This is a genomic window from Brevundimonas sp. BR2-1, assembly GCF_037626195.1.
In the GTDB taxonomy this organism is placed as follows: domain Bacteria; phylum Pseudomonadota; class Alphaproteobacteria; order Caulobacterales; family Caulobacteraceae; genus Brevundimonas.
Genome location: NZ_JARKMV010000002.1, coordinates 278,932 through 634,241 on the forward strand (window position 1 = coordinate 278,932; position 355,310 = coordinate 634,241).

A 355,310-nucleotide genomic window follows, 5' to 3' on the forward strand; every position below is an offset into this window, starting at 1 on the left:
GGTCGGCCAGCGGGCGGTGAAGGTCTGGAAATAGGGCGTGGCGTGGGGCGTGGTGGTCTGCTGCAGCATGACCTCGGACAGCCACACCCGGTAGGCATCGGGCGGCGCCTCCCCCGGCCCGGATCGCCACGCCAGCGTCCGGCGGTGGGCGTCGTACCAGTCCAGCAGGGCCGCGCGGAAAGCGGGAAGATCGGCGGACGGTTGAACCGGGACGGGGGGCATCGACCGCGCTATAACCCGAAAATGCCCCGCACGCTGCCCACCGACGACGAGGTCCGCGAAATCCTGTCGCGACGCCGCACGCGTCCGGCGCCCCGCCCCGCCCCCAAGGCCGGTCGGGCGCTGCAGGGGCTGATCAAGGAGCTGGACGCCAAATTCGGACGCGGCGCATCGGCGCTGGAACCGCGGTGGCGCGAAATCGTCGGCGACCGGCTGGCGCGCGTCACCCGTCCGCAGAAGCTGACCAAAGGACGCGGCGGCGCGGGCGGGACGCTGGAGCTGCGCGTGGCGGGACCCGCCGCCCTGCTGGTGCAGCACCAGTCCGAAGACATCGTCGCCCGGGTCAATCTGTTCCTCGGCGCCGGCAGCGTCGACAAGCTCCGCATCGCCCAGGGACCGGTGAAGCCGCCGGCCGACATCGCCGCCCCGCCGAAGCGCAGGCCGGCCGCCCAGCCGCTGGCGGCCCGGGACGAGGCCGCGTTGAAGGCCGCCGTAGCCGACGCGCCCGACGTCCTGAAAGGCCCTCTGGAACGGTTGGGCCGCGCGGTTCTGGGCGATCCGGGAAAAGGCCGCGACCGCGCGGGCCGTTGACAAAACTTCGCCCTTTCTGTTCTCGAAGGTGGTCAGACGCGCGCGACTGCGGGGAATCGCGCGATACTCCGGAAATTCCCGCCGCCAGTTGAGGAAGACGCCATGAGCGCCAACACCAGATACGCCGCCATGAGCCGCCGCGCGGCCATGACCGCCGCCGCCATGGCCGCCATGGCCACGCTCGCCGGCTGCGGCGGAGGGGGCGCGGGCGGCGCGGCCGAGGGCGACATGGCCATGGGCGCTCCCGAAGGCGCCAAGGTCACCGTGGTCGAGTACGCCTCGGTCACCTGCCCGCACTGCGCGGCGTGGCAGGAAACCACCTGGCCGGCGTTCAAGGCCGCCTATGTCGACACCAACAAGGTCCGCTACGTCTTCCGCGAATTGCCGACCCCGCCGGCCAATGTCGCCGTCGCCGGCTTCATGATCGCCCGCTGCGCCGGCGAGGACAAATATTTCGACGTCGTCCACGGGATCATGGCCAGCCAGAACGAATGGCGCGCCGGCGTGAACCCGCGCGACACCCTGTTCCGCGTCGGCAACGGCGCCGGCCTGAGCAACCAGCAGATCGAGACCTGCATCAAGGACCCGGCGAACCTGAAGGCCTCGGAAGAGCGCACGAACGCGGCCGTCAAGGCGGGCGTCACCGGCACCCCCGCCTTCTACGTCAACGGCGTGCAGATCGTCTCGCCCGGTGAAGAGGGCGCGACCATGGCCGACCTGTCGAGGGCTATCGACGCCGAGTTGGCGAAGGGCTGATCGCCCGATGCGGCGGCCGCGTTTCCTGCTGATCCTGGCGCTGGCGATCGCGGCGCCCCTCGCCTCGGCCCCGGCGCCCGTGATCGCGACCGAACAGGTCGCGCCCGTGACGGCGGCGGACCGCAGTCTGGGGCGGTCCGACGCGCCCGTGACGGTCATCGAATACGCCTCGTTCGCCTGCCACCTCTGCGCCGACTGGCATCAACTGGTCTATCCGGGTTTCAAGGCGCGGTTCATCGACACGGGCCAGGTGCGGTACGTGTTCCGCAACCTGCCCACGCCGCCGGAGGAGATGTCCCTGCCGGCGCACGCCCTGGCGCGTTGCGCGGCTCCGGCCAAATTCTTCGATGTCGCCGCCACCCTGATGCAGGGGCAGGCAGCGGTGCTACGGGGAGGAACCCTGGACGCCTGGTACGCCCCGGCCATCGCGGTCAGCGGGCGGACGCGGGCCCAGATCGACGCCTGCGCCGCCACGCCGGCCACCCGCGCGGCCATCAACCGCGACATTGAGAGCGCCCACGCCGCCGACGCCCACACCACCCCGGCCTTCTTCGTCAACGGGCGCCGGGTCACGGACCGTTCGCTGGGCGGGCTGGAGGTCGCGATCCGGGCGGCCGCCGCCGACCGTTGACCGCGTAGGGACCCATGCAGTTCCAGCGCCTCCGGCTCGTGGGCTTCAAGTCCTTCGTCGACCCGGCCGAGGTGCATATCGAATCCGGCCTGACCGGCGTGGTCGGCCCCAATGGTTGCGGCAAGTCCAATGTGCTGGAAGGCCTTCGCTGGGTCATGGGCGCCAATTCGGCCAAGGCGATGCGCGGTCAGGGTATGGACGACGTCATCTTCGCCGGCGCCGCCGACCGTCCGCCGCGCAACCATGCTGAAGTCCAGCTGACCATCGACAACGCCCAGCGCCGGGCGCCCCAGCCCTTTACCGACAGCCCGATGCTGGAAGTGTCGCGCCGCATCGACCGGGGCCAGGGCTCGACCTACCGCATCAACGGCAAGGAGGTGCGGGCCCGCGACGTCCAGCTGCTGTTCGCCGACGCCTCGACAGGCGCCAACTCCCCCGCCCTCGTCCGTCAGGGCCAGATCAGCGAACTGATCGCCGCCAAGCCCCAGAACCGCCGCCGCATCCTTGAGGAGGCGGGCGGCGTCGCCGGCCTGCACACCCGCCGCCACGAGGCGGAGCTTCGCCTCAAGGCGGCCGAGGCCAACCTCGAACGGCTGGACGATATCGGCCGCGAGCTGGAGACGGCCCTGTCGCGGCTGAAGCGCGAGGCCCGGCAGGCCGAGCGCTACAAGAAGATTTCCGCCGAGATCCGCGCCCTGCAGGCCGCCCTGTTGTTCGTGCGCTGGAACGACGCTCGCGTCGCCGCAGAGGCCGCCGCCGCGGAGCTGGCCCAGGCAGACCGGGCGGTGCTGGAGGCGACGACCGCGTCCAGCCGGGCCCAGACCGCCGCGCTCGGCGCCCAGGAAGCGCTGAAGCCGGCGCGCGAGGAGGACGCCGTCGCCGGCGCCCTGCTGCACCGCGCCTCGCTGGAACGCGACCGGCTGGACATGGCCGAGCAGGCGGCGCGGGCCGAGGTCGAGCGGCTGACGGCCGAGACGACGCGTATCGCCGCCGACATCGAACGCGAAACGGCCATGGCCGGCGATGCAGAGGGCGAACTGGCCCGGCTGGGCGCAGCGCTTGAAATCCTGACCGCCGAGATCGCCGCCGCCCCGGGCCGCGGCCCGGAACTGGAAGCCGCCCTGGCCGTGGCAGAAGACGCGCGCAAGGCCGCAGACGCCGAGGTCGAGCGCGTCGCCGGGGCGGTGGCCTCGGTCGAGGCCCGGGTCAACGCCGAAAGCGCCCGCAAGCGCGACGCCGAGGCGCGGGTCGCGCGGGCCGAGGCCCAGCTGTCCTCCGCCGAAGCCGAACGCGCGGGACTGGGACCGCTGGCCGGGCCCGAGATCGAGGCGGCGACCAAGGCGCTGGAAACGGCCCAGGCCGAACTGGCCGCTGCGCGGGCGGCGGTCGAGGCGGCCGAGACAGAGCGCGGCGACCGCGCCCGGGCCGAGGCCGAGGCCCGAACGGCGGTCCGAACGGCCGAAGACCGGCTGGGCCGGCTGCAGACCGAGGCGCGCGGATTGGCGCAGCTGCTGGCGCCCGGCAGACGCGATCATGCCCCGGCGCTGGATCGGGTGCAGGCTGACAAGGGCTATGAGGCCGCCCTGGCGGCCGCGCTGGGCGATGATCTGGACGCGGCGCTGGATGCGCGGGCCGCGGCATACTGGGCCGGGGCCGAGGTTCCTTCGCCGACATGGCCCACGGGCGTGGAGCCGCTGGCGAACCACGTCTCGGCCCCGGAACAGCTGACCGCCCGTCTGGCCCTGTGCGGCGTGGCGTCAGCGGGCGAGATCGAGCGGCTGGCCAAGGCCCTGCCCGTCGGCGCCCGGCTGGTGACGCGCGAGGGCGACCTGTGGCGCTGGGACGGTTTCGTGCAGCGCGCCGAGGCCCCGCGCCCCGCCGCCGTCCGTCTGGCCCAACGCACCCGTCTGTCGGAGCTGGAAGCCGAGATAGACGCCGGAAAGCCGGCGCTGGACGAGGCGCAGGCCGCGCAGAAGGCCGCGACCGAAGCCTTCCGCGCCGCCGAGGAGGCGGTGAAGACCGCCCGCGCCGCCCCTTTCCCGCTGGACAAGGCCGTCACGGCCGCCCGCGACCGCGTCGAGGCCCTCGCCCGCGAACAGGCCCGCAAGGAGGCCCGCGCCCAGGCGCTGGACGAAACGGTGGCGCGGCTGACGACCGAGGTCGAGGCGGCGCAGGCGGCTCTGGCCGAGGCGCAGGGGTCCGACGCCCCCTCCGAAACCCTCGACGGCCTGCGCGCCGAACTGACGGCGGCCCGCACGGCGGCGGATGCCGCACGAGGCGCGGCGGCCACGGCGCGGGTGGAACGCGACGCGGAAGCGCGTGAGGTGGCCGGACGGCAGTCGCGGCTGGACGGGCTGACCCGGGAACGGGACGGCTGGGCCGCGCGGGCGAAGGACGCCACGGCCCGCATCGGCGCGCTGGAAAAGGATGCGGAGAAGGCGGCGCAGCGGCTCAAACAGGCGGCGGATGCGCCGGAACAGCTGGCGGCGCAGCGGTCGTCCCTGCTGGACGCCCTGACCGCCGCCGAAACCCGGCGCAAGGCGGCGGGCGACGCTCTGGCCACGGCCGAGGGCGCGGCCGCCGAGGCCGACCGGGCGGCGCGGGCGGCGGAAGCTGCGGCCTCCACGGCGCGCGAGGCGCGGGCGGGGCTGGCGGCGCGGTCGGAGGCCGCCGCCGAACGGCTGGCCGAGGCGACGGCCAATGTGCGCGAGACCGCCCAGATGTCGCCGGAGGAACTGGGCCAGAAGCTGACCGACGACGCCATCGCCCGCCCGCCAGACGCCGCGGGCGCCGAAAGCCTGCTGTTCGGACTGGAGCGCGAGCGCGAGGCCCTGGGCGCCGTCAACCTGCGGGCCGAGGACGAGGCCGTCGAATACGGCGACCGCTTGAACACCATGAAGGTCGAGCGCTCGGACCTGACGTCCGCGATCGCCAAACTGCGCGACGGCATCGACGAGTTGAACGCCGAGGGCCGCGAGCGGCTGGTCGCGGCGTTCGACGTCATCAACGACAATTTCAAGAGCCTGTTCGAGGCCCTGTTCGGCGGCGGCCAGGCCGAGCTGAAACTGGTCGAGAGCGACGATCCGCTCGAGGCGGGGCTTGAGATCTACGCCTGCCCGCCCGGCAAGCGTCTGGCGGTGATGAGCCTGATGTCGGGTGGCGAACAGGCTCTCACGGCCGCAGCCCTGATCTTCGCCGTCTTCCTCGCCAATCCGGCCCCCGTCTGCGTGCTGGACGAGGTCGACGCCCCGCTGGACGACGCCAACGTCGACCGCTTCTGCCGCATGCTGGACGAGATGCGGAAGCGGACGGACACCCGTTTCATCGTCATCACCCACAATCCGGTGACCATGAGCCGGATGGACAGGCTATACGGCGTGACCATGCCCGAGCGCGGGGTGAGCCAACTGGTCAGCGTGGATCTGAGCCAGGCGGAAGAGATCGTCGCGGCCTAGCGCGAGCCCAGAAGCTCGGTCCGCACGAACCATGCGAAGATCGCCGGCCCCTCGATGACATAGCGGCGGAACATGCGGCGAGGCTGGCTGAGCAGGCGGTGCAGCCACTCAAGCGACAGCTGCTGGAAGATGCGCGGGGCCCGCTGCTGGCGGCCGGTCAGGAAGTCCACCGAAGCGCCGACGCAGAGGGTGACCCCCGTCTTCCGCCCGGCGGCGCGGAGGGCGTGGGCGAACAGTTCCTGTTTGGGAAAGGAGACGCAGGCCAGCAGCATATCCCAGTCGGCCTTCGCCGCGACCTTCACGGCGGCTGTCCAGCCGGGCGTTCCGGGCGTCAGCATGGGAGCCTCGATCCAGCGCAAATCCTGGCGGGGGTAGCGGGCGGCCAGATCGTCGAAGGCCGCGCGGTCCGGACCGAAGACGGCGATGGCCAGGCCCTCGGCGGCGGGCGAGGCCAACAGGTCGGTGGTCATGTCCGACCCTGGATAGACCGGGAGGCGGACGCCGCGCAGCCGCGCCAGATGGGCGAGGATCCGGCTGTCGCAGATCTTCAGATCGGCCCCCTCATAGACGTCTCGCGGCACGCGGCCGTCCATCAGCTTGATCACGTGGTCGACATTGGGCGTGACGACATAGCCGTAGGGTTGGCGCGCCATGCCGATGACGCGGTCCAGCATCGTGGACCGTTCCCCGCCGGCGAAGTCGAGCGTCATGAAGCGCGTCATGGCGCGAGACTAGTCGCGCCGCCGTCAACACGCGGTTACGATGGCGTATGAAAGCCGCCCTGCCCGCTATTCTGGCCGCCTCCCTGCTGGCCGCGCCCGCCAGCGCCCAGCAGGGCCCCCGGCTGGTCCTGACCGGCGTGGGCCGGTTCGCGGTGCTGGCCGACCTGTCGACCATCTCGCGCGACGGCGACCGGGTCCGGATGCGCAGCCTGCAGGTGACGGAAGAAGACTTCCAGGCCGGAGGGCAGACTTACTGGGGAGGCTGGTCGTGGTGGAGCTTCGACTGCGCGGCCCGCACCGCCGACCGGCTGGATTTCGCCTCGGTGCGCGAAGGCGGGGCCGAGGGGCCCTCGACGTCCGATCCGGCCCCGGCCTATGCGGCGGCGCCCGGCGGAGACGCCGCCGAACTGCTGGCCGTCGCCTGCGATCCGGCCTCGGCGGGCGAGGCGGACGCCGACAATCTGGCGGATGCGGTCAGGATCGGACGGGCGGCTCTGGCCGGATAGTCCGCTCCAGCGCCAGCCGGTCCCTGGGCAGGGCTTCCGGGCACCGGTCGCGCATGAAGGCGAGCATCTTCTCGCGGATCTCGCAGCGCAGATCGAAGGCCGTCGGAGCGTTGCGGGCGCTGGCCAGGCAGCGGACCTGGGCGACGCGGTCGGTGATCTCGGTCACCTGAAGGTTGACCACGTCCCCGTCCCACAGCGGGCTTTCGCGGCAGATGCGCTCAAGCTCGCCGCGCAGCCGGTCCATCGGCGCCTCATAGTCCACGTACAGAAAGGCCGTTCCGATCAGGCGCGCCGTCTCCCGCGTCCAGTTCTGGAACGGTTTGCTGATGAAATAGGTCAGCGGCAGGATCATCCGCCGCCAGTCCCACAGCTTGACCACCACATAGGTGGAGGTGATCTCCTCGATCGTGCCCCACTCCCCTTCCACGATCACCGCGTCGTCGAGGCGGATCGGCTGGTCCGTGGCGATCTGCACCCCGGCGATCATATTGGTCAGCAGCGGCTGGAGGGCGAAACCGGCGATGATGCCGACCACCCCGGCGGAGGCCAGCAGGCTCATGCCCCACTGGCGCACCGCGCTGATGGTCAGCAGGGCCAGACCGAGGGTCACGATGCCGATCAGCAGGGCCGCCACGCGCTGGAGAATCCGCGCCTGGGTGACGTGTTTGCGGGCCAGAAGGTTGTCCTCCTCGGCCATGTTGAAGCGCCGCAGATAGACTACGGCCCACATGTCCGAGGCGCCGATCAGCATCCACCCCATGGTCAGGATGAAGCCGAACAGCAGGGTCTGGCGCAGGATCAGGGAGGGGCCGGGGTCGAGCGGCGACACCGTCACCGCCAGGGCGAGGGCCGCGATCATCACGGCGATCCGCACCTTGAGCCGCGCGCGTCCCACCAGACCGCGCCAGAATACGTCTCGCTCGCGCACCGCCAGTTTCAGCAGGGCGAACACGAGCTGGTTCGCGGCCCATCCGACGAAGACGAAGCCGACCAGAATCACGGTGACGACCGCCCATTCCGGCAACCAGTAGAACTCGCGCCAGAGGCGGAATATCTCGCGGGTCAGGTCGTTGACGAAGGCCGGCATGACGCCCGGTATAGCCCGAACGCGATGGGACGGCGACCGCGCCGCCCCCCGAACGGCTCAGACGGCGGCTTCCACCATGTCCGCCAGCGCCCGCGTCGCGTTCGGCAGGGCGGCGGACCGCGCGCCGGCGCTCATCGCTGACAGGCGGCCCGGATCGGACAGCAGCGGCAACAGCGCCGCCGCCAGGGCCTGAACCGTCACCTCGTCTTCCAGCATCACCTCGGCCCCGCCCGCCTCGGCTAGGCTGAGGGCGTTGAACCGCTGGTGGTCGTCCATGGCGATCTTCAGCGGAATCAGCAGAGAGGGCACGGCCGCCACGGCCAGTTCGGAGCAGGTGGAGGCTCCCGCCCGGCCGATGACCAGATGCGCCGCCGACAGCCGGTGGGCCATGTCGCGGAAGAAGGGCGCGATCTCGGCCTGGATCCCGGCCTCGAGATAGATCTGCTGCGCCGCCTCCAGCGTTTCGGCCCGCGACTGCTGCTGCACCTTCAGCCGGGCGCGGATCGCCTCGGGCAGGGCCGCCAGAGCCCGGGGCGCCGTCTCGGCCAGGATACGGGCGCCCTGACTGCCGCCGGTGACCAGCACATGGATGGGGCCGTCCGCGGCGGGCGGGCTCCAGACGCGGTCATGGAGGGCGCGGATGTCCGGCCGCACCGGATTGCCCACCAGCGACACGCGCGCGCCCAGCCCTTGCGGAACCTTCTGCAGATCGGGAAAGGACGAGGCGATCGCGCCCACATACGGCGCCAGCCAGCGGTTGGTGCGTCCCAGCACCGCGTTCTGTTCGTGCACCAGGGTCGGCCGCCGCTGGCTGAGCGCCGCGATCAGGGCCGGCGCCGACGGATAGCCGCCGAAGCCGACCACCACCGCCGCGTCGAGCCGGTTCAGCGCCTTGCGGGCCGTCAGCACCCCCCGCGCGATGGCTGCGCCCGCCTTCACCATGCCGATCGGCCCGCGCCCGGTGGCGGCGTCCAGGGCGATCCGCTCCTCGGCCGGGAAGTTGTGGGCGTAGGCCTCGCCGCGATGGTCGGTGGCCAGCACGATTCGCCAGCCCCGCGCCGCAAGCTCGCGCGACAGGGCCTCTGCGGGGAACATATGGCCGCCGGTCCCCCCGGCGGCGACGACGCAGACTTTCGACGACATGGCGGTCCTAGGGCAGGATGCGCCGGCCCTGCGGCAGGCTGGCCCCCGGCTCGTAGGCGCCGGGGCGGCGGCGGGTCAAGGCCAGGGCCAGACCCATGGTCAGGCCCATGGCCAGCATGGAGGAGCCGCCATAGCTGATGAAGGGCAGGGTCATCCCCTTGGTCGGGATCAGGTTCAGGTTCACCGCGATGTTGATGCAGGCCTGCAGGCCGATCAGCATGAACAGGCCCGCCGCCGCCGTCTGCTCGAACGGATCGGTCAGCTTCATGGCCCGCCGCATCCCTCGCACGACGATGAAGGCGTAGAGGCTGATCATGGCCAGCGACAGCACCAGGCCGAACTCCTCGGCTCCGACGGAATAGATGAAGTCGGTGTGCAGGTCGGGCACCGACCGTTTCATCACCCCCTCGCCGACCCCCCGTCCGACCAGCCCCCCGGCGCGGATGGCCTCGGAGGCCCGGTCGATCTGGTGGGTGTCTGTCGTTTCGGGCGACAGGAAGCGGCTCAGACGGTCCCGCATGTGGCTGAAGGTGAAATACAGGCCGACCACCCCCGCCATCCCGGCGGCGGCCAGGGCCGCGACCCATTTCAGCGGCACCCCGGCCATGAAGAAGACGGCCATGAAGGTGGTGGTGATCAGCAGGGTCTGGCCGATGTCGGGCTGGATCAGCAGCAGGCCGACGGTCAGGGCCCAGGCCCCGAAGGCGATGCTGACGCCCGGCACCCCCTGCCCCTTCTGGGCCTCGGAGAACATCCAGGCGGCGAAGACGATCAGGCTGGGCTTGGCGAACTCGGACGGCTGCAGGCTGAACGGCCCCAGGTTGACCCAGCGCGCCGCCCCCTTCACCTCGTTTCCGATGAACGGCAGGGCGGCCATGACGACGACGGCGCCAAGGAGGAACAGCAGGGCGATCCGTCTCACCCCTCTTGGCGACAGCAGCGAGGCCAGCAGCATCAGCACCGTTCCGCCCGAGGCCCAGACGATCATCCGCCAGGAATAGTGGAAGGGGTCGCTGATCGACTGGTCCGCCAGAATGGCCGCCGGGCTGGAAGCGAAGCTCAGCGACACCCCCAGCGCCACCAGCGTCAGCGCCGCCGCCAGCAGGCCGCGGTCGACGGTCCAGAACCATTTCGCGATGGGGCTCTGGTCGTTGCGCGAAAAGGCGGGGCTGTAGTCGGTCATGATGCGCTCGCGGGGGTCGCGCCCAGCGCCAGGACGGCGGCGCGGAACGCCTCGCCCCGCGCCTCGAAGTCGGGATACTGGTCGAAGCTGGCGGCGGCGGGCGAGAGCAGCACCACCTCGTCGCGGCCGGTCGCGGCGGCGGCCTCGGCGGCGGCCTTCACGGCGCTGGCCATGTCGCCGCTGATCCGGTGCGGAGTCTCGCCCAGCCGGGCGGCGAACGGCCCCGCCGCCTCGCCGATCAGGAAGGCCTCGACCACGCGCGGGAACAGGTCCTCCAGATCGTCGATCCCGCCCGCCTTGGCGCGACCCCCGGCGATCCAGAAGCTGCGCTCATAGCTGGCCAGCGCCTGCCGCGCGGCGTCGGCGTTGGTGGCCTTGGAGTCGTTGACGAAGCGGACGCGGCCGAGGCGTGCGACCTCCTCCATCCGGTGGGCGAGGCCGGGGAAGGTCATCAGGCCCTCGACGGCGGCGTTATGGCTAACGCCAAGGGCGCGGGCGGCGGCCCAGGCGAAGGCGGCGTTCTGGGCGTTGTGGCGGCCCGGCAGTGAGCGGGCCGCGGCGAGATCAATACTGACTCCCTCGGCAGCCTGCAGCTTGCCGCCTCCGGCCATGATATCGGCGGTCGATCCCGTTGTGCTGACGGTCCGGGCGCGTCCCAGCCGCTCGGCGACCGACCGCCCCCAGTTCTCATCCACGCCCACCAGCGCCAGCCCGTCCGGCCCCTGAGCCTGGAAGATCCGCGCCTTGGCCGCGACATACCCCTCCATGCCGCCGTGCCGGTCCAGATGGTCCGGGCTGACGTTGGTCAGGATCGCCACGTCCGGCGCAAAGCGGGTCGTCAGGTCCAGCTGATAGCTCGACACCTCGATCACATAGACCGCATCAGGCGTCGGGGCAGGCAGGGCCAGCACGCCGATGCCGATGTTGCCGCCGACATGGACGGTCAGCCCCGCCTGTTTCAGCACCCAGCCGATCAGGGCCGTCGTGGTCGATTTGCCGTTGGTCCCGGTGATGGCGACCACCTTCGGACGCGCCGCCTCGGGCAGGGCCGCGATCGCCCGCGCGAACAGTTCGATGTCGCCGATCACCTCGACGCCCGCCGCCTTCGCCCTGTCCACGGTCCAGTGCGGCTTGGGATGCGTCAGCGGCGCGCCCGGCGACAGCACCAGCGCCGCGAACCCCGACCAGTCGGCCGCCGTCAGGTCCTCGACCGCGAACCCTTCCGCTTCGGCCTGCATCCGGCTGGAGACGCTGTCGTCCCACAGAATCGGCAACGCTCCGCCCGCCTTCAGCGCGCGCGCGGCCGTCAGTCCCGACCGTCCCAGGCCGAAGACCGCGATGCGCCGCCCTTCGAAACCGGGAACGGGGATCATGCCGCCACCCCCGTCATCCTCGGGCTTGACCCGAGGATCAGACGTCGTGCGCGTGTCCGGCAGACGGCGAGCCCCGGACGGCCCGGCTCAACCGCGAACCACCGCTCACGGGCAAGGTCTGACCCTCGGGTCAAGCCCGAGGGTGACGGTCGAGAAAGAGTATTGCTGGTCACCGCAGCTTCAGGGTGGCCAGACCGGCCAGGGCCAGCATGGCCGAGACGATCCAGAACCGGATCACCACCGTCGACTCCGGCCAGCCCATCTTTTCGAAATGGTGGTGGATGGGCGCCATCAGGAAGATGCGCTTCTTCGTAGCCTTGAAATAGGCGACCTGGATCATGACCGAGGCGGCCTCGATGACGAACAGGCCGCCGACGATGCCCAGCACCAGCTCATGCTTGGTGGCCACGGCGATGGCGCCCAGCGCTCCGCCCAGGGCCAGCGAACCGGTGTCGCCCATGAAGATCTTGGCCGGCGGGGCGTTGTACCAGAGGAAGCCCGTGCCCGCGCCGATGATGGCCGAGCAGAAGATCGCAAGCTCGCCCGCGCCCGGCACATGGTGGACGCCCAGATAGTCCGAGAAGATGAAGTTGCCGACCAGGTAGGCGATAATGCCGAACGCCGCCGACGCCATCATCACCGGTACGATGGCCAGCCCGTCCAGCCCGTCGGTCAGGTTCACCGCGTTCGAGAACCCCACCAGGGTGAAGGCCGCGAACAGGACGTAGAACCAGCCCACGTTCAGCAGCACGGCCTTGAAGAAGGGGAAGGCGATCGAGGTCTCGAGGTTGGGCGTGGTCGGCGACGCCGTCATCCACAGCACCGTCATCACCCCGGCGACGACCGAGACGATGATCTGGGCCACCAGCTTCTGCTTCGACGTCAGCCCGGCCGAGGTCTGTTTCGTCACCTTGGCGTAGTCGTCGATGAAGCCCAGCACCCCGAAGGCCGCCGTTACGAAGCTGACGATCCAGATATAGGGATTGGTCAGGTCGCCCCACAGCAGCACCGCCACCGCGATGCCGGCGAGGATCATAAGACCGCCCATGGTCGGCGTGCCGACCTTGGACAGATGCGAGACCGGCCCGTCCGAGCGGATCGGCTGGCCCTTGCCCTGTTTGAGCCGCATCCAGGCGATGAACCGGCTGCCCATGGCGACCGAGACGAACATGGCCGTGGCCATGGCCAGCGCCACCCGCACCGTCTGGTACTGGACCAGATTCAGCAGCGGATAGTCCTGGGCGATGTCGGCGTAGTGGAGATACAGCAGATAAAACATCAGGCGGCCCCTCCCAAGGCAGCTAGAGCTTTGGCGACCAGCGACGCCTTCGACCCGTTCGATCCCTTGACCATGATCACGTCGCCGGGCGCAACCAGAGCCGCGGCCTCGGCGGCCAGTTCGGCGGCGGTCTCGCGCCACAGGCCCCGGCGGGCCGCCGGCAGGACGTCATGCAGCCGCTTCATCTCCGGCCCGGCCGTATGGACCAGATCCAGCCCGGCGGCGGCGATCGGCCCGGCCAGACCCTCGTGCAGGGCGCGCGACTGGTCGCCCAGCTCCAGCATGTCGCTCAACACCACGACCCGCCGTCCGCCGGCCGCGACCGGTCTGGCGCCGAGGCTGCGGAAGCCTGCGGCCATCGACAGCGGATTGGCGTTGTAGCTCTCGTCGATCAGGGTGAAGGCGCCGCCTGGCGCCGCCACCGCCGTCGTCTGCCCCCGGCCGGCCAGCGGCTGGAAATCCCTCAGCGCGGTCAGCGCCGTCTCCAGCGGCACGTCCAGCGCATCCAGCATCAGGAGGACGCACAGGCTGTTCAGACCCCAGTGGAAGCCCGACTGGCCGAGCGTGAAATCGATCGTCTTGCCGAACAGCTCCGCCCTGACCCGCGCGCCGCCCGGAATCGGCTCGAAATCGATCAGCCGCGCATCGTGACCCGCGGTTGCGCCGAACGTCATCCGCCGCGCCCCCGCCTTGCGCGCGGCGGCGTCCAGCACGACCGCATAGCCGACATCGCCGTTCAGCACCGCCACGCCGTCGGGGGCCAGACCTTCGAAGATCGCAGCCTTCTCGGCCGCCACCCCCGCCTCGCCGTCGGCGAAGGCCTCGATATGGACCGGGCCGACGGTGGTGACGCAGGCGGCGTGGGGCCGGACCATCTTCGACAGGGGCGCGATCTCGCCGGGGGCGTTCATGCCGATCTCGAACACCGCCCGCTCGGTCGAACGCGGCATTCTGGCGAGGGTCAGCGGCACGCCGATATGGTTGTTGTAGCTCTTGATCGAGGCGTGGGCCGGTCCCGCCAGATCGAGGCCCGCCTTGACCGCCTGGGTCACGCTGGTCTTGCCGACCGAGCCGGTGACGGCGCCGCGACGGACCTGCGGGCTGCGTTCACGCGACGCAACGCCGAGGGCCTCCAGCGCGCGCAGGGTGTCGGCGACGACGACCGAGGGCCCGCCCTCGACCGGGTGTTCGGTGATCGCGCCCGCCGCCCCCGCGGCGAAGGCCGAGGCCGCAAACTCATGTCCGTCCCGCGCGCCCTTCAGCGCCAGGAACAGGTCGCCCGGCACGATTTCGCGGCTGTTGTAGGTGATGCCGGTCGCCTCGAAGGCGGGCCCGGACAGGCGGCCGCGGGTCGCGGCTTCGATTTCGGCGGAGGTCCAGAGCGGAACGGTGTCAGGCATGGAGGCGAAGGGCTTCGGCGGCGACGGTTGCGTCATCGAAGGGATGAGTCGTCCCGCCGATGATCTGTCCCTGCTCATGCCCTTTTCCGGCGATGACCACCACATCCCCGTCGCCCATCATGGCGATGGCCTGTTGAATAGCGACGCGTCGGTCGCCGATCTCCTGCGCCTTCGGGCAGCCCTCGCGCACCGCCTTGCGGATCGCGGCCGGGTCTTCCGAGCGGGGATTGTCGTCGGTGACGATGGCGACGTCGGCCAGACGGCCCGCGATCGCGCCCATCAGCGGCCGCTTGCCCTTGTCCCGGTCGCCGCCGGCGCCGAAGACCACGATCAGCCGACCGGTCGCATGCGGGCGCAGCGCCTTCAGAACCGTCTCCAGCCCGTCGGGCGTATGGGCGTAGTCGACATAGACCTCGCCCTTTCCGGGACCGGGAATGCGCTGCAGCCGGCCCTGGGCGCCGGTGATCTTCTCCAGCCCGGCCAGCACGCGCTCGGGCGTCTCCCCGGCGGCGATGCACAGGCCGGCCGCCACCAGGGCGTTCGAGGCCTGGAACGCGCCCGCCAGCGGCAGCATCACCTCGTACATCGTCCCGCGCGCGTCGATGGTCAGGCGCTGGCCCTCCGGCGTGGCCTCACGCGCCACCAGCGACAGGTCCCGCCCCCGCTCGCCCACGCCCATGACCCCCAGCCCCGACATGATCGAGGCGGCGGCGAAGCTGGAATAGGCCTCCGAGTCCGCGTTCAGCACCGCCGTCCGGCCGCGCGGCAGCAGGGTTTCGAACAGCCGCAGCTTGGCGGCGCGGTAAGCTTCCATGTCGCCGTGATAGTCGAGGTGGTCCTGGCTCAGATTGGTGAAGGCCGCGGCCTTCAGCGTGACTCCGTCGATGCGGCGCTGGTCGATGCCGTGCGACGAGGCCTCCAGCGCCAGATGGGTCACGCCCCCGGCGGCCAGATCGGCCAGCATGCGGGCGGCGTCGGCGGCGTCGGGGCTGGTCAGGCCGGGCCCCGTCAACTCGCGATTAACGTTACCCGACTGGGCCAAAACCCCAAGGGTCCCCATGCTCGCGGAATGAAGGCCGAGGGCGGCCCAGATCTGGCGGCAGAAGGCGGCGACCGAGGTCTTGCCGTTCGTGCCCGTCACGGCGACGCAGGTCGCCGGCTGGGCGCCGTAGAAGCTGCGCGCCGCGATGGCGTAGGCGCGGCGCACGTCGCCCGAGGTGACCAGCACCGGGGCCATGGCCGCGTCGGTGTCGACCGGGGCCAGCACGGCGGCGGCGCCCTGCGACAGGGCCTGCGGAATGAAGGCGCGGCCGTCGGCGGCGCTGCCCGGCAGGGCCACGAACAGCGAGCCCGGCGCGACCTTGCGGCTGTCCGCGGTCACCCCTGTGATGACCGGATCCGCCGACACCTCGCGGCGCAGCAGTTCCGACAGCTTGATCGGCGCGGCGCTCATCGGCCGTCGCCTTCGAGGTCTTCGAACGCCGGAATCTTGTCGCCGACGGCGGTGCGGTAGGGGTCGGCGCGGCGCTGGACGTTCAGGAAGGGCGCGATCCGGTCGGCGATCCGGCCCACCGCCGGGGCGGCGACAAAGCCGCCGGTGCGCGGATAGGTCTGGGGCTCGTCGATCAGGACCAGGATCTGATAGCGGCGCGCGTTCACCGGACCGTCGGCCGGGAAGACGCCGGCGAAGGTGCCGACCGCATGCGCCGTCGAATAGCGGCCGTTGACCGACTTGTTGGCCGAGCCCGTCTTGCCGCCGACGCGCAGGCCCGGCGCCTCGGCCCGGCCGCCCGAGCCGCGCACGACGTTGCGGCGCATCAGGTCCAGCATGGTCAGGGACGTCTCGGGCGAGATCACCTGCCGCGCCTGTACGTCAGGCCGCCCGCCCTTGCGCAGGGTCAGGGGGATGTAGCGGCCGCCGTTGGTCAGGGCCTGCATCGCCGCCGCCATCTGCAGCGGGGTGATCGAGATGCCGTAGCCGAACGACAGCGACGCCAGGGTCGAGTCCGACCATTCGCGCGGGATGATCGGCGTCTCGGACGCGATCTCGAACGGCGCCCGCGACATCAGGCCGAAACGCTGGAAATAGTCGCGCATCACGCGCGGCCCCATCTCGGTCGACAGGCGCGAGGTGCCGATGTTGGACGAGTGCAGATAGACCTCCTCCAACGTCAGCACCTTGTTGGTGGCGTGGAAGTCGGTGATCCGTCGATTGCCGATCTGCAGCGCCTCCGAGGCGTCCAGCAGGGTGTTCATGTCGGCCCGGCCGGTGTCGATGGCGGCGGCGACGGTGAAGGTCTTGAACACCGACCCCATCTCGTAGGTCGCGGCCGAGGCCAGGTTGCGCGAGTTCGAGCCCGGCCAGCTGGCCATGCCCAGGACCTCGCCGGTCTGGACGTCGGTGATGATGCCGACCGCCCCCTTGGCCTGGGACTCGGCGGCGGCGGCGGCCAGCTCATTCTCGAGAATGCCCTGGATGCGCAGGTCGATGGAGACCTGGAAGGTCTCCCCGCGCGCGCCGGCCGCCCGGATCTCATCGTTGAAGGCCCGTTCGGCGGCGGACAGGCCGACCCCGCCCGTGTCGACATTGCCGACCACGTGCCGTGCCGACTGGCCCAGCGGATAGACCCGCACATCCTCGGGCTCGAAGGTCACGCCGCCCAGTGCCAGACCATGGACCGCCACCTTCTCCTGCGGGGTCAGACGGTTGATCACCAGCAGGCGCCGGTCGCCGTTCATCACCCGGTTCAGCCTGGCCATCGACACGCGCGGCAGGGCGCGCTTGATCTGCGCCGCCGCCGCTCTGCGGTCCCAGACCTCGGCCGGATCGATATAGAGGCCGTAGTGGGTGATGTTGGTCGCCAGCAGGGCGCCGTTGCGGTCGACCATGTCGGCCCGGACCACGGCGTTCGGATGGGTCTGGAAGCCGACCCCGCCCTTTTCGGTCAGCAAGGCCGCATGGGCCGCGCCCACCGCCAGACAGACGAACACCGCCGAGAACAGGGACAGGATGACGAAGATGCGGACGCGGGTGTCTTCCTCGGGCCGGGCGTCGGCGTGGGCGCGGCCGAACGAATGCTCGACCCACCACATGGCCTCGGCCAGCCAGCGCCACGACGGCATGTAGCGCCGGACGCCGTACTGGACCGGACGCCCTCCGGCGAGCGGATCGTGCACGCTCATCGCACGGGCTCCGCGGCAGGCGTTGCGGCCTCGACCGGCGCGACCGGAGCGGCCGGGGGCGATGCGGGCACGGCCACCAGCGTCGGCAGGCTGGCCTCCGTCGCCTGACGGTGGACGTCGACCGGGCCCAGACCGGCGCCCCGCGACAGGGCCTCCAGCCGCCCCGGCTGTTCCAGACGCGCCACCTCGGCGCGCAGCAGGCGCACCCGCTGGCCGTTGTCGGTGATCTGGCGTTCCAGATCGGTGATGCGCGCGCTCTCGCGGGCGGCGGCGGCCTTGGCCAGATAGACCGAGAACACCATGGCCGCGACCAGCATGACGCCGATGATCTCGACCCAGCGGACCCCGCGGATCTTCCACGCGTACAGCCGGTTCAGGGCGGCGACGGCCGAAGTCATGCGGCGATCCTCCCCCAGGGAGCCGCATCAGTGCGCACGGCGGCGCGCAGCCTGGCCGACCGCGCCCGCGGATTGGACGCCAGCTCCGCCTCTCCAGCCTCGCGCGCGCCCTTGAACGACAGGGTGAAGCTTGGCTTGCGGGTCTCGATCGCGACGGGGGCGTGACGCGAACCGCCCGGCGCATTGCCGGTCCGCTCGGTCAGGAACGCCTTGACGATCCGGTCCTCAAGCGAATGGAAGGTGACCACGACCAGCCGCCCGCCCGGCGCCAGCGTCGCCTCGGCGGCCTCCAGCCCGGCGCGCAGTTCGCCCAGTTCGTCATTCACAGCGATGCGCAGGGCCTGAAACACCCGGGTGGCGGGATGGATGGCCGCGCCGCGCCGCCCGCCCAGCGCCTTCTCGACCACGGCGGCCAGATCCAGCGTCCGCTCGAACGGCTTCTCCACACGGCGGCGCAGGATGGCCGTGGCGACCCGGCCCGACTGGCGCTCGTCGCCGTAGAGCTTGAAGATATGGGCCATCGGCCCGTGGTCCCAGGTGTTGACGATGTCCGCGGCGGTCTCGCCCTCGTCGCCCATGCGCATGTCCAGCGGCCCGTCGCGCATGAAGGAGAAGCCGCGCTCGGCCTGATCCAGCTGCATGGACGACACGCCGATGTCGAAGACGACGCCATCCAGCCTCGCCTCGCCCGTTTGTGCGAAGGCGTCGGCCAGGTCCGAGAAGGGCGTGCGGATCAGCCGGAATTTGCCGGGATAGTCATTGGCCACGGCGTCGGCGTACGACTGCACGGTGGGATCGCGGTCCAGCCCGATCACCGTCGCCCCGGTCGCCAGAATGGCGCGGGTGTAGCCGCCGGCGCCGAAGGTGGCGTCGATGATCACGTCGCCGGGCCCGGGAGCCAGGGCGTCGATCACTTCATCCAGCAGGACGGGGGCGTGCGGGCTCATCCACCCTCCCCGTTCGCATCTTCGCCCAGCATGACCTGACGGGCCAGGGCTCGGCGCGCGTCGCGGCGGGCGTTCCAGCGGGCCCGATCCCAGATCTGGAAGCGCGGCCCCAGGCCGACGATGACCACGTCCTCGCCCAGTCCGGCGTCCTGACACAGGCTTTCCGGCAGGGTGATGCGGCCGCCGCCGTCGTATGAGAGCGGGCGCTGGCCGGCGTAGAAGGTCTCTTCAAGCGCCGTGCGCCGGTCGCTGCCGAACGGCAGGGCCTCGATACGCGCGACGTATTCGGCCATCAGCTTGTCGCCGCCAGCCTCGAGACAGTCCGAGGCCATGGAGAAGAAGCAGAAGACGCCGTGCTCGGCGCCGTTGTCGGCGGTGCGGAACTCCTGCGGGATCAGCAGGCGTCGCTTGCCGTCCAACTGTTTCTCATAGGTCGAGAGAAACACGCCCTTGCCCCAAACTCGGACCTCGCGATCCGCCCCTCTGCCCGTGAACACCCTCAGAGTGAATGGGATAGCATGGGATCAACTGGGTCTCAATGGGATTAGTTGACGGAAGTTAACCTCCACAGGAGCCGCAAACGCTGTAACGGCGAGAACATACATAGAACACGCAAAGTATAGACAGGCTGTGGACCGATCCTGCGCCGCAATCCGGGCGACGGGGTTAACCGGTAAACGACGGTCTCCTCCCCAGCCGGCGCGGCGCCTTTTGCGCCGTGATGGAGGGGCCGGGCTCAAGCAGCGAGCCGCCGCGCGGCGAGCGTAGGCCCAAAAAAAAGTAATGTCAGACGGCCTGTAAGCCGGGTTCTGTTCCGCCCTGAGGGCGGCGACGATCATTCCTCTGGACCGGCCATTGCTGACCGGTTCTCGCGACCTACCCGGACGCCTCGGGCGATGAACCCTGCGGCCGAAACCGCGCGGCGTCCCTATTCGGTCTTGCTCCAGGCGGGGCTTGCCATGCCGTCCCTGTTGCCAGGCACGCGGTGGGCTCTTACCCCACCCTTTCACCCTTCCCTGCCCCGAGGGGCAGGCGGTTTGCTTTCTGTGGCGCTATCCCTCGGGTCGCCCCGGGCGGGAGTTACCCGCCGCCTTTTCACCGTGGAGCCCGGACTTTCCTCGACGAGAGCATAGCCCCCGCCGCGACCGCCCGGCCGTCTGACGAGGGACAGATGGGCTCAAACCGGGAGGAGGTCAATTGACGACCCCGCCCCGGCTCTTCGGAAATGATCTGGCGCGGTTGCCGCCTAAAATAACTACAGTATACTACGCGAACGTCGGGCACCGAAAACAGATCAGAGGATTTGTTTCAATGGGCAATACATTCCGCAACAAGTCGAATTTGGTTAACCGCCGCCTCAAACTTGTTTGGGTTAACGGCAAATATTTCATTTCCGGGAAAAGCAGCAGAACCGGACCGTTTTTTACGGTTAACGACGCCATGACCTTCCATCGGCAAAACCGCGGCCGGGGTCCGGGGCGGGGCTCCGTCGCCGCCGTTCTGTCGTCGTGGCTCTAGACGCGGACCGGGCTCAGATGACGCCGGTCACGCTCTCCGCCGTGGCCAGCTGAAGCACGCCCATCAGGGTCGCCCGCGTCTCGCCGTCGGCGATCCCGTCCACCCTCCCCGGCCGCCAGTGGCGCTGGAAGGCCTCGACGGTCAGCCTGGTCGCCTCGTCATAGTCTCCGCCCGGCGCCAGGCCATAGCCCAGCCGGTGCAGGCCGGCGCGCAACACCACCACGCCCAGCCCCTCGTCGCCGACGCCCAGCGGCGCGCCCAGCGCCGCCGTCCGCTCCGGCGCCGGTTCGAACCACAGGCCGTGGCCCACCGAGGCCAACCGCTTCCACGGGAAGCGCTCGCCGGGATCCTGTTTCCGCTCGGGCGCCAGGTCCGAATGGCCGATGATCCGGGCGTCAGGGATGGTCCACCGCGTCCGGATGTCCGAGACCAGACTGACCACCGCGTCGATCTGGGCGTCGGGAAAGTCGCGATAGCCGAATTCATGCCCCGGATTGACGATCTCGATGCCGATGGAGGCGGCGTTGCAGTCGGTCTCGCCCTGCCATACGCCCTTGCCGGCGTGCCAGGCGCGGCGCTCCTCGTGCACGAGGCGCAGGATCGCGCCATTCTCCTTGACGACATAGTGGGCTGAAACCCGGGCGTCCGGGTCCTGCAGCCGCTCGATCGCCTCGCGCGCCGTCTTCATGCCGGTGTAGTGCAGCACCAGCATGTCGGGCGGGGCCCGGCGGTTGTCGAAATTGGGGGACGGCGCGTCCTTGACGACCAACACCTAGCGGCCGCCCGGCCGCTCCCAGCCGTAGGCGACCCAGGCGCCGTCGACCTTGCGGGCCTCGATGACATCGTCGGCGCGGCGGGCGCGGACGGTGACCTTGCGGCGGGCGCCCAGGGCCAGGCCCGCGAAGAAGACCAGCACGGCGGCGAACAGCGCGATCACGGCCACCGCGGCGGCGGTGAAGACGGCCAGAACGGCGCCGACCGCCATGGCGACCACGGTCGCGACCACGCCGCCGAGCCAGAGCACCGACGCCAGCAGACCATTGGCCGGACGACGGGCGCCGGGGCCGAAGATCAGACGGTCGGACTGGGTCATGACTTCACCTTCACTGACGCTGTGAACAACGCCGAACCCTCAATGTCGGTCCGCCAGGGTGAACGGTCAATGACCGGCCTCTTCACAGGCGAGTGTTCCGGCATTCCTGGTCGGGGGCTAGTACGGCTGATCCGCCAGCACGGACGCGCCGGAGGCGCGGGCGCGCTCGGTCTGGATGCGGCGAACGGTCGCCTCTGCGGCCGGGTCGTTCATGACCCCGCCGATGCCGATCAGGACCCGCGCGGCCTCGCCCGAGACGCCGAAGATGTCGGAGATGGCCTCGAACGGCGATTCCGGCGTCGGATAGCGTTTGAAGCGCACCGACTCGTCGGCCGGAATGCGGGCCAGTTCGCGCGCCTTGGCGATGGCTTCCTCGAGGCCGCCCAACTGGTCGACCAGGCCGATAGCCTTGGCCTGCGCCCCGGTCCAGACGCGGCCTCGCGCGATCTCGCGAACCCGGGCGGGCGGCAGACGCCGGCCGGTCGAGACGCGGCTGATGAACTCCTCATAGGTCCGGTCGATCTGGGCCGCGAAGGCCGCCCGCTGGGCCGGGGTGAAGTCCTGCGAGGGAGAGAAGGCGTCAGCATAGCCGCCGCCGACCGACAGGTTGCGCATGTCGACGCCGAACCGGCCCAGGGCGTCTGCCACCACGAACTTGCCGCCGAACACGCCGATCGAGCCCGTCAGGGTCGTGGGCTGGGCCACGATCCAGTTGGCTTCCGAACTGATCCAGTAGCCGCCCGACGCGGCGTAGTCGCCCATCGACACAACCACCGGCTTGCCCGCCGCCTTCGCCGCGCGCACCGCCGCCAGGATCTGCTCCGAGGCCTCGGGCGAGCCGCCCGGCGACGAGACGCGGAAGACGATGGCCTTGACCGCGTCATCCTCGATCGCGTCGTGGATGGCCTCGGCCAGGTCGTCGGACATGATCGAAGCGCCGCCGCCGAACGGATCGGCCCCGCCGCCGGTGCCGGTGTTGATCGCGCCCTCGCCGCCGACGATGGCGATGGCGTTGCGGCCCGTGCCCGCGCGCTCGCCCTTCGACGAGGCGTAGTCGCTGAATTCCATGATCTCGGCCCCGCGGCCGGCGCGGCGCTTCGCCTCGGCCTCGGCTTCCTCGACCTGGCCGATCTTGTCGATCAGGCGCAGCCGACGGGCGTCAACGGACGAATACGGCCCGGCCTCGATGGTCGCCCGCAGCGCCTGCGGCGTGACCTTCCGGTCCTGCGCCGCATTGGCCAGCGACGAGGCGTAGATCGAGGTCATCCACGCCGTCATCGCCTCGCGGTGGGCCGGGGTGAAGTCGCTCTCGGTGAATTCGTTGACGGCGTTCTTGTACTCGTAGCGTTGCTCGAACTGGGCGTTGACGCCGTATTTGTCGAAGGCCCGGCCCAGGAAGACTCCGTCGGCCGAGAAGCCCGCCAGTTGGAAGCTGGCCGTGTTCTGCATCCACAGCTCGGACGCCGAGGCGCCGATCATATAGCTGGAAACCGCGGTGCCGACCGGCTGGAAGCCCTGGCTGTGGGCGATGACGACCTTGCCCGAGCGGCGGAAGCGGCGCACCGCCTGACGGATCTCGTCGGCCGCGGCGGGGGTGATGCCGCCTTCCGGCAGGCGGATCAGCAGCGCCTTGACCCGGTTGTCCGTCTCGGCCTGGGCCAGAACGTCCACGACCTGCAGGGTAGACAGCCCCCCGCCGCCGAACACGGCGAACGGATTCGTCGGCGTCTGGTCGGTGATCCCCTCCCGCAGATCCAGTTCCAGCACCGTGTTCGAGGGCGTCGGCTCCTTCGAACTGGCCGAACTGATGGCCACGGTGATCAGGATGAACGGCACCACGATCAGGAAGAGGAACAGCCCGGCGAAGACGCCGAGCACGGTCAGAAAGAACTGCTTCATGGGCTGGGACGTGGTCCGGAGCACGGGCCGGGTCATGGCCTCCATACGACCATAGGGCGGCGGGGCTTGCGGTCAAATGAACGTCGCGTAACGGGCGAATGCGCCGCAGCATCGGATGGTGCGGCGCAACGACGGCGATTGATGACCGCCGTGCGAACCCCTATATGAGCGGTCTGCGAGCGGGGGCCTATCGCCCCGCGTCACTTCCGGACCGCACTCCCCATGCTGGTCACCCTGATGAAGGCCAAGCTTCACCGCGCGACGGTGACCCAGGCCGACCTCGACTACGAAGGCTCGATCGCCATCGACGCCGATCTGCTGGATGCGGCGGGCATCTTCCCGCACGAGCAGGTCGATGTTCTGAACATCACCAACGGCGCGCGTTTCACCACCTACGCCATCGAGGCCCCGCGCGGTTCGCGCGTCATCGGCGTCAACGGCGCCGCCGCCCGTCTGGTGCAGAAGAACGACAAGGTCATCATCGTCACCTACGGCCAGGCGCCGCAGGAAGAAGCCCGCCAGTGGTCCCCGACCGTGGTGCTGCTGGACGACCGCAACGACATCAAGCGCGCGGCTTGACGGCGAGCCCTTCGGGGCATTCCCTGTCGTCAGGGAGCATGCCATGGCGCGTACGATCCAGTGGGTTCAGTGGGCCCTGTTCGGCCTCTATGTCGTCGCGGGCGCGATCGCGCTGATGATGGCCACGCCCGCGGGCCTGCGCGCCCTGGGCCTGACGGACGGGATGGTGTCCTTCCTGCCCGCCATGATCCTCGGCCTGCCATGGAGCCTGCCGACGTTCGTCATGAACGACGGCCCGGTCACCGCCCTGGCCGTACTGGGCATCTGCTACGGCCTGAACGTCGGCGTCGGGCTGATGCTGCTGCGCTCGCGCTGAGTGGCTGGTGGCTGGTGGCTAGTGGCTAGTGGCTAGTGGCTAGTCGAGCTCTCTCATCGACCGAACCAGAAAAAGGCCCCGGAGCGGATCCGGGGCCTTTCGTTTTTTCTGGAACTGAGGCCACGACCGCAGCACCCTGCTAACTAGCCACTAGCCACTAGCCACTAGCCACTAGCCACTAGCCACCAGCCACCAGCCACTTCAGCCTACCTCACCAGATCGTAGACCCCGGTGATGTCGATCCGCACCGTCAGCTCGCCGGCGGCGACCGGCGTCGAGCCGGCCGAGTCCATGGCCATCTCGGCGCGGGCGTACTGCAGCACCGGCGGGCGCGGGGCGTAGCCGCCGCCTTCCGACAGCGACCGGATGCCGCCCAGTTGCACGCCCAGCGCCTGGGCGTACAGCGACGCCTTGGACTGCAGGTTGCGCACGGCGATCTGCCGGGCCTGATTCTCGGCTGAGGTCGGGTCCTTGAGGCCGAACGAGATTCCGTCGATCTGGTTGACGCCCGCGGCGACCACGGCGTCGGCGGTCGTGCCGACGGCGTCCAGATCATTGATGATCACCGTCACCCGGTTGTTGGCCTGATAGCCGCGCAGCCGGGGCGGCTCGTTCTGGACGTAGTCGTACTGGGCCGACAGGTTCAGCCCGGAGGTCTGGACGTCGCGCTCGGCGATCCCGGCGCGGCGCAGGGCGGCCATCACCTCGTTCATCCGCGCCGCGTTCAGCCGCATGGCCTCGGCGGCGGTGGTCGCCTCGGTGACGACGCCGAAGCTGATGGTGGCCATGTCCGGCGCGGTCTTGACCTCGCCATAGGCCGACAGGTTCAGCGCCGGGCGATCGGCCACGGCGTGGATGACCATCGGCGCGCCGCCGTCGGGCTGCGACTGGGCCCGGGCGGCGGGCGCGGCGAACAGGGCGGCGGCGGCCATCACCGCGCCGCTCATCAGCAGCAGGCGATTGGACAGGCCGGCGGGCGCGGCGGCTGCGGTGGCTGCGGGACGGTTCATGGCGTCAGAACTCCTGGAAGGGATGGGGCCGTTCGTCCGAAGGTGGGCGACGACCATGGCCGCACCTTGACCATTGGCCGCTGAATGAACGCCTGCGTACCCTTGGCAGTTTCCGTTCATCGGCGTGAAATCGCCGACAGGTCGAAGGCGTGAGGGAGGCCGCTTGGCAAGCCGCCGCCCCGCCTGCTAGGCCACGCCCACGGCGGGCGCGTAGCTCAATGGTTAGAGCCGACCGCTCATAACGGTCTGGTTGGGGGTTCGAGTCCCTCCGCGCCTACCGCCCCCAGATGCCCCCGCCCCGGCTCCAGCGGTCGTCGCCGCGATACCGGCTGTCGGGGATGTAGCGGCCGTCGCGGTCGTACCAGCCCTGGCCGTCCTGATAATCGCCGTAGCCGTCCGGCTGATAGCCGTCGTCCTGATAGGGCAGGCCCAGAATGCCGTCCTCGTCGTCCCACCAGTCGCGCGGATAGGAGTTGATCTCGCAGGTCCAGCCGTCGCCCGGCCGCCAGTAGGGCTCGTAGCGGCCGCGATACCGGTCGCGGAACTGGGGCTGGCAGGCGTAGCGCGACCAGACGCGGTTGCCGCTGGCCTCCACCGTGGCCCGGGCCTCGCGATAGATGACCTCGCGCACGCCGGCGAAGACGTTGTTGACGATCACCGCATGGCCCGAGGCGGCGGCGACGCCGACCGTGGTCGCCCGCACCCGGCTGTCGGCCAGCCGCAGTTCGCCGTTGTACAGCACCACGCCCTTGTCCGAACGGCCGATGCGGCTGTTGTGGATCTGGACCGAGGCCCCCTCGACCGCGACGCCCTCGACATAGCCGACGATGGCGGTGTTCTCGATCTCGACCCGGCCGTAGTCGCGCGCCGAACGCACCACCACCCCGATCGAGCGCGGCCCGAAGGCGTTGGGCGCGCCCGTGCCCTTCAGCGTCGTCGAACCGATGCGCGAGGTCTGGCCCGCGCCCGGAATCAGCTCCAGCCCCGACTGGGCGCCCGTCACCACCATCTCCCAGGCGGTCAGGACGGCGCCATCGGCGACGATGGCCGGGGCCACGGTCTGGGCGTCGATCACGGCGTTGCGGATGTCCAGCAGGCCGCCGTCCGCATAGATGGCCGCCTCGTCTCCCGCATGGCGGAAGCCGACGCGGTTCATGACGATCTCGGCGCCGTAGCCGACGATGCAGGCGGCGTCGCCGGCATGCGGCGAGGCGAACATCATGTCGCGGATCTCGACCCGCACCCCCTGCGCCACCGTCATGCACGGCAGGCCGTCGGGCGCGATCAGGGTCGGCGTCGGATTTCGGTCCCAGTCGCGCGGATCGAAGCCGCTTTCGCCGATAATGGTCAGCGGCTTGTCGATGTTCAGCCAGCCGACGCAGGCCCCGCCCCGGGCGCGGATCACCAGCGTCCCGCCCGGACGCACCCGGCGCACCGCATCCTCGACCGCCCCGGTGCCCGGATTGCCGCCGCAATCGACCAGCACGACCTCTTCCCCGCGCGGCCAGCCGCCCGGATAGCCGGGCCGCCAGTCTGGCCGGTGGCGTCCATAGTCATAGCGCCGGTGTGACGATCCCCGGTTGCGATAGCTGCGCGTCGGCGGGTCCAGCAGGATGCCGAAATTGGGCCGCGTCTGGCTTTCCACCTTGGCGGCGACCTGGGCGCGCGCGGTCGGGGCGTCGGTCAGGACGAAGGCGCCGACGGCGGCGGCGATGGCGAATCCGCCCCCGATGAGGCTGGCGATCCGGGCGAAGGGCGTGGGGCTCGTCATGATGCTACGCCCTCCTTAGCGGCGCTGCTGCGAACGGGAGACCTGGGCCAGCACGGCCTGCAGGCGGCCGGCCGAGGGGCCGAAGCCGGACAGGGCCGAATCGATCCTCAGGGCGACGGCCTGGGCCTTGTCCTGATCGGCCACGCCCGAGACGCCGAGCGCGAAATAGCTCGACATGGCGAATTTGGCCTCGGGGCTGCCCTGGCGCGCAGCCTCGTCGAACCATTTGAAGGCGCGGGCGTAGTCCGCGGGCAGGCCGATGCCCTCGGCGTACATCACCGCCAGCACCAGCTGGGCCTCGGACGAACCGTTGATGGCGGCCAGCTGGATGGCGCGCACCCGCTCCAGGAACGACAGCCGCCCTTCCATCGGATGGCCCAGCATGGCCTCCAGCGTCTCGATCTGCCGTTTGGACAGGTCCTCGGGCCGCGCCGCCGCCGTGTCGGTGACGCCCAGATAGCGCAGCGCCCGGCCGACGTGGATGAACGGCAGTTCGCCGGCCATACGGCCCAGCGCATACTCATAGGCGTCGCCCCGCGGACGGCTTTCGTCCGAGAAGGGCACCCCCGACTGCGGCGCGCTGTTGGGATAGAATTCGAACGGCGGGGTCCACTGCCGCGCCTTGGTCTCGACGAAGCGCTGGTACTGGTCGCGGCTGGGGGCCGAGCGCTCGAAATCCTTCAGCAGCACATAGGCCCCGACGTCGCCGGTCTGCACCGCGAGGTAGTTGTACAGATAGGCGTCGACGTCGTTGCGCTGGAACAGATTCGTGGCCGAGTAGTAGCCGCGCCGGTTGCGGTCCCGGCCGTTTCCGCCCTGCGGCCGGCCCCAGGCCTCGCGGGCCTCGCGATTGTCCTCGGGCTCGCCGAACGGGCCATACAGGCCGTCATGCAGCCGCGCCAGGGTGCGGTAGCCGTCGGCGTCCTGGGTCGACAGCACATAGATGACGCGGTCGCGGACCGCCTCCTGCTCCTCGCGGGTCATCTGGCTCAGCTGGCGGTCCAGCCGCTGATAGGCGGAGTGCCGCTCGTACGCCCGGCAGTCATCGTATTTCGACAGCGGCCGCCAGCCGCCGAAGCCGCCCCGGTCGACGCGGTTGATCGGGGCGTAGCCCTCGTCGTTCGCCAGCGCCAGGGCGTACCAGGTCGCGCTCTCGATCGGGTCCTCGATGTTCTTGTCGGTCGCGCGCACGGCGGCGTAGCGGGCGCCCAGCTCCAGCTGGGCGAAGAAGTCGCCGCGGAAGGCCGCGCGGCGCAGGGCGCGCAGGCCCGTCTCCTGGGCGTTGAACTCGGAACCGGTCAGGGACGCCGGACGGGGGCAGGCGTTGCTGGCTCCGCTCGAGGGTTGCCAGAAGCGCACGCCGTCGCGATCGCCGCACGAGACCATGCCGATGGCGGCCAGCGCCAGAACGCCCGCCACCGCCGCTATGGCGATGGGCCCGCGCCGCCCGCCGTTGCGGGGCTGGTCGTCATGGTCGGATTGATCGTCGCGCATTCGCCCCCCTTCGATCAAAAACCAGACGGCCCCGGGGCCAAGGCGCTCACCGTGAGCAAGCGGGACAGTTCCGTCCAGTTAACCATCTGTCAAGGTTAACGCCGGTTTGCGACAAAGCGTTGCCGCAGGGCGGCCATTTTGTGTCCGCCTTCGTACTTATCCCCACGAATCAGTCGCTTGCGAACTCGCCTGACAGGCGAAAACGGCCCTCTCGCCAGTTGGAACACCCGTCCCTATATCCGTCTGCCAAGCCGCCCGGAGCCTTCATGTCCTACCTCGCCCGCGACGACCGTCCCGCCGACAAGGCCGCGCGCTACGCCGAACTGGAGGGCGAGATCCTTGCCGTGCTGGACGGAGAGCCCAACCGCACCGCGCGCATGGCCACCGTCGCCTCCATGCTGGCCGACGCCTTCCCCGTCTTCTTCTGGACCGGCTTCTACGTCGTGGACCCGGACAAGGCCGATGAACTGGTGGTCGGCCCCTATCAGGGCACGCTCGGCTGCCTGCGCATCGCCTTCGGCCGCGGCGTCTGCGGCACGGCGGCTCTCGAGCGAAAAACGCAGATCGTCGACGACGTGCACGCCTTCCCCGGCCACATCGCCTGCGACGCCCGCTCGGCCAGCGAAATTGTGGTGCCGGTGTTCGACTCCGCCGGCGCCCTGATCGCCGTCTTCGACGTCGACGCAACCGAGACGTCCGCTTTTGACGCCGTCGACGCCGAGGCTCTGGAACGCCTGCTGGGCCGGGTGTTCGCGGCCTGAGCCGGGTCTGCTAAGCCGTCCGTCGAACAGGAGAGTCATCATGTCGGAACGGGTGATCGTGATCACGGGCGGCCATGGCGTGCTGGGCCGCGCCGTCACCGAGGCGGCCTTGGCCGACGGGCTGAAGGTGGCGATCATCGACCACGCCAGCGGCCAGACCGCGCCCGAGGGCGTCCTCGAACTGGGCGGCGTTGACCTCACCGACCCGGCCTCGGCGACGAAGGCCATCGACGCCGTCGCCGCGCATTTCGGCCGGCTGGACGCCCTGCTCAACATCGCCGGCGGCTTCGTCTGGCAGACCACCGACGACGCCGACCCCGCCTGGGCGAGGATGTTCGCCCTCAACCTGATCACCGCCCTGAACGCCAGCCGCGCCGCCCTGCCCCATCTGAAGCGCTCGGACGAGGGCCGCATCGTCAATGTCGGGGCCAATGGCGCGCTCAAGGCCGCCGCCGGCATGGGCGCCTACGCCGCCTCGAAGTCGGGCGTCCACCGCCTGACCGAGGCTCTGGCCGAGGAGCTGAAATCCGGCTCCGTCACCGTCAACGCCGTCCTGCCCTCGATCCTGGACACCGATCAGAACCGCAAGGACATGCCGGAAGCCGACCCCGCCAAATGGGTCCAGCCGTCCGACCTCGCCCGGGTCATGCTGTTCCTCGCCTCGCCGGACAGCCGCGCCATCACCGGGGCCCTGATCCCCGTCACGGGTAAAGTCTGATGCGAACGCTCGCCATGTCCCTTCTCCCCTCGGGGGAGAAGGTGGGCCGCGGAGCGGCTCGGATGAGGGGGATGGTTCAGTTCTCTCCTGGCCCGGCAAGGCGCGCGTTCAGCATCCCCCTCATCCGTCAGGCTTCGCCTGACACCTTCTCCCCCGAGGGGAGAAGGCCATGACCCCGCTGACCCGCTCGGTTCTCTACCTCCCCGCCAGCAACCCGCGCGCCATCGAAAAGGCCCGCGGCCTGAACGCTGACGCGGTGATCCTGGACCTCGAGGACGCCGTCGCCCCCGACGCCAAGGCGGAGGCGCGCCGGGCCGCCGTCGAGGCTCTTTCTGCGGGCGGTTTCGGCGGGCGGGTCGGGGTCCGGGTCAACGGTCTGGACACTCCCTGGGGCGCGGACGACCTGACCGCCCTCTGCGTTCACAAGCCCGACTTCGTGGTCGCCCCCAAGATCGAGAGCCCGCAGGCCGTGCGCGCGGTCGCCGCCCGCCTGCCCGCCGGCGCCGACCTCTGGATCATGGTCGAGACCCCGCTCTCGGTGCTGCGCCTCGACGCCATCGCCGGCGCCGGCGCCCCCCTGGCCGCCCTGATGCTGGGGATCAATGATTTCGGCGAGCGGATGAACCTCGTCCTCGGCCCCGACCGCGACCCGCTGAAGCCGTGGCTGGCCGCCGTCGTCGCCGCAGCGCGGGGCCATGGCCTGCTGGCCATCGACGGCGTGGTCAACGCCACCGACGACGCCGACCGTCTGAAGGCCGAATGCCTGCAGGGCCGCGCCTTCGGCTTCGACGGCAAGAGCCTGATCCATCCGGCCCAGATCGACGCCGCCAACGCCGCCTTCTCCCCCACCCCCGAAGAGGTCGAGAGAGCCCGCGAGGTCGTCGCCGCCTTCGCCGCGGCCGACGCCGAGGGCAAGGGCGCGATCCGCGTCGGCTACCGCATGGTCGAACGCCTCCACCTCGACGCCGCCCACCGCCTGCTGGCCCGGCACGAGGCGGTCTCGACGGCGCGTTCCGTCGCGCCTATCTAGTCCGTCCAGAAACAGAACGCGCCCCTCAAGCAGCGAGGCGCCGCGCGCCGAGCGTTAGGGCCCTTCCATGAGTAAAGCCGTCATCGCCGCCACCGGCCTGTTCACCCCCGAACAGTCGATTTCGAACGCCGAGCTGGTCGCCGCCTACAATGCGTATGCGGAGCGGTTCAACGCCGACCACGCCGCCGAAATCCTAGAGGGCGACGTCGCCGAATTGACCCCCTCCTCGGTCGAGTTCATCGAGAAGGCCTCGGGCATCAAGTCGCGCTTCGTCCTCGACAAGGCCGGCATCCTCGACCCCGCCCGCATGGTTCCTCACCTCCCCGAGCGCTCGAACGACGATCTGTCGGTCATGGCCGAAATGGCCGTCGCCGCCGCGCGTGACGCCATCGCCGCCTGGGGCAAGCCGGTCTCGGAAATCGGCGCCGTCATCTGCGCCGCCTCGAACATGCCGCGCCCCTATCCGGCCCTGTCCATCGAGGTGCAGCAGGCCCTGGGCATAGAGGGCTTCGCCTTCGACATGAATGTGGCCTGCAGCTCGGCCACCTTCGGCGTCAAGACCGCCGCCGACTTCATCGCCTCCGGCTCGGTCAAGGCCGTGCTGATGGTCAATCCCGAGGTCTGCTCGGCCCATCTGAACTTCAAGGACCGCGACAGCCACTTCATCTTCGGCGACGTCGCCACCGCCGTCATCGTCGAGTCTTCCGGTCAGGCCGGTCCCGGCGGCTGGGACATCCTCGGCACGCGGCTGAAGACCGTCTTCTCGAACAACATCCGCAACAATTTCGGTTTCCTCAACAACGCCGCCCGCTCCACCGAGGTCCTCAATGGCGAGGCGCCCGCCGGCGAACCCACCGGCGCCGGCAACGACAAGATGTTCGTCCAGCAGGGCCGAAAGGTCTTCAAGGACGTGGTGCCCATGGTTTCCGACATGATCGTCGACCACGCCGCCGACCTCGGCATCGACCCGACCACCCTCAAGCGGATGTGGCTGCATCAGGCCAACATCAACATGAACCAGTTCATCGGCCGCAAGGTGCTGGGCCGCGATCCGACGTCCGACGAGAACGTCATCATCCTCGACGACTACGCCAACACCTCCTCCGCCGGCTCGATCATCGCCTTCCACCTGCGCCAGCAGGACATGGTGGCCGGCGACACCGGCCTGATCTGCAGCTTCGGCGCCGGCTATTCCGCCGGGACCGTCTTCGTCAGGAAGCGCGGCTGATGGTCGACCGCAGCGATATCGGCGCCGTCGTCGACGCCATGTACGCCTGCATCTCCGGCCCCGCCGGACCCCGCGACTGGGCGACCCAGCGCGAAATTTTCCACCCCGACAGCCGACAGGCCCGCACGGGCCTGGACGCCGACGGCCGCCCGACCATGATCGTCATGGGCCGCGAGGAATACCAGGCCAACGTCGCGCCCTTCTTCATGGCCAACGGCTTCTTCGAGATCGAGATCAGCCGCCGCATCGACGTGTTCGGCAACATGGCCCACGTCTGGTCCGTCTACGAAGCCCGCACCGCCCTGACCGACGCCGAGCCCGAGCGGCGGGGGATCAACTCCATCCATCTGGTCCGCGGCTCCGACGGCCTGTGGTCCATCCTGCACATGATCTGGGACAACGAGCGCCCCGGTCTCACCGTGCCGGCCTAGGGGCCTCGCCCGACGGCGGATGCGCCGCCTTCCACTCCATGGCCTTTCGGATGCGGTTCTCGACCGAGGGGTGGTCGTAGAAGATGAACTCCTCGATCGCCGACGGTGAGGGGGCCCGATATTCCGCCGTCTTGATCAGGGCCTTGGCCAGCCCGTCAGGCTCGTTGGCGTGAACCATGGAGAAGTGGTCGGCGTCCGCCTCGATGGTCCGGATCAGCGTGGTCTGCAGCGGCGTGGACAGCAGCTCCAGCACCGCCAGGATCGCCACCAGCACCGGCAGGCCCGCCGGATCGGCGATGTCGCCCACCCTGTTCGCTCCCAGCAACCGCTTCGCCAGCGGATAGAGCCGGTCCACCAGCCAGAAGCCGATCGCCGCCAGGATGATCATGATCCCCGCCATCCACAGCGAATGCATGTGGACGTAGTGGCCCATCTCATGCCCCACGACGCCCCTCACCTCGGCGAGGTCGGCGCCCTTGGCGAACATCACATCGCTCATCGCCACCCGCGCCGAGCCGAACAGGCCCGAGACGTTGGCGGTGTATCGGTCCGACTGTTTGGAGCCGTCGTAGATATAGATCTTGTCGTCCGGCGTGCCGGTCCTGTGGGCCAGCTCGACGACCGCATCGCGCACCGGCCCGTCCGGCGCCGGCGTATAGGTGTTGAAGATCGGCTCGATGAAGATCGGCGAGACCAGCAGGAAGAAGACCACGGCGACCGCCGTCAGTCCTGCGCCCCAGGCCCACCACAGCCGCCGCGCATTCCGGATGATGAAATACAGGGCCACGATCAGCAGCCCCATGAACACCACCGAAATCGCCGTCCCGATCACCGCCTCGGTCAGCCATCCCGTCAGCGGCTGACTGGTCAGCCCATACTGTTTCTCACGCCACCAGCCCTGGTAGATCGACCACGGCAGGGTGAGGACGAAGCTCATCAGCAGATACGTCCCGCCGACCAGCAGGGAGACCAGCTTCGGCCGCTTGCGCCGCCGCTCCAGCCGATCGCGGATGCCGCTCAGCACCCCGGTGCGGATGATGATCCAGGCTACGACGACCGAGACCACCGCGCCCCACAGCAGCAGCCAGTGGCCGCCCTGGGTGTAGCTGACGGCCCGCGCCGTATCCTCGGGCGACAGCGTCGCCAGCCAGCGCGCGGTCTCGGCCGCGGGATCGATGCTCATGGTGATGTCCTCCCTGACACCGGCAGATGATCCGGCGACGCTCGACTTGTCAGCTTAAATCCGCTTCACGAACGACCGCCGCTAATTGCGGTTGATTATGATAATCGTTCGCAGTAATTGCCCCTCCTCTCATCAAGCGGGGCTGTTTCCATGCGCACTCTCCTCCTCACCTCCAGCGTCGCGGCCCTCCTCGCGGCCGCGCCCGTCATGGCCGAAGAGCCGAACGCGGCGGGTCCCGGGGATCCGGCCCAGCTCCCGCCGGTCAGCGTTCTGGCCACCCGCACCTCCACCGCCACGGACGAGGTCCCGGCCACGGTCAGCGTCTTCACCGCCAACGACATCGAGACAATGCTGGCCACCGACATCAAGGACCTGATCCGCTTCGAGCCCGGCGTCAGCGTCGTCAGCCAGCCGGCGCGCTTCGGCGCCGCCCTGGGCACGGCCGGCCGCGCGGGCAATGAGGGCTTCACCATCCGCGGCATAGGCGGCGACCGGGTGCTGATGATCGTCGACGGCGTCCGATCGCCCGACGGCTTTGTCTTCGGCGCCCAGAGCGTCGGCCGCGGCGGCTATGCCGATCTGGACCTGATGAAGTCGGTGGAAATCCTGCGCGGTCCGGCCTCCGCCCTGTACGGCTCGGACGGCGTCGCCGGCGCGGTCCTGTTCACGACCAGGGACCCGGCCGATCTGATCCGCTCCGGCGAGAGCTTCGGCGCCCGCGCCCGCGTCGGCTACAATTCCGCTGACGAGGGCCTGACCAAATCCGCCGTCGTCGCCGGCCGCAGCGGCCCCGTCTCCGGCCTGCTCGCCTGGACCGGCCGCGACGGCCAGGAGACGGACAATCAGGGCGACCAGACCGGCGAGGAGGTCCGCGCCAACAACACCATCGTCTACTCCAGCCGCACCCTGCCCAATCCGCAGGAGATCAGCTCCGACGCCTGGCTGGGCAAGCTGGTCTGGGACGTCGCCCCGGGCCACAGCCTGCGCCTGACCTGGGACAGCTTCCAATCCGACATGCAGGCCAATGTCCTCAGCGGCCGGACGACCCGCAGCGTCGCCGCCCCGCCCGCTTCGCCGACCGCCGTCCTCAACCTGATCGCCGCCGACACGACCGAACGTGAGCGTTTCAGCCTCGACTGGCGTCTGGACGACGTCCTTGGCTTCGATCGCGGTCAGGTCTCGATCTACCGGCAGGACTCCGCCAGCCGTCAGTTCTCCTTCGAGGACCGCGTCGGCGTCGACCGGACCCGCGACAACACCTTCGACAACGATGTCCGGGGCTTCGCCGCCGACTTCACCCGCGCCGTCGGCGTCAACCGCATCACCTTCGGCGGCGACTGGTCGGAGACCACCCAGCAAGGCCTGCGCGACGGGACCCTGCCGCCCTTCGGCGAGACCTTCCCGACCAGCGCCTTCCCGAAAACCGACTACACCCTGGCCGGCGTATTCATCCAGGACGACATCAGCCTGCTGGACGGCGCGCTTCGGATCATCCCCGCCGTCCGCTGGGACAGCTATGACCTGTCGACCGCTGACGACCCGCTGTATCCGGGCGCCCGCGCCGACCAGTCCGACGACCATGTCTCGCCCAAGCTGGGCGTCGTCTGGTGGTTCACCCCCGGTTTCGGCCTGTTCGGCAATCTCGGCGAAGGCTTCAAGGCCCCGACGCCCGGCCAGGTGAACAATTTCTTCTCCAACCCCGCCTTCGGCTACACCTCCGCGCCCAACCCCGACCTGCGTCCCGAGACCAGCCGCAGCCTCGAGATCGGCGCCCGCCTGCGCGATGTCCCGATCGCCGGCGGCCGCCTGTCGGCCCAGCTGGTCGGCTTCCGCACCGAATATGAGGACTTCATCAGCCAGCGGGTGGTCTCGGGCTCGTTCACCCCGGCGGATCCGGCCGTCTATCAGTTCGTCAATTTCACCGACGTCGAGATCTCGGGCGTCGAGGCGAAGGCCGATATCTGGTGGAGCAACGGCGTCAGCGCCCGCTTCGCCGCCGCATACGCCGACGGCGAGATCAACGACCCGGTCAGCGGGACCCGCTCGCTGGAAACCGTCGACCCGGTCAAGGTCGTCCTCGGCCTCGGCTACGACGATCCCGCCGGCGTGTTCGGAACCCAGGCCTCCGTCACCTGGTCGCAGGCCAAAGACCGGGCGGACACTGAAAACCTGCCCTGCTTCACCTCGGCGACCGGCTGCTACGTCGGCGACGACTTCGCCCTGCTCGACATCACCGCATACTGGAACCTCAGCGACCGGGTCACCGCCCGCGTCGGCCTGTTCAATGTGCTGGACGAAAAATACAGCTGGTGGAGCGACGTCCGCGGCGTGGCCAATCCGCCCGTCGGAGCGGCCAACCCCCTGAACCTGCCCCCGATCACCGACGCCTACACCCAGCCGGGCCGCAATTTCGGCCTGTCCCTCGCCTTGCGCTACTGAACCCCTCAAACGATAACGCGACTGACTCGCACTTTCAGGAGCCCGCCATGCGACGCGCCCTCATGATCTCCACCGTCCTCGCCGCCCTTGCGATGGCCGCCCCGGCCCTGGCCGGAACCGCGCCGGTCCTCGCCTCCGCCGATGCGCCCGCCAGCCAGTTCGAGCGCGACCGCCAGTCCATCCTCGCCCAGGCCGGCCAGTGGCGCGTCCGCTTCGACATGCGCGAGAACGTCAGCTTCCGCCCCGGCTACACCCCGCTGGACGAGCACCAATCGGCCGGCGACGAGATCGTGCGCGTAGTCTACGACGACGGAACCCGCATCAGCCTGCAGCACATCCTCGTCATGGGCGATGACAACGGCAATTTCCACATCATCAAACACTGGCGTCAGGACTGGGTCTATGAGCCCGAAACCGTCCTGACATACGCCGACACCAACCGCTGGACCCTGACCACCGTGCCGGCCGAACAGCGCCGCGGCGCCTGGTCCCAGACCGTCTGGCAGACCGACGACTCCCCGCGCTACGGCGGCGTCGGCCGCTGGGACTACGATCACGGCATGGCCGAATGGACCAGCGGACCGACCTGGCGTCCGCTGGCGCGGCGCGACGCCGTCCGCGACACGCCCTACGACCGCTATCTCGGCGTCAACCGCCACGCCCTGACGCCCGCCGGCTGGGTCCATATCCAGGACAATATGAAGATGGGTCCGTCCGAGGGCGACGCGGGCGAGCCGTCCGCCATCGTCCAGGAGGATGTGATCAACACCTACCGCAAGGTGGACAACTACAACCCCAGGCCGGGCGACGACTACTGGAACGCGACGAAGGACTACTGGGCCGCCGTGCGCGCCGCCTGGGACGAGCGCATCCGGGCCGGCGGCGGCCTCTATCTCGAGGAAGAGGCCAACCGCGGCGCCGTCACCGGCAAACCCCTGATGGACTGGGCCGACGAGGTTCAGGCCGGCACCCTGACGACCGAGGCCGCCGCCGAACGGGCCCGCGCCCTGATCGCCCGCGCCACGGTCGCCCCAGCCGGTCAGGCTTCCCGCACCAGCCAGCCGCGGTAACGCACCAGCCGCCCGATCAGCGGGGCCGATATCTCGACGTCGAAGACGAACCGGCCTTCGCCGTCGACTTCCTCATGCGCCCGGGTCGAGGGGCCCAGCGCGCGCGGCAGGGGGATCGGTCCCAGCCGCCAGCCGTCGACGCGATAGACCAGCCGCTCCCCCTCGGGCGTCAGCGTCAGGTCCATGCTCAGCGGTCCGAACCGCTCGCTCACCCGACCGCCCGGACGCGGATGCGACAGCACGCTGGCGAAGCCATGGCCGCCGATCCTCCGGCGCCAGACCGACCGGTCGCCGTCGGCCTCGATCGCCACCTCGGCCCGACAGGCCGCCCGCGCCTTCGGAAACCCCACGATCCGGGCCACCAGCGCGGCCAGCGGCCCCGATGCGCCGTCCGTCATCGCCTCGCCCCGCCACAGCGACCGGCCCGGCGTCTCGTGCAACGCCCGGATCGGCGCCGGCAGGGCGTCGAACGCGGGGCCGATGGCGCGGGCGTAGATCGCCCCTCGTTCGGCTACTGTCGCCGTCGCCAGCCCGTGCGGAGCCATCTCGGCGACGATGTCGTCCAGCGTCAGCACCCCGACGCACGCCCGCGCGCCCGGCGCCACACGCCCCGCCGCGATCAGCTTGACCGCCGCCAGCGCCGGCAGGCCGGGCGTCACGGGTCCCTCCCCCGGTTCCGCGACCAGCCGCCAGATCGCCCGCGCCGCCCGGCCCCCGCCGTCGACGCCATACGCCTGGACCCGCATCGCGCCCCGGTCGGAGCCGACCACTGACGCCCAGCCCGACAGGGTCACAAGCGCCCTGGCCAGCGGAACCGGATCGAACCGGAGCGCCCGGACCAGCCAGCCGAGAGCCCACGCCCCCAGATGCGCCGGCCACGGCTCCAGTCCGGCCAGAAACAGCGCCCTTTCCCGCGGCCGGAACCGCTCCACCAGCAGGTCGAGATCCGGCGTCTCGCACAGGGACACCCGCCGCCGCCCGGCCGCGCCGAAGTCACGCCGATACAGGCCGCTCCAGCCGCGCCGCGTCGTCCAGCCGCCGTCGAACACCCGCACAGGCCGTCCCAGCCACGACAGGATGGCCCGCATGACCGACAGCCCGCGCGGGGCCCGGGCGCCCGGCGAGATGGCCGCCTCGACCGACACCACACCGCGCCAGCCACCGGTCAGCCGATCCAGCGCCGCGTTCGAAAGCGCCGGCGTGGAACTGCATCCGGTCACGGCGGCCACGCCCGCCGCCCGCGCCGCGGCGTCCAGCGCCGGAAACGCCGCCACGAAATCACGCCCGTCGGCCAGATCGACGTACGACAGCCCGGCCGCGATCGCCGCCCGCGCCGTCGTCGGCTGTGCGCCCTGGAACGGCCCGGCCGCGTCGGCGACGATGGCCGCGCCCGTGGCCTTCAGATCGCCCGCCGTCAGCGTCGCCGTGTCCAGCACCGCAGCCTCGATCCGCCCGTCGGGAAACGCAGCCCTGAGCCGCGCCGCGACGTCCTCGGCCCGGGCGCGGTTCCGCCCCGCAACCACCACCTCGAATCCTGTCCGCAACAGGCCCTCGCACAGGCGCGAGCCGAACACCCCGCCGGCCCCGACGACCAGCACCCGCGTCATGCGACGAACCGCGCCCGGTCCTCGGCCGACGGGACCATGCAGGTCTCGGTCCGGCCGAAGATGGCGTAGCGGTTCCGCGCGATCAGGTCATAGGCCGGGTCCCGCACAAACCGGGGCGCGGCTCTCAGCCCCGCCAGCGCCCGCGTCCCGGACAGCTGGCCCAACACAATGAGCGCCGCGTCCGACTTGAAGAATATCCGCCCGCCCCACACCACGGCGTTGGTCTGGGGCGCCTCCGGGTCGATCCCGTAACGGGCGGCCAGGGCCCGGCCTGTTTCCGACTGGATGGGGGCGAACCGGAACCGCCGCTCCGGGTCGTGCGCGATCACGAACCGCACCCAGCGCGAGCAGAACACGCACACGCCGTCGAACAGGATCAGGCCGTCGGCTTCCTCCGGGGCGGGCTGCGGCGACCAGCGATTCATGCCGGCACACTGCGGCGCTTGCAGAGGCCGCACAAGGCGACCTTACGCCGCCGCCACCGCCTCGATCTCGACCAGCCAGGCTTCGTCGAAGATGCCGGTGACGATCACGGTCAGGGCCGTCTGCCGCCCGCCCAGCCGCCGGATGCGAACCTCGCGGTTCTCCAGCGCGTACGCCCGGTCGGACAGAAAGGTCGTCACCTTGACCAGGTTGTCCAGCGTCATCCCGGCGGCCTTCAGCTGGGTCTCGACATTGTCCCAGACCTGCTCGCACTGACCGGTGAAGTCCGGGGCCAGCGAGCCGTCGGGAGCCACCGGAATCTGGCCGGACAGATACAGCCACCGGGTCGCCCCGGCGACCTCCGCCGCCTGCGCATAGACGCCCTCGGCCGGCGGCGAGCCGTCCCCGGTCAGCGGTCGGATGATCACAGCCACGGCCCCGACCGCCCTACTGACGCGCGGCGTCCGACCGGGCGCGCACGACGGCGAACTCCGACGTCGGCTTCCAGCCCGGCCAGTCACCGCTGTTCGCGAGGTTCAGACCCAGATGATACAGCAGGGTCAGGTTCTCGACCGCCGAGGTCAGGTCCCAGTCCGCCGACCATTCGTCCGACGGCTTGTGATAGTCGGCCGCGAACTTGGCGCGCCACGCGGCCTCGCCGGCCTCGCGCCCGCCCTCGACCCAGTCCCAGCCGTGCCAGGGCATGATCGCCGGCACGCCCATCCGCGCGAACGGGAAATGGTCCGAGCGGTAGTAGAACCCCTCCTCCGGCATGCCGTCGTCGGAGACGTAGCGGCCCAGCGGTTCGGCCAAGGCCTGCAGCCGGTCCTCCAGATCATTCTGCCCCTTGCCGAAGATCGGCACGTCGCGGGTCGGGCCCGACAGCGGCAGCATGTCGATGTTGATGTCGGCGACCGTCGTCTCCAGCGGCCACACCGGATTGGCGGCGTATCCATAGGCGCCCATCAGCCCCATCTCCTCGGCGGCCATATGGGCGAAGACGATCGACCGTTTCGGCGCCGGCGCGGCCTTGATCTGACGCGCCATTTCCAGCACGCCGATGGTGCCCGAGGCGTTGTCCCAGGCCCCGTTCCAGATGTTGTCCCCGGTCACGGTCGGATGTTGTTCCGCGCCGCCCACATGGTCCCAGTGGGCCGAATAGATGATGGTCTCTTCGGGATGCTCGGTCCCGGGGATCCGGGCCAGCAGGTTGTGGGTCGTCAGGGTGTCGACGGTCTCGGCGACATCGACCGACAGGGCGACGCCCGGCAGCGCCACGGCCTTGAACGACCCGTCGGCGATGTTCGGCAGCTGGCTGATGTCCAGACCGGCGGCGGCGGCCCAGGCGGCGGCCGTGTCGTGCGGCATGGCCCCCGAGAATTCCAGATCGGCCGCGCCCGGCGTCAGGATGCGGGTGCGGGCCGCGCCGCGCAGGGCCCCCTGCCACATCGGCGAGGCGGCGGGCTGGGCCACCAGGGTGATGATCCCGACCGCGCCGCGGCGGAAGGCCTCATCGGCCTTGTAGGCGCCGGATTCGTAGTTGGTCGAATATTCGCCGTTGAAGCGCTCGCCCTCGGGCTCGCCCGGCACGACCACCACGACCTTGCCGCGCACGTCGGCGTCGCCATAGTCGTCCCACTGGCGCTCGGGAGCGTAGATCCCGTGGCCGACGAAGACCACGCCCGCGTCGCGGATCGAGGCGCGGCCGTCATTGGTGACGGCGCGCAGCACGATGTCGGTTCCCGGCGTCAGGGCGTGGACCTGACCGTCCGGCCCGGTCCAGCTGGCCGTCGCGCCGGCGACGGGGGTGTAGCGTTTCAGTTCGACGGGCTGCAGCCACTGGCCGTTCGGGCCGCCGGGCTCGAAACCCATGGCCTCGTACTGGGCCTGCAGCCAGGCCAGCACCATCCGCTCGCCCTCGGTGCCGGGATAGCGGCCCTGGTATTCGTCGGCGCTGATGGTGCGGATGTTGTCGCTGATCCGCGCGGCCGAGAAGTCCTGGGCCGAGGCCATGCCGGCGGCCAGAAGCACGGCGGCGACGGCGGCGCCGCCCATCATCTTGCGAAACATTTGGCGGACTCCATCCCCGGATTTGATGGCGCGCACTCTAGGGCGGCCCCGCGGGACCGCCCGTTAAGTTTTCGTCATCTGGCCCTTAGCGGCGCTGGGCCGCCGAGGGCGCACGGGCCGGTCCGAACTCCGAACCCGGCATCCATTCCGGCCAGTCGCGGCTGTTGGCCAGATCGCGGCCGATGTTGAAGATCAGCTCCAGATCCTCGACCTGACCGCGCAGGTCCCAGTCGGCGGACCATTCGTCATCCGCCTGGTGATAGCGGCGCGAGCCGTATTCGCTCCGGGCCGCCTCGCGCGCCGCGACGGGCTCGTCGCGGAAGGCCCCGCCGCCGTCGACATAGGCCATCGGCACGCCGCGCTTCGCCAGCGGGAAGTGGTCGGAACGGAAATAGCTGCCCGAGGCCGGATTGCCGTCCGGCCTGGCGGTGCGTCCCTGACGCGTCGCCTCGGCCGTGACCCGGGCGTCGAGGTTGGATTGGCCCGAGCCGATGATGTCCACGTCGGCGACCCGGCCATAGACGTTCATGGCGTCGATGTTGAAGCCCGCCACGGTCGTGGCCAGCGGATACACCGGGTTGGCGGCGTAGAATTCCGACCCCAGCAGGCCGCTCTCTTCGGCGGTGAAGCTGATCATCACGATCGATCGCTCGGGCCGCGGGCCGGCGGCCCACAGGCGGGCCAGTTCCAGCAGGCCGGCGGTGCCCGTCGCGTTGTCCACGGCGCCGTTGAAGATCGCGTCTCCGCTCGCGTCAGGCTCGCCGACGCCGATGTGGTCCCAGTGGGCGGTGTAGAGAATGGTTTCATCCGGGTGGGTCGAGCCCGGCAGGCGGGCGAGGACGTTGTGGGTGACCACGCGGCTGGTGGCCACGTCGAACATGCCGCTGAAGGTCGCGCCGGTTAGTTCGACCGGACGGAAGTCGCGGCTGCGGGCGCTGCTCTTCAGCGCCTCGAAATCCTGGCCCGCGCGGCGGAACAGGTCGACGGCGACGTCGCGCTGCATCCAGGCTTCCATCGGGACGCGTTCGGCGGCGGCGTTGGCGCGGACGATGTCGAACTGCGGACCCGACCAGCTGTTCTGCACCGTGGCCCAGCCGTACGAGGCCGGGGCCGTCTCGTGCACGATGATTACGCCGGCGGCGCCCTGACGGGCCGCCTCCTCATACTTGTAGGTCCAGCGGCCGTAATAGGTCATGGCCCGGCCGTTGAAGGTGTCCAGCGCCGGCTCTTCGAAGTCGGCGTCATTGACCAGCACGACGATGACCTTGCCGCGCACGTCCACGCCCTTGAAGTCGTCCCAGTTCCGCTCGGGCGCCTTGATGCCGTAGCCGACAAAGACCAGCGGCTTGTCCGTCAGCGTGACCTGGCTGCCCGGCAGGCGGGTCGAGATGGTGATCTGCTGACCCTGGGTCAGGGGAATGCTCTCGCTTCCGACCTTCAGCTGCACGCCCCGGAAATTGGAGGCGGTGAAACGGTTCAGCGCCACGTCCTGGGTCCACGACCCGTTGGCGCCGCCGGGCTCGAAGCCGGCCGCCGCATACTGTTCGCTGAGGTAGCGGATGGTCATGTCCTCGGCCGGCGTGGCGATGCCCCGGCCCTGGTATTCGTCGCTGGCCAGCACGCGCACATGCTCGGACAGGCGGGCGGTGTCGAAGCTGGCGGCGGGCGGCGCCGCCCCCCCTCCGTCCATGGTCGCGCAGGCGGACAACAGGGCGCCGGCGGCAAGCACGGCGGCGGTCGGGAACAGACGCATGGACGGATACACCCTCGGTCAGTGACAGGACGGGGCGGACCCTAGGGCCAGTTTTTCGCACTGTCGATGCAGCCCTCCGTCAGGGCGCCGGATCGACCGCTCCCGCCGCCGGCCAGCCGGTGTCCCCGACGCGGGTCAGCCGCATGTCGATCATCCCGCGCGGCGGCTGCCCCTCGGCGACGTACGTCCCGACCTCGTGCCAGGTCCCGTCCTTCACCACGGCGACATACCGGATCCTGGCCCCGGGTCCGGCAGGCGTCTCCCAGCGAAAGCCGTCCTCCGTGGCCTCGAACGCATAGTCGCCGGAATAGCCCTGGGCGTAGGACCGGAAGCCGTATTTGCCCGCCCGCGCATCCCACGACACGATGGCCATGGCGTTGAACTGCGTCGAGCCGTCGGCGGCGTAGCCCCGTCCCTCGATCACCCGCACGGACCCGCCCAGCATCGGGCCGACGCGCTCGGTCTGGGTCAGCTCCATGGTTCCACCCGGGCCATGGATGGTCGCCGTCCCCCGCCACTCCCCGTCAAGGAAGGCCAGCCGGTCCAGCGCCGCGCGCTGCGCCGGAGATCCGTTCGGTGAGGCCGGCGTCTGGGCCTGCGCCGCCATCGGCGCGGCGATCAGGACGGCGGCGAGGACAAGACAGGCGCGAATGGACATGGATCAGCCTCCCGGAATCTATACTTTGTCCTATAAAGTACTTTTTCGCCATGCGCAATCCGCACGAAAAACCCGCCGGAGCCATGGGCCCCGGCGGGTCATTCCGTCATCCGCAGCAGGCGGTCCCTAGTGGGCGACGCCCTGCCATATCCGGCGGTAGCTCATGTAGGTGATGCCCGCGAACAGGAACAGGAAGATCAGCACGCCCAGACCGGCCTGTTTGCGCTGGACCTGTTTCGGATCCGAGGCCCAGGCGATGTAGGCGGCCACGTCCTTGGCCATCTGGTCGACCGAGGCGACGGTGCCGTCGTCATAGGTCACCTGGCCTTCCATCAGCGGGTTCGGCATGGCGATGAAGCCGCCCGGCGGCACATGGGCGCCCTCGGGCATGAACGGCGTCAGGTCTCCGGCCATATAGACGTTGTAGTATTGGCCGGGCCGGATCTGCAGGCCGGCCGGAACCGCCTCATAGCCGGTCAGCAGCGAATAGATGTAGTTGGCTCCGCCGTGACGGGCCTTGGCCATCACCGACAGGTCGGGCGGCGCCGCCCCGCCGTTGGCCGCCGCGGCGGCCGTGGCGTTCGGATACGGGCTGGGGAAGCGGTCGGCGGCGGTGCCGTCGCGCATCACCGGCTCGCCGGTCTCGGTGTCGATATCCGCGATCTGGACTTCCTTGGCCAGCGCCTTGACGAAGCGGTTCTCGGCCGCGTTGGCCTGATGCTCGTCGTAGAAGGGCCCGCCCGGCTCGGCCAGGGTGCGGAAATGCATGAGGTTCATGCTGTGGCACGAGGCGCAGACCTCGCGGTAGACCTTGTAGCCCCGCTGCAGCTGGCCCTGATGGAAGGCGCCGAACGGGCCGTCGAAGCTGAAGCCGCCGTCGCGCAGCTTGTGCGCGGCGCCCTCGGCCATCGCCGGCTGGGCGGCGAAGGCCAGGCCGGCGGCGGCGGCGATCAGGACCAGGGTCTTCTTCATGGCGCGGATATTCGTCTGGAGGATCATGGTCGCGATCAGCCCTTCTTCTCGGGCGAGGCCGGAGCCGCCGCCGTCATGGCGTCGCCGCCCGACAGAACCGGTTCCGAGATCGTCGCCGGGATCGGCTTCGGCGTCTCGCGCAGGCCGACCAGCGGCATGATCACGAGGAAGAAGGCGAAATAGTACAGCGTCGCCAGACGGGTCAGCCACAGATAGCTGTTCAGGTCGCCGTCGATCAGGACGAAGGTCTTGAAGTTCCCGATCACCGGCGCGTCAGGCAGCTGCGCGCCGCACCAGCCCAGGATCAGGCCGACCAGCACGAAGATGACGAAGAAGGTCCGCATGGTCGGGCGATAGCGCATCGACCGCACCTTGGACGTATCCAGCCACGGCAGGACGAACAGCACGCCGATGGCGCCGAACATGGCCAGCACGCCGCCGAACTTGTCCGGGACGGCCCGCAGGATCGCGTAGAAGGGCAGCATGTACCATTCGGGCACGATGTGCGCCGGCGTCACCAGCGGATTGGCCGGGATGTAGTTGTCGGCGTGGCCCAGGGCGTTCGGCATGAAGAAGACGAACACCGCGAACAGGATCAGGAACAGGATGATGGCGAAGCCGTCCTTGACCGTGAAATACGGGTGGAACGGCACCGTGTCCTTGGCCATCCGGTCCTTCGGAATCAGGATGCCGACCGGGTTGTTCTGACCCGCATGGTGCAGGGCCCACAGGTGCAGCACGACGCAGCCGGCGATGACGAACGGCAGCAGATAGTGCAGCGAGAAGAAGCGGTTCAGGGTCGCGTTGTCGATCGCCGGGCCGCCGCGCAGCCAGATCAGGACCGGCTCGCCGACGACCGGGATGGCCCCGATCAGATTGGTGATCACCTCGGCGCCCCAGTAGGACATCTGGCCCCACGGCAGGACGTAGCCCAGGAAGGCGGTGGCGATCATCAGGAAGAAGATCAGGCAGCCGACGATCCAGATCATCTCGCGCGGCGCCTTGTACGAGCCGTAGTACAGGCCGCGCAGCATGTGCAGATAGACCGCGATGAAGAACATCGAGGCCCCGTTGGCGTGGGTGTAGCGGATCAGGTCGCCGCCGTTGACGTCGCGCATGATGCGCTCGACCGAGGCGAAGGCCAGTTCGGTATTGGGCACATAGTGCATGGCCAGGACCACGCCGGTCGCGATCTGCACGACCAGGCACAGGGCCAGGATGCCGCCGAAGGTCCACCAGTAGTTGAGGTTCTTCGGGGTCGGCAGCGACATGTAGTCAGCGCCGAAGCGGACGATCGGCAGTCGCGTGTCGAGCCACTTCTCGATGCCGGTCTTGGGGACGTAGGTGGATTCGTGATCGCTCATCGGTCTCGCCCTCAGCCGATCTTGATGCGGGTGTCGGAGAGGTAGTCATACTCCGGCACGACGAGGTTCTTGGGCGCGGGGCCCTTACGGATGCGGCCCGACGTGTCGTAGTGCGAGCCGTGGCAGGGGCAGAACCAGCCGCCGAAATCGCCCGCGCCGAACGTCGGGATGCAGCCCAGGTGGGTGCAGTTGCCGATGAGAACCAGATACTGCTGGTGCCCGGCCTTGATGCGGTCGGCGTCGGTCTGGGGGTCCTTCAGGGCCGACAGCGGCGTCGCCACGGCTTCCTGGATTTCCCGGGGCGTGCGGTAGCGGACGAAGACGGGCTTGCCCTGCCACTTGATCACGACCTGCTGGCCTTCCTGGACCTTGCTCATGTCGAACTCGATCGACGCCAGCGCCAGGGTGTCGGCGGCGGGGTTCATCGAATTGATCAGCGGCCAGGCCAGCATGGCCCCGGCGCCCACGGCGGCCGCGCCGGCCGCGATATGGATGAAGTCCCGGCGGGAGGCGTCGCCGCCTGTACCGTTCTCAGTCACGACCGATTCGGCCACGTCTTACTCCTCGTGCGCCGCGATCCGCGCCCGAAAGGGGGTGCGGCGAAAAACGGCATGGATGCTTTAGCGGCTTCCCTTCGGTCTGGCCCGGCCCTGTGTTGCGGCTCATCGCCGCAAACTGCGCCGCTCCTTGAGAAACAGTCGCAATTCGAGCCGCGACAGACCCCCAGGCCGCGCGTATGAGGGCCTTAGAATGCGTCTCGCCCTTTTTCAACCGGCCATTCCGCAGAACGTGGGCGCCTGCATCCGCCTGGGCGCCTGTTTCGGCGTGGAACTGCATGTGATCGAGCCCACGGGTTTCCGCTTTGACGACCGGGCGATGAAGCGCGCGGCGCTGGACTACGGCCCTCTGGGACACATGACGCGCCATGCCGATTGGAACGCCTTCCAGCGCGATCGCGGTCCCGGGCGTCTGATCCTGTTCACCACGAAGGGGGCGACGCCGCTGAACGAATTCGTCTTCCGGCCGGACGACACCCTGCTGTTCGGCAGCGAACCCACGGGCGCCCCGGACTTCGTCCACGACGCCGCCGACGCGCGGGTCATTATCCCCATCCAGCCGGCAGCCCGCTCGCTGAACCTGTCGGTGTCAGCGGGGATCGCGCTGTGGGAGGCGTTGCGCCAGACGGGCTGACCTATTCCGGCGCGCCCTCGACCGCGATGACCGCCAGGTTCGGTCGCTCGCCCTTCCGGCTCTCCGCCACCGCCTCGACCGCCCGCATGACCCGCAGCGCGTTTTCCCCCGCCAGTTTGCGGATGTCCGCCTCGGTCCAGCCGTTCGCCATCAGGGCCGCCAGCAGGCGCGGATAGCCGTCCACCCCCTCCAACCCGACCGGCAGGGCGTCCACCCCGTCGAAATCGCCGCCCAGACCGACATGATCGATCCCGGCCACGTCGCGGACATGCTGGATATGGGCGACCACATCGGCGATCGTCGCAACGGGGACCGGATGCGCCGTCTGCCACGCCGTCAGCCCGGCGGTGACCGCCTGCGGATCGCCGGGGTTCAGCGACTTCAGCCGCGCGTCCTCCGCCGCCCGCGCCGCGTTCCAGGCCCGCACCGTCTCGGACACGAAGCCCGGCACGAAGGTGACCATCACCACCCCGCCGTCCTCCGGCATCAGACGCAGCACGCTGTCGGGCACATTGCGCGGGTGCGCCGTGATCCCCCGCGCCGAGGAGTGGGAGAAGATCACCGGCGCCTCGGAAACCCGCATGGCGTCCAGCATGGTCTCTTCCGAGACGTGGCTCAGATCGACCATCATCCCCAGCCGGTTCATCTCACGCACCACCTGCTCGCCGAACGGCGACAGCCCGCCCCATTTCGGCGCGTCGGTGGCGCTGTCGGCCCAGGTCGTCGTCCTCGAATGCGTCAGGGTGATGTAGCGGGCGCCCGCGTCGAAGAACTCGCGCAGCAGTCCCAGGGAATCATCGATCGAATAGCCGCCCTCCATGCCGATCAGCGAGGCGATCTTCCCGCGCCGGTGGATGCGCTCGACGTCGGCGGCGGTCGTGGCCAGCTCGAAGGCATCAGGATGGGCCGCGACGATCCGCTTGACCGTGTCGATCTGTTCGAAGGTCTCGCGCGCGGCCTCGGTCGGCGTGAGGGTCGCGGGCACATAGACCGACCAGAACTGGCCTCCGACCCCGCCGGCCCGCAGGCGCGGAATATCGGTGTGCAGGTCGGTCGAGGCGTCGAGGTTGGCCGCCAGATCGACGGCGTAGGGATCGTTCCCGTGCCCCTGCCGGAGCGCCCACGGCAGGTCGTTGTGCCCGTCGATCAGCGGCGTCCGCTCCAGAATCCGCCGCGCCCTCGCCTCCCCCGCGTCCTGGGCCAGCACCGGACCGGCCGCCAGCACGGCGGCGACAGTGGAAAGAAGGATGGTGCGGATCATGACGGGCTCCCCGAAACAGCGACGCCGGACAGTGCCAGACGCGGCGAGGTTGGCAAGGCGCACACCGTCCGGCGCCCCCTGCCCGTCGTCATCCCGGGGGCGCGCAGCGAACCCCGTGACCCGGCGGCGCGCGAGAGCGCGACCCTGTCGGGAGCGCGGCTGTGTCCGGCATCGCCTTCGGCGCCGCCGGGTCCCGGCCTGCGCCGGGATGACGACGGGCAGGGTGCGGATATAGTCGCACTGGCGGAAAAACATCCCGCCTTTCCAGCCGCTTCCGCTTTTGAGACCCCGTTCTCCTGCGCACCCCCTCCCGGCGCCCGCATAATGGCTGCATCCCGTCGCGGGGGAGGGCGTCTGGCGCCAGGGCCAATCACGTGCGGCGGGATGCGATCGAGCGGGAAACGTCGTCCCGGAATCGTCGCCCGGACCCTTGCGCGGCTCATACCTGCGGCTTGTGGAATAACGGGGGCGTGGGGGCGGCGGACTGCCCGGGGGAGTGCGAAACCCCGGGGCCCGGAAGGCCTGGCCGCCTTCCGCCCGTCGCGGGCTTACGACGGACAGGGCTGAATGCGGCGACAAGGCCGGGGTCGGGAAATGCCGAAAGCCCCGCAGGCCGCCACCAGAAGCCCGCCCCCGTCGGCTTGCGTGAACCGGTCGCGCGGAGCGAAGGCGGCGACGCCGAAAAACATATCCGGTCCCCGCAAAGCGAAAGCAGGGGGCCACATCACGGTTCCGGGCAGACCGCCCGCGCTCCGCCACCTCCCCGCACTTTTCCGCGGAAACGCCGAAGAGGCGCCGACGCATGCCTTCTCCCTCGAACCCGGAACGATTACAGACCCCCCATGACCAACGCCGCCCCCTCGCTGGATCGACGCAAGGCCGAGACCCAGGCCTGGTTCGAAACCCTGCGCGACCGCATCCACGCCGGCTTCGAAGCCCTGGAGGACGCGGCCCCCGTCGATCTCTTCCCCGGCGAACCCGGCCGCTTCGTCCGCACGCCCTGGAGCCGGCCCGAGGGCGGCGGCGGCGTCATGGGCATGATGCACGGGCGGCTGTTCGAAAAGGTCGGGGTCCACGTCTCGACCGTCCACGGGACCTTCCCCGCCGATTACGCCAAAACCGTGCCTGGCGCGGCCGAGGACCCCCGCTTCTTCGCCACCGGCGTCAGCCTGATCGCCCATCCGGTCAGCCCTCGCATCCCCGCGGTGCATATGAACACCCGCTTCATCGCCACGACGCAGAGCTGGTTCGGCGGCGGCGCCGATCTGACGCCGGTGCTGGACGTGGACCGCCGTCCGGACGCGCCCGACACCGTCGCCTTCCACGCCGCCATGAAGGCCGCCTGCGACGCTCACGATCCCGACTGGCATGCGCGCTTCAAGGCGTGGTGCGACGAATATTTCTGGCTGCCGCACCGCAACGAGCCGCGCGGCACCGGCGGCATCTTCTACGACCATCACGACAGCGGCGACTATGCGAAGGATTTCGCCTTCACCCGCGATGTCGGGACCCGTTTCCTCGAGGCCTGGTCGGCCATCGTCGCCGGGCGGATGGCTGAACCCTGGACGGCCGAGGAGCGCGAGGAACAGCTGGTCCGGCGCGGCCGCTACGTCGAGTTCAACCTGCTCTACGACCGCGGCACGATGTTCGGCCTCAGGACCGGGGGCAATGTGGACTCGATCCTCAGCTCGATGCCGCCCGTGGTGAAATGGCCCTAGGAGGACCGGCCCCGGGGCTCAGGCTGCGTCGCGCTCCGGCTCACCGTCCAGCGCCGCGGCGATGGCGTCGAACAGGCTGACCAGGGTCACCGGCTTGGTCAGGTGACCATCGGCCCCCGCCGCCCGGCCCGAGGCCACATGCTCGGCCATGGCGTTGGCCGTCAGCATCACCACCGGGGTCCGTTTCAGTCCGCCGGCCGCCTCCAGGGCGCGTATCTCGCGGGTCGCGGTCAGCCCGTCCATGACCGGCATCTGCATGTCCATCAGCACCAGGTCGAACCCGCCGTCCTTGAACGCCTCAACCGCCTGCTGTCCGTCCTCGACCGCGACCAGCTCCATCTCCGTGGCCGCCAGCATGATCTCGACGACCTTGCGGTTGGCCGGATGGTCGTCGGCCAGCAGGATGCGCAGCGGCGTCGTGGCGACGTCCACGCTCGCAGCGGGCTCCGCCTCGCTCGCGGCGTCGCTCACCCGCGGCATCGGAATCTCGAACCAGAAGGTCGAGCCCTTGCCCGGCGTGCTGTCGCAGTCCAGCGCCGTCCCGCCCATCAGCTCGACCAGGGCGTTCGAAATGGTCAGGCCCAGGCCCGTGCCGCCGTAGCGGCGCGTGATCGACCCGTCCGCCTGCTGGAAGCGACGGAAGATGCGGCCCTTCTGGTCGGGGTCGAAGCCGACGCCCGTGTCCGTGACCCGGAACACGGCCCGACCGTCCATGGTCGACATCACCGAAAGCCGCACCGAGCCCGAGGAGGTGAATTTCAGCGCATTGCTGACCAGATTGGTCAGCACCTGCCGCAGGCGCACCATGTCGCCCTCGACCAGGCCGGACAGGGCCTCGTCGAACTCGACCACCATGGCCACGCCCTGATCCTCGGCCTTGACCCGCCACAGGGCGGCGACGTCCTTGACCGACTGCTCCAGATTGAAGGGCGCGGGTTCGAACGTCAGCTGCCCCGACTCGATCTTGGCGCTGTCGAGAATGTCGGACAGCAGCCGCTCCAGCGTCGCACCGGACGAGCGGATCAACTCGACCATCTCGTGCTCTTCCGGCTTCAGGTCGCGGCGCGCCAGGGTGTCGGCCATCGACACCACGCCGTTCAGGGGCGTCCGGATCTCATGGCTCATATTGGCGAGGAATTCGCTCTTCGCCCGGTTCGCCTCCTCCGCGCGCCGCTGGGCCAGACGCAACCGGCCGCTTTGCCGGTGCTGCCAGACCAGGGTGGCCCCGGCGAACAGCAGGAAGATCACCCCGATGCCGATCACCGCCCGCTGCAGGCCGGTGTTGGACCGCGCCGTCTCCAGCTGCGTCCGCCGCTCGGCCAGCTGCTGCTGCATATTGCCGGTGACCTGGTGGATGCCGGCGCTGTAGCTGCGCGCCGCATCGGTTTCGCTCTCGACCATATGGGCCCGGAGAAGGCGGAAAGCCTCCTCATGCCGGCCTTCCGCGAACAGCACCTCGGCCTCGACGTGATCGACCTCGGACTGGATGCCCGTTTCGGCCTCCAGACGGCGCAGCGCGTTCACGTCCCGGCGGGCGCCGGCGATCTGGCCGGTCCGGGCCCGGGCGATCGCCCGCAGCGGCAGGGCGTCGGCGGCGACGAAGGCGGCCTCGCCCAGCGACTCTCCATAGGGCTCCAGACAGGCCAGCACCGCGCGAGGCTCGTTCCGGGCGTGCGCGACCGTGGCGCACAGGCTGGCGTCATAGACCGAGAGCGTGGTCAGTCCCGCCCGTTGCGCCAGACGGTGGTGAGCCGCGAAATACTGGGCCGCCCGGTCTGCGTCCCCGACCTTCACCGCCATCATGGTAAGATTGTACAGGCTGTCGAAGTCGGGCCGCGGATAGGCCGGGTTGGAATAGTCGATCTCGAATTTCCGGAACGCGTCCGCCGCGCCGGTGACGTCGTTGAGCTGTTTCAGCCCCATGCCCGTCACCTCCCAGATCCCGGCGTGGGCGGTTGCGGCGAAGGGGTCGTTGACCGGGATGCCGGCCTGGGCCTCGGCCAGCAGCTCCAGCCCCTCCCCGATCTTGTCCTCGTCGAACAGGGCCAAGGCCGCCAGACGGACGGCGTGGGCCCTGACGAACCAGTCCTCGCCCGTTTCCGCCGTTCGGCGCATCTCGGCGGCGACGCCTGTCTCGCCCTGGTCATAGCGGATCGTCAGGGTGTTCAGCCGGGCGATGTCCTTATACCGCTCGTCCCCCTGCCGCTCGGCCGCCTCTGCCAGCCGGCGGTTCCACAGCGCCGCCTTGTCGAAATCCCCCTGGTTCAGGATCGTCCAGGTCACGTGATAGAGCCGGTTCAGGCCTTCGCGGTCGTTGCGGCGCATGGCGGCCTCGCCGAACCGGTCCAGCGCCGCGAAGTCGGTGGAGCCCGCCCGGGCCTCGACAAACCGCGCCAGCCTCAGGGCGTCGTCGGGGGCGTCCTGCGCCGCCGGCGCAACCGGCTGGGCTCCAACGGGCGGCGCTCCGCTGCAGACGACTGCGGCGGCCAGAAGCGCGAGAACAACACGGACAAGCGACATGGAAATTCCGACTGTGTCGCCTTTCCTCGCACGACATGTGTTGAGCAAGGTTTAGCGAACAGCGATTCACCTTTTCCGCGCGTCAGGATATCGAGACTCACGGCCCGCGATCGGCTAGACGCCCGCCATGTCCGACGCAGATCCCGTGGTCCTGATCAACGTCTATCGCTGCGATCCGGCGAAGCTGGAAGCGCTGATGGATCTGCTGACCGTCATGGTCCGCGCCCAGCGCGAGGCGGAGGGCTTCGTGTCCGCCACCCTGCACCGGGGACTGAATGGCAAGGTGGCGGCCGTTCACGCCGTGTGGCGGACCCGCGACGACTGGAAGGCCATGACCCGCCTGCCAGGGGTCAACGCCGCCATGGAGCCGATCATGGCCATCGCGACCTTCGAACCGCATCTGTACGAGGCGTGCGAGGTCTTCGACCAGGACTAGGTGAACCAGACGTCAGCCTTGGCGCCGGCGTCGCCCAGGGTTTCCGCGACCCAGCCGCAGATTTCGCGCGCCGCAGCCTCGGCTCCCGTCGGCGGGTTCAGGATCACCACCGCGCAGCCGTTCATTCGCATGGGATCGGTCAGCGGCCGCAGCCGGGCCTCAGCCACCAGCACGCGCTGGGCCCCGGCCTGACCGAGCCGGCGCAGAAAGCCGTCGAACGTCTCGAGATCCTTCAGCGGCGTCCAGATCGCCACCGTGGCCCGGGCGTCGCCGCGGACAATGGCGGCGCCCGTGTCGGCGGCGCGCAGATAGTCGTCGGGCTTTTCGAACGGCGGATCGATCAGCACCAGCGGCCCGGTGGCCTCGGCCGCCCAGGCCCGCGCCTGCTCATAGCCGTCTCCGCCCTCGGCCGCCGCTTCCGGATAGGGTTCCAGCGCCTCGGTCAACATGTCGAGCACCGGCGGGTTCAGCTCGAAGCCGACATAGCGGTCGTCATCCCTCAGCGTCTGCGCCACCAGCAGGGGGGAGCCGGGATAGAGAGCCGCTCCGCCATTCGGGTTCAGCCGCGCCACGGCGGCGGCCAGCGCCTCGATCAGCGGCGGACGCCCCTCGGCGGCCATCAGCCGCGCGACGCCGGCCTCGGCCTCCCTCGACCGCGCCGCGTCGCCGGTCAGATCATAGAGGCCGGCCCCGGCGTGGGTGTCGATGACCGTAAGCGGGCCTTCGGTCCGGCGCCGTTCGAGCAGCCACAGAAGCAGGGCGTGCTTGACCAGGTCGGCGAAATTTCCGGCGTGAAAGCTGTGACGATAGTTCATGAGGGCTTCCGTCGTCTGCCCGGCTCCCGCGGTCAAGGGCGGACGGGAACCGTCTCAGGTCGCGCATCGTTCGGCGACGCAACCCGGAGTGCGAAGTGATCGATCATCCCGTCCTGTCCGACCGCCAACGCACCCCGCCCCGGGCGGTGGCCGAGGCCGCCCGCAAGGGTCTCGATCTCAGAGAGGAACATGGCCGCGGCGGAACCGGGGTCGGCGTGCGCCGCGCCGAACAGCTGATGTCGCGGGCGCTGGTCAGCGACCGCGACATCAAGTCGATGTACAGCTATTTCGCTCGCCACGCGGTGGACAAGCGGGCCCGCCGCTGGGGCGATGCGGACAGGCCCTCGACCGGCTATATCGCCTGGATGCTGTGGGGCGGCGACGACGCCCGCGACTGGATCGAAGGCTTGCGCAAGGCCCTGCGCGAGGTCGGGGTATGACCGCCGGTGCGGCCGCCGAGGTCCCGCGGGGCCTGACCTGGTGCAGCGACGAACATCCCGGCATCCGGCGCACCGCCTCGGGCAAGGGCTTCAGCTATCATGACGTCAACGGCGCGCTGATCCGGGACGAGCCGACGCTGGCGCGCCTTCGGGCGCTGGCCATTCCCCCGGCCTGGACCGACGTCTGGATCTGCCCTCGCGCCTCCGGTCACATCCAGGCCACGGGCCGCGACGTGAAGGGCCGCAAGCAGTACCGCTATCACGAGGGCTGGAGCAGCCACGCCGCCGAGACGAAGTTCGAGCGCCTTCCCGCCTTCGCCAGGGCCCTGCCGAAGCTGCGGAAGCGGGTCGAGGCCGACCTGAACGGGCGCGGCGTATCGCGCGACAAGGTGCTGGCCACCGCCGTCCGGCTGCTGGAGATCACCCTGATCCGCGTCGGCAACGCCCAGTATGCGAAGCAGAACCGATCCTACGGCCTGACGACACTGAACAAGCGGCACCTCGACCTTGACGGAACCGCACTGACCTTCGCCTTCAAGGGCAAGAGCGGGGTCGAGCATGAGGTGAAAGTCAGGGATCGTCGGCTCGCGACCGTGGTTCGGTCCCTGCGCGAGCTTCCGGGCCAGCAGTTGTTCAAGTACCGGGACCCCGAGGGTCGGCTGTGCGCGATCACCTCGGACGACGTGAACGCCTACATTCGGGAGGCCATGGGCGACCAGTTTTCGGCCAAGGATTTCCGCACCTGGGCCGGCACCGTCTCCGCAGCCCGGGTCCTGCGCGACATGGACCCGCCCGCCTCGCCGACCGAGGCGAAGCGCCAGATCACCGTCTGTGTGAAGGCGGTCGCCGGCCTGCTGGGCAATACGCCGACGGTGTGCCGGTCGTCCTATGTGCACCCGCGGGTGTTCGAGCTTTTCGAAAGCGGCGACCTGGCGGACGCCCTGCCCGGGCCGGATACGGCGAGCTTCGAGGGGGCCCTGATCAAGACATTGACCTGACGACATTGTAACTAGGATTCGGGGAAAACGGCGGTTTACGAAACCGCCTTTTGTCGGAGGGATCCAAACAATGTCGGTATCGAATAACTTTCTGCGCCTCGGTGTTCTGTCGGCCTTGGTCGGCATGTCGCTGGGTGTCTGGATGGGCGCGAACCAGGACTTCGTGCTGAGACCCGTGCACGCCCACATCAACCTGATCGGCTTTGCATCCATGATGCTGTTCGGCCTGTTCTATCGGTCGTTCCCGGCGGCGGCCCAAGGCTGGCTGCCCAGGGCGCATTTCGGCTTGTCCGTGCTGGGCTTCCTGATCCTGATGCCGTGCCTGAGCCTGATGCTGCTCGGCAAACCGGTGTTCTTGCCCGCCATGATCGCCTCGGAGATCATGCTGGTGGCCTCGATGCTGCTGTTCGTCATCGTCGTGTTCATGGCGACGATGAAGAAGGGCGAACCGACGACGGCCTGAGGCGTCAGGCCGTCGTCCAGTAGCCGCGACTGCGGGCGCTGACTGGCGCCCTCGTCGCCTCGACCCGGGCCAGAATGGCGGCCCGGAACGCGTCCGCCTGCTCATCGCCGACCAGCAGCCGCAGCGACCGGATGATCCGCGTTATGCGCAGATGGTTGTGATCGTTGGGCATCAGCCAGTCGTGGGTGGCGCGATAGAAGGCGTCCATCCGGTCCGTCGCGGCGGCGAGAGCGTACTGGGCCATGCCCGAATTCCTGATCGCCTCGACATCTGCGTCGGTCAGCACGGGCGCGTCGGGCATGACGCGCGACGGTTCCCGCAACGGGAACAGCCACTGGATGAAGTCGTGATTCCGCTCCAGCGCAGCGTTGTCCATGGCCAGAACGTCGAACAGGCTGCGGCCGCGCGCGTCCGGTCCCGCGCCTTCCAGAAAGGGTTGTATCGCGCCGGACACGGTTTGGGCCTCAGGCCGCCTTGTCCCAGTTCAGAACCACCTTGCCGGACTGGCCCGAACGCATGGCTTCGAAGCCTTCCTCGAAGCGCTCGTAGCTCATCTGGTGGGTGATCAGCGGGGTCAGGTCCAGGCCGGCCTTCAGCAGGCCCAGCATCTTGCGCCAGGTCGTGAACATCTCGCGCCCGTAGACGCCCTTGATGGTCAGGGCCTTGAGGATGATCGCGCCCCAGTCGGTCTCCATCGGCTTCGACGGAATGCCCAGCATGGCCATGCCGCCGCCCATGATCAGCGTGTCGACGCACTGTTTGAAGGCGATGGGAGAGCCCGACATCTCCAAGGCCACGTCGAAGCCGACCTTGAGGCCGAGTTCGTGCATTACGTCATGCAGATCTTCCTTCGTCGTGTTCACGGTGCGCACGCCCGGCGCCACCCTTTGCGCCAGCTCGAGGCGGAAATCGTTGATGTCGGTCAGGACCACAGTGCGGGCCCCGGCGTGGCGGGCGACGGCGGCGGCCATCATGCCGATCGGGCCCGCGCCCGTGACCAGCACGTCCTCGCCCAGCAGGTCGAACTGCTGCGCCGTGTGCACCGCATTGCCGAACGGATCGAGGATCGAGCCGATCTCGTACGGCACGTCGTCGGGCAGTTCGATCACGTTGAAGGCCGGGGCCACGACGAACTCGGCGAAAGCGCCCTGGCGGTTCACGCCGATGCCGCGGGTGTCCGGATCGAGGTGGAAATGGCCGGCGCGGGCGGCTTCCGAGTTCAGGTCGATGACATGACCCTCCGCCGAAACGCGCTGGCCGACCTTGAGGCGGCGGTCGACGTCCTTGCCGATGGCGACGATTTCGCCGGCGAACTCGTGGCCCGTGATCATGGGGACCGGGACGTTCTTCTGGCTCCACTCGTCCCAGTTCCAGATGTGGATATCAGTGCCGCAGACGGCGGTGCGCCTGACGCGGATCAGCACGTCCTCGGGCCCGGCGACCGGGATCGGCGCGTCGATCAGCTCCAGGCCGATCCCCGGCTTCGTCTTGGCCAAGGCCTTCATGGTGTCGGTCATTGCGGTCTTTTCCCAGGCTGCAGGAGCGCCTATTAGCCATTGATCGCGGTTCATGCGAGCCGCTCTTCGCAACCGCTGTCGGCAGGCTCCTCGGGCACACGCAAATGTTACTTCTCTTCAGGGTAGCATTCCGCACCTTTGGCGTGCGTCACCATGGCGCCAAGGGAGGGTTTTGAAATGAGATCCATAGTATTTGCAGCCACCATTGCGGCGACGCTGGCGCTGGCTCCGACCACCACAACGGCCGGACCGCTCAATTGCGAATGGGACCCGATCTATGCCCCGGGGCCGGCTGATCTTGATCCCGACGGGGATGGCGTGTGGTTCGAGCCGGGTCAGGCCATCGCGCAAACCGGTCCCATCATCGGATGGAACGTCACCTGCGAAGGCGTGGAGTCGGAAGAAGTCGAACCTTGATCCAACGTCCATGACGCGAGCTCGCCAGTCCAGATGGGGGACTGGCGAGCTCTAAACTCCGCGGGATCGCGTTATCCAACGATCCCCAGATCCCGTCCCGCCGTTCTGAAGGCGTCCACGACCTGATCAATCTGTTCGAAGGTGTGCGCCGCCGACATCTGGGTGCGAATCCGCGCCTGTCCCCGGGGCACGACCGGGAAGCTGAAGCCGATGACATAGACGCCGAGCTCGAGCGCCCGGGCGGCGAAGTCCTGAGCCAGTTTCGCGTCGCCCAGCATCACCGGAATGATCGGATGCTCGCCCGGCAGCAGGTTGAAGCCCGCCTCCGTCATGGCGGCGCGATAGCGGGCGGCGTTGGCGAACAGCTGTTTGCGCAGGGCGTCGCCCTCCTCGCCGCCGGCGATGCGGATGGCCTCCAGGCTCGAGCCGCAGACGGCCGGCGCCAGGGCGTTGGAGAAGAGATAGGGTCGGGCCCGCTGCTTGAGCAGGGAGACGATCTCGGCCTTCGCGCAGATGAAACCGCCCATGGCCCCGCCCAACGCCTTGCCGAAGGTGCCGGTGAGGAAGTCGATATCGACGCCGTGGTAGGCATAGGACCCACGGCCCTGCGGCCCGAGGAAGCCCGTGGCATGGCAGTCGTCGACCATGATCAGGGCGTCGTACCGGTCGGCCAGCCCCCGGATGTCCTTCAGCTTGGCGATGTAGCCGTCCATCGAGAAGGCGCCGTCGGTGGCGATGACGATGTTACGGGCCCCGTCGGCGCGGGCCTCCTTCAGCTTCGCCTCCAGATCGTCCATGTCCGACGTCAGGAAGCGATAGCGTTTGGCCTTGCACAGCCGCACGCCGTCGATGATCGAGGCATGGTTCAGGCTGTCCGAAACAATGGCGTCCTCTTCGCCGAACAGCGGCTCGAAGATGCCGCCGTTGGCGTCGAAGGCGGCGGCGAACAGGATACTGTCTTCGAACCCCAGGTAGTCAGCGACCGACCGTTCCAATTCCTTGTGGATTTCCAGGGTGCCGCAGATGAAGCGGACTGAGGCCGTACCCGCGCCCCACCGTTCCTGGGTCCTGATTCCCGCCTGGGCGACGCGTTCGTCGCCGGCGAGGCCGAGATAGTTGTTGGCGCAGAAATTCAGCACGTCGCGCCCGCCAACCGTGATCACGGACCCCTGACGGGAGGCGATGATCCGCTCGGGCTTGGTCAGCCCCTGGGCGTCGATGTCGGCGAGTTCCGCGCGTACGCGATCGTAGAAGGCCAGATTGGAGGCTTGGGTCATGGGCGCTCCGCTACGCCGTTTTTCCGCCCGTTTGAACCCCCCGAACGCGCGGCTCACCCGCCAGGCGTAGGGGCCGGCTCGGCTACCGCCCGGAACGGACTGATCTGGATCCGGCCGCCGCAGGGGGTGAAGGTCTGGGCGAGGGTCGCGGGCGAGGTGTCGTCCGGCGCGGTCGCCCGGATCCGGGCGGCGGTCGGACAGACCGTTTCACCCTGGGCCTCGTTCGGCACCACCGTCCAGGCCACGTCGAAGAAGGCTTTGGCCTGCGGCTGGACGGTCACTGGCGCCGGCGACTGTCCCGCACGCAGATAGGAGCCGGGGTTCTGTTCAGAACGAACGGCCGTCAGGTTGCGGCCGCGTGCATCCTGCAGGGTCACCGTCGGATAGCCGGTCAGGCTGCAGACCTGGGCGCCGACGTTCTGGACCCCGACGATAGTGACCCGGTGCCCCATGCCGGCGTCGCCGCCGTCCGCCGAGAGCTTGAGCTGGGGTCCCTTGCAGGGTACGGCCGCGGCGGGCAGTGGTCCGCCGGGCAGGGTTTCAGGCGCCGGAACCGGGCCGGGCGCGACCGGACCCGAGGATGGACGGCTGCAGCGCTCCAGCACGGCGATGCCGACATCCTGATTGGGGCCCAGGCGGCTGAGGGTCGCGCTTTCCTGACCGTTCGCGGTCACGGTCTGCCATTCCAGACCCGACCCGGTGAAGCGCGCGCCGGACGCGGCCTGGACGGTGCGGAGAACGTAGGTCCGGGCCTTGTACGTAAGTTGAGCCGTGGCGGTGTCCGGATAACCCACCGTGACCGACTGACCGCTTTCGCAGGCATAGCTGATGGGGGCTCCCACAGGCGCGGCCGGCGCGGGGACCGGCTCAACCGGAGCGGTCGGCGGAGCCTCGGCCTCCTGCGTACAGCCGGCGGCGGCGAGCAGGGCCAGGGTCGAGACGATCGTGCTGGCGTTGCGAAGACGGCGCATGGAAGCTCCACATTGAGTCCAATGGTTAACGTCAGCCAAGGCCAAAGGCTCCGCTTGCGCAAGAGCGCAGGCGATCGGTCAGGCGGTAAGCAGGCGCGGCAGCTTGAACGCGACGGTTTCGCGCTCGCCGTCGTCTTCCACGACCGTAGCGTCGAAGCGGGCGCGAACGGCCTCGATCAGTTCCTCGATCAGCCGTTCTGGCGCCGAGGCGCCGGCTGTGATGCCAAGTGTCGACACGCCCTCGAGCCAGGACCAGTCGACCTTCTCGGCGTCATCGACCAGACGTGCGTCCCGGGCCCCGGCGCGCAGGGCCACCTCGACCAGCCGCACGGAGTTGGAAGAGTTGGCGGACCCCACCACCAGCACCAGCTCGCAGCCCTCGCCCAGCCGCTTGACCGCCTCCTGACGGTTGGTGGTGGCGTAGCAGATGTCTTCCTTGTGCGGGTCGGGCAGTTCGGGGAAGCGGCGCTTCAGCACCGCCAGGATTTCGCTGGTGTCATCGACCGACAGGGTCGTCTGGGTGGCATAGGCCAGCGGGGCGTCGCCGGGACGCTGGAACGCCTCCGCGTCGGCTACCGTCTCGACCAGGCTGATGGCGTCCGGCGGCAGCTGGCCCATGGTGCCGACGACCTCGGGGTGGCCCGCGTGGCCGATCAGGATGATGTGGCGCCCGGCGGCGTGGTGGCGTTCGGCCTCGACATGGACCTTGGAGACCAGCGGGCAGGTGGCGTCGAGGAACAGCATCTCCCGGGCCCGGGCCGTGGCCGGCACCGACTTGGGCACGCCGTGTGCCGAGAAGACCACCGGCCGGTCGTCGGGGCAGTCGTCCAGTTCCTTGACGAAGACAGCGCCGAGGGCCTTGAGCCGCTCGACCACGTGGCGGTTGTGGACGATCTCGTGCCGCACATAGACGGGCGCACCGTATTTCCCGATGGCCCGTTCAACGATCTGGATAGCCCGGTCGACACCCGCGCAGAAGCCGCGCGGCGTGGCCAGACGCACGGTCAGGGCGGGCTTGGCAGCCGGGTGGATGGGCGCGTGGACGGTCATGGCCGGAACCTAGTCGTTCGAAGGCACCGCCGCCACCTGCATCCGGCCCGGTGTTTCCGCACGCGGGTTTGCCGCGCCTCGGTTTAGCCGCTATCAGCGGCGAGCGTGCCGCCCGGGCGTCGGGCTGTCGCCGCACCTCCTCGTTTCCGGAAGACACTGCATGCGTCGCGTCCTCAAGGTTTCCCTGGCCTCGGCCCTCGCCGCCGCCGCGATCGCGGTCGTTACCGTGCCGACCGCCGCCAACGCCCAATACGGGTCCCCTGGCCAGCAGAATCGGCCGGGTCAGGATCAGCAACAGGCGGGCGAACAGGAAGACAGGCCGCGCCCGCCGCGGATCGCGCCCCTGCGCCAACGGGCCGCCGCCGGCCCCTGCCCCTATGTGAAGGTGCTGTACGACGCCGCCCGCTACGTCGAATTGACCGGCGACCGTGTGGCTGCCGCCAATGTCGGCTACACCGGCGAGATCGAGGGTCTGGTGTCGGACTGCGGCTATCAGAACGACGACCCGATCACGGTCCAGATGCGCGTCCTTTTCAACCTGGGCCGAGGACCGCAGGCCCAGGGCGACGGCCGAACCTATCGCTACTGGATCGCCGTGACCGAGCGAAACCGCGCCATCCTGGCCAAGGAATATTTCGACCTGCCCGTCAGCTTCGACGGCGAGCAGACCGCCACGGTGACCCAGGATCAGACGGTCGTCATCCCGCGCGCCACCGCCACGACCAGCGGCGACCATTTCGAAATCCTGGTCGGCTTTGACGTTACGCCGCAGATGGCCGAGTTCAACCGCTCGGGCAGCCGGTTCCGCGTCAATGCGGGCACGCCGGCGACCGCCTCTCCCCCGGCCCAGTAAATGACCGACCTCAGAACTGTCCTGGGCGAAGCGGTCGGGGCCGCCTTCGCCGCCGAAGGCGTGGACCCCACGCTGGCTCGCGTCACCCCGTCGGACCGCCCGGACCTGGCCGATTTCCAGTCGAACGGAGCCCTGGCCGCCGCCACGGCGCTGAAGGCCAATCCGCGCGAACTGGCGAGCCGCGTCGCTGATCGGCTGTCCGGTGATCCGCGTCTGTCCTCGGTCGAGGTCGCGGGACCGGGGTTCATCAATCTGAGGCTGGCCGACGCCGCCTTGTCCGCGCGGGCCGCCGAGGTCGCGGCCGACCCCGACCATTCCGGCGCCTCGCCGGTCGCCGCGCCGCGCAAGGTCGTGATCGACTTCGCCGGACCGAATGTGGCCAAGCCAATGCATGTCGGCCATCTGCGCTCATCCATCATCGGCGAGAGCCTGAAGCGGCTGTTCCGTTTCCGCGGCGACACCGTCTGGGGCGACGCCCATTTCGGCGACTGGGGCTTCCAGATGGGCCTGCTGATCGTCGCCGTCGGCGACGAGGGCAAGGCGGATGATTTTCTGGCAGACGGCGATGGTCCCTTCCCGGCCAGCAGTCCGGTGACCCTTGAGGATCTGGAGCGCCTCTATCCGGCCGCCGCGGCCCTGGCCAAGGAGGACGCCGGCTTCCGCGACCGCGCCCGCAAGGCGACGGCCGAGCTGCAGGGCGGACGGCCCGGCTATCGCGCCCTCTGGGCCCATTTCGTCGCCGTCAGCCGCACGGCGCTGGAGCGCGAGTTCGGCGCTCTCGGCGTGACCTTCGACCTGTGGAACGGCGAGAGCGACGCAGACCCCGTCATGGCCGAGATGATCGCCCATCTCGAGAAGACCGGCCTGCTGGTCGAGGACGACGGCGCCCGGGTGGTCCACGTCGCCAAGCCCGGCGAGACCCGCAAGAAGAAGCTGGCCGACGGCTCGGTGATCGAGGCCCCCAGCCCGCCGCCGCTGCTGGTCATCAGCTCGGAAGGTTCGGCCATGTACGGCACGACCGACCTGGCCACGATCCTGGATCGCCGCAAGGCCATCGATCCAGACCTGATCCTGTACGTCGTCGACGAACGTCAGGCCGAGCATTTCGAGCAGGTGTTCCGGGCCGCCTACCTCGCCGGCTACGCCGCCGAGGGATCACTGGACCACCTCGGCTTCGGCACAATGAACGGCCCGGACGGCAAGCCCTTCAAGACCCGCGCCGGCGGCGTCCTGAAGCTGCACGACCTGATCACCATGGCTGTGGAAAAGGCGCGCGACCGGCTGCACGAGGCGCATCTTGGCGAGGACCTGACCGAAACCGAGTTCGAGGCCATCGCCCACAAGGTGGCGGTCGCCGCCCTGAAATTCGCCGACCTGTCGAACAGCCGGACCACCAGCTACGTCTTCGACCTCGACCGCTTCATGAGCTTCGAGGGCAAGACCGGCCCCTATCTTCTGTACCAGGCGGTGCGGATCAAATCCCTGCTGCGCAAGGGCGCGGACCAGGGCGCGGCGCCCGGCCCCATCGTTATCGCCGAACCGGCGGAACGCGATCTGGCCCTGACGCTGGACGCCTTCTCGCAGGCGGTGGCCGAGGCCTATGACAAGCGGATGCCGCATGTCGTGGCCGAGCACGCCTATCGGCTGGCGCAATCGTTCTCGAAATTCTACGCGGCCTGCCCGGTGCTGATCGCGCCCGACGAGGCGACGAGGGCCTCGCGGCTGGCGCTGTCGAAAGCGGCGCTGGATCAGCTGGAGACCGCTCTTCGCCTTCTGGGAATCGACACGCCGGACCGGATGTAGGTTAGACTGGTGGCCTCTCAACGGAGGCCGTCCATGTCGCTCGACGCCTATATCGCCGGCCTGCCCAAGGCCGAGCTTCATCTGCATATCGAGGGTTCGCTTGAGCCCGAGCTGATGTTCGAGCTGGCGCGGCGCAACAAGGTCTCGATTCCGTTCGACAGCGTCGAGGCCGTGCGCGCGGCCTATGACTTTTCGAACCTGCAGGACTTCCTCGACATCTACTATGCCGGAGCCGAGGTTCTGCGGACCGAGCAGGACTTCCACGACCTGGCCCTGGCCTATTTCCGCCGGGCCGCCGCCGACAACGTCCGGCATGCCGAGATTTTCTTCGACCCCCAGACCCATACCGACCGGGGCCTGCCGTTCGGCGTGGCGGCGGACGGACTACTGAGCGGCATGAAGGCGGCCGAGACCGAGCTGGGCGTCACCTCGAAGCTGATCCTGTGCTTCCTGCGCCATCTCGACGAGGCCGCCGCCATCGACACGCTCAACGCGGCGGAGCCCTGGCTGGACCGGATCGCCGGGGTCGGGCTGGATTCGTCCGAGGTCGGCCATCCGCCCTCGAAATTCCGGCACGTGTTCGAACGCGCCGGCCATATGGGTCTGAAGCGCGTGGCCCACGCCGGCGAGGAAGGCCCGCCAGCCTATGTCTGGGAGGCGCTGGATGTGCTGCAAATCGACAGGATGGATCATGGCAACCGGTCGATGGAGGACCCGCGCCTGATCGAGCGGCTGGCCGATGAGCGGATGACGCTGACGGTCTGCCCGCTGTCGAACCTCAAGCTCTGCGTGGTCAGGGACCTGAAGGACCATCCCGTGCCGGAGATGCTGCGCCGCGGCATTCACGTGACCCTGAACTCCGATGACCCGGCCTATTTCGGCGGCTATGTGAACGACAACTACCGTCGACTCGCCGATGCAGTGGGCCTGAGCCGGGAGCAGGTGACCCTGATGGCCCGCAACAGCTTCGAGGGATCGTTCCTCGACGCCGCCGACAAGGCGGCGCGGATCGCTGAAGTCGAGGCTTGGGCCGCCCGTTCCGCTTGACTTCGCGCCGGAGTCGGGGCCTAGGTCCGCTCGCTCTCGCGGGAGAGATCGGGACCTTCTCGAAGGCTCCGGAGCCGAAGGCGCAACCGCCCCGGAAACGCTCAGGCAAACGGACCGCGAGAACACACGGACGCTGGAAAGTCGCTCTCCGGAGCGCGCCGACGGAGCAAGGCGGCCTCGCTTGAGGGCGTCGGAATCTCTCAGGCTTCAGGACAGCGGGGGCGCGAGGACGGCGGAGCTTCCGCCGCAGTACGCGACCGCGAGGCCTGAAATGACCGACGAAGCCCTGAAGACGACCCCCCTGAACGCCGCACACCGCGCGGCCGGCGCCCGTATGGTGGGCTTCGGCGGCTATGACATGCCGGTCCAGTACGAGGGCGTGTTGGCCGAGCACCGCTGGACCCGCGAACACGCGGGCCTGTTCGACGTCTCGCACATGGGCCAGTGCCGGATTTCCGGCAACGACGCCGTCGCCCAGTTCGAACGCTTCGTTCCCGGCGACTATGCGATCCTCAAGGCCGGCAGGCAGAAATACTCGCTGCTGCTGAACGCCGAGGGCGGCATCATGGACGATCTGATGGCCGGCAAGCCCGACCATGACGGCCTCTATGTTGTGGTCAACGCCGGCAACAAGGACGCGGACTTCGCCTTCCTGCAGGCCAACCTGTCCGGCGACGCCACGCTGAAAATCCTCGACGACCGCGCCCTGCTGGCCATCCAGGGCCCCGAGGCCGCCGAGGTCATGGCCGCGCATGAGCCGCTGCTGACCGAGATGGGTTTCATGGAATGCGCCCGGCTGATGCTGTTCGGCTGCGACTGCTTCATCTCCCGCTCGGGCTACACCGGCGAGGACGGCTATGAGATTTCTGTGCCCGCCGACCAGGCCGAGCGCATCTGGAACACCATTCTGAAGGACGCCCGTGTCAAGCCGATCGGCCTGGGCGCCCGTGACAGCCTGCGGCTGGAAGCCGGCCTGCCGTTGCACGGTCATGACATCGACGCCACGACGTCGCCGGTCGAGGGCGCGCTCACCTTCGCCCTGTCCAAGTCGCGCAAGGAGCGGGCCGACTTCAACGGCGCCGACCGCATCCTCAAGGAACTCTCCGACGGCCCGCCGCGCGTACGCATCGGCCTGAGCGTCAAGGAGGGCGCCCCCGCCCGTGAAGGCGCCGAGATCGCCGACATGGACGGCAACATGATCGGGACTGTCACCTCGGGCGGCCCCTCCCCGACGCTGGGCCGCAATATCGCCATGGGCTATGTCCCGCCGAAGTTCGCCGAGCTGGGCACGGACCTGAAGGTCGTCGTGCGCGGCAAGCCCGCCGCCGCCGAGGTCATCGCCATGCCCTTCGTCGCCCAACGTTACTATCGCAAACCGAAAGCCTGAGGATCGGACCGATGCATTTCTCCAAGGATCACGAATGGGTTCGCTTCGATGGCGACGTCGCCACCGTCGGAATCTCCAAACACGCCGCTGACGCCCTCGGCGACGTGGTGTTCGTCGAGACGCCGGACGCCGGCAAGACCGTCTCGAAGGGCGACAGCTTCGCCGTCGTTGAAAGCGTCAAGGCGGCTTCGGACGTCTATGCCCCGGTCTCGGGCGAGGTGATCGAAGGCAACGCCGCCCTCGCGTCGGCCCCCGAAACCGTCAACGCCGATCCCGAAGGCGAAGGCTGGTTCGCCAGGATCAAGGTCTCGGACACTTCGACCGACGGCCTGATGGATCGCGCCGCCTACGACCAGTACCTGACCACCCTCTGACTAGAAGTCAGAGGCTCTAGCGGCCGCCTTCCCCGGCCAGGAGCATTCGATGCGCTACCTCCCCCTGACGCCGGATGACCGTTCGGCGATGCTCGCCGCCATCGGCGCGAAATCCATCGACGACCTGTTCGTGGACGTGCCGACAGCGGCGCGCCGCGGCGGCTTCGTTGACCTGCCGCGCGTGGCGGGCGAGCTGGAGGTCGAGCGGGCCCTGGGGGCCATGGCGGCGAGGAACGCCTCGGCCGGCACGGTTCCGTTCTTCTGCGGGGCCGGCGCCTACAAGCACCACGTTCCGGCGACGGTGGATCATGTGATCCAGCGGTCGGAGTTCCTGACCAGCTACACGCCCTACCAGCCCGAAATCGCGCAGGGCACGCTGCAGTATCTGTACGAATTCCAGACCCAGGTCGCGAACCTGACCGGCATGCCTGTGGCCAACGCCAGCCTCTACGACGGGTCAACGGCGATGGCCGAGGGCGTGCTGATGGCCACCCGCGTGACCCGCCGCAACAAGGCGGTGATCTCGGGCGGGGTGCATCCCCACTACGTCAAGGCGACCGAGACCGTCGTCCATGCCGTCGGCGTCGAGACCCAGGTGCTGCCGGCCGCCGTGGACGCCGAGGCCGACGTCATCGCCCGGATCGGCCCGGACACCGCCTGCGTCGTGGTCCAGACCCCGAACGTGTTCGGCACGGCGACCGACGTGACGAAGATCGCCGAGGCGGCCCACGCCGCCGGGGCCCTGCTGATCGTCGTGGTCACCGAGGCCGTGTCGATGGGCCTGCTGAAGTCGCCGGGCGAAATGGGGGCCGACATCGTCGCCGCCGAGGGCCAGTCGATCGGCAACGCCCTGAACTTCGGGGGACCTTACGTCGGCCTGTTCGCCTGCCGCGAAAAGCTGGTTCGTCAGATGCCGGGCCGCCTGACCGGCGAGACCGTGGACGCCGACGGCGAGCGCGGCTTCGTCCTGACCCTGTCAACCCGCGAACAGCACATCCGCCGCGACAAGGCGACGTCGAACATCTGCACCAACTCGGGCCTCTGCACCCTCGCCTTCACGATCCACATGAGCCTGCTGGGCGAGACGGGCCTGCGCAGGATGGCCCTGCTGAACCACGAGAAGGCGCTGGCCACCCGTGACGCCCTGGCGGCCATCCCCGGCGTCGAGGTTCTGACCACGCGATTCTTCAACGAGTTCGCCGTGCGCCTGCCGAAACCGGCGGCCGAGGTGGTGGAGCAACTGGCGGCCCATCGCATCCTCGCCGGCGTGCCCTACAGCCGGTTGGCTCCCAAAGCCGGCATGGACGACGTCCTGCTGGTCGCGGCGACCGAGATGACCATGGACGCCGATATCAAGATCCTGGCGGGTTCGCTCGCCAAGGTCCTGTCGGTCTGAGGAGCGGAACGATGAGCACCATGAACACCGTCGGCCGCCCGACCGCACCCAACGCCGTCGATCACGACTACAAGCACCCGACCCTGACCGGCGGGCGCGGCCTGCTGCAGAACGAGCATCTGATCTTCGAGAGCGACGGCTGGGGCAAGACCGGCGTCGACCTGCCCGAGCCGAAGGCAGACGGGTCAGACCTGGGGGATCTTGTCCGCCGCGATCCGATCGGCCTGCCGGGCCTCTCCGAGCCCGAGACCATGCGCCACTATGTGCGCCTGTCGCAGAAGAACCACGCCATCGACTTGGCCATCTATCCGCTGGGCTCATGCACGATGAAGCACAACCCGCGCCTCAATGAGAAGATCGCGCGCCTGCCCGGCTTCTCGGACATCCACCCGCTGCAGCCGACCTCCACGGTGCAGGGCGCGCTGGAGCTGATGGACACCCTGGCGCACTGGCTGAAGACCCTTACCGGCATGCCGGCCGTGGCCCTGTCGCCCAAGGCCGGTGCCCATGGCGAGCTGTGCGGCCTGATGGCCATCCGCGCCGCCCACGAGGCCTCGGGCCAGCATGAGAAGCGCCGCAAGGTGCTGGTGCCGACCTCGGCCCACGGCACCAATCCGGCCACCGCCGCCTTCGTCGGCTATACGGTCGTCGAGGTCGCCCAGACCGAGGACGGCCGCGTCGATGTCGCCGATCTGGCCGCCAAGCTGGGCGACGACGTGGCCGCCATCATGGTGACCAACCCGAACACCTGCGGCCTGTTCGAGCGCGACATCCTCGAGATCAGCCGGCTGACCCATGAGGCCGGAGCCTATTTCTACTGCGACGGGGCCAATTTCAACGCCATCGTCGGCCGGGTGCGGCCGGGCGATCTGGGCGTCGACGCCATGCATATCAATCTGCACAAGACCTTCTCGACGCCGCACGGCGGCGGCGGGCCGGGCGCGGGTCCGGTGGTGCTGTCGGAAGCGCTGGCGCCCTTCGCTCCCGCCCCCTGGGTCGTGCATGACGCCGACGGCTACCGGCTGATCGAGCGCGAGGAAGACGAGGCGGCCCAGGCCTTCGGTCGCCTGTGCGCCTTCCAGGGTCAGATGGGCATGTACACCCGCGCCCTCAGCTACATGATGAGCCATGGTTCGGACGGCCTGCGGCAGGTGGCCGAGGATGCGGTGCTGAACGCGAATTACATCAAGGCCCGGCTGTCGGACCTGATGAGCCCGGCCTTCCCCGACGGGCCGTGCATGCACGAGGCGCTGTTCGACGACGAATGGCTGAAGGGCACGGAAGTGACCACGCTCGACTTCGCCAAGGCGATGATCGACGAGGGCTTCCACCCGATGACCATGTATTTCCCGTTGGTCGTCCACGGCGCCATGCTGATCGAGCCGACCGAGACGGAGTCGAAGCAGGAGCTGGATCGCTTCATCGAGGCGATGCGGGCCCTGGCGGCGGCGGCGAAGGCCGGCGACGTCGACCGCTTCAAGGGCGCGCCGTTCCACGCCCCGCTGCGGCGCCTGGACGAGACCCGCGCCGCCCGCTCGCCGGTGCTGCGCTGGACCGCCCCCGAAGGTTCGAACATCGCCGCCGAGTAGTCGCACTTCGCATTTGCGAAGCACGGCAAAGTGAACGCCGCCTGTTACAGCAGGCGTATGCTCTCCCATGCGTAGTCTGAGCCACAACAAGCGTTTGGGAGGCGCTAACGGTCATGATGTCACGCGTACAGAAGGGGGTAGTCGCCGGTCTCGCGGCCACCATCGCGGTTTCGGTGCTTGAAATCGCGAACATGATGCTGGGGCCGTGGGCCGCCAGTTTCCCGAGACTTCTTTCCGTCATGCTGCAGACGCCCGACACGATCGCGGTCGGCTGGGCGGCGCACCTGTTCGTCGGGACCCTGATCCTGGGGCCGGCCTTCGGGGTGCTGTGTCCAAGGCTGCCGACGGATACGCCGGAGTCCAAGGGCATCGTCTTCGCCATCGGGGCCTTCATCCTGATGGGGCTGACGGTGGCGCCCGCGGTCGGCGCCCTGGGCGGACGGCCCGTCGGACTGTTCTTCATGCAGGCCGGGTTCGGGACCTTCGCCTGGATGATCGCGACGCATGCGGTCTACGGGATCGTTCTGGGCAACGTCTACGGACGGCTGGTCGAGCGCGACAGGCGACACGGCTCGATGCCGGGCGCGGCCCCGGCGCACTGATACGAAAACGCCCCGCCGGAAGCCGGCGGGGCGTTGTTCTTTCGGGGCCCTGAAGCCGCCTAGTTGAGGCGCGAGCCGATCTGGGCGATGGCCGCGTCGAGCAACGGATCGGTCTTCTGGCCAGCCAGACGCGCAGCCAGGATCTGTTCGGCGGCGCGGGCGGCCAGGTCGGCGGCGGTCGCCTTCACCTCGGCGGTGGCCTGGGCCTCGGCCTGGGCGATGCGGCGTTCGGCGAGGTCCTGACGGCGCTTGAGGGTCTCTTCCAGCTTGACCCGGGCCTCGGCCTCCATGAGGCGGGCGTCGGCCTCGGCGGCTTTCAGCATCTCGGCGGCCTGGGCCTCGGCCTCGGCCTTTTCAGCGCGGATCCGCGCCAGCAGGGTCTCGGCCTCGGCGCGCAGACGGGCGGCCTCGTCGAGCTCGGACTGGATTTTGGCGGCCTTGGCGTCCAGCTGGGCGCCGACCAGTTTGAAGGCGCCGGTGAACATGCAGATGGCCAGGAAGGCCACGAGGCCGACGCCGACCCACAGCTCGGCGCTGTCGAGGCCGAAGAAGCCCTCTTCGAAGAACATGTTCATGTCAGGCGGCTCCCTTGACGGCGGCGGACGTCTCGGCGGCCGTCGGGGCCTTGCCGGTCAGGCGTTCGACGATGGCGGCGGCGGCGGCCTCCGCGATCGAGGAGACGTTGGTCATGGCTGCGTCGCGGGTCTTGCCGATGGCGGTCTCGGCCTCGGCGATGCGGGCGTTGACCACGGCTTCCTCGGCGGCGGCGCGGGTGTTGGCTTCCTCGGTGACGCGCGCCTTGGCGGCGGCGGCCGTGGCGCGCGACGAGGCGCGGGCGGCCTCGACCTCGGCCTTGGCGGCCTCCGCCTGGCCGGCGGCCTCGGCCTGGACCTGACGGGCGGTCGCGATGGCGGTGGAAATGGTCTGTTCGCGTTCGTCGAACACCCGGCGCATGCGCGGGGCGAAGACTTTCGCGATCAGGAAATAGAGAACGGCGAACAGGAAGATCAGATAGACGATCTGCCCGAACCAGTGCTGGAACTCGAACTGCGGCAGACCGCCGGATTCGTGCTCGCCGCCGTGGGCGGCTTGCGTCGTGGCGTGCGTGTCCTCGATCGCGACCGGGGCGGTCGCGTCTGCGGGCAGGACGGGCTGGGCGTTGAGGGTCATCTGTCGCCTGGTCGTTGATTCACGGTCGATGCGTCAGCCGACGACGGCGCGGTCCCGCCGAAAGGCAGGCCGCGCCGCTGTCGGACCGAGGAAATCAGGCCGAGTACAGCAGGATGCCGAGCACGAACGACAGGATGCCCAGGGCTTCGGCCAGAGCCGCGCCCACGAACAGGTTGCCGATTTGCGAGCCGGCGGCCGACGGGTTGCGCAGGGCGCCCGTCAGGAACGAGCCGAAGATGTTGCCCACGCCGATGCCGGCGCCGATCATGCCGGTCATTGCGAGGCCGGCGCCGATGAGCTTGGCGGCTTCTGCTTCCATGGTCTTAAGTCCTGTTTTGAGTGGGTTGGTTGGAGACGAAACTGGTCCCGGCCTTAGTGGCCGTGGCCCAGGTTGACCACGTCATTGAGATAGATCGTGGTCAGAACAGCGAAGACGAAGGCCTGAAGGAAGGCCACGAGGAATTCCAGCGCGGTCAGGCCGATGGTCATGCCCAGCGACAGGATCATGACCGGCACGCCCAGCCAGCCGATGGCGCCGCCGACGGCGATGACGACGAAGCCGGCGAACACCTTCAGCGCCACGTGGCCGCCCATCATGTTGCCGAACAGACGAAGCGTCAGGGTGACCGGGCGCAGCAGGAACGACACGAACTCGATGATCACCACGAAGGGCAGGACCGGCCACGGCACGCCCGACGGCACGAACAGGGTGAAGAATTTCAGCCCGTGCTTCCCGAACCCGATGGCCAGAACCATCAGGATGGTGATGATCCCGAAGGTTGCGGTGACGGCGATCTGCGAAGTGGCGGTGAAGCTGAGGAACAGCCCCAGGAAATTCATCGCCAGGATGAAGGTGAAGATGGTGAAGACGAAGGGGAACAGCTTGCGGCCGTCGTGACCGATGATGGAATCCACCAGGCCGTCGATCATGCCGAACAGGGTCTCGCCCACGGCCTGAGTCCGGCCGGGAACGACCTTGGCGTTCGCGGTGACGAGGGTCAGGAACAGCACCACCATGCCGAAGGCGACGGTCATCGCCAGATGGGAATTGGTGAAGGCGATCGTCTGCTGCCCGATGAGCGGCAGATTCACCTCGACCGCCGGGGTCAGGGGCTGGATCTGGAACTGGTGTAGCGGATCGGCCATCGAGCCCTGCGTCCCTTAGTCTTCTTCGTCTTCGTCGAACGGAACCGACTGCGGCTCCACCCCACTTGCTTTCGCCTCGGCCATCAGGCGTTGCGCCGTCCGCCAGGCCATGAATACCGAAACGGCGAAGCCCAGAAGGACGCCGCCGATCATTCCCCAGGGTCCCGTCCCGGCGAACCGGTCCAGAATCGCCCCGATCGCCAGGCCGACGAAGACGCCGCCGAACAGGTCGGCGATGATCCTCCACGCCTGTCCCGCCGCAGCCTGACCCGCAGCCTCGTGAGAGAGCGGCGGAGCGGTGCGCGCCTCCAGATCGGATGCGTTCTTGTTGAGACGAGCGATCGCCTCTTCGCGCGATTCCGGTGGCAGGGACATTGGCGGCCTCAGCACTCCGGCACGAATGTCGGAGGGGGTCTGAATTCGGCGCGGAACCTATAGGCGAGACCCCCGCAGGTCAAGGCGGCGCAGACGTGCTGTACGGCGTTGATTTTCCGCATGTTTGTTTCGCTATTCGTGGGGCGTGGCGAAGGGTCGCTGGGGATGGCGTGGAATCCGGGCATGAGTCTGCGCTTTCCGGTGTTGCCGCCGGAAAAGTCGGGGAGGTGGCGGAGCGCGGGCGGCTTCGCCCGGAACCGAATGATGGCCCCCTGCTTTCGCTTTGCGGGGACCGGGATGTGTTTTCGGCGTCGCCGCCTTCGCTCCGCGCGACCGGTTCACGCAAGCCGACGGGGGCGGGCTTCATCAAGGCGGCCTGCGGGGCTTTCGGGACTTTCCCACCCCGGCCTTTTCGCCGCATTCATCCCTGTCCGTCGTACGCTCGCGACGGGCGGAAGGCTTCCAGGCCTCCCGGGCCCCGGGGTTTCGACACCCCGGGCAGTCCGCCGCCCCCACGCCCCCGTTATTCCACAAGCCGCAGGTATGAGCCGCGCAAGGGTCCGGGCGACGATTCCGGGACGACGTTTCCCGCTCGATCGCACCCCGCCGCACGTGATTGGCCCTGGCGCCAGACGCCCTCCCCCGCGACGGGATGCAGGCATTATGCGGGCGCCGGGAGGGGGTGCGCAGGAGACGGGGGTCTCAAAAGCAGAAGGCGCTGGAAAGGCGGGATGTTTTTCCGCCAATGCGACTATATGGAGCGCACCTGATCCTTCTCCCGTTGGGAGAAGGTGGCCCGGAGGGCCGGATGAGGGTCGGACGGCGGACGCGGCGAAGCCGCCCCCCGGACAGGCGACCCTCACCCTTTCGCGTAAGGACGACGGCTGCGCCGTCGTGCGCTCAAGCCCTATCCCAAGGGGAGAGGGTCAGTTATTCGGCTGAGCCGCGGGAGCCGCATCGGCCGGCGTCGCCGGCGTCGGACCCGCGGCGTCGGTCGCGGCCTGGCAATCCTGACCGGCGTAAAGGCCGTTCAGATAGTACCAGCGGTGGCGGATGGCGGCTGCCTCGGCTTCCTTGCGCTCGCGGTCGGGGCGGGTCAGGGCGTCGGCGCCGGCGATGGCGAGGCCCGCCCCGGGGATGAGCATCGACGCGCCAGCCGAAGCGACGCCGCCGAGAGTGCTGAGGATGCCGCCGCCGGGCGCACCGCCCAGTTGCTGGCTGAGGTTCGCCGCCTCCTCGGAGATCTGGGGACAGGTCATGGCGGTGTCGCCGGCGCGCATGATCTCGACAGGCGCCCCGGCCTCGGCCTGCTGGGCGGCGGCGGGCGGGACGACGACCGCCGTCAGGACGGCGGCGGCGGACAGGATATGCAGTTTCATTGTACTCAACCCTCACAAGCCCCGCGACAGAACGGGTGTGGAGGGTGAGGGTTGCGCTCTCCTTCCCCTTCGTGGGGAGGGAGAACGAAATCAGGCCCGGACCGCCCGTGTGGCCTCGACGCCGAGCGCCTGAAGGGCGGCGGCGGTGATGTGTTCGGCGTTGAGCCCGGCCGTGGCGTACATGGCGGCCGGATTGTCCTGATCCTGGAAGACGTCGGGCAGGCACAGGGTGCGGATCTTCAGCCCGGCGTCGAGCGCGCCCTTTTCGGCCAGCAGCTGAAGCACGAAGGCGCCGAAGCCGCCCATGGCCCCCTCCTCCACCGTGATCAGGCATTCGTGCTCGCGGGCCAGGCGCAGGATCAGCCCGGCGTCCAGCGGCTTGGCGAAGCGGGCGTCGGCGACGGTGGCGGAAACCCCACGGGCGGCGAGGGCCTCGGCGGCCTTGAGCGACTCCTGCAGGCGGGTGCCCAGCGAGAGGATGGCGACGGTGGTTCCCTCGCGGACGATGCGACCCTTGCCGATCTCGAGCGGGGCGGCGAGCTCGGGGATCTCGACGCCGACGCCGTCGCCGCGCGGATAGCGGAAGGCGGAGGGGCGGTCGTCGATCTCGAGGCTGGTGGCGATCATGGCGGCCAGTTCGGCCTCGTCGGCGGCGGCCATCAGCACCATGCCCGGAAGCGCGCCCATGAAGCCGATGTCGAAACTGCCGGCGTGGGTGGCGCCGTCGGCGCCGACGAGACCGGCGCGGTCCATGGCGAAGCGGACCGGCAGCTTCTGGATGGCGACGTCGTGGACGACCTGGTCGTAGCCGCGCTGGAGGAAGGTCGAATAGATGGCGCAGACCGGCTTCATTCCGTCGGCGGCGAGGCCGGCGGCGAAGGTGACGGCATGCTGTTCAGCGATGCCGACGTCATAGGTGCGGGTCGGGAAGGCCTGGCCGAACAGGTCCAGACCGGTGCCCGAGGGCATGGCGGCGGTGATGGCGACGATGGACGGATCGAGGTTCGCGCGCTTGATCAGCTCGGTCCCGAACACCTTGGTGTAGCTGGGGGCGTTGGAGACGGATTTGGACTGTTTGCCCGAGACGACGTCGAACTTCGTCACCGCATGGAGCTTGTCGGCGCTGGACTCGGCCGGGGCGTAGCCCTTCCCCTTCTGGGTCACGACGTGGACGATCACCGGACGGTCGGTGATGGCGGCGGCGTTCTTCAGGATGGGAACGAGGTTGTCCATGTCGTGCCCGTCGACGGGACCGACGTAATAGAAGCCCAGTTCCTCGAAGAAGGTGCCCCCCACGATCATGCCGCGGGCGTATTCCTCGGCCTTGCGCGCGGCGTTGCGGAACGGGCGCGGCAGGTGTTCAGCGACCGACTTTCCGAAGCGGCGGAAATTGCGATAGGCGCCGCCCGAGACCTGTTTGGCCAGATAGGCGCTCATGCCGCCGACCGGCGGGGCGATCGACATGTCGTTGTCGTTGAGGATGACCATCAGCTGGCCATGGGTCGTCTCGGCCGCGTTGTTCATCGCCTCATAGGCCATGCCGGCGGACATGGAGCCGTCGCCGATGACGGCCACGACGCGGTTCTTCTCGCCCTTCTGGTCGCGGGCGGCGGCGAAGCCGAGGGCGGCGCTGATCGAGGTCGAGGCGTGGGCCGCGCCGAAGGGGTCGTATTCGCTCTCGCTGCGTTTGGTGAAGCCCGACAGGCCGCCCGGCTGGCGCAGGGTGCGGATGCGGTCTCTGCGGCCCGTCAGGATCTTGTGCGGATAGCACTGGTGGCCGACGTCCCAGATCAGGATGTCTTTCGGCGTTTCAAGGACGTGGTGCAGGGCGACGGTCAGCTCGACGACGCCGAGGCCGGCGCCGAGGTGGCCGCCGGTGACGGAGACCGCGTCGATGGTCTCGGCCCGCAGCTCATCGGCCAGCTGACGCAGCTGGGGGATGTCGAACCCGCGCGTGTCGGCGGGAAGGTGGACCTGGTCGAGCAACGGGGTGTCGGGCATGAAACTCACGTGTTCCTTACGAGCTCTTCTCTACCCGTCATCCTCGGGCTTGTCCCGAGGATCAGACTTTCCGGTGCTCGGTGGCCGAATTGGGTCCGCGGTCAGAGAAGCCTTTGGATGGGCTGCTGTTCCCAACCTCTGATCCCCGGGTCAAGCCCGAGCATGACGGCAAAGGCGCCTCAGGATCGCCGCTGGAGAACGTAATCCACGCTGGCCTTGAGGATTTCGGCGTCGGAGCCGAAGACGTCGAGGTGGGCGCGGGCCTGATCCGCGAGGTGCGCGACCCTCTGACGCGCCGCCTCGACGCCCAGCAGGGTGACGAAATTGGTCTTGCCCTGGGCGGCGTCCTTGCCGGCCGCCTTGCCGAGGATGTCCTCGTCGCCCTCGACGTCCAGCAGGTCGTCGACGATCTGGTAGGCTAGGCCGATGTCGTGGGCGAAGCTGATCAGGGCCTGACGCTGGGCCTCGCGGGCGCGGGCGATGATGAGGGGAATCTCGAAGGCGTAGGTGAACAAGGCGCCGGTCTTGAGCCGCTGCATGCGGGCGACGCCGCCGAGATCGTCGCGCACGCCCATCAGGTCGATCATCTGGCCGCCGGCCATGCCGCGCGCGCCCGAGGCCAGCGACAGGCGGGCGGCCAGTTCGCAGCGTATCCCGGCGTCGTCGTGGGTGTCGGGGTGGAGCAGGATGTCGAAGGCCGCGGTCTGCAAGGCGTCGCCGGCGAGGATGGCGGTGGCCTCGTCATAGGCCCTGTGCACCGTGGGCCGGCCGCGGCGCATGTCGTCATTGTCCATCGCCGGCAGGTCGTCGTGGACCAGGCTGTAGGCGTGGACGCATTCCAGGGCGCAGGCGGCGCGCAGCACCGGTCGCTCCTCGATGTCGAACAGTTCGGCGGCTTCCAGGGCGAAGAAGGGGCGCAACCGCTTGCCGGGGCCGAGGGCGGCGTAGCGCATGGCCTCGGTCAGGCGCGATTCGGGGCCGCTGGCGCGGGGCAGTAGCTCGTCGAGGGCGACCGTGACCAGATCGGCGACCTCGGCCACGCGGTCGACCACGCCCTGTTCGGGCGAGTTGGCGGCCGGGGCCGGGGGCGGGTGGAGGGTCAGAACAGCCTCCCGCCGATCTCGACCTCGCGGTCGACGCCGACCAGCACGACCTCGCCCTTCGCGTCGGGGAAGCCCAGGGTCAGGACCTCGGACATGAAGGGGCCGATCTGGCGCGGCGGGAAGTTGACGACGGCGGCGACCTTGCGGCCGACCAGCTCCTCGCGCGTGTAGTGGACAGTGATCTGGGCCGAGGACTTCTTCACCCCGACCTCCGGGCCGAAATCGATGGTCAGTTTGTACGCGGGCTTGCGCGCCTCGGGAAAGGCGTCGGCGGCGAGGACCCGGCCCACGCGCACATCCACCTTCATGAAGTCGTCGAAGGCGATCAGGGCCGCCGGGGCCGCCATCAGCTGAACTCGGCGGGCTCGACGCCCCTGGCCCCGCCGTCGGGGCCGACGACGATCTTCTCCACACGCAGCTGGGCCGCCTTGAGACGGTTCTCGCAATGCGCCTTCAGAAGCGCGCCCTCTTCGTAGAGGGCGATCGATTCCTCGAGCGGAGCCTGGCCGGACTCGAGTTTGGACACGATGGCCTCGAGGCGCTGCAGGGCGTCCTCGAAGCTGAGATCGGCGGGGATTTGCGCGGCGTCAGTCATATCGCGAGCGACCCTAGAGGGGGCCGAAGCGCGTCTCAAGCAAAGAGCGGACTATTCCTGAATCGGGACGCGACGGACCGAGACGATGCGGATGCGGGGATCCAGCATCTGGCCGCGCATGAAGCCCTCGCCCTCGGTCGGGGATTTGGGGGCGGAGAGGATCTGGCGGATGATGTCCATGCCCTCGACGACGCGGCCGAAGACGGCGAAGCCGGGGTCGCCGGGCGCGGACTTGCCGGCGTCCAGCGAGCTGACGTCGCCGACGATGATGAAGAAGTCGCCGGTGGCGGTGCCCGGGTCAAAGCGGGCCATGGAGAGGGCGCCGTCGGTGTGGGTCAGGCCGGTCTCGTTCGTCGGTTCGTGGGCGATGGGCGGCAGGACCCGGTCCGGCGCGCCGCCGGTTCCGCCCTGGATCAGGCCGGCGGCGGGGCTGAGCACCATGCCGCGGTAGAAGGCCGTCCCGTCGAACCGGCCCTCATCGACGTAGCGCAGGAAGTTGGCCGAGGTGACCGGCGCGCGCGGGTCGGTCTCGGCGAGGATGGTTCCGCTGTCGGTCTGGATGGCGACGCGGACGGACGCGGCGGGGTCCTGCGCAAAGGCGGCGAGCGGAGCGGTCAGGCAGAGCAGGAAGGCGAGCAGGGTGCGGCGGATCATCGTGCTTTTCCGCGCCGTCAGCGCTTCTCGTAGCGGCGCTGGGACCAGTATTTGAAGCCCTGGTTGTGGACGAGGGCCCAGCCGTCGGCGCGCAGGCGGCGGCCGACCATGTGGTTGAAATAGCCGTGAGCGAGGACCAGCACGTCCTGACCGCTCTCGGCACGGGCGATCAGGGCCTGGGCGGCCTTTTCGGCGCGGCCTTCGGCCTGACGGCGGGTTTCCTGACCTTCATGATGGTTGAAGGCGTGCCACCAGAAGCGGGCGACGGCGCCCCAGTATTTGGGCGGCAGCTTGAACCACGAGGGGAAATGCGGCGGCGGCAGGGGCGCCTCGATGAACAGGGCGTCGGACATGACCTCGCGGCCGGCTGCGATGGCGGCGGCGGTTTCCTGGGCGCGCGGACGGGTCGAGGCGTAGATGGCGCCGGCGCCCTCGGCCGTGGCCAGAAGTTCGGGCGGCGGGGTCTGACCGGCGCGCAGGCCGCCGACCTCGTATCTGGCCCACCAGTCGCGGTACTGGTCGGAGGTCAGCAGGCATTTGCGCGACAGGGCCGGCTCGCCGTGACGGGCCAGGATGATGGCGCCGGGACGCACCGAGACCAGAGCCGGGCGGGCCGGCGGGGCAGTCGCGGGAATCGTCGGGTCTGCCATCAATGAGTCTCGGGCGGGGGCGGGCATGATTTGCGGAGGATAAGCCGTTGGCGAACCGTCCTTATTCCTCCCCCAAGGCCTGAACGTGGGCGACCGCGGAACGGCCCAGCCCTTCTAGGTCGTAACCGCCCTCGAGCGAGGCTGCAACCTTGCCGCCGCAACACGAACGCGCGACCTCGAGCACGGCGCGGGTGGCCCAGGCGAAATCCTCCGCCTCCAGACTTTGATGCGCCAGCGGATCGCGGCGGTGGGCGTCGAAGCCGGCCGAGATCAGCACGAGATCCGGATTGAAGCTGTGCAGCGCCGGCATCAGGCCGCCCGAGAAGGTCGCGCGCCAGGCCTCGCGGGCCGCATGGGGCGGGACCGGGGCGTTGACGATGTTGCCGACGCCGGTCTCGGACGCCGCGCCCGTGCCCGGATAGAGGGGCATCTGGTGGATGGAGCCGAGGAACAGGCTGGCGTCGTTCTGGAAGGCGGCCTGGGTGCCGTTGCCGTGATGGACGTCGAAATCGATGACGGCGACGCGGGCCATGCCCTCGGCCTGGGCGACGCGGGCGGCGACGGCGACGTTGGAGAACAGGCAGAAGCCCATGGCCTGATCCGGCTCGGCGTGATGACCCGGCGGCCGCACGGCGGCGAAGGCGCGGGTCGTTTCGCCGCGGGCGATGGCGCGCACCGCGTCGATCACGGCGCCGGCGGCGAGGCGGGCGGCGCGGAGGCTGCCGGGCGACAGGACGGTGTCGGGGTCCAGCTGGTTCAGGCCGGCGGCGGGCGACGCGTCGAGCAGGCGGGCGACATAGTCGGCGGGGTGCAGGCGTTCGAGGTCGGCGACGGCGGCCTCGGTCGCGGCGCGGCGGTCGAGCGACAGGCCGGAGTCGTCGAGGGCGTCCAGCACGGCCTTGAGCCGCTCGGGCCGTTCGGGGTGGCCGACGCCGGGGCGGTGTTCGATCATGTCGGGATGGGTGAACAGGGCGACGCTCATCGGGGGCAGGATAGGCGCCGGGCGCGGACTTGTCGCGGATGACTTCACCTCCCCATCGGCGTCAGGCCGATGGGGAGGTGAAGGTGACGGCCGGCGCGACTGCGTGTAGTGCGGCGGAATGAGCGAAGCCGTGATCCGACCCGCCACGCCCGCCGACGCCGAAGCCCTCGGCGTGCTGGGGCGTCAGACCTTCATCGACACCTTCGTCGCCGCAGACGGGTTCGCCATCCCCTACCCCGCCGATGACCTGAAAGCCTTTCTCGACGCCAGCTTCAGCGCCGACGCCGTGCGGGTGAAACTGAAGGAGCCCGGCGCCGCCTGGTGGGTGGCCGAGCGGGACGGGGAACTGCTGGCCTTCGCCAACACCGGACCCAACACCCTGCCCCATCCCGAGGCCCGGCCGAGCCACGCCGAACTGCGGCGGCTGTATGTGTCGAAGGCGGCGCAGGGGCTGGGCCTCGGCACGAAACTGCTGGCCGTGGCGCTGGACTGGATGGAGGCTCACACCGACGGGCCGCTGTGGATCGGCGTCTGGAGCGGAAACCTGAAGGCGCAGAAGCTGTATGCGGCGTACGGGTTCGAGAAAGCCGGGGAGTACGAATATCCGGTCGGCCGCTGGCGGGATCACGAGTTCATCTTGCGGCGCTACTCGCGCCACACGTAGGCGTCTGACGGGAACTCGAACCCGACTGCTGGATGATACTTCACCGCGACATCGAAGTTTTGGCCGGTTTCCGGAGTCAATGCTGGCGGTCCCGAGTCCAGCACCTCGCTCATCAACTTAGCCTGACGATTCTTTCCGATCAGGGCAGGCCCCAAAAGAGTCCCCGACACCGAGAACGCGAGCTCTCTCTCCGCCTTGGCTAGCGTCTCACGAAATTTCGACCACCAGATTTCGTCGCCATTACGATGCTTTTTCTGAGCGTGCAGGTAGTTATTGAGGCGCGCTACAGCATCTCGCCCGGCGGGCCGGACGGGGGTGTAGAGGAATCGAACACTTACGCCGTCCTTCGAGAACTTCAGGTCGGCCACTGTTTTGTTGCCCGCGAAAGCGCGCTGTGCAGCCTTGTCCAGAACCCCGATTTGCCACGCCTTCTTTGATGTCGACGGGATGTGCTCCCATTCCGCCAGATACTCGGAGGCACGTGCTTCCAGACCAGCGCGAAGTTCGAAAGCGGAATAGAACAAGCGATCAACCGACCCATCTTCCAGCAGGCATCGCGCTCGCCGAAGATAGCCGCGCGCCGAAACATCGTAATTTGCCGTATCCATCGTAGACTTCATCCATGCTCCTCCCCTTCTTCACCGCCCTGAGAGACGCGCGCGTGCCCGTGTCCATGAAGGAATGGCTCCATCTGATGGAGGCCATGGACAAGGACGTGGCGGGGCGGAAGGTCGACGACTTCTACCACCTGTCGCGGGCGGTGCTGGTCAAGGACGAGAAACACTACGACCGGTTCGATCAGGTGTTCGGCAAGGTGTTCGCCGGGATCGAGACCGTCGGCGCGGGCGACGAGCCGGCGCTGGACGTGCCCGAGGACTGGCTGAAGCTGCTCAACGAGAAATACCTGACCGACGAGGAGAAGGCGCAGATCGAGGCGCTGGGCGGGTTCGAGAAGCTGATGGAGACGCTGAAGCAGCGTCTGGAAGAGCAGAAGGGCCGGCATGAGGGCGGCAACAAGTGGATCGGGACCGGCGGGACCAGCCCGTTCGGCCACGGCGGCTACAATCCCGAGGGGGTGCGCGTCGGCGGACCGGGACGGCAGGGCCGTGCGGTCAAGGTCTGGGAGAAGCGCGAATACCGAAACCTGGACGACCAGGTCGAACTGGGCACGCGCAACATCAAGGTGGCCCTGCGCCGCCTGCGCCGGTTCGCCCGGCAGGGGGCGCTCGACGAGCTGGACATGGACGCCACCATCGACGGCACGGCGCGCCAGGGCTGGCTGGACATCCACATGCGGCCCGAGCGGCGCAACACGATCAAGGTGCTGCTGTTCCTCGACATCGGCGGCTCGATGGATGCCCATGTGAAGATGTGCGAGGAGCTGTTCTCGGCCGCGAAGACCGAGTTCAAGCACCTCGAATTCTTCTACTTCCATAACTGCCTCTACGAGGGGGTGTGGAAGGACAACCGGCGCCGGCACGAGCAGAAGATCCCGACCTGGGAGGTGCTGAACAAATACCCCGCCGACTGGCGCGCCATCTTCGTCGGCGACGCGACCATGAGCCCGTACGAAGTGACCATGCCCGGCGGTTCGGTCGAGCACTGGAACGAGGAGGCCGGCGCGGTCTGGATGAAGCGGGCCACGCAGCAGTGGGACAAGGTGGCGTGGCTGAACCCCTCGCCCGAGCGGTACTGGAGCTATTCCGCCTCGGTCGGGATGGTCCGCGAACTGGTCGACGAGCGGATGTATCCGCTGACGCTGGAAGGGCTGGAGAAGGCGATGCGGGCGCTGGCCAAATAGGTTAGGGTCGCGGGAGTTTTCCGGAGGGTCCGCCATGCTCGCCATCGTGTTCGCCGTCATTCTCCAGCAGGCGGCTCCCCTGCCCGCCGCGACCGGTCAGGTCGTGTGGGAAGAACCGGCGCCTCCGCCCGTGGCCGCCGCGCCCGTTGAAATCCCCGCCATCCCCGACAGCGCCCGCGCTGACCCTTATGGCTATGAGCGCGCCGAGTGCAGCCCGCTGATCCGCAAGGCGTCGGAATCGATGGAGGCCTGTCAGGCGCGGGTGCGGGCCGCGCTGGCCGCCAATCTGGGGGACGCCCTGCCGCCGGGGCTGGCTCCGGCCGGCGCGCCGGACGAATGCCGGCTGGCGGCGGCGGGCGACCGCTACGCCCTGCAATGCGGCGCGCCCGACCGCCCCGCCCGCGCCGACGTCAGGCCCCAGGAACAGACGTGTGAATCCCGGCCTCGCGCCCGACCAGAAGGCGGCGTGGCCTGGACCGAGGAATGCCGGCCCGCCGACGGGCGCGCTCCGACGCAGGAAGGCCTCAAGATCAAGCTGTTCGGCGACTGACCGGACGCGCGAACGCCGCCCGCGATGCGGACGGCGTTGCGGTCGGTGAACGCGAAACCTAGTTGCGGTGGTCGCGGATGGTGTCTTTCAACCCGCCGACGGCATTCTGGATCTTGCCCTCGGCCTGATCGGCGCGGCCTTCCGCCTTCAGCTTCTCGTCGCCGGTGAGCTTGCCGGCGGCTTCCTTGATCTCGCCGCCCATGTTCTTTGCGGCGCCGTCGATACGATCCTGATCGGGCATGGAAAAATCTCCTGACTGACACGCCGTCGGACTGACAGCGCCTGGGCAGGAAGAGCGAACGGCGAAGGCCGCCGTTCCGTATGGTCCCGCTAGCCGTGACGTCGCAGCCAGACCGTCACCGCCCAGGCGTGGGCGTCGTGGCGCAGCTGCGCGACCGCCGTATGCGGGTGCAGCCAGACCAGTTCGTGGTCGGCCTCGACCTTGGCGGCCGGGTCCAGGGACAGCTGTTCGGCGATCCAGAAGCCGCCCGCGTTGTTGATCGGGGCGCCGTCGGACTTGCGGAAATACTGGGAGGCTTCGGCGATGCGGACGAAGGGGCGGATGAACATGCCGGCCTCCTCGACGAACTCCCGGACCAGGGCCTGTTCCTCGGTCTCGTCGCCGTCGACGGCGCCGCCGGGCAGGTCGAAATAGCTTCCCTCGCCGCGGTCGACGCGGACGCAGGCCAGTTTGCCGTCCTTGAAGACGAGGCCGAACGCCGTCGGGCGCAAGGCGTAGTCGAGGTCAGGATCGCGAAGGCCGAACTGGAGCATGGGCGGGTAACGCGTGCGCGTCCTTAAAGATCGAAGGCGAGGCGGGCGCGGACGCCGCGGTGTTCGCCGTCGTATTCAACCCGCGAGCGCAGGCCAGAGGCCATGGCGGTGATGATCCTGCCGCCCAGACCGGTGCCGCGGGCCTTGCCTGCGCCCATGCCCGGGCCGTCGTCCTCGACCGTCAGCAGGGCGCGGCCGTCGACGTCCGGCCTGAGAATGACCCGGATCTCGCCGCCCTGACCGGGGGCGTAGGCGTATTTGACGGCGTTGGTGACCAGTTCGGTGACGACGACGCCCAGCGACACGGCCTGATCGGTCGAGACGCGCATGGGCTCGGCGCGGAGGGTGATGTTCGGCGAGTTGTCGCCGGGACCGACCGACTTGCCCAGTTCGTCGATCAGCCCTTCCAGATATTCGTCCATGGCCACCGAGGACATGTCGTCGGACGTGTAGAGGCGGCGGTGGACGTGGGCCACGGCCTCGATCCGGGCCTGGGCCTCCTTCAGGGCGGAGCGGGCGCCTTCGTCGGTCATCTGGCGCAGCTGCAGCGACATGAAGCTGGAAACCAGCTGCAGGGAATTGCCGACGCGGTGGTTGACCTCGCGCAGCATGGCCTCGGCGCGGTCGCGGGCGAGGCGCACCATCTCCTGGGCCGCCTCGTTCTCGCGGCGCAGCCTGCGGCGCGACACCGCCTCCTCCAGCGCGTTGCGCAGCAGGGCGGTGAAGTCCTCGGACACGTCCTTGATGACATAGTCGGCGGCGCCGGCGCGCAGGGCGGCCACGGCGATCCGGCCTTCCTGGGCCCCGGTGACATAGACGACGGGCGGCGGGTCGTTCAGCGCGATGATGTCGGGCAGGACGTCCAGACCCTCGCGGCCCGGCATGTAGTGGTCCAGGGCGACGACATCGAAATCGGCGGCGCGCTCTGCGAGGATTTCCAGACCCGCGTCCCCGTCGGAGGCGCAGGCGACGGCGAAGCCGTGGCGCGTCAGCTCCTTCTCGACCAGCCGCGACAGGCCGCGGTCATCGTCGATGTAGAGCAGGCGGATGACCTCCCCCTGGGTCCTCAAGATATGCTCACTCGATGTCCGGCGCCTGCATGACCGACAGGAACAGGCCCAACTGACGGATGGCGCCCGCGAAGCTTTCGTAGTCGACCGGCTTTGTGATGTAGACGTTGCAGCCCAGATCGTAGCAGCGCTGGATTTCGGTCTTGTCGTCCGTGGTGGTCAGGACCACGACCGGGGCGCGGCGCAGGCGCTCGTCGTTCTTGACCCGCTCCAGGATGTCGGTGCCCGACATGTCCGGCAGATTCAGGTCCAGCAGGATCAGCATCGGCCCGTTGAGGCGGACTTCCTCGCTGAACAGATAGTCCATGGCCGAGCCGCCGTCGGCGAAATGGGCGATGTCATTGGCGATGTTGGCGCGCCGGATGTTCTTTTCGATCAGCTTGGCGTGGCCGAGGTCGTCCTCGACCATCACGATCTTCACGGCTGTGCTCATCAGTACTCTCCAGCGTCCGCGAGGACGAGGCGTGTGGGGAACTTCAGCATAAATGTCGAGCCCTTTCCAAGCTCTGACTCGACGGTGACGTCGCCGCCGAGGCGACGGACGCTGTTGCGCACGAAGGCCAGACCGAGGCCCTCGCCGGCCCGGTCCTGCCTTCCGGAGCGACGGAACAGTTCGAAGATGCGCTCGTGGTCGCGCCCGGAAATGCCGCGCCCGTTGTCGGCGATGCTGTAGACGACCCAGCCGTCGCCGGTCTCGCGACCCGAGATGAGGATGCGGCCCGGACGGGCCGGGTCGAGGTATTTGACGGCGTTGTCGACCAGGTTGCCGAGAATCTGCTCCATCGACAGCCGATCGCTTGTGATCGGCGGGAGCGGTTCGATGACGATTTCGGCGTCCGAGGCGTCGGTCTGATGCCGGACGCTGTCCGCCACGCCCCGGGCCATGGCGGTCATGTCGAGAGTTTCAGGCATCAGGTTGCGGCGGCCCTCGCGCGACAGCTTGAGGATGGCGTTGATCAGCCGGTCCATCTTCTCGGTGGAGGCGCGGATGAAGCCGACGGCCTCGGGCAGGTCCTCGCGCACGGCGGTCAGGGCGTCCTGTTCGATCAGTTTGGGAGCCCGGGTTTCCACCGCCGTCATCTGCCGGTCGATCACCTTGCCGGCCGTCTCCAGTTCCGAGGTGAAGCCCATGACATTGACCAGGGGCGCGCGCAGGTCGTGGCTGACGATATAGGCGAAGCGCTGGATCTCGTCGTTGGCGCGGGTCAGTTCGAAGGTGCGGTCGCGGACCTTCTGCTCAAGCCCGGCGTTCATCGCGTCCAGCGCGTCGCGCGCCTGCTGGATCTCCTGAACATAGCGCCGGATCAGCCAGCCGCTGACCCCGGCCAGCGCGAGGATCAGCAGGCCGGCCATGGCGTTGACGAGAACTGTCGCGCCGGAGGCCCATTCGGTCTGGCGGGTGGCGAACTGAAGACGCGTGGCCTGGATTTCATTGATGGCGGCGGTCTCGGCGCGGATCTGATCCATGACGACCTTGCCGGAGCCATTGCGGATGATCGCGATCGCGTCGCCCATCCGTCCCATCCGGCCCAAGGCGATGGTGCGGTCGATGACGTCCAGCCGCTGCTGCGACAGTTCGCGCAGGCGTTCGACCCGCGGCGACAGGTCCGAATCTCCCGCCGTGAGCCGCGCCAGTTCGTCCAGATGGTCGGGCAGCGCGTCCGTGCTGGCGTTATAGGGTTCCAGATATTCGGCGCGGCCCGTCAGCAGATAGCCGCGCTGACCCGTCTCGGCGTCGACGGACAGGGTCATCACCTCGGTCGCGGCGAGACGGACGCGCTGACCCCGCTCGACGTTGTCGTTGAAGTCGCTGGTCCGCTGCAGCATCACGAAGACGCCGACGTTGACGATCAGCAGCAGGGCGATGGCCCCCGACAGCAAGGCGACCACGGACCGGCTGAGCGACGGCGTGCGCAGGAAATGGCCAAGGGCCTGAAGCGTGGGACGCAGCGCCGGTATCATCGGGCGCGAGCATTAGCGGCGCGTTCGGGCCTGTCCAGTCGCGTCCCGGGAGAAACCCTGCCCGCTTTCGGGATTTAGGGTAAAGGTGCGTTCGTCAGGATCGGGGGGAGATTGACATGGTCTGGTGGTGGTGGATCGTTCCGGCGGTCGTCGGCCTGCTCGGCGTCATCCTGTTCATCAAGGGCGTGGCGGGCCTGTTCAAGGGCCGGTTCTTCAGCGGCCTGCTGGTCGGCGCCGGCGGCGCGGGCTTCATGGCGGCGGCGGTGATCGCCTCCCTGCTGGCCCTGGACATCCAGACCTATGGCCGGCTGACGTATGAGCGGCCGGTGGCCACGATCCAGACGCGCCAGCTGGGGCCGCAGTATTTCGAGGCGACGGTGATCCAGCCCGACCGGGGCGAGCATGCGCCCGCGGTGACCAACCTCTATCCGCTGCACGGCGACGAATGGCGCATCGAGGCCCAGGTGCTGAAGTGGAAGCCGTGGGCCAATGTGCTGGGGCTGGATACGCAGTACCGGCTGGACCGGCTGTCGGGGCGGTACGCCTCGATCGAGCAGGAGATCAACGCCGAGCGCAGCGTTCATCCGCTGTCGGGCGGCGATGCGTCCGTCACATGGCTGCCGTGGAAGATCAGCACCTGGGACACGGCGCGGCGTTATCGGCGCTATGTCGACGCGGTCGACACCCTGTACGGCGGCGGCGCCTATATGCCGATGGCCGACGGGGCCAGGTACGAGGTCTGGATCACCCAGTCGGGTCTGGTGGCGCGCCCGGTCAACGACGCGGCGCGGACCGCCTCTTCGGGCGGCTGGACAGAGGTCCGGTAGTCAGTCCGCCGCGAAACTGTCCCGCAGCGTCTCCAGAGTCAGGCCGTTTCCCTGCCGGAAGAAGGCGTACAGCGTGTCCCAAGCCGGTCCGGGCGCGAAGCCGGTGGCCGTCAGCGTCACACGCGTCTGGTCGTCCCCGACGGGGTCCAGCTCCATGACCGTGGCGGTTTCCGCGAACTCGGCCGCGTGCGGGAACCCGGGCGGGGCCTTCACATTGCGGATGGCCAGCATGCGCCCCGGCACATAGGCGACGATCTGATTGCCGATGTTGCCCGGCGCGCCTGCCGCCGAACCGGGGGCGTAGCCGGTCTCGATCATTCCGCCCGTCCGGAAATCGACCTCGGCGAAGCTGACGCCCAGACGGCGCCAGCCCTCCGACGTCGTCAGGGCGGACCAGACCTGGGCCGGCGGCGCGGGCACCTCGACGGACAGCTGGATGATCCGGTGGCCGTTCGCCTCGACGCTGGACGTGTCAACCAGTTGGCCCGCTGTCTGGGCGGCGGCAGGGCCGCTCGCCATCACGGTCAGGGCGGCGACAAGGGCGACGAGGCGCATCGGAACTGTCCTTGAGTTGCGCCACCCTTATACCGCCGTTCGGCGGGCTTCCCTAGACGGTCCCGATCGTCCGCAGCCGCGCGCGAGGGTGGACCTCGTTCTGGCTCATCACCACGGTCTGTCCGCGGAACCGTTCGATGATCGAGCGGACGTAGGGGCGGATCTGCGGGCCGGTCAGCAGGACGGCGGTCTCGCCGGCCATGGCGGCGCGCTCGAACACGTCGCGGACGGCCCGGATGAAGTCCTGAAGGCGTGAGGGGGCCATGGCCAGCTGGCGGTCCTCGCCCTGACCGACCAGGGCGTCGGCGAAGGCGGCCTCCCATTCCGGCGACAGGGTGACGATCGGCAGGGCGCCGTCATCGCCCTTGTGCTGCCAGCACAGCTGGCGGGCCAGACGGCCGCGGACGTGCTCGACCAGGGTGGTGACGGAGCTGGTGTGCGGCGCGGCCTCGGCCAGGCCTTCCAGGATGGCGCCCAGATCACGGATCGAGACCTTTTCGCGCAGCAGGGTCTGGAGCACGCGCTGAAGGGTGGTGACGGTGACGACCGAGGGGATCAGTTCGTCGACCAGCTTCTTCTCTTCGGTCCCCAGCTCCTTCAGCAGCTTCTGCACCTCGGCGTAGGAGAGCAGGTCGGCCATATTCTCCTTCAGGATCTCGGTCAGGTGGGTGGTCAGCACGGTCGAGGGGTCGACGATGGTGTAGCCGCGGAAGGTGGCTTCCTCGCGCAGGCTTTCATCGATCCAGGTGGCGGGCAGGCCAAAGGCGGGTTCCCTGGTGTGTTCGCCCGGCAGCTCGACCTGACGGCCGGCGGGATCCATGGCCATCAGCGAGCCGAGGCGAACCTCGCCCTGCCCGGCCTCCATCTCCTTGATGCGAATGGCGTAGCCCTGGGTGCTGAGCCGCATGTTGTCGAGGATGCGCACCGAGGGCATGACGAAGCCGTACTCCTGGGCCAGCGAACGACGCAGGGCGCGGACCTGATCGGTCAGGCGGCGGCCCTCCAGATCGTTGATCAGGGACAGCAGGGAATAGCCCAGCTCGATCTTGACCTCGTCGATGGTCAGGGCCGTGCCGATCGGCTCCTCGACCTCTTCGCGAGGACCCGAGGCGGTGGCGGCCATCTCGGCCTCGGTCGGTTTGGGCTTGAGCCGTTCGCGGCCCAGCTTCCAGGCCATGAAGCCCGTGCCGATGGCGAGGGCGGCGAAGGGCAGCAGCGGCATGCCCGGGATCAGGCCGATCAGGGCCGAAGCGCCCGAAACGACGCCCAGGCTGACGGGGTTGGTGGCCAGTTGGGCGACCAGGGCCTTGTCGGCCGTGCCCTCGACGCCCGCCTTGGACACCAGGAAGCCGGCGGCGATGGAGATGACGATGGCCGGGACCTGGGTCACCAGACCGTCGCCGATGGTCAGGGCGACATAGGTGTCAGCCGCTTCCCCGATCGGCAGGCCGTGCTGGATCGTGCCGATCAGTATGCCGCCGATGGCGTTGATGAAGACGATGATCAGCCCGGCCACGGCGTCGCCGCGCACGAATTTCGAGGCGCCGTCCATGGCCCCGAAGAAGGTCGATTCCTGCTCCAGCTCCTTGCGGCGGCGTTTGGCGGTCTCCTCGTCGATCAGGCCGGACGACAGGTCGGCGTCGATGGCCATCTGCTTGCCCGGCATGGAGTCTAGGGTGAAGCGGGCCGAGACCTCGGCGATGCGGGTCGAGCCCTTGGTGATGACGACGAAATTCACCACCAGGATGATGGCGAAGATGATGATCCCGATGATGAAACTGCCGCCCATCATCAGGGCCCCGAACGACTGGATCACCTGACCCGCCGCCCCGTGGCCCTCATGGCCATGGGTCAGGACCAGACGGGTCGAGGCCAGGTTCAGACCCAGCCGGAACAGGGTGGTGACCAGCAGCACCGTCGGGAAGATGGCGAAGTCCAGCGGCCGTTTCATCATCACGGCCGTCATCAGGATCAGCACGGACGAGACCAGCGAAACGGCCAGCAGCAGATCCAGCAGGAATTTCGGCACCGGCAGGATCAGCAGCAGGATGACGCCGATGACGCCAATGGCCATGGCCACCTCGCCCCGCGCGATCCAGCCCATCATGTCGCGGCCGGTCGGACGGGCGTAGCCGTCCTTCATCATCACCGAGGCGGGTATGTCGGTCATGTGCGACCGAGGGCGAGCAGGGCCTGTCGGGCCGCGGTGGCGATGACGGCTTCATGCCGCGCCGCGGGTCCGGCAGCGGCCGCATGATAATAGGCGGCGACGATCACGGGCGCGCCAGCCGGCGGATAGAGAACGCCGATGTCGTTGGTCGGGCCGTAGCCGCCGGTACCGGTCTTGTGGGCGACGATCCAGTCGGCGGGAACGCCGGCCCGAATCCGCGCCGTCCCCGTGGGCGTGTCGGTCATCCAGCGCAGCAGCAGCGCCTTGTGCTGAGCCGACAGGGGCGTGGCGGCGTCGATCAGCAACCGCTGGATGTTGGCCGCCGACTGCAGGGGCGTGATGGTGTCCTTGTCGCCGTCGAGCCGGTTCATCTCGGGCTCGAAACGGTTCACCGTGGTGCTGTCGTCGCCGAGCGAGCGATAAAAGGCCTGCATGGGCTCGATGCCGCCCATGGCCCTGAGCAGCAAGTTGGCGGCGGGATTGTCGCTGACTTCGACGGTTCCCTTCATCAGCGCCTCGACGCTGAGAGAGCCGCCGATCGCGGATTCGGTCACCGGGGCATGGTTGACCATGTCGGCGGCCGTCACCGGAATCAGGCGATCGAGCCGCTCCTGCCTGGCCTGCACGCGCAGGAAGGTGGCGGCGGCGAGGTACATCTTGAACGTCGAGCAATAGACGAAACGCTCGTCGCCACGCCACGCCAGCCTGCGGCCCGAGCCCGTATCGTGAGCGACGAAGCCGAGCCGGCCGCCGTTGTCCCGCTCCAGAACGGAGAGGTCGAAAGCCTCCTGAGCCGCCGGGGCCGCTTGCGGCTCCTTCGTCTCAACGGCGCGCACGCAGCTTGCCACGCCGATCGCGCCGAGGCCGGTCAGAACGCTTCTGCGGTCCATATCGCCGGTCATGATCAGGCGGCCGCATAGCCGGTGGAGGCGATGCCCGACTGGGGCGCGGGGATGCTGGTCCCCTCGTCCGCGTATTCGTTCAGCTTGTTGCGCAGGGTCCGGATCGAGATGCCCAGGATGGTCGCCGCATGGGTGCGATTGCCGAGGCAGTGCGACAGGGTGTCGAGGATCAGGGTCTTTTCCATCTGCGCCACCGTCTGGCCGACGTGGGCGCGGGTGACGGCGTCGGCGACATGGGCGGCGCGGCCGGCGACGCCCGCATCATGGGCGGCGCCGTGCGAGCCGGCGCTGAGCGGCTGGCCGTCGGGCAGGCGGATGGCTTCGACGTCGATCTCGGGTCCGACCGCCAGCAGCACGGCGCGGTGCATGGCGTTTTCCAGCTCGCGGACGTTGCCGTTCCAGCGGTGCGAGACGAGCGCCCGTTTGGCGTCGGCGGAGATCGGCCGCACCGGCACGCCGTTGGCGGCGGCGTATTTCTTGACGAAGTGATCGGCCAGCACCGCGATGTCGCCCGGACGCTCGCGCAGGGCCGGCAGGCGCAGGTTCACGACGTTCAGCCGGTACAGCAGGTCCTCGCGGAAGGTCCCCTCGGCCACCGACTTGGCCAGGTCGCGGTTGGACGTGGCGATGATGCGGATGTTGACCGGGACGGGCTTCGTCCCGCCGACGCGGTCGATGACCCGCTCCTGGATGGCGCGCAGCAGCTTGGCCTGCAGGCGGACGTCCATCTCGGAGATTTCGTCCAGCAGCAGGGTGCCGCCGTCGGCCTCCTCGAACTTGCCGATGCGGCGGGCCATGGCGCCGGTGAAGGCGCCCTTCTCGTGCCCGAACAGTTCGGACTCCAGCAGATTGTCGGGAATGGCGGCGCAGTTGACGCTGATGAACGGGCGTTCGGCGCGCTTCGATCCGGCGTGCAGGTAGCGGGCCATCACTTCCTTGCCGACGCCGCTTTCGCCGGTGATCAGGATGGAGGCTTCCGAGCGCGCGACCTGGTCGGCCAGCATGACCACCGCCTTCATCGACGGATCGGCCGAGATCAGCGGGCGGTCGTCGTCGGCCACGGCGGACAGGACGGCGGCGATCAGATCGGCTTCAGGCGGAAGGGGAATGAACTCCTTGGCCCCGGCGCGGATGGCGTTGGCCGCGTCGGTCGCGTCGGCGTCGACCCCGCAGGCCACCACCGGCACATGGATGCGCTCGGCCTCGTTGGCGGCGATCAGGGCGGCGATGTCGACGCGGTAGTCGACCATCAGCAGGTCGGCGCCCTGCCCCCGGCGCAGCTGTTCCGTCGCCTGATCGCCGCGCTCGACGTGGCTGACCTTGGCGCCGTGCGCCATGGCCATCTTCACCGCCGTCGCCAGCTGTCCGCTGAGCCTGCCAACCACCAGAAGCCGCATGGGTCTTCTCCTCTAATCTTTACACACGGCGGCCGATCAGGCGCCGCTGTCTTCCGTCTTGATGATTTCCGTCATGGTCACGCCCAGCCGGTCCTCGACGACGACGACCTCGCCGCGGGCGACCAGACGGTTGTTGACGAAGATGTCGATGGCCTCGCCGACCTTGCGGTCCAGTTGCAGCACCGAGCCCCGGTTCAGCTTCAGCAACTGGGCCACGGACATGTGGGCCTTGCCGAGCACGGCCGAGATATTGACCGGCACGTCGAAGACGGGCGCCAGATCGCTGGCGGTCTTGTCGAACGCCTCTTCGGCGATGGCCATTGCGGTGGAGTCCGGGAACTCCTCCAGGGACATGGTGTCGGACGCCATCTACGGCTTCCCTTCCAGAGAGGTTTCAGGGGTCATGGGTTCGGCATGGCCGGCTTCGGCGGCCAGGGCGGAGTTCAGAGCCTCGCCGATGCGGGCGAAGGCTTCGGCGGGGTCGAAGGCGGCGCGGCCGTCGGCCCACTCCAGCTGGAAGGCCGCGGCGGGCATCCCGGGCTCGTTGCGGAAGGCCACGACGCCGGAGAAGCCGGCGTCTGCGCACAGCTGCTGGATATGGGCGCGGGTGGCGTCGTCCAGATCGCCGGTGCGGATGACCAGACGCGGCGAGGAGTCGACCTCCTGGCCCAGGGCTTCCAGCGCGGCCTGAAGCGGCGCGGCGGGGAAACGGTCCAGGGCGGAGGCGGCGACCACGCGGGCGGCGGACAGGGCCAGGTCGGCCGACTGTTCGCGGTGGGCGTGGGCCACCTGGGTCAGGGCGGGGATAGCTGTGTCCAGCGCCTGGGCGATGGCCGACAGGGCCATGGCCTGGATGTTGGCGCTCTCGGCCAAAGCTTCCTCCCGGGCCTCGATCCGGGCCTGGGCGATCAGGGCGTCGACCTCGAGCGGCGCGTAGGAGCGTTTGGTCGGACGGAAGGACGAGGTCTGGAGGACCACGCCGGAGGCGTCGAACTCGGTGTCGAAGGCGAAGGGGGTGCTGAGCGGCTGAGAGGTCATGTCAGTAGATCAGCTCGTCGTCGCCGCCTTGGCCCACCAGCATGATTTCGCCCTTGGCGGCGAGATCCTTGGCGACCTGGACCATGGCCATCTGGGCCTGATCGACGTCCTTGAGGCGGACGGGACCCATCGATTCCATGTCCTCGCGCATGATCTTGGAGGCGCGCTCGGACATGTTGGAGAAGAAGAGTTCGCGCAGGGATTCCGACGACCCCTTGAGCGCCAGGGCCAGGGAATCCTTCTCGACGCCGCGCAGTAGGGTCTGGATGCCGCCCGGGTCAAGCTTGGCCAGATCCTCGAAGACGAACATCAGGGCGCGGATGCGCTCGGCCGCCTCGCGGTTGCGTTCCTCCAGCGCGCCAATGAAGCGAGCCTCGGTCTGGCGGTCGAAGCTGTTGAAGATGTCGGCCATCATCTCGTGGCTGTCGCGCTTGGAGGTGCGGGCCAGGTTCGACATGAATTCGGTGCGCAGCGTCTGCTCGATCTTGTCCAGGATATCGCGCTGGACCGGCTCCATGCGCAGCATCCGCTGGACGCATTCGAGGGCGAAGTCCTCGGGCAGGCTGGTCAGGACGCGGGCGGCGTGGTCCGGCTTGATCTTGGACAGGACGACCGCGACGGTCTGGGGGTATTCGTTCTTCAGATAGTTGGCGAGGACGGCCTCGTTCACATTGCCGAGCTTGTCCCACATGGTCCGGCCGGCGGGACCGCGGATCTCCTCCATCAGCCCTTCGACGCGCTCGGACGGCATGAAGGAGGCCAGCAGTCGCTGGGTCTGTTCGAAACTGCCCATGACCGAGCCCGAGCCGCTCATGCCCGAGACGAACTCGACCATCAGCTCCTCGACGACGGCGGAGCTGACCGTGCCGAGGCTGGCCATGGCCTGGGAGATTTCCTTGATCTCGTCGTCGTCCAGGCCCTGCCACAGCCGGGTGTGGTCCTCGCCGAGCGAAAGCAGGATGACGGCGGCCTTTTCAGGCCCCGTCAGCTTCCTGGCGTCCTCGACGGCCGGCTTCTTGGAAACGAGGCGCGCCGCCATCAGCCTTCGTGCACCCAGCTGCGCAGGATCGAGGTGGATTCGTCAGGGTGTTTCTCGACGAAGTCCGCGACCTTCTTGACCGACGACGCCTTCACCTGACCCTCAATGCGGGCGATGTCCAGGCGCTGCTCCATGTCCGACGGCGGGCCGGTCAGCTGATGCATCGGCGCGGAGGGGCCGCCCATGATGGTCGTCTGCAGCGAAGTGACCGAGCCGCCGCCAGGCAGGCCGCCGGCCAGCTGCATAGCCCCGCCGGCGCCGCCGCCCGAAGCCGACTTCAGCAGCGGACGCAGGACGAAGAAGATCAGCAGGACGCCGGTGATCAGCAGGACCAGCAGCTCGACGCCCCGCATCAGGTCGTTCTTGGTGAAGTCGAACAGCGAGGATTTGGCCTCCTCGCCGCCGACCACGGCCAGGTCGCGGTTGAAGCGGGTGTTCAGCACTTCGATCTTGTCGCCGCGCGTCTCGTCGATGCCGACGGCGGCGGAGACCAGGGCCTTGATCTGTTCGATCTCGGCGGGGGTGCGGGCGGCGTAGGTCGGAGCCGCGCCATTGGCGCCGGGGGTCCATTTGCCGTCGACGGCGACCGAGACGGCGAGGCGTTTGATCTCGCCGGCTTCCTTGACCGTCGTCGTGGTGGTGTTGGAGATTTCGTAGTTGGTGGTCTCGGTGTTGGCGGTGTCGCGCGAGCCGGCCGTGCCCGCGTCGGCCGCCGCGCCGCCGGGGATGTTGTTGGTCGCCGTGGCTCCGCCGTCCGAGGTCGGGGTGGTGTCGCTGGACTCGGTGCCGTTGGTCGAGGTCGAGCGCACGACCTGGCCGTCCGGGTCGTAACGCTGTTCCTGGGTGGTCGAGCGGCTGTGATCGATATCGGCCGTGACCTGGACGCGTGCGCCGCCGACGCCGACGACGCCCTCGACGATGTCCTTGATACGGGCCTGCAGTCGGGCCTCGGTGGTTTCCTGCGCGTCCTGGGCGGAGGCGGCGCTGAAGCCCTCGGCGTCCGAGCCGGCGGCCAGGGTGCGGTTGGAGGTGTCGGTCAGGGTGACCTTTTCCGGCTTCAGGTTCGGCACCGAGGAGGCGACCACGTTGCGGATGGCCTGGACCTGGGCGGCGGCCAGCTGGCCGCCGGTGACGCCGACGACAATGGAGGCGGTCGGGGCGGCGGCTTCAGACTGGAACAGTTCGCGCTGCGGCAGGGCGATCATGACGCGGGCGGAGTTGATGCCGCGCATGCTCATGATGGTGCGGGACAGTTCGCCCTCAAGCGCGCGCTTGGCGTTGAGGTTCTGCTGGAACTCGGTCTGGCCCAGCACCGACTGGTTGTCGAAAATCTCGTAGCCGACGCTGCCCGAGGTCACCAGGCCCTTGCCCGCGACCAGCATGCGGGCCTCGCCCACCTGATCGCGACTGACGAAGATGGTCGAGCCGTCGCCTTTCGACGAATATTTGATACCGGCGCTGTCGAGCGCCGAGGTGACTTCGGAGGCCTCCTGCAGGTCGAGGTTGGAGTACAGCAGGGCGTCGGGGGCCTGGCCGACCCGCATCATGATCAGGATGAGAGCGATCGTGATGCCGGCGGCGACGCCCAGCACCACGGTCAGCCGACCGATCCCGAATCTCTGCAACGCCGCCGTGAAGCCGCCCACGCGTCCCGCCCCGATACTCGCGGGTACTGACTCAGGCCCGCCAGGCAGAAACTGCCGGGCTCATGGTAAATGCCGGGTTAAGAGTCTTGAACGATCACCGCTTCTTCCGCTTTTGCATCACGAAGCCGATGACCTTGGCGGCCGCTTCGAAATGTTCGCGGGGGATGGTCTCGTCCACCTCTACGGCGGCGTAGAGGGCGCGCGCCAGGGGCACGTTCTCGACGATCGGCACATTGTGTTCCCGCCCGACCTCCCGGATGCGCAGGGCCAGGGCGTCGACGCCCTTGGCGACGCAGACCGGGGCCGGATCGCCCTCGCCCGGCTCGTAGCGCAGGGCGACGGAATAGTGGGTCGGGTTGGTGACGATGACCGTGGCTTTCGGCACGTTCTGCATCATCCGCTGGCGGCTGCGCTGGGCCCGGATCTGTTTCAGCTTGGCCTTGACGTGCGGATCGCCCTCGGACTGCTTGTAGTCTTCCTTGATCTCTTCCTTGGTCATCTTCATCCGCTCGGCGAAGCGGAATTTCTGCCACAGGAAATCGGCCCCCGCAGTGAAGCCGAGCAGGATCAGGGTCGAGGTCACCAGCGCCAGAATCAGGTCGCGCGCCATCGGCAGGATCATCGCCGGCGGCATGGCGGCCATGTTCTCCAGCTCGCGCAGATGCGGCTTCAGCACCAACCAGCAGATGACGCCGACGGCCACCAGCTTGATGAAGGTCTTGAGGAACTGCACCAGGCCGTCGGGACCGAAGATGCGTTTGAAGCCCTTGAGCGGACTGACCTTGGACCAGTCGGGCTTCAGCTTTTCAGCGGTGAAGATCAGGCCGGACTGGGCGACATTGCCGCCGACCCCGCCGAGAATGGTGGCCAGCATCACCACGCCGAAGAAGGGCGCCACGGCCCACAGCGCGGTCACGCCGATCTCGACTCCGGCCCCCGTCTCCAGCCCGCCCAGCATCATATGGGGCGAGGCGATGAAGGGCAGGAACTGCTCGGCCATCGAGGTGGCGAAATATCCGCCGGTCATCAGCACGGCCGCGGACGCGCCCGCCAGCGACAGGGCCGAGGCGACGTCGGGCGACTTGGCGACGTCGCCCTTTTTCCGCGCGTCCTCGAGTTTTCGGGGTGTCGCCTCTTCTGTCTTCGACTCGGGATCGGCGCCTTCAGCCACCGGCAGTCCCTCCCGATCCGGCGACGAAGAGCTGGGCCAGGGCGCGGTAGCGGTCGATGAAGACCGTACCCATCACGCCGAGGCTGAGGGCGAAGACCGACAGGCCCAGGATGATGCTGAGCGGGGCGGCGGCGAAGAAGACCTGGAACTGCGGCATGACCCGGCCGATCAGTCCCGAGGCGATGTTGAAGATCAGGGCGAAGACCAGCAGGGGCGCCGCCAGCTGGACCCCCAGCATGAAGGCGTCGCCCAGGGTGCGGATGGCCAGTTCGGCGAAGTCGCCGGTCACCAGCGGCCGGGCCGGAGCGATCAGCTCATACGAGCCGACCAGTCCGGCGATGAACAGGTGATGGGTGTTGGTGGCGAACACCAGGGTGGTGCCCAGCAACATCAGGAAGGCCGCCAGGGTCGCGCCCGGCTGGGCCTGCATCGGGTTGGCGGTCTGGGCGAAGGCCAGGGTGGTCTGCAGGGCCACGATCTCGCCCGCCGTGGCCAGCGCGGTGGTGAAGCTGCGCAGCAGGGCGCCGATCATCAGGCCGACGATGACCTCGCGGATGATCCATCCGGCCATGCCGCCGACGCTGGCCGGCAGGGCCGGCAACACGCCGGAAATGACCGGCCACAGGGCAAGCGACACCACCAGCGCCAGCGACAGGCGGATGCGCGGCGGCACGTAGCTCTCGCCCACGCCCGGCAGCATCATCAGGACCGCGCCGATCCGCGCGAAGATCAGCGCGCCCTGCCAGACCTGATCCGATGTGGCGTAAGGCTCCACCGGTCAGACGATCACATGCCGGCGATGCGGGCGGCGATCTCGCGCATGAAGCCGCCCAGCAGGGCGCCCATCAGCGGCAGGAACAGCAGAAGGGCCACAAAGATGGCGATGATCTTGGGCGCGTAGATCAGGGTCTGTTCCTGGATCTGGGTCAGGGCCTGGACCAGGCCGATGACCACGCCGACCACCAGACCGACCAGCAGTACGGGCAGGCAGAGCTGGATCGTCAGCCACAGGGCGTCGCGGCCCACATCCAGTACTTCCGCGCCGTTCATCGAAATCCTACTCCGCATTACACTGGCCTGTCGGCCTTCGGCCTGCTTGAGGCCGAACCGGGCAGAAAATGCCGGGAGCGTGGTTAACGAGCCGTTAGGATGGACGAGGGCCTTGCCCTGATGTCATGACGCCCCAGCTAAGGCCGCAGTCGCCGCGTTGAGGATTCCCCATGACCGACCCCCGCCACGTCCATGATGCAGACTGCGACGGCAGCTGGCGGGAACGCGAAGCCCTGGCGCGCGCCGCCGGCACCCCCCTGCCCCGCCGCGGCGGCCAGCGGCCCGAAACGGACCTGCCGGGCGAGGACGAGGTGCGCGCCGCCGTCCGCACCCTGATCCGCTGGACCGGCGACGATCCGGACCGCGAGGGCCTGGCCGACACCCCCGACCGGGTGATGCGCAGCTATCGCGAGATGTACGCCGGCTATGACGTGGACCCGCGCGAATATCTCGAACGGACCTTCGAGGAAGTCGGCGGCTATGACGAACTGATCGTGCTCAGGGACATCCGTTTCGTCAGCGTATGCGAGCACCACATGCTGCCGGTGATCGGCCGCGCCCATGTCGCCTATCTGCCCACCGACCGGGTCGTCGGCATTTCCAAGCTGGCGCGGGTGGTGCGGGGCTACGCCCGCCGGCTGCAGATCCAGGAGAAGATGACGTCCGAGATCGCCAAGGCCATCCAGGAAGTGCTTCAGCCCCAGGGTGTCGGCGTGGTGATCGAGGCCGAGCACAGCTGTATGACCCTGCGCGGCGTCAACGCCCCCGGCACCAGTCTGATCACCAGCCATCTGACCGGCGTGCTGCGCGACGACGCGCGGACGCGGGAGGAATTCCTGAGGCTGGTGCGGGGCGGCTGAGGCCTCTGGTCTTCGGCCCCTCTATCGACCACTGTCGCCCGACATTCATCGAGGGACGGCCATGGGACTTTTCGATTTTCTGACAGGAAGCAAGGCGCCCCCCGCCGGCGTGAAGCGCCAGTCCGTGGCCAATCTTCGCAAGAGCCTGATGGCCGTGAACCGGGAGACGGCGCCGTTCGTCATCCGCGACGGCAAGAAGGAAGGGGTCGACATGGTCGCCGAATGGCGGATCGTCGACGCCAAATGGTACGAGATCTTCGCCAAGGCCGGCATCAAGAAGGTGTTCAAGGTCCTGATGAAGTTCGACGAGGCCAAGGGCGAGGTCCGGGCCGTCGATGAGCTGTGGGAAGTCGAATGGCGGGCCGGCGTGCCCACGCTGAGCGCCAGCGGCAGCGCCTCGCGTGGTCAGCAGTTCGAGAAGAGCTTCGAGACCGTCTACGCCTTCCGCGAGGACGGGTCGTTCGGCGAAGTCTACGACTACCGGTTCGACACCACCGAGATCAAAAAGCCGGTGAAGGCCGCCGTCCTCGAGGCCGGCTGGGGCTGGCGCGGGGTCGCCTTCGGCAAGCTGTAGCAGAGGGTCATCGCGGCCCGGTCCTTGCGGAAGTCGCCTCAAAGGAGGCCCTCGCAATGGCCTGGACGGCGATATCGACCCGAAATGAAACAACGCCCATCGTTCGGGGCGGGTGGCTGGACGCCCTGCGTTTCATTGTGGCCGGGCTGATCATCCTGCACCACTTCCAGGGCGCGGGCCCGGCGCCCCTCGCCGAGAGCCTGCATCCCGTGTTCGAACGGGGCGGCTTCCTGCTGACCAATTTCTTCCTGATCGACAGCGGCTATGTGCTGATGCGCGTCTACGGGGCCTCCGTCTCGGGAGGGCGGATGTCGGCCGGCGCCTTCTTCGCCAAACGCTTCCTGCGGGTCTGGCCCGCGCACATCATGATGGGCCTCAGCCTGATCGCCCTTGTCCTCGGCAGCGCCGCCCTGGGTCTGGCGCCGCGCGCGCCCGAGTGGTTCGACTGGGGCCAGTTGCCGGCTCAGATGGGGCTGGTGCAGGCTTTCGGCATTCCCGGCGGCTATGGCTGGAATGCGCCAAGCTGGTCGATCTCGGCCCTGATCGGCTGCTACCTGGCCTTCCCGTGGATCCTCAAGGGACTGGTGCGACTGGGACCGTGGAGCGTGCTGGCGCTGGGCGTCGGCCTTTATCTTCTGGCCAACCAGCTGACCTGGAGCCTGTTGGGCTATCCGGTCTATCAGATGCCCATGGGCTTCGGCTTCTTCCGGGCCCTGCCGCTGTTCTTCCTCGGCATGTCGCTGGCCTGGTTCGCCCAGAAGGTCTGGATCGCGCCGAAGCTGGCGCGCTGGGCCGGCGTCGCCGCCGCGCTCGGCCTCGCCGTCGCCCAGTATTTCGACAAGAACGCCCTGGTCTCCCTGGCTTGCATCTCGATCATCATCCTGGCGGCGGGCGCCGTTCCGACGCCGCGTCCCTCGAAATGGATCGAGAAGGCGGCGCAGGTCTCGTTCTCGATGTTCATCACCAATGAGGTCGTGCGCATCGCCTGGTTCGGCGTCGCCAATGTCGCCATCGTCCGGTTCGCCCTGCCCGTCTCCGCCCAGTGGGCGCTGTGGGCCTGCGGCGTGGCGGCGGCCTTCGCCTTCGCATGGCTGTTCCATGTCGCGATCGACACGCCCGTTCAGGACCGCATTCGCGCCTGGCTGAAGGGCCGGACGCGACGCGCGCCGGCCGGTCTTCAGCCGGTGGTCTCGCTGGAAGGCTGAACTCTCAGCCCTCGCTGTTGACGTGCAGGATGTTGCCGTCGGGGTCCTTGAACCAGGCGGCGCGGAAGTCACCGAAGCGATGGATGCCGTCGGCGAAGGTGGCGCCCTCCATGTCGTACCGTTCGAAGACGACGCCCTTGCCGCGCAGGCCGGCGACGATGGTCTCGATCTCGTCGCCGACCGCCCAGACCACGGCATTGGCCTTGTTGGTGCCTGCGAATTCGGACGTGTAGACGACCAGGCTGGTCGCCCCGGTGCGGAACACCAGCACGTCGTCGCCCGATCCGTCCCCCTCGGGCAGTCCGAGGGTGTCGGCGTAAAAGGTCCTGGCGCGCTTCAGGTCGCTGACGGCGACGATGGCGGATGAGTTGCGGTCCTTCAGCATGGCGGTCTCCCTGAAAGGTTCCGGGAGTCGAGCGTCCGGACCGGGCGCGGGTTCCCTTGGCCCGGGCGGGCCGGCGATCTAGAAAAGGACCGTGACCAGCTCAGCCGCCGACCCATCCGCCCTCCTCGCGGCCGCCGAAGCCGGGGACGGGCCTGCGGCTGCGCAACTGGCCGTGCTCACCGGGATAGGACTGGGCGTGCCGCCGGACTGGCGCCGGGCGATGGAACTGCTCGGCCGGGCGGCGGACCTGGGGTTCGAGCCCGCCAGGGAGCAGATCGCCCTGCTGGCCGGCCGCTCGGCGGACCGCGCGATCGACATCGCCGCCTGGCTGAATGCGCCGCGACCCCGGGTCCTGTCCGAGGGACCCGCGATCCTCGCCATCGACGGTTTCCTGTCTCCCGAGGTCTGCGACTGGATGATCGCCCGGGCCGAGGCCCTGGTCGAGCCGGCCCTCGTCTACGACCACGCCACGGGCTCGGGACGGCGCGAGAGCGTGCGCACCAATACGGCGGCGGTGTTCGATCTGGAGAAGATGAACGTGGTGCTGGCGCTGGTGCGGGAGCGGATCGCGCGGGCGGCGGGTCTGCCGGTTCCGGGACTCGAATGGACCCAGGTGCTGCACTACGAGGTGGGCCAGACGTTCGACTGGCATGTGGACTGGCTGGATCCGGCGACGCCCGGCTATGCGGCCGATCTGGCGGCGCGGGGGCAGAGGATCGCGACCTTGCTGGTCTTCCTCAATGACGATTTCGAGGGCGGGGAGACGGCGTTCGAGGCGGGCGGTCTGCGCCACCGGGGCCGCAAGGGCGACGCCCTGCTGTGGGCCAACACCCTGCCCGACGGCTCGATCGACCGGCGGACGCGCCACGCGGGCCTGCCGCCGACGCGGGGCGAGAAATGGGTGCTGTCGCAGTGGCTCAGGGGGCGGGCGCCGCGGGCCTGACAGACCCTAGATCGGCATCCGCATGATCTCCTGATAGGCCTGGATCACCTGATCGCGGACGGCCATGACGGTTTCCAGCGAGGCCTCGGCCGACGACACCGCCGTTACGACGTCGATCAGACTGCCCTGCCCCTGCACCGCCGACGCCATCTGGGTCTCGGCCGCGCGGGAGCTCCGGGTCATGTCGCCCATGACGCTGGTCAGCATGTCGGCGAAGCCGGACTGGCCGACGCCCGCGCCGCCCGCGACCGGCGACGCGCCGTCCTGGATCGCCGCATAGGCCTTGGCCGCCATCAAGGGGTTCATCGCTCAGGCCCTATTTCTTCAGCAGGTCGAGGGTGCGGCTGTCCATCGAACGCGCGGTCTCGATGATGTTGAGGTTGGCCTCGTAGGCGCGCTGCGCCTCGCGCATGTCCATGGCCTCTACCAGGGTGTCGACGTTGGGACGCAGGACATAGCCCTCGGCGTTGGCGGCCGGGTGGCCCGGATCGTATTCGCTGCGGAAGTCGCTCATGTCGGGCCGGACCTCGGCGAGGGTGACGCCGGTCGCGCCGTCGATCTCGCGCGCCTGGAAGACGGGGACCTGACGCCGGTAGGGCTGGCCGCCGGCCACCTGCGCCGTGGATTGCGCGTTGGCGATGTTCTCGGCGATGACCCGCATGCGCGACTGCTGGGCCTTCAGGGCGCTGGCGGCGACGGCCATGGCGCTGTTGCGCGGGGGGATGGGGTCAGGCATCGGTCAGCTCCTCATCGGCCGGGCGCGCGCGCGGCCATGCGCAGCATCTGCATGGACTTCTGGTAGAAGCCGATCGCGGCGTCATAGGCCATGCGGCTCTCGGCCATCTTGAGCATCTGCTCCTCGACCACGACGGAGTTGCCGTCGAGCGTGGTCTCCGAATCCGGCGCGGCCTGGCTTTCAAAGCGGGCGACCTGACCGGCGGGCGCGATATGCATGGCGCTGGTGCGGACCATGCGGACCCCGCCGCCGCCCTCGCGCATCGCCGCGGCGAAGTCCGTCGGCTGGTTCAGGTCGCGGCCGACGTAGCCGGGCGTGTCGGCGTTGGCGACGTTCTGGGCGATGACGCGCTGGCGTTCGTCCAGCCACGACAGTCGGCCCTTGATCTGGCTGAGCAGCGGCAGGTCGGTGAAACCCACGGGGGAGCCCCTTCGGGCGCGGATCGCCCATTCGAGATAGGCAGTAACTGCCGCCTGCATGGTTAACGGGAGGTTATCTCAACACGGCGTTAACCATGATCGCCGAAGGCTGGCGCATGGACTTCCTCGATCTGTTCCGGGCCATCTTCGCGCTCGCCATCACCCTCGGAATCATCGGCCTGGCCGCCTGGGGCGCGCGGCGGTATGCGCCGTCGCTGCTGGCCCGCCTCAGCGCCGAGCGGGGCGAGAAGCGGATGAAGGTCGTCGAGACCCTGATGCTGGACCCCGCGCGCCGCCTCGTGCTCGTCTCCATCGACGGCGAGGAGCGGGTGCTGATGCTGGGCGAGGGCCGCGAGCTGATCGAGCCACGCGGCGCCGATCCGGTTTCGGGGGCCGTCAAGTGACTCCCAGGGGCGTCTTCGTCATGCCCTCGCGCGCCGAGCTGAAGCGCGCGGCCATACTGTCGCTGATCACCACCCTCGCCTGCCTTCTGTGGCCGCTGGGCGCCCTGGCCCAGGACATCGCCGCCGCCGGCGGACCCGGCGCGGCCATCAACGTCGACCTGGGCACCGGCGCGGGCCTGACGCAACGCGTGGTCCAGCTGGTCGGTCTGATGACCGTCCTGTCGCTGGCGCCGTCGATCGTCATCATGACCACCAGCTTCGTGCGAATCGTCGTTGTGCTGTCCCTGTTGCGCACCGCCCTGGGCATGCAGCAGTCGCCGCCGAACGCGGTTCTGGTGTCCCTGGCCCTGTTCCTGAGCGCCATCGTGATGGCTCCCACATGGCAGGACGCCTATGATTCGGGCATCCGACCCCTGCTGGATCAGCAGATGGAGCTGCCCCAGGCCTTCGATGCGGCGTCGGAACCTGTGAAGACTTTCATGCTGGCCCAGGTGGACCGGGACGACCTGGCGCTGTTCGTCCGGCTGTCCCAATTGGAGGCCCCGACGGCGGCCGCCGACCTGCCCCTGAGAGTGGTCACTCCGGCCTTCATGATCAGCGAGCTGAAGAAGGCTTTCGAAATCGGATTTCTCCTTTTCGTTCCGTTCCTTGTGATCGATCTGGTGGTCGCCAGCGTGCTCATGTCCATGGGTATGATGATGCTGCCTCCGGTAGTGATTTCCCTCCCGTTCAAGCTGATCTTTTTCGTGCTCGTGGACGGGTGGAGACTGGTCGCCGGGAGCCTCGTCGAGAGCTTCCAGAGAGCGTCCGGTACCGGATAAATCCCCACCCCGTGGGGCTTACAGCGGCGAAGTCGCTTGCCAAGGGAAGAAAAAGCGGCGTCAATCCGTCCGTCATCGCCCCTGAATCGGGGCGAGCTTTCATCGGGAAACGACCCACATGACCACCCAAGCAGAACTCATCGCCTCCGTCGCCAAGGACGCCGGCGTCAGCCAGGCCGACGCCGGCCGCATGCTCGACGCCCTCGTCAAGAACATCCACAAGTCGCTGATCGGCGGCGGCGACGTGCGCATCTCCAACCTCGGCGTGTTTGACACCGCCGCCCGCGCCGCCCGTGAAGGCCGCAACCCGGCCACCGGCGCGACCATCAAGATCGCCGCCTCGAAGGCCGTGCGCTTCCGCGTTTCGAAGCCGCTCAAGGATGCGGTGAACAAGTAAGACCGAAAGGTCTCAGGCAGCCGGCCTCGCAGCTGGCGCCGGAGCTTGAGGACGGGCGGGGGCCGCGACACGGTTCCCGCCCGTTTTCGCTTTCAGCTCGGCCTTCATGGCCGTGACCCAGCCGGCGAAGGTGTCGGCCGAGGCGGTCAGGCCCGCGAAGTCGCCGGGCGCCACGCCGTCGTCGTCCAGGGCGATCGACAGCGCCGTCTTCGCCCGCGCGCCCGCGATGAACGGACGATAGTTCCGCGACAGCCGGTTCAAACCCGCAGCGTCGTGGCCCAGCGAATAGCCCACCCCGGCGCGAATCAGCCGCGCCTCTTCCTCTGCGGTCAGGGGCGCGGGATCGGCGAACCGCTGACCCAGACGGGCTTCGTACAGGGCGGCGGCCTGCACCCATTTCTGCTGTTTCCAGAAGATCTCGGCGCGAACCTCGCGCGCCTCGGGCGAGGCGTCGTCGCCCAGAATCTCCAGCGCATGGTCGTAACGGCCCAGCTGGGTCAGGGCGCGCGCTTCCAACGCCCGGCGCTCGGCGTTCAGCGGACCGGGCAGAAGGGTCGAGCGCGAGGCCCATATCGCCTGCAGCGCCGGCTCGGGTTGGCGATCCATCAGATAGACGGTGGCCAGATCGGTTGCGACCTGGGCCTTGGCCACGCCTTCCAGCCGGTTCTCAACCTGATATTTCAGCAGTTCCGCCGCCTGATCCAACAGATCGACGTCGACCAGCCGCCGGGCCAGCCGGCGCACCATCTCGTCGCCGTCGGCGCCGATCGGGGTCAGGTCGCGGAAATCGTAGAACAGGCCGAGCGCCTGAACGGGCTGCAGGCCGTCGGCGCCGCCCTCGAGGAACAGCATGCGGAAGGCGTCGCCCAGATCGGCCTGGATGTCGGCGGCGCCTTCCAGACGGTTCAGGCCCGGCCCCGCGCCCTTCAGAGCGGTCAGGGCTTCGCGGTACAGGCCTTGGGACAGATAGAGCTGGCCCAGCTGCCGGATGACGGCCAGTTCGGTGGCGTCGCCGCGCCAGCGCCAGCGCAGGGCCTCCAGTTCGTTGGCCGCGTCGCCGGGCTTCATCCTGCCCTTGGCCAGCGACAGGCGGACGACGCCCAGCTTGGCCGGCACCGAGACGGCGTCCAGCGGCGCCCGGCTGACGGCGGCGTAGACCGCGAGCGCGCGATCGGACTGGCCGTCCAGCTCCAACAGCTTGGCCTGCACCAGATGGGCGGTCAGCTGGTCGGCGGCGGGCGCGTCCTGGCTGAAACTGTAGGCCAGCAGGGCCCGGGCGGCGGGCAGATCGCCGGTCTCCAGCGCCGCCAGAGCATGGGCCGCGCCGAACCGGGCGCGCCAGATGGCGGGGAAGGAATCGGCCGCGACGGCGCCGGCGGCGAAGGCCTGCCGGGCGGCGGCCCAGTCGCCCTGGGTCGAGGCGATATAGCCGCGCCACATCGCCGAGGCGGGGTCGCCGGCCACGGCCGAGGCGGCGAAATCGCCCTCGGCCTCATCCATTCGGCCGATGGAGGCGCGGGCGGCGCCGCGCAGACCGCGCAGCTCGGGCTCGCCGGCCATGTTCGGGGCCTTGGCGACGATGCTGTTCAGCACGCCGACGGCTTCGTAGCCGAGGCCCGAGCCGACGAGGAAGCGGGCGAACGCAAAGCGCGCCTCGGCCGGGGCGCGGGGGTCGTCGCCGGCGGCCATCGCCTCCTGTGCGGCTGCGTCCTGAAGCTGGCGATAGCGGGCCGAGAAGCCCGCGTGGCCGACATCGGCCCATTCGGAAAGGATCAGGCCCGGGAATTTCGCCTTCTTCGGCGCCCCGCCCTCATCGGCGGCGGCGTCCAGCGCGGCCGATGGCGGCGACAGGATCAGGCCGGTGGGCCGGCTGAAGGTGACGCGGTCCGTCTCGGCCAGGATGCCGAGGTCCTCCGACGCAGCCTCGACAGCCAGTCCCTGGGCCGTCGGCAGCAGGGCCATATCCACCGTGCGGCGGCGGTCCGCAAAGCCCTTGCCAGGCGCCAGGGCCGTCACGGCGGCGAAACGGTCTCCGGCCAGGGGATCGGTCAGCCAGATCGCCTTCGTCGCCCCGGCCATGCGGGCGACCAGGACGGGCTCGCCCGTGTCGTCGCGCTCTACCGGCACGCCGGCGACGGCGACGGGCTGGCCGCCGATGACGACGGTCCAGTTGGTCCCCTGGGCGACGGCGGAGACCGCAAGCCCTTCGGGCGCGGCGATGCGGACGGCGACGTGGTCGGGTGCAGCGGTCCAGTGGGCGTCGGAGGCCGGCCCCAGCTGCCGGGCGCCGGACATGTCCAGCCGGGCGGGGGTGTCGAACACCACCCAGACCGCCCCCCCACGCCGGAAGACGGCGGCGCCTACCGGCTTGTCCCACTGGAAGGTCATGGAGACCTTGGCCGGGGTGGCCCGGGTGGTCACGGGCACGTTCGACGCCGCAACGATGGCCGGAGCCGGCGCGTCGGGGGCCGAGGCGAACAGGTTCACATAGACCGCGCCGTCGGCCGAACCGCTGCGGGCGTCGGCGCCCTCGGCCAGGGTGATGACCAGTTCGGTGGCGCCCTGGACGGCGCGCGTCTCGACCTTCTCCACCCCCCTGGGCGGATCGACCTTCAGACGCGAGACGTCGGGCGCGGCGGTCGAACCGATGCGGACGATGACGTCGCGGCCCTCGCGCCGGACCCGCGACCGCGCGCCGATGACGCCGGCGAATTCCAGGCGGGTGAACTCGGCGTTGGCGCCGATGCGGATCGAGACCGGGTCGAGGGCGGCGCCGGCCTCCTGGGCCAGCGGGGCCATGGGCGCGAACGCGACCGCGCCCGCTGCGGCGGCGGCCACGGTGGTTCTGAGAACGCGTTTGCTGATGGTTGCCCCGGACATACGCGCGCACCCTCGCGCGACCGGCCTTACAACGCGGTTAACGGTTGGTGACCATTCCGCCCTGTCCCGGCAAGGCGTCCCGCATCATCCGCAGCGCCACCCGCAGGCATTCCAGCCGCACGGGCCCGCGGCCCCGGTCGCCGAAATGATGCTCCTCATGCACCGTCGGCGCGCCTGTCGCGGCGAGCGCGAAATGCACCAGTCCCGGTTCGTCGTCCGGACCGGCCGGGCCCGCGAAACCGGTGACGGAGACCGCCACCCCCGCGCGGGAGTCTCTCAACGCACCTTCGGCCATCGCCCGGGCCACGGGCTCCGACACCGCGCCGTTCCGGTCGATCAGCCGGCGGGGGACGCCCAATTCCTCGACCTTGGCGTCATCCGTGTAGACGACATAGCCGCGCTCGAAGGCGTGGGACCGGCCCTCGACGTCGGTCAGCATCGAGGCGATCAGGCCGCCCGTGCAGCTTTCGGCCGTGGACAGGGTGACGCCGTGGTCGGAGGCGGATTTCAGCACCGCATCGACCAGCGCCTCGATGTCGGCGGGCACGGCGGATCCCAGGGTCTCGGTCATGGGCGAGGAACGGCGGGGGCCGCGCGGTGTTCCCCGCGACAACTGGCCCGGTTGCGGCGGCGCTCCGAGGGGCCGACATGCAGTCCGGCTTCCTGTCAGGACCGTCATCGTGACCGACCCCGAGTATCCGCGCCTCAGCACCCTTTCCACCGGCCTGCGCTGCCGGTGTCCGCGATGCGGGGAGGGCCCGCTGCTGAGGGGTTTCCTCACCATCCGCGAGGCCTGCCCCGTCTGCGGTCTGGACTACGGTTTCGCCGAACCCGCCGACGGACCGGCCTTCTTCGGCATGAGCCTGGTCGGCCTGCTCGGCATGGCCCTGTTCATGTGGTTCGAGTTCGGCGTCCATCCGCCGATCTGGGTGCACCTGGTCGTGACCATGCCGCTGCTGGTGCTGGGCTGTCTGGCCGTCCTGCGTCCGCTCAAGGGCTGGCTGGTGTCCGAGCAGTACATCCACAAGGCCGCCCCGCCCGAGTTCGAAAGCATCGGCGGCCACGGCGAAGGGTCGAAGTGGCGCTAGGCTCCGTTTGACATCAGAGGCGGCGGCGCGCCCTGTGCCGGCGCCTCAGGGAGGGGTCCGGCCATGACCATCGAACGGATACTGTCGTGGCTGCTCGTTCTCGCGCCCCTCGTCGTCCTCGGGATGAGCCTGCGCATGATCCTGACGCGCAAGCGAGACCAGACGCCGCCGCCGCAGCCCGGCCCCGCTGACGATCACTGACTAGAGCGACCGCGGCTCCAGGGTCGAGAAGACGGCGTGGGTGGCCCCGGCCGCCTGGGCCGCCAGCGCCCTGTCCGGGCGAAGGTTGACCAGCAGCAGCTGGCTGCAGATCTGACGCGCGCCCCCGACCAGTTCAGCGGCGCTGATCCAGTCGCGGGCCCCTTCGTGCGCCACCCCGGCGAAGTCGATGGCCAGGCAGTGGGCGTGAACCCCGTCGAGACGCCGCGCCGTATCGACGTCTGGCGCGATATGCAGCACGACTCCCCGCGTCTGGGTCTGGAAATGCGCCAGGGTCTCGTCGATGACGTGGACCGGCGTGTGCTCCAGGACGCCGAAGACCTCGATCAGCAGGCTGCCGGGCTCCGAACTGTGCTGGACCGCCGCGCACTGCAACGCATAGGGGCCGCGCCCGCCGGACAACGTCCGCCAGAAGGCCGGCACGATCGCCGTGTCCCCTGGTCCCAGCCGCAACAGGCGCATGCCGTGTTCGATGGTCAGGATGTCGATCTGCCGGAGGTCGTCGAGCTCCAGCGTCTTGCGTTCAAAGATCGAGCGCTCGCCGGTGCGCCGGATGGTGCGTTTCAGCCGCTGGCAGATCGGTGTCGAGGACGCCAGGTCGAACACCGGCTGCGACGCCAGGGTGACCGTCAGTTCACAGCGTGAACGGGTCGCGGTGGAGAAGGTGACGCTCTCATAGGGCGCGCCGAAGGCCCGTCGCTGCGGGTTGTGCCCGGCCTCGGCCTCCTCACGCAATTTCCCGTAGCCGCCTTCGCCTCGTCCCGCATGCATGTCCCGACAGCCCCCGATTGAACCTTCCATCCATGCTTCAATGAACGCTGATAGCTTAACCTGGGCCTTACTGGTCTAGTTAATTAATAGAATTAACGCAGTAATGATATGATAAAATCCCGGTTTTTGCTTCGATATCAGCGAGATATCGAGTCAGCGTTACTGTATCTGAATCGAACATTGGGTATGATTATGTTCAACTATTGGAGAGCATATCTCGTATACTGGCAGCCTATCAGGCCATCTACTTCCATTGTAGCCAAATAGAGAGTGAATTCATTTCCTTGAATCCGCAAAACAAGTTTGTTGGCACAGCGATTTCTGGAAATTTTCTTAGAAATGACGGCACAAACTACGCTGCGGGATAGAAAAATATACTCAAATCTACCTTAGCGTGCGCGGTTGCGGACCGACGCCCGAGACCCGGTAAACGGGGAAACCATTTCGTCACATCCGCAATTCTGTGGATGAACGAGGACGCATCCGGTCGGAAAAGCGACGACTGTGAGGAGGGTGGCGACCCCGGAGGGACTCGAACCCCCGACCTCTGCTTTAGGAAAGCCTTGCTCTATCCGGCTGAGCTACGGGGCCACGCAGCGCTGACCTAGCGTCTGGCGCGGCGTCGGGGAAGCGGCCTGATGCGTTTTCCGGCCGCTCACGGGCGCACACCCTGGACTCACGCCGGGAGAACCGCGTTTCGCCTTGTGATTAAGAGCCGTTAAGATACAATATCTTGTAGGGAACAAACCCCGAATCGGGCCGTGTCGGTGATTCGGTCCTGATTCGTTTCGCCCCTGTTCCGCCGACGGAACCTTGGCTGTTTACAACTCGTCCCGCCGTCACGGCGCCGCTTGAGGAACCGGACGGGACACGCCACCTTTTCAGCATCATGAGCAGTCACGGCGCCGGACAGGCCCCCTCGCGCGTCGTTGCGGTGCTGGGCCCCACGAATACCGGAAAGACCCATCTGGCGGTCGAAAGGATGCTGGGTCACGCCTCCGGCATGATCGGCCTGCCGCTGCGGCTGCTGGCGCGGGAGATCTACGACCGGATCGTCAAACGGCGCGGGGCGTCGGCGGTCGCGCTGGTGACCGGCGAGGAGAAGATCGTCCCGCCCCGCGCCCACTATTTCGTCTGCACCGTCGAGGCCATGCCGATGGAAAGGTCGGTGGAGTTCCTCGCCGTCGACGAGATCCAGCTGGTCGCCGACCCCGAGCGCGGCCACGTCTTCACACAGCGGCTGCTGCACGCCCGCGGCCGGTTCGAGACCATGTTCCTGGGGGCCGGGACGATGGCCCCGCTGATCCGGTCGCTGGTTCCCGACGTCGAGATCGTCTCGCGCGAGCGGCTGTCGACGCTGTCGTACGCCGGCTCGAAGAAGCTGACCCGCCTGCCCGCCCGCAGCGCCATCGTCGCCTTCAGCACCGAGCAGGTCTACGCCATCGCCGAACTGATCCGCCGCCAGCGCGGCGGGGCGGCGGTGGTCATGGGCAGCCTGTCTCCGCGCACCCGCAACGCCCAGGTCGAACTGTTCCAGTCGGGCGAGGTCGACTTCCTGGTCGCCACCGACGCCATCGGCATGGGGCTGAACATGGAGGTCGACCACGTCGCCTTTGCAGGCCTGCGCAAATTCGACGGCCGGCGCACCCGCTGGCTGCATGCCCATGAGATCGGCCAGATCGCCGGCCGCGCCGGCCGCCACCTGCGCGACGGCACCTTCGGGGTCACCGGCGAGTCGCTGGAGCTGGACCCCGACCTGGTCGAACAGGTGGTCGAGCACCGCTTCGACCCGGTCGAGGCGGCGGAATGGCGCAACGCCCGGCTGGATTTCGACACCCTGCCCGACCTGCTGCGCTCGCTGGTCGTGACGCCGGGCCGCGCGGGTCTCAGCCTGACCCAGCCGGCGCTGGACGAGACCCTGCTGCGCCGCCTGATCAAGGACGAGGAGGTGGCCCGCATCGGCCGCTCGCGCGGCGCCATCATGCGGCTGTGGGAGGCGTGCCAGCTGCCCGACTTCCAGAAGACGACGCTGGACGAGCACGGCCGACTGGCGAAGGACATCTTCCAGGCCCTGACCGGCAGGCGCGGCCGGCTGGTCGAGGACTGGATCGCGCCCCGCTTCGCCGAACTGGACCGCGACGACGGCCAGATCGACCAGCTCTCGGCCCGGCTCAGCGGCGTGCGCACCCTCAGCTATATCGCCAACCGGCCCGACTGGCTGGATCAGGCCCAGGGCTGGCGCGACCGCACCAGGGCGCTGGAGGAGCGGCTCAGCGACGTGCTGCATGAACGGCTGACCGCGCGATTCGTGGACCGCCGCACCACCGCCCTGATGCGGGCCCTGAATGTACGCGAGGACGCGGTCGCCGAGGTCGGCGACGCGGGCGCGGTGCTCGTCGAGGGCCATACGGTCGGACGGCTGACCGGCGTCGACTTCCAGATCGACAAGGGCTCGTCTGCGCTCGAGGACCGGGCCTTGCGGCATGCGGCGCGTCAAGCGGTGACGCCCGAGATCGCGCGCCGACTGGGCCGGCTGGCGGCGGACGCGGATGAGGCCTTCGGTGTCGCGCCCGACGGCGCGGTATTGTGGCGCGGCGTACAGGCCGGTCAGGTGGCGGGCGGCGACTGGTTCGCGCCGCGCGTCCGGCTGCTGGGCGAACTGGGTCCGGCGGCGGCGCGCGAGCGGGCGCAGCGGCGGCTGGAAGCCTGGCTGGCGGCCGAGGCGGGCCGGGCGCTCAAACCCTTGAAGCGGCTCAAGACGGCGATCGAAAGCGGCGCCCTGAAAGGCCTGCCGCGCGGCCTGGCCTTCCGCCTGCTGGAGGCCGGCGGGATCGTCGACCGGCGCGAGGTCGACCGTGATCTGGCCGCGCTGAGTCAGGTCGAACGCCGGACGCTGAGGACCTTCGGCGTACGGATGGGGGCCCATTCGGTCTGGCTGCCCGCCCTGTTGAAGGCGCGGCCGAGGGCGTTGGCGCAGGCGTTCACGGCCGGCCAGCCGTTCCGCCTGCGCAGCGACGGCCTGACCCCCCTCGCGGATCCCGTCCCGGCGCCGCGCCTCCTGTCCGCCTTCGGTCTGCGCGCGGTCGGCCGGTTCGCCGCGCCCGTCGAGCTGCTGGAGACGATGACCGAGCGGCGCGCCAGGGGGCGTGGTGCGCTCTCCGATGAAGATCTGGCCGAACTGGGCCTGACCGCCGCCGAGGCCGGTGCGCTGGCCGCCGCCCTGAAGACCACCCGCGCCCGCCAGCCCGACCGTCCGGGCCAGACGCCGAAGCCGGCGAAGGATTCTCCGTTCGCCGCCCTGTCGGTGCTGACCGCGCCGTCGCCGGCCCCGGCCGCCCGCGCCAAACGCCGCCGGCCGCGCCGCCCTCGCAACCCGTCGGCCGGAACCGCATGAGCGAGACGGGTTGCCGGGTCGATATCTGGCTGTGGCGCGCGCGGTTCGCCAAAACGCGGTCGCTGGCCGCGGCCATGGTCGAACGCGGCGTGGTCCGCCTGACCCACAACGGGATCCAGACCCGGCTCGACAAGCCCAGCCGTTCTGTCCACGTCGGCGATGCGATGGTTTTCGCCCTCGGCGGCCGACTGGTGGAGTTGACCATAGCCAGGCTCGGAGAGCGGCGGGGTCCGGCCGACGAAGCCCGCACCCTCTACACCCTGCCCGGTACGGAGACGTGACGCGGGCCGGAGGGGCGAAGGATCGCGGCGCGACATCGGCCGGCTGCGGCAAGCCCTTAGTTGACAGCGTTCACCGGCGGGGTCATGTGCGCTGCCCGTTCCTCCCGCCAGCCGATAGCGCCCAGACCGCCCCATGACCTACATCGTCACCGACGCCTGCGTGAAATGTAAGTTCATGGACTGCGTCGAGGTCTGCCCGGTCGACTGCTTCTACGAGGGCGAGAATTTCCTCGTCATCGCCCCGGACGAATGCATCGACTGCGGCGTGTGCGAGCCGGAATGCCCCGTGGACGCCATCGTCCCCGACACCGAGGACGAGCCGGACGGCAAATGGCTGATGGTCAACGCCGAATACGCCAAGGTCTGGCCCAACATCACGGTCAAGGGCACGCCTCCGGCCGACGCCGAACAGTTCGAACGCGAGACCGGCAAGTTCGAGAAATACTTCTCCGAAAAGCCCGGCAAGGGTTCCTGATCCGCATTTCCTGCGCGCGCAAACGCCGCAGTCGTGATGTTCTGCCGGCGGGAGGGCTCTCGCCATGCGCTATCTGGACGCTGACCTCGGTGCGGCCGGCCGGCTGATGCTGGCGGCGGGACTGATCGGCTTCGGCCTGACCGGTCTGCATTTCCATCACGCCATGGACGGGCTGCAGCCGTTTGCGCTGAACCCCGTGGGCGTCTGGCTGAACAGCGCCGTCCTGGTGCTGGGCGGGATCGGACTGGCGTGGACCCGCGTCGCCTCGAAGGCGGCGCTGGCGCTGTGGGCGCTTCTGACACTGCTGCTGTTCGTGCATGCGCCGGGGCTGGCCGCCGAACCCGCCAATCCGGTGCGCTGGGTCTCGGCGGTGGAGGTGCTGGGCCTGCTGGCCGCCTGCATGCTGATCGCCGCGCCCGGCCGGGCGGATTTCCGGCTGGCGACCCGGGTTGCGATCGGGTTGATGCTGGTCGTGTTCGGCGTCGTCCACTGGCTGTTTGTCGGGGCCATCGCCGGGATGATCCCGGACTGGATGCCGGGCCGTTCGGTCTGGCCGCTGTTCACCGGGGGCGCAAACATCGCCGCGGGACTGGCCATCGCCTCGGGCGTTCTGGCGCGACCGGCCTCGGCCCTCGTCGGGGCGATGTTCGCCTCGTGGATATTGCTCGTGCACGCGCCGCGCATACTGGCGGCGCCGGGAGAGCGCAGCGAATGGGTCGCATGCGCGCTGGCCTTCGCCCTCACCGGGGTCGTGTGGACGGTGAACGGGGCCCTGCACCGATCCGGTGGGGATTTACAGTCACAGCCACGCTAGCGCTGTGGACGTTTTGAATTTCTGCAATTTTGTGATAGGTTCCTGTCATTGGGTCGGGCGGTAAGCGATTTTCTCGCGCCGCCCGCGTTTGCGACAGAACTCCGCCCACGAAGGCGGGGTCGGCCAGAGGTTCGGTGATCCGTTTTCGCTCCTGACGACTGATATAGCTGCGCCGCCGACGGTTCGCCGTCGCCGAAGAGCGTAGCTGTCACTTGCGTAACCGTCTCATCCGCCCTGCGCCGGGAAAGGAATGACATGACGAACAAGACTGGTCTGGAATTCAAGGTTGGCGACGCGGTCGTCTATCCGGCGCACGGCGTCGGCAAGGTGGCGGCGGTCGAGACCCAGGAAGTCGCGGGCATGTCGCTGGAGGTCTATGTCGTGACCTTCGACCACGAGAAGATGACCCTGCGCGTCCCGACCAGGAAGGCCAAGACCGCCGGCCTGCGTTCGTTGGCCGCCGACGATGTGGTGACCAAGGCGCTGACGACCCTCAAGGGCCGCGCCCGCGTCAAGCGCACCATGTGGTCGCGCCGCGCCCAGGAATACGAAGCCAAGATCAACTCGGGCGACCTGATCTCGATCGCCGAGGTGGTCCGCGACCTGCACCGCGCCGACAGCCAGCCGGAACAGTCCTATTCGGAGCGTCAGCTCTATGAATCGGCCCTGGACCGCATGGCCCGCGAAGTCGCCGCCGCCAACCGCATCGACAAGGATGCGGCCGTCCAGCTGCTGGCCAAGTCGCTGAGCGCCAAGAAGGCCGTCATCGCCGCTGCCGAAGCCGCGGAAGAGGCCGAGGCCGAAGCGGCCTGATTTCGACGCGCATCGCCGAAACGAAAGGCCCGGGAGCAATCCCGGGCCTTTTTGAATTCACTGCCGCTGGCCTGTCCCGGAGACGTTTTCGAGATAGGCGACCACATCAGCGATCTGGCGGGGCTCGAACTGGAAGGCGGGCATGGCCGGGTGAGCGGTGACCAGCCCCTCGGCGAAGGCTTCCTGCAGATCCTGTACAGGATACTGCACGCCCATATCGCGGAAAGGCGGCGCCGCGGCCATCGGACTGTCCCCCGACCGTTCGACCGCGTGACAACCGGCGCAGTTCTGTCGCACGAGGATCGCGCCCCGGTCCGCCGATCCCATGATCATGGGCTCCGGTTCGGTCTGGCGGGCGGTCTCGCCGGCGCAGCCCGCGAGCGCCAGCGCACCCAGCAAGATCCAGGGTCGACCCGTCATCTCTCGATCCTCCCGTCATCGCCGCCACAACGGCCGGTTTTCCTCTAGCATGCGGAAGCCGCGCCCGGCTTGATCCATAGCAATTCGGATGGCGCGATCTCTCGCTATCCTGCGGATATCGACATCCGGTTCCAGCGAGAGCGCCTATGACCCAGTTCCACCATGTGCGTCTTGAACTCGCGCGCGAGCCCGGTCATCCGGCGGGCGACCCCACGGAAGGCTATGACATCGTCGCGCCTCTGGACGCCGACGGTCGGCTGGACGGGGAGGCCCTGCGCGCCGAGCCGGAGCGCGGGCATGTAAGGCGTTTTTCCGACGACCAGACGGTCGAGACCGGTCGCTTGCAGCACGGCCCCGGCGGCCGATGGACTCTCGATCTGGAAGGGGGCAACGCCGCCGACGCCCGCGGTTTCCGCTTCAGCGAGGAGCGGTTTGTCGCCGGGGAATACGTCAGCCTCACCCTGCCGTCGGGCGAACAGCACACCTATGTCGTGGCCCGCGTGGCCCCGGTCTAGAAATACTCGGCGTTCGCCGGGCATTGCGCCGCCAGACGGCGGGCCGTGATGCTGGCCGGGATGTAGGGCGTGCCCCTGGCCAGCTGGGCGCCGCCGCGGAACCGGAAGCTCTCCTGCTGATACGTCCCGCTCAGGCGGACGTTGACCCGCCGACCCTTGCGATCCTCGCAAGTGCCCTCGAAATGGGCGTTGCCGGCCCCGACCTGGCGGACCGGATAGGTGCAGCGCCAGCGGCGCGTCGACAGGCCGCCGAAGAAGCGGTTGATCTCGCTGGGGCGGACGCATTTGGTCTCGGTGTCGCCCTGGCCCAGCGCGCGGGTGGTGTATTCCCAATAGCCCGGCAGCACGGGCTGGGACTCCAGTTGAACCGGCGCGGCCGGACCAGCCATCGGGGCGCCGGCCATCAGCAGGGCGCCGATCAGGACGGGGGCGGTGCGGAGCAGGACGGACATCTTCATCGAATGGACCTCGGCGGCGGAGCTTCGCCGCATGGATAGAAGCGATATATGGCGGGAATTGAACGGCGGCTGAACGCGCTGAAGACCGCTACAAGCCTTGACGCGGCGCGGTGACTTCCACTATACGGCCCCCTCTCGCGCGGGGACCCGATCCCTGCGCGCCTTTGTTTCATGCGTCCGCACCGTTCGTGGGCCGCTCCGTCAAGGATAGTCAGATGTCGCGTCGCTGCGAACTCACCGGTATCGGCCCCATGGTCGGCCACAGCGTGAGCCACTCGAACGTCAAGACCAAGCGCCGCTTCCTGCCGTCGCTGAAGACGGTCAAGGTCGCCTCGGAAGCGCTGGGCCAGTCGTTCAGCCTGCGCATCTCGAACGCCGCCCTGCGCACCCTGGACTTCAAGGGCGGGCTGGACCCGTTCATCGTCAAGGCCAAGGACGAGCAACTCTCGACCGCCGCCCAGCGCATCAAGCGCCAGGTGAAGGCCAAGCTGGCCGAGCAAGCCGCCGCCTGATCGGCCGGCGCGCTGAAGATTTGAAGAGGCCGGTGGAAACACCGGCCTTTTTCTTTGGCCGCGAGATGGCAAACTGCCGCCATGACCCGCGACGAGATGTACGCCTACGCCCTGTCCCTGCCCGAGGTTGAGGAGTCGACGGTGCACGGGACCCGCTGCGTGCGCCTGAGGGGCAAGCTGCTGATCAACGACACCCGTCTGCCCGAGGCCGTCTCCCTGTCGCTCGACCATGGAGACATCGACCTTCTGATGGAGACCGAGCCGCAGACCTATTTCAAGACGCCGCATTTCGACGGCTGGCCGGCCGTGCTGGTGCGCTACGAGGCGGCCGACGACGACCGTCTGCGCGAGCAGATCGACAAGGCCTGGGCCCGGCGGGCGACGAAGGGCCAGCGCAAGGCGCGGGGGCTGTAGACTTGCACCGCCGCCGCGCCTGTCACAGGCTGGGCCCAGTCCTCGGGGAGTTGTTCGTGTCCTTCACCGCCTGCCGCGCCGCATTGACCGGCGCTTCCCTGCTGGCCCTCGCCGCCTGCACGACGGACCCCGCGGTGACGATTGTTCCGCTGTCGACCGAACCCGTCGCCATCGTCGCCCCGACGCGGGAATCGACGGCCTTCACCCTCGGCACCGACCAGCCGCGCACGCCCGAACAGCTGGCCATGACTTTCGACAAGGCCGACCTGTCGATCAGGGTCATCCCCGACGACAGGGCCATCGACGCCGTCGCCGTACTGGACTTCACCGCCATCGCGCCGCTGGGCGCCGTCGTGGTCGAGCTGGACACCCTGCTGGCCGTGTCATCGGTGCAGGTCGACGGGCGGGACGTTCCGGCCGGCGAATGGACCAATCCCGAAGGCCGGATGACCATTCCCCTGCCCCGCCCCCTGGCCGCCGGCGAAAAGGTCTCGGTGCGGATCGCCTACGCCGGCAAGCCCCGCGTGGCCCCGCAAGCCCCTTGGGACGGCGGCTTCGTCTGGGCCAATACGGCGGACGGAACGCCATGGATCGCCACCGCCGTCCAGCCTGAGGGCTGCGACATCTTCTGGCCCTGTATCGACAGCCCGCTGGCCGAGCCCGGGCGTGTGGATCTGCACATCACCGTGCCCTCGAACCTGTCGGCGCCTTCGAACGGCCGTTTCCTCGGCACGGTCGATCACGGCGACGGCTGGACGACCTGGAACTGGAGCGCGGCCCATCCCAACACCTACGCCATCGCCCTGAACATCGGGCCGTACGACGAGGTCAAGGCCGACTACCACAGCCGGTTCGGCAATGTGATTCCCCTGTCCTACTGGCATCTGCGCAGCGACGATCCGGCCAGGGTCCAGGCGCTGTTCGCCCAGTTCGCGCCGATGATGGACTTCTACGAGGCGACCGTCGGCCCCTACCCCTTCGGCGACGAGAAGATGGGCGTCGTCGAGACGCCCCACCTCGGCATGGAGCACCAGACGATCAACGCTTACGGCAACGAGTACAAGCTCGACGGCCGCGGCTTCGACTGGCTGCTGCACCACGAACTGAGCCACGAATGGTTCGGCAACCAGCTGACCAACCGCAACGCCGACGACATGTGGCTGCACGAGGGGTTCGGCAGTTATATGCAGCCGCTCTACGACCGCTGGCTGAACGGCGACCGCTTCATGCAGGCCAGCCTGCTGGAACAGCGCCGCGACCTGAAGAACAAATTCCCCGTCGTCTCCGGCGTGGAGAAGTCCGAGGACGAGGTCTACAAGGGCGACGTCGGACCCGGTCTCGACATCTACAACAAGGGTTCGCTGATCGCCCATTCGCTCAGGATGCTGATCGGCGACGAGGCCTTCTTCCGCTCGGTGACGCGCATCGTCTATGGCGCGGCCGAGCCCCGTCCGGGCCAGTTCCGCCCGCGCTACGGCACGACCGACGAACTGCTGGCCATCGTCAATGAGGAGACGGGCCGCGACCTGACCTGGTTCTTCCGCGGCTATCTGTACAACGCAGCCCTGCCGGACCTGAAACAGACCCGCGAAGGCGACGATCTGGTGCTGGAATGGGTCACGGGCGACGGCGGCGTCTTCCCCATGCCGGTCGAGATCGAGATCGACGGCCGCCTTCAGACGGTGGCCATGACGGACGGCCACGGCCGCATCGCCGCGCCCGCGACCGCCCACGTCCTGATCGACCCGGCCAACAAGGTTCTGCGCCGCCTGGACTTCATCGAGGCCTGGCAGGCCGCGGGTTCGCCGGACTAGACCGCTTCAGCCGTCACCGACTGCCGGACCAGCTGGCAGGATCCCTGGGTGGTCAGGAAGGCGATGTCGGCGGCGTCCCGCCCGCAGGCGATGCGCACCAGCCCCTCGACCGGGGCCAGCCCCGTCGGATCGACCAGCCACCAGCCGTTCGACAGCCAGACCTCGAAGATGGCGTGGAAGTCCGGCGGGTTCAGCTGATGGGCGAAGGCGCTGACCGCCCGCGCCGGGATGCCCGAGGCCCGGCACAGGGTGATGCCCATATGGGTGAAGTCGCGGCACACCCCGGCCCGGTCGATGAAGGTCCGCGCCGCCGTCGTCTCGCTGTCAGAGGCGCCCGGCTCATAGTCGATCTCGGCCTTGATCCATTCGAGGATCTTCAGCACCCGGTCGCCCCCGACCGTGCCGCCGAAGGTGCGCTCGGCGAACCGTCCGAACTGGTCCGACGGACAGTAGCGGCTGGGGTTGAGATAGGTCAGCACCTCGGCCGGCAGGTCGTTCCAGTCGTGCTGGACCGTCACCGGCGGCAGGCCCTTGAGCACGCCGTTATCGACCACCGCCTGATAGGTCAGCGCCACCTCGCCCGACAGATGGGCGCGCAGGGTGCGGGCTCCGAACTCCTCGTCCTCGTCCTGGATGAAGTCGATCGCGGGGGCGGTGGTCAGGCTTTCCTCGAGCACCGTCTGGCCCGGCCAGTGGGCGACCTGAATTTTGTAGATGGCGTCCGTCGGCGGATCGAAGCGGTAGACCAGGTCGGCGCGGACGCGGATTTTCATGGAGACCCTGAGGGTTGTCGGGACGGGAACCGGGAGGCCGCCGGCCCCTCGAGCAGGAACCCCCATAACGGCCAATCGTTCTCTGCGGGCAGGGGCTGCACGCAATTTCGAGGACCCGTATCATGAAAACCCTTCTATCCGTGACCGTAGCCTCCGCCGCCCTGCTTCTCGCGGGCGGCGCTTCAGCCCAGGTCGTCGGCGGCGTCGGCGGACAGGTCGGCGGCTCTGTCGGGGTAGGCATTCCCCAGACCGGCCCTGTCACCCAGGGCGTCGGCTCCATCGCCCGCGACGGAGCGCACATGACCCGCGACACAGTGCGTGAGACGCGTGAGACCCTGCGCGACGCGCGCCCCGACGCCAATGTGAACGCCAACGCCAATGCCCGCGCCGACGCCCGCGCCAACCGCGACGGGGTCGCCGTTGACGCCGCCATCCAGACCGGCGCCATGGTCCACAGTTCCGACGGCGCCATGCTGGGCTCCGTCGTGGACGTGACCCGGAACGCCGCCGGCCGCGCCACATCCTTCGTGGTCCGCTCCGCCGACGGCGCCACCCGCACCGTCCCGGCCGGCAGCGTCTCGGCCAACGGCAATGTGCTGGTGACCGGGTGGACCGAAAGCCAGTTCAACCAGCGTCCGCGTTAAGTAACGAAAATGACGGGAGGCCCGCGCCGCCGGCGCGGGCTTTCGCGCGTCAGGGCTCCAGCTCGATGTCCCAGTAGAGATAGTCGAGCCAGCTCTGGTGCAGATAGTGGGGCGGGAACCGCCGCCCGAACTCCTGCAGCTGCCAGGCGTTCGGCCGATGCGGAGCACGGCGCAGGGGCATGCCGGCCTGCTGCGGCGTGCGCCCGCCCTTGCGCAGGTTGCAGGGCGAACAGGCGGCGACGATGTTTTCCCAGGTCGTGCGCCCGCCCCGCGACCGGGGCACGACATGGTCGAAGGTCAGCTGTTCGGTCGCGTGGCAGTACTGGCAGGTGAAGCCGTCGCGCAGGAAGACGTTGAAACGGGTGAAGGCCGGCTGCCGGTCCTGATCGACGTAGTTTTTCAGCGCGATCACGCTGGGCAGGACGAACTCCATCGACGGGCTGCGCACGACCTTGTCGTAGGTCGAGACCACGTCGACGCGGTCCTGGTACACCGCCTTGACCACTTCCTCCCACGGCCAGATCGACAGCGGATAGTAGGACAGGGGGCGGAAGTCGGCGTTCAGCACCAGCGCGGGCCAGCCGGACGGGGGGCGGCTCAGGACCTGCATCAAGTCCTCGCCGTCAGGAAACGGAACATGGACGCGAACGGACTGAAGACCGGTCTCCTTCCTTGTCTGAGCTCAAAGCCTAGTCTTGATTCGACGGCTTGGCGATGACCGCCCGGCGACGGTTTCGCAACGCTCAGCCGCGGGTCGGCGTGCCCGGGAAGGCCGGCAGACTCCAGCCCCAGATCAGGGCCCCGGCGCGCAGGGCGAAGCCGCAAGGCGCGGCGATCAGGGCCGCCGGCCAGGCGTCCAGTCCGGCGAACCGGGCGACGACGAAGACCGTCGCGGCCAGCAGGGCGGCGGAGACGGTGATTTCCCGCCTCAGCAGGATGGAGGGTTCGCCGGCCAGCAGGTCGCGCACCACCCCGCCAAAACAGGCGGTCAGGGCCCCCATGACGATGCAGATCAGCGGCGCGACCTCATAGGCCTCGGCCTTGGCGGCCCCCATCACCCCATAGGCGGCGAGGCCGAAGGCATCGAGCCACAACAGGGCCCGGAACCGCCACGTCCGCGCGCCCAGCATCCAGACCACGACCGAGGCGAACAGGCAGACGGCGATGTAGCGCCAGTCCTGCACCCAGAAGACCGGAGCCCCGATCAGCAGGTCCCGCAAGGTGCCGCCGCCGACCCCGGTGATCGCGCCGAAGAAGGCGAAGGTGACGAGATCGTGCCGCTGCCGGGCCGCGGCCAACGCCCCGGTGGCCGCGAAGACCGCCACGCCCGCGAAGTCGAGGGCGCCCAGCACGGTCTCGGGATTGGCCAGGGCGGGGTCGACGATCGGGCTCACTCGGTCTTGCTCTCTGTCGTCTCGCGCGCGGCGCTGGCCGGGTCGGAAGGATGGTCGTCCAGCACGACCTCGCCCCGCTTGACCGCTCCATACCACCCCCAGAGCAGGTGCGCCGCAACGCTGCGATGCGGCTTCCACATCTCGGAGCGGGCGTAGGCCTCCTTTTCGCGCGGCCGGTCCCCGGATCGGTCGGCCCAGCGCATCGCCTCCTGCAGGGCGATATCGCCGGCCGGGAAGACGTCGAGCCGGCCCTCGCAGAACATCAGAAAGGTTTCGGCCGTCCATTTGCCGACGCCCTTGATGGCGACCAGCCGGGCGACGGCCTCTTCATCGGACAGGCTTTCCAGATGATCGAAGTCGATGCGGCCCTCGACATGGGCCCGGGCGATCTCGTGGCCATAGGTCGCCTTCTGGATCGACAGGCCGAAGCTGCGCAGGGTTTCAATCGGCGTGGCCAGCACCTTCTCCGGCGTCACCTCGCCCTCCAGTCCCTGCACCACGCGGGCCCAGATCGCCGCGGCCGAGGCGACCGAGACCTGCTGGTCCACGATCATGTGAAACAGACCCTCAAACCCGCCGGTGCGCCAGCGCCAGTCGAACGCCGGCGTCTGGGCATGAGCGCGGGCAAGTGAGGGATCCAGCGCGATCAGGGCGTCCCGGGAAGCGGCGATCTGGAGGGGGTCTGGAATAATGGCCATGGCGGAACCTGACGCCCGCCGGAACCCGCGACAATCCCCGCGCGCCAGCCGCTGACGATCAGGTCCGCTTCCCGCTATGATCGGCGGATGTTCACCACCCGCTTCGCGCCTTCGCCGACCGGCCATCTGCACCGGGGCCACGCCTTTTCGGCCCTGACGGCCTGGACGGCGGCGCGCGCGGAGGGCGGACGGTTCCTTCTGCGGATCGAGGACATCGATCCAACCCGATGCCGGGCGGAGTTCGAGGCCGCGATTCTTGACGATCTGGCCTGGCTGGGACTGGACTGGGAACGGCCGGTGCGGCGGCAGTCGGAGCATCTGGCCGAATACGCGGCCGTCGTCGACGTGCTGGATCGACGAGGCCTGCTGTACCGCTGTTTCCGCACCCGCAAGGACATCCTCGACGCCATCGGCGACGCGCCGCATGGGCCCGCCGAGGCCGCCAGGCCCGGGCCGCATCCCGCGGAAGAGGAGGCCGCCTTCCTCGCCGAGGGACGCCCTTTCGCCTGGCGTCTGTCCTTGGACCGCGCGCGCGATCTGCTGGGCCTTCGCGCCTGGGAGGCGCTGGCCTTCGTCGAGGAGGGCGCGGGCCCCGACGGCGAACGCGGCCTGGTCCGGGCGCGGCCCGAGACCGCCGGCGACGTGGTCCTGGCCCGCAAGGACGCCGGAACCGCCTATCACGTCGCGGTCACCCACGACGACGCCCTGCAGGGCGTGACCCACGTCATCCGCGGTCAGGACCTGTTCGAGGCGACCCATATCCAGGTGCTGATCCAGACGCTGATGGGCTGGCCGACGCCCATCTACCGCCACCATGCCCTGATGGTCGGCGAGGACGGCCGGCGCTACGCCAAGCGCGACCGGTCCGTCACCCTGGGCGAGCTGCGCGCCAGGGGGCTCAGCCCTGAAACCCTGAGAGCCGAATTGGGCTTCTGATCAGGGCGCAAGACGGCCTTCGGCCTTGTCCGCCGGGAAGATCACATCCTTGTCGACCTTCTCATCCGCGCAGCCCGGCCCGTCGAGCCGGTTGAGGACATGCCGGATGACGTTCAGCCGGGCGGTCTTCTTGTGATCGGTCGCCACGACCGTCCACGGCGCGTGGACGCTGTGGGTTTCCGCCAGCATCCGGTCGCGGGCCGCCGAATAGGCGTCCCAGCGCTTCTGCGCCTGGGCGTCCAGCGGCGATCGTTTGAACAGCTTCAGAGGTTCGGTCGCCCGCTCCTCCAGCCGCCGGGCCTGTTCCTCCTTCGAGATATCGAACCAGAATTTGATCAGCAGGATGCCGGCGTCCGTCAGCAGCCGCTCGAACCGCGGGACGTCTTTCAGGAACTGCGCGTGCTGTTCCGGCGTGCAGAAGCCCATGACCGGTTCGACGCCGGCGCGGTTGTACCAGGAGCGGTTGAAGATCGACGTCTCGCCCTCCGTCGGCAGGTGCGGCACATAGCGCTGGAAATACCACTGGCCGGTTTCGCGCTCGGTCGGCTTGGGCAGGGCGAAGACGCGGGTCTGGCGCGGCGACATATATTCGGTCAGGCGGGTGATCGATCCGTCCTTGCCCGCGGCGTCGCGCCCCTCGAAAACCATCACGGTCCTCTGACCTTTTTCGATGGCCCAGGCCTCGGCCTCGACCAGCTTCAGCTGCAGGCGTTCGAGTTCGGTCTGGTAGTCGTCGGTCTTGCTCATGCAGGGGGCTTTCTGATGGATCGGCAGACTGCGCCGACGGCCGAAGGGCCGCAAGATGAACGCCTTCTCACGTGCCGGCGATCCGTACGGGCGGTAAAAGAGCCGGGAACATCGAGGGAGGCCGGACGATGCATCGTCGCCATCTGCTGGGAGGGTTCTTCGCCGCCCCTGCCGCGCTCGCCCTGCCTGCCCGGGCGGGTGAGGTCCGTTCGGCGCCGGACGAGGCGCTGGATGCGGTCTTCGCCTCGACCGCCCCGCCCGCGCTGGCCGGAGCCATGGTCACCCGGGCGGGCCTGAGCTGGTCCGGAGTGCGAGGCGCAAGACAGGCGGGCGGAGACCAGCCGGTCACGCTGCAGGACCGCTGGCATATCGGCTCCAACACCAAGGCCATGACCGCCGCCGTTTTCGCCCGGCTCGTCGAGGCGGGACGCGCCCACTGGGAGATGACTGTCGCCGAGGCCTTCCCCGGCCTGACCCTCGATCCGGTATGGCCCGCGACGCCTCTGACGACGCTGATGCGCCATCGATCCGGACTGGCCGACGCCGATGTGATCGGCATGGACTGGCTGGGCGTGGCCCGGGCCGATCCGCGCAGCCTGCCCGCCCAGCGCGCCGCCCTCGCCGCAAAAGCCTTCGGCCGGCCGCCGTCGGGAGCGGCCGGCGCCTTCGCCTACAGCAACGCCGGCTACATTATCGTCGGGGCGGCGATAGAGGCCATCACGGGACAGGCGTGGGAGGACGTCATCCGGGCCGAACTGTTCCAGCCCCTGGGCCTGTCCAGCGCCGGCTTCGGTCCGCCGCCCGACCCGAACGCCTGGGGTCATCGCACCGTCGGCGGCCAGCCCTTGCCCGTGAATCCAGCCAGTCCCGGAGCTGACAATCCCCTGGCCTTGGGGCCGGCGGGGACCGCGCACATGACCCTGGCCGACAACGCCCGCTGGCTGCAGGCCGTGCTGGGCGGCGGGCCGCAGGGCTGGCTGGGCGATGACAGCCTGACTCGGCTGACCAGGACGGACGAGGCCGATCCGGCCTATGCTCCCGGCTGGATCATCAGGCCGGCGCCCGCCGCGGGGGACATGGGCCGGACGATCGGCCACGAAGGCTCCAACACCCTGTGGCACGCCATGGTCGTGGCGGCGCCGGACCGGGGGCTGGGCTTCATCGCCTGCTCCAACGACGCGGCGAAGGGCGCCATGGCCTGCCGGCGACTGATCCAGCGGCTGATGGCGGTGGCTAGCGCCGCCTGAGCCGGGTAAGGCTGGTCGGGCATGAAGCGCGATTTCGCCGATTTCTGGAACCTGATGTGGGAGCTGACGCTCGGCCTTTGCGCCGCGTTCGCCCTGCTGAACGCCTTCGCCCCCGGCCAGGACCTGCCGTGGAAGCCGCTGGATCTCAGCCATCCGATCGGACAGGCGACGGCGGCCAAGGTGGCCGATTTCGAACTGCCCCGCACCGCCGCGCCGGAAGAGACCACCGCCGTCACCGACGCCTGCATCCAAGTGCTGCGCGAGGCCGGCGTTCAGGTCGAACGCGCCGAGGACCGCGACGACGGCGGCTTCTGCGTCGTGCGCGGCGCGGTGCGGATCACCGGCGGCGATGTCACCCCCCTGGCCGGCAATCCCGTCATGCAGTGCCCGCTCGCCGTGCGCTACGTCATCTGGGAGCGCCAGGTGCTGCAGCCGGCGGCCGAGGCGGCGTTCGGCAGCCGCGTCGCCCGGATCAACGAGGTCGGGACCTATTCCTGCCGCCGCATCTACGGCCTGACCGCGACCGACGCCCGGCCCAGCGAGCATGCGCGGGCCAACGCCCTGGACATCGGCGGCATGACCCTGGCCGACGGCCGCCGCGTCTCGGTGCTGAACGACTGGGACGGAACCGGCCCCGCCGGCGCCGAGGGCCAGAGCTTCCTCAGGCGGATTCGCGACGGCGCCTGCCGCGCGTTTTCGACCGTCCTGACGCCCGACTACAACGAGGCGCACCGCAACCACCTGCATCTGGACGGCGCGCCGCGCAGCCTCTGCGCCTGATCGCGGTAACCACGTTCTCTCAAGGCCCCGTTGGTTTGCGATTGACCGCTTCCGAATTGCGCGAGAAAAAGTCGCCGCAGTCCGGATTTCGCGCGGCCTCCACCACCGTGCCCGCTCCTTCGCTGAATGAGCTCGTCCAGATGGGCTGACGGGTGTCCCGTCGGGACGCCTGCCTGGCAAGCGCGTTCACGGAGACGCATTATGGCGACCGGTACGGTCAAGTGGTTCAACCCGACCAAGGGTTTCGGCTTCATCCAGCCTGATGGCGGCGGACAGGACGTCTTCGTCCACATCACCGCGGTCCAGAAGGCGGGCCTGCAAGGCCTGGATGAGAACGCCAAGGTCGAATACGAGCTGGAATCCCAGCGCGGCAAGACGTCGGCCATCGACCTCAAGCTGCTCTGATCCACGACTGACAGCATCATGGGACGGGCGCGGCGGCTTCGGCCTCCGCGCCCTTCTTTTTTGTCGGGGCCGCGCTCGTCGACCCTTCGGGATCTCCCGACCCGGAGCCTGTCCTCGGGCCGACCGAAGGTCGGACCCGGGGGCGGCCCGGGGGCTGGGCCGCCGACCATTGGGCGAGCACGATCGCGGCCAGCACCACCGCCCCGCCGACAGCCTGCACCGGCGTCAGGGTCTCGGCGAAGATCAGCCAGCCCAGCAGGGCCGCGACCACCGGCTGGATCAGCACCGTCACCGCCGTCAGGGCGGCCGGCAGCCGGCCCAGCGACCAGGCCACCCCGCCCTGCCCGGCCACATGCATCAGCCCCAGACCCGCGCAGGCGGCCCAGCCGCCCCATGAGCCCGGCAGGATCTGCTCGCCCAGCGCCAGCGCCGCCAGCAGCAGGCCGGGCGCCGCGATCGCCGTCGACCACAGCATCACCCGCCCCGCCGAATACCGCCCGCGCGCCGCCTTCACGGCGATGAAATAGCCCGCGTACCAGAGGGCGGTGACCGCGGCGAAGGCGTCGCCCAGCGGCGGGTTGGACCCCTGCCCCCCGTCGGCCCCCAGCGACATGGTCACCGCCCCGGCGATGGCCGCGGCCAGGGCGACCAGGAACAGCGCCTTCGGCCGGTCGCGGAACACCCACCAGCCCACCAGGGTCACCACCACGGGCGTCAGATTGGTCAGGGTGGTGGCGTTGGCCACCGAGGTGAAGGCGATCGAATAGTGCCAGAAGGCCAGGTCGAGCACGAGCATCCCGCCCGCCAGCGCCATCCACCCGGACGGCCGCCCGATCCCCTCCCCGCCCCCCATCAGGAATTTGGGCCGCATCGTCATCGCCAGCAGCCACGGCAGGGCGAAGGCGAACCGCCAGAAGCCCGCCGCCGCCGGTCCCGCATCCGCCAGCCGCACCAGTATGGGCGCGAACCCCAGCACGCAGGCCGAGGCGATCAGGACCAGCAGGGCGGAGGCGCGGGACGAAGGCATGGAGCGGGTATAGCGGATTCTCCCTCCCCTTCATGGGGAGGGACGCCGGCGCGCCTAGCCCCTGGTCTTGTCGGCCTTGCTCAGCCCGCCCTTCTGACCGGCCGCGCGGGCCAGGTCGGAGTCGCGCGAGAAGGTGCGCTGTTCGGGCGCCACGCTGGCGCCGCCCTTGGAGGCGATCGCCCGCCGCTGCTCCAGCGACATGGCGGCGAAGCCGCGCGGACGTCCGGTCGTGGGTTTGGTCTCGGTCATGGTTACTGCCTCCGCCGGATTGAACGGACCGCCGAAAGCTTTCCGTCGCACCGCAAGTTGCAGATACGTCGGTTTTTTCACGGTGGGTGCGCAGGGCGGCGACCGTCAGGCGGCCGCCGCCGCCCCGGCATGGCCTGAGGGCCGCCTCGGCGCGGTCGGAAGGTTTCAGCCCGTCACGGCACGCTCTCCGCCGCCCCGACCGGCAGGCCCATCTCCTCCCGCCACTGCTCGCGGTTGGCGTCCAGAACCATGGCGTCCAGATCCTCGAGCGCCGCCAGCCGCCCGTCCCCGTCCCAGAACCCCGCCGTCCACGGATACTGGCTCAGATACTCACGGTCCTCGGCCGCCGTCTCCGGCCCCAGCCGCTCCGCCCGCCACCTCAGCACAAACGCAACATGCCATAGGGGGACTCCCTTCAGCGGCCCGCCTGTCATCGCCCCGGCCAGCGACTCCGCCAGCATCCGCGTCTCCTCCACCCGCACCTGGTACTCATCCAGCCTACGCCGGGCATGGCGGTCCCAGCCCTCCAGAGGCTCGGGCGCCGGATCGTTCTCCCCGTCGCGCCGCCGCCACCCTTCCGAGGCCCGCCGCCGCCACAGGTTGGCCAGTCCCACGTCATACCGCCGCGCCAGCGACGCCCCGGTCTCGCCCCTCTCCCACCCCCGCCGCACCTCGGCCCAGGTCTCTTCGGAACGCAGCTTGCGGGAGGAGCCTTCGAACATGGGCGGCAGTATGGAACGGCGGTACGTCAAATTTGGACGCACCCTCCCCCGATGGGAGAGGGCTTGAGCGGTCCGCATCAGAGTCCCTTCTCCCCTCGGGGGAGAGGGTGGCCCGGAGGGCCGGATGAGGGGGATGAGGGGAAATAACGGCGGTCAGCCGGTCCAGTTCGACTTTACCCCTCATCCGAGCGGCTCCGCCGCCCACCTTCTCCCCCAAGGGGAGAAGGATCAGGTCCGCCGATACGTCCCGCGCCGCTCCCCGAACGCCAGCCAGCCCCGGTCGCGTAGCACCTGAAGCTGTTGCCTGATCTTGGCCCGTACGTTGTTGTTCCCCGGCCAGAGCGCCGCCAGCCGCGCCTCCTGCGCATAGACCTCCTCCAGCGTGAACTCGGGCCGCCCGCCAGAGTCCATGGCCGCCTCGACAGCCCCCATGACGGCCAGCAGCCAGCCGCGCGCGGTCTGGCTGGTGTCGCGCAGGAACAGGGTCGCGCGCCACTGCTCCAGCACCGCCGCCTTCGCCACCGGACGACCCTCGCGGATCAGGCTGATCTTCCCCGCCGCCGGCACCTTGCCGATCAGGATGTTGCAGCCCTGCCAGGGCGCGCTGCGTCCCTTGGGCCAGGTCGGCGCCTTGGGCTCGATGATCGACGGCGTGAAGAACTGCTTCGGCACGACGATCAGGTCGGTGACCCGCGCGGCGTCGCGGTCATAGCTCATGACCAGCAGATTGGGATTGTTACGCGCCTTGAGCCGCGCCGTCATGGCGCTGTAGGCGCCGTCCAGCACCTTGGCGCCCAGCCTGCCGTTCTTCGCCTTGAGCTCGAACTCCTCGGCGCAGGCCGCGCAGGCGAAGTCCCCGACCGGCGCGTTGTTCGGCAGCGGCTTCAGGGCCTCGGCGCCGCAACCGGGACAGAACAGATGGGCGGCGACCCAGCCCTCGGTCCGGACCCGCGCGTTCTGGGTCGGCCCCTTGAAGACGACGGCCTGTTCGGCGAAGCCGAGCCCACACCAGTGATTGTCGTCCTGCCCCATCCACCCACCGTAGCGGGTGAATGGTCAGGGAGTTAGCCTTAGCTCCCGTTCTACGTCAGCCTCGTCGATTAGCGATCACCGACGATTGAATTGCGGAAGCAAAACATCGCACTCTTCGGTCAACTTGAGGGGTGCCCGAAGTGGTAAAGAACTACAGCCTAGCCGTATTTGGAGTCCTAGCCGTCGGCCTCTTAGGCTTGGTCTGGCTTTGGACCGGGTCATTGTCGCTGCCCTCAGGCGAGTCCGCGATCTGGTTTCACGCCGGATTGTTGACCCTGCTGATCGCCAAATTCATCGTTGAGTATCGCTACCCCAAGCCGAACGACGTGTTCGTCAACTGCATGGTGGTGTTTGCCGCCACCTCGACGTTGTCCGATCCCCCATACGGAATCTGGTGGAATCTCCTGAGATGGGGCGCGCTCATCTGCGGCGTGACTGCGGTTGTCCTGGCTTGGGACCCTGGAAGAGCGGCACGCTTATCTGAGAACCGCTGGCGAGCACTTCTCTACGGATTGACCATCGGCGTTGGCCGCTCCGAAGTAATTTTCTCATTGGTGTTCATTTTATCTCTTATTTCCTACTTCAACTTACAGAGCACAACTTCGGTAGTTTATGTGGTCTTCTGGGGCATCTTGCTTCTGAGTTCCCAAATTAAGCTGCCAGAACTTCTATCTCGCAGTTTCTCTATGAGGAAAGGAACCGCAGTTCATTTGGTGGGGTCCGCCCACTCGTTTCTTGCGCCTTCGATCGTTTTCTGCCGGAGCCTCGGTACCAGCAAGCCACCCCTCCACGCCGTCGTAGGCTTCACAAATTCACTCTCGAGTCTTTGCCACAGCCTCGGCGTTGTGATCGGCGAGAGAACTTCTGCAAGCGAGACGAGGATAGCGGTGGCTCTACTCGGCACCACCGTGAGCGAGGCCGGTCTTACTGAACAGTCTTTGCTCGTGACGCTTTCGGAGGATCAGCGGGCTGCTTGCGATCCATCAGTTGACGAAAGCCAGGTCGAAGCTTTCAAAAAGGTGGTCGGCACGGTTGCCAGCGGCACCAATATCTCTCGCGTAAAGTTCGAAATTCTCGGCGATCCCAAGATCGCCGCTGGGAACCTGCTGAACATAAGCACACACGATAATCCGGTATTTTATCAAGTATTTGACGGTGTCGTCGAGGAAGAGGCTGGCTTCAAAGACAGCGGCAGGGCGTTCGTGGAGGGGGAAGCCGAGCAAGTAGGGTACTGGGACAACACGCGTGGAGGGTTCGAGACACACGATTGGGTGGCCCGTGAAAGGGCGCTTGTTTACTTGGCTGACCGCAACGAGCCGGCCCCGGCCTACGCTCTGGACAATGACGAATTTCAGATCGGAACGATACCGGACGCCAACTATCCGGTGATCCTGAATATCTCCGATCTTGTCCTTTACCATACGGCAGTACTTGGTGTGACAGGAAGCGGAAAATCCTTCCTCGCCTATAACATCATCGAAACTTCTGCTCTCAAGAGCATAAAGGTCATATGCATCGACCCGACTGGCGACTATCAGCGACACCTTCCCGATGCAGTAATACTGAACGGTAGAGGCTCTCTTGATGCGTTCATTGAATCTCCCGATCACATGATCGGAATAATCGAGACGGCATCGTCAGACATGGATCCAATTGTTCAAACGTATGCAGCAGCAAACAAATGCCTCGACTGGTGCAAGGCTCACCGATCTGACGAAGATGTTAGCAATCCCAGCCCCAAGATTCTGCTAGTTCTCGAAGAAGCTCACCTCCTCGTACCGGAGTGGAATTTCAACCCTCAACGCGGAATGCAAGATCAGGTAAACAGGATCTCCCAGATCGTACTTCAGGCTCGCAAATATGGCTTAGGGTTCTTGGTCGTTTCTCAGCGCACAGCCAACGTTACGAAGAGCGTTCTGAACCAGTGCAATACCATTATGTCGTTCCAAGCTTTTGACGAGACTGGTTTCGATTTTTTGAAGAACTACATGGGTGCCTTCCATGTTCGGTCGCTGCCAAACCTAAAGCCTCGGCACGGGATTGTGGTCGGCAAGGCATCTCGGTCACGGAGGCCTGTGATGGTTCGCTTGTTGGATCAGGTTCGGCCGATTCGAGCGGTTCCGGCCCCGAATATGCCACTGCCTGAGCAGCCTGCAGAGGTCTTCAATGTGCCCGAAGCTGCCGAAGTTCTAGAGGCACTGGCGAATACACCTCTGATGGGCGGGGAGTGACATAGGCCCCCAACACACGGCCGCGAATTTTCAAGCGCTTCAATCTCATCTGTTCGATCTGCATGCGCCCGCGGACCTCGCGCCGCTTCTGATTTCCCCCTACAGCCTGCTCTTCCGGAACGCCTCCGCCTTCTCCGCCGCCGCATCGGCCCGCCAGCGTTTCGGCGCCGACTTGTCGACCTCCTCGCCCTCGGCGGTCAGGACCTCGTTGGCGAACTCCAGGTCCATCAGCTTCATGCGCTTGATCTCGTCGCGCAGGCGGGCGGCCTCCTCGAACTCGAGGTTGGCGGCGGCGTTGCGCATGCGGCCTTCGAGGTCCTTGAGGGCGGCCTGGAAGTTGGAGCCCACGAAGGGTTTGGACGCCTCGGCCACGCCCGGCGCCGTCAGCTTGTCGAGGGCGCGGGACTCATAGGGGCTGGCCATGATCTCGCGGATGTCGCGCTTGACCGACTCCGGGGTGATGCCGTGTTCGGCGTTGTACGCCTCCTGCTTCTCGCGGCGGCGGTTGGTCTCGGCGATGGCGCGCTCCATCGAGCCGGTCATGCGGTCGGCGTAGAGGATGACGCGGCCGTCGACGTTGCGGGCGGCGCGGCCGATGGTCTGGATCAGCGAGGTCTCGGAGCGCAGGAAGCCCTCCTTGTCGGCGTCGAGGATGGCGACCAGGCCGCACTCGGGGATGTCGAGGCCCTCGCGCAGCAGGTTGATGCCGATCAGGACGTCGAAGGCGCCCATGCGCAGGTCGCGCAGGATCTCGATCCGCTCCATGGTGTCGACGTCGGAGTGCATGTAGCGGACGCGAACGCCCTGCTCGTGCATGTATTCGGTCAGGTCCTCCGCCATCTTCTTGGTCAGGACGGTGACCAGGCTGCGGTAGCCGGCGCGGGCGACGGCCTTGACCTCGTCGATGCAGTCGTCGACCTGGGTGCGGGTCGGGGTGGAGACCGGGCGGATCTCGACCGGGGGGTCGATCAGGCCGGTGGGGCGGATGACCTGTTCGGTGAAGACGCCGCCGGTGCGCTCCATCTCCCACGGGCCGGGGGTGGCGCTGACGAAGACCGTCTGGGGGCGCATGGCGTCCCATTCGTCGAACTTCAGCGGGCGGTTGTCGATGGCGCTGGGCAGGCGGAAGCCGTATTCGGCCAGGGTGGATTTGCGGCGGTAGTCGCCGCGGTACATGGCGCTGATCTGGCCGACGGTGACGTGACTCTCGTCGACGAACAGCAGGGCGTTGTCGGGGATGTATTCGAAGAAGGTCGGCGGCGGCTCGCCCGGGGCGCGGCCGGTCAGCCAGCGGCTGTAGTTCTCGATGCCGGCGCAGGAGCCGGTGGCCTCCATCATCTCCAGATCGAAACGTACCCGCTGTTCGAGGCGCTGGGCCTCCAGCAGCTTGCCGTTCTCGACCATCCAGTCGAGCGTCTCCTTCAGCTCGGCCTTGATGCCGGTGATGGCCTGGTTCAGCGACGGGCGCGGGGTGACGTAGTGGCTGGCGGCGTAGACGGTGATCTCGGTCAGGTCGGCGGTCTTCTTGCCGGTCAGGGGGTCGAACTCCTGGATCGATTCCAGCTCGTCGCCGAACAGCTGGATGCGCCAGGCGCGGTCTTCCATGTGGACGGGGAATATCTCGAGGGTGTCGCCGCGCTTCCTGAACATCCCCCGCTCGAACGCCGCATCGTTCCGCTTGTACTGCAGCGCGATCAGGTCGGCGCGGAGCTTGGACTCGTCGATCTGGTCCCCGACCTTCAGGGTGAAGGTCATGGCCGTATAGGTCTCCACCGACCCGATGCCGTAGATGCAGCTCACGCTCGCCACCACGATCACATCGTCCCGCTCCAGTATCGCCCGCGTCGCCGAGTGCCGCATGCGGTCGATCTGCTCGTTTATACTTGAGTCCTTCTCAATATATGTGTCCGTGCGCGGGACATAAGCTTCCGGTTGATAATAGTCGTAATATGATACGAAGTATTCGACGGCGTTATCCGGGAAGAAGGACTTAAACTCGGAATAGAGCTGGGCGGCGAGCGTCTTGTTGTGGGCAAGTATAAGCGCCGGGCGCTGGGTCTGTTCGATGACCTTGGCCATGGTGAAGGTCTTGCCCGAGCCGGTGACGCCCAGCAGGACCTGGTCGCGCTCGCCCGCCTTCGCGGTCTCGACGAGCTCGGCGATGGCGGCGGGCTGGTCGCCGGCGGGGGTGTATTTCGTCTCCAGCCGGAAGGGGATGTGTTTGCGGTCCTGCGGCCGGTCGGGGCGGTGCGGCGTCCAGTCGGCGGGCTTGCCGGGAGGCTCGTCGGGCGTCAGGCGCGGGCCGGCGACGGGCGCGAACATGGGCATGCGGTTCTTCGCCGCCGCCGGATCGAGGATGAAGGGGGCCGCGGCCTCCGATACGCCCGCGGACTGGCCGGGGACGTGAACGGGCTTGCCGGATTTTCCGGGGGACCGGGAAGGGGAACGAGCCATGAACGCAAGGTAGGGCGGGACGCCGCCCACGGCTAGGGGCGGGAGGGCCGCAGCGGAAACGTGACCGGGCCCGCGTCCGCACTGTGGTGACCGAACCACGCTTGTGTCGAAGCTGTGTTCGGTTCGTGTCTATTCAGTTGCAAAAGGGGTGGAGGCGACCGCTACTGCAACGCTGGACTTTCGTTCTGATCACTCGGGTATCCCAACATGCGCACCAAGCCGTTCCTGATGACCTCCTCCCTGCTGGCCGGCGTCTCCGCCCTGACGCTCGCGGCCGCGATCCCGGCCGCGGCGAGCGCCCAGACCGCCCCGGCGCAGGACCCTGAAGCCTCGGACCTCGGCGAGGTGGTCGTCACCGGCTCCCGCATCCGTCGCGATCCGACCAATTCGCCGACGCCGCTGATCCAGATCGGGCAGGAAGAGCTGCAGCAGTCGGGCGAGGTCAATGTCATCGATTTCCTGGCCGACATCCCCGCCCTGTCGACCTCGGTGGTGCCGGAAGACACCACGGGCTCGAACCTGAACGACGGCGGCCTGTCGCTGCTGAGCCTGCGCGCCCTTGGCGCGGTGCGGACGCTGACCCTGGTCGACGGACGCCGCCATGTGGGATCGAGCCCCGGCACCCTGTCGGTGGACGTCGACACCATTCCGCGCCTGCTGGTCAACAACGTCGAGGTGGTGACGGGCGGCAACGCGGCCGTCTACGGCGCCGACGCCGTCACCGGCGTGGTCAACTTCGTCCTCAAGAAGGATTTCGAGGGTCTGGAGATCGACGCCTCGATCGCCGAGATCAATGACGATCACCAGCTGAGCCAGCGCCTGTCGGCGCTGTGGGGAACGAATCTTCTCGACGATCGGCTGAACGTCTATGTCTCGGGCGAATACCAGCGCAACGACGAGGTGCTGGACACCGACATCGACTGGAAGCGGGAATCCTGGGGCCTGCTGTCCAACGACGTCGATCCGGCGTCCGCGCCCAGCGACGGCGTGCCTGACCTGATCCTGGTCCGCGATCTTCGCACCTACATCCGCGGCACCAATTTCGGCGGCGTGACCATCCTGTCGACGGGTGTGCAGCCCAGCCCCGCCAACGACCGCGATGTTCCGTTCCAGACCTGCTCGGCGACCACCTTCTCGGCCAACTGCTTCTCGCTGGCCCCGTCCAACCGCCTGGACAACGGCTTCCTGTACGACGACAGCGGCGCGTCCCAACCCGTCGTCTTCGGATCGATCCGGCAAGGCGCCGGCTTCACCCGCAACTCCAGCAACGGCGGGCTGGGCATGGTGCAGAACACGGAGCAGGCCCAGGCCAGCCGGCTGCCGGAATCCACCAACTACCGCTTCCAGACCGGCTTCAACTTCGATGTGACCGACAGCATCGAAGTCTTCGGGGAAGCCAAATACGTCGAGGAAGAAACCTACGACGCCGGCCAGCGCGTCTTCCATGACTTCAACATCCGCCAGTTCGCGCCGGGAACCGTCGGCGCCATCACCGCGACCTCGGCGTTCGAGATCGGCCTGGACAACGCCTATCTGCCGGCCAACGTCCGCACGGCGATTCAGACCAACCGCCGCGACATCTTCAACTCGGCGGGAGCGGTGACGGGCAACGTCGCTGATCCGCGCGCCCAGCACAAACTGTACGGCCCGCCCCGGACCCAGAACAACAGCCGGGACCTGCAACGCTATGTCGTGGGCCTGCGGGGCGATGCGGGCGACCTGGGCTTCTATCGCAACGTGACCTGGGAAGCCGGCTACACCTACGGCGAGATGAACAACTCGAACACCGAGCTGGGGGTCGACATCGTTCGCTACCAGGCCGCCGCCGATGCGGTGGTCGACACCGCCGGCATCGTCAACGGCACGCCGGGCGAAATCGTCTGCCGCGTGCAGCTGCTGTCAGCCCAGGGCATCGCCGTTCCGGACGTCGTCCTGGGGGGCGTAACCTATTCCCGGCAGGGTGCGGTCATCAACGATTGTTCGCCCGTCCGCGTGTTCGGAGCCGGCGGCTTCACCCAGGAGGGACTCGACTATCTTCAGGCGGCGATCACGGTCACCGACCAGAACAAGCAGCACGACTTCCTGGCCTTCACCACCGGCGACCTGTGGGACTTCTGGGGCGCTGGCCCGATCGGCATCGCCCTGGGCTATGAGTACCGCAAGGAGATCACCAGCGGCGTGGGACGCGATGCCGACACCGCCGGCCGTCTGCTGTTCCTGAACAGCGGACCCGACTTCGCCGAGGCGAGCTACGACACCAACGACTATTTCGCCGAACTGCGGCTGCCGCTGTTCACCGACACCTTCCTGGGCTCGTCGGAGATCAGCGGCGCATATCGGGTGTCCGACTATTCCCACGTCGGCAAACAGGACACCTACAGCGCCCAGTTCCAGTGGCGGCCGACGGACCAGTTCCTGTTCCGGGCGACGACCGCGACGGCGATCCGGGTGCCGAACCTGTCCGAGACCAGCGAGCCCTACGGCCAGACGTTCGCCAATGGCTTCTCCGACCCCTGCAGCGCGACGGTGATCAACAACCTGGCCGACCGCACCGTCGCCGACAACCGCATCGCCAACTGCACCGCCCTGGCCACCGCCGCGGGCCTCACCTTCACCTTCAGCGACCCGTCGGCGCCGAACGCCTATCTGCCGAACTACGGCAGCGGATCGGTGCCCGGCCTGGCCGGCGGCAACCCCTTCCTGCAGCCGGAGACGTCCGAGAGCTTCACCATCGGCGGCGTCTGGACACCCGACTATCTGATCCCGAACCTGTCGATCGTGCTGGACTACTATGACATCGAGATCTCGGACGCGATCGACGCCGTGTCGGCCCAGGCGGCCGCCAACCAGTGCGTCAGCGGCGACCAGGTGAACACCGGCGCCTGCGCCACCATCACCCGCAACCCCGGCACCTTCCTGGTCAGCAGCTTCATCCAGGGGTCGCTCAACTACGCCGCCCTGACGGCCAAGGGCGTGGACTTCACCGCCCGCTACGGCTTCGACCTGCCGGAGTGGGGCGGCCGCAACTGGGGCCGGTTCAGCCATTCGATCCGCGGCAACTGGCTGATCGAGCAGCATGATTTCGTCAACATCGCCGACCCCACGGATTCCAGCGACTTCGAGGACACCGTCGGCATGCCCCGCGTGCGCTTCCTGTCCACAGTGACCTGGGAGCCCTCGGACACCCTGGCCTTCACCTGGGACTGGGACTGGCAGGCCAGCCAGGAGATCGAGGACGTCGACAACATCGGCTACGGCAATTTCGACCGTTACGAGACGCTGAAATATCTGGAGACGGGCGACTTCTCGCAGCACGACTTCTCTGTGCGCTGGAACATGCGCGAGGACACCACGGTCCGGGCCGGGGTGGTCAACGCCTTCGACGCCGAGCCGGCCCGCTGGCTGGGCAACACCTCGGCGGACAATTTCGACCTGTTCGGCCGACGGTTCTTCCTGAGCCTGAACTACCGGCCGTTCTAGGGCCAGGGACGGCTTTCCCGGGGGCGGCGCGCGCCGCTCCCGGGAGAAGGCCGCTCCGGCCGGCGCGGCGGGCGTCAAGCCGCGGAATTCCGGCCAGGTCGACGGCCCTACAGGTGTGCGAGTCCGGAAACCGCCGGACGTCGCGGGCGCTGCGGTGTGAACTCCTCCGCATCAACGGAGATATCCCATGACCGCCTTCCGCGACCTGCACCTTTCGGGCCTGCTGATCCTGCCCAACGCCTGGGACGGGGGTTCGGCGGCCCTGATGCGGGCGAAGGGGGCCAGGGCGATCGCCACGACCAGCGCGGGCGTGGCCTGGGCGCTGGGCTGGCCGGACGGGGACGCCCTGCCCGTCGACCGGGTGGTGCAGGTCACGCGCGACGTGGCCCGGGCGGCGCAGGGGCTGCCGGTGTCGATCGACTTCGAAGGCGGCTATTCCGACGATCCGGCGGCGGTGGCGGCGCAGGCGAAGCGGCTGGTCGAGGCGGGCGCGGCCGGGATCAATATCGAGGACGGCGGCGGCTCCCCGGAGCTGCTGGCAAGCAAGATCGCGGCGATCCGGTCGGCGGTCGGGCCGGACCTGTTCATCAATGCCCGCTGCGATGTCTGGTTGAGAGGGCTGGCGAAGGACGGGCCCGTGGCCGAGGCGGCGCGGCGGGGTGCGATCTACGCGGCGGCCGGAGCGGACGGTCTGTTCACCCCGGGGCTGACGGACGAGACGGACATCGCGGCGATGGTCGGGATGACGGCCCTGCCGCTGAACCTGCTGGCCTTCCCCGGCCTGCCGGACGCGAAGACGCTGGAGGGACTGGGCGTGCGGCGGCTGAGCGCGGGATCGGGCATCGTCGGCGCGACCTGGGGCCGGGCGGCGGCCCTGGCCGAGGCCTTCCTGAGCGATGGACGGTCCGAACCGCTGGGCGAAGGCGCCTTGGGCTGGGCCGAAGTCAACGCCCTGATGCCGACGGCGGAATGACCATTTCGGACCGCCTGATCCTGTCCTGGGTCGAGAGCCCGATCGGGCCTCTGGCGCTGGCCTGCGACGAGGCGGGCGTGGTGCGCGGGGTGTCGTTCGGAGACGGGCTGATCAAGGCGATGCGGCGCGAATATCCGCGCGCGGTCCTGTCTGACGGCGAGGCGCCGGCGGCGGTGGCCCGGGAACTGGCGGCCTATTTCGAGGGTGACTGCGAGGCGTTGAACCGCGTGCTGTGGTCCCTGGAGGGCGCGGCGTCGGACGGGTTCCAGCCGCGCGTCTGGAAGGCGTTGGCGGACGTGCCGGCGGGCGTCACCATCAGCTATGGCGAGATGGCGAAGCGTGCGGGCGAGCCCGGCGCGGCCCAGGCGGCGGGCGTGGCCCTGAACCGCAATCCGATCCCGCTGATCCTCGCCTGCCACCGCGTGGTGGGCGCGGACGGATCGCTGACCGGCTTCGGAGGCGGGCTGGAGCGCAAGGGCTGGCTGCTGCGGCACGAGGGCGCCCTGCTCATCTGAGTCCCTTGACTCGATGTAACCCATAGGTGATATGTAACCCCAAGGTGACAACGCGTTTCTGGGGTTGCGAAATGGACGAGCAGGCACTGGCGAAGGCGGGACGGACACGGACCCGAAAATTCTGGTCGGCGATCTGCCTCGCCGTTCTGGGCGTCCTCGCCATGGGGTTCGGTTTCATCACCGGACAGGGGCTGACGGGGGATGCAGCCACCTTCGCGGGCGTCATCGCGGGCCTCGGTTTCAGCTTCATCCTGATCGGCGCGCTTGGGTCGTGGTGGAACCGGCCGGGCGACACGCGCTGGATGTCCGAAGCCCCACAAGGCAAGCGGGACCGGCTGCAGGCGCAGCGATCGCGCCAGCTGTTCCTGTTTCCGGCCGTGGCCGTGATCTTTCTGGCGCTGGCGCTGGAGCCCGTCCGCCATGTGGTCGAGGGAGAAGGCCGCCTCCGGGACTATCTGTCGATCCTGCTGCCCGTTCTCTACGCATGGGTGACGGCGTCGATCGCCATGGGCTGGGATCACAATTCCCGGGCGAACCGGCGCTTCCTCGAGGATGAGCTGACCGCCGTCATCCGGGCGCGGGCCATGACCGCCGCCTTCCTGGTGGTGATGACCGGAGCCACGGCGGCGTTCGCGCTGTTTCTGATACGACCCGAGCTGGGCGCGTTCGCCGTGCTGACGGCGCTCGCCGCGGGCGGCGCGACCGCCGGCGTCCGGTTCGCGTGGCTGGACCGCGAGGCGGGTCAGGATGGGTGATCCACGGCTTGCTTCCCGTCTGAAGGAGGTGCGAACCGCCGCCGGCCTGACCCAGGCCGATCTGGCGGAACGCGCCGGAGTGTCGCGCAAGACCGTGAACACGGTCGAGAACGGCGTGTTCGTGCCCTCGACCCTGCTGGCGCTGGGCCTCGCCCGCGCGCTCGGCACGACGGTCGAGGATCTGTTCTGGCTGACCGAATAGGGGCGCCCGCCGCCCGGCGCCCCGGCGCGGTCTAGCGCCGCGCAGCCTCGACGCGGGCTTCCAGTTCGGTCCAGCGGCGGGTCAGGTCCCGCAACTCCCGCCGCAGGCTGGAGGCCTCGGTGCGGCTGATCGAGCCGTTGCGCTCGCCGGCGGCGATGCGGGCCTCGATCTGCGCGCCGCGCGGGTCGGAACCGTAGTTGTCGTCCGGCGTGTAGCCGCCGTCGTAGTTGTCGCCGACGCGGCGGTTCAGATCGGCCCAGCGCGCTTCCAGATCCTGACGCTCGCGGCTGTCGACGCCGTTGCGGTCGTAGGTGGTTTCCAGCTGCACGAGCGCGTTGAAATCGGTCGACAGGCGGTTGGCCTGGCTACGGGTCAGGGTGCGGTTGCGCACCCCGGCGTCGAGGCGGGCGTTGAACGAACTGCGGCTCTCGGCCAACGGGCGCCAGTCGTCAAAGCCGTCGTCATAGCCGCCCTGTCCGCCGGCCTGATAGCGGGTCGAGAAGGCGCGATAGCGTTCGGTCAGGTCGGCGCGCTCTGTGGTCGTGACGCGACCATCGGCCGTGTAGCGCGCCTCCAGCGTGACCAGCGCGTCGTACTCGGCAGTCAGGCTGCGGGCGGCCGAGGAAGAGATGGCGCCCGAACGCACGTCGGCGTCCAGACGACTTTCGAACTGGGCGCGGTTGGCGCCGAGCGGACGGCGTCCGCGCGACCATTCGCTGTCCAGCGTGGTTGAAACGCCGAACCGGTCGCCGAACAGGGCCCCGAGAATGGCGCCTATGGGATCGGTCTGGGTCTGGCCATAGGGGGTCGAGCTGTAGGGCGTCTGGGCGAAGGCGGCCGAGCCGGCCGTGAGCACGAAGGCGCCGGCCGCGAGGGCCGTGAGGGTCTTGATCGATGTCATGGGACTTGTCTTTCCGGCGGTTGCCTGTCGCGGAAAGAACGGCGGTCGACGAGGAAGGTTGCTCCCCGCCGAGGGCGTCCCCTTCACCGCGAGTCAGACTAGACAGGGTGGATGACCGCCCTGCCCCTGCCCGACCTGCTGCTTCTGTTCGCCGCCCTGATCGCCGCGGGGCTGGCCGGCGGGATCGTCGCCGGCCTGTTCGGCGTGGGCGGGGGCACGGTGATCGTGCCGGCGGTCTTCTACGCCTTCGAGGTGCTGGGGGTCGGAGGCGGGGGAAATCTGCACACCGCCATCGGGACATCCCTGCTGACCATCGTCGCGACCAGCTGGCGGTCGCTGAAGGCGCACCGGTCGCATGGGGCGGTCGATGAAGTGGCGCTGAAGACCTGGACGCCCTGGGTCGGCTTCGGCGCCCTGATCGGGGCGGCCGTGGCCGGCGTGACCTCCATGGAGGGGCTGGCCATCGTCTATGGCGTCTGCCTTGCCCTGATCGCGGCCCAGCTGGGGCTGATGCCCGAGCGGTTCACCCTGAGAAAGGACCTGCCGACGGGCTGGGCGCGGCGCGGTATCGGAAGCCTGATCGGCGGGCTGTCCGCGATGATGGGGATCGGCGGCGGCAGTTTCGGCGGCATGATGATGACCCTGTGCGGGCGGCCCATCCATCAGGCGGTGGCGACGGCGTCGGGGTTCGGCGTGGCGATCGGAGCCGCTGCGACGCTGGGGTTCGTGGCGTTCGGGTGGGATGCGGCGGGCCGCCCGCCGCTGTCTCTGGGCTATGTCAACGTGCCTGGAGCCATAGTGATGGCGGTGCTGACCACGGCGGTGGCGCCGTGGGGCGCGAAACTGGCCCATGCGCTGGACAGGCGGGTGCTGCGCAAGGCGTTCGCGGTCTATCTGCTGGCCACAGCCCTGTCGGTCGTGGTGAAGGCCCTCTAGGGCCGCAGCGTCAGGCTGGCGGGCGTGGCGGTGAACGCCGACAGACGACCCAGATAGCTCATCCCCAGCAGGGAGTGCGGCAGGCCGTGCTCGACCACCATGGCCTGAACGCGCTCGACGCGGGCGCCGGCGACGGCGACGGCCTCAAGTTCGACCGGCGCGGCGCGGACCGGCCCCGAGGCGGTGATGATGGAGCCCGAAAAATCCTCGGACGTAAGCTTGAGGCCGAGGCGAGCGGCGTCGTCGCGGGTCAGGGCGACCACGCTGGCCCCCGTGTCGACCATGACGCGGACGGCGCGGCCCTCGATCAGGGCGTCGGCCCAGTAGTGACCGTCGAGGCCCTTCAGCACCCGGGCGGACGCGCCGCCGGCGGGCGAGGAGGCGTGGACGGGCGGGGTCGCGGCCTGCGCCTGACCGCGCAAACCGGCCTGATCCATCCACCAGACGGTGGTCAGGGCCGACGCGACGGCGGCGGCCATGATGCCGATCGAGGAAAGGTCGAAACGCATGCGTTACTCGTCCTGAAGCGCCGCTTCTGCGACGGCTCCGGTATCGCACGGGCGGGTTTGGATGCGGTGAAGGGGGATGGTTTGCGCCGGCTTAACGCGGGCCGGTCAGGCGGAACCCGGCAGGCCGGGATCGGCGCGGGATCGCCGGGCCGGCAGGTCGGCGATCACGGCGGCGCGCTGATCGTCGGTCAGACCGCTCCAGCCGGCGATCTCGGACAGGGTGCGAAAACAGCCCAGACACAGGCTGGAAGCGCCGTCGACGACGCACACCTTGATGCAGGGCGTGGCGATGCTGCGCGGCGGCGTCTGTGGGTTTTGGGCGACAGTCGATGACATCAGTGCGAAATATGGTCCGGTAGCGGAGTAAAAATCGTTGCAATTTTCAGCCGCCGAAGTTACATGGATGCTGACGCGAAACGACTATGACGGTGAGATTCCCGAAAAGCACGACGCGTCTCTTTTCAATCGTTCCATCGAAAGGAGACGCCAAGGATGAACGACAGAGACCGCAATCTCCAGCACGCCATGATGTCATTCGCCCTCTGGGGCGGGATGCTGGTCAATACGAAGAACACAAACGGGGCGGGCGACCGTGTTGTCAGCCACCCGTCGAACTTCGTGCCGATCAAGATCGAGAAGCGCCGCTAGGGCGCTGGGCTCGAACCTGACAAAAGCCCCGGCCCGCAAGGTCCGGGGCTTTTTCAATTCTTCTGTCGCACGCGGGATACACGCGCCGGGACGAAATCCGTGCCAGTCTTCTGCGGGAGGGGCGCGCATATGCTGAAGCTTGAGGCGACCTTGGTCGCGACAACAGCCGCGCGGTCGAGGCGGAGCGGCTGGGCGCCGGACCGCGGGGTCGACTTCATCGTCCGGGCGCCGGCACGCCAGGCGGTCATCATGGCGCCAGCCGAGGCCGGGCCGACCGTGGCGAGCGAACCTGCAAGCTTCCTCAACGCCGATGACATTCTGGCTCACGGAGCAGCGGTCGTCCGACGTTACGTCAGCCTCGCCGCACAGGCCGCGGAGGCGGCGGTCCGCGAGCCCGCGGAACGACCCCTGACGCGGGCCTGGTCGTCCGTGGCGCGGAAAGTCCCCGGCTCCTGACGTTGCGGCGACGCCGCGCTTGCGGCACAGCGGGTCCATGACCGAGACCCTGATCCGCCGGGAACGCCGAGCGCACATCGAAATCTGGACGCTGGACCGGCCTGACCAGCTGAACGCCCTGCCCGATCTGCAGGATGGCGAAGCCTTCGCCGCGGCCTGCGAGGCGGTGAACGCGGATCCGGACGTCCGGTGCGTGGTGCTGACCGGCGCCGGACGCGCCTTTTCAGCGGGCGGCGATCTGAAGGCGATGAAGGCCCGGCGCGACATGTTCGCGGGTTCTGGCGCGGATATCCGCGAGCGCTATCGCCGCGTGGTGCACCGGATCGTGCGGTCGCTGTACGGGCTGGAGGCGCCTCTGGTGGCGGCGGTCAACGGGCCGGCCATGGGGCTGGGCTGCGACATCGCCGGGCTGGCCGACATTCGCATCGCCTCGGAGACGGCGAGCTTCGGCGTGCCCTTCCTGAAGCTGGGGATACTGCCGGGCGACGGCGGAGCCTGGCTGATGCCGCGCAACATCGGCTATGCGCGGGCGGCCGAGATGCTGTTCACCGCCCGGGTGCTGGACGCGCGCACAGCCATGGAGTGGGGACTGGTCAGCCGCGTGGTCGCGCCCGAACGGCTGATGGACGAGGCGCTGGAGATCGCGGAGGAGATCGCCGCCCGCGCCCCCCAGGCCCTGCGCATGACCAAGGCCCTGCTGCGTCAGGGCCGCGACGCGACCTTCGACCAGATCCTGGAGATGACGGCCTCGATGCAGGCGCTGGCGCACCTGGGCGACGACCATCTGGAAGGCGTGACGGCGGCGCTTGAGAAGCGGCCGGCGGACTTCACCGGCCGCTGACGGGTGTTGAACCCGGAAGCGCGCGGATGCGTTCGGAGGCTTCCAGCCCACGGAGCTTCGCATGCCCAACGTGCTGCACCGGATCGCCCTGATCGACGGCATCGAAACCTTCTACCGCGAGGCGGGGCCCGCCGACGCCCCGGTCCTGCTGCTGCCGCACGGCTATCCCTGCTCGTCGTACGAGTTCCGCAACCTGATACCGCGGCTGGCGGACCGGTGGCGGCTGCTTGCCCCCGACTTTCCAGGCTGCGGCTACAGCGGGACGCCGGAGGGGTTCGCCTACGACTTCGACGGCTATGCGCGCTTCCTGGAACAGTTTGCCGAGGCGACGGGCGCGCAGCGCTTTGCCCTGTACCTGCACGACTTCGGCTCGCAGATCGGGCTCCGGCTGGCGATCCGGCGCCCGGCGCGGATCGCCGCCCTGATCGTCCAGAACGGCGACATCTACGAGGACCAGCTGGGCCCCGGCTACGATCCCCTCAAGACCTACTGGGCGAACCCGACCCCGGCGGAGAAGGCGAAGCTGGCCGAAGCGATCACCCTTGAAGGCTACCGTCACGAATTCCTGAATGGCAGCGAAGGCAATGTCGGCGCCCGCATCCCGCCGGACCTGTGGACCCTGCATTGGGCGTTGACCGACGAGCGGCGGCGGGCGATCGCCCTGGAGGTTATCGCCGGTCTGAAAGAGAACCGCGACTGGTTCCCCCGCTACCAGGCCTGGCTGCGCGAACACCGGCCGCCGACGCTGATCCTGTGGGGCCCGAACGACAGCTACATGCCGGCCGGCGCCGCTCGGGCGTATCTGCGAGACCTGCCGGACGCCGAGGTGCACCTGTTCGAGGACGGCGGACACTGGTTGCTGGAGACGCATCTGGACCAGGCCGTCGAGCGGATCCGCGACTTCCTGGGCCGCGTGCACACGGCCTGAAACGCAAACGCCGCCCGGAGCCGAACAGGCGCCGGGCGGCGTCGCCTCGTCCCAGGTCCGGACCTAGCCCTCGCGGGCCGGAGCCCGCATGGCGCGGGCGGCGGGGACGCCGGCTGCGACCGTGCGAGGGGCGCCCGCGGTCTGGCCGGGCTTCATGAACTTGACCAGCACGCGCTGGCCGATCAGCAGCGGCGCGTCGCCGGCGGTGACCACGACTTCCACGACGCGTTCATCCGAGCGCTGCGAGGGATCGTCCGAGGCCAGCTTGCGGGCGCCGAAGACGGCGGCGCGGCGCAGCACGGCCCCGACATAGACCTTGGACGGATCGCCCTCGGGGGTGATCTCCACGGCCTGGCCTGGGGTGATGTTGGGAATGTCGCTCTCGACGATCTCGGCGCGGGCGATGCGCGGAGCGTCGGGCTCGAGGTCGAACATGTTGGAGACGTTCAACGTCGAGGCGCCGGCGCCGGGGTTGGCGTAGCGGCGCACGATACGGCCCGACTGGGGCGCGCGGATCACCGTCAGCTCGACATTGTAGGCGGCCTGGTCGCGGCGGGCGCGGGCGGTCTGGACGGCGGCCTGCTGGTTGGCGAGGCGAGCCTGGGCCGTCGCGATGGCGTCGCGGGCGGCGTCCATGCGCGAGGCGGCGACGAAGTTGGAGGCCACCAGCTGCTGAAGCCGGTCGTGCTCGCGCTGGGCGGTGCGGAGATCGACCTGGATCAGGCGCAGCTGGCTTTCGGCCTGGGCGACGTCGGCGTTGGCGCTTTGCAGGGCCAGACGGGGCTCGTCATCCTCCTGACGGGCGAGAATCTGGCCGGCGGCGACGCGGTCGCCCTCCTGCACCAGCACCTCGCGGACGACGCCGCCGCGGCGGGCCGCGATCTGGATGATGCCGCCCTCGATGTCGACCTTGCCGTTGGCGATGGCCGCATAGGGGCTTTCCACCTTCGCCTTGGCGTTGGCCTTCTCTTCCTCGGCCTTCTTCGCCTTTGAGGCGCCCTGCATGACGTTGAAGCCGACAACGAGCGCAACGATCAGCACCAGGCCGATCCAGAGCCATTTGTTCTTGAGGAAGGCGGGCATGTCGAAGGTCCTTGGAGGCGTCAGTGCGAAGCCAGCGTGGCGTCGGGATTGGGAATGCGGCGTTGGTCGTCGATGATCACGCCGTCTTCGATCTTGATGACCCGGTCGGCCCATTCCTCGAGGCGCGGGTCGTGGGTCACGCAGATCACGGCGGCGCCGTGTTCGGTGGCGGCGCGGCGCAGCAGGCGGATGACGATCTGGCCATTCTCGCCGTCGAGGGCGGAGGTCGGTTCGTCGGCGAACAGGATCTGCGGGTTCTTGGCCAGGCAGCGGGCGATGGCGACGCGCTGTTTCTCGCCGCCGGACAAGGCCGAGGGCCGCTGGTGCAAGCGCGAGCCGAGGCCGACCTCCTGAAGGGTGGCCGTCGCCTGACGTTTGGCGTCGCCCTTGGACAGACCCTGGAATTTCAGCACCACCTCGACCTGCTGCAGGGCCGACAGGGCCGGGAACAGGTTGAAGCCCTGGAAGATGAAGCCGCAGTGGTCGAGGCGGAATTTGTCGATCTTGCCCGGGGACAGCTTCCACAGATTGTCGACATCAAGCGTGTCGACGCGGCCTTCCTCGGGTCGCAGCAGGCCGCTGAGGGCGGCGATCAGGGTCGACTTGCCCGAGCCCGACGGGCCCATGACCATGGTCAGGTCGCCGTGGCGCGCGTCGAAATCCACGCCCTTGAGCACGTCGATGTAGGACTTGCCCGACTTGAAGCGCTTGACGAGACCCTTGGCCTCGATGGCGAAGTCGCCGTGCTTGCCGTGAGCCTTGGTGTGACCGGTCATCGCAGCAGGTCCGCGGGCTGGCTGTTCTTGAGGATGCCGAGGGACAGCAGGCCCGACAGCATGGCGATGATGACGAGGCCGCCGCCGACGACGATCAGCAGGATGGGCGGCAGGGCGATGATGACGGCGTTGGCCGCGGCCAGCATCTGCACCAGCAGGGTCAGGCCGATGGCCGCGCCGACGCCGACCAGGCCGACCCAGAAGCTGAGCTCCATGACGATCCGGTTCAGCGAACCCATGCCGACACCCAGGGCCCGCAGGGAGGCGAACTCCTTGATGTTGGCCATGATGGCGCCGCGCAGGGTTTGCCAGGTGATGGCCACGCCGATGATGGTGCCCAGCACCACGCAGCCGCCGATGATGATGACCAGGATGCCTTCCTCGAACATGGCCGAGGCGTTGGCGTCGGCCAGTTCCTGACGGGTCCAGGCCTTCCATTGGCCGTCGCCCTGTTCGTTCAGCTCGACCGCGACGCGTTCGGCCTGGGTCGGGTCGCGCAGCTTGACCATCAGGGGACCGACGCGCGGGCCGGTGTCGGCCTGACCGAGCATCCGAAGGGTGTCGCGCGACATGACGATGGTGGCCTGCATCATGTTGGGATAGCCGCGGGTGATGCCCACGACGGTCACGGTCTGGCCGTTGTACAGGGCCTTGTCGCCCAGTTTGACGCCCAGTTTGGCGACGGCGGTTTCGTCGATGGCGACGGTGTAGGGCTGGCGCAGGGCGTCGACCAGTTCCTGGGAATAGTCGGTGGGGATGGTCACCGCGCCGGGCGTGGTGTCGATGATGCTGGCCTGAACAAACTCCTGGCGCGGGGCGCCCTGACGGGCGCGTTCGGCCTGGGACATGGTGGGGTCGACATTCTTGACCGACTGGAACGAGCCACCGGCGCCGTCCAGCGGCTGGACCTCGATCACGGCCGGGTTGCGGTAGGCCAGGGGAATGAACCGGCGCGGCACGCCCGAGGGGCCGCCCATCAGGCTCTTGGCCCCGGGCTGCATGATGATGATGTCGGCGCTGGAGCGCTCGATGGTGGCGGTGAAGCCCTTGCCGATGCCGATGAAGACGCCGGTCATGGCCAGCACCAGCAAACCCGACAGCGCAAGCGCCATCACGGCGGCCATATAGCGCCGCCACTCGTACAGCAGCGTGGATAGTGCGAGCGACATTGGTAAGGACAGATCCCCGAGGCGTTAGCGCTATGTGACGACGACGTTCGCTGGAACCAAGTTAAATCGGGGTAAGGCGACCGGCGGTACGCTTTCGGCGGTCGACCGCGAGGCGATGGACGGGATCGGCTCATCGGGTCTAGGTAACGGCAACAGTCCGCGATCAACGCCGGACATGGGAGATTTCGCAGAATGCAGCTTCGTTCGCTTCGCGCCGCCATATCGGCGACCGCCTCGATCGCCGCCGTCGCCGGCGTCATGGCCGTGATGGCCGCCCCCTCCCCGGCGCGCGCCGACGAAGGCATGTGGACCTTCGACAATTTCCCGATCCAGACGGTGAACGACAAATACGGCACCCGCATCGATCAGGCGTGGCTGGACCGGGTCCGCAACGCCGCCGTCCGCATCCAGGGCTGTTCGGCCTCGTTCGTGTCCGACGAAGGTCTGATCCTGACCAACTGGCATTGCGTCGTCGGCTGCGCGCAGGAGCTGTCGTCACCCGAGCAGGACTATGTGAAGAACGGCTTCCTGAGCCGGAACCGCGAGGAAGAGAAGCGCTGCCCCGGCCAGACCGCCGAGGTGCTGGTCGACATCGTCGACGTGACCGACCGGGTGCTGGCCGCCGGGACCGGGCTGGAAGGCGCCGCCTTCAACGCCGCCCGCACCGCCGAAACCAACACGATCCAGACCGAGGCCTGCGCCGGCGATCCGAAATTCAGCTGCCAGGTGATCAGCTTCTATCGTGGCGGCCGCTACGCCATGTACAAATTCCGCCGCTATGACGACGTGCGGCTGGTGTTCGCACCCGAGAACCAGGCGGCCTTCTTCGGTGGGGACCCCGACAACTTCAACTTCCCGCGCTACGCCCTCGATGCGGGCTTCCTGCGCGCCTACGAGAACGGCCAGCCGGTCGAGAGCCCCAATTTTCTGAAGTGGAACCCGAACCCGCCCAAGGAAGGCGATGTGACCTTCGTGGCCGGCAACCCCGGCACGACCCAGCGCCTGCTGACCATGAGCCAGCTGGAGCGGCTGCGCGACCAGCAGCTGCCGGTCACCCTGATCCAGAACTCGGAACTGCGCGGACGTCTGCTGGAGTATTCGCTGACCGGCGACGAGGCCAAGCGACTGTCGTTCGATCCGATCTTCGGCCTGGAGAACAGCTTCAAGGTCTTTTACGGCCAGCAGGGCGCACTGACCGATCCCGCCTTCATGGCCGCCAAGCGTGAGGCCGAGGCCGAGCTGCGGGCCCGCGTCGCCGCCGACCCGGCCCTGCTTCAGCAGATCGGCGATCCGTGGGGTGATCTGGAACGCGTCCAGGCCGTGGCGCGCGACCTCTACCTGCCATTCCGCCAGCTGGAACAGGCGGCCGGCGGCGGCTCGACCCTGTACCAGATGGCGCGGACCATCGTGCGGGCGTCGAAGAACACGACCATGACCGACGCCCAGCGCGCCCGTCTGGTGGCCATGGTCGGCGCCGAGACGCCGATCGCGACGGATATGGAAGAGATCCGCATGCGCTACTGGCTGTCCAAAACGCGCGAGTATCTGACGGTCGACAATCCGCAGGTGAAGGCGATGCTGGGCCGTGAGAGCCCTGAAGCCCTGGCCGACCGGCTGATCTCGAACACCCGGATGGGCGACGCCGCCTTCCGCGCCCAGGCCGCCGGCATGACCACGGCCCAACTGGCCGAGGCCGATCCGCTGCTGGCCTTCGTCATCGCCAATGACGACGCCGCAAAGGCCATCGGCGACCGCTGGGCCGCCGAGGTCAACGCCCCGACCGCCCGCGCCGCCGAAAAGGTCGCCCAGGCCCGGTTCGCGGCCTATGGCACCAACCTGTATCCCGACGCGACCTTCTCGCTGCGCCTGTCCTACGGCCAGGTGGCGGGCTGGACCTACCGCGGCGTGACCGTGCCTCCGTTCACCTACATGGGCGGCCTGTACGAGCGGGCCACGGGCGCCGAGCCGTTCAATGCGGCGCAGGCCTTCATCGACAACGAGGCCCGCGTCAACAAGGACACGGTCTATGACTTCACCTCGACCAACGACATCATCGGCGGTAACTCGGGCTCGCCCGTGATCAACGCCGACGGCGAGGTGATCGGCGCGGCCTTCGACGGCAACATCCACTCGCTGGGCGGGTCGTTCGGCTATGACGGTGAACTGAACCGCACGGTGACGGTGTCGACGGCGGCCATCACCGAGGCGCTGCGGAACATCTATCCGAGCCCGAACCTGCTGGAAGAGCTGGGGGTCCGGTAAGTCACAAGGTCCCTTCTCCCCTCCGGGGGAGAAGGTGGCCGCCGGAGGCGGTCGGATGAGGGGGATATGGCCGCGCGTCCGTCGCCGCCCGGAGACCTCGTCCGCCAGCCCCCTCATCCGTCATGCTGCGCATGACACCTTCTCCCCCGAGGGGAGAAGGGTAAGGTGGCGCGACCGCGCCGTTCGGAGATCATCATGCGCCGCCTCACCCCCGCCCTCGCCGCCGCTCTTCTGACCCTCGCAGCGGGCGCCGCCCGCGCCGAGGAGGGCATGTGGACGTTCGACAACTTCCCTATCGCCCGGGCCAATGCGACGCTGGGCACGAACATCGATCAGGCCTTCCTGGACCGGGTGCGGCTGAGCTCGGTCAAGTTCGGCGGTTGTTCGGCCGGAATTGTCTCGGGCGCGGGTCTGGTGATGACCAACAACCACTGCGTCGCCACCTGCGTGGCCAATCTGTCGACCCAGGCGGTCAACTACGCCGAGACCGGCTTCACCCCGCGCAGCCGCGAGGAAGAGCTGAAATGCCCCGGCGGCACGGCCGAGATCCTGACCGACATCACCGACGTCACCGAGCGGATGCACGCGGCCGGCGCCGGTCTGGAAGGCCAAGCCTTCACCCGCGCCCGCGACGCCGAGGCGGGCCGGATCGAGCAGGAGGCCTGCGGCGCCGCGACGGACAAACGCTGCCAGGTCGTGAGCCTGTACCGGGGCGGCCAGTTCAAGCTCTACACCTACAAGAAATACTCGGACGTCCGGCTGGCGTGGGCGCCGGAGGACCGCGCCGCGACGTTCGGCGGCGATCTGGACAATTTCAGCTTCCCCCGCTTCGCCATCGATGCCGCCTTCATCCGGCTGTACGAGAACGGCGCCCCGGCGGCGACGCCGACCCACTTCACCTGGAAGGCCGACCAGCCGGTCGAGGGCACGCCCGTGTTCGTCTCGGGCAGCCCCGGCGCGACGCAGCGTCTGCTGACGCAGGAGCAGCTGTTCACGATCCGCGACGTGGTCCTGCCGATGGATCAGCTGATCGCCTCGGAGCTGCGCGGGCGTCTGATCCGATTCTCGGAGGAGAGCGAGGAAAACGCCTTCATCGCCATGGACCCGATCGTCGGGCTGGAGAACACCTACAAGCGCGGGCTGGGCCGGATGCGGGCGCTGGTCGATCCGGGTTTCATGGCGACGCGGGCGGCCAATGAGGCGGACTTCCGCGGACGTTATGCGGCGCGGTCCGACACCAGCGGCGCTGATCCGTGGGCGGAGCTGGCCGCGGTGCAGCCGATCATGCGCGAGACCTATGCGACCGTGGCCCTGCTGGAAGGCGGGACCGGCGCCGGCACGACCCCGGTGGCCGGCGGATCGCAGCTGTTCCTGTGGGCGCGGACGCTGGTGCGCGGGGCCCAGGAGCGCGAGAAGCCCTCGGCCGAACGTCTGCCCGAGTTCGCCGACAGCCGGCTGGCCGGGGTCCAGTCCGGCCTGTTCGCCGAGCGGCCGGTCTATCCCGCGCTGGAACAGGTCCGCATGGAATGGTGGCTGTCCAAGACCCGCGAATGGCTGACCGTCGACAATCCGGCGGTCCGCGGCCTGCTGGGCCAGGAGTCGCCGGAAGGCCTGTCGGCGCGTCTGGTCAGCGGCACCGGACTGGCCGATCCGGCGGTGCGGCGGGCGCTGTGGGAGGGTGGTCTGGCCGCCGTCGAGGCCTCGGACGATCCGATGATCCGGTATCTGTTGTCGATCCAGGATGAGACCCGCGCCGCGCGCTCGGACTGGGAGGCGCGGGTTCAGGCGCCGACCGACCGGGCGTCGGAACGACTGGCCGCCGCCCGGTTCGCCGCCTATGGGGACGCCGTCTACCCGGATGCGACGGGCACGCTGCGGCTGACCTACGGCAAGATCGAGGGCACGGATGTTCCTGGCCAGCGGTTCGGCCCCTTCACCACCTTCAACGGCCTGTGGGACCGGGCGACGGGCTCCGCGCCGTTCGACGTGGCTCCGAAGCTGCTGGCCGCGAAGGACCGGATCAACGGCGACACGGTGCTGAACATGGCGGTGTCTTCGGACACCATCGGCGGCTCGTCAGGCTCGCCGGTGGTGACGGCGGCCGGCGAGATCGTGGGGGCCAATTTCGACTCCACCGTCCTGACCCAGCGCAACGCCTATGGCTATGACCGCAACGTCAACCGCTCGGTGATCGTGACCACCGGCGCGGTGACGACGGCGCTGCGGGATGTCTACGGCATGGACGGACTGGTGCGGGAGTTGGGCGTACGCTGAGGCGGGACGGCGGCTACTTTTCGCCGCCTTCGTCGATGTCCTTCTTGTCCGGGTTGCGGGCCTTGGCCGCCCCCATCAGGGCGACGCCGAGGCCCGCGCCGATGGCTACGCCGAGCGAAATGCCGAGGGCCAGATTGTCCGTCGCCACGCCGAGGGCGACGCCCAGGCTTATCCCTATGCCGATGCACAGCGGCAGGAAGGCCGCTTCCTTGTCCTTCATGGTCGCCTCCTAGATCTGGCTCATCTTCTGCTGCGCCTTGGCGAAATACTGCCAGCCCGTCCACAGGGTGACGATGGCGGCGATCCAGATCAGGACGTAGGAGAAGGTCTGGAAATGCGGCTGCCATTCCAGCGGCAGGCCGAAGCCGTCCCACAGCAGGGCGATCTGCAGACAGCCCAGGGCGATCATCTGCAGCACCGTCTTCCACTTGGCCAGCAGGGTGACCGGCAGCTTGACCTTGCCGGCCACGGTCTCGCGCAGGGCCGAGACGGCGAACTCGCGGAACAGGATCAGGCCGCAGGGGATGGCGATCTGAGGCAGGGCGCCCCAGGCCAGGACGCCGAGGATGGCGCCGGTGATCAGAACCTTGTCGGCGATCGGGTCGAGGATGGCGCCCCAGCGGGTCGTGGCGTGCCAGCGGCGGGCCAGGAAGCCGTCGACCCAGTCGGTCGAGGCCGCGACCACGAAGATGACGAAGGCGGTCCGGCCGAAGCGGAACTGGTCGTCGGGGCTCAGATATTCGGACAGCAGGGGGATGCCCTGCGGCGCGGCCCCCGCCAGGATCAGGAACATGATGACCCCCGCGATCAGGCGCAGGCCGGTCAGGATGTTCGGAATGGGATTGGCGTGGGGATTGGGTGTCATAAGGGCGCTCCGATACCTCAACGCGATCTGCCACGCTTCGCTGCATGAAGCGAGGCGGTTACCTGTCCGGTCTCAGGCGAGGGAGACGAACTGGCCCTCACGCAGCGACCTCAGCACGCCGTCGGCGATGCCGAAATGGACGCCGCTGAGCGCCAGCGTTCCGGCCGCCTCGCGTTCGGCGATCCACGGGAAAGTGCGCAGATTGTCCAGCGACAGCCGCACCACCGCCTCTTCGGCCCGTTGCATGACATCCTCCGGCGGGCATTCCTCGCAGACGCGCCGGACGGCGTCCCGGCCTTGCGCTACCCATGGGGCGACGAAGTCCTGACAGTCCGCCGGAGCGCCGTGGATCATGGCGTTCACCCCGCCGCACAGGGCGTGGCCCATGACCATGATGCGTGACACGTTCAGAACCTTGACCCCGAACTCCAGCGCCGCCGAAACGCCGTGCAGGTGGCCGTCGGGTTCGTAGGGCGGGACCAGGTTGGCGACGTTGCGGACCACGAACAGCTGGCCGGGCGCTGCGTCGAAGATCAGGGCCGGGTCGGCGCGGCTGTCGGAACAGGCGACGACGAGGGTATGGGGGCGTTGGCCTTTTTCGGCGAGTGCCTCGTACTCGGCCTTTGCCTGCTCCCAGTGGCCCTCGCGGAAGCGGCGGTATCCGGAGAGCAGGGCGTCACGGGATTCGTCGGTCATGGCGTCGGTATAGGCAATCCGTCGTCCCGGGGGGAGAGGCGATGACGTCCGTGAACCCGCCGGCGTCCGGGAATTGGTCAATCGTGCGTGGGGCGATCGAGACCCCGGACACGCGCTTCAGCGCCGGGCTTACCGACCTTCCGCCATGGGGGGGACCCGCGGATCGGCCCCGAAGCTCACGTCCGCAAGCGTTTCAGAAACGGCCCACAGCCGTGCTGACGTTTCAGCGTCGAGCGCCTGGGGCGGTATCGTCGCTTCGGCGGGAAAGCCCCTGATCTCGCCCATGCCGTCGGGTCCGTAGTAGGCGCCCCCCCTCGCGGAGGGCGCCGTCGCGGCGAACAGGATCGGGAGGGCGCCCTGCCACGCCGGCTGGAACAGAAACCAAAGCACGCTGCGGGCCAGCCCGGTCCCGCTCCACCGGCCGGGCGCGTTATGCAGGAGGTTGGTCCGCGACACGCCCGGGTGGGCGGCGATGCTGGCGACGCCCCACCCCGCGGCCTCGCTGCGCCGCTGCAACTCCAGGGCAAACATCAGGCAGGCCAGCTTCGACTGGCCGTAAAACCGCATCGGGCTGTAGCGCTTCGTCGCATTCAGATCATCGAACTCGATAACCCCCGCGCGCGCCGCGACGCTGGAGACAGAGACGACGCGGGCATCCCTGCCCTTCCGCAGAAGCGGCATGAGCCGGGCCGTCAATGCAAAATGACCCAGGTAGTTGGCGCCGAGCTGAAGTTCGAACCCGTCCTCGGTCTCGAGCCGCCGCGGCGGCGTCATCACGCCGGCGTTGTTGATAAGCAGATCAAGGCTGTCGCATTGCGTTCGCAGGCGTTCGGCGAACTCCGCCACCGAGCTGAGGCTGGCGAGATCGAGCTTTTCGAAGCGGACCGTCGCGTCCGGGACCGTCTCGACGATCCGCGCCACCGCCGCCGCGCCGCTCCCGGGATTGCGGCCCGCGATAATGACGTCGCCCCCCGCCCGGGCGAGGGCCAGGGCGTGCTCGAAGCCCAGTCCCCCGGTTCCGGTGACGACTGCGGAGCGACCGTGCCGGGGCGGGATATCCGAGGCTGTCCATCGCATGGGCTGACTTTCCAAAAAACTGCACCTGATGTAAAATCATATTACACCGAGTGTAATTTTCAAGGTCGATTTTCCGATGAGCGAGGACGCGGGGCCGCAACCAGCCGCTGGCGGCCTGCGGGAGCGCAAACGGCGCGCGACCCTGGAGCGAATCACCGACGCCGGAATCAGCCTGTTCATCGAGAAGGGCTATGATTCCACGACGCTGGACGACATCGCGGTCCGGGCCGGCATCTCCCGAAGAACATTCTTCTACTATTTCAAATCCAAGGACGAGATTCTGCTGTCCGCCCAGAGCGGCATGGGGGAGATGATCGTCGCCGAGCTCCGGAACGCGCCGGATGGCCGACGGCCGCTGGATGCGATCCGCGACGCCATCATCAAGGTCTGCGAGCGCTGGCCAGCCGCCGAGATGGTCACGCTCGACCGCCTGATGCGCTCCAGCCCGGTCGTTCAGGCCCGCAAGCAGGCAAGCTACGTCCAGCATGAGCGGACGCTGTTCGAGGCGCTGCGCGAACGTTGGCCCGACCCCGGGCGCGAGACCGGCCTCAAGCTGGTGGCGATGCTGGGGATGGGTGCGATGCGGCTCGCCTTCGACACCCTGTCTCTGGAAGGCGGCGAGCGGCCTGTCGAGGACCTGCTTCACGAAACCTTCGACGCCCTGGACGCGGAACTCTGAGCCCGCGACCGTGAGATCCTAGCGCCCGGTCGGGTGGAAGAAGGCGTGGATGCGTTCGGCCATCGACTGGTTGATGCCCTCGACCTTGACCAGATCGACGACCGAGGCGCGGCTGACGCCCTTGGCGGAGCCGAAGGCGTGCAGAAGAGCCTTCTTGCGGCCGGGACCGATGCCCTCGATCTCGTCGAGCGGGTTCTTCTTGATGTCCATCGAACGGCGGGTGCGGTGGGCGCCGTTTGCGAACCGGTGCGCCTCGTCGCGCAGGCGCTGGATGTAATAGAGGGCCGGCGACTTCAGCGGGAGCATGAAGGGCGGTTTGCCCGGCATGAAGAACCGTTCCAGACCCGCGTCGCGGTCGGGCCCCTTGGCCACGCCCACGGCGGTGATGTCGTCCAGACCCAGATCGGCCAGAACGGCCAGCACCTCGGCCAGCTGGCCGGCCCCGCCGTCGATCAGCAGCAGGTCGGGGCGGACCACCTCCTCCCCCGCGTCCTCGTCCTTGACCAGACGCGAGAAGCGACGGCGCATGACCTCGCGCATCATGCCGTAGTCGTCGCCGGGGGTCAGGTCCTCGCCGCGGATGTTGAACTTGCGGTACTGGGACTTCTGGAAGCCCTCGGGCCCGGCCACGACCATGCCGCCGACGGCGTTGGTCCCCTGGATGTGGGCATTGTCGTAGATCTCGATCCGCTCGGGCCGGCTGTCCAGACCGAAGGCCTCGCAGAGCTCGTCGAGGATTTTGCCCTGGGCAGAACCCTCGGCCATCTTGCGGCCAAGAGCCTCGCGGGCGTTCGTCAGGGCATGGTCGACGAGGGCCAGCTTGTCGCCGCGCCGCGGGTTGGCGATCTCGACCTTGCGTTCGGCCTTGAGGGAGAAGGCCTCCTCCAGCAGCTCCAGTTCGTGCGGGCGGACGTTGGACAGGATCAGGCGCGGGATCGGCTTGTCCTCGTAGAACTGGCCGAGGAAGGCGGCGAGGATTTCGGGGTCGGTGTCAGCCTTGTCGACGCGCGGGAAATAGGCCCGGCCGCCCCAGTTCTGGCCGCCTCGGTAGAAGAAGACCTGGACGCAGGCCTGACCGCCCTCGCTGAACAGGGCGAAGACGTCGGCCTCGGCCACGCTGTCGGCGCTGACGGAATTCTCCATCGAGATGGCGGACAGGGCGCGGATGCGGTCGCGGACGCGGGCGGCCTGTTCGTAGTCCATGGCCTCGGCGGCGGCGCTCATCTCGGCCGACAGGCGGGCGATCACGGCGCGCGACTTGCCCTTCAGGAAGGCCGAGGCCTCGTCGACGAGGACGCCATAGTCCTCCAGCGAGATCAGGCCCGTGCACGGCGCCGAGCAGCGCTTGATCTGGTGCAGCATGCAGGGCCGGGTGCGGGTCTCGTAGACGCTGTCCGAGCAGGACCGGAGGAGAAACGCCTTCTGCAGGGTGTTCAGCGTCCGGTTCACCGCCCAGGTCGAGGCGAAGGGGCCGAAATAGTCGCCGGGCGTGGAGTGGGCTCCCCGGTGCTTGCGGACCTGGGGCGCGCGGTGGTCCTTGCGGATCATCAGCTCGGCGAAGGACTTGTCGTCGCGCAGCACCACGTTGAAGCGCGGCTTCAGCTGTTTGATGTAGCTGGATTCCAGCAGCAGGGCCTCGGTCTCGGAGGCCGTGATGACCAGCTCCATCGACCGGGTCAGGGACACCATCAGGCCGATGCGCTGGGTGTGGAAGCGCCCTTGCGCGTACTGGAGGATGCGCTTCCTGATCGACCGCGCCTTGCCGACATAGAGGCAGGTCCCGTCCTCGCCATACATGCGGTAGACGCCGGGCTTGTCAGGCGCCCGCCGCGCCTCGTCGCGGATCAGGTCGGCCGCGACCAGGGCGGTCGGCGGCGAATCGGCGGGAAGGAGCTCCTCGGTCATCGGGACCGATATAGGCCTAGAAGCGGCGGACCATAAGGACGCCGGCGAGCACCAGCACCACACCGGCGGCGCGGCCCAGGCTGATCGGCTGCTGCGGCATGCCGAAGGCGCCGAAATGGTCGAGGATCAGGCCGACCAGCAGCTGACCGGCGACCATCAGGGTGATGGTCATGGCGACGCCGAGGCGCGGCACGCCCCAGGCCGCGGCGACCACGAAGATCGCGCCGTACAGGCCGCCGACCCAGGCGTACCAAGGCAGGGCGCGGGCGGCCGCGACGTCGGGCCGGGTCTGCAGGACCATGGCGACGATGCCCAGCGCCGCCGTGCCGACGGCGAAGGAGACGAAGGCGGCGTTCACCGGCGAGCCCATGGCGCCCATCAGCTTCGCGTTGGTCGGGGCCTGAAGGGCGGTGGCCCCGCCCGCGAGGACGACGGCGATGATGGAGAAGAGGGCGGGGTTCATGACGGAACCGCTAGCACGCCTCCGCCAGCTCGCGCGAGACGTCAGGACTCCGCGGCGATGAAGCGGGCGGCGCGCTCCCCCTCCGGATCACCGGGTGCGCCGAAGCCGACGTTGATCCCGCGATGGCTGTCGTCCGGCGCGACGACGACTTCGGCGCGGCCGCCGGCGCGGACCAGGGCCTCGGCCAGACCCCGGCTCTGGGCGGCGGAGTCCCGTCGGCTGGCGATATGGAAGATCAGATACGGCGGGTAGACCCGGCCGGGTCCGACCCGCAGCGTCGGCGACAGGGCGGCGGCGGCGGCGCCGAACGCCTGTTCATACATCCGGCCCAGCGCCCGCCCGACCATCCCGCCGCCCCGATCGCCCGTGGCGTCATAGCCCGCCCCGTCCAGCAGTATGACGCCGGCGATGGCGGCAGGGGCCAGCCCATGCGCGCCGAGATAGTCGGGATCGACTCCGACCAGGGCGGCGAGGTGCGCACCCGCCGAATGGCCCATCAGAAACAGGGGGCGGCCGGGAAGGTCCTGTTTCAGGCGGGCGACGGCGGCGGCGACATCCGCGGCCGCCTCCCGCGCGCTGACCTCCGGGACCAGCCGGTACGAGGTGGAGGCCAGGGTCAGCCCATGGCGGGCCGCATACGCCGGCAGGTCATGGACCATGCCCCGTTCGCCCCGGCTCCAGCCGCCCCCGTGCACGAACAGCAGGACGGCTCCCTCGTCGGGACCGGGATAGAGGTCGAGGGTCTGAAGCGGGTGGCTTCCGAAGGAAATGGCGCGGGCCCGGCCCGAAACGCCTTGCGCGACCGCTTTCAGGGGCGTCAGGCTCGCCGCGAGGGCCAGCCCCAGAAGCACACGGCGGGGGATGAGCATCCGGGGGCTCCTTTCAAGAGTGGCCTGTGTGACTTTCACGGCCATGGGTCGCCGCTTCCGTCGCTCGCCGGCGTGGTCGTGGTCCGCCGTCGGCCGCGGGCGGTCGCGCGTTCTTGAATAGCGAGGCGCGGGCCGTTAATGCGGACAGCGTTCAAGGAGCTTTCCATGCTGGCCCTCTACATCATCCTCGGCTTCGTCGCGGTTCTGGCCGCCATCAACTTCATCGAGTTCGGCCGGGTTGACTGACCGTCCGGCCCGGTCTGGCGCCGCGCTCGTCACGGGCGGCGGCAAGCGGATCGGGCGCGCGATCGCCCTTGAGCTGGCGCGGGCCGGCTTCGACGTCGTCATCCACTATCGCGCGTCAGGCGACGCGGCCGGAGCCGTGGCCGACGAAGTGCGGGCGCTGGGCCGCAAGGCCGCGACGGTAAGGGCCGATCTGGCCGTCGAGACGCAGGTCCGGACGCTGGTGGCCGAGGCCGCGCGCGCCATCGGCGCGCCGCTGACCGTACTGGTCAACAACGCCTCCGTTTTTGAGGACGACCGGGTCGGTTCGCTGGGCCGAGACACCTGGGACGCCCACATCGAGACCAATCTGCGCGCGCCGATCGTGCTGGCCGAAACCTTCGCGGAACAGGCGCCGGACGGGTCGGCGATCGTCAATCTGCTGGACCAGAGGGTGTTGAAGCCCGATCCGCGCTTCATCTCCTACGCCCTGTCGCGCAACGGCCTGTGGTGGGCGACGCGGACCCTGGCGCAGGCCTTGGCGCCGCGCATCCGCGTCAACGGCGTCGGACCGGGCCCGACCCTGCCTTCGGTGCATCAGAGCGCGGCGGACTTCGAGGCCGAGGCCCGCGCCATTCCCCTGCAACGCGCCGGCAGTCCCGAGGCGGTAGCCTCCGCCGTGTGCTGGCTGGTGGACGCGGAGCTGGTGACGGGCCAGATGATCGCCGTCGACGGGGGTCAGCATCTGGCGTGGCGAACCCCCGACATCGTGGAGTAGGCCGTGAGCGTGACCCCCCTGCCCTTCCCTGGAATCGATGGGTCCGGCGCCGACGCGCCCCGTCTCGAAGGACTTGCCGTCTTCGTGCGCGGGCTGACGCTCGACGCCGGCATCGGCATCCATGACCACGAACTGGGACGGCTGCAGCGGCTGGTCATCGACGTGACCCTGGAGCTGACGCCCGCGCCTGTGGAGCGGCTGGGCGATACGGTCAACTATGAGACCGTGGCCGCGGCGGCGCGCGCCATCGTCGCCGAAGGGCATGTGGGACTGGTCGAGACCTTCGCCCAGCGGCTGGCGACGGCCTGCCTGGCCGACCCGCGCGTGCGGCGCTGCACCGTGCGGATCGAGAAGCCGGGCGCTCTGGAGGGCGCGGCCGCAGCCGGTTGCGAGGTCGTGCTGTCGCGCTGACGCCCTGATGGTTGCGCGGGCCGCGAGGGGCCGTCATTACTTGAACCAGACGACAAGGACCCGTTGATGGCCGAACCGGGCGATCCCACGAACGCTGATGATCACGACGACCTGATCGGCTTCGCCACGCCGGCGTCGCTGGAGGGCCGCACGCGCGAGCCGGAGGCGGAACCCGTCGAGGTCCCGGAACCGGCGCCGGCGATCGAGCCGGAGATCCAGCCGGCGGCTCCTCCCGAGGTCCCCTCCGGACCCGGACCCGAGCCGGAACCGGCGCCCGATCTCTTTACCTCGCGCACGGTCTGGACCTCCGCCCCCGTCCAGCCGCAGCCGGAACCCGAGGTCGTCGCGCCCGCCCCGGTCGAGCCCGCGCCCGTCGAGGCCGCGTCCATATTCCAGCGCACGCCGGAGACGCCCATGCAACGACGTCGCCGCGATCCGGGCGCCGATCTGCCGGGCGGAGGGATGGGCCTGTACGCCGTCTACGCCCTGATCCTGTTCGCGGTGCCGACGCTGGGCGTGGCGGCCGTGATCGGCCTGCTGGCCGTCACCGGCCGGTCGGGACCCGAGGACGCGCTGTCGCGCTCGCACTTCATCTATCAGCAGCGGACCCTGTGGACCGCGGCCGTCGCGGCGGTGGCGGGCCTGATCCTGCTGGCGGCGCCCTTCGCCCTGGGCGTGCCGATTCTGTTCCTTCTGGCCTTGTGGCTGGTGCTTCGCGGCGCCTCGGGCGTTTGGGCCCTGAAGTCCGGCCGTGCGATCGCCGATCCGCGCGGCTGGTGGATCTGACGGAAGGACGACCGATGGCCGATGCGAACCCCGTGGAAGGCAAGGCGATCGAACCCCGCCCCGGCCATGAGTCCGAGGGCAAGCCGGCGGCCCTGATCGCCTGGGGCCTGTACATCCTGTCGCTGCCCAGCGCGAACCTGCTGGTCATCGTCGGCCTGATCGTCGCCTATGCCGGACGCAGCGGTGCAACGGGCGTGGCGCGGGCCCATATCGAGGCCCAGATCGGTCTGTTCTGGTCGGTGTTCTGGTGGACGATCCTGCTGTGGGTCGCGATCATCATCTGCGGCGTCAGCTTCTTCGCCGCCCCGGTGACGGGGATCGTGCTGGTGCCGCTGGGGCTGTTGCTGGGCCTGGCGCTGTTCTTCCTGACCGTCTGGTTCACGATCAAGAGCATCATCGGTCTGATCCGCCTGTTCGAGGACAAGGCGCCCTGACCGCCTGAGGCGCGACAGCCACGCGCCACGTGAAAACCCGCATTTCCCTGATCGACGGGGAACGCCCTTACGGCCGCTGTGTTGGCCCACTGTCCGCTTCCAGACAGAGAGTATCCAGATGACCGAGTTCCGCGATGTTCGAGACGAACAGAGGTTCGAGCAGGGTTTCACGGATGCCGACGGCCAGTTGCGGACGGTCTTCGCGGACTATGCGGTGCAGGGTTCGACGCGCGTGATTCTCCACGTCGAGGCGGATCCCGCCCTGCGCGGGTCGGGCGCGGCCGGACAGTTCATGCAGGCCCTGGCCGAACATGCGCGGGCCGAAAATCTGAAGCTGAACCCGCGCTGCAGCTACGCCGTTGCGTGGCTGAAACGGCGCCGCGAGTTCGACGACATCCTCGCCTGAGGGCGGGGGATCAGCCCCCGCCGTAGCCGCCGATGATCGGCAGGACCTCGCCGGTGATGTAGCTCGACATCTGGGGCGAGGCGAGAAAGACGAAGGCCGGCGCGATTTCCTCGGGCTGGGCCGGGCGTTTCATCACCGTCTTCGAACCGAATTGGGAGACCTTGTCCGCCTGCTGGTCGGCCGGGTTCAGCGGCGTCCAGACCGGGCCGGGCGCGACGACGTTCACCCGGATGCCCTTCTGCGACAGATGCGTGCCCAGCGAACGGGCGAAGGCGTGGATGCCCCCCTTGGTCATCGAATAGTCGAGCAGGTTCTCATTGCCCATGATGCCGGTGACCGAGCCCGTCATGACGATGGACGCCCCCGGTTTCAGATGCGGAACCGCCGCTTTCACAAGGTTGAAATAGCCGTAGAGATTGGTCTTCAGCGTGCGGTCGAAATGCTCGAGGGTCAGGTCCTCCAGCGCCTCGACATGTTCCTGGAAGGCGGCGTTGGGGACGACGACGTCGAGCCGGCCGAAGGCGTCCATCGTCGCCCGGACCACGGCCTGCGAGAAGGCGGGATCGGCGGCGTCGCCCTTCAGCACGATCGCCTTGCGCCCCTCCGCCTCGACGGCGGCTTTCGTCTCTGCGGCGTCCTTGTCCTCGTCGAGATGGCAGATGGCCACATCGCAGCCCTCGCGGGCGAACAGGACGGCGACGGCGCGGCCGATGCCGCTGTCCCCGCCGGTGATGATGGCGGCCATGCCCTCCAGCTTGCCCGAGCCCTTCCAGAAAGGGGCGTCGTACATCGGCGCGGGATCAAGAGCGGCCTCGTCGCCGGGCTTGGTCTGGTGCTGTTCCGGGAAGGGCGGCGCCGGATATTCGCGGGCGCCGGCCTGAACGGCCTTTTCCGCCGCCTCGCCGGACTCGCCGGCCTTCGCGTCGATCTCCGCCTGAATCTTCCGCTCCTGATCGGCGATCTTTTCGGCGCGGGGTTCGAAACGGTCGTCCATTGCAGGCTCCTTTGTCTGACCGATGGGAAAGCCGATGGAGCGGTCAGGCGTTCCCGGGCATTGTCATGTTCGACGAAACGGAGCCGCCCCATGCCCGACCTCGACCTGTCTTCCGTCAGCGCCGCCGCGGGGCCGCTGCAGACCTGGGTCCTGCCCGCCCTGCTGGGGCTGGGACTGGCGTCGGCGACCGGGCTGCGGACCTTCCTGCCGCTGCTGATGCTGGCGCTGGCGGCGCGGTTCGAGATGTTCGGCGTGCGTCTGATCGACCAGATGGACTGGCTGGTGTCGTGGCCCGCCATAGCGGCCCTGACCACGGCGACGGTCGCCGAGTTCGCGGGCGACAAGATCCCGGCGGTCGATCATGCGCTGAACGCCGTCGGCTATGTCACCCGGCCGGTCGCCGGGGCGGTGGCGGCAGGCAGCGTCTTCTGGGGCGTTGACCCGACGGCGGCGGCCATCGCCGGGATCATCGTCGGCGCGCCGGCGGCGCTGGCGTTCAACGCGGCGCAGACGGGGGTGCGGGTCGGATCGACGGCGACGACAGCGGGGATCGGCAATCCGGTCGTCTCGCTGATCGAGGACTTCCTGGCCTTCCTGACGGTGATCATCGCCTTCCTGGCGCCGATCCTGATCCCGATCGTGATGGTCGTCTTCGCGGTGCTGGTGTTCCGGCTGGCGCGGCGCATCCGCGACCGGAACGAGCCCCGGCCCGCCTAGCCGATCGCGCGGCCGACGATGGCCTTGAGCGTCTCGGCCTTGACCGGCAGGTCCGCAGACAGACGACCGGCCAGTTCGCGGGCGCCGACCGGATAGGCGTCGCCGCCTTCGGCGATCTCCTTCGCCATGGCCGAGGCCTGCATCAGGACCTTTTCCAGCGCCTCGACCTGTTCCACGGCCAGGGCCCGGGCTTCCATCTGCAGGCGTTTGACGCGTTCGGTGGTCGTCTCGGGCGCGCGCATCAGATTGTAGATTTCGGCCTCGGCCGCGACGAGGCGCAAGTCGGGTTTGCCAGTGGGGGTCTTGGTCATGGATGACGCCTCCTGCCCAACCAATGCGAAGCGGCGCCGCGCCGTTCCGCCGTTAACTCCGATGACGGCGAGATCGGGATGGCCTGTGACTCGATTGCATCAGGCCGCTTCGCCGCGCCGCTCCAGCCGGGATTCCGCCTCGCGCACGGCCTCCACCGCGCGGTCCACGACGTCGAGACCCGCGCCCGGCCGGATGGCCTCGACGGTCAGGATGCGGCGGAAGGCGCGGGCGCCGGCGCGGCCGTGCATGAGGCCGAGCATGTGGCGGGTCATGGCCGCCAGATGCACGCCCTCCGCCAGACGGGCGGCCATATAGGGACGGTAGCGGTCGATGGCGGTGAAGGCGTCGACGTCAGGCGTGGAGGCGCCGTACAGGCGGCGGTCGGCCTGGCCGAGGATGGCGGGCTCGTGATAGGCGGCGCGGCCCAGCATGACGCCGTCCAGCTGGACCCCATCGCCGTCATCCAGATGCGCCTCGGCCTCGTCCAGCGAGGCGATGCCGCCATTGATGGAGATCGACAGATGCGGCCGCTCGCGCTTCAGCCGGCGGACCAGCGCATAGTCCAGCGGCGGCACGTCGCGGTTCTCCTTGGGCGACAGACCTTTCAGCCAGGCCATGCGGGCGTGGACGATGAAGGTGTCGATCCCGGCGGCGGCGCAGGCGTCGACGGTCTCGAACAGCGAGACCTGCGGGTCCTGATCGTCGACGCCGATGCGGCATTTGACGGTGGCGGGCACGCCGACCGCGCCCCTGATGGCGGCCATGCAGTCGGCGACCAGCTGCGGCTCGCGCATCAAACAGGCGCCGAACCGGCCGGACTGGACCCGGTCGGACGGGCAGCCGACGTTCAGATTGATCTCGTCATAGCCGAAGGCCTCGCCGATACGGGCGGCCTCGGCCAACTGGTCGGGATCGGAGCCGCCCAGCTGGAGCGCCACCGGATGCTCGACCGCGTCGAAGCCCAGCAGGCGCTGGTGATCGCCGTGCAGGATCGCCGGCGCCGTGACCATCTCGGTATAGAGCAGAGCCTCAGCCGTCAGGGCGCGATGGAACGCCCGGCAGTGCCGGTCGGTCCAGTCCATCATGGGCGCGATCGAGAGGCGGCGGTTCATGGCGGGCGGCTTCTACACCGAAAGGCGGGCCGTCACCAATGCCGGGGCCGGACCGGCCATCGGCATTCCTCGGTTGCCTGCCGGCGAGGACCGGCTTCTTCTACCTTGTCCGCCAGCGCGGCCCACAGGAGACCGGCATGAAACGCCGCCTTTTTCTGATGCTTTCGGGCCTGGCCTCCGTGGCCGCCCCCTTCGCCGCAACCGCGCAGACGCCGGCCGGCAACACAGTCTACGCCATCGTCTACCGCCGGGGACCGGCCTGGCGCGACGGGCAGCCCATGAGCGGACAGAATCTGCGACCACACCTCGTCTATATGCAGGGCCTGTTCGACACCGGGATCCTTTACGCGGGCGGGGCGATCGGACCCGAAGGCGGTCTGGCCCTGATCATCGCCGCCGACGCGGCGGAGGCGCAAAGGATCACCGACGCCGACCCGGCGGTCACCCTGGGCGTCTTCGCGGCGGAGGTGCACCCGTGGACGCGCCGCTTCTCGCGCAACGAACCCCTGCCTTGGGCGGGGCGGCCGTCGGCCTGATCACGCCCCCGTCTTCTGCCGCTCCTCGTCGTCCTCGAGCGCCTCGGCGGCCTCCTCGTTGAGGGCCTGACCCTCGCGGCGGGGCTTGATGTAAGGCGCGGGCTGGGGCGAGCTGAGGTTGCCGCGCATCAGGGCGCGTCCGGCCTGGAGGCCGCCGGACAGCTGCAGGGTGAACCGCTCCTCGTCGCGGCGGCGGACGTCGTCTATGGTCTCGCGCGCCTGCTCGCCGGTGAAGCCGAGGTCGATCAGCACCTGGTAGCCGAACACCAGGGCGCTCTCGAAGGTCTCGCGCAGCTGGTATTCCACCCCGGCCTGGACGAGGCGCAGCGAATGGCCGCGGTCGTAGGCGCGGACGAACAGCTTGGTCAGGGGAAAGGCCTCCTTGACCACCGAGACGATCTGGTCGGCGACCTCGGGCTTGTCGACGCAGACGAGGATGGTTTCGGCCTTCTCGGCCCCGGAAGCGCGCAACACGTCGAGGCGGGAGCCGTCGCCGTAATAGACCTTGAAGCCGAAATTGCCGGCGGCCTGGATCATCTCGATGTCGGTGTCGATGATGGAGACGTCGACGTCGCGGGCCAGAAGGGGCTGGGAGACGACCTGGGCGAACCGGCCGAAGCCGATGATCAGCACCCGCTCGCGCAGGTCGCGGGCATGATCCACGCCATCGGCTTCGTCCGCCGACAGGGACTCGTCCGGCCGCAGCCGGTCGGCCAGCATGACCCGGAGCGGAGTCAGGGCCATGGACAGGATGACGATGGCGGACAGGATGGCGGCGGTGCGGGCGTCGAACAGGCCGAGGGCGAAGGCGGTGGAATAGAGGACGAAGGCGAACTCGCCCCCCTCGCCCATCAGGGCGGCGCGCAGCAGGCCTTCGCCGTGCTTCTGTCTCAACCGGGCCACGGCGTAGACCGCGGCCATCTTGGCGGTCATGAAGGCCGCCAGACCGCCCAGCACCCAGGCCCAGTCGGCGACGACGACGCGCAGATCCAGCGACATGCCGACGCTGAGGAAGAACAGGCCCAGCAGCAGACCGCGGAACGGCTCGACGTCGGCCTCGAGCTGGTGGCGGAAGGTCGATTCCGACAGCAGGACGCCCGCCAGGAAGGCGCCCATGGCCATGGACAGGCCTCCGAGATTCATCGCGTAAGCCGCGCCAAGCACCACGAACAGGGCGCCCATGGTCATGACCTCGCGGCCGCCGTAGCGGGCCAGCAGGCGGAAGAACGGGTTCACCACCCAACGGCCGGCGGCATAGACCAGGGCCACGGCGGCGACCGCGAGACCTATGGTCATCCAGATCGGGTTGCCGGTTTCGACCGCCGCGCCGTAGGTCCCGGCCAGAACCGCGACCAGGGCCAGCAGCGGCACGATGGCCAGATCCTCGAACAGCAGGACGGAGACGACGCGCTGACCCGCCGGTTCGGCGTTCTCGTTGCGCTCTTCCAGCAGTTGCATGACGATGGCCGTGGACGACAGGGCGAAGCCGAAGCCGGCGATGACGGCGGCGTGCCAGGCCAGTCCGGCCGCCATGGCGATGCCGGTCAGCACAATGGCGCAGGCCAGGACCTGCACCGCGCCGAGGCCGAAAATTTCCTTGCGCAGGCTCCACAGCCGGGCGGGCCGCATTTCCAGGCCGATGATGAACAGGAACATGACGACGCCGAACTCGGCCACGTGCAGCACCGCCTCGGGGTCGTCGACGACGCCGATCCCCGACGGCCCGATCAGCAGGCCGGCGGCGAGATAGCCGAGAACGGCGCCCAGTCCGAAACGACGGAACAGGGTGGCGGCCACGACCATGGCGGCCAGCAGGGCCACCGCGTGGCCCAGGCCCATGCTGGTCGTCTCGTGCATGCCGGCTCCCCTGTGGCGCGAGGCTGGATAGTGGGGGGTGATGCGCGATTGCGCCACCCCGAAGACTGTCGAACACGGCTCGCCGAAACGCCACAGTTTCGCCCGAGACGGGTCGGCCTGATGCGTGTCTGACAACCCGAGGGAGAAGCGCCGATGTCCGTCCTTCCGCTGAAACAGGCCTTGGCGGGGCTGATGAGCCTGACCTTGGCGTCGCCCATCGCGCCCGGGGCCGTCGCCCAGTCCAATGGCCGGCCGGTCGATCCCGACAAGCCGTCGGACGGCGTGGTCTCTCGCGCGGCCTGCGCGCCGTTCGGCTTCAACATTCCGGACCAGACCTCGCTGGAGCGGGTGGTGGTTACGGGAAGCCGCGTCCAGCCCGGCGGCATGCCGCCGCCTCCCCCGCCGCCGCCTCCGCCGCCCCCGACCGCGCCGCCGCCTCCCGTGGCGGTTCCGCACGCCAATATGATCGCGCCCGCCGCGCGGGAAGACCGGGTCGCCTTTGCGCCTTCGCCCGTCATCGGCCAGATCGTGCGCCCGCAGCCCGACACCGAACGCTATCCCGACGCCACGCCAAATCCGGTCAAACGGGTGGCGGACGAGCCGGTCTCGACCTTCTCGATCGACGTCGACACGGCCAGCTATTCCAACGTCCGACGCTTCATCGACGAGGGCCGCAGCCCCCCGGCGGACGCCGTGCGGGTCGAGGAGATGATCAACTATTTCGACTATGGCTACGACCGCCCGACCTCGGCGACGCAGCCGTTCGCCATCACCACGGCGGTGGCGGCCTCGCCGTGGTCATCGGGCCGCCAGATCGTGCATGTGGGGCTGCAGGGCTATGAGCTGCCCGAGGGCGAGCGGCGGCCGCTGAACCTGACCTTCATGGTCGACGTCTCGGGCTCGATGCAGACGCCGGACAAGCTGGCGCTGGCGAAAAAGTCGATGAACCTGATCATCGACCGGCTGCGACCCCAGGACCGGGTGGCCGTCACCTTCTATGCGTCCGACGTCGGCACGGCGGTCGGGCCGACGCCCGGCGACCAGAAGCTGAAGCTGCGCTGCGCCGTCGAAACGCTGAACGCAGGCGGCTCGACCGCCGGGGCGCAGGGCATGGTCAACGCCTATCAGCAGGCCGAGGCCGCCTTCGGCCGCGACAAGGTCAACCGCATCCTCATGTTCACCGACGGCGACTTCAACGTCGGCGTCACCGACAACCAGCGGATCGAGGATTATGTCGCCGCCAAGCGCGGGACGGGCATCTATCTGTCGGTCTACGGCTTCGGGCGCGGCAACTACCAGGACGCCCGGATGCAGACGATCGCCCAGGCCGGCAACGGCGTGGCGGCCTATGTCGACGACCTGAACGAGGCGCGACGGCTGTTCGGACCGGCCTTCGACCGGGGCGCCTTCCCCATCGCCGACGACGTCAAGATCCAGGTCGAGTTCAACCCGGCGCGGGTCAGCGAATACCGGCTGATCGGATACGAGACCCGGCTGCTGAACGAGGAGGATTTCAACAACGACCGCATCGACGCGGGCGAGGTCGGATCCGGCGCGTCGGTCACGGCCCTGTACGAGATCACGCCCGTCGGCGGGCCGAGCCAGATTCCCGATCGCCGCTATCCCGAGAACCGCAACAGCCTCGGAACCGGCGGCGGCGATCCGGACGGCGAGGTCGGCTTCGTCCAGGTGCGCTACAAGCTTCCAGGCGAACGGGACTCGCGGCTGATGCAGCATGTGCTGTCCAACAGCGGCGGAGGACGGGTCAGCGCGCAGCCGCCGGAGAACACACGCTGGGCCATGGCGGTGGCGGCGTTCGGCCAGAAGCTGCGCGGCGATCCGTGGATGGCGCAGGGCTATGGCTGGAACGACATCCTTGAACAGGCGCAGGGCGCACGCGGCGAGGATCCGTTCGGCGAGCGGGCCGAGTTCGTGCAGATGGTCCGGGCGGCGCAGGGGCTGCCGGCGCGCAACGCGCCGTAGGGGCCGAACATTCCGGCGCGTCCGCAGTGGCGCGCCGGAAGACTCCCACTAGGTTGGCCGGGTGACAGAAACGATCAGCCTCAAGACCGCCCGCCGCATCGCCCTGGCTGCCCAGGGGTTTGGCAGAAGCCGCCCGGCGGCGGCGGGACGGAGCCATGTCCGCGACGCCGCGCGGCGCTTGGGCGTGATCCAGATCGACAGCGTCAATGTGGTCACTCGCACCCACTATCTGCCGGCCTTTTCGCGGCTGGGCGACTATCCGCGCGAGGCGCTGGAGGCTGAGGCCTGGGGGCCGCGGCGCAGTCTGTTCGAATACTGGGGGCATGAGGCGTCGCTGCTGCCGCTGGAGACCCAGCCCCTGTTCCGCTGGCGGATGGAGCGGGCGCGGGGGGGCGCCATGTGGACCGGTCTGTCGCGGTTCGGCCGCGAGAAGCGGGACTATATCGACGGGGTTCTGGCCGAGATCGAGCGGCGCGGGCCCGTAACGGGCGGGGACTTTGCGGAAGGGCCGCGTGGAGCGCCCGGCTGGTGGTCGTGGTCGGACGGCAAGCGGGCGCTGGAGTGGTTGTTCTGGGCCGGGCTGATCACGACGAAGACGCGAAACGGCTTCGAGCGCGTCTATGACCTGACCGAACGCGCCCTGCCCGCCCGGATCGTCGGCCTGCCGACGCCCGACGAGGCGGACGCCCAGCGCGAGCTGGTTCGCATGTCCGCCCGGGCCATGGGCGTGGCGACGGCGGCGGACCTGCGCGACTATTTCCGGCTGCCGCTGGCCGATGCCCGGGAGCGGATCGCCGAGCTGGTCGAGGGCGGAGAGCTGACGCCGCTGGCGGTGAAGGGCTGGCGGCAACCGGCCTTCCTGAGCGCCGGGGCGCGGTCGCCGCGCAAGGTGGCGGGTTCCGCCCTGCTGTCGCCGTTCGACAATCTGATCTGGGCCCGCGACCGGACCGAACGGCTGTTCGATGTGAAGGTGCGGCTGGAAATCTACACCCCGGCCCACAAACGGGCTCACGGCTACTACGTCCTGCCCTTCCTCGAGGACGAGGCGATCACGGCGCGGGTCGACCTGAAGTCCGACCGCAAGGCAGGCACGCTGCTGGTGCAGGCGGCGTGGCGGGAACCGGACGCGACGGCGGATACGGCCGGGCGGCTGGCCGTTGAGCTGAAGCGGATGGCCGGGTGGCTGGGGCTGGAACGGGTCAAGGTGGTCGGCAAGGGCGATCTCGCCGAGCATCTCGCAGCGGCGCTCTAGACCTCGAACTTCACGCCCTGCGCCAGCGGCAGGCTGGTGGAGAAATTCACGGTCTGGGTCTGCCGGCGCATATAGGCCTTCCAGGCGTCCGAGCCGGACTCACGGCCGCCGCCGGTGTCCTTTTCGCCGCCGAAGGCCCCGCCGATCTCGGCCCCCGACGGGCCGATGTTGACGTTGGCGATGCCGCAGTCCGAGCCCCAGGCCGACAGGAATTGCTCGGCCTCGCGCACGCTGTCGGTGAAGACGCAGGAGCTCAGGCCTTGGGGCACGGCGTTCTGCATGGCGACGGCCTGGTCGAAGTCGGACCAGGTCAGGACGTAGAGGATGGGAGCGAAAGTCTCGTGCCGGACCACGTCGCTCTGGGCCGGCATGCGGACGATGGCGGGGCGGACATAGCAACCGTCGCGGTCGACGCGGTCGCCGCCGACGACGATCTCGCCGCCCTGCTCCACCGCCTGTTTCAGGGCCGTGTCGAAGCCGTGGGCCGAGGCGTCGTCGATCAGCGGGCCGACGAGAACGCCATCCTGACGCGGGTCGCCGATCGGCAGGGTCTCATAGGCCGCCTTGAGCCGCGCGATCAGGGCGTCGGCGATGCTTTCGTGGACCAGCAGGCGGCGCAGGGTGGTGCAGCGCTGGCCGCAGGTGCCGACGGCCGAGAAGGCGATGGCGCGGACGGCCATGTCGAGGTCGGCGCTGGGCGTCACGATCATGGCGTTGTTGCCGCCCAGCTCAAGCAGGGAGCGGCCCAGGCGGGCGGCTACGATCTGGGCCACGGCCCGGCCCATGCGGGTCGAGCCCGTGGCGGAGACGAGGGCGATGCGCGGGTCGGCGGTCAGGGTTTCGCCGGCCTCACGGCCGCCGATCACGAGCTGGGACAGGCCTTGCGGCGCATCACCGAACCGGGAGATGGCGCGGTCGAAGACAGCCTGGGTCGCCAGCGCCGTCAGCGGCGTCTTCTCCGACGGCTTCCAGATCACCGGATCGCCGCAGACGAGGGCGAGGCAGGCGTTCCAGGCCCAGACCGCGACCGGGAAGTTGAAGGCCGAAATGACCAGCACCGGGCCCAACGGCTGCCAGGTCTCGCGCATGTGGTGGCCGGGGCGTTCCGAGGCGAGCGTCAGGCCGTAGAGCTGGCGCGACAGGCCGACGGCGAAGTCGCAGATATCGATCATCTCCTGCACCTCGCCCAGACCCTCGGAGACGATCTTGCCGGCTTCCAGGGTGACGAGACGGGCGAGGTCGTCCTTCGAGGCGCGCAGTTCCTCGCCCAGAAGGCGGACCAGTTCGCCGCGGCGCGGTGCGGGCACGCGCTTCCAGGCGTGGAAGGCCGCGACCGAGCGGGCGGCGACCTCGTCGAGGTCGCCGGTTTCGACCAGGGCGCCGGCGCTGGACCCGTCGACGGGCGACCGGGTCGTCAGGGCGCCGCCCCAGGCGGCGTCGTCCACGCCCAGCCGCTGCAGGATGGCCTCTGCCTCGTTCGCCGCCGTCATCGTCGTTCTCCCGTTCGAGCGAGCGGCTTAACGGCAGAGCCGGACAAACGAAAGGCCGCCCCGTCGCCGGAGCGGCCCTCTGTTTCACATGCCGCGACTACCAGCGGTCGCGGCGCTCCTGACGGAGCAGGTATTCGATGCGGTCCAGTCGGTTGCTGAGCGCCGCATACTCCCGACGGCTCAGGCCGTCGCGGGCGTAGCGCCACTCAAGGTTCCGGTACTGCTGCATCTCCCAGCTCAGACGCCGGGCTTCGCCGCGACTGACGCGGCCATTCCAGGCCACGCGGTTGATCCGCTCCGCCAGACGCTGGGCGCGGTACTGCAAATCAGAGCCATGGCGGTTGTAACCGTAGCCATACCCCTGACTGTAGGCCGGCGAGCCGACGCCCACGGAGAAGGTGACGTTCTGGGCCAGCACCGGCGTGGCCGTCATGACCGCCGACGCCGCCAGCGTGGAAAGCAGGGCCTTCCGGATCATGGCGGTTTTCATTGTCGTATTCCTCGTCGTTCCGATCCGCTGCGGACCGTGGAGGCAGAAAACCACGCCGGGCCTGACCCGACCCTGAGGGTCTTGTTGTCTGGCAGTCAGGTAGCTGAACCGGAACCGCCGGCGGGTGCGGGGGTTCTGACGGGCAGCCCCCTTTTCAAGGAGAGACCCCGATGAGAGTTCGCGACGTAATGAGCAAGGACGTGCAGGTCGCCCGTCCCGGCGACTCCGTCCAGGACGTCGCCTCGCGCATGGCGGCCGGCGACTTCGGTTTCATGCCCGTCGCCGACGGCGACACCCTGATCGGCACGATCACCGATCGCGACCTGACGGTCCGGGCCCTCGCCCAAGGCGCCGCGCCCGGCGCGCCGGTGGTCGAATACATCACCCGCGACCCGCACACGGCCAACGCCGACGACGACCTGAAAACCGTGCTGGACGCCATGGGTTCGAAGCAGATCCGGCGTCTGCCGGTGCTGGACAAGGACAGCCGTCTGGTCGGCGTCGTCTCGCTGGGCGACCTGTCGACCCGGGTGAAGGAAAAATACGCCGGCGAGGCGCTGGAAGACATTTCCCGAGCCTGATGCGCCATGAGGGTGAAGCGGCGTTTACGTCTGCTTCACCCTTTCGCGGAACCGGCTGTTCACCCGCCGCAAGGCATTCTGGGCCTTCAGGATCGGAGACGTGAATGGCGCGCGCGCAATTCCAGAAGGGTCAGAAGGTCTGGGTCGAATGCGTCGGCGCATGGGCCCAGATCGAGAAGGTCCAGCCCGTCTGGGCCAAGGGGTTCGAGGAACCCGTTCGCGTCACGTATGACGTCGGCCTGGGCCGGGAGTTCCTGGGCCACGAACTGCTGCTGCCGACCGAGGACCCGGCCGCCAACGCCGGCGAGACATGGCGGCTGATGCGGGCCCGCAACAAGTGGCAGTCCGCCGACGACTGCCCCCACCATCCCTTCCCCGGCACCTATCCCGTGGTCGTGACCGACAAGGCCGACTGGGGCGGATGGCGGGTGCCCGGCGCGGAATACGACCGCGACCCCGACCAGATCGAATTCCAGGCCCGCCTGATCGCGGCCTCGCCCCGGCTTCTGGCCCTGGCCGAACGTCTCGCAGCCTCGGTGGACGAGGCGCCGGACGACGCACCGCCCGAGATGGTGGAATTGGCCCGTACGGCCCGCGCCATACTGAAGACGGTCACCGACGTTCTGGTCTCGCCGACCGAAAGCGGCGGCGGCGCGAACCAGCGGGAAACGCAGGCCGCCTGAAACCGTTGATCGTTCGGAAGCAAGGCTCGACAGGAATCCGCGACGCAGCCTAGATTCCTCTGATCGACGTCGATTTCTCGGGGAGAGCGCCTTGCGGGGCAACGAGCGCCGCATAACCAGCGAGGGGCGGCGTGCGGTAGACCGGCGCAAGGGCCCGCCGTCGTGGGTGCGCATCGCCCTTCTGACGGTCACCCTGGCCGTCGCGGCCTATGTGCTGCTGTTCGCTCGCGAGATGGCCCGGCCGGGCCAGGAGGCGGACGCCCTGCGTCTGAGCGCAGTCGACCGCGAAGCCCGCCTTCTGGCCCTCGATCTGGAAACCCGGATCGCCCCGGTTCAGGCCGCCGTCCGCGCCGCGGCCGCCGGGACCGAGTCCCCGTCCGTCATGCTGCAACGCGCCCGCGCCGCCGCCCCGGACGCGGCCTTCGCCGTTCTGGACGGGATCGGACGGCCCGTGGCGACCACGGGCGGAGACGCCCGCCAGTTCGCCGCCGCGCCTGGCCGCCCCCGACTGACAGCGGACGGCCGGGCCATACTGATCACCCGCCCCCTGACCGGCGGAGGCCGACTGGTCGGGCGGGCGCCGCTGCCGTCGCTGGCGCCGCAGGACGGCATCGATCGCACGGTCCTGTCGGCGCCCGACACGGTCCTGATCGGCGTCCGCACGACGGCCGCGACCCTCGGCCTGTCGGCCGCCCCGGTGGCGGCCAACGGTCAGGGCGTCACCCTGCGCGACGAGGGGCACGCCATTCGCCGCACCGGCGCCGCGGTGGGGGACACCGGCCTGATCGGCGTGGCCTCGACGCCGATCACCGTGGGCGCCGACGCCCTGCTGGACGATGTCTGGGTGCTGACCGCGCCGGTCGGCATCGGGGCGTTCGTGGTTCTGCTGGCCCTGCTGCTGCAACGCCGGCAGCAGGGCATCACCCAGGTCTGGGCGGCCTCGGAACAGCGGTTCCGCGGCGCCGTGGAGGCGGCGCGATGCGGCGTCTGGGAATGGGACACGGACAGCGAGACGGTCACCATCTCGGAATACATGGCCCAGCTGATGGGGCTGGAGAGGGGCGTCGTCACGACCGATGAGCTGATGGCCCGCATCCATCCGCGCTATCATGAGGCGGTGCTGCACGCCCTGCGGCAGGCCCAGACGTTCGGCACCTTCGACGTCAGTTTCCCGGTGGCCGACGCCCAGGGCAGGGCGCGCTGGATCGACGCGCGCGGCCAGGCCCGGGGCGACCGGGGCGACGAGGGCTTCACCAGCGTGCTGGGCGTGGCGCTGGACACGACCGAGGCGCGCCGCGCCAAAGCCCAGGCCCAGGCCGCCGAGAGCCGGCTGCGCGACGGGATCGAGAGCGTGTCCGACGCCTTCGTCCTGTTCGACAAACAGGGCCGGCTGATCCTGTCCAACCAGGCCTTCCAGGACGCCTTCGGTTTCGAGGAAGGCGTGGTCCGGCGGGGCGCCTTCAAACAGGATCTGAACCGGATCGCCGCCCTCGCCATCACTTCGGACCAGCCCGCGGCCGGTGGCCGGGTCGGCGCGCGCGAGATCGAGCTGAACGACGGCCGCTGGCTGCAGTTGGTCGAACGCTTCACCTCGGACGGCGGTTCGGTTGTAACGGCCGCGGACATCACCGCCATCAAGCGCAAGGAGGCGGAGCGCCAGCGGGCCACCGAACGGCTGCACATCACCATCACGGAACTGGAGGACCGCGAGGAGCGTCTGTCGCTGCTGGCGCGCAAGTATGAGGTGGCCATGACCCGGGCCGAGGCGGCGAACCAGGCCAAGTCCGAATTCCTGGCCAATATGAGCCATGAGTTGCGGACGCCGCTCAACGCCATCAACGGCTTCTCGGAGATCATGGCCGGCGAGATGTTCGGCCCGCTGGGCGACGCCCGGTACAAGGGCTACGCCGCCGACATCCTGAAGTCGGGCCAGCATCTGCTGAGCCTGATCAACGACATCCTCGACATGGCCAAGATCGAGGCCGGCAAGCTGACGCTGCACTACGAGGCGGTGTCGCTGAAGGAGGTGGTCGAGGACGCGACGCGGCTGATGCGCGGCAAGATCCAGGAGGCCGGGCTGAACCTGCTGGTCGACGCGCCCGAGATGCCCGAGATCGACGCCGATTACCGCGGCCTGAAACAGGTCGTGCTGAACCTGATCTCGAACGCGGTGAAGTTCACGCCCGAGGGCGGCGACATCGTCGTGGCCCTGTCGCGCGAGGACGACGACCGCGTGCGGGTGGCGGTGACCGACACCGGCATCGGCATCGCGGAAAAAGACCTGGAGCGGCTGGCGCGGCCGTTCGAACAGGTCGAGGGCCAGCACTCCAAGACCACCCAGGGCACCGGCCTGGGTCTGGCGCTGACCAAGTCGCTGATCGAACTGCACGGCGGGGAACTGACCATCGCCAGCGAGCCCGGACGCGGCACCACTGTGGGCTTCGTCCTGCCGATCCGGCGGCCCGACGGGGCGAGGACCGAACAGGCTCGCGCCGCCTGAGTCATCCGTTCGTCGACGGCGGACCTTTCTTTTCATTGTCCCCGCGAGCCACGACGCGCCCCCGACGCGTCAGGATTTCCGACAAAGCCTTTCGATCGGCCGTTTCCAGCGTGTCCAGCACAGCGACGGCGTCCGCCTCCAGCCGGGCGCGGCCCCTCAATTCGGCTTCACGGGATTGAGCGAGCAGGCTCGCGACACGCTCGCTGTCGAAGGTGTCGGAGGAGGCGATACGCACGGCCTCGCGCCGCTTCTGGCGTGCTTCCTCAAAATCGGGACGACCAGCCAGGGCCGAGGCGCGCAGGGTGGCGCGCACCCGGTCGCGGACGGCAGGATCCAGTTGGCCGATCAGCAGCATGGGCGAGCTCGTGCGCGGAGGCCGATGCTGGGCCTCAACCCGCCTTTCGACCTGGGCGCGGGTGACGAGCAGGGTTGCGCCCGCGGCGATGGCGAACAGGTTCAGCGCCACTGAAGCGGCCAGGGCGACTTTCAGGGTCTGCGACGTCATCCCAGCACCTCGGTGTCATCCACCCCCATCAGCGACGCCTGGTAGAGTATGGCGTCGGCCTGGGCGTCGGCGGTCAGATGAGTGGTGAGCATGACGCCGGCGGCCACGCCCGCACAGGCCGCCACGGCCCAGCCAGCGCCGAACGCCAGAGCCAGCCGGTCCAGCCAGCGACGACCTTCGCGCCGCGCCTTCAGACCCGCCTCGGCGGCCGAGGCGATCACCCGGTCGCGCAGGGCCATGGAGGGCTGGGCGGCGCGTGACAGATGCAGCAGGGCGTCAATCGCGTCCGCCTCGGCCAGGGCGGCGCGTACGACTGCGGGCTCGGCGGCGACGAAGGCCTGGGCCGCCGCGCGTTCGCTCTCCGGCCAGCGGCGCGCGTCGGCGCCGTAAGCCGCGATCAGTGCGAGAAACCGTTCCAACGTCATCACGCTCAAACTCCTTCAGCTCCCGGCCGCATATCGGCCAGGGCCAGTCTCAATGCCCGCCGTCCGCGCGACAGCAGGCTTTCCAGCGCATCGACGCTGACCTCCATCAGGGCCGCGGCCTCGATATTGGTCAGGTCCTGATAATGGCACAGAACCACCGCCTCGCGCTGACGATCGGGCAAATGCGCCAACGCCGCGTTTACGCGGATCCCCACGTCCGCCGCCATCAGGCCCCGATCGGGCGACGGGCCCTCGTCGGGCCGGTCCGGCGGCGCCTCGGTCGGAACCTCCCGCCGCCGGCGCAGCCGGTCGTAGCAGAGGTTCAGACCCACCCGGTGCAGCCAGGTGTCGAATTTGGCCTGCCCCGGCTTCCAGCGGGGGGCCTGTTTCCAGGCCCTGAACATGGCCTCCTGCGCCACGTCCTCGGCCTCGACGGCGTCGCCCAGCATGCGTTGGGCGAGGGCCAGCATCCGCGGCAGCTTGCGCGCCACCATGGCCTGAATGGCCGCGGGGTCGCCCTGACCCACGCGGCGCACCAGATCCTCGTCGGGGTCGGCGATCAACGCCAATCAGGCCCACTCCCGTTACTCGCGAAAGGGCCGTTCGGTCCTGGACCGTCGCCCCGCCCATCATCCTTACTCCGAAGCGGGCGCCGGAGGCGACGCCTGCCTTTGCGCCTGACGGGCCGCGCGGCGTTCCGTCATGCGTTCGCGGCGCTGTTCGCGGAACGCCCGCATTCCCGCCTGACGTTCGGCGACCGTGATAAAGCCGTCCCGGTCGGCGTCCAGCCGGGTGAAGGCCTGTTCGGCCTTGCCCTGAACCTCGGCGATCGAGACCGGGCCGCGGGCCGCCATACGCTGGCCGCGATGGGCCATGCGTCCGCCGCCGCGGTGCGTGCGAGCCGCGCGTTGCGGTCGGGCGTCAGGCGAGCGCCGGGCGTCGAACTCGGCGCGGCTGATGGCGCCGTCGCGGTCGGCGTCCAGACGCTGGAAGCGGGCGTCGGCGCGTTCGGCAGAGCGGGCCTGGAAGGCCGCGCGCATTTCCTCCGGCGCCACGGAGCCGTCGCGGTCGGCGTCGGCGGCGTTCAGGCGTCCCACGCGCCGGCCGACGAACTCGGCCTGGCTGATGCGGCCGTCGCCGTCGGCGTCGGCTCGCAGGGCGTGAGGCGCCCGGACTTGGGCTTGCGGGGCCGGAGCCTGCTGGGCCATGACGCCGCCGCCTGCGGCGAGGGTAAGGGCGGCGAGGGCGCCGGCCAGAAGGGTTTTTCTCATCAGATGATCTCCATGGCCGCCCGATGCGGCCGCTTCGTCCCTGTCAGGAGACTCAAACGGCGGCCGGATCAGTCTCCGTCGCGGAGGGCCGGGAGAGCGTTTTCGAAGGCGGCCCGCGACGCCGTCCGGATTTCGGCCAGATACGTCTTCAGGGTCTCGAAATCGGCCACCCCCGCCGCCTCGGCGAGACGGAGGCGGAAGCCCTCGGGCTCCTGATCCGGGTCCGGCTTGTCGTCGAAGGCGGCGCTGAGGATCTGGTTCAGCGCCTGCTGCAGCCGCCATGCCGAAGCGAGCGCGGGTTCATCCGACAGGGCCTCCAGCGTCGACACGGTCAGCAGCCCGCCCGACGGCGCGGCCGTCAGTTGCCGGACCTGGGCGACGAATTCGGCGTCCACCTGCCCCCCGGGCGCCAGCTTCAGGTCCCACTCGCCCTGCCCCGGCCGCTCGCGGGCCATCAGATCGCGCATGCGTCGGGCGTCGGCCGCCACGTTCACGCCGGGCCGGGGCCGGCGCAGAATGGCCTCGATGGCCGCCTGCGTCCGCGCGCCGAAGGCGGGATCGTCAGTCCAGACCACCCGGGCCCGGGTCAGGGCCATGAACTCCCAGGTGTCGGCCTCGTCGGCGTAATAATCCTGAACCGCATCCAGCCGCAGCGACACCGGTCCCTTGGCCGCGCCGGGCCTCAGCCGCATGTCGACCTCGTACAGTCCGCCCTCGGCCGTATGCGCCGACAGCGCCGCGATCAGCCGCTGTGTGAAGCGGGAATAGAAGACGCCCGCCGCCCAGCCCTTGCCGTCCGACACGGCGTCGGCGGGGGCGTCGTAGACGGTCATCAGATCGAGATCAGAGCTGGCCGTCATCTCGCGCGAACCGGCCTTGCCGAGGGCGATCACGGCGACTGCGCCTCCCGGCAAGGCGCCGCCCTGACGAACGGCTTCGGACACGGCGGCCGGCGCAAGGGCGGCGATGACGGCGTCGGCCACGGCGGTATAGGCCCGGCCCGCGGCCTCGGGGTCGGCGCGGCCGCTGAGAGTCTGGACGCCGATCCGGAACATCTGTTCGCGGTGCATCCGTCGCGCCACGTTCAGGGCGGATTCGAAGTCGGTGGCTGTGGCGGCGTCAGCCATCAGCTGTTCGACGACGCCGGAATCCTCGTCGATGACGCGGGCGAAGCGGGCGTCCAGCATGCTGTCCAGCGCCGCCGGATAGCGCCCCAGGGTGCGGGCCAGACGCGGCGCGAAGGCCATCACCCCCAGCACCTGCTCGAACAGTCGTGGCTGGGCGAGAAACAGGGCCTGAACCTGCACCCCGGCGCTGAGCCCGGCGAAGAAGACCGCGAACCGGCGGAAGGCCGCGTCGGCCGCGCCGGTGTCGGCCAACGCCGTCAGCAGGCGCGGAGCCAGACGGGTGAACAGTTCGCGCCCGCGCGCCGACCGGGTCGCCGGAATGCGGCCGTGGTGCCAGCTGCGGATCGTGTCGGCCACGCCCGCCGGTTCGGCGAACCCCATCCGCTCGAGGGTCAGCAGGGTCTCCGGGTCGTTCTCCACCCCCGTGAAGACGAGGGAGCCATAGGGCGACGACAACGCCTCCTCGCCCTCGAACAGTTCGCCATAGCGGCGGTTGACCCCGACCAGCAACGCCTCGACCCGGGCGTCGAAGGCGGCCAGATCCGCCTCCCCCGCCAGCGCCGCGACCGCCGCGCGGCGGAGGGGGTCGACCGGCAGGGCGTGGGTCTGTTCGTCGTCGAGCATCTGGACCCGGTGTTCCAGACCCCGAAGAGTTGCGTAGGCGTCGGTCAGTTCGGCGCAGGCCTCGGCGCTGACGTGGCCGGCGTCGCGCAGCAGGGCCAGCGCCTCGACCGTGCGGGGGCTCCGCAGCGCGGGATCGCGGCCGCCGAGGATCAGCTGCTGGGTCTGGACGAAGAATTCGATCTCGCGGATGCCGCCGCGGCCCAGCTTCAGATTGGCTCCGGCCGCGTCCAGGCCCTCGCCCGTCTTGTGGACGTGGATCTGGCGTTTGATCGACTGGATGTCGAGGATGGCCGGGAAGTCGAGGCTGCGGCGCCAGATGAAGGGCTGAAGCGCCTGGAGGAAGGCGCGCCCTGCGTCGATGTCCCCCAGCATGGCCCGGGCCTTGATGAAGGCCGCCCGCTCCCAGTTCTGACCGACGCCTTCGTAGTAGGACAGGGCGAAGGGCACGGCGACCACAGGCGGGGTGGAGGACGGATCGGGTCGCAGCCGCAGGTCGACGCGGAAGACATAGCCGTCGCCGGTCCGCTCCTGCATCAGCGTCGACAGGGAATGGGCGATGCGGTCGAGGAATTTCTGCGGCTCGACGCCCTCGGCCAGGGCGCTCTCCAGCGCCTCGGGCTCCCAGAACAGGCTTATGTCGATGTCCGAGGAATAGTTGAGCTCGAAGGCGCCGTGCTTGCCCATGGCGAGGCCGAACAGGCCGGGGATCGGGCCGCGCGGATCGTCGGAGGCCGAAATCAGCTTGCCCCGTTCGCGCTGGTCGTGGGCCACGGCGCCCAGGGCGGCCTGGGTGGAGGCGTCTGCGAAACGGCTGAGGGCGGATGTGACGCCGTCGAGGTCCCAGACGCCGCCGAGATCGCACAGGGCGGTCAGCAGATGGAGTTCGCCCTTGAGCCGCCGCAGGGGCGCCCGGATGTCGTCGGCGCCGCCGGTCAGAGCCTCGGCGGCCGCGAGAATCCCCGACAGGCGTTGCTCGGGCCCCTCCTCAAGCATCCCGCGGAGTCGCTCGGGCCAGCGGCGGGCGAGGCCGAACAGATAGGGCGAGGCGGCGAACACAGGCGCCAGAGCCGGCCATGCGGCCTGCAGGGTGGAAGTCCAGCCGCCGTCCGCCGCGGCCTCGCTCAGGCGTTCCTGCGCGCGGGCGGCGGCGGCTGCGTCGACCAGGGGCCCGCAGGCGCTCAGGCGCGGGCCCAGAGGCGCGGTCATTCCGCCGCCGGCAGAACCAGCGCCACCCGCAGGCCGGGCCCGAAGCCGCCATAGGCGCCGGGGCCCTCGTCCAGAATGATGCGCCCGCCGTGGGCCTCCATGACCGCCCCGACGAGGGACAGGCCGAGACCCGAACCGGCCTCGGTACGGCTGTTGTCCAGACGCACGAAGCGTTCGATGACCCGTTCGCGGTCCTCTTCAGGCACGCCGGGGCCGGTGTCTGTGACGGAGTATTCGATCTCGCCCGACGAGCGCCGGCGCGCGCGCAGCATCACCGCGCCGCCGGTCGGGGTGTATTTGATGGCGTTGTCGATGATGTTGGCCAGGGCCTGGGCCAGGAAGGGCTGGTTGCCCTGGACCATCAGGCCGCGCTCGATCTCGGCCGAGAACTCCAGCCCCTTGTCCTCGCTGGCCGGCTCGTAAAGCTCTGCCATGTCAGCGGCCAGATCGGCGGCGTCGAACACCTTCGGATCGGGCGTGCGGCCGGCGGCCGCCTGCAGCCGGGCGATGGCCAGGACTGTATTGAAGGTTTTCAGCAGGCTGTCGGCCTCGTCCAGCGCCAGTTGCACGGCGTCGACACCGTCGATCTTGCCCGCCTCGGCGTCCATCAAGGCCACCTCCAGCTTGGCCCGCATCCGCGTCAGGGGCGAGCGCAGGTCATGGGCGATGGCGTCGCCCGCGTGGCGGATCGAGGCCATGGAGGCCTCCAGCCGGTCCAGCATGGTGTTCAGGCCGGCGCCCAGTTCGTCCAGTTCATCGCCCGAGTTCCGGACGAGCGCTCGCGCCTTGAGGTCGCCCTCCTGCACGGCGGTGACCACCTTGCCGAGCCGGCCCATGGACCGTTCCAGATTGCGGCTGACCAGAACGCCTCCCGCGAGACCGAGCAGCAGAACGATGCCCATGGCCGCCCACAGGGCCTGGGTCAGACGCGCCAGATAGGCTTCGGTGTCGATGAGCGACGCCCCTACGAACAGCATCTCGCCGCCCGCCAGACGCACCTGGACGCCGCGCACCTGGGGCCGGACCACCGTCCCGTCGGGCAGGGTGTCGGTGAAGGGGAAGGTGATCCACTGACGGTTCCCCTCGAAGGTCTCGAAGGGAGAGATGCTGAGGCTGCCGGTGATCCGGGCCCCCGTCTTGTCCATCAGCAGATATTCGTAGCGGCCGGTCAGGGTGCGGTCGATCACCGCCATGTTCAGGGCGTCCAGCCCCCGCGCGTCATAGATGCCCGTCAGCACCTGCATCTCGCCGCGCACGTCGCGCTCGGCCTTGGTGCGGGCCGCCTCGGCCGAGGCGAAATAGACCCATGCCAGGATCGCGCTGGCCGCCGCCGCGAACAGGGCGAGGAACAGCAGCGTCAGCCGGAAGGGCGTGCGGCGAAGGAGGGAGGGAAGTTTCACGGGCGGCCGTCAGGGCTCCAGCCGGTAGCCCGCCCCGCGCACGGTCTGCAGCATGGCGTGATCGAAGCCCTTGTCGATCTTGGCGCGCAGGCGGCTGATGTGGACGTCGATGACGTTGGTCTGGGGGTCGAAATGATATTCCCAGACCTTCTCCAGCAGCATGGTGCGGGTCACCGACTGGCCGGCGTGGCGCATCAGGAACTCCAGCAGCTGGAATTCCCGCGGTTGCAGGTCGATCTCCTGACCGGCGCGATGCACCGAGCGGGAGATCAGGTTCATCTCCAGATCGCCGACCTTCAGCATGGTGGCGACCGAGCCGGTCTCGCGGCGGCGCGACAGGGCCTCCACGCGGGCGATCAGTTCGGAGAAGGCGTAGGGCTTGACCAGATAGTCGTCGGCGCCGGCCTTCAGACCCGTGACGCGGTCCTCGACCTCGCCGAGGGCGGACAGGAACAGCACCGGGGTCTGGTCCCCGTCCTTGCGCAGGGTCTCGACCATGCCGATGCCGTCGAGGCGGGGCATCATGCGATCGACGACATAGACGTCATAGCCGCCCTTCTGCGCCTCCAGCAGGCCGAAGGCGCCGTCCACAGCGTGGGTCGGCTCGTGACCGGCCTCGGTCAGGCCCCGGACCATTGCGGTCGCGGCCTCGGCGTCGTCCTCGACCACCAGAATACGCATGGAATCAGCCCCTCAGATGCGGAATCGCCGCCGATGTTAGCGCATCGGCGGCGATGGGGGCAGTTAAGGCTTATTCAGGTTTCGGAGGATCGAATGCGACGGGCACGCTGCCCTGATCCGGCGTCCAGACCACAAGGAAGACTTTCCGGTCCGCCCGGCGGGCGGCGGCGATGGCGGCCTCGAAATCGGCGGGCGTGCGAATCGCGCCAGTCGCCCCGTTGGTGATGACGAACCCGGGCCGGAACCGCAGTTCGCCCACCGTGTCCTGGCCCGTCACGACCAGGCCGTTGATATTGGCGGGAATCGAATACCGGCGGCGCAGAACCTCCGACATCGGCGCAACGGTCAGACCGCCCACCGACACGCCGGCGCCTTCCGGCGCTTCCCGGTCGGCGGTGTCCGGCGCGGCCGGGTCGGCGTCCAGTTCGGCCTGCGATGGTCTCGCGCCGGCGCGCACATTGACCGCCTGGAGGCGACCATCGCGCAGGACTTCAAGGCGGATGGTCTGACCCGGCTCGACCGAACCGATGCGGCGGGTCAGATCGTTGCGATCGCGAACCGGCTGACCGTTCATACGGGTGATGATGTCGTTGATCTGCAGGCCGGCCTTCTCGGCGGGGCCCCCGGGCGTGATCTGTCCAACCCAGGCCCCGGTGAAGGTCTCGCTCTGCCCCAGGGCCGCGATCTGCTCGCGAGTGAGATTCTGGATGCCGACGCCGACATAGCCGCGGGCGATGCTCTCGCCCCGCATCAGCCGGTCGGTGATCGGCTTGGCGACCGTGGCCGGAATGGCGAAGCCGATGCCGACCGAGCCGCCCGTCGGCGAATAGATGGCCGAGTTCACGCCGATGACGCGGCCGTAGATGTCGAAGGTCGGACCGCCCGAGTTGCCCCGGTTGATGGCGGCGTCGATCTGAAGGTAGTCGGTGTAGGGCGTGTTGCTGTCGATGTCGCCGCGACCGCTGGCCGAGACGATGCCCGCCGTGGCGGTGCCGCCGAGGCCGAAGGGATTGCCGACGGCGATGACCCAGTCGCCCACGCGGGGCTGGGCCGTCTCCTCGAAATTAACGAAGGGGAAGTCGCTCCCCTCGACCTTGATCACGGCCAGATCGGTCGCTTCGTCGCGGCCCACCAGACGGGCCTCGAGTTCGCGGCCGTCGGCCAGCTTGACCATGATCTCGGTCGCTTCGGCGACAACGTGGTTGTTGGTGACGATGAAGCCGTTGGCGGCGATGAAGAAGCCGGAGCCGGCGCCCATCGCCGTTGCGCCGCCTTCTCCATCCTCGCCGTCCTCGCCTTCCGGAACCCGCCCGTTGGGGTTCGGGATGGCGAAAGGCGTTCCCGGAATCTGGATCATGCCGGGCTGACGGGGGATCCGCGTCTTGACGTCGATCTGCACCACCGCGGGCGCGACCTGGGCGAAAATGTCGGCGAAGCTGAGGGGCGCGCCCTGCGGCGGCGCGAAGGCCAGACCGGCTCCGCCCGCGTTCGGGGCGAGACGGCCGCTGACGCCGGCGACAGGGCCGGCTGCGGCGGTCGGCCAGTCGATCACCCCGCCCGCGGTGGCGGCGGCGGCGAAGGCCAGGCCGGCGACAGCCCCCAGCATGAATTCCTTGCGTTTCATCATGGAGTTCTTTGCGATCCTTTCGGGCGCGGCGACGCCCGTTTCGACAATGAATATAGGACGGTGAACTTTTTCACCAACGCATCGCGCGATGATAGATCCCGCCGGACGTCAGTCGTCAGACCGCTTTGCGTCAGGATCGCGGCGATCCGCTTCAGAGGCGAGAATATCGGCCAGACGGGCCTCCTCGTCGGCCGAAAGCGCCGGTGTTTCGTCGCGGCGGCGGCGCGACAGGGCGAAAAGGCCGATCCCGACCGCCGCCAGCGCCGCCAGAGGTCCGAACCACAGCAGCCAGGTCCCGGCGCGCACCGGCGGCTTGAACAGAACGAAATCGCCGTAGCGCCGCACCAGATCCTCGCGGACCTGGGCGTCGGTGCGGCCCGCGGCGATCTCGTCGCGCACCAGCCGGCGCATGTCGGCGGCGATGCCGGCGGGACTGTCGGCGATGGCCTCGTGCTGACAGACGACGCAGCGGATGCCGTCGAACAGGACCTGGGCGCGGGCCTCCTGGGCGGCGTCCGGCAGGGGCCGGTCGGGTGCGGGCGGGGGTTCGGCGGCCATCAGGCCGACGGCGGCCAGGGCGATGAGCAGCGCGCGCTTCATGCCGCCGCCCCGCGCTTGCCGACGCCGAGTCTCAGCCGCCTGTCCAGCAGGGACAGGAGCCCCGCCAGAGCCATGAGGCCGGGACCGAGGAAGATCAGCCGCGCCCAGGGATTCCACCAGACGCGCACGCTCCAGGCCGGGGCGCCCGCGGCGGTCTGGCCTCGCTCGCCCAGCACGACATAGACGTCGTCCAGACCCCGGAAATCCAGCCCGACCTCGGTCGTGGTCTGGCCGCCTGCAGGGAAGAACCGGCGCTCGGCCGTGACGACACGCGCCGCGCCGCCGTCGCGCAGGGAGACCGTCAGCTTGCCGCTCTCGGCCAGATAGTTGGGGCCCTCGATAACGCGGACGTCGTCCAGCCGAACGCTGTAGCGCCCGGCGGTCACGGACTCGCCGACGGCCACCGTCCGCGCCGCCTCGACGCGATAGCCGGTCTCGACCACGGCCCCGAGAACGAACACGCCCAGGCCGGCGTGGGCCAGGACCGTGCCCCAGGCGCCCAGCGGCAGGCCGCCGGCGCGGCGCAGGCTCTCAGGAAGCCCTACGCGGAACAGCCGGATCCGTTCGGCGATCTCGGCCAGGGCGCCGAGCACCAGCCATCCGCCCAGGCCGATCCCGGCCGCAGAGAGAGCCTTGCGCGGTTCGAACGCCATCCAGCCCGCCAGTGCGATCAGAAGAGCCAGTCCGGCGGCGACGGCCAGACGCTGGCCCACGCCTTTCAGATCGCCGCGCTTCCACGCCAGCAGCGGCCCGGCGGGCAGGATCAGGAAGGCGACGGCCATCAGGGGGACGAAGGTCAGGGCGAAATAGGGCGGGCCGACCGAGATGGTCGCGCCGTTCGCCGCCTCGAGGATCAGCGGATAGAGGGTGCCCAGCAGGACCGTCGCGCAGGCGGCGGTCAGGAACAGGTTGTTCAGCACCAGCGCGCCCTCGCGGCTGACCGGCGCGAACTGGCCCCCGCCCGTCAGGCGCGGCGCCCGCCAGGCGAACAGAGCGAAGGCCGCGCCCGCGGTGACGCCGAGGATGGCCAGCAGCATCAGGCCCCGCTCGGGATCGACGGCGAAGGCGTGGACGCTGGTCAGCACGCCCGAGCGCACGAGGAAGGCCCCCAGCATGGAGAAGGTGAAGGCCAGCAGCGCCAGGAAGGTCGTCCAGCCCGCCAGGGCGCCGCGGCGCTCGGTGACCACCGCGCTGTGCAGCAGGGCGGCGCCGGCCAGCCACGGCATGAAGCTGGCGTTCTCGACCGGGTCCCAGAACCACCAGCCGCCCCAGCCCAGCTCATAGTAGGCCCAGAAGGCGCCGAGGGTGATGCCGACGGTCAGGAGGGCCCAGCTGGCCAGGGCCCATGGCCGGACCCAACGGCCCCATGCGGGCCAGAAGCTGGCGTTGGCGCGGCCCTCGATCAGGGCGGCGACGGCGAGCGAAAAACAGACCGAAAACCCGACGTAGCCGGCGTAGAGGAACGGCGGATGGAAGGCCAGGGCCGGATCCTGCAGTAGCGGGTTCAACGACGCGCCCTGGAAGGGCGCCGGGTTCAGCCGCTCGAACGGGTTGGAGGTGAAGACGGCGAAAGCGAGGAACAGCACGCCCAGCGACCCTTGGGTCGCTATCGCCGAGGTCTTCAATCCGAACGGCAGGTTGCGCGCCCGCGCCAACGCCGCCCCGAACACCGTCAGGACCAGGCACCACAGGACCAGCGAGCCTTCATGACTGCCCCACGCGGCGGCCACCTTGTAGAGCATCGGCTTGTCGGTGTGGCTGTTGGCCGCGACATTGGCCACCGAGAAGTCCGACACGGCGAAGGCGACGATCAGCGCCCCGAAGGCGACCGCGACGGCCCCCGCCGCAGCGATGGCCGCGCCCTGGGCCGCGCCTGCCAGAACCGGACTGCGGCGCATCCGGCCGGCGGCGGCCATGACGGTCTGCAGCACTGACAGGACCAGCGCGAGGACGAGGGCGAAGGCGCCCGTTTCGACGATCATGAGCGCGGGGCCCCCGCCACCGAACTGGCCTCGGGCCGCCATTCGCCCTTGGCCTTCAGACGGTCGGCCACTTCGCGGGGCATGTAGTTCTCATCGTGCTTGGCCAGGACCTGGGTGGCGCGGAACGAGCGGTCGGGCAGGAAGGCGCCCTGCGCCACCACCCCCTGCCCTTCGCGGAACAGGTCGGGCAGGTCGCCGCGATAGACGACGCGCGTGACGGCGACATTGTCGGTGACCGAAAAGACGACCTCTCCTCCGGTCCCGCGTTTCACGCTGCCCGCCTCGACCAGACCGCCGAGGCGGACGACGCGGCCGGCCGGGGCCTTGGCCTCGGTGGCTTCCGACGGGGAGAAGAAAAAGGTGACGCTGTCGCGCATGGCGTACAGCGACAGGCCGACGGCCAGGGCCAGAACCGGGGCCACTGCCGCGAAGACCCACAGACGGCGCCGCGCCTTTGGCGATTTCGGAAGCCAGCTCACGCGCCCGTCTCCATGGTCGTCAGCCGTCGCTCCAGATCGATCCGGCGCGGATCGGAAGGATCCAGCATCGCGATCAGGGGCGTCCACATGGCCCGCACGGTCACGCGGTCGCCGCGGGCCATCGCCGCTTCGCCGAGGAAGTAGCGCGCGCCCAGTTGGCCGGGATCCCGGCGAAGGGCCTGTACGAAGGCCGCCTCGGCGTCGCCATCGATCTTGCCGCCATTGGCCCGGACCAGACTTTCGCCCAACCGCGCCCAGCTCCGGGCGTCGTCCGGTTGCAAGGCCAGGGCGCGGCGGAAGGCGGAGGCCGCGCCGATCGGATCCCCGGCCTCGAACCGGGCGGAGCCCAGCATGGTCAAGGCCTGATGATCCTCGGGCCGTTCGCGCACGACGCGGGCCGCCACCGCTGCGATCTGCGGCGCCTCAAGCCGGTCGAGGTCGGTCATCCACGCGTCCACGCGACGCTCGAAAGCCTGATCTGGCAGCCCCGCCGTTCCGGCGACGGCGTAGAGGCCCAGCGTCGCGGCCGCCGCGGCCCCGACCCCGGCCAGCACCAGGAACCGGTCGTTCCGACCCGCCCGGACAGGGATGGTTTCGCGTTCCGCCGCCAGAATGCGCCGTCCCGCCTCGGCGCGGGCGGCGGTCCAGCCGGCCTCATCCAGCAGGCCTCGGGTCTTCAGCCGGTCCAGTTCAGCCAGTTCGGCGGCCGCGGTCAGGCCGGCGACGCCCGCGCCCTCGTCGGCGCCGCGCCGCGCGCCGGCCAGCACCAGCAGGCCGGCAAGCGTCGTGATCAGGGCCGAAAGGATCCAGAAAATCGTCATGGCCTGCGCTGTAGCCGATCAGGCGGCCCGCGACGAGGCCTCGCCCACGCCGGAGGGCCCTGCGGCGACCGCGGCCCGACGCCGCACCGTGCGGGCGGCCTCGGCCGCGGCGATCAGATCCAGGCACTGGGCCGTGAACGCGACGATCTTCATGGCCCGGGCCTCGTCGGGCGCCTCGCCGTCATTGATCATGCGCAGGACCTGATCGGCATAGTCGGTCAGCCGGGCGGTCAGGGCCTCGACAAGGGCCTTCCGGTCGGCCTCGCACCCGAAAGTCGAGGCCGGTCCCCGAACCGACCCCACGAGCCGCAGCAGGCTGCGCGCGGCCAGAACGACGTCGCCGTCGATCGGCGCGTCAAGCTGCGGAGCGTTTCGCGTCATGCGGCCGCTCGTCTGGACGCGCTCCCAGGGCAGGGCCTGATCCACGGCCTTGTCGGCGGCTCGCAGAAGGCCGGATAACCGTCCGGCGATCAGTACGCGGCCGTCGCGCACGGACTTGCCCCAGACGCTTTGCGGATTGAGCGTCAGCGTCACGTCCAGTTCGCCCAGCACATTGGCGCACCAGGTCAGGTCGGCCATGACCTCCTTGACCTGGGCGATATCGGCGGCGGGCTTGAAGGCGGCGATCCGGGCCGCGCGCAGGTTAACGCCGGCGATCAGACGGTCGACGAAGACGGCCAGTTCCGAGGCGCTGAGGAAGTCCTCCTGCTCGACCGCGGACGAGGTCTGGGTCAGGATGCGCAGGATCAGGACCGCGTCTTCCAGATGTGAGAACAGGATTTCCAGCACCCGCTGGGTCCCGTCCAGCCGGATGCCCGCGCAATCCTTGAGCAGCAGCCGCAGTTCGGCGACCTGGTCGCCGTCGGGACGTTTCAACCAGACCTCCAGCGACGGCAGGGCGCGCCGCGCCATGTGGGAGAGGTCGAGGCAGGCGGCCAGATCCTCAAGGCCGGTCAGCCGGTCGGGCTCGCTTCCGCCGGGCCAGATCAGGTCCGGCTTGTCGCGCACGATGGCGGCGGCGGCCAGACAGATGCGGTCGGCGACCATGACGGACGGCTCGTCTCCGTCGAGGCGGGTCAGCAGCTCGGGTTCGCGGGCGCTGGCGGCCTTCCACAGGCGCGCCAGAACCGTCGGCGGGAAGGTCAGGGCCTGAAGGCCGTCGGCGCGGGCGCGGAACATGGGAACCAGCGGCGCCATGACGAACTGGCGGCGCACGCGGTCCCGCTGCTCGTCCGCCAGCATCATGCGCAGTTCGGCCGCCCGGCCGCCCGGCAGGGGGGCGACGGCGGACGCCACGGTCCTGAGCATGGCGTCGGGGCACCGCTCCAACATGGCGGCGAGCGCGACCTTGTGGGCGACAGTCAGCCCCGACATTCAACATTCCCCGGGCCGGAAGACGCCCGGCCATCTCCCACAGTGCACGGGCAGGGTTAACAAGCATTATTCGGGAGGCGCTGTCAGGCCTCGGCGGCGGGCAGTTCCAGCAGCACTTTCAACCCGCCCAGATCGCTGTCCGCCAGGGTGATGCGGCCGCCATAGGCCCGCGTCAACTCGACCACGATCGACAGGCCCAGGCCCGAGCCCGGGGTGGTCTCGTCCATCCGCGCGCCGCGCTCGAGGGCCGCCTCGCGCTGTTCGGCGGGCAGGCCGGGACCGTCGTCCTCGACCACCACCACCATCTGCCCCAGGCCGGTCGGACCAGCCGAGATGCGGACGCGCCGCTTCGACCATTTGCAGGCGTTCTCGATCAGGTTTCCGAGGATTTCCTGCAGATCCTGCCGCTCGCCGCGGAAACCCAGTTCATCGGGCGCGCGCCAGTCGATCTCAACGCCCTTGGTCTCGAACACCCGCTCCAGCATGACCGCCAGTTCGTCCAGAACCTCGGCGACGGGCGTGCGTTCGCCCAGCAGCTGGGCCCGGGCGGCGGCGCGGGCGCGGCGCAAATGGTGGTCGACCTGGGCCTTCATCAGCTCGGTCTGTTTGCGCACCATGTCAGGCAAGTCGCCGGACTGCGTCCCGGCTTCGGCCAGCATGACCGACAGCGGCGTTTTCAGCGCATGGGCCAGATTGCCCACATGGGTTCGCTGGCGCTCGACCGTTTCCTGATTGTGGTCCAGCAGCCGATTGACCTGTTCGGCCAAGGGCTGGATCTCGACCGGATAGCTGCGGGCGATGCGGGCGATGCGGCCCTTGCGCACGTCGGCGATCTCGTTGCGCAGGGCGAACAGCGGACGCAGACCGATCTGGACCTGCAGGAAGACGGCGATGACCAGACCCGCGCCGAGGATCAGCAGGGCGCTCCAGGTTACCGTCGCGAACTGTCGGGTGTCGTTGTCGATATTGGTCCGGTCCACCGCCGCCATGAAGACCAGGGGCTCGCTGCGCCCCGGCAGCGACTTCAGACTGGCGGCGACGCGCAGGGGCTGACGCAAGGGCGGACGAAGGAAGCCCGGATCGTTGTAGCTGATGATCGTGCCCGTGGCGGCGCGAAGCCGGCCGGGCAGGTCGTGCGGCACGGCCAGCCGCTCGCCCGCCAGCGAGGGCGATCCGGCGATGAAGCGCAGGCCGTTCGGGCCATCCAGTTCGGCGACCGCCCAGTATTCGCCGGACAGGGCGCGGTTCGTCTGGGCGTCCTGGATTTCGGCCACCACGACGCCGTCGGGCGTGGCGTTGGTGGCGACCACCACCTCGTCGATGGTGTCGGCCAGCATATTGCCGAGCCGACGCAGCGCCGATTCCTGATACTGGGTGGTCAGGGTCCAGCCGGTCAGGACCAGGGCTATGACGATCCAGGCCGAGGCCAGCCAGATCAGCCGCCGCGTCAGACTGTGCCCGGGGCGACCGAACCAGCGGCCCCAGGTCCGGGCGGCTTCCGGAGCCGCGTCGCCCCCCGCCCCGTCGGTCACGCCGCCTCTGACTCCCCGGCCAGCGGCGTCAGGCGGTAGCCGAGGCCGCGCACGGTCTCGATCCGGTCGGAGCCGATCTTCTTGCGCAGGCGTCCGACGAAGACCTCGATGGTGTTGGAGTCGCGGTCAAAGTCCTGATCGTACAGGTGCTCGACCAGCTCGGTGCGGCTGATGACCCGGCCCTGATGCATCATCAGATAGTGCAGCAGCCGGTATTCCAGCGAGGTCAGACGCAGGGGCTCGCCGTTGACAGTGGCCCGGGCCGCGCGGGGATCCAGCCGCAGGCCGCCGCATGACAAGGTGGCCGAGGCGATTCCGGCCGAACGCCGCAGCAGGGCCCGCAGACGGGCCAGCAGCTCCTCGGTGTGGAAGGGTTTGGTCAGATAGTCGTCGGCGCCGGCGTCAAAGCCCGACACCTTGTCCGACCAGGCGCCGCGCGCCGTCAGGATCAGCACCGGCGTGGTTCTGCCGTCGCGGCGCCAGCGCTCCAGCACCGAGACGCCGTCGATCTTGGGCAGGCCAAGGTCCAGCACCACGACGTCATAGGGTTCGGTGTCGCCGAGAAAATGCGCCTCCTCGCCGTCCGCGGCGTGATCCACGGCATAGCCGGCGTCGCCCAGGGCCAGTTTCAGCTGACGCGACAGATCAACGTCGTCTTCGACAAGCAGGACGCGCATTCAGCGTTCTCCGATGACGCGGCCGGTGCGGCCGTCAACCATGATGTCGGCGATCCGGCCGCCGGGATACTCCCAGCGCACCACAATGGTTCCGCCACGATCGCTGGCGCCGAGGAAACGGCCGGGACGGCCCGACGAGGCGCGCTGCACGGCCTCGCCGATGCTGACGCGGGGGCGGTCTTCCTGTTGCTGGCGCTCGGGGCGCGGACCACGGTCCTGCGCAACCGCCTGCGACAGGGGCGCGGCGGCGATCAGGGCGGCGAGTCCTATGGCGGAAAAGCGGATCATGGGTCGAGGTCTAGGCTCCAGCCTCTGAACGCGGGCTGAACGGCCAGCATAGACATGTTTTACGATTCCGCGCCGCCTCTCTCGCGCGTGCACCGCCGACCCCCAAGGGCAGGCCGGATGCGGCTTACCGCGATTTCACGCCGATGAACGGCAGCTGACGCAAACCGTTCAGACGAGGCTCACACGGTGAATGGTTATTTCGTCTCAACGCCGGCCCCCCGGTCAGCGTGAACCGCCAAGGAGACGACAGATGAAAAAGTTCCTCATCCCCGCCATCGCCCTGGCCGCGGCCTCCGTCGCGGTCCCCGCCATGGCCCAGAACTACGGCCCGCAGGAGCGCGGCCGCTACGAGCAAGACTACCGCGGTGATCGCGGCGACCGGTACGAGCGGGACCACCGCGGCGGCTGGCAGTCGATCTCCCAGCGCAAATACCAGCTGGACCGCCGCATCGACGTCGGCCTGCGCAACGGCCAGCTGAGCCGCCGCGAGGCCCTGCGCCTCAAGACCGAGCTGAATGCGCTCGTTCGTCTTGAGTACAGCTACAGGCGCGGCGGGCTGAGCGCCCGTGAACGCGCCGAGCTGGACCGTCGCTACGATCGTCTGTCGGCCCAGGTCCGGGCCGAACGTCGCGACCGTGACGGTCGCCGCTACTAGGACCTGATCTTCCTCCCGAAGATCCGAGGGGCGCGATCCGGAAGGGTCGCGCCCCTTTCCTGTGCGGTGACCCGCAACCGGCTCTCGATGACGGTGGTCGCCTGCCCGCGAAGCAGGACGCGGTCGCCGCGCACCTCGGTCTCGATGTCGCCGCCACGGCCCGGAAACACCTGCCGGAAGCGCACGACCGGACCGCCCAGCTTGTCGGCGTACAGCGGCCCCAGGATGCAGTGAGCCGATCCCGTCGCCGGATCCTCGTCCACGCCGCAGCCCGGCGCGAAGAACCGGTCGACCACCTCCACGTCGTCGGATGAGTCGGCGGGGGCGCAGACAATCACCTGCCCCGTCTCGCCGGCCTCGCCCCGTATTGAGGCGAGGGCGCGGATATCCGGGGCCACGGCCAGCACAGCTGCGGCGTCGGCGAGCACCGCGACCAGATAGCGGCCGGCCCAGACTTCAACGGGCTCGACGCCCAGCGCCCCTGTCAGACCGGCTGGGGCTGTCGCGCAGCGGCGCGGCGGATCAGCCGGAAAGTCCATCTCGTATCCCGCGGCCATGCGGCTGACGATCAGCGGGCCCGAGCGGCTGTCGAAGGTCACCGCCCCGGCCTCAAGTCCCAGTTCGGCCAGCAACACATGGGCCGCAGCCAGGGTGGCGTGGCCGCACAGATCGACCTCCATACCCGGCGTGAACCAGCGCAGGCTGAACCGGGCCGGATCGGCCGTCCTGAGCAGGAAGGCGGTTTCGGCCTGATTGTTCTCCTTCGCCAGAGCCTGCATCCAGCCGTCGGACGGCCACCGGTCGAACGGCTCGACGACGCAGGCGGGATTGCCCTTGAAGGGCCCGGAGGCGAAGGCGTCGACGATCCACTGGCGCATCAGGTTCCCTCCGGCTCGATGACCTGCAGTTCCGGCCAGCGCACCCGCGCCCGCTCGATCACCCGCGGCCAGTCCCTGGCCACGCCGCGGTTCGGATTGGGCCGCAGCGTGAGGGCGAAGATGTCGTCCAGCCCGAGCGGCGCGGCCACGCTGATGGCGTCATCCTTTTCCAGCCGCACCCCCACGGCGAAGGCGGGGGATACGAACCGTTCCAGCGCCTCGTCGGTGCTGGACAGCGGGTCGTAGGGCTCGCCGAAATGGGCGGGGAACCAGATCGGGACCCGGGCCTGGTTGCGCACCTCGACCATGCTGCGGAATGGCTCGTCGAAGGCCGCCGCGACGCGTTTGATGATGACGTCCTCGGCGTCCCAGCTGGTGTCGGGATCGAAATAGCCGACGTCATAGTCGCGCACGCCATAGCCGGCGGGCCGACCCGTCAGGGCGTTCCAGACGCTCTGGTAGACGGCGCCCGAGAATATCCGCCAGTCCGGCAGGTCCTGATCCCGTACGCCCTTCAGCACATGCATCAGACCGGGATCGGCGCGGACAATCTCCACCAGCCGTGCTTCAAGATCGCTCATTGGTCGCCCCTCAGCGGCCAGCCATGGTCCAGCGGACCATGTCCGCGGCCCAGCCCGGGCGCGCGGCGGATCGCCTCGGCGACATAGGCCCAGCCCTCGGCCACGGCGGCCTCGAGCGCCAGACCCTTCGCCAGTCCCGCCGCGCAGGCGCTGGCCAGGGTGCAGCCGGTGCCGTGGGTGTGGCGGGTGTCGACACGGGGGCCTTCCAGCAGGGTCTCGCCCGTCGGCGTGACCAGGACGTCGACGACCGTCTCTCCCGGAATATGCCCGCCCTTCATCAGCACCGCCTGTGCGCCGAGGCCGAGCAGGAACTCCCCGGCCCGGCGCTGACCGTCCAGATCGGCGACATAGAGGCCGGTCAGGGCCTCGGCTTCGGGCGCGTTGGGGGTCAGCAGGGCCGCGCGGGGGATCATCAGCGACCTGACCGCCGAGACGGCGTCGTCGGCCAGCAGGCTGTGCCCGCCCTTGGCGACCATGACCGGGTCGACGACCGCCGGGGCGCCGCAGCTGTCCAGAATGGCGGCGACCCTTTCCACGACCTCGCGGGAGCCCAGCATGCCCGTCTTGATCGCATCGGCGCCGATATCGTCCAGCACGGCCCTCGCCTGGGCCTCCATCAGGTCCAGCGGCAGCGGATGGACGCCGTGGACGCCCAAGGTGTTCTGCACCGTGATCGCGGTGATCGCGGTCGCCGCATAGCCGCCCATGACGGTGACCGCCTTGATATCGGCCTGCACCCCCGCCCCGCCGCCCGAATCCGAGCCGGCGATGATCAGGACGCGTCCAAGGGGGGAAGTCATGGGCGCTGGATGACCAATCGCGACCGAAACGGCAAGCCGGATTGTATATTGTACTTTGTCTATATTGCCATTAAACGATCTTGATGCACGCCGCCCTTCAGGCCATGTCGGAACCCCACCGGATGTCGATCCTGTCGATGCTGGCTGAGGGCGAACGGCCCGCCGGAGACTTCGTCGACGCCCTGCCGATCAGCCAGCCGACGGTGTCGAAGCATCTGTCAGTGCTGCGCGAAGCCGGACTGGTGACCGTGCGCAAGGACGCCCAGCGGCGAATGTACCGCCTCAATCCCGCGCCGCTGGCCGAACTGGATATCTGGTTGGCCCGTTACCGCAGTCTGTGGGCGGGCAAACTCGACGCGCTGGAGGCGCATCTCGACAAGGAGTTCCCCCAATGACCGGGACCGCGGATTCCGTCCGGCTGGATGCGGAGGCGGGAACCTGCCGCCGAATAGAGGGCGGTTGGGAACTGCGCTTCGAGCGGCGGCTGCGCCATTCGCCCGAACGGGTGTGGAAGGCGCTGACCACCGGCGACGGTCTGGCCTGCTGGTTGGCCGAGGCCGATATCGAGGCGCGGCCGGGGGGCCGCATGGAGCTGAATTTCCGCCAGCCCGATCACGACTTCATGCCGGATGTGCCGGAAAAGCGCCGGCAGTCGAACGAGGTGCTGGTGGCCCGCCCCTTCAGCCGGTTCGAGCACACCTTCGGCGGCAATCCGGAGTCGGTCGTGTCGTGGCGGCTGGAGCCCGACGGCGACGGCACCCATCTGACGCTGATCCATCGCGTGCCGGAATCGTGGGCGGGCGCGCGCAACAATGTGCTCAGCGGCTGGCACCATCATATGGAGGGTCTGGACGACGCTGTGCGCGGCGTACGCCATCCCTGGTCGTGGGATCGCTGGTTCGCCCTGCGCGACGCCTACGCCGCCCGGCTGGAGGGCGCGGCGTGACCGCCCCGGTCGCCTCGGCCGGCATGCTGATCCGGCGTCCGGTCGCAGAGGTTTTCGAGGCCTTCGCCGATCCGGCGGTGACGTCCCGCTTCTGGTTCAGCGAGGGCAGCGGACGGCTTGAGCCCGGCGCGCGCGTTCGCTGGGACTGGAAGATGTATGGCGTCGGGACGGATGTCGTGGTCAAGGCGGTCGAGCCGGGCCGGCGGATCCTCGTCGACTGGGATGTGGACAGCGCTCCGACCGAGGTCGAATGGACCTTCGAGGCCCGCGGCGGCGAAACCTGGGTCGAGGTCTTCAATCGCGGATTTCACGGCGCGCCCGATGAACAGGTCGCCAGGGCGCTCGACTCGACCGGCGGCTTCGCCCTGGTTCTTGCGGGAGCCAAGATCTGGCTGGAACACGGGATCGAGCCGCGCTTCGTCCTGGACCGTCATCCGGACGCACGCGTGGCCGGATGGAGGGACGCATGAGCCGGGTTCGTGTCGAGAAACTCTTCCGGCACCCGCCCGAGCGGGTGTTCGACGCCTTCCTGGACCCGGCGCGAGTGGGCGAATGGCTCTACGCCACGCCATCGGGCGTGATGGAGCATGTTCTGTACGAGCCCCGGGCCGGAGGTCGGATCGAGGTCTTCGAGCGGCGCGGCGAGGAACTGGCCGAGCACCATGGCGCCTTCGTGGACATCGACCGGCCGCGCCGTATCGTCTTCGAGACCCGGTACAGCGACGACCCGCCGGTTCTGGTGACGGTCACCTTCTCGGCGCGCGGCGACGGCTGTCTGGTCGTGCTCGAACATGCCCTGCCCGCCGAATGGGCGCATTTCGTCGAGGGAGCGTCGAAGGGTTGGGCCATGATCCTCGACAATCTTGAACGGGTAACGGAGACCGGGCGATGAGCAAGGACTGGCTGGACCAGCTGGTCGGGGAATGGACCTTCGAGGGCCGCAGCGTTCCCGACAATCCGGCCCGCCGCCGAACGGGCGCGGAGACCGTCACCCGCCGGGGCGCGTGGATCGTCATCGAATCCAGCGACGGGGCCCGGTTCCAGCTCGCGCTCGACCCGGCTACCGGCAAGGTCACGGGCGATTTCGTGAACTGGGAGGATCCGCACCTGTGGACCTGTGACGGCGCCGTCGAGAACGGCCGGCTTCACATGCGCAGCCGCGGCCCCAGCTTCGATGTCGAGGGTGAGGAGACGGACTATGACGACGTTTTCGAAATCGTCTCTGCGGACGAGCGCCGCCTGACCGGCCGTCTTGTCGGTCAGGACGGGCAGTGGCGCGACTTCACCGTCACAAACTATCGCCGCAAGGCCTGAGAGGAGACGACCGATGATCACCACCGCCGCACCCTTCCTGATGTTCCAGGGCAGATGCGAAGAGGCCCTGACCTTCTATGTCCAGGCCATTCCGGGCGCCCGGATCGCGGCGCTGGACAAAAAGCCCGACGGCACGGTGGCCATGGCGCGGCTGTCGATCGCCGGGCTGGAGATCATGGCCAATGACTCCCCGCCCGTGCACGATTTCGACTTCACCCCGTCAACCTCGACCTTCCTGATCGTCGACACGGCCGAGGATGTGGACGCTCTGGCGGCCGCATTGGGCGAGGGCGGCAAACTGCTCATGCCGCCGAACAACTACGGCTTTTCGCAGCGGTTCGGCTGGGCCCAGGACCGGTTCGGCGTGTCGTGGCAGATCAACCTGCCCTGAGGTCGGAGCGCCCGCATGACGGCGAACCACGACGCCTATATCGCCGCCGCGCCGGAGGCGTTTCGCCCGATGCTGCGTCAGCTGCGCGCCGGGCTGTCGAGGGCGCTGCCGGACGCTGAAGAAGTCATCATGTACGGCATGCCCGGGTTTCGGATCGGGGACACGATCGTCGCGGGGTATGCGGCGTTCAGCAAACAGTGCGGCCTGTATGTCGATCCGGGCGCGATCGCCGCTCATGCCGACGAGATCGCTTCGCTGAAACTGAAGACGACGAAGACCGGAGTCACCTTCTCGACCAGCAAGCCCATCACGCCCGAACTGGTGGAGAAATTGGCTGTGAGTTCGCGCGGGGCAAAGGGACGCTAGGGCCCTGCGTCCGCGACTGCGGCCTGTACCTTCAGCGCCTGAACCGTCTCGCGGACGTCGTGGACGCGGATGATCGAGACGCCGCGCCGCGCCGCCTCCAGCGCCAGGGCCAGCGAACCACCGAGGCGGTCGCCGGCGTCGGTCGCGGTCGGGTCGATGGACTGGATCGTGCGTTTGCGGCTGGCCCCGTAGAGGACCGGAAAGCCGGTCGCGGTCAGCCGGTCCAGATGCGCCGTCAGCGCCAGGTTGTGGTCGGCCGTCTTGCCGAAGCCGATGCCGGGATCCAGCCAGATCCGCTCGCGCGCCACACCGGCGGCCATGACGACCCGGGCGCGGGCGAGGAGCCATTCGAAGACCTCGGGGACCACGTCGGTATAGACGGGCGCCTCCTGCATGGTGCGCGGCTGGCCCCGCATGTGCATCAGCACCACGTCGCAGCCGAGAGACGCCGCGGTCTCGAGACCGTCCGGCGCATGGCCGAGGGCGCTGACGTCGTTCCACATCGTCGCCCCGGCGGCGACGGCGGCCCGGGCGACCTGGGGCTTCATGGTGTCGATGCTGACGGGACCGTTCCAGCCGGCCAGGCGCAGGCCCTCGATGACCGGGATGGCGCGGGCGATTTCCTGATCCGCATCCACCGGCTCGGCGCCCGGCCGGGTGCTTTCGCCGCCGACGTCGAGAATGTCCGCGCCCTGCTCCGTCAGCGTCAGACCATACGCCACGGCCGCCTCGACGTCGGCCAGCCGGCCGCCGTCCGAGAAGCTGTCGGGCGTGACGTTGACGATGCCCATGACGCGCGTCTGTCCCGCCTTCGGCTTCGCTCCGAAGATCACGTCCAGCGCCCCTTCGATGAAGCCCGATCCGCTCATTCGTTCCCGCCCCCGATCAGGCCGCCGAGCGCGTCGAGATAGGCGGAGAAGGCCTTGCGGCCCTCGGCGGTGATCGACACCCGGGTCAGGGGCTTGTTGTCCTTGAAGCTCTTGTCGATGGCGACGTAACCGGCCTTTTCCAGCGTCTTCAGATGCACCGACAGATTGCCCTGGGTGGCCTCCAGCACGGTCTTCAGCTCGGTGAAGTCGGCGGCGTCGGAATCGGCCAGATAGACCATGATCCCCAGCCGCATGCGGCCGTGGATGACGTCGTCGATCCGTCCGAGATCGGCCAGACCCATGGCTCAGGCCGCCTTCGATCCGGCGCGGGCGTCGCGGTACATGACCCAGCCGGGCAGGGCGAACAGGGCGAACAGGGCGACGGTGCAGACGCCGAGGTACCACATGGGTTCACGCACCAGCACGCCCAGCGCCACGGCCGTGGCCCAGCCGCCGAGGGCCGTGGCCAGCATCCAGCCCTTCCGCCTGAGCGTCCAGGCCATGTACCAGGCCGCGGCCTGGAGGGCGAAGACGATGGCGGCGTAGTAGAGCCAGATGGCGAAGTCCTGATCCCGGTAGGCGCCGACGCCGAAGACGATAATGACGGCGGTGTTGGCCATGCCTGTGGCGCTGAAGGCGGCGTTGAGCGTGCGCGTCGCCACCGGGCCCCGGTTGGAGGCGCCGGTCTTGCGATCCTTGAGGATGGCCCAGGTCAGGATCGACAGGAAGGCGACGCTGATCCCGACGACGAAGACCAGGTTGACGAGATCGGGCCAGCGGATCAGCCCCGTCGCCTGACCGACGTGGAACAGGCACTGCAGCCCGTACAGGAGGCCGCCCGCCAGGTAGCAGATGGCCAGGGTCATGGGCGGGCGCCCGCCGCCCTCGACGATCGAGCGCATGAAGGCGAGGTCGTCCTCGGGCGAATGCAGGCGGGGCTTGGCGGGCATTACGATTCTCCGGGGCCGGCTCGTCCCTGGCGTGAACGAGCCGGCTGGTGTTGGCAAGCTATTCGGCGGGCGCGAGCGCGGGCCGGGGTTGACGGCGCCACGGGACCCGCCGGCCGTTCAGCCAGCGGCCGACGAAGGTGTGACGGACCAGCAGTTCGTAGGTCAGCAGGCTGACGGCCGTGGTTCCGCCGATGACGACGCCCAGCTTCACGAACCACGGCCAGGTCTGGTTGACCACCAGGATCTGGCCGACGATGACCAGCGGCAGGTGGACGATGTAGATCCAGTAGGAGGCGTCGGCGAGATAGCGGCGGGCGGCGCTGTATCCCGAGGCGAAGCGCAGGGCCAGCGACAGGACCGCGAAGGTCGAGGCGAAGATGGCCAGGGCCATGACCGCGGCCAGCGGCGCCTTCAGATTGGGGGCGGTCACGGGCGCCAGGTCCGGAACCGGTCCGCCGGCCATGACCAGGGCGGCCGCGCCGACGCCGAGGGCGACGACGGTGAACAGCGGCCACAGCCGCTCGATTCGGTTCAACAGGTCGCGGCGGCGGTCCAGCAGGAAGCCAAGGCCGAAGGCGGTCCCGAAGGCGGTCAGGGCGACGGGATTGGGGACCAGTCCCGTGTCCGGCGTCGGAATGCCGAAGAAGGGCGTCCAGTTCGGCGCCAGCCAGAAGGCGAGGGCCAGCGGCGCGGCCAGGACGACCGGGGTCCAGGGTCCGATCAGGACGCCGGTCACCCGGTCGACGAACCGGCCCCAGGCGCCGTTGCGATCCAGCATGGCGAAGGGCGCGCGCAGGATCAGCATGCCGGCGTAGAGGATCAGCAGGACGTACAGGAACCACAGATGCGTCAGGGGGAAGGTGGCGACCGTCAGCGGCGGCGGCGGCGGGCCGTCGGTCGGAATCGTCCCGCCGTTGCGGATGGCGGCCATCCAGATCAACCCGGCGATGATGGCGGCGAGGACCGGCGTCCAGAAGGCGGCGAGCGGTCCGGCGATGCGGATCATGCGGTCCTTGATGAAGCCGAACGTCCCGCGCCGGCCCAGCATCATGTGGGCGAACAGGCCGGCGATCAGGAAGAAGCTGGTCATCCGGAACAGGTGGATGGCGAAGAACAGGACGGCGGCGGCCGGCGAATTGTCGGTGTCGGGCACGATCCAGATGGTCACCGGAAAATAGGACATGGACGCGTGCAGCACGACGCCCAGCAGCAGGGCGGCGGCGCGCAGGGCGTCGAGGCCGTGCAGGCGGTCAGTTTGACGGACTTCAGATGACGACATGGCGCCCTCCCCTTGGTTGACGCACGCCATATCTCATAGACTAGTTTATAATGCAAACATGTTCATCAGAAAGAACCCGCCGCGGATCATTCCGGCGGCGGGTCCTGACGTTCAGCGGGTCAGTGAACCGTCTGCACCTCGACGGACGTGCCGTCCGACACCGGGGTGATCGGCACGGAGACCGAGGGGCCGACGTTGGGGAAGTTGCTCTCGTCGCGATTGGGAGCGAGGCCCTTCTCGAGCAGGTCCTTGATCTCCTGACCCGAAAGGGTTTCGTATTCGAGCAGGGCCTGGGCGAGGGTTTCCAGATCGGCGGCCTTGTCGGTCAGTATCTGTCGGGCCTCGTCCCAGCCGGCGCTGACGATGCGCTTGACCTCGGAATCGATGATCCGGGCCGTCTCTTCCGAGACGTTCTGGCTGCGCGCGACCGAGTGGCCGAGGAAGACCTCCTGCTCGTTCTCGCCATAGGCCACGGTGCCGAGGATGTCCGAGAAGCCCCACTGGGTGACCATGCGGCGGGCCAGTTTGGAGGCCTGCTGGATGTCGGAGCTGGCGCCCGAGGTGATGTTCTCCTTGCCGAAGATCAGCTCCTCGGCCACGCGGCCGCCGGCCATGATGGCGATGCGGTCGACCATCTGCTGGTACTTCATGGAATAGCGGTCGCCTTCCGGCAGTTGCATCACCATGCCCAGGGCCTGGCCGCGCGGGACGATGGTCGCCTTGTGCACCGGGTCGGCCATCTTGACGTTCATGGCCACGATGGCGTGGCCGCCCTCGTGATAGGCGGTCAGGCGGCGCTCTTCCTCGTTCATGGCCATGGATTTGCGCTCGGCGCCCATCATGACCTTGTCCTTGGCGTCCTCGAAGTCGCGGTGGGTGACCATGCGGCGGTCCTTGCGGGCCGCCATCAGGGCCGCCTCATTGACCAGATTGGCCAGGTCGGCGCCCGAGAAGCCGGGGGTTCCGCGGGCGATCGTCTTGACGTTGACGTCGGCGGCCAGCGGCACGTCCTTCATGTGGACGCGGAGGATCTTCTCGCGTCCGCTCACATCGGGATTGGGCACCACGACCTGGCGGTCGAAGCGGCCGGGACGCAGCAGGGCCGGGTCCAGCACGTCGGGCCGGTTGGTGGCCGCGATCAGGATGATGCCCTCGTTGGCCTCGAAGCCGTCCATCTCGACCAGCAGCTGGTTGAGGGTCTGCTCGCGCTCGTCATTGCCGCCGCCCAGACCGGCGCCGCGGTGACGGCCGACGGCGTCGATCTCGTCGATGAAGATGATACAGGGGGCGTTCTTCTTGGCCTGTTCGAACATGTCGCGCACGCGGCTGGCGCCGACGCCGACGAACATCTCGACGAAGTCAGAACCCGAGATCGAGAAGAAGGGCACGCCCGCCTCGCCCGCGACGGCGCGGGCCAGCAGGGTCTTGCCGGTGCCGGGAGGGCCGACCAGCAGGGCGCCCTTGGGAATCTTGCCGCCCAGCTTCTGGAACTTGCCCGGGTCCTTGAGGAAGTCGACGACCTCCTGCAGCTCCTCCTTGGCCTCGTCCACGCCGGCGACGTCGTCAAAGGTCTTGCGGCCCTTGTGCTCGGTCAGCAGCTTGGCCTTGGACTTGCCGAAACCCATGGCCCCGCGCGCCCCGCCCTGCATCTGGCGCATGATCAGCACCCACAGGCCGATGATCAGCACGAAGGGCAGCAGGCCGATCAGGGCGCTGACCCAGATCGACTGACGCGTGCTCTTGGCGTCCACCTGGGCGCCCGAGGCGGCGATGCTGTCCAGCAGGGGGCCGTTGGGCGTGGGGGTGGTGACGGTGACGACGCGGCTGTCCTTCAGGGTCGCCTTCAGCGTCTCACCGCGCGATTCGACACGCGTGATGTCGCCGGCGTCCCGCGCCTTGAGCAGGTCGGAATAGGTCATGACCTGCGGACGCTCGGCGGCGGCCTTGCCGGCGGCCGGGGCGGCGATGCCGCCCGGACGGCTGACGGCCACATAGAAGGCCATGGCGCCCAGGATGATGACGCCCCAGATGGCGAAATTGCGCAGGTTCATGCTCGTCTTGTTCCTCGGGCGCGAAACGCCCGTTCACTGATGTCAGGTCGAAAATAGGGGGTTCCGGAGCGTTTCGCCATGGAAGACGGCGCCCAGGTCCCTTTCGTGCGTCATTCGGTCCAGCGCGAGCGCCAGTCTCTCTTCGACCAGCGACCGCGCCCTCGCCGCCGTCCGTGCAAGAACCGGGGCGGCGATTTCGTTCCGGATCAGGACAGGTTCGCTGGCGCGGGCGGCGGGCGGCAGGGTCTTGAGCATGGCCCGGTCGGCGTCGGACAGGGCGGCCATGCGGCCGGCGGCGGGGACCACGGACCAGCCGGGCTCGTCGGTCGTGACGGCCCATCGTCCGTCCCAGACGACTTCAACCCCGGGCGTCAGCGGCAGGGACGGCGGCCGGCGGCGGGTCAGTTCGCCGGGTTCGCGGGTGATGCTGACGCGGTCTGCGGCTTCGATGCGGGCGCCGCAGAGGGTGGCAGTGAAGGCCTCGCCCGAGCGGAGGCGGGTCAGAAGCCCGGTCAGCCGATCGCCGCGCGGGGGTCGGTCGCCGCCGCCGGCGCAGACGAGGACGGCGGCGAGGGTTCGGGCGTCCGTCCCTCGACCGACCTCGAATGATCCCTCTCCTGTTGGGAGAGGGCTTGAGCGCACGGCGGCGGAGCCGTCGTTCTGGCGCGAAAGGGTGAGGGTCGGATGTCCGGGGGCGGCTTCGCCGCTCAACCGGTCGCCCCTCATCCGGCCCTTCGGGCCACCTTCTCCCACAGGGAGAAGGGATGAGCGTGCGCGACTGCGGGCGTATTCCGGGTCGTCATTGGCCGGGTCGTCGATCCACGCCGCCCCGCGCGCCGCCAGCCAGTCGCGCACCTCGGCCCGGCCCGCATCCAGCATGGGACGCAGCAGCAGCAGCCCCCTTCCCTCCGGCCAGGCCGGGGACGGGCCCCAGTCGCGCAGCCGGCCGAGCGTGGAGCCTTCGTCCCGCATGACCTCGCCCTCGGCGATGTCGTCGGCGGTGTGGGCGAGCAGGACGACGCGAGCTCCGGCCTCGCGCGCCGCATCCGCGATCAGGGCGTGGCGAGCGCGGCGCGCGGCGGCGGGCAGGCCGGTGGAGGGTTTCGGGCCTGTCCAGTGCAGACCGCGCCAGTCGGCGCCGGCGTCACGGGCGGCCTGTCCGGCGAAGGCGGTCCACGCGGCGCTGTCGGGGCTCAGGCCGTGATCGACGGTCAGGGCCAGCAGCCGACGGCCATTCTCCCGCGCCCAGCCGGCGGCGACATGCAGCAGGGCGATGGAGTCTCCGCCCCCGGACAGGGCCAGGGCCACGGGATGACCGGCGTTGCGCTCCAGCCGGGCGGACAGGCGGTCCCTGACCGGCGCGGTCCAGTCCTCAGGCGTCGGGGTCAGCCCGGCCGCCGGGCTGCCGCGGGGGCCGCGCAGCCGATGCGGGTGCGGGTCTCGGCCGCGCGGGTGCGCACCGCCGGAGTGGCCGCCTCGGCGTAGCGGCGCGCGAACTCGGTCAGGGCGGTGCAGGCCTGGGTCTTGCGGTCGGTGGCGTTCAGCGCATTGGCCAGCTCCAGCGTCGTCGCCGGGGCCCAGCCCGCGGTGGGCCAGCCGCGCAGGGCGGCGGCGTAGGCCGAGACGGCGCCGGCGTGGTCGCCCGCCGAGACGCGCAGGTCGCCCAGACGGCTGTTGGCCTCGGCCGCCTGGGGGGTGTCGGGCCAGGCGAGGACGACGGTCTGCAGGGCGCGGTCGCCGCGGGCCGGATCGCTGGCGGCCAGACGCGCGGCGGCGGTCAGGTCGCGGGCGGCGTCGCCGGTGGGCGAGGTCGTCGGAATGGGGGCGTTCAGCTCGGCCTCGCGGGCGGCGGCGGCCTCCATCGCCCGGATGCGGCCCTCGGCGTCGCGGACGCGGGTGCTCAGCGCGGCGTTGTCGCGGGTGGATTCGTCGAGCTGGAAGGTCAGGCGTTCGAGATCGCCGTTCACGCGCTGGACCGTGGCTTCCATGTCGGCGAGTCGGCGGTCCATCAGGCCGACGCGGCCCTGAAGCGCCACGACCTCGGGGTCCGGCTCGATGATGACGGGCTGGCCGGCGGCGTTGCGCTGGGTCACGGCGCGCTCGAGACGGCGGACGTTGCGGTCCAGCTGGTCCAGCCGGCGCTTGTCCCACTGGATCGGCTCCAGCGGCGCGGTCTGGGCCACGACGGTCGTGGTCCCGGCGATCAGGATCACGCCGAGGACCGAGACCAGGGCGTTGCGGGTGCGGAGGGCGGCGGGCAGCTTCAGCATGTCTTCAGTCGTCCCAGGGTCTCCGCCCCGCCGCGCGTGCGACGGGGCGGAGGATCGTGTCAGCGCGTGGCGCCGGAGACGATGGCGGTGTGGGCGTTGCGGTTGCGGGCGAAGGCTTCCTCGGTCGAGCCGGCGGCGATCGGACGCTCCTTGCCGTAGCTGATGGTGTCGATACGGCCGGCGTTGACGCCGCGCTCGACCAGATAGGTGCGGACCGATTCAGCGCGGCGGGCGCCGAGAGCCAGGTTGTATTCGCGGGTGCCGCGTTCATCGGCGTTGCCCTCGATGCGGACGGTCACGTTCGGATAGCGCTGCAGCCAGGCGACCTGGGCGTCCATGCGCGGATAGACCTCCGGACGCAGCTGATAGCTGTCGAGGTCGAAATAGACCCGGTCGCCGACATTGACGACGAAGTCCTGTTCCGAGCCCGGCGCGGGCGCGCCGACGGCGCCGCCGCTGATCGGCGGGCTGTTGTCAGTGTACTGTTCGTTGCCGGCGGGCGGGACGGTTTCGCCGGCGGCGGATTCGGCGGGCCGGCGCGGGGTGCAGGCGGCGATGGCGGTTACGGCCAGGCCGACGGCGGCCAGACGGACCAGGGTCGAGGGCTTCATCATCGGATCGTCTCCTTGGGTGAGGCCGCGGCCTCCAGCTTGGCTATAAAAGGTTGCTACTGAGGCGCCAGCGGTTTCGCCAGTGACGATAACGCCGGAATGAGCCGAATGGCTCCGCTTGGGGTCAGGTGGGGCAGCCGTCCGGGCCGCCGCCGCCGAGGTTGGAGGGCTGTTCGTCCAGCAGGGGCGACCACGCCGGGTCGGAACCGCGGCCGCTGTAGCCGGCCTGGGACACCACGCGGCCGGACAGGTCGACGGTCCACAGCCGGGTGTCGCCGCCCGGGCTCTGGCGCGCGAACATGATGTAGCGGCCATTCGGGGCCCAGGACGGGCCCTCCTCGAAATAGCTGGACGACAGGATGCGCTCGCCCGAGCCGTCGGGGCGCATGACGCCGGTCGAGAACCGGCCCCCACCCTGTTTGGTGAAGGCGATCAGGTCGCCGCGCGGGCTCCAGTTCGGGGCGGTGTACAGGCCGCCGCCCCGGGCGATGGCGCGCTGGCCCGAGCCGTCGGCGCGCATGACGTACAGGCGGGCGCTGCCCGAGCGGTCCGAGGTGAAGACGATCTGGCTGTTGTCGGGGCTGAAGGAGGGCGAGGTGTCGATGCCGGGGTCGGTGGTCAGGCGCCGCGTCTGGCGGCTGGACAGGTCCATCACATAGACGTCGGTATTGCCGCCCCGGATGATCGAGAAGGCCATCTTCGACCCGTCGTTCGAGAAGCGCGGGGCCAGAACCTGACCGTCGAACTCGCCAAGGCTTTCGCGGCGGCCGGTCGACAGGTTGTACAGATAGATGCGGCTGTAATCCTTGCCCAGCGCCACATAGGTGATCTCGTTGGGGTCGCTGAGCGAGAAGCGCGGCGACATGATGATCTCGTCGCCCTGGGTCAGATAGACGGGGTTGAACCCGTCCTGATCCGAGATGGCGAGGCGCGACAGGCGGTTCAGCTGGGTGCCGCTTTCCGAAACGAAGACGACGCGGCTGTCGAACAGGCCGGTCTCGCCGGTCATGCGCTGATAGATCAGGTCGGCGATCTTGTGGCCGATGCGGCGCCACTGCTCGGGCGTGGCGGTGAACTGGTACGAGGCCAGCTGGCACTGGCGATAGGGATCGTACAGGCGGAAGCCGAAGTCGTTGCGGCCGTCGGGCCGGGGCGTGACCGCGCCGTACAGCACCGCCTGGGCGCCGATCGAGGTCCACTGCGGGAAGTTGGGGGCGTTGGCCAGGGTCAGGCCGGTCTCGACGAAGCTGGCCGGGTCCATGGGCTCGAAATAGCCCGAGCGGCGCAGGTCGGCGCGGATGACGTTGCCGAGGTCGGAGCCGTTCTGACCGTCGAAATTGACCACGGCGATCTGCAGCGGGCGCAGCACGCCCTGATCGATCTCGACCTCGACCGGGTCTTGCGGAGGCGGGGTCTGGGCCGTGACCGAGGTCGCCGTCATCGCCACGAGGGCGACGCTCGCCAGAAGTCGGTTCAGTCGCATCAGGGGCTCCCGCAGTTCAGACCTACGCCGGTCCTTATCGCCAGACCGTGCGCATAAGGCCAGCATGGCCGTGATTGGGGCGACTTTCAGGCCCTGTCACGCTTCTCAGCGATTGGCGCAGGCGCGTTCGGTGATGAAGGTCGGACGGAAGGGCCCGCCCGGGAAGCCTTCCGGCACGTCGAAGGGCGCGGTCTGGCGAATCGCCCGCACCGCACTGTCAGCCGCGGCGCGCCAGACGGGGTCCGACCGGGCGCCGATCAGGGTCGGGCCGGACGTGATCCGGCCGCGCGCGTCGAGGGTGACGTCCATCTGGATTCGCAGGTCGCGCGCCCCGGGAATGTCGCAGGGCAGGATCCAGTTCGGATAGACCTGGTTGAAGATGGCGGTGATCTGCGGACCGGTCGCCCGGGGCGCCGCGCCCTGCCCCTGCTGGCCCGTGGCGGGACGCGTGCCGGGACGCGTGGCCGGACGCGGCGGGCCGGCGAGGGCGTCGAGGTCCAGGGTTTCCTCGCGGCGCGGCGGGGTCGGACGGGGCGGCGTTGGCCGGGGCGGCTGGGTGCGCGGCGGCGTCGGACGCGGCGGCGTGGTCTTCTTCACCGGCGTGGGGGTGGGGAGCGGCGGCGGAACGGGTTTGGGCTCGGGCGGGGCAGGAACGGGCTCGGGCGGAGGGGCGACGGGCGCGGTGGCGGCGTCCTCAGTGACCAGCTCCTCGCTGGGATTGTCGGCGGCGGCGGCCGCGATCACCACGTCGGACACGATCGAGACCGGCACGGCGCTGGCGATCGGGCGCGGCGCAGCCTTGGGCGCGAACAGGCCGATGGCCAGCACGGCGGCGATGACGCCCCCATGGACCAGGACCGAGCCGATGAGAGCCGCGCCGGGCCGTTCCAAGGCGTCAGCCCTCCCCGCCTGATCCTGAGGATTGGGCCGAGGTGTCGGTGATCAGGTTCATTTTCGTGAAGCCGGCGCCCGACAGCCGCGCCATGACCCGCGCCACGGCCTGATACGGCGCGCGGCCGTCGGCGCGGACGAAGACGGGCTTGTCGCGCGCGCCCTCGCCGCCTTCCTGGGCCACGGCCAGGACCAGACGATCCCACGGCACCTCGCTCTCGGCGACGAAGATGGCGCCGTCGCGGTCGATGGAGACGACCACCGGCTCCTGATTGGTCTCGACGGCGCTGGCCTCGGTCTTGGGAAGTTCGACCTCGACCCCGGTCGTCAGCAGGGGCGCCGAGATCATGAAGATGATCAGCAGCACCAGCATGACGTCGACCAGCGGCGTCACGTTGATCTCGCTCAGCGGCCGCTTGCGCGCCCGTCTGCGGCCCCGGACGTGTCCGCCTCCGCCGCCTCCGGCCAGAGCCATGGCTCAGAGCTCCCGACGGCTGTAATCGCCTGCAGGAGGCGTGGTGACCGGCGGCGACGACGCCGCGGTCGAACCGCCCAGACGGCGCGCCACGGCGGCCTGCAGGTCGTCGGCGAAGCTTTCCAGCCGGCCCGTGAACTTGCCGGCGTCGATCGAGAATTTGTTGTAGGCGATATAGGCCGGGATGGCTGCGGCGAGGCCCAGGGCCGTGGCGAACAGGGCCTCGGAAATCGCCGGGGCCACCGTCGAAAGATTGGTGTTGCCGGACAGGGCGATGGCCCCGAAGGCGTTCATGATGCCCCAGACGGTGCCGAACAGGCCGATGAAGGGCGAGGACGTCGCCACCACCGACAGGACGCCCAGACCGTTCTCGACCCGCTGACCCTCGCGGGCGATCAGGCTGTCCAGAGCGCGGTCGATGCGCGACATCAGCAGGTTGGCGTGGTTCTCGGTCAGCGGACCGCGCGTGCGGGCCTCGCGCCAGTCGGCCAGGGCGATGACCAGCATGCGCGGCAGGGGATGGGTGGGGTTCGGCCCCGCCTGGGCGGCGACCTCTTCCAGCGACCGGCCCGAGCCGACGGCCTGTTCGAAACTGTCCGCCTGACGGTTCAGCGCCGAGAACCGCACGGCCTTGTCGATGATCACGGCCCAGGACCAGAGCGAGGCGACCGCCAGTCCCAGCATGATGGCCTGAACGACGATGTCGGCCGTCAGGAACAGGGTCACGGGGTTGATCATCGAGGCTTCAGCGGCGGTGGTCATCGGAATCCTTCCGTCTGTCCGTCCCTGTGCACCGGACGGGCGTGGCGGTTGTGTGGCGAATTGCTCCGGGTCTAGCGGGGTGTGGCGGCGGCGTCACCCGTCTACACCCGCCGGGCGGTGAAAACGGCTACGCTTCGCGCGCCAGCCAGGGCCCGACCTTTTCGACCAGGGCCCGCGTCGGCCGGCGGGGCCGGCCGTCCATATGGATGCAGACCACCTCGACATCGGCCCGGCAAAGCACGTCGTCGCCGCGGGTGACGGCCTGCGAGATCAGCAGGCGCGGCCCCTTCACCGCGTCATAGTGGGTGCGCACGATCAGGGCGTCGTCGATCCGCGCGGGCTTGAGGAAGTTCAGCTGCATCTTCGTGACCACGAAGGCCATGGGCTGGTCGCCGTCCAGCAGGTCAGCATGGCCGATCCCCATCAGCCGCAGGCAGTCGGACCGCCCGCGCTCGAAATAGCGGACGTAGTTGGCGTGATAGACCAGACCGGTGAAGTCGGTGTCCTCGTAATAGACCCGGACCGGCAGGCGGTGTTCGCGCCCCTGGAAACGGCCGGTCGTGGGCAGGTCGGTCATGGGACGGCCACGAGCGTCGGCGGCTTGGGCAGGTTCGGGCAGTCGGCGCGCAGCATGGCCTGGAATTCGGTCGCCAGGGGGTCGTCGCTCATCATGATCCGGTTGGGCCGCGAGATGAAACTGTACGCCGCGCTCTCGCCGCGCCGCCCGACATAGCCGCAGACGACCCGGCCGCGCCCTTCGTCCAGCAGGCGGATTTCGGCGGTCCGGCCCAGCTGTTCGCGGGCCTGACGCAGCACCCGGCGCTCCGGGGCCTCCTCGGTGAAGCCGGGGCGCGACGCCTCGATCGCCTTCCACAGGATCACCGCGCCCAGCAGCAGCACCGCCGCGCCCAGCACCGCGATCAGCCGCTCGGTTCGGATCACCCTTCGCGCCATGCCGTCTCCTTCGGCCGCGACCATGCCGGGGTTCGGCGCGCAGGTGAAGCCCGCCGGCGGATTGGCCGTCGCTCCGCCCGATGCTAGGTCTCGATCACAATCCGGGAGGGGATCATGCGACGCAACGCTCTGATCATGACGGTTCTGCTCATGGGAGCGGGGGCCGCGCCGCCGGTTCAGGCGCAGACGCCGCCCGTGACGGCCGCCGCCGCCACGCCGGCCAGCCTTCACGAGGCGATCCCCGTCATCGACGCCGCCTTCGACCGCTGGCAGGCCAACGCCCATGCGCCCGGGCTGGTGTATGGCGTCGTCCAGAACGGCGAGATCATCCATCTGCGGGCGACGGGCGTGAAGACCGTCGACGGCGCCCCCGTGACGCCCGACACCCTGTTCCGCATCGCCTCCATGTCCAAGGCCTTCACCGCCCTGGCGATCCTGAAGCTGCGCGACGAGGGCAGGCTGTCGCTGGACGCCCTGGCCGAGACCTATGTGCCGGAACTGGCGGACTGGACCTATCCGACCGCCGATTCCCCGCGCATCCGGGTTCGCGACCTGCTGAACCACACGGGCGGCTTCGTCACGGACGATCCGTGGGGCGACCGCCAGCAGGTCCTGACCGAGGCGGAGTTCACGCGGATGCTGGAGGACGGCGTGCCCTTCACCCGCGCGCCGCAGACGGCGTTCGAATATTCGAACTTCGGCTACGCCCTGCTGGGGCGGATCGTCACCAACGTCTCGGGCCGGCCCTACAATGACTATATCGAGGCCGAGATCATGCGGCCGCTGGGCATGACCTCCAGCGGCTATGACGTCTTCGCCGCGCCGCAGGATCGCCGCGCGCTGGGCTATCGCTGGGAGAACGACGCCTGGTCGCGCGAGCCCGACATGCGGCACGGCGTGTTCGGATCGATGGGCGGGGTACAGACCAGCGCCGAGGACTATGCCCGCTGGATCGCCTTCCTGCTGTCGGCCTGGCCCGCCCGCGACGATCCCGAGACGGGTCCGGTGCGCCGTTCCACGGTGCGCGAAATGGCCCAGGGCTCGAACTTCGTCCAGCCGCGCGGCGGGACCGGGGCCGACGGCCAGCCCTGCGCGAACGCCAGCGCCTACGGGATGGGACTTCAGTCCGGAGTCGACTGCAATCTGGGCGTCTATCTGGCGCACGGGGGCGGCTATCCCGGCTATGGCTCCTTCATGATCCTGATGCCCGAACGGGGAACGGGGCTGTTCGCCTTCGCCAACCGGACCTACGCCGGGCCGGCGGGGCCGCTGTTCGACGCGGCGGCCACCCTGGTCCGCGCGGGCGTCGCCCCCGTCCGCCCGACCGCTGCGAGCGCTATCCTGACCGAACGCTATGCCGATGTCGGCCGTATCTGGGCCGCCGGGGATGTCGGTGTCGCGAACGACCGGCTGGCGATGAATTTCCTCATGGACCGATCGGTGGAGAACTGGCGCACGGTGCTGGGCCAGTTGAAGACCGACGCGGGGGCTTGTGCGACGGACGCACCGATCACCCCGACGGGCGGCCTGTCCGGAACCTATCGCTGGACCTGCGACAAGGGCGTGGTCGAGGGGCGGCTTCTGCTGGCGCCGACGACGCCGACAGCCATCCAGGCGCTGAATTTCCGCTTCACGCCGACGCCGGCGCCGGCCGCGCAATAGTCAGTCGAACAGGGCCGCCTGTCCGGTCCCGGCCGGTTTCGGCGGTTCGGTCAGGCCGAGGTGGGCGTAGGCCCTGGCGCAGGCCATGCGGCCGCGCGGGGTGCGCTGGATGAAGCCCTGCTGCAGCAGATAGGGTTCGATCACGTCCTCGACCGCGTCGCGCGCCTCGGCAATGGCGGCGGCGAGGGTGTCCATGCCGACGGGCCCGCCGCCGTAGTTCTCGATCAGGGCCTTGAGGAAGCGGCGGTCGTTGGCGTCCAGGCCGGCCTCGTCGACCTCCAGCCGCGCCAGCGCCCGCGCCGCCGACAGCCTGTCGATCTTTCCCTCCCCGGCGAAGTCGCGCACCCGGCGCAGCAGCCGGCCGGCCACGCGCGGCGTGCCGCGCGAGCGGCTGGCGATCTCGCCCGCGCCCTCGTCGTCGATGGCCACGCCCATCTTGCGCGCCGCCCCGGTGATGACCCGCACCAGTTCGTCGGGCGTGTAGAACTCCAGCCGCAGCGGAATGCCGAACCGGTCGCGCAGCGGCGTGGCCAGCAGGCCCGCGCGCGTGGTCGCCCCGACCAGGGTGAAGGGGGCCAGATCGATCCGCACCGACCGGGCCGAGGGGCCCTCGCCGATGATCAGGTCCAGCACATGGTCTTCCATGGCCGGGTACAGGATTTCCTCGACCGTGGGGGCAAGACGGTGGATCTCGTCGATGAACAGCACGTCGCGCGGTTCGAGATTGGTCAGGATGGCGGCCAGATCCCCTGCCTTGGCCAGGATCGGCCCGGAAGTGGCGCGGAAGCCGACGCCCAGTTCTCGCGCGACGATCTGCGCCAGGGTCGTCTTGCCCAGTCCGGGCGGGCCGAACAGCAGGACGTGGTCCAGCGCCTCGCCCCGGCCGCGGGCGGCGTCGATGAAGACCTTCAGATTGCCCCTGGCCTGCTCCTGTCCGACGAACTCGGACAGGGTCTGCGGCCGCAGGGCGCGATCGTGAACCTCGCCGGGGACGGGGGCGCCGGAGACGATGCGGTCGTCAGACATTGGAACACCCGCTCATCCCGGCGAATGCCGGGACCCAGATGGCGAACGATAGCGGGGGAACAGACATCGCGGCGGGCCAATCCCGGCCCTTCGGGCTTGGGATCCGGGTCCCGGCATTCGCCGGGATGAGCGGTATGAGAGACCTCACCGCCCCAGCTCCTGCAGGGCGGCGCGGATCACCGCGGACAGTTCGGCGTCCTCGCCGAGGCGGATCAGGGCCTGGTCGACGGCGCGGCGCGCGTTGACCTCGGCCACGCCCAGACCGATCAGGGCTGAAACGGCCTCGCCCGTGACGCTGGGAACCGGGGGTGCCGCCTCGGCGTGGACGCCGGAAGCGGTCGGGGTGAAGGAGACGTCGCCCAGCGGCTTGCCCTTCAGCTCGGTGACGATGCGCAGCGCCAGCTTGGGGCCGACGCCGTTGGCCCGGGCCACCGCCGCCTTGTCCTCGCGCGCCACCGCCGCCGCCAGATCGCCGGGCGGCAGGACGTCCAGCACGCTGAGCGCCGCCTTGGGGCCGACCCCCTGGATGCCGTTGAGGGTCAGGAAGGCCCGGCGCTCGTCCCGGGTGAGGAAGCCGTACAGCCGCGGACCGCTCTCGGCGTTGAAGGTGGATTCGACCTGCAGGGTCGCCTCGTCACCCGGGGCCGGCAGGCGCTGCAGGGTGCGCGCGCCGCAGAACACCACATAGCCGACGCCCGAACAGTCGATCAGGCAGTGGTCCGACTCGACCTCGGCCAGCACGCCCCGGAGACGGCCGATCATGCCGCCCCCCGCAGGGCGGTGAGCAGGGCCCGCTTGCGCAACTGGGCGTGGGTGATGGCGACGGCCAGGGCGTCGGCGGCGTCAGCCTTCACCTCGCCGGCGGAGGGCAGCAGCCGCTTCACCATGAAGGCGATCTGGCTCTTGTCGGCGTGGCCGGCCCCGACCACCGCCTTCTTGATCAGGTTCGGCGAATACTCGGCCACCGGCAGGCCGCAGCGCGCGGGGGCCAGCATGACGGCCGCGCGGGCGTGGCCCAGCTTCAGGGTCGACGAGGGGTTCATGTTGACGAACACCTCCTCGATCGCCGCCTCGTCGCAGCCGTGGGAGGCGCAGACCTCACCGACGGCCTCGAGCAGAAACAGCAGCCGTTCGCTGAACGGGGCGGCCTCGGGCGGGCTGATCACCCCATGCGCGACCCAGCGCAGACGCGACCCCTCGGCGACGACCACGCCCCAACCGGTGCGGCGAAGGCCGGGGTCAAGGCCGAGGATGCGGGTCGCCCCATCTGGAATCAAGGTGTTCGTCATTCGTTCCATTCATGCCTCAAACGAGGTTGACGAACAATGACCGGCCGTCATTCCTCGCGGGGCAGGATGGAAAAGCCCGCCATGCCGTCCTCGGCGCTGAGCTGGGCCACCAGGCGGTCGATGTCGATGGGGACGTGCCCCTTGACCTTGAGATGGTGCTCATGAATGGCGCCGTCGTGGCTCATCACGTGACCGAGGCGGACCACCTTTACCCCGTTGCCGCGCAGCAGGTCACGGACCGCCATGCCGCTGGGCGCCTGGCCCCGCTTCCAGCGCAGGACCACGTCCATCACCCCGACGTGGGGCAGTTTGGCGTCCAGCAGGCGAAGCACCGCCAGCACGGCCAGGGTCGCGCCGGAGCCGATCAGCGCCAGGTCCAGCATGCCGACGCCGAAAAGCACCCCGATCGCCGAAGTGACCCACAGCGACGCCGCCGTGGTCAGACCGTGAACCGAGAAGCCCTCGCGGAAGATGACCCCGGCGCAGAGGAAGCCGATGCCGGTCAGCAGGCCGTGCGACATCCGGGTCGGATCAATCACCACGGTCTGGCCGGGCAGGGCTGCGAAGGCCCAGGTCGCCTGATGCATGGCCGCCAGCATCAGCAGGCAGGAGGTCAGACACACCAGGATATGCGTGCGAAATCCCGCCGGATGCCCGTGGTAGGTGCGCTCAATGCCGATCAGCCCCCCGGCTGTCATGGCCGCCGCGACGGGCCAGACCAGATCCCAGTTCATGTGTGTAAATCGCTCCGCAAACTGACGAATCTTCAACCTAGTCCCGGCCGCGGCCCGCGATCAAGCCGATGCGAACGCCGTCAGTCGTTGCGGGGATCCAGTTTGTAGGCCGTAACGCCCTCGACGCCGCGCAGCCGTGCGGCGAGATCCTTCAACGCGGCCTCGCCGTCCAGCTTCATACTGAAGCTGCGGCGCACGCTGTCGCCCCCGTCGATCAGTTCGAACCGGTCGGCCCGGCGCGCTTCGTCAACGCCCTCCAGCACCGCTTCGATCCGGCCCTCGGCGTCAGGATCCGCTCGCCGCCAGACGATCTCCGCATCCACCACCGACTTTTTCGGCAGCTTCATATCGACCAGCCTCAGCACCACCAGTATCGCGCACGTCAGCACCGTGCCCGTGGCCCCCAGCAGGAACAGCCCCGCCCCGAACAGCAGCCCCAGAGCCGAGGTGATCCACAACGAGGCCGCCGTGGTCAGTCCGTGGATCGAGAAGCCGGACCGGAAGATCACGCCGGCGCACAGGAAGCCAATGCCCGTCAGGACGCCGTGCGCCATCCGGGTCGGGTCGCTGACGATCTGGGTCCCCTCCAGCGGCGCGAACCGCCAGACGCCCTGCGACACCGCCGCCTCCATCAGCAGGGCCGAGGCCAGACAGACCAGGATGTGGGTGCGGAAGCCGGCGGCCCTGCCGCGCCATTCGCGCTCGAACCCGATCAGCCCGCCGGCCAGGACGGCGGCCAGCAGAGGCAGGGCGAAGCCGGGCAGATGGGTGATGTCCATCCTGCGGCAACGGTCAGGCCTGCCCCGCTGTTCCGCCCCGGCGTTCCGCGCTGGCCTCGGTCGAGGACAGCGGCCTGAACGAGCGCATCCGCGTGCGCTCGCTCTATGAGGGCCGGGACTTTCTGTTCGGCCTGCTCAAGGCCTGCGCCTCGACGCCTTGAGGCGCGTGGGGAACCGGCGCGGCGCGCATGGCGTTAAGGGCCGATGCGGCCCGCGTTCGCCGCTTCACAGGAGGGGGCGATGCACGGCCCGACCAACCGGTGTCTCGACGTCGAGAATTTCTCGGCCCTGAAGGCCGAGGTGCTGCGCGCCGCGGTCGAACTGTCCGACGATCAGTTGCTCGATCTCACCGACGCCCTGCACGTCGTGCTCCGTTTCCGCCGTCCCGGCCGGCCGATACGTCATCCCGACGGCTGGGTCACAGACGAGCTTCGCAGCTTCGCCTGACCGGCCTCAGCCCGCGTATTTCGCCAGATCCTCGTCCGAAATGTCCTCGTTCGAATAGACGTTCTGCACATCGTCCTCGGCGTCCAGGGCGTCCAGCAGCTTCATCAGCGTGCCGACCGCCTCGCCGGTGACCGGCACTTCGTTCTGGGGTCGCCAGACGAGGGCCGTGGATTTGGCGTCGCCGAGGATTTTCGACAGGGCCTCGGCGACCTCGTTCAGGTCCTCGAACGTCGTCCAGATCGTGTGGCCCGGCGCGTCCTCGTAGATGTCGGGCTTGACCAGATCGCTCTCGACGTCCTGGGCGCCGGCCTCGATGGCGGCTTCCATGACCGCGTCCTCGGTGCCCGCCTCGGCCGGGTAGATGATCCGGCCCACGCGGTTCCACATGAAGGCCACCGAGTTCATCTCGCTCAGCGCTCCGCCATTCTTCTTGAACGCCGCGCCGATATTGGAGGCCGCCCGATTACGATTGTCGGTCAGGGCCTCGACGATGATGCCGACGCCGCCGGGGCCGCGGCCCTCGTAGCGGACCTCTTCCATCGTATCGACGTCGCCGCCCGCCGCCTTGTTGATGGCGCGCTGGATCACGTCGCGCGGCAGGCTCTCGGCCTTGGCGTTGTTGACCGCCAGACGCAGGCGCGGGTTCATGGCCGGATCGGGCATGCCGAGCTTGGCGGCCACGGTGATGTCGCGGGACAGTTTGGAGAACAGCTTGGAGCGCTGCGCATCGGCGCGCCCCTTGCGGTGCATGATGTTCTTGAACTTGGAATGGCCGGCCATGAAGCTCTCTTGAAGTGGGCGCTATCGTTCGCCGCGCGGCGGCTCGCTACGTGAGGGCGCACGGCTTTGGATCAGGCAGCGCATCTAGCCGAAGCCGGGTGCGCTGTCACGACACAGGAACCGCCCGCCTCCGCGGACATTCTTGTTGCATCCCAACCGGAGCCGTTTCCATGACCGCCGAAGACGTCATCTATGATGCCGACCTGTATCACGACGGCGATCTCGACGAGGCCGACATCGTGGAATGGTACGAAGCCCGCCCCGTCACCGTGTCCGCCGCCGTTGCGGCAGGATCGATCGTCGCGGCCTTCACCCTCGGGGTCCTGACGGCTGTCGGCGCCCTGGCCCTGATGGGACGTCTGGACGACTAGGTCTTCAGGCTCTCCAGGAAGCCCCTCATCTTCTCATCCACCGGCACGGGCCGCTTGGTTTCGCGGTCGACATAGACGTGGACGAAATGGCCGACGGCGGCCGCGTCGTCCTCATTGTTGCGGAACAGGCCGATCTCGTAGCGGACCGAACTGGTGCCGACATGGGCCACCCGCACCCCGGCCTGGATCTCGTCCGGGAAGGCGGTCGGGGCGAAATAGCGGCAGCCCGTCTCGACCACCAGACCGATGGTCGTGCCGTGATGGATGTCCAGCACCCCGTTGACGACCAGCAGCCGGTTTACCGCCGTGTCGAACCACGAATAATAGACGACATTGTTCACATGGCCGTAGACGTCATTGTCCATCCACCGCGTGGATATGGCCTGGAACCGGCGATAGTCGCCGCGCTTCGTCCGCTCGATCGTGCCCGTCATGAAATCCCTCTTTGGTGCGCTACCGCTCGGCGCGCGGCGCCTCGCTGCTTGAGCGCGATGTTTCCCGGCGCGTCTGTGCGCGCTTGAGGGCAGCCTTGGGCTTGGCGGACGCGGCGTCAAGCGCCTAGCGTGTCGGCATGCAGACCACCGCCGCCGTCCTCCGCAGCATGGGCGCCGCCCGCCCCTATGCGGACAGCCGTCCGCTCTCGATCGAGAGCGTAACCCTGGACGCTCCGGGACCGGGCGAGGTTCTGGTCGCGATCAAGGCCGCGGGCCTTTGCCATTCGGACCTCAGCGTCATCAACGGCGACCGCCCCCGCCCCCTGCCCATGGCCCTGGGCCACGAGGCCGCCGGGGTGGTCGAGGCGCTGGGCGACGGGGTCGCGGATCTGGCGGTCGGCGACCACGTCGTCATGGTCTTCATGCCCTCCTGCGGCCACTGCAATCCGTGCGCCGAGGGCCGCCCGGCCCTGTGCGAGCCAGGCGCCGCCGCCAACGGCAAGGGCGAGCTGCTGACCGGCGGCCGGCGCATCCATGACGCCGCGGGCGACCTCAACCATCACCTCGGCTGCTCCGCGTTCGCGAGCCACGCCGTCGTCTCGCGCCGGTCGCTGGTCAAGGTGGACCCCGACCTGCCGTTCGAACACGCCGCCCTGTTCGGCTGCGCCGTACTGACAGGCGTCGGGGCGGTGGTGAACACCGCCGGGGTCCGGGCGGGCCAGGGCGTGGTCGTCGTCGGTCTGGGCGGGGTCGGCCTGTCGTCGGTGCTGGGGGCGATCGCCGCCGGGGCCTCGCCGGTCGTCGCGGTCGATCTGTCGGAGGACAAGCTGGCGCTGGCCCGCACCCTCGGAGCCGTCCAGACGGTCAACGCCGGCGCCGCCGACGCCGTCGAACAGGTCCGCGCCCTGACGGGCGGCGGGGCCGATTTCGTCTTCGAGATGGCCGGATCGGTCCGCGCCCTGGACGCCGCCTGGCGCATGACCCGCCGGGGCGGGACCACCGTCACCGCCGGCCTGCCTCCGCCCGAGGCGGCGCTGGCCGTCAACGTCGTCTCGCTGGTCGCGGAAGAGCGCACGCTCAAGGGCAGCTACATCGGAACCTGCGTGCCCGGCCGCGACATCCCCCGCTATGTCGCCCTGTTCCGGCAGGGCCGGCTGCCGGTCGACCGCCTTCTGACCGGGGTCATCCCCCTGTCGGACATCAACGCGGCCTTCGACCGTCTGGCCGACGGCCAGGCGGTGCGGACCGTGGTGCGATTCTAGATAAGCTTCATGCCCACGCCCGGCTTGCCGCCGGGCTTGCCCACCGAAACGTCCATCGTCTCGGTGCCGAATTTCAGGCCCCGCACCGAGCGGGAGACCAGGGCCTTGATCTCGTCGGCCGGGCCGTCCGAGCGCATGTCCAGGAACCAGCCGATCTGGCCGACGTCGGGCCAGACAGCGCGCGCCAGCCAGACGTCCTTGACCATGGTCCCCGTGAAGGTCTCCCGGATGGCGTGGGTCAGCATGACCGGCTCGTTCCCGGGCTCGACCTCATGCAGTTCGACGCGGCCCGAAACCGGGCGCAGCGGCCGCACGGGCTCGTGTCCCAGCACGGCCTTGATCTGGTCCGGGTTCATCAGCAGGCCCTTGCCGCCCTCCGGATTGAGCAGCACCACGGCGTCCTTGAGAATGTCGAGCAGGGCCCGGCCCTGCATGGCGATGATGCGCGACTCCTCGCCGAACATCTTCGTGGCCCGGCGCGGATCGGTGAACAGGGTGACGCTGTTGCGGCCGTCGTTCAGCACCACGCCGCGCAGGATCAGCTGCTCGCCCTGGCGCAACACCTTGTTCCCGTCGTCCCCGGGCGCGCCGCCCGGGCTGCCCGGCTCGGGCACGGCGTACAGATCGGCCTCGAGCATCAGCCGCTCGAACAGCCCCATCCGCGACGCGTCGGCCAGCCCCTCGTACAGGGCCTCCTCGAGCGGATTCATCGGATTGTCGGTGAAGACGAGGGGTTGGGCGTCGGTCATGGTCAACTCTGGAACGGAAGGCCCGACACAAGAGGCGAGCGGACGCGCGCCGTCAATCGCCCACGTTCATGGCCCGGACAGGCGGCCGGTCCCGAAGGCCCCGCCGCCTGCTCGAAGGGTCGTCCTAGCTGAGGACGACGATGGCGACGCGCCGGTTCTGGGCGCGGCCTTCCGGCGTCTCGTTCGGCGCCACCGGAGCTTCCTCGCCATAGGAGATGGTCGCCATCCGGTTCAGGGCGATGCCCTGGCGGCTCAGGGCGCGTCGGACCGCTTCGGCCCGGGCCGCGCCCAGTTGCTCATTGTATTCGGCGTCGCCGCTGGCGTCCGTATAGCCCTGGATTTCCAGATAGACGTTGCGGTTCTCGCCCTTCAGACGCTGGGCCAGTTCGGCCAGACGCTGTTCGGCCTCGGGCGAGAGGGCGTCCCGGTTGACCGGGAATTTCACCGAGTCGTCCGACAGCACCACCTCGTAGAGGAATTTTCCTTCGGCCAGTTTGTGGGCCGCAGTGGCGCGGTCCAGAGCCTGGCGGGCGGTGCCGTCGACCTCGGTCACCCGCGTATCCACCGTGGTCACCCGTTCGTCGACCACGGCCAGATTCTCGCGCACGAATTTGTGGCTGGCGCAGCCGCTGGCGGCGAGGCCGAGGGCGAGAACCACGCCGGTCATGGTCGCCGTCCTGAGTTTCGATCTGGTCAAGTGTCGTCTCCTGATTGGCGGGTGCGCGGCTCCCGCATAGGTGCGCGGACGTGACGGTGCCGTAACCCGGAGGGCGGAGTGATGGCCGGCTCGGGGCCAAAAGGCGTCACCTTGACCATTAGCTGAGCCGTAGGCGACGGGCGCTTGGACGCCCCCGAGGCGCCACGGTGTTGACGCGGACGGGTGGTCTTCAGAGCGATGCGGGCGCAGACGGGCCCGCCGGTCGAGACCCTTCCCGTGCCGCCAAACCTTGAGACGCAAACGGAAAAATCCGCCGCCGAGGCGTCGCCCGCATGGCGCCGCCCTGCCCGGTCGCGGCGCTGGATACGGTCCTGGACGCCGGCCGTCGCGCTCAGCCTGTCGGCGCATCTGGTGCTGTTCGCGGCGCTCGTTTCCTCCCCCTCGCCGCCGGTCAGAATTCTTCCGCCCGAGCCCGAACCGAGGGCCGTGGTCGTCACCCTGACCCGGCCGCCGCCCCCGCCTCCTCCGCCGCCGGCCCCCGTCGTCGCCGAGCCGCCGCCGGGTCCGGCGAGGACGGAGACGGCCGCCGCCCCTTCGCCGGCCCCGCCGCGGCCGGTTCCCGCCCGGGCCGCGCCGCGCCCCCGGCCCGTCCGCACGCCCCCGCCGCCGGAGGTCCGGACCGTCCCGGCGAACCCCGCGCCCGTCGTCGCCCCCATGGCGGTGATCGGCGAGGCCCAGCTGGCCGGCGCCCTGACAGCCGGGACCGGTCAGGGCGGGGGCGCCGGTTCAGGATCGGGCGGAGGCGGCGGGTCGGGGGGCGCCGGCGGCGCCTGCGACATGGTCCGCCGGCTGCAGGACGCCCTGCGGGCCGATCCCGAGGTGCGCGACGCCGTGGCCCGCGCCCACCGCGCCATGCCCGCCTCGGGCCGCGCCATCCTGGTCTGGAACGGCGACTGGATTCAGGACCCCGGACAGGCCGGCAAGGGACTGGCCGGGGTGCGTCAGGCCATCGCCCTGGAGGTCGCCTTTTCGCCCAGGGAGTGCCGGACCCAGACCATGCGCGGTCTGGCCGTCATCGCCTTCGCCGACGGCCCGGCGGCCCCGCGGCTGGCGCTGGGCGAGGCCAGCTGGCGCTGGTCGGACCTGCTGGGCGCGCGCTAGCTCGCCGCCGGCCCGACCAGCAGGGCGTCCACCGGCTGGACGACGCCGTTCGACGCCAGGGTCTCGCCGCCGGTCAGGCGCGCGCGGGCGCCGTTGTCGCCGGTCGCGATGATGGCGTCGCCCTCCTTCGAGAAGGTCAGCAGGCTATTGGCCATCGTGCGCATCTGGGCCGTGCCCGAGCCGCCGCGTTCCATGGCGGCGATGATGTCGGCGCGGGTCAGCGCTCCCGGCACGATATGGGCGCGCAGCATGGCCGCCCCCTGCGCCTTCATGGCCTCGTCGCCGAGATCGCCCGCCGAGGCGGTGAAGGCCGCGTCCGACGGCGCGAACACCGTATAGGGGCCCTTGCCCGCCAGCACGTCGCCGAGGGCGGCGTTGTCCAGCACCCGCTCAAGCACGCCGAACGACCGGTCGTCCTTCAGCGTCGCGGTGATCGTCTTGTTCGAGGGCGCGGCGGCGGCCTTGGCCTCGCCGTCCTTGTCGTCGGCGCCGCAGGCGGCGAGCGCCATCACGGCGAGCGGAGCCAGCGTCCAGCGCATCATCGTTTTCATGGTCATGCCTCTGTCGCGGTCCGGATCAGGTCAGCAGCTGGATGACGGCCGTCACCAGCTGGGTCTTCGGATCGGCCTGGTAAACATAGCCGTCGTTGTAGCGGTACATGGCGTCGGGCCCGTCGACATACCGGCTCCGGTAATCATAGGGCACGTTGTAGACGTCGTAGCCGGCCGGCAGGCGCTGGCCGACGCCGATGTTCTCGCCGGTCAGCAGCGCGGCGACCTGACTGATCATCTGGGTCTGCGGATCGACGCCGTACAGGGCCCCGTTGGCGTAGCGGTAGTCGCGGTTCGCCGGCAGGCCAAAATAGCTGGAATAATAGTCGGGCGCCGGCTGGTACCGGTACTGCGCTGGCCAGACGGCGCCGGGGGACAGGGCCCCGCCCAGCACGGGCAGCCAGCCCAGCGGCGACCCTTGCGGATCGACGCGGTACAGATAGCCGCCGCGATACTCATAGCGGCCGTCGCCGCCGCCCATGCGCCAAAGCCAGTCATAGCGGTCGGCGCCGGCGGCGCGGGCGATCTGGCGCGCCTGACCGGGAGGCAGGCAGCCGTTGTTCTTCTTCGCCAGTCCGGGCGGGCAGCCGGCGATCAGGCCGCGGTCTTCGTCGCGGCTGAAATAGACCACGGGGCGGCCGTCGCGGGTCTGGAACACCTGACGCGCGACTTCGCGGCGGACGTCGCTGTTCGCATCGCGCCGGCCGTCGCCGCGATCGCCGCGGACGAGGTCGGGGACGCGGACGGCTTCGGCCCGGTCCGGGCCCCGTTCGGCGGTACGGCCCGGGCCGTTGCGGGCGCTCTCCGGGGGCCGGTCCGGGCGGCCGTTCCCGCGGCCGGCGGAGGGATTGTCCTGCGCGCCGTGGCCCCCGGCATGGGCGGCGCCGGAGTCGCGGGCCTCACCGCCGCGCTGGCCGCGTTCCTGTTTGTCGCCGCCCTTGCCATTGCCGGGGTCGGCGAAGACCGCCGTCGGCGCAGCGAGGGCGAGGACGAGGGCGGAGGTGATGGGAACAAGCCTGTACATGGGAGCCTCTTTCGGGTTCCCGACACAACGCTTCCCCGCTCCGGGTGTTCCTGCGAGAGCGACGGGCGAGCGGGCCGGCGGCTCTCACAGGCAAACCCTCCGCATCCCCGGGGAACGCGGAGGGTCCGGCTTTACCCCGCCCGCCGCGTGAAGATCCCCGCCAGCGCCGTCAGCCGGCCCTTGGCGATCACGCCCGTCTCCTTCTCCGCCGCCGCGGTCAGCGCTGCAGCCAGTTCAGCCGCGCCGCGACGGTTGCGGGCGCTCCGGCGCCACTGGTCGACGCCCGCCTGGACCTGTGCGGTCAGGGCGGCGTCGGCGGCGGGGGCGCGCATCAGTTGGTCGAGGTAGGACTGCGCTACGTCGGGGGTGTCGGCCCAGACGATACGGGTCTGGGTCTGGGGGTTGATCTGGTCCGAGCGGACGGCCTCGGCCGCGGCGATCTCGGCCGCCGACAGATGCTCGCTCGGGACCAGTTTCAGCACGTCGAGGCCGCGGGCGATCTCGCTGGAATAGATCCGGCCGTTGAACCAGTAGGCCGACCACGAGCCGGCGACGAACAGCTTGCCGTCCTCGACCGGGCCGCGGTCGAAGGCGGCGATCTCGACCGGCTTCGTCGGGTCGGTGAAGTCCATGATGGAGACGCCGCCCTGATACCAGGCCTGGACCATCAGGTCGCGGCCGGGAACGGGGACGATCATGCCGTTGTGGGCGACGCAGTTCTCGTCGGACCCCTGGGCCGAGGGAAGCTTGTGGAAGGCCCGGCCGCGCAGGGTGCGGTTCTCGATGGTGGCGACCATGTTGGCGCCCCAGGTCGAGGGGTCCTCGGCGCGGCAGCGCGCGCCGATGCCGCCGCCCCACTCGTCGGTGAAGACGACCTTGTCGCCCGCGTTGTTGAAGGTGGCCGAGTGCCAGTAGGCCATGTCGGGGTCGAAGATGTCGGAGACGCGGACCGGGTTCTGCGGGTCCGAGATGTCCAGCAGGATGCCGTTGCCGCTGCAGGCGCCGGCGGCGAGGCCGATCTCGGGGAAGACGGTGATGTCGTGGCACTGGTTGGTCTGGGCCGTGCGCTGACTGGCGAGGCCGGCGGCGCCGCCGCGCCACAGGCCGGCGACGCGGCCGCTGGCGTCGGCGAAGATGCGCGGACGGTTGACGATGGCGGCGTCCTGCGGCCGATCTAGGTCGACCTTGATGACGTCGATCGAGAACAGGGCGGTGTCGGGGTTCTGGTCCGGCTGGCCGTCGGTGCAGATGGCCAGTTCCTCGGTCTTGCGCACGTCGGCGGTGCCCGAGTTGTAGATGTAGAGGCTGCGGGGATCGGTCGGGTCGGGCACCAGGGTGTGGGTGTGGGAGCCGCGGCAGGTCTGGACGGCGGCGATCTGGCGCGGGGCGTTCAGGTCGCTGATGTCGAAGATGCGGACGCCGCGGAAGCGCTCGGCGTTGACGTCGCCCTCGGCCACCGCCGTGCCGCAGTCGAGGCGGGCGCGGTTGGCCTCGACCGACATGAACAGCAGGTCGCCGACCACGGAGACGTCGCCCTGACCGCCGGGGCAGACCACCGACATGACCAGTTCGGGCGCGCCGCCCTTCGTGACGTCATAGGCGTTGAAGCCGTTGAAATTGCCGACGAACAGATGGCCGTTGGACATGGCCATGTCGCTGTTGGCGAGGGCCAGGGGGGCGAAGCGCGGGTCGGCCCGAATCCGTTCCTGCAGCGCGGCGCCCTCGGCCGGAGTGCGCGGCGGCGAGAACAGGGCCTCCTGCTCGAAGAAGCCGGGGGCGGGCCGGACCGAATGCTCCAGCACCATGCCGCTGGCGTACTGGCCCGCGTCGAACATGCCGCCGGACAGGGCGCTGCGGGCGTCGGTCGGGATGACCTGGGCGGCGGGCGCCTGGGCGTGGGCGAGGCTGGCGCTGATCAGGACGCCGAGAACGGCGGCGGTGGAAAGCAGGGTGCTGCGAACGTTCATGGCCGCTCCTTGGGGCGTGGGGTCAGAGGTCTGAGAGGATGGACTGCATGCGGAGGATCTCCGTCGACTGATCGGCGACGACGGAGGCGGTGAAATCGGACAACAGGGAGTCCTCGGCGGCGCCCGGATTGGTCATCAGGGCGTCGACCATGTCGAGCGCGCCCTGATGGTGCTGGATCATGCCCTGCAGGAACAGGCGGTCGAAGGCGGGGCCGGAGGCGGCGGCGAGGGTCTGCATCTGCGCCGGGGACAGCATGCCGGGCATGACGGGCGTGTCGCTGGCCGGCATGGCGTGGCCAGCCCCGTGGCCGGAGTGTTGGTCGTGGCCGGACATGCCGGCCATTTCCAGCGGCTGGCCGCGCTGGGTCAGCCAGTCGCGCATCAGGTCCATCTCGGCCTGCTGGCTGAGGGCGATGCGGCGGCCCAGCATCCGGACGGCGGGGCTGGCGCCGCGCGTTTCCAGCAGGCCGACCATCTCCACCGCCTGGGCGTGGTGAACGATCATATGCTGCATGAAGGCGACGTCGGCGGCGGTGAAGGTCGAGCGGCTGAGCGCCACGGCCTCGCCGGGCGTGATGATCCGCGCCGCCGCGCCGGGGGCGCCGGGCTGGAAGATCGGCGGCGATTGCGGAGCCTGACCCGCGATCAGTCCGGCGAGGACAAGGACCGGCAGACTGGTCAACTAGCCCTGGCCCGTGCCGACGATGTCGAACTTGCCGTCCGGCTGCTGGCCGCCGATGAACCAGTTCAGCGTCGTCCCGCCGGCGAATTTGACCGCCCAGGTCTCGACCCGGCCGCCCGGCGTGTCTTCCGCGCCGACAAAGGTCACCGACTCGATCGCGCCGAGCGCGGTCAGGGCCGGGCCCATGCCTTCGATCTGGGCGTTGCAGGCGTCCAGCAGGGACGGGCCCATCAGGGCGGCGAGGCAGGTCCCGCCGGCGGCCTCGGTGATGATCCGGCTCAGCTGGTCGCGGTACTGACCGTCCTGGGCCGCCGCGGGGAAGGCCGTCAGGGCGGCTGCGGCGACGCCGGCCAAGATGATCTGGATGCGCATTGGCGTCTCTATGTTCTCTTTACGGCGGGAACCATGACGCAGGCTGCGCGCGGTCACAACCTGTCCCCGCATGACAAAGAATTCACGCAAGCGCGCGGTGGGGCGGCGATGCGACGGCTGGACTTGGCGGGCCCGGCGATGCTCTGTTGCCGCCCGACAAGGACGCGGCGCCCCGGGGGCGGTTCAGACGTCCGGTGCTGGGGCATGAAACGATGAAGCGCGCACTCCTGACGACGGCCGCCGTGATGGCGCTCGCCTTCCCCGCCATGGCCCAGACGCCGGAACCGCCGTCGCCGCTCGCGGCCCCGCCCACGCCGGCTCCGACGCCGGCTCCGACCCAGGGCCCCGCCCCGGTCCAGGCGCAGGACGCGGCTCCCGCCGCCGCTGCCGCCGCTCCGGCCGTTACGCCCAAATGGGACGTGCAGAACCCGCCCGGACCGTCGCGCGACATCCCCATCGACGTGACCCGCGGCACCTGGATGTCGCTCGACGTCAGCCCGGACGGCCGGACCATCGTCTTCGACCTGCTGGGCGACATCTATGTGATGCCCGTATCGGGCGGCGAGGCGCGCGCCATCGCCTCTGGCGTGGCCTGGGAGATGCAGCCGAAATGGTCGCCCGACGGCCGCCACATCGCCTTCACCTCGGACCGGGGCGGCGGCGACAACATCTGGATCATGGACGCCGACGGCTCGAACCCGACGCAGGTCTCGAAAGAGACCTTCCGGCTGGTCAACCAGCCCGAATGGACGCCCGACGGCCAGTTCGTCGTCGGCCGCAAGCATTTCACCTCGTCCCGCTCGCTCGGAGCCGGCGAAATGTGGATGTACCATCGTAGCGGCGGCGGCGGCGTGCAGATGACCGAGCGCCGGACGCAGCAGAAGGACACGGGCGAGCCCGCCTTCTCGCCCGACGGCCGCTATCTGTATTTCAGCGACGACGCCACGCCGGGGACGACCTTCGAATATTCCAAGGACGTCAACGACCAGATCTATGTCATCCGCCGCCTCGACCGCGAGACGGGCGACATCGACGCCTATGTCACCGGCCCCGGCGGCTCGATCCGCCCCACGCCCTCGCCCGACGGCAAGTCCCTGGCCTTCATCCGGCGCGTCCGCTACCAGTCGACCCTCTATGTCATGGACATCGAGTCCGGCCGCGAGACGCCCGTCTTCTCGGCCCTCGACCGCGACATGCAGGAGACCTGGGCCATCCACGGCGTCTATCCGGCGATCAGCTGGACGCCCGACAACCGCTCCATCGTCTTCTGGGCCGACGGCCGCATCCAGCGCGTCGACGTGGCCTCGAAGGAGGTCGCCGACATCCCGTTCCACGTCGCTGACACCCGCCGGGTGCAGGACGCCGTCCGCTTCCCGGTCGAGGTCGCGCCCGACCAATTCGATGTGAAGATGCTGCGCTGGGCCCGCCCCTCGCCCGACGGGACGAAGGTGGTGTTCGAGGCGCTCGGCAATCTGTGGATCCGCGACCTGCCCACCGGCACGGCCCGGCGCCTGACGCGCCAGAGCGACCATTTCGAACTCTATCCGTCCTGGTCGCGCGACGGCCGGTCGATCGTCTACACGACCTGGGACGATCAGGAGCTGGGCTCCATCCGCGTGGTCCCGGCCTCGGGCGGCACGGGCCGGGTGGTCACCCCGAACCCCGGCCACTACGTCGAGCCGACCTTCAGCCCCGAGGGCCGCACCATCGTCTACCGCACCACCAGCGACGGCTTCCTGACCACCGCCCTGTGGAGCCGCGATCCGGGCGTCTACCGCATCCCGACGGCGGGCGGCGCGCCGGTGCACATCACCGACGACGGCGAGGGTCCACAGTTCGGCGCCGACGGCGACCGCCTGTTCCTGACCGCCCGCGACGGCGACAAGCGCGCCCTGATCTCGGTCGATCTGGACGGCGACGACAAACGCACCCACCTGACCAGCGAATGGGCGGCCGAGTTCGCCGTCTCGCCCGATGGAAACTGGGTCGGCTGGACCGAGCGCTTCCAGGCCTATGTCGCCCCGTTCGTGGCCGCCGGCCGGCCCCAGGCCATCGCCCCCGACGGCAAGGCCCTGCCCCAGGCCCGGGTCACCCGCGATTCCGGCGAGTGGCTGAGCTGGTCCGGCGACAGCCGCCGCCTGCAATGGTCGCAAGGTCCCGAGCTGTTCAGCCGCGACCTGAACCGGTCCTTCACCTTCGTGGACGGCGCCCCCGACGAACTGCCGAAGCCGGACGAGCACGGGATCAACATCGGCTTCACCGCCACGGCCGACAAGCCCGAGGGCCGCATGGCCCTGACCGGCGCGCGGCTGATCACCATGAACGGCGCCGAGGTCATCGAGAACGGCGTCGTCATCGTCGACGGCAACCGCATCGAGGCCATCGGTCCCGCCGCCTCCACCCCCGTCCCCGCCGGCGTCCCGGTCATGGACATGGCGGGCAAGACCATCATGCCCGGCCTCGTCGACGCCCATTGGCACGGTTCGATGGGCTCGGACGAGATCATCCCGGAACAGAGCTGGGTCGACTACGCCTCCCTGGCCTTCGGCGTGACCACGATCCACAACCCGTCCAGCGACACCAGCGAGATCTTCGCCCACAGCGAGCTGGCCCGCGCCGGCCGCGTGGTGGCCCCGCGCATCTTCTCGACCGGCTCCATCCTGTACGGCGCGACCACCGCCGGCACGGTCAAGGTCGACAGTCTGGACGACGCCCTGTCCACCCTGCGCCGCATGCAGGCGGCCGGCGCCTGGAGCGTCAAGAGCTACAACCAGCCCCGCCGCGACCAGCGCCAGCAGATCATCGAGGCGGCGCGCCAGCTGAACATGATGGTCGTCCCCGAGGGCGGCTCGCTGTTCCAGCACAATATGTCGATGATCGTCGACGGCCACACCACCATCGAACACTCGATCCCGGTCGCCGTCCTCTATGACGACGTCCACCAGCTGTGGCGCCAGACCGGCGTCGCCTACAACCCGACCCTGGTCGTGGCCTATGGCGGCAGCTACGGCGAGAACTACTGGTATCAGGAGAGCGAGGTCTGGAACCACCCGATCCTGACGCAATACGTCCCGCGCCGCATCCTCGACAGCCGCGCCCGCCGGCCCGAAACCCTGCCGGACAATGAGTGGAACCACATCTCCATCGCCCGCGAGGCCCGCCGCCTGTCCGATCAGGGCGTCAGCGTCTCCATCGGCGCCCACGGCCAGCGCGAGGGTCTGGCCGCCCACTGGGAGCTGTGGAGCCTGGCCCAGGGCGGCATGGCCCCGCTGGACATCATCCGCGCCGGCACCCTGAACGGCGCCCGCTCGCTGGGTCTGGACCGCGACATCGGCTCGCTGGAGGTCGGCAAGCTGGCCGACATGGTGGTGCTGAACGCCAATCCGCTCGACAACATCCGCAACACGACCTCGATCGCCTACACGGTGGCCAACGGGCGGGTGTACGACAGCCGGATGGACGAGGTCGCGCCGCGGCAGAGGGCGCGGGCGCCGTTCTGGTTCGCGGAAGCCGGCGGCGAAGGCTGGGCCGCGGGGGCGACGGAGGCGGAGACGGACGGGCACGGGCACGACTAGGGCTCGAACCCTTGTCATCCCGGACGCCGCCGCAAGGCGGCGATCCGGGACGCCTGCTCTCCCTCACCACGTCCTCCCGGAAGCGGCGCCGGCCGCTATCCGGCAGACAGGTCAGACCCCTGCGCGACGCCCCCCGTCGCGGATCACCGCTGCGCGGCGTCCGGGATGACAACGCGCGAACCAGCCGCCGCCCTACCCCTCGTCCCCCTCGGCCTTCAGATCACCGCACTCATCCCACGCGTCCGGATCGTAGGGCACGCCCAGCGCCGCCAGCGTCTTCTCCCGCCCCCGCTCGAAACCGTCCAGATAGTACCTCGCCCTCTCGGCTCCCAGATTGATCTCGGCTTCCATCACAGCCCCCGGCCCCTGCACCCGCTCCCCAAGCCGCGCATAGCTCTCGGCCAGCCCCGCCAGCGCCCGCGCCTCGGCCCACAGCCGCCCGGTCATCGCCCGCCCCGAGGCCAGGGTGGCCACCTTCGCCAGCGCCGCCGGATCGCCCGCATCGGGATCATCGGGCCGCGCGGGTGCGAACAGGCTTTTCAGGGCCCGCGACCCGACCGGCTTCAGCCCCCGCGACGCCTCTTCCTCCTCCTCAACCATCCGCGCATGCGCCCGCGCTCGCGCGTCGCCCATGCTCTTCTTGGTCCAGCCGTCCTGACAGGCGTGGCGGTACACGGACGAGGGCGCGACCTTCCACTTGGCCGCGACGTCCTTGGCGGTGGCGCCGTTGCGGTATTCCTCGGCGATGATCGCCCAGGTCTCGTCGCTCAGGCGATAGTGGGTGGCGGGGGCTTCGACATAGGCTCGGGTCATCCGGAAAGGATAAGCCCGCCCGGAAGGGCGCCGGGAATAGAGCGAAAATCGGCGCGCAAATGCAGGCGGGGCCGGAATCGGGATGCGAGGAAAAAATCTTCCGCGAGTCCCGACGGGTGAGGTGGCGCGGCAACGACGTACCGCGACGCATAGTTCCCTACCCGAGAGTTCGCACCTCGTAGATGAAGCTATCGAGCGTCACCAGTTCGCCCCTTATCGGCTCCGGGTATTTATCAATCAGCTTCGCCGGTACGACCAACCGCACGTTTGCAGCCTTCATCTCTGCAAACTGCGGCATCGAAACACCTTCCTGGAGCGTCAACAGATGCTTGGTTTCGATCCGATCAGCTTCATTGAGAATTTGTCGCCAGCGGTCTTTAACCGTCGTCTTGGAGGCAAGCATGCGGAGCTTGTCCTTAGGATAGGACGGGTCGCGATAGGCCGCCTCGGATGGAAACAGGAAGTCAGGCTTCTTGCCATCCTCGGAGATTGCGCCGTGGCTGAAAGTCCGACCTTGTACCAACCCTTCCTCAAGGAAAATTTCCTTGGTCTGAAGCTCGAGGGACCGACCGGCACGCGATTTTCGGCGCTGTAGAATGGTCTGCGCCAATCCAAGAAAATGGCCAAGGTCCGTAAATCCCGAAGCCACCTTGGAGCCTTCCACCGCCTCCTCAACAGCCTTGAAAATCTCGAACTCGCAATCGCGCCGCTTCAGGAGACGAACGTCAGGCAACTCACTCTGCAGAGGCCTGAGCTCCACTGACTTGCGCACGATTTCTGCCGCAGAGGGGAAGGCGGTCAGCCACGCCGGTGGCATCTGCGACGTGCTGAGCTGGCAAGATGCTACGGCGCTCCCGCCCTTGAACAAGCCGATCGGATCACCGGGCCGCCAGGTTATGTTCCCACCGGGATCTATGGGTCCCAGAATGTCTTCGAAGACTTCGTCCTCGTAGCCGTCACACACCCAGACATGGAGGCTCTTCGCGGCTCCGACCGCGCCTCCTTCGAACACGAAGATGGCGAGCGCGCCGGTGCTGTTGGGGTCAAGCAAAGCCGAATCTGCGCCGCCCCACCCCGTAACCCGCGTCTCGTTCCGGGTCCCTCCAAACAGCTTTCCGTTGTACCAGATAGGCGCAACAGTTCGGATATCGGGATGCGAATCGATGAACGCCTCAAGCGGAACGCGAGGGTTCTTCTGCGTAGGATCCTTCAGTTGCGGAATGACATCGAAGAGCAATGCCTTCGGGATGTATGGCCCGGCCTGGTGACCTTTTGTCTGTTGCGTGTCGTTAGCCGACAGACGCTTGGCGAACCAAATATGATCAGGCTGGGCGTACTGGGCTATCCAGTCCGGCAAACTCGTCACTGGCATTATCTCGCCCCCGGATGGAAACCTGGCGCAAGTGTCCGTCCAGCCAGTTCGCCAGCGTGTCGATAACCTCTTCCAAGCGCAATCTCTCGCGCCCTTTTAAAGAGCACTCCCACACCGTAGCGATCCGCCAACCAGCTCCGAAGAGCTTGTCCTGAGAGGCGAGATCCACAGCACGGTTTCGTTCGATCTTGGCCTGCCAGAACTCCGGTCGCGTCTTCGGCCATTTGAACAGGCGACAGTCGTGTCCATGCCAAAAGCACCCGTGCACGAAGATTACCGCTCGGTGCTTCGGAAGGCAGATGTCCGGCTTTCCCGGCAGATCACAGTGCAGCCGATAGCGAAACCCGCGCGCATGGAGCGCCTTGCGGATCATCAACTCCGGCTTGGTGTTCTTCCCCCGGATGCCGGACATCATCCGGCTACGGGTCGCCGGATCGACGACGTCAGCCAACCTCGGCCTTCGGCCGTTTCCCGAGCGCGGCAAAGAGGTGCGGCTTCATATGTTCGGCTACGGCTTTCACAGCCGGCACCACAACAGAATTGCCGAACTGGCGATAGGCCTGCGTGTCAGAGACCGGAATCACGAACTCCGCGCCGCGAGGCGAATCGAAGCCCATCAACCGCGCGCACTCGCGCGGCGTAAGACGGCGAGGCGTCTCTCCCTCTCCACGTTTGACGAGGATTTCCGACCCATCCTTGTAGTAGCGGGCGGACAATGTCCGAGCGACATCCTCGGGACCAACCAGCCCGAAACCGAAACCGTTGCCGGCCGCCTGGTGCTTCTCCTTGTACCGCTGAAGATAGTTCCAGAGATGATCCGTCAGCGTGTATTTGTCCGCCACGCGACCTGAGTTGCCGACAGTATACTTTTGGTCCGGAATCTCGGACTCATCGCCTTCGAGGTGCAGGATCTCGACCAGCTTGGGCGCCGCGTCCGGCAGCTTCATATCCGCAAAGCGGAAGCCTTGATCCTCGCGGAAACCGACGATGAAAATCCGCTCACGATGCTGCGGCGTCCAGTGACGACCGTCAATCACCCGATAGTCGATCGTATAGCCGAGCTCTTCAAGGGTTTCCTTGATCGTTTTGAAGGTCTGGCCCTTGTCGTGGCCGATCAGGTTGCGGACGTTTTCCAGCAGGAAGGCGGCCGGTTGATGATGTTTGATGATCCGCGCCACATCGAAGAACAGCGTCCCCTGGGTCTTGTCCTCGAACCCGTGAGCGCGGCCCAGGGCGTTCTTCTTGGACACGCCCGCGATCGAGAACGGCTGGCACGGAAAACCGGCCAGCAGGACATCGTGCGCCGGAATGTCGGCGACATCCACCTTGGTGATGTCGCCGTTGATCTCATGGTCGTCGTCGGGGAAGTTCGCGGCGTAGGTCTGCTGGCTGTACTTGTCCCACTCGGACGTGAAGACGCAGCGCCCGCCGATCGACTCGAACCCGCGCCGCAGGCCGCCAATACCGGCAAACAGGTCGATGAAGGTGAAGTCAGCGGGCGGCTGATCCTTTCCGCCACGAAGCAGCTTCAGCCTGGGTTGCGGGGCCGCAGGCGTGACCGGACCGTCAACAGGATCCAAGCTTACCACCGCGTCGGCGGTCGCCTGTCCGGCCTGGTTCACCATTAGGGCATACTCCGACACGGCGATTCCGCGCTTGTTGAGGGTGGCAGACTGAGGAGATTCTGCCAGGAGAACAAGTCAAGAACAAGGGCTTACCAACCGCAAGTCGAGTGCTTGCACCAGTTCTATCCTAACCCTCACCCACGCTGAGGCTGCCGCCCCTCAATCCTCGTCCATCTTCAGAGCCGCGATGAACGCCTCCTGCGGGATCTCCACCTTCCCGAACTGGCGCATCCGCTTCTTCCCGGCCTTCTGCTTCTCGAGCAGCTTCTTCTTCCGCGTCGCATCCCCGCCGTAGCATTTGGACGTCACGTCCTTGCGCAACGCCCGCACCGTCTCGCGGGCGATGATCTTGCCGCCGATGGCCGCCTGGATCGGGATGACGAACAGGTGCGGCGGGATCAGCTCCTTCATCTTCTCGACCATGCTGCGCCCGCGCATCTCGGCGCGGCCGCGGTGGACCAGCATGGAGAGGGCGTCGACGGGCTCGGCGTTGACGAGGATGTTCATCTTGACCAGGTCGCCGACCTTGTAGTCCGACAGCTCGTAGTCGAACGAGGCGTAGCCCTTCGAGATCGACTTCAGCCGGTCGTAGAAGTCGAAGACGACCTCGTTCAGCGGCAGTTCGTAGACCACGAGGGCGCGGCTGCCGACGTAGGACAGCTCGACCTGGGAGCCGCGGCGGTCCTGACACAGCTTGATGACGCCGCCCAGGTATTCGTCGGGGGTCAGGATGGTCGCCTTGATCCACGGCTCGCTGATTTCCATGATCTGCATCACGTCCGGCAGGTCGGCCGGGTTGTGCAGCTCGATCTCGGAGCCGTCGCGCAGGGCGATTTTATAGACCACCGACGGGGCGGTCGCGATCAGGTCGAGGTTGAACTCGCGGCTGAGCCGCTCCTGGATGATCTCCAGATGCAGCAGGCCGAGGAAGCCGCAGCGGAAGCCGAAGCCGAGGGCGGCGCTGGATTCCATCTCATAGGTGAAGCTGGCGTCGTTGAGGCGCAGGCGGCCGATGGCGGCGCGCAGGTCCTCGAAGTCGGCGGCGTCGACCGGGAAGAGGCCGCAGAAGACCACGGACTGGACCTCCTTGAAGCCCTTCAGCGGTTCCGCCGTCGGCTTCTTCTCGTCGGTGATGGTGTCGCCGACGGCGGCGTGGGCGACCTCCTTGATCTGGGCGGTGATGAAGCCGACCTCGCCGGGGCCCAGCTGGTCGACCGGGGTGTTCTTGGGCAGGAAGACGCCGACGCGGTCGATCAGATGGGTCGAGCCGTTCTGCATCATCTTGACGCGCTGGCCGGTCTTCAGCGTGCCGTCGAAGACGCGGACGAGGACGACGACGCCGAGATAGGGGTCGTACCAGGCGTCGACCAGCAGGGCCTTGAGCGGGGCGTTCGGGTCGCCCCTGGGCGCCGGCAGGCGGGTGACGATGGCTTCCAGCACATCCTCGATGCCGATGCCGGACTTGGCCGAGCACAGGACGGCCTCGGAGGCGTCGATGCCGATGACGTCCTCGATCTGCTGGCGCACGCGCTCGGGTTCGGCGGCCGGCAGGTCGATCTTGTTGAGGACCGGGACGATCTCGTGATTGTTGTCGATGGCCTGATAGACGTTGGCCAGCGTCTGGGCCTCCACGCCCTGGGAGGCGTCGACGACCAGCAGCGATCCCTCGCAGGCGGCCAATGAGCGCGACACCTCATAGGCGAAGTCGACGTGGCCCGGCGTGTCCATCAGATTGAGGACGTAGTCGAGCCCGTCCTTCGCCCGGTAGTTCAGGCGCACGGTCTGCGCCTTGATGGTGATCCCCCGCTCCTTCTCGATGTCCATGTTATCAAGGACTTGCGCCGACATTTCGCGCGCGGTCAGGCCGCCGGTCACCTGAATCAGGCGGTCGGACAGGGTCGATTTGCCGTGGTCGATGTGCGCGACAACGGAGAAATTCCGGATACGGTCGATGGGAGGGGTCGTCATGGCCGCGCCGGTAGCACGGCGGGGCGGAATCGCCAACGCGGACCGCGCCGCCGCCCATGCCCGGCAACCGCGATAGTGGCGGATTACTTCGCCGTAAGGGGGTGCTTTCGGGTTTGAGAAGCATCGCCGGAACCGCTATTCAACGGCTGATGACAGAGCGCCCGGGCGGCGCCGAAGGTCGGCGCGCGGTCCCCCCGGCTGCGGCGCCCAACAGGGGATCAGACGTGGCGAACATCAAGCGGAACATGCGTGCCGGCGCGGCGGTCGTACTTGTCGGTCTGGCCCTCGCGGCCTGCGGCGGCGAAGGCGACGCCAGGAAGGCCGAGGCCAAGGCGGGCGAAAAGGCCGGCGCCAGGGCCGGAGGGGGCGCGTCCACCCAGACGGTCTCGGTCGTCGTCGCCTCGTTGCAGAACCTGCCGCGCACCGTGACCGCCTCGGGCAGCGTCTCGGCCTGGGAAGAGGTGCCGGTGGGCGCCGAGACCGGTGGGCTGACGGCGACCGGCGTCTATGTCGACGAAGGAACCTATGTGCGTCAGGGCCAGCCGCTGGTGCAGATGAACGACGCCCTGCTGCGGGCCCAGCTGCGCCAACAACAGGCGGCGGTGGAGACGGCGAACGCCAATGCGGCGCGCGATCAGGCGGCGCTGCAACGGGCGCAGGAGCTGAAGGAGCGGGGCTTCCTCAGCCAGGCCTCGCTGGACACGGCCCTGGCCAACCAGCGCGCCTCGAGCGCCAATGTGGCGGCGGCCCAGGCGGCGCTGTCCGAAACCCGCACCCGCCTGTCGCAGGCGACGATCAAGGCGCCCGTTTCGGGTCTGGTCATCAGCCGCAGCGTCACGCGCGGCCAGATCATCTCGCCGGGAACCGAACTGTTCCGCATCGTCCGCGACGGCCGGCTCGAGCTGGACGCCCAGGTGCCGGAGACCGATCTGGCGCTGGTCCGTGCGGGGCAGAGCGCGGCGGTCTCTTCCGACCAGATCGGCGAGACGACGGGCCGGGTCCGCATCGTGACCCCCGAGGTCAACGCCGGGACGCGTCTGGGCGTGGCCCGCATCGCCCTGAACGGCGGCGGCTTCCGCCCCGGCATGTTCGCCCGCGCCCGCATCCAGGTCGGCGATCAGCCGGCGGTGACCGTGCCGACGGCCTCGGTGCTGTACCGCGAGAACCGGGCCGGCGTCTTCACGCTGGGAACTGACAACCGGGCGCATTTCCAGCCGGTGACGGTGCTGTCGCGCACGACCGATTCGACGGCCGTCAGCGGTCTGGCCGCAGGCGCGCGGGTCGTGGTCGCGGGCGCAGGCTTCCTGGGCGAAGGCGACCGGGTGACCGTGGCGCCGGCCACCCGCCCTGCCCCGGTTCGCGCCGCCGCTCCGGCGAAGAAGTAAGGCCCCGACGATGAAAAACATCTCGTCCTGGTCGATCAAGAATCCGATCCCGATCATCCTCATGTTCGTGCTGCTGACGCTTGCGGGCGTCAACGGCTTCATGGGGATGCGGATCAACAACAACCCCGACATCGATTTCCCGCTGATCAGCGTCTATGCGGGCCGGCCCGGCGCCGCCCCCAGCGAGATGGAAGTCCAGGTCACGCGGCTGATCGAGGACAGCCTCGCCGGTCTGCCGGGGGTGCGTCACATCAATTCGCAGGTGCTGGACGGCTCGTCCCAGACGACGATCGAGTTCGAGCTGGGCACCGATACCGAACGCGCGACCAACGACGTCCGCAACGCCATGAGCGGCCTGCGCGCCGACCTGCCGCAGGACATGCAGGAACCCAGCGTCCAGCGCATCGACATCACCGGCGACGCCCTGATCACCTGGGTGGTCCGGTCGTCGACCATGTCGCCGGAAGAGATCAGTTGGTTCATCGACAACGAAGTCAGCCGTTCCCTGCTGGCGATCAGCGGGGTCGGCGAGGTCAACCGTTCGGGCGGGGTGGATCGCGAGATCCGCGTCGAACTGGATCCGGACCGGCTCGCCTCGTTCGGCCTGACGGCGGCTTCGGTCAGCCAGGCCCTGACCTCGGTCAACAACGACCTGCCCGGCGGGCGGGTGACCATCTCGGGCTCGGAACGGTCGATCCGCACCCTGGGCGCCGCCGGCTCGATCGAGCAGCTGCGCGAGACCCTGATCCCGCTGGCCGGCGGCCGTTCGGCGCGTCTGGGCGATCTGGGCACGGTCACCGACCACTGGAGCGAGCCGCGCCGTCTGGCCCGTTACAACGGACAGGAGGCGGTGACCTTCAACTTCCTGCGCTCGCGCAGCGCGTCGGAGGTCAAGGTCTCCGAAAAGGTCCGCGAGCGCGTCGCCGAGATCGACGAGGCCCACCCGGAACTGACCATCGAGAAGGTCACCTCCAGCGTCGAATACATCGAGGAAAGCTATCTCGCCTCGATCGAAGCCCTGCTGCTGGGCGCCGGCCTGGCGGTCGTGGTGGTGTTCATCTTCCTCAGGGACTGGCGCGCCACCTTCATCACCGCCACGGCCATGCCGCTGTCGCTGATTCCCGCGTTCGCCATCCTCGGGCCGCTGGACCAGTCGCTGAACGTGGTCACCCTGCTGGCCCTGTCTCTGACGGTGGGCATCCTGGTCGACGACGCCATCGTGGAGATCGAGAACATCGTCCGGCACATGCGGGACGGGAAGTCGCCCTATCACGCCTCGATGGAGGCGGCGGACGAGATCGGTCTGGCCGTCGTGGCCACCACGGCCACCATTCTGGCCGTGTTCGCGCCGGTCGGCTTCATGCCGGGCATCATCGGCCAGTTCTTCAAGGCCTTCGCCCTGGCCGCCTGCGTCTCCGTGGCCTTCTCCCTGGTCGTGGCGCGGACGCTGACGCCGCTGATGGCCGCCTATCTGCTGAAGCACCAGAAGCACGAGGACGCCGACCCGTTCTGGATGGGGGCCTATCTGAAGTCCCTGCGCTGGTCGCTGGCCAACCGCTGGAAGGTGTTCGCCCTCGGCACCGTGCTGTTCATCGGCTGCGGGATTCTGGCGACGCGGGTGCCGTTCGAATTCTCGCCCTCGGGCGACCAGTCGCGCGCGGCCTTCTCGATCGAGCTGCCGCCCGGCGCGACCCTGCGCCAGACCGACGCCATCGTTCAACGGGTCACCCGCGACCTGCGGCAGCGGCCCGAGGTGACCTCGGTCTACGCCGCCGTCGGGGGCCAGGACGTCAACCAGGCCAATGTCTACGCCGACATGGTCGGCAAGGGCGAACGGGAGCTGAGCCAGCAGGAGTTCGCGCGCCAGATGGTCGACGGCTGGAAGGCCATTCCGGGCGCCCGGATCGGCGCCGGCACCGGCAACCAGGGCGGCGGCCCGTCGGACGGGACCAGCTACACCTTCGCCATCCTGGGCGACAATCCGGCGGCCCTGCAGGCCGCGGCCCGCCAGATCGAAGCCGAGATGCGCACCGTTCCCGGGCTGGCCAATGTGGTCAACACCGCCTCGATCGCGCGGCCGGAAATCCTCGTCACGCCGCGTCCGGACCAGGCGGCCCTGATGGGGGTCTCGACCGGCGACATTTCCCAGACCATCCGCGTCGCCACCATCGGCGACGTCGCGCAGAACCTGCCCAAATACAATCTGGGCGACCGTCAGGTGCCGATCCGTCTGCAGCTGTCGGAGGCGGCGCGCGAGGACCTGTCGGTGCTGGAGACCCTGCGGGTGCCGACCAGCGACGGCGGCGCCGTGCCGCTGAGCGCCGTGGCCGACATCCAGTTCGGATCGGGGCCGTCGCAGGTGCTGCGTCAGGACCGTTCGCGCATCGCCTCGATCACCGCCGAACTGGACGGCATCCGCTCGGGCGAGGCCGACGCGGCGGTCAAGAAGCTGCCGTCCGTGAAGAACCTGCCCGCCGGGGTGCGTCAGGTGCCGGCCGGGGACGCCGAATTCATCCAGGAGATGATCACCGGCTTCGCCGTCGCCTTCGCCACCGGCATCCTGCTGATGTACGCCGTCCTGGTGCTGCTGTTCCGGAGCTTCGCCTATCCCATCACCATCATGGCCTCGCTGCCGCTGGCCATCGGCGGGGCCTTCGTGGCCCTGATGATCGGCGGCTCCAGCTTCTCGATCTCGTCGCTGATCGGGGTGCTGATGCTGATGGGGATCGCGGCCAAGAACTCCATCCTGCTGGTCGACTATATCGTCATGGCCGAGAAGGACGGGATGAAGCGTCTGGACGCCATCATGGACGCCGCCCACAAGCGGGCGAGGCCCATCCTGATGACCACCTTCGCCATGGGCGCGGGCATGATGCCCGTGGCCATCGGCTGGGGCGCGGACGTCGAATTCCGTCAGCCGATGGCCATCGCCGTGGTGGGGGGGCTGATCTCCTCGACCTTCCTGTCGCTGCTGTTCATTCCGCCGATCTTCACCATCGTGGACGACATCGCCGGCTTCTTCGCCCGGCGCATGAGCAAGATGTTCGCGGGCCAGCGCCATGTGGCGGGCCAGCCGGAAGCGACCGCCACGGCGGAGTAGGCCGCGGGACCATGGGGGAGCGGGCGGTTCATCCGTCCGCTTCCGACCGTAGCGGATGTCGCGGATGCGAGGCAGGATGCGCCCATGGCGCTTCCCAACTTCCTTTCCGATGCTGCCGACGTGGCACCTCTCGGGGTGGGGCCCGATCCTGCGCCCAGGCCGCAAGTTCTCCGGACCAACCTCTTCGGGGACGCCTTCCTGGCGCACACTCGAGAATGATGAAGAGGGTTGGCAACTGCGCCGCCTCGCGGATGCCTGTGGGGCCGCCGGCAAGGTTCTGGCTGTGGACCAATGCTACGCCTTCACGACGCTTCCGGTCTTCGGAGGAAGCTATTCGGAAGAGAACGTCCGGGTCGCACCATGGCGTGAATGGTTCTCCTTCACCGCAGACATCTACCGCCAGACCGGACACCTGCCGGATGGCGCCGCCATTTCCTTGAGGGTGACGGACTGAACGGGCGGCTTCGGCTCTGCGCATGGCGCCACGGAATTCACCCCAAAACAAAACCGGCCGGGGTTTCCCCCGGCCGGCTGGTCGTCCCGCCTTGCGGCGAAGCGTTTAGTACTTGAAGCGCAGGGTCGCGCCGTAGGTGCGCGGCTGGCCCAGGAAGGCGTCGTAGGTCTGGGTGTCCAGGGCCGGGTTGTAGTAGGTGCCGTTCGGCTGGACCGTCGTCTGGAACGCCGAGCCTTGCAGCGGGGCGTTGTAGGCGACCTGGATGTACTCTTCGTCGGTCAGGTTCTGGACCCAGAACTCGGCCGTCCAGCGCTCGTCCTCGGTGCCGATCATGACGCGGCCGTTCAGGGTCGTGAAGGCTTCCTGTTGCTTGTAGGGCAGCAGGTCCGATCCGGTGTTGTAGTCGTCCATGTATTTGGCGGCGAGGCTGAAGCCGGCGCGCAGGCCGTTGCCCATGCTGCGGTCATAGTTGATCGAGCCGGTGGCCGACCATTCCGGAGCGAACGAGGCGCGGGCGCCCGGCAGCAGCGAGAGCTGCGGGAAGTTGCCCGGGTTCGTCAGGTCGGCGGCGGTGAAGTTACCGTATTCGGCATTGGTGTAGGTGACGCCGCCCTGGAAGCTCAGGCCCTCGATCGGGGTGAACCAGACCATGTCGGCGTCGACGCCGCGCGAGGTCAGTTCGGGGATCGATTCCACCACGAAGGCGGTGCCGAGGAAGGTGTTGAGCTGGAAGTCCTCGAACGTCTGGTCGAAGTAGGTGGCGTTCAGCAGCAGGGTGCGGTTCAGCAGCGTCATCTTCACGCCGGCTTCGTAGCTGTCGACCACTTCCGAGGGGAACAGCAGCGAGGCGTTGGGCGTGATGCCTGTCTGCACCCGGTCCAGGTTGTAGCCGAAGCTCTTGTAGCCGCGGGCGTACGAGACATAGGTCAGGATTGACGGGTTCAGGCGATAGGACGCCTTGATCGTGCCGCTGAGTTCGCCGTCGTCGAAGCTCTCCGAGACGTTGCGGTTGTTGAAGGCTGCGTTCGCCCAGGGAAGGCAGAAGTTGCCCAGGATCGTCGGCGTGTTCGCGCCGAGAACCGCGCCGATGGCGGCGGCGTTGCCGAGGGCGGCGGCGCAGGTGGCGCCGTTGCCGTTGATGTTGCGCTGCTGCGCCTCGAGCGACTTGTCATCCAGGGTGTAGCGAAGGCCCAGGGTGATGTCGAAGGCGTCGGTGACGTGCCAGCTGTTGTTGGTGAAGACGGCGAAGGACGTCGACTCCTGGTCGTAGTTGTCCTCGACGCCCTGGCCGACGATGAAGCCGGGGCCGCCGCCGCCCACCGCGCCGCCGGAGCCCAGGCACTGCAGGAAGCCGAAGGGCGGAACCGGGTTGCTGGGCACCTGGCCCGGACGGGTGTAGCAGCCGATGGTCGACGGGCTGATCGGCAGGGCCGGGTTCGCCGCGTTCAGACGGGCGCTGAGCAGCAGCGACAGGAAGGGGGTGTAGTCGGCGCCGAAGTAGTAGCTGTCGGTCCGGTTGATGTCTTCCTTGGTGGCGAAGACGCCGACCAGCCAGTCGAGCGTGTCGTTCGAGCCGGCGAGGCGGAACTCCTGGGTCAGATTCTCGACCGAGAAGCCGTAGTCGCCGTCCTGGACGCGGTACAGCAGGTCAGCGCCGGTGTAGTCGATGTCCTGGCCGAGGCTGGAGGTCCATTTGCGGGCCGAGGTGACCGAGGTCAGGGTCGCGCCGCCGAACATCGACGGCAGGTCGATGTTGGCCTCGATCGAGACGCCCTTGTCCTCGACTTCCTGGCCGGTCGCGCGGTTGGCGTAGCCGGTGCGCAGGAAGGGCAGCGGGCCAAAGCCGGCGGCCGGCGGACGCTGGCCGGTTCCGTTGGAGAGGGCGTCGACGAACGGATAGGTCGGACCGGTCCGGATCTGGGTGCCGACACAGCAGAACTCGTCGCGCGACGAATAGTCGGCGATGACGCGGACGGAAGTGTTGTCGTTCGGCAGCCACAGCAGCTGACCGCGGACGGTGCCGAAGTCCTGGTTGCCGTCGGTGGTTTCCGAGCGCGGGCCGTCGCCGGTGTCGACATCCATCAGGCCGTCGCGGACGCGGCGGCCGGCGTAGAGGCGGAAGGCCAGCTGATCCGTGATCGGGCCGGTGACCGAACCGGAGGCGGCCATCTGGCCGTAGTTGCCGGCGGTCAGTTCGGCGTTGAAGCCCGGCGTGAACGACGGTGCCTCGGTGATGATGTTGATGACGCCGGCCGAGGTGTTCTTGCCAAACAGCGTGCCCTGCGGACCCTTCAGCACCTCGATGCGGGCCATTTCGCCCAGGTCGCCGAAGCCGACCGAGTTACGCGAACGGTAGACGCCGTCGATGACCACGCCGACCGAGCTTTCCAGACCGGGGTTGTCGCCGACCGTGCCGACGCCGCGGATGCGGGCGGTGGTCGAGGCTTCCGACGAGGTCGAGGTGACCGTCATGCCGGGGGTCAGGATCTGCAGGTCCTTGATGTCGCGGACGCCGGCGTCCTGCAGCACTTCCTGCGACAGGCTGGTGACCACGATCGGCACGTCCTGCAGGTTCTGCTCACGCTTCTGGGCGGTGACGATGATGTCGTCGATCGTCGTAGGCTGGTCCTGCGGCGCCTGCTGGGCCGAGGCGGCGCCGGCGATGCCGAATGCGCAGGCGCCGACGACGGCGGCCGACACAGTTGTGCGAAGAAGATTGGTAAGGCGCATGGTCGCTCCCCGACATGGGCCGGGACTCCGTCATGGACGGCGACCGCGGCGTTTCCTGATCCCTGGCCCGCGCCCTTCTGTGGAGCACGGAAAGTCCAACTTCCGGGGTAATCCAAGCCGGACTCAGCGACAAGCAGCGCGAGGGTTTCCGGCCCTGTTTCCGCCATGGCGCAAGCATGACTGTGACGCAAAAGCGACAGAAATCGATGACGCTAGGTCAATATTCGCCTAGTCCGGGATAGTATCCGGCGTCTGTTCGGCCAAAATCTTGCGCCGCTCGGAGGCGACGGCCAGTACGACTCCACCCACCGTCGCAGAAAGCAGCGATCCCAACAGGACGCCGAGCTTGACCTCGATCTGTTCGGGCGAGTCGATGGCGCCGGGGAAGGCCAGGGCCCCGATGAACAGACTCATGGTGAACCCGACCCCGCACAGCAGGCTGACGCCGTAGAGCTCCAGCCAGGTCGCGCCGGTCGGCTTGCGGCCGACCTTCAGCGCCGAGGCCAGCCAGGCCGCGCCCAGCACGCCGATCTGCTTGCCGGCGAACAGGCCGAAGGCGACGCCCAGGACCAGCGGAGCCAGCATCTGATCCAGCGACAGGCCGGCGAAGCTGACCCCGGCCTTGGCGAAAGCGAACAGAGGCAGGACCAGAAAGGCCACATAGGGGTGGAGGTCGTGCATGGCCTCCCGCAGCGGGCTCTGACCGTCGCAACGGCGATCGACGATGGGCACGATGGCGGCGAAGGCGACGGCGGTCAGCGATGTCGACAGGCCCGCCCGCACGGTCAGATACCAGACCATGGCGAAGCCCAGGACCCAGAACGGCGCCGGAATCTTCCGATTGCGCGCGACGAGGAAGCCCACCGCCAGAAGGGCCCCGACTCCCAGGAGCGGCGGAAGATCGATCCCGGAAGAGAACAGGGCGGCGATCAGGGCGATCGCGCCCAGATCGTCGACGATGGCCAGGGTCAGCAGAAAGACCCGCAGCGACGAAGGCAGATTGCGCGCCGCGACGGCGAAGACGGCGAGGGCGAAGGCGATGTCCGTCGCCAGCGGGATCGGCCAGCCGCCGTGCGGGCCGCCGAGAAGGCCGGAAATGGCCAGATAGACAAGGGCGGGCGCTATCATGCCGCCGGCAGCGGCCAGAACCGGGGTGGCCAGATTGCGGGGATCGCTGAGTTCGCCGCGCAGGATCTCGTATTTGATCTCGAGCCCGACCACGAGGAAGAAGACCGCCATCAGGCCTTCCTTGATCCATTCGGAGATGGACATCTCGAGGATCAGGGGTCCGACCTGCAGGACCTGCTCGCTCTTCAGCCAGCCGAAATAGGCCCCTGACAGCGGCGAGTTGGCGACGATCAGTGCGGTCAGGGCGGCGAGGCCCAGCACCATGCCGGAACCCGCCTCGGTCTTGAGGAAGTCGAGAGTCAGTTTGCGCGCCACGGCGGCCTCCGGATCAGAAAGGTCTGTCGTGGCGTCAGGTTATCGACGGACGCCGGACCGGATTCGCGCGCAATGAGGAGGCGCGCCGGCCTGACCGGAAAAGTCCGGCCTGATCTCTGGGGACACAATAGCGGGGCGCGCGGGCCGTTCAACCGTAACCCGACGGTTGCGCCGGCGGGCCAGAGGCCGCATTTGCGCCGAATGCCCGTCTCGCCCGCCTACCGCCCCGATCCCCGTTTCTTCGATCTGGGGGAGGATTATGGCGACGCCGTCGCGGCGGCGGACTTTCCCGAGGCCATCCTGCGCGTCCGCAACGACCGGGCGGCCGCGAGCGTGGGTCTGGACGCCCTGACCGACGCCGAGTGGATTTCGCATTTCGGCCGGTTCGAACCCCTGCCCGGTCAACCGGGCCCGGTCGCCATGCGTTATCACGGCCATCAGTTCCGCACCTACAACCCCGACCTCGGCGATGGACGCGGCTTTCTGGCGGCGCAGCTGCGGGAGCGCCCTCAAGCAGCGAGCGCCCGCGGCGTGAGCGACAGGGAAAACAATGCCGGCCGGCTGCTCGATCTGGGCACCAAGGGCTCGGGCCAGACGCCGTGGTCGCGCGGGGCTGACGGGCGGCTGACGCTGAAGGGCGGAATGCGCGAGGTGCTGGCGGCCGAAATGCTGGAGGCGCTGGGCGTTCCCACCAGCCGGGCCTTCAGCCTGATCGAGACCGGCGAGGCCCTGCAGCGCGGCGACGAGCCTTCGCCGACGCGGTCGGCCGTTCTGGTGCGGCTGTCGCACAGCCACATCCGCTTCGGCACCTTCCAGCGGGCGGCGTATCTGGGCCGCAGGGACATGATCGAGGCCCTGGTCGAGCACGCGCGCGCCCTGTATCACCCCGCCGTCGCCCCGGGAGACGCGCCCGGCTTTCTGCGCGCCGTGGTCGAGGCGTCGGCGCGGCTGACGGCGCGGTGGATCGCGGCCGGCTTCGTCCACGGGGTGCTGAACACCGACAATCTGAACGTCACGGGCGAGAGCTTCGACTACGGCCCCTGGCGGTTCCTGCCGCATTACGAGCCCGGCTTCACCGCCGCCTATTTCGACCAGACGGGCCTGTACGCCTTCGCCCGCCAGCCCGAGGCGGTGTTCTGGGCCCTGACCCAGCTGGGCGGCGCCCTGAAGCTGGTCGCCGACGCAGGACCCCTGACCGACGCCCTGAACGGTTTCGGCGCGGCCTATATCCGCGAACTGCGCGCCGCCTTCCTGGCGCGGCTGGGTGTGCAGAGCCTCGGCGAGGCTGCGGACCAGCGGCTGCTGGACACGACCCTGGCCCTGCTGCGCCAAGGGGGCGAGGCCCTGCGGTGGGAGCCGCTGTTCTTCGACTGGTTCGGCGGCTTCGCCTCGTCCGCCCGGGCGCTGGGCGGCCCCCGGGGCAAGCTGTACCAGGGCGAGACCTTCGACGCCTTCCGCTTCGCCCTGTTCGAACACGCGCCCGACCGTCCGGAACGGCTGGAGCACCCGGTTTTCGCCCGCCCCGAGCCCGAGGAAATGCTGATCGACGAGGTCGAGGCAATCTGGACGGCCATCGACGACGATGACGACTGGGGCGCGCTGTACGGCAAGATCCGGCGCGTTCGCGAAGCCGGGGAAGCCTGGGCCCTGACCGACTGCTGACAGCAGGCTGGCAGCAAGGTGGCGGTAGGGACAGCAGGCCGGTCGCAGCCGGCCCCGTCACCTGATCGGAGGAGCCGCCATGCCGAACCCCTGCCCGTGTTCCCCCGGCCACAAGCTTGACCTTAACCCGCCCTCAACGCCGGCCGCATTACAGAGAATTATGCATACGGCCACGCTTCGGCCCCGTAGCTCTCGCAGAAGGCGGTCACGGATGGTTACGGTCTCGCTTCGCACCCTTGCGGAATGGATTGCGCGATCCGACATCGCCACTGTTGCCAATCACAAGAGCGCCCTCCCCGGCGTCAAGAATATGACTTCTCAGACTCTCACCCCCGCCCGCTCGCGCCTGAACGCCAGCTATCGCAACCTGACCCTGTGGACGCTGCAGGGCTGGCTCGTGATGTTCTTCATCGGCGCCGGTTACGCCAAGCTCAGCGAGCCGATGACCAATCTGATCGAACTGATGCGCTGGCCCGCCCTGGTCAGCGAGAACATGGTCCGCGGCCTCGGCGTCGCGGAAATCATTCTCGCGGTTCTGGTTCTGGCGCCGCTGGTGTCGTGGAAGCACGGCCGTCCGCTGCTGGTCATGGCCGCCTCGGGCCTGCTGGCGCTGGAAGTCGTCATGCTGGGCCTGCACGCCTTCGGCATGGACGTCGGCCCCGCGGTGACCAACCTCATCCTGATCGCGATGACCGCCCCGGTGCTGTGGATGCGGGCCCGCGAGGTTCGCTGATCCTCCGCCTCAAGGGCGCGAGCGCGTCGATCGGATGGCCACCAGGGCCTGCGCCAGCACCAGGTCTTCAGCCACGCCGATCGGTTCACGCGGCAGCGGTCGATCAGGGATGACGCCGATCAGGCGCTCGTCCCCGCTGGGCCGGACAATACGGCTCTTCGGGAAGGTCACGGTGAAGCCCGTCACGGGGAGTTCGAATCCAATCACCGAGGCGTAGGTCGTCGGCACGTCCGCCGTCTCCTCGCCCCATATCTCGCCGAAGTCGTAGTCCTGGATCAGCGCGGCCGCAGAGGCCGCGTTGGAATAGGAATGGCGGTTCACCAGAACATGGACGCGGCCGTGAAAGCGCGGCTCGGGGCGAGGTGCATTCATCTCCAGCTCGAACGGGTAACGGGCTCCGTTCGGCTGCACCGCCTCGGCGGCGGCCAGCCGGCCCAGAATTCCCCCGGCCGCCATGCCGTCCCGCGCTTGGTACCAAGCCTTCGCCTGCACGCTGGCCCGCAGGGTGAAGCTCGAAGCGAAGCGGAAAGGCTCGTCGGCGAACCAGGCGATCATCGGGTCGCTCAAGCTGTTGTCTCCGCCGGGATTGTTGCGCAGATCGAGGACCAGGTCCGTCGTTCCCGCCTCGATCAAACGCCCGAAGGCGTCGTCCACGAATGCGAGGAAGGCGCCGGTCTCGGCAGCGGCCTCGGGCTCCTGGAACGGACCCGGACGCAGATAGGCGATGCCGTCGCCGAGCAGCCGGAACTCACGAGCCGAAAAGTCGGCGGAGAGCGACGGCGTGGGCCACGTCTTCCTCAGAGCACCGAGTTCCGCGATCGTCACCGCCCGCGCCCGGCCCTGGATCATCGCACCGTCCGCGCCCCGTCCGGTGATGTCGATCCCGTCCGCCTCCGGAAGGGCGAACCACAGCAGCGCGGGAAATGATTCCTCCATCTGGGCGTGGGCCATGGAGGGCCGCTCGGCCGACACCCACGCCCCCAGCCGCTCCAGCCAGACCGCGACCGGATCGCCGTTGAGCGCCAGCACCTCCGTGCCGGCCGGGAACCGCCCTTCTGCGTCCGCCGCCTCCGTCAACATCACCCGCCCCTCGTCGACCCGGATGAAGACCGGCAGGATTCGCCCGCCATGCTGGATATGGGAGACGAAGCCCTGGATCGGCGCATCCACGCGCGCATGGCCGACCCGACCATAGGCCGCGAACGCCTGGAACAGGATCGCCGCGGTTTGCCGCGTCATCGGGCCGTTGATTTCGCCACGCATCCGCGCGTGCAGGCGATCGTAATCGGCGCGCGGCCGATGGGCGAACAGGTCGTAGTGCGCCTGCTCCAGCCCGGCATAGAGGAGGTCCAGCTCGGTCCTCGCCTCCTCGGCGGACAAGACGGCCTCCGGTCCGGTCTCCTGACCCGACGCCGCGACCGGCGCGCAGGCCAGCATCATGGCGGCAGCCATCCCCGCCACCCGTCTTCCGATCTCCGTCATCACCTCGCCCCTCCTGATCCGGGACAGTTCCGCACGGGCGACAGGCGGGGCCAAGTTACTTTGAAGTCAGGGTTTGGCGCGTCAGAACTTCCCTTTACGTTCACGTCAAGTTTGAGCTATGCATCATGCATGGCGACCGCCGACGATCATCGCACCTATTCGATCCGCCAGTTGTGCCGCGAGTTCGGCGCGACGGCCCGGGCCCTGCGCTTCTATGAGGACAAGGGTCTGCTGACGCCCGCCCGCAAGGGGCAGACGCGCGTCTATGACGCCCGTGACCGCGCCCGGCTGAAGCTGATCCTGCGGGGCCGGCGCATCGGGTTCAGCCTGCTGGAGATCCAGGAGATGCTGGACCTCTACGACCACGACAATCACAACGCCCATCAGATGGCCGTCGCCCTGCGCCGCCACCGGGCCCAGATCGCCGCGCTGAAACAGCAGCGCGAAGACCTCGACGCCGCCATAGAGACGGCCGAGGAAGCCTGCGCCGTCATGGAGAAGAAGCTGGGCGAGTTCCGCCCCGATCTTCTGCCGGGCGCCGAGGAATACGCCGACCTGCTGAAGGCCCGGCTGAATCCCGATCCCCACCACCAGCCCTTCAAAGCGAGAGCGTAGTTCCATGGCCTACAAGGCGCCTGTCCGCGACCTGACGTTCATTCTGGACGAGGTGCTGGAGATCGACCGCTATGCGAACCAGCCCGGTTTCGCCGACGTCTCGTCCGATCTGGTCGCCCAGATCCTCGAGGAAGGCGCCAGGTTCGCGGAAGAGGTCATCGCCCCGCTGAACCGCGTCGGCGATCAGGAAGGCTGCAAATGGGTCGACGGCAAGGTCACGGGCCCGACCGGCTGGAAGGAAGCCTACAAGGCCATGGTCGAGGCCGGCTGGCCCGCACTGTCGGCCCTGCCCGAGCATGGCGGCCAGGGGATGCCGTCCGTCGTGGCCATGGCGTTCGGCCAGATGACGGCCGCCGCCAGCGCCGCCTTCTCGATGTATCCGGGGCTGACGGCCGGCGCCTACTGGGGCCTGAACGCCAACGGCTCGGACGAGCTGAAGGCGAAATACCTGCCGAAGATGGCGACCGGCGAGTGGGGCGGCACCATGAACCTGACCGAGCCGCAGTGCGGCACGGATCTGGGCCTGATCCGGACGAAGGCGGTTCCGAACGGCGACGGCAGCTACAACATCACCGGCCAGAAGATCTGGATCTCGTCCGGCGAGCACGACTTCACCGACAACATCATCCATCTGGTGCTGGCCCGCATCGAGGGCGCGCCGGCCGGGATCAAGGGCATCAGCCTGTTCGTGGTGCCCAAGGTGTTCGTCAATGAGGACGGCAGCCTGGGCGAGCGCAACGCGGGCGCGGCCTGCGCCGGCCTCGAGCACAAGATGGGCATCCACGGCAACGCCACCTGCGTCATGGCCTATGAGAACGCCAAAGGCTGGCTGGTCGGGACCGAGAACAAGGGCATGGCGGCCATGTTCGTGATGATGAACGAGGCGCGTCTGGGCACCGGCCTGCAGGGCCTTTCGATCGGCACCGCCGCCTATCAGGCCGCTGTCGAGTTCGCCCATGACCGGCTTCAGGGCCGCTCGCTGACCGGTCCGAAGAACCCGGACGGCCCGGCGGACTCGATCATGGTCCACCCCGACGTGCGGCGGATGCTGCTGGAGGCCAAGGCCTTCGTCGAAGGCGGTCAGGCCTTCACCCTGTGGACCGCCCTGCAGGCGGATCTGCAGCACTCGAACGACGAGGCCGAGGCCCAGAAGGCCCGCGACTACATGGGTCTGATCACGCCGGTGCTGAAGGCCTATCTGACCGACAAGGGCTTCCACGTCGCCAGCCTGGCCATGCAGGTGCACGGCGGCAGCGGTTACACCGAGCATTTCCCCGCCAGCCAGTATCTGCGCGATGCGCGGATCACCATGATCTACGAGGGCGCCAACGGCATCCAGGCGCTGGATCTGGTGGGACGGAAACTGCCCGCCAACGGCGGCCGCGCGATCATGAGCTGGTTCGCCGACATCGACGCCTTCGTGGCCGAGAACGGCGGCGACGGCCCGGTCAAACCTTTTGTCGACGGCTTGGCCGACGCGAAGAAGAAGCTGCAGGAAGGCACCATGTGGCTGATGCAGAACGGCATGCAGAACCCGGACAACGCCGGGGCGGCCAGCACCGACTATCTGCACATCTTCGGCCTGACGGCGCTGGCCTATATGTGGGCCCAGATGGCCAAGGCGGCCCAGGCGAAGGTCGACGGGGGTTCGACCGATCCGTTCTACGCCAACAAGCTGATGACCGGCCGCTACTTCGTCGAGCGCATCCTGCCCGACACCGGCGCGCATCTGGCCAAGCTGAAAACCGGCGCGGAAGTGCTGATGCAGATGCCGGCCGAGGCGTTCTGAGCGTGAACGTCCTCAACGTCCCCGAGCCCGCCTTCATGCAGGAGGAGGAGATCGTCCTCTTCGCCGACAGCGTAGGCAAATGGATCGACGAACATGCGCCGCCAGAGGCGGTGCAGTCGTGGATCGCCAATTCGTCCGTGCCGCGCGAGCTGTGGACCGCGTCGGGCGAGGCCGGGCTGCTGGGCCTGTCGATGCCGGAGGAAGACGGCGGCATGGGCGGCGACTACCGGCATGAGGTGGTGCTGATGCGCCAGCTGGGCTGGAAGGGGGCCGATCACTTCGGCATCTCGCTGCACAACGCCATCGTCATGCCCTACATCTGGCACTACGGCACCGAGGAGCAGAAGGCGCGCTGGCTGCCGCGGCTGCAGTCGGGCGAACTGGTCGGCGCCATCGCCATGACCGAGCCGGGCGCCGGGTCGGACCTGCAGGGGGTCAAGACCACCGCGATCAAGCAGGGCAACCAGTATGTGGTGAATGGGTCCAAGACCTTCATCACCAACGGCCAGCTGGCGAACTTCATCATCGTCGTGGCCAAGACCGATCCCAGCGAGGGCGCCAAGGGGACCAGCCTGATCGTGGTCGAAACCGACGGCGCGGAAGGCTTCGAACGCGGCCGGAACCTGCACAAGATCGGCATGGAGGGGAACGACACTTCCGAGCTGTTCTTCAACGACGTGAAGGTCCCCGGCGAGAACATCATCGGCGGCGGCGAGGGTCAGGGCTTCATCCAGCTGATGCAGCAGCTGCCGCAGGAACGGCTGAACATCGCCGTCCAGGGCGTGGCCGCGGCCGAGCGCGGGCTTCGGGAGACGCTGGCCTACGTCAAGGAGCGCAAGGCGTTCGGGAAACGGGTCATCGACTTCCAGAACACCCAGTTCAAACTGGCCGAGGTGAAGACCAAGCTGACCGTGGCCAGGGTATTCGTCGATCACTGCCTAGGCCTGCACCTGCAAGGGAAGCTGGACGCCGCGACCGCCTCGATGGCCAAATACTGGGTCACCGACATCCAGGGCGAGGTCATCGACGAGATGCTGCAGCTGCACGGCGGCTACGGCTATATGAACGAGTATCCGATCGCCCAGCTGTACAAGGACGCCCGGGTGCAGCGGATCTATGGCGGGACCAACGAGATCATGAAGCTCTTGATCGCGCGGACGCTCTGACCGGGCTATTCACTCCGCTCATCCCCGCGAAAGCGGGGACCCAGTCCTTTCGCGAGGCAGGCTGTGGCGTTCTACACCTATATCGTTGCAAGCGGTCGGAAAGGGACGCTCTACACCGGATCGACAGACTCGCTGATCGTCCGAACGACCCAGCATCGGGACAAGCTGTTCAAGGGCTTCACCGCAAAATACGGATGCGCGACCCTCGTCTGGTATGAATGGCATGAGACGCGCCATGCCGCCTTCGTCCGTGAGCGCCAGATCAAGAAATGGAACCGGGTCTGGAAGCTGGAGCTGATCGAAAAGAAGAATCCGGGCTGGCGCGATTTGTTCGACGATCTGTTCTGAACCCGTGGCCGTGGGCAAAGCGCGCAACGAAAGAACTGGGTCCCCGCTTTCGCGGGGATGAGCGGAGGTTTGGTTGGTACGTCTGTTTGTAACTGGAGAGTTGTCCCCCGACGCCGCCGTCCTGCCGACGCTGGACCAGTCGCGTTACCTGACCCAGGTGATGCGGCTGAAGATCGGCGACAGCCTGCTGGTCTTCAACGGCGTCGACGGGGAGTGGCGCTGTGTCATCGCCGAAATGCTCAAGAAGGGCGTGGTGCTGCGGGGTGAGGAACAGGTCCAGCCGCAGTCGACCGGCCCCGACGTCGAACTGCTGATCAGCGTGGTGAAGAAAAGCGCGCTGGAGTTCGCCGTCGAGAAGGCGACCGAGCTGGGCGTGCGGCGCATCCGGCTGGTCGTCACCCAGCGGACCCAGACCCAGCACGTGCGCATGGACCGGCTGGACGCCATCGCCATCGAGGCCGCCGAGCAGACCGGCCGCGTCGACGTGCCGATGATCGACGAACCGGTGAAACTGGCCGAGTTGCTGGACGGTTGGGAAACCGGGCGGCGGCTGATGTTCTGCGACGAGACCGGCGGGGAGCCGGCGGGCGCGGCGTTGCAGGACGCGGGCGAGGGCCCGTGGGCCGTCCTCATCGGTCCCGAGGGCGGTTTCTCGCCCGAGGAACGGGACCGGCTGCGCGCCCTGCCCTTCACCACCGCCGTATCGCTGGGACCGAGAATCCTGCGCGCGGACACCGCCGCCATCGCCGCCCTGACCCTGTGGCAGGCAGCGGTCGGCGACTGGGACCGCTAGCGGGACCGTCGGCTTCGGGGCAGGATGCAGCATGATCAATGAACTGGCCCTGTCGACGGTAATGGCCCTGCTAGCCGTCGGCATCCACGGCTTCGGCCTGCTCAGCCTCGGCCGCGGGCTGGAGATCTACGAGATCCGGGCCGGCCGGTCCTATGTCGAGGGTCCGCTGTGGCGGCACGCGGCGCTGACGATCGCCGTGGTTCTGGGCCTGTTCGTGGTCCATGGCGTCGAGATCTGGATGTACGCTGCCTTGTATACGCTGATCGGCGCCGTGCCGGATCTGCGCGAGGCGGTCTATTTCTCCAGCATCAGCTATGGCTCGATCGGCTACAGCGATGCGCTGATGGCGCGGGAGTGGCGCTTGCTGGGGGCCATCGAGGGCGTGGCGGGCGCCATCCTGCTGGGATGGTCGGTCGCCTTCTTCGTCAGCGTCATGACGCCGTTCACCGCGCGCAGAAAACACGGCATGATCCATCGCGACATCCCTTGAGGAACGCAAAGTTTCGCCCCATCTAGCCGCCACGACAGCCTTCGGGCTCTGGGGCTGAAAGAACCATATGGCTGACGTTGCGCCGCTTTCCCGGGAAGACCTGATCGGCGCCATGTCGAAAGGGGCCAAGCCCAAGGATCAATGGCGCATCGGCGCCGAGCACGAGAAATTCGGCTTCGACCGCACCACCCTGCGACGTCCGGCCTACGAGGGCGAGAACGGCATCCTGGCCATGCTGACCGGCCTGCAGCGGTTCGGCTGGGCGCCGGTCGAGGAGGCGGGCCACGTCATCGCCCTGGAGCGGCGCAACCCGGACGGCACTACAGCTTCCATCAGCCTGGAACCCGGCGGCCAGTTCGAACTCTCGGGCGCGCCGCTGAAGGACGTGCACGAAATCTGCGACGAGACCGGCCGCCACCTGATGGAAGTCAAACAGGTCGCCGACCAGATCAACCTCGGCTTCCTCGGCGCCGGCTTCGACCCGATGTGGCGGCGGGAGGACGTGCCCGTCATGCCCAAGGGCCGCTACGCCATCATGCGGGCCTATATGCCGAAGAAGGGGTCGCTGGGCCTCGACATGATGCTGCGCACCTGCACCATCCAGTCGAACCTGGACTTCGCGGACGAGGCCGACATGGTCGCCAAATTCCGCACCTCGCTGGCGTTGCAGCCGATCGCCACGGCCCTGTTCGCCTGTTCGCCCTTCATCGAGGGCAGGCCCAGCGGCTTCCTGTCGTCGCGCGCCAATGTCTGGACCGACACCGACCCCGACCGGACCGGCATGCTGGACTTCGTCTTCCAGGACGGCTTCGGCTACGAGCGCTACGCCGACTATGCGCTGGACGTGCCGATGTATTTCGCCAAGCGCGGGGAGGCCTATGTCGACCTGTCGGGCCGTTCGTTCCGCCAGTTCATGACCGAGGGCCTCGACGCCCTGCCGGGCGAGCGGGCGACGAAGAAGGACTGGAACGACCATCTGACGACGCTTTTCCCCGAGGTGCGGCTGAAGGCCTATCTGGAGATGCGCGGGGCCGACGGCGGGCCGTGGAGCCGTATCTGCGCGCTGCAGGCCCTGTGGGCCGGGGTGCTGTACGACGGCGCGGCCCTGGCCGCGGCCTGGGACCTGGTCAAGGACTGGGACATCGCCGACCACGAGCGCCTGCGCCGCGACGTGACCCGTCTGGGCCTCAAGGCCGAGGTCGCGGGCCGGTCGGTGCGGGACGTGGCCGTGGACATGGTCCACATCGCCCGCGAGGGGCTGAAGAACCGCGCCCGTTTCTCGGGCGGAATGGTCGACGAGCGCGGCTATCTGTCGGAGCTGGAAGACATCGCCGACAGCGGCGTCACCCCGGCCGAACGGCTTCTGGAGCTGTATCACGGCGAGTGGGCCGGCGATGTGAGCCGGATGTACCGGGACTTCGCCTACTAGGCCGTGGCCGTTCTTTCGAAGGGTCCCAGCGCCTCGATGACCAGCCGGGTGTCCATGTATTCGGTCAGTTCGACCAACTGGCCGTCGTGGAATTTCACCACCCAGCAGTAGGTGTTGTCATAGCGTTTGCCGTCGGTCGTCTCGGCGTCGCCGGTGCACTGAACGGCGGCCCAGTCGCCTTCGACGATGAACCGCTGGGCCGTGTTCCGATAGGATTTGAATCGCGCCATCAGCGGCCGAAGCAGTTCGCCGCGCACCGCCGCCTTGCCGCGATAGACGCCGGACCAGTCGGTCGACCCGATCATGATCCAGGTGAAGTCGTCAGCCATCGCCTCCACGAAGGCCCGGCCGTCACCGACGGCCAGACCTTCGAAGATGGCTTCCAGCGCCGCGCGGTTGTCCGCGCCCGCCATCAGGCGGGACCGCCATTCCGGCGGGCCCGGGCGATGTCGGCCGAGTTGCACCGGGCGAGCTCGGCTTCCGTCAGGGCCAGACCGGCGCGGGCGAAGGTCGAGACCGGGCCCATGCGGCCGACGAAGCGGCGGCATTCACGCATCAGCGGCTGGGTCGTTCCGCCGCCACGGCCGGCGCAGGCGCCGTCGGGGCTGCAGTTCCAGTTGCGACCGTCGAGGTTCAGCTGGATTTCGCGGGGTTCCAGCAGGGTGGCCGCTGCGCCCGAGGGAGCGGTGGCGGCGGTCTGGACGGCGAGGGCCGCCATAAGGGACAGGATGAGCATGATATCCTCCGGGGCTGGTCATGACGGACGGTCTTGTGTAAAAGTGACCGTTCGTGCACCCATAAGTGACCGATCGGTTACTTCGAGTCAAGAGGATTTCTGAATGCCGCCCAAAGGCGAGGCCACACACGCCCGATTGATCGACGAGGCGATGACCCAGGTCACCGTGCGCGGTCTGGCGGCGGTCAGTCTGGCCGATGTCGCGGGCGCGGCGGGCGTGTCCAAGAGCGCGGTGCTGAAGCATTTCCAGTCCAAGGAGGCGCTGCAGGCCGAAGTGGTCGACGCCATGATCGACCGCTTCAAGACCGCCGTCTGGGACCCGGCCGAGCCGCTGGAACCGGGCCGGGCGCGGCTGGACCGCATCTTCCAGGGCGAGCTGGACTGGATCGACGGCGAGGACCGGCCCGGCGGCTGTCCGCTGAAGGCGGCGGCGATGGAGCTGGACGACCAGCCCGGCCCGCTGCGCGACACGCTGAAGGGCAGCCAGATCCGCTGGGCGAAGACGCTGAAGCGCGAATTCCGGGCCCTGTATCCCGAGGCCGACGAGGCGGCGCTGGAGCTGAAGCTGTTCCAGTTCAAGGGCATCGTGCTGGCCTATGGCCATTCACGCCGCCTGCTGGACGACGAGACGGCGCGCGGACAGGCGACGGCGGCGTACCGGGCGCTGGTCGCGGCTTGATCGGGCGACGGCTCGGGACGATGGTGCGCCCATGCGCGCCAGCCTGACGCCGATGATCCATGTCCCCGACGTACGGGCCGCTGCGGATTGGTACGCGGCGATCGGATTCGATGTCCTCGACATCGGCGAGGACGGGGTCGAGCCGGTCTTCGCCCTGCTGGGCTGCGGCGACGGCCGGCTGATGCTCAACGCCGGCGGCCGGGCCTCGGACGCCCCACGGCGCGAGGCCGACCTGTATCTGCATGCGACCGATGTTGACGCCCTGTTCGCGCAGATTGGCGATCGCGCGGTCGTGGTGGAGCCGCCGCATGACACCTTCTACGGCATGCGCGAATTCATCATCCGCGACCTCAACGGCTTCTGGCTGACGTTCGGCCAACCGACCACGGAGACACCATGACCGGAACCATTCGCGTCGGCATCGGCGGCTGGACGTATGAGCCGTGGCGCGGCGTCTTCTATCCCGAGAAATGGAGCCAGAAGCGCGAGCTGGAATACGCCAGCCGGCACACGACCTCGATCGAGATCAACGGCACCTACTATTCGGGCTTCAAGCCCGAGACATGGATGAAGTGGCGCGACGAGACGCCTGACGACTTCGTCTTCGCGGTCAAGGCCAGCCGGTTCTGCACCAACCGCAAGGTGCTGTCCGAGGGCAACGACAGCCTCGACCGGTTCCTCGATCAGGGGCTGACGGCGCTGGGCGACAAGCTGGGGCCGATCAACTGGCAGTTCATGGCCACCAAGAAATTCGACCCCGTCGATTTCGAGGGCTTCCTGAAGCTGTTGCCCAAGGAGAAGGACGGGGTCCGCCTGCGCCACGCCCTGGAGGTCCGTAGCGGCACCTTCGACAACGAACAGTTCTACGACCTGGCCCGGAAATACGGTGCGGCCATCGTCTACGGCCACGACGACGAGGCCCCGCAGTGGCCGCGGATCGATCAGGACACCGCCGACTTCAAATATGCACGCCTGATGTCCAGCCGCGAGGATGAGCCGACCGGCATGACCTCGGCCGAGTTGGACGAAATCGTCAGACAGACCCGCGACTGGGCGAAGAAGGGCGACGTCTTCGCCTATTTCATCGCCGGGGCGAAGGTGCGCAATCCGGCGGCGGCGCAGGCGCTGATCGCCAAGCTGGGCTGACCGTCAGGCCTTCGGCTGGTTCTCGAACCATTCGACGATGCCGGCCATGTCGCGTTCGAAGCCGCCGGGGATATAGATGTTCAACACCCCGGCGCGCTTGTCGGTGCGGTTGGCGAAATCGTGGGTCACGCCCGCCGCCGCGCGCACGAAACTGCCCACGCCGGCGTCGATCCATTCGTCTCCGACAAGCAGGCTCATCGTGCCCTCGATGACGTAGAAGATGTCGTCGTGATCCGAATGGCTGTGCGGTCCCGGGCCCTTGCTGTGCGGCTCGAGGAACCACTCCGAGATGGAATAGGTCGCGGCGGTCTCGGCCTCGTCCGCCTTGAACACCGCGCTCATGGCGCCCATCGCATAGGCGCGGCCCTCGCCGGGTTGGAGTATGATCGGTCGGTGACGGGCGTCGGACATCGGGGCCTCCCATCGGCAGGCGGACCTTGCCTTGGCGTCGGGACCCGCGCAACCGGACATGAGAGAACTAGGTATGACCACGGCTTTGATCCTTCACGGCGCCTGTCATTGCGGGGCGCAACGGTTCTCCGCTCCGGCGCCGGAGAGCGTGACGCAGTGCAACTGTTCGATCTGTTCGAAACGCGGGGCGCTGGCGGCCTATTACGCGCCGGATCAGGTCGAACTCACCCTCTCGCCTGACCGCCTCGCCGACTACCAGTGGGGCGATCGGATGATGACCTTTCATCATTGCGCCGCGTGCGGTTGCGGCGTCTTCAACGAGGCGCCCGCCTGGACCACGGACGAGGGCGAGAACCGACCGGCGCGCATCATTCTGAACGCCCGCCTGTTCGACGATCTGGACCTGCCCACCGTTCCCGTTTTGCATGTCGACGGCCGCAACGACTGGTGACCTTGCGGATTGATCCCGGCGTAGGCACCTGCCCCTGAAGCCAGCCTCGAGGACATCCATGCCCATCGCCACCCGCGCCTTCGCCGCCACCTCAAGCACGGCGCCGCTTTCGCCCCTCAGCTTCGACCGGCGCGATCCGGGTCCGGACGACGTGGCCATCGAGATCAAATTCGCGGGCGTCTGCCACTCGGACCTGCACGTGGTGAAGAACGAGCTGGGCGGCGGAACCACCTATCCGATCGTCCCGGGCCACGAGATCGCGGGCGTGGTGACGGCGGTGGGCGGCAACGTCGCCCGCTTCAAGGTCGGCGACCGCGTCGGCGTCGGGTGTATGGTCGACAGCTGCCGCCAGTGCGCCCCCTGCCGCGAGGGCGAGGAGCAGTACTGCGTCCCCGGCATGACCCAGACCTATGGCTCGCCCGATCCCAAGGGCGCGGCGGTCGGTCAGACGATCACCCAGGGCGGCTATTCCACCGCCATCGTGGTTGACCAGAACTATGTCGTGACCATTCCCGACAGCATCCCGCTGGACGCCGCCGCGCCCCTGCTGTGTGCGGGCATCACCACCTGGTCGCCGCTGAAGCACTGGAAGGTCGGCCCGGGTTCCAAGGTGGCGGTGATCGGTCTGGGCGGTCTGGGCCATATGGCGGTCAAGCTGGCGGCGGCCATGGGAGCCGAGGTCACCGTCCTGTCGACCTCGGACCGCAAGAAGGCGGACGCCGAGCGGATGGGGGCGAAGCATTTCCTTATCAACTCCGACAAGGCGGCGATGAAGGCGGCGGCCGAGAGCTTCGACCTGATCATCAACACCGTCTCCGCCACGCACGAGATCGCCAGCCATGTGCAACTGCTGGCGAAGGACGGGACGATGGTCATGCTGGGCCTGACCACCGAGGGTCTGCCGGTCTACGCCATGGGCCTGCTGTGGCGGCGGCGTTCGGTCGCCGGCTCGCTGATCGGCGGCATCCGCGAGACCCAGCAGATGCTGGATTTCTGCGCCGAACACGGCCTGGCCTGCGACATCGAGCTGATCGCTCCGGACCAGATCAACGAGGCCTATGCGCGGATGGAGAAGTCGGACGTCCGCTATCGGTTCGTTCTGGATATGACGCGGATCTGAGGCGAGCCTTTCCGCGCAACCCCGCAGCCGCTACACCTGTTGACGAACAGGCGCCGCGTCAGACGGCGCCGTCAGGGACAAGGAAACGCACATGGCTCGAGTGGCACTGGTCACGGGCGGCACCCGCGGCATTGGCAAGGCGATCGTCCAGCGGCTGAAGGAAGACGGCATGTCCGTGGCCGCCGGCTACTCCGGCAATGTCGAGGCCGCCGAGGCCACGGCGAAGGAGCTGGGCGTCACCATCGTCAAGGGCAATGTCGGCTCGTTCGACGACTGCGCCCGCGCCGTGAAGGAGGTCGAGGACCAGCTGGGGCCGATCGACGTTCTGGTCAACAACGCCGGCATCACCCGCGACGGCTTCTTCCACAAGATGTCCTCGGACCAGTGGTCGGACGTGATCCGCGTCAACATGGACAGCGTCTTCAACATGACGCGCCAGGTGATCAACGGCATGCGCGATCGCGGCTTCGGCCGGATCGTCAACATCTCCTCGATCAACGGCCAGAAGGGCCAGATCGGCCAGACCAACTATTCCGCCGCCAAGGCCGGGATGATCGGCTTCACCAAGGCGCTGGCGCTGGAGAATGCCCGCAAGGGCGTGACGGTGAACTGCATCGCCCCCGGCTATATCGACACCGAAATGGTCGGGGCCATGGACGAGAAGGTCCTGGCCGGGATCATCGCCCAGATCCCGGTCGGAAGGCTTGGAAAAGGCGAGGAAATCGCCGACATGGTGTCCTGGCTGTCTGGCGAACGTGCCGGATATGTCACAGGCTGCACACTGTCGCTGAACGGTGGTCAGTATCTCGTCGGCTGATCCGGCCCTGCCCAAAATCCGCCGCGCGCTGGTTTCACCACTCTTCGCCATGGAGTTGACGGCAGGGTCCAGAACGGCGCGAACGCCGCTTCCGCCCGCGATGGCGATCGCCCTCGCGGCGGCGGCGCTGTCGTTTGCGTCCACGTCCTCCGAAGCCCAGGCCCAGACCCGCGGCAACGCCCAGGCCGAACAGAGCCAGTCCCTGCGCAACAGCGGAGGGGCTTCCCGCGCCCTGCCGCCCACAGGCCGGTATGTCGCGGAATCAGGCGAAGGCTTCATCCTCGATCGTTCGGGCCAGCGGCCCCTGTTGCGCTTCGATCGCCGCGACGAGACCTGGGTGCTGCGCCCGACCGCGGCCCCGCGCGGCGACGTCATCTATCGCAACGACGCCGGCGACCAGCTGCTGCGGGTCACGCCCGGCGGCGGCATGACCGTCTATACGCCGCGGGCGCCCGGCGGATCGCCCGCCTCGCTGTCGGGCCCGGCCCCCAGCCTGACGCCGCCGACCCTGGGTCCGGCCCAGATGTTCCAGTTGATGACCCGCCGCAGCGCCATGCTGAGCCAGGCGCTGGGCCGGCTGATCGAGATCAATGTTGACACCGACGGCGCCGCCGAGGGTCTGACGGTCGAGGCCCTGATCCTCTCGACGGACGCGGCCCTGCGCATCGCCCGGTCGCCCTCGGCCCGGTCGTCGCTGGACCGGCTGCGCAGCATCACCATCGTCGACGGGCCCCGCGCCTCGGTGACCTACGCCCGCGGCGACCTGCGCATCGTGGTGGCGCCCACCCAGGGCGTGGCGGGCCGGCCGTCCTCGGCCCGGGTCATCGACGCCTTCCTGACCCCCGCGACCACGACCCGCCGACGCTGATCAGCCGGCGAAGACGTCCTTGGCGGCCCGCCGGACGGCGAACCCGGCGGCGTCCTTGACCCGGACGAAGGGGTTGAAGGCCTTTTCCGCCCCGATGGTCGTCGGCACGGTCGCCTCGCCCCGTTCCCGCATGGCGAAAATCTCGTCCGCCCGCGCCCGCATTTCCGGCCGGTCGTCGACGCTCAGGGCGAAGCGGGCGTTGCCGGCGGTGTATTCATGGGCGCACCAGACCATAGTCTCGTCCGGCCAGGCCGCCAGCGTCTGAAGGCTGGCGTGCATCTGTTCCGGCGTTCCCTCGAACAGCCGGCCGCAGCCCATGTTGAACAGCACGTCGCCGACGAAGGCCTGGGCGTCCGCCGCCGACCGATAGACGATATGGCCCAGCGTATGGCCCGGCGCGTGGGTCACCTCCAGAACGGTCTCGCCCAGCATCACGACGTCGCCGCCGGCGACTATGCGGTCGATCGGCGCGGCCTTGCGCACCTCTTCGGGACCGATGATCTCGCAGCCGGTCTCGTCCTTCAGCCGGGCGTTGCCCTGGGTGTGGTCGGGGTGCCAGTGGGTGTTCAGGATCAGATCCAGCCGACCCCAGCCCGACCGCTCGAGATCGGCCAGAATGGCGGCGGCGTCCGGCGTGTCGATGGCCGCGACCATGCCCGAGCCCGCGTCGCGGACCAGGAAGCCGTAGTTGTCGTTCAGGCAGGGGAAGATACGGACATCGAGGGTCATGCGCCCATCCTAGCAGCCCGCCCCGACCCGGCCTATGCTCCCCCCATGCGGCGCAGTATCGAGGACCTTCGCATCTTCTACGGCGAGCCGGCCGGCGCCCTGGCGCGCCGTCTGCTGGCGCGGCGTCTGGAGGACGCCTGGGGCGAGGCGACGAACAGTGATGTTCTGGGCCTCGGCTACGCCACGCCGTGGCTGGACGCCTTCGTCGGCGCGCGGCGCGTGGTCGCGGCCATGCCGGGCGGACAGGGAGTCGAGCTGTGGCCCTCGGTCGGCAAGAACCGGACCCTGCTGGTCGACGACCGGCGCCTGCCCTTCGCCGCCGGATCGTTCGACCGCATCCTGCTGGTCCACGCGCTGGAAGAGGCCGACGACGCCCAGGCCCTGATGGCCGAGGCCGTGCGCGCCCTGTCGCCGGCGGGTCGGATCATTCTGGTGGCGGCCGCGCGCGGCGGGCTGTGGGCGCGGGCCGAGACCACGCCGTTCGGACACGGCCGGCCGTTCACGCGCGGGCAGCTGGAGCGGCTGGTGCGGGCCGCGGGGCTGGAGCCGACCGCCTGGTCCCAAACCCTGTATGTGCCGCCCTGGGGCCCGCTGCTGCCGCTGGCGGACGGATTCGAACAGGTCGGCAAACGGATCATGCCCGGCGCGGCGGGGGTCATCCTGCTGGAGGCGACGCGGCGGGAATACGCCCGCATCCGGCCGGGCGGAGCCGTGGCGACGGTCCCGGTCATGACCCCGGCGCTGCAGCCCCGGCCCGCGAACCGGACGGGCCGCGAGAAACTCGCCGAAAAACTGGCCGGCGGCGATCTGGCGGGAATGCGCGAACGCCCTTAAAGCCACGGCCATGCAGAGACTGATCCTGATGCGCCACGCCAAGGCGGAGAAGAGCTCCGCCTCGGGCCAGGACCGCGACCGTCCCCTGTCGGACAAGGGCCGGGCCGACGCCGCCGCCATGGGCCGGGCCCTGGCCGCGCGGGGCATGCGGCCGGATCTGGCGTTCGTCTCCCCCTCGGCCCGGACGCAGCAGACCTGGGACCTGCTGCACGACGCCTTCGGCGATGTGCAGGTGCGCGAGCCCGAGCCGCTGTACAACGGCGGATCCGACACCCTGCGCCGCTATATCGAGGGGGCCGAGGACGAGGCCGGCTGCCTGATGGTGGTGGCCCACAATCCCGGCGTCCATGTGCTGGCGGTCGAATATCTGATCGAAAGCGCCGCCTCGCCGTCGGTGCTGGACCGGATGAGCGGCGGCTTCCCGCCAGGCGCGGCGGCCATCTTCATCGTCGATGTCGCCGGGCGCTGCACCTTCGAAGGCTTCCTGCAGCCGCGCGATCTCGTCGGCGAATGACCGGCGCCGCTTACAAGCTGGTCGATCGGGGCGAATGGGCCGCTGCCCGTGAGGCGGGGACCTATGCCGGGTCGGCGGTCGATCTGGCGGACGGCTACATCCACCTGTCGGACGCCGGCCAGCTGGCCGAGACCGCGCGGCGGCACTATGCGGGCCGCGCGGACCTGATGCTGGTGGCCGTGGACCTGCGGCCCCTGGGCGACGACCTGAGGTGGGAGGCGTCGCGCGGCGGGGCCCTGTTTCCGCATCTCTACGCCCCTCTGCCGGTCGCCGCCGCGGTCAGCGAACGGCCGCTGTCGGTGGACGCCGAGGGCGTGATGCGTTTCGACGACGGAGCGGTCGGATGGCCCTGAGCGACCTCGGCGCCGCCCTGCTGCGCCAACTGGATCCCGAGGTCGCCCACGGTCTGGCGATCCGCGCCCTTCAGGCCCTTCCCCTGCCCGCGGCGCCCGCTGACGACCCCATCCTGCGAACCACGATCGCCGGGCTGGACCTGCCCAACCCCGTCGGTCTGGCGGCTGGTCTGGACAAGAACGGCGAGGCCCTGGCGGGTCTGGCGCGGCTGGGATTCGGTTTTGTGGAATGCGGCTCGGTCACGCCCCTCGCGCAGCCGGGCAACCCGAGGCCGCGCCTGTTCCGGCTGTCGGAAGACCGCGCGATCATCAACCGGATGGGGTTCAACAACCTGGGCCTTGAGGCCTTCGCCGGACGTCTGGCGAACCGGCCCAGGACCGTCGTCGTCGGCGCCAATCTGGGGGCCAACAAGGATACGGAGGACAAGGCGGCGGACTATGTGGCCGGACTGAAGCGTCTGCGCGGACTCAGCGACTATATCACCGTCAATGTGTCCTCGCCCAATACACCGGGGCTTCGCGCCCTGCAGGGGCGGGCGGCGCTGGACGACCTGCTGGGCCGTCTGAACGAGGCCCGCGCCGGCGATCCCACGCCGGTCTTCCTCAAGGTCGCGCCCGATCTGACGGCGGACGAGATCGCCCTGATCGTCGAGGCCAGTCTCGATCACCGGATCGACGGCCTGATCGTCTCCAACACGACCCTGGACCGGCCCGACAGCCTGCGCTCGCGGGATCGCGCCGAGGCGGGCGGCCTGTCCGGCGCGCCGCTGAAGGTCCGCGCGATGGAGGCCCTGCGCGCCGCCGTGGACGCGTCGGCGGGCCGTCTGCCCCTGATCGCGGTCGGAGGGATCGATTCCGGCGCGGAGGCCTACGCCCGCATCCGGGCCGGGGCGGCCGCCATTCAGCTGTATTCGGCCCTGATCTACGAGGGGCCCGGTCTGGTCGGGCGGATTAAGCGCGACCTGGCCGCCCGCTTGCGCGCCGACGGCTTCTCCACAGTCTCCGAGGCCGCCCGATCGGCCCGTTGACGGAGCGTTAGGGCAACGCGGGCATAGTGCGCGCGAGGCGAAAACGCCTTGTCCGGGGAACTGCATGGCGATCGCCAAAGTCGGAACGCAAGCTCACGGCGCCGCTCACGAAGGCGACTGGGCGACTGCAATTCGCCAGCGGCGCAAGGCGTTGCTGCAGCGGCTCGGCATGGGCGCGGCCACCGCAATGATTTTCAGCCCCTTGCTGGGCTGGCCGCTGAGCGTCGCGTGGGTGCTCGGCTATTTCACCATTCAGGCCCTGGACGTCTGGGTCTTCTCGCCGATCAACAGCGGGCGGGCCGAGCAGCTGACCGGCCTGCGCTGGGTCGCGGGCTGGATGATGCTGACCGCCAACGCGGGGTTTTTCGGCAGCCTGTCGATCCCGATGTGGCTTCTCGGGGGCCCGATGGGCGGCATCTGCGCGGTCATGCTGCTTTCGGCGGGAGCCATCTATTCGGTGATCAACGCACCGCGGTCGACGTCGGTGATGCTGATGACGGCCTCGGTCCAGTTCCTGTATCTGGCCGCCACGCCGGTCTTCATGGCCATCTACGGCGCCTCGACGGGCTTTGTGACCGCCGCCGCCATCGCCGTGGGCGTCTTCATCACCTACTGCCTGTCGACGTGGCAGCGCATGAACGAGGCGCGGCTGGCCGAAGGCGCCGCGCGGGTCGAGGCCGACCAGAAGCGGATGGACGCCGAACGCATCATGGAGGGCCGCAGCGCCTTCCTGGCCGCCATCGGCCACGATCTTCGCACCCCGATCAGCGCCATCCTGGCCGGCGCCGCCGAACTGGAGCGCGGCGCGGCCGACACCTCGGCCCGATCGCAGGCCCAGCTGATCACCGACGCCGGCTTCATGATGAAGGCGCTGCTGGACGACCTGCTGGACCACGCCAAGCTGGACGCCGGCCACATGACGGTCGACCAGGTCGACTTCAACCTGCGCGAACTGCTGAACCAGACCGTCCGGCTGTGGCGCGGACCGGCCCGGGCCAAGGGGCTGAAGCTGCGCGTCGAAGGCGCGTCCTGCATCCCCGATTCGGTGCGCGGCGATCCGATGCGGCTGCGTCAGGTGCTGAACAACCTGATCTCCAATGCGATGAAATTCACCGACACCGGATCGATCACCCTGCGTCTCAACGCCTGGGCTGAAGAGCCCGGCGGCCACGCCGTGCTGATCGAGGTGGCCGACACCGGTCCGGGCATGACCGCCGACCAGCTGGCCCGTCTGTTCACCCCCTTCGACCAGACCATCGCCGGCGTCAGCGCCGTCCACGGCGGCACGGGCCTGGGCCTGGCCATCAGTCGTCAGCTGGTGCAACTGATGGACGGTCGACTTACCGCCCGGAGCCGCCCCGGCTCCGGCGCCCGGTTCACCCTGTCGCTGCATTTCCAGGCCGGCGAGGCCGTCGCCATCCCGACCCCCGCCCTGGACCAGCAGAGCCGCGACGCCATCGCCCGCTCACTGTCCGGCCGCCGATCGGCCGCAGCCGAACAGATCGCCGCGCCCCAGCCGCTGTACGAAGCCCCGCCGGCTCCCGCCCAGCTGGTGGTCGAGGACGTCGCCGCCCCCGAGGCCGAATACGCCGACGAGGAGGACGAGGGCCGTCCCATGCGGGTACTGGTCGTCGACGACCACGACATCAACCGCCGCGCCATCCAGCTGATCCTGCAGCCGCTGGGCTGCGACATCGCCACGGCCGCGGACGGCATGGCGGCGCTGAAGATCTGCGAGCATACCGCCTTCGACCTGATCTTCATGGACGTCCGGATGCCCGAGCTGGACGGCCGCGAGACCACCCGCCGCATCCGCGCCGGGAACGGCCCCAACGCCGGCGTGCCGATCATCGCGGTCACCGCCGACACGGCGGCCGAGGACATCGCCGCCTGCACGGCCGCCGGCATGACCTATTTCGTGCCCAAGCCGATCACCCCGCCGATGCTGCTGGGCGCCATCACCCATGTGATGACCATGGCTCAGTCGGACGACGTCGAGGCGGAAACCGTCGCGGCCTGATTCCGCACATCGGCGATCAGCCGGTCCGCGAAGCCTTCGGCCTTCATCCCGCACTCCCAGATCGTGATCACGCGCCACCCGGCGGCGGTCAGCGCGGCGCGGCTGGTCTCGTCGCGAGCCCGGTTGCGGTCGATCTTGGCGGTCCAGTAGGGGCCGTTGGCCTTCGGCTTGCGCGAGCCTCGCGCGCAGTCGTGACCGTGCCAGAAACAGCCGTGTACGAAGACCGCGACCCGCCGCCCCTTCATCACCAGATCGGGCCGCCCCGGCAGGCCCGCGCCGCCCAGCCGGTAGCCGATTCCGGCCGCGCGCAGGATGCGGCGCACGGCCAGTTCAGGCGCCGTGTCGCGGCTCTTCACGCGGCGCATGACGGCGCTGCGCTCCTCCGGGGTGAAGACGTCGGTGCTCACCAGACAAACCCCGCGCTGAAACAGCGAGCGCCCGCGGCGCGAGCGGTATCGCCCTTAAAGCTGCGCCAGCAGGTGCTCGGCCGAGGACACCTTGAACTCGCCCGGCTGTTCGATGTTCAGCTGTTCGACGACGCCGTCCCGGACCAGCATCGAATAGCGCTGCGAACGCTCGCCCATGCCGAAGCCCTTGGCGTCCATCGACAGGCCCAGCTGGCGGGTGAAGTCGCCGTTGCCGTCGCCCAGCATGACGATCTCGTCCTTGCCGATGCCCTGGCTGTCGGCCCAGGCGCCCATGACGAAGGCGTCATTGACCGAGACGCAGGCGATGGTGTCCACGCCCTTGCCGACGATGTCCTCGCGCAGGTCCTTGAAGCCGGGCAGGTGTTTGGCCGAGCATGTCGGGGTGAAGGCGCCCGGGACGGCGAACAGGGCCACGGTCTTGCCGGCGAAGATATCGTCCGTCGTGACCGGCCGGGGGCCGTCGTCGGTGGCGCGGGTCAGGTTCGCCGAGGGAATGCGGTCGCCGATCTGGACGGTCATGGGCAGGCTCCGGAAATGGGTGTGAGGACGAAACGTGCCGATCAGATAGGCGTTGCCGCCCCTCCCGCCAACCGCCGCCTTGCGAACGCCGCCGTCCGCACCAATGATAGGGTCATGGACGATTTCCAATCCCTGGCCGGGCGGCTGCTGGTGGCCATGCCCGGCATCAGCGATCCCCGGTTCGAGCATGCGGTCATCCTGATCTGCGCCCACCGGCCCGATCACGCCATGGGCCTCAGGCTGGACCGGCCCGCGCCGGGCGTGAACCTGAAGAAGGTGCTGACCAAGCTGGACACTCCCCTTCCCCCCGACGCCGACAGCCGCGCGGTGCTGATCGGCGGGCCGGTGGACCGTGAGCGGGGCTTCGTCCTGCACACCGACGACTGGCTGGTCGACGACGCCTCGCTGGCCTTCGGCGCCGGCTTCGCCATGACGGGCACGCGAGAAGCCCTGCTGGCCATGGTCGATCCCGAGACGGGGCCGCACCGGTCGGTGCTGCTGCTCGGCTACGCCGGCTGGGGCGACGGCCAGCTTGAGGACGAGCTGGGCGAGAATGTCTGGCTGGTCGCCGACGCCGATCCCGAGCTGATCTTCGACCCCGACCACGAGAGCAAATGGGGCCGGGTGCTGGCCGGGCTGGGCGTGGATCCAGCCCGGCTGTCGGGCCAGATCGGCCGGGCCTAGGCCGAGCGCGCCTTGATCGGGGCCGTGCCGTCGGCCAGCGACTCATTCAGATAGACCTCGGCCTCCTGGGCCGGCAGGGCCTGGGCGTAGCCGAAGCCCTGGCCGTAGTGGCACTGGGCCTCAAGCAGGAGTTTGGCGAGGCCGGCGTTCTCGACGCCCTCGGCGACGACGTCCAGCCCAAGGTCCCGACCCAGGTTGACCACCGACTTGACGATCGTGGCCGAGCCCTCGTCCTTGTCCATGGTCAGAACGAAATAGCGGTCGATCTTCAGCGTATCGAACGGCAGCTTGGCCAGCCAGGTCAGGGACGAGAAGCCGGTGCCGAAATCGTCCAGCGCCAGCGACGCTCCCGCCTCGCGCAGGCGGGTCAGGGTCTCGGCCGCGCGCGAGGTATCGCGCATGATGTCGCCTTCGGTGACCTCCAGCTTCAGCGCGCCCCTGGGCAGGCCGGCGTCGGTGATGATGCGGGTGACGTCGTCGACCAGATCCGGCCGTTCGATCTCGCCGACCGACAGGTTGACGCTGCAGAACAGCTTTCCCGCCATGGGATGGCGGGTCAGCCATTCGGCCAGCTGGCGCGACGCCGAGGTCATCATCAGCAGGCCCAGCTCGTTCATCAGGCCCATTTCGTCGGCCAGGCCGAGGAATTCGTCGGGCGGCACCAGGCCGCGCTTGGGGTGGCGCCAGCGGGCCAGGGCCTCGAAGCCGGCCACCGCCCCGGTCAGCAGGTTCACGATCGGCTGGTAGAAGGGCTCGATCTCGCCGCGGACGAAGGCGTTTCTCAGATCCGCCTCCAGCGCCAGACGGGACAGGCTGTCGCTCTCCAGCGCCCGGCCATAGGCGGCCACGCCGCCCCGACCCGCCAGCTTGGCCTGTTCGACGGCCAGTTCGACGCGGCGCAGCAGTTCGGCGGGATCGGGCGCGTCCGGCCCCCCCTCGGCCGAGGCCGAGCCGATCGAGACGGTCGGATAGATGTCGAAGCCTGCGATGCGCAGCGGCTGCTCCATCGCCTCGCGCACCCGTTCGGCCACCATCCCGGCGCCGCGCGGAGCCAGGACCGCGAATTCGTCCTCGCCGATGCGGGCGGCGTTGGCGTCATGGGCGAAGGCGGCGTTCAGGCGCGAGCCAAGGGCGGCCAGCACCAGATCGGCCCGGGCGTGCCCCAGGGCCTCGTTCAGGCGGCGCAGACGGTCCACGTCGGCCACGACCAGCTCATAGTCGCCGGGCTGGGTCAGGGCCTCGCCGGCGCGGGCCAGGAAGGTGCGCCGGTCCAGCAGGCCGGTCAGATGATCGCGGTGGGAGGCGGCGAACTTGTTTTCCAGCGCCACCACCCCGGCGGCGCGCAACCCGTCTTCCAGCCAGACGCCGCGCCAGATGCAGGTCTCTGCGTCCCGCATGCGCAAGCGAACGGCGACCTCGGTCCCCTCCCCCTGCGGCTTGAGGATCTTTTCGGCCAGGGCGCGGTCCTGCGGCGAGGCCACAGCGGCGAAGGCGGCGCCCGAACACTCCGGCGCCAGCGGTCCCAGCCCGAGCGCGCGGGTGGCCCCGGTGAAACGCATCTGGTCGTCGGCGGGCGTCCAGATCCACAGCGCCGTGTCAGCCGCGGCCAACGCCTCGATGGCGGTCGTCGCGTCCCAGGCCAGACTTCTGGAGCGAGTGTTCAAACGCCTTACCGGTCCTGACAGGACGGCTCCGAAATCAGCCGCCGCGCGCGGCTCCGTCATTCACGACGCCGAACAACAGATGGTCTGCCCAAGCGCCGTTAATTTTGAGATAAGCCCGGGCCCGTCCCTCGAGCTCGAAGCCCGCTTTTTCCAGCACCCGCCGCGAGGCGAGGTTGGCGGGCACGCAGGCCGCTTCGACCCGGTGCAGGTTCAGGTCCTTGAAGGCGTAGGCGACCATGGCCCGCACCGCGGCTGTGCCGTAGCCCCGTTTCGCATGGGGCTGGCCGATCCAGTAGCCCAGCGTGCCGGTTTCGGCCACGCCGCGCCGCACGTTCGACAGGGTGATCGCCCCGACCAGCGCCTGATCGACGTCGGCGAAGATGAAGAAGGGCCAGGCGTTGCCGGCCTCCATCTCGCGCGCATAGATCGTCAGCCGCCGTTTGAAGGCCGCCCGGGTCAGATCATCCTCGGGCCAGCTGGGTTCCCACGGCTGCAGATAGGCGTAGCTGGTCTGGCGCAGGGCGGCCCAGGCCTCGTGGTCTCCGGCGCGCGGAGCCCTCAGGGTAACCCCCGCGCCCTTCACGACCGGACCGGTCGCCTCATTGATCCAGTCCAGCAGGGCCATGACCGCAGATTAGCGGGCCGCCGCTCAGCCGAAAAGGCCCTCGCGGAACGCCGCACCGGCGGGCGCGGCGGCCCTGGGCCCAAGAACCGCGGTCGCGGCCTTGCCCGCGGTCAGCGACAGGGCGGCCGCCGTCCGAACGTCCTCGACGGTCTGGGCCAGCATCCGTTCGGCCATGGTCTCCGACGGGATCGGGGCGCCGAAGATCAGCACCTGGGCCGCCGCCCGACCTGCGCGGGCCGATGGGCTCTCGTCCGACATCCACAGGCCGGCGTTCATCACCGCCTTGGCCCGCGACAGCTCCGCCGCCGTGGGACCGGTTTCGGCCAGGGCCTTCAGCTCGGCCGCGCAGACCCGGGCCAGTTCCACCGCCCGTTCGGCCGCGGCCCCGGCGTAGATGCCCAGAATACCCGCGTCCTCATAGGGCTCATGGTATGCGTCGATAGCATAGGCCAGACCGCGCTCCTCGCGGGCGCTCTGGAACAGACGCGAGGCCATGCCGCCGCCGAGGACCTCGGTCATCAGCCGCGCCGCCGCATAGGCGGGGTCGCCGGCCGCCGGGGCCGGCAGCTGGAAGACGATGTTGGCCTGTTCGATTCGCCGCGACAGGGCCGCGTCGCCGCCGGTGAAGCGCGGGGTCTCGGGCTCGGCCGCCGGGGCCGCCGTCTGGTCGCCGAACCAGCGCTCGGCCAGGGCCAGCAGCTCGGTCTCGTCGACCGCCCCGGACACCGCCACCACCATCCGGTCGGGTGAATACAGGCGGGCGCGCCAGTCGGTGATCGAGGCACGGGTGATGGGCTTCAGGCTTTTCACCGATCCGAGGATGGGGCGGCCCAGCGGCTGGCCCGTGAAGGCCCGGGTCTGGGCCATTTCGAAGACGTGGTCGTCGGGGGTGTCGAAAGCCTCGGCGATTTCCTGGGCGACCACGTCCTTCTCGCGCTCGATCTCGTCGGGATCGAGCGTGGGGCGGAAGATGAGGTCCGACACCACCTGCATGGCCAGCGACAGGGAGCCGTCCAGCGCCCGCACCTCGAAACTGGTGCGCTCATAGCCGGTGGAGGCGTTCAGCGAGCCGCCCTCGGCCTCGATCCGCTCAACGATCTCGCGGGCGCCCATCTCGCCGGCGCCCTTGAAGACCAGGTGTTCGAGACAGTGGGACCAGCCGGAGGTGGCCTCGGTCTCCCATTTCGCTCCGCCGCGGACGGCGACGGTCAGGGCCAGGGTGCGCAGGCCGGGCATGGGATCGCAGACGACGCGGACGCCGTTGGACAGGGTGTGGAGGGTGGCGGTCAGGAGTCTTCTTCTTTGCCTGTCGCCCCGCTGGCGGAGCGGGGCTGTTTGAGGAGGGTTCGCCGGAGCAGGACGATGTAGAAACCGAGCACCGCCAGCGCCAGTCCGAACCATGTCAGGGCGTAGCCGAGGTGGTTGTTCGAGAAGGCGGCGGGCGGAGCCGAGGGCCTGAGCGCCAGCCATTCCGGGTTGGAGGAGGTCGTGGCGTAAATCATGGGGCTGGCCAGCCATTTCTTGACACCCAACGCCCGCCCCATGGCGAGGTGGTCGCGGGCGTAGAAGACATTGCCTTCAGGCGGCGGGGCGAAGGACGACGGCTCCGGCGGCATGCGCAGCTGACCGATGATCCGCACGGGCTCGGTCGACGGCGTCACCGGCGGTCGGGCCGAAACCGTTTCGGAGACGAAACCCCGGTCGACGAGGGTGACGAACGGCTTGCTCGGCAAGGCGCAGGCCGAGATCAGTCGAACGCCGACCTGGCCGTTCTCGACGGTGCGCATCTCCACGAAGGGCGCGGTGGCCAGACCGGGGCAGTCGATCATGACGCTGCGGAATTCCTGATCGGGCCGATAGACCTGCATCACCGGCACGGGCGGATGCATCGCCGCCGCCTCGGCGTCGGCGATCAGGTCTCCCTTCCACTGCATCCGCTGCACCTGCCAGATGCCCAGTGAACAAAGCAGGGCGAACGCAAGGGCGCAGACGATCGTCAGACCCCAGGGAAAACGTCCGGGGGTCTCAGTCGTCATTGCGCGCCTGTCCCGCCTTGTTGCGCATCTGCAGGGCGATCATCACACCCTTGCCCGGCCGCATCAGCCCGATGGACAGCGCCGCCACCAGCGGCAGGGCGACGGCCAGCATGACCCAGATCGGGGGATTGTACGCGACCTGTACGAACAGGGCCCCGAACACCACGATCCCGCCGGCGATCTGCATGATGAAGATGGCGGCGCCGTCGCCGGTGTTGAGCCGGGTGAAATCGAAGCCGCAGACCTCGCACCGGTCCACCACCTTCAGGAAGCCCGCGAACAGCGGGCCCTTGGCGCAGTTGGGACAGCGGCAAAGCAGACCGGCGCGGATCGGATCGATCCGCGCCGGCAGGCCGCTGGAATTTTCACTGGCCATGGCTTGTCCCGGCGGAAGCCGGGATCACCCGAAGGTGACGTAGACGAAGGCGAAGAGGAACAGCCAGACCACGTCCACGAAATGCCAGTACCAGGCGGCCGCCTCGAAGCCGAAATGCTTGGCCGGGCTCATCTGGCCCGCGTACAGGCGCAGCAGGCAGACCAGCAGGAAGATGGTGCCGATCAGGACGTGGAAGCCGTGGAAGCCCGTCGCCATGAAGAAGATCGAACCGTAGAGGCCGGAGTTCGCCGCTTCTTCGTTGAAGAACAGGTTCTCGTGGATGATGTGGTTGTACTCATAGGCCTGCACCGCGGTGAACAGGATGCCGAGCGCGACGGTGATCAGCAGCCCCGTCTTGGCGGCGCTGCGGTCGCCGACCTGCAGCGCATGGTGCGCCCAGGTGACGGTCGTGCCCGACAGCAGCAGGATGACGGTATTCAGCAGCGGCAGCTGCCAGGCGTCCAGGGTCTCGACGCCCTTGGGCGGCCAGGTCGACCAGGCGGCGGCGGTGTCGGCCCAGTTGGCCACTTCCGGAATATGGGCGCGCGCTTCGTTGAAGACCGCCATCTCGAAGAACATCCAGAAGAAGGCGACGAAGAACATCACCTCGGACGCGATGAACAGCATCATGCCGTAGCGCAGGCCGATGGAGACGACCGGCGTGTGATCGCCCGCCTTGCTCTCCTTGATCACGTCGGCCCACCAGCCGAACATCGAGACCAGCACGCCGGCCAGACCGGCGAAGAACAGGGCGTTGTGACCCTTGGCCAGCAGGGCAGTCGCCAGCTGACCGGCGTCGTCGCCGACGATGCCCTTCATCCAGACCACGGCGCCGACCATCATGATCGTGACCGCGATGGAGGCGACCAACGGCCAGGGACTGGGGTTCACCAGGTGGTAGTCGTGATGAGGAGTGGCGTGAGCGTCGGCCATCAGGGTCTCTTGAAGCGGTCGAGATACGTATGGGGCAGGCTATAGCGTCCGCTATCCGGCTGCGCCAGTGGGTTGGGCGCCGTTGGCCGCCAGCTCCGCGGACTTGGTCGGATAGAAGGTGTAGCTGAGGGTGATTTCGTTGACGCCGCGGCTCTCGCGATCCGTCGCCATCTCGGGCGCGACGAAATACTGGACGGGGAATTTCATCGTCTGGCCGGGCTGGATCGTCTGCCCCTCGAAGCAGAAGCATTGCAGCTTCTGGAAATAGGGCCCCGCCCGCTCCGGCACGACATTGTAGGCCGCCGTGGCGTGGATCGGCTGGTCCGAGGTGTTGGTCACGTCGAAATAGGCGAGACCCGTCTCGCCGATTCGCACCCTCTGGGTGACCTGTTCGGCGCGGAAGGTCATCGGCAGGTCCCGCACATTGGTGTCGAACCGGATCAGCACCGTCTCGTCCAGCATGTGGTCGGGCGCCTTCTCGGCCTTGCGCACCGTGCCGTCGAAGCCCGTGACCTGGCAGAACATCCGGTACAGGGGCACCGCCGCAAAGGCCGCGCCGGTCATGCCCATGACGCCGAGCACGCAGACGATGGCGATGGCGTTCCGCGACAGCTTCATCCGGCGTAGCCCACGGGCTGGCCGGCCTCGATCGCATCCTTGCGGGCGTCGATGTTGCGCTTGAGGTTCAGCACGGTCACGCCGAACACCAGCACGATGAAGGCCACCAGCGCCCCGGCGATGGCCAGGTTGCGCCTGTTGCGGGCTTGCAGCTGTTCCGGGGTCAGGCGGGTCATGGTCGTTACAGTCCAGGGATGGCGGCGACGCTCTCGACCAGCAGGGCCGCGAACAGCGCCATCAGATACAGGATCGAGAAGGCGAACAGGTTGCGCGCCGGTTTGGCCTCGGCGCGGACATCATACAATGCGGCCTCTCGTCCCACAGCCTCGGCCTTGTCGGGCTGGTCGCCGGCGCGGCTGCGATACAGGCGCACGGCCAGGAAGAGGAAGCCCAGGCCGCCGAGGATCGATACGGCCAGATACAGCAGGCCGCCGAGCCCCGTCAGACCCGGTGCGATCGCCACGGGCACGAAGATCAGGGTATAGAGCAGGATCTGCAACCGGGTGCTTTTCGCCCCTCGCGCCACGGGCATCATCGGAATGCCGGCGCGGGCGTAGTCGCCGGCCGAATACAGGGCCAGGGCCCAGCTGTGCGGCGGGGTCCACAGGAAGATGATCAGGAACAGCAGCCACGCCTGCCACGGGGCCTGACCGGTCGCGGCGGCCCAGCCGATGACCGGCGGGAAGGCCCCGGCCGCGCCGCCGATGACGATGTTCTGGGGCGTCCGCCGCTTCAGCAGCAGGGTGTAGAAGGCGGCGTAATAGATAATGGTCACCAGCAGCAGGCCGCCGGCCAGCCAGTTGGTCGACATGCCCAGCAGCATGACCGAGAAGATCGACAGGATGACGCCGAACGCCATGGCGTCGTTCTTGCGGACGCGGCCCGCCGCGACGGGCCGTCCGCGCGTGCGCCGCATCAGGGCGTCGGTCTCGCCCTCCAGCGCCATGTTCAGCGCCCCCGCCGCCCCCGCGCCCACGGCGATGCACAGGATGGCGATGGCCGCCGAAATCCAGTCGATGCCGCCTTTGGCCACCACCAGGCCGGTGGCTCCGGTGAACACCACCAGCGACATGACGCGCGGCTTCAGCAGCTGGAAGAAGTCTTCCGGCTGGGCGGTCGAGATCGCGGGCTGCGGGGTCGTTTCGGTCATCGCTCTTTCAAAAACCCGAGGGCCGCCCTTTCGGCTGAAAGAGCGGCCCCCGTATGTCAGTTCGGGATCGAGCCCCTCCTAGTGGTCGTCGCTCTTCACCACCGGCAGTTCGTTGAACTGGTGGTGCGGCGGCGGCGAGGACAGGGTCCATTCCAGCGTCGTGGCGCCTTCGCCCCACGGGTTGGCGACGCCCTTGCGCCGGCGGATCGCCGACTCGGCCAGCATGACCAGGAAGACCAGCACGCCCACGGCCGTGATCGCATAGCCGATCGACGAGATCTGGTTCCAGAAGGCGTAGCCGTCCGAGTAGTCGATGTACCGGCGCGGCATGCCCTGCAGGCCCAGGAAATGCTGCGGGAAGAAGACCAGGTTCACGCCGATGAACATGATCCAGAAGTGAAGGCAGCCGAGGAACTCGTTGTACTTCACCCCGAACATTTTTTCGTACCAGTAGTAGAAGCCGCCGAAGATCGCGAAGACGGCGCCCAGCGACAGCACGTAGTGGAAGTGAGCCACGACGTAATAGGTGTCATGCAGGCTGTAATCGATGCCCGCGTTGGACAGGACCACGCCGGTCACGCCGCCGACGGTGAACAGGAAGATGAAGCCGATCGCCCACAGCATGGGCGTCTTGAAGCTGATCGAGCCGCCCCACATGGTGGCGATCCAGCTGAAGATCTTCACGCCGGTCGGCACCGCGATGATCATGGTGGCGGCGATGAAATAGGCGCGCAGGTTCACGCTCATGCCGACCGTGTACATGTGGTGCGCCCACACGATGAAGCCGACGAAGCCGATGGCGACCATGGCGTAGGCCATGGCGAGGTAGCCGAAGATCGGCTTCTTCGAGAAGGTCGAGACGATGTGGCTGATGATGCCGAAGCCCGGCAGGATCAGGATGTAGACCTCCGGGTGGCCGAAGAACCAGAACAGGTGCTGGAACATGACGGGGTCGCCGCCGCCGGCCGGGTCGAAGAAGCTGGTGCCGAAGTTGCGGTCGGCTAGCAGCATGGTGATGGCGCCGGCCAGGACGGGCAGCGACAGCAGCAGCAGGAAGGCGGTGATCAGCACCGACCAGGCGAACAGCGGCATCCGGTGCAGGGTCATGCCCGGCGCGCGCATGTTGAAGATGGTGGTGATGAAGTTGATCGCGCCAAGGATCGAGCTGGCGCCCGCGACGTGCAGCGAGAAGATCGCCAGATCCATGGCCGGGCCGGTGTGGCCCGTCGTGGAGAGCGGCGGATAGATGGTCCAGCCGCCCCCGAAGCCCTTGCCCGGTCCGCCGTCGACGAACATCGACAGGCACAGCAGCACCCAGGCCGCGACCAGCAGCCAGAACGAGACGTTGTTCATGCGCGGGAAGGCCATGTCCGGCGCGCCGATCATGATCGGAACGAACCAGTTGCCGAACCCGCCGATCATCGCCGGCATGACCATGAAGAAGATCATGATCAGGGCGTGGGCCGTGACGGTGACGTTGTAGCCGTGCTTGGACGCCTCGACGAGGCCCAGCTTGTCGATCAGCCCGCCCTGGACAAAGTACTGGATGCCCGGTTCCGCCAGCTCGAGGCGGATGAAGCCGGACAGGATGCCGCCGACCAGGCCCGCCATGATGGCGAACAGCAGGTACAGCGTGCCGATGTCCTTGTGGTTGGTCGACAGGAACCAGCGGGTGAAGAAGCCCGGCTTGTGGTCGTGGTCGTCATGACCGTCGTGGTCATAGGCGAGGTTTTCGGCTGCGGTGGCCATGATCTGGGGGCTCTCGCGGATCGTTACTGGGCCGCCGGCGCCGCGGCGGGAGCCGGGGCGGAGGCAACGGGTTGGGCAGCGGCGGCGGGAGCGCCGACCGTCGGGATGGAAGTCGGGGCGGCGACGGCGCCTTCGGCGATCGTCGGGGCGCCCGTGGTGCCGGCCGCGGCCTGGGCGGCGGTGCCGCCGGGCGCCTGTTCCGGAGTCTTCGGCGTCATCGAACCGCCCTTGGAGGCGACCCAGGCTTCGAACTCGGCCTGGGTGACGACGTTGATCTGGATCGGCATGAAGGCGTGGTCGACGCCGCACAGTTCCGAGCACTGGCCGTAGAAGGTGCCGACGCGGTCGGCGCGGAACCAGGTCTCGTTGACGCGGCCGGGGACGGCGTCGGTCTTCAGACCGAAGGCCGGCAGGGCGAAGGCGTGGATGACGTCGGCGGCGGTGACCAGGACCCGGACTGTCTTGCCGACCGGCACTACGATCGGCTCGTCGGCGGCCAGGCGGTACAGGCTGTGCGGCATGCCGCGCTGGGCCAGCTCTTCTTCCGGCAGCATGTTGGAGACGTATTCGGCGATGCCCTGGTCCGGATACTCATAGGCCCAGTTCCACTGGTTGCCCGTCGCCTTGATGGTCAGGTCCGGCGTCGGCATGTCGTGATAGGCGAACAGCAGGCGGAACGAGAACAGCGAGATGCCGACCAGGATCAGGACGGGCAGGACCGTCCAGATCACCTCGACCAGGGTGTTGTGGCTCCATTTGGCCGGAACCGGGTTGGACTTCTTGTTGTAGCGGATGACGATCCACACCAGCAGACCCAGCACCAGCAGGGTAATGAAGGTGATGACCGGCATCAGGACGATGTCGTGGAAGAAGTGCGCCTGGACCTTCAGCGGCGAAGCGGCCGGCTGCAGGCCGAGGGCCCCGTCCGTGGGCTGACCCACCAGTTCCTTCGCCCAAGTCGGCGTGGCGGAGAATACGGCCAGGCACAGGGCGGTGACTCCACCGCCGATCGACGCCCGGGCCCGCGTGCCCATCCCCATGCGAGACATCCTCATATTACCGTTTCGTCGCAAACGCTTGCGAGACAATCGCAAACAGGCGCCCAGGCTGACGCCCTGAGCGGTTCTTCGGGCGGTCCATATCGCCCCGTCTGACGCTTGCCAAGCGATGAGGAATATATTGCGTCCGGCTGCGGCCATCGGCCCACGGATTAATTCGGCGTCATGTTATGACAGCTACCTTGCGTCACCAGATACCTTGCGATACGTCTTGGGCATCGAAGGAGGACGCCCTGTGCCCGAAACAATCGAGATACAGCTGAAGAAGGGAGTGCTGACGCTATGCGTCCTGGCGCTTCTGAACCGGCATGACAGCTATGCCTATGAGATCGCCGCGACCCTGTCGGATGCGATCGACATGGGCGAAGGGACGATCTACCCGCTGATGCGGCGAATGCAGTCCGACGGACAGGTCGAGACCTATATGGTCGAATCGGCGTCCGGGCCGTCGCGCAAATACTATCGCCTGACCGACGCCGGCCGCGGCGCCCTGGAGGCCCAGACGGCCGAATGGCGCGCCTTCGCCCGCGCGGTGGAATCCGTCCTCGACGGCGCGGCGCCTGCCGTACCGGTCGCGACAAAAGCCGACAAGGGAGCTGAACTATGACCCGCGCCGAATTCATGGGCCGCCTGCGCCGCGGACTGGTCGGCATGCCGACCGCCGCCGCCGCCGACATCGCCTCGGACTATGAGACCCATTTCGAGGACGGAGCCGCCGCCGGCCGCTCCGAGGCCGAGGTCGCGGCCGCCCTGGGCGATCCCGACCGTCTGGCCCGCGAACTACGCGCCGAGGCCGGGGCCCAGCGCTGGCATCAGGAGAAGAACCCGTCGGCCGCCGCCGGAGCCGTGTTCGCGGTCCTGGGACTGGGCGCGATCGACCTGCTGATCCTGCTGCCCATCTTCATGAGCGTGGTCGGCGTCCTGTTCGGCTTCTTCATGGCCGCCGTCGGCATGTTCATCGGAGGAGGCGCGGTGATGATCGCCGGGCCCTTCGCGGGCTTCCCCGGCGGCGTCGCCACGGCGATCCTGGGCGGCATCGGCCTGATGGCCGGGGCCACCGCCATGGGCGCCCTGACCGCCATCGTCACCATCCTGCTGGTCAACGCCACCGTCTGGTACGCGCGCCTGCACTATCGCCTGCTGAAGCCTGCGCTCGGGGAACAGACCCCGGCCGACGGCAAGTTCTGAGGGAGGAACCGACATGATCCGCACGCTTCTCATCATCACCGGCGCCAGCCTCGTGCTCTGCGTCGCCACCCTGTCCGGCGCCGCCGCCATCGGCGGCAACGACCTGGCCCGCCACGGCTGGACCTGGACCTTCCGCGACGACGGCGAGGACCACACGGTCCACTTCGAGCGGGGCGACGACAGCCCGGCCGTGACGCGCAACCTGGCCTGGACCGGCGGCGACGCCCTGGCCGTCGAAATCCCGGGCGACGTGACCTACGTCCAGGGCGACACGCCTTCGGTCGTGATCACCGGCAGGAAGTCCATGGTCGACCGCGTCAATCTGATCGACGGCCGCTTGACCTGGGCTGACGGCGATGACGACACCGATCACGTGGTCTTCGGCTGGCACAACAACAGCCGGCTCCGCGTGGTCGTCACCGCCCCCTCGGTGAAGCGGTTCGATCTCGAAAGCTCCGCCGACCTGTCGATCCGCGGTTACGACCAGCCGACGTTCGATCTGAACGTCTCCGGATCGGGGGACGTGGACGCCGCGGGAGAGACGCGGAAGGCGACGATCGACACCACCGGTTCCGGCGATTCCGATCTGTCTGCGCTGCGGATGACTGACGCCGACGTCGACACCTCCGGCTCGGGCGACCTGCGGGTCGGCCCGACCGGGACGGCGCGGATCGACATCTCCGGGTCCGGCGACGTCGATCTGACCCGCCGGCCGGCCAATCTGACGCAGTCCGTCTCGGGTTCGGGCGACATCGACCAGAACTGACCCGGTGACGCGAGGGCGGTCAGCCCCTACTTAGGGCCCATGACCGTCCTCGTATCGCCTCCCGCCATCCTCGACAGCGCCGACGTCGGCGCCGACGAAGCCCTCTCCATTCTGCAAGGCGCTCTCGCAGGGGCCGACGACGGGGAGTTGTTCCTCGAACGGTCCGAGAGCGAATCGCTGGTCTTCGACGACGGCCGGCTGAAGTCCGCCGCATACGACGCAAGCGAAGGCTTCGGCCTCCGCGTCGTGGCGGGCGAGACCGCAGGCTACGCCCACGCCAACGAGATCAGCGGCCCCGCCATCCGGCGCGCCGCCGACAGCGCCTCCCTCGCCAGGTCAGGCCACGCCGGCGTGACGGCGGAGGCGCCGCGCGCCACCAACCAGCAGCTTTACGATGCGGTCGACCCCCTCGCCTCGCCCGCCTTCTCCGACAAGATCGCCCTGCTGTCCGAGATCGACGCCTGGGCCCGCGCCCGCGATCCACGTGTCGTGCAGGTTTCGGCCAGTCTGGTCGGCGAGCGCCGCCAGATCGAGATCCTGCGCGGCGACGGCCGTCTGGTGCGCGATCTGCGCCCGCTGGTCCGGATGAACGTCTCCATCACCGTCGAATCGAACGGCAAGCGCGAGAGCGCCTCGGCCGGGGCCGGCGGCCGCGCGGGCTTCGAGACCTGGATCGCCCCGGACCGCTGGCAGGGCCAGGTCGACGAGGCCCTGCGTCAGGCGCTGGTCAATCTGGAGGCCGTCGACTGTCCCGCCGGCGAGATGGACGTGGTCCTCGGCGCCGGCTGGCCCGGCGTCCTGCTGCACGAGGCCATCGGCCACGGGTTCGAGGGCGACTTCCACCGCAAGGGGTCGTCGGTCTTCTCGGGCATGATGGGCCAGCGCGTCGCGGCGTCGGGCGTCACCGTCGTCGATGACGGCTCCATTGCAGGCCGTCGCGGTTCGCTATCGATCGACGACGAGGGCACGCCGACCTCGCGCACCGTCCTGATCGAGGACGGGATCATGGTCGGGCTGATGCATGACCGCATGTCGGCCCGTCAGCTGGGCGCCAGCGCCACCGGCAACGGCCGGCGCCAGTCCTTCGCCCACATGCCGATGCCGCGCATGACCAACACCTTCATGGAAGGCGGCCGGGACAAGCAGGCCGACATGATCGCCTCGACGAAGCGCGGCCTCTACGCCGCGAATTTCGGCGGCGGCCAGGTCGACATCACCAACGGCAAATTCGTCTTCCAGTGCACCGAGGCCTATCTGATCGAGGACGGGAAGATCACCGCCCCGGTGCGGGGCGCCACCCTGATCGGCGACGGCGCCACGGCCCTGCAGCGGGTGCAGATGATCGGCGACGACTTCGCCTTCGATCCCGGCGTCGGGGTCTGCGGCAAGGGCGGTCAGGGCGTCCCCGTCGGCATCGGCCAGCCCAGCCTCAAGATCGGCGGCCTGACGGTGGGCGGCACGGCGGTCTGATACGACCGCTTCTGACGCAGGCGGGCGCCATCATGCCCGCCATGGAGATCGCGCCGACATTCCGCACGCCGTGCACTGTGTTTTTCAGGGCGCCGGCTTCCACTCGGGTCCACGCGGATCGAGACCCTGCGCCTCCAACTGATCCAGCACTCCGCCCGGTTCCGCCAGGATTCGCAGAGGCGCCACGCCCAAAGTCACCCCGGGCTGATCGAGGGCCGCGTTCGTCGCTTCGGCCCAGCGCGTGCGCACCACCGGCGCGATGTCCGGATCGCCGCTGGGCCAGCACAGGCCGAGCGCCTGATCCAGCGGGTTGGCCAGGACCTCCCGCACGCGGAGGCCGCTCCAGGCATCCAGTCTCGCGGCTGCTCCGGCGGGACCGGCTTCCGCCGCGGTCGTCGCAACCTCGACGCAGCGCAGATAGGTCGAGGGCGGCAGGGTGATCAGATTGTCGATCAGTTCGTCGCCCCGCACCACGCCGACCGGTTCGCCGGGAATCCGCGCGGCCCGCGCCGCGTCCCGCACCACGGTCGGCGCGCCGCGCCCGCGACGCTCCCGCCCCGCGTCCCGCAACAGGTCGAAGCTCAGACCGATCAGGCTTTCGGTGCGCCACGAATCGGACCGCTCCTCGGCCTTGAGTCGCTCCAGCCGAACCAGCAGCTCGGGCGGCACGTGGTCGGCGATGGTCGTCCCGTTGGGCAGACGGGCGATGGTGCGGATGCGCCAGAGCATCCGCAGGATGTCCGCCGCCGAGGCTCGCGCCTCCATCGGATAGAGGATTCTCCGGGATTCCCGCGTCGCCGCCTCCAACGCCTCGGGCCGCCAGGCATAGTCGCGGGGTACGCCCTCGATCGACCCGATCAGGATGACGACGCTGTCGCCCCGTTCGACGGTCCACATCGGCGCCCCGGCCCGCCGGGCGGTGACGATGACATCGTCCAGGGTCGAGGCGGCTTCCGGCTCGGGCGTCTGGGCCATCGAAGCGGTGGAAATGGGCGCTCCGGCCAGCGCGGCGGCGGCCAGAAGACAGGTCAAGGAGCGCGCCACGACTATACCTCGCTATCCAATATCAACCGAGTAACGCCAAGACTAAATAGGAACACATTGATTACACTCACGTAATCCTGTCTCCGATTTAATCCACCTGTCTGTCTTGTAACTGGAGCAAGCCGCGACACACAGCCACACCTCGCGTCACACGACGAGGGGAATCCTGCAATGACCAAGACCATCCTGCTGGCGACGACAGCGCTTCTCCTGACCGCCGGCGCGGCGTCCGCCCAGACGCCCAGCGAACAGCAGGCCGCACCCCAGGCGGACGCGTCGCAACAGGGCGTGCTGATATTCGAACCCGCCTTCTTCGCCGACCAGCGTCCCAACTCCGCGCTGGACATGGTCAACCGGGTTCCGGGCTTCGCCGTCGTCGACGGTGACGGCAGCCGCGGGTTCGAGGGCTCTGTCGGCAACATCCTGATCAACGGATCCCGCCCGGCCTCCAAGAACGACACGGGCTCGGCCGTGCTGGGCCGCACCCTCGCCGGCCAGGTCGAACGGATCGAGCTGATCCGCGGCGGCGCCCCCGGCATCGACATGCAGGGCTTCGCGGTCGTCGTGAACGTGATCACCAGGTCGGAATCCAGCCGCCAGCACATCCTCACGCTCAACGCCAACATCGTGGCCGTCAATCAGGACATCTGGGGCGGCTCCTACCAGTTCACCGCCAAGGAGGGCGAAACGACCTGGGGCGTGACCCTCAGCGACGGCATCTCCATGAGCGACGCCAACGGCGTGGGCCCGGTGATCCGCCGCAACGCAAGCGGCGCCGTCATCCGCCAGGAAACCTATACCAACGACCAGTACGGCGGCGGCACCTCGGCCCGCGGCAACTTCGCCACGCCGCTCTACGGCGGCAAGATCGACCTGACCGCCCGCTACGGCGTCAACGATTACTACAGCATCAATCTGCAGACCTCGCCCACGGTGCGACGCGAGAATCTGTACGAGGAGGACGGCTCGGGCGGCGAGTTCGGCGCCGTCTATACCCGTCCGCTGAGCACCCGCCTGAACCTCGAAACCCGCTTCATCCACCAGTTCAACGACTTCGAGAGCCTGTCGCCCGCGCGCACCCGCGACAACGGCGTGGACAGCGCCGAGCAGCGTTTCGTCTCCGAGGGCAATTCCTCCGAAACCATCGCCCGCGCCCTGCTGCGCTTCGAACGGTCCGCGGCCCTGACCTTCGAGGGCGGCGGCGAGGTCGCCTACAACATGCTGGAGACCGAACAGGCCTTCACCGTCGGCGGCGTTCCGGTGCCCCTGCCGTCGGCCTCGGTCACGGTAGAGGAGATGCGCGGCGAGGCCTTCGGCAAGGCGACCTGGCGCGTCCGCCCGACCCTGACGGTGGAAGGCGGCCTGCGCGTCGAGGCCTCGACCATCACCCAGTCCGGCGACGCCGAGCAGGAGAAGAGCTTCTTCTTCCCCAAACCCCGGATCCTGGCCACCTGGACGCCGATGCCGAACAACCAGTTCCGGTTCCGCTTCGAACGGGAACTGGGTCAGCTGGACTTCGGCGACTTCGCCGCCTCCTCGGATCTGGACGAGGAGAATGTGCTGGGCGGCAACGCCGATCTGGAGCCGGAACAGCGCTGGATCACCGAAGCCACCTATGAGCGCCGCTTCTGGACCGACGGCATCATCAGCATCGGCCTGCGTCACGACGAGATCGTCGACGCCATCGACGTCATCCCCCTGGACGGCGGCCTGTCGGCGGTGGGCAACATCGGCGACGGCACGCTGGATCAGCTGGCGGTCAACATCCTGGTGCCGATGGACAGGTTCGGCTTCACCGGCGGACGGCTCGGCTTCCGCAACACCTGGAACCACACCGAGGTGACCGATCCGACCACCGGCGAGACGCGCGCCATCTCGGGACTTCGGCCCTCCCAGCCGGTCTTCACCATCGCCCAGGACATCAACTCCTGGAAGCTGCAGTGGGGCGGCGCCTACATCGCCACCCTGCACCAGTTCAGCTACGACCCCGACCAGACCTCGGGCTTCCGCGGCGCGGACTATTTCGAGCTCTGGGCCGAGTACAAGCCGACCGCGACCCTGTCCCTGCGGGCCCAGATCAACATCTGGGACGACTTCGAGGTCCAGCGCACGGTCTTCGCCGACCGCACCCAGGCCCGGCCGGTCGCCTTCTACGAGAACCGCTACATCGACCCGCGGACCTTCGTCTCCCTGCGTCTGCGCAAGACATTCTGACCCATGCACAGAGGGGCGGCCTCAGGGCCGCCCCAAGCCTGTCGGCGAATTAATCCACCTGTCCAGCTTGTAACTGGAGGCCTCGCCGGCTCTCGCGCACCTTCGCCGCAACCGGGAGAGGGTCGATGAGAAAAGCAGTCTGGCTGGCCGGCGCAGCCTTGTGCGCATTTGCAGGCCCGGCGTTGGCGCAGACCGCGCCCTCCCGGACAGCCACGCCCCAGTCGGCCGCGCAGACGCCCGTTCCCACCGGCCCGATCGCCAGCGCGCCGGAAGTCGATGCAGCCCAGCAGGGCGTGCTGATCTTCGAACCGGCCTTCTTCGCCGATTCGCGGCCTGACACCGCGCTGGACATGATCGCCCGCCTGCCGGGCTTTGGTCTCGACACCGGCGACAGCGGCACCCGCGGCCTCGCGGGAACGGCCGGCAACGTCCTGATCGACGGCGCACGGCCCTCGACCAAGAGCGACAGTCTCGACCAGATCCTGCGCCGCATCTCGGCCGCCGGAGTGGCCCGCATCGAACTGATCCGCGGCGGCGCCCCGGGCATCGACATGCAGGGCCGTTCGGTGATCGCCAACGTCATCCTGGTCCGCACCGTAGTCACCGAGCGGGTGATCGAGGCCAACGCCTATTTCTATCCTGACGGCTACGTCGGTCCGGTAGTGGCGGCGCGCTGGTCGCGGCGCGAGGGCGACAACCAGATCGAGGGCTCGATCAACGCCTTCACCGATCGCACGGACGGGACCGGCGACGGATTCCGCCGCCGCTACGATCCCGCCGGCAATCTGATCCAGGATGCCGATCTGGTGCTGTGGGACCGCATCCGCACGGTGCGGGCCACCGGCGCCGTGCAGCGCCGCGTGGCCGGCGGCCTGCTGAAGGTCAACGGTCTGCTGGGCTGGTTCGGCAACGAGAACGCCCAGGATCTGCTGATCCGCTCGGGGGCCGGCAGCGACAGCTTCAATGACGAGGAGAACGACGAGGTCACCGGTGAACTGGGCGTCAACTGGACCCGCGACCTCGGCCTCCGCATGGGGCTGGAGCTGACCGGGCTGCAGCGCTACGGGACCGAGGATTACACCGGTGTCTCGACCGGCGCCGGCGGCAGTTCGACCTTCACCGCCGACGCCACGATGGGCGAGTCGATCGTCCGCGCCACCCTGCGCTACCGGCCCGACGATCAGTACGCCGTCGAGACAGGCGGCGAGATCGCCTTCAACTTCCTGGACAGCGCCAACGCCTATGAGGAAAACGGCGTGGTCATCCCCCTGCCGTCGGCCGCGGTCCGGGTGGAGGAGTTGCGCGGCGAGGTGTTCGGTCAGGCGACCTGGCGGCCCAATCCGGAATTCACGCTTGAAGCGGGCGTCCGGGTCGAGGTCTCGGAGATCAGCCAGTCGGGCGACAGCAACGAATCCAAATCCTTCATCTTCCCCAAGCCCCGCATCCAGATGACCTGGACGCCGTGGACAGGCCATCAATTCCGCTTCCGCGCCGAGCGCGAGGTCGGCCAGCTGGACTTCGGCGACTTCGTCGCCTCCGCCGACATCGATATCGGCCAGGTCGAGGGCGGCAATCCCGATCTGGAGCCGCAGAAGTCGACCGTGCTGGAAGCGATCTATGAGCGCCGCTTCTGGGGCGAGGGCGTGCTGGACTTCACCCTGAGCCACGCCGAGATCGAGGATGTGGTCGACGTCATCCCGCTGACCGGCGGGTTCGACGGCGTCGGCAATATCGGCGACGGGACCTCCAACTTCTTCCAGACCCGCCTGACCCTGCCAACGGACAGACTGGGCGTGCCCAACGGCCGCCTGCAGGTGCGCGGAAGCTGGTCGCAAACCTCCGTGGTCGATCCGGTCACCGGCGACGAGCGGCGCTTCCAGGGCAACCAGGCCTTCGGCTGCGGCATCGCCTTCAATCAGGACCTGAAGGGGGGCCGCTGGTCCTATGGCTTCGACCACGGCTGCAATGTCGACAAGGGCGCCGCCTATCGGGTGCGTGAGATCCGCTATTTTTATTCGGAGCCCGGCGTCAGCGCCTTCGGTCAGTGGAAGCCCCGCGGCGACCTGACGGTGAGGGTCGATCTCGGCAACGCCTCCAACCGCCGGAATGGCTACAACCGCGAAATCCATTCCGGGCCGCGCGACACCGCGCCGCTGGCCTTCAAGGAGGTGCGCCGCACCCAGATGAGCCCGTGGCTGTTCGTCCAGATAAGAAAGACCTTCTGAAGAAGGCGCGCCTCAAGACCCCACAACTGCTGTGCGCCACCCCCGCGCACGAAAAAGGGCGGAGCCGCGAGGCCCCGCCCTTTCTGTTTTCGCCGTGACGCGCGCTATTGAACGCCGCGCATCATCCACTTCAGGATCGGCGAGATCAGCAGCAGGACGAAGCCGATGCCGACTCCATACAGGCCGATGGTCTGGAACACGCCGGCGTAGGTTTCCAGCGCCAGTTGCGGGTTGGTGACCACGCCGCCGACGGTCTCGGTCGCCGTCGACTTGGCGATGATGCCGGCGACGATATGCGCCAGCGCCGAGGCCATGAACCAGGCGCCCATCATCATGCCGACCATCCGCGCCACCGACAGTTTGGTGATCATCGAAAGGCCTACAGGCGACAGGCACAGCTCGCCGATCGAATGCAGGAAGTAGGCGAGGAACAGCCACAGCAGCGGAACCTTGAAGTCCGCCGTGACGAAGGCCGTCGAGGCCCACACCAGCAGCAGGAAGCCGGCCCCGACCAGGATCAGGCCGAAGGCGAACTTCAGCGGCACGCTGGGGTTCAGGCCGCGTTTGGCCAGAAGCACCCACAGAGCCGCCATGACCGGACCGAACACCACGATGAAGCCGGGGTTGAAGGTCTGGGTCTGGGCCGCGTTGAACCAGCTCGGCATCTGCGTGGACTGGTCGGCGAACAGGGTGAGCGACGAGCCCGCCTGTTCGAACAGGGTCCAGAACAGCACCGAGAACATGGTCAGGATGATCGCCGCCAGCATCTTCCAGCGGTCGTCGCCGCGCAGGAAGATCAGCGAGTAGATCAGCAGGCCCGCGAACACCGTCGGCACCAGGTACAGCAGCGACGCCTCGACCGCGTCGTGCTGCTGCACGATCAGCCAGGTCGGGATGACGAACAGTATGCCGAGAATGTAGATCCAGGCTTCCCGCGGGATTCCCAGGGTCTTCTTGTCCAGCTTGGCGCTGGCGGGCGGATCAGCGCGTCCGCCCAGCCATTTCTGGCCCATCCAGAAGGTGATCAGGCCAGCCAGCATGCCGATGCCGGCCAGGCCGAAACCGTAGCGCCAGCCATATTCGATACCCAGCCAGCCGCACAACGCAGTGGCCAGGATCGAGCCCAGGTTGATGCCGACGTAGAAGATGGTGAAACCGGAATCGCGGCGCGGGTCGTTCTGCTCATACAGGGAGCCCACGACGGTCGAGATGTTCGGCTTCAGGAAGCCCACGCCCACGATGATCAGGGCAAGGGCGAAGAACAGGACATACTGGCCCGAAGTATCGACGGACTTCCGGATCTCGTAGTCATCCGGCCCGATCATGGCGGGCAGGGCGCCGGGAGCAGCGGCGGCGGCGGCGGCGGGACGCGCGGCGTCGGCCACGGTTTCCGGCGCGGTCGCCACGGCGGTCGCCGGACCGTCGGCGGGCACGGCGGCCGCTTCGGGGTCGGTGACGGTGGCTGCGGCGGGGACGGTGGCGGGGGTCGCCGCCTCGGCGCGCGCGACAGCGGCCTCGGCCGTGGTCGGAATGCCCGAGACGCGGATGCCCTCAGGTCCGACCGAGATCGGAACCCGCTCCTCGCCGACGATGGCGAACAGCTGACGGCTGGTGTCGCGGCCCTCGACCTCGATCCGGTATTCCTGGCCGCCGTACTGGATGTACTCGCGCCCGCCGGACCCTTCGAAGGCCATGGTGAAGTGACCGGCCACCAGCAGCAGGGCGCCGATGGTCACGGCCTTGCGCGACCCCAGGAAGCGGTCAGCTATCGCGCCGCCCAGCACCGGCATCAGATAGACCAGCGCCGCATAGGCGGCGTAGATGCCTTGCGCCTCGGCCGAGCCGAACAGGAAATGCTGGGTCAGGTAGAGGACCAGCAGGGCGCGCATGCCGTAGAAGGAAAAGCGCTCCCACATCTCGGTAAAGAACAGGATCACCAGCCCGCGAGGGTGTCCCAGAAAAGTCTTTTGAGGCGTCGCCGAAACCGGCCCCCCTGCGTCCGTCGTACTCAACGGCTCACTCCCTTGTTGCTGCGCCCCACCTGACGCGCGATGGGCGCATAAGCAGCACGCGGAGCAAGACCGGACAAGAGTTAAGGGTAAATTGGCTGGAAGGTGGCGCCCGACGCGTCGGGGCGGCACGATGCGAGCGATTCGCAGCATGGGGCGTTTGATGACCACGACACGCAGGTCAGCGTTGATCGGACTCGGGGGCGCCCTGGCTCTTTCCGCCTGTTCCCGCGGGCCCTCCGGAGGCGACGCCGGGGGCCGTGACGTCGTCGCCGCGGGCTCGCCGGCGGCGCTGCTGGTCTGGGCCGTCGCGCGCGAGCGGCTGGCGGGCTGGCCGAAAACCCCGGGGCGGGCGACCCTGTCGGCCCTGCCCGCGCTCGCCGCCGGCCTGCCTGAACTGGGGAGTCTGACGGGTAATAGCCGGCAGGCGAATCTCGAGGCCATCGCCGCGCTCAAACCCCGGCTGATCATCGACTATGGCGACACCGATTCCGAGTATCAGGTTCTGGCGCAGCGCCTGAAGGTCCGTCTGGGGGCGGACTGGCGGCTGATCGACGGAGCCCTGAACCGGATTCCCGATGCGATCCGCGAAGCCGGGGCCCTCCTCGGAGCCGGGCCCAGGGCCGTCCCGCTGGCCGAACAGGCGGCCGAGGTGCTGGAACACTGGCGTCAAGCGCCGCCGGGGCCGAGCTTCTACTACGCCCGTGGCGTCGACGGGTTGGAAACGGGCTTCCGCGGCGCCCTGGCCACGGAGGTTCTGGAAGGTGCGGCCTGGACCAATGTCGCCGAGGGTTCCCGTGACATCGGCCGGGTGACACGCGAACAGGTGGCCGCCTGGGACCCCGAGGTTCTGGTCACGCTCGACCGCGGCTTCGCCAGGGCCATCCACCACGATCCGGTCTGGCGCTGGCGACGAAATGGCGAACGCCGCCGCCTGCTCTTGCTGCCCGACCTGCCTTTCGGCTGGGTCGATCGGCCGCCGTCAGTGAACCGGCTGTTGGGTTGCGCCTGGCTGGCGGATCCGGAAGGGTCCACCATGACCCTCGGCGCCCTGAGCCGCCGCATCTACGGCATGGCCCCGGTCGAGATCGGCCATCCGCGATGGATCTCGTGAGCCGCCTGAAATCCACCCTGCCGGCCCTCGTCGCGATCCTGCTCGTCGGGGCCTGTGTCATCGCGGTTTTGACGACAGGTCCGCTGGCCATCCCTCCCGCGGATCTTCTGTCAGCCCTGTTCGGCCATGGCGGGCCGGAGGCGGAGCTGGTCCTGGCCCTGCGCGGACCGCGGCTGCTGGCCGCCCTGACCTGCGGCGCGGCGCTGGCCGGAGCCGGGGCGGGGTTCCAGATCCTGTTCCGCAATCCGCTGGCGGCGCCCGACCTGCTGGGGGTCTCGTCCGGCGCGGGACTGGGCGCGGCCCTGGCCCTGCTGCTCGGGGCGGGAACCGTGCTGGTCCAGAGCGCGGCCTTCGCCGGGGGGCTCGCGATCGGCGGACTGGCCCTCGGATGCGCGGCCCTGACCCGCAGCGGCGACGGCCGGCTGGCCCTCATCCTGTGCGGCGTCGTCGCCGGAGCCCTCGCCTCGGCGGGACTGGGCCTGGTGGTCATCGTCGCCGAGCCCTATTCGCAGCTGCCGGCCATCACCTACTGGCTGCTCGGCTCCTTCACCCGGGCGACCCTGGCCGAGGCGCTGTTCGCGCTGGGACCGATCTGTCTCGGCGGGGCGGTCCTGCTCTGGCTGGGCTTCCGGCTGGACGTCCTGTCCCTGGGCGACGAGCAGGCGCGGTCGCTGGGCCTGCCGGCGCGTCGCCTGCGGCTGACCGCCCTGGCGGCGGCGGCGCTGATGACTTCCGCGGCGGTGGCCCTGGCCGGCGTGGTAGGCTGGATCGGCCTTCTGGCGCCGCACGCGGCGCGGCTGATCGTCGGCGAGCGGGCGGGCCAGCTGATCCCCGCCTCGATGGCGATCGGCGCCTTGTTCGCCCTGATCATCGACCGGCTGGCCACCGCCTTCGGTCCCGCCGAAATCCCCGTCGGCCTGCTGTCCGCCGCCATCGGCGCCCCGGCCTTCCTGTTCCTGTTCGTCACCGCCTCGAGGCGGTCATGAAAGACCTGCGGCTGGAAGGTCTGGTCGCCGGACGCGTGGCGGAGGGCGGCAAGGGATTCCGCCTGCCGCCGCTGGACCAGAGCATCTTCGCCGGCGAGGTCGTCGCCGTGATCGGGCCAAACGGCGCGGGCAAGACCACCCTGCTGAAGACCCTCGCGGGCCTCCTGCCGCCGGTGGCGGGTTCCATCGTCCGGCCCCGCGCAGCCTGGCTGCCGCCGCCGGGCGTGGTCAGCGCGGGCTTTTCGGCGCTGCATCTGACGGCGCTGGGGCGATCGCACCTTCGCCGCTGGTCATCCGGCCTCGCCCCCGCCGATCTGGACGCGGCCCGCGCCGCGCTGAACCGGCTGGAGGCAGGTCATCTGGCCGACCGGCCCTTCGACCGCCTGTCCAGCGGCCAGCAGCAGCTGGTCCTGATCGCCCGCCTGTTTGTGCAGGACGCGCCGTTGTGTCTGCTGGACGAGCCGCTGGCCCTGCTGGATCCCGCCCACGCCCGGGCCGTCGAAACCGCGATCCGGACGCTGGCCGGAGAGGGCCGTATCGTCATCGCCTCGACCCATCATCTGCCGTTCGCCGCGCGCGCCGACCGCATTCTGGCCTTGGGGCCGGACCGCGCGGAGTTGAGTGCGCCGGCCCGCGCCCTGGCCCCCGACCGCATCCGCGCCCTGTTCGGCGTCGAGGTCGACGGCTGCCCCTGTTGCGGCGGCCCCTTGAGTTGAGCCCGCGCCTGGCCGAAGTTCATCTTCGTTTTGAAAAGGTCGACCATGTCCCTCGCCCGTCTCGTTCCAGCCGCGCTCGGGCTGATCCTGTCCGCCGCGCCCGCCATGGCCCAGGATGCACCGCGCTGGTCGTTCGCCATCCACGGCGGGGCCGGGGTCATCGAGCGTGAAAGCCTGACGGCCGAGCAGGACGCCGCCTATCGCGCGGCCCTGAAGAAGGCGCTGGAGGCCGGCTCGGCCGTGCTCGCAAACGGCGGCGCGGCGCTGGACGCGGTCCAGGCCGCGATCCAGGTCATGGAGGATGATCCGCTGTTCAACGCCGGACGCGGCGCGGTCTTCACCGCCGCCGGCCGCAACGAGCTGGACGCCGCGGTGATGAACGGGACCGACCTGACCGCCGGCGCCGTGGCGGGCCTGACGACCACCCGCCATCCGATCGCGGCGGCCCGCGCCGTCATGGAGCGCTCGCCCCACGTCATGCTGATCGGCCAGGGCGCCGACAGCTTCGCCGCCTCGGTCGGACTGGAGCAGGTCGATCCATCCTTCTTCTTCACCGAACGCCGCTGGCAGGGGCTGGAGCGCGCGCTGCGTCAGCAGAACCTGCCCATTCCCGAACGCCCCGTCGGCGCGCCAGGCCCGCAGGCGGCCAACGACCTGCCCGCCCCGCCGCTGAACGAGCGCAAATTCGGCACCGTCGGCGCCGTGGCGCTGGACAGCGAAGGCCGTCTGGCGGCCGGCACCTCGACCGGCGGCATGACCGCCAAGCAGTGGGGCCGGGTCGGGGATGTGCCGGTTCTCGGCGCGGGGACCTACGCCTCCAACCGCGACGGCTGCGCGGTGTCCGCGACGGGGGACGGCGAATATTATATCCGCGCCTCGGTCGCCCGCGACATCTGCAGCCGCATCCATGCCGGAGCCTCGGGCCAGGCCGCCGGTCAGGCCGAGGTCGAAGACGCCCTGTCGCTGGGCGGATCGGGCGGGGTCATCGTCATGGACCTGCAGGGCCGGCCGGCCTTCGCCATGACCACCTCTGGCATGTATCGCGGCGCGGTCTCGTCCAGCGAACCGGCGCGGGTGGCCATCTATGGCGACGAGACCCTGCGGCCATGACCCAGGGCGCCGCCGTCGATCTGGCCGGGAAGTTCGCCGCTATCCAGGATCACTGGCGTCCGCGCGTCGCGGCGCAGCTGAACGGTCAGGACGTGCGGCTGGTGAAGGTTCAGGGCGTGTTCCCATGGCACAGTCACGCCGGGGCCGAAGAGATGTTCCTGGTCTGGAAAGGCCGGTTCCGGGTGGAGTTCCGGGACCGCGTCGTCACCCTGGATCCCGGCCAGTTCATCGTCGTGCCGCGCGGCGTCGAACACCGGACCGCCGCCGATGAAGAGGCCGAGGTGCTGATCTTCGAGCCGTCCGAGGTCATCAACACCGGCGACGCGCCCGTCTCGGAATTCACCGCGCCGCAGGGACAGACGATCTGATGAAGAAGCCCGACACGCCCGGCGTCCTCGCCCCGCCGCCCCTGATCTATCTCGGCTTCCTGCTCGCCGGCTGGGGACTCGCCGAGCTGGGCGCCCGACCCGAGGCCGTCGAGGCAGGCATGGGCTGGCTGGCGGCCGGTTTCGGATTTGACTCGCCTGTCAGGCGCGGCCTGGCCCTGACCCTGATCGTCGGCGGTCTGTTGCTGGACGGGATGGCGGCCGGCCTGTTCCGCCGCCGGGGCACGGCGGTCGAGCCGTGGAAACCATCCACCGCCCTGATCATCGAAGGCCCGTATCGCCTCAGCCGCAATCCCATCTACGTCGGCTTCGCCGTGACCTATGTCGGACTGGCCATCGCCATGAACAGCTGGATGGCGCTGATCCTTCTGGTTCCTTGCCTTTGGGTGGTCGACCGGTTCGTCATCCAGCGCGAGGAGCGCTACCTCTCGCTCAAATTCGGCCCCGCCTACGAGGCCTACCGCCAGCAGGTGCGCCGATGGCTGTGAGCGACGACGAACTGTCGGCCATGGCGATCGAAGAACTGGACATCGCCTGCGCCCTGCCGTGGCCGGACATGAAGAAGGTGACGCCGTGGGGCGACAGCTTCACCGGTTTCGCCCCTTCGGGCCGCGAGGTCGAGATCGAGCGGCGCTATCTTTGGGCCCACGAGCCAGAGGGGGCCATCGCCGTCGAGGTCGAGGTGCGCGGCGCCGGGGCCCGCACCGGCGCGGAGGCCAAGGCGCTGATCACCCCGCCGCGCTGACGCCGAATCCGGAGCGCCGTTAACCTTTCCCGTTGCCAAGCTGGGCCGTCGGGGCAAGATGAGCCCTGCACGCGTTCGCGCAGACCGGGAGGGACAGCCGCATGGCCTATGGCGCCGACTTCGCCACCGCCGACCCCGCCAACGCGCCGCTGGACGCGCCCCTGATGATCGGCGCCGATCCGATCATGTGGGGAGCACTGCTGCTGGGTCTGGCCGCCGCCGCGCTGATCGGCTGGTATTTCGGTCAGGGCTCCCGGACAGCGCGGGTCGACGCCGCCGACTCGATCTGGGAGGAGATCGACGACGCCGCCAAGGACGCCATGAAGGCCGACGGCGATTCCCTGCCGGCCAGGGCTTCGGCGCTGGTGCGGACCATCGAACGGCGGCTGGGCAAGACGCTCGGCGTCGCGGGCGGCGCCGGCAAGCTGGTCAAGGCGCTCAATCACGCCATGAAGGGCGAGCCCGCCGACAAGCCGCACGCGGCCCCTGCCGATCATGGCCATGGCGGGGGTCATGACGACAAGCACGGGCGTCATGAGGCCGCTCCCGCCGCCGTCGGCGGCGTCACCGTCATCGTGAACAACGGCAAGGGCGACGACCACAAGCCGGCCGAGGCTCACCATGGCGACCATGACGGGAAGAAGCCGCTGACCGTTCAGGAACGCAACGACGCCCTGCGTGTCGCCATCGGCCATTTCAACGACCACTGGAGCCTGCGCCGCGAACGCGTGCGCGAGCTGCGCGCCGCCCATGCCGAACTGTCGAACCCCGGTCCGAAACGGCCGGCGGCGGGCAGGATCAGCGGAACGCGCGCCGGTCATTGACGGGCCGCGCCCGGTTTCCTCGCCGGACAAAACCGCCTAAGCCTTGAGCCATGAAACTCGCCTCGCTCAAGCACGGCCGTGACGGCCGCCTCGTTCTCGTCTCCGACGATCTGGCCTGGTTTACCGACGCCTTCCTGATCGCGCCGACCCTGCAGGCGGCGCTGGACAACTGGGACCGGGTCGAGCCCGATCTGCTGGCCCTGGCCGAGAGTCTCGAACACGGCGGCGTGCCGCGCGGCCGGTTCCATGAGCGCGAGGCCGCGGCGCCCCTGCCCCGCGCCTATCAGTGGGCCGACGGCTCGGCCTATGTGAACCACGTCGCCCTGGTGCGGCAGGCGCGCAATGCCGAAATGCCCGACAGTTTCTGGACCGACCCCCTGATGTACCAGGGCGGATCGGACGGCTTCCTCGCCCCGCGCGATCCCATCCCCCTGGCCGACGAAAGCTGGGGCTGCGATCTCGAGGCCGAGGTGGTGGTGGTCACCGGCGACGTGCCCCAGGGCGTGACGCGCGAGGAAGCGCTGACCCACATCCGGCTGGTCGGCCTGGTCAACGATGTGTCGCTGCGCAACCTGATCCCGGCCGAACTGGCCAAGGGTTTCGGTTTCGTCCAGTCCAAGCCGGCTTCGGCCCTGTCGCCCGTTTTCGTCACGCCGGACGCCCTGGGCGACCGCTGGGCCGACGGCAAGCTGAAAGGCGAACTGTCCGTCCAGCTGAACGGCGCGGACTTCGGCAAGGCCGACGCCGGCGTCGACATGACCTTCGATTTCGGCACCCTGATCGCCCATCTGGCCAGGACGCGCGCCCTGTGCGCCGGCACGATCATCGGCTCGGGCACGGTGTCCAACCGCGACGCGGGCGGCGGCCCGGGCAAGCCCGTCGCCGAGGGCGGCCTGGGCTATTCCTGCATCGCCGAGGTCCGGACCGTCGAAACCATCCTGCATGGCAAGGCCGAGACGCCGTTCCTCAAGGCCGGCGACACCGTCCGCATCGAGATGCTGGACGACAGGCACCACTCCATCTTCGGCGCCATCGAACAGACGGTCGAAAGCGTCTGAGCCTGCGGGCGATCGTCACGAAGCACAAAGATGCCTTGAGGGAGGCTCCGATGAACACGGGACGAACGGGCGTGTACGCCTTGCTGGCGATCGTTCTGCTCGCGAATGGGCCATCGGTCGCCCAGGATGACGGGGACTGGGACTTCGGCGAGGACCCCGCCCGCAGGCTTTCGATCGCCGCGGTGACGTTCCCGAACTTCGGCGTCGCCGTCCGTTGCATGGATGGCAGCCTCAGCGTGGTATTGTCGGGCCTTCCTGTCGCATCAGGAGAGCGGACGCTCGGATATCGAATGGGCGGCCGGGCGGAGATCGAGTCCCGGTGGATTTCGGGGCACGACAGCAATTCGGCTTTCGCGATCTGGCCGCGCTCGATGGCGGCCGAGTTGGGCCGGGGAGGTCGCCTGTCCGTCACGGCGCCGGATGGTGAAGCCAGTCGGCGTTTTGTGGTCGACCTGCCGCGGTCCGCTGCATCCGTCGAGCGGGTGTTCCAGGCGTGCGGGCGAGAACTCGAGCCGTCCGAGCGCGATGCGGCGCCCACCGGCGAGGAACTGGGGGGACTGATCTGGAGAAAAGTATCCAGAGCCGAATATCCAGAGCGCGCCGTGTCTCGCAACATAGGCGGCGGCCTCGCCGCCATCACCTGTCACGTACGGGCGAGCGGCGGGTTGACGGATTGCGCGGTCGAGAGCGAGTTCCCCGAGGATGCCGGATTTGGCCGGGCGGCGACTTCCGCCGCGCACAGGACGGCGCAAGTCGCGGCGCCCCGGGGCTCGTCGGAAAGCATTGAGGGCCGGCGGGTCTCCTTCGTGACCCGCTTCCGGATGGGATGACGACCTGAACCGCCCGGCCGTTCGCGCGTCCCGTTGAGCGCCCATTCAGCCGGAGCTGTCGCCTGCTGCGCCAGCACCGCCGCCGGTCCCTGACAGGACAGCAGCAGACCCGCCATCACCGCCATCACCACGCGCTTCATCTCGACCTCCGGTTTCCACGGGGCAGAGGCGGCGGCGCGCCTTTACGGATGCGCGGGACGGATTAAGCTTTCGACAGTTCCGCGGCCAATTCAGGCCGCTCGGCGGGAACGCCGGCCATGACGCCTCAACAGTACGGCCCGCTGATCGGGGTTGCATCGCCGTGATCGTGATCCTGCTGCGCAATCGGCAGAAACGGACGCTGCGGCCCGAGCTGATGTGGATGATGCCCACGCTCTGGGGCGCCCTGATCGCCTTCGGCCTCTGGGGCATGCGGCAGACGTGGGGCTGTTGGCCGGCGGCGCGCTGCTGGTCATCGGCACGGCGTTGGCTTCACGATCCGGTTCAGGGTCTCCTGAAGCGCGGCTTGACGGACCCCTTCCGATCCCCGCAAGGTTGCAGCAACGAACCCGTTCGGATTGTTTCATGAAGCGTGCCTTGACCGCCCTTCTCGCCTGCGCCGTGGCGCTTCCGGCCCTCGCCCAGGACGCCTCGGCCGACTGGGATCTGGCGCAGGATCAGCGCAAGAACCTGCTCGTCGCCTATGCCCGGTTCGACAACGGCGTCAGCATCGGCACGCGGTGCGCCGATGGCGGCTTTGAGGCGGTCATCTCCGGCTTGCCGCCGGCGGGCCGGGCCTCGACCCGTCCGCTGCGCATCGCCTTCGGAGACGACGACCTGAGCGACAGCCGATGGGGGGTGGCGACCGACGACACCATCGCCATCAGCGAACTGCCCGCCCCCTTCGCGCGCGAACTGCGCGCCGGCGGGCGTCTGCGCATCCTCGTTCCCAACGGTGCGCCGGACGGGCGCAACCTGCTGTACGATCTCACCCTGCCGGCTTCCTCCAGTTCGATCGACCAGACCCTGACCGCCTGCGGCCGGCCGCTGGTGGATCCGCGCGATGCGGAACTGGAGGCCCTGGAGGAGGACGGCGTTCCCCGGAACCTCGCCTGGGCTGTGCGTCCCCGGCCGAATTTTCCATCGACGCGGTACGCCCGCGGCTTCGCCGTCGCCACCTGTGTGAGCAATCCCGACGGATCGCTGCGGGACTGCACCATCGAGTCCGAACATCCGAGAGACGGCCGCTTCGGCCAGGCTGCGCTGGCCGCTGTCCGCCGGGCCCGGCTCCAGAATCTGGCAGACCCCGGCGCCCCGCTGCCGGTCACGCGGGTACTCTACAAGACGCATTTCCTGATGGAAGGCTACCAGACCCGCGAGGATGTGGAGCGGCAACGCGAGAGCCGCCGGCTGCAGCGTGAAGAACGGGCCGCCCGTCGCGCGGAAAGCGAATGATCCGGGCGACGCAGGACGGCGTATCCGGCCATGACCGCGTGATGCTTGCCGACGACCGGCGGAGCAGATAGGTCACTTCGACCACGGCGCTCCGGCGCCGGCACGACACGCGGGTGTGGTGGAATTGGTAGACGCGCCGGACTCAAAATCCGGTTCCGAAAGGAGTGCCGGTTCGACCCCGGCCACCCGCACCATCACCGAAAGTCAGTCTGTCACGCCGCCGGCGGCAGATACTCCGCCGGAATCGGCGCGGCCGGGGTTTCGGCCTGCCAGTAGACGCTGACGATCCACCAGCGGGCGCCGTCGTTGAACAGCTGGATGCTGTTGATGCCGCGCGCGAACGGTTGCGGGTCCGACAGGCTGTGCAGGCTTTCATAACTGGACCAGACGTGGACGATCTGGCCGAACCGCTCCGACCGGCGGGCGATCTCGCGTTCGTGGAAGCCCTGGCCGACCAGCAGGGGCTCGCTGCGGGTGATGTATTCGTCCGGCGTGATCGAGCGGACAACGCCCTGACCCTCGCGGTTCATGCCCGAGGGCATCAGCCGGCCCGTGGGGTGGAACAGGGACCGGAAACGGCTCCAGTCGCGGGCGACTCCGGCGTCGCCGGAGATCACATCATACAGCGCCGCGACTATGGCCTCGGGCGTGGCGACATCGGCCGGAGCCGCGGTCGAAACCGGAACAGGCGGCGGTGTCGTCTGGGCGGCGGCGGGGACGGCGCAAGCGAGCACGAGCGCAGCCGCGAGTATCGAAAAACGCATCCGGAAATCTCCCCTGCTGGAGAGAGTATGCGGGGGGGCCGGCGAGGGCGCTAGCCCAACTCGACCACTTCTCCGTCTTCCTTGACGAAGCGGTCGGGCCGGCGGTCCAGCAGGTCGAAGACCTTCTCGGACGGGCGGCACATGGCGGCGCCGCGCGGCGTGCGGACGATGGGGCGGTTGACCAGCACCGGATGGGCGAGCATCGCCTCCAGGATCAGGTCGTCCGGAGTCGCGGGGTCGAGCAGGGCCGGGACGGTCGTCGCCGCCTCCTTCTCGCGCAGGGCGTCACGCGGCGTCAGACCGGCCTCGGCGAACAGGTCGCGCAGCTGGTCGGCGGTCCAGCCAACCTGAAGATATTCAACCACATCGGGCTGGTAGCCGGCGGCCTCGACCATGGCCAGAACGTTGCGCGAGGTGCCGCAGGCGGGGTTGTGGAAGACGGTCACGGGAAAGTCCTGGGACATCTAGCGTTCCTTTCTGGTGTTCCGGAGGACGGCCGGCCCGGCCTCGTACCAGCCCTTGGAGCGATTCACGATCCACACCACCGACAGCATGACCGGCACCTCGATCAGCACGCCGACCACCGTCGCCAGAGCCGCGCCGGAGTTGATGCCGAACAGGCTGATCGCCGCCGCCACGGCCAGCTCGAAGAAGTTGGACGCCCCGATCAGGGCCGACGGCCCGGCCACGCAGTGCGCCTCGCCGGTCGCCCGGTTCAGCCAGTAGGCGAGACCGGAGTTGAAATAGACCTGGATCAGGATCGGCACGGCGAGAACGCCGATGACCAGCGGCTGGGCCAGAATCTGTTCGCCCTGGAAGCCGAACAGCAGAACCAGGGTGGCCAGCAGGGCGGTGATCGAGACCGGGCCGAGCCGGTTCAGAAGCCCTTCAAGTCCGGCCTCGCCCCGCCGCGCCAGCACCGCCTGCCGCACGATCTGGGCCACGATGACGGGCAGAATGATGTAGAGGCCGACCGAGATAAGCAGCGTGGCCCAGGGCACGGTTATGGCCGCCAGCCCGAGCAGCAGGCCGACGATCGGCGCGAAGGCGACGATCATGATGACGTCGTTCAGCGCCACCTGGCTGAGGGTGAAGTTCGGCTCGCCGTTGGTCAGGCGGCTCCAGACGAAGACCATGGCGGTGCAGGGCGCGGCCGCCAGGATAATGAGGCCCGCGATGTAGCTGTCGATCTGGTCGCCCGGCAGCCATGGCCGGAACAGCATCGCGATGAACAGCCAGGCCAGCAGCGCCATGGAGAAGGGTTTGACCGCCCAGTTGACGAACAGGGTCACGCCGATGCCGCGCCAGTGCCGCCTGACCTGTCCGAGCGCGGCGAAGTCCACCCGCAACAACATGGGGGTGATCATCAGCCAGATCAGTCCAGCAACCGGCAGATTGACCCGGGCGACCTCGGCCCGGGCGACCAGGGCGAAGACCTCGGGGAACAGCCAGCCGAGGCTGACGCCCGCCACGATGCACAGGGCGACCCAGAGGCTGAGCCAGCGTTCGAACAGGGACATGGCTCAGGCTTTCATTGGAGCGCAGCGTGACCGCGCGGCGGCGGCGGCCACCGGGGCGCAGACTTCGGGCGCTCCACCGCAACAATCCTCGGCGAGGAACGCCATCAAGGCGCCCATGCGGTCAAACCGCGCCGCATAGATGATGGACCGCCCGTCACGGCGGGACTGCACCAGACCGGCGTGACCCAGGATGGTCAGATGGGCGGACAGGGTGTTGGCCGGCGTCGCCAGCCGACGCGCCACCTCGCCGGCGGCCAGACCCTGGGGCCCCGCCTGCACCAGAAGTCGGTACGCCTTCAGCCGCCCCTCGTGGGCGAGAGCGGCCAGACTTTCGACGGCGGTTGTCATTTCCATATTTCTGGAATATCAGAAATAAATGTCCGATCAAGAGCTCTTCGACGTCCGTTACCTGACCCCGCCGGATGCGGCCCGTCTGGAACCCCCGACCCGCGCCAGCCACCCGCCGCGCATCCTGCTGCTCTACGGCTCCCTGCGGGCACGGTCCTACAGCCGCTTCGCCACCGAAGAAGCCGCTCGCATTCTCGACAGCCTCGGCTGCGAGACCCGCATTTTCGACCCGCGAGGTCTGCCTCTGCCGGACGCGACCGACCCCGGCCATCCGAAGGTCGAGGAGCTCCGGACCCTCTCCGAATGGTCAGAGGGACAGGTCTGGTGCAGTCCGGAACGTCACGGCGCGGTCACCGGCGTGATGAAGAGTCAGATCGACTGGCTGCCCCTGAACAGCGGCGGCGTCCGTCCGACGCAGGGCCGCACGCTGGCCGTCATGCAGGTCTCGGGCGGGTCCCAGTCTTTCAACGCCGTCAACGGGCTGCGTCTGCTCGGGCGATGGATGCGGATGATCACCATCCCCAACCAGTCCTCGGTCGCCAGGGCGTGGCAGGAGTTCGACGAGGCCGGCCGCATGAAACCGTCAGCCTATTACGACCGCATCGTCGACGTCATGGAGGAGCTCGTGAAATTCACCCTGCTGACCCGGGATCGTTCGGACTATCTCGTCGACCGCTACAGCGAGCGCCGCGCCAGCGGGCGCTCAACCGAGGGAGATCGCATCGCTGCAGCCGCTCTGAAAAGCGCCGGCTGAGGCGCTCACTTCAGGTTTCCGGGCTGCGATTTCGCGCGCTCCGCGGTTGCGAATGGCGGCTGCCGTCCGCATCTGGCCGTGGATGATCGCCCCGACCCTTGCGCCTGCCGCCGCCGTGAAGGGGCCCGGGTTTCCCGAATTCGTCGCCCTGATCGCCATGATGATGGCGCTCAACGCGCTGGCCATCGACTCCATGCTGCCCGCCCTGCCCGCCATCGGCGAGGCGCTGGGCGTCGTATCCGAGAACAGCCGCCAGTGGGTCATCACCGCCTATCTGCTGGGCTTCGGCGTGATGCAGATCGTCTACGGCCCGCTGGCCGACCGGTTCGGCCGCAAGCCGGTCCTGATGGCCGGCCTGGGGCTCTATGTCGTGTTCAGCGTGCTGGCCGCCTTTTCGCCGACGTTCGAACTGCTGATCGCCGCGCGGGTCGGGACCGGCGTCGGCGCCGCCGCCCTGCGCGTCCTGGCGGTTTCGATCGTGCGCGACCGTTATTCCGGCCGAACCATGGCGCGGGTGATGTCGCTGAGCTTCCTCGTCTTCCTCGGCGTGCCGATCCTGGCCCCGGCGCTGGGGCAGGCGATCCTGACCGTCGCGCCCTGGCCCTGGGTGTTCGGCGTCCTGGCCGTCGGCGGCGCGGCCTTCGCGACCTGGGCCGCGATCCGTCTGCCCGAGACCCTGCATCCCGAGGACCGGATGCCGATCCAGGTCGCGCGCATCGCCGCAGCCTTCCGCACCGCCCTGACCAACCGCCAGTCGATCGGCTACACCTTCGCCATCACCGCCATCTCGGGCGCCCTGTTCGGCTTCATCAACTCCAGCCAGCAGATCTTCTTCGACGTCTTCCACGAGCCGGAGCTGTTCACCGTCGTCTTCGCCGTTGTGGCGGGCGGCATCGCCGTGGCCTCCCTGCTGAACGCGCGGCTGGTCGAGCGGCTGGGCTCCCGGCTGATCTCCCACACGGCCCTGCTGGGCTTCATCAGCATGTCGGCGATCCATGCCGCCGTCGCGCTGTCGGGCCATGAGACGATCTGGACCTTCGCCGTCCTGCAGGCCCTGACCATGTTCTGCTTCGGCTTCATCGCCGGCAATTTCGGCTCGATGGCCATGGAGCCGATGGGTCATATCGCCGGCACCGCCTCCTCGGCCCAGGGCTTCATCTCGACCACCGGGGGGGCGACGCTGGGCTTCCTGATCGGTCAGCAGTTCAACGGCTCGGCCGCGCCCATGACCCTCGGCTTCGTCGCCCTCGGTCTGACGGCGCTGGGCTTCGTCCTGATCGCGGAGCGCGGACGGCTGTTCAAGGCGCGGAACCCCACTCCGGCGCCCGCCCCCTCTTGATCTTTTTCGTCTGTCGGAGCGTTGTCCCGGCAGGAAACGAACCCGGCCCGGCCGTCCGAGCAAGGGACGGCGGGCCTTCTGGTCAAGGACTCTCGATGATCCGCACGTTTGGACTGGTCTCCGCCCTCGCGCTCGCGACGGCTCTGGGGGGATGCGCCTCGATGCCCGGCTTCGGCCCCTCGTCCGGCTCGGACATGCCGCCGCTGCCGGCCTCGGCCGCCGCGCCCGCCGAATACGCGCGCGACACCCACACCTATGCGCGGCCCGAGATCGCCCATGTGCGCCACGTCGCGCTGGACCTGACCGCGGACTTCCAGGCCCGCACCCTGTCCGGAACCGCCGCGCTCGACATCCAGGGCGTTCAGGGCGCCGACGAGATCGTGCTGGACGTCAAGAACCTGGACATCCGCAATGTCGCCGACGCCGCCGGTGCGCCGCTGCAGTACCAAACCGGCGCAAACGACGCCATCAAGGGCCAGCCCCTGACGGTGCGCTTCCCGGCCCTGACCGCCGGTGAGACCCGCCGCATCGTGATCAGCTATTCGACCCGCCCGGACGCCGCCGCCCTGCAGTGGTTGACCCCGTCCCAGACCGCGGGGGGTCAGAAGCCTTATCTGTTCAGCCAGGGTCAGGCGATCCTGACCCGCACCTGGGTCCCGACCCAGGACAGCCCCGGCATCCGCCAGACCTATGACGCCCGCATCGTCGCCCCCGCCGACCTGCGCGTGGTCATGAGCGCCCAGCAACTGACTCCGGAGGGCGAAGCCGCGGGTCCCGGCATGAAGGCCTGGCGGTTCCGCATGACCAATCCGGTGCCGCCCTATCTGATCGCCATCGGCGTGGGCGACCTGGCCTTCGCCGCCATCGACGAGCGCACGGGCGTCTTCACCGAGCCCTCGCGTCTGGAAGCCGCCCGCGCCGAACTGGCTCCCACCGCCGACATGGTCGACGCAGCCGAGCGTCTCTACGGCCCCTATCGCTGGGGCCGGTACGACCTGCTGGTCCTGCCGCCCTCGTTCCCGTTCGGCGGGATGGAGAACCCGCGCCTGACCTTCGCCACCCCGACCATCATCGCCGGCGACCAGTCGCTGGTCTCGCTGGTGGCGCATGAGCTGGCGCACAGCTGGTCGGGCAACCTCGTCACCAACGCCACCTGGAACGACATGTGGCTGAACGAGGGGTTCACCGTCTATTTCGAGAACCGGATCATGGAGGCCCTGTACGGCCGGGATCGCGCCCTGATGCTGGCCTCGCTGGGCTGGGGCGACCTGCAGGACGAAATGGCCGGCCTGCCGCCCGCCGACACCCGCCTGCACCTGAATCTCGAGGGACGCGATCCCGACGAGGGTCTGACCGACGTCGCCTATGAGAAGGGCGCCGCCTTCCTGTTCACCATCGAACGGATCGTCAGACGCGATCGGTTCGACAGCTGGCTGAAGGGGTATTTCGAGCGCAACGCCTTCCGTCCCATGACCACCGAACTGTTCCTGCAGGACATCCGCGCCCATCTGATCGCGGGCGACGCCGGTCTGGAGCGCCAGCTGATGATGGACGCCTGGATCTATCAGCCGGGCATGCCGTCGAACTGGCAGCCGCCGGTCTCGGGCGCCTTCGGTCCGGTCGATGCGGCCGCCCGCGCCTTCTTCGCCGACAAGGGCCCGGCCTCGGCCATTCCATGGGCCGGTTGGTCGACACAGGAGCGCCAGCGCTTCCTCGCCTGGCGTCCCGAAGGCGCCCAGGGCGGCGCCGATTGGCTGACCGATGCCCAGCTGGCCGATCTGGAATCGACGCTGAACCTGCGCAGCGAGGGCAATGCCGAGGTGTTGTTCGCCTGGCTGCAGATCGCGGTCCAGCACCGCTATCAGCCAGCCGTCCCGACGCTGGAGCATTTCCTGACCACGCAGGGCCGGCGTAAATTCGTCCTGCCGCTGTTCACCAGCCTGTGGGCCGAGGGCGACTGGGGCCGTCCCATCGCCCGCCGCATCTACGCCCGGGCCCGGCCCGGCTATCACCCGGTGACGACCGGTTCGGTCGATGCGGTGGTGGGCCGGCCCTAGGCGCGGCGCGGGCCCTCCCACTCAACTGTGACCGGCGGCGGCTTGGCTTGGCCGCCGCCGGTCACTAGGTTCCGCCCGAAAGCGGCGACCAACGCCGACGCCCTCAGGAGACGCCCCATGCACGACGCGCCCCAATCCGAAGCGGCCACCCGCCTCGACAAGGAAAACCCGCTCGGCGTCGACGGCTTCGAGTTCGTGGAGTTCACCGGTCCCGATCCCGCGGCCATGATCTCCCGCCTTGAGCTGATGGGCTTCACCCAGACGCATGTGAACCCGGCCAATGACGTGGTGCGGCTGAAGCAGGGCGACATCACCCTGCTGGTCAATCGCTCGCCCAAGGGACAGGCGAGCGAGTTCGCGGCCGAGCACGGCCCCTCGGCCAACGGCATGGCCTTCCGCGTCACGGACGCGAAGGCCGCCTATGAAGGCGCGGTGTCGCGCGGCGCCCGTCCGGCCGAGGGCCACGATGGCGGCGCCCTTGGCGGCGGCTATTCCTACATCCTGCAGGGCATCGGCGGGTCGCTGCTCTACATCATCGACCAGTACGGCGACCAGGGCTCGCTCTACGACGGCTGGGACGAGATCGAGGGCTGGGAAGAGGCCGAGCGCAAGAACTCGGTCGGCCTGTTCAGCCTTGACCACCTGACCCACAACGTGCGCCGGGGCCAGATGCGGACCTGGTCGGGCTTCTACGGCGACGTCTTCGCCTTCGAGGAGCAGAAATATTTCAACATCAAGGGCAAGGCGACCGGCCTGCTGTCCCAGGCCATGATCGCGCCTGACCGCGCCATCCGCATCCCCCTGAACGAGAGCCAGGACGAGAACAGCCAGATCGAGGAATTCCTGCGCCGCTACAACGGCGAGGGCATCCAGCACATCGCCCTGGCCACCGACGACATCTTCGAGACCGTCGAGGAGCTGAAGCGCCGCGGCATCCCCTTCCAGGATACGATCGAGACCTATTTCGACCTGATCGACAAACGCCTGCCCAACCACGGCGAGGACGTGGCCCGGATGCGCAAGAACCGAATCCTGATCGACGGTTCGGACGAGGACGGCCTGCTGCTGCAGATCTTCACCCAGGACACCTTCGGGCCGATCTTCTTCGAGATCATCCAGCGCAAGGGCAACCAGGCGTTCGGCGAGGGCAATTTCCAGGCCCTGTTCGACTCCATCGAGCTGGACCAGATCCGGCGCGGCGTCATCAAGGTGGATGCCTAGACCCCCGTCGTGGCTGCCCTGGCTGGGTCCGCTTCTCGCGGCCATGGTCGGGGCGGCGGTCGGCGAATACGGACTGGGCGGCGGGTTCTGGACGGTTCTGGTCGCGGCGCTCGTGGGCGGGTTCGCGCCGATCGTGGGGTACCGCATCTGGAAGTGGCGGTTTCAACGGAGGGGGTAGAAGAGACGGAACGGGAACCGCGCACTGCCCGCTTGAGTTCGGATAGAGATGCCGGACGGCAGGGGTCAGCCGTTTCGAGATCGCGGAGAGCCGTGTGAGATCGCTGCCAATCAGAGTTATGACCTCCGCCGATGAGGATCCGGCGACCAAAACGGTCGTGCTGGCGTTTGCGGCGGACCCCATGGCGCGATGGACCTGGCCGCTCGCCCACCAGTACCTTGAGGCCATGCCGCGAATGGTCCGGGCCTTCGCAAGCAGCGCGTACTCGAGTGGAACCGCCTATTGCACAGATGGCTATGCCGCGACTGCGCTGTGGCTGCCGCCCGGCGTGCATTCCGACGAGGAAGGGCTTGGCGCGGTAATCGACAGTACGGTAGCCCGCGCCCTTCGCCCTGAAACGGATTCCATATTCGAGCAGATGGCTGCTTACCATCCGTCCGAACCACACTGGTACCTGCCCCTGATCGGCGCCGACCCGGCGCATCAGGGCGAAGGCCACGGCGCCGCCTTGATGGCCTATGCGGTCGCCCGGTGTGATCGGGACCATGCACCGGCCTATCTGGAATCATCGAACCCGCGCAACATTCCGTTCTACCAGCGCTACGGTTTCGAACCGCTGGGCGAAATTCAGGTCGGGTCCTCGCCGACGCTCGTTCCGATGCTGCGGCCCGCCCGGTGAGCCCGCAAGGAGCGACACGCGCCTTGTGGCCGTATCCGGGTCGCCGTCAGACCGGCGCTCCTCAGTGAAAATCCCGCGATCCGGGCAGCACCCGAACGTCGCGCGGATGCCGTCCGCGCGCCGGCGCATGACCTGAACCGGGCGCGTTGTCCGGCGTCAGATAGCCCAGCATCGGCGTCCAGTCCTCCAGATGATCGACGACCAGATGGGTCACCCCCTCGGCCGTCTGCACCTTGCCCCGGGCCAGCACCATGCGCGCGCCCATCGCAACAGGTCTGAGCCGTTCGAACACGTCGGGCCACAGGACCAGATTGGCGACGCCGGTCTCGTCCTCGACCGTCATGAAACAGACGCCCTTGGCCGTGCCGGGCCGCTGGCGCACCAGCACGACGCCACCCACCGTGACGGACCGGCCGTTGGATCTTTGCGGATAGTCCTTCGCCGTCAGCGCGCCGAGGGCCGTCAGTCTTTCGCGCAGGAAGCTGACCGGATGGCCTTTCAGCGACAGGCGGATGGTCTGGTAGTCGCCGACCACCTCCTCGGACGGCGCCAGCACCGGCAGGGCCTCGGGCGGTCGGCCGTCCGTCTCGACCAGTCCCATGGCCTCGAACAGGGGCGCCGTCGACGCCGGCGGCGCGCCCCGGACCGCCCACAGCCCCTGCCGGCGCGTCAGCTCCAGCGACCCGAAGGCGTCCGCCTCGGCCAGCCGGTCGAGGGCGGAGGGCGGCAGATTCGCCCTCCGCCTCAGATCCTCCAGATCGGCGAAGGGCGCCGTCCCCCGCACCGCCTCGATCCGCTGGGCCCAGTCCTCCTTGAAGCCGTCGATCGACCGCATGCCCAGCCGCAGGGCGCAGGGCTGGCCCTCGCCGCGGGCTTCCAGCGAGGCGTCCCAGCCGCTGACGTTCACATCCGGATGCCGGACCTCGGCCCCATGCTCGATGGCGTCCCGCACCAGCTGGGCCGGGGCGTAGAAGCCCATCGGCTGGCTGTTCAGCAGGGCGGCGGTGAACACCTCCGGATACCAGCGCTTCATCCAGGACGAGATGTAGACCAGCAGGGCGAACGAACAGGCGTGGCTTTCCGGGAAGCCGTACTCTCCAAACCCCTTGATCTGATCGAAACAGCTGCGGGCGAAATCGGGATCGTAGCCGCGGGCGATCATCCGGCCGGTGAACCGTTCCTCATGCTCTCCGATCGTGCCCATGTGCCGGAAGGTGGCCATGGCCCGCCTCAGGCTGTTGGCCTCGGCCGGAGTGTATTTCGCCGCCTCCATGGCGATCCGCATGGCCTGCTCCTGAAACAGGGGCACGCCCAGGGTCTTGTGCAGCACCCGTCTCAGCTCATCCCTGTCGCCGTGGTCCGGGTGGGGATGGGGAAAGCCGATCACGAAAGGCCGGCCCAACCGCTCAGCCTCCCGTCGCTCCGCCCGCCGCTTCAGATAGGGATGCACCATCCCGCCCTGGATCGGCCCGGGGCGGACGATGGCGACCTCCACCACCAGGTCGTAGAAGACGCGCGGCTGGAGCCGCGGCAGCATCGACATCTGGGCCCGGCTCTCGACCTGAAAGACCCCGAGAGAGTCCCCCTTGCACAGCATGTCGTAGACCTCCGGATCGTCCGGAGGGACCGTGTCCAGTTCGAGCCGTCGACCATAGTGGTCCGCGATCAGATCGAAGCCGCGCCTCAGCGCGGTCAGCATGCCCAACGCCAGGACATCGACCTTCATCAGCCTCAGGAAGTCGATGTCGTCCTTGTCCCATTCGATGAAGGTGCGGTCCGGCATGGCGGCGTTGCCGATCGGTACGATCTCCAGCAGCGGCGTCTGACTCAGCACATAGCCTCCGACATGCTGGCTGAGGTGGCGTGGAAACCTGATCAGTTCGGACGTCAGCTCCAGCGCCAGTCGCATCCGTGCGTCGTCGCGGCTCAGGCCGGTCCGGTCGACATGCTCGCCCGTCACGCTGTCGCCCCACGAGCCCCAGACGGTGTCGGCCATCCGGGCGGTGACGTCCTCAGTGAGGCCCAGAGCCTTGCCCACGTCGCGGATCGCGGAGCGGGGCCGGTAGTGGATGATGGTCGCCACGATGGCGGCCCGGTCACGGCCGTAGCGGCGATAGACGTACTGCATCACCTCCTCGCGCCGCTCATGTTCGAAATCGACGTCGATGTCCGGCGGCTCGTCACGGTCGGCCGACATGAAACGCTCGATCAGCACGTCCTGCTCGGCCGGGTTCACATTAGTGACGCCCAGACAGAAACAGACCACCGAGTTGGCGGCCGAGCCCCGCCCCTGACACAGGATCGGCTTCTCCTGCGTTCGCGCCCAGTGGACGACGTCATGCACGGTCAGAAAGTAATTGGGGTATTTCAGAAGCTTGATCAGCTTAAGCTCCTTGACGATCGTCTCCCGGATTTTCGGATCGACACCGTCGGGCCATTTCTCCCGCGCGCCCTTGAACGTCAGCCGGATCAACCGCCGCTGCGCCGTCCAGCCCTTCGGCACCGGTTCGTCCGGGTACTGATACTCGAGTTCCCGCAGCGAGAACCGGCAGACCCGCGCCACTTCCATGGTCCTCGCCAGCGCCGTCTCATGGCCGCGGAACAGCCGCGCCATCAGGGCCGGCGCTTTCAGATGACGTTCGGCGTTGGCCTGCAGCCGGCGGCCGGCCTTGTCGATGGTCGTCCCCTCGCGGATGCAGGTCAGGACGTCCTGCAGCTGCCGCCGGTCGGGGTGGTGGTACAGCACCGCATTGGTCGCGATCATCGGCGCGCCGGTGCGGTGCGCCATGGCCGCCAGCCGGTTCAGCCGTTTGCGGTCGTCCCCGCGCCACAGGGGCGCCGCCGCCAGATACAGGACGTCGGGCCAGGCCCTGCGCCACGCCGCCAGCCGCGCCTCGAACGCCGCGTCGGGCTGTTCCGGCGCGGGGGCGAGGGCGATCATCCCCTGGCCCAGCCCGACCGCCTGCTCGAAGGTCAGCCGCGTCTCGGCCTTCTCGATCCGCGCCGCTCCCGGATCGGCGCCCGGCTGGGGCACCGCCTCGCTCTTGCCCAGCGACAGCAGGCGGCACAGGCGGCCGTAGGCGGCGCGGTCCCGGGGAAAGACGATCAATTCTGTCCCGTCGGTGAACCCCAGGCGCGACCCGACGACCAGAGGGATATCGACCTTCTCGGCCCCCATCAGGGCCCGCACCATGCCGGCCAGGGTGTTGCGGTCGGCCACGCCGATGGCGGCCAGCCCCAGCGATTTCGCCTGCATCGCGATCTCGCCCGGATGCGACGCCCCCTCCAGAAAGCTGAAGTTGGTCATCGCTCCCAGTTCGGCGTACTGGCCGTCCCAGCCTGATCCCGGGGCCGTCATGGCAGCACCCCGTGCATCCACCACGACGGCGCGCGCTCCTCCGCCGCTCCCGAGTATTCCCGTCCGTACAGCCCCTCGCGGAACAGCCAATAGCGCCCGCCCGCCTCGTCTTCGACGCGGTAATAGTCGCGGGTGCGCACCTGCCGGTCGTCGGGGCGGGGCCGCCACCATTCGGGCGACAACCGTTCGGGACCATCAGAGCGGGTCACCCGCCGCGACAGTCGCCGCCATGTGAACCTCACCGGCGCCCCGTCGGGCAGTTCGGCCAGGGCCTCGACCGGTTCGGGCGGGTCCAGCAGCAGGATGGGCCGGCGCGCGTCGCCCTCAGCGGCGGCCGGCGACCGCCCCAGCGCCGGCCGCCAGCGCTCGGCGCGCTCGGGCAGCCAGCTGTCGACCGGCTCGGGCGTCAGCACCCGGTCCTCGCCCAGACGCGCCGTAAGGCGGTCGATCAGGGCGGCCAGGCTCTCGGCCTGTTTCGCCTCGGCCTCGCTTTCCAGCGCCCCCTGCCGGGCCGCCATCTCCTCGACCTCGTCGGCGGTCAGCATCATGGCGTCGAGGCCGAACCCCAGTTCCAGTCGGCCCAGCCCCGCCTCGCGGAACAGCCGCAGCCAGACGCCCGCCTCCCGTCCGGGCCGCCCCATGCGCACTGACAGGCTGGTGGTCCGGCCGTCCGAGCGGAAGCCTGTCAGAGTCAGGGCCTTCGCCCCCTGGCCGTCGCGCACCAGCGGCGCGGACAGGTCGGCGGTCAGATCCGCCAGCCTCGCCTCCACCCCCTCCATATCGCCGACCGGCTCCATCCAGGCCTGCCACGCCCGGTATTTCGGCGGCGGACGCACGGGCGTCAGGGCCTCCCCCGCGAAGCCCAGCGCCTGATCCAGCCGCTGCACCAGACCGACGCCGTCGCCGTCGCGGAACCGCCGCGCCAGCCCCGCGCGCGGCATGGGATAGAGGTCGCCGATCCGCTTCAGCCCGAACCGCCGGGCCTGTGTCAGGGTGCGGTCGTCGATACGCAGGGCCTCGACCGGCAGGGCCGACAGCAGATCCCGCGCATTGTCCTCGTCGGCGATGCAATCGCCGCCCTCGGCCTCGCCCCAGCGCGCCAGGGCCCAGGCGGCGCCCGGCGTCGGCGCCATGGCGGCCCGCGCCCGCGTCCCGGCCCCGGCCAGCCGGCCCCGGATCTGGGCCAGCAAAGCCGCCTCGCCGCCGAACAGATGGGTCGCGCCCGTGACGTCGAGGAACAGCCCCTCCAGCCCCTCACCCGCCGGATCGAGGCTGACCGACGGCGACCAGCGCTCTGCCCAGACCGCCAGCGCCGTCAGCGCCCGGGCGTCGGCCTCGATATCGGCGGGCTTGCAGATCAGGTGCGGGATCATGGCCAGGGCGTCGGCCTGGGTCTGGCCGCGCCGAAGGCCGGCCGAGCGCGCGGCCGGATTCAGGGCGTGAATGATCGCCGCGCCCCGGCTGTTCTTCAGGATCAGGGCGAACGGGTTCTTCGGATCGAGCGCTGGGTCAGGCTGCGAGGCCGGACGGCGCGCCCGCATGGCCGATCGCCGCCAGACCGCTATCGGCCAGTCGATCAGCCAGACGGAGACGATGCGTCTCATCATCCTGCTCCAGCATCCAGGCCCCCGGCCGTTCCCCGCGCCCGCGCACCAGTTCGGCCGTCAGCCGCGCCGCCCCTGGCGCCTTGGCGTCATCGGGATCGACGGCGCTGGCCAGGGTCGAGATCCGCCAACGCCTCCGCGCCGCGCTGAGCTCGTCCAGCCCGCGCGGCAGCACCAGTCCCACGCATCCGCCCTGCTTGGCCGCGAAATCCAGCCGCCGGGTCTGGGTCAGGGTCGCCGCGTCCACCGCGCCCAAGGCCAGGGACACCGCCCCCGACCGCAACGCCTGCTCCAGCGTCCACAACGCTTCGGCCGCCGTATTCACGGGAGCAAGGATCAGGGCCGTTCCCGACAGGCCGGGACCATAGGGCCGGCCATGCTCGCCCAGCCACGCCCGCGTCGCGGTCATCAGAACCGGCCGTCCATCTCCCTCCAGACGTCGCGACAGGGCGAAGGCCATCAGCGCCGCCCCGTCTCGGGGACCCGCCGCGCAGGCCTCTTCCAGCGGCGCGGGCCGCTCGGGAAACAGGCCGGGAGATGACAGGGGCGAAGGCGTCATGAGAGTCCGGAAATCCAGATGTTCACTATTTGTTCCAACAGCCGTCAGAGTCAAACAGAGAATCCTGTTCCGTATCCTTGATCGGAAATCAGACCCGGGGCCGCGCCTTCAGCTCGTCGCGAATCTCGGTCAGCAGGGCCTCGGTCGCCGTCGGCGCGGACGCGATTTCAGGTTCGGCGGCCTTCTCGCGGCGCAGCTCGTTGATCGCCTTGACCATCAGAAAGACCACCAGCGCCACGATGGCGAACTGGATCAGGGTGTTGATGAAGGCGCCGTACTGGATCGCCACCTCCTCGACCGCCTCGGTCGCGGGATTCTCGGGAGCCAGCACCCATTTGAGCTTCGAGAAATCGACCTTGCCCAGCAGCAGGCCGATCGGCGGCATGACCACCTGTTCGACCAGGCTGGTGACGATCTTGCCGAACGAGGCGCCGATGATGACGCCGACCGCCAGGTCGATGACATTGCCGCGGGCGATGAACTCCTTGAACTCGGTCACCAGGCCCATGGTCGGTCCCCGCCTATGCGTCGCCGGCGTTCAGCCGCTCGCGCAGTTCCTTGCCGCTCTTGAAGAAGGGCACGGCCTTGGCCGGAACGTCGACGGTCTCGCCCGTGCGGGGATTGCGTCCTGCGCGCGCCGGACGGGCCCGGACGGAAAAGGCGCCGAAGCCGCGCAACTCCACACGTCCGCCTCCGCCCAGCGACTCGACCATCTGGCCGAGCACGATATTCACCACCCGCTCGACCTCGGCATGGGTCAGATGGGTGTTCTCGGCAGCGAGCTTTTCGATCAGCTCAGACTTGATCATTGGCAGGCCCCCGTCCTCTTCCGCGCTTCCCCAGGACGCATACGGGTGCATCCGAGCGCAGGATGCAAGCCACCCTAGCCTCCGCCCGCCGCAGGAAAAAGCCCCGCGCAGCGGTTTGACCGGCGAAATGTCGGTTAACGTTCACAAACCTGCCCGTCGCTCGCACGAAAAAGGCGGCGGGATCGCTCCCGCCGCCTGATCCGTACTCAGCTCAAAAGGAAGACTATTCCTTCGCGCCGGCCTTCTCGCGAAGGGCCGCGCCCAGGATGTCGCCCAGCGAAGCGCCCGAATCCGAGGAACCGAACTGTTCGATCGCCGAGGCCTCGTCCTTCATTTCCAGAGCCTTGATCGACACCGAGACGCGGCGCGAGGCCTTGTCGATGCCGGTGACCATGGCGTCGACACGATCGCCGACCGAGAAGCGCTCGGTGCGCTGTTCGTTGCGGTCGCGGGACAGGTCGGATTTGCGGATGAAGGCGGTCGCCGGAGCGTCCTCTTCGCCGAACTTGACCTCGATGCCGCCGGTTTCGACCGCCGTCACGGTGACGGTGATCTGCTGACCCTTCTTGAAGGCATCCCCTTCCATCGGATCGCCGCCCAGCTGCTTGATGCCCAGCGAGACGCGTTCCTTCTCGACGTCGACGTCCAGCACCTTGGCCTTGACGGTCTCGCCCTTGCGGTAGCGCTGGATGGCTTCCTCGCCCGAGACGTTCCAGTCCAGGTCGGACAGGTGCACCATGCCGTCGATGTCGTTGTCCAGGCCGATGAACAGGCCGAACTCGGTGGCGTTCTTGACCTCGCCCTCGACGGTCGAACCGATCGGGTTGGCGGCCACGAAGGCATCCCACGGATTGTCCTGGGCCTGCTTCAGGCCCAGCGAGATGCGGCGCTTGGAGGCGTCGACGTCCAGCACGACCACGTCGACTTCCTGCGAGGTCGAGACGATCTTGCCCGGATGGACGTTCTTCTTGGTCCAGGACATTTCCGAGACGTGGACCAGGCCTTCAACGCCGGCTTCCAGCTCAACGAACGCGCCGTAGTCGGTGATGTTGGTGATACGGCCGGTCATCTTGGCGCCGACGGGGTATTTGGCTTCGACGCCGTCCCACGGATCGGTCTGCAGCTGCTTCATGCCGAGGCTGATGCGCTGGGTGTCCGGGTTGATCTTGACGATCTGGACCTTGACGGTGTCGCCGACGGCGAGGACCTGCGAGGGGTGGGAAACGCGCTTCCACGACATGTCGGTGACGTGCAGCAGGCCGTCGATGCCGCCCAGGTCCACGAACGCGCCGTAGTCGGTGATGTTCTTGACCACGCCTTCGCGGACTTCGCCTTCCAGCAGCTGGCCGACCAGTTCGGTGCGCTGTTCGGCGCGGGCCTCTTCCAGGATGGCGCGGCGCGAGACGACGATGTTGCCGCGCGGACGGTCCATTTTCAGGATGGCGAAGGGCTGTTCCTTGCCCATCAGCGGGCCGACGTCGCGCACCGGGCGGATGTCGACCTGCGAGCCCGGCAGGAAGGCCGAGGCGCCGCCCAGATCGACGGTGAAGCCGCCCTTGACCCGGCCGACGATGGCGCCGTTGACCGGCTGGCCTTCGGCGAAGACGACTTCCAGACGGGTCCAGGCTTCTTCGCGGCGAGCCTTGTCGCGGCTGATGACGGCTTCACCCAGGGCGTTCTCGACGCGCTCGAGGTAGACTTCGACATTGTCGCCGACCTTCGGGATCACGGCGCCTTCGCCGATGCCGAATTCGCGGGCCGGGATGCGGCCTTCGGTCTTCAGACCGACGTCGATGATCAGAATGTCCTTTTCGATGCCGACGACGCGGCCGTGGACGACCTGGCCTTCGCCGAGGTCGCGGCCCTGAAGGGTTTCGTCGAGCAGCGCGGCGAAGTCGTCACGCGAGGGGGAGAAGCTCTGGGTGTCAGTCATACGGTGGTTGGGTTTCTAACGGTTGTGGCGCGCGGCCGGACGGCCCCGCGCGAGGTGAGTGTGAAAGGGTAATCAGGTCGTCGGGATGCGAGGCAGATGAAGCCAGAACGCCCGCGGAAGCCGAGGATGACGCGCTGGATTTGCCTTGAGGTCTCTAGAGACCGTTCCGGACACGCGCCGCCTCGACGATACGGCGGGCCGCATCGAAGGCGGTCTCTATATCCATATCGGTCGTATCCAGCAAGACGGCGTCGTCAGCCTGCACCATCGGGGCCGCGCCCCGGCCCGCGTCGCGCTCGTCCCGGCGGATGATGTCGGCCAGCATGTCCTCATAGGCGATGGCGTCGCCGCGGCCGGTCAGCTGCTTCCAGCGCCGCAGGGCGCGCACCTCGGGGGTCGCCGTCACGAACAGCTTGGCCGGAGCGTCCGGCGCGATGACCGTGCCGATGTCGCGCCCGTCCAGCACCGCGCCGCCGGCTCGGGCGGCGAACGCCCGCTGGAACTCCAGCAGGGCCGCGCGGACGCCCGGATAGCCCGCCACCCGGCTGGCCGCCTCGCCCGCGTCGCCGCTGGTCAGCCGCTCGGTGTCGCTCAGCTTCTCCGTGCTCAGGGCGCGCGCCACGGCCACGGCCGCGGCTTCGTCATCCAGCGACCCGCCGCCGTCCAGCACGCCCAGTCCGACGGCGCGGTACAGCAGGCCGGTATCCAGATGCGGCAGGCCGTACTCACGCGCCAGCCGCGCGGCGATGGTGCCCTTGCCCGAGGCGGCGGGGCCGTCGACGGCGATGATCAGGGAGCGGGTCATTCGGAGGCTGCGATATCGGCCCCGAGGCCGCGCATCAACTCCACAAAGCCGGGGAAGCTGGTCGCGATCATCCCCGGCTCATCGACCGTGACCGCCTCGTCGGCCGCCAGACCCAGCACCAGATGGCTCATGGCGATGCGGTGATCGCCGTGGGTGGTGACGGGCGCGCCGCCCCGGACAGGGCCGCCGGTCACGGTGAAGCCCTCAGGCTCTTCCTCGACCGCGACACCGCAGGCTTTCAGCCCCGCCGCCATCAAGGCGATGCGGTCGCTCTCCTTGACCCGCATCTCGCCGATCCCGCGCATGACCGTCGAGCCCACAGCAAAAGCCGCCGTGGCGGCGAGGATCGGATATTCGTCGATCATCGAGGCGGCGCGCTCTACCGGGACGACGACACCCGTCAGGGCCGAATGCCGCGCTGTCACGTCCCCCACCTCTTCCCCGCCCGCCATGCGGCGGTTCGATACGGTCAGATCGGCCCCCATCTCGCGCCAGGTCTCGAACAGGCCGGTGCGCAGCGGGTTCAGCATCACGCCCTCGACCGTCACCTCGGACCCCGGAACGATCAGGCCCGCCGCCAGCGGGAAGGCGGCCGAGGACGGATCGCCCGGCACGGTCACAGAGGTTCCGGTCAGCGGCTGGCCGCCCTTCAGGCTGACGCGCCACCCGGCGTCCAAAGGCAACACCCCCACCTCGGCCCCGAAGGCGCGCAGCATCCGCTCGGTATGGTCGCGGCTCGGTTCGGGCTCGGTCACCGTCGTCACGCCGTCCGCATTCAGCCCCGCCAGCAGGATGGCCGACTTCACCTGGGCCGACGCCACCGGCTGCATGAAATCAATCGCCGACAGCGACCCGCCCTGGATCTCGACGGGCAGGCGATCCGGCTCAGCCTTCCAGCCGAACCACGCCCCCATCTCCGCCAGGGGACCCGTCACCCGCTTCATGGGCCGTTTGCGCAGGCTGGCGTCGCCGTCGAACGTCGCGGTGAGCGGATAGCCAGCCGCCGCGCCCATCAGCAGCCGCACGCCGGTGCCGGCGTTGCCGCAGTCGATGATGCTCGCCGGCTGTCTGAACCCGCCCCGCCCCGTGACTCTCCAGCGGCCCTCGCCCAGCCGCTCAACCGTCGCGCCGAAGGCTTCCACAGCCCGCGCGGTCGCCAGGACGTCGGCGCCCTCCAGCAGGCCCTCGATCTCTGTGATACCTGTCGCCATCGCTCCCATGATCAGGGCGCGGTGGGACGTGGACTTGTCGCCGGGAGCGCGCACGAGGCCGTTCAGCGGGGCGCTGCGGCGGGCTGTCAGATGATCCGGGGTCGACACCCTGCGGTCTCCGGGACGGTAATAGACGCGGGCGCGCGGAGATGGTTTTTGACAGCGGCGTCAGGGGGTGGCAAGGGAGCCGCCCCATTTCCCCACTCCCGCCAAAGGTCTTTAACCGTGGCCAAACCCGAACTGGGCCAGAAGCAGGTCTGCCCGAACTGCCAGGCCAAATTCTATGACCTGGGCCGCCGCCCGGCTCATTGCCCCAAATGCGCGACCGATTTCGATCCGGAAGAGGCGCTGAAGCTGCGCAATCGCCGCGGCCGTCCGGCCGGCTATCCCGCCGACGACGAGGCCGAGGATCAGGTCAAGGACAAGAAGGCCGACGGCGACGAGGACGAGGAAGAAGAAGCCGTCGCGACGCCCGAGATCGACGAGGAAGGCCACGAGCCGATCCTGACCCCGGACGACGATGACGATGAGACGCCTGTCGATCCCACCGAGGAACCCGGCATGGGCGAAGCAGTCGAGGATGATGATGTCCTCGCTGACGATGACGACGACTCGGTCCCGTTCATCGAGGACGAGGACGACGACGCGTTCGAGGATGAGATCAAGGCGCCCAAGGACGACGAATAGGCTTTTTCGGACCTCCGCCGGACAGTTTTTCAAAGGTCCGGCGGAGACGAAAATAAATGGTTGAACCGGGCTTGATCGCAATCAGACCCTGACATAGGTTCCGCCGCCTCGCAGCAGGGCCTCCCGAGACCCGCCGCGATCCGACCGATAAGGTTCGGGGCTTTAGCTCAGCTGGTAGAGCGCTTGCATGGCATGCAAGAGGTCAGCGGTTCGACTCCGCTAAGCTCCACCATCGAAGGCCCCGCGGGAAACCGCGGGGCCTTCGTCCCATCCGGGGTCTTGTTGATCTCCGCGCCTTTCGGCCCCATCTGGATATCCTGGCCGACGCCTCGCCGATGACGGGGGGCGCAGACGGCGGGACAGCCTGCTTCGGGGGCAATGAGACCATGACGACGCGAACCATATTGTTCGACAGCCCCTTCCTGCTGGGCTTCGACCACACCCGGGCGATGATCGACCGCGCTGCGCGGGCCGCCGCCGACAGCTATCCCCCCTACAACGTCGAGCAGCGCGGCGAACACGCCGTGCGGATCACCCTGGCCGTCGCCGGCTTCGGGCCCGAGGACCTGGCCGTCACGCTCGAAGGCCGTCAGCTGACCATCGCAGGCAAGCGCGAACCCGCGGACAAGACCGACCAGGCCTTCCTGCACCGCGGCATCGCCGGCCGCGGCTTCGTCCGCAGCTTCGTCCTGGCCGACGGGCTGGAAATAGAGGAGGCGCGGCTGGAGCACGGCCTGCTGCATGTCGACATGAGCCGGCCCGAGGACCTGCCCGCGATCAGGCGCATCCCCATCACGACAGGCTGAAAGCCTGCGTTTTCCGGCCGCCGCTTTCGGGGCCGGACCCTTAGCGCCCTGTGGGCGTTAGTTCAGTGCAAGGAGGCGGTCGCAATGACGCCGATAGTAATGACCAACGAAGATTTCAGGGGCCTGGGTTCGCCCGACCTCGTTTATGTGCGCGAAATTCCGGCGGCCGACGTGCTCGCTGACGTCATCCCGCACGAGGCCGGAAATCTGAAGATCGACCCGCAGGCGACCCTGTTCGCGGTTCATGCCGCGGACGGCGAGCGGCTGGCCGTCATGGTCGATCGCGAAACCGCCTTCGCCGCCGCCGTGGCCCACGAACTGGAGCCTGTGTCGGTCCACTGAGCCGGTCAGGCGCGCGCCGCGCGCGCCGTCAGCGTACTGGAAGCTTTCTCAGGCCGCCGTGGCGGGGGCCTGGTCCCTGACGAACAGGGCGCGAATCGCGTCGGTCGTGCGGGCCTGCCGCAGCTGCTCGCGCATTTCCGGCGATCTGAGGGCGCGCGACACCGCCGCCAGCGCGCGCAGATGCTCGGCGCCGTCGCGCGGCGGGGCGAACAGGGCGAACAGCAGATCCACCGGACGATCGTCGACCGCGCCATAGGCGACGGGCGTATCCAGACGCACGAAGACCGCCGTCACCCGCTCGACGCCCTCCAGCCGGGCGTGCGGCACGGCCACGCCCGAACCGAGCCCGGTCGAGCCCAGAGCCTCGCGCTCGAGCAACGCTTCCATCACGCGACTTTCCGGCATTCCGAGGGCCTGGGCGGCGGCCTCGGCCACCGTATGCAAGGCCTGACGCTTCGACGACGCGCCGCTGCGCAGGACGACGCCGCCGTCCGCCAGCAAATCACCGATGTCCATGAGGAGTTCCCGACTCTGCCCATACATCCCGAACGGGCGGGGGCCGTTTAAACCACCCGCCTCCATTGGGGAAGACTATACGCTCTTACCGTTTACCGAACCGTGTCCGTTGATCGATTTTGCAGTTCGCTCAGGGTCGATCCAGCCCACGTTTCCGTCAGGCCGGCGATAGACCACCGAGATGCCGCCATGGGCCGCATTGCGGAACAGCACGACCGGATAGCCCGTCATGTCCAGCTCCAGCACCGCGCGTCCGACGGTGATGGTCCGGATCTCCGCCTCGGTCTCGGCGATGACCATTCCCACGGGGGGCGGCTCGCCCGGCGCGCCCGCATCGCCGAACTCCTCGTCCTCGACCTCGTCGGGGCTGCGCAGAACGATGCTGCGCGCCACGTCGCGGGCCGCATTCTCGGTTTTTTCGGGCGAAAGGCCCCGCGGGCCGGCGTGGTGGTTCTTCAGCCGGCGTTTGTAGCGGCGGACGCGCTTCTCGAGCTTCTCGAGCGAATCCGAGAACGCCCCATGGGCGTCGCCGCCCAATCCGCTGGTGACGATCGCTTCTCCGGACGCCAGACGGACCCAACAGTCCACCTTGAAGCCGTGGCCGTCCTTGGACACCACGACCTCGGCGTCCTGGGCGCCGCGTTCGAAATATTTGCCGATCCCGTCTTCGAGTTCCTGGGAGATGCGCGAGCCTAACGCGTCGCCGACATCCACGTGCTTGCCGCTGACTTGGATTTGCATGTCGATAGAACGCGACCGAACGGGAATGGTGTCAACGCCGATCACCGAAATGTGGTGGCGAGAGGAGCTTGGACGATGAAAGGCGCGAAGAATTCGAAGATTTCAGCGCCGGGGAATTCGGCGACGGATTTCGACGACTAACCCGGGATTTGGACGGCGGGCGCGTGAGACACGAGAGACGGCGGGGCCGTCAGCCCGTTCGCAGCATCCGCTTGCGCTCGACCGACGACGGGATGCGCAGCGCCTCGCGGTATTTCGCCACAGTGCGGCGGGCGATGTCGATGCCGGTCTCCTTGAGTATCTCCACGATCCGGTCGTCGGACAGGACGTCGCCGTCGCGGCCCTCACCGTCGATCATGGCCCTGATCCGATGGCGCACAGCCTCGGCCGAATGGGTCGCCCCGCCGTCCGAGGACTGGATGGCCGCCGTGAAGAAGAATTTCAGCTCGAACACGCCGCGCGGCGTCGAAACGTATTTGTTCGAGGTGACCCGGCTGACCGTGGACTCGTGCATGCCGATGGCGTCGGCCACCGTCTTCAGGTTCAGCGGCCGCAGGAATTCGACGCCGAAGGCGAGGAAGGCGTCCTGCTGGCGCACGATCTCGGACGAGACCTTCAGGATCGTCTTCGCGCGCTGATCCAGCGACTTGACCAACCAGCTGGCCTGGGCCGCGCATTCGGCCACGAAGGTCTTTTCCACGTCCGAGCGCGAGCCCGCCGCGACGACGCCATGATAGCGTTTGTCCATGATCAGCCGCGGCAGGGTGTCCGAGTTCAGCTCGACCTTCCAGCCGCCGGCCGGGTCGGCCCGCACATGCACGTCGGGAATCACCGTCTGGGCCGGCTCGGCGCCGAAGCCCGCGCCGGGCCGGGGCGTCAGCGCCTTCAGCTCGGCGATCATCTCGGCCATGTCTTCGGAATCGACGTCGCAGGCCTTCTTCAGCGCCGTCAGGTCGCGTTTGGCCAGCAGGTCCAGATTGTCGAGGAGGCAGGCCATGGCCGGGTCGAACCGGTTGCGTTCGATCAGCTGCAGCTTCAGGCATTCCGGCACCGAACGGGCCATGACGCCCGTCGGCTCGAAGCCGTGACAGACCGTCAGCACCGCCTCGACCCGCTCCAGCGAAACGCCCAGCCGGTCCGCCACCTCGTTCAGATCGCCGCGCAGATAGCCGCCCTCGTCGACCCCGTCGATCAGGGTCAGGGCGATGGCGTGGTCGGAGGCCGAGAAGCCCGCCTGTGAGGCCTGGCCCTGCAGATGCTCCCACAGGGTCGCCTCGCGGCTGTCCGGCTGTTCGCGCCCCTCGCCGTCCGGCAGACCGCCGCCCGATCCGGCCCGGGACCAGTCGTTCAGCCCGACCTGGGCCTCGCCGGTCCCGACGTCCTCCATCCGGTCCGAGGTGCGCTCGCCGGGGCTGGCGTCGCCATAGACGTCGTCGGAGCGCGCATCCAGCGACCGGTCGGCGTCCGCGACCCGGCCGTCGTCAAAACTCATTTCCGCGGAGTCATGGGCCTCGACCGCTGCCGGGGCCTCGCCCTCGCCGCGTTCGGCGGGCTCGGCGTCCTCGCGCTGCAGCAGCGGATTGCGCTCCAGCTCCGCCTCGACGAAGGCGTCCAGCTCGAGGTTCGACAGTTGCAGCAGCTTGATCGCCTGCTGCAGCTGGGGCGTGATGACCAGCCCCTGGCCCTGCCTGATCTCCAGCCTCTGCCCGAGCACTTTTTCCCCCTGCCGGGCGAGTGGCCCGAAACTTGCTGCGGCGACTGTGTCGCCGAACCGGTTAACGGGGTTCTAAACGGGCGCCGGCGGGCGCGACCTTTACTCGGCGCCATGGATCGGGAACGCTGGGGCCTCGCCCAGCCCGAGGTTTCCATGCGCCTGTTTCTCGCCGCCCTGCTGCTCTTGGCCGCCCCGGCCGCCCCGGCCGCTCACGCAGAGCCCACCGGGGCTGAGCGGGCGATGATGCAGACCGTGACGCAGGAGCATGACCGCCACATCGCCCTGCTGGAGCGGATGGTGAACCAGAACAGCGGTTCGCTGAACCTCGCCGGCGTGCGCGCCGTGGGCGACATGGCCCGGGCCGAGCTGGAGCCGCTGGGCTTCGAGGTCCGCTGGGTCGACATGACCGAAACCGGCCGGGCCGGCCATCTGGTCGCCACCCACGCGGGCCGGGGCCGCAACATCCTGCTGATCGGCCATCTGGACACGGTGTTCGAACCGGAGAGCCCGTTCCAGCGCTTCGAGCGAACGGGCAGCCGCGCCACAGGCCCGGGGATCGGCGACGACAAGGGCGGGGTGGTGGTCATCATCGCCGCCCTGCGCGCCATGCAGGCGGCCGGCACTCTGAAGGATGCAAGCATCACCGTCGTGCTGACCGGGGATGAGGAGCGGATCGGGGCCCCGGCCGCCATCGCCCGCCGCGATCTGGTCGAGGCCGGAAGGGTCGCCGCGTTCGCCCTGGAATTCGAGAACCTGGCCGTCGAGGACGAACAGGACTTCGGCACCATCGCGCGCCGCAGCTCCAACAACTGGACCCTGAGGACGAGCGGCCGCACCGGCCATTCCAGCGGCGTGTTCAACGACACGCTGGGCTATGGCGCCATCTACGAGATGGCGCGCATCCTCGACGGCTTTCGCCGCGAACTGCCCGAGCCGAACCTGACCTACAATGTCGGTGTGATCGCCGGTGGCACGCCCGCCGCCATCGACGCCGAGGGCTTCAGCGTCACGGCCTCTGGCAAGACAAACATCGTCGCCTCGACGGCCATCGCCCGCGGCGACCTGCGCACCCTGACCGCCGAACAGGACGCCCGCATCCGGGCCGGCATGCAGACCATCGTCGACGCCCATCTGCCCCGCACCGAGGCCGAACTGGTCTTCGGCGAGGGCGGCTATCCGCCCATGGCGCCCACAGAAGGCAACCGCGCCCTTCTGGCCCGGCTGAACGCCGTCAACCGCGACCTCGGCCTGCCCGAAATGGCCGAATACGACCCCGCCCGGCGCGGCGCCGCCGACAGCGGTTTCGTGGCCGCCGACGTGGATACGCTGGGCGGTCTGGGCGTCGCGGGCGGGAATGCTCACGCCGACGGCGAATGGATCGATCTGGACAGTCTGGTGCGCCAGTCGCAGCGGGCGGCGGTGCTGATCAGCCGGCTGAGCCTCGGCGGGGACTGAACCTCAGCCGTACATGTCGCCCAGATAGACCCGGCGCACTTCCGGATCGCGGATCACGTCCTCGGCCTTGCCCTCGAACAGCACCGAACCGCCCGAGATGATCGAGGCGTGGTCGATGATTTCCAGCGTCTCGCGGACATTGTGGTCGGTGATCAGCACGCCGATGCCCTCGCCCGCCAGATAGCGGATCACCTGCCGGATGTCGGCGATGGCCAGGGGATCGATGCCGGCGAAAGGCTCGTCCAGCAGCATGAAGCTGGGCTTGCCGGCCAGCGCCCGCGCGATCTCGCAACGGCGCCGCTCGCCGCCCGACAGGCCCGAGGCGGGGGCGTGGCGCAGATGATCGATGCGCAGCTCTTCCAGCAGGCGGCGGGTTTCCTCGGCGATGGCGGCCGCGCCGGTGTGGTGCAGTTCGACCACCGCCTTGACGTTCTGCTCGACCGTCATGCCGCGGAAGATCGAGGCCTCCTGGGCCAGATAGCCCAGACCCATGCGGGCGCGCTGGTACATTGGCTGGGCCGTGATGTCCTCGCCGTCCAGCCAGATGGTCCCGTGGTCCGGCGGGATCAGGCCGGTGATCATGTAGAAACAGGTTGTCTTGCCCGCGCCGTTGGGGCCCAGCAGGCCGGCGACCTGGCCCCGCTGGACGTGCAGGGAGACGTCGCGCACCACCTGCCGCTGGCCGAAGGATTTGGCGATGTTCTCGACCCTCAGGCCGGTGGCGCGCGCGGGCGCCGATACCGCCGGCTCGGCCGGGGCCTCGTTCACATTGAGGGCTGAGAGTTCCTTGCGGGCCAAATCCGGGGCTCAGTTCCCGCTGTTCTGGGGATAGAAGACCCCCCGGATGCGGCCGCCCTGTCCGCCCGCCTCGATCCGGGCCGTCCGGGTGCGGACGTTGTAGGTCAGGCGCGAGCCGGTCAGCACGTTCTGGCCCTGGGTCAGGATGACGTCGCCAGTCACCACGATCATGTCGTCGGCGGTCGTATAGACGGCGCTGTCGCCGCGGATCGTCTGCTCGGGCGTGACGAAATAGACGTTGCCCGCCGCCTCGATACGGCTTTCCCCCGTCTGGCTCAGGCCCGAGACCCTGTCGGCGCGCAGGCGGTTCTGGCCCTGGATCAGTTCGGCCCGGCCGCGCAGGGTGACGGTGTTGCCGACGTATTCGCCGGAATCCGCACCGAACGAGATCGGCGCGTCGCTGCTGTTGACGGGGCTCTGCGCCTCGCCCGCGACGGGGATCGCGACCATGGCCAGCGCGACGGCGGCGGCGCTCAAAACTCTGCTCATGCTCATCTGCTGGACCCTCCGGCGTTGATGGTGCCGCGTATCTTGTTATCACCCGCGCCGCTGAACACGACCCGTTGTCCCTGTTCATAGATCGCATAGGACGAAGCGGAGATGGTTCCAAGGGGGCCGGACCCCTGAACCCCCTTCGAGCCCGTCACCACGCCGGTCGCCGTGTTCACCACCGCCTCGGGCGTAACGAGGACGAACCCGGACCCGCCGTCGGATATCCGCACATTGGGGCCGATGGTGACCGACTTCGCGGCTTCATTGTAGGTTCCGCCGTCGGCCGTCAGGGTGGTGACCTTGCGGCCGCCCAGATTCAGCTTCAGCGCCGGTCCGATCAGCCGGAACTGGCCGGTCTCGGGGTCGCGTATGGCGCTTTTGGCCCCGATCATGAAACTGCGACCCTCGGCGTCCTGGCCGTGGAACATGGCGCTGTCCAGACGGACCTCGCGGCTGGTTCCGGCCTTGCGCTCGACATCCGACATCACACTGCGCAGCACGATCCAGCTGACGGTGCCGCCGGCCAGGACGATGATCGCCACCGGCAGGATGCGGCGCAGCAGCTGGACCCGCCGCGATCGGGTGCGGAACGCCTGCGCCGTGGCGGCGACGCGCGCCTCGTCGGCCTGGTCCCGGATGTCGGCGGGATCGGTCATCAGCTGTGCGCGAAGATGTCCGTTTCGTCCCATCCCGCCAGATCCAGCGCAGAGCGGCTGGGCAGGAAGTCGAAACATTGGCGGGCCAGTTCGGTGCGGCCCTCGCGGGCCAGCATCTCGTCCAGCCTCGCCTTGGCTGCGTGCAGATACAGGACGTCGGACGCGGCGTACTCCAGCTGGGCGGGCGACAGCTCGGCGGCGCCCCAGTCGCTGGATTGCTGCGCCTTGGACAGGTCGATCCCGACCAGTTCCCGGACCACGTCCTTCAGGCCGTGGCGATCGGTGTAGGTGCGGGCCAGGCGCGAGGCGATCTTGGTGCAATAGACCGGCCGCGTCTCGACCCCGAGATGCAACTGGAACATGCCGATGTCGAAGCGGCCGAAGTGGAACAGTTTCAGCACCGCCGGATCGGTCAGCAGCCGCTTCAGGTTCGGGCAGTCATAGCCGGGGCGGTCCATGCGCACGACATGGGCGTCGCCGTCGCCGGCCGACAGCTGGACCACGCACAGGGGGTCGCGGCGGAAACGCAGGCCCATGGTCTCGGAGTCGATCGCGACCTCAGGCCCCAGATCCAGGCCGTTCGGCAGGTCGCCTTCATGGAAATGGACGGTCATTGAGGGTCAGACGCTCGTTCGAAAGAAATATCCGCCCTCAAGTAGCTGAGCGCCGCGCGCGAAGCGATAGGGCGAAAAACATGCGCTCCAAATGCAAACGGCGCCGCATCGATGATGCAGCGCCGTTCAAAAGTGGTGCCCAGGAGAGGACTCGAACCTCCACGACCTTTCGATCACTGGCACCTGAAGCCAGCGCGTCTACCAATTCCGCCACCTGGGCCCAGACGTTTTCGCACCTGCGTGCGTTTCCGTCCGGAAGGCGCGGACCCTTAAGGCAGGCCCCCCAGCGGGTCAACAGGCTTTTATCGGCTTTGCGTTGCGACGCCCGCGGCCATCGTCTAATCCGGCCCCGGCGCAGGGTCTGCCCCGCGCCCGCCGCCGCCTGTTGGAGTCCCTGTGATGAGCGAAGTCGCCCCCGGCCTGGTCACCGTTTTCGGCGGTTCGGGTTTCGTCGGCAGCCAGCTGGTGCGCGCCTTCGCCCGCCGGGGCTGGCGCGTGCGCGTGGCCTGCCGCCGCCCCGACCGCGCCTGGAAGCTGCAGACCTCGGGCTCTGTCGGCCAGATCCAGGCCGTGCGCTGCGATGCGACCAATCCGGACGAGGTCGCCAGCGCGCTGCAGGGCGCCGACGCCGCCGTCAATCTGATCGGCATCCTGTACGAGGCGGGCCGCCGCAGCTTCCACGCCGTGCATGTCGAGGCTTCGCGCAACATCGCGGAGGCCGTCGCGGCCGCCGGCATCGACCGGCTGGTGCAGATTTCGGCCATCGGCGCCGATCCCGAAAGCGACTCGGACTACGCCCTGTCCAAGGCCGCGGCCGAGATGGCGGTGCGCGAGGTCAAGCCGGACGCGGTGGTGATCCGGCCCTCGATCGTCTTCGGCGCCGGAGACGACTTCCTGAACCGGTTCGCGCAGATGGCCCAGTTCTCGCCCTTCCTGCCGCTGATCGGCGGCGGCAAGACCCGGTTCCAGCCCGTCTATGTCGGCGACGTGGCCGAGGCCATCGCCCGCGCCACGGTCCTGCCCGAGGCGGCGGGCCGCACCTTCGAACTGGGCGGACCGGCGGTCATGACGTTCGAGGACGTCCTGAAGCTGATCCTGCGCGAGACCTACCGTTCGAACGGCCTGGTCCCCCTGCCCTTCTTCGCCGCCCGCGCCATCGGTTCGCTGGCCCAGCTGACGGCCATGGTCGGCATTGCGCCGGTGCTGACCCGCGATCAGGTCGTTCTGCTGGAGAAGGACAATGTCGTCGCCGACGGCGCCGAGGGTCTGGCCGAACTGGGCATTCAGCCGACCGGTGTCGAGGCGATCGCCCCCTCCTACCTGTGGCGCTACCGCCGCGGCGGGCAGTTCGCGGAAGCTGCGGCGGCCTGAGCCGGTCCTAGAGTCCGCCGGTCAGCGCAAGTCCCGCTATCCCGGCCACGCCGACCGCGATCCGCCACCAAGCGAACGGCGCGAAGCCGTGGCGGCTCACGAAGTCGAGCAACAGCCGAACCACGGCCAGCGCCGTCAGGAAGGCCGTGACGAAGCCGATGACGATCAGGCCGGCGTCGCTGAAGTCCAGCCGGTCCCAGCTCTTGAGCAGGTCATAGGCGACCGCGCTGCCCATCGTGGGCAGGGCGAGAAAGAAGCTGAACTCGGCCGCGGACCGCTTGTCCGTGCCCAGCAGCAGACCGCCCGCGATGGTCGCGCCTGAACGGGAAACGCCCGGTATCATCGCCAGGCACTGGAACAGGCCGATCAGGAAATAGACCCGCAGGGGGTAGCGATCGGCCTCGAGGAAGGTCGGAACCTTCTTCATCCGGTCGAGCCACAGCAACAGCAGGCCGCCGACGATGAGGGCGATGCAGATCACCAGCGGCGTTTCGAAGAGCACCGTCTTGATGAAGTCGTACGCCAGGAACCCGATCACGACGGCCGGGGCGAAGGCGACCAGCAGGCCGATCAGGAAGCGGCGGGCCTCGGGGTCGAACGGCCAGCGCGTCGCCAGCGTCCACAGCCGTTTGAAATAGACGCTGACGATGGCCAGCAGGGCGCCCAGCTGGATCACGATCTCGAAGGTCTTGCCGTTGCTCTCGAAGCCGAGGAAATGGCCCAGCAGAAGCATGTGGCCCGTCGACGACACCGGAATGAACTCGGTCAGTCCCTCGACCAGACCGAGGATGATCGCCGCCAGCCAGTCCGCCATATACGCCCCGTCAAACAGATCGGGTCGTCAGTGCGCGCCCGGTTCGGGTCCCACATAGCGCAGACGCGACCGGATAGGCGAGCCGTTCGTCGCCTGGTCCAGCGCATGACCGAGCAAGCCCGTCAGCCGGCCCAGCAGGAACAGGTCCGCGGCTCCATCGCGCGGAAGCTCCAGCCGCCGGGCGATCACCGCAAGCGCAAGCGGGAAATTCGCCTTGCGGCCCGTCGCCGCCTCGCCTTCCTGCACCGCCCGCGCCAGATCGGCCGGCAGGTCGGCGGCGGCCAGAAGGGCGGCGGCGCGGGGATCGCCCGCTGGATAGTCTTCCGGAGCATCGAAACCGACCAGACGGCCCATCTCGTGGGCCCGGCGCGCGGCGTCCGCCGCCTGGCGCCGCACGGCGACGATCCAGTCGGAGGCGCGGGTCAGCTCGGCCATCATCGGCGATCCGGCCATGGTCAGCAGGCCGGCGAAGGCCGCCGCCGCCGGGGCCGCCCCGCCGCCGGCCGCGGCGCGCGTCGCCACCACCGCCGGATTGATCTCGTGATCCGCCGACAGCACCAGGGCGCGGCGGATCAGATGGGCGTCCCGCTCGGGCGTCTTCCAGCTGCGCGCCAGCCGCTGATGCAGGAACAGGCGCGGGCCAGAGCCCACCGCGGCGTCCACCGCCTCGTCCAGCACCCGGGCGCATTCCAGCCGAAGCTCTTCGACGGAGCGCGTTTTCGGATCTGCATCCTCTTCGGCGCGGCGAGCCAGGGCGGCGAACAGGCGCGCACGGATCGAGCCCCCGGGAACCGCCCCGATGCGCGGCCTGACCTCGGCGAAGGGATTGGTCGCCCGCGCGTCCCACAGTCGCCGGGCCACATCCTCCAGCGTCGCGGTTTCGGACAGCTGGACCGCATCCAGGCCGCGATAGAACAGCCGGCCGCCGGCGATCGCCGTCAGGGACGAACAGACGTCCGCCTCGCCGCGCGCCGCGCCGCCCGGCGTGCGTCTATAGACGGCGGAATCCTCGGCCTCGACGGCCTCGCCGCTGAGGCGGGCGATGTCATGGGCGGCGTACAGGCTGCGCCGCGAGTCGTCAGGATCCGGCCGGGCCGCGATCCGGCCGCGGCTCACATAGGCGTAAAGGGTCTGCGACTTGACCCCCAATCGGGCCAGCGCCTCGCCTCGCCCGATCCAGTGGGCTGTATCCGCCATCTGCACGCGAGCCTCCGAACGTTTCGGCCTCGGGGAACCATCGGACATCAAGGATGAGGTGGTTTCGTGACGATGAAGCTAACGCCCGCGACAGTTGCGCGGTCTTGGCATGACGGCCCCTTTCCGCGACAAGACCGCGATGACGATCCCAGCCCCCGCCAGCGCTCTCGACGAGGTCCATTCCGCGACCCGCGCCGTCACCCGCCTGTCGGTCGGGGTGGCCGTGATCCTGATCGCGCTCAAGGCCTTCGCCCTCGGCGCGTCAGGGTCCGTGTCCATCCTCGCCTCCCTGGCGGATTCAGCCCTCGATCTCGTGGCCTCGCTGGGCGTCTTCTTCGCGGTGCGCTGGGCGGCCGCCCCGCCCGACGAAGACCACCGTCACGGCCACGGAAAGGGCGAGGCCCTCGCCGCCATGGTGCAGGCGGGGCTGGTGTTCGCCTCGGCCCTGTTCATCGGGTGGGAGGCGATCCAGCGCATCTTCGATCCCCGCCCGGTGACGGCGGGCTATTGGGGCGTCCTGGTCATCCTGATCTCCATCGCCCTGACCGGCTGGCTGGTCTGGATGCAGGGCCGCGCCATCAAGACCAGCGGGTCCATGGCGGTTGAGGCCGATCGCGCCCACTACGCGGCCGACCTGGCCGCCAACGCCGTGGTCCTGATCGGCGTGATCTCCGGCGCCTTCCTGTCCGCGCCGGGACTGGACGCCGCGGCCGGGCTGGTCGTCGCGGTCTGGCTGTTCTGGGGCGCCTACGGAATGCTGAAGACAGCGGCCGACCATCTGGTCGACAAGGCTCTGCCTGAAAGCGACCGCATCGCCATGACCACCGCCGTCCTGTCGGACCCGAGGATTTCCGGCGTGCACCAGCTCCGCACCCGCATGGCCGGCTCCGTCGTGATGATCCAGATGCACGTCGATCTGGACCCCAACCTGACCCTCGAGGCCGCCCACGCCATCGTCGTCGAGGCCGAGAACCGGCTGCTGGCGGGCTGGCCCCGCGCGGATATCCTGATCCACCCTGATCCCCGCGGCCGGGCGGAAATTCATGGCGGCGTCTTCGCCGAAACACCCGACGAGGTCGAACCCGCGCCGCCGAAATCGAAAAAAGGCCCCTGGGCCTGACGGCTTGGCTAACGCGGGCTTAACGCCCTCATGCGCATGAACAGGCCATGTCGGCCTGCGTCCTGTATCATTTCGCCTTCGATCCGGGCTCCCGCGCCGTGCGTCTCGCGCTGGGCGAGGCCAAAAAGGAATTCACCGAGACCCTCGTTCGTCCGTGGGAGGACGACTGCCCGGTCGCCGGCCTGAACCCTTCGGGCATGCCCCCGGTGCTTCAGGTCACCGGGGACAGCCGGTCACTGACCCTGTGCGAGCCCGCCGCCATTCTCGGCTGGCTCGAGGACGGCTCGCGCGATCCCTTCCTGATGCCGACCGACCCCTCCGAGCGCGCCGAGACGCGCCGCCTGATCGGCTGGTTCGACCGCCGCTTCACCGACGAGGTCAACGCCGTCCTGCTTCATGAGCGAATGGAGAAGCCGCTGCTGCGTCTCGGATCTCCCGACGCCCGCGCCCTGCGCGCCGGACGCGAGGCGCTGAGATTCCACCTCGCCATGCTGGAAGACCTGCTGGCCAATCGGGATGCGCTGTCCGGACGCCGGGTCGGTCAGGCGGATTTCATCGCAGCCGCCCATCTGTCGGTGCTCGACTATTTCGGCGAGGTCCCCTGGGCCAACTGGCCGGGCCTGAAAACCTGGTACATGAAGCTGAAATCCCGCCCCAGCTTCCGCCCTCTGCTGGTCGACCGCTTTCCGGGCGTCGCCGCCTCGGCCTGGTACGCCGATCTCGACTTCTAGGGTTCGGCGCGTCAAACGACGCCCATGCCGGTCGATGTCCGTCCCTTCATCCGCGAGCGCGCCGAGGCCCTGGGCTTCGACGCCTGCCGCTTCGCCTCGGCCTCCGCGCCGTGGAGCGCAGGCGAGCGGCTGGCGCATTTCGTCGAGGCGGGCCGCCACGGCGACATGGGCTGGATGGAGACCACGCTGGAACGCCGCGCCCATCCCACCGCCATGTGGGACGGCGCCCGCACCGCCATCGTGCTGGGCCTCAACTACGGCCCCGAGACCGATCCCCTGCCCGAAATGGCCGACCGCTCGGCCGGCTATGTTTCGGTCTATGCCCGCGGCGACGACTACCATGAGGTCATCAAGGGCCGGCTGAAGACCCTCGCCGGTCAGATCGCCGCCCGGACCGCCGAGGAGGTCAAGGTCTTCGTCGACACCGCGCCCCTGATGGAAAAGCCGCTGGCCCAGCGCGCCGGCCTCGGCTGGCAGGGGAAACACACCAATCTGCTCAGCCGCACCCATGGCAACTGGCTGTTCCTCGGCGTCATCCTGACGGCGGCCGAGCTTGAGCCGGACCCGCCCGAAGGCGAGCACTGCGGCACCTGCACAGCCTGTCTGGACGCCTGCCCCACCAACGCCTTCCCCGCGCCGTTCCAGCTCGACGCCCGGCGCTGCCTGTCCTACCTGACCATCGAGTTCGCCGGACCCTGGCCGGACGAGTTCCGCACGGCGACCGGCAGTCGGATCTACGGCTGCGACGACTGTCTGGCCGTCTGTCCGTGGAACAAGTTCGCAGCCGCCTCGAACGAGGCGCGGGTGCAGGCGCGCGAGGCCCTGGTCTCGCCCCGGCTGGCCGATCTGGCGGCGCTGGACGACGCCGCCTTTCGGACCCTCTTCTCAAAAAGCCCGGTCAAGCGGATCGGCCGCGACCGCTTCGTCCGCAACGTCCTGTACGCCATCGGCAACAGCGCCGACCCGGAGTTGATCCCGTCGGCCGAACGCCTGCTGGACGACCCTGACCCCGTGGTTCGCGACGCCGCCGTCTGGGCAATTCGGCGCCTCCGGCCAGCCCTTTAGCCCTGCGCGATCGCTCCGCCGCGCTCGCCGCCGGGCGCGCGGGCGATGTCCAGCAGCTTTATCCGGAACACCATCACCGCATTGGACGGAATCCCCGGCCGCCCCTGTTCACCATAGCCCTGCGCCGGCGGCACATAGACCACCCATTCGTCGCCGACGCGCATATGCTGCAGCGCCTCGGTCCAGCCCGGCACCACGTCGCCGACGGTGAACACGGCGGGCTGACCCGACTGGAACGAGCTGTCGAACACCGTGCCGTCCGTCAGCGTGCCCTCATAGTCGACGCGGACCAGATCGTTCCGATCGGGAGTCTCGCCGCCCGGGGGACCCGACCGGATCACCTTGTACTGCACGCCCGAGGGCAGGGTCTTCACGCCCTCCGACTTCGCGTTCGACGACAGGAAGAATTCGGCCGCCCGCAGGTTCTGCGCAGCGGTTTCATCCGGCGCGGCCGGTTCGCGATTGCAGGCGGCCAGAGGCCCCGCCAACGCCGCCATCATCGACAGCGCCGCGACGCCCCTAACCCATCCGTAGCGCATAGCCTGCCTCTTCCAGTCCGTGTCTGATTTCAATGGCGTGGGCCTCGCCGCGCGTCTCGACCATGATGTCGAACTCCGCCCCCTTGGCCGGCACGTCCAGCGCCAGCCGGTTGTGCACCACGTCGATGATGTTGCCGCCCAGGCCGCCGATGACGGCGCTCATCTTGGACAGCATGCCCGGCCGGTCGTCGCCCAGGATGCGGTAGACGATCATCTTCTTCTCGCGCACCAGCTCGCGGTTCAGGACCACGGCCAGCATGCGGGCGTCGATATTGCCGCCGGTCAGTTCGAGGCCGACCTTCATCCCGCGGAATTTGTCCGGGTACGCCAGCAGGGCGGCCAGTCCGCCTGCCCCGGCGCCCTCCGCCACCGTCTTCTCCAGCGTGGCCAGGAAGGCGACGCCCTTTTCGAAATCGGCCTCCCCGACGACCAGCACGTCCTCGATCAGCGGATCGACCAGGGCGAAGGGGATTTCGCCCACGGCCTTGATGGCGATGCCCTCGGCGATGGTCTGGCCGCCGCACACGGGGGGGCGGCCCTCGCGCCGCGCCGTATAGGACGGATACATGGCCGCCTCGACGCCGAAGATGCGGATCGACGGTTTCATCGCCTTGGCCGCGATGGCCGTGCCGGCGATCAGCCCGCCGCCGCCGATCGGGATGATGAGGACATCGAGATCGGGCGCGTCCTCCATGAACTCGATGCCGCAAACGCCCTGGCCGGCGATGATGCCCTCATCGTCGAAGGCCGAGACGAAGACGAAGCCCTCGGTGTCGCGCAGGCGGTGCGCCTCTTCGGTGGAGCCGGTGAAGTCCAGTCCCTTGATGACCACGGTCGCGCCGTGCGCCCGGGTGCCGTCCGCCTTCACGAACGGGGTGCCCTCGGGCATGACGATGGTCACCGGCACGCCCAGCCGCGCGCCGTGGTAGGCCAGGGCCTGGGCGTGATTGCCCGCCGAGGCCGCCACCACGCCGCGCTTGCGCTCTCCCGGCGTCAGCTGCAGCAGCCGGTTCAGGGCGCCGCGCTCTTTGAAACTGCCGGTGAAATGCAGATTGTCGAACTTGACCCAGACCTCGGCCCCGGTCAGCTGCGACAGCTTTCGCGAATATCTGACCGGGGTCCGGTCCACCTGGCCGGCGATGCGCTTCTGCGCCGCCAGAATGTCGTCGAAAGTGACTGTCATGAGCGGTCCCTATACCCGGTCCAGAGCGATTTCGGTTCGGATGCCCTCGCATCCGAGCTCAGAAATCGCTCCGGCATAATGCTGGACCATTTTTTGGATTCGGGTCGAATCGACCTGAAGCAAAAAATGGTCTGGCCGGGTTGATGCGCTTTTGGCCCACAGCCCGGCGCCTCGCAACCTTGACCTTATGACGGCGTTCAGCGTCTGATCCCAGACGTTCGACCCGCGCCCAAGACGGAGTAGAGCCATGTCCGCCCGCCACCTGATCGCCATCGCCGCCGTGGCCGCCTCCCTGGCGGCGTGCGAGACCGTCCCGTCGGGCGGTTTTGGTCCCATGTCCGGCTCTGGCCCGGCGTCCAGCGCATTCCGCGCCCAGGACTTCGCCTGGTCCGCCCGGTCGGGCCGCGCCTCGATCGACGGCCGCGTCGACTACCGCCGCGACGGCCAGACCTTCAACTGCACCGGCACGGTCGCCCTGACGCCGGACACCCCCTACACCCGCGCCCGGTTCCAGACCCTGTACGGCTCGACCACCCGCGCCGCGATCCCCGAGGCCGTGGTCCGCGCCCGCACCGTGGCCGACCCCAACGCCGACTACCGCTCGTTCGTCCGCCAGACCTCCTGCGAGAACAACCGCTTCCAGTTCGACAATCTGCCGGACGGCAACTGGTTCGTGATCTCCCCGGTCAGCGCGGGCGGCGACCGCATCGTGCTGATGCGCAACGTGGCCACGCGCGGCGGCCGGGTCGGAGTGACCCTCTAGCCTGACACCACCAGTGCCTGTCGTCTTTGAGGCCGCGTAACTGGCCGCTTCGGAGAGTTAACCATGCGCCGCCTCGCCCTGCTCCTCGCCGCCGGCCTGACCGTCGCCGCAGCCCCGGCCGCCGCCCAGACCTGGGGCGGGACCTACGACAGCCGTTACGACTACAGCGACAGCCGTTACGGGGAGCATGACAGCTACAGCTACGGCCGGCGCAGCGGCTGGAACGCCGTTCCTTCGAGTTTCGACTGGCGCAGCCAGCTGGACCGGCCGGGGGACTACCGCTGCGACGCCTTCTGGGACGCGAACCGCACCGACTGCGGCGCGGGCTGGCGCGACCAGCGCCGCCGCGTCAGCCCTCGGGCGCGCAGCGACTACCGCGAACTGGCCGGCTACAGGCGCGAATCGTATGGCCATGACGGCTATGGCTACGACCGGCACGGCCATGGCGGCTACGGCTATTCCGCGCGACATCGCGGCTACGGCTCAAGCTACGGGTACAATCAGGGCGGCGCGGCGTATTACGGGGCCTATGGCCGCCCGGATCTGGTCTATCCGGCAGGGGGGCGCAGCTACGGCTCCCACGGCCACGGCAGCCGGGCGGACTGGTGCCGGGCGACTTACCGCTCCTACGACCCGCGCTCCGGCTATTACCGCGCGTACAGCGGCCGCCTGATCTACTGCGGTTAAGGGCGTTCGCCGAAGGACGTTCGTCCGGTCACGGATCAGTGGGTGACCGGCGTTCGCCATTGTTTCGCCTTTTCAGGACCGCTTCGGTCTTCCTGACCCGCAAGGGGCGGTGGATCAGGGAGCGCGTTCATGTCCCAGCACAATATTTCCGGCTCGGAAGTCTTCGGACCCAAGCCCGGCGTCATGCTGAGATCGGTCAAGACCTCGGGGCTGCGGCGCAAGCGCGCCGCCCGCACCTGGGCGGCCTTCGTCGCCGGCGCGGTCGTGGCCGTCGCGGGTGGAGCCATCGCCATGGCGGCCGTCTTCGGCCCCACGCTTTTTGGTTAGCCGCGCTCGTCGGCCCTTCGGGACCTCCCGACCCGACGCGGCCTGACGCACCAAGGCCATCGACGCTCAAGTAGCGAGCGACCGCGTCGCGAGCGTTAGCGCTCCCTTCACATCAAGGCAGCCAGACCATCCGGCGCGTTTCGGTCTGGGCGTTCCGCGCGCGGCTGAAGTCCTTGCGGACCTCGCCCGTGTACAGGAAGCCCGCCTTTTCCAGCACCCGGCCCGACGCCGGATTGTCCGAGAAGTGGCCGGCCATCAGCGCCCGCCGTTTCCACGACTTCGCGGCCCAGACCGTCGCCGCCTGCAGCGCCTCGGTCGCATAGCCCCGCCCCCAGAACGGCCGGGCGATCCAGTAGCCGACCTCGGGCGCGGGATCGGCGTCCTCGAACAGGCCGATCACCCCGACGGGACCATGGTCCTCGTGCTCGATCAGGAAGGTGCGCGCGCGCTTCGGGTCCTGCACGGCGACCTGCAGCACGAACGCCTCGGCGTCGGCGATGCCGAAGGGGTGCGGCATGCGCAGGGTCATCCGCGCCACATCCGGATCGTTGGCGAGGGTCGCCAGACGGCTGATGTCCTGGGCTCCGGGCGCACGCAGCGCCAGACGCCGCGTCTCGACGACGGGAGAGGGTTCAATCACGCACATGACACGGCCTCGTTCGATCTGCCGCCTCCTTGGAGGGCTCGGGCGGCGTCGAGGCGGGGAAACGAAAACGGGGAGCCTGGTGATCCAGACTCCCCGCGGAAATATTTCCCTGGTCCGGATCGCGGCTCTCGAGCCTTGCGCGATCCGGGTGTCAGTCGGTTTGCGCTACTCGGCGGCCATGGCCTGTTCGGCGGTCGGAAGAATCGACACGTAACAACGGCCGTTCGCCTTCTTGGTGAATTTGACGGCGCCGTGGGCGGTCGCGAACAGGGTGTGGTCGCGGCCCAGGCCGACATTGTCGCCCGGATGGAAGGTGGTGCCGCGCTGGCGCACGAGGATGTTGCCGGCCAGAACGTTCTCGCCGCCGAACTTCTTCACGCCAAGGCGCTTGGAATGAGAGTCGCGACCGTTACGCGACGAACCACCGGATTTCTTGTGAGCCATAGGTCTGCTCCCTGTCTCTAACTGTTCTTACGCTTCGTCGGTGGAGGCGGGCTTGGCCTTGGGCGCAGCCTTCTTGGCCGGAGCCTTCTTGGCGGCGGCCGGCTTTTCAGCGGCGGCCTCGGCCTTCGGAGCGGCGGCGGCCTTGGGGGCCTTCACCGGCTTGGCTTCGGTTTCTTCCACACGCGGAGCGAGGCCGCGGGCGCGCAGGTTCATCTCGGCCTTGGTCATCAGCGAGGTTTCGCCGTCCCACTTGGCCTTTTCGCCGGCGCCGTCGATGCCGGTGATGCGCAGCACGGTTTCCATCTGGCGATGGCCGTTCGTGCGGCGGTAGCCCTGACGACGGGTCTTCTTGAAGATCTTGATCTTCTCGCCCTTGCGGGTCTCGACCAGGGTCGCGGCCACGGCAGCGCCCTTGATCAGCGGAGCGCCCAAGGTCACGCCCTTGTCGCCGCCCAGCATCAGCACGTCGCCGAACGAAACGTCGGAACCGACATCGCCGTCGAGCTTCTCGACCACGATGACGTCGCCCGGCTGAACCCGGTACTGTTTGCCGCCGGTCTTGATCACCGCGTACATGTTGAAGCCTCAGCGAAACGCAAAAAGAATAAGCCCGACGGGGGACCCCCTCGGGCGAAGAGCGGCGACATAGACGCAGAGGGGTGTCCGAGTCAACGCGGGCGGGCGAAAAAACGGGGGTTGGCCGCCGCCGCCGAAAACCTGAATCTCCCCCTCGACTGTTATAAAGTAACACGCTACAGAGACGGCGATGACGCCGTCCGACCTCGAACAACCCGTCCTGCTGTCCCTGTTGGGCGCCGGCTTCGCCACGGCCTTCCTGCACGCCGCCCTGCCGACCCACTGGCTGCCCTTTGTGCTGGTCGGGCGCGGCCAGCGCTGGAGCCTGCCGCAGGTGCTGACGGCCGTCGCCGCGGCGGGCCTCGCCCATATTCTCACCACCGCCGTCGTCGGCGGCCTGATCGTGGCGGCCGGCCTCGCCATGGATCAGTGGATCTCGGGCCTCCTGCCCGGCCTGTCCGCGGGGCTGCTCTTCCTGTTCGGGACCTTCTACCTCGGCAAGGCCCTGCTGCGTCCCGCAATCATGGCTGGCGGCCCGTCACTGGCCCTGTCCGAGCCGACCGTCTCCCACGCCGCCGCCTTCTGGGGACTGGTGGCGATGATGGCGATCTCGCCCGGCGAGGTGCTGCTGCCCATCTATCTGTCGCAGGCGACCGAGGGTCCGCTGGTGCTGGCCGCCCTGACCCTGGCCTTCGCGGCGGGCACCGTCCTGGGGATGACCCTGTTCACCGTCCTGGCCCGCGCCGGCTGGTCGGTGCTGCGGCTGGAGCGCTGGGCCCGCTACGAAGGCGTGGTCCTGGGCCTCGCCCTGATCCTGATCGGCCTTCTCGTCTTCCTGCGCCAGCACTAAGGATAGAGGCATGGCGCACGGCTCCCACGATCACGATCATGACCACAGCCATGCCCACGGGCACGACCACGGTCACGGCGGACACCATCACGGCCCGGTCGACACCGGCGACTGGCGCTACGCCGTGGGTCTGGTCGTCAATCTGGTCTTTGTCGGCGTCGAGTTCGGCGCCGGCCTGTTCAGCGGCTCCACCGCCCTGATGGCCGACGCGGGCCATAACCTGTCCGACGTGCTGGGCCTGGCCATGGCCGGCGGCGCGGCATGGCTGGCGCGGCGGGCCAGCGGCTCGCAAAACACCTACGGCTACGGCAAGGCCACCGTGCTGGCCGCCCTCGGCAACGCGCTTCTGCTGATCTTCGCCTGCGGGGCCATCGCCTTCGAGGCCGTGCGCCGTTTGGCCGAACCCGCCCCGGTCATGTCCGGCCTGATCATGGCTGTCGCCGCCATCGGCTTCGTCATCAATCTGGGCACCGCCCTGCTGTTCATGCGCGACCAGCATTCGGACCTGAACGCGAAGGGCGCCTACCTTCATATGATGGCCGACGCCGCCGTCTCCATCGGCGTGGTCATCGCCGGCGGGGTGATCTGGATGACCGGCTGGTCGATCATCGATCCGCTGGTTAGCCTCGGCATCGTCGCCGTGATCCTGGTCGGGACCTGGGGCCTGCTGAAGGACTCGGTCAATCTGGCGCTCGATGCCGCCCCGCGCGGCGTCGACGTCGAGGCCATCCGCGCCGCCTTTCTCGAGCTGCCCGGCGTCACCGCCGTGCACGACCTGCACGTCTGGGGCCTGTCGACGACCGAGACGGCCCTGACGGCCCACCTGTGCCACGGGCGCGGCGACGCCAAGACCCTGCTCACCGAGGCCCAGGCCATGGTCCGCGCCCGTTTCGGCATCGGCCACGCCACCCTGCAGCTGGAGGCGGAACCGCTGGCGGACTGCCCCGCCTGCTGACCGGCTCAGTCAGCGGACGGCAGGATCAGCCGACGGCCGGGATAGTCGATCACGACCGTCCCCCGCGACCAGAACAGGGCGTTGCCTACAAAGCCCACCGCCTCGGGACGCGCGAAATAGCCCTGCGGCGGCTGGACGATGAGGCGCGGCGCGTCCCAGGCGAGCGGGCCGATCTCAAGCCGCTCGCCGAGATGGACCGGCAGGCTGAGAGACCCGCCCGTTCCGCTGCCGCCCAGGGTGGCGATCGGGGCCGTCTCCGGCCGTTCGCCGCGCACCTGCGCCCACTGGCCCTGGCTCAGGTTGATCCAGACGTGAGGATCGTCGAACAGCCCCGCTCCGGAATCATAGCGCAACGGCAAGGCGTGGCCGTCGACGGCTGCGTCCAGTCGCAATATGCCGTTGTCGTCGTGCGTGGCCACGACGCGCCCGCATTCGGCCGCCCGCGCGGCCGCCTCCCACGACGCCGACACGGCGATCCGGCCGCCGGCGAAGTCGAGGGTGACCACCAGTCCGGACAGGGCGTCCGAGCCCAGGATTCCCACGGCCGGTTCACCGCCCGGGCCTTGCAGCCCGCTGAGGTCCGAGGTCGTCGGTTCGATGACCGGCAGTGTCAGCCCGCCCAGCCTGAGGTTCTCCACCCGCGTGCCGCCCGCCTCGATCACCCCGGCCGAGCCCTCGACCTGACTCCCGTCCAGCACCGGCAGGCCGGCCCGGGCGGCGAAAGCCGCATCCAGCGCCGAACGGTTCGCCCCGGTGTCCAGCAGCAGCCACACCGGCTCGCCCATCTCGCCGATACGCGCCCGGACGAAGCCGACATGGGCGACGTAGCCCGACTCGACCGCATTGGCGTTCCTGAGCGTGTCGAAGGCGGCGTCGCAGCCGGGGTCGGCGGCGAGCAGGGACAGGGCGAGGCTGATCAGCATGGCGGCTCCTTTCGAAAGCCGGGACTCCAGCCACGCTTCCGTCCTTCCGCAAGTTAAGTCTCTTTCATCTCGCGTCCCGGCTGACTATCTCAGCCGCCGAAAGGCCTCCCATGACAGACAAGATTCCCGTCACCGTGCTCACCGGCTACCTCGGCGCCGGCAAGACCACCCTGCTGAACCGCATCCTCACCGAGGATCACGGCAAACGCTACGCCGTCATCGTCAACGAGTTCGGCGAGATCGGCATCGACAACGACCTGGTCGTCGGCGCCGACGAGGACGTGTTCGAAATGAACAACGGCTGCGTCTGCTGCACCGTGCGCGGCGACCTGATCCGCGTCGTCGCCGGCCTGATGAAGCGCCAGCGCCCGGGCAAGCCCGCCTTCGACGCCATCATCGTCGAGACCACCGGCCTGGCCGACCCCGGCCCCGTCGCCCAGACCTTCTTCGTCGACGAGGACGTCAAGGCGAAGACGCAGCTGGACAGCGTCACCGCCCTGGTCGACGCCAAACACGTCATGGCCCGCCTCGACGATTCGAAGGAAGCCCGCGAACAGGTCGCCTTCGCCGACCGCATCATCCTCAACAAGACCGATCTCGTCAGCGAGGCCGAACTGGTCGAGGTCGAGCGCCGGCTGCGCAAGCTCAATCCGCTGGCCCCCATCACCCGCGCCGAGCACGCCAATGTGCCGCTGGATCAGGTACTCGGCCTCGGCGGCTTCGATCTGGGCCGGATCCTCGACATCAATCCCCAGTTCGCCAACCCCGCCCACGGCGAGGCCGGCCACGTCCACGACGAACACTGCGGCCACAACCATCATGATCATGACCACGACCATGACCATGACCATGACCATGACCATGACCATGACCATGACCATGACCATGCGCACGGCGCGCGCGGGCATGCGCACGAGGACGACATCAAGGGCGTCTCCCTCTCGCTCGAGCGGCCCATGGACGGGACCAAATTCACCGCCTGGCTGGACCGGCTGCTGGGCGAGCAGGGCCAGAACATCCTGCGCGCCAAGGGCATCATCGACGTCAATGGCGAGGACCGCCGCCTGGTCTTCCAGGCCGTGCACATGATCCTCGAGGGCGATCTTCAGAAGCCGTGGGGCGCCAATGAGCGCCGCTGGTCGCGCGCCGTCTTCATCGGCCGCGACCTGGACGAGGCCGCGCTGAAGGCCGGGTTCGAGGCCTGCGCCGCGTGAGGACCACCACCTTCGACGCCCAGATCACCGCCGCCGTCTTCGACGACACGGGCGCCATCTTCGCCCTCGGCGACGGCTCGGTCCGGTTCGAGGGCGGCGAGTTCAGCGCCGCCCATGACGGCGCCATCCTGTGCGCCGTGACCCATCCGTCCGGCGACGGCGTCCTGACCGGCGGCGACGACGGCCGGCTGATCTGGCACCGCCGCGGCGAGGCCGGCGTTCTGGCCACGGCCAGGGGCCAGTGGATCGACGCCGTCGACGCCTCGGCCGAAAGCGGCCTGATCGCCTTCTCCGCCGGCAAGACCCTGACCGTCATCGACGCGAAGGACGCCGCCTTCCGCCGCGACTTCCAGCATGAACGCACCGTCTCCGGCGTGGCCTTCGAGCCGAAGGGCCGGCGCATCGCGACCTCGACCTATGGCGGCGCGGCCCTGTGGTTCGCCCGCATCGAGAAGCAGAAGCCGACCTTCCTCAAATGGGCCGGCTCGCACACCGCCGTGACCTTCTCGCCCGACGGCGCCTTCGTGATCACCGCCATGCAGGACGCCCAGCTGCACGGCTGGCGGCTGAAGGATCAGAAGAATCTGCGCATGGGCGGCTATCCGTCCAAGGTCCGGGCCATGAGTTTCCTGTCCAACGGCCAGCTTCTGGCCACCTCGGGCGCCCAAGGCGCCGTGCTGTGGCCCTTCGTCGGCGCCAACGGCCCGATGGGGCGCGAGGCGACCGAGATCGGCTTCGACGAGGGCAGTCTGGTGGCCCTTGTGGCTTCACAGCCGAAGCACGGCCTGCTGGCCGCCGGCCTGACCGACGGCCGCGTGTGGCTGGCCGATCCGGCGGGTCAGGGACTGAACTTCCTCAAGGCCGAGCGCGGCGCGCCGATCGTCGCTTTGGCCATGAGCCCCGACGTCACGCGCGTCGCCTGGGCCGACGAAGACGGACAGGCCGGCGTGGCGGTCATCTGACCGCTTGCCAAGCCTGCCTTCGCCGTGCTGCATCCACCCATGTCGGGAATGACCAGGACCGTGAAAAAGGGCCGGCCCCTGCTGACCCTGTTCCTGCTGCTGCTCCTCCTGGGTTCCAGCGGGATACTGCTTCAGCGGTTCATTCCCGTCCCCGCCACCTTCCTTATGACCACGCGCCTGATGGAGGGCGAGGGCTGGGATTACCGCTGGCGCTCGCTGGACCGCATCTCGCCCCGCCTCGTCCAGGCGGTGATCGCGTCCGAGGACTCCACCTTCTGCGCCCACCGGGGGTTCGACATGAAGGCCATCGAAAAGGCGCTCAAGGCCAATGCCCGGTCGGAAAAGCGGGGCAGCACCCGCATCCGCGGCGGTTCAACGATCAGCCAGCAGACCGCCAAGAACGCCTTTCTCTGGCCGGGCCGCGACTGGATCCGCAAGGGTCTGGAGGCCGGCTACACCGTCGCCATCGAGACAGTCTGGGGCAAGCGGCGGATCATGGAGGTCTATCTGAACGTCGCCGAATGGGCCCCGGGCGTCTATGGCGCCGAGGCCGCCGCCCGGCACTGGTTCGGCAAGTCGGCGGACGACCTGACCGCCCGCGAGGCGGCGCGTCTGGCCGCCATCCTGCCCAGCCCCCGCCGCTACGACGCGGCCAGCCCCGGACCTTACGTGCGGCGACGCACTTCGCGCATCCAGGCGGCCATGGGCACGGTGCGCAACGACGGTCTGGCGTCCTGCGTCCTGGGCTGACAGCCACGCTTGACGCCACGGCTCCGCTCCATTCCTCTGCCCGCCGAGCGACGCGGGCGAACCGCGCGAGGAGGAAGTCCATGAAACGCACCCTGATGACCGCCGCCGCCGTTTGCGCCCTTGCGATCGGGAGCGCCGGTTGCGTCACGGTTCTTGGCGGTGAGTGGAGCTCGGAAGACGAGGCGCGGCTCGACGCGATGGAAGAGGCCGCGGCTGCGAGGCCGGCCGCGGCGGGCGAACAGCAGCCCGCCACAGCCGAAGCGGCGACCGCCTTTGTCGCCGACGCCGAGACCCGCCTCGCCGCCCTCAGCGAGGAGGCCGCCCGCATCCAGTGGACCCGCGCCACCAACATCACCCACGACACCATGTGGCTGGAGAGCCGGATCAACGCCGAATACACCGAGCTGCAGGTCGAACTGGCCAACGGCGCGGCCCGGTTCAACGACGTCCAGGTCCCCGAAGACGTCCGTCGCAAGCTGAACCTGCTGCGTCTGGGCATCGTCCTGCCGGCCCCGAACCGCCCCGGCGCCGCCGGCGAACTGGCCGAGATCACTACCCGCCTGGACTCGACCTATTCGGTCGGCAAGTTCGAGTTCAAGGGCCGCCAGATCACTCTGGACGACGCCACCATCCTGATAGCCGAGAGCCGCGACCCGGCCGAAACGAAAGCTTTGTATGAGGGCTGGCGCACCATCTCGCCGGTCATGGCCCCCGACTACGCCCGCATGGTCGAGATCGCCAACGAAGGCAGCCGTGAACTGGGCTTCGCTGACACCGGGGCGATGTGGCGCGCCGGCTATGACATGGAACCCGACGCCTTCGCCGCCGAGACCGACCGTCTGTGGACCCAGGTCAAGCCGTTCTACGAGAACCTGCACTGCTATGTGCGCGGACGCCTCAACGCCAGATACGGCGACGCGGTCCAGCCCGACAGCGGCCCGATCCGCGCCGACCTGCTGGGCAATATGTGGTCGCAGCAGTGGGGCAACATCTATGACGTGGTCGCCCCTGCCGAAGGCGGCGCCTCCAGCTACGACCTGACGGAACGGCTCGTCGCCGCCAACTACGACGCAAGGAAGATGGTCGAGACCGGCGAGGGCTTCTACGTCTCCATGGGCCTGCCCGAGCTGCCGGAAACCTTCTGGGAACGGTCCATGATCACCCGGCCGCGCGATCGCGAGGTGGTCTGCCACGCCTCGGCCTGGGACCTCGACAACCTCGAGGACATCCGCATCAAGATGTGCACCCAGGTGAACGGCGACGACTTCTACACCGTCCACCACGAGCTGGGTCACAACTACTACCAGCGCGCCTACAAGGATCAGCCGTTCCTGTTCAAGAACGGCGCGAACGACGGCTTCCACGAAGCCATCGGCGACTTCGTCGGCCTGTCGGCCCTGACGCCCACCTATCTGAACCAGATCGGCCTGCTGCAGACCGTGCCGGGCGCGGAAGAGGACATCCCCTTCCTGCTCAAGATGGCGCTGGACAAGATCGCCTTCCTGCCGTTCGGCCTGATGGTCGACCGCTGGCGCTGGGGCGTGTTCAACGGCGAGACCAGCCCGGCCGAATACAACGACGCCTGGTCGGCAAACATGCTGAAATACCAGGGTCTTGTCCCGCCCGGACCGCGTCCGGCCAACGCCTTCGACCCCGGCGCGAAATATCACATCCCGGGCAATACGCCCTACACCCGCTACTTCCTGGCCCACATCTACCAGTTCCAGTTCCAGCGCGCGGCCTGCAAGGAAGCCGGCTGGACCGGACCGCTGCACCGCTGCTCCATCTACGGCAACAAGGAAGTCGGCGAGCGTTTCGAGCGGATGATGGAGATGGGGCAGTCGCGCCCGTGGCCCGAGGCCATGCAGGCCTTCACGGGCGAAAGCGGCAACGACGCCTCGGCGGTGACCGACTATTTCGCCCCCCTGAACGCCTGGCTGACCGTCCAGAACCGCGGCAAGGACTGCGGCTGGGACTCCTGACGACCGGCGGCGGTTAACCGTCGGCGTTGGACCTTCTCTTAACCGGCTTGGTTCATCTTCGGCCGGATGAGCGTGGGCGGATTGCGTCCGCGGCTGATGGCGGATGTCTCGATGGGGCTGAAAACCTGGATGACCGGCATGGGCCGATCCCTGCGGGCCTTCACCCGCCGCATGGCGGACGATGCGCGCGGCAACGTCGCCATGCTGTTCGGTCTGAGCCTGCCTGTCCTGATCCTGATGACGGTGGGCGGGGTGGACATCCACCGCGCCTCGACCGTGCGGGTGAACCTGCAGGACGCCCTCGACGCCGCCGCCCTTGCCGCCGCCCGTTCTCCCTATACGGAAAACACAGACCTGCAGCGGGTCGGCCTGGCCTCGCTCAGGGCCAATCTCCAGGCCTATCCGAATATCACCCTGCGTGAGGCCGACACCACCTTCGTGCTGAACAGCGACGACGTCGTGGTCGCCAACTCCAAGGTCGATGTGAAGACCCTGGTCGCCAACATCTTCCTGCCGCCATACGGCAAGTTCATGGACGACTATCTGCCGGTGGGCGCCCATTCCGAGGTCGACCGGTCGTCAAAGAACATCGAGGTTGCCCTGGTCCTCGACATCACCGGCTCCATGGCCGGCCAACGCATCATAGACCTCAAGGCGGCGGCCAAGGAGCTGGTCGACCTGGTCGTCCAGCCGGTCCAGACGCCCTACTATTCCAAAATTGCCCTCGTGCCGTATTCGAACTCGGTCAATCCGGGAACCTATGTCACCACCGCGCGCGGCGCGATCACCGGCTCGGTCAACATCACCAATGCGGTCATCAACCTGACTGGCACGGCCAAGACGATCACGGGGGCCACGCGGGATAACCCGGTGGTCATTACCTCGGCCAGCCACGGCTTCGCCAATGGCGACGTTGTCTGGATCAGCGGCGCGACGGGCATGACCCAGCTGAACAACAAGCCCTATGTGGTGACCAACAAGACGACCAACACCTTCCAGCTCTACCGCCTGAACGGCTACCGGGTGAACGGCGATTACTACAGCTCGTATACGGGCACGGCCGGCCGGGTCCAGAAATGCCAGAACAACGATTGCTCCATCACCATCACCGCGCCCGGGCATGGTCTGGTCAATAACCAGTACGTCTACATCACCGATGTGAACGGCATGACCCAGATCAACGACCAGAGTCATCTGGTCGGCAACTCGACCGTGAACACCTACACGATCGATCTGACGGAATCGGTGCTGACGCCCTACACCTCGGGGGGCAGGTCGTGGAGCGCCAGAGGCGGCGGCACCACCTATTTCGCCTTCGAGAACATGAACGGCGACCTGCAGACGCATCGGGTCAGCGGATGCGTCACCGAACGGACGGGCTCGCAGCGTTACACCGAGACGGTCCCCTCGAGCGCCTCAACCCGTGTCGGTCTGCACTATCCGAACATCTACGGCACATGCATCGGGGATACGATCCTGCCCCTGTCCAGCAGCGCGGCCACCATCAAGAGCCGCATCGACGCCCTTGACGTCGAAGGCGGCACAGCGGGCCAGATCGGCATCGGCTGGGGCTGGTACATGGTCTCTCCCGAGTGGAACAGCCTGTGGCCCTCCGGCGCTGCCGCCCCCTATAACCCGGCGGAAACCCTCAAGGCCGTGATCATCATGACGGACGGCGAGTTCAACACGCCCTACTGCTCCGGCGTCATCGCCCGCGATGCGGGTTCGGGATCCGGCAGCAGCTCCGCCAAGATCGATTGCGACGCCGACAATGGCGATCCCTTCACCCAGGGAGCCGCCATGTGCGCCGCCATGAAGGCGCAGGGCGTGATCGTCTACACCGTCGGTTTCCAGATCACCGCCGGCGGCCAGGCCGCCACCCTGCTGGCGGACTGCGCCTCCACCCCCGCCAATGTCTTCCTGCCGGCGAGCGGCGGCGATCTGTCCGAAGCCTTCGCCGCCATCGGCCGCGACATCACCCAGCTGCGAATATCCAGGTAGTCTGAAACCGGCGGCCGACGGCAGGGAGTGCGTCTTGTGCGCGGCCTGCCGTCGGCCCCTTGCAGTTCATGCAGCCCTCAGATCAGCCGGATTTCCCTCAGCCGTTCGGTCAGGAAATCCTCGGCCATGATCGCCTTTCCGGCGTAGCGGTCGGGGTTCTCCGCCGAGATCATGCCGGGCAGGGTCTCGATCACGAAGTCCGGGTTGAAATGCAGGAAGAAGGGCGTGGAGTAGCGCGCGAAACTGGCCCGCTCGGGCGCCGGATTGATCACCCGATGGCTGGTCGACGGCAGGACGTGATTGGTCAGCCGCTGCAGCATGTCGCCGATATTGACCACCAGCGCGCCCGGCGGCGGCGCGATGTCCAGCCACTCGCCGTCGGCGTCCTTCAGCTGCAGGCCCGCCTCCTCGGCGCCCAGCAGCAGGGTGATGACGTTGATGTCCTCGTGCGCTCCGGCGCGCACGCCCGCGGCGCCCGCCGGCACGGGCGGATAGTGCAGCATCCTCAGGATGCTGTTGCCCATCTCGACCTTGTCCTCGAAGAAGTCGTCGCCGAGCTTCAGATAGCGGGCGATCGCGCGCAGGATCTTCGCGCCCAGTTCGTCCATGGCCGCGAACATGCCGTACAGATGCTCCCGGAAGCCCTCGACCTCGGTCGGCCAGACGTTGTCGCGCATGTATTTGCGGTACGGATGACCCTCGGGCAGCTCGCGCCCGACGTGCCAGAATTCCTTCAGATCGACCGTGGCCGCGCCCTTCGCCGCCTCGACTCCGAACGGCGTCAGCCCGCGCGCCCCGCCGGTGCCCGGCTGATGGTATTTGCGCTTGGTCTCCTCCGGCAGGGCGAAGAAGGTCTTGGTGTCCGCGATGGCCGCCTCGATCACGCCCTCGTCCAGGCCGTGATCGGCGATGACCGCGAAGCCGTAGCGTTTGAATGAGGTCCCCAGCTTGTCGGCGAAGGCCTGGAAGTCGGCGTCGTACAGCTTCATCGACACCGGCTCGATGGCGCGTTTGGCGGTCGGGACGGTTTCGGGGGTCAGGGTCGCACTCACGGCAGGGCCTCGCAGGATCGATTTCCCGGTTCCTTACGCCCTAATCCGGGACCTTGGCAAAGCCGCGGCGCGCGTTCATGAGCGGTACAGGTCGGAACCTTCACCGTAGGCCCACGTTTCGGCGACGAGCCGATTTTCACGGACAGGGACATCCACATATGCGCAGCAAGGTTCTTCTCACCGGCGTCAGCGTCGCCATCCTCCTGGGCGGCGCCGCCTGCACGACCACGGACCCCTACAGCTCGACGCCGCGCCGCAACAACACAGGCACGGGCGTCCTCGCCGGCGCGGCCGCCGGCGCGCTCCTGGGTTATCTGACCAACACCTCAGACTCCGAACAGGGCCGCAAGAACGCCCTGATCGGCGCCGGCATCGGCGCCTTGGGCGGTGCGGCGGTCGGAGCCTACATGGACCGTCAGCAGCGTGAACTCGAGGCCGAACTGTCCGGCACAGGCGTCGGCGTCGCGCGTCAGGGCGACAACCTGATCCTGCGCATGCCGTCCGATGTGACCTTCGCCTCCAACCAGTCGGCCATCACGCCGCGCTTCAACGCCACTCTGGATGATGTCGCGGCCGTGCTGAACCGCTATGACCAGTCGATCATCGACATCGTCGGCCACGCGGATTCCGACGGCGCCGAGGACTACAATCTGAACCTCTCGCGCCAGCGCGCTTCCTCGGTGGCCCAGGCGCTGGTCAGCCGCAATGTCCTCGCCGATCGGCTGTACGTCGACGGACGCGGCGAAAGCGCCCCGATCGCAAGCAACGATACGGCCGAGGGCAAGGCGCAGAACCGCCGGGTCGAAATCCTGATCCGCCCGTTCCGCGGCTAGCCCGGCCTGAGCGACCGCGGCGCGAGCGATGGCGCGCCGACAATCAGGGACGGGGCTCCGGCTCCGTCCTTTTTTGCGAGCACACACCGTTCCGTGACTTGCGGCGGACCGCGTCAGATGCTGGATACGATCCGTAGTCGCTGCGGGGGAATCGCTTGCGCCCGAACCACCAGGAATTCGCCGACGGCGTGAAACTGGCCGCCATCGCCGCGGTCTCCGCAGTGCTGACCGCAACCGTGGTCATCGGCGCCGGCCGCACCCTGATGCCCCGGGCCGAGGCCGTGGCGGCCGAACCGCCCGCCCTTACCCGCGTCGCCCTTCGCTAGCCCTCAGGCCCTTCCGATCGAGGCGTAGCGGAAGCCGCGGTTCCGCATGTCCTCGGGCCGGTAGATGTTCCTCAGATCGACCATCACCGGCTGGCGCATCAGCAGCTTGATCCGGTCCAGATCCAGGGCGCGGAACTGGTCCCACTCGGTCAGGATGACCACGACGTCGGCGCCCTCGACCGCGTCATAGGGGCCCTCCCGGAACGCCACTCCGTCCAGCAGCCTGGCGGCCTCATCCATGCCCTCGGGATCAAAGGCCCGGACCGTGGCTCCCATGGCGATCAGGGCCGGGGCGACATCCAGCGAGGGGGCGTCGCGCATGTCGTCGGTGTTGGGTTTGAAGGTCAGGCCCAGCAGGGCCACGGTCTTGCCTTTCAGATCGCCGCCCAGGGCCGCAGCCACCTTGCCGGCCATGGCCTTCTTGCGGGCGTCGTTGATCCGGACCGTCGTCTCGATCAGCCGCACGGGCGCGCCGGCGTCGACGGCCGTCCGCACCAGGGCCAGGGTGTCCTTGGGGAAGCAGGAGCCGCCGTAGCCGGGCCCGGCGTGCAGGAATTTGGCGCCGATCCGCTTGTCCAGCCCGATGCCGCGTGCGACCTGCTGCACATCGGCGCCGACGGCCTCGCACAGGTCCGCCATCTCGTTGATGAAGGTGATCTTCATCGCCAGGAAGGCGTTGGCCGCATATTTGATCAGCTCGGACGTGCGCCGTCCGGTGAACAGAATCGGCGTCTCGTTCAGATTCAGCGGACGATACAGTTCGCGCATCACCGCCCGGGCGCGCTCGTCCTCCGTACCCACGACGATGCGGTCCGGCCGCTTGAAGTCCTCGATCGCGGCGCCTTCGCGCAGAAACTCGGGATTGGACACGACCGCGAAATCGGCGTCCGGACGGCGGGCGCGGATGATCCGTTCGATCTCGTCGCCCGTGCCGACCGGCACGGTCGACTTGGTCACCACCACGGTGAAGCCCTCGATCAGGCCGGCGATCTCTTCCGCCGCCGCATGAACATACGAAAGGTCGGCGTGGCCGTCGCCGCGCCGTGACGGCGTGCCCACGGCGATGAACACCGCATCCGCCGTCCGGATCGCTTCCGCGCCGTCCAGGGCGAACGCCAGCCGGCCGCCGCGCACATTGGCCGCAACCAGATCATCCAGACCCGGTTCGAAGATCGGAATCTCGCCCCGCTCCAGCCGTTCGATCTTGGACGGGTCCTTGTCGACGCACACGACCTCATGGCCGAAGTCGGCGAAACAGGCCCCTGAAACCAGCCCCACATAGCCGGTACCGATCATCGCCACGCGCATGGGAAGTCATCCGTTGAAACAGTCGCCCGAGATAGCGAGCGGCCGCCGCCTTGGCCACCCCGCCGCCCCACAAAGCAAGAACCCCCGGCCCTCTTTCGAGGACCGGGGGCTGCTTTTTGTCTGGCCTGCCGGCCTTCGGCCTGCTTGAGGCCGAAGGCTGGCCGATCGGCCTTCCGGTTTTAGCGGAA

At 68.8% G+C, this 355,310-nt stretch carries 373 protein-coding genes, 5 tRNA genes, 1 other RNA gene and 2 riboswitches (1 of these 381 running past the window's edge); of the genes, 168 read left to right on the forward strand and 211 right to left on the reverse strand.

Going from position 1 to position 355,310, the window contains the following annotated elements:
• Positions 1–222, reverse strand: the beginning of a protein-coding gene (gene mutY, locus BrevBR_RS10870) for an A/G-specific adenine glycosylase (protein WP_340000953.1). It extends 819 nt beyond the left edge of the window; only the first 222 of its 1,041 coding nucleotides appear in the window; the start codon lies at positions 220–222; its stop codon lies off the left edge, out of view.
• Positions 223–243: 21 nt separating this feature from the next.
• Between mutY and BrevBR_RS10875 the strand changes: the two genes are divergently transcribed.
• From BrevBR_RS10875 to smc, 4 genes are all read left to right on the forward strand, one after another.
• On the forward strand, positions 244–810 hold the full coding sequence (locus BrevBR_RS10875) for a DUF721 domain-containing protein (RefSeq protein ID WP_340000954.1): 567 nt from the start codon (positions 244–246) through the stop codon (positions 808–810).
• Positions 811–912: 102 nt separating this feature from the next.
• On the forward strand, positions 913–1,566 hold the full coding sequence (locus BrevBR_RS10880) for a DsbA family protein (protein ID WP_332640116.1): 654 nt from the start codon (positions 913–915) through the stop codon (positions 1,564–1,566).
• A gap of 7 nt (positions 1,567–1,573) precedes the next feature.
• Complete coding sequence (locus BrevBR_RS10885; protein WP_340000955.1) at positions 1,574–2,197, forward strand: thioredoxin domain-containing protein; 624 nt, start codon at positions 1,574–1,576, stop codon at positions 2,195–2,197.
• Between the two features lie 14 nt (positions 2,198–2,211).
• Positions 2,212–5,652, forward strand: coding sequence for a chromosome segregation protein SMC (gene smc, locus BrevBR_RS10890; RefSeq protein ID WP_340000956.1), 3,441 nt, complete (start codon positions 2,212–2,214; stop codon positions 5,650–5,652).
• Here smc and BrevBR_RS10895 read toward each other — a convergent pair.
• A complete protein-coding gene (locus tag BrevBR_RS10895) occupies positions 5,649–6,362 on the reverse strand; it encodes a WecB/TagA/CpsF family glycosyltransferase (protein ID WP_340000957.1) in 714 nt (237 codons plus the stop codon). The two genes, smc and BrevBR_RS10895, sit on opposite strands and share 4 nt — an antisense overlap.
• A gap of 59 nt (positions 6,363–6,421) precedes the next feature.
• Here BrevBR_RS10895 and BrevBR_RS10900 point away from each other — a divergent pair, with 59 nt between their 5' ends.
• Positions 6,422–6,880 carry a surface-adhesin E family protein gene (locus BrevBR_RS10900; RefSeq protein ID WP_340000958.1) on the forward strand — a complete coding sequence of 153 codons (459 nt, stop codon included), beginning with the start codon at positions 6,422–6,424 and terminating at the stop codon, positions 6,878–6,880.
• Here BrevBR_RS10900 and BrevBR_RS10905 read toward each other — a convergent pair.
• The 15 genes from BrevBR_RS10905 to sppA all read right to left on the reverse strand — a co-directional run bounded on the left by BrevBR_RS10905 (position 6,849) and on the right by sppA (position 23,383).
• Positions 6,849–7,967: a mechanosensitive ion channel family protein gene (locus BrevBR_RS10905; protein WP_332640111.1), complete on the reverse strand. Its 1,119-nt coding sequence runs from the start codon at positions 7,965–7,967 to the stop codon at positions 6,849–6,851. The genes BrevBR_RS10900 and BrevBR_RS10905 overlap by 32 nt on opposite strands.
• A gap of 57 nt (positions 7,968–8,024) precedes the next feature.
• A complete protein-coding gene (gene murG / locus BrevBR_RS10910; protein WP_340000959.1) occupies positions 8,025–9,110 on the reverse strand; it encodes an undecaprenyldiphospho-muramoylpentapeptide beta-N-acetylglucosaminyltransferase in 1,086 nt (361 codons plus the stop codon).
• A 7-nt stretch (positions 9,111–9,117) separates the two neighbouring features.
• Complete coding sequence (ftsW, locus tag BrevBR_RS10915) at positions 9,118–10,296, reverse strand: putative lipid II flippase FtsW (protein WP_340001192.1); 1,179 nt, start codon at positions 10,294–10,296, stop codon at positions 9,118–9,120.
• Positions 10,290–11,666, reverse strand: coding sequence for a UDP-N-acetylmuramoyl-L-alanine--D-glutamate ligase (gene murD / locus BrevBR_RS10920; protein ID WP_340000961.1), 1,377 nt, complete (start codon positions 11,664–11,666; stop codon positions 10,290–10,292). The genes ftsW and murD overlap by 7 nt, the downstream gene beginning before the upstream one ends.
• 169 nt (positions 11,667–11,835) lie before the next feature.
• Complete coding sequence (gene mraY, locus BrevBR_RS10925) at positions 11,836–12,945, reverse strand: phospho-N-acetylmuramoyl-pentapeptide-transferase (RefSeq protein ID WP_332640107.1); 1,110 nt, start codon at positions 12,943–12,945, stop codon at positions 11,836–11,838.
• The gene (locus BrevBR_RS10930; RefSeq protein ID WP_340000962.1) at positions 12,945–14,345 is read right to left on the reverse strand and encodes a UDP-N-acetylmuramoyl-tripeptide--D-alanyl-D-alanine ligase; all 1,401 of its coding nucleotides are present in this window, start codon (positions 14,343–14,345) and stop codon (positions 12,945–12,947) included. Before BrevBR_RS10930 ends, mraY begins: the two co-directional genes overlap by 1 nt.
• Positions 14,338–15,798 carry a UDP-N-acetylmuramoyl-L-alanyl-D-glutamate--2,6-diaminopimelate ligase gene (locus BrevBR_RS10935; RefSeq protein ID WP_340000963.1) on the reverse strand — a complete coding sequence of 487 codons (1,461 nt, stop codon included), beginning with the start codon at positions 15,796–15,798 and terminating at the stop codon, positions 14,338–14,340. The genes BrevBR_RS10930 and BrevBR_RS10935 overlap by 8 nt, the downstream gene beginning before the upstream one ends.
• Positions 15,795–17,528 (reverse strand): peptidoglycan D,D-transpeptidase FtsI family protein, encoded by a 1,734-nt coding sequence (locus BrevBR_RS10940; protein ID WP_332640104.1) that lies wholly within the window; start codon positions 17,526–17,528, stop codon positions 15,795–15,797. The genes BrevBR_RS10935 and BrevBR_RS10940 overlap by 4 nt, the downstream gene beginning before the upstream one ends.
• Complete coding sequence (gene ftsL / locus BrevBR_RS10945; RefSeq protein WP_332640103.1) at positions 17,525–17,926, reverse strand: cell division protein FtsL; 402 nt, start codon at positions 17,924–17,926, stop codon at positions 17,525–17,527. The genes BrevBR_RS10940 and ftsL overlap by 4 nt, the downstream gene beginning before the upstream one ends.
• The gene (gene rsmH / locus BrevBR_RS10950) at positions 17,923–18,873 is read right to left on the reverse strand and encodes a 16S rRNA (cytosine(1402)-N(4))-methyltransferase RsmH (protein ID WP_340000964.1); all 951 of its coding nucleotides are present in this window, start codon (positions 18,871–18,873) and stop codon (positions 17,923–17,925) included. The genes ftsL and rsmH overlap by 4 nt, the downstream gene beginning before the upstream one ends.
• Positions 18,870–19,319, reverse strand: a complete 450-nt coding sequence (locus tag BrevBR_RS10955; protein WP_332640101.1) for a division/cell wall cluster transcriptional repressor MraZ — start codon at positions 19,317–19,319, stop codon at positions 18,870–18,872. The genes rsmH and BrevBR_RS10955 overlap by 4 nt, the downstream gene beginning before the upstream one ends.
• Positions 19,320–19,655: 336 nt before the next feature.
• Positions 19,656–20,034, reverse strand: an RNA gene (rnpB, locus tag BrevBR_RS10960) — RNase P RNA component class A.
• 370 nt (positions 20,035–20,404) lie between these two features.
• Positions 20,405–21,163, reverse strand: coding sequence for an N-acetylmuramoyl-L-alanine amidase (locus BrevBR_RS10965; protein ID WP_445214757.1), 759 nt, complete (start codon positions 21,161–21,163; stop codon positions 20,405–20,407).
• Positions 21,164–21,484, reverse strand: coding sequence for a hypothetical protein (locus BrevBR_RS10970; protein WP_332640100.1), 321 nt, complete (start codon positions 21,482–21,484; stop codon positions 21,164–21,166).
• A gap of 117 nt (positions 21,485–21,601) precedes the next feature.
• Positions 21,602–23,383, reverse strand: coding sequence for a signal peptide peptidase SppA (gene sppA, locus BrevBR_RS10975; RefSeq protein ID WP_340000965.1), 1,782 nt, complete (start codon positions 23,381–23,383; stop codon positions 21,602–21,604).
• 222 nt (positions 23,384–23,605) lie between these two features.
• On the opposite strand from sppA, the gene panD reads away from it, so the two are divergent.
• Together panD and BrevBR_RS10985 are read left to right on the forward strand one after the other, a co-directional pair.
• Positions 23,606–23,962 carry an aspartate 1-decarboxylase gene (gene panD / locus BrevBR_RS10980; RefSeq protein WP_340000966.1) on the forward strand — a complete coding sequence of 119 codons (357 nt, stop codon included), beginning with the start codon at positions 23,606–23,608 and terminating at the stop codon, positions 23,960–23,962.
• 43 nt (positions 23,963–24,005) lie between these two features.
• Positions 24,006–24,278, forward strand: coding sequence for a hypothetical protein (locus BrevBR_RS10985; protein WP_332640097.1), 273 nt, complete (start codon positions 24,006–24,008; stop codon positions 24,276–24,278).
• A gap of 206 nt (positions 24,279–24,484) precedes the next feature.
• Here the strand turns inward: BrevBR_RS10985 and BrevBR_RS10990 are convergent, their stop codons facing one another.
• Positions 24,485–25,288, reverse strand: a complete 804-nt coding sequence (locus BrevBR_RS10990) for an SIMPL domain-containing protein (RefSeq protein WP_332640096.1) — start codon at positions 25,286–25,288, stop codon at positions 24,485–24,487.
• Positions 25,289–25,492: 204 nt separating this feature from the next.
• Here BrevBR_RS10990 and BrevBR_RS10995 point away from each other — a divergent pair.
• Positions 25,493–25,565, forward strand: a tRNA-Ile gene (locus BrevBR_RS10995).
• Here BrevBR_RS10995 and BrevBR_RS11000 read toward each other — a convergent pair.
• Both BrevBR_RS11000 and BrevBR_RS11005 read right to left on the reverse strand, forming a co-directional pair.
• Complete coding sequence (locus BrevBR_RS11000; protein WP_340000967.1) at positions 25,563–27,059, reverse strand: hypothetical protein; 1,497 nt, start codon at positions 27,057–27,059, stop codon at positions 25,563–25,565. The two genes, BrevBR_RS10995 and BrevBR_RS11000, sit on opposite strands and share 3 nt — an antisense overlap.
• Before the next feature lie 15 nt (positions 27,060–27,074).
• A complete protein-coding gene (locus tag BrevBR_RS11005) occupies positions 27,075–28,553 on the reverse strand; it encodes a tetratricopeptide repeat protein (RefSeq protein ID WP_442881323.1) in 1,479 nt (492 codons plus the stop codon).
• Between the two features lie 266 nt (positions 28,554–28,819).
• Here BrevBR_RS11005 and BrevBR_RS11010 point away from each other — a divergent pair, with 266 nt between their 5' ends.
• The 5 genes from BrevBR_RS11010 to BrevBR_RS11030 all read left to right on the forward strand — a co-directional run bounded on the left by BrevBR_RS11010 (position 28,820) and on the right by BrevBR_RS11030 (position 32,721).
• Positions 28,820–29,314: a GAF domain-containing protein gene (locus BrevBR_RS11010; RefSeq protein ID WP_332640094.1), complete on the forward strand. Its 495-nt coding sequence runs from the start codon at positions 28,820–28,822 to the stop codon at positions 29,312–29,314.
• 40 nt (positions 29,315–29,354) lie between these two features.
• Positions 29,355–30,032 carry an SDR family NAD(P)-dependent oxidoreductase gene (locus BrevBR_RS11015; RefSeq protein ID WP_340000968.1) on the forward strand — a complete coding sequence of 226 codons (678 nt, stop codon included), beginning with the start codon at positions 29,355–29,357 and terminating at the stop codon, positions 30,030–30,032.
• Between the two features lie 169 nt (positions 30,033–30,201).
• Positions 30,202–31,062 carry an HpcH/HpaI aldolase/citrate lyase family protein gene (locus BrevBR_RS11020; RefSeq protein WP_340000969.1) on the forward strand — a complete coding sequence of 287 codons (861 nt, stop codon included), beginning with the start codon at positions 30,202–30,204 and terminating at the stop codon, positions 31,060–31,062.
• A 67-nt stretch (positions 31,063–31,129) separates the two neighbouring features.
• Positions 31,130–32,290, forward strand: a complete 1,161-nt coding sequence (locus BrevBR_RS11025; RefSeq protein ID WP_340000970.1) for a beta-ketoacyl-ACP synthase III — start codon at positions 31,130–31,132, stop codon at positions 32,288–32,290.
• On the forward strand, positions 32,290–32,721 hold the full coding sequence (locus BrevBR_RS11030; protein WP_340000971.1) for a hypothetical protein: 432 nt from the start codon (positions 32,290–32,292) through the stop codon (positions 32,719–32,721). Before BrevBR_RS11025 ends, BrevBR_RS11030 begins: the two co-directional genes overlap by 1 nt.
• Here BrevBR_RS11030 and BrevBR_RS11035 read toward each other — a convergent pair.
• Positions 32,705–33,904, reverse strand: a complete 1,200-nt coding sequence (locus BrevBR_RS11035; RefSeq protein ID WP_340000972.1) for a M48 family metallopeptidase — start codon at positions 33,902–33,904, stop codon at positions 32,705–32,707. The genes BrevBR_RS11030 and BrevBR_RS11035 overlap by 17 nt on opposite strands.
• Before the next feature lie 150 nt (positions 33,905–34,054).
• On the opposite strand from BrevBR_RS11035, the gene BrevBR_RS11040 reads away from it, so the two are divergent.
• Positions 34,055–36,343, forward strand: a complete 2,289-nt coding sequence (locus tag BrevBR_RS11040; protein ID WP_340000973.1) for a TonB-dependent hemoglobin/transferrin/lactoferrin family receptor — start codon at positions 34,055–34,057, stop codon at positions 36,341–36,343.
• 47 nt (positions 36,344–36,390) lie between these two features.
• Positions 36,391–37,413: a DUF6607 family protein gene (locus BrevBR_RS11045; RefSeq protein WP_340000974.1), complete on the forward strand. Its 1,023-nt coding sequence runs from the start codon at positions 36,391–36,393 to the stop codon at positions 37,411–37,413.
• On the opposite strand, the gene BrevBR_RS11050 is transcribed toward BrevBR_RS11045, so the two are convergent.
• The 9 genes from BrevBR_RS11050 to petA all read right to left on the reverse strand — a co-directional run bounded on the left by BrevBR_RS11050 (position 37,383) and on the right by petA (position 46,814).
• A complete protein-coding gene (locus BrevBR_RS11050) occupies positions 37,383–39,020 on the reverse strand; it encodes an SDR family oxidoreductase (RefSeq protein WP_340000975.1) in 1,638 nt (545 codons plus the stop codon). The genes BrevBR_RS11045 and BrevBR_RS11050 overlap by 31 nt on opposite strands.
• On the reverse strand, positions 39,017–39,445 hold the full coding sequence (locus BrevBR_RS11055) for a thiol-disulfide oxidoreductase DCC family protein (protein WP_340000976.1): 429 nt from the start codon (positions 39,443–39,445) through the stop codon (positions 39,017–39,019). The genes BrevBR_RS11050 and BrevBR_RS11055 overlap by 4 nt, the downstream gene beginning before the upstream one ends.
• A gap of 42 nt (positions 39,446–39,487) precedes the next feature.
• Positions 39,488–39,877 carry a RidA family protein gene (locus tag BrevBR_RS11060; protein WP_340000977.1) on the reverse strand — a complete coding sequence of 130 codons (390 nt, stop codon included), beginning with the start codon at positions 39,875–39,877 and terminating at the stop codon, positions 39,488–39,490.
• Positions 39,878–39,890: 13 nt separating this feature from the next.
• Entirely contained in the window at positions 39,891–41,513 is a 1,623-nt protein-coding gene (locus BrevBR_RS11065) for a M28 family peptidase (RefSeq protein WP_340000978.1), read from the reverse strand.
• 85 nt (positions 41,514–41,598) lie between these two features.
• Entirely contained in the window at positions 41,599–43,266 is a 1,668-nt protein-coding gene (locus BrevBR_RS11070; RefSeq protein WP_340000979.1) for a M28 family metallopeptidase, read from the reverse strand.
• Between the two features lie 79 nt (positions 43,267–43,345).
• Positions 43,346–43,924: a DUF1579 domain-containing protein gene (locus BrevBR_RS11075; protein WP_340000980.1), complete on the reverse strand. Its 579-nt coding sequence runs from the start codon at positions 43,922–43,924 to the stop codon at positions 43,346–43,348.
• A 126-nt stretch (positions 43,925–44,050) separates the two neighbouring features.
• Positions 44,051–44,923: a cytochrome c1 gene (locus BrevBR_RS11080; RefSeq protein ID WP_445214758.1), complete on the reverse strand. Its 873-nt coding sequence runs from the start codon at positions 44,921–44,923 to the stop codon at positions 44,051–44,053.
• Between the two features lie 8 nt (positions 44,924–44,931).
• Positions 44,932–46,260, reverse strand: a complete 1,329-nt coding sequence (locus BrevBR_RS11085) for a cytochrome b (RefSeq protein WP_340000981.1) — start codon at positions 46,258–46,260, stop codon at positions 44,932–44,934.
• A gap of 11 nt (positions 46,261–46,271) precedes the next feature.
• Positions 46,272–46,814, reverse strand: a complete 543-nt coding sequence (gene petA / locus BrevBR_RS11090; protein ID WP_332640079.1) for a ubiquinol-cytochrome c reductase iron-sulfur subunit — start codon at positions 46,812–46,814, stop codon at positions 46,272–46,274.
• A 196-nt stretch (positions 46,815–47,010) separates the two neighbouring features.
• Here petA and BrevBR_RS11095 point away from each other — a divergent pair, with 196 nt between their 5' ends.
• Complete coding sequence (locus BrevBR_RS11095) at positions 47,011–47,451, forward strand: tRNA (cytidine(34)-2'-O)-methyltransferase (RefSeq protein ID WP_340000982.1); 441 nt, start codon at positions 47,011–47,013, stop codon at positions 47,449–47,451.
• A gap of 1 nt (position 47,452) precedes the next feature.
• Here BrevBR_RS11095 and BrevBR_RS11100 read toward each other — a convergent pair whose 3' ends face one another.
• Complete coding sequence (locus tag BrevBR_RS11100) at positions 47,453–48,712, reverse strand: dipeptidase (RefSeq protein WP_340000983.1); 1,260 nt, start codon at positions 48,710–48,712, stop codon at positions 47,453–47,455.
• Positions 48,713–49,554: 842 nt separating this feature from the next.
• Between BrevBR_RS11100 and hemF the strand changes: the two genes are divergently transcribed.
• Positions 49,555–50,430 (forward strand): oxygen-dependent coproporphyrinogen oxidase, encoded by an 876-nt coding sequence (hemF, locus tag BrevBR_RS11105; RefSeq protein ID WP_340000984.1) that lies wholly within the window; start codon positions 49,555–49,557, stop codon positions 50,428–50,430.
• A gap of 18 nt (positions 50,431–50,448) precedes the next feature.
• Here hemF and BrevBR_RS11110 read toward each other — a convergent pair whose 3' ends face one another.
• The gene (locus BrevBR_RS11110; protein WP_340000985.1) at positions 50,449–52,950 is read right to left on the reverse strand and encodes an ATP-binding protein; all 2,502 of its coding nucleotides are present in this window, start codon (positions 52,948–52,950) and stop codon (positions 50,449–50,451) included.
• Positions 52,951–53,077: 127 nt separating this feature from the next.
• Here BrevBR_RS11110 and BrevBR_RS11115 point away from each other — a divergent pair, with 127 nt between their 5' ends.
• Positions 53,078–53,386 carry an antibiotic biosynthesis monooxygenase family protein gene (locus tag BrevBR_RS11115; RefSeq protein WP_332639319.1) on the forward strand — a complete coding sequence of 103 codons (309 nt, stop codon included), beginning with the start codon at positions 53,078–53,080 and terminating at the stop codon, positions 53,384–53,386.
• Here BrevBR_RS11115 and rlmJ read toward each other — a convergent pair.
• A complete protein-coding gene (gene rlmJ, locus BrevBR_RS11120; protein ID WP_332639320.1) occupies positions 53,383–54,201 on the reverse strand; it encodes a 23S rRNA (adenine(2030)-N(6))-methyltransferase RlmJ in 819 nt (272 codons plus the stop codon). The genes BrevBR_RS11115 and rlmJ overlap by 4 nt on opposite strands.
• Before the next feature lie 95 nt (positions 54,202–54,296).
• Here rlmJ and BrevBR_RS11125 point away from each other — a divergent pair, with 95 nt between their 5' ends.
• The 3 genes from BrevBR_RS11125 (at position 54,297) to BrevBR_RS11135 (ending at position 56,102) form a co-directional block, all read left to right on the forward strand.
• Entirely contained in the window at positions 54,297–54,641 is a 345-nt protein-coding gene (locus BrevBR_RS11125; protein ID WP_340000986.1) for a hypothetical protein, read from the forward strand.
• Complete coding sequence (locus BrevBR_RS11130; RefSeq protein ID WP_340000987.1) at positions 54,638–55,639, forward strand: DNA topoisomerase IB; 1,002 nt, start codon at positions 54,638–54,640, stop codon at positions 55,637–55,639. Before BrevBR_RS11125 ends, BrevBR_RS11130 begins: the two co-directional genes overlap by 4 nt.
• Before the next feature lie 70 nt (positions 55,640–55,709).
• Positions 55,710–56,102: a hypothetical protein gene (locus BrevBR_RS11135; RefSeq protein ID WP_332639323.1), complete on the forward strand. Its 393-nt coding sequence runs from the start codon at positions 55,710–55,712 to the stop codon at positions 56,100–56,102.
• A 4-nt stretch (positions 56,103–56,106) separates the two neighbouring features.
• Here BrevBR_RS11135 and BrevBR_RS11140 read toward each other — a convergent pair whose 3' ends face one another.
• Together BrevBR_RS11140 and tdh are read right to left on the reverse strand one after the other, a co-directional pair.
• Positions 56,107–56,556, reverse strand: a complete 450-nt coding sequence (locus BrevBR_RS11140) for an opioid growth factor receptor-related protein (protein WP_340000988.1) — start codon at positions 56,554–56,556, stop codon at positions 56,107–56,109.
• A gap of 10 nt (positions 56,557–56,566) precedes the next feature.
• Positions 56,567–57,619 (reverse strand): L-threonine 3-dehydrogenase, encoded by a 1,053-nt coding sequence (tdh, locus tag BrevBR_RS11145; RefSeq protein WP_340000989.1) that lies wholly within the window; start codon positions 57,617–57,619, stop codon positions 56,567–56,569.
• A 177-nt stretch (positions 57,620–57,796) separates the two neighbouring features.
• On the opposite strand from tdh, the gene BrevBR_RS11150 reads away from it, so the two are divergent.
• The gene (locus BrevBR_RS11150; RefSeq protein ID WP_332639326.1) at positions 57,797–58,036 is read left to right on the forward strand and encodes a hypothetical protein; all 240 of its coding nucleotides are present in this window, start codon (positions 57,797–57,799) and stop codon (positions 58,034–58,036) included.
• Positions 58,037–58,107: 71 nt separating this feature from the next.
• On the opposite strand, the gene BrevBR_RS11155 is transcribed toward BrevBR_RS11150, so the two are convergent.
• The 3 genes from BrevBR_RS11155 to ispH all read right to left on the reverse strand — a co-directional run bounded on the left by BrevBR_RS11155 (position 58,108) and on the right by ispH (position 61,334).
• On the reverse strand, positions 58,108–59,313 hold the full coding sequence (locus BrevBR_RS11155) for a glycine C-acetyltransferase (RefSeq protein ID WP_340000990.1): 1,206 nt from the start codon (positions 59,311–59,313) through the stop codon (positions 58,108–58,110).
• 53 nt (positions 59,314–59,366) lie between these two features.
• Positions 59,367–60,284, reverse strand: coding sequence for a DUF4232 domain-containing protein (locus BrevBR_RS11160; RefSeq protein WP_332639328.1), 918 nt, complete (start codon positions 60,282–60,284; stop codon positions 59,367–59,369).
• A gap of 78 nt (positions 60,285–60,362) precedes the next feature.
• Positions 60,363–61,334: a 4-hydroxy-3-methylbut-2-enyl diphosphate reductase gene (ispH, locus tag BrevBR_RS11165; protein WP_332639329.1), complete on the reverse strand. Its 972-nt coding sequence runs from the start codon at positions 61,332–61,334 to the stop codon at positions 60,363–60,365.
• Positions 61,335–61,494: 160 nt separating this feature from the next.
• On the opposite strand from ispH, the gene BrevBR_RS11170 reads away from it, so the two are divergent.
• The 8 genes from BrevBR_RS11170 to BrevBR_RS11205 all read left to right on the forward strand — a co-directional run bounded on the left by BrevBR_RS11170 (position 61,495) and on the right by BrevBR_RS11205 (position 70,385).
• The gene (locus BrevBR_RS11170) at positions 61,495–62,187 is read left to right on the forward strand and encodes a Tat pathway signal sequence domain protein (RefSeq protein WP_332639330.1); all 693 of its coding nucleotides are present in this window, start codon (positions 61,495–61,497) and stop codon (positions 62,185–62,187) included.
• A complete protein-coding gene (gene argS, locus BrevBR_RS11175) occupies positions 62,188–63,990 on the forward strand; it encodes an arginine--tRNA ligase (RefSeq protein ID WP_340000992.1) in 1,803 nt (600 codons plus the stop codon). It begins immediately after the preceding gene.
• A gap of 33 nt (positions 63,991–64,023) precedes the next feature.
• Positions 64,024–65,037, forward strand: coding sequence for an adenosine deaminase (locus BrevBR_RS11180; RefSeq protein WP_340000993.1), 1,014 nt, complete (start codon positions 64,024–64,026; stop codon positions 65,035–65,037).
• A 29-nt stretch (positions 65,038–65,066) separates the two neighbouring features.
• Positions 65,067–65,164: riboswitch (glycine riboswitch) on the forward strand.
• Positions 65,165–65,168: 4 nt separating this feature from the next.
• Positions 65,169–65,255: riboswitch (glycine riboswitch) on the forward strand.
• A gap of 53 nt (positions 65,256–65,308) precedes the next feature.
• Complete coding sequence (gcvT, locus tag BrevBR_RS11185) at positions 65,309–66,424, forward strand: glycine cleavage system aminomethyltransferase GcvT (protein WP_340000994.1); 1,116 nt, start codon at positions 65,309–65,311, stop codon at positions 66,422–66,424.
• Positions 66,425–66,435: 11 nt separating this feature from the next.
• The gene (gene gcvH, locus BrevBR_RS11190) at positions 66,436–66,798 is read left to right on the forward strand and encodes a glycine cleavage system protein GcvH (protein WP_340000995.1); all 363 of its coding nucleotides are present in this window, start codon (positions 66,436–66,438) and stop codon (positions 66,796–66,798) included.
• 49 nt (positions 66,799–66,847) lie between these two features.
• Entirely contained in the window at positions 66,848–68,194 is a 1,347-nt protein-coding gene (gene gcvPA / locus BrevBR_RS11195; RefSeq protein ID WP_340000996.1) for an aminomethyl-transferring glycine dehydrogenase subunit GcvPA, read from the forward strand.
• Between the two features lie 11 nt (positions 68,195–68,205).
• Positions 68,206–69,783 carry an aminomethyl-transferring glycine dehydrogenase subunit GcvPB gene (gene gcvPB, locus BrevBR_RS11200; RefSeq protein WP_340000997.1) on the forward strand — a complete coding sequence of 526 codons (1,578 nt, stop codon included), beginning with the start codon at positions 68,206–68,208 and terminating at the stop codon, positions 69,781–69,783.
• Positions 69,784–69,896: 113 nt separating this feature from the next.
• Entirely contained in the window at positions 69,897–70,385 is a 489-nt protein-coding gene (locus BrevBR_RS11205) for a DUF6789 family protein (protein ID WP_332639337.1), read from the forward strand.
• 59 nt (positions 70,386–70,444) lie between these two features.
• On the opposite strand, the gene BrevBR_RS11210 is transcribed toward BrevBR_RS11205, so the two are convergent.
• From BrevBR_RS11210 to BrevBR_RS11270, 13 genes are all read right to left on the reverse strand, one after another.
• Positions 70,445–70,960 carry a F0F1 ATP synthase subunit B gene (locus BrevBR_RS11210; protein WP_332639338.1) on the reverse strand — a complete coding sequence of 172 codons (516 nt, stop codon included), beginning with the start codon at positions 70,958–70,960 and terminating at the stop codon, positions 70,445–70,447.
• A gap of 1 nt (position 70,961) precedes the next feature.
• A complete protein-coding gene (locus BrevBR_RS11215) occupies positions 70,962–71,555 on the reverse strand; it encodes a F0F1 ATP synthase subunit B family protein (protein ID WP_332639339.1) in 594 nt (197 codons plus the stop codon).
• A gap of 94 nt (positions 71,556–71,649) precedes the next feature.
• Positions 71,650–71,874 carry a F0F1 ATP synthase subunit C gene (locus BrevBR_RS11220; protein WP_168045007.1) on the reverse strand — a complete coding sequence of 75 codons (225 nt, stop codon included), beginning with the start codon at positions 71,872–71,874 and terminating at the stop codon, positions 71,650–71,652.
• A 53-nt stretch (positions 71,875–71,927) separates the two neighbouring features.
• Positions 71,928–72,701 (reverse strand): F0F1 ATP synthase subunit A, encoded by a 774-nt coding sequence (locus BrevBR_RS11225; RefSeq protein ID WP_340000998.1) that lies wholly within the window; start codon positions 72,699–72,701, stop codon positions 71,928–71,930.
• A gap of 15 nt (positions 72,702–72,716) precedes the next feature.
• Positions 72,717–73,076, reverse strand: a complete 360-nt coding sequence (locus BrevBR_RS11230; RefSeq protein ID WP_340000999.1) for an AtpZ/AtpI family protein — start codon at positions 73,074–73,076, stop codon at positions 72,717–72,719.
• A gap of 926 nt (positions 73,077–74,002) precedes the next feature.
• Positions 74,003–74,455, reverse strand: a complete 453-nt coding sequence (locus BrevBR_RS11235) for a hypothetical protein (protein WP_332638553.1) — start codon at positions 74,453–74,455, stop codon at positions 74,003–74,005.
• 90 nt (positions 74,456–74,545) lie between these two features.
• Positions 74,546–76,456, reverse strand: coding sequence for a 1-deoxy-D-xylulose-5-phosphate synthase (gene dxs / locus BrevBR_RS11240; RefSeq protein ID WP_340001000.1), 1,911 nt, complete (start codon positions 76,454–76,456; stop codon positions 74,546–74,548).
• 179 nt (positions 76,457–76,635) lie between these two features.
• Positions 76,636–77,508: a polyprenyl synthetase family protein gene (locus tag BrevBR_RS11245; RefSeq protein ID WP_332638556.1), complete on the reverse strand. Its 873-nt coding sequence runs from the start codon at positions 77,506–77,508 to the stop codon at positions 76,636–76,638.
• A 47-nt stretch (positions 77,509–77,555) separates the two neighbouring features.
• Positions 77,556–77,906, reverse strand: a complete 351-nt coding sequence (locus tag BrevBR_RS11250) for a tRNA-binding protein (RefSeq protein WP_340001001.1) — start codon at positions 77,904–77,906, stop codon at positions 77,556–77,558.
• Positions 77,906–78,154, reverse strand: a complete 249-nt coding sequence (locus BrevBR_RS11255) for an exodeoxyribonuclease VII small subunit (protein ID WP_332638559.1) — start codon at positions 78,152–78,154, stop codon at positions 77,906–77,908. Before BrevBR_RS11255 ends, BrevBR_RS11250 begins: the two co-directional genes overlap by 1 nt.
• Before the next feature lie 51 nt (positions 78,155–78,205).
• Complete coding sequence (locus BrevBR_RS11260; protein ID WP_340001002.1) at positions 78,206–78,808, reverse strand: peptidylprolyl isomerase; 603 nt, start codon at positions 78,806–78,808, stop codon at positions 78,206–78,208.
• A 17-nt stretch (positions 78,809–78,825) separates the two neighbouring features.
• Positions 78,826–79,458, reverse strand: coding sequence for a histidine phosphatase family protein (locus BrevBR_RS11265; RefSeq protein ID WP_332638561.1), 633 nt, complete (start codon positions 79,456–79,458; stop codon positions 78,826–78,828).
• Between the two features lie 61 nt (positions 79,459–79,519).
• A complete protein-coding gene (locus BrevBR_RS11270) occupies positions 79,520–80,440 on the reverse strand; it encodes a histone deacetylase family protein (RefSeq protein ID WP_340001003.1) in 921 nt (306 codons plus the stop codon).
• Positions 80,441–80,570: 130 nt separating this feature from the next.
• Here BrevBR_RS11270 and BrevBR_RS11275 point away from each other — a divergent pair, with 130 nt between their 5' ends.
• A complete protein-coding gene (locus BrevBR_RS11275) occupies positions 80,571–81,104 on the forward strand; it encodes a GNAT family N-acetyltransferase (protein ID WP_445214759.1) in 534 nt (177 codons plus the stop codon).
• Here BrevBR_RS11275 and BrevBR_RS11280 read toward each other — a convergent pair.
• On the reverse strand, positions 81,086–81,724 hold the full coding sequence (locus BrevBR_RS11280; protein ID WP_340001005.1) for a hypothetical protein: 639 nt from the start codon (positions 81,722–81,724) through the stop codon (positions 81,086–81,088). The two genes, BrevBR_RS11275 and BrevBR_RS11280, sit on opposite strands and share 19 nt — an antisense overlap.
• A gap of 2 nt (positions 81,725–81,726) precedes the next feature.
• Between BrevBR_RS11280 and BrevBR_RS11285 the strand changes: the two genes are divergently transcribed.
• Both BrevBR_RS11285 and BrevBR_RS11290 read left to right on the forward strand, forming a co-directional pair.
• A complete protein-coding gene (locus tag BrevBR_RS11285) occupies positions 81,727–82,905 on the forward strand; it encodes a vWA domain-containing protein (RefSeq protein ID WP_340001006.1) in 1,179 nt (392 codons plus the stop codon).
• Between the two features lie 34 nt (positions 82,906–82,939).
• Positions 82,940–83,455 carry a hypothetical protein gene (locus tag BrevBR_RS11290; RefSeq protein ID WP_340001007.1) on the forward strand — a complete coding sequence of 172 codons (516 nt, stop codon included), beginning with the start codon at positions 82,940–82,942 and terminating at the stop codon, positions 83,453–83,455.
• A 58-nt stretch (positions 83,456–83,513) separates the two neighbouring features.
• Here BrevBR_RS11290 and BrevBR_RS11295 read toward each other — a convergent pair whose 3' ends face one another.
• The 5 genes from BrevBR_RS11295 to BrevBR_RS11315 all read right to left on the reverse strand — a co-directional run bounded on the left by BrevBR_RS11295 (position 83,514) and on the right by BrevBR_RS11315 (position 87,261).
• Positions 83,514–83,696: a CsbD family protein gene (locus BrevBR_RS11295; RefSeq protein ID WP_332638566.1), complete on the reverse strand. Its 183-nt coding sequence runs from the start codon at positions 83,694–83,696 to the stop codon at positions 83,514–83,516.
• Between the two features lie 89 nt (positions 83,697–83,785).
• On the reverse strand, positions 83,786–84,229 hold the full coding sequence (locus BrevBR_RS11300; RefSeq protein ID WP_332638567.1) for an NUDIX domain-containing protein: 444 nt from the start codon (positions 84,227–84,229) through the stop codon (positions 83,786–83,788).
• A 23-nt stretch (positions 84,230–84,252) separates the two neighbouring features.
• Positions 84,253–85,299 (reverse strand): sensor histidine kinase, encoded by a 1,047-nt coding sequence (locus BrevBR_RS11305; RefSeq protein ID WP_332638568.1) that lies wholly within the window; start codon positions 85,297–85,299, stop codon positions 84,253–84,255.
• Between the two features lie 7 nt (positions 85,300–85,306).
• A complete protein-coding gene (locus BrevBR_RS11310; protein ID WP_332638569.1) occupies positions 85,307–85,732 on the reverse strand; it encodes a response regulator in 426 nt (141 codons plus the stop codon).
• Positions 85,732–87,261, reverse strand: a complete 1,530-nt coding sequence (locus BrevBR_RS11315; protein WP_340001008.1) for a sensor histidine kinase — start codon at positions 87,259–87,261, stop codon at positions 85,732–85,734. Before BrevBR_RS11315 ends, BrevBR_RS11310 begins: the two co-directional genes overlap by 1 nt.
• Positions 87,262–87,377: 116 nt before the next feature.
• On the opposite strand from BrevBR_RS11315, the gene BrevBR_RS11320 reads away from it, so the two are divergent.
• Positions 87,378–88,088, forward strand: coding sequence for a hypothetical protein (locus tag BrevBR_RS11320; protein ID WP_332638572.1), 711 nt, complete (start codon positions 87,378–87,380; stop codon positions 88,086–88,088).
• Here the strand turns inward: BrevBR_RS11320 and BrevBR_RS11325 are convergent, their stop codons facing one another.
• From BrevBR_RS11325 to fliQ, 11 genes are all read right to left on the reverse strand, one after another.
• Positions 88,089–88,643 (reverse strand): SRPBCC family protein, encoded by a 555-nt coding sequence (locus tag BrevBR_RS11325; RefSeq protein ID WP_332638573.1) that lies wholly within the window; start codon positions 88,641–88,643, stop codon positions 88,089–88,091.
• Positions 88,644–88,695: 52 nt separating this feature from the next.
• Positions 88,696–90,789 carry a flagellar biosynthesis protein FlhA gene (gene flhA, locus BrevBR_RS11330; protein WP_340001195.1) on the reverse strand — a complete coding sequence of 698 codons (2,094 nt, stop codon included), beginning with the start codon at positions 90,787–90,789 and terminating at the stop codon, positions 88,696–88,698.
• 20 nt (positions 90,790–90,809) lie between these two features.
• Positions 90,810–91,703: a class A beta-lactamase gene (gene bla, locus BrevBR_RS11335; protein WP_340001009.1), complete on the reverse strand. Its 894-nt coding sequence runs from the start codon at positions 91,701–91,703 to the stop codon at positions 90,810–90,812.
• A gap of 14 nt (positions 91,704–91,717) precedes the next feature.
• Positions 91,718–93,112 carry a sigma-54-dependent transcriptional regulator FlbD gene (flbD, locus tag BrevBR_RS11340; RefSeq protein WP_340001010.1) on the reverse strand — a complete coding sequence of 465 codons (1,395 nt, stop codon included), beginning with the start codon at positions 93,110–93,112 and terminating at the stop codon, positions 91,718–91,720.
• 36 nt (positions 93,113–93,148) lie between these two features.
• Positions 93,149–93,481, reverse strand: coding sequence for a flagellar motor switch protein FliN (gene fliN, locus BrevBR_RS11345; protein WP_332638576.1), 333 nt, complete (start codon positions 93,479–93,481; stop codon positions 93,149–93,151).
• Positions 93,482–94,150: a flagellar assembly protein FlbE gene (locus tag BrevBR_RS11350; RefSeq protein WP_332638577.1), complete on the reverse strand. Its 669-nt coding sequence runs from the start codon at positions 94,148–94,150 to the stop codon at positions 93,482–93,484.
• A 1-nt stretch (position 94,151) separates the two neighbouring features.
• The gene (gene fliG, locus BrevBR_RS11355; RefSeq protein ID WP_332638578.1) at positions 94,152–95,189 is read right to left on the reverse strand and encodes a flagellar motor switch protein FliG; all 1,038 of its coding nucleotides are present in this window, start codon (positions 95,187–95,189) and stop codon (positions 94,152–94,154) included.
• Positions 95,189–96,835 carry a flagellar basal-body MS-ring/collar protein FliF gene (fliF, locus tag BrevBR_RS11360; protein WP_332638580.1) on the reverse strand — a complete coding sequence of 549 codons (1,647 nt, stop codon included), beginning with the start codon at positions 96,833–96,835 and terminating at the stop codon, positions 95,189–95,191. The genes fliG and fliF overlap by 1 nt, the downstream gene beginning before the upstream one ends.
• 94 nt (positions 96,836–96,929) lie before the next feature.
• Positions 96,930–98,006, reverse strand: coding sequence for a flagellar biosynthesis protein FlhB (gene flhB, locus BrevBR_RS11365; protein WP_340001012.1), 1,077 nt, complete (start codon positions 98,004–98,006; stop codon positions 96,930–96,932).
• The gene (gene fliR, locus BrevBR_RS11370) at positions 97,999–98,781 is read right to left on the reverse strand and encodes a flagellar biosynthetic protein FliR (RefSeq protein WP_340001013.1); all 783 of its coding nucleotides are present in this window, start codon (positions 98,779–98,781) and stop codon (positions 97,999–98,001) included. The genes flhB and fliR overlap by 8 nt, the downstream gene beginning before the upstream one ends.
• An 11-nt stretch (positions 98,782–98,792) precedes the next feature.
• Positions 98,793–99,056: a flagellar biosynthesis protein FliQ gene (gene fliQ / locus BrevBR_RS11375; RefSeq protein WP_292099068.1), complete on the reverse strand. Its 264-nt coding sequence runs from the start codon at positions 99,054–99,056 to the stop codon at positions 98,793–98,795.
• Positions 99,057–99,226: 170 nt separating this feature from the next.
• Here fliQ and folE point away from each other — a divergent pair, with 170 nt between their 5' ends.
• The 3 genes from folE to BrevBR_RS11390 all read left to right on the forward strand — a co-directional run bounded on the left by folE (position 99,227) and on the right by BrevBR_RS11390 (position 101,695).
• Complete coding sequence (folE, locus tag BrevBR_RS11380; protein WP_332638583.1) at positions 99,227–99,916, forward strand: GTP cyclohydrolase I FolE; 690 nt, start codon at positions 99,227–99,229, stop codon at positions 99,914–99,916.
• A gap of 61 nt (positions 99,917–99,977) precedes the next feature.
• On the forward strand, positions 99,978–100,490 hold the full coding sequence (locus tag BrevBR_RS11385) for a hypothetical protein (protein WP_340001014.1): 513 nt from the start codon (positions 99,978–99,980) through the stop codon (positions 100,488–100,490).
• 56 nt (positions 100,491–100,546) lie between these two features.
• Positions 100,547–101,695 carry an acyltransferase family protein gene (locus BrevBR_RS11390; RefSeq protein WP_340001015.1) on the forward strand — a complete coding sequence of 383 codons (1,149 nt, stop codon included), beginning with the start codon at positions 100,547–100,549 and terminating at the stop codon, positions 101,693–101,695.
• 4 nt (positions 101,696–101,699) lie between these two features.
• Here BrevBR_RS11390 and BrevBR_RS11395 read toward each other — a convergent pair whose 3' ends face one another.
• Positions 101,700–102,080, reverse strand: coding sequence for a VOC family protein (locus tag BrevBR_RS11395; RefSeq protein ID WP_332638586.1), 381 nt, complete (start codon positions 102,078–102,080; stop codon positions 101,700–101,702).
• A gap of 91 nt (positions 102,081–102,171) precedes the next feature.
• On the opposite strand from BrevBR_RS11395, the gene BrevBR_RS11400 reads away from it, so the two are divergent.
• Positions 102,172–103,023: a 2OG-Fe(II) oxygenase gene (locus tag BrevBR_RS11400; RefSeq protein WP_340001017.1), complete on the forward strand. Its 852-nt coding sequence runs from the start codon at positions 102,172–102,174 to the stop codon at positions 103,021–103,023.
• A 6-nt stretch (positions 103,024–103,029) separates the two neighbouring features.
• Here the strand turns inward: BrevBR_RS11400 and BrevBR_RS11405 are convergent, their stop codons facing one another.
• Genes BrevBR_RS11405 through flgB form a run of 3 tightly spaced genes read right to left on the reverse strand, consistent with a single transcriptional unit; the run spans position 103,030 to position 104,178 of the window.
• The gene (locus BrevBR_RS11405) at positions 103,030–103,329 is read right to left on the reverse strand and encodes a flagellar hook-basal body complex protein FliE (RefSeq protein ID WP_340001018.1); all 300 of its coding nucleotides are present in this window, start codon (positions 103,327–103,329) and stop codon (positions 103,030–103,032) included.
• Between the two features lie 10 nt (positions 103,330–103,339).
• Positions 103,340–103,759 carry a flagellar basal body rod protein FlgC gene (flgC, locus tag BrevBR_RS11410; RefSeq protein ID WP_332638590.1) on the reverse strand — a complete coding sequence of 140 codons (420 nt, stop codon included), beginning with the start codon at positions 103,757–103,759 and terminating at the stop codon, positions 103,340–103,342.
• A gap of 11 nt (positions 103,760–103,770) precedes the next feature.
• Complete coding sequence (gene flgB / locus BrevBR_RS11415; RefSeq protein WP_340001019.1) at positions 103,771–104,178, reverse strand: flagellar basal body rod protein FlgB; 408 nt, start codon at positions 104,176–104,178, stop codon at positions 103,771–103,773.
• 116 nt (positions 104,179–104,294) lie between these two features.
• Between flgB and BrevBR_RS11420 the strand changes: the two genes are divergently transcribed.
• The 3 genes from BrevBR_RS11420 (at position 104,295) to BrevBR_RS11430 (ending at position 105,800) form a co-directional block, all read left to right on the forward strand.
• On the forward strand, positions 104,295–104,582 hold the full coding sequence (locus BrevBR_RS11420) for a FliO/MopB family protein (protein WP_340001196.1): 288 nt from the start codon (positions 104,295–104,297) through the stop codon (positions 104,580–104,582).
• Positions 104,583–104,602: 20 nt separating this feature from the next.
• Positions 104,603–105,403, forward strand: coding sequence for a flagellar type III secretion system pore protein FliP (gene fliP / locus BrevBR_RS11425; RefSeq protein ID WP_332638723.1), 801 nt, complete (start codon positions 104,603–104,605; stop codon positions 105,401–105,403).
• A 118-nt stretch (positions 105,404–105,521) separates the two neighbouring features.
• A complete protein-coding gene (locus tag BrevBR_RS11430; RefSeq protein WP_284223625.1) occupies positions 105,522–105,800 on the forward strand; it encodes an HU family DNA-binding protein in 279 nt (92 codons plus the stop codon).
• Between the two features lie 12 nt (positions 105,801–105,812).
• On the opposite strand, the gene BrevBR_RS11435 is transcribed toward BrevBR_RS11430, so the two are convergent.
• Positions 105,813–108,680 carry a tetratricopeptide repeat protein gene (locus BrevBR_RS11435; RefSeq protein WP_340001020.1) on the reverse strand — a complete coding sequence of 956 codons (2,868 nt, stop codon included), beginning with the start codon at positions 108,678–108,680 and terminating at the stop codon, positions 105,813–105,815.
• Positions 108,681–108,717: 37 nt separating this feature from the next.
• Positions 108,718–109,251, reverse strand: coding sequence for a CinA family protein (locus tag BrevBR_RS11440; RefSeq protein WP_340001021.1), 534 nt, complete (start codon positions 109,249–109,251; stop codon positions 108,718–108,720).
• A 109-nt stretch (positions 109,252–109,360) separates the two neighbouring features.
• Between BrevBR_RS11440 and BrevBR_RS11445 the strand changes: the two genes are divergently transcribed.
• Positions 109,361–109,768, forward strand: coding sequence for a DUF983 domain-containing protein (locus BrevBR_RS11445; RefSeq protein WP_332638594.1), 408 nt, complete (start codon positions 109,361–109,363; stop codon positions 109,766–109,768).
• A 63-nt stretch (positions 109,769–109,831) separates the two neighbouring features.
• Positions 109,832–109,969 carry a hypothetical protein gene (locus tag BrevBR_RS11450; protein ID WP_332638595.1) on the forward strand — a complete coding sequence of 46 codons (138 nt, stop codon included), beginning with the start codon at positions 109,832–109,834 and terminating at the stop codon, positions 109,967–109,969.
• Here BrevBR_RS11450 and BrevBR_RS11455 read toward each other — a convergent pair whose 3' ends face one another.
• Both BrevBR_RS11455 and BrevBR_RS11460 read right to left on the reverse strand, forming a co-directional pair.
• Positions 109,970–110,758, reverse strand: coding sequence for a hypothetical protein (locus BrevBR_RS11455; protein WP_332638597.1), 789 nt, complete (start codon positions 110,756–110,758; stop codon positions 109,970–109,972). It abuts the gene before it with no gap.
• 514 nt (positions 110,759–111,272) lie between these two features.
• Positions 111,273–111,349 (reverse strand) — tRNA-Arg (locus tag BrevBR_RS11460).
• Positions 111,350–111,647: 298 nt separating this feature from the next.
• On the opposite strand from BrevBR_RS11460, the gene BrevBR_RS11465 reads away from it, so the two are divergent.
• The 5 genes from BrevBR_RS11465 to BrevBR_RS11485 all read left to right on the forward strand — a co-directional run bounded on the left by BrevBR_RS11465 (position 111,648) and on the right by BrevBR_RS11485 (position 116,535).
• A complete protein-coding gene (locus BrevBR_RS11465) occupies positions 111,648–114,152 on the forward strand; it encodes a helicase-related protein (protein WP_340001022.1) in 2,505 nt (834 codons plus the stop codon).
• Positions 114,149–114,433, forward strand: a complete 285-nt coding sequence (locus tag BrevBR_RS11470) for an RNA-binding S4 domain-containing protein (RefSeq protein ID WP_340001023.1) — start codon at positions 114,149–114,151, stop codon at positions 114,431–114,433. Before BrevBR_RS11465 ends, BrevBR_RS11470 begins: the two co-directional genes overlap by 4 nt.
• A gap of 133 nt (positions 114,434–114,566) precedes the next feature.
• Positions 114,567–114,908, forward strand: coding sequence for a ferredoxin FdxA (fdxA, locus tag BrevBR_RS11475; protein ID WP_332638601.1), 342 nt, complete (start codon positions 114,567–114,569; stop codon positions 114,906–114,908).
• A gap of 64 nt (positions 114,909–114,972) precedes the next feature.
• Positions 114,973–115,722, forward strand: coding sequence for a DoxX family protein (locus BrevBR_RS11480; protein WP_332638602.1), 750 nt, complete (start codon positions 114,973–114,975; stop codon positions 115,720–115,722).
• Between the two features lie 255 nt (positions 115,723–115,977).
• Complete coding sequence (locus BrevBR_RS11485) at positions 115,978–116,535, forward strand: CarD family transcriptional regulator (RefSeq protein WP_332638603.1); 558 nt, start codon at positions 115,978–115,980, stop codon at positions 116,533–116,535.
• Positions 116,536–116,592: 57 nt separating this feature from the next.
• On the opposite strand, the gene BrevBR_RS11490 is transcribed toward BrevBR_RS11485, so the two are convergent.
• Positions 116,593–116,955 (reverse strand): c-type cytochrome, encoded by a 363-nt coding sequence (locus tag BrevBR_RS11490; RefSeq protein WP_340001024.1) that lies wholly within the window; start codon positions 116,953–116,955, stop codon positions 116,593–116,595.
• A gap of 146 nt (positions 116,956–117,101) precedes the next feature.
• Here BrevBR_RS11490 and BrevBR_RS11495 point away from each other — a divergent pair, with 146 nt between their 5' ends.
• Complete coding sequence (locus tag BrevBR_RS11495) at positions 117,102–117,470, forward strand: hypothetical protein (RefSeq protein WP_332638605.1); 369 nt, start codon at positions 117,102–117,104, stop codon at positions 117,468–117,470.
• On the opposite strand, the gene BrevBR_RS11500 is transcribed toward BrevBR_RS11495, so the two are convergent.
• Entirely contained in the window at positions 117,467–117,961 is a 495-nt protein-coding gene (locus tag BrevBR_RS11500; RefSeq protein WP_340001025.1) for a DUF3617 domain-containing protein, read from the reverse strand. The genes BrevBR_RS11495 and BrevBR_RS11500 overlap by 4 nt on opposite strands.
• 182 nt (positions 117,962–118,143) lie before the next feature.
• On the opposite strand from BrevBR_RS11500, the gene rpmB reads away from it, so the two are divergent.
• The 3 genes from rpmB to BrevBR_RS11515 all read left to right on the forward strand — a co-directional run bounded on the left by rpmB (position 118,144) and on the right by BrevBR_RS11515 (position 120,668).
• Positions 118,144–118,440, forward strand: coding sequence for a 50S ribosomal protein L28 (gene rpmB, locus BrevBR_RS11505; RefSeq protein WP_055830828.1), 297 nt, complete (start codon positions 118,144–118,146; stop codon positions 118,438–118,440).
• An 81-nt stretch (positions 118,441–118,521) separates the two neighbouring features.
• A complete protein-coding gene (locus BrevBR_RS11510) occupies positions 118,522–118,854 on the forward strand; it encodes an MmcQ/YjbR family DNA-binding protein (RefSeq protein WP_340001027.1) in 333 nt (110 codons plus the stop codon).
• A gap of 56 nt (positions 118,855–118,910) precedes the next feature.
• Positions 118,911–120,668: a M1 family metallopeptidase gene (locus BrevBR_RS11515; RefSeq protein WP_340001028.1), complete on the forward strand. Its 1,758-nt coding sequence runs from the start codon at positions 118,911–118,913 to the stop codon at positions 120,666–120,668.
• Here BrevBR_RS11515 and BrevBR_RS11520 read toward each other — a convergent pair.
• Complete coding sequence (locus tag BrevBR_RS11520; protein ID WP_332638609.1) at positions 120,665–121,441, reverse strand: transglutaminase-like domain-containing protein; 777 nt, start codon at positions 121,439–121,441, stop codon at positions 120,665–120,667. The genes BrevBR_RS11515 and BrevBR_RS11520 overlap by 4 nt on opposite strands.
• A 122-nt stretch (positions 121,442–121,563) precedes the next feature.
• Between BrevBR_RS11520 and BrevBR_RS11525 the strand changes: the two genes are divergently transcribed.
• Positions 121,564–122,085, forward strand: coding sequence for a hypothetical protein (locus tag BrevBR_RS11525; RefSeq protein WP_332638610.1), 522 nt, complete (start codon positions 121,564–121,566; stop codon positions 122,083–122,085).
• Positions 122,086–122,134: 49 nt separating this feature from the next.
• Here BrevBR_RS11525 and BrevBR_RS11530 read toward each other — a convergent pair whose 3' ends face one another.
• The 3 genes from BrevBR_RS11530 to BrevBR_RS11540 form a co-directional block, all read right to left on the reverse strand.
• Positions 122,135–122,695 carry an HNH endonuclease gene (locus tag BrevBR_RS11530; RefSeq protein ID WP_300468875.1) on the reverse strand — a complete coding sequence of 187 codons (561 nt, stop codon included), beginning with the start codon at positions 122,693–122,695 and terminating at the stop codon, positions 122,135–122,137.
• Between the two features lie 133 nt (positions 122,696–122,828).
• Entirely contained in the window at positions 122,829–123,479 is a 651-nt protein-coding gene (locus tag BrevBR_RS11535) for a trimeric intracellular cation channel family protein (RefSeq protein WP_332638612.1), read from the reverse strand.
• Positions 123,476–124,177 (reverse strand): DNA-3-methyladenine glycosylase family protein, encoded by a 702-nt coding sequence (locus tag BrevBR_RS11540; RefSeq protein ID WP_340001029.1) that lies wholly within the window; start codon positions 124,175–124,177, stop codon positions 123,476–123,478. Before BrevBR_RS11540 ends, BrevBR_RS11535 begins: the two co-directional genes overlap by 4 nt.
• Positions 124,178–124,264: 87 nt before the next feature.
• On the opposite strand from BrevBR_RS11540, the gene gluQRS reads away from it, so the two are divergent.
• Positions 124,265–125,113, forward strand: coding sequence for a tRNA glutamyl-Q(34) synthetase GluQRS (gluQRS, locus tag BrevBR_RS11545; RefSeq protein ID WP_340001030.1), 849 nt, complete (start codon positions 124,265–124,267; stop codon positions 125,111–125,113).
• On the opposite strand, the gene ppk2 is transcribed toward gluQRS, so the two are convergent.
• Positions 125,114–125,860, reverse strand: a complete 747-nt coding sequence (gene ppk2 / locus BrevBR_RS11550) for a polyphosphate kinase 2 (RefSeq protein ID WP_340001031.1) — start codon at positions 125,858–125,860, stop codon at positions 125,114–125,116. It abuts the gene before it with no gap.
• Between the two features lie 128 nt (positions 125,861–125,988).
• Between ppk2 and BrevBR_RS11555 the strand changes: the two genes are divergently transcribed.
• From BrevBR_RS11555 to BrevBR_RS11565, 3 genes are all read left to right on the forward strand, one after another.
• Positions 125,989–127,107 (forward strand): serine hydrolase domain-containing protein, encoded by a 1,119-nt coding sequence (locus BrevBR_RS11555; RefSeq protein ID WP_340001032.1) that lies wholly within the window; start codon positions 125,989–125,991, stop codon positions 127,105–127,107.
• A gap of 21 nt (positions 127,108–127,128) precedes the next feature.
• The gene (locus BrevBR_RS11560; RefSeq protein ID WP_332638617.1) at positions 127,129–127,887 is read left to right on the forward strand and encodes an extensin-like domain-containing protein; all 759 of its coding nucleotides are present in this window, start codon (positions 127,129–127,131) and stop codon (positions 127,885–127,887) included.
• Between the two features lie 201 nt (positions 127,888–128,088).
• Positions 128,089–128,292, forward strand: coding sequence for a cold-shock protein (locus tag BrevBR_RS11565; protein WP_284223759.1), 204 nt, complete (start codon positions 128,089–128,091; stop codon positions 128,290–128,292).
• Positions 128,293–128,308: 16 nt separating this feature from the next.
• Here BrevBR_RS11565 and BrevBR_RS11570 read toward each other — a convergent pair whose 3' ends face one another.
• From BrevBR_RS11570 to BrevBR_RS11585, 4 genes are all read right to left on the reverse strand, one after another.
• Entirely contained in the window at positions 128,309–129,319 is a 1,011-nt protein-coding gene (locus BrevBR_RS11570) for a DMT family transporter (RefSeq protein WP_340001033.1), read from the reverse strand.
• A gap of 54 nt (positions 129,320–129,373) precedes the next feature.
• Positions 129,374–129,568, reverse strand: a complete 195-nt coding sequence (locus BrevBR_RS11575) for a stress-induced protein (RefSeq protein ID WP_332638619.1) — start codon at positions 129,566–129,568, stop codon at positions 129,374–129,376.
• A 173-nt stretch (positions 129,569–129,741) separates the two neighbouring features.
• Positions 129,742–130,320, reverse strand: coding sequence for a hypothetical protein (locus BrevBR_RS11580; RefSeq protein ID WP_340001034.1), 579 nt, complete (start codon positions 130,318–130,320; stop codon positions 129,742–129,744).
• 198 nt (positions 130,321–130,518) lie between these two features.
• Positions 130,519–131,322 (reverse strand): DpnI domain-containing protein, encoded by an 804-nt coding sequence (locus BrevBR_RS11585; protein ID WP_340001035.1) that lies wholly within the window; start codon positions 131,320–131,322, stop codon positions 130,519–130,521.
• A gap of 269 nt (positions 131,323–131,591) precedes the next feature.
• Between BrevBR_RS11585 and BrevBR_RS11590 the strand changes: the two genes are divergently transcribed.
• On the forward strand, positions 131,592–133,553 hold the full coding sequence (locus BrevBR_RS11590; protein WP_340001036.1) for an ATP-binding protein: 1,962 nt from the start codon (positions 131,592–131,594) through the stop codon (positions 133,551–133,553).
• 99 nt (positions 133,554–133,652) lie between these two features.
• Here the strand turns inward: BrevBR_RS11590 and uvrB are convergent, their stop codons facing one another.
• Entirely contained in the window at positions 133,653–136,007 is a 2,355-nt protein-coding gene (gene uvrB, locus BrevBR_RS11595) for an excinuclease ABC subunit UvrB (RefSeq protein ID WP_340001037.1), read from the reverse strand.
• Between the two features lie 207 nt (positions 136,008–136,214).
• Between uvrB and BrevBR_RS11600 the strand changes: the two genes are divergently transcribed.
• The 5 genes from BrevBR_RS11600 to BrevBR_RS11620 all read left to right on the forward strand — a co-directional run bounded on the left by BrevBR_RS11600 (position 136,215) and on the right by BrevBR_RS11620 (position 141,932).
• Positions 136,215–139,487, forward strand: coding sequence for a TonB-dependent receptor domain-containing protein (locus BrevBR_RS11600; RefSeq protein ID WP_340001038.1), 3,273 nt, complete (start codon positions 136,215–136,217; stop codon positions 139,485–139,487).
• 187 nt (positions 139,488–139,674) lie between these two features.
• Complete coding sequence (locus tag BrevBR_RS11605) at positions 139,675–140,460, forward strand: isocitrate lyase/PEP mutase family protein (protein ID WP_340001039.1); 786 nt, start codon at positions 139,675–139,677, stop codon at positions 140,458–140,460.
• The gene (locus tag BrevBR_RS11610; RefSeq protein WP_332638626.1) at positions 140,457–140,975 is read left to right on the forward strand and encodes a methylated-DNA--[protein]-cysteine S-methyltransferase; all 519 of its coding nucleotides are present in this window, start codon (positions 140,457–140,459) and stop codon (positions 140,973–140,975) included. The genes BrevBR_RS11605 and BrevBR_RS11610 overlap by 4 nt, the downstream gene beginning before the upstream one ends.
• Positions 140,976–141,046: 71 nt before the next feature.
• Positions 141,047–141,730 (forward strand): hypothetical protein, encoded by a 684-nt coding sequence (locus BrevBR_RS11615; protein WP_340001040.1) that lies wholly within the window; start codon positions 141,047–141,049, stop codon positions 141,728–141,730.
• Positions 141,723–141,932, forward strand: coding sequence for a helix-turn-helix transcriptional regulator (locus tag BrevBR_RS11620; protein WP_332638629.1), 210 nt, complete (start codon positions 141,723–141,725; stop codon positions 141,930–141,932). The genes BrevBR_RS11615 and BrevBR_RS11620 overlap by 8 nt, the downstream gene beginning before the upstream one ends.
• Before the next feature lie 31 nt (positions 141,933–141,963).
• Here BrevBR_RS11620 and BrevBR_RS11625 read toward each other — a convergent pair whose 3' ends face one another.
• Positions 141,964–142,833 carry a hypothetical protein gene (locus BrevBR_RS11625; protein WP_340001041.1) on the reverse strand — a complete coding sequence of 290 codons (870 nt, stop codon included), beginning with the start codon at positions 142,831–142,833 and terminating at the stop codon, positions 141,964–141,966.
• Between the two features lie 111 nt (positions 142,834–142,944).
• Between BrevBR_RS11625 and BrevBR_RS11630 the strand changes: the two genes are divergently transcribed.
• On the forward strand, positions 142,945–143,769 hold the full coding sequence (locus tag BrevBR_RS11630) for a sulfite exporter TauE/SafE family protein (RefSeq protein ID WP_340001042.1): 825 nt from the start codon (positions 142,945–142,947) through the stop codon (positions 143,767–143,769).
• Here the strand turns inward: BrevBR_RS11630 and BrevBR_RS11635 are convergent.
• Entirely contained in the window at positions 143,766–144,278 is a 513-nt protein-coding gene (locus tag BrevBR_RS11635; RefSeq protein ID WP_340001043.1) for a retropepsin-like aspartic protease family protein, read from the reverse strand. The genes BrevBR_RS11630 and BrevBR_RS11635 overlap by 4 nt on opposite strands.
• A 105-nt stretch (positions 144,279–144,383) precedes the next feature.
• Positions 144,384–144,614, reverse strand: coding sequence for a DUF1289 domain-containing protein (locus tag BrevBR_RS11640; protein ID WP_340001044.1), 231 nt, complete (start codon positions 144,612–144,614; stop codon positions 144,384–144,386).
• Between the two features lie 156 nt (positions 144,615–144,770).
• On the opposite strand from BrevBR_RS11640, the gene BrevBR_RS11645 reads away from it, so the two are divergent.
• The 4 genes from BrevBR_RS11645 (at position 144,771) to BrevBR_RS11660 (ending at position 147,151) form a co-directional block, all read left to right on the forward strand.
• A complete protein-coding gene (locus BrevBR_RS11645) occupies positions 144,771–144,926 on the forward strand; it encodes a hypothetical protein (protein ID WP_332638635.1) in 156 nt (51 codons plus the stop codon).
• A gap of 129 nt (positions 144,927–145,055) precedes the next feature.
• On the forward strand, positions 145,056–145,382 hold the full coding sequence (locus BrevBR_RS11650) for a hypothetical protein (RefSeq protein WP_340001046.1): 327 nt from the start codon (positions 145,056–145,058) through the stop codon (positions 145,380–145,382).
• 37 nt (positions 145,383–145,419) lie between these two features.
• Positions 145,420–146,223 carry a crotonase/enoyl-CoA hydratase family protein gene (locus tag BrevBR_RS11655; protein ID WP_340001047.1) on the forward strand — a complete coding sequence of 268 codons (804 nt, stop codon included), beginning with the start codon at positions 145,420–145,422 and terminating at the stop codon, positions 146,221–146,223.
• A gap of 61 nt (positions 146,224–146,284) precedes the next feature.
• Complete coding sequence (locus BrevBR_RS11660) at positions 146,285–147,151, forward strand: alpha/beta fold hydrolase (protein ID WP_340001048.1); 867 nt, start codon at positions 146,285–146,287, stop codon at positions 147,149–147,151.
• Positions 147,152–147,214: 63 nt separating this feature from the next.
• On the opposite strand, the gene BrevBR_RS11665 is transcribed toward BrevBR_RS11660, so the two are convergent.
• The 3 genes from BrevBR_RS11665 to BrevBR_RS11675 are packed head-to-tail and all read right to left on the reverse strand — an operon-like array spanning position 147,215 to position 150,179.
• On the reverse strand, positions 147,215–148,234 hold the full coding sequence (locus tag BrevBR_RS11665; protein WP_332638639.1) for an HlyD family secretion protein: 1,020 nt from the start codon (positions 148,232–148,234) through the stop codon (positions 147,215–147,217).
• Positions 148,235–148,254: 20 nt separating this feature from the next.
• Positions 148,255–149,010 (reverse strand): ABC transporter ATP-binding protein, encoded by a 756-nt coding sequence (locus BrevBR_RS11670; protein WP_332638640.1) that lies wholly within the window; start codon positions 149,008–149,010, stop codon positions 148,255–148,257.
• Positions 149,007–150,179 carry an ABC transporter permease gene (locus BrevBR_RS11675; RefSeq protein WP_332638641.1) on the reverse strand — a complete coding sequence of 391 codons (1,173 nt, stop codon included), beginning with the start codon at positions 150,177–150,179 and terminating at the stop codon, positions 149,007–149,009. Before BrevBR_RS11675 ends, BrevBR_RS11670 begins: the two co-directional genes overlap by 4 nt.
• Before the next feature lie 192 nt (positions 150,180–150,371).
• Between BrevBR_RS11675 and BrevBR_RS11680 the strand changes: the two genes are divergently transcribed.
• Positions 150,372–152,441, forward strand: a complete 2,070-nt coding sequence (locus tag BrevBR_RS11680) for a S46 family peptidase (protein ID WP_340001049.1) — start codon at positions 150,372–150,374, stop codon at positions 152,439–152,441.
• 195 nt (positions 152,442–152,636) lie between these two features.
• Entirely contained in the window at positions 152,637–154,715 is a 2,079-nt protein-coding gene (locus BrevBR_RS11685; protein ID WP_340001050.1) for a S46 family peptidase, read from the forward strand.
• A gap of 13 nt (positions 154,716–154,728) precedes the next feature.
• Here the strand turns inward: BrevBR_RS11685 and BrevBR_RS11690 are convergent, their stop codons facing one another.
• The 4 genes from BrevBR_RS11690 to BrevBR_RS11705 all read right to left on the reverse strand — a co-directional run bounded on the left by BrevBR_RS11690 (position 154,729) and on the right by BrevBR_RS11705 (position 157,353).
• On the reverse strand, positions 154,729–154,935 hold the full coding sequence (locus BrevBR_RS11690) for a hypothetical protein (protein WP_340001051.1): 207 nt from the start codon (positions 154,933–154,935) through the stop codon (positions 154,729–154,731).
• A gap of 9 nt (positions 154,936–154,944) precedes the next feature.
• Entirely contained in the window at positions 154,945–155,580 is a 636-nt protein-coding gene (pgsA, locus tag BrevBR_RS11695) for a CDP-diacylglycerol--glycerol-3-phosphate 3-phosphatidyltransferase (protein ID WP_332638644.1), read from the reverse strand.
• A 72-nt stretch (positions 155,581–155,652) separates the two neighbouring features.
• Complete coding sequence (locus tag BrevBR_RS11700) at positions 155,653–156,276, reverse strand: carbonic anhydrase (protein WP_332638645.1); 624 nt, start codon at positions 156,274–156,276, stop codon at positions 155,653–155,655.
• 129 nt (positions 156,277–156,405) lie between these two features.
• On the reverse strand, positions 156,406–157,353 hold the full coding sequence (locus BrevBR_RS11705) for an SDR family oxidoreductase (RefSeq protein WP_340001052.1): 948 nt from the start codon (positions 157,351–157,353) through the stop codon (positions 156,406–156,408).
• Between the two features lie 76 nt (positions 157,354–157,429).
• On the opposite strand from BrevBR_RS11705, the gene BrevBR_RS11710 reads away from it, so the two are divergent.
• Entirely contained in the window at positions 157,430–158,032 is a 603-nt protein-coding gene (locus BrevBR_RS11710) for a TetR/AcrR family transcriptional regulator (protein ID WP_340001053.1), read from the forward strand.
• 18 nt (positions 158,033–158,050) lie between these two features.
• On the opposite strand, the gene uvrC is transcribed toward BrevBR_RS11710, so the two are convergent.
• Genes uvrC through BrevBR_RS11725 form a run of 3 tightly spaced genes read right to left on the reverse strand, consistent with a single transcriptional unit; the run spans position 158,051 to position 161,269 of the window.
• Positions 158,051–159,937 (reverse strand): excinuclease ABC subunit UvrC, encoded by a 1,887-nt coding sequence (uvrC, locus tag BrevBR_RS11715; protein WP_340001054.1) that lies wholly within the window; start codon positions 159,935–159,937, stop codon positions 158,051–158,053.
• A gap of 16 nt (positions 159,938–159,953) precedes the next feature.
• Positions 159,954–160,400 (reverse strand): DMT family transporter, encoded by a 447-nt coding sequence (locus tag BrevBR_RS11720; protein WP_332638649.1) that lies wholly within the window; start codon positions 160,398–160,400, stop codon positions 159,954–159,956.
• A 41-nt stretch (positions 160,401–160,441) separates the two neighbouring features.
• Positions 160,442–161,269: an alpha/beta hydrolase gene (locus tag BrevBR_RS11725; RefSeq protein WP_340001055.1), complete on the reverse strand. Its 828-nt coding sequence runs from the start codon at positions 161,267–161,269 to the stop codon at positions 160,442–160,444.
• A gap of 238 nt (positions 161,270–161,507) precedes the next feature.
• Between BrevBR_RS11725 and BrevBR_RS11730 the strand changes: the two genes are divergently transcribed.
• The 5 genes from BrevBR_RS11730 to BrevBR_RS11750 all read left to right on the forward strand — a co-directional run bounded on the left by BrevBR_RS11730 (position 161,508) and on the right by BrevBR_RS11750 (position 164,306).
• Positions 161,508–162,269 carry an SDR family oxidoreductase gene (locus BrevBR_RS11730; RefSeq protein WP_332638651.1) on the forward strand — a complete coding sequence of 254 codons (762 nt, stop codon included), beginning with the start codon at positions 161,508–161,510 and terminating at the stop codon, positions 162,267–162,269.
• 3 nt (positions 162,270–162,272) lie between these two features.
• Entirely contained in the window at positions 162,273–162,680 is a 408-nt protein-coding gene (folB, locus tag BrevBR_RS11735) for a dihydroneopterin aldolase (RefSeq protein ID WP_442881295.1), read from the forward strand.
• A gap of 66 nt (positions 162,681–162,746) precedes the next feature.
• Positions 162,747–163,466, forward strand: a complete 720-nt coding sequence (locus tag BrevBR_RS11740; RefSeq protein ID WP_340001056.1) for a hypothetical protein — start codon at positions 162,747–162,749, stop codon at positions 163,464–163,466.
• 14 nt (positions 163,467–163,480) lie between these two features.
• On the forward strand, positions 163,481–163,900 hold the full coding sequence (locus tag BrevBR_RS11745; RefSeq protein WP_332638653.1) for a hypothetical protein: 420 nt from the start codon (positions 163,481–163,483) through the stop codon (positions 163,898–163,900).
• A gap of 118 nt (positions 163,901–164,018) precedes the next feature.
• The gene (locus BrevBR_RS11750; protein ID WP_332638654.1) at positions 164,019–164,306 is read left to right on the forward strand and encodes a GNAT family N-acetyltransferase; all 288 of its coding nucleotides are present in this window, start codon (positions 164,019–164,021) and stop codon (positions 164,304–164,306) included.
• 10 nt (positions 164,307–164,316) lie between these two features.
• Here BrevBR_RS11750 and BrevBR_RS11755 read toward each other — a convergent pair whose 3' ends face one another.
• Positions 164,317–165,300, reverse strand: a complete 984-nt coding sequence (locus BrevBR_RS11755; RefSeq protein WP_340001057.1) for an SDR family oxidoreductase — start codon at positions 165,298–165,300, stop codon at positions 164,317–164,319.
• 90 nt (positions 165,301–165,390) lie between these two features.
• On the opposite strand from BrevBR_RS11755, the gene BrevBR_RS11760 reads away from it, so the two are divergent.
• Complete coding sequence (locus BrevBR_RS11760) at positions 165,391–166,017, forward strand: DUF4126 domain-containing protein (protein ID WP_332638656.1); 627 nt, start codon at positions 165,391–165,393, stop codon at positions 166,015–166,017.
• Here the strand turns inward: BrevBR_RS11760 and BrevBR_RS11765 are convergent.
• Both BrevBR_RS11765 and dusA read right to left on the reverse strand, forming a co-directional pair.
• Positions 166,014–166,328, reverse strand: a complete 315-nt coding sequence (locus BrevBR_RS11765; RefSeq protein ID WP_332638657.1) for a hypothetical protein — start codon at positions 166,326–166,328, stop codon at positions 166,014–166,016. The genes BrevBR_RS11760 and BrevBR_RS11765 overlap by 4 nt on opposite strands.
• A gap of 99 nt (positions 166,329–166,427) precedes the next feature.
• Complete coding sequence (dusA, locus tag BrevBR_RS11770; RefSeq protein ID WP_340001058.1) at positions 166,428–167,441, reverse strand: tRNA dihydrouridine(20/20a) synthase DusA; 1,014 nt, start codon at positions 167,439–167,441, stop codon at positions 166,428–166,430.
• 137 nt (positions 167,442–167,578) lie between these two features.
• Between dusA and BrevBR_RS11775 the strand changes: the two genes are divergently transcribed.
• Positions 167,579–167,977, forward strand: coding sequence for a YciI family protein (locus BrevBR_RS11775; RefSeq protein ID WP_340001059.1), 399 nt, complete (start codon positions 167,579–167,581; stop codon positions 167,975–167,977).
• Here the strand turns inward: BrevBR_RS11775 and BrevBR_RS11780 are convergent, their stop codons facing one another.
• Positions 167,978–169,834 carry a monovalent cation:proton antiporter-2 (CPA2) family protein gene (locus BrevBR_RS11780; RefSeq protein ID WP_340001060.1) on the reverse strand — a complete coding sequence of 619 codons (1,857 nt, stop codon included), beginning with the start codon at positions 169,832–169,834 and terminating at the stop codon, positions 167,978–167,980.
• Between the two features lie 153 nt (positions 169,835–169,987).
• Here BrevBR_RS11780 and BrevBR_RS11785 point away from each other — a divergent pair, with 153 nt between their 5' ends.
• Together BrevBR_RS11785 and BrevBR_RS11790 are read left to right on the forward strand one after the other, a co-directional pair.
• A complete protein-coding gene (locus BrevBR_RS11785; RefSeq protein ID WP_340001062.1) occupies positions 169,988–171,817 on the forward strand; it encodes a vWA domain-containing protein in 1,830 nt (609 codons plus the stop codon).
• Positions 171,818–171,878: 61 nt separating this feature from the next.
• Entirely contained in the window at positions 171,879–173,069 is a 1,191-nt protein-coding gene (locus BrevBR_RS11790) for a winged helix-turn-helix domain-containing protein (protein ID WP_340001063.1), read from the forward strand.
• Here BrevBR_RS11790 and amaB read toward each other — a convergent pair.
• Positions 173,066–174,559: an L-piperidine-6-carboxylate dehydrogenase gene (gene amaB / locus BrevBR_RS11795; protein ID WP_340001064.1), complete on the reverse strand. Its 1,494-nt coding sequence runs from the start codon at positions 174,557–174,559 to the stop codon at positions 173,066–173,068. The genes BrevBR_RS11790 and amaB overlap by 4 nt on opposite strands.
• Before the next feature lie 97 nt (positions 174,560–174,656).
• On the reverse strand, positions 174,657–175,049 hold the full coding sequence (locus BrevBR_RS11800) for a hypothetical protein (protein WP_340001065.1): 393 nt from the start codon (positions 175,047–175,049) through the stop codon (positions 174,657–174,659).
• Positions 175,050–175,219: 170 nt separating this feature from the next.
• On the opposite strand from BrevBR_RS11800, the gene BrevBR_RS11805 reads away from it, so the two are divergent.
• The 3 genes from BrevBR_RS11805 (at position 175,220) to BrevBR_RS11815 (ending at position 178,813) form a co-directional block, all read left to right on the forward strand.
• Entirely contained in the window at positions 175,220–175,630 is a 411-nt protein-coding gene (locus BrevBR_RS11805) for a CBS domain-containing protein (protein WP_332638665.1), read from the forward strand.
• A gap of 104 nt (positions 175,631–175,734) precedes the next feature.
• The gene (locus tag BrevBR_RS11810) at positions 175,735–176,313 is read left to right on the forward strand and encodes a hypothetical protein (RefSeq protein ID WP_332638666.1); all 579 of its coding nucleotides are present in this window, start codon (positions 175,735–175,737) and stop codon (positions 176,311–176,313) included.
• A gap of 91 nt (positions 176,314–176,404) precedes the next feature.
• Positions 176,405–178,813, forward strand: a complete 2,409-nt coding sequence (locus BrevBR_RS11815) for a PAS domain-containing sensor histidine kinase (RefSeq protein WP_340001066.1) — start codon at positions 176,405–176,407, stop codon at positions 178,811–178,813.
• Position 178,814: 1 nt separating this feature from the next.
• Here BrevBR_RS11815 and BrevBR_RS11820 read toward each other — a convergent pair whose 3' ends face one another.
• The 16 genes from BrevBR_RS11820 to BrevBR_RS11895 form a co-directional block, all read right to left on the reverse strand.
• Positions 178,815–179,318 (reverse strand): periplasmic heavy metal sensor, encoded by a 504-nt coding sequence (locus tag BrevBR_RS11820; RefSeq protein ID WP_340001067.1) that lies wholly within the window; start codon positions 179,316–179,318, stop codon positions 178,815–178,817.
• On the reverse strand, positions 179,315–179,743 hold the full coding sequence (locus BrevBR_RS11825; RefSeq protein WP_332638669.1) for a hypothetical protein: 429 nt from the start codon (positions 179,741–179,743) through the stop codon (positions 179,315–179,317). The genes BrevBR_RS11820 and BrevBR_RS11825 overlap by 4 nt, the downstream gene beginning before the upstream one ends.
• Positions 179,744–179,748: 5 nt before the next feature.
• Positions 179,749–180,312: an RNA polymerase sigma factor gene (locus BrevBR_RS11830; protein ID WP_332638670.1), complete on the reverse strand. Its 564-nt coding sequence runs from the start codon at positions 180,310–180,312 to the stop codon at positions 179,749–179,751.
• 66 nt (positions 180,313–180,378) lie between these two features.
• Positions 180,379–181,014: an EF-hand domain-containing protein gene (locus BrevBR_RS11835; RefSeq protein WP_340001068.1), complete on the reverse strand. Its 636-nt coding sequence runs from the start codon at positions 181,012–181,014 to the stop codon at positions 180,379–180,381.
• A 68-nt stretch (positions 181,015–181,082) separates the two neighbouring features.
• The gene (locus BrevBR_RS11840; protein ID WP_340001069.1) at positions 181,083–183,971 is read right to left on the reverse strand and encodes a bifunctional [glutamine synthetase] adenylyltransferase/[glutamine synthetase]-adenylyl-L-tyrosine phosphorylase; all 2,889 of its coding nucleotides are present in this window, start codon (positions 183,969–183,971) and stop codon (positions 181,083–181,085) included.
• Positions 183,968–185,371 carry a sensor histidine kinase gene (locus BrevBR_RS11845; RefSeq protein WP_332638673.1) on the reverse strand — a complete coding sequence of 468 codons (1,404 nt, stop codon included), beginning with the start codon at positions 185,369–185,371 and terminating at the stop codon, positions 183,968–183,970. The genes BrevBR_RS11840 and BrevBR_RS11845 overlap by 4 nt, the downstream gene beginning before the upstream one ends.
• A 9-nt stretch (positions 185,372–185,380) precedes the next feature.
• On the reverse strand, positions 185,381–186,052 hold the full coding sequence (locus tag BrevBR_RS11850) for a response regulator transcription factor (RefSeq protein WP_332638675.1): 672 nt from the start codon (positions 186,050–186,052) through the stop codon (positions 185,381–185,383).
• Between the two features lie 70 nt (positions 186,053–186,122).
• Positions 186,123–187,679 (reverse strand): S1C family serine protease, encoded by a 1,557-nt coding sequence (locus BrevBR_RS11855; protein WP_340001070.1) that lies wholly within the window; start codon positions 187,677–187,679, stop codon positions 186,123–186,125.
• A 108-nt stretch (positions 187,680–187,787) separates the two neighbouring features.
• Positions 187,788–188,279 (reverse strand): cytochrome c-type biogenesis protein, encoded by a 492-nt coding sequence (locus BrevBR_RS11860; protein WP_340001071.1) that lies wholly within the window; start codon positions 188,277–188,279, stop codon positions 187,788–187,790.
• The gene (locus BrevBR_RS11865; protein ID WP_340001072.1) at positions 188,276–190,261 is read right to left on the reverse strand and encodes a heme lyase CcmF/NrfE family subunit; all 1,986 of its coding nucleotides are present in this window, start codon (positions 190,259–190,261) and stop codon (positions 188,276–188,278) included. The genes BrevBR_RS11860 and BrevBR_RS11865 overlap by 4 nt, the downstream gene beginning before the upstream one ends.
• Positions 190,258–190,740, reverse strand: coding sequence for a cytochrome c maturation protein CcmE (gene ccmE, locus BrevBR_RS11870; protein WP_340001073.1), 483 nt, complete (start codon positions 190,738–190,740; stop codon positions 190,258–190,260). The genes BrevBR_RS11865 and ccmE overlap by 4 nt, the downstream gene beginning before the upstream one ends.
• Positions 190,737–191,561 (reverse strand): c-type cytochrome biogenesis protein CcmI, encoded by an 825-nt coding sequence (ccmI, locus tag BrevBR_RS11875; protein ID WP_340001074.1) that lies wholly within the window; start codon positions 191,559–191,561, stop codon positions 190,737–190,739. Before ccmI ends, ccmE begins: the two co-directional genes overlap by 4 nt.
• An 18-nt stretch (positions 191,562–191,579) precedes the next feature.
• Positions 191,580–192,935 (reverse strand): hypothetical protein, encoded by a 1,356-nt coding sequence (locus BrevBR_RS11880; protein WP_332638681.1) that lies wholly within the window; start codon positions 192,933–192,935, stop codon positions 191,580–191,582.
• Positions 192,936–193,018: 83 nt separating this feature from the next.
• Positions 193,019–194,467, reverse strand: coding sequence for a sensor histidine kinase (locus tag BrevBR_RS11885; RefSeq protein ID WP_332638682.1), 1,449 nt, complete (start codon positions 194,465–194,467; stop codon positions 193,019–193,021).
• On the reverse strand, positions 194,464–195,144 hold the full coding sequence (locus BrevBR_RS11890; RefSeq protein ID WP_332638683.1) for a response regulator transcription factor: 681 nt from the start codon (positions 195,142–195,144) through the stop codon (positions 194,464–194,466). The genes BrevBR_RS11885 and BrevBR_RS11890 overlap by 4 nt, the downstream gene beginning before the upstream one ends.
• Positions 195,145–195,432: a hypothetical protein gene (locus BrevBR_RS11895; protein WP_332638684.1), complete on the reverse strand. Its 288-nt coding sequence runs from the start codon at positions 195,430–195,432 to the stop codon at positions 195,145–195,147.
• 250 nt (positions 195,433–195,682) lie between these two features.
• Between BrevBR_RS11895 and BrevBR_RS11900 the strand changes: the two genes are divergently transcribed.
• A complete protein-coding gene (locus tag BrevBR_RS11900) occupies positions 195,683–196,087 on the forward strand; it encodes a hypothetical protein (RefSeq protein WP_332638685.1) in 405 nt (134 codons plus the stop codon).
• Here BrevBR_RS11900 and BrevBR_RS11905 read toward each other — a convergent pair.
• The 3 genes from BrevBR_RS11905 to thiD are packed head-to-tail and all read right to left on the reverse strand — an operon-like array spanning position 196,084 to position 198,346.
• Complete coding sequence (locus BrevBR_RS11905) at positions 196,084–196,965, reverse strand: PhzF family phenazine biosynthesis protein (RefSeq protein ID WP_340001075.1); 882 nt, start codon at positions 196,963–196,965, stop codon at positions 196,084–196,086. The genes BrevBR_RS11900 and BrevBR_RS11905 overlap by 4 nt on opposite strands.
• Positions 196,965–197,546: a nucleotidyltransferase family protein gene (locus tag BrevBR_RS11910; protein ID WP_332638687.1), complete on the reverse strand. Its 582-nt coding sequence runs from the start codon at positions 197,544–197,546 to the stop codon at positions 196,965–196,967. The genes BrevBR_RS11905 and BrevBR_RS11910 overlap by 1 nt, the downstream gene beginning before the upstream one ends.
• A complete protein-coding gene (thiD, locus tag BrevBR_RS11915) occupies positions 197,543–198,346 on the reverse strand; it encodes a bifunctional hydroxymethylpyrimidine kinase/phosphomethylpyrimidine kinase (RefSeq protein WP_340001076.1) in 804 nt (267 codons plus the stop codon). Before thiD ends, BrevBR_RS11910 begins: the two co-directional genes overlap by 4 nt.
• Positions 198,347–198,429: 83 nt before the next feature.
• On the opposite strand from thiD, the gene BrevBR_RS11920 reads away from it, so the two are divergent.
• From BrevBR_RS11920 to BrevBR_RS11950, 7 genes are read left to right on the forward strand one after another with little or no spacing between them, the layout of a single operon-like run.
• Positions 198,430–198,741 carry an ArsR/SmtB family transcription factor gene (locus BrevBR_RS11920; protein ID WP_340001077.1) on the forward strand — a complete coding sequence of 104 codons (312 nt, stop codon included), beginning with the start codon at positions 198,430–198,432 and terminating at the stop codon, positions 198,739–198,741.
• Positions 198,738–199,292, forward strand: a complete 555-nt coding sequence (locus BrevBR_RS11925; protein ID WP_332638690.1) for an SRPBCC family protein — start codon at positions 198,738–198,740, stop codon at positions 199,290–199,292. Before BrevBR_RS11920 ends, BrevBR_RS11925 begins: the two co-directional genes overlap by 4 nt.
• On the forward strand, positions 199,289–199,762 hold the full coding sequence (locus tag BrevBR_RS11930) for an SRPBCC family protein (RefSeq protein ID WP_340001078.1): 474 nt from the start codon (positions 199,289–199,291) through the stop codon (positions 199,760–199,762). Before BrevBR_RS11925 ends, BrevBR_RS11930 begins: the two co-directional genes overlap by 4 nt.
• Entirely contained in the window at positions 199,759–200,184 is a 426-nt protein-coding gene (locus BrevBR_RS11935) for an SRPBCC family protein (RefSeq protein WP_332638692.1), read from the forward strand. The genes BrevBR_RS11930 and BrevBR_RS11935 overlap by 4 nt, the downstream gene beginning before the upstream one ends.
• A complete protein-coding gene (locus BrevBR_RS11940; RefSeq protein ID WP_340001079.1) occupies positions 200,181–200,606 on the forward strand; it encodes a DUF1579 family protein in 426 nt (141 codons plus the stop codon). The genes BrevBR_RS11935 and BrevBR_RS11940 overlap by 4 nt, the downstream gene beginning before the upstream one ends.
• A gap of 13 nt (positions 200,607–200,619) precedes the next feature.
• Entirely contained in the window at positions 200,620–200,997 is a 378-nt protein-coding gene (locus BrevBR_RS11945) for a VOC family protein (protein ID WP_340001080.1), read from the forward strand.
• A 15-nt stretch (positions 200,998–201,012) separates the two neighbouring features.
• Complete coding sequence (locus BrevBR_RS11950) at positions 201,013–201,363, forward strand: iron chaperone (RefSeq protein WP_340001081.1); 351 nt, start codon at positions 201,013–201,015, stop codon at positions 201,361–201,363.
• Here BrevBR_RS11950 and folP read toward each other — a convergent pair.
• The 14 genes from folP to BrevBR_RS12020 all read right to left on the reverse strand — a co-directional run bounded on the left by folP (position 201,360) and on the right by BrevBR_RS12020 (position 213,958).
• Positions 201,360–202,154 carry a dihydropteroate synthase gene (folP, locus tag BrevBR_RS11955; RefSeq protein WP_340001197.1) on the reverse strand — a complete coding sequence of 265 codons (795 nt, stop codon included), beginning with the start codon at positions 202,152–202,154 and terminating at the stop codon, positions 201,360–201,362. The two genes, BrevBR_RS11950 and folP, sit on opposite strands and share 4 nt — an antisense overlap.
• 74 nt (positions 202,155–202,228) lie before the next feature.
• Positions 202,229–202,534, reverse strand: coding sequence for a winged helix-turn-helix domain-containing protein (locus BrevBR_RS11960; RefSeq protein WP_332638696.1), 306 nt, complete (start codon positions 202,532–202,534; stop codon positions 202,229–202,231).
• Positions 202,535–202,537: 3 nt separating this feature from the next.
• Positions 202,538–203,182: a hypothetical protein gene (locus BrevBR_RS11965; RefSeq protein ID WP_332638697.1), complete on the reverse strand. Its 645-nt coding sequence runs from the start codon at positions 203,180–203,182 to the stop codon at positions 202,538–202,540.
• Between the two features lie 58 nt (positions 203,183–203,240).
• On the reverse strand, positions 203,241–204,461 hold the full coding sequence (locus tag BrevBR_RS11970) for an acyltransferase family protein (RefSeq protein WP_340001082.1): 1,221 nt from the start codon (positions 204,459–204,461) through the stop codon (positions 203,241–203,243).
• A 119-nt stretch (positions 204,462–204,580) separates the two neighbouring features.
• On the reverse strand, positions 204,581–206,512 hold the full coding sequence (gene ftsH / locus BrevBR_RS11975) for an ATP-dependent zinc metalloprotease FtsH (RefSeq protein ID WP_340001083.1): 1,932 nt from the start codon (positions 206,510–206,512) through the stop codon (positions 204,581–204,583).
• Between the two features lie 42 nt (positions 206,513–206,554).
• Positions 206,555–207,820 carry a tRNA lysidine(34) synthetase TilS gene (gene tilS, locus BrevBR_RS11980; protein WP_340001085.1) on the reverse strand — a complete coding sequence of 422 codons (1,266 nt, stop codon included), beginning with the start codon at positions 207,818–207,820 and terminating at the stop codon, positions 206,555–206,557.
• A gap of 77 nt (positions 207,821–207,897) precedes the next feature.
• On the reverse strand, positions 207,898–208,782 hold the full coding sequence (locus BrevBR_RS11985) for a tol-pal system protein (protein WP_340001086.1): 885 nt from the start codon (positions 208,780–208,782) through the stop codon (positions 207,898–207,900).
• 59 nt (positions 208,783–208,841) lie between these two features.
• Positions 208,842–209,393: a peptidoglycan-associated lipoprotein Pal gene (pal, locus tag BrevBR_RS11990; RefSeq protein ID WP_332638727.1), complete on the reverse strand. Its 552-nt coding sequence runs from the start codon at positions 209,391–209,393 to the stop codon at positions 208,842–208,844.
• Between the two features lie 124 nt (positions 209,394–209,517).
• A complete protein-coding gene (gene tolB / locus BrevBR_RS11995) occupies positions 209,518–210,876 on the reverse strand; it encodes a Tol-Pal system beta propeller repeat protein TolB (protein WP_340001087.1) in 1,359 nt (452 codons plus the stop codon).
• A 105-nt stretch (positions 210,877–210,981) separates the two neighbouring features.
• On the reverse strand, positions 210,982–211,767 hold the full coding sequence (locus tag BrevBR_RS12000; protein ID WP_340001088.1) for a hypothetical protein: 786 nt from the start codon (positions 211,765–211,767) through the stop codon (positions 210,982–210,984).
• A gap of 4 nt (positions 211,768–211,771) precedes the next feature.
• Positions 211,772–212,242 (reverse strand): ExbD/TolR family protein, encoded by a 471-nt coding sequence (locus BrevBR_RS12005; protein ID WP_332638704.1) that lies wholly within the window; start codon positions 212,240–212,242, stop codon positions 211,772–211,774.
• A 3-nt stretch (positions 212,243–212,245) separates the two neighbouring features.
• Positions 212,246–213,004 (reverse strand): protein TolQ, encoded by a 759-nt coding sequence (gene tolQ / locus BrevBR_RS12010; RefSeq protein ID WP_332638705.1) that lies wholly within the window; start codon positions 213,002–213,004, stop codon positions 212,246–212,248.
• A 127-nt stretch (positions 213,005–213,131) separates the two neighbouring features.
• Positions 213,132–213,581, reverse strand: coding sequence for a tol-pal system-associated acyl-CoA thioesterase (gene ybgC, locus BrevBR_RS12015; protein ID WP_340001089.1), 450 nt, complete (start codon positions 213,579–213,581; stop codon positions 213,132–213,134).
• On the reverse strand, positions 213,578–213,958 hold the full coding sequence (locus BrevBR_RS12020) for a hypothetical protein (RefSeq protein WP_332638707.1): 381 nt from the start codon (positions 213,956–213,958) through the stop codon (positions 213,578–213,580). Before BrevBR_RS12020 ends, ybgC begins: the two co-directional genes overlap by 4 nt.
• Before the next feature lie 114 nt (positions 213,959–214,072).
• Between BrevBR_RS12020 and BrevBR_RS12025 the strand changes: the two genes are divergently transcribed.
• Complete coding sequence (locus tag BrevBR_RS12025) at positions 214,073–215,620, forward strand: serine hydrolase domain-containing protein (protein ID WP_340001090.1); 1,548 nt, start codon at positions 214,073–214,075, stop codon at positions 215,618–215,620.
• Here BrevBR_RS12025 and ruvB read toward each other — a convergent pair whose 3' ends face one another.
• The 5 genes from ruvB to BrevBR_RS12050 all read right to left on the reverse strand — a co-directional run bounded on the left by ruvB (position 215,621) and on the right by BrevBR_RS12050 (position 219,448).
• A complete protein-coding gene (gene ruvB, locus BrevBR_RS12030; RefSeq protein ID WP_332638709.1) occupies positions 215,621–216,646 on the reverse strand; it encodes a Holliday junction branch migration DNA helicase RuvB in 1,026 nt (341 codons plus the stop codon).
• A 144-nt stretch (positions 216,647–216,790) separates the two neighbouring features.
• A complete protein-coding gene (gene ruvA, locus BrevBR_RS12035; RefSeq protein ID WP_340001091.1) occupies positions 216,791–217,408 on the reverse strand; it encodes a Holliday junction branch migration protein RuvA in 618 nt (205 codons plus the stop codon).
• The gene (gene ruvC, locus BrevBR_RS12040; RefSeq protein ID WP_332638711.1) at positions 217,405–217,935 is read right to left on the reverse strand and encodes a crossover junction endodeoxyribonuclease RuvC; all 531 of its coding nucleotides are present in this window, start codon (positions 217,933–217,935) and stop codon (positions 217,405–217,407) included. The genes ruvA and ruvC overlap by 4 nt, the downstream gene beginning before the upstream one ends.
• Before the next feature lie 47 nt (positions 217,936–217,982).
• A complete protein-coding gene (locus BrevBR_RS12045) occupies positions 217,983–218,669 on the reverse strand; it encodes an MgtC/SapB family protein (protein ID WP_332638712.1) in 687 nt (228 codons plus the stop codon).
• Positions 218,670–218,749: 80 nt separating this feature from the next.
• On the reverse strand, positions 218,750–219,448 hold the full coding sequence (locus BrevBR_RS12050) for an MgtC/SapB family protein (protein WP_332638713.1): 699 nt from the start codon (positions 219,446–219,448) through the stop codon (positions 218,750–218,752).
• Between the two features lie 240 nt (positions 219,449–219,688).
• Here BrevBR_RS12050 and BrevBR_RS12055 point away from each other — a divergent pair, with 240 nt between their 5' ends.
• Positions 219,689–219,895, forward strand: a complete 207-nt coding sequence (locus BrevBR_RS12055; protein ID WP_332638714.1) for a hypothetical protein — start codon at positions 219,689–219,691, stop codon at positions 219,893–219,895.
• A 6-nt stretch (positions 219,896–219,901) separates the two neighbouring features.
• On the opposite strand, the gene BrevBR_RS12060 is transcribed toward BrevBR_RS12055, so the two are convergent.
• A complete protein-coding gene (locus BrevBR_RS12060) occupies positions 219,902–220,675 on the reverse strand; it encodes a YebC/PmpR family DNA-binding transcriptional regulator (protein WP_332638715.1) in 774 nt (257 codons plus the stop codon).
• A gap of 170 nt (positions 220,676–220,845) precedes the next feature.
• Here BrevBR_RS12060 and BrevBR_RS12065 point away from each other — a divergent pair, with 170 nt between their 5' ends.
• Positions 220,846–221,046, forward strand: coding sequence for a hypothetical protein (locus BrevBR_RS12065; RefSeq protein WP_332638716.1), 201 nt, complete (start codon positions 220,846–220,848; stop codon positions 221,044–221,046).
• Here BrevBR_RS12065 and BrevBR_RS12070 read toward each other — a convergent pair.
• Positions 221,043–221,480 carry an acyl-CoA thioesterase gene (locus BrevBR_RS12070; protein ID WP_332638717.1) on the reverse strand — a complete coding sequence of 146 codons (438 nt, stop codon included), beginning with the start codon at positions 221,478–221,480 and terminating at the stop codon, positions 221,043–221,045. The genes BrevBR_RS12065 and BrevBR_RS12070 overlap by 4 nt on opposite strands.
• A gap of 137 nt (positions 221,481–221,617) precedes the next feature.
• Here BrevBR_RS12070 and BrevBR_RS12075 point away from each other — a divergent pair, with 137 nt between their 5' ends.
• A complete protein-coding gene (locus BrevBR_RS12075; protein ID WP_340001092.1) occupies positions 221,618–222,742 on the forward strand; it encodes a zinc-dependent alcohol dehydrogenase family protein in 1,125 nt (374 codons plus the stop codon).
• Here the strand turns inward: BrevBR_RS12075 and BrevBR_RS12080 are convergent.
• Positions 222,739–223,491, reverse strand: coding sequence for an SseB family protein (locus tag BrevBR_RS12080; RefSeq protein ID WP_332638719.1), 753 nt, complete (start codon positions 223,489–223,491; stop codon positions 222,739–222,741). The genes BrevBR_RS12075 and BrevBR_RS12080 overlap by 4 nt on opposite strands.
• A 124-nt stretch (positions 223,492–223,615) precedes the next feature.
• Complete coding sequence (locus BrevBR_RS12085; RefSeq protein WP_442881296.1) at positions 223,616–224,188, reverse strand: OmpA family protein; 573 nt, start codon at positions 224,186–224,188, stop codon at positions 223,616–223,618.
• Positions 224,189–224,386: 198 nt separating this feature from the next.
• On the opposite strand from BrevBR_RS12085, the gene BrevBR_RS12090 reads away from it, so the two are divergent.
• Positions 224,387–225,310, forward strand: a complete 924-nt coding sequence (locus BrevBR_RS12090) for a hypothetical protein (RefSeq protein ID WP_340001094.1) — start codon at positions 224,387–224,389, stop codon at positions 225,308–225,310.
• On the opposite strand, the gene BrevBR_RS12095 is transcribed toward BrevBR_RS12090, so the two are convergent.
• From BrevBR_RS12095 to BrevBR_RS12115, 5 genes are all read right to left on the reverse strand, one after another.
• The gene (locus BrevBR_RS12095; RefSeq protein ID WP_332638841.1) at positions 225,307–225,867 is read right to left on the reverse strand and encodes a fasciclin domain-containing protein; all 561 of its coding nucleotides are present in this window, start codon (positions 225,865–225,867) and stop codon (positions 225,307–225,309) included. The genes BrevBR_RS12090 and BrevBR_RS12095 overlap by 4 nt on opposite strands.
• Before the next feature lie 19 nt (positions 225,868–225,886).
• A complete protein-coding gene (locus tag BrevBR_RS12100) occupies positions 225,887–226,885 on the reverse strand; it encodes a hypothetical protein (RefSeq protein ID WP_340001095.1) in 999 nt (332 codons plus the stop codon).
• 131 nt (positions 226,886–227,016) lie between these two features.
• Positions 227,017–228,852 (reverse strand): LVIVD repeat-containing protein, encoded by a 1,836-nt coding sequence (locus tag BrevBR_RS12105; RefSeq protein ID WP_340001096.1) that lies wholly within the window; start codon positions 228,850–228,852, stop codon positions 227,017–227,019.
• A 22-nt stretch (positions 228,853–228,874) separates the two neighbouring features.
• Positions 228,875–229,534, reverse strand: coding sequence for a DUF305 domain-containing protein (locus tag BrevBR_RS12110; RefSeq protein WP_340001097.1), 660 nt, complete (start codon positions 229,532–229,534; stop codon positions 228,875–228,877).
• Positions 229,535–229,906: a hypothetical protein gene (locus BrevBR_RS12115; protein ID WP_340001098.1), complete on the reverse strand. Its 372-nt coding sequence runs from the start codon at positions 229,904–229,906 to the stop codon at positions 229,535–229,537. It lies immediately after the preceding gene.
• A gap of 212 nt (positions 229,907–230,118) precedes the next feature.
• Here BrevBR_RS12115 and BrevBR_RS12120 point away from each other — a divergent pair, with 212 nt between their 5' ends.
• Positions 230,119–233,481 (forward strand): amidohydrolase family protein, encoded by a 3,363-nt coding sequence (locus BrevBR_RS12120; protein WP_340001099.1) that lies wholly within the window; start codon positions 230,119–230,121, stop codon positions 233,479–233,481.
• A gap of 192 nt (positions 233,482–233,673) precedes the next feature.
• Here BrevBR_RS12120 and BrevBR_RS12125 read toward each other — a convergent pair whose 3' ends face one another.
• The 5 genes from BrevBR_RS12125 to lepA form a co-directional block, all read right to left on the reverse strand.
• Positions 233,674–234,294, reverse strand: coding sequence for a hypothetical protein (locus BrevBR_RS12125; protein WP_340001100.1), 621 nt, complete (start codon positions 234,292–234,294; stop codon positions 233,674–233,676).
• A gap of 157 nt (positions 234,295–234,451) precedes the next feature.
• The gene (locus tag BrevBR_RS12130; RefSeq protein ID WP_340001101.1) at positions 234,452–235,660 is read right to left on the reverse strand and encodes a type II restriction endonuclease; all 1,209 of its coding nucleotides are present in this window, start codon (positions 235,658–235,660) and stop codon (positions 234,452–234,454) included.
• Complete coding sequence (locus BrevBR_RS12135) at positions 235,617–236,117, reverse strand: very short patch repair endonuclease (RefSeq protein WP_340001102.1); 501 nt, start codon at positions 236,115–236,117, stop codon at positions 235,617–235,619. The genes BrevBR_RS12130 and BrevBR_RS12135 overlap by 44 nt, the downstream gene beginning before the upstream one ends.
• Complete coding sequence (gene dcm, locus BrevBR_RS12140) at positions 236,110–237,291, reverse strand: DNA (cytosine-5-)-methyltransferase (protein ID WP_340001103.1); 1,182 nt, start codon at positions 237,289–237,291, stop codon at positions 236,110–236,112. The genes BrevBR_RS12135 and dcm overlap by 8 nt, the downstream gene beginning before the upstream one ends.
• Positions 237,292–237,450: 159 nt before the next feature.
• Positions 237,451–239,259, reverse strand: a complete 1,809-nt coding sequence (gene lepA / locus BrevBR_RS12145; protein WP_340001104.1) for a translation elongation factor 4 — start codon at positions 239,257–239,259, stop codon at positions 237,451–237,453.
• Positions 239,260–239,483: 224 nt separating this feature from the next.
• On the opposite strand from lepA, the gene BrevBR_RS12150 reads away from it, so the two are divergent.
• The 3 genes from BrevBR_RS12150 (at position 239,484) to BrevBR_RS12160 (ending at position 244,198) form a co-directional block, all read left to right on the forward strand.
• Positions 239,484–240,644, forward strand: a complete 1,161-nt coding sequence (locus BrevBR_RS12150; protein WP_340001105.1) for an efflux RND transporter periplasmic adaptor subunit — start codon at positions 239,484–239,486, stop codon at positions 240,642–240,644.
• A 10-nt stretch (positions 240,645–240,654) separates the two neighbouring features.
• Positions 240,655–243,744: an efflux RND transporter permease subunit gene (locus tag BrevBR_RS12155; protein ID WP_340001106.1), complete on the forward strand. Its 3,090-nt coding sequence runs from the start codon at positions 240,655–240,657 to the stop codon at positions 243,742–243,744.
• Positions 243,745–243,820: 76 nt separating this feature from the next.
• Positions 243,821–244,198, forward strand: coding sequence for a T6SS immunity protein Tdi1 domain-containing protein (locus BrevBR_RS12160; protein WP_340001107.1), 378 nt, complete (start codon positions 243,821–243,823; stop codon positions 244,196–244,198).
• A 105-nt stretch (positions 244,199–244,303) separates the two neighbouring features.
• Here BrevBR_RS12160 and BrevBR_RS12165 read toward each other — a convergent pair whose 3' ends face one another.
• Together BrevBR_RS12165 and nhaA are read right to left on the reverse strand one after the other, a co-directional pair.
• Positions 244,304–246,928: a TonB-dependent receptor gene (locus tag BrevBR_RS12165; RefSeq protein ID WP_340001108.1), complete on the reverse strand. Its 2,625-nt coding sequence runs from the start codon at positions 246,926–246,928 to the stop codon at positions 244,304–244,306.
• Positions 246,929–247,156: 228 nt separating this feature from the next.
• A complete protein-coding gene (gene nhaA, locus BrevBR_RS12170) occupies positions 247,157–248,371 on the reverse strand; it encodes a Na+/H+ antiporter NhaA (protein ID WP_340001109.1) in 1,215 nt (404 codons plus the stop codon).
• 201 nt (positions 248,372–248,572) lie between these two features.
• Between nhaA and BrevBR_RS12175 the strand changes: the two genes are divergently transcribed.
• Together BrevBR_RS12175 and BrevBR_RS12180 are read left to right on the forward strand one after the other, a co-directional pair.
• Positions 248,573–250,033, forward strand: coding sequence for a protein adenylyltransferase SelO family protein (locus BrevBR_RS12175; RefSeq protein ID WP_340001198.1), 1,461 nt, complete (start codon positions 248,573–248,575; stop codon positions 250,031–250,033).
• A 310-nt stretch (positions 250,034–250,343) separates the two neighbouring features.
• Positions 250,344–250,766 carry a DoxX family protein gene (locus BrevBR_RS12180; RefSeq protein ID WP_340001110.1) on the forward strand — a complete coding sequence of 141 codons (423 nt, stop codon included), beginning with the start codon at positions 250,344–250,346 and terminating at the stop codon, positions 250,764–250,766.
• A gap of 9 nt (positions 250,767–250,775) precedes the next feature.
• On the opposite strand, the gene BrevBR_RS12185 is transcribed toward BrevBR_RS12180, so the two are convergent.
• Positions 250,776–252,248 (reverse strand): S41 family peptidase, encoded by a 1,473-nt coding sequence (locus BrevBR_RS12185; RefSeq protein WP_340001112.1) that lies wholly within the window; start codon positions 252,246–252,248, stop codon positions 250,776–250,778.
• A gap of 129 nt (positions 252,249–252,377) precedes the next feature.
• Here BrevBR_RS12185 and BrevBR_RS12190 point away from each other — a divergent pair, with 129 nt between their 5' ends.
• From BrevBR_RS12190 to BrevBR_RS12220, 7 genes are all read left to right on the forward strand, one after another.
• The gene (locus tag BrevBR_RS12190; RefSeq protein ID WP_332640979.1) at positions 252,378–252,863 is read left to right on the forward strand and encodes a MerR family transcriptional regulator; all 486 of its coding nucleotides are present in this window, start codon (positions 252,378–252,380) and stop codon (positions 252,861–252,863) included.
• Between the two features lie 4 nt (positions 252,864–252,867).
• Positions 252,868–254,652, forward strand: a complete 1,785-nt coding sequence (locus BrevBR_RS12195; protein ID WP_340001113.1) for an acyl-CoA dehydrogenase C-terminal domain-containing protein — start codon at positions 252,868–252,870, stop codon at positions 254,650–254,652.
• 2 nt (positions 254,653–254,654) lie between these two features.
• Complete coding sequence (locus tag BrevBR_RS12200; RefSeq protein WP_340001114.1) at positions 254,655–255,818, forward strand: acyl-CoA dehydrogenase family protein; 1,164 nt, start codon at positions 254,655–254,657, stop codon at positions 255,816–255,818.
• A gap of 63 nt (positions 255,819–255,881) precedes the next feature.
• The gene (locus tag BrevBR_RS12205; RefSeq protein ID WP_340001115.1) at positions 255,882–256,166 is read left to right on the forward strand and encodes a GIY-YIG nuclease family protein; all 285 of its coding nucleotides are present in this window, start codon (positions 255,882–255,884) and stop codon (positions 256,164–256,166) included.
• 73 nt (positions 256,167–256,239) lie between these two features.
• A complete protein-coding gene (locus BrevBR_RS12210) occupies positions 256,240–256,959 on the forward strand; it encodes a 16S rRNA (uracil(1498)-N(3))-methyltransferase (RefSeq protein WP_340001116.1) in 720 nt (239 codons plus the stop codon).
• Positions 256,960–256,990: 31 nt separating this feature from the next.
• Positions 256,991–257,449, forward strand: coding sequence for an ion channel (locus tag BrevBR_RS12215; RefSeq protein WP_332639410.1), 459 nt, complete (start codon positions 256,991–256,993; stop codon positions 257,447–257,449).
• 67 nt (positions 257,450–257,516) lie between these two features.
• On the forward strand, positions 257,517–258,878 hold the full coding sequence (locus tag BrevBR_RS12220; RefSeq protein ID WP_340001118.1) for a glutamate--cysteine ligase: 1,362 nt from the start codon (positions 257,517–257,519) through the stop codon (positions 258,876–258,878).
• Here the strand turns inward: BrevBR_RS12220 and BrevBR_RS12225 are convergent.
• On the reverse strand, positions 258,875–259,291 hold the full coding sequence (locus tag BrevBR_RS12225) for a nuclear transport factor 2 family protein (protein ID WP_340001119.1): 417 nt from the start codon (positions 259,289–259,291) through the stop codon (positions 258,875–258,877). The two genes, BrevBR_RS12220 and BrevBR_RS12225, sit on opposite strands and share 4 nt — an antisense overlap.
• Complete coding sequence (locus BrevBR_RS12230) at positions 259,291–259,614, reverse strand: CC_3452 family protein (RefSeq protein WP_340001120.1); 324 nt, start codon at positions 259,612–259,614, stop codon at positions 259,291–259,293. Before BrevBR_RS12230 ends, BrevBR_RS12225 begins: the two co-directional genes overlap by 1 nt.
• A 103-nt stretch (positions 259,615–259,717) precedes the next feature.
• On the opposite strand from BrevBR_RS12230, the gene BrevBR_RS12235 reads away from it, so the two are divergent.
• The 3 genes from BrevBR_RS12235 to BrevBR_RS12245 are packed head-to-tail and all read left to right on the forward strand — an operon-like array spanning position 259,718 to position 261,439.
• Positions 259,718–260,293: a TetR/AcrR family transcriptional regulator gene (locus BrevBR_RS12235; RefSeq protein WP_332639414.1), complete on the forward strand. Its 576-nt coding sequence runs from the start codon at positions 259,718–259,720 to the stop codon at positions 260,291–260,293.
• A gap of 31 nt (positions 260,294–260,324) precedes the next feature.
• Complete coding sequence (locus tag BrevBR_RS12240) at positions 260,325–260,693, forward strand: VOC family protein (protein WP_340001121.1); 369 nt, start codon at positions 260,325–260,327, stop codon at positions 260,691–260,693.
• The gene (locus BrevBR_RS12245) at positions 260,690–261,439 is read left to right on the forward strand and encodes a DUF72 domain-containing protein (protein ID WP_340001122.1); all 750 of its coding nucleotides are present in this window, start codon (positions 260,690–260,692) and stop codon (positions 261,437–261,439) included. The genes BrevBR_RS12240 and BrevBR_RS12245 overlap by 4 nt, the downstream gene beginning before the upstream one ends.
• Positions 261,440–261,442: 3 nt before the next feature.
• Here BrevBR_RS12245 and BrevBR_RS12250 read toward each other — a convergent pair whose 3' ends face one another.
• Positions 261,443–261,850, reverse strand: a complete 408-nt coding sequence (locus BrevBR_RS12250; protein WP_340001123.1) for a cupin domain-containing protein — start codon at positions 261,848–261,850, stop codon at positions 261,443–261,445.
• 73 nt (positions 261,851–261,923) lie between these two features.
• Here BrevBR_RS12250 and BrevBR_RS12255 point away from each other — a divergent pair, with 73 nt between their 5' ends.
• From BrevBR_RS12255 to BrevBR_RS12270, 4 genes are all read left to right on the forward strand, one after another.
• The gene (locus tag BrevBR_RS12255) at positions 261,924–262,301 is read left to right on the forward strand and encodes a GFA family protein (RefSeq protein ID WP_340001124.1); all 378 of its coding nucleotides are present in this window, start codon (positions 261,924–261,926) and stop codon (positions 262,299–262,301) included.
• Positions 262,302–262,359: 58 nt separating this feature from the next.
• A complete protein-coding gene (locus BrevBR_RS12260) occupies positions 262,360–263,421 on the forward strand; it encodes an NAD(P)-dependent alcohol dehydrogenase (RefSeq protein ID WP_340001125.1) in 1,062 nt (353 codons plus the stop codon).
• Between the two features lie 91 nt (positions 263,422–263,512).
• Entirely contained in the window at positions 263,513–264,238 is a 726-nt protein-coding gene (gene phbB, locus BrevBR_RS12265) for an acetoacetyl-CoA reductase (RefSeq protein ID WP_332639420.1), read from the forward strand.
• 100 nt (positions 264,239–264,338) lie between these two features.
• Positions 264,339–265,106 carry a DUF4908 domain-containing protein gene (locus BrevBR_RS12270; protein WP_332639421.1) on the forward strand — a complete coding sequence of 256 codons (768 nt, stop codon included), beginning with the start codon at positions 264,339–264,341 and terminating at the stop codon, positions 265,104–265,106.
• Here the strand turns inward: BrevBR_RS12270 and gloB are convergent, their stop codons facing one another.
• Positions 265,107–265,835 (reverse strand): hydroxyacylglutathione hydrolase, encoded by a 729-nt coding sequence (gloB, locus tag BrevBR_RS12275; RefSeq protein WP_340001126.1) that lies wholly within the window; start codon positions 265,833–265,835, stop codon positions 265,107–265,109.
• A gap of 45 nt (positions 265,836–265,880) precedes the next feature.
• On the opposite strand from gloB, the gene BrevBR_RS12280 reads away from it, so the two are divergent.
• From BrevBR_RS12280 to BrevBR_RS12300, 5 genes are all read left to right on the forward strand, one after another.
• Positions 265,881–266,669 (forward strand): class I SAM-dependent methyltransferase, encoded by a 789-nt coding sequence (locus tag BrevBR_RS12280; RefSeq protein WP_332639423.1) that lies wholly within the window; start codon positions 265,881–265,883, stop codon positions 266,667–266,669.
• 10 nt (positions 266,670–266,679) lie between these two features.
• Positions 266,680–267,183, forward strand: a complete 504-nt coding sequence (locus BrevBR_RS12285; protein ID WP_340001127.1) for a SixA phosphatase family protein — start codon at positions 266,680–266,682, stop codon at positions 267,181–267,183.
• A complete protein-coding gene (locus BrevBR_RS12290; protein ID WP_340001128.1) occupies positions 267,180–267,536 on the forward strand; it encodes a DUF952 domain-containing protein in 357 nt (118 codons plus the stop codon). Before BrevBR_RS12285 ends, BrevBR_RS12290 begins: the two co-directional genes overlap by 4 nt.
• Positions 267,527–268,564, forward strand: coding sequence for a quinone-dependent dihydroorotate dehydrogenase (locus BrevBR_RS12295; RefSeq protein WP_340001129.1), 1,038 nt, complete (start codon positions 267,527–267,529; stop codon positions 268,562–268,564). Before BrevBR_RS12290 ends, BrevBR_RS12295 begins: the two co-directional genes overlap by 10 nt.
• 64 nt (positions 268,565–268,628) lie before the next feature.
• Complete coding sequence (locus tag BrevBR_RS12300) at positions 268,629–270,584, forward strand: ATP-binding protein (protein ID WP_340001130.1); 1,956 nt, start codon at positions 268,629–268,631, stop codon at positions 270,582–270,584.
• Here the strand turns inward: BrevBR_RS12300 and BrevBR_RS12305 are convergent.
• Both BrevBR_RS12305 and BrevBR_RS12310 read right to left on the reverse strand, forming a co-directional pair.
• Entirely contained in the window at positions 270,545–270,949 is a 405-nt protein-coding gene (locus BrevBR_RS12305; protein ID WP_445214762.1) for a very short patch repair endonuclease, read from the reverse strand. The two genes, BrevBR_RS12300 and BrevBR_RS12305, sit on opposite strands and share 40 nt — an antisense overlap.
• A gap of 96 nt (positions 270,950–271,045) precedes the next feature.
• The gene (locus tag BrevBR_RS12310; RefSeq protein WP_332639429.1) at positions 271,046–271,531 is read right to left on the reverse strand and encodes a peroxiredoxin; all 486 of its coding nucleotides are present in this window, start codon (positions 271,529–271,531) and stop codon (positions 271,046–271,048) included.
• A 114-nt stretch (positions 271,532–271,645) separates the two neighbouring features.
• On the opposite strand from BrevBR_RS12310, the gene BrevBR_RS12315 reads away from it, so the two are divergent.
• The gene (locus BrevBR_RS12315; protein WP_332639430.1) at positions 271,646–272,215 is read left to right on the forward strand and encodes a YqgE/AlgH family protein; all 570 of its coding nucleotides are present in this window, start codon (positions 271,646–271,648) and stop codon (positions 272,213–272,215) included.
• Here the strand turns inward: BrevBR_RS12315 and BrevBR_RS12320 are convergent.
• The 11 genes from BrevBR_RS12320 to coxB all read right to left on the reverse strand — a co-directional run bounded on the left by BrevBR_RS12320 (position 272,212) and on the right by coxB (position 282,406).
• Positions 272,212–273,879: a putative bifunctional diguanylate cyclase/phosphodiesterase gene (locus tag BrevBR_RS12320; protein ID WP_340001132.1), complete on the reverse strand. Its 1,668-nt coding sequence runs from the start codon at positions 273,877–273,879 to the stop codon at positions 272,212–272,214. The two genes, BrevBR_RS12315 and BrevBR_RS12320, sit on opposite strands and share 4 nt — an antisense overlap.
• Positions 273,880–273,913: 34 nt before the next feature.
• Positions 273,914–274,504, reverse strand: a complete 591-nt coding sequence (locus BrevBR_RS12325) for a GNAT family N-acetyltransferase (RefSeq protein ID WP_340001133.1) — start codon at positions 274,502–274,504, stop codon at positions 273,914–273,916.
• 24 nt (positions 274,505–274,528) lie between these two features.
• On the reverse strand, positions 274,529–275,740 hold the full coding sequence (locus BrevBR_RS12330) for a M16 family metallopeptidase (protein ID WP_340001135.1): 1,212 nt from the start codon (positions 275,738–275,740) through the stop codon (positions 274,529–274,531).
• A 50-nt stretch (positions 275,741–275,790) separates the two neighbouring features.
• Complete coding sequence (locus BrevBR_RS12335) at positions 275,791–276,540, reverse strand: SURF1 family protein (protein WP_340001136.1); 750 nt, start codon at positions 276,538–276,540, stop codon at positions 275,791–275,793.
• Positions 276,530–276,916: a DUF983 domain-containing protein gene (locus BrevBR_RS12340; RefSeq protein ID WP_332639435.1), complete on the reverse strand. Its 387-nt coding sequence runs from the start codon at positions 276,914–276,916 to the stop codon at positions 276,530–276,532. The genes BrevBR_RS12335 and BrevBR_RS12340 overlap by 11 nt, the downstream gene beginning before the upstream one ends.
• Before the next feature lie 24 nt (positions 276,917–276,940).
• A complete protein-coding gene (locus BrevBR_RS12345) occupies positions 276,941–277,849 on the reverse strand; it encodes a cytochrome c oxidase subunit 3 (RefSeq protein ID WP_332639436.1) in 909 nt (302 codons plus the stop codon).
• A gap of 51 nt (positions 277,850–277,900) precedes the next feature.
• The gene (locus tag BrevBR_RS12350; protein WP_340001137.1) at positions 277,901–278,467 is read right to left on the reverse strand and encodes a cytochrome c oxidase assembly protein; all 567 of its coding nucleotides are present in this window, start codon (positions 278,465–278,467) and stop codon (positions 277,901–277,903) included.
• Complete coding sequence (locus BrevBR_RS12355; protein ID WP_332639438.1) at positions 278,464–278,643, reverse strand: hypothetical protein; 180 nt, start codon at positions 278,641–278,643, stop codon at positions 278,464–278,466. The genes BrevBR_RS12350 and BrevBR_RS12355 overlap by 4 nt, the downstream gene beginning before the upstream one ends.
• 5 nt (positions 278,644–278,648) lie before the next feature.
• Positions 278,649–279,617 carry a heme o synthase gene (gene cyoE, locus BrevBR_RS12360; RefSeq protein WP_340001138.1) on the reverse strand — a complete coding sequence of 323 codons (969 nt, stop codon included), beginning with the start codon at positions 279,615–279,617 and terminating at the stop codon, positions 278,649–278,651.
• 78 nt (positions 279,618–279,695) lie between these two features.
• Positions 279,696–281,366, reverse strand: a complete 1,671-nt coding sequence (gene ctaD / locus BrevBR_RS12365) for a cytochrome c oxidase subunit I (protein ID WP_332639440.1) — start codon at positions 281,364–281,366, stop codon at positions 279,696–279,698.
• A gap of 23 nt (positions 281,367–281,389) precedes the next feature.
• Positions 281,390–282,406 carry a cytochrome c oxidase subunit II gene (gene coxB, locus BrevBR_RS12370; RefSeq protein ID WP_340001139.1) on the reverse strand — a complete coding sequence of 339 codons (1,017 nt, stop codon included), beginning with the start codon at positions 282,404–282,406 and terminating at the stop codon, positions 281,390–281,392.
• A gap of 253 nt (positions 282,407–282,659) precedes the next feature.
• Here coxB and BrevBR_RS12375 point away from each other — a divergent pair, with 253 nt between their 5' ends.
• The 4 genes from BrevBR_RS12375 to tldD are packed head-to-tail and all read left to right on the forward strand — an operon-like array spanning position 282,660 to position 285,848.
• Complete coding sequence (locus tag BrevBR_RS12375; RefSeq protein ID WP_332639442.1) at positions 282,660–283,031, forward strand: PadR family transcriptional regulator; 372 nt, start codon at positions 282,660–282,662, stop codon at positions 283,029–283,031.
• Positions 283,028–283,612, forward strand: coding sequence for a DUF1700 domain-containing protein (locus BrevBR_RS12380; RefSeq protein WP_332639443.1), 585 nt, complete (start codon positions 283,028–283,030; stop codon positions 283,610–283,612). Before BrevBR_RS12375 ends, BrevBR_RS12380 begins: the two co-directional genes overlap by 4 nt.
• A gap of 13 nt (positions 283,613–283,625) precedes the next feature.
• Positions 283,626–284,378 carry a GIN domain-containing protein gene (locus BrevBR_RS12385; RefSeq protein ID WP_332639444.1) on the forward strand — a complete coding sequence of 251 codons (753 nt, stop codon included), beginning with the start codon at positions 283,626–283,628 and terminating at the stop codon, positions 284,376–284,378.
• 39 nt (positions 284,379–284,417) lie between these two features.
• On the forward strand, positions 284,418–285,848 hold the full coding sequence (gene tldD, locus BrevBR_RS12390) for a metalloprotease TldD (RefSeq protein ID WP_340001140.1): 1,431 nt from the start codon (positions 284,418–284,420) through the stop codon (positions 285,846–285,848).
• 84 nt (positions 285,849–285,932) lie between these two features.
• Here the strand turns inward: tldD and BrevBR_RS12395 are convergent, their stop codons facing one another.
• Positions 285,933–286,880: a TraB/GumN family protein gene (locus BrevBR_RS12395; RefSeq protein WP_340001141.1), complete on the reverse strand. Its 948-nt coding sequence runs from the start codon at positions 286,878–286,880 to the stop codon at positions 285,933–285,935.
• 183 nt (positions 286,881–287,063) lie between these two features.
• Here BrevBR_RS12395 and BrevBR_RS12400 point away from each other — a divergent pair, with 183 nt between their 5' ends.
• Entirely contained in the window at positions 287,064–289,106 is a 2,043-nt protein-coding gene (locus tag BrevBR_RS12400) for a TonB-dependent receptor plug domain-containing protein (protein WP_340001142.1), read from the forward strand.
• 125 nt (positions 289,107–289,231) lie between these two features.
• Complete coding sequence (locus BrevBR_RS12405; protein ID WP_340001143.1) at positions 289,232–291,331, forward strand: TonB-dependent receptor plug domain-containing protein; 2,100 nt, start codon at positions 289,232–289,234, stop codon at positions 291,329–291,331.
• A gap of 104 nt (positions 291,332–291,435) precedes the next feature.
• Here BrevBR_RS12405 and BrevBR_RS12410 read toward each other — a convergent pair whose 3' ends face one another.
• A complete protein-coding gene (locus BrevBR_RS12410) occupies positions 291,436–293,268 on the reverse strand; it encodes a peptide MFS transporter (RefSeq protein WP_442881310.1) in 1,833 nt (610 codons plus the stop codon).
• A gap of 235 nt (positions 293,269–293,503) precedes the next feature.
• On the opposite strand from BrevBR_RS12410, the gene BrevBR_RS12415 reads away from it, so the two are divergent.
• The 13 genes from BrevBR_RS12415 to BrevBR_RS12475 all read left to right on the forward strand — a co-directional run bounded on the left by BrevBR_RS12415 (position 293,504) and on the right by BrevBR_RS12475 (position 302,737).
• Positions 293,504–294,454, forward strand: a complete 951-nt coding sequence (locus BrevBR_RS12415) for a hypothetical protein (protein WP_340001144.1) — start codon at positions 293,504–293,506, stop codon at positions 294,452–294,454.
• Complete coding sequence (locus BrevBR_RS12420) at positions 294,451–295,440, forward strand: FecCD family ABC transporter permease (protein WP_340001145.1); 990 nt, start codon at positions 294,451–294,453, stop codon at positions 295,438–295,440. The genes BrevBR_RS12415 and BrevBR_RS12420 overlap by 4 nt, the downstream gene beginning before the upstream one ends.
• Positions 295,437–296,156 carry an ABC transporter ATP-binding protein gene (locus BrevBR_RS12425; RefSeq protein ID WP_340001146.1) on the forward strand — a complete coding sequence of 240 codons (720 nt, stop codon included), beginning with the start codon at positions 295,437–295,439 and terminating at the stop codon, positions 296,154–296,156. Before BrevBR_RS12420 ends, BrevBR_RS12425 begins: the two co-directional genes overlap by 4 nt.
• 45 nt (positions 296,157–296,201) lie before the next feature.
• Positions 296,202–297,266: an isoaspartyl peptidase/L-asparaginase family protein gene (locus BrevBR_RS12430; protein ID WP_340001147.1), complete on the forward strand. Its 1,065-nt coding sequence runs from the start codon at positions 296,202–296,204 to the stop codon at positions 297,264–297,266.
• Complete coding sequence (locus BrevBR_RS12435; RefSeq protein WP_332639453.1) at positions 297,263–297,634, forward strand: cupin domain-containing protein; 372 nt, start codon at positions 297,263–297,265, stop codon at positions 297,632–297,634. The genes BrevBR_RS12430 and BrevBR_RS12435 overlap by 4 nt, the downstream gene beginning before the upstream one ends.
• Positions 297,634–298,140 (forward strand): methyltransferase family protein, encoded by a 507-nt coding sequence (locus tag BrevBR_RS12440; protein WP_332639454.1) that lies wholly within the window; start codon positions 297,634–297,636, stop codon positions 298,138–298,140. Before BrevBR_RS12435 ends, BrevBR_RS12440 begins: the two co-directional genes overlap by 1 nt.
• Entirely contained in the window at positions 298,131–298,397 is a 267-nt protein-coding gene (locus BrevBR_RS12445) for a hypothetical protein (RefSeq protein WP_332639455.1), read from the forward strand. The genes BrevBR_RS12440 and BrevBR_RS12445 overlap by 10 nt, the downstream gene beginning before the upstream one ends.
• A 101-nt stretch (positions 298,398–298,498) precedes the next feature.
• On the forward strand, positions 298,499–299,221 hold the full coding sequence (locus BrevBR_RS12450) for a hypothetical protein (RefSeq protein ID WP_340001148.1): 723 nt from the start codon (positions 298,499–298,501) through the stop codon (positions 299,219–299,221).
• Positions 299,222–299,271: 50 nt separating this feature from the next.
• Positions 299,272–300,279, forward strand: coding sequence for a fumarylacetoacetate hydrolase family protein (locus tag BrevBR_RS12455; protein ID WP_340001149.1), 1,008 nt, complete (start codon positions 299,272–299,274; stop codon positions 300,277–300,279).
• 50 nt (positions 300,280–300,329) lie between these two features.
• Positions 300,330–301,109, forward strand: a complete 780-nt coding sequence (locus BrevBR_RS12460; protein WP_340001150.1) for a TonB family protein — start codon at positions 300,330–300,332, stop codon at positions 301,107–301,109.
• A 301-nt stretch (positions 301,110–301,410) separates the two neighbouring features.
• Positions 301,411–301,677 (forward strand): hypothetical protein, encoded by a 267-nt coding sequence (locus BrevBR_RS12465; protein WP_340001151.1) that lies wholly within the window; start codon positions 301,411–301,413, stop codon positions 301,675–301,677.
• Positions 301,674–302,543, forward strand: a complete 870-nt coding sequence (locus tag BrevBR_RS12470) for a hypothetical protein (RefSeq protein ID WP_340001152.1) — start codon at positions 301,674–301,676, stop codon at positions 302,541–302,543. The genes BrevBR_RS12465 and BrevBR_RS12470 overlap by 4 nt, the downstream gene beginning before the upstream one ends.
• A gap of 109 nt (positions 302,544–302,652) precedes the next feature.
• Positions 302,653–302,737, forward strand: a tRNA-Leu gene (locus BrevBR_RS12475).
• An 18-nt stretch (positions 302,738–302,755) separates the two neighbouring features.
• Here BrevBR_RS12475 and BrevBR_RS12480 read toward each other — a convergent pair.
• From BrevBR_RS12480 to BrevBR_RS12495, 4 genes are read right to left on the reverse strand one after another with little or no spacing between them, the layout of a single operon-like run.
• Positions 302,756–303,307 (reverse strand): hypothetical protein, encoded by a 552-nt coding sequence (locus BrevBR_RS12480; protein ID WP_340001153.1) that lies wholly within the window; start codon positions 303,305–303,307, stop codon positions 302,756–302,758.
• Positions 303,308–303,357: 50 nt separating this feature from the next.
• Positions 303,358–303,771 carry an arsenate reductase (glutaredoxin) gene (gene arsC, locus BrevBR_RS12485; protein WP_340001154.1) on the reverse strand — a complete coding sequence of 138 codons (414 nt, stop codon included), beginning with the start codon at positions 303,769–303,771 and terminating at the stop codon, positions 303,358–303,360.
• Positions 303,772–304,827, reverse strand: coding sequence for an ACR3 family arsenite efflux transporter (gene arsB, locus BrevBR_RS12490; RefSeq protein ID WP_332639462.1), 1,056 nt, complete (start codon positions 304,825–304,827; stop codon positions 303,772–303,774).
• 3 nt (positions 304,828–304,830) lie between these two features.
• Positions 304,831–305,181 (reverse strand): ArsR/SmtB family transcription factor, encoded by a 351-nt coding sequence (locus BrevBR_RS12495; RefSeq protein WP_340001155.1) that lies wholly within the window; start codon positions 305,179–305,181, stop codon positions 304,831–304,833.
• A gap of 22 nt (positions 305,182–305,203) precedes the next feature.
• On the opposite strand from BrevBR_RS12495, the gene arsH reads away from it, so the two are divergent.
• The 6 genes from arsH (at position 305,204) to BrevBR_RS12525 (ending at position 311,403) form a co-directional block, all read left to right on the forward strand.
• Positions 305,204–305,929: an arsenical resistance protein ArsH gene (gene arsH, locus BrevBR_RS12500; RefSeq protein WP_340001156.1), complete on the forward strand. Its 726-nt coding sequence runs from the start codon at positions 305,204–305,206 to the stop codon at positions 305,927–305,929.
• Positions 305,930–305,981: 52 nt separating this feature from the next.
• The gene (locus BrevBR_RS12505) at positions 305,982–307,268 is read left to right on the forward strand and encodes a multidrug effflux MFS transporter (RefSeq protein ID WP_445214760.1); all 1,287 of its coding nucleotides are present in this window, start codon (positions 305,982–305,984) and stop codon (positions 307,266–307,268) included.
• Positions 307,269–307,363: 95 nt separating this feature from the next.
• Positions 307,364–309,325, forward strand: coding sequence for a M1 family metallopeptidase (locus BrevBR_RS12510; RefSeq protein WP_340001157.1), 1,962 nt, complete (start codon positions 307,364–307,366; stop codon positions 309,323–309,325).
• A 117-nt stretch (positions 309,326–309,442) separates the two neighbouring features.
• Positions 309,443–310,546, forward strand: a complete 1,104-nt coding sequence (gene hppD / locus BrevBR_RS12515) for a 4-hydroxyphenylpyruvate dioxygenase (protein WP_340001158.1) — start codon at positions 309,443–309,445, stop codon at positions 310,544–310,546.
• Positions 310,539–310,724 carry a hypothetical protein gene (locus tag BrevBR_RS12520; protein ID WP_340001159.1) on the forward strand — a complete coding sequence of 62 codons (186 nt, stop codon included), beginning with the start codon at positions 310,539–310,541 and terminating at the stop codon, positions 310,722–310,724. Before hppD ends, BrevBR_RS12520 begins: the two co-directional genes overlap by 8 nt.
• A gap of 118 nt (positions 310,725–310,842) precedes the next feature.
• Entirely contained in the window at positions 310,843–311,403 is a 561-nt protein-coding gene (locus BrevBR_RS12525) for a GNAT family N-acetyltransferase (RefSeq protein ID WP_340001160.1), read from the forward strand.
• Between the two features lie 61 nt (positions 311,404–311,464).
• Here the strand turns inward: BrevBR_RS12525 and BrevBR_RS12530 are convergent, their stop codons facing one another.
• The 8 genes from BrevBR_RS12530 to aroA all read right to left on the reverse strand — a co-directional run bounded on the left by BrevBR_RS12530 (position 311,465) and on the right by aroA (position 321,790).
• The gene (locus BrevBR_RS12530; protein ID WP_340001161.1) at positions 311,465–314,761 is read right to left on the reverse strand and encodes an error-prone DNA polymerase; all 3,297 of its coding nucleotides are present in this window, start codon (positions 314,759–314,761) and stop codon (positions 311,465–311,467) included.
• Positions 314,758–316,365: a Y-family DNA polymerase gene (locus BrevBR_RS12535; RefSeq protein WP_340001162.1), complete on the reverse strand. Its 1,608-nt coding sequence runs from the start codon at positions 316,363–316,365 to the stop codon at positions 314,758–314,760. The genes BrevBR_RS12530 and BrevBR_RS12535 overlap by 4 nt, the downstream gene beginning before the upstream one ends.
• Entirely contained in the window at positions 316,271–316,924 is a 654-nt protein-coding gene (locus BrevBR_RS12540; RefSeq protein WP_340001163.1) for a hypothetical protein, read from the reverse strand. Before BrevBR_RS12540 ends, BrevBR_RS12535 begins: the two co-directional genes overlap by 95 nt.
• Before the next feature lie 88 nt (positions 316,925–317,012).
• The gene (mscL, locus tag BrevBR_RS12545; RefSeq protein ID WP_332639472.1) at positions 317,013–317,432 is read right to left on the reverse strand and encodes a large-conductance mechanosensitive channel protein MscL; all 420 of its coding nucleotides are present in this window, start codon (positions 317,430–317,432) and stop codon (positions 317,013–317,015) included.
• Positions 317,433–317,445: 13 nt separating this feature from the next.
• Complete coding sequence (locus BrevBR_RS12550) at positions 317,446–317,733, reverse strand: integration host factor subunit beta (RefSeq protein ID WP_332639473.1); 288 nt, start codon at positions 317,731–317,733, stop codon at positions 317,446–317,448.
• A gap of 223 nt (positions 317,734–317,956) precedes the next feature.
• Positions 317,957–319,666: a 30S ribosomal protein S1 gene (rpsA, locus tag BrevBR_RS12555; protein WP_332639474.1), complete on the reverse strand. Its 1,710-nt coding sequence runs from the start codon at positions 319,664–319,666 to the stop codon at positions 317,957–317,959.
• A gap of 154 nt (positions 319,667–319,820) precedes the next feature.
• Positions 319,821–320,471 carry a (d)CMP kinase gene (gene cmk, locus BrevBR_RS12560; protein ID WP_340001164.1) on the reverse strand — a complete coding sequence of 217 codons (651 nt, stop codon included), beginning with the start codon at positions 320,469–320,471 and terminating at the stop codon, positions 319,821–319,823.
• The gene (aroA, locus tag BrevBR_RS12565) at positions 320,468–321,790 is read right to left on the reverse strand and encodes a 3-phosphoshikimate 1-carboxyvinyltransferase (protein ID WP_445214761.1); all 1,323 of its coding nucleotides are present in this window, start codon (positions 321,788–321,790) and stop codon (positions 320,468–320,470) included. Before aroA ends, cmk begins: the two co-directional genes overlap by 4 nt.
• Positions 321,791–321,907: 117 nt before the next feature.
• Here aroA and BrevBR_RS12570 point away from each other — a divergent pair, with 117 nt between their 5' ends.
• The 4 genes from BrevBR_RS12570 (at position 321,908) to BrevBR_RS12585 (ending at position 323,517) form a co-directional block, all read left to right on the forward strand.
• Positions 321,908–322,369, forward strand: coding sequence for a TIGR02300 family protein (locus tag BrevBR_RS12570; protein ID WP_332639476.1), 462 nt, complete (start codon positions 321,908–321,910; stop codon positions 322,367–322,369).
• Between the two features lie 156 nt (positions 322,370–322,525).
• Positions 322,526–322,601, forward strand: a tRNA-Ala gene (locus BrevBR_RS12575).
• A gap of 154 nt (positions 322,602–322,755) precedes the next feature.
• On the forward strand, positions 322,756–323,175 hold the full coding sequence (locus BrevBR_RS12580; protein ID WP_340001165.1) for an Hsp20 family protein: 420 nt from the start codon (positions 322,756–322,758) through the stop codon (positions 323,173–323,175).
• Positions 323,176–323,259: 84 nt separating this feature from the next.
• On the forward strand, positions 323,260–323,517 hold the full coding sequence (locus BrevBR_RS12585) for a DUF1150 family protein (RefSeq protein WP_332639478.1): 258 nt from the start codon (positions 323,260–323,262) through the stop codon (positions 323,515–323,517).
• 48 nt (positions 323,518–323,565) lie between these two features.
• On the opposite strand, the gene ptsN is transcribed toward BrevBR_RS12585, so the two are convergent.
• The 3 genes from ptsN to rpoN form a co-directional block, all read right to left on the reverse strand.
• Positions 323,566–324,033, reverse strand: a complete 468-nt coding sequence (ptsN, locus tag BrevBR_RS12590) for a PTS IIA-like nitrogen regulatory protein PtsN (RefSeq protein WP_340001166.1) — start codon at positions 324,031–324,033, stop codon at positions 323,566–323,568.
• Positions 324,034–324,108: 75 nt separating this feature from the next.
• Positions 324,109–324,774 (reverse strand): ribosome hibernation-promoting factor, HPF/YfiA family, encoded by a 666-nt coding sequence (hpf, locus tag BrevBR_RS12595; protein WP_332639480.1) that lies wholly within the window; start codon positions 324,772–324,774, stop codon positions 324,109–324,111.
• Between the two features lie 190 nt (positions 324,775–324,964).
• Entirely contained in the window at positions 324,965–326,488 is a 1,524-nt protein-coding gene (gene rpoN / locus BrevBR_RS12600) for an RNA polymerase factor sigma-54 (RefSeq protein ID WP_340001167.1), read from the reverse strand.
• A gap of 153 nt (positions 326,489–326,641) precedes the next feature.
• On the opposite strand from rpoN, the gene BrevBR_RS12605 reads away from it, so the two are divergent.
• Positions 326,642–327,943: a M20/M25/M40 family metallo-hydrolase gene (locus tag BrevBR_RS12605; protein WP_340001168.1), complete on the forward strand. Its 1,302-nt coding sequence runs from the start codon at positions 326,642–326,644 to the stop codon at positions 327,941–327,943.
• Between the two features lie 3 nt (positions 327,944–327,946).
• On the opposite strand, the gene lptB is transcribed toward BrevBR_RS12605, so the two are convergent.
• The 5 genes from lptB to BrevBR_RS12630 form a co-directional block, all read right to left on the reverse strand.
• A complete protein-coding gene (gene lptB / locus BrevBR_RS12610) occupies positions 327,947–328,711 on the reverse strand; it encodes an LPS export ABC transporter ATP-binding protein (protein WP_332639511.1) in 765 nt (254 codons plus the stop codon).
• 39 nt (positions 328,712–328,750) lie between these two features.
• Positions 328,751–329,230: an LptA/OstA family protein gene (locus tag BrevBR_RS12615; RefSeq protein ID WP_340001169.1), complete on the reverse strand. Its 480-nt coding sequence runs from the start codon at positions 329,228–329,230 to the stop codon at positions 328,751–328,753.
• 2 nt (positions 329,231–329,232) lie between these two features.
• On the reverse strand, positions 329,233–329,889 hold the full coding sequence (gene lptC, locus BrevBR_RS12620; protein ID WP_332639484.1) for an LPS export ABC transporter periplasmic protein LptC: 657 nt from the start codon (positions 329,887–329,889) through the stop codon (positions 329,233–329,235).
• Positions 329,889–330,503, reverse strand: coding sequence for a ribonuclease D (locus BrevBR_RS12625; RefSeq protein WP_332639485.1), 615 nt, complete (start codon positions 330,501–330,503; stop codon positions 329,889–329,891). The genes lptC and BrevBR_RS12625 overlap by 1 nt, the downstream gene beginning before the upstream one ends.
• Before the next feature lie 133 nt (positions 330,504–330,636).
• Positions 330,637–330,723, reverse strand: a tRNA-Leu gene (locus tag BrevBR_RS12630).
• A 179-nt stretch (positions 330,724–330,902) separates the two neighbouring features.
• Here BrevBR_RS12630 and BrevBR_RS12635 point away from each other — a divergent pair.
• The gene (locus BrevBR_RS12635) at positions 330,903–331,874 is read left to right on the forward strand and encodes a complex I NDUFA9 subunit family protein (RefSeq protein WP_340001171.1); all 972 of its coding nucleotides are present in this window, start codon (positions 330,903–330,905) and stop codon (positions 331,872–331,874) included.
• A gap of 7 nt (positions 331,875–331,881) precedes the next feature.
• Here BrevBR_RS12635 and BrevBR_RS12640 read toward each other — a convergent pair whose 3' ends face one another.
• Together BrevBR_RS12640 and BrevBR_RS12645 are read right to left on the reverse strand one after the other, a co-directional pair.
• Complete coding sequence (locus BrevBR_RS12640; RefSeq protein WP_340001172.1) at positions 331,882–332,688, reverse strand: undecaprenyl-diphosphate phosphatase; 807 nt, start codon at positions 332,686–332,688, stop codon at positions 331,882–331,884.
• A gap of 27 nt (positions 332,689–332,715) precedes the next feature.
• Entirely contained in the window at positions 332,716–333,885 is a 1,170-nt protein-coding gene (locus BrevBR_RS12645) for a citrate/2-methylcitrate synthase (protein WP_340001173.1), read from the reverse strand.
• A gap of 139 nt (positions 333,886–334,024) precedes the next feature.
• On the opposite strand from BrevBR_RS12645, the gene BrevBR_RS12650 reads away from it, so the two are divergent.
• The 3 genes from BrevBR_RS12650 to queG are packed head-to-tail and all read left to right on the forward strand — an operon-like array spanning position 334,025 to position 336,801.
• Positions 334,025–335,005: a cation diffusion facilitator family transporter gene (locus BrevBR_RS12650; protein ID WP_340001174.1), complete on the forward strand. Its 981-nt coding sequence runs from the start codon at positions 334,025–334,027 to the stop codon at positions 335,003–335,005.
• Positions 335,006–335,052: 47 nt separating this feature from the next.
• Positions 335,053–335,736, forward strand: coding sequence for an FtsZ-binding protein FzlA (fzlA, locus tag BrevBR_RS12655; protein ID WP_340001175.1), 684 nt, complete (start codon positions 335,053–335,055; stop codon positions 335,734–335,736).
• Positions 335,737–335,760: 24 nt separating this feature from the next.
• On the forward strand, positions 335,761–336,801 hold the full coding sequence (queG, locus tag BrevBR_RS12660; RefSeq protein ID WP_340001176.1) for a tRNA epoxyqueuosine(34) reductase QueG: 1,041 nt from the start codon (positions 335,761–335,763) through the stop codon (positions 336,799–336,801).
• On the opposite strand, the gene BrevBR_RS12665 is transcribed toward queG, so the two are convergent.
• The gene (locus tag BrevBR_RS12665) at positions 336,798–337,340 is read right to left on the reverse strand and encodes an FKBP-type peptidyl-prolyl cis-trans isomerase (RefSeq protein ID WP_340001177.1); all 543 of its coding nucleotides are present in this window, start codon (positions 337,338–337,340) and stop codon (positions 336,798–336,800) included. The two genes, queG and BrevBR_RS12665, sit on opposite strands and share 4 nt — an antisense overlap.
• On the reverse strand, positions 337,321–338,523 hold the full coding sequence (locus BrevBR_RS12670) for a threonine ammonia-lyase (protein WP_340001178.1): 1,203 nt from the start codon (positions 338,521–338,523) through the stop codon (positions 337,321–337,323). Before BrevBR_RS12670 ends, BrevBR_RS12665 begins: the two co-directional genes overlap by 20 nt.
• Before the next feature lie 247 nt (positions 338,524–338,770).
• On the opposite strand from BrevBR_RS12670, the gene BrevBR_RS12675 reads away from it, so the two are divergent.
• The 3 genes from BrevBR_RS12675 to BrevBR_RS12685 all read left to right on the forward strand — a co-directional run bounded on the left by BrevBR_RS12675 (position 338,771) and on the right by BrevBR_RS12685 (position 340,300).
• A complete protein-coding gene (locus tag BrevBR_RS12675; protein WP_340001179.1) occupies positions 338,771–339,286 on the forward strand; it encodes a hypothetical protein in 516 nt (171 codons plus the stop codon).
• 63 nt (positions 339,287–339,349) lie between these two features.
• A complete protein-coding gene (locus tag BrevBR_RS12680) occupies positions 339,350–339,973 on the forward strand; it encodes a BA14K family protein (RefSeq protein ID WP_340001180.1) in 624 nt (207 codons plus the stop codon).
• A 129-nt stretch (positions 339,974–340,102) separates the two neighbouring features.
• Positions 340,103–340,300, forward strand: a complete 198-nt coding sequence (locus BrevBR_RS12685) for a hypothetical protein (protein ID WP_340001181.1) — start codon at positions 340,103–340,105, stop codon at positions 340,298–340,300.
• A gap of 112 nt (positions 340,301–340,412) precedes the next feature.
• Here BrevBR_RS12685 and BrevBR_RS12690 read toward each other — a convergent pair whose 3' ends face one another.
• The 3 genes from BrevBR_RS12690 to rplU form a co-directional block, all read right to left on the reverse strand.
• The gene (locus BrevBR_RS12690) at positions 340,413–340,946 is read right to left on the reverse strand and encodes a GNAT family N-acetyltransferase (protein ID WP_340001182.1); all 534 of its coding nucleotides are present in this window, start codon (positions 340,944–340,946) and stop codon (positions 340,413–340,415) included.
• 165 nt (positions 340,947–341,111) lie between these two features.
• A complete protein-coding gene (rpmA, locus tag BrevBR_RS12695) occupies positions 341,112–341,390 on the reverse strand; it encodes a 50S ribosomal protein L27 (protein WP_332639497.1) in 279 nt (92 codons plus the stop codon).
• Between the two features lie 27 nt (positions 341,391–341,417).
• The gene (gene rplU, locus BrevBR_RS12700) at positions 341,418–341,966 is read right to left on the reverse strand and encodes a 50S ribosomal protein L21 (RefSeq protein ID WP_332639498.1); all 549 of its coding nucleotides are present in this window, start codon (positions 341,964–341,966) and stop codon (positions 341,418–341,420) included.
• Positions 341,967–342,156: 190 nt separating this feature from the next.
• Here rplU and BrevBR_RS12705 point away from each other — a divergent pair, with 190 nt between their 5' ends.
• Positions 342,157–342,816 carry a hypothetical protein gene (locus BrevBR_RS12705; protein WP_332639499.1) on the forward strand — a complete coding sequence of 220 codons (660 nt, stop codon included), beginning with the start codon at positions 342,157–342,159 and terminating at the stop codon, positions 342,814–342,816.
• A 10-nt stretch (positions 342,817–342,826) separates the two neighbouring features.
• On the forward strand, positions 342,827–343,771 hold the full coding sequence (locus BrevBR_RS12710; protein ID WP_340001183.1) for a cation diffusion facilitator family transporter: 945 nt from the start codon (positions 342,827–342,829) through the stop codon (positions 343,769–343,771).
• A gap of 5 nt (positions 343,772–343,776) precedes the next feature.
• On the opposite strand, the gene BrevBR_RS12715 is transcribed toward BrevBR_RS12710, so the two are convergent.
• Positions 343,777–344,694, reverse strand: coding sequence for a retropepsin-like aspartic protease (locus BrevBR_RS12715; RefSeq protein WP_340001184.1), 918 nt, complete (start codon positions 344,692–344,694; stop codon positions 343,777–343,779).
• A 110-nt stretch (positions 344,695–344,804) separates the two neighbouring features.
• Between BrevBR_RS12715 and BrevBR_RS12720 the strand changes: the two genes are divergently transcribed.
• The 5 genes from BrevBR_RS12720 to BrevBR_RS12740 all read left to right on the forward strand — a co-directional run bounded on the left by BrevBR_RS12720 (position 344,805) and on the right by BrevBR_RS12740 (position 351,603).
• Entirely contained in the window at positions 344,805–345,908 is a 1,104-nt protein-coding gene (locus BrevBR_RS12720) for a CobW family GTP-binding protein (RefSeq protein WP_340001185.1), read from the forward strand.
• The gene (locus BrevBR_RS12725) at positions 345,905–346,870 is read left to right on the forward strand and encodes a WD40 repeat domain-containing protein (protein WP_340001186.1); all 966 of its coding nucleotides are present in this window, start codon (positions 345,905–345,907) and stop codon (positions 346,868–346,870) included. Before BrevBR_RS12720 ends, BrevBR_RS12725 begins: the two co-directional genes overlap by 4 nt.
• Positions 346,871–346,918: 48 nt before the next feature.
• Entirely contained in the window at positions 346,919–347,620 is a 702-nt protein-coding gene (mtgA, locus tag BrevBR_RS12730; protein ID WP_340001201.1) for a monofunctional biosynthetic peptidoglycan transglycosylase, read from the forward strand.
• Positions 347,621–347,700: 80 nt separating this feature from the next.
• A complete protein-coding gene (locus tag BrevBR_RS12735; RefSeq protein WP_332639503.1) occupies positions 347,701–349,602 on the forward strand; it encodes a M2 family metallopeptidase in 1,902 nt (633 codons plus the stop codon).
• 111 nt (positions 349,603–349,713) lie between these two features.
• The gene (locus BrevBR_RS12740) at positions 349,714–351,603 is read left to right on the forward strand and encodes a ubiquitin-activating E1 FCCH domain-containing protein (protein WP_332639504.1); all 1,890 of its coding nucleotides are present in this window, start codon (positions 349,714–349,716) and stop codon (positions 351,601–351,603) included.
• 77 nt (positions 351,604–351,680) lie between these two features.
• On the opposite strand, the gene BrevBR_RS12745 is transcribed toward BrevBR_RS12740, so the two are convergent.
• A complete protein-coding gene (locus tag BrevBR_RS12745; protein WP_332639513.1) occupies positions 351,681–352,592 on the reverse strand; it encodes an isopenicillin N synthase family dioxygenase in 912 nt (303 codons plus the stop codon).
• 221 nt (positions 352,593–352,813) lie between these two features.
• Here BrevBR_RS12745 and BrevBR_RS12750 point away from each other — a divergent pair, with 221 nt between their 5' ends.
• Both BrevBR_RS12750 and BrevBR_RS12755 read left to right on the forward strand, forming a co-directional pair.
• A complete protein-coding gene (locus BrevBR_RS12750; protein ID WP_340001187.1) occupies positions 352,814–353,488 on the forward strand; it encodes an OmpA family protein in 675 nt (224 codons plus the stop codon).
• A gap of 155 nt (positions 353,489–353,643) precedes the next feature.
• Entirely contained in the window at positions 353,644–353,814 is a 171-nt protein-coding gene (locus BrevBR_RS12755; RefSeq protein ID WP_332639506.1) for a hypothetical protein, read from the forward strand.
• 3 nt (positions 353,815–353,817) lie between these two features.
• On the opposite strand, the gene BrevBR_RS12760 is transcribed toward BrevBR_RS12755, so the two are convergent.
• Positions 353,818–355,122, reverse strand: a complete 1,305-nt coding sequence (locus BrevBR_RS12760) for a UDP-glucose dehydrogenase family protein (RefSeq protein ID WP_332639507.1) — start codon at positions 355,120–355,122, stop codon at positions 353,818–353,820.
• Positions 355,123–355,310 lie beyond the last annotated feature (188 nt).

What these genes read in the sequence shown, in the direction of transcription:
- BrevBR_RS12100 (WP_340001095.1), bottom strand. Translation starts at nt 226,885, where the DNA reads ATGTACAGGCTTGTTCCCATCACCTCCGCCCTCGTCCTCGCCCTCGCT.
- BrevBR_RS12080 (WP_332638719.1), bottom strand. Translation starts at nt 223,491, where the DNA reads ATGACCGACGCCCAACCCCTCGTCTTCACCGACAATCCGATGAATCCG.
- BrevBR_RS11650 (WP_340001046.1), top strand. Translation starts at nt 145,056, where the DNA reads ATGCTGAAGCTTGAGGCGACCTTGGTCGCGACAACAGCCGCGCGGTCG.
- BrevBR_RS11720 (WP_332638649.1), bottom strand. Translation starts at nt 160,400, where the DNA reads ATGAACCCCGCCCTCTTCTCCATCATCGCCGTCGTCCTCGCGGGCGGG.
- BrevBR_RS11775 (WP_340001059.1), top strand. Translation starts at nt 167,579, where the DNA reads ATGAAACGCCGCCTTTTTCTGATGCTTTCGGGCCTGGCCTCCGTGGCC.
- mscL (WP_332639472.1), bottom strand. Translation starts at nt 317,432, where the DNA reads ATGGGCCTGGTGACCGAGTTCAAGGAGTTCATCGCCCGCGGCAATGTC.
- BrevBR_RS11625 (WP_340001041.1), bottom strand. Translation starts at nt 142,833, where the DNA reads ATGACATCGATCAAGACCCTCACGGCCCTCGCGGCCGGCGCCTTCGTG.
- BrevBR_RS12350 (WP_340001137.1), bottom strand. Translation starts at nt 278,467, where the DNA reads ATGAAGCTGTCGCGGAACGCCATCGCCATCGTCTGCGTGCTCGGCGTC.
- BrevBR_RS12535 (WP_340001162.1), bottom strand. Translation starts at nt 316,365, where the DNA reads ATGAGACGCATCGTCTCCGTCTGGCTGATCGACTGGCCGATAGCGGTC.
- BrevBR_RS11630 (WP_340001042.1), top strand. Translation starts at nt 142,945, where the DNA reads ATGACCGCCCTGCCCCTGCCCGACCTGCTGCTTCTGTTCGCCGCCCTG.
- BrevBR_RS11810 (WP_332638666.1), top strand. Translation starts at nt 175,735, where the DNA reads ATGGCGCGCGCGCAATTCCAGAAGGGTCAGAAGGTCTGGGTCGAATGC.
- BrevBR_RS11585 (WP_340001035.1), bottom strand. Translation starts at nt 131,322, where the DNA reads ATGGGGCAGGACGACAATCACTGGTGTGGGCTCGGCTTCGCCGAACAG.
- BrevBR_RS10875 (WP_340000954.1), top strand. Translation starts at nt 244, where the DNA reads ATGCCCCGCACGCTGCCCACCGACGACGAGGTCCGCGAAATCCTGTCG.
- BrevBR_RS12245 (WP_340001122.1), top strand. Translation starts at nt 260,690, where the DNA reads ATGACCGGAACCATTCGCGTCGGCATCGGCGGCTGGACGTATGAGCCG.
- BrevBR_RS12255 (WP_340001124.1), top strand. Translation starts at nt 261,924, where the DNA reads ATGACCACGGCTTTGATCCTTCACGGCGCCTGTCATTGCGGGGCGCAA.
- gluQRS (WP_340001030.1), top strand. Translation starts at nt 124,265, where the DNA reads ATGTTCACCACCCGCTTCGCGCCTTCGCCGACCGGCCATCTGCACCGG.
- BrevBR_RS11865 (WP_340001072.1), bottom strand. Translation starts at nt 190,261, where the DNA reads ATGATCGTCGAAACGGGCGCCTTCGCCCTCGTCCTCGCGCTGGTCCTG.
- BrevBR_RS12005 (WP_332638704.1), bottom strand. Translation starts at nt 212,242, where the DNA reads ATGGCTCTGGCCGGAGGCGGCGGAGGCGGACACGTCCGGGGCCGCAGA.
- BrevBR_RS11540 (WP_340001029.1), bottom strand. Translation starts at nt 124,177, where the DNA reads ATGGCCATTATTCCAGACCCCCTCCAGATCGCCGCTTCCCGGGACGCC.
- BrevBR_RS11430 (WP_284223625.1), top strand. Translation starts at nt 105,522, where the DNA reads ATGACCACCCAAGCAGAACTCATCGCCTCCGTCGCCAAGGACGCCGGC.
- BrevBR_RS11905 (WP_340001075.1), bottom strand. Translation starts at nt 196,965, where the DNA reads ATGCGCCAGTGGATCGTCGACGCCTTCGCCTCCGGGCCCTTCAAGGGC.
- BrevBR_RS12520 (WP_340001159.1), top strand. Translation starts at nt 310,539, where the DNA reads ATGCCTAGACCCCCGTCGTGGCTGCCCTGGCTGGGTCCGCTTCTCGCG.
- BrevBR_RS11985 (WP_340001086.1), bottom strand. Translation starts at nt 208,782, where the DNA reads ATGCTGAAGCTGCCCGCCGCCCTCCGCACCCGCAACGCCCTGGTCTCG.
- BrevBR_RS12225 (WP_340001119.1), bottom strand. Translation starts at nt 259,291, where the DNA reads ATGGCGGGCGCGGACAACCGCGCGGCGCTGGAAGCCATCTTCGAAGGT.
- BrevBR_RS12075 (WP_340001092.1), top strand. Translation starts at nt 221,618, where the DNA reads ATGCAGACCACCGCCGCCGTCCTCCGCAGCATGGGCGCCGCCCGCCCC.
- BrevBR_RS11080 (WP_445214758.1), bottom strand. Translation starts at nt 44,923, where the DNA reads ATGATCCTCCAGACGAATATCCGCGCCATGAAGAAGACCCTGGTCCTG.
- BrevBR_RS11645 (WP_332638635.1), top strand. Translation starts at nt 144,771, where the DNA reads ATGAACGACAGAGACCGCAATCTCCAGCACGCCATGATGTCATTCGCC.
- ybgC (WP_340001089.1), bottom strand. Translation starts at nt 213,581, where the DNA reads ATGACCGACCTGCCCACGACCGGCCGTTTCCAGGGGCGCGAACACCGC.
- BrevBR_RS10905 (WP_332640111.1), bottom strand. Translation starts at nt 7,967, where the DNA reads ATGCCGGCCTTCGTCAACGACCTGACCCGCGAGATATTCCGCCTCTGG.
- ppk2 (WP_340001031.1), bottom strand. Translation starts at nt 125,860, where the DNA reads ATGAGCAAGACCGACGACTACCAGACCGAACTCGAACGCCTGCAGCTG.
- BrevBR_RS12065 (WP_332638716.1), top strand. Translation starts at nt 220,846, where the DNA reads ATGACCGCCGAAGACGTCATCTATGATGCCGACCTGTATCACGACGGC.
- BrevBR_RS11685 (WP_340001050.1), top strand. Translation starts at nt 152,637, where the DNA reads ATGCGCCGCCTCACCCCCGCCCTCGCCGCCGCTCTTCTGACCCTCGCA.
- BrevBR_RS11150 (WP_332639326.1), top strand. Translation starts at nt 57,797, where the DNA reads ATGAGATCCATAGTATTTGCAGCCACCATTGCGGCGACGCTGGCGCTG.
- BrevBR_RS11690 (WP_340001051.1), bottom strand. Translation starts at nt 154,935, where the DNA reads ATGAAGGACAAGGAAGCGGCCTTCCTGCCGCTGTGCATCGGCATAGGG.
- BrevBR_RS11385 (WP_340001014.1), top strand. Translation starts at nt 99,978, where the DNA reads ATGGGACTTTTCGATTTTCTGACAGGAAGCAAGGCGCCCCCCGCCGGC.
- gcvPA (WP_340000996.1), top strand. Translation starts at nt 66,848, where the DNA reads ATGCGCTACCTCCCCCTGACGCCGGATGACCGTTCGGCGATGCTCGCC.
- BrevBR_RS11740 (WP_340001056.1), top strand. Translation starts at nt 162,747, where the DNA reads ATGGCCGAACCGGGCGATCCCACGAACGCTGATGATCACGACGACCTG.
- BrevBR_RS12105 (WP_340001096.1), bottom strand. Translation starts at nt 228,852, where the DNA reads ATGAACGTTCGCAGCACCCTGCTTTCCACCGCCGCCGTTCTCGGCGTC.
- BrevBR_RS11855 (WP_340001070.1), bottom strand. Translation starts at nt 187,679, where the DNA reads ATGATGAAACGCAAGGAATTCATGCTGGGGGCTGTCGCCGGCCTGGCC.
- BrevBR_RS11075 (WP_340000980.1), bottom strand. Translation starts at nt 43,924, where the DNA reads ATGTCCATTCGCGCCTGTCTTGTCCTCGCCGCCGTCCTGATCGCCGCG.
- BrevBR_RS12510 (WP_340001157.1), top strand. Translation starts at nt 307,364, where the DNA reads ATGATCCGCACGTTTGGACTGGTCTCCGCCCTCGCGCTCGCGACGGCT.
- BrevBR_RS11940 (WP_340001079.1), top strand. Translation starts at nt 200,181, where the DNA reads ATGAGCAAGGACTGGCTGGACCAGCTGGTCGGGGAATGGACCTTCGAG.
- gcvT (WP_340000994.1), top strand. Translation starts at nt 65,309, where the DNA reads ATGACCGACGAAGCCCTGAAGACGACCCCCCTGAACGCCGCACACCGC.
- BrevBR_RS11470 (WP_340001023.1), top strand. Translation starts at nt 114,149, where the DNA reads ATGAGCGAGACGGGTTGCCGGGTCGATATCTGGCTGTGGCGCGCGCGG.
- lepA (WP_340001104.1), bottom strand. Translation starts at nt 239,259, where the DNA reads ATGACGACCCCTCCCATCGACCGTATCCGGAATTTCTCCGTTGTCGCG.
- BrevBR_RS11805 (WP_332638665.1), top strand. Translation starts at nt 175,220, where the DNA reads ATGAGAGTTCGCGACGTAATGAGCAAGGACGTGCAGGTCGCCCGTCCC.
- BrevBR_RS11835 (WP_340001068.1), bottom strand. Translation starts at nt 181,014, where the DNA reads ATGAGAAAAACCCTTCTGGCCGGCGCCCTCGCCGCCCTTACCCTCGCC.
- BrevBR_RS11880 (WP_332638681.1), bottom strand. Translation starts at nt 192,935, where the DNA reads ATGTCGGGGCTGACTGTCGCCCACAAGGTCGCGCTCGCCGCCATGTTG.
- BrevBR_RS11450 (WP_332638595.1), top strand. Translation starts at nt 109,832, where the DNA reads ATGACCATCGAACGGATACTGTCGTGGCTGCTCGTTCTCGCGCCCCTC.
- BrevBR_RS11565 (WP_284223759.1), top strand. Translation starts at nt 128,089, where the DNA reads ATGGCGACCGGTACGGTCAAGTGGTTCAACCCGACCAAGGGTTTCGGC.
- BrevBR_RS11390 (WP_340001015.1), top strand. Translation starts at nt 100,547, where the DNA reads ATGGCCTGGACGGCGATATCGACCCGAAATGAAACAACGCCCATCGTT.
- BrevBR_RS11750 (WP_332638654.1), top strand. Translation starts at nt 164,019, where the DNA reads ATGACCGAGTTCCGCGATGTTCGAGACGAACAGAGGTTCGAGCAGGGT.
- BrevBR_RS12645 (WP_340001173.1), bottom strand. Translation starts at nt 333,885, where the DNA reads ATGGCGGATACAGCCCACTGGATCGGGCGAGGCGAGGCGCTGGCCCGA.
- uvrB (WP_340001037.1), bottom strand. Translation starts at nt 136,007, where the DNA reads ATGGCTCGTTCCCCTTCCCGGTCCCCCGGAAAATCCGGCAAGCCCGTT.
- BrevBR_RS11215 (WP_332639339.1), bottom strand. Translation starts at nt 71,555, where the DNA reads ATGACCCTCAACGCCCAGCCCGTCCTGCCCGCAGACGCGACCGCCCCG.
- sppA (WP_340000965.1), bottom strand. Translation starts at nt 23,383, where the DNA reads ATGAAGCAGTTCTTTCTGACCGTGCTCGGCGTCTTCGCCGGGCTGTTC.
- BrevBR_RS11620 (WP_332638629.1), top strand. Translation starts at nt 141,723, where the DNA reads ATGGGTGATCCACGGCTTGCTTCCCGTCTGAAGGAGGTGCGAACCGCC.
- rplU (WP_332639498.1), bottom strand. Translation starts at nt 341,966, where the DNA reads ATGTACGCGGTGATCAAGACCGGCGGCAAACAGTACCGGGTTCAGCCG.
- BrevBR_RS12635 (WP_340001171.1), top strand. Translation starts at nt 330,903, where the DNA reads ATGAGCGAAGTCGCCCCCGGCCTGGTCACCGTTTTCGGCGGTTCGGGT.
- BrevBR_RS12335 (WP_340001136.1), bottom strand. Translation starts at nt 276,540, where the DNA reads ATGACGACTGAGACCCCCGGACGTTTTCCCTGGGGTCTGACGATCGTC.
- BrevBR_RS12435 (WP_332639453.1), top strand. Translation starts at nt 297,263, where the DNA reads ATGACCCAGGGCGCCGCCGTCGATCTGGCCGGGAAGTTCGCCGCTATC.
- BrevBR_RS11290 (WP_340001007.1), top strand. Translation starts at nt 82,940, where the DNA reads ATGCTCGCCATCGTGTTCGCCGTCATTCTCCAGCAGGCGGCTCCCCTG.
- ftsH (WP_340001083.1), bottom strand. Translation starts at nt 206,512, where the DNA reads ATGAACCTGCGCAATTTCGCCATCTGGGGCGTCATCATCCTGGGCGCC.
- mtgA (WP_340001201.1), top strand. Translation starts at nt 346,919, where the DNA reads ATGACCAGGACCGTGAAAAAGGGCCGGCCCCTGCTGACCCTGTTCCTG.
- fliG (WP_332638578.1), bottom strand. Translation starts at nt 95,189, where the DNA reads ATGGCGGCGCGCCTCGTTTCCAAGAAGCCGGCCGTCGAGGACGCCAGG.
- BrevBR_RS11315 (WP_340001008.1), bottom strand. Translation starts at nt 87,261, where the DNA reads ATGATACCGGCGCTGCGTCCCACGCTTCAGGCCCTTGGCCATTTCCTG.
- BrevBR_RS11760 (WP_332638656.1), top strand. Translation starts at nt 165,391, where the DNA reads ATGCCCGACCTCGACCTGTCTTCCGTCAGCGCCGCCGCGGGGCCGCTG.
- BrevBR_RS12690 (WP_340001182.1), bottom strand. Translation starts at nt 340,946, where the DNA reads ATGTGCGTGATTGAACCCTCTCCCGTCGTCGAGACGCGGCGTCTGGCG.
- BrevBR_RS12060 (WP_332638715.1), bottom strand. Translation starts at nt 220,675, where the DNA reads ATGGCCGGCCATTCCAAGTTCAAGAACATCATGCACCGCAAGGGGCGC.
- BrevBR_RS12425 (WP_340001146.1), top strand. Translation starts at nt 295,437, where the DNA reads ATGAAAGACCTGCGGCTGGAAGGTCTGGTCGCCGGACGCGTGGCGGAG.
- BrevBR_RS11935 (WP_332638692.1), top strand. Translation starts at nt 199,759, where the DNA reads ATGAGCCGGGTTCGTGTCGAGAAACTCTTCCGGCACCCGCCCGAGCGG.
- BrevBR_RS12280 (WP_332639423.1), top strand. Translation starts at nt 265,881, where the DNA reads ATGCGGCGCAGTATCGAGGACCTTCGCATCTTCTACGGCGAGCCGGCC.
- BrevBR_RS11900 (WP_332638685.1), top strand. Translation starts at nt 195,683, where the DNA reads ATGAAAAAGTTCCTCATCCCCGCCATCGCCCTGGCCGCGGCCTCCGTC.
- BrevBR_RS12235 (WP_332639414.1), top strand. Translation starts at nt 259,718, where the DNA reads ATGCCGCCCAAAGGCGAGGCCACACACGCCCGATTGATCGACGAGGCG.
- bla (WP_340001009.1), bottom strand. Translation starts at nt 91,703, where the DNA reads ATGGACCGCAGAAGCGTTCTGACCGGCCTCGGCGCGATCGGCGTGGCA.
- rpmB (WP_055830828.1), top strand. Translation starts at nt 118,144, where the DNA reads ATGTCGCGTCGCTGCGAACTCACCGGTATCGGCCCCATGGTCGGCCAC.
- BrevBR_RS12385 (WP_332639444.1), top strand. Translation starts at nt 283,626, where the DNA reads ATGATCCGCACGCTTCTCATCATCACCGGCGCCAGCCTCGTGCTCTGC.
- BrevBR_RS12650 (WP_340001174.1), top strand. Translation starts at nt 334,025, where the DNA reads ATGACGATCCCAGCCCCCGCCAGCGCTCTCGACGAGGTCCATTCCGCG.
- BrevBR_RS12720 (WP_340001185.1), top strand. Translation starts at nt 344,805, where the DNA reads ATGACAGACAAGATTCCCGTCACCGTGCTCACCGGCTACCTCGGCGCC.
- dcm (WP_340001103.1), bottom strand. Translation starts at nt 237,291, where the DNA reads ATGGTGAACCAGGCCGGACAGGCGACCGCCGACGCGGTGGTAAGCTTG.
- panD (WP_340000966.1), top strand. Translation starts at nt 23,606, where the DNA reads ATGCTGGTCACCCTGATGAAGGCCAAGCTTCACCGCGCGACGGTGACC.
- BrevBR_RS12405 (WP_340001143.1), top strand. Translation starts at nt 289,232, where the DNA reads ATGAGAAAAGCAGTCTGGCTGGCCGGCGCAGCCTTGTGCGCATTTGCA.
- tolQ (WP_332638705.1), bottom strand. Translation starts at nt 213,004, where the DNA reads ATGACCACCGCCGCTGAAGCCTCGATGATCAACCCCGTGACCCTGTTC.
- BrevBR_RS12050 (WP_332638713.1), bottom strand. Translation starts at nt 219,448, where the DNA reads ATGGACATCACCCATCTGCCCGGCTTCGCCCTGCCTCTGCTGGCCGCC.
- BrevBR_RS11725 (WP_340001055.1), bottom strand. Translation starts at nt 161,269, where the DNA reads ATGCTCATCCCCCGCCGTGTGCTTCTGGGGCTGGCCCTCGCGGCGAGC.
- BrevBR_RS12215 (WP_332639410.1), top strand. Translation starts at nt 256,991, where the DNA reads ATGATCAATGAACTGGCCCTGTCGACGGTAATGGCCCTGCTAGCCGTC.
- fliP (WP_332638723.1), top strand. Translation starts at nt 104,603, where the DNA reads ATGCCCTCGCGCGCCGAGCTGAAGCGCGCGGCCATACTGTCGCTGATC.
- rpsA (WP_332639474.1), bottom strand. Translation starts at nt 319,666, where the DNA reads ATGACTGACACCCAGAGCTTCTCCCCCTCGCGTGACGACTTCGCCGCG.
- BrevBR_RS11680 (WP_340001049.1), top strand. Translation starts at nt 150,372, where the DNA reads ATGCAGCTTCGTTCGCTTCGCGCCGCCATATCGGCGACCGCCTCGATC.
- BrevBR_RS11465 (WP_340001022.1), top strand. Translation starts at nt 111,648, where the DNA reads ATGAGCAGTCACGGCGCCGGACAGGCCCCCTCGCGCGTCGTTGCGGTG.
- BrevBR_RS11780 (WP_340001060.1), bottom strand. Translation starts at nt 169,834, where the DNA reads ATGCACGAGACGACCAGCATGGGCCTGGGCCACGCGGTGGCCCTGCTG.
- BrevBR_RS11660 (WP_340001048.1), top strand. Translation starts at nt 146,285, where the DNA reads ATGCCCAACGTGCTGCACCGGATCGCCCTGATCGACGGCATCGAAACC.
- BrevBR_RS11395 (WP_332638586.1), bottom strand. Translation starts at nt 102,080, where the DNA reads ATGCTGAAGGACCGCAACTCATCCGCCATCGTCGCCGTCAGCGACCTG.
- BrevBR_RS11325 (WP_332638573.1), bottom strand. Translation starts at nt 88,643, where the DNA reads ATGCGCCTCGTCGCCCTTGTCGCCGCCCTGACCGTGATGGCGAGCGGC.
- BrevBR_RS12460 (WP_340001150.1), top strand. Translation starts at nt 300,330, where the DNA reads ATGAACACGGGACGAACGGGCGTGTACGCCTTGCTGGCGATCGTTCTG.
- BrevBR_RS11420 (WP_340001196.1), top strand. Translation starts at nt 104,295, where the DNA reads ATGGACTTCCTCGATCTGTTCCGGGCCATCTTCGCGCTCGCCATCACC.
- BrevBR_RS11130 (WP_340000987.1), top strand. Translation starts at nt 54,638, where the DNA reads ATGACCGCCGGTGCGGCCGCCGAGGTCCCGCGGGGCCTGACCTGGTGC.
- BrevBR_RS11000 (WP_340000967.1), bottom strand. Translation starts at nt 27,059, where the DNA reads ATGACGAGCCCCACGCCCTTCGCCCGGATCGCCAGCCTCATCGGGGGC.
- smc (WP_340000956.1), top strand. Translation starts at nt 2,212, where the DNA reads ATGCAGTTCCAGCGCCTCCGGCTCGTGGGCTTCAAGTCCTTCGTCGAC.
- flhA (WP_340001195.1), bottom strand. Translation starts at nt 90,789, where the DNA reads ATGATGAAGGACGGCTACGCCCGTCCGACCGGCCGCGACATGATGGGC.
- tdh (WP_340000989.1), bottom strand. Translation starts at nt 57,619, where the DNA reads ATGACCGACACCATGAAGGCCTTGGCCAAGACGAAGCCGGGGATCGGC.
- ctaD (WP_332639440.1), bottom strand. Translation starts at nt 281,366, where the DNA reads ATGGCCACCGCAGCCGAAAACCTCGCCTATGACCACGACGGTCATGAC.
- BrevBR_RS12715 (WP_340001184.1), bottom strand. Translation starts at nt 344,694, where the DNA reads ATGCTGATCAGCCTCGCCCTGTCCCTGCTCGCCGCCGACCCCGGCTGC.
- BrevBR_RS11825 (WP_332638669.1), bottom strand. Translation starts at nt 179,743, where the DNA reads ATGACGTTGGAACGGTTTCTCGCACTGATCGCGGCTTACGGCGCCGAC.
- BrevBR_RS12525 (WP_340001160.1), top strand. Translation starts at nt 310,843, where the DNA reads ATGACCTCCGCCGATGAGGATCCGGCGACCAAAACGGTCGTGCTGGCG.
- flbD (WP_340001010.1), bottom strand. Translation starts at nt 93,112, where the DNA reads ATGCGGCTTCTGGTGGTTGGCAGGCTCAGCGGACAGCTGGCGACGGCG.
- BrevBR_RS12300 (WP_340001130.1), top strand. Translation starts at nt 268,629, where the DNA reads ATGGCGATCGCCAAAGTCGGAACGCAAGCTCACGGCGCCGCTCACGAA.
- pgsA (WP_332638644.1), bottom strand. Translation starts at nt 155,580, where the DNA reads ATGACACCCAATCCCCACGCCAATCCCATTCCGAACATCCTGACCGGC.
- queG (WP_340001176.1), top strand. Translation starts at nt 335,761, where the DNA reads ATGCCGGTCGATGTCCGTCCCTTCATCCGCGAGCGCGCCGAGGCCCTG.
- mraY (WP_332640107.1), bottom strand. Translation starts at nt 12,945, where the DNA reads ATGTTTTATCTGCTGTATCTCCACTACGCCGACATCGCCCAGGACTAT.
- BrevBR_RS11030 (WP_340000971.1), top strand. Translation starts at nt 32,290, where the DNA reads ATGGTCGACCGCAGCGATATCGGCGCCGTCGTCGACGCCATGTACGCC.
- BrevBR_RS11045 (WP_340000974.1), top strand. Translation starts at nt 36,391, where the DNA reads ATGCGACGCGCCCTCATGATCTCCACCGTCCTCGCCGCCCTTGCGATG.
- BrevBR_RS11860 (WP_340001071.1), bottom strand. Translation starts at nt 188,279, where the DNA reads ATGAAGCGCGCGCTGCTCATCGCCCTGGCCGCCGTCGGCCTGATGGCC.
- BrevBR_RS11710 (WP_340001053.1), top strand. Translation starts at nt 157,430, where the DNA reads ATGAGCGAGGACGCGGGGCCGCAACCAGCCGCTGGCGGCCTGCGGGAG.
- BrevBR_RS12190 (WP_332640979.1), top strand. Translation starts at nt 252,378, where the DNA reads ATGGCGACCGCCGACGATCATCGCACCTATTCGATCCGCCAGTTGTGC.
- BrevBR_RS11635 (WP_340001043.1), bottom strand. Translation starts at nt 144,278, where the DNA reads ATGCGTTTCGACCTTTCCTCGATCGGCATCATGGCCGCCGCCGTCGCG.
- ruvA (WP_340001091.1), bottom strand. Translation starts at nt 217,408, where the DNA reads ATGATCGGCCGTCTCCGGGGCGTGCTGGCCGAGGTCGAGTCGGACCAC.
- BrevBR_RS12090 (WP_340001094.1), top strand. Translation starts at nt 224,387, where the DNA reads ATGCGGGCGCAGACGGGCCCGCCGGTCGAGACCCTTCCCGTGCCGCCA.
- BrevBR_RS11085 (WP_340000981.1), bottom strand. Translation starts at nt 46,260, where the DNA reads ATGAGCGATCACGAATCCACCTACGTCCCCAAGACCGGCATCGAGAAG.
- BrevBR_RS11520 (WP_332638609.1), bottom strand. Translation starts at nt 121,441, where the DNA reads ATGAAAATCCGCGTCCGCGCCGACCTGGTCTACCGCTTCGATCCGCCG.
- BrevBR_RS12340 (WP_332639435.1), bottom strand. Translation starts at nt 276,916, where the DNA reads ATGGCCAGTGAAAATTCCAGCGGCCTGCCGGCGCGGATCGATCCGATC.
- BrevBR_RS12220 (WP_340001118.1), top strand. Translation starts at nt 257,517, where the DNA reads ATGGCTGACGTTGCGCCGCTTTCCCGGGAAGACCTGATCGGCGCCATG.
- BrevBR_RS12285 (WP_340001127.1), top strand. Translation starts at nt 266,680, where the DNA reads ATGCAGAGACTGATCCTGATGCGCCACGCCAAGGCGGAGAAGAGCTCC.
- BrevBR_RS11095 (WP_340000982.1), top strand. Translation starts at nt 47,011, where the DNA reads ATGCGTCTCGCCCTTTTTCAACCGGCCATTCCGCAGAACGTGGGCGCC.
- BrevBR_RS11670 (WP_332638640.1), bottom strand. Translation starts at nt 149,010, where the DNA reads ATGACCGGTCACACCAAGGCTCACGGCAAGCACGGCGACTTCGCCATC.
- BrevBR_RS11575 (WP_332638619.1), bottom strand. Translation starts at nt 129,568, where the DNA reads ATGACCGAGACCAAACCCACGACCGGACGTCCGCGCGGCTTCGCCGCC.
- dusA (WP_340001058.1), bottom strand. Translation starts at nt 167,441, where the DNA reads ATGAACCGCCGCCTCTCGATCGCGCCCATGATGGACTGGACCGACCGG.
- BrevBR_RS11755 (WP_340001057.1), bottom strand. Translation starts at nt 165,300, where the DNA reads ATGGACGACCGTTTCGAACCCCGCGCCGAAAAGATCGCCGATCAGGAG.
- BrevBR_RS11455 (WP_332638597.1), bottom strand. Translation starts at nt 110,758, where the DNA reads ATGCATGCGGGACGAGGCGAAGGCGGCTACGGGAAATTGCGTGAGGAG.
- BrevBR_RS10900 (WP_340000958.1), top strand. Translation starts at nt 6,422, where the DNA reads ATGAAAGCCGCCCTGCCCGCTATTCTGGCCGCCTCCCTGCTGGCCGCG.
- coxB (WP_340001139.1), bottom strand. Translation starts at nt 282,406, where the DNA reads ATGGGGATGGGCACGCGGGCCCGGGCGTCGATCGGCGGTGGAGTCACC.
- BrevBR_RS12445 (WP_332639455.1), top strand. Translation starts at nt 298,131, where the DNA reads ATGGCTGTGAGCGACGACGAACTGTCGGCCATGGCGATCGAAGAACTG.
- BrevBR_RS12185 (WP_340001112.1), bottom strand. Translation starts at nt 252,248, where the DNA reads ATGACGGAGATCGGAAGACGGGTGGCGGGGATGGCTGCCGCCATGATG.
- BrevBR_RS11135 (WP_332639323.1), top strand. Translation starts at nt 55,710, where the DNA reads ATGTCGGTATCGAATAACTTTCTGCGCCTCGGTGTTCTGTCGGCCTTG.
- BrevBR_RS11610 (WP_332638626.1), top strand. Translation starts at nt 140,457, where the DNA reads ATGACCATTTCGGACCGCCTGATCCTGTCCTGGGTCGAGAGCCCGATC.
- BrevBR_RS11260 (WP_340001002.1), bottom strand. Translation starts at nt 78,808, where the DNA reads ATGATCCGCCGCACCCTGCTCGCCTTCCTGCTCTGCCTGACCGCTCCG.
- BrevBR_RS12095 (WP_332638841.1), bottom strand. Translation starts at nt 225,867, where the DNA reads ATGACCATGAAAACGATGATGCGCTGGACGCTGGCTCCGCTCGCCGTG.
- BrevBR_RS11250 (WP_340001001.1), bottom strand. Translation starts at nt 77,906, where the DNA reads ATGGCGGCCCCGGCGGCCCTGATCGCCTTCGACGACTTCATGAAGGTG.
- BrevBR_RS11495 (WP_332638605.1), top strand. Translation starts at nt 117,102, where the DNA reads ATGACCCAGTTCCACCATGTGCGTCTTGAACTCGCGCGCGAGCCCGGT.
- BrevBR_RS12315 (WP_332639430.1), top strand. Translation starts at nt 271,646, where the DNA reads ATGGACGATTTCCAATCCCTGGCCGGGCGGCTGCTGGTGGCCATGCCC.
- BrevBR_RS11560 (WP_332638617.1), top strand. Translation starts at nt 127,129, where the DNA reads ATGAAGCGCGATTTCGCCGATTTCTGGAACCTGATGTGGGAGCTGACG.
- BrevBR_RS12760 (WP_332639507.1), bottom strand. Translation starts at nt 355,122, where the DNA reads ATGCGCGTGGCGATGATCGGTACCGGCTATGTGGGGCTGGTTTCAGGG.
- BrevBR_RS12530 (WP_340001161.1), bottom strand. Translation starts at nt 314,761, where the DNA reads ATGACGGCCCCGGGATCAGGCTGGGACGGCCAGTACGCCGAACTGGGA.
- BrevBR_RS11265 (WP_332638561.1), bottom strand. Translation starts at nt 79,458, where the DNA reads ATGGCAGACCCGACGATTCCCGCGACTGCCCCGCCGGCCCGCCCGGCT.
- BrevBR_RS11745 (WP_332638653.1), top strand. Translation starts at nt 163,481, where the DNA reads ATGGCCGATGCGAACCCCGTGGAAGGCAAGGCGATCGAACCCCGCCCC.
- BrevBR_RS12750 (WP_340001187.1), top strand. Translation starts at nt 352,814, where the DNA reads ATGCGCAGCAAGGTTCTTCTCACCGGCGTCAGCGTCGCCATCCTCCTG.
- BrevBR_RS11785 (WP_340001062.1), top strand. Translation starts at nt 169,988, where the DNA reads ATGTCCGTCCTTCCGCTGAAACAGGCCTTGGCGGGGCTGATGAGCCTG.
- BrevBR_RS11110 (WP_340000985.1), bottom strand. Translation starts at nt 52,950, where the DNA reads ATGTCGCTTGTCCGTGTTGTTCTCGCGCTTCTGGCCGCCGCAGTCGTC.
- gloB (WP_340001126.1), bottom strand. Translation starts at nt 265,835, where the DNA reads ATGACCCTCGATGTCCGTATCTTCCCCTGCCTGAACGACAACTACGGC.
- BrevBR_RS11005 (WP_442881323.1), bottom strand. Translation starts at nt 28,553, where the DNA reads ATGCGCGACGATCAATCCGACCATGACGACCAGCCCCGCAACGGCGGG.
- ruvC (WP_332638711.1), bottom strand. Translation starts at nt 217,935, where the DNA reads ATGACGAACACCTTGATTCCAGATGGGGCGACCCGCATCCTCGGCCTT.
- BrevBR_RS12020 (WP_332638707.1), bottom strand. Translation starts at nt 213,958, where the DNA reads ATGGCGCGAAGGGTGATCCGAACCGAGCGGCTGATCGCGGTGCTGGGC.
- BrevBR_RS11895 (WP_332638684.1), bottom strand. Translation starts at nt 195,432, where the DNA reads ATGATCCGCTTTTCCGCCATAGGACTCGCCGCCCTGATCGCCGCCGCG.
- BrevBR_RS12120 (WP_340001099.1), top strand. Translation starts at nt 230,119, where the DNA reads ATGAAGCGCGCACTCCTGACGACGGCCGCCGTGATGGCGCTCGCCTTC.
- BrevBR_RS11220 (WP_168045007.1), bottom strand. Translation starts at nt 71,874, where the DNA reads ATGGAAGCAGAAGCCGCCAAGCTCATCGGCGCCGGCCTCGCAATGACC.
- BrevBR_RS12305 (WP_445214762.1), bottom strand. Translation starts at nt 270,949, where the DNA reads ATGCGCCGCGTGAAGAGCCGCGACACGGCGCCTGAACTGGCCGTGCGC.
- BrevBR_RS12330 (WP_340001135.1), bottom strand. Translation starts at nt 275,740, where the DNA reads ATGCCCGGCCTGCGCACCCTGGCCCTGACCGTCGCCGTCCGCGGCGGA.
- BrevBR_RS11180 (WP_340000993.1), top strand. Translation starts at nt 64,024, where the DNA reads ATGTCGCTCGACGCCTATATCGCCGGCCTGCCCAAGGCCGAGCTTCAT.
- BrevBR_RS11295 (WP_332638566.1), bottom strand. Translation starts at nt 83,696, where the DNA reads ATGCCCGATCAGGATCGTATCGACGGCGCCGCAAAGAACATGGGCGGC.
- BrevBR_RS12310 (WP_332639429.1), bottom strand. Translation starts at nt 271,531, where the DNA reads ATGACCGTCCAGATCGGCGACCGCATTCCCTCGGCGAACCTGACCCGC.
- flgC (WP_332638590.1), bottom strand. Translation starts at nt 103,759, where the DNA reads ATGCCTGACCCCATCCCCCCGCGCAACAGCGCCATGGCCGTCGCCGCC.
- hppD (WP_340001158.1), top strand. Translation starts at nt 309,443, where the DNA reads ATGCACGACGCGCCCCAATCCGAAGCGGCCACCCGCCTCGACAAGGAA.
- gcvPB (WP_340000997.1), top strand. Translation starts at nt 68,206, where the DNA reads ATGAGCACCATGAACACCGTCGGCCGCCCGACCGCACCCAACGCCGTC.
- BrevBR_RS12585 (WP_332639478.1), top strand. Translation starts at nt 323,260, where the DNA reads ATGACGCCGATAGTAATGACCAACGAAGATTTCAGGGGCCTGGGTTCG.
- BrevBR_RS11655 (WP_340001047.1), top strand. Translation starts at nt 145,420, where the DNA reads ATGACCGAGACCCTGATCCGCCGGGAACGCCGAGCGCACATCGAAATC.
- BrevBR_RS11510 (WP_340001027.1), top strand. Translation starts at nt 118,522, where the DNA reads ATGACCCGCGACGAGATGTACGCCTACGCCCTGTCCCTGCCCGAGGTT.
- BrevBR_RS12045 (WP_332638712.1), bottom strand. Translation starts at nt 218,669, where the DNA reads ATGAACTGGGATCTGGTCTGGCCCGTCGCGGCGGCCATGACAGCCGGG.
- BrevBR_RS12295 (WP_340001129.1), top strand. Translation starts at nt 267,527, where the DNA reads ATGGCCCTGAGCGACCTCGGCGCCGCCCTGCTGCGCCAACTGGATCCC.
- BrevBR_RS12250 (WP_340001123.1), bottom strand. Translation starts at nt 261,850, where the DNA reads ATGTCCGACGCCCGTCACCGACCGATCATACTCCAACCCGGCGAGGGC.
- BrevBR_RS12580 (WP_340001165.1), top strand. Translation starts at nt 322,756, where the DNA reads ATGACGACGCGAACCATATTGTTCGACAGCCCCTTCCTGCTGGGCTTC.
- fliQ (WP_292099068.1), bottom strand. Translation starts at nt 99,056, where the DNA reads ATGAACGGCGCGGAAGTACTGGATGTGGGCCGCGACGCCCTGTGGCTG.
- BrevBR_RS12055 (WP_332638714.1), top strand. Translation starts at nt 219,689, where the DNA reads ATGCACGGCCCGACCAACCGGTGTCTCGACGTCGAGAATTTCTCGGCC.
- ptsN (WP_340001166.1), bottom strand. Translation starts at nt 324,033, where the DNA reads ATGGACATCGGTGATTTGCTGGCGGACGGCGGCGTCGTCCTGCGCAGC.
- fzlA (WP_340001175.1), top strand. Translation starts at nt 335,053, where the DNA reads ATGTCGGCCTGCGTCCTGTATCATTTCGCCTTCGATCCGGGCTCCCGC.
- BrevBR_RS11020 (WP_340000969.1), top strand. Translation starts at nt 30,202, where the DNA reads ATGACCCCGCTGACCCGCTCGGTTCTCTACCTCCCCGCCAGCAACCCG.
- BrevBR_RS10895 (WP_340000957.1), bottom strand. Translation starts at nt 6,362, where the DNA reads ATGACGCTCGACTTCGCCGGCGGGGAACGGTCCACGATGCTGGACCGC.
- BrevBR_RS11945 (WP_340001080.1), top strand. Translation starts at nt 200,620, where the DNA reads ATGATCACCACCGCCGCACCCTTCCTGATGTTCCAGGGCAGATGCGAA.
- BrevBR_RS12685 (WP_340001181.1), top strand. Translation starts at nt 340,103, where the DNA reads ATGTCCCAGCACAATATTTCCGGCTCGGAAGTCTTCGGACCCAAGCCC.
- BrevBR_RS11800 (WP_340001065.1), bottom strand. Translation starts at nt 175,049, where the DNA reads ATGAAAACCGCCATGATCCGGAAGGCCCTGCTTTCCACGCTGGCGGCG.
- BrevBR_RS11310 (WP_332638569.1), bottom strand. Translation starts at nt 85,732, where the DNA reads ATGAGCACAGCCGTGAAGATCGTGATGGTCGAGGACGACCTCGGCCAC.
- BrevBR_RS12230 (WP_340001120.1), bottom strand. Translation starts at nt 259,614, where the DNA reads ATGCTCATCCTGTCCCTTATGGCGGCCCTCGCCGTCCAGACCGCCGCC.
- tldD (WP_340001140.1), top strand. Translation starts at nt 284,418, where the DNA reads ATGACCGTCCTCGTATCGCCTCCCGCCATCCTCGACAGCGCCGACGTC.
- arsH (WP_340001156.1), top strand. Translation starts at nt 305,204, where the DNA reads ATGTCCGATCAAGAGCTCTTCGACGTCCGTTACCTGACCCCGCCGGAT.
- BrevBR_RS12160 (WP_340001107.1), top strand. Translation starts at nt 243,821, where the DNA reads ATGCGCCCATGGCGCTTCCCAACTTCCTTTCCGATGCTGCCGACGTGG.
- BrevBR_RS12025 (WP_340001090.1), top strand. Translation starts at nt 214,073, where the DNA reads ATGCGACGCAACGCTCTGATCATGACGGTTCTGCTCATGGGAGCGGGG.
- arsB (WP_332639462.1), bottom strand. Translation starts at nt 304,827, where the DNA reads ATGTCCCTGTTCGAACGCTGGCTCAGCCTCTGGGTCGCCCTGTGCATC.
- uvrC (WP_340001054.1), bottom strand. Translation starts at nt 159,937, where the DNA reads ATGACCGAGGAGCTCCTTCCCGCCGATTCGCCGCCGACCGCCCTGGTC.
- BrevBR_RS12440 (WP_332639454.1), top strand. Translation starts at nt 297,634, where the DNA reads ATGAAGAAGCCCGACACGCCCGGCGTCCTCGCCCCGCCGCCCCTGATC.
- BrevBR_RS11530 (WP_300468875.1), bottom strand. Translation starts at nt 122,695, where the DNA reads ATGCAGGTCCTGAGCCGCCCCCCGTCCGGCTGGCCCGCGCTGGTGCTG.
- BrevBR_RS12180 (WP_340001110.1), top strand. Translation starts at nt 250,344, where the DNA reads ATGACTTCTCAGACTCTCACCCCCGCCCGCTCGCGCCTGAACGCCAGC.
- BrevBR_RS11010 (WP_332640094.1), top strand. Translation starts at nt 28,820, where the DNA reads ATGTCCTACCTCGCCCGCGACGACCGTCCCGCCGACAAGGCCGCGCGC.
- BrevBR_RS11025 (WP_340000970.1), top strand. Translation starts at nt 31,130, where the DNA reads ATGAGTAAAGCCGTCATCGCCGCCACCGGCCTGTTCACCCCCGAACAG.
- BrevBR_RS11665 (WP_332638639.1), bottom strand. Translation starts at nt 148,234, where the DNA reads ATGCCCGCCTTCCTCAAGAACAAATGGCTCTGGATCGGCCTGGTGCTG.
- BrevBR_RS11640 (WP_340001044.1), bottom strand. Translation starts at nt 144,614, where the DNA reads ATGTCATCGACTGTCGCCCAAAACCCACAGACGCCGCCGCGCAGCATC.
- BrevBR_RS12270 (WP_332639421.1), top strand. Translation starts at nt 264,339, where the DNA reads ATGGCGATCGCCCTCGCGGCGGCGGCGCTGTCGTTTGCGTCCACGTCC.
- BrevBR_RS11115 (WP_332639319.1), top strand. Translation starts at nt 53,078, where the DNA reads ATGTCCGACGCAGATCCCGTGGTCCTGATCAACGTCTATCGCTGCGAT.
- BrevBR_RS12640 (WP_340001172.1), bottom strand. Translation starts at nt 332,688, where the DNA reads ATGGCGGACTGGCTGGCGGCGATCATCCTCGGTCTGGTCGAGGGACTG.
- argS (WP_340000992.1), top strand. Translation starts at nt 62,188, where the DNA reads ATGACCGACCTCAGAACTGTCCTGGGCGAAGCGGTCGGGGCCGCCTTC.
- BrevBR_RS12740 (WP_332639504.1), top strand. Translation starts at nt 349,714, where the DNA reads ATGGGGCTGAAAACCTGGATGACCGGCATGGGCCGATCCCTGCGGGCC.
- BrevBR_RS11225 (WP_340000998.1), bottom strand. Translation starts at nt 72,701, where the DNA reads ATGGCCGATCCGCTACACCAGTTCCAGATCCAGCCCCTGACCCCGGCG.
- BrevBR_RS10970 (WP_332640100.1), bottom strand. Translation starts at nt 21,484, where the DNA reads ATGACCCAGTCCGACCGTCTGATCTTCGGCCCCGGCGCCCGTCGTCCG.
- BrevBR_RS11850 (WP_332638675.1), bottom strand. Translation starts at nt 186,052, where the DNA reads ATGCGTATTCTGGTGGTCGAGGACGACGCCGAGGCCGCGACCGCAATG.
- BrevBR_RS12480 (WP_340001153.1), bottom strand. Translation starts at nt 303,307, where the DNA reads ATGCGTTTTTCGATACTCGCGGCTGCGCTCGTGCTCGCTTGCGCCGTC.
- BrevBR_RS11230 (WP_340000999.1), bottom strand. Translation starts at nt 73,076, where the DNA reads ATGTCCCTGCCACCGGAATCGCGCGAAGAGGCGATCGCTCGTCTCAAC.
- BrevBR_RS12260 (WP_340001125.1), top strand. Translation starts at nt 262,360, where the DNA reads ATGCCCATCGCCACCCGCGCCTTCGCCGCCACCTCAAGCACGGCGCCG.
- BrevBR_RS12605 (WP_340001168.1), top strand. Translation starts at nt 326,642, where the DNA reads ATGCGCCTGTTTCTCGCCGCCCTGCTGCTCTTGGCCGCCCCGGCCGCC.
- BrevBR_RS11675 (WP_332638641.1), bottom strand. Translation starts at nt 150,179, where the DNA reads ATGTCGCTCGCACTATCCACGCTGCTGTACGAGTGGCGGCGCTATATG.
- BrevBR_RS11235 (WP_332638553.1), bottom strand. Translation starts at nt 74,455, where the DNA reads ATGAAACTGCATATCCTGTCCGCCGCCGCCGTCCTGACGGCGGTCGTC.
- BrevBR_RS10940 (WP_332640104.1), bottom strand. Translation starts at nt 17,528, where the DNA reads ATGAGCGTGCACGATCCGCTCGCCGGAGGGCGTCCGGTCCAGTACGGC.
- BrevBR_RS12495 (WP_340001155.1), bottom strand. Translation starts at nt 305,181, where the DNA reads ATGGAAATGACAACCGCCGTCGAAAGTCTGGCCGCTCTCGCCCACGAG.
- BrevBR_RS12450 (WP_340001148.1), top strand. Translation starts at nt 298,499, where the DNA reads ATGGCCTATGGCGCCGACTTCGCCACCGCCGACCCCGCCAACGCGCCG.
- BrevBR_RS12165 (WP_340001108.1), bottom strand. Translation starts at nt 246,928, where the DNA reads ATGCGCCTTACCAATCTTCTTCGCACAACTGTGTCGGCCGCCGTCGTC.
- BrevBR_RS12675 (WP_340001179.1), top strand. Translation starts at nt 338,771, where the DNA reads ATGTCCGCCCGCCACCTGATCGCCATCGCCGCCGTGGCCGCCTCCCTG.
- BrevBR_RS11490 (WP_340001024.1), bottom strand. Translation starts at nt 116,955, where the DNA reads ATGACGGGTCGACCCTGGATCTTGCTGGGTGCGCTGGCGCTCGCGGGC.
- ispH (WP_332639329.1), bottom strand. Translation starts at nt 61,334, where the DNA reads ATGACCGTCCACGCGCCCATCCACCCGGCTGCCAAGCCCGCCCTGACC.
- BrevBR_RS11100 (WP_340000983.1), bottom strand. Translation starts at nt 48,712, where the DNA reads ATGATCCGCACCATCCTTCTTTCCACTGTCGCCGCCGTGCTGGCGGCC.
- BrevBR_RS11320 (WP_332638572.1), top strand. Translation starts at nt 87,378, where the DNA reads ATGGTCTGGTGGTGGTGGATCGTTCCGGCGGTCGTCGGCCTGCTCGGC.
- BrevBR_RS11600 (WP_340001038.1), top strand. Translation starts at nt 136,215, where the DNA reads ATGCGCACCAAGCCGTTCCTGATGACCTCCTCCCTGCTGGCCGGCGTC.
- BrevBR_RS11950 (WP_340001081.1), top strand. Translation starts at nt 201,013, where the DNA reads ATGACGGCGAACCACGACGCCTATATCGCCGCCGCGCCGGAGGCGTTT.
- BrevBR_RS11255 (WP_332638559.1), bottom strand. Translation starts at nt 78,154, where the DNA reads ATGACTGACGCCGCGCAAATCCCCGCCGATCTCAGCTTCGAGGACGCC.
- BrevBR_RS11555 (WP_340001032.1), top strand. Translation starts at nt 125,989, where the DNA reads ATGCATCGTCGCCATCTGCTGGGAGGGTTCTTCGCCGCCCCTGCCGCG.
- BrevBR_RS10935 (WP_340000963.1), bottom strand. Translation starts at nt 15,798, where the DNA reads ATGAGCGCCGCGCCGATCAAGCTGTCGGAACTGCTGCGCCGCGAGGTG.
- BrevBR_RS10990 (WP_332640096.1), bottom strand. Translation starts at nt 25,288, where the DNA reads ATGAACCGTCCCGCAGCCACCGCAGCCGCCGCGCCCGCCGGCCTGTCC.
- BrevBR_RS11280 (WP_340001005.1), bottom strand. Translation starts at nt 81,724, where the DNA reads ATGAAGTCTACGATGGATACGGCAAATTACGATGTTTCGGCGCGCGGC.
- ruvB (WP_332638709.1), bottom strand. Translation starts at nt 216,646, where the DNA reads ATGTCTGACGACCGCATCGTCTCCGGCGCCCCCGTCCCCGGCGAGGTT.
- BrevBR_RS11970 (WP_340001082.1), bottom strand. Translation starts at nt 204,461, where the DNA reads ATGTCGTCATCTGAAGTCCGTCAAACTGACCGCCTGCACGGCCTCGAC.
- rpmA (WP_332639497.1), bottom strand. Translation starts at nt 341,390, where the DNA reads ATGGCTCACAAGAAATCCGGTGGTTCGTCGCGTAACGGTCGCGACTCT.
- ftsL (WP_332640103.1), bottom strand. Translation starts at nt 17,926, where the DNA reads ATGACTTCGGCCGTCGCCGCCCTGAACCGGCTGTACGCGTGGAAGATC.
- BrevBR_RS12240 (WP_340001121.1), top strand. Translation starts at nt 260,325, where the DNA reads ATGCGCGCCAGCCTGACGCCGATGATCCATGTCCCCGACGTACGGGCC.
- BrevBR_RS11485 (WP_332638603.1), top strand. Translation starts at nt 115,978, where the DNA reads ATGACGAACAAGACTGGTCTGGAATTCAAGGTTGGCGACGCGGTCGTC.
- BrevBR_RS12665 (WP_340001177.1), bottom strand. Translation starts at nt 337,340, where the DNA reads ATGCGCTACGGATGGGTTAGGGGCGTCGCGGCGCTGTCGATGATGGCG.
- BrevBR_RS11700 (WP_332638645.1), bottom strand. Translation starts at nt 156,276, where the DNA reads ATGACCGACGAATCCCGTGACGCCCTGCTCTCCGGATACCGCCGCTTC.
- BrevBR_RS12155 (WP_340001106.1), top strand. Translation starts at nt 240,655, where the DNA reads ATGAAAAACATCTCGTCCTGGTCGATCAAGAATCCGATCCCGATCATC.
- BrevBR_RS11435 (WP_340001020.1), bottom strand. Translation starts at nt 108,680, where the DNA reads ATGTCCGGGGCAACCATCAGCAAACGCGTTCTCAGAACCACCGTGGCC.
- BrevBR_RS12470 (WP_340001152.1), top strand. Translation starts at nt 301,674, where the DNA reads ATGAAGCGTGCCTTGACCGCCCTTCTCGCCTGCGCCGTGGCGCTTCCG.
- BrevBR_RS11705 (WP_340001052.1), bottom strand. Translation starts at nt 157,353, where the DNA reads ATGCGATGGACAGCCTCGGATATCCCGCCCCGGCACGGTCGCTCCGCA.
- BrevBR_RS12625 (WP_332639485.1), bottom strand. Translation starts at nt 330,503, where the DNA reads ATGACCGTCCATTTCCATGAAGGCGACCTGCCGAACGGCCTGGATCTG.
- pal (WP_332638727.1), bottom strand. Translation starts at nt 209,393, where the DNA reads ATGAAGCCCTCGACCCTGGTCCGTCTGGCCGCCGTCGGCCTGGCCGTA.
- BrevBR_RS11480 (WP_332638602.1), top strand. Translation starts at nt 114,973, where the DNA reads ATGCGCTATCTGGACGCTGACCTCGGTGCGGCCGGCCGGCTGATGCTG.
- rsmH (WP_340000964.1), bottom strand. Translation starts at nt 18,873, where the DNA reads ATGAGCCCGCACGCCCCCGTCCTGCTGGATGAAGTGATCGACGCCCTG.
- fliN (WP_332638576.1), bottom strand. Translation starts at nt 93,481, where the DNA reads ATGGCGTCCGACACCATGTCCCTGGAGGAGTTCCCGGACTCCACCGCA.
- fdxA (WP_332638601.1), top strand. Translation starts at nt 114,567, where the DNA reads ATGACCTACATCGTCACCGACGCCTGCGTGAAATGTAAGTTCATGGAC.
- BrevBR_RS11035 (WP_340000972.1), bottom strand. Translation starts at nt 33,904, where the DNA reads ATGAGCATCGATCCCGCGGCCGAGACCGCGCGCTGGCTGGCGACGCTG.
- hpf (WP_332639480.1), bottom strand. Translation starts at nt 324,774, where the DNA reads ATGCAAATCCAAGTCAGCGGCAAGCACGTGGATGTCGGCGACGCGTTA.
- BrevBR_RS12710 (WP_340001183.1), top strand. Translation starts at nt 342,827, where the DNA reads ATGGCGCACGGCTCCCACGATCACGATCATGACCACAGCCATGCCCAC.
- BrevBR_RS11910 (WP_332638687.1), bottom strand. Translation starts at nt 197,546, where the DNA reads ATGAGCGATCTTGAAGCACGGCTGGTGGAGATTGTCCGCGCCGATCCC.
- BrevBR_RS11285 (WP_340001006.1), top strand. Translation starts at nt 81,727, where the DNA reads ATGCTCCTCCCCTTCTTCACCGCCCTGAGAGACGCGCGCGTGCCCGTG.
- BrevBR_RS11920 (WP_340001077.1), top strand. Translation starts at nt 198,430, where the DNA reads ATGCACGCCGCCCTTCAGGCCATGTCGGAACCCCACCGGATGTCGATC.
- BrevBR_RS11065 (WP_340000978.1), bottom strand. Translation starts at nt 41,513, where the DNA reads ATGTTTCGCAAGATGATGGGCGGCGCCGCCGTCGCCGCCGTGCTTCTG.
- BrevBR_RS10930 (WP_340000962.1), bottom strand. Translation starts at nt 14,345, where the DNA reads ATGCCTGACACCGTTCCGCTCTGGACCTCCGCCGAAATCGAAGCCGCG.
- lptC (WP_332639484.1), bottom strand. Translation starts at nt 329,889, where the DNA reads ATGACCGATCCCGCCGACATCCGGGACCAGGCCGACGAGGCGCGCGTC.
- BrevBR_RS12615 (WP_340001169.1), bottom strand. Translation starts at nt 329,230, where the DNA reads ATGAGCAGAGTTTTGAGCGCCGCCGCCGTCGCGCTGGCCATGGTCGCG.
- BrevBR_RS11765 (WP_332638657.1), bottom strand. Translation starts at nt 166,328, where the DNA reads ATGACCAAGACCCCCACTGGCAAACCCGACTTGCGCCTCGTCGCGGCC.
- murD (WP_340000961.1), bottom strand. Translation starts at nt 11,666, where the DNA reads ATGATCCCCGTTCCCGGTTTCGAAGGGCGGCGCATCGCGGTCTTCGGC.
- BrevBR_RS11890 (WP_332638683.1), bottom strand. Translation starts at nt 195,144, where the DNA reads ATGCGCGTCCTGCTTGTCGAAGACGACGTTGATCTGTCGCGTCAGCTG.
- BrevBR_RS12125 (WP_340001100.1), bottom strand. Translation starts at nt 234,294, where the DNA reads ATGACCCGAGCCTATGTCGAAGCCCCCGCCACCCACTATCGCCTGAGC.
- BrevBR_RS11960 (WP_332638696.1), bottom strand. Translation starts at nt 202,534, where the DNA reads ATGGGTCTGGCCGATCTCGGACGGATCGACGACGTCATCCACGGCCGC.
- amaB (WP_340001064.1), bottom strand. Translation starts at nt 174,559, where the DNA reads ATGACGGCGGCGAACGAGGCAGAGGCCATCCTGCAGCGGCTGGGCGTG.
- dxs (WP_340001000.1), bottom strand. Translation starts at nt 76,456, where the DNA reads ATGCCCGACACCCCGTTGCTCGACCAGGTCCACCTTCCCGCCGACACG.
- BrevBR_RS12670 (WP_340001178.1), bottom strand. Translation starts at nt 338,523, where the DNA reads ATGACAGTCACTTTCGACGACATTCTGGCGGCGCAGAAGCGCATCGCC.
- BrevBR_RS12195 (WP_340001113.1), top strand. Translation starts at nt 252,868, where the DNA reads ATGGCCTACAAGGCGCCTGTCCGCGACCTGACGTTCATTCTGGACGAG.
- BrevBR_RS11070 (WP_340000979.1), bottom strand. Translation starts at nt 43,266, where the DNA reads ATGCGTCTGTTCCCGACCGCCGCCGTGCTTGCCGCCGGCGCCCTGTTG.
- BrevBR_RS11300 (WP_332638567.1), bottom strand. Translation starts at nt 84,229, where the DNA reads ATGCTCCAGTTCGGCCTTCGCGATCCTGACCTCGACTACGCCTTGCGC.
- BrevBR_RS12735 (WP_332639503.1), top strand. Translation starts at nt 347,701, where the DNA reads ATGAAACGCACCCTGATGACCGCCGCCGCCGTTTGCGCCCTTGCGATC.
- BrevBR_RS11840 (WP_340001069.1), bottom strand. Translation starts at nt 183,971, where the DNA reads ATGACCGCGCCTCTGGGCCCGCGCCTGAGCGCCTGCGGGCCCCTGGTC.
- folP (WP_340001197.1), bottom strand. Translation starts at nt 202,154, where the DNA reads ATGGGCATCGTCAACGTCACGCCCGACAGCTTCTCGGACGGCGGCCGG.
- BrevBR_RS12175 (WP_340001198.1), top strand. Translation starts at nt 248,573, where the DNA reads ATGCCCGTCTCGCCCGCCTACCGCCCCGATCCCCGTTTCTTCGATCTG.
- BrevBR_RS11270 (WP_340001003.1), bottom strand. Translation starts at nt 80,440, where the DNA reads ATGAGCGTCGCCCTGTTCACCCATCCCGACATGATCGAACACCGCCCC.
- BrevBR_RS11170 (WP_332639330.1), top strand. Translation starts at nt 61,495, where the DNA reads ATGCGTCGCGTCCTCAAGGTTTCCCTGGCCTCGGCCCTCGCCGCCGCC.
- BrevBR_RS12325 (WP_340001133.1), bottom strand. Translation starts at nt 274,504, where the DNA reads ATGGCCCTGCTGGACTGGATCAATGAGGCGACCGGTCCGGTCGTGAAG.
- BrevBR_RS11015 (WP_340000968.1), top strand. Translation starts at nt 29,355, where the DNA reads ATGTCGGAACGGGTGATCGTGATCACGGGCGGCCATGGCGTGCTGGGC.
- BrevBR_RS11405 (WP_340001018.1), bottom strand. Translation starts at nt 103,329, where the DNA reads ATGAACCCCTTGATGGCGGCCAAGGCCTATGCGGCGATCCAGGACGGC.
- BrevBR_RS10885 (WP_340000955.1), top strand. Translation starts at nt 1,574, where the DNA reads ATGCGGCGGCCGCGTTTCCTGCTGATCCTGGCGCTGGCGATCGCGGCG.
- tolB (WP_340001087.1), bottom strand. Translation starts at nt 210,876, where the DNA reads ATGCGACTGAACCGACTTCTGGCGAGCGTCGCCCTCGTGGCGATGACG.
- rlmJ (WP_332639320.1), bottom strand. Translation starts at nt 54,201, where the DNA reads ATGAACTATCGTCACAGCTTTCACGCCGGAAATTTCGCCGACCTGGTC.
- BrevBR_RS12540 (WP_340001163.1), bottom strand. Translation starts at nt 316,924, where the DNA reads ATGACGCCTTCGCCCCTGTCATCTCCCGGCCTGTTTCCCGAGCGGCCC.
- BrevBR_RS12745 (WP_332639513.1), bottom strand. Translation starts at nt 352,592, where the DNA reads ATGAAGCTGTACGACGCCGACTTCCAGGCCTTCGCCGACAAGCTGGGG.
- thiD (WP_340001076.1), bottom strand. Translation starts at nt 198,346, where the DNA reads ATGACTTCCCCCCTTGGACGCGTCCTGATCATCGCCGGCTCGGATTCG.
- BrevBR_RS11500 (WP_340001025.1), bottom strand. Translation starts at nt 117,961, where the DNA reads ATGCGGCGAAGCTCCGCCGCCGAGGTCCATTCGATGAAGATGTCCGTC.
- BrevBR_RS12345 (WP_332639436.1), bottom strand. Translation starts at nt 277,849, where the DNA reads ATGGCCGACGCTCACGCCACTCCTCATCACGACTACCACCTGGTGAAC.
- BrevBR_RS12070 (WP_332638717.1), bottom strand. Translation starts at nt 221,480, where the DNA reads ATGACGGGCACGATCGAGCGGACGAAGCGCGGCGACTATCGCCGGTTC.
- ccmI (WP_340001074.1), bottom strand. Translation starts at nt 191,561, where the DNA reads ATGACGATTTTCTGGATCCTTTCGGCCCTGATCACGACGCTTGCCGGC.
- BrevBR_RS11055 (WP_340000976.1), bottom strand. Translation starts at nt 39,445, where the DNA reads ATGAATCGCTGGTCGCCGCAGCCCGCCCCGGAGGAAGCCGACGGCCTG.
- BrevBR_RS12455 (WP_340001149.1), top strand. Translation starts at nt 299,272, where the DNA reads ATGAAACTCGCCTCGCTCAAGCACGGCCGTGACGGCCGCCTCGTTCTC.
- BrevBR_RS12505 (WP_445214760.1), top strand. Translation starts at nt 305,982, where the DNA reads ATGGCGGCTGCCGTCCGCATCTGGCCGTGGATGATCGCCCCGACCCTT.
- BrevBR_RS11570 (WP_340001033.1), bottom strand. Translation starts at nt 129,319, where the DNA reads ATGCCTTCGTCCCGCGCCTCCGCCCTGCTGGTCCTGATCGCCTCGGCC.
- BrevBR_RS10880 (WP_332640116.1), top strand. Translation starts at nt 913, where the DNA reads ATGAGCGCCAACACCAGATACGCCGCCATGAGCCGCCGCGCGGCCATG.
- folE (WP_332638583.1), top strand. Translation starts at nt 99,227, where the DNA reads ATGACCGACCCCCGCCACGTCCATGATGCAGACTGCGACGGCAGCTGG.
- BrevBR_RS12680 (WP_340001180.1), top strand. Translation starts at nt 339,350, where the DNA reads ATGCGCCGCCTCGCCCTGCTCCTCGCCGCCGGCCTGACCGTCGCCGCA.
- BrevBR_RS12290 (WP_340001128.1), top strand. Translation starts at nt 267,180, where the DNA reads ATGACCGGCGCCGCTTACAAGCTGGTCGATCGGGGCGAATGGGCCGCT.
- BrevBR_RS11440 (WP_340001021.1), bottom strand. Translation starts at nt 109,251, where the DNA reads ATGACCGAGACCCTGGGATCCGCCGTGCCCGCCGACATCGAGGCGCTG.
- BrevBR_RS11525 (WP_332638610.1), top strand. Translation starts at nt 121,564, where the DNA reads ATGAAAACCCTTCTATCCGTGACCGTAGCCTCCGCCGCCCTGCTTCTC.
- BrevBR_RS11350 (WP_332638577.1), bottom strand. Translation starts at nt 94,150, where the DNA reads ATGACCTCTCAGCCGCTCAGCACCCCCTTCGCCTTCGACACCGAGTTC.
- BrevBR_RS12430 (WP_340001147.1), top strand. Translation starts at nt 296,202, where the DNA reads ATGTCCCTCGCCCGTCTCGTTCCAGCCGCGCTCGGGCTGATCCTGTCC.
- BrevBR_RS11155 (WP_340000990.1), bottom strand. Translation starts at nt 59,313, where the DNA reads ATGACCCAAGCCTCCAATCTGGCCTTCTACGATCGCGTACGCGCGGAA.
- BrevBR_RS12415 (WP_340001144.1), top strand. Translation starts at nt 293,504, where the DNA reads ATGACCACGACACGCAGGTCAGCGTTGATCGGACTCGGGGGCGCCCTG.
- BrevBR_RS11605 (WP_340001039.1), top strand. Translation starts at nt 139,675, where the DNA reads ATGACCGCCTTCCGCGACCTGCACCTTTCGGGCCTGCTGATCCTGCCC.
- gcvH (WP_340000995.1), top strand. Translation starts at nt 66,436, where the DNA reads ATGCATTTCTCCAAGGATCACGAATGGGTTCGCTTCGATGGCGACGTC.
- phbB (WP_332639420.1), top strand. Translation starts at nt 263,513, where the DNA reads ATGGCTCGAGTGGCACTGGTCACGGGCGGCACCCGCGGCATTGGCAAG.
- cmk (WP_340001164.1), bottom strand. Translation starts at nt 320,471, where the DNA reads ATGACCCGCTCCCTGATCATCGCCGTCGACGGCCCCGCCGCCTCGGGC.
- BrevBR_RS11160 (WP_332639328.1), bottom strand. Translation starts at nt 60,284, where the DNA reads ATGCGCCGTCTTCGCAACGCCAGCACGATCGTCTCGACCCTGGCCCTG.
- BrevBR_RS11615 (WP_340001040.1), top strand. Translation starts at nt 141,047, where the DNA reads ATGGACGAGCAGGCACTGGCGAAGGCGGGACGGACACGGACCCGAAAA.
- BrevBR_RS12705 (WP_332639499.1), top strand. Translation starts at nt 342,157, where the DNA reads ATGACGCCGTCCGACCTCGAACAACCCGTCCTGCTGTCCCTGTTGGGC.
- BrevBR_RS11205 (WP_332639337.1), top strand. Translation starts at nt 69,897, where the DNA reads ATGATGTCACGCGTACAGAAGGGGGTAGTCGCCGGTCTCGCGGCCACC.
- BrevBR_RS12355 (WP_332639438.1), bottom strand. Translation starts at nt 278,643, where the DNA reads ATGACCCGCCTGACCCCGGAACAGCTGCAAGCCCGCAACAGGCGCAAC.
- BrevBR_RS11965 (WP_332638697.1), bottom strand. Translation starts at nt 203,182, where the DNA reads ATGCCCGCCAAGCCCCGCCTGCATTCGCCCGAGGACGACCTCGCCTTC.
- BrevBR_RS12380 (WP_332639443.1), top strand. Translation starts at nt 283,028, where the DNA reads ATGACCCGCGCCGAATTCATGGGCCGCCTGCGCCGCGGACTGGTCGGC.
- hemF (WP_340000984.1), top strand. Translation starts at nt 49,555, where the DNA reads ATGACCAACGCCGCCCCCTCGCTGGATCGACGCAAGGCCGAGACCCAG.
- BrevBR_RS11210 (WP_332639338.1), bottom strand. Translation starts at nt 70,960, where the DNA reads ATGAACATGTTCTTCGAAGAGGGCTTCTTCGGCCTCGACAGCGCCGAG.
- arsC (WP_340001154.1), bottom strand. Translation starts at nt 303,771, where the DNA reads ATGTCCCAGGACTTTCCCGTGACCGTCTTCCACAACCCCGCCTGCGGC.
- murG (WP_340000959.1), bottom strand. Translation starts at nt 9,110, where the DNA reads ATGTCGTCGAAAGTCTGCGTCGTCGCCGCCGGGGGGACCGGCGGCCAT.
- BrevBR_RS11050 (WP_340000975.1), bottom strand. Translation starts at nt 39,020, where the DNA reads ATGACGCGGGTGCTGGTCGTCGGGGCCGGCGGGGTGTTCGGCTCGCGC.
- BrevBR_RS12115 (WP_340001098.1), bottom strand. Translation starts at nt 229,906, where the DNA reads ATGCGCATCCAGATCATCTTGGCCGGCGTCGCCGCAGCCGCCCTGACG.
- BrevBR_RS12550 (WP_332639473.1), bottom strand. Translation starts at nt 317,733, where the DNA reads ATGATCAAGTCTGAGCTGATCGAAAAGCTCGCTGCCGAGAACACCCAT.
- BrevBR_RS12400 (WP_340001142.1), top strand. Translation starts at nt 287,064, where the DNA reads ATGACCAAGACCATCCTGCTGGCGACGACAGCGCTTCTCCTGACCGCC.
- BrevBR_RS11040 (WP_340000973.1), top strand. Translation starts at nt 34,055, where the DNA reads ATGCGCACTCTCCTCCTCACCTCCAGCGTCGCGGCCCTCCTCGCGGCC.
- BrevBR_RS11820 (WP_340001067.1), bottom strand. Translation starts at nt 179,318, where the DNA reads ATGACGTCGCAGACCCTGAAAGTCGCCCTGGCCGCTTCAGTGGCGCTG.
- BrevBR_RS10985 (WP_332640097.1), top strand. Translation starts at nt 24,006, where the DNA reads ATGGCGCGTACGATCCAGTGGGTTCAGTGGGCCCTGTTCGGCCTCTAT.
- BrevBR_RS11925 (WP_332638690.1), top strand. Translation starts at nt 198,738, where the DNA reads ATGACCGGGACCGCGGATTCCGTCCGGCTGGATGCGGAGGCGGGAACC.
- cyoE (WP_340001138.1), bottom strand. Translation starts at nt 279,617, where the DNA reads ATGACCGAAACGACCCCGCAGCCCGCGATCTCGACCGCCCAGCCGGAA.